Origin of the sequence: Streptomyces sp. NPDC048751 (assembly GCF_043198595.1) — a bacterium.
Classification (GTDB): Bacteria; Actinomycetota; Actinomycetes; order Streptomycetales; family Streptomycetaceae; genus Streptomyces.
On sequence record NZ_JBICUX010000004.1, the window covers coordinates 1 to 457603 of the forward strand.

The following is a 457603-nucleotide window of genomic DNA, read 5'->3' on the forward strand; positions in this document are numbered from 1 at the left end:
TCCCGCTCGAGCGAAGTCGAGAGTGGGGGAGAAGCCGAGCGTGGGGGAGCGGTGCCAGGCCGCGCGACCCGGGCGGGCATAGTGCAAGGACCCCTAAGGCGGTCGGCCCTCGGGATCACTCGTCGTTCACCCAGCGCATGAGGCGCTGCAGGGGGTAGAAGCCGTCGTGGGAAAGTCCGGGCGGCATGCCGCCCGCCCTGCCGAGGGACACCACGCGCTGGACTCCGGCACAGGCGAGGGCGTCGCGCAGTTCCGCCTTGCGCGGGTCGGGGTACACACCGACGGTCTGTGTGGCGACACCGGCGTGCGCGACGGCGTCGGTCAGTGCGGCGACCGGGACGACGTTGACGATCTTTCCGTCCGGGTGGAAGTCCACCGGTTCGGGAGAGCGGATGACCAGGCCCCGGCCGTCGTACCCGCCCCACACCCGGTAGTCGGGCGCGAGGGAGCGCAGTACGTCGATCTCCTCGCGGAGTTCGGAGGCGACCCGCGGGCCGTCCGCAGAGCTGAACTCCCTGGCCACGCCCAGGCGTTCACACAGCTGGGCCGCATAGCGATCGGCGTCCTCGCGAGAACCCTCGACGAACTGGAAGCGGCTGGCCACGCACGCCTGCTGGTTGAAGAACGTGGCGTCCGCGGCGCCCGCGTCGGCAGCACGGGCCAGGGCCTCCGGGGAGGCGAAGGCCTCCCGACCGATCAGTGAGATGGACGTCTTGGGGTCGAAGGAGACGAGCTCGAATCCCGGGCCGACGTAGCGCAGCGCCCCGCGGATGGTGGCCTCGCCGCCCCAGGCGACGAGCTTGTCGAAGAACTGGGGGCGGAACAGCACGCTCTCCACCGCCTCGTCGCCGCCGCGCCAGTACGCCGCGGAGAAGGAGCGCACCACCGGGTGCCCCGGGGCCACCGCGGCCATGGTGCGCAGGATCGCGGTCGCGGTGAACAGGTCGTTCGAGGGCAGCTTCAGCAGGTTGACACCCTTGGTGAGGGCGCCGCGCACCACGGACATCGCGGCGACCCCGGGCGCGTTGCCGGCGATGATGTGCACCAGACGCGGCGGGAAGGCACGCGTGGCCGCGATCCGGTTCTCGGGCAGCCGCACCTCGCGCCAGCCGTCGAGCACGTCCGCCCCGCCGAGTTCGTGGTCGATCTGGGCGTACAGGCCGGGGCGCTGGAAGCTGCGCCACAGCACGGCGTAGGCGCGTTCGAGCACCTCGCGGGGCAGCGGGCTGACGTGGACCATGCGGTCCAGGGCTTCGGCGAGGAGGCCGTCGCGGTCCGCCTTGAGGGCCTCGCCCGTCTCCACCAGCAGGTCCACGATCTCCGCGGTGGGCACGTGGAAGGCGGGTCCTGGTTCGGTGCGGGGCCACACGAGGCGGTCCAGGTCGAGGGCCGGTGCGGTGAAGGCGGCGCCCGGGCGCCCGTGGCCGACCGGTGCGTTCTTGTCGACCTCGCCCCGGATCACATGAACCACGGCCACCGTGCCTGCCGCACCGCTGTCGAGGGTCGTGCCACTCATCCGTGGATCATCCCCCTTACGTAGGAGTCGAGGGTCGCGGCGCAGGTGATCTTGTCGTCGCCGCCGAGGTCGCCGTAGCGCTGGATGTCCGGCAGGACGGCAGGTCCGGGTCTGCCGCAGTCGCACGGCGAGAAGTCGACGAAGACCCGGTCGCCGCTGATCAGCCCGCCCCAGCGGCCTTCCAGGGAGACGTCCAGGAAGGCGAACCGGCCCTCCACGACGCCTTGTCCGGGGTTGAGCAGCGTCTCGCCCTCCTGGTCGAGGACCAGCGGGATCACCCACGGCGGCACGTGGTAGTTGCCCTTCTCGCAGGCGAGGCAGGAGCCCTGGAGCTCCGTCATGCCGTAGCTGCGTACCCGCCGGACACCGTCGTAGAAGGCCGCGAACTGCTGCTGGTAGTCGTCGGGCAGCGCGCGGCCCTTGTTGCCGCCGCCGCTGAGCACCAGTGTGTCCGGGTGGAGGCTGCCGTCCGGGACGCCGCGGGCGCGCAGTGCCTGGATCAGGGCGAACTGCTGGTTGTTCATACCGGCGATCAGCAGCGGCTCGTCGCGGTGCTCGGCGATGTCGTCGACGATCCGGGCCACGGCCGAGTCGAGATCCTTCTCGCGGGCCTCGGACGCGCTCTCGAAGGAGCTGATCTCCTGCGGGGTCGCGGTGCCCTCCGCCATCCGGCGACGCAGCAGGGCGCTGCTCATCAGCTCGGACACCCGCAGCGGATCCTTCGTCAGCAGGTGCGTCTCTCCGGGGAGCGCGAAGACCTCCGCGTGCCATCGAAAGCCGTCGATGGAGCGCATCGGGCCGCTGGCCGGTGCGAGGAGATAGGCGCGTCGGGTGGGCTTCGGTGGCAGGGGGTCGGGCCAGCAGGTGAGGTTCTCCAGGATGTCGTGCAGGAAACCCAGGTCGCTCGTGTCGCAGTTGAGGAAGGAGACCTTTCCGGAGGTGCCGCTGGTGATGTACGGGCGGTGGCCGGCGGCCGTGATGCGTTCGGTCCACTCGTCGATGTCGCGCACGCCGTCGACGTCGACGTCTCCCGGTTCGACCGCGGAGACGGTGGTGTACCAGCGCAGCAGCCGGTCCCAGCGGCCGGCGGTGATGAGGGAGACGGGGTACGACTTGTAGCTGGTGTGCGAGAAGAGGAGGGGGACGAGGTCCTCGAGAGCCGTGACCTCACGGACGCCGGTCTCCTCCGCCCGGGTGCGCAGCAGCGGGACGCGCTCGCGGTGGGAGGCGAACGTTTCCCGCGCGGCTTCGAGCTGCAACTCCCGCAATTCTGCGGCTGGTTGGTCGAAAGTGTCGCCGGACAGGACCAGGGATCGGATCTGTTCGCGTGCGCTGGACACGGCATCCACCTCAATCAGTTGCATACGTTGTCTCTTCCGCGGTCGCCTGCGCGGCGAGGTACGACGACTCGATCGCGTCCAGGTTTCCGCGGAGCTCCTTCGGAGTGCCGGCCAGGGTCACGCGGCCGCGGTGCAGGACGTACACGCGGTCCGCGATGTCCAGCACCTTGCGTACGTGCTGTTCCACCAGCAACGCTCCCAAGCCGCGGTCGGCCGCCTCACGTACGGCACGCAGCAGACGGTCGACCACCAGTGGGGCGAGCCCCAGGGAGAGTTCGTCCGCCAGGAGCAGCTTGGGGACACGGCACAACGCGCGGGCCAGGGACAGCATCTGCTGCTCGCCGCCGGACAGCATGCCCGCGCCGGTCTTCAGGCGTTTTTCCAGTTCGGGGAAGAGTTCGAGGGCCTGCTCGGTCCTCACTCGGCCGACCCGTAGGTTGTCCGCGGTGTCGAGGCGGGTGAACACCGCCCGCTCACCGACGTACGCGAGGCCCTGTCGGGCGCGGCGGTGCAGTGGCGCGCGGGCGGGGTCGCCCAGCCAGCGCGCCTCGCCGCCCATCGGGGCCAGGTCGCCCGACAGCACCCGCAGAGTGGTGGTCTTGCCCGCGCCGTTGGGTCCGAGCAGGGCGACGACCTCTCCGGGACGGACCTCCAGGTCGAGGTCGCGCACGACGGGTTGGTTGCCGTATCCGGCGGACAGTGCGCGGGCTTCGATCAAGGGCTGGGTGTCGTGCACGGACGTTCCCCTTCGGTCAGCCGGCCGGCGTGGCCGTCAGCACCTTCCGGACGTCGACGAAGGTCGACCCCGGCTTCGCCCAGTCGATCTTTCCGTCGCGGATGGTCAGTTCGGTGGCGGTGGTGTTGTGGATGCGGTTCAGACCCTTGATCGGCAGGGCGGTCGACGCCTTCCAGGTCAGCGCCGGGGTCAGGCCGCCGGTGCTGATGCCCGGTGTGGTGTCGAGTTCCCGCACCAGGGTCTTCGCCGAGATCGTCGGCAGCTTCTTGGCGGCCTCGGTGAAGACCTTGAACGCCACCCAGGTCGTCTCGTTGGCGCCGTTGGAGGTGTCGATGTCCTTGTTGCCGGAGGCGGCCTCGACGAAGTCCTTCCATGCCTGGTCGGAGACCGGCGGGTAGTAGCCGGTGATCGTGGCGCCCTCCAGTGGGCTGCCGCTTCCGCCGGTGCTCGCGGCCAGTTGCGGGGTGAGGTTGCCGACGACACTGCCGAGCTTCGTCTTCACGCCGGACTGGACGTACGACTTCACGAACAGGCCCGAGGCGGTGCCCAGGATGACGCTCACGCAGTCGCTGCCCTTCGTGGCGGCGGCGACCTGCGGGGCGAGGTCGGTGGCGGTGAGCGGCACCTTGATGTCCTTGACCGGCGCCCCTCCGGCGGAGGTCGCGCCGAGGGTGAGGAACTGCGACACGATGGCGGCGGCCGCCAGGTCGTACCGTACGCCGGAGATCCTCTTGCATCCGTCCTGCACCAACTGTCGGCCGTGTGCCGCGAACACCGCCGGGGTGCCGCCGTTGACCGGGAACGACAGCGGGTTGGAGAACTCCGCCGCCGAGACGCCGGTCCCGCCGATGTAGGGGATGCCGGCCTTCTGCAGGATGGGCATGTAGCGGTCACCTGCGAGGCTGTACGAACCCACCACCGCGACCACCTTCTCGGCGACGGCCTGCTGGGCGCACTTCTCCGCCTCGTCGGGGTCGTTCTTCTCGTTGCAGGTGAGCACCTTCAACGGGGCGCCCTTGATCCCGCCGTTGGCGTTGATCCACTTCTCGTAGGCCTGGGCGGTGAGCCGGACTCCGGGCTGGGCGCTGCCCTGGGTGTCCTCCGGGTTCCAGACCATCACCTTGACCGGCGTGCCCTTGAGGGAGGAGGTCTCCGTCGAGCTGCCCGAGGCCTCTCCCCCGCAGCCGGCGGCAAGCAGGGCTCCGGTCACCGCGAGACAGGTCGCTGCGGCACTTCTGCGTCGGCGTGAGTAGTTCATGGTCCCTCCGCGGGGCTCGTCGTCGAGTTGGCGAACAGCATGGGGTGCATTTTTGGGTTAGTGAAGTACTCTCGGCACAATTATTTAAATAAATGCGCTGTCTCACTCGGCCCTGGGAGGTTCCCCCGATGGACGACATCCTGCGTTTCGCCCTGCTAGGCCTGGGGCTCGGTGCGCTGTACGCGCTCACCGCGCACGGCATCGTTCTGGTCTATCGGGGCTCCGGCGTCCTGAACCTCGCGCACGGCGCGATCGGGATGGCCGGCGCTTACGTGCAGTGGGAGCTCGCCGCGCAACACGGTGTGCCGTACTGGCCGGCCGTCGCGTGCGGGGTGTTCACCTCCGCGGTGATCGGGGTGCTCACCCATCTCCTGGTGATCCGGCCGCTGCGCAGGGCGTCCTCGCTGGCCCGGCTGGTCGGCACGCTCGCGGTGTTCATCGTGCTCACGGCCGTCGCCGTCAAACGTTACGGCGACAGCCTGGAGCTGGTGCCGGGCAAGCTGCCCACCCGGCTGCTGACGATCGCCGGGGCCACGGTCTCCGAGGACCGCGTCTGGCTGCTCGGCATCGCGGTCGCCGTCACCGCGCTCCTCCATCTCCTCTACAAGCGCACCCTGTTCGGCCTGGGCACCACCGCGGTCGCGGAGAACGAGACCGCCGCGGCCTCGCTCGGCTGGTCCCCGGACCTGATCGCCACCGGCAACTGGGCCCTCGGCTCGGCGCTCGCCGGCCTGACGGGCATCCTGATCGTGCCGGTCATCGGCCTGTCGGTGACCGGCCTGACCACCCTCCTGCTGAGTGCGCTGGCCGCCGCCCTGGTCGGCAGGTTCTCGTCGTTCCCCGTCACCCTGGCGGGCGGCCTGGTCATCGGCGTCGTGCAGTCCGAACTCACCCGCTTCGGCTCCGACGTCACGGGGCTCGCTTCCTCGGTTCCCTTCCTCTTCATCGCTCTGGTACTGGTCGCGCGCGGCAGGGCGCTGCCGCTGCGCGGCACGTTCCTGGACCGGCTGCCGGCGCTGGGCACCGGCCGGGTCCGCCCCGTGCCGCTGGCGCTCGCCGTCGCGGTCGGGCTGTTGCTGGTGAGCCTGTCGACCCCACTGTGGGCCGACGCGATCACCAGCACGCTGGTGCTCTCGCTGATCATCCTGTCGATCATCGTGGTCACCGGGTACGCGGGACAGGTCTCGCTCGCGGCGTACGCCCTCGCCGGAACCGGCGCCTTCATCGCCGGCCATGCGGCGGCCGACTGGGGCTGGCCATTCGAACTCGCCCTTCTGGCAGGTGTGTTGGGCACGGTGCCGATCGGGCTGCTGTTCGCCCTTCCGGCGGTCCGCACCCGTGGTGTCAACCTCGCGATCATCACGCTCGGCCTCGGCACCACGTTGGAGGCGATGGTCTTCCAGAACACCGATCTGTCGACGACCACCGGCAGCGACGGCATCGCGGTCGGCAAGCAGACCCTCTTCGGGATCAGCATCTCGGGAGTCGACCATCCGCAGCGGTACGCCGCCGTGGTGCTCGTGCTGTTCGTCGCCGCCGCGCTCGTGGTCGCCAACGTGCGGCGCAGCCGGACCGGCCGTCGGCTCGTCGCCGTACGGGCGAACGAACGGGCCGCCGCCGCCCTCGGCATCGACGTCCGCGCGGCCAAGCTCTACGCTTTCGGCCTGTCCTCGGCCATCGCCGCGCTCGCCGGAGTGCTCACCGGCTTCCGCTCGACCTCCGTGGTCTTCTCCGACTTCGCCGCCTTCGACTCCATCACCGCGCTCGGTCTCGCCGTCATCGGCGGTGTCGGCTTCCTCGTCGGCCCGCTGTTCGGCGCCACGTTCGCCGCGGGCACGGTGGGAGCGCGGTTCGGGGACTGGGTGCTGCCCGGGCTGAGCGCGTGGATGCCGCTGATCGGCGGGATCGTCCTGGTGCTGACGCTGGTGGGCAATCAGGACGGCATCGGGAAGGAGCTCGGCAGGAAGGCGGCGGGCGGGCTGCGCAGGCTCTCCCCCGAGCGAAGCGGGAACGTGCGGGAGCAGGAGACGGCAGCCCTGCCGGACGTCCCTCGCGCCGCGCCGCTCGCCCTCCGGGTCCGGGACCTGACCGTGCGCTACGGCGGTGTCGTCGCCGTCGACGGACTCTCGCTGGACGTCGAGCCGGGCCGGGTCGTGGGTCTCATCGGGCCCAACGGTGCCGGCAAGACCTCCGCCATCGACGCCGTCACCGGCTTCACCCGGGCCGCGTCCGGCAGCGTGCGCCTCGGCGACCGGGACGTGACCCGCGTGCCGGTGCACCGGCGGGCCCTCGCCGGGCTGAGCCGGTCCTTCCAGTCGCTGGAGTTGTTCGAGGACATGACGGTTCTGGACAACCTGTACGCGGCCTGCGACCGGCCCGGCCGATGGGCCCGCCTCACGGACCTGATCCGCCCCGGCAGCCGCCCGCTTCCCGCCCATGTGCTCGTCGCCGTGCGGGAGTTCGGGCTCCAGGACAGCCTGGACCGGCCGGTGGGCGACCTGTCGTACGGAGATCGTCGGCTGCTGGCCATCGCACGCGCGGTGGCGGCCTCGCCGTCCGTGCTGCTCCTCGACGAACCGGCCGCGGGGCTGTCCGACGAGGAGACGCGGGAACTGGCCCACCTGGTGCGGCGGTTGGCCGAGGACTGGGGTATGGGAGTGCTGCTGGTCGAGCACGACGTCGACATGGTCATGAGCGTCTGTGACCAGGTCGTCGTCCTGGACTTCGGACACCGGATCTGCGCCGGTGCGCCGGAGGAGGTGCGCCGCGATCCTGCGGTGCGGGCCGCCTATCTGGGCGACCTGGAGCCGGAGGCGCTCGCGTGAGGAGCCCCTCCGGCACGGGCTTCAGGCGTCCCGCAGATCCGCGACGTACGGCTGGTGGGAGAGCAGCCCGCCGTCCACGCGCAGGGTGTGCCCGGTGATGAACGCGGACTCGTCGGAGGCGAGGAAGACGACCGCCGAGGCGACGTCCTCCGGCCGGCCGAGGCGCGGGGTGAGGTGATGGCGCAGCATCGCCTCCCGGATCGCGCCGTGTGCCGAACCGGCGCTCGCCGGGGTGACGATGAACCCCGGGGCGATGGCGTTGCAGCGCACGCCCTGCTTGCCGTACTGCGTGGCGACGTACTGCGTGAGGTTGATGAGGGCGGCCTTCGACGCGCCGTACGCGGGGTTGCGGAGGTCGCCCGCGAGGCCGGCCCCGGACGAGGTGTTGACGATGGAGCCGCCGCCCCGGGCGATCATGTGCGGGACGGCGGCCTGGATGGCGGCCATCGTTCCGCGCAGGTTGATCCGCATCGTGTCGTCCCAGACCGCCGGGTCGGCCTCCACCACGGCGAGGTCCCGGCGGGCGGCCAGGTGGGTGGCCGCCGCGTTGTTGTGCAGGACGTCGAGGCCGCCGTACGTCTCGACCGCCGCGGCCACCATGGCCCGTACGCTCTCCACGTCGCCGAGGTCGACCGGGACCGCCGTCGCCGACCATCCGGCGGCGCGGATCTCCTCCGTCACCGCCTTGGCGCCGTCGAGGTTCAGGTCGGCGACCACCGTGTGCGCGCCCTCGGCCGCCACCCGACGTGCCGTGGCGGCGCCGATTCCCGACGCCGCCCCGGTCACGACGGCGATCTTGCCGTCGAGTCGTCTCATGCCCCAACCGCCCTTCCTACTGAGTGAGTTCGTTGCCGACGACGGACACGAAGGACACGCATTCGCCGGGCCCGCCGCCGAGGTTGTGGGTCAGGGCGAGAGAGCGCCCCTCGGCCACGGACTTCACGGTCCGCTCCGGCGGTGCCTCGCCCCGCAGCTGAAGCCACGCCTCGAACATCATGCGCAGGCCCGAGGCGCCGATGGGGTGGCCGAAGGCCTTGAGGCCGCCGTCCGGGTTGACCGGCAGCGAGCCGTCCAGGTCGAACGCGCCGCTGGTGACGTCCTTCCAGGCCTGTCCGCGCTCGGAGAAACCGAGGTCCTCCATCAGCACCAGCTCCGTGGGTGTGAAGCAGTCGTGGACCTCGGCGAGCGCGAGTTCGGCGCGCGGGTCGGTGACGCCCGCCTGCCGGTAGGCCTCCTGGGCGGAGGCGACGACCTCGGGGAAGGTGGTGAAGTCGTACTCCGGGTCGAGCAGCCCGTCCGCCGGGCCCGCGACGAAGGACAGCGCCTTCACGAAGATCGGCCTGTCGGTGTACTTGTAGGCGTCCTCGGCGCGTACGACGATCGCCGCCGCCGAACCGTCGGAGACACCCGAGCAGTCGAACACGCCGAGCATGCCCGCCACGATCGGGGCCGACCGGATCCGCTCCAGCGGCACCTCCTTGCGGAACTGCGCGCGGGGGTTGCGGGCCCCGTTGACGTGGTTCTTCCAGGCGATGCGGGTGATGACGTCCTTCAACTCCTCTTCCCCGAGGCCGTACTTGGCGGCGTAGGCAGGGGCGAGGAGGGAGAAGTTCGCCGGGGCGGTGATCTCCCCGCGGCTGTCGTCGCCCGCGCCCGGGATCGCGGTCCCGGACAGCCCGGACATGCCGGAGTCCTTGAGCTTCTCCACGCCGACCGCCATCGCCACGTCGTAGGCACCGGAGGCCACCGCGTAACAGGCGTTGCGCAGCGCCTCGGAGCCGGTCGCGCACATGTTCTCGACGCGGGTGACCGGTTTGTTGGGGAGGCGGAGCGCCCTGCTCAATGTCAGGCCGGACACGCCGGACGCCTGCGTGCCGAACCAGAACGCGTCGATGTCGTCGAGGGTGACTCCGGCCGAGGCCACGGCCTCGCCCACGGCGTCGACCAGCAGGTCGTCGGCCGAGCGGGTCCAGTGCTCACCGAAGGGCGTGCAGCCCATGCCGACGATCGCGACCCGGTCCCGGATTCCGTGCGAGCTCATTCGCGTGCCTCCTCGGTCTCGCCCGTGCGCACCGGCCGGGCCTTCCAGAAGTAGTTGTGGACGCCGGCGGCGGTGACGGTGCGCCGGAAGGTCATCTCCACCCGGGCGCCGATGACGGCGTCGGCCTCGGTCGCGTCGGTCAGCTGGCAGCGGAACCGGCCGCCGCCGTCGTAGTCGACGACCACGACGAGCATCGGCGGACTCGGGGTGTGGGCCAGCCGGTCCACGGTGAATGTGGCGACCGTGCCGCGCACGTGCTCCATCGGCTCGTCCGTCATGGTGTCGACGCTCCGGCACGACGTGCACACCCGGTCGGGCGGAAGATGCCGGGTGCCGCACTTCTCGCAGCGGGAGGCGACGAAGCCGTACTTCCAGCCCGCGCGGCGGTGCGCGGGCGGGGCATAGGGCGGCTCCGGGTCCGGGCGGCGGGGTGGTTCGCGGTCGAGGAGGCCGCGCCAGGTGAGGTAGGTGGCGTACGGCATCGGGGCACTGCCGGCGGCGATCTGCGCGGCGACCGGGCGGGCTGCCCGGTGTGCCGGGAGCGCGTCGGTGGTGCGCAGCAGCAGGACTCCGGCGCCGTCGCCGAGTACGACGAGGGCGATGGTCTGGCCGGGCCGGGCCCGGTCGAGGACGTCGGCGAGCAGCAGGCCGGGCTGGGCGGTGCCGGCGTTGCCGATCGCCCCGGTGAGGTCCGGGGTCACCGCCTCGGCACGTGCGCCGGCCGTACGACGAACCGTCGCGCACGCGCGCGCGTGCAGGCCGGAGACGATGAGGTGGTCGATGGCCCCGCGCTCCAGCCCGGCCTGGTCGAGGGCGGCGCTCAGCGCCTTGTCGGCGAGGGACGCGTAGATCTCCTCGGCGAAGCGTTCCTCCCAGACGCGGGAGGAGGCGGCGCCCGGCAGGCGCCAGCGGTCGAGGATCTCGTCGCTGACGGTGTCGTGGGCGAGCAGCTCGGCGATGACGGGTGCTCCGTTGCGGTGGCCGCCGAAGACGAACGCCGCCGCGCCGTCGCCGCCCGCGACCTCGTCCGTGCCGCCGGGCAGGCCGCCGCGCAGGTCGGACAGGACGGTCAGCGTCGGGACCGGGGAGCGGGCGGCCGTCACCAGCGCTCCGAGGCCGGAGCGGACCGAGCCGGCCATGTCGACGGCGAGAACGTGCTCGTCGAGGCCGAGGGCGGCGTGCACGGCGGTCGCGTTGGTCTTGTCGAGGTAGGCGGGCGCGGCGGTGGCCAGGAAGAGCTGGCCTATGCGGGAGCGCAGGCCGTCGGGGGCCAGGGCGCCGCGGGCCGCCTCGACGGCCATGGACGTGGTGTCCTCGTCGTAGCCCGCCACCGCGCGGGTGCCGCGGCCCGCCGCTGTCCCGAGCGTGGCGGCGACATCGGCGCGGGCGAGGCGGTGGTACGGCACATAGGCGCCGTATGCGATCAGTCCGGCCATCAGCGTCCTCCCTTGGCGTTGGTGGTGTCCGTCGGGCGTTCGAACACCGCGGCCAGGCCCTGGCCACCGCCGAGGCACATGGTCTCCAGGCCGTAGCGGGCCTGGCGGCGGTCGAGTTCGCGCAGCAGGGTGGCGAGGATGCGGCCACCGGTGGCACCGACGGGGTGGCCCAGCGAGATGCCGGAGCCGTTGACGTTGAACCGCTCGAAGTCCGTCTCGGTCAGGGCCCATTCGCGCGTGCAGGCGAGGACCTGGGCGGCGAAGGCCTCGTTGAGTTCGATCAGGTCGATGTCGGCGAGCTTCAGTCCGGCCCGTTCCAGGGCCTTGGCCGTGGCGGGCACCGGGCCGATGCCCATCGTCCGCGGCGGCACGCCGACGACGGCCCAGGAGACCAGGCGGCCCAGCGGGCGCAGTCCGAGTTCGGCGGCGCGCTCGGGGTGGGTCACGACGCAGATCGCGGCGCCGTCGTTCTGTCCGCTGGCGTTGCCGGCCGTGACGGTCGCCTCCGGGTCCTGGCGGCCGAGCACCGGACGCAGCGTCGCGAGCTTATCCAGCGAGGAGTCGGGGCGCGGGTGTTCGTCGGTGTCGACGACCGTCTCGCCCTTCCGGTGGCGCACGGTGACGGGCACGATCTCGTCGGCGAACCGGCCCTCCCGCTGAGCGGCGACCGCCTTCTCGTGCGAGCGCAGGGCGAGTCGGTCCTGTTCCTCGCGGGGAATGGCGTACTCCCGGCGCAGGTTCTCGGCGGTCTCCAGCATGCCCCCGGCAACGGGGTGGTTGGCGCCGCCGGACGTGACCCGGCCACGGGCCAAACGGTCGTGCAGCGTGGTGCCCGCGCCGCGGACGCCCCAGCGGACGTCGGTCGTGTAGAACTCGGCCTGGCTCATGGACTCGACGCCGCCCGCCAGTACCAGGTCGCTCGCGCCGGTCTGCACCTGCATCGCCGCGGTGATGATCGCCTGCAGTCCGGAGCCGCAACGGCGGTCGATCTGCAGTCCGGGCACCTCCACAGGTAGTCCGGCGTCCAGGGCGGCCACGCGGCCGATGGCCGGCGCCTCGCCGTTGGGGTAGCACTGACCCAGCAGGACGTCGTCCACGGCGGCGGGCGGTATGCCGGTGCGCTCCAGCACGGCGCGTACGACCGTGGCGGCGAGCTCGGCCGCCGTCACGTCGCGGAAGACTCCGCCGTAGCCACCGACAGGGGTACGCACGGGTTCGCAGATCACCGCGTCACGCAGGAGGGCGGGCATCGGCTGGGCCTTTCATGAGGGGGCCGTTTCGTTGTCGAGGGGGCTCACATGTACCGGCCGCCGGTCACTTCGACCACGGCGCCGGTGACGTAGCTCGCCATGTCGGAGGCGAGGAAGAGGACGACCTGGGCGACCTCGGCGGGCTCGCCCGCGCGGCCCAGGGGGATCTCCGCGAGCTTCGTGTCCCAGGCGGCCCGGGGCATCGCCTCGGTCATGGCGGTACGGATCAGGCCGGGCTGTACGGCGTTGACGCGGATGCTCGCCTTCGCGAGCTCCTTGGCGGACGCCTTGGTGAGGCCGACGAGTCCGGCCTTGGCGGCGCTGTAGTTCGTCTGGCCGAAGTTGCCGACCTTGCCGGCGATGGAGGAGATGTTGACGATGCTGCCGCCCTGTCCGTGCGCGCGCATCGCCTCGGCGGCGTAGCGCGTGCCGTTCCAGGCGCCGGTCAGATGGACGTCGACGACGGCACGGAAGTCGGCGGCGGCCATCTTGCGCAGGGTCGCGTCCCGGGTGATCCCGGCGTTGTTGACCATGACGCCGACCGGTCCGAAGGTGCCCGTGCAGTGGGCGACGAGGGCGGCGACCTCGTCCTCGTCGGTGACGTCGCAGCGCAGCGAGGTGGCGGCCACGCCGTTCCTGGCCAGGCGTTCGGCGGCCTGTGCCGCGGCGTCCTCGTTGATGTCGCCGAGGACGACGGATGCGCCTCCGGCTCCGAGGACGCCGGCGATCTCGAAGCCGATGCCCTGTGCTCCGCCGGTGATCACCGCGTTCCGGCCGTCCAGCAGTCCCATGTCAGCCCGCCCCAGTCGACACTATTCCTCTTAAATAGATAACCTATTATGCTGAAACAATCAATACAGCGATCGACTGCCGCGACCGAGGCCGGGCGAGGAGAGTACGCAGGTGGACATCAGCTATCCCGCGGAGACCGAGACGTTCCGCACCGAGGTCAAGGACTTCCTCGCCGAGGCGCTGCCGCCGGACTGGAAGGGCATCGGCGCCCTCGACGAGGAGGCGGCCTGGGCCTTCGCCCGGGACTGGCGCGGCCGGCTGGCCGAGCGCGGGTACCTCTCCCTCACCTGGCCCGAGGAGTACGGCGGCCGCGGCCTGTCCAAGCTCCACCAGGTCGTCCTCATGGAGGAGCTCGCCCGGGCCGGTGTGCCGTTCGGGCTGCCGCAGGACACCTTCGGCGTGAAGATGCTCGCGAACACGCTGCTGCGCTGGGGCACGGAGGAACAGAAGAAGCACTTCCTGCCGCGGATCCTCAGCGGCGAGGACACCTGGTGCCAGGGGTACTCGGAGCCGGACGCGGGCTCGGACCTGGCCTCCCTGAAGACCCGCGCCGTACGGGACGCAGACCAGTGGGTGATCGACGGGCAGAAGGTGTGGACGTCCGGCGCCCACCACAGCGACTGGATCTTCGTCCTGGCCCGCACCGACCGGGACGCCTCCAAGCACCGCGGCATATCCTTCCTCCTCGTCCCACTGGACCAACCCGGTGTCGAGGTCCGCCCGTTCCGCATGATGAGCGGCCAGCTGCACTTCAACGAGGTCTTCTTCAGCGGCGCCCGCACCCGTGCCGACCTCGTCGTCGGCGGCGTCGACAACGGCTGGACCGTCGCCCAGAGCCTGCTCGGGGTGGAACGCGGAGAGGAGGCGGCGACCAACCCGATCCTGTTCCGGGCCGAGGTCGAGCGGCTCGTCGAACTGGCCCGCCAGTACGGCAAGGACCAGGATCCGGTCGTACGGCAACGGATCGCCTGGTGCTGGTCCAAGGTCGAGATCATGCGCTTCCTGGGCTACCGGATCCTCACCGGCTGGCTCAAGGGTGCCGAGCCTGGCCCCGAGACGTCGATCGCCAAGCTGTACTGGAGCGAGTACCACACCGAGGTCACCGACCTCGCGATGGACATCATGGGCCTGCACGGCCAGGTGCCGACGGGCCGGCCTCCCCTGCGCACCTACCGCACCGACGACCCGGGCGCCGCCAACTCCTCGGCGTCGTGGTCCACGACGTACCTCATCGCCCGCTCCGGGACGATCTACGCGGGGACCTCGCAGGTGCAGCGGAACATCCTCGCCGAGAAGGTGCTGGGGCTGCCGCGCGAGCCGAGGATCACGGGTCCGTAGGCCGCAGCGAGCCGGGGCCACGCGCCCGAGGCCACCGGCAGCCGAGGCGGACGAACCCCGGGCCGACGCAAGCGAGGCTCCCGGACCCGCGGGCCGCGGTCGCCCCGGGGTCACGAACCGGCGAGCCGCGGTCGCCCCGGGGTCGTGAACCCGCAAGTCGCAGTCGACCGGAGCTCACGCACCCGCCGGCCGCTCGAAGGTGCTGAGGTCCGGGACCGGGCGCGGGCCGGTCCCGGGGCGCCAGCCCGCGTCGAGCTTGCGCAGGCCGATACCGTCCGGCGCCCAGATGTGGCAGCTGTTCAGCACTCCGGCCGTCAGCCGCGGGTCGTCGGCCGGCTCGCCCGCGTCACGGCGCCGCGCGTTGGCCGACATGGCGGCCTGCACGACCGCGGGTCCGAGAGCGCGGGTCAGTTCGTGGAGGTGGGAGCAGCCGGACACACCGCGGAACCGCTCCTGGATCGCCCGGTTGTAACCGGAGGCGACGCTGAGCCCGACCAGGCCGGAGAAGGCCGGGGCGATCAGCGGACACTCGGCGTGCGGGAAGCTCCGCATGTCGGCGTCGGCAGCCACGACGACCATGTCCGCGAGGCGGACGCGGACCGCCAGCACCATCCGGTGCACCACGGCGTCCGACGGCCGCGCCCACGGCCGCTCGTCGCACAGTTCCGCCTCGACGGAGATGTTTTCGCCGCCCTCCTCCGCGTAGGCGGTGAGAGTGATGGTGCGGCGGTGCAGCGGGAGTTCGGTGCGGGTCATGACGCGGTCTCCTCCCGCTCGGAGTCCTTCAGGGCCGACTCCCCCAGCCCGGCGAACTCCGGCTGCCGACGCTCGATGAAGCTCAGCACGCCCTCGCGGTAGTCCGGGGCTCGCTTCGCCGTGGCCAGCAGGGCGGCCGCCCGGTCGCGGCTCTCGGTGAAGGTCCGGCCCTGGTCGTCGGCGAGCTGCCGCTTGATGAGGGACATCGCGTACGGGCTGACCGAGCGGGCCAGTTCGGTCGCGTACGCGAGTGCCGCGGGGAGCAGGTCCTCGGGCTGGACCAGACGGTTGACCAGTCCCATGTCCAGGGCCTCGGTTCCGGTGATCCGGCGCGAGGACAGCAGCAGGTCGCTCGCGTTGCCGTGGCCGACCAGCCGGGGCAGGATCCAGGACACCCCGTCCTCGGCGACCAGCCCCCGCGCGCTGAAGGCGGCGGCGAACTTGGCGTGCGGCACGGCGAACCGGACATCGCACATCAGCGCCTGGTTGAACCCGATGCCCGCACAGGCGCCGTTGATCGCCGCCACCACGGGCTTGGGGAAGAACATGGGGCGGGTACGTGGGGGCAGCTGGTCGGTGGGCCACGGGCGGGCCCCCGACGACGCCCCGTCCAGCACGCTCATGTCCATCCCCGGACAGAAGCTGCGGCCGGCACCGGTGAGCACCACGGCCCGGACCCGTGGGTCCGCCTCCGCCCGGTCGAACAGCTCGTTGTAGAGCAGCTCCATCTCCAGCGTCCAGGCGTTGTGCCGCTCGGGCCGGTTCAGGGTGAGCAGCATGACCCCGTCGTCGGTGAGCTCGGTGAGGATCACCGGGGTCGGGTTCTCGGTCTTCGAGGTCACTCCCACACTCCCACGGGCCCGTCGTTTTATAGGTAGATGAATCATCTATATACCAACGGCGAGCCCGGCACCAGACCAGTTGCCGCAAAGGCAAGATCGGCCGTCCCTTGACCTGGTACGCTCGATGCACTAAGACGATTCATTTTGCTATATCACGTACGAGGAGAGCCCACCGTGGCCGAGGCAGCCCGCGCAGAAACGGCGGCTGTGCCCGCCCCAGCCCGCAACCGCGTCGGACGCCAGGTCCGGGTCCCGAAGACCGCCGAACTGGTCGCCGCGCACCTGCGCCGTCAGATCGTACGGGGCGAGCTGAAGCCCGGTGACGCGCTGCCGCCGGAGTCGGGCCTGATGGAGCAGTTCGGCATCTCCCGGCCGACCCTGCGCGAGGCGTTCCGCGTCCTGGAGTCGGAATCCCTGATCACGGTGCGCCGCGGTGCCCACGGCGGCGCCCGGGTGAGCGCACCCGACGCGGAGGTCGCCGCCCGTTTCGCCGGCCTGATCCTCGAGTACCGCGGCGCCACCCTCGGTGACATCTACCGCGCGGCGGCCCTCATCGAGCCGCCCTGCGCCCGGCAGCTCGCGGTCAAGCACACGGCGGACGACATCAAGCGGCTGCGCGACGCGGTGGCGGCCGAGAAGGCCGTCCTGGACGACCCGCTCGCCCTGGTCGACGCGCAGGACGCGTTCCACGCCCTCCTGGTCGAACGCACCGGCAATCAGACCCTGATCCTGCTGTGCGGCATGCTGCGCAACATCATCGACCGGGCCAACGCCTCGTACACCGCGGCCGCCACGGACGCCGAGACCCAGAAGGCGCAGGCCCTCAAGGGGCACCGGGCCCACGCGCGACTGGTCGGCCTGATCGAGTCCGGCAAGGCAGAGGAGGCCGAGAAGCTGTGGCAGCGGCACATCTCCAGTGCTGACGACGTCGTGAACTCCGCCGGCCCCAAGACGGTGCTCGAACTCCTCGACTGACCGCAGGGACGCACTGTCGCCCAAGCTTCCAGCCACTACCCCTTGCCTCCTTCAAACAGTTAGATAATTATAGGAGGCGTACTGAATAGCTCTGGGGTCCGGAGGCGACGGCCATGGCCGAACAGCGCAAGCGAATCTTCGACTGCGACCAGCACATGTACGAGGAACGGGACTCCTTCACCCGCTATCTGCCGAAGGAGTTCCTCGGCCAGGCGGTGGCCCCGGTGACTCTGCCGGACGGCCGCGAGGTCATCCTCGCCGGTGACCGGATCGTGGTCTGTCTCGAGCCGGAGTTCGGGCAGGTGTACCGGCCCGGCTCACTCAAGGAGATGCTCAAGGCGATGGCCTCGGGCAACCCCGAGGAGACGTACCAGTTCGAGCCGATGCACGAGGCGTACCAGAACCGTGAGGCACGTCTGCGGATCATGGACGAGCAGGGGCTGGACCAGACGATCATGTACCCGGGCGGCTGGGCACTCGTCGCCGAGGAGTACGTGCAGGGCGTGGAGCCGCTCTACGCCAACTACCACTCGTTCAACCGCTACATGAACGAGGTCTGGGGCTTCAACCACCAGGACCGCATCTACTCCCCCGCCCTGCTGTCCCTGCGCGACCTGGACCACGCGGTGAAGGAGCTGGAGTACGTCCTGGAGCAGGGCGCCCGCTTCATCATGCTGCCGACCGGGCCGCAGTACGGCCGCTCGCCGGGCGACCCGTACTTCGACCCGTTCTGGAAGCTCCTCAACGAGGCCAAGGCCAGCGTCTGTTACCACATCAGCGAGTTCTACTACAACTCGCATGTCGCCCCCGCCTGGGGCCACGACCCGAACCCGATCCACTTCCGGATGTCCGCGTGGCAGTGGATGAACACCTACGGTCAGCGCCCGATCGAGGAGACGCTCTCCGCGCTGATCTTCGACAACCTCTTCGGCCGCTTCCCCGACATCAACGTCCTGGTGTCCGAGTTCGGCGCCGAGTGGGTGCCCCATTTCGTGCGCCACATGGACAAGAGCCGGGGCATGGGCCGCAACGGGCCCTGGATCGGCGGCCAGTTGGACGAGCGTCCCAGCCAGGTCTTCCGCAAGCACGTCCGCGTGGTGCCCTACCCGGAGGACGACATCCCGAGCCTGGTCAAGCGCCTCGGGTACCACGAGTCCATCGTGATGGGCTCCGACTTCCCGCACGCGGAGGGCATCGCCAACCCGGCCGACTACCGCAAGCTCCTCGCGGAACTCGACGAGTCGGTCCAGGACGACATCATGTACAACAACGCCCAGCAGCTGATCAGCCGCTGAGCGCAGGAGACCGAGGGGGGCGGGCCCGGCAACGGGCCCGCCCCCCTCAGTCGGTGAGATCGGCCGCCAGGTTCGCCAGGTTCGTCAGCAGCGCCGTACCGCGCCGCGAGTGGTCGTAGCCCGCGAGCGGATAGCCATTGCTCAGGCAGGCGAAGGACAGTCCCGTCTCCGGGTCCATGAAGCCCAGTTGGTACGCGGCTCCCGCGCTGCCGAACAGGGCGTGTGAGCCGGTGGACGGCAGGTTGCTGCCCGCGTCCGGCCCGGCGACGGTGACGAACAGGCCCATGCTGGTACGCCGGCCACCGCCTCCGCCGTAGATCTGCTCCCCGTACGGGTACTCCGTCAGCCGGATCCGCGTCCCCTCGGCCACCGCCTCCGGCTTCCACAGACCCGAGTGCTCCAGCGCCTGGAAGTACAGCGCGACGTCGGCCGCGGTGGCGACCAGGGCGTGACTGGGCTCGCCGGCCGCCAGGACGCGTGGATCGGACAGGTACCAGGGGCCCCAGGGATCCGCCTCCTGGTCGTCACTCGTACGGTCGGTGGCCGTCATCGGCGCCACCGTGTCGGGCTGCCGTTCCACCGGTACACCGAGTTCGATCGACGACAGGCCGAGCGGCCGGGCGATCCGCTCGTGCAGGTAGTCGGCGAACGCGAGGCCCGTACGCCGTTCGACGATCTCGGCGATCAGCCAGGCGGCCGAGGTGAGGTGGAACTGGAAGCGGCTGCCCGGCGGGTGGTCGAGCCGCCAGCGGCCGAAGGCGGCCAGTCGCTGTGCGCGGTCGAGCATCTTCGGGTGGCCGAGCGGCGCGAAGGGAAAGCCCGCGGTGTGGGTGAGCACCTGCTCGACCGTCACCGCCTCCTTTCCGTTCGGCGCGAACTCCGGAATGATCGCGGCGACTTGCTCGCCCACGTCCAGCAGTCCCTCGCCGATCAGCTTCCACACCACGCCGGCGACGATCGACCGGCCGACCGACTGCAGCACGTAGCGCGTGTCCGGACCGGCGTCGCCCCAGGTCTCGAAGGCCACCAGCCGGCCGCCCCGGGCCACCGCGACCTGCGCGGACGGCAGCGGTCCGTGCTCGACCTCCAGACGGATCCTGCGCAGCAGCACGTCCAGTCGGTGCGGGTCTACGCCGGCCGCCTCCGGGCCGACGACCGTGTGGTCAGGCGTCACGTGCTTCTCCTTCACGAGCGGCGGGCTCCGGCTCGGGTTCCCGCAGGTGGCGTCGCACGACCTTGCCGTTCGCGTTGCGCGGCAGGGCGTCCACGAACCACCAGCGGACGGGGACCTTGAACCCGGACAGCCGGGCACGGGTGTGGTTCCTGAGGGCCGCCGGGTCCGGCGGGGTGTCGGGATCGGCCGGTACGACGAAGGCGACGACGGTCTGGCCGAGCCGGTCGTCGGGAACGCCCACGACCGCCGCGTCCGCCACTCCGGGATGGGCGGCCAGGACCGTCTCCACCTCCAGCGGGTGGACGTTCTCGCCGCCGCGGATGATCATGTCCGTGCGCCGCCCGAGGAGGTAGAGGTAGCCGCCCTCCGCCACGCGGCCCAGGTCGCCGCTGTGCAGCCAGCCGTCGGCGTCGAGCCGGAAGAGGTGGTCGGCGCGTGCGTGGATCTCGCCGACGCCGTCCGGCCCGGCGTCGTGGACCCTGACCTCGACCCCGGGCGCGGGGCGCCCCACCGACCGCAGCAGCTCGGTGCGTCCCGCGACCGCCTCCCGGTGGTCCTCGGGGGTGAGCACGCTGATCGGCGAGCCCTCGGTCTGGCCGAACATGTTGAGCATGCGGACGCCGGGCATCGCCTCGTACGTCCGCCGCAGGGTGCCGGGACGGACGGGCGCGCCCCCGTACTGGAGGACCCGCAGGCTCTCGTGGCGCGCCTGGCCGGCCGCCAGCAGGGTCTCCAGCATCGCCGGGACCATGCTGGTGTGCGTGGTGCCGAGGCCCCGCATCAGGGCCCAGCCCTCGACGGTGAAGCGGGGCAGGCCGGTGACCAGGGCGCCGGCGGCGAGGGCGACGGCGATGTTGCCGAGGCCCGCGATGTGGTGGAAGGGCGCGCTGCCGCCGTAGAAGCTGTCCGGATCGAGCCCGCACAGTTGCCCGTTGACGCGCGCGCGGGCGGCCAGGCGTCGCTGGGTCATGGGGACGGGTTTGGGCAGGCCGGTCGTCCCGGAGGTGTGCAGGACAGCGGCGAGTTCGTCGGGCTCGGCGGCCAAAGCCCGTGCGTGGGGGCGCAGTTCGGGCACGATCTCGATCCGTCGGCCGGACAGTTCGGCGACCTGTCGGCCGAGATCGGCGAACTCCGGCTGCGCGACGAGCACCTGGGCCCGTGTCTCCTTGACCACCGCGGCGATCTCGTACGGGGTCATGCGCACCCCGAGCGGGGCGAGCGGGTGGCCCGATCCGGCGCCGCCGATCACCAGGGCGAGGGCGTCGGCGGAGGTGGCGACCAGGGCGGGCACCGGGGCACCGGGTTCGAGGCCGAGGGAGTCGAGCCAGTCGGCCGCGCCGCCGGCCCGGTCGAGGAGCCCGCGCCCGGACCAGGTCAGGTCGCCGAAGCGGACGGCGGGGCGGGCATGATCGTAGGCACGGCTCACCATGGCGGTCCAGGTGGCCGCCTGCCCCGCCTCCTGAGCGGCGGCCACGGCTCAGGGTTCCAGGCGGGCCGTCGCGGTGCCGCTGACCACCTCGGCGCCGTCCTGGTTGCGGGTGCGCAGGGAGAAGTGGGCGACGGGGCCGGCCGGAGTGTCCTCGATCGACTCGACGGTGGCCGTGGCCGTGAGGGTGTCGCCGGGCCAGACCTGGGCCTTGAAGCGCACGCCGTAGCGCAGCAGCGATTCGGGGCCCACCCAGTCGGTGAGGACCCGGCCGGTCATCCCCATCGTCAGCATCCCGTGGGCGAAGACCCCGGGGTATCCGGCGGCCTCGACGGCGAACCTCTCGTCGGTGTGCAGCGGGTTGAAGTCGCCGGACGCGCCGGCGTACTGCACGATCCGGGTGCGCTTGAGGTCGTCGACCAGAACGCTCTCGCGGGTTTCGCCGACCTTGATGTCGTCCGGGCTCAGGCTCATCGGGCGTCCTTCGGGGTTGCCGGGCCCTCGGGGACGACGGCCACGGTCACGGAGCTGACGACCGGTGCGCCGTCGGCGTCCCGGTACTCGGTGATGCGCTCGCTGAAGAGCAGACGGCCGCTGCGGCCCTGCTTCTCCCAGCTGCGGCCGGGCACGGCGTGCGCGTAGAGCGTCTCGCCGGCGCGCACCGGGCGGTGGTACTCGAAGTGCTGCTCGGCGTGGAGACCGCCACCGCCCTCGGCCATCACCCCGGGGCCGCGGCCGGATCCGAACCACTCCTCGTCCGGCCTGGGCCGCAGGTGGTAGTCGGGGTCGTAGTGGGCGCCGGCCATGGTGAAGGTGGGCGGGGCGAGCGCGGTGTCGCCCCGGTAGGCGGGGTTCTCGTCGCCGATGGCGCGGGCGAACAGCATGATGTGCCCGGCCTCGACGGGGAACGGTTGCCCTGTCATCGTCGTGCTCCTCGTTCGATACAGCGGATCGGTACGGACAGCGGGTCAGTACGGCAGGAACGCGTCGCGGGTCGCCTCGTCGGGGTCGAAGTCGGGCGGAAGGCCCTCGAACTTCGGCTCCCGCTTCTCCATGAAGCTCGCCACGCCCTCGCGGAAGTCGGGTGAGCCCGCGAAGAACTCCATGGCGGAGTAGGAGCGGGCGAGGGCGTCGGTGAAGGTGCGGTCCAGGTCGCCGTACACCTGGTGGCGTACGACGGCCATGGCGCGCGGGGAGCAGTTGCGGGCGATGTCCCGGGCGTAGGCGCGGGCGGCGCCGAGCAGGTCCTCCGGTTCGACGACGCGGCTGACGAGGCCGAGCTCCTTCGCCTCGTCGGCGTCGAAGACGCGGGCCGACAGCAGCAGGTCGAGCGCGTTCTCCAGGCCGACGACACGGGGCAGGACGTACGGCAGGTTGTACTCGCCGGCGAGGCCACGGCGGGTGAAGGCGGTGGTGAAGCGGGCTCCGCGGGCGGCGAACCGGACGTCGCAGATGAGGGCCTGGACCAGACCGATGCCCGCGCAGGCGCCGTTGACGGCGGCGATCAGCGGCTTCGGCAGATTCCGCCTGCTGTACATGGGCACGCGGGCCTGGAGGTTGAGCGACTGCCCCGGCTGCGCGTTCTGCTCCAGCCGCTGGACGTCCATCCCGGGGCAGAAGGCCTTGCCCGCGCCCGTGACGATCACGACGCGGACGGCCGGGTCGTGGGCGGCCCGGTCGAGGAGCGCGAAGAAGCGGCGCTCCATGGGGATGCTCCAGGCGTTCCTGCGTTCGGGCCGGTTGAGGGTCACGGTGGCGACGCCGTCCTCATCGACCTCGTACAGCACCAGGTCGTCCTGGGCGGGTTCCTCGCTCATCACGTCACTCCTCGGTCAGGGGGTCGATGGGTGCAATGGGATCGATGGGTTCGATCGGATCGCCGACGCCCGGTCGTTCCCCGGAGATGGTGACGACCACCTGTCCCCGGGCACAGATCCGGCCGTCGGTCAGGACGTCGACGTCGGCGAAGTGCACCCGGCCGCCCCGCCGCAGACAGCGGGCCCGGGCCACGGCCTCCTGTCCTCGTGCGGGCGCCAGGTACTGCACCGACATCGACACGGTGCTGAGCCGGCTCCCCTTCGTGAAGTCGTGCCCGGCGATCACGGCTCCGGAGCCGGCGGTGTCGATGAGCGCCGAGATCACCCCGCCGTGGAAGACGCCTTCGTGCGCGGAGAGCGCCTCGGCGTACGGGAGCACGATCTCGACGCCGTCGGGTTCCCAACGCCGTACGCGCATCCCGCAACGGCGGTTGAAGGCGACGCCGCGTTCCCAGCGGGCGCGGAACCAGGCTCGGCGTTCCCGCTGCTCCTGGTCGGTGAGGGTCCTCGCCGCGACGGTCATCAGCACGCCCTCCGGTCTCGGCCTACCAGCCGATCCATATAGTTACATGAATTGGATAGTTGCAGCAATTACACAGGGTGCCACACGGGACGCCATGGTGGCTTCTATGTATTATTTATCTAACTGATTCAGTTTGAACAGAGGGAGGCCCAGATGCCGTCGACCGCCCTGGCCGGGGTCCGCGTCCTCGACCTGTCCCGCATCCTCGCCGCACCCCTGGCCACCCAGATGCTGGCCGATCTGGGCGCGGAAGTGATCAAGGTGGAGCGGCCCGGGACCGGTGACGACTCACGCACGTACGGCCCGCCCTTCGCCGACGGACCCGACGGCACCCGGACCGACACGGCGGCCTTCTACCTCTCCTGCAACCGCAACAAGCGGTCCGTCACGGTCAACCACGCCACGGCCGAGGGGCAGGCGTTGATCCGCGCCCTCGCCTCGCGGTCGGACGTGCTGGTCGAGAACTTCCGGGCGGGGACACTGGCGAAGTACGGGCTCGACCACGAGAGCATGCGGGAGCTCAACCCGCGGTTGGTCTACCTCTCGGTGACGGGCTTCGGCCAGACCGGGCCGTACGCGCAGCGCCCCGGCTACGACGGCATCTTCCAGGCCATGTCCGGGATGATGAGCGTGTCGGGGCACCCCGGGGAGCCGATGAAGGTCGGGGTCAGCATGGTCGACATCCTCACGGGGCTGTACGCCTCCACGGCCGTGCTGGCCGCCCTGCGGCACCGGGACGTCACCGGGGAGGGCCAGTTCATCGACCTGTCGCTGCTGGACTGCGGACTGGCCTCGCTCTCGCACTTCGCGATGAACTACCTGGTCTCCGGGGAGGTGCCGGTGCGGCGCGGCAACGGCGGGTACGGCGGGATCCCCTCCCAGGCCTTCCTGTGCGAGGACAAGCCGCTCTTTCTCGTCGCGGGCAACGACAAGCAGTTCGCCGCGTTCTGCGCGGCGGCCGACCGCACCGACCTGCTCCAGGACCCCCGGTTCGCCACGACCTCCGCCCGGATCACCCATCGCGAGGAGATCCTGCCGGTGCTGGAGGCGATCCTGCGTACCCGCACCCGGGACGACTGGCTGGCCGCACTCGACGAACACGACGTCCCGGCGGGTCCGTTCAACGAGATGCCCGAGGTCTTCGCCGACCCGCAGATCCAGCACCGCGGGATGCTGGTCGAGGTCGAGGACCCGGTCTCGGGGCGGCTCCCGCTGCTCGCCAATCCGATCCGGTTCACGGCGACGCCGGTGGAGGGGTACGCCGCGCCGCCCGCGCTGGGGGAGCACACGGCTGAAGTACTGGCTGAGCTGGCCGATGTGACGGGGGATCAGTTGGCGGCGCTGCGGGCGCGGGGTGTGGTGTGAGGTGGTTGGGGGTGCATGGGGAGGCGCCGGTCGGCATGTCTCCCCCCGTCCGGCGTTTGAGGACGAAGGCGGTCGCCCGCAACAACGCCGACTCCGGCTAGGCCGAAGCGGGGGTGGAACACTCCCGCCTCACCCGATCAGCGTCCGCCCGCCCTCGAGCATCAGCGTGGCCCCCGTCAGATAGGACATGTCGTCGCTGACGAGCGCGGCCACCGCCCGGCCGATGTCCCCCTCCGTATCACCCATCCGGCCCAACGGGATACCGGCGACCACCTGTGCGGCCTTCTCCGGGTGGGCAGCGAAGTACTCCTCCGCCGCCGGGCTCAGTGCGGCCGGGCAGACGACGTTCACGCGGATCCCGTAGGCGCCCCACTCGCGCGCGGCCACCCTGGTCAGCCCACGGATGGCCTCCTTGGCCATCGCGTAGGCGGCGAAGCCCACCTCCCCCTGCACCGCGGCCGACGAACCGAGGTTGACGACGCTGCCGCGGCTGGCCTTGAGGTGGGGCAGGGCGGACCGCATCGCGTGGAAGGTCGCCAACGGGCCGCTGCGGTAGGTGAGTTCGACATCGTCGTACGACGTCTCCTCCAGCCGGCGCTGGACCGAGCTCTGCGCGTTGTTGACGAGCACGTCGAGGCCGCCGAACTCCCGTACCGTCTCGGCCACCATGCGGTCGACGTCGCGGCGCTCGCCCACGTCGCCGACCACGAGGTGCGCCCTGCCGCCCCGCCCGGCGATCTCCTCGGCGGTGCCCTTCAGCTTGTTCTCGGTCCGGCCGGTGATCACGACGGCCGCTCCCTCGGCCGCGAGCGCGAGCGCGATACCGCGCCCCACGCCCTGTCCGCCACCGGTGACCAATGCCGTCTTCCCGGACAACCGTGCCATCACGTCTCCTTCCAGAAGGGCGCCCAGGAGGGAAAGGCGTCGGGCAGCGCCGGTCGTCCGGCGCCCTCCCAGCCGTTGAATCCCACCGCCTGGGGGCGCTCGGTCACGTCGGCCGCGTACCAGTGCTGCTCGCGGCGCCGCGAGAAGTACCACTCGCCGTCCACCCGCGCGTACTCGTCGAGGTAGCGGATGGCCATGACGATCCACCGCTCCCCCACCTCGTGCTCGGCACGGCAGTAGACGGAGCCGGTGGCGCTGTCGCGGCCGGTGAACTCGATCCGGTGGCCGCAGATCTGGTGCACCGACCGGTTGAAGCCGCGGACGAGGGGTTCGATGTACGCGCGCAGCACCTCGCGGCCCCGGCCGAGGCGTCCCATGTCCACGTCGGGCCGGAAGCAGCCCACCCACGCGTCGAGGTCCCGTGCGTCCACGGCCAGTGCGTAGCGCACGGGCAGCTGCTGGACGGCAAGGTGCGACTCGACGCGGTCGAGCCGGTCTTCGACCGACGTCACGGCCGTGGCTCCTTCGGCAGGCCGAGCAACTGCTCCCCGATGATGTTGCGCTGGATCTCGCTCGACCCGCCGTAGATGGTCTCGGCGAGCGAGAGGAGGAAGGAGCGCTGCCGGGTGTCCAGGCGGTAGTCCTCGCCGACGATCTGTCCGGCGGGACCGGCCAGCTCCATGGCCAGGTGGCCGAGTCGCTGGTGGCGGGTCGAGGCGTACAACTTGGCCGTCGTGGCCTGTGCGCCCGGTGTGCGGCCCGCGGTCAGTTCGGCGAGGGTGCGGAGGTTGGTGGTGCGCATGATGCGTACGGAGATCCAGGCGTCCAGGATCCGGCGGCGCAGCATCGGATCGTCGAGCGCGCCCCGCTCCCGTGCCAGGTCGATGAGCGCCTCCGCCTCCCGCTCGAAGGTGAGCTGCTGGGGCAGCAGCGTGGTGCCGCGTTCGATGCCGAGCGTGGTCATCGCGGTGCGCCAGCCCTGGCCGACCTCGCCGACGACCATGTCCGCGCCGGTGCGCGCGTCCGAGAGGAAGACCTCGGCGAACTCGTCCTGGCCCGCGAGGTTGCGGATGGGGCGGATGTCCACGCCCGGCTGGTCGGTGGGCAGGAGCAGCATGGTCAGACCCTTGTGGCGCTGGGAGTCCGGGTCGGTGCGGGTGAGGAGGTAGAGCCAGTCGGCGTGCATGCCGAAGGACGTCCACACCTTCTGGCCGTTGACCACCCATGCGTCGCCGTCCCGCTCGGCGCGGGTGCGTACGGACGCCAGGTCGGAGCCGGCTCCGGGTTCGCTGAAGCCCTGGCCCCACAGTTCCTCGACGGCGAGGATCGGGGGCAGGAAGCGCTTCTTCTGTGTCTCGCCGCCCACCTTGAGGAGCATCGGGCCGAGCAGGTCGAGGGCGTTGACCGTGGCGCGGTAGGGGGCGTTCGCGCGGGCGTACTCGTACTCGAAGACGATCTCCTCGAGGAGGCCGAGACCGCGTCCGCCGTACTCCCGCGGCCAGCCCACGCCCAGCCAGTCGCCGGCCGACAGTTCGCGGTCCCAGGCGAGGCGGACCTCCCAGGCCGCGCCGTCGGTGGGGCCGCCCACGCCCCGGTGCTCGGCGAACTCGCCCACCAGATGATCGGCGAGCCAGTCCCGCAGCTCGTCGCGGAAGTCGCGTACGGCGGGCCCGAAGTCCAGCTCCATGCCAGCTCCTTTGCTGAGATCAGATGCCGAGCCGGGTGGCGAGCAGCTCCCGGTGGTACGACGGTGTGCCGAGCAGCACCTCGGAGCTCTTGGCCCGCTTGAAGTACAGGTGCGCGGGGTGCTCCCAGGTGAAGCCGATCCCGCCGTGGATCTGGATGGCGTCGCCGGCGACCTTGGTGAACGCCTCCGAGCAGAACGCCTGGGCGAGAGCGGCCGCGACGGCGATCTCCGTGTCGTCCCCGGCGTCCAGCGCCCACAGTCCGCCGTAGGCGGCCGAGCGGGCGGACTCGATCTCCACCAGCATGTCGGCGCACTTGTGCTTGATCCCCTGGAACGAGCCGATGGGCCGGCCGTACTGCACACGGATGCGGGCGTAGTCCACCGCGGCGTCCAGAGCGGCGGCCGCTCCGCCGACCTGTTCGGCGGCGAGCAGGACGGCGGCGGTGGCGAGGGCGCGTTCGAGGGCGGGCCACGCCGTGCCCTCGGTGCCGAGCAGGCGGGCCGGGGTGTCCGTGAACTCCACCCGGGCCTGTTTGCGGGTCTGGTCGAGGGTGGGCAGGGGGGCGCGGACCAGGCCCGGCGTGTCGGCGTCGACCGCGAAGAGGCTGATGCCGGAGGGGGTGCGGGCGGCGACCAGGAGCAGGTCGGCGAGGTGGCCGTCGGGGACGTAGGTCTTCGCGCCGGTCAGCCGCCAGCCGCCGCCCCGGTCGTGGGCGGTGAGCCGGATGCCGGACGCGTCCCAGCGGCCGCCGTCCTCGGTCAGGGCCAGCGTGGCCACCGTCTCGCCGGACGCGATGCCCGGCAGGAGGTCGTGTCGGGCCTGTTCGTCGTCGCAGCGCAGCAGGGCCTCGGCGGCCAGGGCGACGGTGGCGAGGTACGGGCCGCACAGCAGGGCGCGGCCCGCCTCCTCGAAGACGATGCCGAGGTCGACGTAGCCGAAGCCGGAGCCGCCGTACTCCTCCGGCACGGCGAGTCCCTGGAGGCCGAGTTCGCCGGCCATGCGGCGCCAGACGACGAGGTCGTGGCCGCGGGGGTCGGCGGCGAGGCGGCGTACGTCCGGTTCGCCGGAGTGCTTGGCGAGGAACGACCGCACGACCTTGCGCAGTTCGTTCTGTTCCTCGCTGAAGGTGAGATCCATGCCGAGCTTCCCGTCCTCGGTGCGGGCGGGCTGCCGCCCGCTTGCCGCTCACCGTTGGATACAGTTAGATAATTATAGTATCCACACTGAATACACCAGGAGCGCGACGTGACCGATCTCTACGCCCCGTTCACGAGCCTGACCTTCGAGCGGCCCGCGCCCGGCGTGCTCCGTATCGTGCTCGACGCCCCGAACCTCAACGCGGTGGACCCCCGGATGCACGGTGAACTGGCGGACATCTGGCCCGTCGTGGACCGTGACGAGCAGACCCGTGCGGTGCTGGTCCAGGGGGCGGGCCGGGCCTTCTCGGCGGGCGGGACCTTCGACTCCATCGAGGACATGACCGAGGAGTACGCGGTGCGCGCCCGGGTGATGCGCGAGGCGCGGGACATGGTCTACGGGGTGATGAACTGCTCCAAGCCGGTCGTCTCCGCGATCCACGGCCCGGCGGTCGGTGCGGGGCTCGTCATCGGCATGCTCGCGGACATCTCGATCGCGGCCCGCACGGCGAAGATCGTCGACGGGCACACGCGTCTCGGTGTCGCGGCCGGCGACCACGCGGCCATCTGCTGGCCGCTGCTGTGCGGCATGGCCAAGGCCAAGTACTACCTGCTGACCTGCGAGGTGCTCACCGGCGAGGAGGCGGAGCGGATCGGGCTGGTGTCGAAGTGCGTGGACGACGCGGACGTGCACGCCGAGGCGCTGCGCGTGGCGACCGCGCTGGCAGCCGGGCCCGCCAGCGCCATCAGCTGGACCAAGCGGTCCCTCAACCACTGGTACCGGACCGCGCAGCCGATCTTCGAGGCCTCGCTCGGCCTGGAGTTCTTCGGGTTCGCGGGACACGAGGTCGTCGAGGGCCTGGCCGCCCACCGCGACAAGCGCACTCCGGACTTCGAGGGTGTGGGCGACAAGCACCCGCTCGATCTGTGACCGGTTCCGTACGAGAAGGAAGACACCATGACGACGGAAGAAACCATCATCGACGCCCCGCCGCTGGTACGGGGGCTGACCTATGAGGAGATGCCGGTCGGGCAGGTCTTCAGGACCGCCCGCCGCACGATCACCGAGACCGACCTGGTCAACTTCGTCACCTGGGGCGGCTTCACCGAGCCGCTCTTCTGGGACGCCTCGCACGCGGCGGACGGCGGCTACACGGGCCGGCTGGTCCCGGGAGGGCTGACGTACTGCCTCGCGGAGGGACTTGTACTGCAGACCAACGTGCTGCACGGCACCGGCCTCGCCTTCCTGCACATGGAGCTGACCGTGCGGGGTCCGGTGTACGTCGGCGACACGCTGTACGCCGTCGTGGAGACGACCGGCTGCCGCCCTTCCAGCAAGCCCGGCCGGGGCGTGGTGACCAGCCGGATCACCGTGCGCAACCAGCGGGACGAGGACGTGCTCGTCTACACGCCGGTGCGGCTGATCCGGGGCAGGGACTACGTGGCCGAGACGCGCTGAGTCCGGGCGGGACCCGGCACCAGGGTCAGCCCGGCCGCCCGGCCCTGACCGGGTACGACGGCGAACGCTCCCCCGTTCACCCAGTCCGAGGGGATCGGGGGGCGCGGCGGGGGCTCGTGGTCCGGGACGGCCATCGCGTACAGGCGGGTGTAGCGGAACTTCGCCTCCAGGTTGTCGAGCACCGACCAGTACTCGTAGCCGCAGACGTCCACCCCGGCCGTGACGAGGCGTGCCAGCCAGGTGAGCCGGGCACGCAGCAGGGCCCGGCGCCGGGCGTCGTCGCTGTGCCCCGTGTCGTCGACCAGGTCCAGGTCGCCCATACCGTTGTCGATCACGGACAGCGGCGGCAGCAGGTCTCCGTACAGTTCGTACAGGCCGGCGACGGCGTCGGCGAGTCCCTCGGGGATGATGGGCCAGCCGTAGGCGGTCGTCTCCACGTCGTCGAAGGGGACGACCGCGAAGCCGAGGCCCACCAGCAGGCGGTTCACCTCGTTGAGGGCGCTCTGGCACTTCGCGGACGGCAGCACCCGGGGCAGGTTCTCGGGTGCGGTGACGCGGAACGGGGTGTGCCAGGACAGGCCCAGCAGGTCCTGGGCGGTGGCGATGACCTCCAGGTCGCCGGGGCGTACGCAGCCGGTGGCCTCCACCGGGACGACGCCCTCCTCGGTCACCATGTGCTCGCCGAGCAGCAGGGGGTCGAGGAAGAGGCGGTTGGTCCAGCTCTCCAGACGCTCCAGGGCGAGGCGGTCGTAGGGGTCGTCGGTGGCCGCGTAGCCGCCGACGAGGGTGACCGTGGTCCCGATCCGGCCCCGTGCGCCGGCGGCCCTGAGGGCTCGGGTGGCGAGACCGCCCGCGAGCAGGATGTGGTGGACCGCGGGCAGCCCGGCCCGGCCGGCGCCCCGGCCCGGTGAGTACATTCCGGCCACGTGGTCCGCGAGCGTGGGACCGGCCAGGTCGGTGGAGGTGATCCACCGCTCCACCCGGTCGCCGAACCGGCGGCCCAGCTCGGCGGCGTACGCGGCGAAGTGCTCGGCGGTGTCGCGGGCCAGCCAGCCGCCGGCCGCGTCCAGCCATGGCGGCAGAGAGCGGTCGAGCAACGTGACAGCGGGCCGCGCCCCCTCCGCGAGCAGGGAGTCGAGCGCGCGGTCGCAGCGGTCGAGGGCCTCCCGGTCCCAGCCGCCGGGGCCGTCGGGCTGGAGCCGCGGCCATCCGGCCACCATGCGGTGCGTGTCCGGGACGATGCCGGTCAGCTGCCGGATGTCGTCGGTCCACTGCCGGAAGTGGCCGCCCCGCTCGGGCGCGGGTGGAAGTGGGGCCGCGATGGTGTCCGCGGTGGCGACCCCCCAGTCGACACGGCCGAGGGACTCGTGCAGGAAACCATCGCTCATGGTTACCGTCCAGGCGGTCAAATGGTTTAGCGCATTCAACTGAATTCCGCCGACCGGACGCTAACACTTCGAGCAAACTACGACAATGTTTCGGCCAGATTTTCCGATTGCGCCGCCCCCTACTCACCGAAGGGGCGGAACTCCTCCTCCTGCCACCAGGGGAAGACGGGCGGCATGTCCTTGCTGACCCGGCCCGGGAACGCGGGCGGCCGCTTGGCGAGGAACGACTCGACGCCCTCCACGGGGTCCGGGCCGCCGCCGATCTGGCTCATGATCCGCGAGTCGAGCCGGTGCGCGGTCATCGGGTGGGGCTCGCCGAGCATCCGCCACATCATCTGACGCGACAGGGCGACCGAGATCGCCGAGGTGTTCTCGGCGATCTCACGGGCGAGCGCGTACGCCGCCGGCAGCAGTTCCTCGGGCGGGTGGACGGAGCGGACCAGCCCGGCCGCCAGTGCCTCGTCGGGGCCGAAGACGCGCCCGGTCGCCACCCATTCCATGGCCCGCTGCATGCCCACGGCGCGTGGCAGGAACCAGCTCGCGGCGGACTCCGGCACGATGCCCCGGCGGGCGAAGACGAACCCGAACTTCGCCGAGGTCGACGCCAGCCGGATGTCCATGGGCAGGGTCATGCTGGCGCCCACGCCCGCCGCCGGGCCGTTGATCGCCGCGATGACCGGCTTGGTGCTGGAGAAGATCCGCAGTGCCACCCGCCCCCCGGTGTCGCGGTGCCGGGTGCCCGCCTTGCGGTGGTCGAAGGACGAGCCGCCGGAGCTGACGTCGGCGCCCGCGCAGAAGCCGCGCCCGGCGCCGGTCACCACGATCACGCGGACGTCGTCGTCCGCGTCGGCTGCGTCCAGGACGTCGAGCAGGTCGGTCATCATCTGCGGGGTGAAGGCGTTGAGCCGCTCCGGCCGGTCCAGGGTGACGGTGAGGATCCGATCCGCCAGTTCCGTGCGCACGGTCTCGTACATGGGGCGTCCTCCGTCACTTCGCGGAACCGGTTCTCAGTCGGGCTAATTAGTTATACCATTCAACTCTACTGACTCTTTCTGTACGCGGCGGTGGAGATGACGGATCTGGTGGTGACGGCCGTCGGGCCGGTCCGGCTGGTCGAGCTGAACCGGCCCGAGCAACTGAACGCGATGAGCGAGGAACTGCACTCCGGTCTCGCGTCGGTGTGGGACGAGCTCGCCGCCGACCCGGACGCACGCGCCGTCGTGCTCACCGGGCGCGGCCGGGCGTTCAGCGCCGGGGGCAACTTCGACATCATGACCCGGGTCCAGCGCGAGCGCGCCTTCCGGGAGCGGAACGTCGACGAGGCCCGGCGGATCATCACCGGCATGGTCCGCTGCCCGCTGCCGGTGATCGCCGCGGTCAACGGGCCCGCCGTCGGACTCGGCTGCAGCCTGGCCCTGCTGAGCGACCTCGTCCTGATCGCCGACGACGCCCATGTCGCCGACCCGCACATCCAGGTCGGACTCGTCGCGGGCGACGGCGGCGCCCTCGTGCTGCCCCTGCTCGTCGGCTTGACCCGCGCGAAGGAACTGCTGTTCCTCGGCGACCGGGTGAACGCCGAGGACGCGGTCCGGCTGGGCATCGCCAACCGGGTGGTGCCGAAGGACAAGCTCATGGACGAGGCGATGGACCTGGCCGGGCGGCTGGCGGCACTGCCGACGCAGGCGCTGCGCGAGACCAAACGGGCGGTGAACCTCCACCTGGAGCAGGCCATGGCGGGCGTTCTGGAGCCCGCCCTGCTCGCCGAGCGGGACAGCATGCACCACCCGGACCACATCGCCGTCGTCGAGAAGATCATCGCGGCCCGCCGTGGTCGCCGATCCGCCGAGAAGGGCTGAGGCATGGACTTCGCGTTCAGCGACGAGCAGGAGGAACTGCGGCGCACGGTACGGGCGTTCCTGGCGGACACCTCGCCCGAGAGCGAGGTCCGGCGCCTGATGGAGACGCCGGAGGGCTTCGACCGCGCGCTGTGGCGCCGCATGGGCACGGAGCTGGGTCTCCAGGGGCTGGCCGTCCCCGAGGAGTACGGCGGTGCCGGGTGCGGGCCGGTCGAAGTGGGCGTCGTGATGGAGGAGACGGGCCGGGCGCTGCTGTGCGCGCCGTTCCTGTCCTCGGCCGTGCTGGCGACGACCACGCTGCTGCGCTGCGCCGACGAGGAAGCCCGCAAGCGCCTGCTGCCCGGCCTGGCCTCCGGCGAGCTCGTCGCGACGCTGGCCCTGACCGAGGACTCCGCCCGCTGGGACGCCACGGGAGTCCGGCTCACCGCCCGTGAGTCGGCGGGAGGTTGGCTGCTCACCGGACACAAGACATTCGTACTCGACGGTGCCGCCGCCGATGTCGTCCTCACCGTCGCCAGCACCCCGGACGGCATCGGGGTCTTCTGGGTGGACGGCGACGCGGCGGGGCTGACCCGTGAGCCCCTGCCCACGCTGGACCCGACCCGCCGGCAGGCGCGCCTCGACTACCACGACGTACGGGCGACCCGGCTGCGTACGCACGGCGGGGGCTGGGACCTGGTGTCCCAGGTGCTCGACCGGGCGGCGGTGGCACTCGCCGCCGAGCAGGTCGGGGTGGCCTCCCGTGCGCTCGACATGGCGGTGGACTACGCCAAGGTGCGGCACCAGTTCGGGCGGCCCATCGGCTCCTTCCAGGCCGTCAAGCACCTGCTGGCTGACGTCCTGCTGGAGGTCGAGTCGGCGCGCGCCGCCGCCCACTACGCGCTGCTGGCGGCCGACGGCGAGGATCCGGAGCTGCCCGCCGTGGCGAGCCTGGCCAAGGCGTTCTGCTCCGACGCCTGTCTGCAGGCGACGGAGCAGAACATCCAGGTGCACGGTGGTATCGGCTTCACCTGGGAACACCCGGCCCACCTGTATCTGAAGCGGGCCAAGACGTCACAGTTGCTGTTCGGGGATCCGGCGTACCACCGGGAACTGCTCGCACGGCGCATCGGTAGGGAAACGGTCGGAGGAGCGGCATGAAGGTCGACGGCAAGCTCAATGTGTGGAGCACCGCCGAGGTGGTCGAGGAGGCCCGGCACCACGAGAAGGCGGGCTACGACGGCCTGTGGGCGTCGGAGTCCAAGCACGACCCGTTCCTGCCTCTGATGCTGGCGGCCGAGCACACCGACCGCCTCGAGGTGGGAACGGCCATCGCCGTGGCCTTCGCCCGCTCCCCGATGCAACTCGCCTACACGGCACACGATTTGCAGGCCTACGCCGACGGACGGTTCTCGCTCGGCCTCGGCAGCCAGATCAAACCGCACATCGAGCGACGCTTCGACATGCCGTGGAGCCGGCCCGCGGCCCGGATGCGGGAATACGTGAGCGCGCTGCGGGCCATCTGGGCCGCCTGGAACGAGGGCGAGAAACTCGACTTCCGCGGCGATTTCTACACGCACACGCTGATGTCGCCCTTCTTCTCTCCCCCGCCCGCACCCGGCGGCGCACCCAAGGTGTTCGTGGCCGCGGTCGGCGAGGCCATGACGCGAGTGGCGGGCGAAGTCGCCGACGGGCTTCTCGCCCACGGTTTCACCACCGAGCGGTACCTGCGGGAGGTGACCCTGCCGACCGTGCAGGCGGGGCTGACCAAGGCGGGCCGCACGCGGGACGACTTCGCCGTCTCCCATCTTCTCCTGACCGCGACCGGCCGGACGGAGGAGGAGATGACCCGCGCGATCGACGGCACCCGTGGTCAGATCGCCTTCTACGGCAGCACCCCCGCCTACCGCGGGGTGCTGGAGCTGCACGGGTGGGGCGAACTCGGCGACGAACTCCACGCGTTGTCGACGTCCCGGCGCGAGGACAAGTGGGAGGCGATGAGCCGGCTCGTCGACGACGAGGTCCTGCACACCTTCGCCGTCGTGGCGGAGCCGGACCGGGTCGCGGGCGAGATCCGGCGCCGGTACGGGGCGCTGGTCGACCGGGTGTCCTTCTACACGGCGTACGAGATAGACGCCGAGGTGTGGGAGCCGATCGTGCGGGAGCTGCGCGAGAGCTGACCTGCCGGTCAGCCGAGCAGGTCCAGGACGGTCGTCATGGACCTGCTCTGCAGCAGGTAGTCCTCGGCCTCCTGGAGGTGGAGCCGCCACAACTCCTCGGCGGCCTCGGTCCGGCGGGCGTCCACCAGCTCCACGAGCGCGCGGTGCGCCCGGAAACCCCGGCGGTTGGCCCGTATGTTCTCGGCGCTGCCGGCGTCGAGGTCGACGTGGGACCAGTTCGCCTGGTCGATGATGTGCCGGACCATGCCGTTGAGGACGCTGAGCGTCTCGTTGCCCGCCAGCTCCACGACGAGCGCGTGGAACTCCATGTGGGCGCGGATGAACGCCGACGGGTCGTCCATCAGCCGCTCGGCCTCGGCGACGGCGGCCCGCAGCCGCTCCAGATCCGCGTCGGTGCGCCGTTCGGCCAGCAGACCGGCGCACGGCGCCTCGATCACCGTACGGGCGTCGTACACGTCCTTGAGGGTGGTACCCCGGTATTCGAGGACCACCCCCGCGTAGCGGGCGGCGACCGTGCCCTCCGGGACCTGCACCCGCGCGCCACCGCGGGCGCCCCTGCGCACGCTGATCAGCGACTCCGACTCCAGCACCCGGAACGCCTCGCGCAGTGTGGGCCGGGAGACGGCGAACTCCGCCATCAGGGCCGTCTCGGCCGGCAGCGCCTGGCCCTCGGCGAGTTCTCCGCGCACGATCTTGCGGCGCAGCTGTGCCGCCACGAGTTCGGCCATCTTGGGTACGCGCACGCGAACGCCGTTGACCCCGCCGCCGCCCTGTTTTCCCGTCACACTCATCGCAGGGTCCACCTCCGTCCGCCCCGCAGGCGCGGAACACAGCCCGAACACTCGGGTGGGCCCATCGTACAACTAGATAACTCTTTGAACTAGGTCAACGAGTTTTTCAGGATGAGGTGTTCGGCCAGGGAGAGCAGCAGATCGCGGCCGACGGAGCGCTCCCGCATGTCGCCCATCAGCAGCGGGACTTCGGGGTCGAGGTCGAGCGCTTCGCGGACCTCGCGCTCGTCGCGGTCCCTTCGCCCGTGGAAGCAGTTGACACCGACCACGAAGGGGATGCGGCGGCTCTCGAAGAAGTCGATGGAGGCGAAGCTGGTCTCCAGGCGCCGGGTGTCGGCCAGGACGACCGCGCCGAGGGCACCCTGCACGAGGTCGTTCCACATGAACCAGAAGCGCTCCTGACCGGGCGTGCCGAAGAGGTAGACCACCAGCCGCGGATTGACCATGATGCGGCCGAAGTCCATGGCCACCGTGGTGGTGGTCTTCCCCTCGATGCCGCCGACGTCGTCGACGCCGACGCTCGCGACGGTCAGATACTCCTCGGTGCGCAGCGGCGGCACCTCGCTCACCGCGCCGACCAGGGTCGTCTTGCCCACGCCGAAGCCGCCGGCCACGAGGATCTTGACCGCCGCGGGGGCCGTGCCGCCGGTGGTGCGCCGGATGAGGTCAGAGTCTGCGGAGGCCATCCCTCACCGCCCTGAGTAGGTTCATGTCCCAGTTGCTTCCTGCCGCGACAGCGAGCGGCGGACGGGTGGTCGCCCTGCCCATGGCGACCAGGTCGTCGATGAGGATCTTCGTCACCGACAGGGGCAGGTCCAGTGCGGCGGCGATCTCGGCCACCGCCGCGGGAGCGCGGCACTGCCGCAGGATCGCGCGGTGTTCGGGTTGCAGGCCGCGGGAGCCCGCTCGGGTGGGTTCGGGGTCGACGGTCGAGACGAGGGTGATCAGCGTGAGGTCGTCACGGGCCGGCGCGGTCCGGCCCTGCGTGATGGTGTAGGGCCGTACGGACAGTGCTTCCGCGTCGCCCGGCTCCATGCCGTCCGTCCAGTGGCTCACTCACGCACACCGCCCTCGCGTCCGGGGATCACGACGCGTGCTTCGGTGCCGAGGCGCTGCCCGACCTGCTGCATGAGCGTGTGCATGGCCACGGCCATCAGTTCGGCGTCCACCTCCTGGGACGCCACGACGGCCAGATGCGTACCCCGGCCCGCCGCGGAGATGAACAGCCACAGGTCGGCCAGCTCGACGATCACCTGGTGCACCGGACCGCCGTCGAACAGCGCTCCGACTCCTCGGGCCAGGCTCTGCTGGCCCGTGGCCACGGCGGCGAGGCGTTCGGCGTCGCCGCGGGCGATGGTGCTGGACTGGCTCACCACCAGACCGTCGTCGGACAACACGATGGCGTGCCGAGTGCCCGGGACCTGTTCGACCAGACCGTCCAGCAGCCAGTCGAGATCCTGATGAGTGGCGGTCGTTCGCAGTGTCATGGTCAGTCTTCCGTCGGGATGCTTCTGCGGGGCGGCAGGGGCGGCAGGCCGTTCGCGGGGCCGCGGTCGGACGTGGGGGTCGTACGCCGGGCCATCCGGGACTGGCGCTGGAAGGCACCGACCGTGGCGCCGGAGCGAGTCGGCACGGGCCCGGGGACGGACCGGTCGCCGTCCTGAAGCGTCCGGACGGCCGCGTCCGGGTTCCGCAACTCGTCGACGAGGCTCGCCTGGCGCACGCGCTTGGGCAACGGCCTGATCACGTCCGGCCCGGGGTCCCCGGGTGGCGCACCGAACACTCCCCGCGTGGCGCCGACGTGCGGCCCGTCGGACACCCGCGGCACGCCGTGGGGGCGCGGCGGCCCGGTCCACGCGCCGTCCGGCGGCCCGCCGGCGGGGACCGGGTAACGGGCGCCGGGGACGGCCCCCTGCTCCTCGCCGGGCCCGGACTGCGCCGCGGGCACGAACAGGTTCGGCGGCGGCCAGGAGGCGACAGGCTCGGCCGGCCCGTCCGCCGGCTCCTCAGGGCCGTCGGCGACGACCAGCTCGTCGGGGATGAGGACCACCACCCGGGTCCCGCCGAACGCGGAGGGCCGCAGTTCCACCTGGATGCCCAGTCCCTGCGCCAGCCGGGCCACGACATACAGTCCGAGCCTGACGTCGTCGGCCCTCGACATGACGTCCATGCGGGGCGGTTCGGTCATCAGCCGGTTGAGCGCCTCGTACTGCTCGGCGTCCATGCCCACACCGCGGTCCTCGATCTCGACCGCCAGGCCGCGTCCCACCCGGGCGGCGTACACCTCCACGGGAGTGGGCGGCCTGGAGAAGCCCACCGCGTTCTCCATGAGTTCGGCCAGCACATGGATCACCAGGCCGACCGCGCGCTCGGACAGCCAGACGCGGCTCTCCACCTCGATCTGGATGCGCCGGTAGTCCTGGACCTCGCTCTGGGCGGAGCGCAGCACATCCAGCAGCAGCACGGGCTTGCGCCAGCGGCGCTGGGGCTGGCCGCCGCCCAGGATCACCAGGTTCTCCTCGTAGCGCCGCAGCCGGGCGGTCAGGTGGTCGAGGTCGAACAGGTCCTCCAGAACCTCCGGGTCCTCGTGCTTGCGCTCGAGTTCGCTGAGCTTCTTCATCTGCAGACCGATGAGCAGTTGGGTGCGCCGGGCGATGCGCTGGAGCAGCTTCTCGAAACCGTGGAACTGCCCCACCTGGGCCACCGTGGTGTCCAGGACGGTGTGGCGCGCCAGGTTGAGCGCCTGGCCCAACTGGCCGAGTTCGTCGCCGCCGTGGCGGATCGCGGGAAGCTCGGCGTCCGGGTCGACCGTCTCGCCCCTGCGCATGCGCTGCACCACGTCCGGCAGCCGGGTCTGCAGATCCAGGGCGGCCGTACGCAGCGCGGAGATCCGTCGGCGCAGCATGCGGGTGAACAGCACGGTGATCAGCGCGACCACGACGACGGCGACCGCGTTCGTCACGCTGGTGACGATCAGCCGGGTCCGGGTCGCTCCGAGCTTCTCGTCCGTGGCCGCCGTCAGCGTCTTCGCGTAGGCGGCGTTGCGCTCCTGGAGACCGGCGGTGACCTGCTGGACGCCGGCACGCCAGTCCCGGCCGAGGGCGGCGGGGAACCGGTCCGTGTCGGAACCGGCGAACACGGCCTGTTCGACGTCGGTCTTCTTCTTCCACGCACTGCCCGACATGAGCTTGCGGAAGAGCTCGGCCTCGTCGTCGGGGAGCAGTGGGACGACCTTGCTGTCGTAGATGAACTCCTGGGAGCCGATCCAGCCGGCCAGCTGTCCGCGGTCCTTGCCGGAGAGGCGACCGGTCACGGAGGCACGAGTGAAGAGCGCGTCCTCGCGCGAGATCATCTCCAGGCCCCAGTCCTCGTCGATGGCCGGCCTGGCGAGGTGGTCGACGCCGGGCAGACCCACGTTGCTCAGCGTGTTGAAGACGTTCAGGTGCTGGGCGACAAGACCGGTGTAGCGGTCGAACGTCTGCTGCTGCGAGGCCGTCCGCTCGTCCACACCGGAGCGGTAGTCGGCCAGTTTCCTCAGATCCTGCCCCAGGTCGGCGACGGCGTGACGGATGTCGTCGGGGGCCTTCCATCCGCTTGCGGGCAGTTCCTGGACGGTCTTCACGACCGCGTCGGTACGGGCGCGCTGCTCGCGCAACTGCTTCTGGTAGGCGGTGGGATCGGCCAGCGCGGCACCGCTGAGCCGGCGTTCCTCCTGGAGGTTGAAGAAGACTCCCAGGATGGGGCGGGCTGCGTGGGTGGACACGTCGTTGCGTTCCCGCTGCTGCGACCAGTCCGCATAGAGCTGCGCCGAGCTCGTCGCCCAGAGCGCCACGAGGGTCACGATGGGCACCAGCGCCAGGACCAGCAGGACCGTACGCAAGGACGGCTGTCGTCCGGCTTCCCGGTCGCGCTGGTCCTGTCTCTTCGACGCACGTGCATGCACTGCCACTTCGGGTCCCCAGCGATGCTCTAAAGGGCGGGCCGTCTCGACGGGCCCGCGCGATGGCGCAGATGCTATCCCGTTTAAACAGCTAACTAAGCATCCTGAATGCAATGAGACGTCAAATCGTGACGAAGGGGCAGCGCACCCGTGAATCAGCCGGCCGGCACGAAGTACGGCAGTGTGATGCGGTCCGTGAGGGGCCGGAAGTCCACGCGTACGCGCATGCCGATGACGACGTCGTCAGGGTCGCCGGAGTCGACGTGAGAGAGCAGGGTGGCGCCGTCGTCGAGGTCGATCACGGCGAGAGCGAAAGGCGTGTCGAATCCGGGGCCCGGAGCGCGGTGGACCACGGTCACCGCGTAGACGGTGCCCCGACCGACGCTGGGCACGTACCGCCAGTCCCGCCCCATGCATCCCGGGCAGGCGGGCTCGGGGACGAAGAACCGCAGGCCGCAGGCCGGGCAGTACGGCACGACCAGGTCGCCGCGCCGGGCCGCTTCCCAGAACGGTGCGGACAGCGGGGTGGGGACGGGTACGGGCCGGCTCATCGCATCCTCCCCAGCACGCTCATCTCGTAGTGCTGTGCCCCGGATCCGGCGTTGCCGACGACAGCCAGCTCCGCGCCCTCGACCTGGTGCACGGCCGTGCCGCGCAACTGCCGTACGGCCTCGACGACTTTGAGGGTCATCTGCTGTGTCCCGTTCCACGCGTACGCCAGGCAGCCGCCGTCCGGATTGACGGGATGCTTGCCACTGACGGCGATGCCGCCACTGGCGGCCAACGGTCCGCCCTCGCCCTCGCCGCACAGACCGAGGGCCTCCAACTGCCTGATGATCTCGAAGGAGTTGGGGTCGTAGAGGGAGAAGACGTCCACGTCGTGCGGGCCGACGCCCGCCATGGCGTAGGCGCGGGTGGCGGCGTCCCGGCCGAGTTGACCGACCTCGCGGTACAGCGCCGGGTTGGCGTACGCGGCCTGGTGGTACTCCATGCCGCCGCCGAGTACGGCGACGGGCGGGTGCGGCAGGTCCTTGGCCCGTTCGGCGGTGGTCACCACGAGCGCGGCGCCGCCCTCGCCGACGATGCAGCAGTCCAGCAGGTGGAAGGGTGTGGCCACCATGCGGGAGGCGAGCACGTCGTCGGCGGTGTACGGGCCGCGCCCGTACATCATCGCCTCCGGGTTGGTCGTGCCGTTGTTGCGGATGGTGGCGGCGACCTCGGCGAGCTGGCGGGAGGTCGTCCCGTACTCGTGCATGTGCCGGGCCGCCACCAGTGCGAACTGGGCGACGACATAGCTGCCCCACACGTCGGCGAACTCCAGCGCCACCCCGGCCCCGACGGGGCCCGCCCCGCGCGAGACCAGCTTGCAGCCGCCCACCACCACGGTGTCCGCGAATCCGGCGCGGATCGCCGCCGCCGCCTTCAGCAGGCCCCGCGAGCCGGCGTTGTCGAGCATGGAGTCGCTGGTCCAGCGGAGGTCCCGGCCGAGCATGCGCGCCCAGGAGCTGCCCTCACCGGGGACGCCGCCGGGGCCGGGCCAGTCGACCTGGGCCCCGTCGACGTCCGCCGGGGTCAGCCCGGCGTCCTCGATCGCCCCGGACACCGCTTCCAGGGCGAGGTCCATGGCGTCGCGGTGCGGGAGGGACAGGGCCTGCTCGGTCGCGTGGACGCCGACGACGACGGGCTCACGGCCGTTCACGGCCTCACCGTCCCGCGCCCAGTGTGTCGCCGCCGGGGTACCCGCCGCCGCCGAATCTCTCGTCCAGCGCCTCGTAGTCCTTGGCGTAGTCCTTGGTGCGCGGCAGCGCCTCGACGAACTCCACCGTCTTCGGCTTCTTGTACGAGGCGATCCGCGTCCGGCAGTGCTCGATGACGTCCTCCGCCGTGACCGGGTCGGCGCCCTGGTGGAGTACGACGACGGCCTTGACGTCCTGCGCCCAGCGCTCGTTGGGCACGCCGATCACGGCGGCCTCCTTCACGGCCGGGTGCGCTTCGATGCAGTTCTCCACCTCGGCCGGGAAGATGTTCTCCGCCGCCGACTTCAGCATGCGGGTCGTCGTCCCGAGGAAGCTGATCGTGCCGTCGGGTTCGCGACGGCCGAGGTCGGTGGTGTGCCACCAGCCGAAGCGGAAGCGCTCCTCGTTGATCTCCGGCCGGTTCCAGTAGCCGAGGTGCACGAGGTCGCCGCGGACGCAGATCTCTCCGGCCTCGCCGACCGCGCACTCCTGGCCGGTGCCGTCGAGGACACGTACGGCGGTGAAGGGCCCGGGGCGTCCCGCGTTGCCGGCGCCCGTGCCCCCGTAGGCGCCCGTCACGGCGAAGCCGGTCACCTCGGTCTGCCCGTAGCCGCGGCCCTCGCCGCCGCCGTTGCGGGTGAAGCGACTGGTGTCGGTGGGGACGGTGCCCTGCCAGAGGGGGGCGGCCACACTGGCCTTGAGCCGGGACAGGTCGTGACCCGCCTCGCGGTTCAGCTCGACGAGCCGCGCGATGGTCGGCGGCATCAGATAGGCGTGGGTGCAGTGTTCCCCTGCCAGCAGCGGCAGCAGTTCCTCGGCGACCACACGGCGGACGACCACGTTCTTGCCGCCGTGCACGAAGGCCGGTACGCCCCAGAACTGGTAGTTGCCGATGTGGAACATCGGTCCGGCGCCCAGGAAGGCGGTCTCCCGGCCGATGTCCCCCATCCAGGCGGCGCTCGCACCCATGGTGAGCAGGTTGCGGTGGGAGAGCATCGAGCCGGACTGCCGGCCGGAGATCGCCGCGGTGTAGATGACCAGGAGCGCGAAGTCGGGATCGACGTCGGCGGCCGGGTCCTCCGGCGCGCCGGACGCCAGGAAGGACTCGTAGGACCCCGGACCCTCGGTGTCGTGGCGGAGCCACAACGCGCGGTGGTCGCTGCCCAGTTCGGCCCGTGCCTTGGCGACCGTCTCGCCGATCTCCTCGTCCTGCCAGACGACGACGGCGGGGTCGAAGTCCTCGACGGCGAACGCCATTTCGGGGGCGGCCCAGCGCCAGTAGCCGGGACAGACCATGGCGCCGATCTTCGCGGCGGCGCCCAGCAGCTCCCAGATGCGGAAGGAGTTCTGGCCCAGCCACAGGATCCGGTCGCCCGGGCCGACCCCGGCGTCGATGAGGGCGTGGGCGAGTCGGTTGGTGCGCTCGTCCAGCTGCGGCCAGGTGAGCCGCACGTCTCCGTCGACGAGCGCGACGCCGTCGGGATACGACCTGCGGTGCTCACGGATGAGGTCGCCGAACGTCAGGCGGCGGGCGCGATGCATGGTGTTGTCTCCCAGACTCTGAAGTCAGACGCGGCCGACGCCTACGCCCTTGACGTTGATGAACTCGTCCAGTCCGGCCCTGCCGCCCTCCCGGCCGAACCCGCTGATGCCCACTCCGCCGAACGGTGTGGCGGGCGAGGTGATCGGGTTGGGGCCGGGGTTGACGTAGACCGTCCCGGCCTTCAAGCGCGGCACCAGTCGGTTGACGCGTGTGATGTCGCGGCTCTGGATGTAGGCGGACAGGCCGTACTCGGTGTCGTTGGCGAGGGCGACGGCCTCGTCCTCCGTGTCGAACGGGGTGAGGGCCAGGACGGGCCCGAAGATCTCCCGCTGGGCGAGGTCGCTGCGGTTGTCGACGTCCGCGAAGACGGTGGGGGCGACGAAGTAGCCGTCGGACGCGATGCGTTCGCCGCCGAACACGAGCCGGCCCGCGCTGTCCTCGATCGCCTTGTCGATCACTGTCTGGACGCGGTCGCGTGCGGCCTCGTTGATGAGCGGTCCGATGTACGTCGTCGGGTCGAGCGGGTCGCCGACGGGCAGGTGGGCCACCACCCCGGCGACGCGAGCGACGACCTCGTCGTAGATCGGGCGCTCGACCAGCAGCCGGGTGGGCAGTGCGCAGCCCTGGCCCGTGTTGCTCATGGCGAAGGCCGCACAGTACGGCACGACGGTGTCGAGGTCGGTGTCGGCGAAGAGCAGGTTCGCCGACTTGCCGCCCAGCTCGAACACGACCGGTTTGAGGCTCAGTGCCGCGTCGGCCATGATGCGGCGGGCGGTGGCGGGACCGCCGGTGAAGGAGATCTTGTCCACACCGGGGTGCGTGACCAGCGCCGACCCCGCGTCACCGAGGCCGGTGACGACATTGATCACGCCCTCGGGGATGCCCGCCTCACGGGCCAGGTCGGCGAAGAGCAGCGCGGAGAACGGTGTGGACTCGGCCGGCTTGATGACCACCGTGTTGCCGGCCGCGAGCGACGGCGGGACCTTCATCGCCAGGGACAGCGCGGGCGAGTTCCAGGTGATGATGTGGCCGATGACGCCGTACGGCTCGGCGATGGTGTACTCGACGTTCTCGTGCGGGCTGTAGGCCGCGCCCACCATGCCCTCGATCTTGTCCGCCCAGCCGGCGTAGTACTCGGTCCACTCGGCGACGTGCGGTCCGACGTTCTCCGCCCAGCCGCCGACGCAGACGCCGTTCTCCAGCGGGCAGATCGCCGCGAAGTCGGGGATGTGGTCGCGCAGCAGTCCGGCGAAGCGGGTGAGCAGGCGGCGGCGCTCGGCGGGGCGCATGGTGCCCCACACGTCGAAGGCCCGGCGGGCGGCGGCCACGGCGCGGTCCACCTCGACGGGGCCCGCGAGCGGGATGTGCGCCTGGACCAGGCCGGTGGCCGGGTTGCGGTGCTCGTAGAGACCGCCGCTCGTGTCGGTGACGTCCTTGCCGTCGATGACCAGCCGAGGCTGCGGCAGATCGTGCTCGGCCCTGTCCTGGTGCAGTTTCACATCGACCGTGACCACGGAGGCCTCCTCGAGCCGCGTCCCATATCTCGCTTAAATAGCTAACCTATTTACCCAAGGCAGTCAATGCTTCAAGCAGGGTGCCACCAGGCGTTACAGACCCAGCGACCGGCCGACGATCTCCTGCATGATCTCCGAGGTCCCGCCGAACACCCGTTGCACCCGGCTGTCCCGCCAGATGCGCGCGATCTCGTACTCGTTGACGTATCCGTAGCCGCCGAAGAGCTGCATGCAGCGGTCGATGACCTCCCACGCGGTCTCGGAGGTCCAGTACTTGGCCGCGGCGGCCTCGTCGGCGGTCAGCTCGCCCTCGAGGAGGGCCATGATGCAGCCATCGACGTAGACCCGGGCGACACCCAGCCTGGCCTTGAGGTCGGCGAGCGCGAACCTGTTGGCCTGGAACTCCCCGATGGGCCGGCCGAACGCGGTGCGGGTCTTGGCGTACTCGAGGGCCAGCGCGAAGGCCCGGTCGGCCGCCGCGAGTGAGGAGACGGCGATGGCGAGGCGCTCGGTGGGGAGGTTCCCCATCATGTGGTAGAAACCGCGCCCCTCCTCCCCGATGAGGTTCTCCACGGGGACGCGCACCTCGTGGAAGAAGAGTTCCGCGGTGTCCTGGGCCTTCATCCCGACCTTGTCGAGCTTGCGTCCACGCTCGAAGCCCGGGGTGTCGCGCTCGACGACGATCAGGCTGATGCCCTTGTGCCCGGCGTCCGGATCCGTCTTGCAGGCGACGATGACCAGGTCGGCGAGGATGCCGTTGGTGATGAAGGTCTTGGACCCGTCGATCACCCACTCGTCGCCGTCCCGGCGGGCGGTGGTGCGGATGCCCTTGAGGTCGGACCCGGCGGCCGGCTCCGAGAGAGCCAGCGCGCAGATCGTCTCCCCACTGGTCACGCCCGGCAGCCAACGGGCCTTCTGCTCCGGGGTGGTGAGGTTCATCAGGTAGGGCGGGACGACGTCGTTCTGCAGCCCGAGCCCGATGCCGACCGAGCTGGTGGCCGCCATCTCCTCAGCCATGATCGCGTTGTAGCGGAAGTCCCGGATCCCCTGGCCGCCGTACTCCTCCGGGAACTGCCAGCCGATGAGCCCGGCCTTGCCCGCGGCCGCCCACGCGGCCCGGCTCACCTGGCCGTCACGCTCCCACTGCTCGGCGTACGGGGCGCATTCGCGCAGGTAGTAGGAGCGGGCGGTCTCCCGGAACAGCTCGTGCTCCTCGGTGAAGATCGTACGGCGCATGCTGGGCTCCCCACTCACAGATCTCGCTTATTTAGCTGAAGTAGTTATACGATAGCGCTGTATCTAGACCTGGGCGAGGGAGGACGCGTGAGCGTACGGGACAAGGTGGCGCTCGTCACCGGGGCGGGCCGCGGCATCGGCGAGGCGATCGCCGGGACGCTGGCCGCCCACGGAGCCTCGGTCGCCGTCTGGGACGTGGACGCCGAGGCCGCCGGGAAGGTCGCGGCCGGTCTCGCCGAACGGTACGGGGTGCGCGCCACCGGGGTCGGCGCGGACATCTCCGACAGCTCGGCCGTACGCGCGACCGTGGAGCGGGTGACCGCCGAACTCGGCCCGGTGGACGTCCTGGTCAACAACGCGGCGGTCGACGTCATCGGCCGGTTCGTCGACAGCACCGAGGAGACCTGGGACCGGATCATCGCCGTCAATCTGCGCGGCACGATCACGGTGACCCGGGCCGTGCTCGACTCGATGATCGAGCGCGGCGGCGGGCGGATCGTCCACGTCGCCTCGGACGCCGGCCGGGTCGGTTCCTCCGGTGAGGTCGTGTACTCCGCGACGAAGGGCGGTGTCATCGCCTTCGGCAAGGCCCTGGCCCGCGAGGTCGCCCGGCACGGCATCACGGTGAACAGCGTCTGCCCAGGGCCGACCGACACCGCGCTGCTCGGCCAGGTCGCCGACTACAGCCAGAAGATGTACGAGGCGACCGTGCGCGCGATCCCGTTGCGCCGCGTCGCCCAGCCCAGCGAGATCGCCGGTGTGGTGGCCTTCCTCGCGTCCGACGACGCCGCCTACATGACCGGGCAGACGCTCTCGGTCAGCGGCGGCCTCACGATGGTCTGAGGTGAGCACCGTGCTGCGCGTCGAACTCCGTGACCGGACGGCCGTGTTGACCCTCGACAGGCCGGGTCGGCTCAACGCCGTCGGCTCGGAGACCGTGGACCTGCTCACGCGGGCGCTGAACGACGTACGCGACAACGACGACGTACGTGCCCTGGTCGTGACCGGAGCGGGCCGCGCCTTCTCGGCGGGTGCCGACCTCGGGGAGATCGAGTCGTTCACGACCCCCGGGCAGTTCCGGGCGTTCGTGGGGCGCCTGACCGAGGCGTTCGCGCTCCTGGAGAACTTCCCCAAGCCCTCCGTCGCGGCCGTCCACGGGTTCGCCTTCGGCGGCGGTCTGGAGCTGGCGCTCGCCTGCGACCTGCGGGTGGCCGAGCGCGGTACCAGGCTGGGGCTCCCCGAGATGAAACTCGGCGTGCTGCCCGGTGCGGGCGGCACGCAGCGGCTGCCGCGTCTGGTGCCGCCCGCGATCGCCAAGCAGATGATCCTCACCGGCGAGCCGATCGACGCCGAACGGGCCTGGGAGCTGGGGCTGGTCAACGAGCTGGCCGAACCCGGAGGCGCGCTCGAGGCAGCGGAGGCATTGGCGGCACGACTGGCCGCGGGCGCCCCGCTGGCGCTCTCCGCGGGCAAGCGGCTCGTCGACTACGGCCTCGGCATGGATCTGGAGGCGGCGATCGCCTACGAGCGCGAGACCGTCTCGGTGCTGTTCTCGACCGAGGACCGGATCGAGGGGCTGAAGGCCTTCCGGGAGCGCCGCCCCGGCGACTTCCGCGGCGAGTAGTGGACGTACCGACAGACAGGGAGGTGGGCCGTGCGGCCACTGGAGGGCATTGCCGTCGTCGAGCTGGGCATGTGGGTGGCGGCGCCGGCCGCGGCGACCATGCTCGCCGACTGGGGCGCGGACGTGGTGAAGGTGGAGGCGCCGACCGGCGACCCCAACCGGTACACACTCCGCCACGTCGGCCAGGACATCGACAGCGCGCCCCCGTTCGAGACCGACAACCGCGGCAAGCGCGGGATCGTCCTCGACCTGCGTTCCGAGGAGGGCAAGGGCGTACTGGAGCGGCTGCTGGAGCGCGCCGACGTGTTCGTCACCAACCTGCGCCCCGGCGCCCTGGAGCGGCTGGGCCTGGCCCCGGACGAGCTGCGCGTCCGCCATCCCCGCCTGGTCGTGGGCACGTTGACGGGCTACGGCTGGAACGGCGCCGAACGCGACCGCGCCGGGTACGACGTCTCCGCCTTCTGGGCCCGCCCCGGCATCGCCGCCATGCTCAACCCGGCGGGGGAACCGCCGCCCGGCATCCGCCCGGGGCTCGGCGACCGCACGGCCGCGTCCAATCTGGTGGCGGGTGTGCTGGCCGCGCTGCTGCGACGCGAACGCACCGGCGAGGGCGGCGTGGTGGACGTGTCGCTGCTGCGGTCCGGGACGTACGCCAACGGCAACGACCTCGCCCTGCAGAACTTCTTCGGCAGGCGCGGCCGTACCCGCCACCGCACCGAGCACGAGTCCCCGCTCTACAACTGCTACCGGGCCGCCGGCGACCGCTGGTTCTGGCTGGTCGGCCTGGAGGGCAACCGGCACTGGCCCGGCATCGTCAGGGCGCTGGGCCGCGAGGACCTGGACACGGACGAACGGTTCGCGACCGGCAAGGCCCGGCGCGGCCACGTACGCGAGCTGATCGCGGTGTTCGACGAGGAGTTCGCGAAGCGGCCGCTGGAGGAGTGGGCGGTGCGGTTCGACGCCGAAGGCGTGTGGTGGGCGCCCGTGCAGACGCTGGCGGAGGTGGCCGCCGATCCGCAGGCCGAGGCGGTCGGGGCCTTCGTCGAACAGCCCGGCATGGGTGACGCGCCGCCGCTGCGGACGGTGGCGACGCCGGTCAGCTTCTGGGGCGTCGACGACAAGCCCCGCACCGGCGCACCGACACTCGGCGAGCACACCGACGCCGTACTGCGCGAACTCGACTGATCACATACATCCGCTACATCTGCTCAGGAGGCAGGACGTGGGCATCCTCGACGACAAGGTCGCCATCGTGACCGGCGGCGGCAGAGGGCTGGGCCGGGCGCACTGCCTGGCACTCGCCGAGGCCGGCGCGACCGTGGTGGTGAACGATCTCGGCTCGGGCATACACGGCGAACGGACCGGCGACTCCCCCGCCGACGACGTGGTCGCGGAGATCACCAAGCTCGGCGGCCGGGCGGTCGCCAACCACGCGTCGGTGACGGACTGGGCGGCGACCGAGACCATGGTCTCGGACACCGTCGCTGAGTTCGGACGCCTCGACATCGTCGTGAACAACGCGGGCATCGTGCGTGACCGCATGCTGTTCTCGATGAGCGAGGCCGAGTTCGACGCGGTGATCGCGGTCCATCTCAAGGGCACGTTCGCGCTCACCCGGCACGCGTGCGCGTACTGGCGCGAGGCGTCGAAGCGGGGTGAGCGCGTCGCCGGACGAGTGATCAACACGACCTCCGGGACCGGGCTGTTCGGCAACCAGGGGCAGTCCAACTACGGCGCCGCGAAGGCCGGGATAGCGGGGCTCACCGTCCTCACCGCCCTGGAGATGCGCAAGTACGGCGTCACCGCGAACGCCATCTCCCCCATCGCGGCCACACGGATGACGGACGGACTGCCCGTCGGGGAGTCCCTCCAGGCCGTCGACGGCTTCGATCCGCGCGACCCCGCCAACGCCTCCGGTGTCGTCGTCTACCTGGCCTCGGACAGCGCGGCATGGCTGACCGGCCAGGTTCTGCGCATCGAGGGCAACCGGCTGAACCGGCTGCAGGGGTGGACCGTCGCCGGCGTCCACCCCAGCCGGTCCGGCAATGCCCTCACCTACGACGAACTCGTCGACGCGGTACCGCAGTTGTACGGCGTCGCCCCGGCGGGTCGAGCCACCGGAGCGGGCCAGTGAAGGCCCAGGGACACGACGTCGCCGCCCTCGTGCTGCGCGCGACGCTCGGCCCGATGCTCTTCGCGCACGGCTGGAACAAGGTCGCCGGGCCGGGCGGGCTGAAGGGGACGGCGGGCTGGTTCGAGGCGCTCGGTCTCGAGCCGGCCGAGGTGCACGCCCGTATGGCCGCCGGGACCGAGATGGCGGCGGGGGTGGGCATCGTCCTGGGCGCGGCCAACCCCCTGCCCGCCGCGGCGGCCGTCGGGCTGATGACCGTCGCCGCGCGAACGGATCACCGGGGCAAGGGCTTCTTCGTGTTCAAGGGCGGCTGGGAGTACGTCGGTGTGGTGGGCGGTGCCGCCGTCGCGCTGGCGGGACTGGGCCACGGCAGGTACTCGCTCGACGGGCTGCTGCGGCGGCAACGCGCGGGTGTGGGGCCCGCGTTGCTGGCGGCAGGGCTCGGCACCGCGAGTGCCGCGGCGCTCCTGGCTGCCTGCTACCGACCGGGCCGGAAGCCCGACGAGACACAAGTGGATCACTAGGCAAGGGAGTCGACATGGACGCGGCTGACTTCAGCGACGTGCTGTCCGAGGTCCGGCGTTTCGTCCGGGAACGTGTCGTACCGCTCGAGGCGGAGATCGACGAGAAGGACGAGATGCCCGCGGACATCCGCGAGGCGGCCAGGAAGATGGGACTGTTCGGCTTCGCGCTGCCCGAGGAGTACGGCGGGCTGGGTCTGTCGATGTACGAAGAGGCCCAGTTGATGTTCGAGCTCGGGTACACGACCCCGTCCTTGCGTTCCATGTTCGGGACGAACAACGGCATCGCGGGGCATGTCCTGATGGTGGGCGGCACGGAGGAACAAAAAGCCGCCTGGCTGCCGAGGATCGCCTCGGGCGAGGTCCTGGCATCCTTCGCGCTCACCGAGCCCGACGCCGGATCCGACCCCTCGACACTCACCACCCGCGCCCACCTCGACGGCGACACGTGGGTGATCAACGGCGCCAAGCGGTACATCACCAACGCCCCCCTCGCCGACGTCTTCATGGTCTTCGCCCGCACCGACCCCGACGCCCCGCGCACCCGCGGCATCTCGACCTTCCTGGTCCCCGCCGGCACTCCGGGTCTGACCGTGGCCCCCCGGGACCACAAGATGGGCCAGTTCGGCGCCTGGACCGCGGACGTGTACTTCGACGACGTACGGGTCCCGGCCTCCGCCCTCGTCGGCGGCGAGGACGGCCTGAACCGCGGGTTCGCCACGGCGATGGGCTGCATCGCGCACGGCCGGGTCCACATCTCCGCGCTGATGGTCGGCATGGCCGAGCGCCTCGTCGACGAGTCGGTCGGATACGCGAGCACGCGCCGACAGTCCGGGAAGCTCATCGGCTCCTTCCAGCTCGTCCAGGGCCTCATCGCCGACGCGCAGACCGACTACTACACCGGACGCGCCACCGTCCTGGAAGCCGCCCGCGCCTTCGACGCCGGCACCGACACCAAGATCGGCCCGTCCTGCGCGAAGTACTTCGCCAGCGAGATGGTGTGCCGGGTCGCGGACCGCGCGGTGCAGGTCCATGGCGGGGCGGGCTACATGCGCGGGGTCGCCGTCGAGCGCTTCTACCGGGACGCCCGCCTGTTCCGCATCTACGAGGGCACCAGTCAGATCCAGCAGGTCATCATCGCGAAGGCACTGCTGGGCGAGGCGGCACGCGGCTGACCGGTGAAGCCGGCCGCCACGACGAAGAAGGCCCCCGTCCCGGGGGCCTTCTTCGTCGTGGCGATGTCAGACGCCGAGCCGGTCCAGCAGCCGCTCGTGATACACCGCCGGGCCGCCGAACAGCAGCTGCGAGGACTTGGCCCGGCGGAAGTACAGGTGCGCCGGGTGCTCCCAGGTGAAGCCGATGCCGCCGTGGACCTGGATGTTCTCCATGGCCGCGACCAGGTACGCCCGTGAGCAGCACGCGTGCGCGACCGCGGCGGCGACCGCGAAGTCCGCCGACCCCTCGGCGGCGAGCCGTGCCGCCTCCCGGGAGGAGGCCTCGGCCAGTTCCACCTGGACGAGCATGTCGGCACACTTGTGCTTGACCGCCTGGAAGGACCCGATCGGCCGGCCGAACTGGTGACGGCTTCGGGCGTACTCCGTGCTCATCTCCAGGCACCGGCGCGCCCCGCCCGCCTGTTCCGCCGCGAGCGCGACCGAGGCGGTGTCGAGGACCGTGGTCATGATGCGCCCGCCCTGTCCGTCGGCCCCGACGAGGGTCGCCGGCACGCCCTCGAACGTCAGCCGGGCCATGGCCCGGGTGGCGTCCAGGGTCTCCATCGGCTGGACCGCCAGTCCCGTCGCCTCCCTGTCGACGGCGAAGAGCGAGGGGCCGGCGACCGTGCGCGCGACGACGAGCAGCAGATCGGCCGTCGTACCGTCGATGACGAAGCTCTTGCGGCCCTTCAGCCGCCAGCCGCCGTCTCCGGCCGGCACGGCGCGCGCGGAGACCAGCGCGGGGTCCCAGGAGCCGTTGTCCTCGGCGACGGCGAGCGTGGCGGTGGTGCGTCCGGCGGCGATGCCGGGCAGGTGGCGCGCGCAGGCCTCGGTGTCTTTGGAGGCCAGCAGTGCCTGGGCGGCCAGGACGACCGTGGCGAAGAACGGCGCGCACAGCAGGGCGCGGCCCATCTCCTCCAGGACTACGCCGAGTTCGACCGGGCCGAAGCCGTCGCCGCCGTACTCCTCCGGAATGGCCAGGCCCGGCAGCCGCAGCTGGTCGGCCGCCTGTGCCCACACCGCCGGGTCGAAGCGCGGTTCACTCTCCATGAGCTTGCGCACGGCCTCCTCGGGCGACTTCGCCTCCAGGAACTCCCGTACGGAGTACCGCAGTTCTCGCAGTTCGTCTTCGTCGGCGGTCATGGGCGCACCTCCTTGGCAGCGGTGGTCGCCGGTTCCTTGGGCAGGCCGAGGACACGTTCCGCGAGGATGTTCTTCATGATCTCCTCCGTGCCGCCTAGGATCCTGAGGGCCGGGGTGGCCAGGAGCAGTTCGCTCCAGGCGTACGTGCCCCACTGGCCGGTGTCGGCGATGGCGCGCGGCCCGAGCGCGTCCGCCACGAAGTGGGCCGCACGGGTGAGGTTCTGGCCGTACATCAGCTTCGAGACGGACATCTCGGGGCCCGGGGCGACTCCGGCGCGCAGCCTGCGCAGCGCCCGGGCGTTGAGGTGCTCGGTGGCGATGGCGTCCACGAGGAGTTCGGCGAGGCGGGCGCGCAGGGCGCGGTCGTCCCAGGTCCAGGTGGCGCGCATCAGTGCCGAGAGGCGGTCCGGGGACAGGGCGGCGGCGACCGGTCCCGCGCCCTCGCTGCCGACCGTGGCGCGCTCGTTCATCAGGGTGGTCAGGGCGACCGTCCAGCCGCCGTCGACCTCACCGAGGCGGTGGTCGTCGGGGATCCGTACGTCGGTGAGGAAGACCTCGTTGAAGTCGGCGCCGCCGGTCATCTGGCGCAGCGGCCGGACGTCGACGCCGGGGGCGTCCATGGGGACCAGGAACGCCGTGATGCCGCGGTGCTTGGGCGCGTCGGGGTCGGTGCGGGTCAGCGCGAGGCCGATCTGGCTGTGCTGGGCGACCGAGGTCCACACCTTCTGTCCGTTGAGCACCCAGCCTCCCCCACTCTCGGCTTCGCTCGAGCGGGAGGGGCCCCCATCGTCCCGGACGGCGCGGGTCGCCACGCTCGCCAGGTCGGATCCCGCGCCGGGCTCGCTGAACAGCTGGCAGGCGATGGCGTCCCCGCGGTACATCGCGGGCAACCAGCGGTCTCGGATGCCGGGTTGGGCATGGGCGAGGATCGTCGGGCCGATCATGCCCAGGCCGACCACACTGAGCACGCCGGTGTCGGGGACGTCGTACTCGGACTCGACGGCGTCGTAGAGCAGGTCGTGGACGGGCGTCAGCCCCCGGCCGCCGTACTCGGGCGGGCCGGTGATCCAGCCGAAGCCGTTCTCGTGGCGGATCCGTTGCCACGCGCGCGCCCGCTCCACCTGCTCGCGCTCCTCCTCGGGCGGGAGGCTGCTGAAGTACGCCATCGAGTCGTCGCCCTCGCCCCAGGTGAAGGCGGTGCGGTCGGGCGCCCTCGCCACGTGCGCGTCGAGGAAGCGGCGCGCCTCGGCGGCGAAGTCCTGCGGGTCCTGTTCCATCGCTTGCTCGCTCCGCTGTCAGGTCGAGAGGATCGTCACCGCCGACGCGCCCGGCGCGCCGTACAGGTGGGTGTAGCCGACTCGGGGTGTGCCGGGGATCTGCCGGGTCCCGGCCGTGCCGCGCAGTTGGAGGACGATCTCGTGGATCTGGCGCAGTCCGGACGCGCCGATCGGCTCGCCGTTGCCGAGCAGTCCGCCGTCGGTGTTGACCGGGAGGCTGCCGCCGATCTCGGTGGCGCCCTCGGCGATGAGGCGTTCCTGCTCGCCGTCCTTGCAGAGGCCGTTCTCGGCCATGTGGATGATCTCCGACCCGGCGTCGGTGTCCTGGAGTTGGGCGACGTCGACGTCCTCGGGGCCGATGCCCGCCTTCTCGTAGGCCTCCCGGGAGGCGTCCACCGTCGGGCTCTCGACCGGGTCCCCGACGGGGAACGACGGGCTCTGCACCTCGAACGCGCCGAGTCTGCGGCTGCGCAGGGCGGTGGAGCGGATCCGTACGGGCTTCCCGGTGTACCGGTGGGCCTGGTCGGCTCGGCACAGCACGAGGGCCGCGGCGCCTTCGTTCGGGCCGCAGTACATGAACTGGCGGAGGGGGTGGTTGAGGACCGGGGAGGCGAGGATCTCCTCGACCGACAGGGGCTGTCGGCGCCAGGCCTTCTCGTTGCCGGCCGCGTTGCGGAAGTTCTTCGACGCCACACGCGCGAGCGTCTCGTGGGAGATGCCGTGGTCGTGCATGTAGCGGTTGATCTTCATGCCGAAGAAGTGGGTGGTGAGGAAGAGGCCGGTCTGTCCGTACCAGGCGGGGATGCCCGCCACGGACGGATCGGCGGCGAAGGCTCCGCGCGGGTGTTTGTCCAGGCCGATCGCGACGGTCAGGTCGTGCTCGCCGCTCTCGATCGCGCGGGCGGCCTGTGCCACCGCCGTGCCGGCGGTCGCACAGCCGTTGAACACCCCGCGCAGGGGTACCCCGGTCAGTCCGAGGCGCCCGACGATCGCGTCCGGGTTGGCGACCTCGTAGCTGCCGATGTAACCGCCCTGGATCTGTGGCCAGGTGACGCCGGCGTCGGCGAGCGCCAGCCGTACCGCGTCCGCGCCCATGTCCAGCGCGGGCTTGCCGGGGAACCGGCCGAACGGGTGGAGCCCCACCCCGATGATGACGGCCTCGGTCACGGTGTCTCCTCATCGGCCGGCGCGAACGCAAACGTCATGATGTCCGTGCCGTCGTCCCGCACGGCGTAGGGCACGAGCGTCAGCCGCATGTGCTGTCCGATCCTGAGCTTCGCCGGGTCGGGTTCGGTGAGGCGGGCCTCGACCAGCAGTTCGCCTGGCAGCTCGATGTAGCCGACCGCGTAGGGTTCGAAGACTTCGGGGCCGTCGTACGGCGGCGACGGTGGGCGGAAGTTCTGGGTCGTGTACGTCCACAAGGTGCCGCGGTCCGCCAGCAGCCGTTCCTTCGGCTCGGCGCTCGCGCACCGGAGGCAGACCGGGGCGGCCGGGAAGCTCACCAGGCCGCAGGCCGTGCACTCGGAGCCGATGAGCCGGGGAGGCGTGGACGGGTCCGGCGGCCAGGTGAACAGGCCCTCGGCGACGGGTTGTTGTGCGGTGGGCATCTCAGGCTCCGTTCCGGTGGCCCAGGGCGTCGGCGTTCGGCGCCGCCTTGGCCACCAGGTTGGGGACGACCGAGGAAAGCTCCTCCTGTGTCCACCGGGACTCGGTGCTCGCGCCGGGGCCGTTGACCCAGCCCTCCAGGACCGTGACGCGGTTGCCGACGACACCGAAGACGCGGCCGGTGACCTCGCGGGAGGCGGCGGAGCCGAGCCACACGACGAGCGGTGCGATGGCCTCGGGAGTGAGGTCCTGGGCCTCGGCGGCCCGTTTCATCATCTCGATGTCCTCGGTCAGCCGGGTGAGCGCGGTGGGCGCGATGGCGTTCACCGTCACGCCGTAGCGGGCGAGTTCGGCGGCGGCGATGAGGGTGAGACCGGCGATTCCCGCCTTGGCGGAGCCGTAGTTGGACTGGCCGGGGTTGCCGAAGATGCCGGACGGGGAGGTCGTGTTGATCACCCGGGCGTCGTTGTGGTGACCGGACTTGGCGCGCTCGCGCCAGTAGGCGGCCGCGTGGTGCAGGGTGGCGAAGCCGCCCTTGAGGTGGACGGCCAGCACGCTGTCCCAGTCCTGTTCGGTCATCGACACGATCATCCGGTCGCGCAGGATGCCGGCGTTGTTGACCAGCACGTCCAGACCGCCGTAGGTGTCCACGGCCTGCTGGATCAGGTGGGCCGCACCGTCCCAGGTGGAGATGTCGTCCGTGTTGGCCACGGCCTCTCCGCCGGCCGCGACGATCTCGTCCACCACGGCCTGGGCGGGTCCGGCCGAGGCACCCGCACCGTCGCGCGAGCCGCCCAGGTCGTTGACCACGACCTTCGCCCCGTGCGCGGCGAACGCCAGGGCGTGTGCCCGGCCGATCCCGTTGCCGGCGCCCGTGACGACCACGACCCGGCCGCCGACCACTTCTTCGGACATCCTCAACTCCTTGATCAGGAAGACTGGTTGGCCTCGGCGAGCAGAACCCGCGGGTCCTCGCTGCCGCAGGCGCACCGGCCGGTGACGACGCGGCCGGCGAGGCCGAGCGGTGTCTCGGGGAGCAACGAGGTACGCCCCTCCCCCGCCGCCACGGACAGCTGCCCGTCCCACTCGCCGAGCCGCCATTCGGCGGCGTTGACGTGCGCGCCGCTCCGCTCGGGACACTCCAGCGCCAGGGCCGGTCCGACGGCCGAGATCACACAGGCGGACACACCCACCCCCCGCAGGAGCGGTACGGCGGCGGGCCGGGCCAGGACGAGCGGTGTCGGCCGGAACATCTCACCGATGTCGGCCGAGCCGGCGAGTCCTTCCAGGGTCTCGGCGGACAGACCGATGACCGTGTGCGGGGTGAGTTCACGGTGGAAGACGGCGGTGCGGCGGTGGTCCCAGCCCATCGCCTCGGCGATGCCGTACGTCACCTTCAGCGCGCGCAGGGCGCCGATGACCGCGTGTCCCCAGAAGCCCTCGAAGCCGGAGGCGGTGAGCAACGCCCGCTGACCTGCGGCGAGGCCGTGCTCCCGTAGCCGCGCGGTGGCCCAGTCGGTGTCCCGGGCCAGTTCCGCCCAGGTCAGGTCCATGTCCCGGACGCCGTCGGCGGTGGGGAAGCGCACGACGTAGGCGAGTGCGGGCCGGTCGAGTGTCCTGGCCCGGGCGAGGGTGTCGGCGCGGGCCATCAGCTCTTCACCACCCGGGGGAACTTGGCGACGCTGGTCATGGTCTTCAACAGGTCCTCCTCGGTGCGCATGTCGAGCACCGGCTTGACGCCGGTCCGTACCCGCACGGCCTCGCCCAGCCGGCCGGCCAGGGCGTCGACGTCGCCGGTGAGCGCGGGGTCGTAGCCGACGCGCAGGCGCAGTTCGTCGACCTCGCGGCGGTCCCGGACGATCTGGAAGACCCCGGCCACCGTCTCCGGCTGGTCCTCCACCGCCTGCCAGATGTCCCGCAGGACCACGGAACGCCCCTGGACCACCGTCTCGTCGCCGCGCCGCCCGGCCACCCACATCCGGGCGTGGGTACGCCCGCAGCCGCAGGTGTCGCGCGAGAGGCGGACGAGGTCCTCGCTGCGGTAGCGGATCAGCGGGGCGGCCCGGTTGTCCAGGTCGGTGGCGACCAGTTCGCCGAGGTCGCTCTCCGGGACGTCGTGCCATGCCCCGTCCTCCCCGATCTCGACGCACTCGGCGAAGACGGTGTCCTCCCAGAGGTGGAAGCCGTCGTGCTCACGGCACTCCCACGCGGTGCCGGTGTCGGCGGCGCTGGTGTACTCGTAGACGTCGATGCCCCAGTCGTCGCGGATACGTTCGCGCATCTTGCGGCTGAGGGGCTGACCGGCGCAGGAGGCGCCCTTGAGTGAGGAGAAGGCCTCCTTGAGGTCGACCTTCTCGGCCAGGTGCTCCAGCTCCACCATCTGCGGATACATCATCTGCAGGTAGGCGGGGCGGTACGTGCGCAGCGCCTCGACGACCTCGTGCATCCTGCCCATCCAGGTGTCCACCTCGATGACGACGGCGCCGAGTGCCTGGTAGCCGGGGTCCATCAGATTGCGGAAGGTGCCGGGCGGGCTGAGCACCCGGTCGCCCGGCCTGAGGCCCAGTTCCCACAGGTCACGCACCTGCGCGGTCACCAGGGGAGGCGCGTCCTGCCAGATCTCGGCGAAGAACTCCGGGTCGCCGGTGGTGCCCGAGCTGGAGGAGACCGAGGTCAGCTCGTCGACCGGGACGCAGAGCAGACCGCCGAAGGGGTCGCCGGTGCGGGCCCGGTAGGAGCGCACCATGTCCTTGGTGATGAACGGGACGCGCGCCCGGAAGTCCTCCAGGGATCGGATGTCGCGCGGGTGCACCCCGTGCTCGTCCCACAGCTCGCGGTAGAAGGCGGAGTTGGTGTAGGCGTACCCGACGAGGTCGAGGACCCGTTCCTCCTGCCGCGCGCGCAGTTCCTCGCGGGGCATGGTCTCCACCTGTGGCTCGAAGTACCTGTCACCGGTGTCCCTGTCACCCACCATGGCGCCTCCTCGCGGCTCGGTGCCCAGATCTTCCAACCATCAGGGCAATCAGTCAACCAATTAGACGGATTCAAGACGAGGACCGCACCACCTTCCCTTTGGTCGCCGATACAACTAAAATCGCTAACTGATTACATCCATTGCCTTCAGGGAGCGTCATGACGAAGATCTGGGTCAACTCCGGGGACTCCCATGTGATGGAACCCGCCGACGTGTGGACCGAGAGGCTGCCGGCCCGGCTCGGCGCCCGGGCCCCGCGCAGCGAGCGCGGCGAGAAGTACGAGATGCTCTACATCGACGGCGAGCGTATCGACCGACAGCTCGGCGACTTCATGGACGCCATGCGCCCGCCGGGCGCGTGGGATCTGAACGTCCGCCTCAAGGACCTCGACCAGGAGGGCGTGTGGTCCCAACTGGCCTTCCCCTCCATGGGGTTCTGGCTCGTGTCGATCACCGACCGGGAGCTCGCCCGGGAGACCGTACGGGCGTGGAACGACTGGGCGTACGACGAGATCCTCAGCAAGAACAAGCGCGTGATCACCACCGCCTGTGTCTCGACGGCCGACATCGGCGACGCGGTCGCCGAGCTGGAGCGGGCGGCCGAGCTCGGCTTCAAGGCGATCTTCCTGCCGTGCTCGACACGGGAGGGCGAGGAGTACGCCCTCGACCGCTGGGAACCTCTGTGGACCGCGGCCGAGCGTGCGGGCGTGGTGCTGGGCTTCCACATCGGCACGGGCGGCCAGAACGTCGTCTTCCGCGGACCCGGCGGCGCGGTCGTCAACTACATGGAGACCACCTACCCGGGCATGCGGGTGGTGTCCCACCTGGTCGCCGGCGGTGCCCTCGACCGGCACCCGGATCTCAAGATCCTCATCGCGGAGGGCGGCGCGGGCTGGGTGCCCGCCATCGGCGACCGGATGGACGAGGCCTACCGCCAGCACGGCATGTTCGTACGTCCGAAGCTGAGCCGACTGCCGAGCGAGATCATCCGGCAGCAGGTGTACGCGTCCTTCCAGCACGACAAGAGCTCGGTGGAGATCGTCGAGTCCACCGGCTACCGCAACGTGATGTGGGGCGACGACTACCCCCACCTGGAGGGCACCTACGGCCACACCCAGGCCACGTTGCACGACCTGTTCGACGGCGTGCCGGACGACGTCCGCGACCGGGTCACACGCGGCACCTTCAACGAGCTCTTCGACCTGCCCGAGCCGACTCCCCAGGAGACGGCCGTCTGACCGGCGCGGCACCGTGACCACTCCCCCGTACCCCTCGTATCCCGACGACCTGGAGCGGCCCGGGCTGGTCAGGACCGGGCGGTCGACCTTCGTCAGGCCCATCCGGCCCGAGGACGCCGACCGCCTGGTCGCCTTCGTCGGCAGCCTGTCCCGGGCCACCCTGGCCCTGCGCTCCCTCGGCCCGGTGGTCCGCGCCCGCGACGACGTCATCCGGCGCGGCGCGCACGTGGACTACCTCAACGAACTGGCGCTCGTCGCCCTGGCGGGCGACGAGATCGCCGGCCTGGTCCGGTACGTCCGCGACCCCGAGGAACCGGAGCACGCCGAGGTCACGTTCACCATCCGGGACGACCACCAGAGCGAGGGGTTCGGCAGGCTGCTCCTGGAGCACATCGCCGCTGCCGCACGCGCCCGGGGCGTCCGGGTGCTGGAGGCCGACGTCCTCGCCGACAACACCCGGATGATCAATGTGCTCCTCGGCTCCGGCTACCGGGTGGAGGCCGGGCCGCCCGGTCAGATCATCCACTTCGAGATCGCCGTCGACCCGCAGGCCCAGGCCGTGGCCCGGGCGGAGCGCCGCGAGCACACAGCCGTACGGCGATCGCTCAAGCCCCTGCTGGAGCCCCGTTCGGTCGCCGTGATCGGGGCCAACCGCGCCCCCCTGACGATCGGCCACGAGATCGTGGCCAACCTGCTGCGAGGCGGGTTCCGCGGCAGCGTGTTCCCGGTCAACCCGCGGGCGGAGCACATCGCCGGGGTACGGGCGTACCCCCGTGTCCGCGACCTTCCCGAGCCGCCGGACCTGGCGCTGGTGGCGGTGCGCGCCGAGGCGGTGCCCGACGCCGTGCGGGAGTGTGCGCAGGCCGGGGCCAAGGCGGTGGTCGTCGTGTCGACGGGCTTCGGGGAGACCGGGGTCGAGGGCCGGGCGACCGAGCTGGAGCTGGCCCGCTTCGCCCGCGCGTCCGGGATGCGGCTGGTGGGCCCGAACTGCATGGGCGTGCTGAACACGACACCCGCGGCACGGCTGGCCGCGACCTTCTCGCCCGCCCTGCCGATGCCGGGCCGGGTGGCGATGTCCAGCCAGTCCGGGCCGCTGGGGCTCGCGGTGCTCGACTTCGCCAAGCGGCTGCGGCTCGGCTTCTCCGGCTTCGTGTCGGTGGGCCACGCCGTGGACGTGTCCACCGACGAACTCCTCCAGTGGTGGGAGGAGGACCCGGCGACCTCGGTGATCCTGCTGCACGTCGAGACCTTCGGCGATCCGCGCCGGTTCGCCCGCGTCGCCCGCCGGATCGCGCCGCGCAAACCGATCGTCGCGGTTCACCCGGGCCCCGCGGACTCGGCGGTGAGTTCGCTGTTCGCCCAGTCCGGGGTGATCCGCACCCGCGGTCTCCAGGAACTGTTCGACGTCGCCCTGCTCCTCGCCCATCAGCCTCCCCCGCCCGGCAACCGGGTCGCCGTGATCACCAACGCGGGCGGGCCCGCGGCCCTGACGGCCGGGGCCTGCGCGGCAAGCGGTCTGTGCGTACCGGCTCTCGGCGAGCGCACCCGCCGGACACTGCGATCGGCCCTCCCGCCGCAGGCGGACGTCGCCAACCCGATCGACCTGACCCCGAAGGCCACCGCCGCGCACTACCGGCAGGCGCTGGACGCGGTGCTGGCCGACGACGACATCGACGCGGCCGTCGTCCTGTTCATGCCGCCCCTGGCGGACAAGCCCGACGAGGTGGCGGCGGCGATACTCGACGCGGCCGCGGCCACGCCCACGAAACCGGTGGTGACGAGCTTCCTGGGCGGCGCGGGCGTCGCCGACCTCCTCCACCGGGACGGACTGGTCGTACCGACCTACACGTTCCCCGAGGCGGCGGCCGCCTCGCTCGGTCACGCGGCGGCGTACCAGGCCTGGCGCAGCACCCCCGCGGGCGTCGTGCCGGATCTCGCGGGAATCGACGTCGATCGCGCTCGATCGCTGATCGCCGGGTGCCGTCCCGGCCCGGCGCCGGCGACGGTCGTCACCGACTTGCTGGCCTCGTACGGAATCGCCGTACGCGACAGCGGACCGGGCGCCGGTCCGGACGCGTTCCTCTCCGTCGGCGCGGACCCGGTCTTCGGGCCGGTGGTCTCCTTCGGCCTGACCGGGGACTACGCCGACCTCATGGCGGACGTCGCGCACCGCGTCACCCCGCTCAGCGACCGTGACGCCCGTGAGATGGTCCGCTCGCTGCGGGCGGGCCCGCTGCTGGACGGCCGGACACGGGGCCGCGGGGTGGATCTGTCGGCCCTCGAGGAGACCGTCCTGCGGATCTCGGCGATGGTCGAGGACCTCCCGGAGATCGAGGCACTGGAACTGCGCCCGGTGCGGCTGCTGCCGCCCGGCGAAGGGGTCGCCGTCGCGCACGCGACGATCCGACTGGCGGACGACACAACAGGAGGCGGTCCGGCGTGAAGGTGGGCATCTACTTCGACCTGCGCAACCCCCCGCCCTGGCGGCAGAGTTGGTCCCGGCTGTACGGGTTCACCCTGGAGATGTGCGAGGAGGCGGACCGGCTGGGCGTCGACTCGGTGTGGTTCTCCGAACACCACGGCTTCGAGGACGGATACCTCCCCCAGCCGCTCACCATGGCGGCAGCGGCCGCGGCCCGCACCCGCCGGGTGCGCCTGGGCACCGCGGTCATCCCCGCACCGCTGCACGCGGCCCCCGAACTCGCCGAACAGGCGGCGGTCGTGGACATCATCAGCGGCGGCCGCCTGGACCTCGGTCTGGGTACCGGCTACCGGGTGCCCGAGTACCGCCTGTTCGGCGCCGACCTCACCAAGCGCTACACCACGACCGACCGACGGGTCCGGGAGATCCGCGGCCTGTGGGCCGAATCCCTGGTCACGCCCGGTCCCGTCCAGGACCCGCTGCCGATCTGGCTCGGCTACCAGGGCCCGCAGGGCGCCCGGCGGGCCGGCCGGCTCGGCACGGGGCTGCTGTCCCTGAACCCCGCTCTGCTGGCGCCGTACCAGGAAGGTCTCGCCGAGAGCGGGTACGACCTGGCGGCGGCCCGGATGCAGGGCTCGTTCACCACGTTCGTCACCGAGGACCCCGACGGCGACTGGCCGGTGGTGCGCAGACACCTGGCGTACCAGTGGGACAGCTACCGCCGGTACATGGTGGAGGGGACGGACCAGCCGGTCCCCCGCCCCATCGACCCCGAGAAGTGGCGGGAGACGGGACTGAGCGCGACCGGCGTCGGCCAGTTCCTGTACGGCACCCCGCAGGAGACCGCCGACGCCATCAGGGCCTACGTGGCAGGGTTGCCGGTGGAAGGGGTGTTCCTGTGGGCCTCGCTGGCCGGGATGCCCGAGGAGATGGTGGCCCGCCAGGTCCAGCTCATCGCCGGGAAGCTGCGCCCGCTGCTTGCCGACGCCTGACCGCCCTGGATGACGAGGAGTTGCAGCATGTCGACGAGCGCCGGTTCCTTCTCGAGCGGTACGGGGGCCACGACACCGGCCGGCCACTGGGCCGGGGCGGACTTCCAGGAACCGCCCCGGACCCCTGGCGGGGTGGCGCTGTGCGGCGCGTGCCGCGGTGCCGGTTCCTGTCGGCTGGGTGTGGAGCGTGAGCGGCTCGACGACGACGGCGTGGCGTGGTTCGAGCTCTCCTGCCCCCGCGACCAGGAGGGCGGCCCCGATGTCGCGCACGGCGGCTGGACGGCGGCCGTGCTGGACGACTGCCTCGGGCATCTGCCGCTGCTGCACCGGGTGTTGAGCGTGACCGCGGAACTGACCGTGAGTTTCGTCAAGCCGGTGCCGGTGGAGCACCCGCTGCGGGTCCGGGCCTGGGTCGAGCGGCGGGAGGGCTCACGCTGGTACATCGCGGGCGAGATGGTGCTGCTGCCGACCCGGGCCGTGCTGGCCCGGGCCTCCGGGATCTGGGTGACCCGGGACCGGGGCCACTTCGCACGGCACGAGAAATGGCTGGCCGAGCAGGGCGGCGACACCCGGGATCAGTAGGACCGCAGTCCCATGCTGCGGGCGATCCCGTTGCGCTGGATCTGGCTCGTCCCCCCGGAGATGGTGGCCACGATCGACTCCCGGTAGCGGAAGCTCATCACGCTCTCCGTCGAGAAGCCGTGGCCCGCGCAGACCTGCATCCCGAGCCGGGCGGCCGCCACGTAGGTCTCCGAGCCCTTCAGCTTCGCCATCGAGCCCTCGCGCGTGCAGGGCTTGCCCTGGGCGAGCAGCCAGGCGGCGCGGTACGCGAGCAGCCGGGCGGAGTCGATCTCGGTCTGCAGGTCGGCCATGGCGTGGGCGAGCGCCTGGAAGTTGCCGACCGGACGGCCGAAGGCGTGCCGGGTGCGGGCGTACTCCAGCATCTCGTCCAGGGTGGACTGGGCGGCCCCCAGATAACCACCGGTGATGATGACCTTCTCCAGTTCGATGTTGGAGAGCATGACCTTCCAGCCGTCGTCGCGCGGGCCGACGAGGTTCTCCTTCGGGACCCGGGCGTCGTTGAAGAAGACCTCGTTGGTGCCCAGGATGTGCCGGGCGAGCGTCGGGGTCCGGCGCACCTCGACGCCCTCGGTCGCCGGGTCGACGAGCAGCAGGCTGATGCCGCCGTGCTTGGGCTCGCGGGGCCCCGTGCGTACGTACGTCGCGATGGTGGTGTCGGGCAGCCCCGCGCCCGTGCACCACGCCTTCTGCCCACGCACCAGGAAGTGCTCCCCGTGGTCCTCGGCGGTGGTGCGCAGTGCCGCCGCGTCGGAACCGCTGTCCGGCTCGCTGAGGCCGACGGCGAGCCGGTGGCGCCCCGTCATGACCTGCTCGCGGATGAAGTCGCGCTGTGCCTCGCTGCCCCACCGGAAGACCGTGATCCCGGGGATGAGCACGCCGATGTAGCACATGGCGACGTCGAAGCTGGCCCGCCCCAGCTCCTCGGCGATCAGAACGAGCTCGAGCGGCCCGCCGCCGTCGCCGCCCTCCTCCTCGCTGAACGGGAGGGAGAACCAACCCAGTTCGGCCATGCCGCCGAACAGCTCGGGCGGTACGACGCCTTCCTCGTCCCACTGCTTGGCCTTCTCGGCCGGGCACACGTCGGCGACGAAGTGCCGTGCCGTCGCGCGCAAAAGGTCCTGCTCGTCGGTCAGCCCGAAGTCCACGGCCACTCCTCGCCACCACTCGGCTATTCATCTATCTAATTATTCTATGTTAGCGGATAACTCGGGAGGAGGGACCGACAGCTTTCCGCGGGTTCAGGGCCGCGGCCGGCGCGGGCGGTCAGCCCTCGCGGTAGAGGGCGGTGAGCAGTTCCATCACGGCCTGGGTGGCGGGGTGCGGGTCGTCCCGCCACCAGGCGAGGCGTACGGCGATGGGCTCGGCGTCGCGCACCGGCCGGTAGACGATGCCGGGGCGGGGGTACTGGTGGGCGGTGGACTCCGCCGTCATGCCGATGCAGCGGCCGCTGGAGATCACGGTGAGCCAGTCGTCGACGTCGTGCGTCTCCTCCGTCGCCGGGCGGGAGTCCGGTGGCCACAGGTCGGGTGTGGTGGTGCCGGTCCGCCGGTCGATCAGCAGGGTGCGCTCGCCGAGTTCCGCGAGCCGCAGCGAACGGCGCGGCGCCAGGGGGTCGTCGGCGGACAGGGCGGCGAGCCGTCGCTCCAGTCCCACGATGGCGGACTCGAAACGCCGGTCCTCCAGCGGCCTGCGTACCACCGCGAGATCACAGGCGCCGTCCGCGAGCCCGGCGGTGGCGGAGTTGACGCGTACGAGATGCAGGTCGGTGCCGGGTTGCGCCTGGGCCCAGCGTCGCTGGAAGGCCGGCGTGTGGCGGCCGAGCGCCGACCAGGCGTAGCCGATCCGCAGGCGGGTGTGGCCCGAGGTGGCCTCCTGGACCAGATCCTCCACCTCCGCGAGCACCCGCCTGGCCTGCGCGAGCACCCGCAGCCCTGTCGCGGTCGGCGTCACCGCGCGCGAGGTACGGCGCAACAGCCGTACGCCCAGGGCCCGTTCGAGTGAGGCCAGGGTTCGGGACACGGCCGCCTGGGAGACGCCGAGCGTGATGGCCGCGTCCGTGAAGGTGCCCTCGTCGACGATGGCGACGAGGCAGCGCAACTGCCGTAGCTCCAGATCCATGAGTCAACCGTATAGATCGAGCGACGAACGCATTTTGCGCATGGGCCGGTGCGCCACACGATCGGTGCATGCGAGCCGAACCCGCCCCCGTCACGGCACCCACCAGCTTCACCCCGTCCGCCGGCCCTGAGGCGTGCCCGGACCCGGAGCCCGACCGCGGCCGCTTCGCCGGAGTGGCCGCGATGATCGGCAGCGGCCTGTCCAACCAGAGCGGCGCCGCGATCGGGTCCCTCGCCTTCCCCGTCCTCGGGCCCGTCGGTGTCGTCGCGGTCCGCCAGTATGTCGCCGCGCTCGTCCTGCTGGCGGTCGGGCGACCCCGGCTGCGGAGCTTCACCTGGCGGCAGTGGCGGCCGGTGCTCGGACTGGCCGTGGTGTTCGGGACGATGAACCTGTCCCTGTACAGCGCCATCGACCGCGTCGGCCTGGGTCTGGCGGTGACGCTGGAGTTCCTCGGCCCGCTCACGATCGCCCTGTCCGCCGCACGCCGACGCGTGGACGCGTGCTGCGCGGTGATCGCCGCGGCGGGGGTCGTCACGCTGATGCGTCCGCGGCCCTCGACCGACTACGTCGGCATGGGGCTCGGTCTGCTCGCCGCGGCATGCTGGGCGTCGTACATCCTGCTCAACCGCACCGTCGGCCGGCGCGTCCCCGGCGCGCAGGGGTCCGCGGTCTCCGCCGCGGTCTCCGCCCTGATGTTCCTGCCGGTCGGCATCGTGCTCGTCCTGCGGCAGCCTCCGACCGCGCAGGCCGTCGGCTGCGCCGTCGCCGCCGGTGTCCTGTCCTCGGCGGTCCCGTACCTGGCGGACCTGTTCACCCTGCGCCGGGTGCCCGCCGAGGCGTTCGGACTCTTCATGAGCGTCAACCCCGTCCTCGCCGCGGTCGTCGGCACGCTCGGCCTCGGCCAGGAACTGGGCTGGACGGAGTGGGCGAGCATCGGGGCCGTCGTCGCCGCCAATACCCTCAGCATCCTGTGCGGAAGGACGTGAAGACGCCCGCTCTCACCCCTGGTCACGCGGGGCGCAGGTGGATGCGGGCTTCGAGGCCGGTGCCGGGGGCGGGGTGGAGGGTGATGGTTCCGCCGGAGGCGTCGACGAGGTGGCGGACGATGGGCAGGCCGAGGCCGGTGCCGTCGTGGTGGGCGTCGGAGGAGCGCCAGAAGCGGTCGAAGGCGCGTTCGCGGTCGGCGTCGTTCAGGCCGGGGCCCTGGTCGATGATGTGGAGTTCGGTGCCGGGGGCGCGGTGCAGGGTGATCGTGGTGCTGGGTGGGGAGACGCGCAGGGCGTTGGCGAGGAGGTTGTCGGTGATCTGCTCCAGGGCGCCGGGGATGGCCCACACCTGGCCGGCGGGTGGGCCGGTGATGTCGAGGGCGACGTACTGCTCGGCCGCCAGTGGCTCCCACATCGCCACCCGGTCGGCCAGCACCGTGTCCAGGTCGACGGGTTCGGGGGTGGTGGCGGTGTTCTCCAGGCGGGCCAGGGCGAGCAGTCCCTGGACCATACGGCCGAGGCGTTCGACCTCGCCGACAGCTTCGTCCAGGCTGCCGTGGGCCCGCGGGTCGAGGTAGGGCTCGAAGTTCTCCAGCCGCAGCCGCAGCCCGGTGAGCGGTGTCTTGAGCTGGTGGGAGGCTTCCGAGGCGAACGCCTGCTGGGCCTTGAGCAGGTGCTGCAGCCGGGCGGCGGTGCGGGTGAAGGAGGCGGCCAGGCGGCGGAGTTCGGGCGGGCCGGTGGAGGCGTCGGGCGGGTGGGTGAGCTGTCCCTCGGCGAGCTGGGTGGTCGCGGCCTCCAGGGTGCGCAGGGGGCGGGTGATCCACCGGGCCAGGCCGAACGCGACCAGCGCCACCACCGCGAGGACGCAGGCCCCGGCCAGGGCGAGAGCTCCCCAGATCCGGTGGACCCGTGCACTGACCTCGGAGAGGGGAAGGGTCACGCGCAGGGTGCCACGGATCGTGGTGCCCGAGGTGCCGGGCATGGTGGCCGACAGCACGTCGTTGCCGGCGCTGTCGGTCGTGGTGGTGACGGTGGGCTGGTTGCGCAGGGCCCGGGCGATGTCCGGTTGCGCGGCCACGCTGACGCCGGTGCGGCCGGTGGGGTCGGAGTCGGCCAGGACGGTGCCCCGCTTGTCGGTGACGACGACACGGGCGCCGGTGCGTTCGGCGTACTCGCCGATCACCTCGGGCAGCGCGTCGAGCTCACCCTTCTCGATGTTCTCCTCGGTGACCTCGGCGAGCATGGACGCGTCGCGTTCCACGCCCTGGGAGGCCCGGGTGGTCTCGCCCCGGGCGTAGATGAAACCGAGGGGTATCTCCAGCCCCGCCAGCACGAGCAGGGCCAGGCCGAGATAGCTGAGCAGCAGGCGCCGGGTCATCCGGTCTCCTCGGCGGCGGTGTGGTCGCCGGGGACGGTGAGGCGGAAGCCGACCCCGCGAGCGGTGGTGATCCAGCCCGCGTCACCGAGCTTGCGGCGCAGGGCGGCCACGTGGGCGTCGAGGGTCTTGGTGGGGCCGAAGAAGTGCGGGTCCCACACCGTGTCCATGATCTGCTGGCGTGAGTACACCGTCCCGGGATCGTCGGATAGGAAGGCGAGCAGATCGAACTCCCTGGGCGTCAGGGCGACTTCCCGGCCGTCGAGGTGAACCTCGCGGGTGCGGCGGTTGATGGCCAGCGGTCCCACCGCCTGTGCGCCGGAGGCGGGTCGGTGCGCTTCCGGTGCGTCCGCCGACCCGGCCGGCGTGTAGGCGGGTGCACCGGCGCGCCGGGTGACGGCCCGGATGCGGGCGATCAGTTCCCGTACGCCGAAGGGCTTGGCGAGGTAGTCGTCGGCGCCGAGTTCGAGGCCGACGATGCGGTCGGCCTCCTCGCCCCGTGCGGTGATCATGATGATGGGGACGGCGGAGCGGGCGCGCAGACTGCGGCAGACGTCCAGGCCGTCCATGTCGGGAAGGCCGAGGTCGAGCAGGACCAGGTCCGGCGCGGCCGTGGTGTCCGCGAGCCCGGCGGCTCCGGTGCGGACGTGGTCCACGGTGAAGCCATAGCGTCCCAGGCCCTCGGTGAGAGGGCCGGCGATTCGGTCGTCGTCTTCGATGAGCAGCAGCCGCATGGCGCCAGACTCGCACAGCTGTGCCACAGCGGTTGCACGGTTCACGGGGAAGCCACCGGGGGCCAGGGAGACGCGCGGGACGTCCGTCAGCCGGCGTCCTCGTCCCCCTCGGCACCCTCCTTCTTGGTGTCGCTGACCTTGAAGGACTTGTCGAGGTAGACCTCGACCGTGGTGCCGTCGCCCTGCTTCACCTCGACCGCGTACATGCCGGGCTTCTCCGCGTCCTCCTCGGACTTCACGACGGTGCCCGGGTAGGCGGCGAGCGCGGCGGCCTCGGCCTTCTGCTTGATCTCGCCGGTCAGCGGGGGCTCCTTCTTGTCGTCGGCGTCTCCGCCGGCTTCACCCGCCGCCTCGGCGCCACCCGCGCCCTGGGCCTGCTGCTGGGTGTTCGCGGCGCCGGAACTGTCGGAGCCGGAGTCGGAACCGCCGCAGGCGACCAGCGCGAACATCAGGACGGCGCAGGGAGCGGCAAGCACGGCACGACGGGGCAGAGCACGCATCAGGGTGTCTCCAAACACGGGGGAAGCGCTGCGGGTTCGAAGGTCTGTGGACCGGACCTCCGGGGGACGACAACGACCCTAGGAACCCGCTGTCGAGAGACAGCCCAGCAGTTGGAGAGGGGAAGACCAACGGTCCGCCAAGGTTTCGCCTTAGAGCCACGCCCCGAGCGCTGTCCGGTCCGGGGACGCCGGTGGGGTCCCGACGCCGGACCGCGTCGGGACCCCACCGGCGTGGGGCGCGAACGGGTCGGTCACGCCGTCGCCGTCTGCCGCGGCTGGGCGGATTCCGTCCGGGCGGAGGGCTCGGCGTCGGGCTGCCGACGCTGCTCCTCTTCCCGCCCGGCTCGCTTCCGGGCCCCCTGCTCGCGGGTGATCACTTCGGTGGCGGCGCCGACTGCGACGGCGACCGGCCACTCCAGGGCTCCGGCCACGGCCATGGCGCCGAGGACGCCGTAGTAGACCACCTTGCGGGGCGAGGGGAGCATCGACGTGCCTCTGCGGGCGCCGGTGAACATGTCGCCCGGGGTCACGTAGGGGATGGGTACCCGCGGGTGCGCGGTGTGCATGTGGACCACCTTGCCGCCCGCCGGCTTCTCCCGGCCTTCAGGGGCCTCGGGTGCCTGCTGCGCCTCGCCGGTCGTGGGGGCCGTCTGCGGTGTCTGCGCCTGGTCGCCCTGGTTCGGACTCTCCTTCTGGGTGGGTGTCTGTCCTGGCTGGAACTGCGGGGATGTCATCTCCGTCCTCCCTGTGGGGAAGCGTACGTGGATGTGCCCCTTCTTCTACGGTTCCATCTTCGGGCAGTGAAAAACCACCCAAATGCGGCAAAGGCTTACGAGTTGTGCCGGATGCCAGGTCAGGCGTGAGCGGCCGCCGGACGCCCGCCGCCCATGAGCGTCTTCCAGAGCTGGACGGACAGGTGAACCAGGGCGGCCTCGATGAGGGCGACCGTTACCCGGGTCAGGATCGTGGTGAGGATGTGCGGCACGTTGCGGCCGCCTTTCGTGTGCGTGGGGCGGGGGACCGCTCCTTTGTCCGGTCTCACGGCTTCCGCGAGGCGGCATCGGCATGGCCTGGGGGTGAACTTTGCCTTGCCGGAACCGCGGCAGGCCCCTCCGCTCGTCCCGGCCGTACGGCGACATCCGCGGCGCGCTGCACGAGGGCGGGCAGGACGACGGAGCCCACCGCCGCCGTCAGGGCGATCGTCCAGCCCGACGGGCCCAGGGGCCGGCTGCCGAAGAAGTGGCTGAGCCCGGGCACCGCCACCACCACACCCAGCACCACCAGGGACCCCACCACGGCCGCGGCCACGACCGGGTCACGGCCGGCGTCCGCCAGCGTCTGGAACAGCTGGGAGGACACGAGGGCGACGAGGGCGACCGTGTCGGCGCGCCCCCGGGTTCCGGTCGCCCGGGCGGCCACCCAGGCGGCGGCCGCCGCCGCCGTGGTGACGGCGGCACGCAGTCGGATGTGACGCGTGAGGGCCGCTCCGAGCGACGCCTCGGGCCCCTCCGCGAGCAGTTTCCTCGCGGGGTCGGCCGGCGGCCGGGCGGCGATGGCCATGGCGGGCAACATGTCCGTGAGCAGGTTGACCAGGAGGAGCTGCCGTGCGTTCAGCGCGCTGCGCCCGGTGAGCAGACTGGTCGCCAGGGTGAAGATGATCTCCCCGAGGTTGCCGCCGAGCAGGATCCCCAGCGCCTTGCGCACCGAGGCCCACATGGCCCGGCCCTCGACGATGGCGTCCACGATGGTCTCGATACGGTCGTCGGTGACGACCACGTCGGCGGCGGAGCGGGCCGCCGGGGTCGCCCGGGAGCCGAGGGCGATGCCGACGTCGGCGATCCGGATGGCGGGCGCGTCGTTAGCGCCGTCGCCGGTGACGGCGACGATCCGGCCGGCCGAGCGCAGCGCGGTGACGATACGGACCTTGTGCGCGGGCGTGACCCGCGCGAACACCGTGATGTCCGGCAGGGTCCGCACGAGCGCGGCATCGTCGAGTGAGTCCAGCTCCGCCCCGGTCATCAGCCGCGGCTCCTCGTCCGGCCGCAGTTCCCTGGCGATCGCGGCGGCGGTGCTGGGGTGGTCCCCGGTGACCATGACGATCCGCACCCCGGCCGCGGCGAGCCGGTTCACGCTCTCGGCCGCGGTGGCCCGTACCGGGTCCGCGAGGCCCAGCAGGCCCAGCAGACACAGCCCGTCGAGGTTCTCGTCGCTGACGTCCGCGAGATCGGCGAGCGCGGTGTCGTCCCGCGGTGCGCCCGCCGGCAGGACGTGCTCGGCGACCGCGAGGACCCGCAGGCCCCGCCGGGCCAGCCGGTCCACCTCCGCCTCGAGCTCCTCCCGCTGCCGGTCGCCGAACGGCCCGGTGCCGCCGCCCCGGCGGATCCGGTCACAGCGGGCCACCACGACCTCGGGTGCGCCCTTGACGACGATCCGCGCACGGTCGCCCGAGCGCCCCAGCACCGCGTGGAAGCCGCGCCCCGGCTCGAAGGGCAGCTCGGTCACCCGGTCCCAGGTCGCCGAGGCGAGCCCGGCGGCGCGGGCGGGGTCAATACCGAGCGACTCGGCCCCGGCCGCGATGGCTCGGTCCGTGGGGTGGGCGAGCGACGCGGCGGGACCGGGCGGACCCGCCAGGGCCGCCGTGGCGAGGACCCGGCGCAGCTCCGGGGTGAGCCGGTCGGGCGGCCGGCTCTCCAGCCCGTCGGAAACCTGCTGGAGGCTGATCCTGCCCTCGGTGAGCGTGCCGGTCTTGTCGAAGCACAGCACATCGGTGCGGCCCAGCGCCTCGATCGTGGAGGCGCTGCGCACGAGGGTGTCCCGGGTGGACAGCCGACGGGCCGCGGCCAGTTCCGCGACCGTGGCGACGAACGGCAGCCCCTCGGGCACGGCGGCGACGCACAGGCTGACCGCGGACCCCAGGGCGGCGCCCAGCGGCCGCCTGCGCAGCAGGTCGACGGCGAAGAGGACGACTCCCGCCGCGACGGACAGCGGCAGGAACCACCGGCCCAGGGCCTTCAGCCGCCGCTCCACACCGCTCTCGGGCGGCCCTTCCAGCGGAGCCGCCTCCGCCGCGCCGCCCGCCTCGGTGGCGGTCCCGGTGGCGACCACCACGGCGAGCGCGTGACCGGCGGCGACCGTGGTCCCCTGGTAGAGCATGGACGTCCGGTCCGCGACCGCCCGGGCCGCGGACGGCGCGGCGCTCTTCGCGACCGGCAGCGACTCGCCGGTGAGGCTGGACTCGTCGGCCTCGACACCCTGCGCCTGCACCACCCGGCAGTCGGCCGGGACCGCGTCGCCGGCCCGCAGTTCGATCACATCGCCGCGCACCAGGTGCTCGGCGGCCGTCTCGACGGCCTCGGCCCGGTCCGCGCGGCGCACCAGCGCCCGGACCGAGGTCGCCTCGACCAGCCGCTCGGCCGCCTGGTCGGCCTTCTGCTGCTGCACCCCGCCCACCAGCGCGTCGACCCCCAGCACCCCGCCGATGAGCACGGCGTCCAGGACGGAGCCGAGTGCCGCCGAGATGCCGCCGCCGATCGCCAGGATGGGGGTGAGCGGATTGGCCATCTCCTCAGCGAACCGGCCGATCAGGGTGACGGCACCGTCGTGCCGGTCGCGGCCCTCGAACTGCCGACGCCGCGCGGCCTCGGCCTCGTCAAGACCGCGGGAGGAGCTGCCCAGCCGCGCCATCACCTGACGTACCGTCATGGAGTGCCACGGCGTACGCTCGATGGCCGCCGGAGCCGGACGGCCGCTCAGCCGCCACCCCGCCCAGAAGCCCGTCGTGAGCCCGGCGAGGGTCACCGCGTCGGTCACCAGGCGGGCCCGGGCCCAGGCTCCCGGACGGGGAACGAGAAGGGCGAGGGCCGAGCCGGCGAGGGCTCCGGCACCCTCCAGACGGGTGCAGAGCACGCCCACCCGCCGGGCCTCGGGCAGGGCGGTCAGCAGCAGATGGACGACATCGGGCGGGGCGGCGACATGGGCCTCCCACGGCACCCGGCGCGGACCGGTGAGCAGTCCGATCCCCAGGTCCGCACGTACGAGGGCGCGCCGGGCCCGCGCCGACACCACGACCACACCGTGGCCCTCCGCCTGGAGGGAGCGGACCAGCGCGGCCGTGCGGAGCTGTCCGGTGGGGACCGCCTCGGGCAGCCCGAACCGACGGTGCAGCCCGGGCGGGCCGCCCACCAGCCGCACCTCGCCGCAGTCACGCGCCGCGCGCACCAAGTGGTGGGCCAGCGCATGCAGTTGGGGTACCAGAGCGGCCACCGCGACCGGAGTGTCCTCCCGCAGGACGAGCAGGACCTGCGCGCCCTCGTCCGCCCACCGCGCCGCCTGCGCGGCCGTCTCCTCGGGCACCACGACACCGCCCGGCACGGTGTCCGTCCCGGTGTACGGCCGCACCGCCCACCCCGTTCGCCGCTGCGGCCGCGCGGGGTCGGCGCCGGGCCCCCGCCCCGGCGGGCCGCCCGGCTCGATCAGCTCGAGGATCCGTGCGTGGATCTCGTCCTCCTCCGGGCCTTCCTCCCCGGCGCCGGGAGGGCGGTCGCCGTCGTGCTCCCCCGGCCGCCCGCCGGTCGGTGTCAGGCGCACCATGCTCTCGACGGTCCACCCGCCGGTGGCCAGCACCCGGGCGTCGAGGACGACCGTGTCGATCCGGTCGAGCCGACGCAACGCCTCCGGCCGCAGCACCAGCGCCCCGCGGTCGGAGACCGCGCGTGCCACCGAGCAGGCGAACGACTCCCGTCCGAACCGTGGGCCTCTCGGCGTCCCGGCGGTCAGCAGCGCCAGCCCCCGGTCGTGGCTGAGCGTGCCGAGCCCGGTGAGTCCGTACGCGGCGAGGGACACCGGCACCGCCACGTTGGCGTACCGATCGCTCCGCCCGGGCGGCAGCCGGGTGGGCCGCTCCTGCGCCGGCACCGCGTCGTGACGGTACGTTCCCTCGTGCGCGGCCAGCCGGCGCGACCAGTCGCCCCAGGCCCTGCGCCGGGCCTGCACCTCGGCGTACCGGGCGCCGGCCAGCGCGGTGGTCGCCGCGGCTCCGATCGGCCGGAACGTCAGCGTCGCGAGCAGCAGGTTCGTCGCGGCCCAGGTCCGCTCCGCGCCCTTGTCACCGAGCCGGCCGGCGATCCCCTCGCGCAGCCGCGGGGTGGCCTCGGCGAGCTGCACCGCGGAGATCACCACCGGAGGGAGCCCCCGCAGCCGCAGCAGGTTGCCGACCGACGCCACCCCGACTGCCGCCAGGCCCGCGCCGAGGTGAACCGCCGCCTCGATCCCCTGGGCCGCCGCGCCGGGGAAGCCGACCGGACGCCGTGCCCCTCCCCCGCCGGAGCCCCTCTCGCCACCGGTTCCCGCCTCGGGAGCGACAGCGTCCGCCGCGGCGACCAGGGCGACGACACGCTCCAGGTCGGTCTCGGGCCCGCAGGCGACGTACACGCAGCCCAGCGTGCCGTTCACCTCCGCGCGACACACCCCCGGCACCGCCAGCAGCGTGGCCTCCACCTCGCGTGCCGCGCCGGACGTCCCGGGCCGCCCCAGGCGCAGGACCTCGACCTGCACGCCGCCGGGCGTACGCCAGAGCCGGGGCGTGCGGGGCCGCAGCAGGGGCCCGATCACCGGCATCGCCGCAGGGAGGCCGGTCAGCCACTTCGCGGCGGAGCGGACCGACCCGATCGCCGCAGGGCCGGTCACGAACCTGGAGACTGCGGACGGGGAGAGCACTGGCCAGGTCACGCGGCCTCCACTGTCGGCCCACGGGCGTCATGGCCGGCGCCCCGGAGGACACACGGCTCAGTCCAGTATGACCAGATTTAACCGGTGTCGTCCCGTTCAGCCACGCCGGATGTGTTCCTGTTCTCCTTCCGCCCGTCCTCTCGGTCTCGGGCAGGTCACGCCGCCGCATCCCGCTGTGGGTGGCGTACGGCCGGGGCCCCGGTCAGCGGATGTCGCCCGTGAGGGTGTCGGCGTTCCAGGCGGTCAGCCGGTCGGCGAGCGCCCCACCGCCGTCGAGGAGATGCCGTGCGAACGCGTCGCGCTCGTGGGCGAGGATGGCGGCTTCCCAAACGCAGGGGGTGAGACCGGTACGCCCCGGGCGGAGTTGGTCGGGCTGCCCGGCCGGTCCGGCGAAGACGGCCAGGTCGGACATGAGTCCTTCGATCCACGTGTGAACCAGGACGTAGTCGCCGTCGCCGCCCGCGTGCGTGATCAGGACGGCGAGGCCGAGCGACCCACGGGTGCGGCCGAGTGCCAGATGCCCTTCGGCGATCCGTGCGGCGACGTCGACGGCCTGCTCCGTCACATCACGGCCCGGGGCCTGGAGGGAGTACACCTTGACCAGGTGCCCGCTCAACTCCCGCACCCCCACGAACCGGGCGGGCCGCTGGTGGTGTTCCTCCGACAACGCCAGCAAGGCGGCACTGTCCACCGACTCCGGCAGTGCGCTCACAGGGGCCATCGCCATCTGCTGATCAGCCATGTGGATCATGATGCCCAGCAGCGCCTCAGGGTGTCCATGCCATTCCTCGACGCCTGTCCGTGCCCGCCGCCCTCACCGCGGCACGACGGCCGCGACTACGCCCCGTGCGGTCGTTCCGTTCGGCCAGGTCCATCCGGCGACGAGGTGTCCGGCCGAACCCTGCGCGGCGTCCGCGGCCCGCAGTACTCGGTTGACCCGGACGTCGAGTCCGTCGCCGGGGCCGGTTCCGTGCACGGTGACGGTCGGGTCAGGGGTGTCGCTCTCGCTCTGGTGCTGCGGTATCGCCTCACCGCGCAGAAGGGCACGCAACTGCGCCATCACCACCGGGTCCTGGACGCCGTCGTAGATCCACCGGGTGCCGAGCACCCCGTGCTCGGAGGTGCCGATCAACGCCTCGCCGGGAATGCCCTCAAGCGCGGCCCCGCGATATCCCATCGGCACGAGATAGGCCACCGGCTCGCGCGCGGCGGTGTCCACCACGACCATGAACTCGATGCCGACCGCGCCCTCGGGATCGTCCAGACGGAACCCGCCGGCCCTGAGCAGTTCCGGCGCTTGCCCGTCGCCGACGTACCAACTCTGCTTCGGCAGCCAGTCGTTGAGCAACTCCAGCTTGGTGGGCGTCATGGTGGTGCGGTGGATGGAGGCCATGGCGAGCTCCTCATGTGTAGGCCTGGGCCCGTCCCCCGGACGGGAGGTCCCGACGGGACATGATCGAACCTATAGGTTCGATCCGGTGCCCAGGCGCTCCCGGACGAAGTCGTGGAACTCGCCGATGTGGTGCTCGCTGGGCACCAGGACGCCGCCCTTCGCGTACAGGCGCGAGCTCATCGCCGGCTGGCAGCGCTCGCAGGCGTCGAAGTCCTGCCGGTTGACCCGGTCGAACAGTTCCACCGACCGGCTGACGTCCCGGCCGCTCGCCACGACGCCCTTGAGATACAGCCAGTCGCACTCCACGATCGTCCGGTCGACCGCCACCGGATACATCCGGTGGAAGATCACGTGGTCGGGGACGAGGTTGATGAACACCTGCGGCCGCACCGTGATCGCGTAGTACCGGCGGTCCTGGTCCTCGGAGACCGTGGGGATACGGTCCAGGCCCTCGGAGCCGTCGACGGTGAACCCCCTGACGTCCGCGCCGAACTCGGCGCCGTGCCCCACGTAGTACTGCGCCGCGTACCCGTCGGCGAACTCCGGGAGCACCTCCGTGAGTTCGGGGTGGATCGTCGCGCAGTGGTAGCACTCCATGAAGTTCTCGACGATGAGCTTCCAGTTCGCCCGTACGTCGTAGACGATCCGACGCCCGATCTCCAGGCTCTCGACGTCGTAGCGGTCGATGGACTCCACGTCCCCGAGGCGCGCCACCACGTCCGCGACCACCGACTGCTCGAACGGGGGCGGGTCCTCGGCCAGGCACACCCACACATAGCCCAGCCACTCGCGCACGGCCACGCTCGCCAGGCCGTACTCCCTCCGGCCCACGTCCGGCATCTTCGTCAGGTTCGGAGCCGCGACGAGCTTGCCGTCGAGGTCGTAGGTCCAGGCGTGGTACGGGCATTGGAACGCCCGCTTCACCTCGCCGGACTCCTCCGTGCACAGCTTCGCGCCCCGGTGCCGGCACACGTTGAAGAAGGCGCGGACGGACCTGTCCCGCGACCGGGTCACCAGCACGCTCTCCCGTCCCACGTCCACGGTCCTGAACGCGCCCGGCTTGTCCAGCTCCGCCGAGCGCGCCACGCAGAACCACATGGACTCGAAGATGTGCTCCTGCTCCAGGCGGAAGATCTCCGGGTCCGTGTAGTGGTGGCCCGGGAGCGTCGCGATCAGGCTCTCCGGCAGGGAGGTCGCAGTCATGGAGAACTCCTGAGGTTTCCTTATGCGCAACATGTATCGTGCAACGCAACACACAGTGCAGCCCGCCCGAACCACTGTCAAGGGGTCGGCCAGGTCGCCCCGGACCCTTGACCGCGGGCCGCGACAACCGGGACGATGTTGCGTATCAGTCCCACTGTTGCGTAATGCGCACCCCCAGGAGGACTCAGTGTCCCTTCGACCGCACCCCGACCGCGAGTTCGTCCTCACCCTCTCGTGCCCCGACCGCTCCGGCCTCGTCCACGCCGTCACCGGCTTCCTGGTGCGGAACTCCGGGAACATCCAGGAGAGCCATCAGTTCGACGACCGGCTCCAGGACCGCTTCTTCATGCGGGTGCACTTCGACGTGTCGGACCCCAGCACCTCGCTGGAGGACCTGCGTTCCGGCTTCGGCCCGGTGGCGGAGGCGTACCGGATCTCCTGGCAGCTGCACGACGCGTCGACTCCGACCCGCACGCTGATCATGGTGTCGAAATTCGGTCACTGCCTGAACGACCTGCTCTTCCGCCGGAGCACCGGCGCGCTGAACATCGAGGTGCCGGCGATCGTCTCCAACCACCGGGACTTCGAACCGCTCGCCGAGAGCTACGGGATCCCGTTCCACCACATCCCCGTGACCCGGGAGACGAAGGCCGACGCGGAGGCGCGGCTGCTGAAGCTCGTCGACGAGCTCGACATCGACCTCGTGGTGCTCGCCCGCTACATGCAGATCCTGTCGAACGACCTGTGCAAGCAACTCGAAGGCCGGGCGATCAACATCCACCACTCGTTCCTGCCGAGCTTCAAGGGCGCACGGCCGTACGTCCAGGCGCACGAGCGCGGCGTCAAACTCGTCGGAGCCACGGCCCACTACGTCACCCCGGACCTCGACGAGGGCCCCATCATCGAGCAGGACGTCATCCGCGTGAACCACTCACAGAGCCCCGACAGTCTGGTCACCCTGGGGCGCGACGTCGAGGCGCAGGTCCTGGCCCGGGCCGTGGAATGGCACAGCCAGAGCCGGGTCATGATCAACGGCAATCGCACGGTCGTCTTCCGCTGACCGGTGTCGGCCTGTTCTCAGGTGCACCTGCGACGCCGCGGATCCGGCTCTCCAGGTCCTGCCGACCGCCCGGCGGCGTCCCGGGGTCGCGGGGTCCCTCTGGGCCGTAGCGCACACCGCGCCGGCCGGGGTCCCCCGGCCTACTTGTTGGGCGCGGCCGAGTGCCGCGCCCCCTCACGGCGCTGGGCGAGAAGTTCTCGTGCGCCTGCTGCACCCGGGCGTGTTCAGCGCGTTCATACGGCGTGCGCATTCCTCTCCGCGGCCTCGACGACGTTGGCGAGCAGCATGGCCCGGGTCATGGGGCCCACGCCCCCGGGCATCGGTGCGAGCCGGCCGGCGACCGTGGCGGCCTCCGGGTGGACGTCGCCCACCAGTCCCTGGCCGGTGCGGGTGATGCCGACGTCCAGGACGGTCGCGCCGGGGCGCAGCAGGTCCTTGGTGATGAGGCCGGGTGAGCCGGCCGCCGCGACGACGATGTCCGCCTCGCGTACGTGCCAGGCCAGCCCCCGGGTGCCGGTGTGGCACAGGGTCACGGTGGCGTTCTCGGACCTGCGGGTGAGCAGCAGTGCGAGGGGCCGTCCGACCGTGATACCCCGTCCGATCACGCACACCCGTGCTCCGTCGAGCGGCACGTCGTGACGGCGGAGCAGTTCGACGATGCCGCGGGGGGTGCAGGGCAGCGGTGCCTCGACGCCGAGGACGAGCCGCCCGAGGCTGACGGGGTGGAGACCGTCGGCGTCCTTGGCCGGGTCCATGCGTTCCAGCACCGCGCCCGCGTCCAGGTGGCGCGGGAGCGGGAGTTGGACGATGTATCCGGTGCAGGCCGGGTCGGCGTCGAGCTCGTCGATGACGTCCTCGACCTGCTGCTGGGTGGCGTCGGCGGGCAGCTCCCGGCGCAGGGAGGCGATGCCCACCTGCGCGCAGTCACGGTGCTTTCCCGCGACATAGGCGCGGCTGCCCGGGTCGTCGCCGACCAGGACGGTGCCGAGTCCAGGCGGGCGGGCGCCGGTCGAGGTCAACTTGGCCACCCGCTCGGCGAGTTCGCGGCGGATCTCGGCGGCGGTCGCCTTGCCGTCGAGCAGTTGCGCGGTCACCGGCGGTGTTCCTTCCCCACGGTCAGCCCCGGAGGCGGGACATGCTCGGGTCGAACAGAGGCTCCTCGGCGACGACGGCCTCGACGCGCTGGTCGAAGTAACCGATGTGCACAGCACGGCCGGGAGTGGCGAGCTCGGCCGGGAGCCACGCGTAGGCGATGCCCTTGCCGATCGTGTGGCCGAAGGCGGCGCTGGTGACGTAGCCGACGGGGCGGTCGCCGTCGTACACCGGCTCCTTGCCCATGACGACCGCCTGCGGGTCGTCGATGGTGAGGCAGGTCAACTTCCGCCGTACGTCCGCCTTGCGGCGCTCCAGCGCGGCCTTGCCGATGAAGTCTTCCTTGTCGGCCTTGACGGCGAAGCCGACCCCGGCCTCGTAGGGGTCGTGTTCATAGGTCATGTCGGTGCCGAAGGAGCGGTAGCCCTTCTCCAGGCGCAGGCTGTTGAAGGCGCCCCGCCCGGCGACGATGCCACCGAGGGGCTCGGCCGCGCGCCACAGGGTGTCCCAGAGCTTCTGGCCCTGGTCGGCGGTGGTGTAGAGCTCCCAGCCGAGCTCGCCGACGTAGGACAGCCGCATGGCGGTGACGGGCACCGTGCCGATGTAGGCGCGCTGGGCGCGGAAGTACTTCAGGCCGCTCGTCGAGAAGTCCGCGTCGGTGAGGGGCTGCAGGACGTCGCGGGCGAGCGGTCCCCACAGGCCGATGCAGCAGGTGCCGGGGGTGATGTCGCGTACCTGGACCGTGCCGTCGGCGGGGAGGTGGCGGGTGAACCAGTCGAGGTCGAGGTTGCCGTTGGCGCCGACCTGGAACCGGTCGCGGGCCAGGCGGGCAACGGTGATGTCGCTGCGGATGCCGCCGTCGTGGTCCAGGAGCAGGGTGTAGGTCACCGACCCGACCGACTTGTCGATCCTGCCGGTGCACAGCCGCTCCAGGAAGGCGGCGGCACCGCGCCCGGTGACCTCCAGGCGCTTGAGGGCCGTCATGTCGTACAGCGCGACGGTCTCCCGGGTGGCCTGCGCCTCGGCGCCGACGATGGGCGACCAGTACCGCGCGGCCCAGTCGTTGGGCGTGGGGATGCCGCGGCCTTCGACCAGGCCCGCGTTGGCCTCGTACCACTGGGGGCGCTCCCAGCCGTTCGCCTCCAGGAAGAAGGCGCCCAGTTCCTGCTGGCGGGCGTGGAACGGGCTCGTGCGGATCGGGCGCGGGTCCCCCGACGGCTGGAGCGGGTGCAGGATGTCGTAGACCTCGACGAAGTTCTGGCAGTCGCGGGCCAGCACGTACTCCGGGGAGAGCTGGTGCGGTTCGAAGCGGTTGACGTCGCACTCGTGCAGGTCGAAGGAGGAGCAGTGGCCGTCGACCAGCCACTCGGCCACGGCCCGGCCCACGCCCGCGGAGTGGGTGACCCAGACGGCCTCGGCGACCCAGAAGCCCTTGACGTCCGGGGATTCGCCGAGGAGGGGCAGGCCGTCGGTGGTGAAGGAGAACAGGCCGTTGATGCCCTCCTCGACCTTGGCGTCCTTGGTCGCCGGGAGCAGTGACTGGGTCTCGGTCCACGCGTCGGCGAAGTCGTCCTCGGTGAACTTCAGGACCGACGGCATCGCGTCGGCCTCGTCCACGGAGAGGATGTCGTCGGCGGAGATCGGCATCGGCCGGTGGCCGTAGTAGCCGATGCCCAGGCCGTCGTAGCGGTCGCGGTAGTAGAGGTCGGCGTCCTGGTGGCGCAGGATCGGGCGCACCGCCTCCCGCGTCTGGCCCGCGAGGGCCGGCACCGGTCCGGTCCAGGCCAGTTGGTGGGCGAGCGGGGTGAGCGGGAGGTTCATGCCGACCATGCGGGCGATCCTCGGGCCCCAGATGCCGGCGCAGCACACGACGATGTCGGCGGGGATCTCGCCCTGGTCGGTGAGGACGCCGGTCACCTCGCCCTCGGTCTGCTGGACGTCGAGGACCTCGTGGCGGGCCAGGAAGCGCACACCGCGTTCGGTGGCCCGGCGGATCTGCGCCTCGACGGCGAGAACTGCCTTGGCGATGCCGTCGGTAGGGACCAGGAGGCCGCCGAGGACCCTGTCCGGGTTGACGAGCGGGTGCTGTTCGACGCACTCCTCGGGGCTCAGCAGCCGGCTCTCGATGCCCCAGGAGGTGAGCCAGCCCTGGCGGCGGTGGAGCTCCGCGACGCGCTCCGGGGTGGTCGCCACCTCCAGGCCGCCGACCTGGAGGAAGCAGGGCTGCCCGTCGACGTCGAGGGAGCAGAACTTCTCGACGGTGTAGCGGGCCAGCTCGGTCATGGTCTTGGACGAGTTGGTCTGGAACACCAGGCCCGGCGCGTGCGACGACGATCCCCCGGTCGCGGGGAGCGGGCCCTGGTCGACCACGGTCACTTGGGTCCAGCCTCGCGCGGAGATCTCGTCGGCGAGCGCTGCCCCCACGACGCCCGCTCCGATGATGACCACCCGGGGTCCCGCCATCGCCGTACCTCCGACTTGGAAAGCGTTCCAGTTGCTGTCTACGCAACATGGTTCAGGTTGCGCAACTCAATGTGCCCGTCGTGGAGATGGGTGTCAAGGGGTCCGTGACGCCGGAAAAGCAGCCCGGAACACCACCGCGGAACGGCCCCGGACGCGCCGGGGCCCGGCAGGCTGACGACGCAGCCTGCCGGGCCCTCCGGCGGGTTTCCGGGGCGCTCGCGCGCCCTACTTGATCCAGGCGTCGACCTTGTCGCGGTTGGCCTCGACCCACTTCTTCGCCGCCGCGTCCGGCGTCATCTTGTCCACCGCGATGTACTTGGCCACGGTGTTCTGGTCGTCGTTCGTCCAGTTGAACTTCTTCACCAGGTCGTAGGCGGGACTGCCCGACTTGGCGAACTTCGCGCTGACGATCTTGTTGAGGTCGTAGACGGGATAGTCGCAGGCGACCTTCTCCTCGTCGGCGTCACAGCCCGTCTTGTAGGCGGGCAGGTCGACCTTGACCAGCGGCACCTCCGACAGGAACCACTGCGGCTCGTAGAAGTAGCCGATCACCCATTCCTTGTTCTTCTCGGCGTTGCGGTACGCCTGGATGAGCGCGGTCTCGCTGCCCGCGTACACCACCTTGAAGTCCAGCTTCAGGTTCTTCACCAGCGCCTCGTCGTTGGTGACGTACGACGGGTCGCCATCGAGGAGCTGGCCCTTGCCGCCCGACTCCGAGGTCTTGAACTTCGAGGCGTACTTGTTGAGGTTCTTCCAGTCGGTGATGTCGGGGTGGGCCTTCGCCAGCCACGGCGGCACGAACCAGCCGATGATGCCCTTGTTGCCGGTCGGTCCGGCGTCGACGGCCGTCTTCTGCCCGGTGATGTACTTCTTCTTCAGGTCCTCGTGCCCCCAGTTCTCCAGGACGGCGTCGACCTCGCCCGTCCCGAAGCCCTGCCAGGCGATCTCCTCCTTCAGGTCCTTCTTGGTGACCTTGCAGTGGAGGTCGTGCTCGGCGACGTACGCGACGACCGCCGCGTCCGCCTCGTAACCCACCCACGGGTTGACCGCGAGGTTGAAGGTGCCGCACTTGTCCGAGCTGCCCGAGCCCCCGGCACTGTCGGCACCGACCTTCGCGCCGCCGCAGGCCGTGAGGGTGAGGCCGAGGACGGCCAGGCCGGCCGCGCCGGCTCGCCAGTGTCTTGCCATGGTGTCGTGCTCCTTATGCTCTGGTGCGGCGAGCCGCTGCCTGGGTGATCCGGTCGAACATGACTCCGAGCAGGACGATGGCGAGACCCGCCGCCAACCCCTTGCCGTACAGCTGTCCCTGGGAGAAGCCGGCCACGACGTCGTAGCCGAGGGCGCCCGCTCCCACCAGGCCGCCCACCACGACCATCGACAGCACGTAGATCAGGCCCTGGTTGGTCGCGAGGGTCAGGGCACCGCGGGACATCGGCAGTTGCACCTTGGTGATGATCTGCCAGGTGTTGCAGCCGGATGCGGTCGCCGCCTCCACGGTGGTCTCGGGCACCGCCCGTACTCCATCGGCGATGATCTTGATGGCGACCGGTGCCGCGTAGACGACGGCGGCGACGATGGCCGTGAACCGTGTCGCGCCGAACAGCGCGAGGAACGGCACGAGATAGACGAAGGGCGGCATGACCTGTGCCGCGTCCAGCGAGGGCCGGATCAGCCGGTCCACGAGCGGGCTGCGTCCCATCCACACCCCGACGACGACGCCGAGCAGCATCACCAGCACCGTCGCGACGGCGGTCGACGCCAGCGTCGTCATGCCGTCCGACCACACGCCCGTGCCGACCAGCAGTCCCACGCACACCGCGGTGGTGACCCCGGCGCGCCGGCCGCCGAGCACCGCGCCGACTCCGACCAGGGCGGCGCCGACGAGCCACCACGGGGAGTCGGTCAGCAGGGTCTGGAACGGATTGAGCAGGCCGTTGGTGAGGGCGTCGCGGAAGCCGTTGGTCAGGCCCGACAGGTTGTCCTGGGCCCAGGTGGTCACGTCGTCCGCCGCCTTGGCGATGGTGCTTCCCGTACTGCCCTCGCCGGGGAACTCGGCCGCCCACACATACGTGTGCGACAGATACACCAGCACCGCCGCCGCCGCACCTCCGCCCGCCAGCAGGTGCGGCCGCCACTTGAGGAAGGGGTTTCCCGAACGCCGGGCCGCCTCCGCCCGTCCGCTCGCCGCGGTGGTGACCCGGTCGAGGACGATGGCCATGACGACGATGGCCAGACCGGCGTTGAACGCCGTGCCGACGTCCAGCGACTGCAGGGCCTGGACGACGGTCTTCCCGAGGCCGGGCGCGTCGATCAGGGCCGCGATGGTCACCATGGCCAGGGCGGCCATGATGGTCTGGTTGACGCCCATCACCACGGTCCGCCGCGACATCGGCAGCAGGACCTTCAGCAGGCTCTGCCATCGCGTCGCGCCCATCGAGTCGGCCGCCTCGACGGTGGTCTGCGGCACGGACCGGATGGCGTGCGCGGTGATACGGATCGCCGGCGGTGCCGCGTAGATCAGTGTGGCGATCGTGGCGGAGGCGGGGCCGATGAGGAAGAACAGGGTCAGCGGCGCGAGGTAGACGAAGGTCGGCATCGTCTGCATGAAGTCCAGGAAGGGCGTCACGATCCGGTTGACCCGGTGCGACAGCCCCGCCCACACACCCAGGGGGATCGCGAACAGCAGCGCCACGAGGACCGCGGAGAGGGTCAGCGCCAGCGTGTCCATGCTCTCCTGCCACAGGCCCTGGAGCCCCAGGAAGGTGAAGCCGGCCACGGCCAGGAGCGCGACCCGCCAGTTGGCCACCGCCCAGGAGACGTACCCCGTCAGGCCGACGACGCCGAGCCAGCCGATCTGCGGTACCGGCCGGTCGGCGGACGGCTGGGAGATCAGCTCCTGGACGAAGGTCACCAAGGTGTCGATGACCAGGCGGATCTCGTTGAAGAAGTAGAGGAAGAGCGGGTTGGAGTTGCGGTCCGCGCCGATCGCGTCGTTGACGTCGTTGAACCAGCGGTGCAGATCGGTGAGGTCGGCCGCGGCCAGCGACAGGGTCTGCTTTCCACGCAGCACGGCGAAGAGCAGCAGCCAGACGGCCAGGATCGCGGCCACCACCATGGACCTGCTGACCCTGCGCACACCCTTGACAGGAGGGGGCGCCTGCGGAGCCGCTGTTTTCGTGGGCTTTTCCACGGCGACCGTCATCACATGTCGCCTTCCTGTCCGGCGACCACCGCGAGGATCTCCTCGTCACCGACGATGCCGAGCAGCTTGCCGTCCTCGACGACCTTGACCGGCTTCTCCGCCGCGAGCACCGCCCGCGTGGCCTCCCGCACCACGACGTCCGGACCCAGCTCGGGCCCGTCCAGCGGGTCGTCGGGCTCGGCCGGACGCATGATCCACCGCAGGGTCAGGACGTCGCCGCGCGGCACGTCCTTGACGAAGTCGCGTACGTAGTCGTCGGCGGGCGCGCCGACCAGTTCGTCACCGGTGCCGCACTGGACCGTCTTTCCGTCGCGCATGATGAGGATGCGGTCGCCCAGCTTCAGCGCTTCCGAGAGGTCGTGGGTGATGAACACCATCGTCTTGCCGACCTCGTGGTGCAGCCGGATGACCTCGTTCTGCATGTCCCGGCGGATCAGCGGGTCGAGCGCGGAGAACGGCTCGTCGAAGAGGAGTACGTCCGGATCGCCGGCCAGCGCCCGGGCGAGACCGACGCGCTGCTGCATACCGCCGGAGAGCTGGTCGGGGTAGGAGTTCTCGTACCCGGCGAGGCCGACGAGTTCGACGACCTCCAGCGCCCGCCGGGTGCGCTCGGCCCTGCCCATCCCGCGGATCTCCAGCCCGAACGCCACGTTGTCGACGACGCGGCGATGGGGCAGCAGCCCGAAGTGCTGGAAGACCATGGAGAACTTGCTGCGCCGCAATTCGCGCAGCCGCTTGTCGTCGGCGTCCCGGATGTCCTCGCCCTCGAAGACGATCTCACCGGTGGTGGGTTCGATCAGCCGGGTCAGACATCGTACGAGGGTGGACTTGCCGGAGCCGGACAGTCCCATGACGACGAACACCTCCCCGGGCGCGACCTCGAAGTTCACGTCCCGCACGGCGGCGGTGCATCCGGTGCGGTCCATGAGTTCGCGGCGGGTGAGCCCGCACAGTTCCGGGGAGTCCGGCACCTGGTCCGCCTTCGGCCCGAACACCTTCCACAGCTTGCGCACGGAGATGACCGGTGTGGGAGCCGCGTCCTCGGGGGTGCCGCGTCGTCGCGGCGCCTCGGTCTGTGTTGGGGTCATGATCGCCCTCTTTCGGCGTTCAGCCGCGGAACCAGTGCTGCGGCCGGGGTCGGATGTTCTGCCAGATGTGCTTGGGCTCCCGGTACTCGTCCAGGCCGGTCGGTCCCAGTTCCCGGCCCACGCCGGAACGCCCGAAGCCACCCCATTCCGCCTGCGGCACATAGGGGTGGTAGTCGTTGATCCACACCGTGCCGTGACGCAGCCGCCGGGCGACCCGCTGGGCCTTCCCGGCGTCCTGCGTCCATACGGCGCCGGCGAGTCCGTACTCGGTGTCGTTGGCGATGCGTACCGCGTCGTCCTCGTCGGTGAAGCGCTCCACGGTGAGGACCGGGCCGAAGGACTCCTCGTGCACCACCCGCATGTCCTGGCGGCACTCGTCGAGCACGGTGGGCGGGTAGTAGTGGCCGTTCGCCAGGGCCGGGTCGTCGGGGCGTTCGCCCCCGCAGCGCAGCACGGCGCCTTCGGCGAGGCCGGCGGCGACATACGCCTCGACCTTCGCCAGGTGCTGCGCGGAGATCAGCGCGCCGGTCTCGGCGTCGGGATCGAAGGGGCCACCGAGGCGGATCTGCCGGGCCCGGCGGACCACCTCGTCGACGAAACGGTCGTGCAGCGCGTCCTCGACGATCAGCCGGGCGCCGGCCGAGCAGACCTGCCCGGAGTGCAGGAAGACGGCCGTGAGCGCGAAGTCCACGGCCGTCTCGAAGTCGGCGTCGGCGAAGACCACGTTGGGGTTCTTGCCGCCGAGTTCCAGCGCGACCTTCTTCACGGTCGCGGCGGCGGTGGCCATGATCCGCCGGCCCGTGTCCAGGCCACCGGTGAAGGAGACCATGTCGACCCGTGGGTCCTCGGAGAGCGGTGCGCCCACCTCGGGCCCGGCCCCCAGGACGAGGTTGGCGGCACCGGCCGGGAGCCCGGCCTCCTCCAGTGCCTTCATCAGCAGGATCGACGTGGAGGGAGTCAGCTCACTGGGCTTGAGGACGATCGTGTTGGCGGCGAGGAGGGCGGGCGCGACCTTCCAACTCGCCTGCAGGAGCGGGTAGTTCCAAGGGGTGATCAGCGCGCACACCCCGATCGGCTCGTACACGACACGGCTGACCGCGTCATCGCGGCCGGTGTCGATCACACGGCCGGCGTCGGTGCCGCCGAGCCCGCCGTAGTATCGGAAGCAGGAGACGACGTCGGCGATGTCGTACTCGCTCTCCACCAGCCGCTTGCCGGTGTCCAGCGATTCGGCGCGGGCGAATTCCTTGGCGTCGCGCTCGAGGATGTCGGCGGTGCGCAGCAGCAGCGCGCCGCGCTCGCGCTCCGGAGTGCGCGGCCAGGGCCCTTCGTCGAAGGCCCGACGGGCCGCGGCGACGGCCGCCTCCGCGTCGGGACGCGTCCCTTCGGAGACGGTCGCGGCGAGAGTGCCGTCAGCCGGACAACGGATGTCGCGGTGACCTCCGGCCACCGGGTCGCGCCACTCTCCGTCCACATACAGGTCTGCCACTGCGGGAGCCCTTCGAGCGAATTTCGTTGCGCATCGCGCACCGGATTGCTTGTGGTGGAACACTCTGGGCACTGCGGGAACGCACGTCAAGGGGTTGGGCGGTGACGGTTCAGCCAAGCGGACGGCAACGGGAGCGCCCTGTTACAGGCCCGACTCAGCCGGGTTTCCGATCGGACCGTGAACGGAGAAGTCCGTGTTACGGCGGCCGGTCGCGCAGCGCCCCGAGCCCTGCGGCGCGCAAGGTCTAGCCGGCCTGCTCGTGGGCGTCGCGGTGGCGGTAGTACGCGGCCTTCGACGGCGCCTGCGGTTCCTTGCCGAGGATGAGGTCCGCCGCCTTCTCCGCGATCATCATCACCGGCGCGTAGATGTTGCCGTTGGTGACGTAGGGCATCACCGACGCGTCGACGACCCGCAGGCCCTCCACGCCGTGCACCCGCATGCTGGTGGGGTCGACGACGGACATCTCGTCGGTGCCCATCTTGCAGGTGCACGAGGGGTGCAGGGCGGTCTCGCCGTCCTTGGCGACCCAGGCGAGGATCTCCTCGTCGGTCTCGACGGACGGTCCGGGCGAGATCTCCCCGCCGTTGTACGGGGCGAGGGCGGGCTGGTTGAGCAGCTTGCGGGCGACCCGGATCGCCTCGACCCACTCGCGGCGGTCCTGTTCGGTGGACAGGTAGTTGAAGCGCAGCGCCGGGTGCTCGGTCGGGTCCTTGCTCTTGATCTTCACCGAGCCGACGGCGTCGGAGTACATGGGACCGACGTGCACCTGGTACCCGTGTCCGCCGGCGGGCACGGAGCCGTCGTAGCGGACCGCGATGGGCAGGAAGTGGAACATCAGGTTGGGATAGTCGACGTCCTCGTTGCTGCGGGCGAAGCCGCCGGCCTCGAAGTGGTTGGTCGAGGCCGGACCCTTGCGGAAGAGCCACTGCAGGCCGATGAAGGGGGCACGCCACTTCGCCAGGTACGGCTGCACCGAGACGGGCTGCTTGCAGGCGTACTGGATGTACACCTCCAGGTGGTCCTGCAGGTTCTCGCCGACGCCCGGCAGGTCGTGGACGACGTCGATGCCGAGCGCGCCCAGTTCCTCCGCGTTGCCGACGCCGGAGAGCTGGAGCAGCTGCGGGGAGTTGATCGCGCCGCCGCAGAGGATGACCTCCTTGGCACGGACCCGCTGGGCCGCGCCGCGGCCGCGCCGGTACTCGACGCCGACGGCGCGCTTGCCCTCGAACAGGACGCGGGTGACGAGGGCGCGCGTCCTGACGGTGAGGTTGGGACGCCTTCGGGCGGGCTTGAGGTACGCCTTCGAGGCCGACAGGCGACGTCCGCGGTGGACGTTCCGGTCGAACGGGGCGAAACCTTCCTGCCGGTAACCGTTGACATCGCCGGTCGGGGCGTATCCCGCCTCCTCGGTGGCCTTGAGGAAGGCGCCGAAGAGCGGGTTGGTCGCCGGGCCGCGTTCGAGGACGAGAGGGCCGTCGTGGCCACGGAACTCGTCGTCCGGATCGGCCGCCAGACAGTTCTCCATCCGCCGGAAGTACGGCAGACAGTGCGCGTAGTCCCAGGTCTCCATACCGGGGTCGGCCGCCCAGCGCTCGTAGTCCATGGGGTTGCCGCGCTGGAAGATCATGCCGTTGATGCTGCTGGAACCGCCCAGCACCTTGCCGCGCGCGTGGTAGACCCGCCGGCCACCCATGTGGGGCTCGGGTTCGGACTCGTACTTCCAGTCGTAGAACCGGCTGCCGATCGGGTAGGTCAGCGCCGCGGGCATGTGGATGAAGACGTCCCAGGGATAGTCGGGTCTGCCGGCCTCCAGAACCAGCACCCGGTTGCCCGGATCCGCGGAGAGCCGGTTGGCCAGTGCACTGCCGGCCGATCCACCACCGACGATGACGAAGTCGTACTGGGGAGCCATGGTGCCTCGTCTCGCTCGCGCCGTAGATACGCGCGGCATGCTAGTACGGGTATCGCCATACGCACCAGGTTGCGAAGCACGCAACTTTCGGGGGGATTGCGTGAACCTGTGACACGCACCGCTGCCGTCGGTGATTACTGCCCGTATAGTTTCGCTGTGAGCAACTACAGTCCAGATAACGAAACGGCAGGCTCGACGGCGGGCGGGGTCCAGTCCGTCGACCGGGCCATCAGCGTGCTGGAGATCCTGGCCCAGCGCGGCGAGGCCGGCGTCAGCGAGGTGGCCGCCGAGATCGACGTTCACAAGTCCACCGCGTTCCGACTGCTGGGTGCCCTGGAGGCCCGCGGCCTGGTGGAACAGGCGGGCGAGCGCGGCAAGTACCGGCTCGGTTTCGGCATCGTACGCCTCGCCGGAGCGGTCACCGGGCGTATCGACATCACCCAGCAGAGCCGCCCGGTCTGTGAGCGCCTCGCCGAGGAGATCGGCGAGACCGTGAACCTCGCGGTCATGCAGGAGCACTACGCGATCAACCTCTACCAGGTCCGCGGCCCGGGTGCCGTCACCGCGCACAACTGGGTCGGCCAGCTGACCCCGCTGCACGCGACCTCCAGCGGCAAGATCCTGCTGGCCCACATGCCGGCCAAGGAGCGCGCCGCGCTGCTGTCCGAGGCGGGCCTGAAGAAGATGACCCCGCGCACCCTGACCGCGAAGACGAAGCTCGAGAAGAATCTCGTCGAGGCTCTCGAGCGCGGCTACTCCTGGACCCTGGAGGAGCTGGAGGTGGGCCTCCACGCGATGGCCGCACCGGTCCGCAACCGGGACGGAGAGGTCGTCGCGGCGATCAGCGCCTCCGGACCCGCGTACCGGTTCACCGAGGAGCGCATGCACGAACTGGCTCCCGTGCTGGTCAAGGGCGCCGACGAGATCAGCCATCGGATGGGCTACCTGGGCTGAGACCCCAGACGCTCCTGGACGAAGGCGTGGAACTCGCCGATGTGGTGCTCGCTGGGCACCAGGACGCCGCCCTTGGCGTACAGCCGTGAACTCATCGCCGGCTGACAGCGTTCGCACGCGTCGAAGTCCTGCCGGTTGACGCGATCGAAGAGCTCGACCGACCGGCTGACGTCCTTGCCGCTGTCGACGACGTGTTTGAGGTAGAGCCAGTCGCACTCGACGATCGTGCGGTCCACCGCGACCGGGTACATCCGGTGGAAGATCACATGGTCGGGTACGAGGTTGATGAACACCTGCGGCCGCACCGTGATCGCGTAGTAGCGGCGGTCCTGGTCGTCGGTGACCCCCGGGATGCGGTCGAGGCCATCGGAGCCGTCGACGGTGAAACCCTTGATGTCGGCACCGAACTCCGCGCCGTGCCCCACGTAGTACTGCGCCGCGTACCCGTCGGCGAACTCCGGGAGCACCTCCGTGAGTTCGGGGTGGATCGTCGCGCAGTGGTAGCACTCCATGAAGTTCTCGACGATGAGCTTCCAGTTCGCCTTGACGTCGTAGACGATCCGCCGGCCGACCTCGAGGTGGCCGATGTCGTAGTGCTCGATCGCCTCGGCGTCGCCGAGGCGCGCGACCACGTCCTGTACGACCTCGTCGAAGGGGGGCGGGTCTTCCGCGAGGCACACCCACACATAGCCGAGCCACTCATGGGTGGCCACGCCCGCCAAGCCGTACTCGGTGCGGCCGACGTCGGGCATCTTGGTGAGGTTGGGCGCGGCGACGAGTTTGCCCGTCAGGTCGTACGTCCAGGCATGGTAAGGGCATTGGAAGGCCCGCTTGACCTCGCCGGACTCCTCCGTGCAGAGCCTGGCGCCCCGATGCCGGCAGACGTTGAAGAAGGCGCGTACGGAGTGGTCCCGCGCCCGCGTGATCAGGATGCTCTCGCGTCCCACCTCGACGGTCCGGAAGGCGCCGGGCCCGGCCAGGTCGGAGGAGCGCACGGCGCAGAACCACATCGCTTCGAAGATGTGCTCCTGCTCCTGGGCGAAGATCCCCGGATCCGTGTACGAGGTGCCGGGGAGGGTGGCGATCAGGCTGTCGGGCAGGCCGGTCGAGGTCACAGTGCACTCCTCGGGGAACGTCGTGGATCGGTCATTCACGCGCCGGGACGAGCGACTCCGGACGTCGTTCAGCAGGACGGTGCGCTCGCCAACTGCTTGCGCCACCGCATGAACAGCCGTGGCTGGTTCATGCCCAGCACGGCGACGGGGTGATCGGCACGCCGGTAGACGGCCAGGACGTTGCGGCCGTCCGGTGCGCCTTCCTCGATCGTCACGCTGTCGGCGCCGGCCGCGTGACCGGCGAACTGGATCTTCACGCCGTACTGGTCCGACCAGAAGTACGGCGGCCGGGGCACACCCGGCTCGACCGCGCCGCCCGCCAGCAGTGCGGCGACGGCCGCGTCGGGGCGCTCTTTCGCGCCGGTCCAGTGCTCGACGCGACGATGGGCCCCCGCCCGGGGGTCGTACCAGGAGGCACAGTCACCGACCGCGACCACGGAGGCCAGGCTGGTGCGGCCGTCCGCACCGCAGGTGACGCCGTTGTCGAGCGCGACGCCGGATCCTTCCAGCCACTCGACGCAAGGACGCGCGCCGACTCCGACGACGACGATGTCGGCCGGGATGCTGCGGCCGTCCTCGAGCAGGACGGCGTCGACCCGGGTCTCGCCGCTCAGCCCCTTGACCCCCACACCGCACAGCAGCCGTACGCCGTGGTCCGCGTGGAGCGCGGAGACGACGGCGCCCATGGTCTCGCCGAGCGGTCCGGCCAGCGGCGTGGGCGCCACCTCGACGACCGTCACATCGAGTCCGAGAGCGTACGCCGTGGAAGCGACCTCGGCACCGATGAATCCGCCGCCGATCACGACGAGCCGTCCCCCCAGGGCCAGTTCGTCCCGCAGGGCACGGGCGTCGTCCAGCGTGCGCAGGGTGTGCACCCCGGCCAGACCGTCCGTGCCCGGCAGTCTCCGCGCGGCCGCGCCGGTCGCGATGACGATGCCGTCGGCCCGGACCTCCCGGCCGTCGGTGAGCCGCACGGCGCGGTGCGCGCGGTCGAGTCCGGCGGCGCGGGTGCCGAGCAGCCACTCCGCCCGCAGATCCTCGTCGTCGGACTCCAACGCGAGGTCGGCTTCATCGATGTCGCCGGCCAGGAACTCCTTGGACAGCGGCGGCCTGTCGTACGGGCGGTGCGGTTCGTCGCCGATGACGACCAACCGCCCGTCGTAGCCCTGTTTCCGCAACGAGCGCGCCGCCGACAGCCCGGCCAGCGAGGCACCCACCACGGCCACGGTTCTCACGCGGGGTCTCCGGCGAGGCGGGCCGTGATGCAGGGCGGCAGGTTGGGGGCCTCCGTGGACAGCTGGACGTAGATCATGCCGTCCTCGATGTGGACCTGGTGCGTACGGACGCCGCGCTTGGCCGGCGGAGCGTCCACGGCTCCGGTTCGGAGGTCGAACTTCGACGCGTGCAGCGGGCATTCCACCTCGCACCCCTCCAGCCAGCCGTCGGCGAGCGAGGCGTCCTGATGGGTGCAGGTGTCGTCGATGGCGAAGACCTCGCCGTCATCGGTGTGGAACACCGAGACCGGCGGATCGATGTCGAGCCGGTGAGCCTCGCCTCGGGGCAGATCCACGAGACGGCACGCGGGAATCATCATGACACCTCGGTGCGTATAGCGAAACGGATTGCGTTGAACGCAACGTCAGTTTGGGGGCGGCCGCGAAGCCTTGTCAAGGCGTTCACAGGACGGGCCGTCTCCCGTTCAGTGTCGCTCATTGCGCAACCGATTGCGGAATGGGCAACACTTGGGAGGGTGCGCGGTGCGCCGGGGATCACAGCACCACCACGGAGCGCAGCACCTCACCGCGGCGCATCTTCTCGAACGCCTCCTCCACGTCACCGAGACCGATGGTCTCGGAGACGAACGCGTCCAGGTCGAAACGCCCCGACAGATACAGGTCGATGAGCGCCGGGAAGTCACGCGAGGGCAGGCAGTCGCCGTACCAGCTGGACTTCAGCGAGCCACCACGCCCGAAGACGTCGAGCAACGGCAGCTCCACCTTCATCTCCGGGGTGGGCACGCCGACCAGGACGACCGTACCGGCCAGGTCGCGGGCGTAAAAGGCCTGCCGGTACGTCTCGGGGCGACCGACCGCCTCGACGACCACGTCGGCGCCGAAGCCCCCGGTCAGCTCGCGCACCTTCTCCACCACGTCGGCCTTCGTGCCGTCGACCGCGTGGGTGGCACCCATGCCCAGCGCCCGGTCCAGTTTGCGCTGGTCGACGTCGACGGCGATGACCTTGGTCGCGCCGGCGAGCCTCGCCCCGGCGACGGCGGCCATGCCGACCCCACCGCAGCCGATGACGGCGACGGAGTCCCCGCGGCCGACGGCGCCGGTGTTCACGGCGGCGCCGAATCCCGCCATGACACCGCATCCGAGCAGGCCGGCGGCGGCCGCCGGGGCCGCCGGGTCCACCTTGGTGCACTGCCCCGCGGCGACCAGCGTCTTCTCCGCGAAGGCACCGATACCGAGTGCGGGTGAGAGCGGAGTGCCGTCGAGCAGCGTCATCGGCTGGGTCGCGTTGTGCGTGGCGAAGCAGTACCACGGCTTGCCCTTGCTGCACGCCCGGCACTGGCCGCACACCGCTCGCCAGTTCAGGATGACGAAGTCGCCCGGCTCGACGCCGGTGACACCGTCTCCGACGGCCTCCACGCGGCCCGCCGCCTCGTGCCCCAGCAGGAAGGGGAAGTCGTCGTTGATCCCGCCCTCCCGATAGTGCAGATCGGTGTGGCAGACGCCGCACGCCTCGATCTTGACCAGCGCCTCACCGGGGCCGGGGTCGGGGACGACGATGGTTTCCAGGGAGACCGGGGCGCCCCTCTTCCGGGCGACGACAGCACGAACCTCATGAGCCATGAGCTACTCCTCGACGGGAACTCTCGGAAGGCGTGTTGCCTAATTCGATACACGCACCGTCATGCGCAACCGAGCATCGAGGAGGAAGGGCCGAGGGTCAAGGGGTCGGCTGCTCGAGGTGTTTTCCGGAAGGACACGACCGGGCCGGGGCGCCGATGGCGTGCGGCGTCAGCCAGGCGCCCGGGGCGATCAGTCCGTTTGGCCGGCGGGCTCGGCAACCTGGTCCGCGCCGGCCGCTTCGTCCTGGGCCATGGCAAGGAAGCGGCGGATCGCCTCGGCCGGCATGTCGAGCCCCTCGGACGCCGACAGCTCGTCGCCGAAGACCTGCACCGCCTCGGTCACGGCTATGGCCAGTTCGACTTCTGCCTTGCGAACCTTGGCCTCCGCCTTGTCCACGGTGTCGACCACCGCCAACTGGCGGCGCTGCTTCTCCTGAAGTCGCTGCTTACGGGAAAGGGTCTTGTCAGAGTTCCGCATGGTCATGATCAAGATCATAATCAGTCGCGCGGGTACGTCGTTCCACGGTGTACGGGGGTCACGTGCGTGCAAGACTGACTAGATGTCAGAAGTCGCGTTCGACAGGGTCGCGCCCGTAGTCCCCGTCCGGAACCTTGACGCTGCTCTGGAGCGATACCGTCGCCTGGGCTTCGCGGCGCATGCCTACGACGGTCCCGATCGCTATGGCTTCGTGGAGCGGGGCTCGGTCTCGGTCCACCTCAGTGAGTGGTCCGAGCACGATCCTCACCGCACCGGAGCCGTCATCTATCTCTATGTCAGTGACGCTGACGCCGTCTACGCCGAGTGGAGGGCTTCCGGCGTCGAGGGCCGTTTCGTCGAGCCGGCGGACACACCCTACGAGCTTCGCGAGTTCACGTACGTGGATGCCGACGGCACGGCTCACCGTGTGGGGTCGCCGCCGGCCACCTGACGGGTCGGCTACTGCTCCCCCAGCCCGGTGGCGTGTTGATCCACCTCGATGTCCGAGCGCCGAGCGCCGGTGAAGCGTGTGGGCCGGAAGGTGCGGAGAAGGCCTTGTTCCTGGTCGGTGGTGATCTCGGACGCGACCAGCCGCCCCAGAATCGGCGCCAGGGTGATCCCGCTGTGCGAGACGAGGCAGTAGACGCGGGACTGCGCGGAGGCATAGCCGGCGACGGTGTGGCCGTCTGCGGGCAGGGACCGGAAGCCGACGCGCAGGTCGATCCTCGGTGCCCGGCTCGGGTCGGTCAGCAGTGCGGAGAACCGCCGAGCGAGGGTGCCGGCCAGGTCCCCGTCCACGGACGGAGGGTCCGCCGGATCGACGTCACCGTTCAGGTCGAGAGCCTGAACGACGGCGTGCCCATCGGCCGTGGGGCGGAGGTTGAGGCCGGGACTGTGGATCACACAACGCAGGTCGAGTGCCGGGAACCTGGAGTAGCCGAGCAGACCGACGGTCTGCGCTCCGCGACCGACATCCGTCACCATGGGAATGTCGATCCCGGCCCGTGCGGCGAGCCGTTGGGTCCAGCGGCCTGCCGCCAGGACGACTCGATCGCCTGTGCAGACCCGGCCTCCGGCCAGGGTGACGGACACTCCGTCAGGCCTGTCGTCGATGGCCACGACCTCGCCGATCGCGAACCTGGCCCCGTGCTGCTCGGCATCCGCCAGCAAGGTGCCGACCAAGCGATCCGGCAGGACGTATCCCTCGCTGGGGAAGTACGCGAGGGACGTGATGGTCGCCGGGATGCGGACCTCGCCCGCGATGCGCGTTGCCTCGTCGGGCGTGACCCAGCGTGCGGGGTAGCCCAGGGACTGCAGTCGTGCCACGTTGTCGGCGAGCCGCTGCCTGCTTGCGGCGTCCGCCCACTGCAGCGCCCCGCTGGGGAAGTACGAGGGTGCGCCGGGCAGTTGCTCGGCCAGCCTGGCGTGCTCCTCCATCCCCGCGAGGTTCAGCCGGTGGTAGTCCGGGTCGAGCTTCCGGCTGGAGTTGGTCCAGGCGAAGGTCGTCGCGGTCGTACCGGTGCCGACGCCCCACTGGTCGAGCAGGAGAACGTCCTCCCCGGCGACGGCGAGGTGCCTCGCGACGCTCACGCCCAGCACACCGGCACCGATGACGATGATCTTCATCGTTCACTCACTCCTTCCGGCAGCGACTCGCTGCTCATGTGACGGGGACGGGCAACTCCAGGAAGAACTCGGCGGTTCCCGGCCGGACGAGCGTCGTGACCACCTCGACGGTGCTCCCGTCCTCCGTACGCAACTCCCGGCGCCTCATCAGCGCGGGTGTTCCGGTCTCGCTGTGCAGCAACGCGGCGTCGTGGGCGTCGAGGGTCACCGGGTCGAGGTAGAGCCGGATCGCGTCGATCGGTACTCCTCGGCGCTGGAGGTACGGGAGGGTGACGACGTCTTCGAGGTTCTCGTTCAACAGGTCGGGGGCCACCGCGAAGAGAACGACGTGCCGCTCGACCGACCGTGGCTCCTCGCGCACGTCGAGCTTGCGGCGGACCAGTTCCACCACGGCCGTGTCGGCGGAGGCGCCGGGGAGGGCCAGGATGGCGTCGGCGGCCCTGACGATCCGCGCGGACACGACTTCGTGTCTGCCCGGTACGCCCTTCGCGGCTACGGCGGGGGTGACGAAGTTGAGCAGATTGATCTGCCGCGTCACGTCCGCGACGAACGTCCCGTGACGCCGTCGGCGGATCGCCAACCCCGCCTCGGCCAGGTCGTTGAGGACGCGTTGGGCCGTGGCCCGGCTGACGCCGTGCTGGGTGGAGAGCTCCTTCTCGGTGGGCAGCCGCGCACCGGGAGGCAGGTCTCCGGCCCGGATCCTCGCTTCGATCTCTCGCCTGATCCGTACATAGAGGGGCGCGGACATGTATAGACCGTACATTCGCTCAATTGACCGGTCAATACTCGGGACAACGCACGGGCGCTTAACCGAAGCGGCCCTCCACGTAGTCGGCGGTGCGGGGGTCCGACGGTGTGGAGAACATCGCCGGGGTAGGGCCGTGTTCGACGATGCTGCCCGGGGTGTTCTGTTCGGCGAGGAAGAAGGCGCACTGGTCGGAGACGCGAGCGGCCTGCTGCATGTTGTGGGTGACGATCACGATGGTGACCTCGTGGGCCAGCTCACGGATGGTCTCCTCGATACGTCGGGTGGAGGTGGGGTCCAGGGCCGAGCACGGCTCGTCCATGAGGAGGACCTTGGGGCGCACTGCCAACGACCTCGCGATGCACAGGCGTTGCTGCTGACCGCCGGAGAGCGCGCCGCCGGGCTGGCGGAGGCGGTCCCGGACCTCCTTCCACAGGCCCGCCTTCGTCAGACACTCCTCCACCAGGTCGTCCTTGCCCGCACCGTTCACCCGCGTCCCGGTGAGCTTCAGGCCGGAGGTGACGTTGTCGTAGATCGACATCGCGGGGAACGGGTTCGGCTTCTGGAAGACCATGCCGACCTTGCGCCGGGCCTCGGTCAGCCGTTGTCCGGGGGCGTAGACGTCCTGGCCGTCGACCAGGACCTCACCGGCCAGAGAGGCGGAGGGAACGAGTTCGTGCATGCGGTTGAGGATGCGCAGGAACGTCGACTTGCCGCAGCCGGAGGGGCCGATGAGGGCCGTGACCAGGCCGGCCCGCATGGTCAGCGACACCCGGTCGAGGACCTTGTGGTCGCCGAACCAGGCCGAGATCCGGCGGGCGTCGAGCGTCGCCCCGGTCACGCCGGTCGCCCCCACCGGCGGGAGGGTCAGCGTGGTCTCGGTCTGGGTTGTCTGGTCGGTCACGGCGTGTCCTTCATCAGCGTCGGCAACGGGTGGTCAGAGGAGGTTGGGCAGGAGCAGCAGCATCTGGTCGGAGACCGCCAGGCCGAGCCTTGATGTTGATCCGCTCGACGTCCGCCCCGGGGATCCTGCGGACCTGGTTCAGGCCCGCCTGCACGAGGTTGATCGGCAGCGGCGAGTACCCGAGGCTGTCCACGCGCTGCTGGCCCTGGCAGAGGAAGTAGTACGCGAAGGCACTGAGCGTCTTGCCCTTCTGGGCGCCGTACTGCTTGACGTTGGCTCGCCACTGGTCGAGCGCGTTCTGGCTCCAGGTGGATCCCGCGCCCGAGATCGGTACGTACGTCGCCGCTTCGGCGGGCAGGGCACCGAACAGGAGGGCGGCCAGGAGGACGAGGGCGGTCACGGCTCTCGTACGGAGGCGTGCGGACGTGGCCGGAGGGGATCCGGGCATGACGAGGAACTCCAGGTCGGTCGATGAGGTGGCGAGTCGATGGGGTGGCGGATGTGGCCGCGGTCTGCGGAGGGGCTGGGGCTACTCGGGGGCCGGCCCCGACTCGGCGTGGAAGGGGGGCCGTGACCTGAGCGCTGCGCGCCCGCTCATGCGCTCGGCGTCGCGCCGTGAGGCCAGCACACGCCGGTGCCGCTGGTTGCGGGTCAGCTCGCCGGGGCCGCGCCCACCGATCACGCGGGCCAGCACGAACAGCAGCAGCACGAGCGCCATCAGCAGGGCGGCGGTACCGAATCCTCGCGCGATATAGGCGGGTTGGGGCGAACGCACCAGATCGAAGGTGGCCAGCGGCAGCGAGATCTGCGGACCGCTGAGCGGGTCGGCGTTCAGTCCCGCGTTGACCCCGGAGGTGAGCAGCACGGGCGAGGTCTCGCCGATACCGCGGGCGGTGCCCAGGATCACGGCCGTGGTCAGGCCGGAGCGCGCGGTGGGCAGCACCACCGTCCACACCGTGCGCAACCGGCTCGCGCCCAGGGCGTACGACGCCTCGCGCAGCGAGCCCGGCACCAGCCGGATCACCACGTCGGCGGCGCGGATGACGATGGGCAGCATCATCACGCCGAGCGCCAGCGCCGCGGCGAACCCGGACTTGTCGACGCCGAGGACGAGAATCACGGTGGCGTAGATGAACAGGCCGGCCACGATCGAGGGCAGTGCCGTCATCGCCTCGACGATGGTCCGTACGAAACGTGCGTAGCGGCCCGGCACCTCACTGAGGAACACCGCGCAGGCCAGCCCGAGCGGCACGGTGATCGCCAGTGAGATGGTGATCTGCTCCAGCGTGCCGACGATCGCGTGTGCCACGCCGCCCTCGCTGAGTGGCTGGAGCGGGCCGGTGCGGGACATGTCCTCGGTGAAGAAGTTGAGGTGCACCAGGGCGGACCGGCCGCGCCACAGGGTGTACGTCACCACCATGACGAGCGCGGCCAGCAGCAGGACGGCGAGGCTCTGCCACACGACCGCGGCGACCTTGTCCCGTACCGCCACACCGCCCTCGTCGAAGGAGACCAGTACGGCGTACAGCCCGAGGAAGAGCAGGTACGCGAGGACGACGAAGCCCAGAAGGGAGTCGAACGGGGCGATCCAGACGTACAGCAGCGCGGTGAACGACAGTGAGCCGATCGCCGCGCCCGCGAGGGCGAGCAGGTCCGAGGTGTGGACGGAGGAGGTGTTGCGGCGGACCTCGGGGATGTCGTCCCGGTCGGCGAACGTCGTCGTCGTTTCCTTCCGGCCCTCGCGGAGGAGGTCGGTGGTCATGCTCAGGCCTCCGTTCCGGCGCCCGAGCGGCTGCGGGCCGCGATCGAGGACGCGATGAAGTTCACGACGAGGGTCATGAGGAAGAGCGCGAGCCCGGCGGCCGTCAGGGCCGACATGCCGAATTCGCTCGCGGAGCCGTACCGCAGCGCGATCAGGGCCGAGACGGAGTTGGCGCCGTTCTGCAGGATGTGCGGCTGTACGGCGAAGACCGGCGAGATGATCATGAACACGGCGATCGTCTCGCCCAGGGCCCGGCCGAGGCCCAGCATGGTTCCGCCGATCACTCCGCTCCGGCCGTACGGCAGGACGACCGCGCGGATCATTCCCCACTTGGTCGCGCCCAGTGCCAGGGCGCCCTCGCGTTCTCCGGCCGGCGCCTGTGAGAAGGTCTCCCGCATCACCGAGCAGGTGATCGGCGTGACCATGAGTGCCACGACGATGCCGGCGATGAAGGTGGAGGAGGTGTAGACGGTGGCCGTCTGCAGCGGGTCGCCGGGGTCGGCCCCGTCGACCTCGAAGATCGGGATCCAGGAGAAGTAGGTGGCGATCCAGCGGGACAGCCCCGTCACGTGCCCCTGGAGGAGGAAGGCGCCCCACAGCCCGAACACCACGCTCGGCACCGCGGCCATCAGGTCCACCAGGCTGACCAGGGTCCGCTTCAGCTTCCGCGGCGCGTACTCCGAGATGTACAGCGCGGTCCCCAGCGCCAGCGGTACGGCGATGCAGATCGCCGTCAACCCGATGAGCACCGTTCCGGTGAGGACGGCGGCGATGCCGAAGTGGTGCGAGTCCGGTTCCCAGGCGGAGGTGGTGAGGAACGACCACTTGGCGACGCCCAGCGCCTGTGACGCGCGGTAGGTGAGGAAGACGCCGACCAGCAGCATGATGGCCAGGACGACGGCGCCGCTGCCCCGGAGGGCGGCCCGGAAGAGGCGGTCCACCGGTTCGATCCTGCCGCGCGGCGCAAGCCTCGCCTCGTCGGGACCGGGTTCCCGGCCGGAGTCCGACGGTTGCCCGAGTCCGGGCACGACAACGCTCATCTCGAGCCCGTCCCGGCACGCGCACGGGCACCGTTGGCGTCGCCGTCATCGCCGGAGCGGCTGTGACGGGCGGCATCCGGCTCTGCCCCTGCCCCTGTCCTTGAAGGAAAGCCGAGTCGGGTCGGGCCGGGCCCGGGAACCTGCACAGAACCGGCCGACGGACCGGAGCCGTGCGGACGCCGCCCGCCCGCCCCTCGTGGCCAGGGCGGCGTCGGCTCGGTCAGTTCGGCCACCGGGACAGCTTTCAGGAACTGACCGAAGTTGAACTGGCAGTCCCGCTGTCTCTGATAGAGCCGACCGGCGACCGCGGCCGCCTGGCCGTCGATCTCCAGGCGCCAGCTCCAGCCACCCGCCGCTTCCGTCGTGGTCAGCAGGATCTTGGCGTCCCCGATCCGCTCCCTCAGCCGCAGCACCGCGGCCCGGCATTCCGGGAAACCGGCGAAGGACTCGGCGCTGCGCCCCAGTTCACGGTGGTTGGAGCCGACGAGCCGCCACCCGACCGACTGCTCCTCCCCCACGGGTCTCTGACGCGTCCCGCGCACCACATACAAGAACCGTGACGGAACCATGGAAACCACCCCCTCCCCTTCATCTCATGGGCTGTTTTTCGCCAGCGGCGGAGAATCACCCAAAGCGAACTGAGAGTCGCGGAACTGTGTGGGAGCTGTGCCCACAGATGGATGAAGGCCGAACGGAGGGTAGATGAACGGCAGAGTCGAGGGCCCGGGGCCCGGAGTGTCGGCCAGGCCGGTGGGGGGCAGTTTCTGGGTGAAGCCCGGAGGGGCCGGAGAGCGAGGGGTGTCGGAAGTGATTCGAAAGCTGCAGGCGGTCGCGCTGGACTGCGCTGATCCGGTAGGGCTCGCGGAGTTCTACGCGGAGCTGCTCGGTGGCCGGGTGGTCGCGGACCCGAAGGATCCCGACTGGGTCGAGGTGCACGGGTTCGAGGGAACGCCGCTTGCCTGTCAGCGGGTGGACGGTTACCGACCGCCCCAGTGGCCCGGCCAGGAGCGCCCGCAACAACTCCACCTGGACTTCGACGTGGACGATCTCGACGGAGAGGAGAAGCGGGCGCTCGCCCTCGGCGCGACCGTGCTGGAGCGGACGGACCAGCTCCGCCCGGAGGCCAACTGGCGGATCTACGCGGACCCGGCCAGCCATCCGTTCTGCTTCTGCCTCCACTGAGCCCGGCCTCTTATTCGTTTGCCGCAGGTCAGCCCGGTCGGATAAGAAGCCTGCATGCTGAAGGGCGACAAGGTCGGGCTGAGGGCCCGACACGAGGACGACATCCCGGTCCTGCGGGCCGAACTCTACGACGACGTGGTCAACGCCTCGCGGGCCGAAAACGGGCCGTGGCGGCCGATCACGCCCGGTTCGAAGGACCCGCGGCTCGTGGTGGACGACAAGGAGCAGGGACACGTCCCGTTCTCCGTGGTGGAGCTGGAGGGCGGCACGCTCGTCGGCACCGCGACGCTGTGGGGCATCGACAACCACCACCGGTCCGCACACATCGGGCTGGGGCTGCTGCCGGCCTCGCGCGGCAAGGGATACGGCACCGACGTGGTCGCGGTGCTGTGCCACTACGGTTTCGTCGTGCGCGGCCTCCAGCGGCTGCAGATCGAGACGCTGGCGGACAACTTCGCGATGCTGCGCTCCGCCGAGCGCAACGGCTTCGTCCGCGAGGGCGTGCTGCGCTCCTCGGCCTGGGTGCTGGGCGAGTTCCTGGACGAGGTACTGCTCGGACTCCTCGTCCAGGACTGGAAGCCGGACTCGAAGGGCTAGAACCTGGACATGCTCAGTCGAGACAGAACTCGTTGCCCTCGATGTCCTGCATCACGATGCACGACTCGTTGTCGTCATCGGCGGGCAGCAGTCGCACGCGTACCGCGCCGAGCGCGACCAGTCGTGCGCATTCCGCCTCCAGCGTGGCCAGGCGCTCTTCACCCACGAGGCCGGTGCCGACCCGCACGTCGAGGTGCAGCCGGTTCTTGACGACCTTCCCTTCGGGAACGCGCTGGAAGTACAGCCGCGGGCCTACACCTGAGGGGTCGGTGCATGCGGACCATGAACCCTGTTCCTCAGGCGGCAGCGAGCGATCGACATCGTCCCAAGTGGCAAACCCCTCGGGTGGCGGCGGTACGACGTACCCCAACACCTCGCACCAGAAGCGAGCGACGCGCCGAGGTTCCGCGCAGTCGAAGGTGACTTGGAACTGTGTGACCGATGCCATTGATCAACCGTAGCAGGGGTTGTGTGGCTCAAATCCCGTTCGGGCTCCGCCCGTTGACGAGGCCATCGGCCCCGCGTTCCGACCCCGCATTCAGCTGGTGCAGGGATCGGTGCGGCCTTGCGCGCGCAGTTGCTCGTTGATGCGCTGGGCTTCCTCGAGCTGGTCTTCGAGGATGACGATGCGGCAGGCGGCTTCGATGGGGGTGCCCTTGTCGACGAGTTCACGAGCGCGGGCGGCGATGCGCAGCTGGTAGCGGGAGTAACGGCGGTGGCCGCCTTCGGAACGCAGGGGGTTGATCAGGCGGTGTTCGCCGAGACTGCGGAGGAAGGCGGGGGTGGTGCCGAGCATCTCGGCGGCCCGGCCCATGGTGTAGGCGGGGTAGTCATCGTCGTCGAGAGGGGTGACGGGGCGAGTACGGGCAGGGGGCATAGACCTCTTCTTCCGGGGGACGCGTCGGGGGGCCCGGGTGCCGTACTGGCACCCGGGCCCCGAGCTTTCAACACCATCTACCGGCTGGGCCGGCCTTCTTCGTCCGCAGGTTCCGCCTGGGAGGGCGGGGGGTGCGGGGATCGTGAATGCGTGACCGGGGACCACCTTCCAATCCGGGGCCTGCGGTAGCCGAGCGGACTGCTCCTCGCTCGGGCGATCCTGATGGCGTTCGGCTCCTTACCTCGGCGACCTGAGTACGACCAAAACAGTAACTCCACGACGAGTCAAAGTCTACTGTCGCCATGGCAGATTTTTTTTGAGGATGGTGCCTGGATTTCTGGTGCAGCTCCCCAGGGAAGCTTGCCGGCGGCACAACCGACTCAGACACTGTCGACGTGGATCCTGCTGGCCGCTGCGGACAGCGGAAACGCGCCTCTTCCTGAGGTCGCCGGAGCCGACGACCTGTGACAGGGGGTCGCGAAGGGCGTGTCCGCGGCTGGAGTGCGCGGGGCGGTGGGGATCAGGCCGGGGTCTTGGCGACGCTCAGGCTGGGGATGCCCGCGTTGCGCAGTCGGAGCACGTTGCCGTTGAGGCGCATCAAGGGCTGGACGAGGAGGTCGACCACGACGAGGAAGCAGACCGTGCCGATGCCGACGGGCCCGCCGAGCAGCCATCCGCTCGCGAGGAGGAGCAGTTCGGTGCTGAACTTGGCCGCCCAGAACGGTATGCGCCAGTGCTCGGTCATGCTGATCGCCACCAGGTCCATGGCCCGGATTCCGATGCCGCCGAGGATGATCAGCGAGGAACCGTACGCGCACAGCAGGCTGCCGAGGACCATCAGGACGGCGGGGTCCACGGGCAGCGCGGCGAGGTCCGCGGCGCGGGCGACGTCGATGAGGCTGCCGCAGAAGAAGAAGGTCACGAACGGCGAGATCACCGGTCGGCGGCGGTTCCAGGCAGCCCAGACGGCGATGCACAGGGCGGCGAAGAGCGCCTGGGCGATGCCGATGGTCAGCGGCAGATGTTCGAGCAGCCCCAGCGCGAAGACGTCGAGCGGGTCGGTGCCCAGGTCCGACTCGATGAAGCAGGAAGCGCCGTAGGAGAAGGACGCGCACCCGGCCAGATAGGCCGCGTACTGCGAACGGTCGTAGCGGAGCAGCTTCTTCGGTGACCCGGGTGTCGCCGGCTTGGCCATGGACGTGCCTCCACGAGGTCGGGTGTACGGCGTCTGGGCAGCGGGCAGCGGCCTGCCGGGGCCGAGCGAGAGGCCGGCCCCGGCAGGCGGTGGTGCGGGGTACGGAGTGAGGTTGTCGTGCGCGCCTTGGGCTCAGGTGTTGATGTCGCGGCGGGAGAAGAACCGCATGCCGACGGCCAGGACGACCGCGGTGGCGGCGAGCAGGACGATCACGCCGCCGGCGTCGAAGCCGTCCCGCAGCGGGCGGGTGCCCTGGGCCCAGTAGAAGGGCGTGATGCGCTGGAGGAAGTGCAGGCCGTCGATCTGCGAGGCGATGGCGTTGACGATGTACGAGCCGACGGCTGCCGCGCTGGTGGCGCCGAGCGTGACCGCGCGGTTGCCGGTGACACCGCCGATGCACAGGGCGAGGGCGCCGAAGAACAGGGCCAGCAGCCCGAGTTGGACCGCGCCCGCGATGACGTGTCCGGCCGGTACGTGCATGTCCTGGGAGGACGCCAGCCCGGTCACCTCCACCGCGACCAGCAGGGTGAGGACGAGCACCGAGGTGAACAGGGCGCCGAACCGCTCCAGTCCGAGGCGCCGGCGGGTGATGGGGTAGGCGAGGTACAGGTCGAGCACGCCGGACTGTTCCTGGGCGGCGATGGCGCGGGTGCCGGTGGAGATGGCGAAGATGAGCAGCAGCAGCGGTCCGAGCAGGCCGAAGACGGTGCCTTCGAGGAAGCCGGCGCCGCTGGTGAGGTCGTCGAAGTGCATGGCGCCCGCCATGCCGGAGGGGATCGAGTCGAGGGCGTTGCCCTGCTTCTTCACCTGCGCGTAGGAGGAGGTGTAGATGGCCATCACGACGGCGACGCCGAGCAGCCACATCAGCAGTGCGCGGCGCTGGTCGCGCATCGCCTTGGCGAAGACGGGAAGGTCAGTGAGCAACGGAGGCGCCTTCCTTGACGTACTCGTCCATGAAGAGTGCCTCCAGGTCGGGCTTGTGACAGAACAGTGCCTCGACCCGGTAGCGGGCGACCTGCTTGACCAGGGCGTCGACGCTGCCGTCGACCACGCAGCGCAGGACGCGGTCCTCCGCCCGGACCCCGCCGACGTGCGCCAGTGAGGTGAAGTCCTCGGTGCGGAAGGGCTCCCCGAAGTGGATCTCGACCTGGCTGACCGCCCGCCGTTGGAGCGATTCCACGGTGCTGACGGTGACGAGGCGCCCGTCCTTGATGATGGCGACGCGGTCGGCGACCTCCTGGACCTCGCTGAGGATGTGCGAGGACATGAAGACCGTCTGGCCGCGGTCCCTGGCCTCGCTGACGAGATCGAGGAAGACCTGCTGCATCAGCGGGTCGAGGCCGCTGGTCGGCTCGTCGAGGACGAGCAGGGCGGGCCGGTGCATGAAGGCCTGGACGATGCCGACCTTCTGCTTGTTGCCCTTCGACAGGCTCTTCACCTTGCGGGAGCGGTCGAGTTCCAGCCGTCCGGCGAGTTCGTCCACCCAGGCGGGGTCCACGTTGCCCTGCAACTGGGCGAAGAATCCGAGCATCTCGCCCACGTTCTCCGAGCCTTCGAGGACGAGTTCGCCGGGCAGGTAGCCGATCTGGGCCCGTAGTTCCGCACCCTGGGTGACGGGGTCGAGTCCGAGGACCCGGATGGTGCCCGAGGTGGGGCGGATGAGGTCCAGGATCATCTTCATGGTCGTCGTCTTCCCGGCCCCGTTCGGGCCGAGGAAGCCGAAGACCTCCCCGTGCTGCACGGTGAGATCCAGGTCCGCGACGCCCCGGCCGCCGGGATACCGCTTACTGAGACCTGTCGTCTCGATCGCCGATAAGGTCACGTCGTTCCTCCATCGTGAAGCCGGTGCTCGCGGTGCCTGGCGAGCAGCGGCGGTAGTTCGCTCTGCATCCATCGGTACAGGTCGGCCACGTTCTCCAGCCGCGCCCGGCGGGCCGGGGGGTCGTGCGCCAGGAGCGTGTTGCCCTTGTCCAGCACCTTGAGGATGTTGGTGACAGCGGCCAGCCGCTCGAACACCGAGTTGACCCAGCCTTCGTCGTTGATCCGGTAGTACGTGCGCCGGTCTCCGGGAAGCGACACCTTCTCCACCAGACCCGCCTGCATCAGCTGACGGGTCGACGTGGAGATCGATGCCTTGCTCGCGCCCAGGGTCTCCGCCAGCTGACCGGCCGTCTGTTCGGCCGGGTCGCAGATCAGCAGCCACCCGATGACGCGTCCGGAGATCCTCGGAAGTCCGGCGTCCTGCTCGAAGTACAGGGCCACGTCCTCGGCGAAGCGCACGGCTTCGTCGTGTGTGATAGCCATGCCGTTCAGCATATTCAGTACTTACTGAACGCACAACACAAACGGAACCTTCGCCACCCTGAGGGGTGAGCGGGTCCGTCAGGGCACCACCGTGCGCGCCAGATCCTGGGCCAGTCGGTCGAGCAGGGCGTCCCGGTGCTCCTGGAGGAAGAAGTGACCGCCCTGGAAGGTGTGTGGGGTGAAGCCGGCCGTGCCGTGGTGCCGCCAGCCGCGCATGTCCTCCTCACGTGCTTCCCGGTCCGTGCTGCCCGCCAACGCGGTGATCGCGCACCGCAGCGGCCGTTCGGCCCGGTACCGGTACGTCTCCAGCATGGTGATGTCGCCGCGCAGCACCGGCAGATACAGGGCCCGCATCTCCGGATCCCGGCGGATCTGGGGTGGCACGGCCCCGAACCGCCGGTCGAGCACGTCGAGGAACTCGTCGTCGGACAGCAGGTGGGACATGTGCCCGGCCTGCGGGATCTCCGGGGTGGCGCGCGCGGCCACGGTGAGCAGGGAGGGCTCCAGGCCGTGCGCGCGACGCAGCGCCCGGGCGGTCTCGAAGGCGATGAGGGCGCCGAGACTGTAACCGAACAGCGCGAACGGACCGTGCAGGGCGGGCGCCAGGGCGGCCGCGGCCTCCCGGGCCAGACCCAGCAGGTCGGTGCGGGGTTCCTCCCGCAGCCGTACCTCACGGCCGGGCAGCCGCAGCAGCCATACGTCGATCCAGTCGGGCAGCCGCGCCGCCCAGCCGTGGAAGACGGCCGTGCCGCCGCCGGCGTACGGCACGCACAGCAGCCGCAGTGCGGCCGTGTCCCGGGGCTCCGGGCGCAGCACCCACCTGGGATCGACCGTCGGGCGGGTGACCGGAGCCGGTGTCTGCATCGGTGAACTCCCCCTTGTCCGTGTGGCCCGCCCAGCGGGGCCGGTCAGTAGGCGGCGGCGGACTTCTCGTAGCGGTGCCAGAGGGCGGGCATCTCGGCGGCGAGGTAGCGGAACAGCTTCTCCATGTTCCGCAGCCGGGCGAGCCGCTGCGCGGAGGCGCCCTCGGCCTCCAGGGCCTTGAGGCCGTCGGCCATGGTCTGGTGGAAGGTCGGCCAGCTGAGGAAGGTGTGCTCGATGACCCGCGGCCAGGTGGCGTCCTGCAGGGTGAGGAAGTAGTCGCCCTCCTCGGCCTCCTCACGGATGAAGAACCCGGCCGGAACCAGTTGGTCGGACATCTTGTCGACCGCGTCCCGGGGGATCCCGAGCTTGGCGCTGATCTCGCTGGCGCGCTGCCGGGCCGGCTCGGAGATCAGCAGGTAGCCGATCACCTCGCCGCGGTCCGCGGCCATGCCGTCCTTCTCGTAGTAGGCGCCGATCCGGGTGACGATCTCCCGCTCGGCGTCCGGTATGGCGGTGGGTGCGGTCATCGGAGTGCCTCTCCTTGGTCGGGGCGTACGGGTGTGTCAGTTCTCGGGCGGCGTCGCGCCGGCCGCGCGCAGGTGTGTCGCGTAGCGCGAGGGTGTCGAGTGGTCGAGGAAGGCCGCGAGACCGGTGGCGGCTCCCCAGCCCTCGCGGACCCGGCCGACGATCTCCATCGCGGCGAGCGACTGCCCGCCGATCTCGCTGAACTCGTCGTGCGCGCCGATCCCCTGACGGCCCAGGACCTCCTCCCAGACCTGGATCACCGCGGTCACCAGGGCGTCGTCCGGTCCGGCGGAGTCGGCGGCGGGCGGGGCCGGGTCCTCCGGGAAGGGGAGGGCCGAGCGGTCCGCCTTGCCGCTCGGGAGCAGCGGAATGCCCGAGAGGAAGAAGAACCGTCCGGGGAGGGAATGGGCGGGAACGGTCCGGGCCAGGTGGTCGCGGCACTGGGCCGCGGTGAGCAGCCGGCCGGGTTCCGGTACCACGTAGCCGACCAGGAAGCCCTCGCCGACGCGGGAGTGCCGGGCCACGACAACGGCCTCGCGGATGTCCGGATGCTGTTCCAGCGCGGTCTCCAGCTCGCCCGTCTCCACCCGGACACCGCGGATCTTCACCTGTCCGTCCAGGCGCCCGAAGAAGTCGATGCCGCCGTCCGGCCTGAGGGCCGCGAGATCCCCGGTGCGGTACATGGTCGCGTCCGGCGCTTTCGCGAACGGGTCCGGCAGGAACCGCTCCTCGGTCAGTTCCGGGCGCCGCCAGTAACCCTGGCCCACGCCCGCTCCGCCGATGTACAGCTCACCGCGCTCGCCCCGCGGTACCGGGCGGCCCTCCTCGTCGAGGACGTAGGCGGTGTGGCCGGGCAGGGTGTGCCCCCAGGGGATCGCGTCCCGCTCGGCGTCCTCCTTGCGCACCGGGTACACGGTGCTGCAGCACGACACCTCGGTCATGCCGGCCACGTTGAACGCCCGTACCGCGGGGCCGAGTTCGCTCAGCGTGGCGGCCATGGCGGGCGGGAAGCGGTCGCCGGCGAGGACCACGGTGCGCAGCGACTCGGGCAGGGTGCCGACGCGTCGCCGGGCGGTGTCGGTGAGCGGGCGCAGCAGGGCCGGCGCCGACGACCACACGGTCACCGACTCGGTGACGAGCAGGTCCAGCAGCGCGCCCGGATCGGTACGGTCCGCCTCGCGCGGTACGACGACGGTGCCGCCGGCCGCGAAGGTGGCGAAGATCTCGATGACGGACAGGTCGAAGTTGAGCGACGACACCTGGAGGACCCGGTCGGTGTGGTCCAGGCCGATCGCGGCGGCCAGGGCGCGCATGGTCAGGGCGACGCCCGAGTGCCGGTTCATGGCGCCCTTGGGGCGGCCGGTGGAGCCCGACGTGTAGATGAGGTACGGCAGTTGGCCGGGATCCACCTCGGGCAGCGCGGTCTGCCGGTGCGGCTCGGCGGTCCGGTCCGCCCGCGGTCCGGCCAGGTCGAGCAGGTCAGGCACCCAGGCGGACGCCTCGTCCACCAGGACCGTACGGGCGCCGCTGTCGGCCAGGATGAACCGGATGCGCTCCTCGGGGTAGGCGGGATCGACGGCGACGTAGGCCGCTCCGGCCCGCATCACGGCGAGCACGGCGACCACCATGTGGTCGCTGGGCGCCATGGAGACCCCGACGAGCTCGCCGGGGCCGATGCCTTGGTCGAGGAGCACCCGGGCCAGGGCCGCGCTGCGGTCGTCGAGTTCCCGGTAGGTCGTGGCGCGCCCGGCGTGGCGGACGGCGACGGCGTCCGGCCGCTGCCGGGCCTGCGCCAGCGCCAGGCCGTGCAGGGTCGACGTGGCGTTCGGGTCCACGTCGACGTCACTGCTGTGAGCGCGCATGAGGCAATTCCTCCTCCGGCGACGGAAATCCACCGCACAGGGTTTCGTGAACCTCGGACGGAACCCGACACTAGCCGCAACGATCCGGCCGCTCAATAGCCTCCGAAAGATTCTGACGCAATTCGCGCCACGCCGGTGTGCGGTGCCCGCCAAACGGCCAGAGAATTCCCCGGAAGCTTGACCGCTGCTCGACCGGACTGCTCTATCATTTCGCCGCATGACTCATCTTCAGCTGGATCCCGGCCGCTGGTTTCTGCGCGCCGGACGCAGACCCCGTCCCCGGCTGACCGTGATCGCGGTGCCGTGGGCCGGCAGCGGCACCGCCGCGTACCACGGCCTGGCGGACCTGCTGCCGGACGACGTCGAGCTGTGGATGCTGCGCCTGCCCGGCCGCGAGGTGCGCCGCCGGGAGCCGCTCGCCACGTCGATGAGCGAACTCGCCGGCCCCGCGGCCGCCGCCTGTGCCGCGGCACTGACCGGCGAATTCGCCCTGTTCGGACACAGTTCCGGGGCGCTGGTCGCGTTCGAGGTGGCCCGTCGGCTGCGCCGTGAGCACGGCCGGCTGCCCGCCCTGCTCGCCGTCAGCGCACAGCCCGCACCGCACCTCCCGCCCCGCTACGCGCCCATCCACGACCTGCCGGTGGAGGGCTTCCTGGACGCCCTCGACGCACGCTGCCACAGCGTTCCGGCCGCCCTGCGGGCCGATGCGGAAATGCAGGAGGTGTACGTTCCCGCCATGCGCGCGGACGTGACCGTCGAGGAAACCTACGAATACGTCGCGGAAACCCCGCTGGAATGCCCGGTGTCGGTCTTCGGCGGGGAATCGGACACGGAATGCAGAATTTCCGATCTGGAGGCGTGGCAGGTCCACACGTCGGGGAAATTCACCCGCAACGTGCTACCGGGTGACCATTTCTTCTTCCAGACCTCCCGGGAATCGGTGGTGAAACTGCTGGTGGAACAGGCCGGATGATCCGAGGCTCCGGTGCCCCGCCCGAACGGCGGGGCACCGTCGCGTCCCGACGGCGGCTCACTGGTCGTAGTAGCCGCCCATCCGGCGCGCGGGCGACGGCGGATCGGTGCGCCCGGGGGACGCTCCGCAGTCGCGGCGCAGGGCGTCCAGGCGTGGCAAGCCGGCCAGCACCTCCGGGAACGGCAGCCCGAAGTCGACCAGACACGCCACCTCGTCCACGCCGATTCCGGCCAGCCGCTCGACCACCTCGGCGCACTTGCTCGGAGTGCCGAGCAGGGAGCGCCGGTCGTAGAAGTCCCGGGCCACCAGTGAAGCCAGTTGTTCCTGCTCCGCGTCGGACATGGCGGCGGCGCTGTCGTCGCTCCGCTTCTGCGTGAGGAACGTCGACAGGTAGCGCCGTACCGGATCGCGCACCAGGTCCCACACCTGGTCCTCGTCGTCGCCGAGGTAGGTGTGCAAGCCGACGGTGACCACGCCGGCCGCCGGGTCGAGTCCCGCGGCGGCGCGGGCCTTGCGGTAGGCAGCGATGTTGTCCGCGAGCCGTTCCCAGCTGTCCAGCAGTGTCAGGACGCCCAGGTCGCGGCGACCGGCCTCCAGCCAGGTGCCCGGGTTGGAGGTGTGCACCAGCCACAACGGCAGCTCCGGCTGGTGCGGGCGGGGGAAGGTGCGCACGGGCAGCGTGCCGTCGTCCGGTCCCGGAAAGGAGACCGTGTCCCCACGCCACAGGGCCCGCAGCGTGTCGATGCCGGCGAGGGTGTACTCGCGCCGGTCGGCGAAGTGGCCCGGCTGGAACACGAAGTCCCCGCGGTGCCAGCCGGTGGCGAGGCACAGCCCCACCCGGCCGCCGGAGAGCTGGTCGACCAGGGCCCATTCCTCGACGATCCGCACGGGGTGGTGATGCGGTACGACCACGCTGCCGGCCCGCAGTTCGATGCGCTCGGTGACGGCGGCGATGGCCGCGGCCAGCACCGAGGGGTTGGGGAAGCTCCCGCCGAACTCCTGGAAGTGGCGTTCGGGCACCCAGATCGCCCGGAAGCCGCGCGTGTCGATGAACCGGGCCACATCGAGGATGAACCGGTACCGGTCGCGCGGGGTCTGCCGGTCGTCCGCTGCGAAGAAGTACACACTGAATTCCATCGCTCACTCCCCGTCCAGTGAGGGCCGCAGCAGGCCCGAGATCCGTTGCAGGTTCTCCTCCAGCACGATCGTGAAGTGGTCGGCGTCCATCACATGGACGGTCAGATCGCGCTTCGGGACCAGGTCGGCGAGCCCGTTGCTGGTGTCCCCGTCGGTGCGGGGGATCGCGGGCATGCCGAACGGATTGCCGGCCGCGGAGAAGCCGCGCCGCGCGTGGAAGACGGTGACGTCCACCGGGGCCGGCAACGGCACCGCCTGGTAGCCGTCGAGGAGCTTGCCGTTGAGCTGGAGCACGTCCCACTTGCTGCGCATCAGCTTCAGCACGTGGTCGTGGGACAGGGTGGCGGGCGACTTGGCGACAACGTGCTCGGCCATCGTGGCGAACTGCTCGTCCAGCGTGAGGCCGCGCAGTTTCTCGACGCCGATCTGCTCGTCCACCCGCCACAACTGGCAGGCGGAGTTCCCGATCAGCATCAACGCCAGGTTCTCCCCCTCCCCCTCGTCGATACCGCTCGCGTCGACGCCGTCCCACGCCCCGGTGCCGGGCATCAGGGGGTCCACCAGATACAGGTGCGACACCTCCTCCCCGGCAGCCAGCAGCTGCTGGGTCATCTCGTACGCGACCACGCCGCCGAACGAGCATCCGCCGATCCGGTACGGCCCGTGCGGCCGACGCGCGCGCAGCGCCGCGAGGTAGACCGCGCTCATCTGCTGGATGTCGTCGAACTGGCGGAACTCGAGCTGGTAGTCCACCTGTTCCAGCGCGAAGACCGGGTAGTCGGAGCCGAGGTGACGGGAGAGGTAGACGCAGTAGCTGACGTCTCCGAAGAGGTGGTGGGTCCAGAAGGTGGCGGGGCGGTGTCCGCTGCCGTTGACGGAGACGAGGTGGGCACCTTCGTCCTCTTCCTCTTCGGCGAAGTCGTCCTCTTCCGGTGCGTCGGCTGTGCGGAGCCGGGTGACGACTGCCGGGTCGCTCAACACGCCCGCCCCGTGTGGGAGGACGACCATGAGGGGCGGCGGGACGATCAGGCGCTCCCAGCCTTCCGGTTCGGTGTCCGCCGCCGTGACGATGATTGTGCGGGCCGGGTCGGTGAGCGGCGCGGGCGCGTAGTCAGCCGCAGCTTCGGCGAGTGACGCGTGCCAGGTGGCGGCAGCCGACAGCCAGGCCCCCAACTTTGCTTCGGGCATGGGCGGTTCGGCCAGCTCACCGAGCAGTCGGGCGGCCTCGGCGGCGGTGCAGCCCGCCGGCAGCCGGTCCGCCAGAGTCTTCCGGGCGCCCCAGGCCTCGCCCAGGACGAGGACGACAGCACGCAGGTGATCCGCCCCGGAGCCGGTCGCCTCATGGCCGGGGACCGCGGGGTCGAGCAGGATCAACTGCTCTATCTCGTGGCCCTGTCGGGCCAGCTCCCGGGCCGTCTCCATCGCCACGAGGCCGCCGGTGGCGTGTGCGGCCAGCCGGAAGGGTCCGGCGGGCCGCGTCTCCAGGATCGCCGCGGCACACTCGGCACCGAGCCCGGTGATCGACACGCCGGGTGCGGGCGGCCGCGTGCCGAATCCTGGTGCCTGGACGCCCAGGACGGCTGCTCCGTCGCCCAGGCCGTCGAGACCGGCCAGCCAGCTCAGCTCGCCGGTGTCGCCGTAGACGGCGAAGAGGGGTGTGGCGTCCGCGTCCGCAGGAGGGGCCAGTTCGAAGATCTTGGGCTGCGCCGGAGGCTCGGCGACCGGGGCCGGCTGCGGCTGCGGCTGCGCGGTGCTGCCGGGCTTGCTCCGCGGTGTCCGGCTGTTCCCGGCGGTGAGCCCTTCCTGTGCGAGATGTGCGGCGAGCTTGCGAACCGTGGAGTACTCGAAGATGGCGGCCATCGGTACGTCGTCCCCGAAGTGAGCCTGGACGCGCTGCATGATGCGCAGGGCCGCGATCGAGTCGATGCCGTACGAGGCGAAGTCCCGGTCGACGTCGAGGCTGTCGGCGGGCATGCCCACGCCTTCGGCGATGATCGCACGCAGGCCTTCGACGCCGTCGGTGGGTGCGGTGGGCCGGGGCGCCTGCGTCTCCGTCAAGGCGGGCTGAGGCGTCTTTGGGATCGCATCCGGAACCGGCGCCGGGGTCGGGGTCGGGTCCGCCGACACCGCCCGCGGGATCGCGCCCCGATCCGGTGCCGAGGCCGTACGCGGGGCCTCGCTCACCGCCGACGCGGGCACGGCCGTGGTCGTCTCGGGTGTGGCCGGCTCAGGCGTGGCCGGTTCCGGCAGCCAGTAGCGCCGGCGGGCGAAGGGGTAGGTCGGCAGGTGGAGGCGGACGGGGCGGCGGGGGGTGGTGTGCAGGGTCGACCAGTCCAGGCGGGCGCCGCGGACCCAGACGGCGCCGAGGCGGCGCAGGCCCTCCTCGGTGCCGGTGGCGAGCAGTCGGGCCGGGTCGAGGTCGGCGAGGGAGAGGTCGTCGGCGGAGTGGTCGCAACGGCCGCGCGAGACCGTCTCGCCGGGCCTGCCCTCGGCCACGGCCTGCAGTGTGGCGGCCAGTTCGGGGAGGGAGGCGGCCACCAGCGCGAGCCGGCAGGGCAGCTCGGGGCGGCCCGTCTGGAGGGTCCAGGCCAGGTCGGTCAGTGTGACGTCGGCGTCGGTGCCCCGCATCAGGACGCGTTGGACGTGGGCGAGGAGGCCGGCCGCGTACGCGTCGAGCCGCTCCTCGTCCACAGCGCTCAGCACGATCAGCTGGGGTGCGGGCGCGGCCGGGCCGGGGTCGCGGCCGGCGTACTCCTCCAGCACGACATGGGCGTTGGCGCCGCCGAAGCCGAAGGAGCTGATCCCGGCGCGGCGCGGCAGCTCGCGGCCGTCTGCGGTGCGCCGGTCCCAGGGCCGGGCGGCGTCCACCAGGTGGAAGGGGCTGTGCTCCAGTTCCAGCAGGGGGTTGGGGCGTTCCAGGTGCAGCAGCGGCGGGAGCAGCCGGTGCCGCAGCGCGAGCACGGTCTTGATCACGCCCGCGATGCCGGCCGCGGTCTCCAGGTGGCCGACGCTGGTCTTGACCGTCCCGAGGGCACAGTGGCGGCCTGAGCCGTCCCAGCCGTTCTCGCGGAACGCCCGCGTGAGGCCCTCCACTTCGATGGGGTCGCCGAGGGCCGTTCCCGTGCCGTGCGCCTCGACATAGCCGATGGTGTCGGAACCGATCCCGGCCCGCCGCAGCGCCGCACCGATCACCGCGGACTGCGCGGCCGGGTTCGGCGCGGTGAGGGAGGTGGCCCGGCCTCCGTGGTTGACGGCGCTGCCGAGGATCACCGCGTGGACCGGGTCGCCGTCCGCCTCCGCACGGCTGAGCGGTTTCAGGAACAGCACGCCGACGCCCTCGCCGCGCGCGTAACCGTCGGCCCGGTGGTCGAAGCTCTTGCAGCGTCCGTCGGCGGCAAGCATCCCCGAACTGCCGAAGGCGTCGAAGCCGTTGGCGTTGAGGATGAGGTTGACCCCGCCGGTCAGGGCCGCCGAGCAGTCGCCGTCCTGGATGGCCCGGACGGCTCGGTGGACGGCCACCAGGCTGCTGGAGCAGGCGGTGTCGACGGGCTCGCTGGGGCCGTGCAGGTCGAGCAGGAAGGAGAGGCGGTTGGCGAGCATGCTGTGCTCGTTGCCGGTCGCCATCTGCCCGTCCACCGAAACCCCGCGCGACAGCAGCAGCTGGGAGTACTCCGAGGACGCCACCCCGACGAAGACCCCGGTGTCGCTGCCGGCGAGCCGGTGCGGATCGTGTCCCGCGTCCTCCACGGCGTGCCAGGCCGCCTGGAGGAAGAGCCGGTGCTGGGGGTCCATCAGTCGTGCTTCGCGGGGGGAGATGCGGAAGAACTCGGGGTCGAACAGGTCGATGTCGCTGAGGAAGCCGCCGGCGCGGTGCGGCGTGCTCGCGTCGGGCCGTCCGGTCGGGACGGTACCGACCAGATCGCGGCCCGCGACGAGGTTGGCCCAGAAGGACTCCAGGTCCGGGCTGCCGGGGAAGGCGCCGGCCATGCCGACGACGGCGACCGGCTCGGGTCCGGTGCGCGGCTCCACCGGCTCCGCCACCGGCACGTGGTCCGTTCGGGGCTGACGCGGGGCTTCCGTCTCGGCGGCCGGCGACGACGGCACCGCTTCCGGTGCCGTTCTCACCGGGAGCGGCTCGGCAGGGGTGGCGGCCAGAAGGTCGACCAGTCCGGCGAGGTCCGGGGCCGCGTACAGGGCGGTGGGGCTGACCGGGACGCCCAGGTCCGACTCCAGCCGGGCGGCCAGGGCCAGCACGCTCACCGAGTCGAAGCCGTAGTCGCTGAGCCGGTCGGCGAAGTCCAGGTCCCCGGCGGAGACCCCGAGCACCTCACCGATCCCGGCCACCACGGCGGCGCGTACCCGCTCGGTGGGCGGCGCGGGCTCGGCCGGCGACCGTACCGCGGCGGTCCCGGGGACCGGACCCGACGCGTGCCCGGACCATGACGGGACCGGGGCGGCCGCGGCGGAAGCGTCGGTCGCGGCAGCAGCGGCGGCAGCGTCGGTCGCGGCACCGGTTTCCGGGGGCTGCGGGACGTCGGCCGGGACGGCCCGCCCGGTGAGCGGGAGTTCGGGGGCGGCGGCGGACGCGGTGTCCGCCGGCGGGCGAGGTGCCGGTATGTCGGGCATCCAGTGACGCTCCTCGGCGAAGGGGTAGTGCGGCAGTGGGACGACCCTGCGGTCCTGGTCGCGGTCGTACTCGGTCCAGTCCACGTCGGCGCCTGAGACCCAGGCGGCAGCGCGCGCGGCGGGATCGTCGGTGGGAGGGGTGAGATCGGTCGGAGGGGAGAGCCGGGGCGTCCGGGACGCCCGCCCGGTGACCACGCCGTGCTCCGCGCCCCGGCCGTCGAGGTGCGCGGTCAGCCCCGAGACGGCCGCCGCCGTGTCCTCGGCGACGAAGGCGAGCCGGTAGGGCAGCGCGGCCCGGCCCAGTTGGAGGGTGCGGGCCACGTCGGGCAGCGGCAGCGCGGCGCCCTCGGCCGCCAGCCGGTCCCGCAACCGCCGTACGGCACAGCGGAGTCGTTCCTCCCGGTGCGCCGACAGTACGACCACCTGGGGCCGCCCGGCGCCGTCCGCGGCGCGGGTCGGTACGGGCGGTGCCTCCTCGACGACGAGGTGCGCGTTCGCGCCCCCGGCGCCGAAGGCACTGACGGCGGCGCGCCGCGGGCCCTGGTCCGGCCGGGTCCACTCGGTCTCCTCGCGCACCAGGCGCAGGCCCGGACCCTCGACGCCCTCACGCACGGGGTCGCAGTCCGGGGTCGGGGCCAGCCGCCCGTGACGCAGTTGCAGCAGCACCTTGGTCAGCTGGGCCATACCGGAGGCCGCTTCCAGGTGGCCGATGCCGGGCTTGACGGAACCGACGCGGACGTCGCCCCGGGTGCCGTACACCTCGGCGAGGGCGGCCGCCTCCAGCGGGTCGGCCAGCGGGGATCCGGACGCCGCCGCCTCCACGTACTGGATGTCGCGCGGTCCGAGCCCGGCCCGGTCGAGGACTGCGCGCAGCAGGCGGGCCTGCGCGGTCGCGTCCGGTGACGCGTACGCGCCGACGGGTCCGTTGGCGTTTACCCCGGAGGCGAGCAGCACACCGTGCACCCGGTCGCCGTCGCGCAGGGCGGCGTGCAGGGGCTTGAGGATCACCGCGCCGACGCCCTCACCGGTGGTGAATCCGTCGGCCCGGGCGCTGAAGGCGCGGCTGTGGCCGTCGGAGGACAGCATGGTCGCGGCCGACAGGGCGAGGTGGTGGGCCGGGTGCAGGATCAGACTGACCCCGCCGGCCACGGCCGCCTCGCAGTCGCCGTCGCGCAGCGCCTGGCAGGCCAGGTGCAGCGCGGTCAGCGACGAGGAGCAGGCGGTGTCCACGGCCAGGCTGGGCCCGCCGAAGCCGAACACGTGTGAGACACGGTTGGCCACCGACCAGGATCCGGCGGGCGGCGTCTCCCGTCGCCCGCGGCCCCAGCGTTCGAACGCGAGGTGCTGGTACGGGGATCCGGACACGCCGACGAACACGCCGACGCCCGCCCGGCCCGCCCGGGCGGCCAGCCGCTCCGCGGTGCTGCCGGAGTCCTCCAGCGCCTCCCAGACACAGCGCAGGAACAGCCGTTCCTGCGGATCCGTCCGCTCCGACTCGCGGGGCGACATGCGGAACGGCAGCGGGTCGAACAGGTCCACCCCGTCGACGAAGCCGCCCCAGCGGTGCGGGGGCCGGCCGGGGGCGTCCTGGTGCTCGGACACCGTCCAGCGCTCCTCGGGCACCTCCCGCAGGCAGCGGCGGCCGGTACGGAGGTTCTCCCAGAACGTGTCCAGGTCGTCGGCGCCGGGGTAGCGTCCCGCGATTCCGACGACGGCGATGTCGAACCGGTCCCCGCGTTCCGGCAACTGAGGTCCTACGGCGGTGCGCCGGTCGTCGGCGGTGACGGCGAGGCCGCCGGGTCCCGGAGAGGCGACGGGCTCCTGCCCTCCGGTCGGCGTCGTCGGTGATCCGCCGCCCGCCTCCTCACCCGCGAACCGCCCCTGCGCCACCAGCGCCTCGGCGACGGAGTCGATGGTCCCGCCGATGAACGGCAACGGGCCGGTGACCGCGCCCAGTTCGCGCTCGACGCGGTCCGCGATCTCCATGGTGATCAGCGAGTCGGCGCCGTAGACCTCCAGCGGCGCGGCGGTGTCCAGGTCCGTGACCGGCATGCGCAGGGCCTCGGCGAAGGCGGCGGTGAGCCAGGCGACCGCCCGCTCGTGGCTGCCGTCCGCCGGGGACGGCTCGGGTACAGCGGGCGTGGTGACCCGTGCCTCGGCGCTCGCGGGTTTCCGCACCCCCGGCATCGACGAAGCGGTCGGCACGGTGCTCTCCGTCCACCCGTCGCGCTCGGCGATCACGATGTGCTGGCCCGACTCCGCCTCGGGCAGGCCGGGTACGCCGTACGCGTCGATCTCCCGGAATCCCGTCGCGGCCAGCACGGCCCGCCATGCGGCGGGGCGCAGCAGCGGCGAGTGCGGGAGCCGGAGTTCGCCGTCCTGGTAGGCCCACCAGCCGTCGGTCAGACCGAAGACGACGTTCACGGAGTCGAGCACCCGGGTGGCCTCGTTCAGCACCAGCACGCCACCCGGGCGCAGCAGCCGGCGGGCGTGGGCGAGGGTCGTGCGCAGGTCGGGGGTGGCGTGCAGGACGTTGGCGGCGAGCACCACGTCCCAGCCACCCGCCGGGAAGCCCTGCGGCTCGGGCGCGGCGGAGATGTCCAGCACCCGGAAGCGGACGAACGGACGGTCGGCGCCCAGGTGTTGCTCCGCCCGGCGCACCAGTCCGGTGGCGACGTCGGTGTAGTCGTAGCCCAGCCGGTCGGCATAGGGCGTGAGAGCCCGGAGGACGGGGCGGCTGGTGCCGCCGGTGCCGGCGCCGATCTCCAGTACCGACACGCGGGCGGCGGGGTCGGCGTCCAGGACGTGGGCCACGGCGGCCCGTACGGCGCCGGAGCAGGCGGTGTTGAAGTAGGCCGACCGCGGGTCGTCGTGGTACAGCGGCGCCACGCGGTGGTCGGAGCCACCGGGGAACAGCACCTCCAGTCCGCTGCGGCGGCCCGCCAGCACGTCGGGCAGGGCGGCGGCACAGTCGCCTATCAGCTCCAGCGCGCCCGCACTGTGCGGGTATGCGGCGACCAGCTCGGCGCGCAGCGCGTCGACGTCGTCGCCGTTGTCCGTCAGGATGCCGTCGGCGGTGAGGTGCCCGCCGTGACGCAGTGCCGTCAACGCGGCCGCCAGCAGCCGGTGTTGTCCGGGGGCGACCCGCAGCCGTTCCGCGAGCCGGTCCGGGTCGGTCCACTCCCCCGCCCGCGGCCCGGCCGTGTCGCGCAGCGCGTGGCTGATCCACAGGCGTGCCAGTCGTTCGACGCGGTCCATGTAGGCGCGGCCCGGCAAGGTCCTCGCTGTGTCGACGTCCAGGGCGTCGGCCGCGCCCCGCCCCGCCGCGCGGACGAGGGCCGGGCCCTTCGCAGGGGCGAGGGGCCGTACGGCCGCTGCGGGCGGCGCGGAGAGCCGGATCGGCGTGATCTGGGTGACCGGGGCGGCCATGACCCGGCGGAACGCGGCCAGGCCCTGTTCGTCGGTGAGCGGTTCGACTCCGGAGCGGCTGATCCGGGCCCGGTACTCGTCGGTGGCCACCGAGCCGCTCTCGCCCCAGAACCCCCAGTTGAACAGCCGTACCCGGCGTCCCAGCCGGGCGGCCAGGAAGCGGCCGAAGGCGTCCTGGAAGGTGGATCCGGCGGCGTAGTTGGCCTGCCCGGGGTTGGCGGTGTGGGAGATCGCGGAGGAGAACAGGGCGAGGAAGTCCAGGTCCTGGTCGGCCAGGACGTGTTCCAGGACTGCCGTGCCGCGCACCTTGGGGTCGAGGACGGCGCGGAAGGTCGGCTCGTCCATCCGCTCCAGGGTGCGGTCGGCGAGGACGAACGCCGAGTGGATGACGCCGTCGAGGCCCCCGAAGCGGGCACGGGCCGTCCGCACGACCCGGCGCATCGCCTCCGGGTCGGCCACGTCGGCCGGTTCGTAGTGCACCTCGGCCCCGGCCCGGCGCAGCCCGTCGAGATATCCGTCGGGCAGGGCGTCGACGGGCCGGCGGCCGACCAGCAGCAGGCGGGCCGCGTACCGCTCGGCGAGGTGCCGGGCGATCACCGAGCCGAGTCCGCCCGCGCCTCCGAGCACCAGGTAGCGGCCGCCCTTGCGCAGCGGCAGGGCCTCCTCGTCGACGGCGGGCAGCTCCACCGGGGTCAGGTCGCACTCCAGGAGGACCCCGCCGCGCAGGGCGCGCTCGGCCACCGGGCCCGTGGTGGCGGCCGTGGTGATCGCGTCCAGCACGGTCTCCGGGCCGTCGCCGTCACCGTCGGCGGGTCCCGCGAGGCCGGTGAGACCTGCGAGGTCGGTGAGGTCGGCCGGGTCGAGGTCGAGCAGACCGGTCCGCAGGAACGGCAGTTCGCGGGCCAGGGACCGGGTGAGTCCGATCAGCGAGGCGGCGAAGGGGTTGCCGACCGCGCGGGCCGGGTCGATCTGCTGGACTCCACTGGTGACCACGGTCAGCCGGGCGCCGTGCGGGCGGGCCGTGGCGAGGGCACGGGCCAGATGGAACAGGGCGATCGCGCCGTGCTGCTGGCTGCGGTGCAGATGGGCCAGGTCTTCGTGGCTGTAGCGGACGGCGTCGACCCCGCCGAGGAAGTACACATCGGGTTCGGGGCCCGCCTCGCCGAGCAGGCGCGGCAGTTCGGTGGCCGGGTCGAGCCGGGTCAGGTCGGCGGTCAGCGCGCCCGGGAACCGCTGGGCGAGTCGCGCGCCCAGGCCGAAGTCGTCCGGGGTGGACAGCACGAGGGCCCGCCCGCGCGTGCCCTGCCCGGACGGCAACGGTCCGACCGCCGTCCAGCGCGGGCTGAGATACGAGATCGGGTCCTGAGCGGGCCGGGCCGCGACGGTGAAGTCCTCCAGGACGAGCACCGGCCGGCCGGCGTCGTCGGCCACCACCACCCGGCAGCGTGCGCTGGACTCGGCCGCCCGCAGCAGCACGGCGTGTGCGTGCCGGGCGGTCGCGGGGTCGCCGAGCAGCCGTACGGCCGCGGCGGTCGCCGGGACGGGGGCGCGGGCGGCGAGGGGCTCGGGCAGGATGCCCTGGACGGAGTGCAGGGCGCTGTCGATCAGTCCGGCGGGCAGCGCGCCGTGAGCGGCCGGTACGTCGCCCGGCTCGAGCTCCACCAACGCCTCGCCGTCGCCGCGCAGCAGCGTACGGACCCGGCGGTAGGCGGGCCCGTAGTCGAGTCCCGCGGCGGCTGCCCGCTCGTACAGCTCCCGGCCCGGAACGCTCGTACGGCAGCGTGCGCGGATGGTGTCCAACGGCAGGCGGTCGAGCGGCTCCTGACCATCGGTCACCACCGTGCCGGTGCTGTGGACGGTGCGCGTGTCGCCGCCGGTGGTGATCTCGTACGCCGTGCCGTTCGCGGTCGGGGTCAGGGTCACCCGCACGTCGGTGCCGTCCTCGGCGACCTCCAGCGGCACCCGCCAGCGCACGTCCGTCAGGGCCGCGGCGACCTGGGCCGTGGCGGCCCGGGCGAGTTCGAGCTGGAGGACTCCCGCGACGATCCGCCTGCCGTCGACGAGGTGGTCGGCGACGAGCGGGTCCGTGGGAGCGAGGCGGACGGTGACGGTGGTGGTTCCGTCCGGGGAGGCGATCGCACGGTCCGAGGGCTCGGCTCCGTTCGCTCTCGGCCTGTCCCCGGGCTCGGCCCCGTTCACCGTCGGTCCGTCCCCGCGCTCGACCCCGTTCGCAGTCGGCCCGTCCCCGCGCTCGACCCCGTTCGCCGTCGTCCGGATCCAGTGGCGTGTACCCGCGAAGGGGTAGGTGGGCAGCGGCACTCGTCGTACGCCCGGGCGGTCGGCCTGTTCCCAGGGGATGTCGGCGCCCGCGGTGTAGGCGCGGGCGAGTTCGTCGGGCGTGCCGTGCCGGGCCAGTCGGCGCAGGCGGTCGGGGTCGTCTTCGGCCGGGGCGGCGAGGTCGGCTCGGCCGGTGCGCAGGCCGGGGACGTCCTGGCCGGCGAGGTGGTCGCGCAGGGCGGCGGTGAGGCCGGTGACGGTGTGCGTGACGAGGGCGAGCCGGTGGGCGAGGTGGTCGCGGCCCTGCTGCAGGGTCACGGCGAGGGAGGCGAGGGGCAGGGCGGTGGCGTCCGGCTGTTCGAGCCGGGCGGCCAGGCGCGCCACCACGGACCGCAGTTGCTCCTCGCTGCCGGCGGACAGCACGATCACTTCGGGTCCGCCGGGCGCGGGGCTTTCGTGGCTCGGCGCGGGGACGTACTCGTCCACCACCGCGTGGGCGTTGGCGCCGCCGGCCCCGAACGAGCTGAGCGCGGCCAGCCGCGACCGGCCCTCGGGGCGCTGCCAGGGCCGGGCGGTGCGGGGCAGCGTGAACGGGGTGCGGGCGAGGTCGAGCGCCGGGTTCTCGTCGGCGCAGTGGAGGGTGGGCACGAGGGTGCCGTGCTCCATCTGCAGCAGGATCTTGGTGAGTCCGGCGACGCCGGCCGCCGACTCCGCGTGTCCGATGTTGGACTTCACGGAGCCGAGGGCGCAGAAGCCGGTGGCGTCGGTGTACTCGCCGAAGGCGCGGCGCAGGCCCTCCACTTCGATGGGGTCGCCGAGGGGCGTGCCGGTGCCGTGGGCCTCCACGTAGCCGATGTCGCGGGCGTCGACGCCGGCGGCACGCAGGGCGTCGGCGACGACCCAGCCCTGGGCCTGTGGGCTGGGCACGGTGTAGCCGTTGGTGCGGCCGCCGTGGTTGACGGCGGTGCCGCGGATCACGCCCCGGATCGGGTCGCCGTCGGCGAGCGCGGCGGACAGCGGCTTGAGGACGACCGCGCCGACGCCCTCGCCGGGCACGAACCCGTCGCCGCCCGCGCCGAAGGCCTGGCAGCGCCCGCCGGGGGCGAGCATCCGCAGCTCGGACAGGACGACCCACTTGCTGGGGTGGACATTGACGCAGACGCCGCCGGCGACGGCGATCCGGCTCTCCCCGGACCTGAGGCTCTCGCAGGCCAGGTGGAGCGCGGTGAGCGAGGCGGAGCAGGCGGTGTCCACGACCATGCTGGGGCCGTGCGCGTCCAGCCAGTACGACAGCCGGTTGGCCGCCGAGAAGTCCATCGCGGGGGCGATCACCCGGTTGCCCCGGCCCCACTCCTCGACGCCGAGCAGCCCGTACGAGGAACCGGTGACGCCGACGAACACGCCGATGGCGTGGCGTCCGCGCGCGTCGCGGGTGCGGGCGTGGAGCAGGCGCCGGGAGTAGCCGGCGTCCTGGAGGGCGCTCGCGGCGACCTCCAGGAACAGCCGTTCCTTGGGGTCGCTGCGCTCGGCCTCGCGCGGGGAGATGTTGAAGTAGGCGGCGTCGAAGCGGGCCACGTCGCGCAGGAAGCCGCCGTGGTCGCCGTAGGCCATGCCCGGCCTGCGGTGTCCGGGGGCGTGGTAGGCGGCGTGGTCCCAGCGGTCCGCCGGGATCGGGCCGACGCAGTCGCGGCCCTCGGACAGGGAGCGCCAGAACTCCTCCAGGTCCTCGCCGCCCGGGTAGCGCCCGGCCAGGCCGATGACGGCGATGGGCTCCCTTGCCGGTACGCGCTCGGCTTCCGGGGCCGGGGGCGGGGCCGTGGCCGTGACCTGGTCGGCGGCGGGGGTGGCGGCCTGGAGCAGGCGGGCCAGCCGGTCGCGGTGGGTGCGGATCAGGTGGGCGGCCAGCTCGGCGACGTTGCGGTACTCGAAGAAGAGGGTGACGGGCTGCGGGCCCAGTTCGTCCTCGAGGACCGTGGTGAGCTTGCGGATCAGGATGGAGTCCACTCCGATGGTGGAGAACTCCTGGTCGCGGCGGAGCCGTCCGGCGGGCAGCCGGACCGTGTCCGACACCAGGCGCAGCAGCCATCCCTCGACGGCGGCCGTCAAGTCGGCGGTGTCCGTGCGCTGTTCGTGGCCGGCGGCATCCCCGGCGGTGTCGGTCCTGTCCGCCATCCGGGAGGCGACGAAGCCCTCGGCGCGGGCCCGGTCGCCGTACACGACGAGCCATTCGGGGCCCTCGCCGCGCACGGCCGCCTCCAGCGCGGCCAGGCCCTCCGCCGGCGGCATCGCCACCATGCCCTGCAGTTCCTGGAGGACCCGCTTGTCGCTCGCCTCCAGGTCCATGCCGCCGCCGCTCCACAGCGGCCAGCACACGGACACGGTACGGCCGCTGCGGGCGCCCTGCGCGACCAGCGCCTCGCGGGCCGCGGCGAACCCGCCGAGGCCCCGGTTGGCGGCGGCGTAGTCGCTCTGCCCGGCCATGCACAGGTAGGCGGCCGTGGAGGAGAACAGCGCCAGGAAGTCGAGCGGCAGGCCGGCGGTGGCGAGGTCGAGGTTGCGGGCGCCGGCGAGTTTGGGGCCGGTCACGGCGTCGATGTCGCGGGGGTCCTTGTTGACCACGTAGGTGTCGTTGTTGATGCCCGCGGAGTGCAGTACGCCGTGCAGGGCGCCGAACTCCTGTACGGCGAGCCGGACGGCGGCCTCGACGTCGGCGAGGTCGCGCACGTCGCCGCGCACGTACCGGGCTGCTCCGCCCAGCTCGGCGATGCGGTCGCAGGCCGCGCGGTGCCGCTCGCCGGGCTGGGACCGGCCCATCAGGACGAACCGGGCTCCGTACCGGTCGGCGAGCAGCTCGGCCAGGCGCAGGGCGATGCCGCCCGCGCCGCCGGTGATCAGATAGCTGCCGCCCGGCCGGAAGACGGGCCGGTCCGCGGGCGGTGCCCCGGCGGGCAGGACGGTGCGCCGGCTGCGCCCCGCGCGGTCGTGGCGCACCTGGGCCGCTCCCGGCCGGGCCAGGGCCAGTTCGGCGAGCGCCAGCCGGACCGCGTCCCGCGCGCCGGCCGGCCCGGCGGGCAGGTCGGGGACCTCGACGGCGACGGCGCGGACCCGGCGGTCCTCGAAGCCGGCGATCTGGCAGAACCCGCCGAGGGCGGACGCCACGGCGTCCCGGCCGGGCCCGGCGACCACGCAGGCGAGGTCCAGCGGGCCGCCCTGCCGGTCGGCGATGAACGCCCGCACGGCCGCGAAGACGGGATCCAGCGCGTGTTCCGCCTCCTGCTCCGGCACGTCGACCAGGAACACGGCCCGGCGCACGGGATCTCCCGCTGCGCGGCGGCGGGCCCACAGATCCGCCCAGGCCGGGGTGTGGGCCGGGTCGGTGATGCGGACGGCGTCCTCGGGCGTCGCATCGGACGGACCGAGGGCGATGCGCAGGGCGCCGGCCGGAGTGGCGGCGAGGGACCGTGCGTCGGTCGCCGCCACCACCAGGCCCCGCTCGTCGGACCGGAGCACCGGCTGCGCGGGACTGTGCTCCCACTGCGGGCGGAAGAGGACGAGGTGGTGGCCGCCCGGCTTCAGCAGCTCGACGGCCTCGGCGGGCGTGAGGTCACCCGCGTCGACCCGGGCGAGGATGCTCCGGCGGAAGGAACTCCCGTGCGGGGAGTCGGATTCGGCACTCATGCGGGGGATCCGTTCTCGCTCGTGGCCATCAGCCGGTCGACCTCGTCGACCGTCAACTCACCGCGCTGCAGGGCCTCCAGGACGTCCTGCAGCCGTCCGTCGGACACCGGGGATGCCGTGCGGGCGGGCTCCTGGTGCGCCGGACGGTCGTCCGCCGGAGCGGCCCAGTGGCGTTCCGGGGCGAAGGGGTAGGCGGGCAGGGACACCCGGCGCACGGTCGTGCCCGGCTCGCGCAGCAGGGACCAGCGGATCTCGGCGCCGGCCGTCCAGGCCCGGCCCCACTCGAGCAGGTCCGCCGGCACGGTCCCGGCCGGCTGCGGTGTGCCCGGCACAGCGGTGCCGGTGGCGTACCGGCCGGGCCGGCCGGTCAGATAGGCGTCCAGCAGCTCGCGCAGCGTGTCCTGCTCGCCGGCGACCAGGGCGAGCCGTTCGGCCATCGCGTCGCGCCCTTCCTGGAGCGTGAACGCCAGGTCCGCCAGCGGCACTTGGTGCTGGTCCAGGTGATCCCGCAGGCGGCGGGCCGCTGCCCGCAGCCGGTCCTCGTCGCGCGCGGAGAGCACGACGAGCTGGGGGCCTCGCGCCGTCGGGGGGACGTCCTCGTACCGGGGCGGTTCCTCCAGCAGGACGTGGGCGTTGCCGCCGCCGAAGCCCATCGAGCTGACCCCGGCCCGGCGCGGGACGTCCCGTCCGGTGGTGTCCTTCAGCCGCTCCCAGGGCCGGGTGGCGCCGACGACGTGGAACGGACTGCCGTCCAGCTCCAGCAGCGGGTTGGGCCGTCGGTAGTGGACGCTGGCGGGCAGGGTGCCGTGCCGCATCGCGAGGACGACCTTCACCAGGCCCGCGATGCCGGCCGCCGCCTCCAGGTGGCCCATGTTGGACTTGATCGTGCCGAGACCGCACCAGGGTTCGGCCACCTCGCTCTGCTCGCCGGTGAGTTCGGCGAAGGCCAGCCGCAGCCCCCGTACCTCGATCGGGTCGCCGACCACGGTGCCGGTGCCGTGCGCCTCCACGTAGGTCACGGTGCGCGGGTCGACGCCGGAGCGGCGCAGCACCGAGGCGATCAGGCCGGCCTGGGCGGCCGGGCTGGGCACGGTGAGGGACTGCACGTGCCCGCCGTGGCCGGTGCCGCTGCCCCGGACCACCGCGTGCACGGTGTCGCCGTCCGCGAGGGCCCGGCTGAGCGGCTTCAGCAGGACGGCGGCCACGCCCTCACCGCGTACGAAACCGTCCGCGGACTCGTCGAAGGTGCGGCAACGTCCCGTGGGGGAGAGCATGCCGGTCTGGCCGAGCGCCACGTACAGCGCTTCGGTGAGGAGCAGGTGCACCCCGCCGGCGATGGCCTGGTCGCAGTCGCCGTCGCGGATGGCCCGCACGGCGGCGTGGAAGGCGAACAGCGAGCTGGAGCAGGCCGTGTCGATGGACTGGCTCGGCCCGTGCAGGTCCATCAGGTAGGAGACCCGGTTGGCGATGATGCAGTGCGCGAGGCCGCTGCTGGAGTGCGCCTCGCGGTCGCGGCCGATGGCCGTGAGGTGGCCGTCGTAGTCGTGCGAGGTGGCGCCGACGAAGACGCCGGTGCGGGTGCCGCGCAGTTCCGAGGGGCGGTGTCCGGCGTCCTCCACGGCGGCCCAGGCCGCCTGCAGGAAGAGCCGCTGCTGGGGGTCCATCAGGTCCGCTTCCAGCGGGGAGATGCCGAAGAACCCGGCGTCGAACTCGTCGACACCGTCGATGAAGGCGCCCCACCTGCTGTTGGTGCGGCCGGCCGTGCGCACCGGGTCCCCGTAGACGCGCCGCCAGTCGAACCGCTCCGCCGGGATCTGGGTGACCAGGTCGGCGCCGTCGTACAGGTTGCGCCACAGCGTGTCCAGGTCGGGTGAGCCGGGGAAGCGGGCGGACAGTCCGACGATGACGACGGGGTCGTCCTCCGCCGCTCCGCCGTTCCCCGGCTGCGGGCGCGGCTCCGGCTCCGGTGCGGGGACGACGGTGGGCGCGGCAGGTGCGGTGTCCGCGAGGCGGGCGCAGGCGTCGGGGGCGTTCTCGCGCAGGTGGCCTGCGACGGCGTCGAGGGTGGTGCACTCGTACAGCAGCACCTTGGGCAGCCGCCCGAAGTCCTCCTCCAGCCTGCGCACCAGCTGGATCGCGCCGAGCGAGTCGAGGCCGTAGCGGTCGAAGGTCGCCGTGGGGTCGATGTCGGCCACGGGCACACGGAGGAAGTCGGCGAAGACGCCGGCCAGGTGACCGATCAGCACGTCCCGCGCGGAACCGGCCGGGACGGGGGCGGGCGGAACGCCGGGGGCGGCGGCCGTGGTCTGCGCGGTGACGGGGGCCGCGACCGTGGGGTGCCCGACGGCCGGTGTGGCGACCGTGGCAGGGGACGCGACCCTGGGGTGTCCGACGGCCGGTGTGGCGGCCGTGGCCTGCCCCGCGGCCGGTGTCACGGTCGTGGTCTGTCCGGCCGCCGGTGTGTTGGCCGCGCTGTGCCCGGCGGCAGGTGCGCGTGCCGGGCTCGCGGTCGCCGCGAGCAGGACGGACTGGTCGAGTTCGTCCTCGGGCAGGTCGGCCGCGCCGAGCGGACGGACGCCCGTGAATCCGGCCCTCTCCAGGGCCGTGCGCCAACGCCGGACGTCCAGCAGCGGGGCGCCGGGCAGGCGTTCCGCCGGTTCCTCGAACGCCCACCAGCCCGGGATCATGCCGAACATCAGGGCGAGGTAGTCGAGGTTGCAGGTGACCTCGTTGAGCACCAGCAGCCCGCCGTCGGCCAGCAGCCCCCGCAGCCGGTCGAGGCTGCGGGAGACGCGCCGGGTGGCGTGCACGACGTTCGCCGCGAGCACCAGGTCGGCACAGCCGGGGGCGAAGCCCTGCGCCGACGGATCCGCCTCCAGGTCCAGCACGTCGAAGCGGAGCGGCACGCCACGCGCGCCGAACTCCCGCTCGGCGGCGCGGAAGAAGGACGCCGAGACGTCGGTGTAGCGGTAGTCGACGCGTGCCGAGTCCGGGCCGAGGGTGGCGAGGAGCTGCAGGACGCGGTCGGTCGTGCCGCCGGTGCCCGCGCCGGCCTCGACGATCCGCACCGGCCGCCCGGGTTCCGCGGCCAGCCGGGCGGCGACGAAGCCGTGGACGGCGCGGGCCACGAGTTCGTTGTAGTGGTCGGCGATGGCGTTGCCCCGGTAGATGCCGGCGAGGACGTCCGGGTGGTCGCCGGAGAAGTACAGCTCCAGCGCGTCGATCCGGCCGGCCAGCACGTCGGGCAGCGCCGGCAGGCACTCGGCCACCAGGCGTACGTGGGCGGAGAGTTCGGGATGCCGGGCGAGCAGCGCGTCCAGTTCGCCCGCGCTGTAGGGGCTCGGGTCGGTGGCGCGGCTGCGGCGCAGCACGCCCTCGATCACCCGGGTCAGCCGGTCGTAGGAGGGGTCGGTGGAAAGTCCGTCCAGGGCGCCCGGTGCCAGCGGGTCACCGCCCAGTCGGGCCCGTAGGTCGGCGTCGAGCATCCGCCCGGCGGTGACACCGAGTCGCCGTAGCGCGGAGGCGATCCGCCGACCGTCGTACGCACTCGTCCGCAGCCAGGCGTCGACGGCCTGTTCGGCCGCTGCGGCGGGCGCGGGGGACGCCGTGGCGGTGGGGAGGGCCGCGGGTCGGGACCCGGCGTCGGCGCCCGCGGAGGTCACCCGTGCCGTGCCGGCCGAACCCGGTGCCGCCGCCGCCCAGTGGCGTTCGCGGGCGAACGGGTACGTCGGCAGGGGCACGCGTGGGGCTGCTGTCGCCGGGTCTCCCGGCCAGGTGTCGGTGATGCCCTCCGTCCAGCGGCGGGCGGCCTGTACGGGGGAGCCCGTGGGGTCGGCGCCTACGGGACGCACCCGGTCTCCGGTCAGTGCGGTGGCGAGCAGTTCGTCCAGGCCGCGCAGCAGCGAGCGGCGGTCGGTGGCGACCACGGCGGCGCGGGCGGCGAGCGGGAAGCGGCCGTGCTGCAGCGTCGCGGCGATCGAGGCGAGCGGAGCTTCCGAGTCGGCCACGAAGGTCCGCTGACGGGCGATCACCTCCCGCAGCCGGTCGTCGTCCGCGGCGGAGTACGGGAACACGAGCGGTCCGTCGGGTGCCTCCACGTGCCGCTGGGCCGCCGGGGCCTGCTCCAGTACGACGTGGGCGCACGCACCGCCGAAGCCGAACGAGCTGACCCCGGCCCGGCGCGGCTGCCCGGCGGCCGCCTCCCACGGCTCGGTGGTCCGGTTGATGCGCAGCGGACCGCCGTCGAGCGCGCAGTAGGGGTTGGCCTCGCCGTAGCCGGGCATTGCGGGCAGCACACCGTGCCGGACCGTCAGTACCGCCTTGACGAGACCGGTCAGGCCCGCTGCCGCCTCGGTGTGGCCGAGGTGGGCCTTGGCGGTGCCCAGGACGCAGAAGCCGGTGCGTGCGGTGTGCTCCGCGAAGGCCGCGGTGAGGCCGTCGATCTCCACGGGGTCGCCGAGCCTGGTCCCGGTGCCGTGCGCCTCCAGGTAGCCGAGCGTGTCGGGGCTGATGCCCGCGTCGGTCCAGGCGGTCCGCAGGAGGTCGGTCTGCCGGGCCGGGTTGGGCGCGGTGACGGCTCCGGCCCGGCCGCCGTGGTTGGCGGCGCTGCCCCGGATCACGGCGTGCACGGGGTCGCCGTCCCGGAGCGCGTCCGCGAGCGGCTTGAGCAGCACGGCCGCGACGGCTTCGGCGGGCACGTACCCGTCGGCCCGCTCGTCGAAGGCGTGGCAGGCACCGGTCGGCGACAGCGCGCCGATCGCGGACAGCTGCGTGTAATGGCGGGGCGTGAGGATGAGGTTGGTGCCGGCGGCGAACGCCATCCGGCACTCGCCGCGCCGCAGCGCGCTCACCGCGAGGTGGACGGCGTGGAGTGAACCAGAGCACGCGGTGTCGACGGTGAGGCTGGGGCCGGTGAGGTCGAAGAAGTGCGAGGGCCGGTTGGCGGACATGGAGACCGCCGTGCCGATCGGCGCGTACGGGCCCTCCGCGAGGCCGGCGCGGACCATCTCCTCCTCGTAGTCGCGGAAGGAGCGGCCCACGAACACGCCGGTGTCGGAGCCCTGGAGGCGGCCGGCCACCGCCGCGTCCTCGGCGGTCTCCCACAGCACCTCCAGCAGCAGCCGGGACTGCGGGTCCGACGTCTCCGCCTCGTCGGCGGACATGCCGAACAGTGCGGCGTCGAAGCGGTCGGCGTCGGTGAGGAAGCCGCCCCGTGGGCAGTCGGTACGGCCGTCGCCGCCCTGCGGGTCGTACACGGTCCGGTGGTCCCAGCGGTCCGCCGGTACGTCGGTGACGAGGTCGTCGCCGTTCAGCAGGCGCTGCCACAGTTCGGCGGTGTCCCGGGCGCCGGGAAAGCGTCCCGCCATGCCGATGACGGCGACGGCGCCGTCATCGGCGTGGCGGGGACCGGACCGGGCCGGTGCGGGCCGCGGCGCGGCGACCGGTTCCGCCGCCGTCCGGGCCGGGCCGGCCGGGGCCAGGCGGGTGGTCTGCTCGGGGAACTCCGCGCGCAGATGGGCGGCCAGCCGTGGCACATCGGGGAAGCGGAAGAAGACGGTCGGTACGAGGGGGCAGCCGAGGTCGCTCTCGATGCGGTCGTTGAGCGCCATCAGGTCGGCGGAGGTGAGGCCGAGGTCGAGGAAACCGCCCGGGCCGGGGACGGAGGGGGTGCCGAGCCGTTCCCGGACCAGTTCTTCGAGGTAGTGGGTGACGGCGTCGAGGACGGCGTCGCCCGGGGGCGTGCGGTTCGCCTCCTCAGCGGTGGCGGTGTCGGTGCCGCGGTCGGCGACGGCCGCCGGAGGCTCCTCGTACGCGCCGGGGTGCGGGGCGCCGGCCGGAGGCAGGTCGCTGCCGGGGCTGCCCGCGCCGGCGGTGATCCACCGGCGTCGGCGGTCGAAGTGGGTGAGCGCGAGCGGGACACGGCGCGCGGTGTGCCCGTCGGGCGCCTGCTCCAGCAGCACATGGCAGTTGGTGCCGCCGAACCCGAAGGAGGACACCGCCGCGCGGCGCGGCGTTCCGGGCCGCGCGGGCCAGGGCCGACCGGACGTCACGGGGTAGAAGGGGGTGCGCTCGAAGCCGAGCCGGGGATGCGGCTCGGCACAGTGCAGGGTCGCCGGCAGGTAGCCGTGCTGCACGGCGAGCACCGTCTTCACGAACGAGGCGATGCCGCCCGCGTGCAGGAGCGCGCCCAGGTTCGATTTCACGGAGCCGACGGCGCAGTGCTGGGTGCCGCCGCCCCGGCCGCCGTAGACCTCGGCCGCCGCGTGGATCTCGATCGGGTCGCCGAACCGGCTGGCCGAGCCGTTGACCTCCAGGTAGCCGATGCTGGAGGAGTCGATGTCGGCCGCCCGCAGCGCGGTGCGCAGCAGGTCCGTCTGGGCCTCGTGGCTGGGCGCGGTCAGGCCGAGGGTGCGGCCGTCGTTGTTCACGGCGGAGGCGAGGAGGGTGGCGAGCACCTGGTCGCCGTCGCGCAGGGCCTGTTCCTCGGTCTTGAGGAGCACCATCCCGAGCCCCTCCCCGGGTACGGTGCCGGTGGCCTCCCGGTCGAACACCCGGCTGTGGCCGTCCCGCGAGAGCACGCCCGCCCGGCCGAGGCCGAGATAGACGAACGGGTCGAGCAGCAGCTCACAGCCGCCGGCGACGGCCTGGTCGCACTCTCCGGCGAGCAGGCTCTGCGCGGCCTGGTGCACGGCGACCAGCGAGGACGAGCACGCCGTGTCCACGGCCAGGGACGGACCGCGGAAGTCGAAGACGTGGCTGATCTGTGTGGCCACCATGTTGGGCAGGGCGCTGACCAGCAGTTGCGGGGTGGTGGGCGGGCCGCCGATGCAGTTGCGGCGGACGTAGTCGTTGGCGCCGACACCGAGGAAGACACCGACGCGTTCACCGGCGAGTTCCTTGCGCGAGTAGCCGGCCCGGTCGAGCAGTTCCTGCGCCAGCTCCAGGCAGAGCCTCTGCTGCGGGTCCATCCATGCGGAGTCCTGCTCGCTGATGCCGAAGAACTCGGCGTCGAAGCGGTCGATGCCGTCGATGAACCCGCCCCAGCGGGCCGCGTCGACGACGTCCGGGTCGGCGCCCTCGAACCAGGCCGGGGACCAGCGGTCGGCGGCGGTGCGGGAGACGGAGTGGATGCCGCGGACGAGGTTCTGCCAGAACTCCTCGACGGAGGAGGCACCGGGCACGCGAACCGCCGCGGCGACGACGGCGATGCGCCCGGACGCGGACCGCCGTGGGCCGGGAGACGCGTACGCGGTCCCTACGGCGGCAGCGGGAGCCGGCTCCGGTGTGGGGACGTCCGGTTCGGTGGCCGGTGGTCCGGCAGGCGCCGGGAGTTCGTCGGCCAGGTGGTCGGCGAGCGCGCGCAGGGTGCGGCGGCGGGCGACGACGGACGGGACGACGGCGGTGCCGTAGCGCTGTTCGAGGATGTCCAGCACGCGCATCGCGGCGATGGAGTCCACCCCGTAGTCGGCGAGGTCCTCCTCCGGGTCGAGATCCTCCACCGGTACCTTCAGCACGTCCGCGAAGAGGTCCGCCAGTTCACGGCAGAGCGCGTCGGCGTCGGTCCCGGGGCGGGGTGCGCGCGGCTCGGCGGGGTGCAGCGTGAGCCGCTGTTCCAGTCGTCGTACGTCCCCCCGGAACACGGCGAGTTGGGCGGCGCGGTGCCGGAGGGCGAACTCCAGCGCGGCCAGACCGTCCGCCGTGCTCAGCGGTTCCAGGCCGTTGACCTCCAGCACCGGCCCCTCCACCGCGGGGTTGATCCGCATGCCGCCGTCCGCCCACAGGGGCCAGTTGACGGACAGCGTGCGGCCGTGGCGTTCGCCGCGGGCGCGCAGCGCCTGCCGGTGGTGGGCGAGGGCGTCGAGGTAGCGGTTGCCGGTGGTGTAGTCGGTGGTGCCGACGGTGCCGAGCACCGAGGTGGTGGAGGAGAACAGCAGGAAGTAGTCGAGCCGGGCGTCCCGGGTGGCCTCGTCCAGCAGGCGGGTGCCGAGGATCTTGGGCGCGGTGACCCGGTGGATCCCGGCGGGGTTCTTGTTGAGCAGCAGTCCGTCCTCGACCACTCCGGCGGCGTGCAGGACGCCGGTGAGCGGGCCGAGGTCGGCCACGACGGCCGCGAGGGTGTCCGCGACGGCGCCGCGGTCGGTGACGTCGCAGGAGTAGTAGCGGGCCCGCGCACCCAGCGCGGCGAGTTCGGCGACCGCCGCGGACTGCTCCGCGCCCGGCGCGGACCGCCCGAGGAGGGCGATGTTCACCCGGGCGTGCCCGGCCAGGTGCCGGGCCACCAGCCGGCCGAGGCCGCCGGCGCCCCCGGTGATCAGGTAGGTGCCGCCGTCCCGGGCGAGCGGGACGGCCGGTCCGTCGGCGGTCACCACTCGCCGGAAGCCCAGCACCTCGCGTCCCGCGGGGCGGATCCGTACCTCGATGTCCTGCGAGGCCACGACCTCGCCGAGCAGCGCGCCGCACTGGTCCTCGATGCCGAGGGTCGGGTCCAGCCACACCGTCTTCAGCGCCAGCTTGGGCTGTTCGCGCCGCACTCCGCGCGCCAGGCCGCCCACGGCCGCGTGCTCCGGGTCCTCCCCGTCGGCCGCGTAGGCGTACAGCACCGGCAGCGTGGACCTGCAGGACGTCAGCCAGGCGCGGGCCAGGGCGAAGGCGGTGTCTCGGGCCTCGGCCGGGTCCTGCCGTGCCGCGAGGGGCCACAGGTCGAGGACGGCCACCGGGTCGGCGCCTTCGGCGCGCAGGGCGTCGGCGACCGCCCGGTGGTCGTGTTCGGTCACCGGGTCGACGGTGAACTCGTCGGCGCCCGTGCGGGCGAAGCCGGTCCCGCGGCGCACGGTGACCACCCGGGCCACCCGTCGGCGCAGTTCGGCCACCCGCCCGGGGTCGTCGTCCAGCACCAGCAGCACACCGTCGGGCACCGCGCCGCCTGCCAGGGGCCCGGGTGCCCATACCGGTTCGTAGACGAGCAGGCCGTCCGGTACGTCGGAGTCGGCGGGGGCGGTGCCGGGGACGGCGGGGCGCGGGGCCGTGGCGACGGGGGCCGCGGCTGCCGCGTCCGGGCCGCGGTCGGTGGCTGTCGGCTCCGCGGTGCCGTGGGTGTGGGCGGGCGCGGCAGCCTGGGCGGCGGCCACGGATCCCGGGGTGGCCGTCACGGCACCGTCGGTGCCGACACGATCAGCGGCGGGCGCACGCACACCCGCACTCGCACTCGCACTCGCACTCGCACTCGCACTCGCACTCGCACTCGCGTCCATCGGTATCCAGCACCGCTTGCGCTCGAACGGATACGTCGGCAGCGGCACCCGTCGTCCGGCGGACGCCGGCCAGGTCACGTCCGCGCCACCGACCCAGGCCGCGGCGGTGCGGGCCGGGTCGGTGCCGTCCGCCCGGCCGCCGCCGTCGCGTCCGGCCCGGCCCGTGAACACCCGGCCGGAGTCGTCCCGTCCGGCGGCGTGGGCCGTGAGCAGGTCGACCAGCTCGGCCGTGTCGTGGGCCACTACCGCGAGCCGGTGTTCCAGGGCGCGGCGGCCGGTCCGCAGCGTGTGGGCGACGTCGCCGAACGGCACTTCCGGCTGCTCGGTGAGGAAACGGCGCAGCTGTTCCGCCTGGGCCCGCAGCGCCTCGGGGGTGCGGGCGGACAGCGGGACGACCTGGGGGCCCGCGGGCACGCCGGACCGTACGGCCCGCTCTCCGGTGTACTCCTCCACCACCATGTGGACGTTGGCCCCGCCGAAGCCGAAGGCGCTGATCCCGGCGCGGCGCGGAGCGGGCTGTCCGGTGCGGGGGTCGACGACCTGCGGCCACTCGCGCCGTTCCCGTGCCACGTAGAACGGGCTGTCGTCGAAGGGGATCTCCTGGTTGAGGCGCTCGGTGTGCAGCGTGGGCACGATCGTGCGGTGCCGCATGGACAGCAGCACCTTGGTGAGGGCGGCGATGCCCGCGGCGGCTTCGAGGTGGCCGACGTTGGACTTCAGCGAGCCGACGGCGCAGAAGCCGCGGCGGTCGGTGGAGCGCCGGTAGGCCTTGGTGAGCGAGGCGATCTCGATCTGGTCGCCGAGCGTGGTGCCGGCGCCGTGCGCCTCGACGCTGGTGATGGTCTCGACGTCGACGTCGGCGCGGCGCAGCGCCTCCAGCACCACCCTGCCCTGCGCGTCCGGGCTGGGCACGGCGAAGCCGCTGGTGCGGCCGGAGTGCTGGACGGCCGAGCCGCGGATGACGCCGTAGATGTGGTCCCCCGCCGCCTCGGCGTCGGCCAGCGGGCGCAGCAGCACCGCGCCGACGCCCTCACCGGGTACGTAGCCGTCGGCGCCGGCGCCGAAGACGCGGCAGCGGCCGTCGGTGGACAGCAGGTTGTTCTCGGCGAGCCGGAGGTACTTGAAGGGGTGCAGGGAGAGGTTGACGCCGCCGGCGAGGGCGGCCCGGCACTCGCCGCGCCGGATCGCCTCGCAGGCCAGGTGGATGGTGGTCAGCGAGGAGGAGCAGGCGGTGTCGAGGGAGACGCTGGGGCCGCGGAAGTCGAAGGCGTAGGAGACGCGGTTGGTGATCAGGGAGAAGGTGGAGGCGACGATCTGCGGGTTGTCGCGGGCGAGTTGTTCGAGGGCGTGGAGCTGGTAGTCGTTCCACATGACGCCCGCGAAGACGCCGACCGCGCCCCCGGTCTGCCGGCCGAGTTCCTCGGGGGTGTACGCGGCGTCCTCGACGGTCTGCCAGGCGGTCTCCAGGAAGAGCCGTTCGTGCGGGTCCATCAACTCCGCCTGGCGCGGTGAGATGTTGAAGAACAAGGGGTCGAAGTCCTCCACGCCGTCGAGGAATCCGCCCCACTTGCCGTGGGTCTTGCCGCTGATGTGCCGGCCGGGTGCGAACCAGGGTGCGTGGTCCCAGCGTTCGGGGGGCACCTCGGTCACGCAGTCCCGCCCGTCCCGCAGCACCTGCCAGAACTCGCGGATGCCGGGCGCGCCCGGGTAGCGTCCGGCGAGACCGACCACGGCGATGGGCTCCTCGCCCGCGCCGGGTACGGGCTCGGGCGGGTGTGCCTCGGTGACCTCGGCCCGGGGTGCGGGTGCCTGGACGGCTGGTGCCGGGTCGGCGGGTTCCTGCGGGGCGGGCGTGCCGCCGAGCGTGTGGCCCTGGCCGCGCAGATGGGCGGCCAGACTGTTCACGGTGGGGTACTCGAACAGCAGGGTCGGATACAGCTCGGTGCCGAGCAGCTTCTCCAGGGAGACGGCGATGGTCAGCAGGTTCACCGAGTCCAGGCCGAGGTCGTAGAACCCGCGGTCCTGGTCGACCGGCGCGTCGCCGCTGCCCAGCGCCTCCGCCACCAGGTCGCTGATGGCGTTCTCCAGGCTGCGCTGCCCCTCCGCGGCCGGCTCGGCCGGCGGCAGCGGGCGCGGCACCGGCGGGGTCTGCGGGGTGGCCGCGGCGCCCTCGGCGAGCCGGGTGATGAGGTCGGCGGTGCGCACCCGCTTGGCACGGAACCCGGTGATCCGGGCGACCACGCTGCCGTCGGGGTGGCAGATGTGCAGGTCGGCGGTGACGGTCTCGGCGTCCAGCTCCCGTTGCTCCACGCGCGGCACGTACACCTGGGCGGCGGCGCCGAGCGGGCCGTGGGCGCGGAAGGACTCGATGTAGATCGGGATGAAGGGCCGCGCGGCCCGCTCCCGCTGCGCGGGCTCGAACTGCAGGAAGGGCACCAGGGTGGAGAAGTCCAGGGTGACCGGGTGGATGTAGAAGTGGTCCAGGTACTCCTGGGCCTCGGGGCCGAGTCGTACGTCACCGAGGGAGAAGCCGTCGCCGCGGTGGACGGTGCCGTCCACCTTCATGAAGTCGCGGTGGTGGATGTCGACCTGGCGGGCGAAGGCGTACAGCGCGTCCGCGTCGCAGACATGGTCGGCGGCGGCCTTCAGCCGATCGGTGTCGACGCGTCCGGCCGGTTCGGGCACGGACAGCCGGATCTCCGCCTGGAAGTTGGTCTCCCAGGCCTCGTCGAGCACGACTCCCCCGCTGACCGGTCTGCTGCGCACGGTGACGGGCAGCACGCCCTGCGGGGACGGGGAGTCCACGGCGATCTGCAGTTGCCGGTCGCGGTCTCCCGCGGCGACCACGGGCGCGATGAACAGGCAGCGGCGCAGTTCGGCCGCGGCCGGGTCCACCCCGGCGTGACGCAGCAGCCGAAGGACCAGGTCAAGGAAGAAGACGCCCGGCAGGACGGGGGTGCCGTGCACGAGGTGGCCGCGCACGATCTCGTCCTGGGCGGTGACGCTGGTGACCAGGTGACGGCCGGCCAGGCGGTGCTGATCGGCCTCGAAGCGGGGATCGACCATGGTCGACATGGATCAGGTCAGCTCCTCGTGGAGTTCCAGCATGGGCCTGCGGACCACGTCGGCGGGCCGGTGACGGGGTTCGGGGACGGAAGGGCCGGAGGGCCCGTGCGGAGGTACGGTGGCCGACTCCGGGTAGGGCGGGACGGCGGCCGACTCCGGGTACGGCCGTACGGCGGCCGCGGACGGTTCTCGGTACGGCGGCGCCGCGGGCACGCTCGGGCCCGGCTGCGGCGAGGCGGTCGCCATGGGCGGGCTCGGTTCGGGTTCGAGTGCCAGCAGTGGCCGGGGTGCCGGGCGCGGCTGCTCCGGTGCTGCCCCCGGGCGGTCGAGCCAGTGCCGGGCGCGGCGGTATTCGGCGGGCGGCAGCGGGTCACGGCGGGGCCGGTACGCGAGCCGTTCCTCGGGGAGCAGTTCGCGCAGCAGCACATGGGCGTTGGTGCCGCCGAAGCCGAAGGCGCTCAACCCGGCCCGCCGCACCGCGCCGCCCGCCGGGCTCCAGGGCCGGGCGGTGAGCGCCGGCCGGAACGGCGAGGCGTCGAAGGCGAAGCGCGGGTTGGGCCGCTCGCAGTGCAGGGTGGGCGGGATGGTCCGGTGGACGAGCGACAGGATCACCTTGTGCAGGCCGGCCATGCCGGCGGCCATCAGCAGGTGGCCGACGTTGGACTTCACGCTGCCCACCGCGCAGTGCCCCACCGCGTCCGTGGTGCGGCGGAAGGCGCGGGTCAGCGCCTGCAGCTCCATCGGGTCGCCGATCATGGTGCCGGTGCCGTGCGCCTCGACGTACGTCACCGTGTCCGCGGTGACCCCGGCGGCGGCCAGCGTGTCGGCGACCAGCTCCTCCTGGGCCTGCGGGTTGGGGGTGGTCAGGCCCATCGTGCGGCCGTCGTTGTTGAGCAGGCAGGCCTCGATCACGGCGTGGATCCGGTCGCCGTCGGCGAGGGCCCGCGCGAGGGGTTTCAGCAGCACCGCCCCGGCGCCCTCGCCGAGCACGATGCCGTTGGCGTCGGCGTCGAAGACATGGCAGGCACCGTCGGGTGAGAGTGCCCCGGAGGCGCTGAGCTTCAGGAAGGGCGTCTCGTCCAGCAGCAGGTCGCCGCCGCCGACCAGCGCGGCCTCACAGTCCCCGGCGGCCAGGGCGCGCAGGGCCAGTTGGAGCGCGGTGAGCGAGGAGGAGCAGGCGCTGTCCACGGTCACGTGGGGTCCGCGCAGGTCGTAGACGTGGGCGGCGTGGGCGGCGATGAAGTTCTGGTTGAGTCCGGTCACCGTGTTGCGGTGCGGGACGGCCACCCGGCTGCCATAGGTGCTGGTGCCGGATCCCATGAAGAACGCGATCCGCCGTCCGGCCAGGTCCTCCCGGGAGTAGCCGGCGTCACGCAGGGTCTCCTCCACCGTCTCCAGTGACAGCCGTACGAGCGGGTCGACGTGGCTCGCGTCGGCCGGGTCGATGCCGAAGAACTCCGGGTCGAACTCCTCGATGCCGTCGAGGAATCCGCCCCACTTGCTGACACTGCGGCCCGGCGCGCGCTCGGGCGACCACAGCAGGCGGTGGTCCCAGCGGGAGGCGGGTACCTCGGCGATGCCGCTCCGGCCGTCCCGCAGCAACTGCCAGAACCGCTCCAGGTCGGGCGCGCCCGGATAGCGACCGGCGGCACCGATCACGGCGACGAGGTGGTCGCCGGTCTTCGACGTACCCGATGCCGTGGGAACGGTGGCCGTGCCTGGTCGGCCGGTGGCCGGGACCGGATCGTCGGCCGGGGCGGGCTCGGGTCCGCTCTCGCCCCGGATCCACCGGGCGGCGCCCGTCGCGTGGTGTTCGAGGAGGTGGGCGGCCAGCCGGGCGGCCGTCGGATACTCCAGCACCAGTGAGGGCGACAGCGGCTCCCCCACGAGGTCCTCGAGTCGGGCCACGATGCCGGCCACCAGGATGGAGTCGACACCGAGTTGGGTGAAGTGCGTGTCCGGGCCGATCCGCTCGACCGGCATCAGCAGCGCGCGGGCCAGCAGTCGGGCGACGGCCGCGGCGACACCCGCCTGGGTCACGTCACCGGTGTCCTGGTCGGTCACGGGCCTCTCCTCGGCTGCGGGCGGGGTGGCCGGCGCGGGCCACACGGTGGGGTCGACCGCGGCCGCCACGCAGTGGGAGCGGCCGGTCGCCAGTGCGGTTTCCAGGAGGTCCAGGCCCTGGTCGACGGTGTGCGGGGCGAAGCCGTGCGCCGTGTAACGCGGGCTGCGTACCTCGCCCATGCCGGCTCCGGACCAGCTGCCCCAGCCGACGGAGAGGATCCGGGTGGGCCCGGCGCTCCGCTCGGCCACGGCGTCCAGTACGGCGTTGCCGGCGGCGTAGTCGGCGATCCCCACGGCCAGCTCCGGCACCGTGGCCGACAGCGACGAGTACAGGACGATCCACTCCGGGGCGTCCTCGCGCAGCTCGTCCAGCAGCGCCAGCAGCCCCTCCCCCTTGGGCTGCCAGGTGTCCCGGACGGCGGCCGGGTCCTTGTGGACGAGTGCGGGGGTGCGGCGGTCGACGGATCCCGCGCAGTGCAGCACACCGCCGATGGGCCCGAGTTCACTCCGCACCCGGCCGAGGAACGCACTCAGGTCGGTCAACTCACCTGTGTGCACCGCAAGTTGCACACCCCTTCGTTCCAGCTCCAGGAGTCCGGCCAAGCGCTCGTCGGAGGTGCCGGTGTCCCACGTGGCGCGCGGCGGCAGTGGACGCAGGCCGAGCAACGCGAGCCGCCGGGCGCCGCGTTCGGCCAGTCGCCGGGCTGCCGCGAGACCCAGCCCACCGGTGCCTCCGGTGATCAGGTACGTGCGGGACGGATCGACGCTCATCCGCGTCCGCTCCGTGTGCGGCAGCCGGACGAGCCGGGCGGCGAGCCGCCGGCCGTCGTCCAGCCGCACCTCCGCTTCGCCCGCTTCGAGAGCCAGTTCGCTCTCGACCAGGCGCAGCAGCGCCTCGCCGTCGCCGGCGGGGGTGTCGCAGGTGACCGTGGTGGCGGACACGTGGGAGTACTCGGCGCCGAGCGAGCGGACGAGGCACGCCATCCGGGCGGCGGCGGGCCAGGGTGAGTCGGCCGCGCCGGAGGTGAGGTGCAGCAGCCGCAAGGGCCGGCCGTCGGCGGCGGACACCAGGGACTGCAGCAGGCCCACGCGGCCCAGCTGGCCGGTCAGCCACTGCGCCCCGGCCAGGTCCGTCAGGTCCGCCACCGCGTCCAGCCGGAGGTGTGCCGCGCGCAGCCGCTCGCCCAGCGCACGTCCCGACGCGCCGTCGTCCGGGTCGAGCTCGTACTCGTCGGGGCCGAGCCGCGGCAGCGCCGACCGTTCCCGTACGACGATCCACTCGGCCGCGTCGGCGCCGGGCAGCGCGGCGGTCACCGGCAGCGTGGTGTCGCGGCCGAGCAGCAGCACGCACACCGGCCGATGCCCGTCCGGCACGGCGGGCGTCGCCGGCACGGTCTCCCACGAGCGGACCAGCAGCGCGGGCTCGTACCGGACCTCGCTGCCCACGCTCCGCGGCCGGGCCACGTCCGTCCGGTGGGCTTCGGTACCGACAGGAACCTGAGGGCGAGGGATGTCGGGCGCCTCCTGGGGGACCGCCTGCGCACCCGTGGCGGGAGCGGGGCCGGGCCGGCCGGCGGTGTCGTGAAGGTGCTCGATCGCTTCCCCAGCGGTACCGCTCGCCGCGCCGGGCGGGCCGTACCGCCTGCTGGTGTCGAACGGGTACACCGGGAACCGCACCCGCCGTCCGCCCTGCGGGAACAGCGCCGACCAGTCCACCGTGCCGCCGGCCGTCCACGTGCGCACGGCGTCCGCCAGGGCGGCCGGGGCCGGGCTCGACGTCGGCGCGTCCGGCTCGCGCCCGGCGAGGAAGTCGGCGAGCCTCGCGCGCAGTTCGGCCGTGTCCCGGCAGATCAGCGCCAGCCGTCGGGGCTGCGGGGTGCGCCCGGTGCGGGAGGTGTGGGCGAGGTCGGCCAGCGGGGTGTCGGTGTCCGCGAGGAAGCGGTGCAGGCGCTCCGCGTAGACGCGCAACCGCTCGTCGTCGACGGCCGAGAGGGTGACGACCTGTGGCCCGGGTTCGGTGACCGGCTCGGCCGGGACCTGCGGTGCTTCCTCCAGTACGGCGTGGGCGTTGGTGCCGCCGAAGCCGAAGGAGCTGACGCCGGCCCGCCGGGGCTCCTGCGGGTCGCGTCGCTCCCAGGGTTCCGGTCGGGTGGCGAGCCGCAGCGGGCCGTCGGACAGGTCGATGTGCGGGTTGACCTCCGTCAGGTGAGGGGTGCCCGGCAGCGTACGGTGGCGCATCGCCTGCACGACGGCGATCAGCCCGGCCAGCCCGGAGGCCGACTCCAGGTGGCCGACGGACGCCTTGACCGCGCCCAGGACACACCCGCCCCGCCGTTCTCCGGCGCCGCCGAGAGCCGTGCGCAGTCCCTCGATCTCGATCGGGTCGCCCAGGGCGGTGCCGGTACCGTGCGTCTCGACGTACGCCAGCGAGTGGCCCGGCACCCCGGCGTCCCGGAGCGCCGCGGTCACCACCTCGGCCTGGGCGGACGGCCGGGGCGCGGTGAGGGAGTGCGCCCGGCCGCCGTGGCCCACGGCGATGCCGCGCAGCACGGCGTGCACGGGGTCGCCGTCGGCGAGGGCCCGGGCGAGCGGCTTGAGGAGCACCGCGCCGACGCCCTCCCCGCGGACGTAGCCGTCGGCCGCCTTGTCGAAGGTGTGGCAGCGGCCGGTCGCGGAGAGCATTCCCGCGCCGGTCAGCGACGCGAAGTAGGTGGGCGTCAGGAGCACGTTGACGCCTCCGGCCAGGGCCATGTCGCAGTCGCCGGAGCGGAGCGCCGTGACCGCGTGGTGCAGTGCCACCAGGGAGCTGGAGCATGCGGTGTCGACGGCCTCGCTCGGGCCGCGCAGGTCGAGCTGGTGCGAGACCCGGTTGGCGATGACGCTGTGCACGTTTCCGGTGGCGAGATGCGGGTGCCCGGTGTCGCCGCTGCGGCTGAGCAGCTCGGTGTAGTCGCTGAGGGTGGCGCCGACGTACACGCCCGTGCGGGTCCCGGCGAGGGAGCGCGGGTCGAGCGCGGCGTCCTCGATGGCGTGCCAGCTCGCCTGGAGGAACAGCCGCTGCTGGGGGTCCATGAGGGCGGCCTCGCGCGGGGAGACGCCGAAGAACTCCGCGTCGAAGGCGTCCACGTCGGCGAGGAAACCGCCCCGCGGCCCGGCCCCGTCCGCCCAGGACCGCACCGGGCCCCCGACCCGCTCGCCGTGCGTGTCCCCGGCGGCGGAGCCGACGCAGTCCCGTCCGGCCACGAGGTTGGCCCAGAACTCGTCGATGTCTCCCGCACCGGGGAAGCGTCCGGCCATGCCGATGACGGCGATGGGCTCGGCGCCGGTGGGCACCGGGCGCCGGGGCTCGCCGCTCGGGGCGGGGGAAGGCGTCGGCAGGTCCGGTGCACCGGCCGGGGGCGCCGGTTCGACCACTCCCTCGTGGGCCGTCAGGTACCGGCTCAGTGCTCCCACCGTGGGGTGTTCGTAGACCGCCACCGGCGTCAGGGCGAGTCCGTAGACCTCGTTGAGGCGGTTGACCAGGCGGACGGTCTGGACGGAGTCCATGCCGACGTCCCCGAACCGGTCCTCCGGGCCCAGCCGGCCGGCGGGCAGCTTCAGCAGGGTGCGCACCTCCGCGGCGACCCGCTCCCGCACCCGCTCCGGCTCCCCCTTCCCGGCCACGTCCGGGGCCGTGCTCACGCGTCCGCCGAGAGCGGCGGCGATACGGGGCTGATCGCCGTGGCCGACCAGGTAGGCGCCGGAGTCGGCGGTCAGCAACGCGTCGAGCGCGCGCAACGCCCGCGCGGTGCCGATGGGCCGCAACCCGGTGGTGGTCGCGGTGAGTTCGATGACCGCCCGGGGCATCCGCATGCCTCCGTCCCGCCACAACGGCCAGGCGGCGGAGACCGTCCGTCCGTGCCGCAGCCCCCGTAGGCGCAGCTGCTCGCGCCGTTCGGCGAAGGCGTCGAGGAAGCGGTTGGCCGCCGCATAGTCGCACTGACCGGCGTTGCCCGTCCAGCCGACGAAGGAGGAGGTGAGGAGCAGGAAGTCCAGTTCGTCGGTGCCGGTCAGACGGTCCAGGAGCAGGGTGCCGTCGGTCTTCGGCGCCAGGACCCGGCGCAGGGAGGCAGGGGTCTTGCCGGACAGCGGCCCGTCCTCCAGTACGCCCGCCGCGTGGACGATGCCGCGCAGGCCTCCGGTCAGCTCGCGGGCACGGTCGAGGGCGGCGGCGAGCGCGTCCTCGTCGGTGACGTCCGCCCGCAGGTAGTCGGCCCGGCTCCCGTGCCCCCTCAGCTCGGCCAGCAGCCGCTCGGTGGCCGGGGAGGAGGGTGAGCGGCCGAGCAGGACGAGGGCGGGCACGCGGTGTCGCTCGGCCAGGTGCGTGGCGATGAGCCGCCCCACTCCCCCGGCGCCGCCGGTGATCAGCACCCCACCACCGCGCCACGGTTCCGAAGGGGCCTGCCGTGCCGGGGCCGGCCGCGGCGTCCAGCGCCGCTCCCCGTCCCGCCGCACCTCGCGGTCCGGACCGAGCGCCTCGGCCAACAGGGCGTCCAGTTCCGGTAGTTGGTCGTCGGCGACCTCGATCCGACCGAGCCGCAGCGGCACGCCCTCCAGGGCCAGCGAGCGGCCCAGCGCGTCCAGCGCCACGACGGCGGGCTCACCGGGCCGGCACACGACCGCGCAGCCGACGGGACGCTCGTGCTCGGCCGACCAGCGCGCCAGGGCCAGCGGCAGCGTGGCGGCGGCCTCCAGCGAGGGCGACTGCCCTCCGTACGGGCGCAGATCCAGGACGACGATCCGGTCGGCGCCGGGATCGAGGAGTTCCGGAACCGTGTCCGCGTCCGCGGCGTGGACGGCCCGTACGCCCGTCGGCAGCCCGTGGGGCGCGACCCGTGGCTGACCGCCGACGGTCACCAGGAGCAACCCGGCACCCGGACCGGTGGCCGGTGCGGCGGCGGCAGCGGGCACCCAGGTGGACCGGTAGAGCACCGTGTCGTCCGGGGCCCCACCGTCGGGTGCCGCCCCGCCCTCCGGCGCCACCTCCCCCGCGTTCCCGCCCGGCAGCAGGGACGCCGTGAGGCGGGACGGCAGCCAGTGCCGTACCGGTGCGAAGCGGGTCGGTGGCAGCGGGACCCGGCGGCACCCGGGCCCGGCGAGCTCCGCCCAGGGCAGTTCCGCGCCGTGCACCCACAGTCGTGCGGCCGGGGCCGGGTCCCCGGCGCGCAGCCGCTCCCGCAGAAAGGCGGTGCCTTCGGGGCCGGAGCCGAACACGTCACCCAGGCCCGGGTGTGCGCCGAGCCGCCCGCGGACCAGTCCGGGCACGTCGGCGGCGCGTCCCGTGGCGATGCGTTCAAGTGCGGTGAGCAGGTCGGCGCGGTCGGCGGCCGGGAAGGCCAGACGTTCGTCCCGGGGCTGTCGGCCGGTCTGGAGGGTGAACGCGATGTCGGCGATCCGGTGGCCCGGGGCGTCGAGGAGGGCGGTGCGCAACCGGCCCGCGTAGTCCCGTACGTCCTCCTCGTCCCGGCCGGAGAGGACGATCAGGCAGGGGCTTTCGTGGTCCTCCGCACGCGCGGGCGGGGCAGGCGCCTCCTCCACCACCAGGTGGACGTTGACGCCTCCGGCACCGAAGGAGCTGAGGCCGGCCCGGAGCGGGCCGCCGCGGGCCTGCCACGGTTCGGCGGTGCGCTGCACACGGAACGGGGTGCTGCCGAAGTCGATGTGCGGGCTGGCCGGATCCGCGTGCAGGGTCGGGGCCAGCGTGCGGTGGCGCAGCTGGAGCAGCACCTTGGTCAGACCCGCGACGGCGGCGGCCGACTCGAGGTGGCCGATGTTGCTCTTGACGCTGCCGATGCCGCACCGGGCCTCGCGGTCCGCCGGGCCACCGAACGCGTCGGTGAGGGCGCGTACTTCGATCGGGTCGCCGAGCGCGGTGCCCGAGCCGTGGGCCTCCACGTATCCGATCGAACCGGGCTCGACGCCCGCGGCGCGGTGGGCGCGGCGCACCAGCTCGGCCTGGGCCGTGGGGCTGGGCACGGTGAATCCGTTGGTCCGTCCGTCGGAGCCGGCGACGGCCGCGCGGATCACCCCGTGCACGTGGTCGCCGTCGGCCAGCGCCCGGTCGAGCCGCTTGAGCACCACGGCACCGACGCCCTCGCCGAGCACGAAGCCGTCCGCTCCGGCGCCGAAGGCACGGCAGCGGCCGGTGCGGGAGAGCATGCCCATCTGGGCGTACTGCAGGTGCCTGGCGGGATGCAGCACCAGGTTGATCCCGCCGGCCACGGCCGCGTCGACCTCGCCGAGCCGTACCGCGCCACAGGCCAGTTCCAGGGCGGTGCCGGAGGCCGAGCAGGCGGTGTCCACGGTCAGGCTGGGCCCGGTGAAGTCGAAGAGGTAGCTGACCCGGTTGGCGATCTGGTAGCCCTCCGCCCAGGGGTAGGGGCTCTCCCCCGTCAGCGCGCCCTGGGCGCTGAACAGGCCGTAGTCGTTGGCCATCGCGCCCACGTACACGCCCGTGGCGCGGCCGATGCCCGCCGGGGTGTACCCGGCGTCCTGGAGTGCCTGGTGGGCGGTCTCCAGGAAGAGCCGCTGACGGGGGTCCATCAGTTCGGCCTCGGCGGGCGAGATGCCGAAGAAGAGGGAGTCGAACTCGTCCACGCCGTCGATGAGCGCCGCCCAGCGCGAGTAGGTGCGTCCCGGCCCGCCCTCCGGGTCGTGCAGGAGCTCGTGGTCCCAGCGTTCCCGCGGGACGTCCCCGACGCAGTCCCGGCCGGCGAGCAGGTTCTGCCACAGCTCGTCCGTGTCGCGGGCGCCCGGATACCGTCCGGCCATACCGATGACGGCGACGGCGACGTCGTGTGCGTCCTCGCCCGTCCGTCCGGTCGGCACCGCGACCGGTGCGGCCTGAGGGGCCGCCCCGGCGGTGACGGGCGCGGGCCGGCCCTCGGCGGCTTCGGCGGGGACGGCCCTGGGCCCCTCCTCGGGTGCCAGCGCGTCGGCCAGGGTGCCGAGGGTGCGGTGCTCGTACAGCAGGGTGGCCGGCAGTTCGCCGTACCACTGTTCCAGGGCGACCGTCGCGTCCACGACGGCCAGGGAGGAGGGCCGCAGTTCCTCCACGGTGGTGTCGGCGCCGAGGGCGGCGGCGGGTACGCCCAGGGTGCGGGACAACACCTCGACGATCCGCGCGAGCGCCGTCGAACGGCCGCCCGCGGGCCGCTCGATGCCGGACGGATCCCGGTCGCCCGGGACGGAAGCCGGCGGCTCCTCCGCGATGGCGGCCAGTGCGGCGTGCCCGGGCAGGGACGGCTGCCGTACCGGGTGAGCCTGCTCCTCCGCCTCCGCCGGTTCCTCGGCGATCGTCTCCGGCCGGAACGTCACCGCGGCGGCGGCCTCGACCGGCATCTCGTACACCACGGACCCGTCGTCCCGCTCCCTCGCCCGGTCGCCCGCCAGGGAGTCCAGGAACCGCCGTGCGGGTACGTTGCGTTCAGTGGGGCGGTACGTCGTCCGCAGCACCGCGCAGGTGTCGCGCACCTCCTCGGCCAGCCGGGCCAGGAAGGCGTGCTCGACGCCCTTGCCGAGCACCCGGCAGCTCATGAGGAACGCCTCCAGTTCGGCGGTCTCGCCCGCGGTGCGCAGCAGGGCGGCACCGACCACGCCGTAGTCGCCGAACCGGTCGGCGACCCGGACGGTGCGGCAGCGCAGGGACGGGTCGTCCGCGAGCAGGGCGCGCAACTCGGATTCCTGCCGCCTGAGCGGCGCGACGTTGAACTGGTTGGTGCGCTGGGTGAGTTGGGCGACGCGGGCGAGTGCGTCGCCCGTCGCTTCGCGGACCTCGACGCGCAGGTCCAGGTCCCGGATGAAGTCGGCCAGCGTGGCCGAGGCCGCACGCAGCTCCCGGCGCCGTCCGGCGGTCTCGTAGAAGGAGGCGCGGGCGCGGTCCTCGTCGGTGACCTTGAGCCGGTCGAAGGCCCAGACTCGGTCGACGAAGCCGGGCAGGTCGGCGGGGTCGGCCGGGCAGGTGAGCGCGAGCAGCCGCGGGCAGGCCGCGCGCAGGGCGGCGATCTCGACCGGGTTGTCGTCGATCATCACGAACGAGTCGAGTCCGAGGTCGAGTTCGCGGGCGAGAGCGGCGAGGTTGGCGGGCTTCGGCTCCCAGTTGACGCGCCGCGCCGTCAGGTGTTCCTCGCGCATCGGCATGTCCTCGCGCAGTCGCAACACCTCGGCCACGTCCCGCGGGTCGTTCTTGCTGGCGAGGCAGAGCAGGACGCCGCGGGCGCGCAACTCCAGCGCCCACTCCTGCAGTCGGCGGTGTCCGGGCTCGACGGTGACGCCGTGCGGGCCGTCCTCGGCGAGGACGCCGCCCCACAGGGTGTTGTCGCAGTCCAGCACGAGCACCTTGGCGGCGGGCACGAGGGCCGCGCGCGCGGCGCGGGCCGCCGCGGTGGCGAGAGCGGCGTATCCGGGGGTGGTGTAGGGGATGTGCGCCATGCGCAGGCGGCGGGCGTCATGGCAGGCTGCGATGGTTGGTCCGCCGCCGCGCCACTCCTCGGCGTCGAGCAGGTGCGCGCCCGCGACCGGGGCCAGCGCCACGGTCAGTCGCTCGCGCAGCGGTGCCGTCGCCGTCGGGTCGGTGTCCGGTGTGTCGGGGCACAGCAGGACCAGGAGGGGTACCGCGGACCGTCCGCACAGTCCGGCGGCGGCACGGGCGAAGTCGTCGGCGGTGCGCGAGGCGTCGTCGCCGAGCCAGTCCTGCGGGCGGAGCAGCACGAGGTTGCAGCCGGCCCGGTTGCGGCCCATCTCGCTCGCGGGGTCGAGGAGTTGCTGGAAGACCTGACCGTAGTCGGCGTACACAGGCGTGAGGCCCAGGTCCAGGCGTGCCGTCCAGGCGCGGAGGTCGTCGTGCAGCGGGTCGGTGGTGAAGGTGGCGGCGACGACCAGGCTGCCGGTGGTCTCCTCGGTGCGCTGTCCGGCGGCCGGTTCGTCGAAGCGGTCGAGGAGGGTGAGCCGGCCGGCTTCGGCCGGGGTACCGAGGTGGGCGACGACGGCCGCCGCGACCTCTTCCGTGGCCTGGACCGGCTCGGTGTCCAGAACGGAGTCCGAGAAGGCGGTGGGCATCCGTCCGGGCCGTACGACGGTGCAGGCCAGCCGGGGGTGGTCCACGGCGGTGGCCCGGACCAGGCCTTCCAGGGCCAGCTTGGCGGTGACGTAGTGCGACCAGCCGGGCGGCGGGGTGTCCACCCAGGCGGTGGAAACGGCGACGAGCCGGCCGGCGGCCTCGGCGAGCGGGGGCACCAGCGCGGCGAGCGGCACACGGGCGAGGCGCAGGGCGTCGTGCAGGTAGCCGGCGGCACGCTCGTCGGTCTCGGGTTCCAGGGTGAGTGCGGTGACCGGCGGGAAGGCGTTGAGGATCAGCACGTCCAGGCGGCCGTGCTCGCCGATCACGCGGTCGCGGGCGGCCTGCGCCCAGGCCGGGTCGGCGGCGTCACCGGGCAGCAGGTGCACGCGGTCGGCCAGGGCGCCGAGGGCGGTGCGGACGGCGTCGGCGTCGGCGGTGCTGCGGCGGTGGCCGAGGTAGACGGTGTAGCCGGCCAGGGCCAGGGCCTGGGTGAGGCTCGCGCCGAGGCCCCGGCTGCCGCCGACCACGAGGGCCGTGCGGCCGCTCCCGGGTTCACCGGCCGGCAGCAGTGCGCGCAGCCGTGCCACGTCGGACCGCGGGGCGGCGCGGCGGGCCAGGGCGCGTACCTCGACGCGGCCGTGTCCGGGCAGCTCGCCGGTCAGGTCGATCAGGCCGTAGCGCCGGTCGGCGGCGCGCACCTCCCATGCCCCGGAGTCGCCGGTGACCGAGTCGTCGTACTGGACGGTCAGGCCGGACACCAGCGCGTCCCGGCCAGGCAGTTCCATGCCGGCCAGATAGCTGGCCCAGCCGAGCGGCAGGGCGTGCCGGACGGAGATTCCGGCGGCCTCGGCTCCGCTCGTCCGGAGCAGTTCGCGCCACGCGTCGGCGGCGGCCGGGCAGCCGGCCTGGTGCCGCTGTCCGGGAACGGCCTGGTCGACGGTCGTGGCGGCGGCGGTCGTGCGCCGGGGCCCGGGGATGTCCGGCGGGGCGTCGGCGGCGGTACGGCCCGGTGCGACGGTCACCGTCAGGTCGAGCAGCAGGCGGCTGCCGTCGGTGACCCGGACGTGGAAGCCGTCCTCGGTGCGCTCGGCGGTGCGGCGGTAGAGCTGGCCGGGGCAGGCGGGCGCGTGGAAGCGGGCGGTGATCCGTGTCAGCCGGCGGGGTGTGCGCCGGGCGGGCAGGGTGCCGAGCGCGTGCAGGACGACCAGCGCGCCGTGCGCGATCGGGCGGCCGAAGGAGGTTCTGGCGGCGTAGTCGGCGTCGCCGTGCAGGGGGTTGGCGTCGCCGCTCGCGGTGGCGAAGCACCGGATGGCCTCTTCGGTGATGCGGAACTCGGTCGCGGCCACCTCGGTCACCTCTCCGCGCCGACCGGCGCCGCGTCACGGATCTTGTCGACCAGCGTGGTGAGCACCTGGCCGGGGCCGACCTCCCGCAGGTCCGGTTCCGGCAGGTCGAGCAGGAACCGCACGGTGTCGGTCCAGCGCACCGGCGCGGTGAGCTGCCGCTGGAGTTCGTGCGCCAGCGCCGCGTCGAGGTGCGGGCGGGCGGTGGTGTTGGCGACGACCGGGATGCGCAGCGGGGCGAGCCGGTGGCGGCGCAGAACCCGGCCGAACTCCTCGGCGGCGGCCGCCATGTGGCGGGAGTGGAACGCCCCGCTGACCTTGAGTGGGATCACGGCCTCGGCATGCGCGGCGAGGGTGTGGCGCGCGGCCCCCACGGCCTCCTCGGAGCCCGAGACGACGATCTGGGTGGGGGCGTTGTGGTTGGCGATGTCGACCTCCGGATGGGCGGCGAGCACGTCGCGCACCGCGTCCTCGGTCAGTCCGATGACGGCGGCCATCGCGCCGGGCCCGGCCTTGGCCATCGCCTCGGCGCGGTGCCGGACCAGTTCCAGTCCGGTCAGGAAGTCGTAGGCGCCCGCGGCGAACAGGGCGACGAACTCGCCGAGGCTGTGCCCGGCGACGTAGTCGGGCACCTCGCCGCTCTCCCGGACCAGGTCCAGGTAGCCGAGGGCTCCGACGACGTAGAGCGAGCACTGGGTGTAGCGGGTGTCGGTCAGCTTGTCCGCGGGGGCGTTCAGGCAGAGTTCCTCGATCGAGTAGCCGAGCAGGGTGTCCGCGCGGCGGACCAGGTGGGGATAGCGGGGGAAGAGCTCGCGTCCCATGCCCTGCCGGTGGGCGCCCTGGCCGGGGAAGAGATGGACAAGGGTCATGACGGTCACTCCGTGGGAGAGGTGGGCGCGCGTCCGCGCGCGGGGCCGGGCGGCAGGGGTGAGAACCGGTTCAGTCACCGACCAGTTCGGTGAGCCGGCGCCGGAGCAGCCGGGCGGCCCCGGTCATCAGCAGGTCGGCGAGCCGGTCGGGGTGGCGGGCGCGCCAGTTCTCCAGCTCGGTGCCGGCGAGGTAGCCGTTGAGTGCTCCCATGGCGGGCCCGCAGGCCACCTGGTAGTCGACCCGCCGGTCACTGCTGCCGGACATGGCCAGTCGGGTGGAGTGCACGAAGTACCACTTGAAGACCAGCGCCATACGGTGCTTGGGGTCGGCCTCCGCGCGGGCGAGTTCGGCCGGGTCCCGGGTGGCGTAGTGGGCGGCGGTCTCCTGCCAGATCTCCTCGAAACTCCGCCGGAAGAAGCGCTCCTGCAGCTGACGGCGGGTGGGCGCGTCGATGGCGTCGAGGGAGTCGTGGCGCCGGTACAGCTCGTACAGCTTGTTGGCGCGGGCCGGGAAGAACAGGCCCTTGCCGAGCACCTGGGCGCGGGCGCCGATCTCCAGCATGTCGCCGGCCGGGACCATCGTGGTGTCCTGGACGCCGGCCGCCTGGAGGAGGTCCTTGACGTCGTCGGCGGTGCCGGCCTCCACCGTGCACTGGTTGATGCTGCCGGTCAGCACGAAGTCGGCGCCCAGCACGAAGGCCGCGGCGATCGCCTCCGGGGTGCCGATGCCGCCCGCGGCTCCGACGCACACGTGCCGGCCGGTGCGGGTGGTGTTCCGCAGCCGGACGATCTCCGGGAGCAGGGTGACCAGCTGCCGCTGGTCGGTGTGGCCGCCGGAGTCCGCCTCGACGCACAGGTCGTCCGCCATCGGCACGTGCGGTGCCAGCGCCGCCTCCGCCGGGCGCACGGCTCCGGCGTCGAGAAGCGCCGAGACGAGGTGGGGCGGGGCCGGTGTGAGGAAGGCGCGGGCGGACTCCGGCCGGGAGACCTTGCCGAGCACGCAGTTCGGTACGGCCACGGATCCGTCGTCACGCCGGTACGCCCCGGTGAGCCGGTAGCGGACGAGGGCCGCGCTGGGCTGCAGGAAGGCGGCGGCCTCCACACGCCGTACGCGACGAGCGAGGAGGAGGTCGACGGTGCGCTCCTCGCGGCGCGGTTGCTCGGGGCTGGCCAGCAGGTTCATCCCGTACGGTCCGTCGGGTCCGACGGCTGTCTGGATGTGGGTGATCGCCTCGTCGATCTGTTCGGGGCGCAGGCCGCCGGTGCCGAAGTAGCCGAGCAGTCCGGACCGGCCCATGCCGGCCACCAGGGCCGCGGAGGCGATGCCCTTGTACATCGAGCCGCTGACATAGGCGAGGCGTACACCGTGGCGGCGGCGGAACGCGGCGCTGCCGAGCGCCTCGGCGGCGGCGTGCGGGACACCGGCGGGTGCGAACCCGTCCAGGGTGGTCATCTCGCGCGTACTCCTCGGATAGGTACGGCTGCGGGGCGCGGCCCGCGCACACAGAGCGCGGCACGCAGACCCGCGGGGGCGTCGAGGTGGTGGCACGTCCATCGTTCGGGCTCGGGTACGGCGGTGGTCGGCCGTAGTACGGGCTCCCCGTCCCGCCAGGTGAAGTCGACGTCGCGGAACGGCAGACGCAGCCCGAGACCCATGGCCTTGGCGAGGGCCTCCTTCAGCGCCCACAGTTGGATGAAGGCGGGGTGCTGTTCCTCGTCCGGCAGGGCGGACAGTGTCGCCAGTTCGGCGCCCGACAGGCAACTGCGCAGCAGGGGAGGGGAGTTGGCCGTCCCACCCGCGAGCCGTTCGATGTCCACCCCGACCGGACGGCCCGTGGACAGGGCGACGAGACAGACACCCGCCGAGTGGGAGAGGCTGAACTCGCGGACGTCGCCGAAGCGTTCGGCGATACGGGGTTTGCCGTACCGGCCCTGGGCGAAGTCCCAGTCCTCGGGCGGCACGGACGTGCCCTCGGACAGGGTGTGACGCACCAGCCAGTGGGCGAGGACGTACTCGTCGCGGTCGGCGGGACGCAGGAAGCTCTCGGCACGCTGCCGCTCCGGGGCGGAAAGGACACGGGCACGGTCCTGGCGGGCTCCCTCACCCTCTCCCGGGGCGAGCCGGGCGAGGCGCAGGACGACGTCGGGTTCGGGTGAGGGCTGCCGGCGGACCGGCCGGGGCCGGATGTCTCCGCCCGCGATCACGTGCCCTGGACGGCGGTCTGTTCCCGTTCGGCGTAGGTCGTGAGCACGGAGGGGATCTCCCGGGCGATGAAGCCGAAGAGGTGCTGGGTGCGGTCGAGCCGGGCTCGGCGCTCGGGGTCCTCGTCCTTGAGCGTCTCCTGGGCGTCGCACAGGATCCGGTCGAACTCCGGGATGTTGGCGAACACTTCGAGGACCGCGTTGGGCCAGGACTCGTCGTTCATGGAGAGGGCGTACTCGTCGGTGCCCGGAATGTCCTTGCGGAAGATGACGTGGGCGGGGACGAGCTGGTCGGCGACGCGGTCGATGGCCTCACGGGTGGTGCCGAGGCGGGCGATGAGTTCGGCGGTGGTCTGCTCGACCGGGTCGCTGATGATGAGCCAGCCGATGACCCGGCCGCGTTCGTGGGGCATGCCGTCGTTCTGCCAGTAGTACTCGGCGACTCCGTCGACGATGATGCGCTCGGCCGCGGTGAGGCCGGGCAGTTCCACGCCGGTTCCGTTCTGATCGGTACCCACAGGTGTCCCCCATCCCTTCGGGCAGCGGGCCGCGTCAGCCCAGCACCATGCCCGGTAGGTCGGCACATCCTGTCCGACCGGTCTTGAACGAACCTGGCACAAATCTGCAATGGCCGATCACATACCCTCCGTGCGGCGCTGGGGCTGATGCCACCTACCGTGACGGCTCGGTCGCGTGTTCTGATGTCGACTGGTCCCGACCAGTCAGACCCCCCACGACGAAGGACGGCTGTGTCCGCTGACCTCGACTTCCGCCTACTCGGAGCCATGACCGCACGTCAGGGACCTCGGCAGATCAGTCTGGGCCCCGCGAAACAGCAGTGCGTGCTGGCGGCCCTCCTCATCGACGCCAACCGGGTCATCCCCGTGGACGCGCTGCTCGACCGCGTCTGGCACGACGCCCTGCCGCCCACCGGCCGTGCGGTGCTGTACAGCTATGTCGCCCGGATCCGCCGACTGCTGCCCAAGGTCCCGGCCGAGGCCGAAGAACCGGCCATCGTCCGTTCGTCCGGCGGCTACATGGCCCGCGTGTATCCGCCCCATGTCGACGTGCACCGCTTCCGCGGTCTCGTCGCCTCCGCCCGCGCCGTCTCCACCTCCGATCCCCTGCTCGCCGCCGAGCGCTACCGTGCCGCGCTGGGCCTGTGGCACGGCGAACCCCTGCTCGGTCTCACCGGCCCCTGGGTGGAAGCGGTCCGGGAGGCCCTGTCGGCCGAGCGGTCCGCCGCGCTGGCGGAGTGCCACGCGGCCGAACTGCGCGCCGGACACCACGTCACCCTGCTGCCCGAGCTGGAGGCCGTGGCCAACGAACGCCCCTTCGACGAGGTGTCGTTACGGCACCTGATGACGGCCCTGTACCGCTGTGGCCGAGGCGCCGAGGCCGTCGCCCGCTACAACCGCACCCGCCGGCTGCTCGCCGACGAACTCGGCCTCGATCCCAGCCCGGCCTCGCAGGAGCTGTACCAGGAGCTGCTCCGGGCGACCGGCATGCCCGGCGCCGGCCCGGCGGGCCAGACCGCGTTGGCCGAGCCCGCCCCGGGCGTCCCCGCGCCGGCCCATCCGGCACAGTTGCCCCCGGTCAGCCGCACGTTCACCGGCCGCACCCGTGAACTGCACCTGCTCGACGGCATGCTGGCGCAACGATTCGGCCCGCCCGGCACGGTCGTTCTGGAGGGTCTGGCCGGCGTCGGCAAGACCGCGCTCGCCCTGCAGTGGGCGCACCGGGCCCGCGGCGAGTTTCCCGACGGCGAGTTGTACGTCGACCTGCACGGCAGTGATCCCGAGCGCGCCCCGCTCGCCCCGGCCACCGCACTCGCCCGCTGCCTGCGCCAGCTCGGCATCCCCGTCTCGACCGACCAGGGCGACGGGGACGAACTGTCCGCGCTGTGGCGGTCCGTCGTCGCGCAGCGGCGTCTCCTCCTGCTGCTCGACGACGCCGCCGGCGCGGAGCAGGTCGAGCCGCTGCTGCCCGGCGGGCGCGGCTGCGCCACCGTGGTCACGAGCCGAAGACGCCTCGACGGTCTGGTGGTCCGCCACGACGCGCACCGGCTGACCGTGCCCGCCCTGCCCGCGCCCGAGGCCGCCGAACTGCTCACGCTGCTCCTCGGACCGGCGCGGACGCGGGCCGAACCGGAGGCAGCCACCCTGCTGACGGAGGCCTGCGGGGGGCTGCCGTACGCCGTCCAGGTGCTCGCCGCCCGGCTGGAGCGGCGCCCCGAGGCCCGACTGGCCGAGGCCGCCCGGCAACTCGACACGTGCTCGGCGCTGAACGTGCTGCGTACCGACCCGTCCGACACGATCTCCGTCCGGGCCCTGCTGGACACCTCGTTCGCGTCCCTGCCCGTCGCGGCGCAGCTCCTCTTCCCCTGTCTGGGCTCGGTCCCCTCCGACGCGTTCCGCGCGGAGGACTTCGCCGCGCACGCGCTGTGCACCCCGGCGGAGGCGGAACGGATCCTGGGCGCACTCGTCCGGGAGCATCTGCTGGAGGAGGACGGCCCGCACGCGTACACGGTGCACCCCCTCGTCCGCTGCTACGCCGCGGAGCACCGCGGCCGACCGGGCCGGCCCTCCCTGCTGCACGGTGCGGACCCGGCGCCGGGACCGTATCTGCCGCCCACGGGCGACCAGCGCCCCGCGGGCCGCCCGGGGCACACACGGCACCGCTCACGCCTCGACCGGTCCTCGTCACCGAAGCCACCCGGCTGAGGCCCCGGCCGCCGGGGCCGGCCCGCCCGAGCGATCGGGTCATTGCCCGGCACGGCCCTCCTGGGCCCGGCACAGCACAGCGGACTCGCGGACCGTCGCCCTGGGTCTCGCGCCCCGTCGCACCCCGATGGATCATGAGGTGAGACGGCGGAAGGCGGCAGATGTCCCAGGCTTCGGGCAGACACACCTCGGGGTGGCGCCGACTGGCGCCCGGGCTCGTGGCGCTCCTGGGGTACCGCCGCTCGTGGCTCATGGGCGACCTGCTGGCCGGCGTGACCGTGGCCGCCTATCTCGTCCCGCAGGTCATGGCATACGCGGGCGTGGCCGGGCTCCCCCCGGTCGCCGGCCTGTGGGCGATCCTCCCGGCGCTCGCTCTCTACGCCCTGTTCGGTTCCTCGCGCCTGCTGTCGGTCGGCCCCGAGTCCACCACCGCCCTCATGACGGCCACCGTGGTAGCCCCGCTCGCCGCCGGAGACACCGGGCGCTACGCGTCCCTGGCGGCGGCCCTCGCGGTCACCGTCGGACTGCTCTGCCTGGTCGCCCGGGCGGTACGGCTCGGGTTCCTCGCGGACCTGTTGTCCCGCCCCGTCCTGATCGGCTACCTCGCGGGCGTGGCGTGCATCATGACGGTGGACCAGCTGCCCAAACTCACCGGGGTGCAGACCACGGGCACGAAGTTCTTCCCCCAGTTGTGGTCCTTCCTCGTCCACCTGCCCGACGCGGACCCGGCGACGGTCGTCTTCTCCGCCGCCGTCCTCGTCTTCCTCTTCGTCGCCGCCCGCTACGCCCGCGCCGTGCCCGGCCCGCTGGTCGCCGTCGTCCTCGGCACCACCGCTGTCGTGGCCTTCGACCTCGACGGCCGGTACGGGCTGAAGGTGATCGGCGAGGTCCCGTCCGGCCTGCCCGGCCTCGCCGTCCCCGACCTGGGCGAAGTGCCGCGCCTCGTCCTCCCCGCGCTCGGCGTGCTGCTGGTCGCCTACACCGACTTCATCCTCACCGCGCGGGCCTTCACCGACCGCGACGACGAAGGCCCGGGGCTCGACGCCAACCAGGAGTTCCTCGCCCTGGGCGCGGCCAACCTCGGCGCCGGGGCGCTGCACGGCTTCCCGGTGAGCAGCAGCGCCAGCCGCACCGCGCTCGCCTCCTCGGCGGGCGCCCGCAGCCAGGCGTACTCCCTGGTGGCGGGCGCGGTGGTGCTCGCCGTACTGCTCTTCCTCAGCCCGCTGCTGACCCGCACGCCCGCCGCCGTGCTCGGGGCGCTCGTCGTCTACGCCGCGGCGCGCATGATCGACCTCGCGGGCTTCCGCCGGCTGGCGTCCTTCCGCCGCCGGGAACTGCTCCTGGCTCTCGGCTGTCTCGCCGGGGTGCTCGCCCTGGACATCCTGTACGGGGTGATCGTGGCCGTCGGCCTGTCGGTGGCCGAGCTGCTGACCAGGGTGGCCCGCCCGCACGACGCGGTCGAGGGCCTGGTTCCCGACCTGGCCGGCATGCACGACATCGACGACTACCCCACGGCCCGAACGATCCCGGGTCTGCTGGTCTACCGCTACGACTCGCCGCTGTTCTTCGCCAACGCGGAGGACTTCCGGCGCCGCGCCCTGGCCGCAGTCGACGAACAGACCGACCCTGTGCGCTGGTTCGTCCTCAACACCGAGGCCAACGTGGAGGTGGACATCACCGCCCTCGACGCGGTCGACGCACTGCGCCGCGACCTGACCCACCGCGGGGTCGTGTTCGCCCTCGCCCGGGTGAAGCAGGATCTGCTGGACGACCTGGAGGCGTACGGGCTCGCGGACTCGGTCGGCACGGACCGGATCTTCCCGACCCTCCCGACGGCCGTGACCGCGTACCGGACCTGGCTCGGCCGTCAGTAGCGTCCGCGCAGGTGCCCGTACTGCGACGGCGCGGCTGCCAGAGGCGTCCGGCGTTTCATTCGCCCGCCGAATCCAGGGCGGACTGGAGTGACTGGCGGTAGCCGTCGCTCGTGTACGTGGCGCCCGAAACCGTGTCGATGTCGGCGCTCTGCGCTTGCAGGGCCTCGGCCCTCAGCCGGGGAATGGCATAGCTGTTGATCTCCTGGTCCCGTGGGTTCTCCGTGGGGTAGGTGACGGCGGTCGCGTCGGTGATCTTGCCGTTCTCCAGGGTGATACGGACCTGGACCGGGCCCCAGCGGGTCTGTATCGCGTCACCGGTGACCGTCTTGGTGCCCGTGCCCGTGCCCGTGCCCGTACCCGTACCCGCGCTGGAGCCGCCGGACGGGGCGGTCGAGGGGACCGCAACGGCGGCTTGCGGCGTCGTGTGCGGCTTCAGCGACAGCACCAGCACCATCCCGGAGACGGTGGCAGCGCTCGCCAGCACGATGCGGCGCAGCGGGTGGTTCTTCTTCAACGCGTGCACGTCGACGGCCTCACAACTCTCGCGGCTCTCACTGGTCTCACTGGTCTCACAGGTCTCACAGGTCTCACAGCTCGAACGATTCATGGTGGATACGGCGGTCCGGCACACCCGCGCCGCGCAGCGCCTCGTACGCCTCCCGGGCGAAGCCGTGCGGACCGCAGAGGTACACGTCGTGCCCGGGCAGGTCGGGGACGGCCGCCCGCAGGGATGCGGCGGTCAGGCTCGGGCGCCGCCCGTCCGGCCCGTTGAGCGCGTACAGCACCCGCGCCCCGCGCCACCGCGCGATCGCCTCCAACTCACCACCGAGCGCCAGGTCTTCGGCTGTGCGTGCCCGATAGAGCAGGGTGACCTCGCCCGGCAGTGTCTCGAACAGTGCCCGCAGCGGGGTGACCCCGACCCCGCCTGCGATCAGCAAGGACCTGTGCGCCGAGCGCCGCTGCGCGGTCAGCGAGCCGTACGGTCCCTCCGCCCACACCCGCGTCCCGGGCCGCAGCAGCGCGACGGCCGCGCTGTGGTCGCCGAGCGCCTTGACCGTGATGCGCATCCGGTCGGGCCGGGGCGGCGCCGACAGCGAGTACGGCGTCGAGGTCCGGGCCAGCCCCGCCCCGAGGAACCGCCAGCGGAAGAACTGCCCCGCCTGCGCGCCCAGCTGGTCCAGCCGGTGCCCGCTCACGACCACGGAGTACACGTCCCGCGCCTCCGGATGCACGGACTCCACCCGCAGCCGGTGGCGCACATTGAGCCGTACGGGGCCGACGATCCGGAACCACACCACCAGGGCCGCGACGCCCAGGTACAGCGCGTACCAGGCGGCTGTCGCCGCAGCGTCGCCGGTGAACTCGTCGCCGAGGGCCAGCTGGTGGCCGAAGGCGAGGAAGACGGCGGCGTAGGTGAGGAGGTGGACGTAGTACCAGAACTCATAGCTGGTCCGCCGGCGCACGGCGCGCGCCGAGGTGATGCCGACCGCGAGCAGGACCACCGTTCCCGCGGTGGCCTTCAGCATCTCCGGATAGTCCAGGAGCACGGTGGTCGTCTCGTGCCAGAACGAGGCGTGGTCCTGGGCGGCGTACCCAGCGAGAATCAGCACGACGTGCGCGAGCAGGAGGCAGACCGTGTAACGGCCGGCCATGGCGTGCCAGCGCGCGACCCGGTCGGAGCCGATCCGCCGTTCGAGGAGCGGGACCCTGGCCATGAGCCCGACCAGCACCGCGCAGGCGTACCCGCACAGCAGCCCGGCGATGCGCCCCGCTCCGGTCAGCCAGCCCGCCGTACCCACCACGGAACCGGTGTTCCGCCACCACAGCGCGACCACGGCCGCCGCCCCGGCCCACAGCAGGACGAGCACCGGGCCCGCCGGGGAGCGCCGTGCCGCCGTCGGCACGGGCGGTGCCGTCCGCTGCTGGTGCACGGTGGTCATGAGTACGTCCTTTCGCCGGTTCCGAGCGCAACAGTGCGGGCGGAACCTCTCAGAACGCTTTGAACCGGCACCCCTCCCAGCGCACTCAGAGGAAACTCAGAGGGTCCCCGCGCGCCCGCGGCCTCCGCGAGGGGTGATCCTGGAGAGGCCATGAACACCACCCGCTCCGGCCGCCCCGCCCTCACCCGTCCGGACGGCACCCCGCTGCGCGTCCTGGTCGTCGACGACGACCCCGACCTCGCAGAGGTGCTCTCCGGGGCCCTGCGCTACGAGGGCTGGCAGATCCGTACGGCCGGCGACGGCGCCTCCGCAGTCGCCGCGGCCCGGGAGCTGATGCCGGACGCCGTCGTTCTGGACGTGATGCTCCCGGACACCGACGGCTTCGCCGTGCTGCGCGCCCTGCACGCCGTGAAGTCGGACGTGTGCGTGCTGTTCCTCACCGCGCGGGACGCGGTGGAGGACCGCATCGCGGGCATCACCGCGGGCGGCGACGACTACGTCACCAAGCCCTTCAGCCTGGAGGAGGTCATCGCCCGGGTGCGTGGGCTGCTGCGCCGCGCGGGCATGGCACGGCAGCTGGAGGAGGGCCCACGGCTGACCGTGGGTGACCTGGTCATGGACGAGGAGGCCCACGAGGTGACCCGGGCGGGCGAACTGATCGAACTGTCCCCGACCGAGTTCGAGCTGCTCCGCTTCCTGATGCGCAATCCACGGCGCGTGCTCAGCAAGGCGCAGATCCTGGACCGGGTGTGGTCGTACGACTTCGGGGGCCGCGCCCACGTGGTCGAGCTGTACATCTCGTACCTGCGCAAGAAGGTGGACGCGGGCCGCGAGCCGATGATCCACACCGTGCGTGGAGCGGGGTACGTGCTCAAGCCGGCCGCCCGATGAGAAGCCCACTCCCCCGCACTCTGCGCGCCCGGCTCACCTTCGGGCTCGTGGTGCTGCTGGCCGTCAGCTGTGCGGCCGTGGGCGTGGCCGCCGTGGTCGAGCTGGGCGGCTTCCTCACCAGCCGCCTCGACGAACAGCTCGCCGAGGTCGGCCCCCGGTTCCCGGCGAGCCTGGAGCACGGCGGCCGCCTGCCCGACGACCACGACGGCGACGAGGGCGGCGACACGCGCCGTCAGGCCACCGGCACCTTCGGCGCCCGCCTGCTCGACGGCACGGTCACCCAGGCGGCGGTCGTACGCTCCACCGGCCCCCTGAACGTCGCGCTGACCGCCACCGACGAGAAGCGGCTCGCCGCGGTCCCGGTCGACGGCAGGGGCCACACCGTCGACCTCTCCTCCCTGGACGACTACCGGGTCATGGCGAGGGCGGGCGTCGACGGCGACGTACTGGTCACGGGGCTGCCCCTGGAGCCGGTCGAGGCCGCCGTCCACCGCCTGGAAGTGGTGGCCGGGATCGTCTTCGGCGCGGCCCTCGCCGTCACCGGTGTCACCGGCGCCCTCTGGGTGCGCTGGTCGCTGCGCCCGCTGAGCCGGGTCGCCGCGACCGCCACCCGGGTCAGCGAACTCCCGCTGGCCAGCGGCGAGGTCGCCCTGCCCGCGCGGGCGCCCGAGTCCGACCCCCGCAGCGAGGTGGGGCGGGTCGCCGGCGCCTTCAACCGCATGCTCGGCCATGTCGAGGACGCCCTGGTGAAACGGCACGCCGGCGAGGAGCGGCTGCGCACCTTCGCCGCCGACGCCAGCCACGAACTGCGGACCCCGGTCGCCTCCGTGCGTGGTCACGCCGAACTCGCCCTGCTGCACCCCGGTCCGGTGCCGCCGGAGGTCAGCCGGGCCCTGGAGCGCATCGCCGCCGAGTCCTCCCGGATGGGCGCGATGGTCGACGACCTCCTGCTCCTCGCCCGCCTGGACGCGGGCCGCCCGCTGGAGGCGCTGCCGGTCGATCTCACGCGGGTGGTCCTCGACGCGGTGACGGACGCGCGGGCCGCGGGCCCCGCCCACCGCTGGGAGCTGGATCTCCCGGAGGACCCCGTGACGGTCACCGGCGACGAGCACCGTCTCCAACAGGTCGTGGCCAACCTGCTGGCCAACGCCCGCTCGCACACACCCGTCGGCACCAGGGTGACGGTGACCCTGGAAGAAGCGGACAGTACGACGGTCGCCCTGAGGGTCCATGACGACGGCCCCGGCGTCCCCGAGGACATCCAGCCGCGCGTCTTCGAACGCTTCGCGCGCGCCGACCGCCGTACGAAGGACGCCGGCGGCGGCGCGGGCCTCGGCCTGTCCATCGTCGCGGCGGTGGCACAGGCACACGGAGGGAGCGTGAGTCTGCACGGCGAACCGGGGTCGACGACGTTCACCGTGCGCCTTCCGCGAAGCCTCGCCTGAGCCGGGCCGGCCGCCGACAGTGCCCGCCGACAACAGCTGCCTGCCTGGAGTGCACCCCGGGTCAGCGGTGTACGCGGCTGCGGCCGCGGTCGGCGGCGGAGCGGTGACTCCTACGGGTATCGGGGCTTGCGTGCTGCTCGGATCCGGCCGAGCCACTCTGTACCCAGACGGCGCCCGTTCGGGAGTTGGTCGTCTCGATCCCAGCGCCACGTTGTGATCACCGCCAGCACGAGGATCCGGCACTCGCGCAGCAAGTCTTGATCGACACCCGGATAGTGCTCGCCGACCTCTTCGGGCGCATGGGCGAGGTCGAATTCGACAGGCCCACGGCAACACGTCTCGAGGTCGATGAACAGCAGCCCGTTCTTCGTGGCGAGCACATTGCCGGGATGCGGCTCGCCATGCAGCAGTTGCTCGGCGCCGCCGCGCTCGCCGATCACTCCTCTCAGGCTTCGTAACGTGTCGCCGAGCAGCTCCCGGTCCGCGTCGGTGAGCGCCGGCGTGCGGTCGCGGTTCGCCACGAGTCGTTGCGCCTGCTCGACTCGATCCGTGAACCGCTGCGTCGGGACATCGAGGCCGCGCATGCCGGCATGCAGCCGCTCGAGCGCCTCGGCGTAGTCGGCCGGTGAGATCTCTCGAGACGTCACGGGTTCGTAGAAGGTCCACAGCGTGACCACGAAGCCGTCGCGCTCATGGACGCGTGGCTCCACTCGAGGCTCGAGAGCAGCCACAGGACACCCGGATTCGACGAGCCGCTGAGCGAGATCGAGTTCGAATTGTGCGACCTGATGCGCTACGGGTGCCACCCGGGCCAGGACGTCACAAGGCAGAAGACGCAGAGTGAGCTTGTTCGAATCATGAAGAACGATCGCGTCGTCGGCTGCCAGGCCGAGTGACGAGGCGATCGACATGGCCGCGGCCACCGCGCGCGGGACGGCTGACGCCTGCATCGTTGCCTGGCCCCTTTCCCCTGAGCGCAGTCATGACGCGGGAAGCCTCAGTCGTCACGCCCGACACCGCGGCCGGGTGCGCTCATGTCCCCCGTCCCGGGGGTGCCGTCGGCGAGCCCGTAGCGCAGGTACACGGTACCCTTCGCACCGGCTGCCGGCGGTTCGAGAAGTGTGACGTTCGTGGGCACCGCGCCACCGTCGAACACCTTCTTCCCGACGCCGAGCACGATGGGGTGCACCCAGAGGTCGAGACGGTCGAAGAGCTTCTCGCGCAGGAGCGTCTGCACCAGGTCCAGGCTCCCGACGACCTTCACGTGCTCGTGCCGGTCACGGATCTCGCGCACCGCGCCGGCCAGATCCGGGCCGAGCTGCGTGGACCCGGCCCACGGGAGGTCGGGCTTGCCGCGGGAGGCCACGTACTTCGGGACGCTGTTGAAGAGCGTGGCGATCTCGTTGTCCTGGCCGCCCTCCTGGTGCGGCCAGTAGGCGGCGAAGATGTCATACGTCCGCCGGCCGAGCAGCAGGGCGTCCGTGCCCTCGTAGGCGGCACCGATCTGCGCCCCGGTGGCCTCGTCCAGCAAGGGGGCCTGCCAGCCGCCGAACGGGAACTCCACCGGGTCCTCGTCGGGGCCGCCGGGCGCCTGCCCGACGAGGTCGAGTGTTGCGAACAGCTCGATGTGGATGAGGCCCATGGTTACTCCCGATGCGTTGGTCGTCCCGGTCAGGGGGTAGACCTGCGGGCGACGGCCAACTCATCGCCGCGACGCCACCGGCTTCGTACTCGTGGCTTCACGACTCGTGAACAGAGCCGATGCGGCGGTACTCCGCCTCGGCCCATGCCGAGAGACCGAGGGCACCGCGTGTCCCGGACAGGGATTGCGCCTGTTCGAGCTGGGCCAGGGCCTCCAGCCCGCGTTCGGACGAGGCGCCCAGCGCGATGCCAGCCCTTATGCGCGCGAGTGCTTCGTAGAGCGGCATACGGCAGGTGTGGAACACCTCGGCGGCCTCCTGTGCCCACCGTGCCGCGACCGCGGTGTCCTGCCGGGCGAGGTGGAGCTCGGCGCGGGAGAGCGCGATGAAGGCCCGCTGGTGCTGTGGTCCGTCGGGACCGGCCGCGGAGGCCGCCCGATCCGTCCAGGAGCCTGCGGCGGCGAGGTCGCCCCTGGCCAGCTCCGCGCTGGTCAGCATCCCGAACCACAGAGCTCGCATCGGAGCTTCGAACCTGGCCAGGTCATGTCCTCCGCCTGCGCGGGTGACCGTGCGGACGCAGCCGTCCGGGTCACCGTTGAAGAGCATGGCCTGGCCGAGAATCCCGAGCGCGACCGACCGGACCCGCCCGGGCTCGGCGGCATCGTCCGTGTGCAGCGAGGTCACCAGCTTCTCGAAGAGGGCATCGTCCGCGGCGTAGTCCCCTCGCCACAGGCGAGTCGCGGCGAGCACACCGGCGGCGAAGGAGGACGCCTCCTCGCTGCCGACCATCGACGCGGCCTCCAGCGCCTCCTCCGCGCATCTGCTCGCTTCGTCCAGGTGTCCGAGGAGCAGGTGGACGTGTGCGGAGGCGGCGAACAGGTCGCTGAGCATCAGGCTGTTGCCGGTACGGCGGGACAGCTCGAGTCCCTGGTCGAGGTGGTGCAGGGCCGAGTCGTAGCGGGCGTACAGCAGTTCCGTCCAGCCGATCACGGAAAGGGCCACGATGTACTCCGGCTGCTCGCTCCGCGCTCCGCTGAGGGACTCGAGCAGTCGGGTGAGGTGGGCGAGGGAGCGGGCGTGTTCGCCAGTCGAAGCGTACGCGAGCGCCAGCAGCCCTCGGGCCACGGCGACCTGCGGGGGGTCTCCCGCTCTCTCCGCCGAGGCGAGTGCCTGTTCACTCCAGCGGACCGCGGTGGGGAACTCGTCCGTGCGCTGTGCGATGGCCGCGAGCGCCGTCTCCAGCTCCGCGACGTCATGGTCCGACCGGCCGTCCCGGTCCTCCAACTCCCGGAGCAGCAAGCGCATCGCCTGCTGGTAGTCCCCGAGCATCCACTCCATCGTGGCTTGGGAGACGGCGACGCGGACCCGCATGTCCCCCGCCTGAGGAGGCAGCAGCGAGGCCGTGGCACGCAGCAGGTCACGACTCTCTCGCAGCCGTCCGACCGCGCCGAGCGCGCTGGCCCTCTGGAACCACAGTTCCGGCCTGAGTCGGCCCTCGTCACCCAGCAGCCGGAGGGCTTCCTCAGTCCACTGCGCGGCGGTGGCCGGAGCGATGGTCAGCACGTCGCGGGCAGCCCCCGCCAGCAGCTCCGCGGCCTTCTCGTCACCCGGATGCGCCGATCGCCGGACGTGCGAGGCCTGGGCGGCCGGCGAGGCCCCGCGCGCCGCCAGGCATCGCGCGGCGCGGCCATGCGCGCTGACCAGCCAGCCGGCGCCCGCTCCTTCGTAGACGGCGGCACGCACAAGCGGATGGCGGAACCCGAACTGGCCCGGGGCTCCCATGGGACGCACCAGGTCATGTGCGGTGAGTTCGTCGAGGGCTGCCAGAGTGACGGTCTGATCGGACCCTGCGACGTCCGCGACCATCGTGGCCGAGAAGGAGTCGCCGAGAACCGCGGCCCCGCGCGCGGAGAGCTGCGCCGGCTCCGACAGCCCCTGTAACTCGGCGAGGAGCGAGTCCCGCACGGGTCGGGGCACGTCTCTCATGGAGGCTGCAGGGTCCAACGGGACAGGCGTCGCGAGCTGCTCGGAGGGCATCCGGGTCAGCGCTTCCAGATAGAACGGATTGCCGCCGCTGACGTCATACAGCTGCCGCCAGCGCCCTGGGCCCATGTCGGCTGCGAACAGTCGCGCCGCATCCGTGGACGACAGGGGACTCAGCTCCACTCGGGACACCCGGCTGTCCGCCGCAGCCCGAGTCAGGGCTGCCGACAGACGAGGTGGAATCTGCCGAGGACGGTGGGCCAGCGCGAGCAGCACCCGTGCTTTCGGCGGATGCCGTATCAGGTGGTCGATCAACTCGGCGGTCGCGTCGTCCGCCCAGTGCAGATCGTCCAGGCTGAGTACGAACCCCTGGCCACCCCCGCCCATGGCTTCCAGCAACGACCGCACGGCCCGGTGGAGCCAGTACCGCTCGGCCCGCACCTGCCCCGCCGCCACGCGGTCGTCCCACAAAGCGGGGAAAACGGCGGCGAGTTGACGCACTGCCGCCCTCGGCAACGCGTCTACAGGGTTCTCGCGCGGGCCCGCGGAAGCGAGATGGTCGTCCAGCGCGTCCACGAAGGCGCCGTACGGAGCTTGATCGAACTGCCCGCTGCGCCCGCTCAGCACCAGCAGCCCACGCCGCGTCGCCCTCTCGCCGAGCTCGGCGAGCAGGCGCGTCTTGCCGATACCCGGTTCACCGGCGAGCTCCACCACGTGTGCCTCGACGCCGCTCTCACCGGTGGTCACGTCGTCGAGGGCGCGGTCGAGCATCGCCACCTCTTCGGTACGTCCCACCAGCCGGCCCAGCCGACTGCGTGTCGCGGGGCGCGCCCCAACGGGGGCGGGCACTGTGGGAGGGCGGGCGCCTCCCGAAACCCCGTCGCGGTCGGCCCGGCCGGGGGCGGTGCCCTCACCGCGCAGGATCGCCTGATGCAGCCGCTGCACCTCGGGTCCCGGCTCAGTGCCGAGTTCCTCGGCCAGCCGCTCCCGTAAGGCGGCGAAACAGGCCAGGGCTTCCGGGCCGCGTCCGCAGATGTGCAGCGCCTTCATCAACGCTGCGGCGAGCGGCTCAACCAGCGGGTGCTCGGCGACCAGGTCGGGCAGCCGGCCGACCACCGCCTCATGGTTGCCCGCTTCCAGCTCGCAGTGAGCCCAGGCGACCAGCGTGGCGATGTACTCCTGCTTCCAGCTCTCCCGGGCCCGGGCCACCCAAGGCCCGGGCAGCCCGGCCATGGGTTCTCCCCGCCACAACGCACATGCCTGACGCAGTGCCAACGCGCGTTCCCCGTCCGTACGGGCGAATCCGCGGGCCTGCTCGGCCAGTTGCCGGAACCGATGCAGGTCCACCTGGTCCGGGGCCACGTCGAGCAGGTATCCGTCGGCGCGGCGCAGGACACGCGGTGACGCGGCGAGGCCGCCGTGCTCAGGAGTTGTGGCGCCCGGCTTCACCTCCAGGAGCCGACGGATCCGGGCGATGTGCGCGTAGAGCGAGGCGCGGGCCTCGGTGGGCGGATGCTCGCCCCACAGCCGGTCGACCAGCGCGTCGACGGGGACCGGCCGACCGGCATCTGCCAGCAGGAAGGCGAGTACGGCCCGCCGCTGCGGCGGGCCGGGCTCCACTGCTCGGCCGGCCACCCGCAGCTCCAACGGGCCCAGCAGTCGAAAATCCGTCATGCCAACCCGTCTGATCGGTCCACTCCATCACCTCGGGTGCGGATCCATCACAGCAGGCGCGCGCGGGGTGGACAAGGTTTCGACAAGGTCGTCACCAGGTCGGCTCGCCACCATCGACATGAGAACGGGGCCTTCCAGGAGCAAAGGAGAGCACACACATGAACATGTTCAAGAACGGAAAGAAGAAGATCGCCGTCGGAGCCGCCCTCACTGTTGCCACGGCCGGCTTGGTCACGGTCGGCCTGGGCACTCCCGCCAGTGCTGTCACGTGCGACAAGACGGTCAACGCGAGTGTGTCCGGGGGGGCAGGCCAGCTGGTCCACCAGTTGCTCCGGCGGCAATATCCGCGTCGCCGGCTGGGTGAAGGACACCAGGGCCGACGGGAAGTGCGCCCAGGTGAAGGCCATGTACTCGAGCGGCACGCAGTGGAGCGCCAAGGCGTGCCCGGCCGACCCTGACAACCCGAGCCACATCAGGTACTTCGACTTCAACGGCCCGGGCAGCAGCGTTCCGGTCTACCTGTTCACCGTCTGAGACACCACCGCGACGCGGGGCCGAACGGAAACCGGCCCACGATGGCAGGTGTGGCGGCCCGCTCGGCGGGGCCGGCTTGACCTTGGTGATTCCGGTCAGCCGTCTCCGCCGGGTGGGTTCCGGCATCCCGGAGCGCCGCGGTGCTGTGACGGCGCATCAGCCTGGCCGGACCGGATCTCCCGGCACGCGGCGAGGATCGCGGCGGCGGGGGCCTTCCGCGCCGCCGCGCACAAGGCCCCCGTCGTGGTACCGATGTCGGCGCCTGCTCAGAGCAGGCGGTCCTTCGCCTTGTAGTAGGCGCCGCCGAACGGCAGGAACCAGGCGGTGCCGTTGTAGAAGGGGACGGGCACCTTCGGGAAGCCGAAGCCGCGCAGCGGGTTGGCCTCGGGGTTGCCGTCCATCATCTCGGCGACCGCGCGGCCCATGTACGTGGCCATCTGGACGCCGTGGCCGCAGTAACCCATGGAGTAGTACAGGCCGTTGACCTCGCCCGCGTGCGGGATGCGGTCCCAGGAGAAGCCGACCATGCCGCCCCACACGTAGTCGATGCGCACCCCCGCGAGCTGCGGGAAGATCTCGGTCATCTCCCGCTTGAGGATGTCGCCGCTCTTGATGTCGGAGGCCGGGTTGGAGGGGGCGAAGCGGGCCCGGCCGCCGAAGGCGAGGCGGTTGTCCGGGGTGAGGCGGACGTAGTGGCCGACGTTCTTGTGGGCGACCAGCAGGCGGCCGTTCGGGATGAGCTCCTTGGCGCGCGCCTCCCCCAGCGGCTCGGTGACGATGATGAAGCTGCCGACGTTGATCAGCCGCTTGCGGAACCACGGCATCGACTTGTCGGTGTAGGCGTCCGTCGCCGCCATGACCTGCTTGGCACGGATGGTGCCGTGCAGGGTCTCCACCAGGAAGCCGCCGCCGGCCAGGCGGGTGAGGCCGGTGGCGGCGTTGCGCTCGTGGATGTCGGCGCCGGCACGCTCGGCGGCGTCTGCCAGGCCGCCGACGAACTTGCCCACGTGCAGGCCCGCGCTGAGCGGGTCGAGCAGGGCGCCGTGGTAGTGGTCCGAGCCGAGCTCGGCCCGCAGTTCGCTCCTGCTCAGGACGACCGTCTCGTGGCCGAAGTTCTCGGCCAGGTCGCGCTGCTTGGCGCGCAGGCCCTCGAAGTGCTGGGGCTTGCAGACCAGCCCGAGGCGCCCGGAGCGGTGGAAGTCGCAGTCGATCTGTTCCCTCCGCGTGAGGTCCTCGACGACGTCGACGGCCTCGCGGAAGGCGTTGTACAGCTCCAGTGCGCGCTCCTGGCCGTAGCGCTTGCGCGCCTCGGCGGGGCTGATGGTGATGCCCTGCGTGCACATGCTGCCGTTGCGTCCGGAGGCGCCCGAGCCGACCTTGTCCTTCTCGACGAGGACGGTCCGGGCACCCTTGCGGGCGGTGTGGTAGGCGGTGGACAGGCCGGTGAGGCCGCCGCCGATCACCACCACGTCCGCCTCGTGGGGCAGGTCCTTTCCGGAACGGTCGGGCAGGGCGGGAGCTGTGTCCAGCCAGTAGGGGATCTGCTTCATGGCGTGCGTCCTCTGTGTCTCTCGGTCCTGTTTCGCCGGTGCGCCGTGGCGTCAGCAGCCGAGGAGCTTCGGCAGGCCCGACAGGTCGGGCAGCTCGTCGTACGGCTGGTAGTCGGCGCTGCCCGGGCGGCCGTAGCGGTTGATCCACACCCGGCGCTTCAGGCCGAGGTCGCGGGTCGGGATGTGGTCGTACTCCCAGCCCTGGGCGGTGTGGATGACCTGAGACGGCTCGACGCCCATGGTCTTGAAGGCGTACTCGAAGGTCTGCCGGTCCGGCTTGTAGGCGCCGGCCTGCTGGGCGGTGATGACGTGGTCGAACTCGACGCCGATGTTCTCGACGTTGCGCGCGATCAGGTTGTCGTCGGTGTTGGAGATGATGGCGATCTCGTACTTGGTCTTCAGCGCGCGCAGGGCGTCCGGGACCTCCGGGAAGGGGCCGAAGGTGGGGACGGCCTCGACGAGGGCGTCACCGTCGGACTCGCGGTACTCCAGGCCGTGCAGGCGCATGGCGTTGCGCAGGCTGGAGTGCAGGATCTCGTGGTACGGGCGGTAGGCCTCCAGGACGGCCTGGAAACGCATCACGCGGAAGTCGTCGAGGAACTCGTCCACATCCAGGTTGTCCAGGTCCAGCCGGTCCTCGAGAACCTTCAGGGTCGTGGGGCCGAGCTCGAAGTTGATCAGGGTCGCATAGGCGTCGAAGGTGACGATCTCTCGCATGGTGTTCGCCTCTGTCTCGCGGGTTTCTCGGGGTGATCAGGGTGAGTGCGGGCTTCAGACGACGCGTTCGCCGGGGGCGACGATCGCGTCCAGTGCGGCCAGGTCGGCCGGACTGGGGCTCCAGTCGGCCGCCGCCGCGTTGGCGGTGACCTGCCCGGGGGTCATGGCGCCGCAGATGACGGAGCCGACGGCGGGCAGGGCCGCCAGGGCGCCGACCGCGACCTGGAGGAGGGTCAGGCCGCGTTCGGCGCCGTACGCGGTGAGCGCCTCGACCCGGTCGAGGGCCGCGTCGGTGAGCCAGCCCTGCCGCCAGGTCAGGCGGCTGCCGGGCGGGGGTGCCTCCCCGCGCCGGTACTTGCCGCTGAGCAGGCCGTTGGCGAGCGGGTAGTACGGCAGCAGGCCGACGCCGTGGCGCAGGCAGGCCGGGATCAGGTCGTTCTCGGCGCTGCGGTCGAGCAGGTGGTAGCGGGCCTGGGCGGACACGAAGGCGCCGGTGAGCTCCTCGGCCGGCAGGTTGGAGCAGCCGAGGTGGCCGATCTTGCCCTCGTCGACCAGTTCCAGCAGGGCGGCGACCGTCTCGTCGAGCGGTGTGACGCCGTCCGGCTCGTGGTACTGGTACAGGTCGATCCGGTCGGTGCCCAGACGGCGCAGGGATGCCTCGACCGCGTACCGGATGTAGGGGCGGGCGCCCCGCCGGCCGTAGGAGTCCGCCTCGGGCCCCATCTCCATGCCGAACTTGGTGGCCAGGACGACATCGTCCCGGTGGCCCTTCAGTGCGGCGCCCAGGAGCCGTTCGCCGTCGCCGCGCGAGCCGCCCGGGTCGCCGAACCCGCCGTACATGTCGGCGGTGTCGAACAGGGTGATCCCGGCGTCGAGGGCCGCGTGGACGACCGCCTCGGTGCCCTCCTCGTCGAGGCGGGAGCCGAAGTTGTTGCCGCCGACGCCGACGACGGAGACCGCAGGCCCGCGTTCGCCCAGGGTGCGGTACCTCATGACCGGCTCCCGAAGCCGATGCAGACGTTCTTGGTCTGTGTGTAGCTCGCCAGGGCTTCGAGGCCCTTCTCCCGGCCCCAGCCGCTGTGCTTGTAGCCGCCGAAGGGCAGTTCGACGCCGGTGCCGACACCGGTGGCGTTGACGTAGACCTGACCGGCCCGGATGCCCTCGGCCAGGCGCATCGCCCGGTCGATGTCACGGGTCCAGACGTAGGAGGACAGGCCGTACGGGCTGTCGTTGGCGATGTCCAGGGCCTCGTCCGCGTCGTCGAAGTCGATGACGGTGACGACGGGTCCGAAGATCTCCTCGCGGGCGCACCGGGCGTCGTTGGTCAGACCCGTGAGAACGGTCGGCTCGATGTAGTAGCCGTCGGCCAGGGCCGGGTCGGACGGTGCGCCTCCCCCGACCCGGGCGACAGCGCCTTCCTGCCGGGCCAGCTCCAGATAGCCCAGCACCCGGTCGCGCTGCCGGGCGGCGATCAGCGGGCCGATGTCCGGATCCGTCAGGCCGGGGCCGACCCGCAGGGCGGCGACCTTCTCGACCACCCGGTCCAGGAACTCCTCGGCGCCACGCTGGAGCAGCAGCCGTGTTCCCGCCGAGCACATCTGCCCGGCGTTGCTGAACGAGGCACCCATGATCGCCTTCAGCGCCAGGTCGAAGTCGGCGTCGGCGAAGACTACGAACGGCGACTTGCCACCCAACTCGGTGACGGAGGGCACCACGTTGGCGGCGGCCGCCTGGGCGACCTTGATGCCGGTCGGCACCGAGCCGGTGAAGGTGACCTGGTCGATGTCCGGGTGGCCGGCGAGGGCCGCGCCGGCCTCGCCGTCGCCGGGGAGGACGTTGAGCACGCCCGGCGGGAGACCGCACTCCAGGGCGATCCTGCCGATCTCCAACGGGGTGAGGGGCGCCTCCGGGGACGGCTTGAGCACCACTGTGCAGCCCGCGGCCAGGGCCGGGGCGGAGCCCCTGGCGGTGTTCTGCAGTGGGTAGTTGAACGGGATGATCTGCCCGGAGACGCCGATCGGCTCGCGGACGGTGTAGTCGATCAGGCCGGGCCCGAGGGGGACGGTGGTGCCGCCGAGCTTGTCGGCGACGCCCGCGTAGAACTCGAAGTAGCGGGCGGCCGCCTCGACGTCGGCCCTGGCCTGGCTGAGCGGCTTGCCTACGTCCTGGCTCTCCAGGCGAGCCAGTCGTTCGCCCTGGTAGCGGATGGCCTCGGCGATCCGGTGCAGGAGCCTGCCCCGGTCGGCGGCCCGCATCCGGGCCCACCCGGGTGCCGTGAACGCCGCTCGCGCGGCGGCCACCGCCTGGTCCACGTCCGCCTTTCCGGCCAGGGCCACCTGGGCTAGAGCCGTCCCGTCGGACGGGTCGAGGACGGTGAAGGAGCGTCCGTCGGCGGCCGGGACCTGTTTGCCGTCGACGAGAAGCAACTGGGTGTCGCTGCTCATGGCTGGATCTCTCCCTGGATCTCACCGAAGATGACGACCTCGTCCCCGGGGCGGACCGTGCGGATCCTGCGCACCCACAGCACGATGCCGTCCTGCGGGGCGCTGACCTCCTCCAGCGTGTTGCCGTAGTGGTCGACGATGGTGGCGATCAGGTCGCCCTCCTTGCACGTCTCCCCCGGCTCGGCGTGACCGACGAAGAAACCGCCCGAGTCGGAGCGGGCGAAGGTGCCGGAGACGGCCGTGTAGGTGTCCCGCAGCTCCGCCTCGCCGTCGGTCATCCTCAGCTGCCGCAGGATGTTGCGGATCGAGTGCATGTGCAGGGCGACGTTCTCCTCGCGGTAGGTGCCGCCACCGACCTCGATGGTGATGGCCGGCTTGCCCGCCGCGAGGGTGGGGTGGCGGACCGTGCCGCCCCACTTGCCGCCCTTCCAGACCAACTCGTGCCCGGCGGCCAGGGCGAGGTCCGTCGCCAGGTCCTCGTAGCCGCCCTGGAGGATCACCAGCGGGGCGATCTCGCCGAAGGTGCCGCCGGTGTGCAGGTCGACAAGGGCGTCGATGGCGGGGACGACCTGCTCGACGAAGGTGGCGGCCAGCCGCAGCGAGTACGAACCGTCCGCGTCACCGGGGAAGATGCGGTTGAGGTTGAGGTGGTCCAGGCCGCTCGTGCGGGCCGCCGCCTCGAACGCCGGGGTGTTCATGCAGGGGATGGCGACGAGGGTGCCGCGCAGGGTGGCCGGGTCGATCTCCGCGAGGACGCGGCGCACGGCCTCCTGGCCGTCGTACTCGTCGCCGTGCACACCCGCGTCCACGGAAAGCACCGGGCCGTCCTGCGCGCCGTTGACGACGATCAGCGGGATGCCGAGTTCCACGCCGTAGCTGCTGGTGCCGACGGGGATGAGGCCCTGGGCGCGCTCGCCGGGGGCGACGGTCAGCGGACCGATCGAGTACATGTCGTTCCTTTCAGAAGCACTTGCCTGAAGAAGCACGTGCTCGAAGAAGCACGTGTGAGAGCGGGTGTCACAGGCGGGCGGACGCCTCCGCGAGGGTCTGCGCGAGGATGTCGGCGATACGGTCGAGGAGGGCGCGGTCGCTGATCAGCGGGGGCGCGATCTGGACCAGCGGCGCGGCCCGGTTGTAGACCCGGGCGAGGAGACCGGCCTCCCGCAGTCGGCGCGGGACGAGGTCGGTGATCAGGGCGGCGCGGGCGGTGTCGCTGAAGCCGCCGCCGTCGAGGTCGCCGACGAGCTCGCAGGCGTAGAAGAAGCCTGCGCCCCGGACGTCGCCGACGATCGGCAGGTCGGCGAGGGACGCCATCCGGCGGGCCAAGTGGTCCTGGAGGTCGCGGACGTTGTCCAGGATCCGGTCCCGTTCCATGATGTCCAGGCTGCGCAGGGCGATGGCCGCGCTGAGCGGGTGTCCGGCGAAGGTGTAGCCGTGGTTGAGGACCGCGCCGGGCCGGTTGATGACATCGACGACGCGGTTGCTGACCAGCGTCGCCCCCATGGGGGCGTATCCGGCGGTGATGCCCTTGGCGACGGTGACGATGTCGGGGCGGGCGCCGTAGCGGTCGCCGCCGAACCACTCCCCCAGTCGTCCGAAGGCGGTGATCACCTCGTCGGCGACGAGCAGGAAGCCGTACCGGTCGGCCAGGGCCCGCAGCCCCTCCCAGTAGCCGGCGGGCGGGGTGATGCACCCGCCGCGGTTCTGCACCGGCTCGGCGATGAGCATCGCGACCGTTTCCGGGTTCTCGGCCAGGACGGCGGCCTCCAGCTCGGCGAGGAGCCGGGAGGTGTAGGTCTCGTCGTCGACGTAATCGGGTTCGAGGCCGAAGCGGTTGGTGTTGGACACGAACCGCGTGTCGATGGCGCCGGGGCCGTACGGCTCCCGCAGCCCGGGGTCGTCGGTGAGGGAGAGGGCGCCGATGGTCAGGCCGTGGTAGGCGCCGCGCCGGGCGATCGCCTTGGTGCGGCCCGGCTCGCCGCGCAGGGCGTGGTAGCGGCGGGCGATCTTCCAGGCGGTCTCGACGGCTTCGGCGCCGCCGCCCGAGAAGAAGGTGTGCTCGATGTCGGCCGGGGCGATGCGAGACAGCCGTTCGGCGAGTTCGATGGCCGTCGGGTGCGCGGAGGCGGACCACAGCGGGCTGAAGCACAGCTCGCGCAGTTGCTTGTCCGCCGCCTCGGCGAACTCGGGGGCGTAGGAGTAGCCGAGCTGGCAGCAGTACAGGCCGGAGAGGCCGTCGATGTAGCGCGTGCCGCCGGCGTCGTCGACGTACGGGCCCTCGCCGCGCCGGACGACGAAGAGGTTCTCGCCGGCCGGGCCCAGGGAGCCGTTGGGGGTCATGTTGAGGAGCAGGTGCCTGGCCGCGGTGGCGGACAGCTCCGAGGCGGGGGTGCGGGTGCTGGTCGTCATGACGCGGTCTCACTTCCGGCGGCAAGGCCCACGCCGGGCTCGGTCGGCAGGAAACCGTCCTGCTTTCCGGAGCCGCTGAGCTTGCGCGCCACGGCGACCAGGGCGAGGGCCACGACCGCGACGGCGATGAGGATCGCGCTGACGGCCGTCACCGACGGGTCGACGTCGTACTGGAGGACGTTGAACACCTGGACCGGCAGGGTCACGGTGTCCACGGAGGACAGGAACTGCGAGATGAAGAACTCGTCGAAGCTGGTGATGAAGGAGAAGATCGCGGCGGCGACCAGTCCGGGCATGGCCAGCGGGAAGGTGACGCGCCGGGCGACGGTGAGGCGGCCCGCGCCCATGCTGGCGGCCGCGTCCTCCAGCCGTTCGTCGATGCCCTGGAGGGTGGCCATGAGGATCATGACCGCGATGGGCGAGGCGAGGACGGTGTGGCCGAGGGCGATGGCGATCGGGCTGCCGAGCATCGCGGCCGGTTCGAAGAGCAGGAACAGGCCGAGGGCGATGACGACCTGGGGGATCACCAGCGGGGCCAGGACCAGCCCGTAGACCGCCGTGCGCAGGGGCAGGTCGCTGCGGACCAGGGCGGTGGCCGCCGTCATGCCCAGGACGAGGGAGAAGACGGTGGTCATCGAGGCGACCAGGACGCTGAGCGAGAGCGCGGCCGGCCACTTGCTGCCGTCGGCGAACAGGACCTTGTACCAGCCGAGCGTCCAGGAGGACGGCGGGAAGGAGCCGAAGGCGTCCTTGCCGAAGGAGGTGACGACGATGACGACGATCGGCAGCACCAGGAAGAGCAGGATCAGGGTGGACAGGACGAACAGGGTGATGCGTCCGGCCAGGGTGGAGCGGAGCTCTGTCATGACGCCGTACCTCGATTCCGGTACGCCTCGCCCGCCGATTTCAGCAGTCTGAGCAGCAGCAGTCCGGCGAAGGTGAGCAGCAGCAGGATGATGCCGAGCGCCGAGGCGCCGTTCCACTGGTCCTGCTTCATGACCTGCTCGTCGATGAGCGAGGCCACCATGGTCTGTTTCTCGCCGCCCATGAGGGCGGGGGTGAGGTAGTAGCCCAGGCAGAGGATGAAGCACAGCACGCCGGCGTTGACGACTCCGGGAGCCACCAGGGGGAGGTAGACACGGCGGAAGATCGTGATCCGTCCGGCGCCCATGCTGGCCGCGGCGGCCATCAGCCGACGGTCGATGCCCTTCATGACCGCGTACAGCAGCAGCACGGTGTACGGCAGCATCACGGAGGTGGTGCCGATGACGACTCCCAGCTCGTTGTAGAGCAACTGGAAGGGGGCGCCCGGGATGTGAGCGGCCGTCAGGGCGTTGTTGATGACGCCGTGTTCACCGAGCAGGATGATCCAGCCGTAGGTGCGCACCAGCGCGCTGATGAAGTGCGGGACGACCACGACCACCATCACCAGCCCCGCCCACAGGGGCTTGAGCCGGGACACCGCGGCGGCCAGGACGAATCCGACGACCAGGCTGAGCAGCGAGGTCTCGGCGGAGATCCGCAGGGTGGTGAGGAGGATCTCCAGGTTGGCGCCCCGGAAGGCGTCGGTGTACCAGTGGAGGGTGAAGCCTCCGTTCTCGCCCTTGAGGCTCAGCATCAGGGTGCTGAAGATCGGATAGACGAACAGGACCAGCAGGTACACCACGACGGGTGTGGCGTTGAACAGTCCGAAGCGTGTGCGGCGGTCGGACAGCGCGCGGCCCAGACGCTTCTTGCGGGGCACGGGGGCCACGGAGCCCGGTGCCGGAGCGAGTACGGCCATCCTCCTCACCCCCCGTCCGCCGCGTCGGCGAAGACGCTGACGTTGGCGGGATCGGCGGCGAGGTCGACGTGCTCGCCGAGGGCGGGGGCGCGGCCCGCGGGCAGTTCGAGCCGTACGAGGTCGGTGTCCGTGCCGCCGAGGGGGCGGACGGTGACCCGGACCAGGGTGCCGACGTAGGTGACCGTTTCGACGGTCCCCGTACAGAACCCGTCGCCCGCGGGGCACAGGAAGAGCCGGCCGGGCTGGACCGCGGCGCGCACCCGTGCCCCCTGTGGGGCGGCCTGCGGGCGGGCCTTGATCAGACCACCGGTGTCGAGCCGTACGAGCGAGTGGTCCGTGGTCTGTTCCTCGACGCGGCCGGGGAGGAAGTTCGCCGCGCCGAGGAAGTCGGCGACGAAGGGGGTGCGGGGGCGCTCGAAGAGCTCCTGCGGGGTGTCGAACTGGTCGATGCGCCCGTCCCGCATGACCGCGATGCGGTCGGAGAGCACGAGGGCCTCTTCCTGGTCGTGCGTCACGTAGACGACGGTGAGGCCGAGTTCCTGCTGGATGCGCTTGATCTCGGTCTGGAGCTGGTCACGCAGCTTCTTGTCGAGGGCGCCGAGCGGCTCGTCCATGAGGATCACCGGTGGCCGGTAGACCAGGGCCCGGCACAGCGCGACGCGTTGCTGCTGGCCGCCGGACAGCTCACGCGGCCGGCGGCGGGCCGTGGCCGTGAGGCCGGCCATCTCCAGGGTCTCGCCGACCCGGCGGCGCAACTCCGCCTTGGGCACGCCGCGCAGTTGCAGCGGGAAGGCGACGTTCTCCCACACCGTCATGTGCGGGAAGAGCAGGTACTGCTGGAAGACGAAGCCCAGGCCGCGCTTCTGCGGGGCCAGGTGGGTGACGTCCCGGCCGCCGACGACGACGCTGCCGGAGTCCGGCTCGCAGAACCCGGCGATCATCATCAGGGTGGTGGTCTTGCCGGAGCCGGAGGACCCGAGGAAGGTGACGAACTCGCCCGCCGCGATCTCCATGGAGACCTCGTCGACGGCCGTCACTCCGCCGTACGTCTTGCGCAGCGCCCTGACGGACACCGCCCTTCCGGTACCGGTGTCGGGCATCGGCGCGGTCACCGGGACCTCCACTTTCGTTCCGAGCTCAGGCATGCGTCCACTCCTGCCAGCGCTTGGCCACCGCGTCCTGGTTGTCGTGCCACCACTGGACGTCCAGATCGAAGCCGCTCTTGATGTGCTCCGGGGAACTGCCGAGGTTGGCGGCGGTCGTCGGGGAGAGCTTCTTGTAGGCGGCGGGCACCGAGGGGGCCATCGGGTACAGCTCGGCGTAGGCGGCCTGTACGTCGGGCCGCAGCGCGAAGTCGATGAGCCGGTAGGCCGCGTCGAGGTTCGCGGCGCCCTTGGGGATGCCGTAGGCGTTGCTCTGACGGCGGGCGCCGTTCCACTGGTAGGCGAGCGGTGCGCCCTGCTTGATCAGGGCGTCGAGGCGGCCGTGCCAGACGCTGGTGGCCACGACTTCCTTGCGGCCGATGAGGACGCCGGGGAGGGCGCCGGTGTCCCAGTACTTCTTGATGGATCCCTTGACGCGGTCCAGGGACTTGAAGGCGCGGTCCACGTCGAGGGGGTAGAGCTTGTCCAGGGGCACGCCGTCGGCGAGGAGGGCGAACTCCAGCTCGGGCAGGTCGGCGTCCAGTCCCTGGAGGGCACGCGCGCCGGGGAATGCCTTGGTGTCCCAGAAGTCGGCCCAGGAGGAAGGTTTCTTCCCGCCCCAGACGTCGGTGCGGTAGGCCATCACGCTGGCCCAGTAGTTCTTGCCGAGGGCGTTGGGGGTGACCAGGGCCTTGGCGATACCGGCGTTCTTGAAGTTCTTCAGCCGGTCGTAGTCCAGGTCCTGCGTCGCACCCGCCTTGCTGAAGCGCAGGAAGTCGGCCATCGAGTCGTCGATGACGTCGAACTGCGGGCGGCCCTGCTGGATCTGGGCGAGCATCTGCGCGTACTGGATGTTCACCACCTCGATCCGGATGCCGGTCTCCTTGGTGAACGGCTCGTAGATCGCCTTCTGGTTGGCGTCGCCGTAGGTGCCGCCGCTGTCGCGGACGACCAGCGTCTTGGAGCTCTTGCCACCGCTGCCGGCGACGGAGCGGCTCGTGCCGGTGCCGCAGGCGCTGAGGGTGGTCGCGGCGGCGACACCGGCCGTGACCCCTCCTATTCCGCGCAGGAACATTCTGCGGTCGATGCGGGCGCCACGCGGCAGAGCCGCATATCGATTCGTCATGGAGTGCCTCCTGGTGGGGTGGCCGGGGGAAGGGGCGGCCGGGGGACGTGAGTGAGGGGGCGGCTGGGGGGAGGTCTGATGGGGATCTAGAGAGTGCGTGCCGGGCGTCGCGCGGCAGGCGCCACTCTCGCAACAGGCCCTAGGGGCGGGGATCCGTCTCGTCGGGTGCGACGCCCACGCCGGGGGTGCGGAAGGTGCCGGGCGCCACGTCCTGGTCGGGGTCCCACGGGGTGGCGATGGCGGCCAGTTCGTCGCCGTGGGCGACGGTGAGGCCGTGCATGCCGTAGAAGACCCGCCCGGCGGCCGGGGAGAGGACCTGGTGCTCCTGGCTGTCGGCCGGGTCGACGATGCGGCCGAGGACGGCGCCCTCCACCACCTCGTCGCCGGCGGAGAACTCGGGGTACCACAGGCCGAGGGCCTCGGCCGTGACCCCGGCGGCCCACACCCACTCGCGGACCGGTGCCGGGGCTGAGTCGTCCGGGTCCAGCACGCCCAGGTGCCGCAGTGCCCGGTACAGCCCGTCGACGCGGCGGCGGGCCGTGGCCCCGTCGCGCTGCCCGAGTTCGCCCACCTCGACGAGGACCGCGGAGATGCCCCGGCGGGCGGCTGCGGCGTGGCTGTTGCCGCCGTCGGCCTTCAGCCCGAGGATGACGTCCTCGATGCCGAAGGACCCGGCCAGTTCGGCGGTCGCCTTGTCGAGGTCGGGGTCGCCGGTGAGGCGGTAGCCGACGAAGTCGCGCAGGACCTGGTCGATGCCGCCGCAGTGCAGGTCGATGTAGACGTCGGCGCCGTCGACCAGGTGGGCGAAGAGCCAGGCGGCCAGCCGTTCGGTGGGGCTGCCGTCCGGGTCGCCGGGGAAGACGCGGTTGATGTTCACGCCGTCGACCGGGGAGACGTTGAGCCGCCCCTGGTACACGGCGGGCGGGTTGGCGACCGGGCAGATGACGACCTGTCCGCGCACCTCGTCGGGTTCCAGCAGGTTCGCAAGGCGCGCGGCGGCGTCGATGGGGGTGAACTCACCTCCGTGGACACCCGCGGTGATGACGACCCGCGGGCCCGGGCGGGTGCCGTTGACGAGCGTCAGCGGGATTTCGGCGGTGAGCGTGCCCACGTCGGCGCGGACGGTGCCGCGGGCCTTGGTGCCGGGCCGGGCGTGCAGGGCGCCGACGGAAAGGGTGGTGTCGTTCATGGTCATGCCTCCGTACGGCCGACGGTGGAGAGGAAGTCGATGGGCCGGGGCGAGGTGCCGTCCAGCGCGAGGTCCGCGGCGATGTCGCCGAAGGCGGGCGAGAGCTTGAAGCCGTGGCCGGAGAACCCGGCGAGCAGGACGACGTTCTCGGCGCCGGGCAGCGGTCCGACCAGCGGGCGGCTGCTCTCGGTGTAGCCCTCCATGTAGACGGAGAGGCGAACCGGGTCGGGGTGCAGGTCCGGCATGTACCGGCCGATGAGGTCGGTGAAGATCTCCAGCTCCTCCGGCCGCACGGTCCGGTCCAGTTGGTTGGGGTCGCCGGCGGGGCGGTGCAGGGCGCGGGAGAGTCCGAGCTTGACGGAGATGCCGTCCGGGGAGGGCAGGCCGTAGCAGTGGGTGGGCGCGGTACGGATGAACGCCGGGCGCTCCTCACCGAACCAGGCGTCGGTGGTGGGCACGTACCAGGCGCTGATCAGACGGCGGATGTCCACCTCCCAGGGCAGGTCGGGGAGCAGGTCGTTGACCCAGGGGCCGGGGGTGACGACGGCCGTGTCGAAGTGCTCACTGCCGGCGTCGGTGCGGATCTCGACGCCGTTCGCGACGGGCACGATCTCGCGGACCGTGGTGTAGCGGTGGATCACCGCGCCCAGCTCCTCGGCGCGGCGGGCGGCGGTCTGGACGGTCAGCTCCGGCCGGATGAAGCCGGCGCGGCGGTCGAGCACCGCCGCGTCGCCGTCCTCGATGCGGTACTGCGGGAAACGCTTGGCGAGGGACTCGGCGTCGAGCACCTCGTGGTCGAGGCCGTGCTCCGCGATGGACTGGAGGACGGTGGCCATCTGCTGGTGCTCGGTCGGCCCCATCAGCAGGCATCCCGTCAGGCGGCGCACTTCACGGCCGGTCTCCTGCTGGAGCCGCTCCCACAGGTCGTCGGCGTGCTGGAGCAGCGGCACGTACCGGGAGTCCTCGAAGTGTGCGCTGCGGAAGATCCGGGTCTCGCCGCCGGCGGCGCTCCGGTCGTGGCCAGGGGCGAAACGGTCGTACCCGACGACCTCGGCGCCGCGGGCGGCCAGCCGCCAGGCGGCCTGGCTGCCCATCGTTCCCACGCCGACGACGGCGACGCGCTTCCTGGCAGCTGACACAGGGCTTTCCTTTCGTACCGCCGGGGCGCATGCTGGCCGCGACGTGGGGCTTGTTCGATTCGAGGTGGTTTGGACGGGGGCCGGGTCCTTCGAATGGCCCGTAGCTCGCACCCGTCACATCTCGGCGCTTCGGCTTCTGCGGGATCTCCCGGAGCCGTGCCACATTGTGGAACACTGTGCTAGAATCTGGCACAGAGCTTGGCAGTGGCCCGGAGGGGAGTCAAGAGGGTGTCCAGCAGAAAATCCGAGGATTAACAGGGGGAAACCGGATGGAAATGAAGAGCGTCACCAGGTCGCTGCGCATCCTGGAGGCGGTCGCCCAGCATCAGCCGGTCACCGTCGGAGAGTTGACGAAGCTGTTCGGGCTGCCCAAGTCCACGGTGCAGCGCACCCTGGTCACGCTGGCGGAGGCGGGCTGGCTGCGGGCCAACCGCAGGGACACCACGCGCTGGGAGATCGGCGCCCGCGTCCTCGCCGTACGGCCGGCCGCCCTCCAGGGCTCCAGCCTCTTCGCCGCCGCCCGCGAGCCCATGATCCGCCTGCGGGACGCGGTGAACGAGACCATCCACCTGTCGGTGCCCGACGCGCTGCAGTGCATGGTCGTGGTGGACCGCGTGGACTGCGACCACGCCGTACGGACGTTCCACACGATCGGCGGCACCTCACCCCTGCACGCCACCGCCGCCGGGCGCGCCATTCTCGCCCACCTCCCGAAGCGGGACGTCGAGGAACTCGCCGCCCAGGGGCTGGAACGCTTCAGCGACACCACCCCCGCCGACCCCGGGGAGCTACGCGCCGAACTGGACCGGATCCGCGCCGACGGCTACGCGGTCAACCAGAACCAGTACCGGCCGGGGGTCTGCGCCCTCGCCGCGCCCGTGCTGGACGAGGCGGGAGCACCGCTGGCGGCCGTGGCCATCTCGATGCCGGATTCGAGGTACGACGCGGACCGGGTGCCCGAGTGGGGCCGCCTCGTCTCCGACGTGACGGCGGAGATCACCGGGCGGCTGCTGGGGACGTGAGCCGCGAACGGTCATGCCATATTGTGGAACGCCGTGCTAGAATTCGGCACGGACGTGCCCCGCGGCTCCAGGAGGGAGTCAAGAGGGAGGCACGGCGAAACCACAGAACTGGCAGGGACACCGGATGGAGATGAAGAGCGTCACCAGGTCGCTGCGCATCCTGGAGGCGGTCGCCCAGCATCAGCCCGTGACCGTGGGCGAGTTGACGAAGCTGTTCGGGCTGCCCAAGTCCACCGTGCAGCGGACCCTGGTCACGCTCAACGAGGCGGGCTGGCTGCGGGCCAACCGCAGGGACACCACGCGCTGGGAGATCGGCGCCCGCGTCCTGGCCGTACGGCCCGCCGCCCTCCAGGGCTCCAGCCTCTTCGCCGCCGCCCGCGAGCCCATGATCCGCCTGCGGGACGCGCTGAACGAGACCATCCACCTGTCGGTGCCCGACGCCCTGCAAGGCATGGTCGTCGTCGACCGCGTCGACTGCGACCACGCCGTCCGCACCTTCCACGCCATCGGCGACACCTCACCCCTGCATGCCACGGCCACCGGCCACGCCGTCCTCGCCCACCTGCCGAAGTCCGAGATCGACGAGTTCACGGCGGGCACACTCGAGGGCTACGGCGAGGAGACCATCACCGACCCCACGGAACTGCGCGCCGAACTCCGGCGCGTCCGGGACCGCGGATACGCCGTCAACCACAACCAGTACCTCCAGGGGGTCTGCGCCATCGCGGCCCCGGTCCTGGACGCCGACGGCGTGCCCCTGGCCGCCCTCGCCGTCTCCCTGCCCGACTCCCGCTTCGAGCCCGGCCGACTTCCCGAACTGGGGCGGCTGGTGACCGACACCGCGGCGGAGATCACCGCCCGCCACCTGCGCTGAGCCCGCAACCACATCGGCCGGGCGCAGGGCGAGGGGCGTACGCGTCAGCGCAGGACCCCCGCCGTCATCGCACCGGTACCGCGAGGTACTGGTATTCCAGGAACTCGTCGATCCCGACCCGGCCACCCTCACGACCCAGCCCGGACTGCTTGACGCCGCCGAAGGGCGCGGCCGGGTTGGAGACGAGTCCGGTGTTGAGGCCGACCATGCCGACCTCCAGGCGTTCGCTGACGCGCAGGGCGCGGTCCAGGCCCTCGGTGAAGACGTAGCCGACCAGGCCCCAAGGGGTGTCGTTGGCTCGCCGGATCACCTCGTCCTCGTCGTCGAAGGTGAGGATCGCGGCGACGGGACCGAAGATCTCCGTGTCCATGAGGCGGCTCTCGGGGGACACGTCCGTGAGCACGGTCGGCGGGTAGAAGCAGCCCGGGCCCTCCGGCGTACGGCCACCGACGAGGACTCGGGCACCGCGCTCCACCGCGTCGGCGACCAGCACCTCCACCTTGCCACGCCCTGCCCTGTCGATCAGCGGTCCGACATCGACGCCGTCCCGCGTGCCGGGGCCCACGACCAGCGCGCCCATGCGCTCGGCCAGGCGCCGCCCGAACTCCTCCGCCACCGAACGGTGCACGAAAAAGCGGTTGGCGGCGGTGCACGCCTCGCCCATGTTGCGCATCTTGGCGACCATCGCGCCGTCCACGGCCTTGTCCAGGTCGGCGTCCTCGAAGACGATGAACGGCGCGTTGCCGCCCAGCTCCATCGAGGTCCGTACGACCGCGTCCGCGCTCTGGGCGAGCAGCAGCTGCCCGACGGCTGTGGAGCCGGTGAAGGAAAGCTTGCGGATCCGCCCGCCGCGCAGGAGCGGTTCGCACACTTCCCCCGCACGGGAGGTCGTGACGACGTTCAGCACGCCGTCCGGCAGCCCGGCCTCCTTGAGGATGGCGGCGAGGGCCAGGCTGGAGAGAGGGGTCTGCGGGGCCGGCTTGAGCACCATGGTGCAGCCGGCCGCGACTGCCGGACCGATCTTGCGGGTGCCCATGGCCAGCGGGAAGTTCCACGGGGTGATCAGCAGGCAGGGACCGACCGGGCGGCGGGAGAGCAGCATGCGGTTGCGGCCGTCCGGCAGGACGCCGCAGCCGCCGTCGATACGGACGGCCTCCTCGGAGAACCAGCGGAGGAACTCCGCCGCGTACGCCACCTCTCCCCTGGCCTCCGCCAGCGGCTTGCCCATCTCGGACGTCATCAGGTGGGCGAGCTCGTCGGTGCGCTCGACGATGATCTCGTAGGCGCGGCGCAGGATCTCGCTGCGCACGCGGGGTGCCGTACGGGCCCACTCCTCCTGCGCCTGCACGGCCGCTTCCTCGGCGAGCCTCGCGTCCTTGGGACCGGCGTCGGCGACATGGCAGAGGATCTCGCCGCTGGCGGGATCGTCCACCGGCATGGTGGCGCCGTCCGCGGCGTCCACCCAGGCGCCGCCGATGAACAGTTGCGTGGGTGTGTCGGTCATGAGGTCTCTCCTGATCGGTCGGCGGCGGGTCGAGCAGTTCGGTCAGGCACAGGGCGCGGATGCCCCGGTCACCGGCGAGGCGGTCGATCTGAGCGGCGCGGCTTGCCGGCGAGCCCGCGGCAGCCCTCGACCCCGTCGGCCTTCCGCACGCCGGCGTCGGCGCGTACACGACTCGCCGCTCCCGCCACCTCGGAACCCGAGCCGGTCTGCACCCCACAGGCCGGGAGCGGTCCCGGCGAGCCGCACGGTCGGCGGTCCAGGGCCGTGGTGGTGTCCGTCATGGCCGTGCCGCTGCCGATGTGCCGATCTCGACCGCGGTCGCCCACGCCCGGAGGCCCTCGTCCACCGACGTCTCGTCGACGACGAGCGCCGGGATCATGCGTACGACCTGGTTCCAGGCCCCGCACAGCAGCAGGAGCAGGCCCTCGTCGACGGCGGCGCGCTGCACGCGGGCCGCCGTCTCGGGGTCGGGACCGCCGTCCTCGGTGACGAACTCGGTGGCCAGCATCAGACCGAGTCCGCGTACGTCCCCGATGGCGGGCGTGCGGCCGGCCACCGCCTCCAGGCCGTGGCGCAGCCGCTCGCCCATCGCCTCGGCGTTCTCGACGAGCTTCTCGTCGCGTACGACGTCGAGCGTGGCGCAGGCCGCGGCGCAGGCGACGGCGTTGGCGCCGTACGTACCGCCCTGCGAGCCGGGCCACGCCCTGGTCATCAGCTCCTCGGAGGCCGCGATGCCGGACAGCGGAAAACCGCTGGCCAGGCCCTTGGCGGTGACGAGAATGTCGGGCGTGACACCGAAGTGGTCGTGGCCCCAGAAGCGGCCGGTGCGGCCGACACCGGTCTGCACCTCGTCGAGGATCAGGAGGAAGCCATGGCGGTCTGCGCGCTCCCGCAGGCCCTGGAGGAACGCCCGGGTCGCGGGGACATAGCCGCCCTCTCCGAGGACCGGCTCGACGATGATCGCGGCCGTGTCGGCGGGCGAGGAGATCGTCTGGAGGGTGTAGTCCAACTCCCGCAGCGCGAAGCGGGTCGCGGTCTCCTCGTCCCAGCCGTAGCGGTAGGCCGACGGGAACGGGGTGACGACCACGCCGCTCATCAGCGGGGAGAAGCCGGAGCGGAACCGGGTGCCGGAGGTCGTCATGGAGGCGGCGGCCACCGTACGGCCGTGGAAGCCACCGTGGCAGACGACGATGTTCGGCCGGCCGGTGGCCTGGCGGGCCAGCCGCAGCGCGGCCTCCACCGCCTCGCTGCCGGAGTTGGTGAAGAACAGGCTGTCCAGGCCGGCCGGCAGGACCTCGCCGAGCTTGTCGACGAGCCGCCGCAGCGGCTGGTGCATGACGGTCGTGTACTGGCCGTGCACGAGCGTGGCCACCTGCTCCTGCGCCGCCGCCACGACCTTGGGATGGCAGTGTCCGGTGCTGGTGACGCCGATGCCGGCGGTGAAGTCGAGGTAGCGGCGGCCGTCCTCGCCGTAGAGGTGGACGCCCTCGCCCCGGACCGCCACCACGGGCGTGGCCTGGCGAAGGTGCGGCGACAGTGCGGTCATGATCGTCTCCCGGCCTCGGTCGTCGGTCTTCTGCGGTCTTCCGAGCATCTCCGCGGACCAGGGCCGCGCCAACGCGCGATCTGTCCGGCCGGGAGGCGCCATCCGGACGTTGTGTCAACCGGCTCGGGGCGTGCCGGGTGCCGCTTCGCGCCGGGCCGCTCCAGCGCAGGTCGTCGGGCCGCTCTTGCGCAGGTCAGCGCCGCTTGTCACAGTTGCCGGGCACTCCCCCGGGCTCTGGGCTCCGTGCCCACTGTCGGCTCCGCTCGAGAGGGGCCCCGAGCAGGGCCACCGCCATGGAGACTCCGTGAACGACAACAACCCGGCCGGCCAGGGGCCCACCCGTCCGCTCACCGTGGCCGACGTCCTGGCCCTTCCCGTCCTGGCCGCCGGACGGCCCCAGGTCGTCACCGGGACGCGGCACCTCGACCGACCCGTCAGGTGGGTCCACATCACCGAACTGACCGACCCCGCCTCCTTCCTCAAGGGCGGCGAACTCGTCCTCACGACCGGAATGCCCCTGCCGCAGGACGCGGCCGGCGTGCGCCGGTACGTCGACGAACTCGCCGACGTCGGCGCGGCGGCCCTGGTCATCGAACTCGTACGCCGCTATCACCGCCCGCCGGACGCGCTCGTCGACGCCTGCCGCCTGCGCGGCCTGCCCCTCGTCACCCTGGCCAAGGACGTCAACTTCCTTGAGGTCACCCAGGTCGTGCACGCGCTCCTGCTGGGCAACCAGACGGAGGCGATGCGCCGCACCCAGCGCATCCACGAGGCGTTCACCGCTCTCACCCTGCGCGGAGCCGGGCCGGAGGACGTGGTGCGCGCGGCGGCGGAGATGAGCGGCCGCACCGTCGTGCTGGAGAACCTGGTGCACCAGGCACTGATCTGCGAGCCGTCCGGAAGCGCGGTGGAGGAGGTGCTCACCGACTGGGAACAGCGCTCCAGAGCCACCGGGCCCGGCGACCATACGGCGGTCTGCGGCCCGGAGCGCTGGCTCACGGCACCGGTGGAGTACCAGGGTGAACGCTGGGGCCGTGTGGCCATGCTCCCCGGGCGCACCGGCGACGGGCCGCCGCCGGCCTTCGGGCCGGAGGACATCACCGTGCTGGAGAGGACCGCGATGGCCCTGACCGTCGCCCGCCTCATCCACCCCACCACGTGGGAACGCGTCGCACACCGAAACGCCCTGCGCGACCTGGTCGAACAGCGCCACCGCTCTCCGGAGGACGCCCGCGCGCGCTGTGCCGCACTGGGCCTGCCGGTCGATCGAGAGCGCTTCGTGGCGGTCCTCGTAATCCTCCGCGCAGAACACGGGGCAGCCGAGCCCGAGACGCGCCTGTTCCAGGAGCTGCGGACGGCAGGCGTCCCGGCCCTCGTGGGCGAGCTGGCCCCCGACCGCCTCGGCGTCCTGCTGGCTCTGCGTCCCTCCCAACCCTGGCGCCCCGTCGTCGAACGACTGTGCAGCACCGCACTGGCCCTGGCCGCGAAAACAGTCGTGACGGTCGGCCGCGAGGTCACCGAGCTCTCCGACACCGCCCGTTCCTTCCGCGAGGCGGCCCGCGTCGCCGAGGCCACCCCGCCCGGCCAGCCCCTTCCCCCGGGCCGGTCCTTCCACGAGCTGTCCGACATCGGCCTGCGGCGCCTGCTGTACGCACTTCGCGAGGACACCCGGATCCAGGAGTACGCCGAACGGCAGCTCGGGCGGCTCATCGACCACGACACCCAGCACGGCACCGACCTGCTGACGACCCTGCGCCACTACCTCGACGCGGCCGGCAACAAGACGACCGCCGCACGCCGGGGCGGCCTGTCCCGCGAAACCATGTACCAACGCCTGCGCACCATCGAGCGCCTCCTCGACCGCGACCTCGAATCGGGCGAACAGCGCACCGAACTCCACACGGCTCTCACGGCACTTGATGTGCTGCGAGCACACTGACGCCCCTGCCCGCTCAGGTCACGGCGCAGGGGGTGCCGTTCAGGGTGAAGGCAGTGGGCGCGGCGGTGTCGCCGGTGTGGGCGGCCTGGAAGCCGATGCCGACGGACGCTCCTGGGGCGACGGTGGCGTTGTGGGACATGTTCCTGGCCGTCACCCTGCCGGAGGCGGGCGAGTAGTCCGCGTTCCAGCCGGAGGTGACCGTCTGGCCGTCGGGCAGGGTGAAGACGAGCGACCAGCCGTCGATCGTCGTGGTGCCGGTGTTGGTGAGGGTGATGTTCGAGGTCAGGCCGGTGCTCCAGGCGCTGACGGTGTCGGTGACCCGGCAGGCCGCCGTCCCCGGCGACGGGTCGGAGGCCTGGAACTGTGTGAAGAACTTCCACACCACCGCGGCTGGAACCGGGCCATTGTCATCGTGCAACCCTCCTTGTTCGGTTGGTGCGACGCCTCATGCACGGAGAGGTGGAGGTGAGGGCTGCCACACGGTGGCGCCAGAGAATGGATGAAAGCCGCATCCTGCCAGTGCGACATGCTCATGACATCAGCAGGAAGCGATCGCAATTTCGGTCAGAATTACGATTGTCGACCCCACGGATACTAGAGAGACCTCTGCGCGTGTCAACACCATCCGGCAGGTCAGCTCTCTTCCGAGGTGCCGATGACGACCGACAGCGAGCGACCGGCCCATAATCCACTGATCCAAAGCCGCAGTTGATCTCGAAATCTTTCGACGCCAACAACGAATCATGCGATACGTATTGACGGGAGCTCTCCCATCCTCCAGGGTGCCTCCGCAGGGCCGCACAGGGAGGACGACACATGGATATGTCATGCCCTGATCAACCATGGAGCCGCCGTCGGACGCTGACCGCCGCCACCGGCCTGGTCACCGGCGCCTTCCTGCCGCTGACCTCCGGGACCGCCGTGGCCGGCGCGGAGTACACGAACCCGGTGATCTGGCAGGACTTCGCGGACGTCGACGTCATCCGCGTCGGCGCCACCTACTACGCCTCCGCCTCGACGATGCACTACTCGCCGGGCGCACCCGTCCTGCGCTCGTACGACCTGGTGAACTGGGAGATCGCCGGTCACTCGGTGCCCGTCCTCGACTTCGGCGCCAAGTACGACCTGAACGGTGCCCGTGGCTACGTCCGGGGCGTCTGGGCGTCGTCACTGGCCTACCGTCCGAGCAACAGGACGTTCTACTGGCTCGGTCAGATCGACTTCGCCAGGACGTACCTCTACACCGCCACCGCCGTCGAGGGGCCGTGGAGCAGGCTGACGACGATCAGCACGCCGTACTACGACGCGGGGCTGCTCGTCGACACCGACGACACCCTGTACGTGGCGTACGGGAACACCACCATCAGCGTGGCCCAGCTCTCGCCCGACGGCCGCAACCAGGTCCGCACGCAGCAGGTGTTCAGCACACCGTCGAGTGTCGGCACCCTCGAGGGCTCCCGCTTCTACAGGATCAACGGGCAGTACTACATCTTCCTGACCCGGCCGGCCAACGGCCAGTACGTCCTGAAGTCGTCGAACGGCCCCTTCGGTCCGTACACGATGCGACAGGTCCTCCTCGACCTGCGCGGGCCGATCCCCGGCGGTGGCGTCCCGCACCAGGGCGGGCTGGTGCAGACGCAGGGCGGCGCCTGGTACTACCTGGCCTTCGTGGACGCGTACCCCGGTGGCCGGGTACCGGTCCTCGCGCCGGTCACCTGGACCTCGGACGGCTGGCCCGTCGTACAACTGGTCAACGGCGCTTGGGGAGCCTCGTATCCCAGCCCGGCCGTGCCCACTCCACCGCGCCAGGTCACCCCCATGACCGGCGTGGACACCTTCGACGGCACGACGCTCAAGCCGAGGTGGGAGTGGAACCACAACCCGGACAACACCAAGTGGTCCGTCGACAACGGCCTGACCCTGCGGACCGCCACCGTCACCAACGACCTGTACTGGGCCCGCAACACCCTCACTCACCGCATCCAGGGTCCCACCTCCACCGCCACGGTCCAGATCGACCACTCGGCGATGCGGGACGGCGACCGGGCCGGACTCGCGCTGCTGCGTGACTCCTCCGCGTGGATCGGTGTCAAGCGCGACGGCGGCGCGACACGGGTGGTCATGGTCAACGGGCTGACCATGGACAGCAACTGGAACACCACCGGCACCGGCACCGAAGTCGCGAGCGCGCCCCTGCCGGGAGGCCGCATCTGGCTGCGCGCGGCCGCGGACATCCGCCCCGGCGCGGCACGCCCCGGAACCTTCTCCTACAGCACTGACGGCACCCATTTCACCCGCCTCGGGCCCGCCTTCTCCATGGGCAACGACTGGCGCTTCTTCATGGGCTACCGATTCGCCCTCTTCAACCACGCCACGCAGACGCTCGGTGGCACGGTCCGCGTCCTGCGGTTCGAGCTGTCGACGCCCTGATCCCATCCCACCGATCGCACAGCGCAACCCCCCACCAACCGTACGAGGAGAACCATGAACCCACTGAAGCGGCTCGGTAGTCGCCGAGCCTCGGTGTTATCCCTGGTGGCCTTGGCCGCCCTGATGACGCCCGTCGCCGCGACCGCCGCACCCGACGCCGTCCGGGCCTCCACTCTCGGCGCCCAAGCGGCCCAGTCCGGACGGTACTTCGGGACCGCCGTGGCCGCCGGAAGGCTCGGCGACGGCACGTACACCGGAATCCTGGACCGCGAGTTCAACGCGGTCACACCCGAGAACGAGATGAAATGGGACACCGTCGAGCGCTCCCGCGGCTCGTTCAACTTCGGCCCCGGTGATCAGATCGCCAACCGGGCGACGGCACGCGGTCAGCGCGTGCGCGGCCACACCCTGGTGTGGCACTCCCAGCTGCCCGGCTGGGTCGGCTCCATCAGGGACGCCAACACGCTGCGCAGCGTGATGAACAACCACATCACCCAGGTGATGAACCACTACAGGGGCAAGATCTACGCCTGGGACGTGGTCAACGAGGCCTTCGCCGACGGCGGTAGTGGCCAGATGCGCAGCTCGGTCTTCCGGGACGTGCTGGGCACCGGCTTCATCGAGGAGGCCTTCCGCACCGCGCGGTCGGCCGACCCGTCGGCCAAGCTCTGCTACAACGACTACAACATCGAGAACTGGAACGACGCCAAGACCCAGGGCGTGTACCGCATGGTCCGCGACTTCAAGGCGCGCGGCGTGCCCATCGACTGCGTCGGCCTCCAGTCCCACTTCGGCGCCGGCGGCCCACCGGCCAACTTCCAGACCACACTGGCGAACTTCGCCGCTCTCGGCGTGGACGTCCAGATCACCGAGCTGGACATCGCGCAGGCACCGACGGCCGCGTACGCGAACACGGTGAAGGCCTGCATGAACGTGGCCCGCTGCACCGGGATCACCGTCTGGGGCATCCGGGACAGCGACTCCTGGCGCAGCGGTGAGAACCCGCTGCTGTTCGACCGGGGCGGCAACAAGAAGCCCGCCTACCAGTCGGCGCTCACCGCGATGGGCGGCAGGGCCGCGTAACAGCGGGCCGGGTGGAGCGCGCCGCGGAACTTCTCTGCACCAAGGCAAGGACCCCAACGCCGGCGGCGACTACAACAGCTGGCCCTGGCGACTGGGTCTGCTCACCCAGACCAACGCGTCCTGCTGACCCCATGGGCCCCGCCCCTCGCGCGGGGCCCATGCCCACTCTCCCTACGCTTCCTGGCTTCGGGCTCAGTGCCGGTGAGCTGCAGCTCCGAGGGCCTGGCAACCCGTATCGACCGCCCCCGGCGGAATCGTGCCGGGCGGCACACGAGCCCCTCAGCCATGTCGGACAAGGCTGCCCGGCGCTCACCGGCCGGGGAGTGCCTGCTCCGCCCAGATGGTCTTGCCGTTGGTGGTGTGCCGGGCGCCCCAGCCCTGGCACGTCTGGGCGACGAGGAGCAACCCGCGGCCTCCCTCGTCGTAGGTACGGGCCCGGCGCATGTGCGGGGCGGTCGTACTGCCGTCCGACACCTCACAGATGAGGGAACGGTCGTAGATCAGCCGCAGCTTGATGGGCGGTTCGGCGTGCCGGATGGCATTGGTGACCAGTTCGCTGACCACCAGCTCGGTGACGAACGCGCATTCGTCGAGGCCCCACTCGGCCAGTTGCCGACTGGCGTTCCTGCGTGACGCGGCGACCGCCGCGGTGTCGGGTGGTACGTCCCAGGCGGCCACGTGGAAGGCGTCGAGGACGCGGGTGCGTGCCACGAGCAGCGCCACGTCGTCGGCGGGCCGGTCCGGAAGCATGGTCCGCAGCACCGCGTCGCAGGTTCTCTCCAGTGAGGTGTCGGCCGGCCGCAGCGTCCGGAGCAGTGCGTCCATGCCTTCGTCGATGTCACGAAACCGAGCCTCGACGAGACCGTCGGTGTACAGCGTGAGAACGCTGCCTTCGGGCAGTTCCAGTTCCATGGCCTCGAAGGGCAGTCCGCCCAGCCCCAAGGGAAGCCCCGCGGGGACGTCGAGGAACTCCACTCCCCCGTCCGGTGTGACCAGCGCCGGGACGGGATGCCCCGCGCGCGCCAGGGCACAGCGGCGGGAGACCGGATCGTAGACGGCGTAAAGGCACGTGGCGCCGATGTCGCCGGTGCTGTCGGCCCCTGCGGCCAGGTGGTTGACCAGGTCGTCCAGGTGGGTGAGCAGTTCGTCGGGAGGGAGGTCGACGTCGGCCAGCGTCCGGACGGCGGTCCGCAGCCGCCCCATGGTGGCCGAGGCCTGGATGCCGTGGCCGACGACATCGCCGACGACGAGGGCTACGCGGGCGCCGGACAGCGGGATGACGTCGAACCAGTCGCCGCCCACCCCTGCCTGTGCGCTGGCGGGCAGGTAGCGGGAGGCGATGTCGACGGCGGACTGCTCGGGCAGCCGTTGCGGCAGGAGGCTGCTCTGCAGGGTGAGGGATGTGGCGCGCTCGCGGGTGAACCGGCGGGCGTTGTCGATACAGAGAGCGGCCCTGTCGGTGATCTCCTGACCGAGCAGCAGGTCGTCCTGTGCGAAGGGTTCCGGGGTCCGGTGGCGGGAGAACGTGGCTACGCCCAGGGTGAGGCCGCGAGCCCGCATGGGCACGGCCAGCACCGAGTGGAAACCGAACCGCCGCATGCGTTCACCCCGCTCGGGCGTCTGTCGCAGCACGTGCTCCATGGCCTCGGCGGTGACCTGCTGGATCAGCGGCCGGCCCGCGGCCAGGCATTCGGCCGCGGCCGACTTGTCCGGGTAGACGGCCAGTGTCCCATTCGGGACCACGGCTTCGGGACAGCCTTCGAGAACCGACTGGTGGGCGACACGGCGCAGCCGCACGGGACCGCGCGGGGAGCCCGTGGGCGGGTCCTCACGGCCCTCGATGGACGGCAGCAGGTCGACGGTGACGAAGTCGGCGAGCCGCGGGACGGCCACGTCGGCGAGTTCCTGCGCGGTACGGACCAGGTCGAGCGTGCTGCCGATGCGCAGGCTCGCCTCGTTCAGCAGGTCGAGCCGCTGCCGGGCCAGGTGTTGCTCGGTCATGTCGTGCGCCGTGAGCATCACACCCTGCGTCCGGCCGTCGTCCGCCCGTACCGGCGCGAGGGACACGGTCCACACGGATGCGCGTTCATGGCCCGCGAGGTGCAGCGAGAGCTGGAGGTCCTGCCGTTCACCGGTCTCCAGCGCACGTCGCATGTGCTGCTCCGTGCGGTCGGCCTGCGGGTGGTGCACGATCTCCGAGACGCGCAGGCCGCGCATCGCCTCCTCGGGCAGGCCGAGCACCCTTTCCATGTCCGCGTTGGCCCTGACCAGCCGCAAGCGGGTGTCGTACAGCGCCGTCGTGCAGGTGGACTGGGTGAAGCTCCTCGTGAGGAACGCGTCGTCGTCGGGACTCACCCCGGGGCGGGTGACCGCCGTGAGCAGCAGCCACTCGCCGTGGCCACCGCCGTATTGCCGAAGGTGCGCCAGGAGATTCACGGTCAGGGAGTGTCCCGCGCGGTGCAGCAGCGTCACCCTCCCGTTCCACCTGGGGCGCGTCGGCAGGGAACTCAGTACGTCGGGCGGGAGTCCGTCGGGGAGCAGCGCGGCCCCGGGCCGGCCGACGACCTCCGAGGCCCGGTAGCCGAGCAGCCTGCGTGCCCCTTCGTTCCATCCCGTGACGATGCCGTGCTCGTCCACGACGGCCTTCGCGGTGGCGGCCTCGTCGACGACCTCCTTCGACGAGGCACGGCCGTCCTCCCCCGGGACGGACGCAGATCTCGCCATGAAGCCTCAACCCGCCTCACCCGCTAGGCATTCTTACTCCTTAGTCAAGATATGTCCCAAAAATGACAGATGCCCCCTTCCCGGGTTGAATGGACGGGAACGCTGAACCGGCGTATGGGCAGGCCGGGGCCCGAATCCACTGATCAGGGGCGGAGGGCGTGACCATGACCGTCACCGGCGTGCGGACCTGGCCGAACGTGGCCGAGTGGACCGGGAGGATCTACAGCGAGGGCTGGCGGACCGCCGAGGGCGGCATCCTCCGGGTGATCGAACCGGCCACCGGCGAGCCACTGGCGGAGGTGGGCGCGGCCGCTCCGGCGGATGTCGAACGGGCCGGTGCCCGGGCCGCCCGGGCCGCGTCGGGATGGGCGGCGACCACGACGTCCGAACGTGTCGACGTGCTGACGCGTGCCGCGCGTGCCCTGCGTGAGCACAGTGGGGCGGTCCGTGAATGGATCGTCCGGGAGTCGGGGGGCGTCCCGGCCAAGGGCGACTACGAGATCGCGGCCGGGCTCGGTCAGCTGCAGCACGCCGTCGGGCTCGCCTCACAGCCCCTCGGCGAGGTCCTCACACCGCAGGTGCCCGGCGGGACGAGTCTGGCGTGGCGGGTGCCGCTGGGGGTGGTGGGTGTCATCACCCCCTGGAACGCGCCGCTGCTGTTCGCGATGCGGGCCTTGGCGCCCGCACTGGGCCTCGGCAACGCCGCGCTGCTCAAGCCCGACCCTCTCACCCCGGTCTCCGGCGGTGTCCTCGTCGCGCAGCTGTTTCGGGAGGCCGGGCTGCCCGAGGGCGTCCTGCACGTCCTTCCCGGCGACGTGGAGACCGGGCGTGCGGTCGCCGCCGACCGGCACGTCACGATGGTCTCCTTCACCGGCTCCACCGAAGCCGGCCGGGAAGTGGCCCGGGTCGCGGGGGAAGGGCTCAAGCGCGTGTCCCTGGAGCTGGGAGGCAAGAACTCGATCGTCGTCCTGGAGGACGCGGACGTGGAGGCGGCCGCCGCGGCAGGGGCCATCAGCTCGTTCGGCTATCAGGGCCAGGCCTGTGTCGCGGCCGGACGCCATGTGGTCCACGCGGACGTCGTCGAGGCGTACACCGAGGCGCTGATCCGGCAGGCGAAGGCGCTGCGGATCGGCGACCCCCGCGACGACGGTGTGGTGATCGGCCCTGTCATCAGTGAGCGGCAGGCGGCCCGGATCGAGCGGATCGTGGACGAGAGCGTGGCCGCCGGAGCACGCTTGCTGGCCGGAGGCACCCGCGCGGGGCTCTTCTACCCGCCCACCGTGCTGGACCGCGTCGACCGGACCATGCCCGCCTTCACCGAGGAGATCTTCGGACCGGTCGCCCCGGTCATCCCGTTCCGCACCGTGGACCAGGCCGTAGAGGTCGCCAACGACACCGCGTACGGCCTTACCGCCGCCGTCCACTCCCGGTCCGTACCTCGTGCGACCGCCGTCGCGCAGCGGCTGCGTACCGGCATGATCCACATCAATGACGTGTCCGCCAAGGACGCCGCGAACGCGCCCTTCGGCGGCATGGGCGTCTCGGGCAACGCCTCCCGCATCGGCGGCACCGCCAGCCTGGAGCAGTTCACGCAGTGGCGCTGGATGACGGCACCCGGGCCGTTGTGACCCCCTGGTGGGGGCGGCGGTCATCGGCCAGGCCGGGGCCACTCCGGCCGACGTGGAGGCATACGGGCGATGCCCTCCGCGGCCGCCACCCGCCATCCGTGAGATTCCGTCAAAGACGTTCGATGAGGGGAACATCGGATGACGGACCGCCGCCCTCGCACATCGTGCGTTTCGCGACTCCGCCTCGGGTCAGCGCGATCGACATCGCAGGTCACGCGACCCGTCCGGCTTCGCCTCTTCCCACGCCACGAAACAGGTCGAACAGACCAAGGACTTCCGCACTCCGCTTGCGAGACCGCGCGGACGGCGGGAAGTCGTTGTCGCGCCGGACGCCGCAGGAGCCCCACTGCAGCTCACCGGTCACTACCACGGAGAAGCTACGCCCGGGGGCAGGGCGAGCCAATGGAGCACGGCGGTGGCGTAAAGCCACCGGTAGGCGGTCGCCCATCGTGTGGATCAAGTCTGAAAGCTTCAGCACAAATTACACACATCCTCTCTTCATACCGGCCCCTGATGGTCTAGATTGACCGTGCTTCAGCTGATCGGACACGAGGCGACCACTAATGATTCATAGGTCCGGCGTTGCGGAAAACCAGCAGTTGCGTCCCCGGCGCCGGGCGTGGGGGTGATCAATTCTTTGGACCCGAGGGGGGGCCTTGGGTGCGGGGAGCACCCGGGGTTTCAACGAGTTTCCGCGCGCCTCGAGCATCTGGCCGGACAAGCGGGCCTGCTGCCGCCAGGTGGGTTGTTCAAGTAGCTCTGCGACAGCCGGTATGTCATGCGCGGGAGGCGGGGGCCTCCCGTGAGGAGGAGCAGCGCGGCGCGGGGGCGGGGGCCTCCCGCGGGCGGAACTGCGGGGGGCGAAGCCTCTCGCGGGGGGAGGAACAGTGTTGGGCGAACACGTCGAATCACTGGGGAACCTGGGGGGTTCTGTGCGGCAAGGGGGCGTAGTCAGCCCGTTTCCGTCGGCGCACGAGCGTCTGGCGGACGGGGCAATCAACCAGCCGCCGATCGAATGGGAGCAGCGGTACCGCCGTACCGTGATCACCAGCGACAGCGCGGCCACGGCCTTCGTGGCGACGGCGATCGGCAACTTCTTCGGGGCCCGGGACGCGGCCAACTGGCATGAGAAGTGGGGCATCCTCGCATTCGGCACCGAGTTGCTGGTGCTGGGGGCGCTTGCCGTGGGCCGGGCGTGGGCTCCGGCCGTGCTCGGCCAGGGCGCCGAGGAATTCCGCCGGCTCGGACGCTCGCTGTTCGCGGCGACCGTCGTACTGGCACTCGGCGGGATCGCCCTGACCTCGCGCAACATCAAGCTCTGGATCTTCGTCGCGATCCCGGCGATCGCGATCGTCACCATGACCGCGCGGTATCTGCTGCGCCTCTCGCTGCACAGACAACGGAAGGAAGGCCGGTGCCTGAGACCGGTGCTCGCGGCCGGGAGCCCGGCGACCGTGCGCGACCTGATCACCCGGACCCGCAAGTTCCCGCACCTCGGCTGGCGCGTGGACGCGGTGTGCACGACGGACGGTCCCGGGCTCGACGGTGACCAACTGGACGGAGTGCCGGTCATCGGCCTACTGGCGGACGTCGCGGGCCACGTCCGCCGCGACGGCTACCGTGTCGTCGCGGTCACACCGGACCCGCACTGGTCACCGGACCGATTGCAGCGGCTGGCCTGGAACCTCGAAGGCAGCGACGCCGAGATGGTCGTGGCCCCTGTGCTGATGGAGGTGGCGGGCCCGCGGCTGCACGTCGACGCGGTGCTCGGGATCCCGCTGCTGCGGGTCAGCATGCCGACCTTCAGCGGGGGCCGCCGGGCAGTCAAAGCGGTCGTCGACCGAGTAGGCGCAACGTTTCTGCTGATGCTGTTCGCGCCGCTGATGGTGTTCGTCGCGCTGCTCGTGCTGGTGGACAGCCGGGGCGGGGCGTTCTACCGCCAGCGCAGGGTCGGCAAGGACGGCCGCGAGTTCACCATTCTCAAGTTCCGCACCATGGTCGCCGGGGCTCACGGGACACGTGCCGAGCTGGCCGACCGCAACGAGGGCGCCGGCCTGCTGTTCAAGCTCCGCCGGGATCCGCGGGTGACCCGGGTGGGAGCAGTGCTGCGCCGGTACTCCATCGACGAACTCCCGCAGCTTTTCAACGTGCTCACCGGATCGATGTCGCTCGTCGGTCCGCGGCCTCCGCTGCCGGAGGAGTCCGCCGCGTACGGCCCGGACATCCGGCGGCGGCTGCTGGTCAAGCCCGGACTCACCGGCCTGTGGCAGATCAGCGGACGCAGCGACCTGTCGTGGGAGGAGGCGGTCCGACTGGACCTCCGGTACGTGGAGGACTGGTCGCTCGCCCTGGACACGGTGATCTTGTGGAAGACGCTGCGTGCGGTGCTCCACGGCCAGGGGGCCTACTGATGCGCGGGGGACGGCGACCGGTCGGTCCCGCCGACGCGCGGACCGCAGGCCACAAGGGCCTGCCTGGGGGGAGGAACGGGTCATGAGAGTCAGCGTTTTCGGGCTCGGCTACGTGGGCTGCGTGTCGGCCGCGTGCCTGGCCAGCATGGGCCACGAGGTCATCGGGGTGGACGTCAACCAGGTGAAGATCGACCTGGTCAACGACGGCAAGGCCCCGGTGGTCGAGGAGCGGATCGGCGAACTCATCAGCGAGGTCGTGCGGAGCGGCGCGCTGCGCGCCACCGCCGACGTCCGTGAGGCGATCATGGACAGCGAGGTGTCGCTGGTCTGCGTGGGCACCCCGTCGGAGCCCAACGGCAGCCTGTGCACCACGTATCTGGAGCGGGTCACCGAGCAGATCGGCGCGGCGCTGGCCGAGCGGGGCGGGCGGCACACCGTCGTGTTCCGCAGCACCATGCTCCCCGGCACCTGCCTGAACCTGCTGGTGCCGATCCTGGAGAAGTACGTGGGCGGCACGGCCGGGGTGGACATCGGGGTCGCGGTCAACCCGGAGTTCCTGCGCGAGGGCACGAGCGTGCGGGACTTCTTCGACCCGCCCAAGACCGTCATCGGCGAGCTCGACCCGGCAAGCGGCGACGCGGTGTTGGCGCTGTACGAGGGTCTGCCCGGCGAGGTGTTCCGGGTGCCGGTCCCGACGGCCGAGGCGATCAAGTACGCGGACAACGCGTTCCACGGCCTCAAGATCGGCTTCGCGAACGAGCTGGGCGCGGTGTGCCAGGCGCTCGGGGTGGACTCGCACCAGGTCATGGACGTGTTCCTGGCCGACCGCAAGCTGAACATCAGCCCCGCCTACCTGCGGCCCGGCTTCGCCTTCGGTGGCTCCTGCCTGCCCAAGGACCTGCGCAGCCTGGTCCACGCGGCCCAGCGGGCCGACGTCTCGGTGCCCATCCTCGCCCATGTGCTGCCCTCCAACGCCGACCATCTGCAGCGCGCGGTGGAGTTGGTCGAGCGCACCGGCAAGCGCCGGGTGGGCCTGTTCGGGTTGTCGTTCAAACCCGGCACCGACGACCTCCGAGAGAGCCCGCTCGTCGAGCTGGCGGAGAGGCTCTACGGCAAGGGGTACGACCTGAAGATCTACGACGCCAACGTGAGCCTCTCCCGGCTGCTCGGCGCGAACCGCGAGTACATCGAGAACCGGCTGCCGCACCTCGCGCAGCTGCTCGCGCAGTCCGTCGAGGACGTGCTGGAACACGCCGAGGTGTGCCTGGTCGGGACCAGGGACCCGGCGGTGCTGTCGGCGCTGCCCCATGGCGACACCCCGGTGATCGTCGACCTCGTCCGCCTTCCCGACGCCGAGGCGCGCCGGGCCGAACCGGGGTACATGGGCCTTGCTTGGTAACACGTCGTTCGGTGACACAGCCCGCGGCGACGGGTCGGGCCGGCGCGCGCTGATTCTGGTGGAGAACCTGTCGGTGCCGTTCGACCGGCGGGTGTGGCAGGAGTGCACGACGCTGCGTGACGCGGGCTGGACGGTGCACGTCATCTGTCCGCAGGGGAGCAAGCGGGACACGGAGCCGGAGGCGGAGATCGACGGGGTGCGGATCCACCGCTACCCGTTGCGCGCGGCCACCGGGGGGCCGGCCGGCTACCTGCGGGAGTACGGGTCGGCGTTGTGGCACACGGTCCGGCTGGCCCGGAAGGTCGGCCCGGTCGACGTGGTCCACGCCTGCAACCCGCCCGACCTGCTGTTCCTGCCGGCCCTGTGGCTGAAGCGGCGCGGCGCGCGGTTCGTCTTCGACCAGCACGACCTGGTGCCCGAGCTGTACCTGTCCCGGTTCGACCGTGGCAAGGATCTGCTCTACCGCGCCGTGTGCGCGCTGGAACGGCGGACCTACCGGGCCGCGGACATCGTGCTCGCCACGAACGAGAGCTACCGGGACGTCGCGGTGCGCCGTGGCGGCCGGCGGCCGGAGGACGTCTTCGTGGTGCGCAGCGCGCCCCAGATCGACCGGTTCCAACCGGTGCCGTCCGAGCCGGAGTTGAAGCGCGGCAAGCCGCATCTGCTGTGCTATCTGGGCGTGATGGGCCCGCAGGACGGCGTCGACTACGCCTTGCGGGCCCTGGCGAAGCTGCGCGACGAGCTCGGGCGGACCGACTGGCACGCGGTGTTCGTCGGCTCCGGGGACGCCTTCGACGCGATGGTGGAGCTGTCCCGGCGGCTCGGGCTCTCGGAGCAGGTGCAGTTCACCGGGCGCATCCCGGATGCCGACCTGGTGCGCTACCTGTCCACCGCGGACGTGTGCCTCTCCCCCGACCCGCGCAATCCGCTCAACGACGTGTCGACCATGAACAAGGTCCTGGAGTACATGGCGATGGGCCGGCCGATCGTCTCGTTCGACCTGAAGGAGGCGCGCGTCTCCGCCGGTGACGCCGCCGTCTACGCGCCCGCCAACGACGAGGCCCACTTCGCCAAGCACATCGCGGTGTTGCTGGACGATCCGGAGAAGCGGGCCCGGATGGGCAAGATCGGCCAGGACCGGGTCAGCGGGCCGCTCTCCTGGCGGAACTCACAAGCGTCGCTGCTCGCCGCCTATGCCGCTGCCTGCCGTGACCACGCTCCGGTGTCGGCGGGCGACCCGGACCGGGCACAGAGGAGACGGCGTCGTTGAGCGATGAAACCATACGCCTGGTCACGATCGGGCGGCTCGTCCGCCGGCGCTGGCGGCTGCTCACCATCCTCACCGTGGTCGGTGCGCTCGTCGGCTACGGCACCTCTGTGCTGATCCCGCCGCGTTACACGACGTCGGCGTCGGTCCTGCTGCCGGGGGCGTGGGAGGAGCGCGAGCTCCTGACTCAGACGGAGATCGCGACCAGTTCGGTGGTGGTCGACCGCGTGGCTGCCACGCTCGGCTGGGCCGGGGTCAGCGGCAGGGACTTGCGGGACCGGGTGAGCGCCACGGCCGCCGACGGGAACATCATCAAGATCTCGGGCACGGCCGACACCCCGGAGCGCGCGCAGCAGCTCTCCGACCGGGTGGCCCGGCAGTTCGTCACCTACGCCGCGGGGATCACGAAAGGCAGTACCGACTCCGAGGCGGCCACGGAGACCGAGGCGCTGCGGAAGCAGGTGGCCGAGACCAACCGCCGCATCACCGACCTGGCCAAGGCGGCCGACCCGGGGCAGACCGTGGAGAGCGTGCAGGCCCGCACCGAGCTCGAGAACCTGCGCACCTCGCTGGAGGAGGCCATGAAGAAGCTGGACGAGGCCGACCCGGCGACCGACAAGGGAAACATGGTCGTCATGGGGCCGGCCGCCCGGCCGACCGGCGAGGCGCCGCCGACGAGGACGCAGCTCATCGTCGCCGGGGCGCTGCTGTTCTTCCTGCTCGCGGTCATCTGCCATCTCGTCGCCGCACGGATGAACCGCCGACCGCGCACCGAACCGGAGATCGCCGCGGCACTGGGCTCGGTACCGCTGGGTACCGTCGACGTGCCCGGTGAACGGTCCGCTCACCGGCCGGAAGGCGGGGGCCCACGAGCCTGGATCCGCCGGCTCCTCGGCGTCGACGGACGCTGGGACATACCGACCCCGCAGAGGTCCGGCGACGAGGCCGGCAGACGGATCCGCTACCGGCGGGTGTGTGCTCGCCTCCGGGAACAGCTGCCGACTCCCCGGCGGCTCCTGGTCGTCGTACCGGACGGCGACGAGGTCGCCCGCCGAGCCGCCGGGCAGCTCGTCGCCGAGGCCAAGGGCGATCCGCTGCTGCGGGTGGTGGAGGTGTCGGTGGACCGGCCGATGGTGCCGGACCGCGACACCGAGTCCGGTGCCGTGGTGGTCCTCAGCGCGGGCAGCTGGACCGCGGAGGAGCTCACCGGCATCGCCGCGGCGTGCGCGGACGGCAGGCACGAGGTCGTCGGCGTCGTCGTCGCCGGCACGGTCCGGGCCCGCTCCACGCGGTCCGCCGACCAACTGCCGGACGACGCCACCTTGGCGCTCGCGGTGCGCGGCCACGCGACGGGAGGTTCAGCGTGACGACAAGCACGACTTCTGAGTCGCCCGCCGTTCCGCTCCTCGACTTGCAGGCGCTGGTGGTGGCGGTGCGCAGGCGCCGCCGCCTGTGGGGCGCCCTGGCGCTCCTCGGCCTGCTGGCCGGCGCGGCGATGGCGGTCCTGATACCGCCGCCGCCGAGCGCGACGACCAAGGTACTGGTCGCGCACGAGGACGACCAGCCGAACGACACCGGAACGCTGATCCGCACCGACGTCGCGCTGCTGCAGACGACGCGGGTCGCCGACATGGCCCTGAAGTCCCTCGAGTCCACCGAGAAACCCGAGGACTTCATGCGGGACTACCGGGGCACCGGCCTGACCAACAACCTGCTGCAGATCGATGTGACCGGCGACAGCGACAAGAAAGCGGTGGCCCGGGCCAAGGCGCTGGCCGACGCGTTCGTCGCGGACCACGTGAAACGGATGCAGGAAGCCGCGAAGGCCGAGGCCAAGGCCCTGCTCGACCAGCGCGACCGCATGCGGGACGAGCTCGCCCAGGTCAACAAGGACATCGGGGACCGGTCACCGGACAGCGACCCGCAGGCGTCGGCGAACATCGAGTCGCTCTTCGCCCGCCGGGCCGAACTCAACTCGCGCATCTCGGATTTCGACCAGCGCGCCTCGGAGGCCCGCACCGGTACGCCCAAGGTCGTCGCCGGCACGCAGATCGTGGACGCTCCGCGCGCGGTACGGCACTCCCTGCCCAAGGCCGCTGCCACGGACGCCGCGATCGGGCTCGTCCTCGGGCTCGTCCTCGGGCTCACGCTGGCCGCGGTCGGCACGGTGGTGGCGGACCGCCCCGTGCTGCGCCGGGACATCGCGGCGAACCTGGGCGCCTCGGTCATCGCGGAGCTGCCCCGCCGGTCGGGCAGGCTGTGGCGGCGCCGACGGACCCGGGCGGCACACGAACGGCTGACCGCGTCCCTGGCCCGTACCGTGCGCGGCTCCGCGGAACCGTTGTCACTGCTGGAACTGGGCTGTGCGCGCAGCACGAGCGTGATCGCATTGAACGTCGCCAGGGCACTGGTGGCTGAGGGGCCCGTGGTCGTCATCGACGGTCTGCCCGGCCCGCAGCTCTCCGGCCGCCGCCCGAGGCCAGGAGACCCCACCGTGGTCAGCGGCGCGCGTGCCGCGGCCGCGCCGGACCAGGGGCGTCTGCTCGGCGTCGGCTCCGTCGCACCCGGCACCGCCTGGACCGACCTCCAGTACCTCGGCACCCAGACCGTGCTCGTGGTACGTGCCGGGCACGGCAGCGCCGCATGGCTGCACACCGTGGCGCGGCAGCTCACGGACCAGCGCATTCCGGTGATCGGTGTGGTGCTGATCGACCCCGATCCCCGGGACCGGACCGACGGCACCCTGTGGGACGGGCTGCACATCGCGCTGCGCGGCCAGACCGAGCGGCTGGCCCGACAGAACGGTGGGGGTACCTCCCACGCCGTTCAGGCAGTGGGGGAAGGCCGGCGGCATACGGAGCGGCTGCCGATGTGGGCGGCACGGGTCCCGGACAGCAACCAGGAGGCGCGGTAGCACATGTGTGGCATCGCAGGTACTTACCGATGGCCCGACGGGAAGGTCGTGACCGACCGGCTCACCGACACCCTCGCCCACCGCGGTCCGGACGGGGCGGGCCGGTACAGCCACCCCGTCGGTGACGGGGAAGTGCACCTCGGGCACCGCCGGCTGGCCATCATCGACCTGTCCGAGACCGGCGCCCAGCCGATGGTCTCGGACGGCCTCGTCCTGACGTACAACGGCGAGCTGTACAACGCGCCCGAACTGCGGGCCGAGCTGGAGGGCGCCGGGGTGCGCTTCCGCGGCACCTCCGACACCGAGGTGCTGCTGGAGGCCTGGCGGCGCTGGGGCACGGACTGCCTGCCCCGGCTGCGCGGCATGTTCGCGTTCGGGATCTTCGACGAACGGACCGGCGAACTGGTGCTGGCCCGCGACCAGTTGGGCATCAAGCCGCTGTTCCTGCTCCGGCGCGGCGAGGGCCTGGTGTTCGCCTCCGAACTCAAGGCGCTCGCCACCGCGACCGGCCGGTCGCTGGAGGTGGACCACGCGGCGCTGGTGGCCTCGCTCCTCTATTACTGGGTGCCGGACTCACGGTGCGCGTTCCGCGAAGCGGAGAAGCTGCCGCCCGGGAGCTGGCTCAGGTGCCGGGCCGACGGCCGGGTGGAGCGCGGCCTGTTCTGGAACCTGAAGGACGTAGCCGCCGAGGGGCGCGAGCGAGCCCGGAGCGGCGAGCAGCCGGACCTGGCCGCCATCGTCGAGGAGTCGACCCGGCGGCACCTGCTCTCCGACGTACCCGTGGCGACCTTCCTCTCCGGTGGCCTCGACTCCAGCTACCTGACCGCGCTGGCGGCCCGCCACCAACCCGGGATCTCCGCCTACACGATCGGATTCCGCGCCGAGGACGCCAAGTTCGAGGCGATGCCGGACGACCTGCGCTACGCCCGGCAGGTGGCCGAACGGTTCGGCGTCGACCTGCACGAGATCGAGATCGCCCCGAACGTGCTCGACCTGCTGCCGCACATGACGTACCACCTGGACGAGCCGATCGGCGACCCCGCCGCGATCAACACGTTCCTGATCTGCTCGGCCGCCCGGGAGGCCGGGGTCAAGGTGATGCTCTCGGGGATGGGCGCCGACGAGCTGTTCGCCGGGTACCGCAAGCACCTGGCCAACCTGATCGCGCTGCGCTACCAACGCGTCCCGCGGCCCCTGCGGCGCGGGGTGTCCGCGGCCGTGGACCGGCTTCCGGTCGCGACGAGCCGCAGGGGGTACCGGTCGGTGCGCTTCGCGAAGCGGTTCCTCTCCTTCGCCGATCTGCCGGAGGAGACCGCGTTCCGGCGCAGTTACACCATGTACGACCAGGACGAGCTGCTCGCCCTGGTCGATCCGGACCTGGCGGGGACGGTCGACGACGTGTTGGCCGAGCACGCGGACGTCTACCAGGACAACGACCTCGACGACTTCGTCAACCGCATGTGTCTGGGCGACGCCCGGATGTTCCTGCCGGGCCTGAACCTCACGTACACGGACCGCTCCAGCATGGCCGCGTCGACCGAGGTGCGGGTGCCGTACGTGGACGTCGAGGTGGTCAGGGCGGCGTTCGCCGTACCCGGTGATCGCAAGATCGTCGGACGGCAGGGCAAGGCCGTCCTCAAGGAGGCGGCCACCTCGATCCTGCCCCGGGAGATCGTGTACCGGCCCAAGGGCCTGTTCAGCGCCCCGCTGCGCGCCTGGATGAGCCGGGATCTGGCCCCACTGGTGCGCGAGGTGGTCAACGACGGCGAGCTCGTCCGCTCCGGGTTCCTGCGCCGCGACGCGCTGCAGCGGATGGTCGCCGAGGACGCCGCCGGGCAGCAGGACTTCTCCAAGCATCTGTGGCATGTGCTGACCCTCGAGTACTGGTATCGCGACGCGATCTCTGGGTCCCGCCAGAGCACTCGGCAAACGGCTTAGGAATCAGGGGAGTTCAGGTGAAGCAGGTAGTACAGAACTACAAGAGCGGCGAGCTGGCGGTGCTCGACGTGCCGGTGCCGGGGTGCAAACCGGGCGGTGTGCTGGTCCGCAGCGCCTACTCGCTGATCTCCACCGGGACCGAGCTCATGAAGGTGTCCGAGGCCGGCATGTCGATGCTGGGCAAGGCCCGCTCCCGCCCGGACCAGGTGGCCAAGGTCATGCAGAGCGTGGCCACCAACGGCGTGCCCGCCACCTACCGCAAGGTGATGGGCAAGCTGGACTCCTACACGCCGCTGGGCTACTCGCTGTGCGGGGTGGTCGAGCAGGTCGGCGCCGGGATCGACGACGTGAAGGTCGGCGACCTCGTGGCCTGCGCCGGCAACGAGCACGCCCTGCACGCCGAGCTGAACTGGGTGCCGAAGAACCTCTACTCCCCGGTGCCGGACGGCCTCGCGCCACGGCACGCGGCCTTCGGCACCGTCGGGTCGATCGCGCTGCAGGGCGTCCGCCAGGGCGAGCCGCAGCTCGGCGAGGTGGCGCTGGTCATCGGCCTCGGGCTGATCGGGCAGCTGGTGGTGCAGCTCCTCGCCGCCTCGGGGGTCCGCGTCGTCGGCGCCGACCCCGACCCGGCGCGCTGTGAACTCGCCGAGCGCCTGGGCGCCGCGGCCTGTGGCGATCCCGCGTCCGCGGCCGTGGAGACCGCCGTCGCCGAACTCACCGGCGGCCACGGCGTGGACCAGGTGTACCTGGCCGCCGGCGGCGCCAGCAACCAGCCCGTCGAGCTGGCCGCCCGGCTGTGCCGGGACCGCGGCCGGGTCGTCGACATCGGCAAGTGCCGTCTGGACCTGCCGTGGAACGCGTACTACGAGAAGGAACTCGACGTCCGGTTCTCCCGCAGTTACGGCCCCGGCCGCTACGACCCGGAGTACGAGCTGGAGGGGCGCGACTACCCGATCGGCTACGTGCGCTGGACCGAGCGCCGCAACCTGGCGTGCTTCCTCGACCTCGTCGCCCGGGGCGGCGTCGACGTGGAACCCCTGGTCTCCCACGTCGCCGACTTCGACGACGCCGTCGAGACGTATCAGCGTCTGAAGGACGGCGATCTGAAGGCCGTGGCTGTGCTGTTCCGGTACCCCGAACTCGCGGCGGAGGCCGGGGAAGCGGAGGCCCCGGCGGTGGCCGTGCCCTCGGTGAACGTGAAGCGGAGTCAGGCACGGGCCAGTGGGACGCCGGTGCGCCTTGCCTTCGTCGGCGCCGGGAACTACGCGACGTCGATGCTGCTGCCCCACCTGGCACAGCGCGACGGCGTCGAGCTGTCGACCGTCGTCACCACGACGGCGCTGTCCGCGGCGAACGCGCAGCGCAAGTTCGGCTTCGCCGAGGCGACCACCGATCTCGACGCCGTGCTCGGCGACAAGTCCATCGACGCGGTGTTCGTGGTCACCCGGCACAGCTCGCACGCCGAACTGACCCGACAGGCGCTGCTCGCCGGCAAGACGGTGTTCGTGGAGAAGCCCCTGGCGCTGACCGAGGACGAGCTGGCGGGCGTGCTCGCGGCGGTGAAGGAGTCCGGCAACGACCGGCTGCAGGTGGGCTTCAACCGCCGGTTCGCGCCGCTGCTGCAGGAGGCCAGGAAGCGGTTCGGTGCCCGGACCGGCCCTGCGAACCTCCGCTACCTGGTCAACGCGGGCCGACTCCAGCACGGCAGCTGGTACCTCCAACAGGGCACCGAGGGCTCGCGGTTCGCCGGCGAGGGCGGGCACTTCATCGACACGGCGAGCTGGCTGCTCGAGTCGGACCCGGTGTCGGTGTACGCGACCGCCACGTCCGGCCACGAGGACCTCCAGGTCGTGCTCCGCTACCCGGACGGGTCCACCGCCACCATCAGCTACGTCACCACCGGCCCCGCCGGCTTCCCCAAGGAGACGCTGGACCTGGTCGCGGACGGCCGTGCGCTGCGGCTCGACGACTTCGTCCGTGCCACCGTGTACGACGGCCGCCGCAAGCGGTGGGTCAGTTCGCGGCTGCCCAAGGCCCGGGACAAGGGGCAGAACGCCGAACTGGCCGCGTTCGTCAAGGCCGTGCGGACCGGTGGGCCGATGCCTGTGCCGCTGGAGTCGCTGGTCGCCACCACGGCGGCCACCCTCGCCGTGCAGACCGGCCTCGCCGGCGGTGCGCCGGTGACGTTGGCGAGGACCCGATGACCATGAGCGCGGGCTGGTACCTGCGGCGGCTGTCCCGGATGGGACCGCAGGAGGTCGCGGGCCGGGTGGGTGACATGGTGCGCAGGCGGCGGTGGCGGTCGGCGCGGCCCAACTGCCCGAGCGTGACCGGCGCCCGGTTCACCGCGGTCCTGCCCGCCGGGACGACCGCCGCGGTGCCACCGGACGCCGCGAAACGGCTCATCGCCGAGGCGGACCGGCTGATGGCCGGGCACGCCGAGTACTTCGGGGTCGACCGCGACGACCTGGCCGACCCGGACTGGTGGTACGACCCGAAGACCGGGCGCCGGGCCCCGTTCGGCTACGCCTTCGACGTGCCGTACCGGAACGAGGACGCGGTCGGGGACATCAAGCAGATCTGGGAGCTGTCCCGGCACCAGTACCTCACCGTGCTCGCCGCCGCCTACGCGATCACCGGGGACGAGCGGTACGCCGAGCGGGTGGCCGAGCACCTGCGGTCGTGGTGGGCGGGCAACGCGCCGCTGCGCGGGGTGCACTGGATCAGCGGCATCGAGCTGGGGATCCGGCTGCTGTCCTGGGTGTGGATCCGCCGACTGCTGGACGGCTGGCCGGGCGTGGCCGGGCTGTTCGAGAACAATCCGGTGGCGCTCCGCCAGATCTGGCACCACCAGCGCTGGCTGGCCGCCTTCCCCAGCCGGGGCTCTTCGGCGAACAACCACGTCATCGCCGAGGCCGCCGGGCAGCTCGCCGCGGCCTGCGCGTTCGGGTGGTTCCCCTCCTCGGCGCGTTGGCGAGCCGACGCGCTGCGGTCGCTGGAGCGGCACTTGCGGAGCAACACCTTCGGCTCCGGCCTCAACCGCGAGCTGGCCAGCGAGTACCACGGCCTGGTGCTGGAGCTCGGCCTGGCCGCGGTGGCCGAGGCGGATGCCGCGGGCGTACCGGTGCCCGCGACGGTCCGGCTGGTGCTGCTGCGGATGACCGACGCGCTCGCGGCCGTCGTGGACAACCGGCTGCGGCCGCCGCGCCAGGGGGACGCGGACGACGGGCACGGTCTGGTCGTGGACGGCGCGGGCACCGACCGCTGGGCGTCGCTGCTGGCCACCGGGGACGCCGCGTTCGGCCGGCTCGACTGGTGGCCCGCGGTGACCGGCACCGACGTGCGCACCCCGCTGCTGGCGGCGCTCGTCAAACCCACTGAACTGTCTGTGACCCGCCCGGCGAGCCGTCCGACCCATTTCGCCGACGCGGGCATGACCATCCTGCGCGGTCCGGAGGAGATCTGGTGCCGCTGCGACGGCGGTCCGCACGGCTTCCTGTCCATCGCCGCGCACGCGCACGCGGACGCGCTGTCCGTGGAGGTCCGGCACGACGGGGTCGACGTGCTCGCCGACCCGGGGACGTTCTGCTACCACGGGCAGCCCGAGTGGCGGCGGTACTTCCGCTCGACCCTCGGCCACAACACCCTGCAGCTGGACGGCGGTGACCAGTCCGTCTCCGGCGGCCCGTTCCTGTGGACCCGGCAGGCCCGCAGCCGCGTCCTGGTCGCGGACGCGTCCGGTGAGGGGGTGGCCCGCTGGTGCGCCGAGCACGACGGTTACCAGCCCTCCGTGCACCGCCGCCGGGTGAAGCTGACGGCCGCGAGCCGGGAGCTGAGGGTGGTCGACGAGGTGCGCGGCCCGCGCCGGGCCGTGCGGCTGGCGTTCCACCTCGGCCCGGCGATCGCCGCCGAGCTGACGGGTGACCGGGCGGTGCTCACCTGGACCCGGGACGGCGAGGACCGCTCCGCGGCGCTCGACCTGCCCGGGCAGCTCTCCTGGCGGGCGCACCGCGGCGAGACCGATCCGCCGCTGGGCTGGTACTCCGCCGGCTTCGGACGCAAGGAACCCGCCACGACGCTGGTCGGCACCGGTTTCGCCGACGGCGCGGCGGGGTTCACCACCGTACTCAGGTTCCACGGCTGAGGGGGCCTGTGATGGATGTCTGTGGAGGAGGGAGCGCCCGCCGCGAGGGGGGTCCCCCCACTCGAGCGAAGCCGAGAGTGCGGGAGGCCGAGGACCGCAGCCTGTGCTCCCCGCCTGCCGGGGGGCGCGACGCCGCGGAGATCCGTCAGCAGTCCCCCGGGGGAGGACATGTGGGGAGCAAGGCGCGGCACTGGGCGTGGCCGGCGGCACCGTTGGCGTTGGCCCTGTTGGCGGCGACCGGCTGTGAGAGCACGCCGGCCGCGCGGCCGAAGCCGACTGCCGCGCCGTCCACGTCCGTGGCCCGGGTGTGCGCCAAGCCCGCGGCCGGGCCGACGAAGGCGCCGGCGGGCGCGGTGACGGTCGATCCCGACGTGGTCGGTGACCTGGCTGCGAAGACCCTGAGCAGCCCCCCGAACACCACGTTCTGGCTTCGACCGGGCAAGCACAGGCTCGAGCCGGAACGCTACGCCCAGGTCATCCCCAAGAAGGGGGACCGTTACCTCGGCGCGCCCGGCGCGGTGCTCGACGGCCGCAAGACCAACCAGTACGCGTTCGGCGGCAGTGCCGACGACGTCACCATCCGCTACCTGACCGTGCAGGGTTTCGTCGCGCCGCATGACGAGGGCGTGGTCAACCATGGCTCGGCCGACGGGTGGGTGATCGAACACGCGACGATCCAGAACAACTCCGGCGCCGGGCTGATGGCCGGTGCCCGCCAACAGGTCCGCGCCAGCTGTCTGCGCGGCAACGGTCAGTACGGCATGAACGCGTACAAGGGCACCGGTCAGCTGCGCGACCTGGTGGTCGAGGGCAACGAGATCGTGGGCAACAACACCGACGACTGGGAGCGGCGCAAGCCGGGCTGCGGTTGCACCGGAGGCGTCAAGTTCTGGGCCGTCGACGGCGCCGACGTACGCGGCAACTGGGTGCACGACAACCGCGGAACCGGGCTGTGGGCGGACACCAACAACAACGACTTCCGTATCGAGGACAACCTGATCGAGGCCAACGACGGTGCCGCACTGATCTACGAGATCAGCTACAACGCGGTCATCCGCAGGAACACGATCCGGCGGAACAACTGGGTCGAGGGCCGCGGGAACGCCGACCGCGGCGACAGCTTCCCGTTCGGGACCGTCTATGTGTCCGAGGCAGGCGGCGAGCCACGGATCAAGGCCCGCACGGACAAGATCGAGATCTACCGGAACGTGCTGGAGAACAACTGGAACGGGATCACCCTGTGGGAGAGCGCCGACCGGTTCTGCAACAGCCCGGCCAACACCTCCTCCGGTGACTGCACGTTGCTGGTGAAGGACACCGACCGCTGCAAGCAGCCGGCGATCGCCACCGCACCGCTCTACGCCGACTGCCGGTGGAAGACCCAACGGGTGGACATCCACGACAACCGTTTCGTGCTGGACAAGTCCGTCCTCGACTGCACGGTGAAGTGCGACCGGATGGCGGTGCTGTCCAACTACGGCACCTATCCGGACTGGTCGCCGTACCAGGGCGACCGGGTGGCCGAGGCGATCACCCTCAAGCAGCACAACCGCTGGCACGACAACGTCTACGTCGGACTGTGGAAGTTCGTCGCCCACGACCCGAGCCGGGTGCTCAACTCCGAGCAGTGGCAGGGCATGCCGTACCAGCAGGACGCGGACAGCACCTTCGGCCCACGGGCCGGTGGTTGAGATGAAGAGGGAAGCCGAAGCCGGCACACCGAAAGCCGTGGGAATCGTCTGGGCGTTGCTGGGCCTGAACACGCTCGGCTCCGCCGGTGCGCAGACCATCGTCCCGCTGCCCCGCTCCCTCATCCAGCTGGTCACCATGGGCGCGCTGGTCGCCGCGTTCGCGCTGGCGCTCGCGCTCAATCTCCGGCTGCGCGTCCGAGCCAGCGCCTTCCTGCTCCTGCTCACCCTGCTGCTGGTGCCGAGCGTGATCTCCAGCGCGGACCTGCAGTCCGGGTTCGGCGCGCTGTTCCGCTGCACCCGGCTGGCTCTCTTCGTCGGCACGCTGTGGCTGCTCAGCCGCTGGTGGGACGGCAGCGTGACGTTCGTGCGGTACCACATCCGGATGTACTTCGCGGTGCTCGGGTCGGCGGCCGCCGGTCTGGTCATCTCGCCGGGCGCGGCCATGCCCGAGCTCTACGGTGGGCGGCTGGTCGGCGCGTTGTGGCCGCTCACCCCGCCGCAGATCGGACAGTACTCCGCGGTGATCATCGGGCTCACCGTGCTGCTCGTACTGGGCCGGCAGACCGACAGGGCCGGCGCGGCGGTGATCGTCGTGCCGTCACTCGTGCTGCTCGCGCTGACCCACACCCGGACGGCGACGGTCGGCCTGCTCGTCGGGCTGGCGCTGGCGGTGGGCTCGCTCGTCCTGACCAGCGCCGCCGCCCGCCGGGTCTTCGCCTGGTCGGTGCTGTGCGCCACGGTGGCCGCGGTGGGGTTCGCGTCCGCGGTACGGACGTGGTTCCTGCGCGGACAGAGCCAGGAGAACTTCACCAGCCTCACCGGCCGGGCCAAGGTCTGGGACGCCCTGCTGGCCGCGCCCCGGACGACCACGGAGAAGTTGTTCGGCGTGGGCCTGGGCGACAAGTCGTTCGACGGGCTGCCGATCGACAACAGCTGGCTGGCCGTCTACAACGAGCAGGGCCTGACCGGCGTCACGCTGGTGGCGGCGTTCATCATCGTGCTGGGCGCCGTCGCCTTGCTGCGGCCGCCGTCGCTGCCGAGGGCCTGCGCGATCTTCCTGATCAGCTACGTCGCGCTCTCGTCGTACACCGAGGCCGGGCTGGGCGATGCCTCGCCGTACCTGCTGCATCTGGCTCTGGCCGCCTCGCTGCTGGCGGCACCTGCCGCGGCCGCGCCGCTCTCGACGCCCGAAGTCCCTCGCCGACGCCGTGGTGCGCGATCGGCCCAGAATCGGGAGGTGGCCTGAGCATGCACGTCCTTGTGGTGCACAACCGCTATTCCTCGGCGCAGCCGAGCGGGGAGAACAGGGTCGTCGACGAGGAGGTGGGGCTGCTGCGCGCGGCCGGTCACCGGGTCGAGGTGTTCGAGCGGCGCAGCGACGACATCGCCGGCCGGTCCCTGCTCGGCAAGGTCGCGGTGCCGTTCCTGGTGCCGTGGAACCCGGCGGTCCGCACCGAGCTCGCCGCCCGGCTCCGCGCCGAGCGGCCGGACGTGGTGCACGTCCACAACGTCTTCCCACTCCTGTCCCCCGCGGTGCTCGCCGCCTGCGCCGACGCCGGCGTGCCCGCCGTCGCCACGCTGCACAACTACACCCAGGTCTGCCCGCCCGGCACGCTGCAGCGGGACGGCCGGCCGTGCACCGAGTGCGTCGGGTCGGCGGCGGCGCTGCCCGCGGTCCGGCACGGCTGCTACCGGAGCTCCCGGCTGGCGACGGTGCCGCTCGCGGTGAGCCTGTCGGTCAACCGGCGGCGGTGGTGGTCCGGCGTGGAGCGGTTCTTCTGCGTCTCCGCGGCGCAGCGCGACGTCCTGGTGCGGTCCGGCATGCCGGCCGAGCTGCTGGCGGTGAAGCACAACTTCGTGCCCGACCCGGGCGTCTGCCGGTCGGGCGCGGGCGAGCATCTGCTCTACCTCGGCCGGCTCGCGGAACCCAAGGGTGTACGGCTGCTCATGGCCGCGTGGGACGAGGTCGCCGCCGCCGGCGGTGTGGGGGTGCCGCTCGTGATCGCCGGCGCGGGGCCGCTGGAGCGCGAGGTGACCGCGTGGGCGGCGGGCCGGGACGACGTGCGCCATGTCGGCCTGTTGGACCCGGCGGAGTCCCGGCAGGCCGTCGCGCGGTCGGTGGCAGTGGTGGCTCCCTCGGTGGCCATGGAGACGTTCGGCCTGGTGGTCGGGGAGGGGATGGCGGCGGGGGTCCCGGCCGTCGCGGCCGGTCACGGCGCCTTCGTCGAACTCGTCGAGGACGGGGTGACCGGGCTGCTGCACCGGCCGGGCGAGGCCGCCTCGCTCGCGTCCTGCCTGCGCCGGATCACGGCCGACCCGGCCCGCAACCGGGAGATGGGCCAGGCGGCCCGGCGCCGTTACGAACAGGCTTTCAGCCCGTCCGTCGGGCTGGAGCGCCTGGTGGAGGAGTACCGCACCGCGATCGCGGGTCGGTCAGCACTGACTCGCGGCGGGGACACCCGCGCGAGCAGGGGGGATGGGGACAGTAGATGACACGATGCCGACTCTGCGGCTCGGAAGCCATGGCGAGCGTCGTCGACCTCGGGGCGACGCCACCGTGTGAGAGCTTCCTCTCCGCGGACCAACTGGATCGACCGGAGCCCGCGTACCCGCTGCATCTGCGGGTCTGCACCACCTGCTGGCTCGCGCAGATCCCGCCGCTGATCACGCCGGAGGAGACGTTCAGCGAGTACGCGTACTTCTCCTCCTACTCGACCTCCTGGGTGGAGCACGCGCGCACGTTCGTCGGCGGCGCCGTGCAGCGGGTGGGTCTCGGCTCCGACGCCTTCGTGGTCGAGGTCGCGAGCAACGACGGGTACCTGCTCAGGCACGTGGTGGACCGCGGGATCCGCTGCCTCGGCATCGAGCCGTCGGTGAACGTCGGCGCCGCGGCGCGGGAGGCGGGGGTGCCCACCCTCACGGACTTCCTGAGCCCGGACACCGGCGCCGCTGTCCGCGAAGAACACGGCCCGGCGGACCTGGTCGTGGCCAACAACGTGTACGCGCACATCCCCGACGTGGTCGGCTTCACGCAGGGACTGCGCGCCCTGGTCGCCGACGACGGCTGGGTCTCCATCGAGGTGCAGCACCTGCTGACCCTGATCGAGGAGAACCAGTACGACACGATCTACCACGAGCACTTCCAGTACTACACGGTCGCGTCCGCCATCCGGGCCCTCGCGAGCGGCGGACTCACCCTCGTGGACGTCGAGTTGCTGCCCACGCACGGCGGCTCCATCCGGCTCTGGGCACGGCCCGCCGAGGTGGCGGGCGAGCCGACGCGGCGGGTGGCCGACGTGCTGGCCCGGGAGAAGGCCGCCGGGCTGCAGGAGCTGTCCGGGTACGCCGAGTTCTCCGCCCGGGTGGCCAAGGTGCGCCGGGACCTCCTCAAGTTCCTCATCGAGGCGGCCGAGCGCGGCGAGACGGTCGTCGGCTACGGCGCCCCCGGCAAGGGCAACACCCTGCTCAACCACTGCGGCATCCGGCCCGACCTGCTCGCGTACACCGTCGACCGCAACCCCTACAAGCACGGCAGGTTCACCCCGGGCACCCGCATCCCGATCCTGCCGCCCGAGCAGATAGCCACCGACAAGCCGGACTACGTCCTCGTCCTCCCGTGGAACCTGCGGGCCGAACTGACCGAGCAGCTGTCCTTCGTGCACGACTGGGGCGGCCGGCTGGTCTTCCCCATCCCGGAACTGAGCATTGTCGAGGTAAAGCGATGAAGGTCGTCCTGTTCTGCGGCGGTTACGGGATGCGGATGCGCAACGGAACCACCGACGACGTGCCCAAGCCGATGGCGATGGTCGGCCCGAGACCGCTGATCTGGCACGTCATGCGCTACTACGCGCACTTCGGGCACAAGGAGTTCATCCTGTGCCTCGGCTACGGGGCCCACCACATCAAGGACTTCTTCCTCAACTACGAGGAGACGACGTCCAACGACTTCGTGCTGCGGGGCGGACGGACCGAGCTGTTGTCCACCGACATCTCGGACTGGACGATCACGTTCGCGCAGACCGGCATCGAGTCACCGATCGGGGAGCGGCTGCGCCGCGTACGCCACCACCTGGACGGCGACGAGATGTTCCTCGCCAACTACGCCGACGTCCTCACCGACGCTCCGCTGCCGGAGATGATCGACCGGTTCGCCCGGCGCGACGCCGGTGCGTCGATGATGGTGGTGCCGCCACAGTCGTCGTTCCACTGCGTGGAGTTGGGCGAGGACGGCCTGGTGGGCGGCATCACCGCGGTGAGCGAACTGCCGTTGTGGGAGAACGGCGGCTACTTCGTGCTCCGCCAGGAGATCTTCGACCACATACCGGAGAACGGGGACCTGGTCGCCGACGGATGCGCCCAACTGGCCAAGCAGGGCCGCCTTGTGGCGCACCAGCACCGCGGCTTCTGGAAGCCGACCGACACCGTGAAGGAGCGGGCCGCGCTCGACGCCGCGTACGCCCAGGGCGACCGCCCGTGGGCCGTGTGGGAACGGGCCGACGCCTGGGTGAGCGCGTGATCCGGCTCGGGGCCGGGCACCCGGAGCGGATCGTCGCCGTGGGCGCGCACTGCGACGACATCGCCATCGGCGCCGGCGGCACGCTGCTGACGCTGTGCCTCGCGCGGCCGGGCATCCGGGTCGACGCGCTGGTGCTCTCCGGCGGCGGCAGCGAGCGGGAGCAGGAGGAGCGGGCCGCGCTCGCCGCCTTCTGCCCGGGCGCCGACCTGCGGCTGACCGTGGACAAGCTGCCGGACGGCCGACTGCCCGCGCACTGGGAGGAGGCCAAGGCAGCGGTCGAGGAACTGCGCGAGCGGACCGAGCCGGATCTGGTGCTGGCGCCGCGCACCGATGACGCGCACCAGGACCACCGCGGCCTGGCGCAGCTGATACCCACCGCCTTCCGCGACCACCTCGTGCTCGGCTACGAGATCGTCAAGTGGGACGGCGATCTCGGCCGCCCGTCGGCCTACCAGCCGCTGTCGCCGGAGATCGCCGAACAGAAGGTGCGGCTGCTGCAGGAGCACTACCCCTCGCAGCGGCACCGGCCCTGGTACGACCGGGAGGCCTTCCTCGGTCTCGCGCGGATCCGCGGCATCGAATGCCACGAGCGATACGCCGAGGCGTTCGCCGTCACCAAACTCACGCTCAACCTGGGGGGTTGAACCATGCGCGTACTACTGACAGGACACCAGGGCTATCTGGGCACCGTGATGGCCCCGGTCCTCGCCGCCGCCGGGCACGAGGTCGTCGGACTCGACGCCGGCCTGTTCGCCGACTGCGTCCTTGGCCCGCAGCCCGCGGACCCGCAGGGGCACCGGGTGGACCTGCGCGACGTCACGGCCGACCACGTGGCCGGGGTGGACGCCGTGATCCACCTGGCCGCGCTGTCCAACGACCCGCTGGGATCTCTGGCGCCGGAGCTCACCTACGACATCAACCACCACGCGTCCGTGCGCCTGGCCCAGTTGGCCCGCGACGCCGGGGTGCGGCGCTTCCTGTACGCGTCGACCTGCTCGGTCTACGGCGCCACCGGCGGCGACGACCTGGTGGCCGAGGACGCCCCGCTGCGCCCGGTGACGCCGTACGCGGAGTCCAAGGTGCGCGTGGAGGACGACCTGCACGCCCTGGCCGACGGCGACTTCACCCCGGTGTTCATGCGCAACGCCACCGCCTTCGGCTACTCGCCCCGGCTGCGCGCCGACATCGTGCTGAACAACCTGGTGGGCCACGCGCTGCTGTCCGGCGAGGTCCTCGTGATGTCCGACGGCACGCCCTGGCGTCCGCTGGTGCACGCCGTCGACATCGCGCGGGCCTTCACGGCCGCGCTGACCGCTCCGCGCGAGGCGGTGCACGACCGGGCGTTCAACATCGGCAGCGAGGCCAACAACGTCACGGTCGCCGAGATCGCCGAACAGGTCGCCGAGGCGGTGCCCGGCTCCGAGGTGGTGATCACCGGGGAGACCGGTGCCGACCCGCGCTCGTACCGGGTGGACTTCTCCCGGTTCCGCGCCGCGATCCCCGGCTTCGACTGCGAGTGGACGGTGAAGCGGGGCGCGCTCGAACTCGCCGACGCCTACCGGAACTTCGCGCTCACCCGGGAGGACTTCGAGCAGCGCTTCACCCGCCTCGCCGTGCTGCGCGCGGCGTCCGAGGCCGGCACGGTCGACGACACCCTGCGGTGGCGCCGATGACCGCGGTCGGCGAACAGCCGATGACCATGCCCGGCGAAGAGATGTACGCGCTGGTGGAGCGGATGTACCCGCTCTGCCGGAGCATCACCGGCGACGGGGTGCGCGCCACCCTGGACATCGTCGGCGAGTACGTTCCGCTGCAGGTGCACGAGGTGCCGACCGGGACGCAGGTGCTCGACTGGACGGTGCCGCAGGAGTGGAACATCCGGGACGCGTACATCGCCGACCCCGCCGGCAACCGGGTCGTCGACTTCGCCGCGTCCAGCCTGCACGTGCTCGGCTACAGCGTGCCGGTGTCGAGGACCATGCCCCTGGCCGAGCTGCGCGCGCACCTGCACACCCTCCCGGACCACCCGTCCTGGGTGCCCTACCGGACCAGCTACTACAAGCCGGAATGGGGGTTCTGCCTGGCCCAGGAGACCCTGGACGCGCTGCCGGACGGCGAGTACGAGGTCCGCGTCGACTCCACCCTCGCGGACGGCCACCTCACCTACGCCGAGCATGTGGTTCCCGGTCAGGTGCCCGACGAGGTCATCGTCTCGTGCCACGTCTGCCACCCGTCGCTGGCCAACGACAACCTGGCCGGCATCGCGGTGGCGGTGTTCCTGGCCCGGGCGCTGGCGGAGCAGTCGCCCTACTACACCTACCGGTTCATCTTCGCGCCCGGCACCATCGGGGCGATCACCTGGCTGGCCCGCAACGCGGAGCGGGTGGAGCGGGTCAAGCACGGGCTGGTGCTGGCCTGCGCCGGCGACCCGGGCTCGTTGACGTACAAGCAGAGCAGGCGCGGCGACGCGGAGATCGACCGGGTGATGCGGCACGTGCTGACCGCCTCCGAACGCCCGCATCGGGTCGCCGAGTTCACTCCGTACGGGTACGACGAGCGGCAGTTCTGCTCGCCCGGGTTCAATCTGGGCGTGGGCTCGCTCACCAGGACCCCGTACGCGGGCTATCCCGAGTACCACACCTCGGCGGACAACCTGGACTTCGTCTCCCCTGACGCGATGGCGGACACCCTCGCGGTCTGCCGCGAGGCGTTCGCCGTCCTCGACCGCAACCGGCGGTACCTCAACCTCAGCCCCTACGGCGAACCACAGCTGGGGCGGCGCGGGTTGTACGACGCGCTCGGTGGCCGAAGTGACACCAAGCAGGCCCAGATGGCCATGCTCTGGGTGCTCAACCTCTCCGACGGCGAGCACAGTCTGCTGGAGGTCGCCGAGCGGTCCGGGCTGCCGTTCGACACCGTCGCCACCGCGGCCGACGCCCTGCGCGGCGCCGGGCTGATCAAGGCATGACACCGATGACCACCGAGAAGGAGAATCCGCAGACACCGGCGCCGCCGGCCGGGTCCGCCCGGCGGGCCCTCGCCGGCCGGCTGTCCTGGGGGCTCGCCGACCAGGCGGCCTCCAGCGTGAGCAACTTCGCGGTGGGTATCTATGTGGCCCGCTCGCTGGGGGTGACCGCGTTCGGCGTGTTCAGCCTCGCCTGGGTGACCTACGGCGTGGTGCTCAACGTCTCCCGCGGCCTTGCCACCGACCCTCTCACGGTGCGCTTCAGCGGTGTGTCGGACGCGTCCTGGCGCGGGGCGGTGGCCCGCTCGACGGGTACCGCACTCGGCGTGGGCGCGGCCATCGGCGGGGTATGTCTGGTGGGCGGGCTCGCTCTCGGCGGCCGCGTGGGGCCCGCGTTCGCCTGCCTCGGTGTCCTGCTGCCGGGGCTGCTGCTGCAGGACGCCTGGCGGTTCTCGTTCTTCGCCGCCGGCATCGGGCGGAAGGCGTTCTTCAACGACCTCGTGTGGTGCGTCGCGCTCGTCCCCGCCATGGTCGTGGCGGCCCGCGTGGGCAGCGTGGCCGCGTTCGTGCTCGCCTGGGGCGCGTCCGCCACGGTGGCCGCGGGGTACGGCTACATCCAGTCGGGCATCCTGCCCCGGATGACCCAAGCCCGCGGGTGGCTCCGCGAGCAGCGCGATCTCGGCTACCGGTACCTGGTCGAGAACGTCAGCCTCAGTGGCGCGAGCCAGCTGAGGGCCTACGGGCTCGGCGCGATCGCCGGGCTCGGCGCGGTGGGTGCGGTGCGGGGCGCCGAGCTCCTGATGGGTCCCTTCCTCGCCGTGCTCATGGGTCTCTCGCTGGTCACGGTCCCGGAAGCGGCACGCGTGCTGCGGCAGGCCCCACACCGCCTCGGCAGGTTCTGCCTCCTCCTCGGTGGCGGGCAGGCCGGTGCCGCGCTGCTGTGGGGCGCGGCGCTGCTGCTGATGCCCAACCGGCTCGGCGAACTCGCCCTCGGCAGCGTCTGGCACTCCGCCTCGCAGCTCATCGCGCCGATCACCCTCGGCGTCGCCGGCGCCGGCCTCGGCACCGGTGCGGCGGCCGGGCTGCGCGCGCTCGGCGCGGCCCGGCGCAGCCTGCGCTCCCAGCTGTTCGCCTCCGCCTGCTATGTCGGCGGCGGGCTCGGTGGGGCGGCCGTCGCCGGCACGGTCGGATCGGCCTGGGGCGTCGCCGCCGCGACCGTCAGCGGCTCGGCCGTGTGGTGGCTGCAGCTGCGGTCCGCCCTGCGCGAGCACCACCAAGACTCCATCCGCGAAGTGAGGACGCCATGACCGACCGACCCAGGCTGAGCATCGGCCTGCCCGTGTACAACGGCGAGGAGTACCTGGCCGAGTCGCTCGACGCCCTGCTCGGCCAGACCTACGAGGACTTCGAGCTGGTCATCTCCGACAACGCCTCGACCGACGGGACGGAGGACATCTGCCGCAAGTACGCCGCTCAGGACGCGCGCATCCGGTACCTCCGGCTGCCCCGGAACGTCGGCGCCACGCCGAACCACAACTACGTGTTCACCCAGTGCCGCGGCGAGCTGTTCAAGTGGGCCTCGCACGACGACCTGTACGCCCGGGACCTGCTGCGGCGCTGCGTCGAGGCGCTGGACGAGCGGCCGCACGTCATCCTCGCGCACGCCGACCAGGCGGTCATCGACGGCGACGGCCAGGTGAAGGTGCCGTACGAATACACGCTCGCCACCGCCTCACCGCACCCGCCGGAGCGCTTCCGCAGCATGCTGTTCGAGCCCGGCGGCGACGACTTCTACGGGGTGATCCGGGCCGACGTGCTGCGCCGGGTGCGGCCGATGGACAGCTACCACCACGCGGACCGCACGTTCGTCTCCGAGATCGGCCTGCACGGGCCCTTCCACCAGGTGCCGGAGCTCCTCTACTTCCGCCGCGACCACCCCACCCGCGCCGAGCGCGCGAACCCGTCCAAGCGTTCCCGGTGCGTCAACCTGGACCCGCGTCGGGCGGGCCTGCTGCATCCGACACCCCGGCTGCTCGCCGAGTACGTCTGGGGTTTCGTCTCGGCGATCCGGCGGGCGCCGTTGTCCCCGGCCGACCGGCGCGAGTGCTACCGCCACCTGGCCGCGTGGATGACCAGCCGGGCCCGGCCGGGCGCCGGCGAACGGGTCGAGGACCGCGCCCCGGTCGACCCGGCCGAGCTCACCGTCTCCGTCGACGCACTCGTCGCCGGCCGTGAGGGGCGGCGGGCATGAAGACCACGACACGTGTGGGGGTGTTCGGCCTGCTCGGCTCCGGCAACCTCGGCAACGACGGGTCGCTCGAGGCCGTGCTCGGCTACCTCCGTGCCGAGCACCCGGAGGCGGTCGTGGACGCGCTGTGCGGCGGACCCGAGGCCGTGACGACCCGGTTCGGGATCCCCGCGACGCGGATGCACTGGTACCGCGGGGAGTACCGGACCGCGTCACGGGCGGGCGCGATCGCTGGGAAGGGGCTGGGCAAACTCGTCGACGTCTTCCGCACCGCCGCCTGGGTGCGCCGGCACGACGTGGTGATCGTGCCGGGCATGGGCGTCCTGGAGGCCACGCTGCCGCTGCGGCCGTGGGGCTTCCCGTACGCGCTGTTCCTGCTCTGCGCGAGTGGCCGGCTGTTCGGTACCCGGGTCGCGCTGGTCAGCGTCGGCGCCGCCGAGATCGGCAACCGGCCGACCCGGGCCCTGGTGCGCTGGTCGGCACGGCTGGCCGCGTACCGGTCGTACCGGGACGCCCAGTCCCGTGACGCGATGCGTGCGATGGGCGTGGACACGGCGCGCGACGAGGTCTACCCGGACCTCGCGTTCGCCCTGCCGACGCCACGGGCGAGCGCGCCCACGGGCTCGCCGGGTCCCGTCTGCCTCGGTGTCATGGACTTCCACGGTGGCAACGACGACCGCGCCCGGGCCAAGGAGATCCACCGGCGCTACCTCGACGGGACGATCCGGTTCGTCCGCGCGCTCGTCGATGAGGGCAGACCGGTCCGGCTCCTCACCGGAGACCGGTGCGATGCGTCGGTGGTCGCCTCGGTCCTCGACGCGGTCGACACACCGCTGGTCACCGCGGCCGAACCGGCCTCACTGGCCGACCTGATGAACGAGATGGCGGCCGCCGACACCGTGGTGGCCGTCCGCTACCACAACCTGATCTGCGCGCTGAAGACCGGAACGCCCGTACTCGCCCTCTGCTATGCGGCGAAGAGCGAAGCGCTCATGGACCGGATGGGCCTCGGCGCGTACTGCCACCCGGCGCGCGAGGTGGACGCCGACCGGCTGCTCGAACAGTTCCGGGACCTGGAGAAGCACGCGGCGGAGCTGCGGCAGACCCTCACCGAGCGAAACCGGGGCGCCGCACAGCAACTCGCCCAGCAGTTCACCGCCTTGTCCAGGACCCTGTTCCCGGCGACCGACCACGCCCACGCCTTGCGGGAGACTCCATGAAAGCGACCGAAGTCCCGGAGATCGCCGGGGCGTACCTGTTCGAGCCGACGCCTTACGCCGACGAGCGCGGCTTCTTCTGCCGCACCTTCGACGCCGACGTGGTCCGCTCGGTGGGCCTCGACCCGGACGCCTTCGTGCAGGACAGCCTGTCCCGCTCGGTCCGGGGAGTGCTGCGCGGCCTGCACCTGCGCTCCGGCGCCGGCGAGGCCAAGCTGGTGCGGTGCTCGTACGGGAGGATCTTCGACGTGGTCGTGGACCTGCGGCCGGACTCGCCGACGTACCTGGGCCGGGCCTTCTTCGAGCTGTCCGGCGAGACGCAGGTGACCCTGTACATCCCGGCGGGGTGCGCGCACGGCTTCCAGGCGCTGACCGAGACCGCCGACACCTCGTACCGGATCGACCGCCCGCACGATCCGGCCGAGGACGTGACGATCGCCTACGACGACCCGGAGCTCGCCATTCCCTGGCCGCTGCCGGTCACATCGATGTCCCACCGGGACCGGGAGGCGCCGAGCCTCGCCGAGGTCCTGCAGCACTGAGAAAGTTGAGGACGGCGTGGACACCGAAGACACCCGAGAGCTCCTTCTGCCCCGGTCACGGATGGCGAACGAGCGGCTGCACGCCCTGATCCCCGGGGGCGCGCACACCTACGCCAAGGGCGACGACCAGTACCCCGAGAACCTGGCCCCGGTCATCAGCCACGGCCGCGGCGCCCATGTGTGGGACATCGACGGCAACCGCTACGTCGAGTACGGCTCCGGCCTGCGGTCGGTCAGCCTCGGCCACGCCCACCCCCGCGTGACCGAGGCGGTACGGCGGGAAATCGAGCGGGGCAGCAACTTCGTCCGCCCGTCCATCGTGGAGGTCGAGGCCGCGGAACGCTTCCTGGCCACGGTGCCGACCGCCGAGATGGTGAAGTTCGCGAAGAACGGCTCCGACGCCACCACCGCCGCGGTGCGCCTCGCCCGCGCCGCCACCGGGCGCACGCGGGTCGCCCTCTGCGCCGACCATCCCTTCTTCTCCGTCGACGACTGGTTCATCGGGACCACGCCGATGTCCGCCGGTATCCCGGAGGCGACCAACGACCTCACCGTGGCGTTCCCCTACGGGGACCTGGCCGCCACGGAGGACCTGCTCACCCGGTACGAGGGCGAGGTCGCCTGCCTGATCCTCGAACCCGCCACCCACACCGAGCCGCCGCCGGGGTATCTCGCCGGCCTGCGCGAGCTGGCCGACCGGCACGGCTGCGTCCTCGTCTTCGACGAGATGATCACCGGTTTCCGCTGGTCCGAGGCGGGCGCCCAGGGCCTGTACGGCGTCGTCCCCGACCTCTCCACGTTCGGCAAGGCGCTGGGCAACGGGTTCGCCGTCTCCGCGCTGGCCGGGCGCCGCGAGCTGATGGAGCGGGGCGGGCTGCGTCACTCCGGCGAGCGGGTGTTCCTGCTGTCCACCACGCACGGTGCGGAAACGCACGCGCTGGCCGCCGCGATGGCCGTACAGACCACCTATGCCGAGGAGGGCGTCACCGCGCGGCTGCACGCCCTGGGCGAGCGGTTGGCCGCGGGTGTCCGCGACGCCGCGGACGCCATGGGCGTCGGCGAGCACATCGTCGTCCGGGGCCGGGCCAGCAACCTGGTCTTCGCCACCCTCGACGAGAACCGGCAGCCGTCGCAGGAGTACCGCACCCTGTTCCTGCGCCGGCTCCTCGCGGGTGGCGTACTGGCCCCGTCGTTCGTGGTGAGCAGCGCGCTCAGCGACGCCGACATCGATCACACCGTCGACGTCGTGGCCCAGGCGTGTGCGGTGTACCGGAAGGCACTGGACGCCGCCGACCCCACCCCCTGGCTGGCCGGACGGCCGGTGAAGCCCGTGTTCCGGCGCTTGGCGTGACGTGACGTCAGCGGCGCTGGGGGCGCCGACCGGCGTCAGCCGTCCGGTCCAGCAGCCGGTCGGCCGCCCGGTCGACCAGCCACGCGGTCGCCGGTATCACCGCCAGCGCGGTGCACCAGCCGCCGAGGACGTCGGTCGGGTAGTGCGCGCTCAGGGCCACCTCCGCCCAGCCCATGGCGGCGCCCGCGACCAGCGCCGAGGCGAGCACCAGTGACGTGCCGGCCGTCCTGCCGAGGCCGAGCCGGCCGGTCGCGAGCAGCGCCACCACGAGGGCGAGCGCGGTGGCGAAGGCGGTGTGCCCGCTCGGGTAGGACAGGTTGCCGTCGCCGTGGATGGTGCGTCCCACCACGTGCTTGAGCAGCGTCGTCGCCCCCACGCTCATGGCGGCTCCGGCAACGACGAGCACCGCCGCGCGAGGGCGCCGAAGCAGCAGGCAGCCCGTCACGAGGGCCACGACCAGCATCACCGCTCCGGCGGGTTCTCCCAAGAAGTCCAGGGCCAGAGCGACGCGCCGCCACGGCGGCCCCACACTGTCCGCCGTCGGCGCGACGATCCACCTGTCCACCCTGCCGGGCTCGCCGTCTCCGGCGTACACGACCCCGAGCACGACGACCACCACCGCGGCCAGGGCCGAGATCAGCCCGAGCGGCGCACGCAGCGACGGGGGCAGCACCGCGGGCATCGGCCGCGCCGGCCGCCCGGTCACACACCCACCGCGCCCGGTCGACCCGCGGTGCTTTGCCGTGATCGGCACATGGCGTTCCGGAGCTTGACACCGTGATCGCCTACTCGTCGGCGATCGAGTCGAACCACCCGCTCACGCTGACCTCGCTCATGACCGGGCCGGGGCAGAGCCCGCCCACCGTCGCAGACCATCCGGCAGATGCGACGCACCTCCCTGTCCAACTCGGCCCGCGCGGAAGCCATGAGCCTCTACACCCGCCACCCTAACCAACAAGGCGGTCGGCGTGCCCCACTCCAGCCGATCGACCTTCGGGGGGCGGTGTCCAGGTGGGGACGGTGCGGTGCCGGGGCTCATACGGGCCGGGGCGCCGCTCCGTCCCTTCGGTGAGACCACCGTCCAGTCGTGGGGGAACAGTGATGGAGTCGGCTCACAGAGGCACAGAGTACGGGGTCATCGAGGTAGCTCTCGGGGGTCCAGCGGAGCGTGTGGCGACACCTCGCCACTCCGCTCCTGCGCAGCAGGAACGTTTCACGAGCCGATAGGGCCACGAAACGGTTCTCGGCGTAGTTGTTGAGCTGCGGCGCGTGCACGCCCGCATTTCTCGTCATGTCTCTGTTGCCCCGTCAGCAGCTCCCGGACCAGCGGGACTGGACATGACTGGTTCATCGCGTGGCCCTCGGTCCCGGTCCAGGTGACCCCGCGCACGCTCGGCCGTCACTGACGGATGCCGGCCTGCTTCATATCACCGAATCACCGAAGAAGGAGGAGTACGAGTGGAGAACGTCCCGGAGTCCGTCCTCTACGAGGGGCGTGACCTGGCGCGCATGCACGAGGTGGTGGCCGCCCAGTTGGCCCCGCACCGGCTGAGACTGCTCGGGAAGGAGACCGGGCCGGCCCGCTTCCGGATGAGCAATTCGGGTAGAGACGTGGCCCTTTACCACATGAGCCACGGGGCCGACGTCGAGATAAGACCCGTCACGCAACACAACCACTATCTGATCCACATCCCCCTGGCCGGTCGCAGCACTCTCGTCGTCGACGGGGAGCCCGTGACCACCGCGCAGGACGTCGTCAGCCCGGGACAACGGCTGGAGATCCGCCGTTCCCACGACAGCGACATGATGATCCTGCGCGTCCCGCGACCGGTCCTCGACCGGGCGATCGAGTCGCGTGGCATCCCCGTCGACCAGAGTGTCCCGGTCCGGTTCACGCCCGCCGTCGACATCCGGTGTCCCGGCTCACTGGCCTGGTTGCGCATGTTGCACGCCTATGCCGAGGCGATGAACAGCGGACTCCTCGCCCGCTCGCCGCTCGGGACGCGTCACTTCGAACAGCTGCTGGTGCACGGGCTGCTGGACAGCCAGCCCAGCAACCTCAGCGAATCGTTGCGGCGTTCCGCCCGGCACGCCGCACTGCCGAGCGCGCTGCGCCGGGCGATGACGTACTGCGAGGAGCACGCCGGCGAACCGCTGTCCACCGCCGACATGGCGCTCGCCTCGCGGTTGAGCGTCCCGGCGCTGAGGGCCGCCTTCCGCGCCCACCTCGGCACCACCCCTCTGATGTACCTGCGCAGGGTCAGGCTCGACAGCGCCCACCGGGACCTGCTCGCGATCGCCGAGGGCCGGGACGACGGCACGGTCACCGACGTGGCGCTGCGCTGGGGGTTCGTCCATCTCGGACGCTTCGCCGCGTTCTACAAGGCCACCTACGGCACCGCGCCGTCGAGAACGGCCGGCCTACGTGGCTATCCGGAAACCGCTCGGAGCCGATCCTCCTGTGGATAGTTCGCCAACTGCCCGGCGCCTAACGTTTTTTCACACGAACGGGTCCACCCGGACCCGACAGACCGGTCGGGTATTCCGGCCGATGCACACAGAAACGGGAGGAGAGACCATGAGCACTTTCAGCGCTCTTGCCGACAAGCTGCTGAGCCACATCGTTCCGAGCCAGGCCGCGCACGCCGCGTCGTCCGGTGCCAATGGCTGCTGGATCGAGCAGAGGGTCTGCAACCCGCACTGCCCCTTCTGGTACTACAAGGAAGACCTCTACTGGAAGTGCAGCGACGGCACGTCCTTCTGGTCGCAGACGGGCTGCACGGAAACGGACAACTGCTGAGCCGTGCCCCCTGTCGGCACAGTGACGTGACATGAACGAAGCGTCGCGCCCCGGTGATGGCGGGGCGCGACGCCGTCATCCAGAGGTGAACCCTCCATGGCCCATGTTCTCATCTCCTGCCGTGCCTTCATCACCCTCGTGTTCGTGCTCTCCGTGGTGGGCAAGCTCAAAGGCCGGCCCGCGTTTCGCGGATTCACCGATTCGGTACGGGCGTTGGCTCCTCGCCTTCCCGCGGGGCCCACAGCAGTGGCGGTGATCGCCACCGAGGCGGTGATCGTCGTTCTGCTCGCGCTGCCGAGGACGTCCCTCGCCGGATTCGTCCTCGCCACCGGGCTGCTGAGTGCCTTCTCCGTGGCGATCGCCGCGACCGTGCGGCGCGGCGAGCAGGTCGCGTGCCGCTGCTTCGGCGCGGCCTCCTCGGCCCCCGTGGGCCCCGCGCATGTGGTGAGGAACGCGTTCCTGCTGGCCGGTTCGCTGACCGGCGTGCTCTGCGCGCTGACAGCCGGCGGGGACGCCGGTGGAATGGCGGGCGTGACCACCTCGCTCGTGTTCGGCGCCGCGGCAGCCGGCGTGACGCTGCTCACCGACGACATCTCCCGGCTGCTCCGGCCACTCAGGCAAGAAGGGTAAGAACCATGCCGTACGTCATCGCACTGACCGCCTTGTTCGGGGCACTGTGTGTGTTGAACATCGCGCTCACCGTGGGGGTCCTGCGGCGGCTGCGCGAGATCGAGGAGCGGACCGCGTACAGCGGTCTGGATCTGACCCCCGGCACCCCCGACGTGATGCTGGCGGTGGGCGAGCAGGTAGGCCCGTTCACCACCATGACCACCGAGGGCCGGCACCTGTCCGACGACTTCCTGACGGACGGGCACACGGTGGTCGGCGTCTTCGCGCACGGCTGCGGCAAGTGCGACGAGCGGCTGCCGGAGTTCGTCTCGTTCATACGGGCGCGCGGCATCTCCCGCGAGCGGGCACTCGCCCTGCTGGTGGGGACGCCCGAGCAGGTCGAGGCGAAGCGTGCGCTCGCGGAGCCCGTGACCACGGTGGTGATCGAGGAACTGGACGGCCCGGTGTCCGTGGCCCTGGCCGCACGCGTGTACCCGGCGCTCGCGGTGATCGGCCCGGACAAGGTGGTGCGGGCGGAGGGTTCACTGATCAGGAACGTGTCGTCCCTGGTGGACGCGTGACCACCACGCAGGGAATCCTCAAGGCCCTGAGGCTGACCTGGCGTGCCTCGCGCGGGGGAACCTGCGTCCTCGCGTTGCTCACCCTCGCGAGCGCCGTGGCCCCCGTGGCTGCCGCCTGGCTGACCAAGTCGCTCCTCGATCTCCTCGCCCACGGAGACGGCGCGCAACGCGGCCATGTCGTTCTCCTGGCGGTGGGCCTGGGCGTCGCGGGACTGTTCACCGGCTGCCTGCCCCAGCTGCTCATGTACGCCAACAAGGAGTTCGAGCGTGCCGTGGGCCTGCTGGCACAGCAGCAGCTCTACGAGGCGACAGGCCGGCTCGTGGGCTTGGCCCGGTTCGAGGACCCGGTGTTCGTGGACCGCCTCCGGCTCGCGCAGCAGCACGGCGGCGCCACTCCCGGTGTACTGGTGGCCACGGTGCTGTCCGTGGTACGCGCGGTGGCCGTCGCCGGCGGATTCCTCGGCTCACTGCTGCTGCTCGCCTGGTGGCTCCCGGCGGTCGTCGTCGTGTCCGTCGTGCCGGTGCTGGCGTCGGAGATGTGGCTCGCGAAGCGCAGGGTGAACGCCTACTGGCAGATCGGCCCGACGGAACGACGCGAGATCTTCTACCGGGAATTACTGACGAACCTTCAGGCGGCGAAGGAAATACGGCTGTTCGACATCGGCGGACAGCTCTCCGCGCGGATGACACGGGAGAAGGTCAAGGCCAACTCCGTCAGGGCGAGGCTCGACCGGCAGGAGCTGGTGGCTCAGACACTGGCAGGTCTCGTCACCGCGAGCAGCGCGGGCGCGGCTGTCGTCTGGGCGGTGCTCGCGGCGCTGAGCGGGCGAATCTCGCTGGGTGACGTGTCGCTGATGATCGCGTCCGTGGCCGGAGTCCAGTCCGCGGGTTCCGGGCTCATGCGGGACATCGCCAAGTCCCATCAGCAACTGCTCATGTTCCGGCACTTCTTGTCCATCGTCGACGGTGAACCGGATCTTCCGGTGCCGGAGAAGCCGTCGCCGGTTCCCGTACTGTCCTCGGGCATCGAGTTCCGGGACGTGTGGTTCCGGTACTCACCCGAACATCCCTGGGCGCTGCGGGGCGTCAGTTTCCGTGTCGGCCACGGCCGTTCCCTCGGACTGGTCGGACGCAACGGCGCGGGCAAGAGCACGATCGTGAAACTGCTCTGCCGCATGTACGACCCCGAGCGGGGCGCGGTCCTGTGGGACGGCGTGGACCTGCGCGAACTGGACCCGGCGGAGCTGCGGCGCCGGATCGGCGCGGTGTTCCAGGACTACATGACGTACGACCTGAGCGCCTACGAGAACATCGCGCTGGGCGACCTGCCGAACGCGTCGCCCGAGCGCGTGACGGAGGCGGCGCAGCGGTCGGGCGCGGACGCCTTCGTCCGGGAACTGCCGCGCAGGTACGACACCTTGCTGTCCCGGATCTTCTTCCAAGGTGACGAGGAGGACGGTGACAGCGATCGGGGCGTGACACTGTCGGGCGGCCAGTGGCAGCGGCTGGCCATCGCGCGGGCGTACCTGCGCGGGCGCCAGGATCTGCTGATCCTGGACGAGCCCAGCTCCGGCCTCGACGCCGAGACCGAGGCCAGGATCCACCGCCAGTTGCGTGAGTACCGCGGAAGCCGCACGAGCGTACTGATCTCGCACCGGCTGGGATCGGTACGGGAGGCGGACGAGCTGCTGGTCGTCGACGGTGGTGAGGTGGCCGAGCAGGGGACGCACGACGAGCTGATCGCGCGCGGGGGGCTGTACGCGGGGATGTTCGCGGCGCAGGCCGAGGGCTATCTGTCCGGGACGGCTGGGCCGGTGGAGAGTGTTTCGGGAGAGCGCCTGGAGGCGAGAAGGTGACCTGGCTGTTCGGCGCCGTGGCGGGGACCGCGGTGCTCCTTGCCGCTGTTCGGGCGACGCTGGCCTGGGTCCGCCGGACCGTGGTGCTGGTGCTGGTGCACGGCCGGAGCATGAGTCCGGCGTATCTGCCCGGCGACTGGGTGGTGGGCCGGCGTGTGTCGGCGGGGCGACTGCGCCATGGCGATGTGGTGATCGTGGACATGCCGCCGACCGGTCAGGCACCCGAGGGCCGCACGATGCTGGGCCGGCTGACGATCAAACGGATCGCGGCACTGCCGGGTGATGCCCTGCCCGCGGACGTGCCGGGCAGGGGGCCGGGCGCGCCGGTGCCCGCCGGTCACGTGGTCGTCCTGGGCGACAACCTGTCCCTGAGCACGGACTCCCGGCATCACGGCCCGGTGCCGTCGTCGTGGGTCGTCGGCAGGGCGGTGCGCAAGGCGAGCCTGCCCGGGATGAGGACGGTTCAGCCTCGGAACGCGCCTCTCCCCCACCCCTCCTACACCGCGAGCGAGCGTCCAGCGCCCCCGGACTGACCACGCCGGTGACCAGTCCGGGGGCGCATGTCACGCCGGTAGTGAGAAACGAACCGCCGCTAGTTCCGGTACCGGAATACGATCCGGCCGCGGGTCAGGTCGTACGGCGGGAGCTCCACCAGCACCCGGTCCTCCAGCATGATCTTGATGTAGTTCTTGCGGATCTTGCCGCTGATGTGTGCGAGCACCTGGTGGCCGTTCTCGAGCTCCACGGTGAACATGGCGCTGCGCAGGCACTCGACGACCCTGCCCTCGACTTCGATGACGTTCTTGTTCCTGGTCATCGCACCAGCTCCAGGTTGCTGCTCATCGGCCGGGCACCGATGCCCTCGAACAGCGCCGAGGCTGCCTGGTTGGACTCGTGGACTTCGGTCCAGGCCGCTGCGCACCCGGAGTGGTGCAGCGCCACCAGCGCGTGGGCGAGCAGCGCCCGCGCGATGCCGCGGCGCTGATCTCCGGCCCGGACCGCGACCAGACCGATGCGGGGCCGCTTCACCCTCACCACCCGGATCAGCCCCAGGTAACGGTCCGGCGCCGCGGCCACCGCGTACTTCGACGGGTCGACGACGGTGTCGCCTTCGGGGCGGGGAATCACCTCCGCGGGCATCGACGGCCAGCCGACGGTCGCCTCGACCTCGTCACGGATCGCGCGGTCCACCGCCCGCAGCAGGCTCTCGTCCGCCCGACCGGCGGGCACGATCGTCACGCCCGAAGGCGGCAGGACTGCTTCGAGCCCTGTGACCCGCGGGTCGGTCGGGACGACGTACTCCCACTCGCGGCGCCGGATCGTGAAACCGGCCCGCCGCCAGCCGGCCGTCAGCTCGACGTCGGCTTCGTCGACCACCGTGTACAGCGGCGCCGGCAGTTCCGTCAGCATCGCCTCGGCGAGCCGGTCGAAGATGGCGTCGTGCCAGGCGTCGATGCTGACGAACAAGCGTCCGTCGGGCCGGTGCTCCGCATGCCCGCGACCGACCACCAGGTCTTCGTCCAGTGCATGCCATTGCCTGTCCGCGACGCGCGTGATCATCACCGCGTTCTCGCTCAGGCCAGAGGGGAAAGGCTTCGTATTCATCGGATTCTCCTCCAGGAGTGCCTCGATCTCAGGCGCTCCTGGCGACACCGAATGTCAGCCGCCGGACCGTGACGGGTTGAGGGAGCACCCACGGGTAACTGCGTTCACGGGTCTCACCTCCACACGACGACTTCACGATCCACCGGGAAAGTAGCAGCGGGGCGTCGCCGCGCTCAAATGCTTTTCTGACCCTGGTCCTGCACGGCTACGCAGTGAACACGTAGGTACCGGACCCGATGCTGAACACCGCTCGATCCCTGTCGACCCGCTCGAACTTCGCCCCGTCGGAGACCGTCTGCGGTCTGCCGCCCCGGGTCGGCACGCGCACCTCGGCCGTGGTGTTCGGCGGCACCTCGACCTCGAGGCGGAACGTGCCGTTGCTGAGGGTCCACTCCGAGGCGACCTTGCCCTGCGGCGTCTGGTAGGCGCCTTCCACATGGGTGAGGTCGCCGACCACCCGCGGGTCGATGACCAGCTTGCGGTAGCCGGCGGATCCGCGAGCCTGCCGGATGCCCGCCAGGCCGCTGTGGAACCACTCCTCGATCTGCAGCAGGATCATGTGGTTCTTCGAGGCGCGGATGTCCCAGTTCTCGGGGATGGTGGTCAGGCCTCCGGGGTTCGCCGTGGTCGGCGCCATGAAGAAGCCGTAGCCCGGCCTGGTGTCTTCCTGGAGCACGTCCCAGAGCACGTCGTCACGGCCACCGTCCATCAGGGCCCGGACGATCGGTGCGAGTCCGATCGTCCCTCCGCTGAAGTGCGGTCCCCCGCCGAACGGCTGGTACCCCTTGACGAGTTCGACCAGTGCGTCGAGGACCCGCTCGCGCTCGCCCTCCGGCACCAGCCCCTCGTCGAGCGCGAGCGCCTGCGCGGCCTGCGTCGCACCGGCGGTGCCCTGGTCGCCCTCGCTGGTGTAGCGGCCCATCGAGTGGTTGTAGAAGGCGTCGTTGAAGGCCTGCTTGATGGTGGCAGCCAGGTTGCGGTACTCGGTCGCGTCGCCGTCGCGGCCGATCAACTCGGCCATCTTCTCCATACGGTCGGCGATCTGGTAGTACGCCCAGGTCCCCGTGATGCGGCCGGAGGTGTCCTCGGCCGCGATCCAGTCGGCCAGGACGGCGTCGACGATGCAGGCGTTCGCGCCCGCGCCCGCCTTGCGCGTCCGGATGTAGTTCAGGAACGCCTGCATCCGGGGGTAGTAGCGGGCCATCGTCCGGGTGTCGCCGTACGTCTCGTACAGCAGCCACGGCGTCAGGATGATGCCGTCACCCCAGTTGATCTCGTCGCCGAACCGGCCGGTGTAACCCCAGTCGTACACAGGGGCCTTGAGCGCGACGTTGCCGATGTTGTCGCCGGACCTGGACTGCGCCTCCGCGAGGTGGCGCTCCATCGTGCGCAGGTAGGCGTCGTAGCCGAAGGTGCGGTGCAGGGATGCGAAGGGTTGGAGGTAGTCCGCGGGGTACGCCAGCTTCTCGCGGCCGGGGCAGTCCGTGAACGTGGACATCGTGTTGTCGAGCAGATCTACGTCACCGCGCCCCCGCGACCGGTCAGCAGTCCGGCCCGGGAACTGCGCGGCTTCGCCAAGGTGGCGCTCGCGCCGGGTGGGAGCACGACCGCCGAGATCGTCCTCGACCGGCGTGCGTTCGCGTACTGGGACATCACGCGCGACGACTGGACCGTGGCGCCCGGTCAGTACCGGGTCCATCTCGCCGACAGCGCGCACGACGTCGTCGCCACCGCCACCCTCGACCTGCCCGGGGACCGGCTCGTGAGGCCGCTGACCCTGGACTCGCCCATCGGTGACTGGTTCGGCCACCCCGTCGTCGGTGCCGCGCTGACCTCCGCGATGGTGTCCGGACTGACCGAAGAGGAGGCCACGGCAGCCATGGAAGGCAATGCCGACGCGCTGCGCCTGCTGTCCTCCATGGCGATGCGTCGGTTCCTCGGGTTCCTTCCCCGGCAGCTTCCGCAGGAGCTGCTGGAGAAGCTGATGAAGATGAGCGAACCACCCCAAGACTCCGCCGACGCCTGATGCATGCCTGACCGGTCTCGCACTCCGGTCCCCACGACCGCGGCCCTGCCGGGTGCGTCAGCCGAGGGTCCGGTGTGGAGCGGACCGGCCGTCACCGATGAGGGAGGACCGCCGGCTCGTACGCGGACAGCGAGCTGTTTCCGTCTCCTGGTGGCGCCGACCTGCTCCTACCAGGCGTAGGCCTCGGGGGCCTCGCCGCCGGGGCCCGGCCAGATCTCGTCCAGCCTGCGCAGTGTCTCCTCGGACAGCGTCACGTCGAGGGCGTGTCGGCCCGCGCCGAGCTGTTCCACGGTGCGCGGACCCACGATGACGGAAGGGACGACCGGGTTGTGCAGCAGCCAGGCCAGTGCCACGTCCGCGGGCTGTTCGCCCAGTTCGGCGCAGAGCGTCTCGTACGCCTCCAGCTGCGGACGGTACTGCTCGACGCGGGCCAGGGCCTGCGGTGTCGCACGCCGGCCGCCCTCGCTCTGCGCCTTGTGCAGCGCGCCGCCGAGCAGTCCGCCGCCCAGCGGGCTCCACGGGAGCAGGCCGAGACCGTAGTGCCGTAGCGCCGGGACGACCTCCAGCTCGACGGTGCGGGCGGTGAGGTTGTAGAGGCTCTGCTCGGAGACCAGGCCGAGGAAGCTGCGGGCGGTGGCGGTGGACTGGGCGGTGGCGATGTGCCAGCCGGCGAAGTTGCTGCTGCCGATGTAGGTCACCTTGCCCTCGCGGACCAGCTGCTCCATCGCCTGCCAGATCTCCTCCCAAGGGGTCGACCGGTCGACGTGATGCATCTGGAACAGGTCGATGTGGTCGGTCTTGAGGCGCCGCAGGCTGTCCTCCGCGGCCTTGCGGATCTTGTACGCGGACAGGTACTTGTCGTTCGGGCCGGTGCCCATCGGCTGGTACGCCTTGGTCGCCAGCACGATCTGCTCCCGCCGCCCGCCGCCCTGTGCGAGCCACCGCCCGATGATCTCCTCGGACAGGCCGTAGCCCTGCTCCATGTCGGGAGACTGCGGACCGCCGTACACGTCGGCGGTGTCGATCAGGTTGACACCCGCCTCCAGCGCGGCATCCATGATCTCGAAACTCGTCGCCTCGTCCGTCACGTCCCCGAAGTTCATCGTCCCCAAGCCGAGACGGCTGACCTTCAGACCGCTGCGGCCCAAGTGCGCGTACTGCATGCTTCATCGACCTTTCCTGTGCGTGAGGCGGACGGATCGCGTCGCCTTGCTCCTTCTTCGATGCGGGTGAGTGAGCGACGGGCGGGCTCAGGAGGCGGCTTCGATGGTGACCTTCTCCGCGGTGGCGAGCCGCTCGGTGTCGCTCTCGGCCACACGGCCGAGGATGATCAGGCCGTCGGAGTGGGGGAAGTCACGGTAGAAGATGGCCAGGTTGCCCCAGGGCGCGTAGTAGGCCAGGTCGCCGGCCTTCGCCTCGGCTCCTTCCGGGGCGCCCGAGGTGGACAGTCGGCCGGGCAGATCGGCAATCCTCTCCGTTTCGTGGAAGTCGCTGAGGTTCAGCGTGAGCGGGAGAAGAGCGGCGAAGTCACGGGCGGTGGCGCTGTCGTTCAGGGTGGCGGTGGCGGGGTGGCCGTCGATGGTGAGGCGGAGGTTCATGGCGGTTGTCCTGCCGGAAGTCGTGGTCGGTACCGGACCGGACGGCGTTTCCCGCGCCGAGGGCGCGGAGGCGGAGGGGGATGCGGAGGACGACGGTCGGGTCTGCTCCGTGCACGCGGTCACGGTCAGCAGCAAAGCCGCGGCCGACATCAAGGCGCGTCGCACCATTCAGCCGGGGAGGGGTTCGGAGTAGTGGCGGAAGCCGTCACGCTCGCTGTGGATCTCGTACAGGCGCTGGGCCAGGGCCTCGGGGCTGCTGTGTTCGGCGTCGGGCCGGATGGCGCCCGGCACGATCAGCTGTGCGACATGGATGTTCTCCGGGGCGAGCGCGTCATGCAGCATGCGGGCGTAGGCGCTCTCGCCGGCGAAGGCGATCGAGGTGCCGGCGACGTTCGTGTTGGGGCGTACGGCACTTCCGCCGTTGACGAACAGTACGGTGCCGCGGCCGAGCTCGCGCATGCCGGGCAGGACGGCGTTCACGGCCGTGACAGGGCCCTTGACGGAGAAGGCGAGCGGGGCGTCGAGGTCGTCGGCGCTCGTGTCGAGGACCTGCTTCATGAAGTCGGCCCGGGGCACCGGGCTGTACTGCAGGATCTCGATGGGGCCGAGCGTGTCGGCAGCGGCGCGCAGGGCCGCCGTCAGCGACTCGCGCTCGAGGACGTCGGCGGCGAAGCCACGGGCCTCGACGCCGTCGCGGGCCAGCTCGGCCGTGAGATCGTCCAGGTGCTGCGCGTTGCGGGCGATGAGGGCGACGGTGTGGCCGGCGGTTCCGAAGCGGCGGGCGGTGGCGAGCCCGAGGCCGGGGCCGGCCCCGATGAGGGCGAAGGTGGTCACGGTGAGTCCTTGTCCGGGGGTGGGGGCCGTGCCGTGTGCCGGGACCGGGCGGCGAAGGGCCCGGGTCCCGGCGCGGGAGCCGTGGTCGGTCAGGGGGTGAGGAGGGTCTTGATGGCGCGGCGTTCGTCCATGGCCTGGTAGCCCTCGGCGACCTGGTCGAGGGGGAGGGTGAGGTCGAAGACCTTGCCGGGGTTGATACGGCCCGTGAGGACGCGGTCGATGAGGTCGGGCAGGTAGCCGCGTACCGGGGCGGGGCCGCCGCGCAGGCCGACGTGGGAGAAGAACAGTTCCTGGCCGTCGATGGCGACGTCGTGGGGGACGCCGACGAAGCCGACGTTGCCGCCGGGCCGGGTGGAGTGCAGCGCCTGCGCCATGGACTGCTTGGTGCCCACGCACTCCAGCACGCTGTCGGCACCGACGCCGTCGGTGAGGTCCTTGACGCGGGCGATGCCTTCCTCGCCGCGTTCGGTGACGATGTCGGTGGCGCCGAACTCCCGGGCGAGTTTCTGCCGCGAGGCGTGGCGGGACATGGCGATGATGCGTTCGGCACCGAGTTCCTTCGCGGCGATGACGCCGCACAGGCCGACCGCGCCGTCGCCGACGACGACGGCGGTGGAGCCGGGGCGTACTTCGGCGGCCTTGGCGGCGTACCAACCGGTGCCCATCACATCGGAGAGGGCCAGCAGGCTGGGGAGGAACTCCTGGTCGGGCATCTCGTCGGTGGCGACCAGGGTGCCGTGGGCGTTGGGGATGCGCACGTAATCGGCCTGGCAGGTGGACATGAACTCGCGGTGCACGCAGTTCGACTGGTAGCCCGCCAGGCAGTTGGAGCAGGTGTTGTCGGAGGTGGCGAAGGAGCCGATGACGAACTGGCCCGGCTTGACGTTCGTGACCTCGTTGCCGACCTCCTCGACGACGCCGACGTACTCGTGCCCCATCGGCGTCGGCTCGGTGATGGGATCGGTGCCCCGGTAGGCCCACAGGTCCGAGCCGCACACACAGGTGACAACGGTCCGGATGATCGCGTCGGTCGGCCGGAGGATCTTCGGATCGTCACGCTCCTCGAAACGGATGTCACCAGGGCCGTGAATCACTGCTCCGTGCATGAGGGTGCTTCTTTCGGTGCGAGGGGTTCTGGTCGGCAGCCTCGAACACGAAAGCACCGAGTGCTTCGCTCCGGGCTGCTCGATATCGAGCCTCACACGGGGACGCGGGTGCGAAAAGCGGAGAGATTCATCCTGGGAAAGAAATATCCTGGGAGGAAATTCTCCCCCCTTCCCGGCGTACGATCGATGCCATGCTGGGAGACATGACCAGCAGTATCCCCCTCAACGAGCTGGGAGTATTCCTCAGGAAACGCCGCTCCGAACTGAGCCCGCGCACGGTCGGACTGCCGGAGACGGGCGGGCCCCGCAGGGTCGCAGGACTGCGACGTCAGGAAGTCGCCCAGCTCGCCTCGATCAGTACCGACTACTACACCCGGCTCGAACAAGGACGCATTCAGGCGTCCGCCCCCGTCCTGGACAGCCTCGCCCGAGTACTCCATCTCGACGACGACGAGCGCGGCTATCTCTTCCAGCTCGCCGGCAAGACCGTCACTCGCACGCGGCGCCGTGGGGCGCAGCGGGTCCAGCCACAGTTGCAGCGCGTCCTGGACGGCCTCACCACGACACCGGCGATGGTGCAGGGCCGGCGGGGGGACATCCTGGCCTGGAACTCCCTGGCGGCCGCGCTGATCACCGATTTCTCGCGCATCCCGGAGAAGCACCGCAACTACGCCCGGCTGTTGTTCGCCGATCCGGCGGTACGCGGCCTGCACGCCGACTGGGAGACGGCGGCGCGGATCACCGTGGCACAGCTGCGGATGGAGGCGGCGAAGTATCCCGAGGATCCCCGCCTGATCGCTCTCATCGGTGAACTCTCCCTGCGTGACGAGCAGTTCGCCAAGTGGTGGGGCGACCACAAGGTCGCCGCCCGCACCATCGGCAGGAAGACCTATCTCCATCCGGTCGTGGGTGAGCTCACCCTCGACTGCGACACCCTCACCGCCAATGCCGACCCCGACCAGTACATGACCGTCTGGACGGCCGCCCCGGGCACCCCCGCGCACGACCAGCTGCGCATCCTCGCCTCCTGGGCCGCCGACCGTGACCTGCCGGCCTCCTCAGGATGGGAAGCATGACCAGCAACGTCCCGCTCAACGAGCTGGGAGAGTTCCTCAAGAAGCGCCGCTCCGAGTTGAGCCCGCGCACGGTCGGACTGCCGGAGACGGGCGGGCCCCGCAGGGTCGCCGGGCTGCGTCGTGAGGAGGTCGCCCAGCTCGCCTCGATCAGCACGGACTACTACACCCGGCTCGAACAGGGCCGGATGCAGGCATCCGCTCCCGTGCTGGAGACTCTGGCCCGGGTGCTCCATCTGGATGACGACGAGCGCGGCTACCTCTTCCAGCTGGCCGGCAAGAGCACCCCCCGCACACGGCGCCGCGGCAGACAGCAGGTCCAGCCGCAGCTCCAGCGCGTCCTGGACGACCTGACCGCCACCCCGGCCATCGTGCAGGGCCGGCGCGGGGACGTCCTGGCCTGGAACTCCCTGGCGGCCGCACTGGTCACGGACTTCTCCCGCATCCCGGAGAAGCACCGCAACTACCCGCGGCTCATCTTCACCGACCCTGCGATGCGCAGCCTGTACGCCGACTGGGAGGCCTCGGCGCAGATCGCCGTGGCGCAGATTCGGTTGGAGGCCGCGCAGTACCCCGAAGACCCTCGCCTGATCGAGCTGGTCGGTGAACTGTCCACGCAGGACGAGCAGTTCGCCAGATGGTGGGGCGACCACAAAGTCGCCGCCCGCACCGTCGGCACGAAGACCCTCAACCACCCGGTCGTCGGAGAACTCGTCCTCGACTGGGACACCTACACCGCCAACATGGACCCGGACCAGCACCTGACCGTCTGGACCGCGGCCCCCGGCTCCCCCACCCATGAGCGGCTTCGTATCCTCGCCTCCTGGGCCGCCGACCAGAACCTGCCGGCCTCCTCCTCCCTCAGCGGCTGACCAGCACCGGCCCCTCCCGCACCGGCGGCCGGTGGATCGGGCCCGTGCCCCGCGACAGGGGCAGGCCCGTGCCACGGTTGGCGTGGGCGACGATCTCCGCGGTGATGGACACCGCCGTCTCCTCCGGCGTGCGGGCACCGAGATCCAGACCGATGGGAGAACGCAGCCGCCCCAGTCGTTCCCCGGACACACCGGCCTCGCGCAGCAGACGCAGGCGTTCCTCATGGGTACGCCGAGAGCCCATCGCCCCCACATAGCCGACGGGCAGCTCCAGCGCCAGTCGTAGCAGGGGTACGTCGAACTTCGCGTCGTGCGTGAGGACGCAGACAGCGGTACGGGCGTCCACGGCCGCGCGCTCCAGATACCGGTGGGGCCAGTCGACCACGACCTCGTCCGCGTGCGGGAAACGGGCATCGGTGGCGAAGACGGGGCGGGCGTCGCAGACGGTGACCCTGTAGCCCAGAAAGCGGCCGGCCTGGCTGAGGGCCGCGGCGAAGTCCACCGCGCCGAAGATCAGCATGCGGGGGCGGGACGCGTTGACGTGGATCAGCACCGACACGCACTCCGGGCCGGTCGCGGCGTCCCCGCCGACTTCCACCCGGGCCGTGCGGCCGGATCCCAGCAGTGCCCGCGCCCGTGCGCTCAGCTCGCGTCGCACTGTGCCGGGCAGTGTGTCGTACCGGGTGTCCCCGTTCGCGTCGACGTACAGGACGCGGCCGAGCAGCTCTTCCGGCCCGTCGACGACCTGGGCCACGGCCGCGGGCCGGCCGTCGACGACGTCGGAGAGCGCGGCGGCGAGATACGGCCGGGCCGTGGGGTCGATCCGCTGGACGAGGACGTCGAGTTCGCCGCCACAGGTCAGGCCGACGGCGAAGGCGTCGTCGTCGTCGGAGTAGCCGAACCGGGCACGCCGGGGTGCGCCCACGTCGCGGAGCACCTGTCGGCACAGTTCGTAGACCGCGCCCTCGACGCAGCCGCCGGAGATGCTCCCGACGGCGTTCCCGTCCTCGTCCACCGCCACCGACGTACCGACGGGCAGGGGTGCGCTGCCGGTGACCTCGACGACGGTGGCCAGGGCGAAGGGACGGGCCTCGCGGCACCAGCGGTGCAGAGTGCCCGCGATGTTCAGCATGGAGTGTCTCCGTGGGGGGTGATGGACGGGCCGCCGCCGCGTCGCGGGTGAACGTCTGTACGCGGCGGCGGCCCTGTGGGCCCGGCAGCCGGACGGGGGGGCGACTGCCGACGCGGAAGTGAGGGCCCCGGACCGAGCCGCTCCCGCCGTGCCCGGGGCGTCGGCTCAGAGCAACGACTCTGCCGTGATGGGCAGTTCGCGGACCCGGCGTCCGGTGGCGTTGAAGACCGCGCTGGCGATGGCGGGCGCGACGCCGACGTGGACGACCTCGCCGAGCCCCTTGACGCCCAGCGGATCGGCCTCGGGGTCCTCGCCGTCCAGGTAGATCGCCTTGACGTCGGGGACGTCCGCGTTCACCGGGACCAGGTAGTCGGCAAGGTCGGCGTTGACGATCCGGCCGTCGCGGTGGTCGGTGACCGTGTGCTCCAGCAGGGCGGTGCCGATGCCGCCGACGATGCCGCCGATGGCCTGACTGTCGGCGAGCTTGGGGCTGATGATGCGGCCCGCGTCGTACACGCCGAGCATGCGTCGCACCCGCACCAGACCCAGCGTCGTGTCCACGGCGACCTCGGCGAAGGTCGCGTTGTAGGCGTGGAAGGAGTGCCGTTCGGGCTGCGACGGCCCGGCGTAGGAGCCGTCCGCCGCGAGGTGCGTGCGGTTGTTGCGGGCCAGCAGCCGCTGATAGGTCTCGCCGCGCGCCGGGTTGCCCTGGACATGCAGTCGGCCACCACGGACCACGACGTCCGCGGGCTTCACCCCGTACAGCGGCGAGTCCTCGTCCCCGACGGCCAGCTCGATCGCCCGCAGCCGGACCTTGTCGCAGGCATCGAGGGTGGCGGAGCCGACGCTCGCCATGGTCATCGAGCCGCCGTGCGGCGGGGTCTGCGGGTAGAGCGAGTCGCCGAGCCGGAACGTCACCGACCGCATGGTCAGTCCCAGCGCGTCCGCGGCGACCTGTGTCTGGGAGGTGTACGTCCCCGGGCCCATGTCGCTGGCGGCGGCCTCGACCACGGCGGTGCCGTCGGCGTCCAGTCGGGCCCGGGCCTGCGCGGGAGCGCGCGCGGTGTCGTACACACCGGCGGCCATGCCCATGCCGATCAGCCAGTCGCCCTCACGCCGTGAACGGGGCCTGGGACTGCGGTTGTGCCAGCCGAACTCGCGTGCGCCGACGGTGTAACACTCGCGCAGGCGGCGCGTGGAGAACGGCAGGTTGGTCGACTCGTCCTCGCTCGGCTCGTTGCGCCGGCGCAGCTCGATCGGATCGATGCCGAGCTCGTGCGCGAGTTCGTCCATGGCCGACTCGACGACGAAGGACGCCGTCGCGTACCCCGGACCGCGCATCCAGATCGGCGAGTTCACGTCCAACGGCACCGTCGAGTAGGTCTGCCTGACGTGGGGCATGCTGTAGAGCATCTGGCCCGGAGCGAGGACGGCCTCGTTGAACGTCTCGTACGAGGACGTCTCGGCCTCCACGTCATGGGTCATGGCCTTCAGGCGCCCTCGCCGGTCGCTGCCCAGGCGCAGACGGTACTCGTATGCGGGCCGAAAGCCGTTGTTGAAGTACTGCTGCCTGCGGCTGAGGACCAGTTTGACCGGACGTCGCGTCTCCCGGGCGGCGAGCGCGGCGATGACCGTGTTCGGCCAGCAGCGCAAACCACTGCCGAAGCCGCCGCCGACGAACGGCGAGATGACCCGCACCGCTTCCGTCTCCAGGCCGAACACCGCGACGAGTTCCGTCTGGGTGCCGAGGATCCACTGGGTCTTGTCCCACACCGTGAGCTTGCCGCCGTCCCAGCGGGCGATGGTGGCGTGCGGCTCCATCGGGTTGTGATGGTTGCGTGCCAGACGGTAGGCCATGTCCATCCGCACGGGCGCGGACAGCAGGCCGGACTCAGCGTCACCGCGGGCGTAGCGGGTCGGCTCCCCCGGCTTTGCCTCGGTGAGGTCCGTGGAGGACTGCTCGGCGTCGTAGTCGACCTTCACCAGGCTCGCAGCGTGCTGCGCGGCCTCCAACGTGGTGGCCACCACGACGGCCACCGGCTGACCGTGGAAGAGCACCCGGTCGTCCTGGAAGATCCGCAGTCTGCGGCCGGGCAGGTTGTTCGACCCGCTGTTGTCGCGGTACGGCAGCCTCGGCGCGTTGCCGTGATGGATGACCCGCAGGACACCGCGGTGGGCGAGTGCGGCCTTCGTGTCGATGCCGGTGATACGGCCTTTGCCGATGCGCGCGTCGACGATGACCGCGTGCACGGCCCCGTCGACGTCGTGCTCGGCGGCGTACAGCGCCTTGCCGGTGACCTTCAGCCGCCCGTCCACCCGGGACAGCGGCGCGCCCACGGCTGCCTGGGGCTGGGGGCTCACTTGGCACCTCCTACGATGCGCAGCTGGCGTTCGACGGTCCGCTTGAGCAACTCGACCTTGAAACCGTTGTGCCGGAGCGGCCGGGCACCCTCCGCGGCCCGCACGGCGGCATCGGCCCACAGCGCTTCCGAGGGACGCTCCCCGACGAGGTGCCGCTCGACCGCCGGCAGCTTCCACGGCACGGTGCCCACTCCCCCGGCGGCGACCTTCGCCTCGCGGATCACCCCGCTGCGCACGTGCAGCACCACGGCCGCTGAGGTGAGGGCGAACTCGTACGACTGCCGGTCGCGCACCTTCAGATAGCCCGACTTCAGCGGCCTCGGAAGAGCGGGGATCTCGACTGCCGTGATCAACTCTCCTCGCCGCACGGCCTGTTCACGGTTGGGGGTACGGCCCGGTCGCAGCAGGAAGTCGGCGAAGGGGACACGCCGCTCACCGTCGGGCCCGAGCAGATGGACGGTGGCCTCCAGTGCCGCGAAGGCCACGGCGACGTCGGAGGGGTGGGTGGCGACACAGGCGTCGGAAGTGCCGAGGATGGCATGCGTACGGTTGTGGCCGTGCAGCGCGGCACAACCCGAGCCGGGCTCACGCTTGTTGCAGTCGGCGGTCACGTCCCGGAAGTACGCGCACCGGGTGCGCTGCATGACGTTGCCGCCGATGGTCGCCATGTTCCGCAACTGGGCGGACGCGCTCAGCTCCAGCGCCTCGGAGACGACCGGGTACAGGGTGCGCACCCTGGAGTGGGCCGCGGCCTCGGCCATGCGCACCAGGGCGCCGATGCGCAGTCCGCCGCGCTCGGTGACGGTGATCTCGCGCAGGGGCAAACCGGTGATGTCGACCAGGGTCTCGGGCTGCTCGACGGTCGCGCGCATCAGGTCGACGAGGGTGGTACCGCCGGCGATGTAACGCCCGCCGCGACGACCGGCGTCGAGGGCCTCACGTGTGTCGGATGCGCGGCTGTAGGTGAAGGGATGCATTGACGGCTGTGCCTCACTTCCGGTCGGCGGTCTGCTCGACGGCGCGCACGATCTTCACGTAGCAGCCGCAGCGGCAGATGTTGCCGCTCATCCACTCGCGGATCTCCTCCGGCGAGCCGGTGTGGCCCTCCTGGATGCAGCCGACGCCGGACAGGATCTGGCCCGGTGTGCAGTACCCGCACTGGAAGGCGTCCTGGTCGATGAACGCCTGCTGCAGCGGGTGCAGTTCATCGCCCTCGGCCAGCCCCTCGATGGTGGTGACTTCCGCGCCCTCCAGGCGCACGGCGAGCGTCAGACAGGAGTTGACCCGGCGTCCGTCGACCAGCACCGTGCAGGCGCCGCACGCACCGGCGTTGCAGCCCTTCTTGGAGCCGGTCAGCCCGAAGTGCTCGCGCAGCAGGTCGAGAAGAGACGTGCGGTTGTCCACCGTGACCGTGCGGCGGCTGCCGTTGACTGTCAGGGAGACCTGGCCGGCGGGCGGCGCACCGGCGGCGGCCGCCTCCGGCGAGCCGACGAGAAACGAGCCTCCGGTCACACCTCCCGCGACCACGGCACCACCGACCGCGGTCGTGGTAGCGATGAAGGTACGCCGGGTGGGTGCCGTGGACGGCTCACCGGACCCCGTGGGAGGCGGAACGGCGGACTTGGGAAGTTCAATCGACATACCTTTGCCTTCGCGTCGCAGACGGATCGGCCGAACACAGCGGCACGAACCTGGGGGCTGGATCGTTACCGAAGGGACCTGAAGGGCTACGCGCTCTCACAGCGGCGGCTGGTCACGCGGGCAGTCTGACACCGCAGATCCGGTGCGTGGGAGGGAGATTTTTCTCCCCCTTTAACTTTCCGCTCTGTGAACGGTCGTAGGTCTTAGTGCTTTCTTCCGAGGCCCGTTGCACCGAGAGACCGATTCGCACCCACCCGGGCGACCGTACGGTGAACCCCATGAGCGACACAGCGCACCAGACGTCCCACGACCGCGCGGTGGGCGTCGTCCGGGGCTACGCGGACCACGACGCCGACGCGGTCCAGGACGCGCTGACCGGCCTGAACCCGGACGGCCGTATAGAGGTGTACGCCGTCCTGAGTGCCCTGTTGCGCTCCACCATCAGCATCATGGAGCTGACGGGCAGGCGGTGGAAGCTGGACGAGTTGGTCCGGCATTGCGAGGAGGTCGCCGCCACGGCGCCGCCCCATTACGAGTTCGCCGTTGCCGAGGCGACGCGGGCCTGGGCGCGCGGGGACCACTCGGCGATGCGCTCGTTGTCGGGCCAGGACCTCCTGGGGGCCTTGCACATGACGGCCGTGGGCGTCACCGTGCTGGGTCTGGCCCTGTGGGGCAGGAGTGGACTCCTCGATGTTCTGGCGGAGTTCGACAGGACCGTCACCGCGCTGGTCGACGACGGGCCGGCGGACGACGCCTGGCCACGCGGACCTCGGCGTGCGGACAGCTGACTCTCGCCGGCTTCGTCGTCGACGCCACCTGCCTGCCTGGCCGGCGAGAACTGCTTGGCTCCCACCACGCGACCGGACTCCTCGCAGAAGCCGAGCCATGTAAGAGCGCCACGGCTTCCGGGCGCCGCGCGCAGGCCGTGCGGCCGTTGTCGCCCCATCGACCCCGCCGGAACGTCGCGTTCAGCGTCGCCGGAGGCGTAGCAGGGGGACCAGGTTCAGGAGCAGGCCGATCGCCGCGACGCCGGTGATCAGGTTGAGGCCGGGCCGGTAGGGGGTGAAGTCGCCGCCGCTGCCGCCCGCTCCCGAGAGGACGGCGGTCAGTACGGCGAGGACCAGAGCGGCGCCGACCTGGCCGGACGTCTGCACCAGACCCGCGGCGAGGCCCTGTTCGGAGTCGTCGATGCCTTCGGTGGCCTGGGCCATGATGGCGCCGTAGCCGAACGCGAACCCGCCGCCGAGGAGCACCAGGGACGGGAACATGCTGAGCGGGTAGTCGGGTGAGGAACCGGCGGTGGCCAGGAACCAGACGTAGCCGAGGGTCATCGAGATCATCGCGGTGATGATCAGTGGTGCGGTCCCGAAGCGGTTGACGAGGCGTCCGGCAAGAGGCGAGCCGATGGCGACGATCAGGCCGACAGGCAGCAGCGCGAACGCCATGCGCAGCGGCGACCAGCCACGCCCGTCCTGCAGGAACAGCGTCATCATGAACTGGAAGCTGAGGTAGGCGCCCATCAGCGCGACCATGCTGAGGTTGGCCCGGACCGTGGTGCCCTGACGCAGGATGCCGAAGCGAACCAGCGGATGGCGGACCCGCCGCTCGATCAGGACGAAGGCGAGCAGCAGCACGACGGCCGCGCCGAAAGTGGCGAGAGTCGCCGCGTCGGTCCATCCCTGGTCCGGGGCGGTGACGACGGCGTACACCGCGAGCAGCATGCCGGCGGTGAGGGTGACCGCTCCGGCCGGGTCCTGGCCGCCGGTCTCGGTGTGCCGGTCGCGCGGGATCAGCAGCGCGCCGACGACCAGGGCGAGCAGGGCGAGCGGGACCGGCATCAGGAAGGTCCAGCGCCAGCCGATCCCGGTGAGGAGGCCACCGAGGATCAGGCCGGAGGAGTAGCCCAGGGCGCCGAAGAGGCTGAAGACCGACAGCGCCCGGTTGCGCTGCGGGCCCTCCCGGAAGGTCGTGGTGAGGATGGACAGGCCGGCGGGCGCGGTGAACGCGGCGGCCACACCCTTGACGAAGCGGGTGGCGATCAGCAGCGTGCCGTCGTCGACCACGCCGCCGAGCAGCGAGGCGGCGGCGAAGACGGCCAGCGCGACGAGGAAGACCCGGCGGCGCCCGAGCAGGTCCGCGGTACGGCCGCCGAGCAGCATCAGTCCGCCGTAGCCGAGGACGTAACCGTTGATGATCCACTGAAGTGATCCCGTGGCCAGACCGAGGTCGTGGCCGATGGAAGGCAGGGCTATGCCGACCATCGAGACGTCGAGGCCGTCGAGGAAGAGCACGAGACACAGGACGGCGAGCACGCTCCACAGGCGGGCGGTCCAGCGCGGCTCGGCGGCGAGCGGAGGCAGCGTCCCAGGACGGGACTCGGTCAAGGACATGCGGAGAAGATCTCTTTCCTGGCGAGTGAGCAGGCAGACGGGCCGGCCGCCTCGGCACCGAGGAACCGGTCAGAGGAGGCCGACCCGCGAAGAAGCACCTCTCGCTCGCTTCAGGTGTCCGGCTACCGCACCCGGGATCCGTACGTGGGGACGCGGCAGCGAGGTGCGCGGGCGGCCTCGTGATGAGCGTGCCAGACGCGCTCGCACGCGAAAAAGGGGAGAATCTCTTCCTACGTGCGGGCAGCGTAGGAGAAGAAGCTCCCCCCTTGGCAGGGAATGGTCCCGGAGAACCGTCAGGCGCGGCCGAGAGTTCGCCCACCAGTGCGGCCGGCCTCGCGTCACCCGGGTTGTTGGCGTTGTGCATCCGCATCTGGGCGATGGCCGGCCTGGCCAGACCCTCCCAGTCTCCGACTCCTGCCCGAACGGGACCTCGCCGGTGTTCAACCGTTCGGTTGAATTCGCTTTCCATCGTCCGTCGGCGCAACGATCCGCATGGACGACGCGGCACCGCGCCCGGTCTCGTCAGAATGGCGAACGCCCATGGCGCCCGGGCCTTTACGCCACCCCCTCAGAGAGGTCTCTTCAGCGTGTCCAGATTCCTCAGTAGGCGAAGTGTCCTCACCGCCGGTGCCGGCGCCGCCCTCGGTCTCGGTGCGATCGGCGCCACCGCGAACACGGCCTCGGCCACTCCGGCCACTGCCTCACGTCACTCGGCCGGGCGCGAGGAGACCCGTACGCTCGATGAGCTCTACCAGGCCGCCCTCAAGGAGGGTGGGAAGCTCGTCGTCTACGCCGGCGGCGACACCCCCACCCAGCAGGACGGCACCAAGGCGGCCTTCAAGGCCCGCTTCCCGGACATCGACCTGACGCTGATCGTGGACTACAGCAAGTACCACGACGTCCGCGTCGACAACCAGTTCGCGACGAACACCCTCGTCCCCGACGTCGTACAGCTCCAGACCCTCCAGGATTTCGTCCGCTGGAACCAGCAGGGCCGGCTGCTGCGCTACAAGCCCGCCGGGTTCTCGAAGCTGCACACATCGTTCCGGGACCCGCAGGGCGCCTGGGTCTCCGTCGCGGCCATCGCGTTCAGCTTCCTGTACGGCACGGACGCCGTGGGCTCGGACGCTCCGCGCAACCCGCGTGACCTGGTCGACCCGAAGTGGAAGGGGAGGATCGCGTCGTCGTACCCGCACGACGACGACGCCGTCCTCTACCTCTACTCCCTCTACGTCCAGAAGTACGGCTGGGAGTGGGTGGCCAAGCTCGCCGCCCAGGACGTGCGGTTCGCGCGGGGCAGCAACTCTCCGGGGGATGCCGTCTTCAGCGGACAGAAGGCGATCGGTGTCGGCACAGCGGGCTCGGCGGTCCCCTCGACCTCGTCCCCCGCGAAGTTCGTGATCGCCGACGGGCACCCGTTCATGGGCTGGGGCCAGCGCGCGGCTGTGCTCAAGCAGGCCAAGAACCCGACGGCCGCCAAGCTGTATCTCAACTGGCAACTGTCCGCCGAGGTCCAGAGGAACTCGTTCAACGGCTGGTCGGTGCGCACCGACATCGCTCCCCCGGCCGGTCTGAAGCCGCTCTGGGAGTACCCGAACGCCCATGTGGACGGCTTCCCGGAGTTCATGGCCGACCGCGCCGAGGTCGAGCGCTGGAAGCAGACCTTCGCCCTGTACTTCGGCGAGGTCAAGGGCGACCCGACGCCGGGCTGGCTCGGACTGCGGCCGGGGGCCTGACTCACGGCGGGGCCGCCGGCCCGCACTCCCCCGCTCGGTGGGCCGGCAGCCCCTGTCTTCACCGCACCCCTACAGGTGACGGATAGACTCGGACACCCCGACGGATCATTCCTCCAGGGGGTTTGCCGTGTCCGACACCCGCCGCCCGCACCCGCCGGCGCCCGGCCCGGGCCGTCGGCTCGCTCCGCACCACCTGACGCACTTCGTGTTCTTCCTCGTCGTCGGGGCCGCGCTGGTCCGGCTGGTGCGTCTGAACATCTCGTTGTGCTGGGACATCGTGACCGTCAGCGCCCTGCTGGCCGGGACGTACGCGGCAGGGTTGGCACTGGGACGCAGGCTTGGCCCGCTCGCCCGGCACATCTGGGTGGCGGCCCTGGTCCTGCTCTGGACGTACCTCGTGTTCCTCATTCCGCCGCCGCTGACCGGTGCTTACGTGTGGTGCGCCGTACCGATCGCCTGCGCGGCGCTGCGCGCCCTCGGGAGCCGCGCGGCCGGTGTCGCGGTGGGTGCCCTGACCGTGGTGCTGTTCGGTCAACTCAGCCGCAGCGCGGGCGGGTTCGATGCCGAGATGGTGCTGATCCCCATGGCGGCCGTGTGGGGCACGGTGGCCCTGTACCGGGCTCAGCGGCGGGAGGCCGCGAAGCGCCAGCGCCTGGTGGAGGAGCTGCGGAACACACGTGACGTGCTCGCGCGGGAGCAGCGCCGGGCCGGCGTGCTGGAGGAACGCGGACGCATCGCACGGGATCTGCACGACACGCTCGCCCAGGACCTGTCGGGCAGCCTGATGCTGTTGCAGGCCGCCGAGCGGGACTGGGAGGCAAGGCCGGACATCGCGCGTGCGCGGGTGCGTGCGGTCGTCGACGGCCTGGACGCGGGTCTCACGGAGGCGCGGCGGATGATCCGGGACCTCACTCCGACCGTGGTCGCCGAGGAGGGGCTGGAGGGCTCCCTGAAACTCCTGTGCCTGCGCGCGCAGGAGGACGGCACCGCGACGGACGTGCGGTTCCGCTCCGTCGGCACCCACCGCCCCGACCTGGACGAACAGGCCGCGATCACCCTGTTCCGGGTGGCTCAGGGCACGCTCGCCAATGTGCGCGAGCACGCTCGGGCGACAACCCTGCTCGTGACGCTGCATCGGACGGCCGACCGCGTCGAGCTGGACGTACGCGACGACGGTGTCGGCTTCGACCTCGCCCGCGTGGGCGGCGAACACCCCGCGGATCGCGGAGACCGTGGGGACCGTGGATTCGGGATGCCGGCTGCCCGGGCGCGGCTGCGGGAGTACGGCGGTGACCTGGTCGTCGACAGCGCCCCGCGCCGGGGCACGCGTATCCGGGCGACCGTACCCGCCCGTCCGGCGTCCGGTTCCCTCCAGCCCGTGAGCCCGACGGCGGCGGTCCGATGACGGCGTCCCCGCTGCGGCTGCTGATCGCCGACGACCACGCGGTCGTACGAGCAGGGCTGCGGGCCCTGCTGGAGGGCGAGGCGGACCTCGAAGTGATCGGGGAGGCGGCCGACGCCGAGGAGGCCGTGCGCCTCGCCGTGGCCCTGGTGCCGGACGTCGTACTGATGGACCTGCGCTTCGAGGGCACCACGCGCGGAAACGGCCTGACCGACGGCGTCGAAGCGGTCCGTGCGCTGGCCGCCGAGGCCCCCGGAGTGCCGGTGGTGATGCTGACCAGCTTCTCCGGGCGCGTGGACGTCGTGCGCGCACTGGAGGCCGGTGCACGCGGCTACGTGCTCAAGGCCGGGCCGCCCGAGGATCTCTTCCGGGCCGTACGCAGCGCCGCGGTGGGCGGGATGGGGCTCGCACCGGAGCTCGTCGGCGGCCTCGTCGGCCAACAAGACGATCCCGGGGCGCACTTGACCGGCCGGGAGAGGGAGGTCGTGCGCCTGATGGCCGACGGTCACAGCAACCGCTCCATCGCCGACTCCCTCTACCTCAGCGAGGCGACCGTCAAGACCCACCTGGTGCGCATCTACCGGAAGCTCGGCGTCGACAACAGGGCGGGGGCGGTCTCCGAGGCGGTCCGCCGTGGACTGCTGGAGCTCACGTGACGAGGGGGACGGTAGCCGGACCAAGGTGTCCTGGAACGTTCCCCGGTCGGCCCGGAACAGGTGGTTGGGGATCATCGGGAGCGGGTCGTCCCGGAGGACGTCTCGAGGTAAGTGGCCCGACGCGGGAACCGGCAAGTACGGCTGGGGAGAGACCAACCACAGCCACATCCCCAGCGGCAGGGGCACGAGGCATGCCGACGCAGTCGGGCCGGCGGGGGTCCACGTACGACCCGTCTGGGGATGGGCCGGTACGAGGAGGATGTCGACACCCATGTCCGGGGAGGGCTGTCCCGGTCCAGCCAGAACGGCACGCCGCTTCGGCGTGCCTGCGGGCAACAGGGCGTCGAGGGCGCGTTGGAACACGTCTGCCGTCAGACCGTTGGGGACCTTCAGCGGCTGCCCTTGGGAGGCAACCAACAGGTGGGCGAGCGCCTGACCGGCTGCCGCCTCCCGCTGCGGACTCCACGACCAGTAGTGGTTCGGCCCCAACCGTCCTCCCCACGTGGCAATCGGCTCGAACGGGGGCGTTTTCTCCCCCTTCTCTGCCAGCTCCGCCCAGGAGACGGGCTCAGCGTGGACACCGTCAACGGGGACGCGGTGCACGGCGTCCGGGCTGAGTCGCACTGCCTGCCAGAGCGAGCAGTCGTCGATCCTGGTCGCCACGGGGAGGTCGCATGCCTCGCAGGCCATGTTCGGCCCGTCGGCCCCGTCGAGGCCACAGCAGGCACCGCCGCGCTTCTCGGGAATCAGCCGGGTACCACGGATATCACCGGGTGCGATGACACTCGCCCCGGGCGTGCCGTCGGACAGGGCGTGTACCGGCGCGTAGATGCCGCGTGCCTCCGCCTCGCCCGGATCGATCTCGTCCCACATCCGCCACGGCCCTCCCCACGGGTCCGGGTCCACGGCGAACGTCCCTGACTGCATGAGCACCGGTAGCTGGGCCCCGTTCCCGTACTTCTGACGGGTGTGGACCGGCAGTGACACCTGGGACAGCGGGGTGGTCGACTCGGCGCCGCATCCGGAACACACGAAGACGAACAATTGTCCTCCGGCTGGGAGCAGACGCATCTTCGCAGCTCGTCGAAGCTTCGCAGTCTGCGCCACTTTATCTGCAGGACGCGTCCCGACTGCGCGCAGCGACGCCACACCATGGGATGGTCCGTGGTCCGAGGTGCGATGATCCGCGCGCGGCGGGGTAATGGGACGTCAATCAGCCCCCGTTGACAAGGAGCCGAGGATGACCGATGACGCCTACCTGTTCCTGCTCGAGGACGTGTCTGCGCCGCTCGGCGTGGTCCCCGCCGCCGTCGGTGATCTGGCGTGCATGGAGACTCCCGCGGTACGCGCGTGGCTGGACGCTCAAGGAACCACGCCGACCTCCCCGCACCTGCGCCTGCTGCCACCGGAGGAGACGGACATGTTGCCCGAGGGAGTGGAACGGCTGCCCGTCCCGCTCAGCGACGAGGAACTGAGCCGGGTCCGCCACCGGATGGCACCGGAGCCGCTTGCCCAGGTCGAGGAGGAACTGCTCGCCTACCGCGACTACGCGGACGGCAGGGACGGCCTGATCGGACGCGCACTGGCCGCCGGTGTGTCACCGCATCGCATCGTCGAGCTGACCGGAGTGGATCCGGCGACGGTGACGGCCGCGGCGGGCGGCTGACGACCCGACGGCCTCAGCTGTCGTCCGGCGTCACGCACCTGGTACGGGTCTGGCTGGATAGCTGATTCTGGTCATGCAGCGCGCCGGAAGACGGCGGCCGGGCCGGTCACGCCCTACCCACAGCCGCGCCCACCAGTCGGACCGAGCCGGTCCTCCCGCACCGCCGCGAGCAGGGCGGGACCCAACTGCGGTGCAGCCCTCGGTGAGGAGGGTGCCGGCGACGCGGTCAGCGGTCGAGCAGGTCGCGGAATCCGGTGAGCAGAGCCCGCAGCCCGAGGTCGAAGGCCAAGGTGGCGCGGCTGCGGTCGGCGGGGGTCTGGTCGAGTACGGCGCTGAGGTGCGGGGCCGCGTCGCGGGCGACGTCGGAGACCATCACGGGCGGCGCCACCAGGTCGAGGGCGGAGCCGAGGACGAAGCTCTCCAGCGCGGTGATCAGCGGCATGACCTCCTTCGCGGCGAAGCCGGCGTCCAGCAGCAGCTCCGCGACCTTCTCGTACATCGCGTGCATGAAGGGTTCGGCCAGCGGGGCGGTGGCGAGCAGGGGGACCGCTCCCGGGTGGGCGGCGAAGGCGGTGAGGTAGGAGCGGGCCCAGCCCTCCAGGGCCTGCTCCCAGGGCTGTGACCAGTCGTGGTCGTGGCCGGTCGTCAGGGCCAGTTCCTCGCGCATGAGCGAGATGATGTCGTCGCGGCCGGCGACGTGGTGGTAGAGCGCGGACGGGGCGACGCTCAGGGCTTTGGCCAGGGCCGGGATGGACAGGGCGCCCTTCTCGTCGGCCAGGCGCAGCGCCGCGGCACCGATGCGTCGGCGGTCCAGCAGGGGTGTGCGCGGCCGTCCCACGGTGGCTCCTCGTCCTAGCATGCCGTAACCCAGACGTTACCGAATGGCTTTCAGTAAACCTCTTCCCAGTCCCCCGGGCGACGCCTACATTACCGGAAACCGAACGCCTTTCAGTTACGCGGTCGGCCGAGGGAAAGGCAGCGCCTCACGCCATGCACGCCGACATCGTCTTCACCGGAGGGACCGTCCGGACCGGGGCCGCGGACGTCCCCACGGACCACGCCCTCGCCGTCACCGGCGGCCGGATCACCGCCCTCGGCGCACAGGCGCTGGCCGCCCGGGGACCGCGTACCACCGTCGTCGACCTGGCCGGCGGGGCCCTGCTGCCGGCGTTCGGAGACGGCCATGTGCACCCCGTGATGGGCGGACTCGGGCTGGCCGGGGTTCCGGTCCGGAACCTTACGAGCATCGATGAGATCGTCGAGGTCGTCCGGGGCTGGGCCGCCGAGCACCCCGACACGGAGTGGATCACCGGTGACGGCTTCGACCCGTGGCTCGCCCCCGACGGCCGGTTCGACGCCCGGTGGCTGGACGCCGCCGTACCCGACCGTCCCGTCGTTCTGCGCACCATGGACCACCACACCGCCTGGGTGAACAGCGAGGCCCTGCGCCGGGCCGGTTACACCGCCGGGACCCCGGATCCGGCGGGCGGGGAGATCCTGCGCCGGGACGGCTCCGCCGAGCCGCTGGGCACCCTGCGCGAGTTCGGCGCCCTCGGCCCGGTGCTCGCGCTCATTCCCACGGCGTCCCACGAGGTACAGGTGGCGGCGCTGCGCGAAGCCGCCGCCCGGTTCGCCGCGGCCGGTGTGACCTGGGTACAGGATGCCTGGGTCGAACCGCACCAGGCCGACGTATGGGTCACCGCCGCGACCACCGAGCCGGGGCTTCCCCTGCGAGCCGACCTTGCCTTCGTCCTGGAACCCGACGGCTGGCGCGAGCGCATCCTCCGGTTCACGGCGGACCGGGACGAGGTGGAGAGCTCCGCCCCCGGGGTGCTGACCGCGCGGAGCGTGAAGTTCTTCGCCGACGGCGTCATCGAGTCCGGCACCGCCGCCCTCCTCGAACCGTACACGGACTGCCCGCATTCGCACGGCATCGCCAACTGGTCCGCCCAGGAGCTGGCCGAGGCCGTCACCGCCGTCGACGCACTCGGTTTCCGCGCGCACCTCCACGCCATCGGCGACGGCGGAGTCCGGGTCGCCCTGGACGCGATCGAGGCCGCCGCCCGCACCAACGGCGCCCGCGACCGCCGTCCGGTCGTCGCCCACGCCCAGCTCATCCACCCCGCCGACCTGGCCCGGTTCGCCGCACTCGGCGTGGTCGCCAACCTCCAGCCGCTGTGGGCGCAGCCCGACCCTCTGATGACCGAGCTGACCCTGCCGAGGATCGGCCCGGAACGCGGCCGGCGGCAGTACCAGATCGCCGCCCTGCTCGCCTCCGGCGCCCGGCTCTCGTTCGGCAGCGACTGGCCGGTCACCGCCCATGAACCACTGCGGGGCATCGCCACCGCCGTGACCCGCCAGACGCCCGAGGGTGTTCCCGAGGGCGGCTGGCTCCCCGAGGAGCGGATCGACATCGACGCCGCTCTCACCGCCTACTCCGCAGGATGCGCCTACCAGGCGTTCGAGGAGAAGGAATGGGGCGCGCTGCGTCCCGGAATGCGCGCCGACCTGGTGCATCTCGCCGCCGACCCGGCCGGGACCGCCCCCGGTGACCTCGCGCACCTCCCCGTCCTGGGCACCTGGCTCGCCGGCCGGCGTACCCACGACGCCACCACCCCCCGCAGCACGCGTGCCGGGAGACGATAGACCCACGTCGTCGTCACGACCGGTCTGCGTCTCCTGGACGTTCCACCCGCTCCCGGACCACACACACCACGCGGAGACCTCCATGACCGAGCCCATCGCCCCCACCGCTCCCCAGCAACCCCCGCCGGCCCCCGGGACCGATGGGAGCCCTCACCTCCAGCGCGGCAGCCTCGGCGTCGCCGACATCGTCTTCTTCGTCGTCGCCGCGGCCGCCCCGCTCACGGTGATGGCCGGCGTCGCTCCCCTCGCCATCCTCTTCGGCGGCATCGGTGCCCCGGTCGCCTATCTCGCCGTCGGCGTGGTACTGGTCCTCTTCGCGGTCGGCTTCACCGCGATGACGCCGTACATCCGCAACGCCGGCGCCTTCTACTCGTACATCGCCCGAGGCCTCGGACGTCCGGCGGGGCTGGGGGCGGCGTTCCTCGCGGTGTTCTCGTACAACTCCCTTCAGATCGGCATGTTCGGCGCCTTCGGCTTCTTCGCCTCCACCACGGCGAACGACCTCCTCGGCGTCGACCTGCCCTGGCCGGTGTACGCCTTGGCCGGGATCGCCGTCGTCTGGTTCCTGGGCTTCCGCTCCATCAACCTCGGCGCCAAGGTTCTGGCCGCCCTGCTGATCGCGGAGACCGCCATCCTGGTGCTGCTCGCCGGCGCCGTCCTGGTCAAGGGCGGCGCGAGCGGGCTGAGCTTCGACTCCTTCGCCCCCTCGAACGTCTTCGTCTCGGGGATGAGCGGACCGCTCGGTCTCGCCGTCGCCGCGTTCATCGGCTTCGAGGCCACCGCCATCTACCGCGAGGAGGCCCGCGACCCCGACCGCACCGTGCCCCGTGCCACCTACCTTGCCGTCGGCTTCCTCGGCCTCTTCTACGCCTTCATCACCTGGGTCATCGTGCAGGCGTTCGGCAGCGACCAGGCCGCCGCCGTCGCCGCGAAGAACCCGGCGGAGATGTTCTTCACCGCCATGACCCAGTACGTCGGCGGCTGGGCGACCGACGTCCAGCGCGTCCTGATCGTCACCAGTGTGCTCGCCGCCCTGCTCGCCTTCCACAACGCCATCACCCGGTACGTCTACGCCCTGTCCGTCGAGAGTGTCGCCCCCGCTGCGCTGGGCCGGGTGCACCCCAGACATGGCTCGCCGTGGGTGGCCGGCATCGCCCAGAGCGTCCTGGCGGTCGTGGTCGTCGCCGTCTTCGCCCTGATCGGCGTCGACCCCTACACCAAGTTCTTCCTGTGGGTGAACACTCCCGGTGTGGTCGGCATCCTCGTCCTTCAGGCGCTGGCGGCCTTCGCGGTGGTCTCCTTCTTCCGCCGCAACTCCGCCGAGCACGGCGAGGGACGCATGCGCACCCTGGTCGCGCCCGCCGCGGCCGGCGTCCTCCTGACCGCCGCCACCGTGCTGGTCTGCGAGCGCCTGGACCTGTTCACAGGCGCCGGCTCGACCGTCAACTGGACACTGGTCGCGCTCACCCCGGCAGTGTTCCTGGCCGGCACGGCTCTCGCCACACGCATCCGCCGCACCCGGCCCGACATCTACGTCAAGCTCGCCACCACCGACGTCGACACCGCCTGATCCCCCGGCGCACGGCGGTCCCGTCGCCCGGCCCGAGCCCCGGGCCCGGTACCGCGCCGCGCCCCTGCACCCGACCACGAGACGCCGGCGCTCCTGGCACGCCGCACTGGCCTCCCGCTGACCGGAGAGCACCGGTGGCTGCAGGGCGCGGGTCCCGTTGGGCATCACGAACCGGTGGTGTTTGCCGGAGGCACGGGAGGCCGAGGGCCGGTGCGGCGCGGCACCGGCCCTCTCGCTCATCGCTGCTACAGGGCGACGAGTTGCCACTCCTGGTTGGTGCCGCCCGTGGTGGGCCACTGGATGATCGAGGCGCCGTCCGCGGTGGAGGCGTCCTTGACGTCGGCGCACCAGCCGTTGCCGACGTTGACGATCCGGTAGTAGCCGGTGGAGGCGGGCACAAGCTGCCACCACTGGTTGCTGCTGCTGGTGTCGGTCCACTGGTCGAGAGCGCCGCCTTGGGCGGAGCCGCCCGGGCTGTCCAGAACCTTGCCGCTCTTGACGTTGGCCAGCCGGTAGGAGCCATCGGTGTTCGGCAGCAGCTTCCACTGCTGGTTGGTGCCGCCGGTCGACGGCCACTGGATGACAGCTGCCCCGTCGGCGGTGGAGGCTCCGCTGATGTCCAACACCTTGCCGCTCTTGCGGTTCACCAGCCGGTAGGTACCGAGGTCGGCGGAGAAGGGGCGGTCGTAGATCTCCAGGTTGCGGATGGAGGCCCAGACGCCCGTGGGCAGTCCGGTCACCGTCACCCGCACGTAGCGCACTTGGGCGCTGAACAGGGTGGCCTGTACCTGGCTGGTACTGGTGGTGCCGGTGCGGTCGGCGAGCATGGTCCAGGTGGTGTTGTCCGTGGAGCCTTCGATCTTGTACTGGTAGTTCGTGGCGTCGAACTCCCAGGCGATCCGCGCGCCGGTGACCGCCTTGGTCGACCCCAGGTCCACCGTCAGCCAGGCCCCGGTGCTGGAGTTGTTGGCGCACCAGCGCGTCGCGGTGGAGCCGTCGACCGCCTTCGCCGCGGTGTGGCCCTTGGAGGACTCCTGGCTGCTCGCCGTCACGGAGCGGCCCGAGGCGATGTCGGCCGGCTGCACGGTCCGGTCCAGGGTGACACCGACGACGCTGTCCTCGGGGTTGCGGGTGCGGTTGATGCCGGTGATCGTCACCGTGCCGTCCGAGCCGACGGTGTACGGCAGGTCGGTGCCGGCCGCGACGTCGAACACGCGGGTGACCTGGGCGTCCCCGATCGGCTGGGTGGTGAAGCCGGTGCCGCTGTAGCCGGGCAGCAGGTGGACGTAGAAGGTGCTGTCCTTGTACGTGTAGCCGTACTTGCCGTCCACGGGGTTCCACGGGCCGCCGCGGGTGGCGTAGACGGCCTGGCCGTAGGTGGTCATGAAGGTGCCGATCTGCCGCAGCAGGCTCGCCTGCCCGGAGGGTACGGTGCCGTGCCGGTCCGGGCCGATGTTGACCATGGCCGTCATGTTCCGGATCCAGCAGTTGACGAGGAGGTTCATGGCGGTGCCGTAGCTCATGACCTTGCCGTCGGAGTTGTAGCCCCAGGTGGTGCCGACGGTGAAGACCTTCTCGGTGACCTTGCCGGTGCGGATGGCCCCGCTCGGCACGGAGGGGCCCTCCTCGCTGGCGTAGTCGCCGATCCAGCCGGAGCGGGAGGTCGCGACGATGTCGGGCTGGTGCGCGCGCACCATGCCCATCAGCCCGAGCGGTTTTCCGCCGCTGTCGGTCTCGGCGTAGGTGGAGTCCACCGGCCACTGGTTGGACGTGTCCCGGAACTGGCCGGGCTCCCAGAAGAAGGCGGCGTCGGCGTCGCTGCCCTGCTCCGCGATCCAGCCGCCGTCCCACCACAGGTCGTCGATGACGCCGTACTGGGTGACGAGTTCCTTGAGGGACTCGTACACCTCGGTCTTCATGATCCGCGCGTTCTCCTTGTGCGCGGGGTCGGTGGTGTAGCCCCACGGGTTGGTCGCGCAGTTGGTGCCGTACACGTCGTAGTAGCCGGGGTAGCGCCAGTCGATGGGCGAGTAGTAGAGGCCGACCCTCAGCCCGGCCGCTCGGGTGGCCGCGACGTAGTCCTTGACGAAGTCGCGGCTGAGGGGCGCCTGGCCGGAGTTCCAGCTGTTCGGGTGGTTCAGCGGCCACAGGGCGAAGCCGTCGTGGTGGCGGGTGGTCAGCACGGTGTACTTGGCGCCGAAGTCCTTGGCCAGTTGTGCCCACGCCGCCGGGTCGAAGGCATCCGCGGTGAACTGCGCGCTGGTCGCGTCGGTGACGTACTTCTGATAGTCCGCGGGAGTGACGGGCGCGTTGTGCATCCACCACTCGCCCTTGGCGGGGCCCGAGTAGACGCCCCAGTGGATGAACATCCCCAGCTTGGCGTCCTGCAGCCATTGGACCTTTGTGTCGGGCTGCTGCTCGAGGCCCAGGTCGGACTTGGGGATGCGGAGCGGGGCCAGCGGCAGGGGCTGGGAGGAGGTGGTGGCGGCGGCCTGGGCGGAAGCCGTCCCGAGGGTCGGCGTGACGACAGTGGCGACCGTCATGGCCGCCATACCCATCAGCACTCTTCGTCGAGTGAGTGATTCTGACAAGGGGTTCTCTCCTGACTGTCCACAGGACAGCACGGACCGTGCTGCGGCTCAACGTTCGGACCGAACGCATCGAGATAGTCATCCGATGAATGATGGTGTGCCGGGGGACCGCACGGAAGACAGGCACTGCGTCGGATGACACTGGGTGCATTAAGGACTCAAAGGTCAGCTTCCGTCTAGACGTTGGGAGAGTTTTAACGGAATTAGGTAGTCAGCGCGAGCAACCAGGAACCCGGAGATCATCAAACATCGGAGTTCTCTCTCTTGACGGGAGCATGCCCCTCTCCTAACGTCCCTCAACGGGACCGCACACAACCAAACAGACAACTCAGCCTCCGATCATGCCGACGCGGCCGTTGCTGCGCGTCCGCACCACAAGCAAGGTTGTCGGTTTTTTACCATGGTGTGTCGCCCCTGCATCCGCGGGTCCCCGTATTCCGACCATAGCTTTGAGCGTGTCAGCCCGACCGAGACCAGGAGCCGGGTGACGGAATTCGGAAAGGACGACACGTGATGGACTCCGTGGAGCGCGTTCCTCTGACCTACGCCTTCGACGCCTACTGCGGCTGGTGCTACGGCTTCGGCCCGGTCCTGCACGAGTTCGCCGCCGCCAACGCGGACCGGATCGAGCTGCGGGTGCTGTCCGGCGGTCTGTTCACCGGCTCGCGCGCGTTGCCGGTGTCGGCCTACCCGCACGTCCCGGGCGCCAATGAGCGCATCGCCCAGCTGACCGGTGTCACGTTCGGCGACGGCTACCGTGCCGCGCTGGCGGATGGCCGTGCGGTCATGAACTCGGCCGATGCCGCCACGGGCCTGGTCGCGCTGCGCGGCCGGCCGGGCGTGAACGCCCTCGATGCCGCCGCCGCGATGCAGCGTGCCTGGTACGTCGACGGCCGTAGCCTCTCCGACGCCGAGGTCTACCGGGACATAGCCGCCGAACTGGGCCTGGACGCCGATGCCGTGGCGGCCGCATACGCCTCGCCCGCCGCCCGTGCCGAGGCGGAGGCCGACTTCCTGGAAGTGCGCCGTCTGGGCGTCGACGGCTACCCGACGCTGATGCTGCACACGGCACAGGGCATCGACCGCCTGGGCGGTCCGGTCTCCTCGGCTGACGCGCTCACCCGCGCCCTGGACCAGCACCTGGCCGCTGTCACAGCTGCCTGAGCCCGTCCCTCACAACATCTGGAAAGGCAGTACACCCATGTCCTCCACACTGAAGTACACCGTCCACACCGCCGGTGACACCGGCCTGCACAAGTCGTCCGTCCTGATCACCGGCGAGCGGGAAGCCCTGCTGGTCGACGGCCAGTTCACCCTGGCCGAGCAGCACCGGGTCCTGGCGGACGTCATCGACAGCGGCAAGGAGCTGACCACTGTGGTGGTCACCACCTCCGACCCCGACTACTACTTCGGCCTGGAAGTGATCCGCCGGGCGTTCCCGGACGTGAGGATCGTCGCCACCCCCACCACCGTGGAGCGGATCAAGGCCAGTTGGGAAGGCAAGCTCAAGACCTGGGCGCACCTGGACCGGAACCTGCCCACCGAGGTGATCGTTCTGGAGGTGCTGGACGGGGACCGCGTCAGCATCGAGGGGCACGACTTCGAGCTCCGCGGTGGCCACCCGGACCTGGTGTGGCGTACCGAGTACCTGTGGCAGCCGGAGGACCGCGCCGTCGTGGGCGGCGTGTTGCTCTTCGCCGGCCTTCACGTGTGGACCGCCGACACCTCTACGCCGCGTGAGCGGGCCGCCTGGTCCGAGACGCTGGCCGAGATGGAGCGGCTCGACCCGCGCTTCGTGGTGGCCGGCCACCGTTCCGCCGACTCCGCCACCGACGCCTCCGTGATCTCCTGCACCCGCACCTACCTCGCCGAGTTCGAGAAGGAACTGGCCGGGAGCGGCAACGACTCCGAGGCACTGAAGGCCGCGCTCCTCGAGCGCTACCCGGACCTGGGCCTGCTGGTCGCCCTCGACCTGGGCACCAAGGTCGCCACCGGCGAGATGACCTGGGGCTGACGATGCTCACCTCCGTCCGTGTGTCCGCGGGGCGGGCCACCGGGACGACGTCCGGCGGCGGCACCGGTGAAGGCGGGGCCGCCGGGAGGCCCGCGGCCCCGGGCGGCGCGGCCGCCCTGGCCGCGGCCGCCGTGGAGTTCACGCTCACCAGCGGCGTGCTGTTCGTCCTGGTCACCGCCGTCCGATGGGTGATGGTCTCCCCGCTCAGCCGGGTCCTGCCCGGGTCACACCTCCAGCTCACGGCCGTGGCCGTGATCGTCGGGGCGGCGCTCGCGTGGGCGCTGTCCTCCTCATGGGGCCGTTACTCCGGTGGCCACCTCAACCCGGCCGTCACCCTCGCCCTGTGGGTGACGGGCGCATTCCCCGGCCGCCGCGTCCTGCCGTACGTCGCCGCCCAGCTCACAGGTTCCGTGGTCGGCACCGGCCTGGCCCGCCTCACGTGGGGCCAGGTCGTCGGCGCCCGTATGGACTACGCCGCGGTCCAGCCCGCCCCCGCCCTGTCGACCGCCGCCCTGTTCACCGCCGAAGCAGCGGCCACCGCAGCGATCCTCGCGGTCGCTCTGCTGCTGATGTCCCGCCCCGCGTGGACGCGCTGGATCCCGCTCGCCCTGCCCGCGGCCACCGCCGTGGTCATCGTCGCCCTCGGCACCCTCACCGGCGGGTCCGCCAACCCCGCCCGCCAGTTCGGCCCCGCCCTCTGGGCCCACCAGCCCGTCCACCGGTCACACCTGTGGGTCTATCTGGTGGCACCGCTCGCAGGGGCGGCCCTCCCCGCACTGGTCACCCGGTACCGGGCACCTCGCCCCCGCCGCTCTCCGAGGAGCGGCCCCGCACGGTGGCGCGGAAGGCGATCGGAGACTGGCCGGTGCGCTGCTGGAAGTACTTGCTGAAGTTGGTGGCGCTGGTGAAACCGAGCTGCGCCGCGATACGGGAGGCCGACAGGTCGCCGTGCGCCAGGAGGCGCTTGGCTTCCAGGATCACCCGCCGGTCGATGAATTCCTTCGCTCCCACCCCTGCGCCGGCGAGTGTGGCCCGGGAGAGCGTGCGGGACGAGTAGCCCAGAGCCTGGGCGTACTCCTCCAGGCGGCGCGTCCGGGTGAAGTCGCGTTCGACCGCGTCACGGAAGTGGACGAAGGTGTCCCCCGGCTCCGGGGCCGGGCTGCCGACCGGTGCCGTGCGCTGCGCGAGGCGCAGCACCACCACCGCCAGCAGGTGGCGCAGCACCGCCACGTGGGCTTCCAGCGGAATGCCGCGCAGCGCCTGGAATTCGAGTGCCAGATGATCCACGGCCACCTCCAGCGCGTGGCCGTCCTCGGTGTCGGGAACCTTCAGCACGGGTGCGTGCTGATCGTCCACGCGCGCTGCGGCCACGGTGCCCGGATCGACGAAGTCGCGCTCGAAGAGAACGAGCGTGCCCTCGGCCTCATGCAGATCACCCCACTGCTGCACCTGGCCGGGCCGGACCCACAGCCAGGAGCCCGGCTTGAGGGCGTAGCCGGTGAAGTCCACCATGTGCCGCAGGGAGCCACTGGAGAGAGTGATCAGGTGGTGGAACGTCGGCCGCTGAGGTGCCTGCCGACCCGCCCTGCCCATGCGGACGGCGGCCCGCTCCCGCAGCTCCGCCAGAGACATGACCTCGACGCCCGTCGGTATGCCGACCGGCGGAGCAAAGCCGACGTCCGCGATCTCGCGCGGGCCGTCATGTCGTTTTCTCACCGTCACCAAAAGTCACCCATGTACGGAAACCAAGCCTGTCCACCTCTCATTCTGAGGGGTGGCCGGCCTGTGCAGGGGGTGGCGCCCTTCGATTCGGCATGGCCGTCTGCCCCTTGCCCTCGACCGGCAGGGTTCCTTAGCGTTGCGCCACGATTCCCACCACGGGAGGGCCGGCGAACGTGACCGGTCCGGCTTCGGGAAACCTGCCCGCCGTCTTCAGCAGCTTCGTGGGCCGGCGGCGGCACGTCACGGAGATCCGCCGCCGTCTCGAAACAGCGCGGCTGGTCACGCTCACCGGAGTCGGCGGTGTCGGCAAGACCCGGCTCGCCCTGCAGGCGGCGTCCTCGATGAGCAAGGGCTTCCCGGACGGGGTGTGGCTGGTGGATCTCGCCCCCGTACGGGACCCGTCGGCGGTGCCGGGCGCGACCGCGACCGCGCTGGGCGTGCCGGACCTCGGCCCCGCCCCGTCCGCGACCGGCTCGCCGACCACCTGGCCGGACGCCGGACGCTGCTCGTACTGGACAACTGCGAACACCTGGCCGACGCCTGCGCCCGCCTCGCCCAGTCCCTGCTGGGCGCCGCGCCAGGACTGCGCGTCCTGGCGACGAGCCGCGCCACGCTCGGTCTCACGGGCGAAAGCGTCCTCACGGTGCCGCCCCTGTCGGTGCCGGACGAGGCGGTCGAATTGGTGCGGGACCGGGCCGCGGCCGTCCGTCCGTCGTTCCGGATCACCGAGGCGAACCGGGAGGCGGTCACCCGGCTGTGCGCGCGCCTCGACGGACTGCCGCTGGCCATCGAGCTTGCCGCGACCCGGCTGCGCACCCTGACGGTCGACCAGCTGATGGACCGCCTGGAGGACCGCTTCGGCCTGCTCACGGCCGGCAGCAGCACGGCCCGGCCGCACCAGCGCACACTGCGGGCTCTGATCGACTGGAGCCACGAGCTGTGCTCTCCCCCGGAACAGCTGCTGTGGAGACGGCTGTCGGTCTTCGCGGGGGGGGGCTTCGACCTGGACGCGGCCGAAGACGTGTGCTGCGGCGACGGCCTGCCGCGCGGCGAGATCCTCGACCGTCTCGACCGGCTGGTCGCGCAGTCCGTCGTCCTCACCTCCGAGGACGAGAGCCGTCCTCAGTACCGGATGCTGGAGACCATCCGCGAGTACGGCCGCGGGCGCCTGGCCGAGTCGGGCGAGGAGCGCCCCCTGCTCCGTCGGCATCGGGACTACTTCCGTGCGCTGGCGGAGTCCTCGGCCGCCGCGTGGTACGGCCCCGGTCAGGAGGAGGCACTGGCCCGGCTGCGGGCGCAGCACGGGAACCTGCGGCTTGCGCTGGAGTACGACGGTGCGGATCCAGGCCACAGGCAGGCAGCGCTCGTGCTTGTCGCCGCCCTGCGCTTCCACTGGTGTGCCGACGGTTTCCTCGGCGAGGGCCGGGACCGGATCGAGCGTGCCCTGGCAGCCGCGCCCGAGCCCACCGCGGCGCGGGCGGGTGCCCTGTGGGCGGGTGCCTGGGCGGCGCTGCTGCAGGAGGACCACCGTACCGCCGACCGCTGGCTCACCGAGGCCGACGAACTCGGCGAACGGCTGGGTGATCCCGTCATCCGCGCCTATGTACAGGGATTGCGCGGCACCTCCGCCCTGTTCGTGGGGCGCCTCGACGAGGCCGTCTCCTTGTACGAGGGTGCGGTGAGCGCCCAGATCGCAGCAGGTGAGGGTCCGGGCGCGCTGTTCTCCCTGTTCCAGCTCAGTGTCGCCCGGGCCCATCTGGGCGATCCGAGGGCGGCCGAGTCGGGGCGCCGCGCGGTCGCCGCCGCCGAGGAGCACGGCGAGCGGGGGTGCCGTTCGTATGCGCTGTGGGCACTGGGCCACGACGCCTGGGTGCGCGGGGACACCGCCTCCGCGCTGACATTCACACGAGCGGGCCTGGAGATCCAGCGCGGTTTCAACGACTACGCCGGCACAGCCCTCATGCTGGAGCTGCTGGCCTGGATCACCGCCTCGGACGGCGACCGCGCCCGGGCCGGGCGGCTGCTGGGCGCCATCCGCGCCCTGTGGCGGAAGATCGGTACCGGTATCACCGCGTTCGGCCCGCATCTGGCCGAGCACCACACGCGATGCGAGGAGACGGTCGTACGAGCCCTGGGGACGGCCGGGTACGAGCGGGCGCTCGCGGAGGGCGGCGGCCACGACGTCCCGGGACCGGCCATCGCGGACGCCCTCGGCGCTCCAGTCGCAAGGGCCGAACCGGCGGCCGACGCCGATCCGTTGAGCCGCCGTGAGCGGGAGGTCGCCCTGCTGGTGGCCCGCGGCATGAGCAACCGGCGGATCGCCGCGGAGCTGGTGCTGTCCCCCCGTACGGTCGACGGCCACGTCGAGCACATCCTCGCCAAGCTGGGCTTTCGCTCCCGTACCGAGATCGCCGCCTGGGTGGCCGCGCACAAGGATCAGGTACCCACCCCGTAGAACCACCCATGGTCCCCCGCGGCCCCCGTGCCCATCGTGGTCGGCATGCTGCACATCGACGTGGACGAAGACCGGTGCGGCGGCTTCGGATTCTGTGAACAGGCCGCACCCGAGGTGTTCGGCCTCGACGACGACGGCGCCGTCACCGTCCTGCTGCCCGAGGTCCCGGACGGCCTGGCCGCCAGGGCCGAGGCGGCAACCCGGGCCTGCCCCGTGGCGGCGCTGCGGGTACGGCGATGACGGCGGCCCGGCGCGCGGTCGTGGTGGGCGGGTCCCTGGCCGGCGCCACCGCGGTGGACGAGCTGCGGGCCCAGGGTTGGGACGGCTCGATCACCCTCGTCGGGGACGAGCCGCGACCGGCCTACGCCCGCCCGCCGTTGTCCAAGGGAGTGCTGAAGGACACCGAGGCCGCGGATTCCGTGTTGCTGCCGGCGACCGGTGAGGCCGAGGTTCTTCTCGGTGTCACGGCCACCGGTCTGGATCTCGACGCCCGTCGTGTACGGGTGACGGACGGCGGCTCGCACCCCTACGACCTTGCGTACGACAAACTCGTCATCGCCACCGGGGCAAGGGCCCGCCCTCTCGGCCACCCGGGCGAGCGTGTCCTGCGCACCCTCGACGACGCGCTTCGACTGCGCACGGAACTCGCCCGTGCCGAGAGCCTTTTGGTCCTCGGGGGCGGCTTCCTCGGCATGGAAATCGCGTCCGCCGGCACCGAACTGGGCCTGTCCGTCACAGTCGTCGACGTCCGGCAGCCGCTCGTCTCCAGCCTGGGGCCCTACTGGCCGCGGTGTTCGCGGAGGCCGCCCGGGAGCGGGGGGTACGGATGGTGGTGGCACCGAACGGGGTGATGCCGACGCCGTACGGCGCCCGGCTCGCCGACGGCACCCGGCTCGAGGCCGACCTCGTGGTGGCGGCGGTCGGCTGCCTGCCCAACGTCGAGTGGCTGGAGGCTCCGGTCTCACGTTGCTCGGCGGCGTCGTGGCCGACGAGCGGTGCCGGGCCGGATCCCCGGACGTCGTCGCCGTGGGTGATGTCGCCGCCTTCCCCACCGGGGACGGACGCTTTCGGCGCACCCCCCACTGGGACAGCGCCGTCGCCCAGGCCCGGGCCGGGGTCGCCGCCCTGCTGCGTGGCGACGAGGCGGAAGCCCATGTCCTCAGGCCGTACTTCTGGACCGAGGCGTTCGGGCTCGCCGTGAAACTCGCGGGGGCACTGCCCGCCGTCGGGCAGCCGGTCGTCCTCACGGGCTCGCCGACTGCCCGCCGTCGGGCAGCCGGTCGTCCTCACGGGCTCGCCGACCGAACGCTCGGCGCTGCTGCGCTGGGACCGGCCGGGCGGCCAGGTGGCGGCGGCCCTCAACCACCGCATCCCCGTCGCGCGCCTGCGCGCCCTCGCCTCCTGAACCGCCCTGAATTTCCCACCAGCAAGGAGATCGTCATGACACTCGCCACAGCCGCTCCGACCTCTGACGCCGACCTGTTCAGCGACCAGGCGCTCACCGATCCCCATCCCCAGTGCAGGAGTCTGCGGGACCTGGGCCCAGCCGCTTACCTCACCCGTCACGACCTGTGGTTCATCTCCCGCTACGAGCAGGTGCGTGCGGCGCTCGGCGACTGGGAGACCTTCTCCTCGGCGCAGGGCATCGGGCTCAACGACGGCTTCAACCGGGCGTGGAGCAGTGCGCTGATCCACATGGACCCGCCCGCGCAGACCGAGCAGCGGAAACTGTTCACCGAGCGGCTGTCCCCGCGCGCCCTGCGGCCGGCGGCCGAGGACATCGACCGGCGGGCGCGGGGGCTCGTGGACCGGCTGCTGGAGCGCGGGTCCTTCGACGCGGTCACCGACCTCGCGCAGGACCTCCCGGTCCACGTGATCATGGACCTGATCGGCTGGCCGCAGGAGGGCCGTGACGAGTTGCTGGACATGGCGGCCGGCTGGTTCGACTCGGCGGGTCCCGACGTGCCGCGTACGGCGGCCTCCGTACCGAGGGTGGAGGCGCTCATGGCGTACCTCGCCCAGGTCGTCGCCAAGGAGAACCTCGTCCCCGGCGGCTTCGGCTGGACCCTGCTCGAGGCCCACAAGCAGGGGCAGATTCCCGTCGAGGGGGCGATCGGGCTGCTCGCCGGCTATGTGGTGGCCGCGTTCGACACCACGATCTCCGCCCTGTCCAGTGGCGTGTGGCTGCTCGCCCGCCACCCCGAACAGTGGGAGGCCCTGCGCGCCGACCCCTCACTGGTGCCGTCCGCGTTCAACGAGATCGTGCGCATCGAGAGCCCGATCCAGGTGTTCTCCCGGGTCACCACCCGTGAGGTGGACCTCGGCGAGGGCATCGTGCTCCCGGCGGGCGCCCGGGTCCTGCACAGCTATGGCGCCGCCAACCGCGACGAGCGCCATTTCCCCGACCCCGACCGGTTCGACGTCCGGCGCAACCCTGTCGACCACCTCGGCTTCGGCTTCGGCAACCACGGCTGCGCCGGCCAGGGGCTCGCCCGCTTGGAGGCCCACGCCGTGCTGCGAGCCCTCGCCGAGCGGGTACGGCACATCGCACTCGACGGCGAGCCCGTGCGCGCCCTCAACAACATCACACGGGGGTTCGCCGCGCTGCCGGTGCGGGTGCGCTGAACCGCGGCGCGGGGGACGCAACGCCCAGGAGCAGGGTTTCCCCGTCACCGCGGGGAGTTGGCCCCGGCCACGCCACTGCGGTTCCGGGGCAGCGCCCAGGCCGGCAGCGTTGACCTCTGGTCTCGCTCGAGCGGCGCCGAGGCGGCCGCCTCGGCACCCACTTCGCCGGCGACGCCACTCCCGTGCCGTCCCTCTCGGACCCGGGGTCGTCGTGGGTCCGGGCGGCGCCCACCATCCCAGTGTTCAGACGACTCCCTGTGCCGTCATCGCGTCGGCGACACGGAGGAAGCCGGTGGCGTTCGCGCCGAACACATAGTCGTCGGCGTCTCCCCCATAGGTCGCGGTGGTGGTACGGCACTGGGTGTGGACCTGCCGCATGATGCCGGCGAGCCGGTCCTCGGTCCGTTCGAAGGTCCAGCTGTCGCGGGCGGCGTTCTGCTGCATCTCCAGCGCGGACGTCGCGACCCCTCCCGCGTTGGCCGCCTTGCCCGGGCCGAAGAGGATCCCGGCGTCGCGGAACACTTCGACCGCGTCGGGTGTGCAGGGCATGTTCGCGCCCTCGGCCACGGCGAGCACGCCGTTCTTCACGAGGGCGACGGCGTCCCGTTGGTCCAGTTCGTTCTGGGTCGCGCACGGCAGGGCGATCTCGCACGGCACGTCGAAGACCGAACCGCGGGCGGAGAAGCGCGCGGTCGGCCGGGCTTCGGCGTAGGCGGAGATCCTGGCGCGGCGGACCTCCTTGATCTCCTTGAGCAGGTCCAGGTCGAGGCCGTCCTCGTCGACCACATAGCCGGAGGAGTCCGAGCAGGCCACCGCCAGGCCGCCGAGCGCGTGCACCTTCTCGGCGGCGTACACGGCCACGTTGCCCGAGCCGGAGATCACCACGCGACGCCCGTCCAGCTGCTGCCCCCGGGTGGCGAGCATCTCCTGGGCGAAGTACACCGCGCCGTAGCCGGTGGCCTCGGTACGGGCATGCGAGCCGCCCCAGCCCACCGGCTTGCCGGTCAGGACGCCGGCGTCGTACCGGTTGGTGATCCGCTTGTACTGGCCGAAGAGGTAGCCGATCTCGCGGGCGCCCACGCCGATGTCCCCGGCGGGCACGTCCGTGTGCTCGCCGAGGTGGCGGTACAGCTCGGTCATGAACGCCTGGCAGAAGCGCATGACCTCGCCGTCCGAGCGGCCCTTGGGATCGAAGTCCGCGCCGCCCTTGCCGCCGCCGATCGCCATACCGGTCAGCGCGTTCTTGAAGATCTGCTCGAAACCGAGGAACTTGACGATGCCGAGGTTGACGCTGGGATGGAAGCGCAGGCCGCCCTTGTACGGCCCGAGGGCGCTGTTGAACTCCACCCGGAAACCGCGGTTGACCCGCACCGTGCCCCGGTCGTCCACCCACGGGACCCGGAACATCAGCTGCCGTTCCGGCTCGCAGAGCCGCTCCACGATGCGGGCCTCGACGTACTCCGGGTGCGCCTTGAGCACGGGCCCCATCGTGTGCAGGACTTCCTGGGCCGCCTGGTGGAACTCCGTCTCCCCGGGGTCCCGTCGGCGGAGGTTGGCGTAAATGGCCTCGATGTGGGCGCTGACGTCCATGTGCGTGGTCTCTCTTCGCTCAGGTGCGGGCCGGACTCGTCCCGGCCGGATGCTCGGTCGCTTTCGATGACGGACACTCACCACCACGCGTGAACGCGCCGAAATACTCACCGGGCCCACGCTCCACGGCGCGGCCCGGCGTCGCGGGCACGGAGGCCGCGGCCCCGACACGCGGGGTCGCACGCAGTCAGCCGAGCGGGATTTCGCCCGCCTCCGCCCAGCCGACGAGGGCGCCGCGCAGTGCGGACACGAGGCGGGTGACGGCCTCGTCCTCGGTGCGTCCGCTCTTGATGAGGTCCAGGATGTCGCGTGGGTCGAACAGCGCGTTCCAGAGGTAGAGGGCCTCGTCACCCAGGTCCGGGACGCCGAGCTCCTCGGCGGTCTGGCGCAGCGGCTCGGAGAGTGCTTCGGCCTGCGGGGTGAGGTAGCCGGTTCCCTCGCGCAGACGCTCGAGATAGCCGCGGTGGGAGCGCATCTGGGCCACCGCGCCACCGTGTTCGAGGACGAGGGAGACCCAGTACCGCGAGACGGCTTCCAGGCGTTGCCGAGTTGGGTGACCAGCAGGACGAGACCGGTCGGCGGCTCGTGGTCCGCAACGGCTACCACCAGCCCAGGAAGGTCACCACCGCGGCCGGGGCGGTGGAGGTGAAGGCGCCGCGGGTGAACGATAAGCGCGTCGATGCCGAGACCGGCGAGCGCAAGCGGTTCTGCTCGGCGGTCCTGCCGCCATGGTGCCGCAAGTCGCCGAAGATCAGTGAGGTGCTGCCGCTGCTCTACCTGCACGGCCTGTCGTCGGGGGACTTCGTGCCGGCGTTGGAGCAGTTCCTCGGCAGCTCGGCCGGGCTCTCGCCCGCGACGATCACCCGACTCACGCAGCAGTGGCAGGCCGATCACGCTGCCTCATGGACCGCGACCTGACGGAGGTCGACTATGTGTACGTGTGGGCCGACGGCATCCACCTCAACGTCCGCCTGGAGGAGGCTAAAGCCTGCTCGTCCTGATCGGCGTGCGTGCCGACGGCTCGAAGGAACTGGTCGCGCTCAAGGACGGCTACCGCGAGTCCGCCGAGTCCTGGGCCGACTTGATGCGCAAGTGTGCCCGCCGTGGCATGCGCGCTCCTGCGCTCGCGGTCGGCGACGGTGCCCTGGGTTTCTGGAAGGCCCTGGCCGAGGTATTTGCCGCCACCCGCGAGCAAAGGTGTTGGGTTCACAAAACGGCCAACGTGCTCGACGCCCTTCCGAAGTCCGCGCAACCGGGCGCGAAGAAGGCGATCCAGGACATCTACAACGCCGAGGACAAGCAGCATGCTCGGGCGGCTATCAAGACGTTTGCGCAGCTCTACGGCGCGAAGTTCCCCAAGGCCGTCAAGAAGATCACCGACGACCAGGCCGAGCTGCTGGCGTTCTTCGACTTCCCGGCCGAGCACTGGATCCACTTGCGCACGACAAACCCCATCGAGTCCACCTTCGCCACGGTCCGGCTGCGGACCCGGGTCACCCGTGGGGCCGGCTCCCGCGCTGCCGCCCTCGCGATGGTCTTCAAACTCGTCGAGTCCGCCCAGCAGCGGTGGCGGGCCGTCAACACGCCCCACCTCGTCGCCCTCGTCCGCGCCGGAGCCCGCTTCGAACGCGGTCAGGTCGTCGAACGCCCCAAGGTTCACGCAGCCTGACTCTAGACGGCTGGAGACCCGTCCCGCTGGGGGTCCGCGGAAGTGGTCCACCGTCACCGTCCGTCATGTCGAGTCAGACGCCTGGCCGGCGCCCATCGGGGCGCCGACGAGGGACTGCAGGGTGCGGACCAAGCGCGTGGCGTCCGTGCTGGAGAGCGGGGCGAGGAAGCGGCGTTCCATCTCCTTGCGGGCAGATTCGGCGTCCTGCAGGCGCTTTCGGCCGGCCGGCGTCAGCTGCACGATGTTCTTGCGCCGGTCCCGGGGGCTGCGGCGCCGCTCGACGAGTTCCTTGTCCTCCAGGGCGTCGACGAGGGAGACCATCGTGGTGCGGTCGATGCCCAGTTTGCCCGCCGCGTCCAGTTGAGACAGCTCGTCATGTGCGTCGAGGACGGCGAGAACGGCCAGTTCGCGGCCGTCGATCCCATACGGAGCCAAGGCCCGCGAGGACTCCTCGGTCAGCCTCAGGTACGCGTGCTTGAGCAGATAGCCGAGGCGGGACGTGAGGACCTCGGGCGGTACGTCGCGCGTCATGGCCGCAGCGTATCCAGAGTCTGATAGTCAGCAATACTGACGATCCGCTACGGTGACGATACAGTACCGTCGCCGTCACCGGTGACGCGTCGACTCGAAGGGCGCGTGGCAACCATGTCCGACCAGCACATCCCCTCCGATCCCTCCGTGACGTTCGGAATCAAGACCACCCCGATGCGGGTCTCCTACCAGGACATCCTCCGGGTGTGGGAGGAGGCCGACGACCTGCCCGAGATCGCGGACGCCTGGCTGTGGGACCACCTCATGCCGATCGTCGGCCCCAAGGACGGGCAGATCCTCGAAGGGTGGACGCTGCTGAGCGCCCTGGCCGCCAGAACCCGGCGGCTGCGCCTGGGCCTGCTTGTGACGAGCAATCGGATCCGGCTGCCCGCCGTCCTCGGTAAAATCGCCACCACCGTCGATGTGATCTCCGGCGGCCGGCTGATCATGGGCCTCGGCGTAGGCGGCACCGTGCAGCCGCCCGACGCGGGCGGCATCGCCGGGGAGAACCCGGCCGCCGCCGAGTACGCCGCGTACGGCCTCACGCTCGTACCGCCCGCCGAAGGCATCGCCCGCCTGGAGGAGACCATCGCCATCCTCCGCGGCATGTGGACGCGGGACGTCTTCGACTTCCACGGGCGCCACTACACCCTGACCGGCAACCGCAACGAGCCGAAACCCGTCCAGCAGTCGGGCCCGCCCCTGCTGATCGGAGGCTGGGGAAACCGAACGCTCCGCCTGGTCGCCGAGCACGCCGACATCTGGAATATCCCCGGCCCGCCGCACAACACACTCGACTACATCACCGAACGCAGCGCCGTCCTGGACGACCACTGCGCGACCATCGGCCGTGATCCGCGGACGATCACCCGCTCCGTGCAGTACATCGTCTCCTACGACGACCCGGCCGCCGACCGCAAGGCCATCGCGGAACTCATCGCCGCAGGCGTGACGCACATCGTGCTGAGCCTGCGGAGCCCCTATCCCTCGCAGGCGGCGCGGTGGCTCACCGACGAGATCATCACACCCGTGCGCAGCACAACCGGAGAATTCTGCTGACGGCCGCTTGCCACTAGGGGAGACGCTCCTCCTTGCACAAGCGACCTCACGGACTCACCTGAACCGATCCACAAGTCTTGACTATTCCTCGCGCCTACGTGCCACACATGCAGCGGCTGTCACCGACAGCCCCTCGGAGTTGATCCATAGCTGGTCGAGGCGTGAGTGCGAGCCCGCTCCAGGTCGAGACCAGTCCAGTGGAATGAGAATTTCGACCTCGACTCGACCTCCATCACCTCTTCACGGGCACGGCGGCCCGTAGGCGAAGTCCCCGACGTACTGCCGCCACTCCTTCTCCGTGAGGGTGTGTTTCGTGACAGCGCAGATGCGTCTGATGGCCCGGTCGGGGTTCAGCTCCCAGAGCCGGGCCGTGCCATCCTGGCTACCTGTGGCGAGGAAAAGCCCGTCGGCGCTGAAAGCGACGGCGGACACGGGCTCGGAATGCTCCGTGAGCGGGCTCCCGAGGAGCGTCGGTCGGCCGCTGCCGGTCAGGTCCCACAGCCGGACGTCCTCATCGTCGCCGGCTGTGGCGAGGGTGTGACCGTCAGGGCCGAACGCCACTCCGCCGAAGGAGTTCGCACCGTCGTCGAAAAGCAGGCCGAGGCCGATGCCGCCTTGGCGCAGCTTCTTGGGGTATGCGGGATCGCTGACATCCCAGAACGAGCCCTTGTACTCGTGATTCGTGCCGACGAGCATGCGGCCGTCGGCGCTGAAAGCCACGTCGGTGAAGCCGTCAGTGGTGTTGGTGAGAGGTTTACCCAGTCGCTTGGGCTGGGCGGGGTTACTGGTGTCCCACAGGTAGATCTGGGTCTGCTCGACGGCGGCGGCGAGCGTGTGCCCGTCAGGGCTGAAGGCCACCGCCGAGATCCACGGCCCCGCCACGCTCAGAGGAGGACCCAGGCGCTTGGGGTGCGCGGGATCACTGGTGTCCCACAACAAGACCAGGCCACCACCGGCCGTGGCGAGGACCCGACCGCGAGGCCTGAACGCCGCGGTGCCTCCGAGCAGTCCGCCGCCGAGGCGTCGTGGGCGTGCGGGATCGGTGACGTCCCACAGCAGGACCCCGGCGGTGCCGGCGTCGACGTCGACTGGTTCGGAGTAGCTTGCCGTGGCCAGAGTGGCATCGTCAGGGCTTAGCGATACCGCCTTGACGGGGTCTCCGTGGTTTGTCAGGAACGTAGGGGGAAGAGCCCAGACACGGACTGTGTCGGCGGCAGTGATCAAGGTGTGTCCATCGGGACTGAAAACCAGTGCGCCAGCTTCTGCTTGGCCAAGCGGCTTTCCCACGGCGACCGGGCCGTCGGCGTTGGTGACATTCCACATGCGGACCGTGTCGTTCTGTGCGGTGGCGAGGACATGGCCGTCGGGGCTGAAGGCCATCGCAAAGACGTCGTCGTGGGGGATTTGGAGAGCACTGCCGAGATGCTTGGGGTTGTCCGGCTCGGAGGTGTCCCACAACTGGATGCTGCCGCCGAAGTCTTGATTGGCGACGGTCGAGGTGGCGAGCAGGTGTCCACGAGGGCTGAACACCATCTCCGTACCAGGCAGTGACTTTCCGAGGCGCGTGGGATGGGCTGGACCAGTGACGTTCCACAGCTGAACTCTGCCCGTCTCGTAGCTGGTGATCGCCAGAAGGTGGCCGGTGGGTGCGAAGGCCGCCTCGTCACCGGGCAATGGGCTGCCGAGGCGGCCGGGGTGTGCCGGGCGGCTGGTGTCCCACAGCTGGACTTGACCGAGCTCGGTGGTGACGGCCAGCGTCCGCCCGTCGGAGCTGAAGGCCAGCAGGTTGGCACTGCTGACGAGCACAGGGGCACTGATAGGCGTCACGGCCTCCGGGTGCGTGGTGTCCCACAGACGAAGCACATCCTTGGCACTCGTCCCCGAGCTCGCGGCGATGGTGGCGAGCACGTGCCCGCGCGGGCTGAACACCATCTCGAAAGCGCTGATGGGACGGCCGATACGGTTGGGGTCAGTGGGAACGGTGGCATCCCACAGCTGGATCGTGTCGTCGCCCGCCGTGGTCGCGAGGGTGTGACCGTCCGGGCTCAGCGTGGCCGCCGCGGCCGCACGTCCATGGTGGCCCAACTTGGCGATGGTGGAGAACAGCGGAGTGGCCGTGGCGTTCACCAGGTCCGTGTAGGCCTGCGGCGACGGATGCATGCGGTAGGCGGCGATGTCCAGCTGGGCCGCGACGGACACGTTCTGATTCTTGTTCGACGTGTCTACGCCGCGTAACTCGGCTGCCTCGGCGGTGAGTTGCCGGAACACGGCGATGTCCCGTTGACTCCGGGCCGTGGAACGTTGATCGAAGGCCGTGACAGAGGCTACGGAGGCGAGCAGTACCAGGACGGCCAGGGCGGCGCTGAGGGCACGCAGCCGCCGGGTGGTACGGGTGGCCGCTCGCTGTTCCTGACGGCGTGCGTCCAGGCTCGCCGCCAAGAAGGCCCTTTCCAGGGCGGTCAGGTCGCCAGGGTCGGTGAAGGCTTCCGCCACCACCGCAAGACGTGTGCCGCGATAGAGCGCGCCGGGGTCGCGGCTGAGGCTGTCCCAGGCCCGTGCGGCTTCGGTGAGTTGTCGGTGCAGGCGCAGGCGCTCACGGGCTTCGTCGATCCACTGCCGCAGTCGCGGCCACCCGGTGATGAGGGCTTCATGGGCGATGTCGACCGTGTTCTCGTCGAGTGTGACCAGGCGCGCCCGGGCCAGACGGTTCAGGACGATCGCGGTGTCGGCGGAATCACCGAAGTCGAACTCCTCGCGCTGGGCGGGCCGACGGGTGTCCGGGGTTCCGGCACCAGGCGTGATCAGCCGCAACAGAACGCGGCGGGCGAGATCGGCCTGCGTCGGGGTGAGGCTCGCGTGGACGTCTTCGGCGGTGCGGGTGATGGCGCCGTGCAGGCCGCCAGCGGCCTCGTATGCCTCCGGGGTGAGGGCGCGGCCTTTGCGACGACGCCAGGTCTCCAGCAGTGCATGCGACATCAGCGGCAGGGCCCCGGGTTCCCCTTCGACCTTGTTGAGAATGCGCGTCGTCAGTCCGCGTTCCACGATCAGCCCGGCGGCCTGTGCGGGTTTGACGATGGCCTGGCGTACTTCGTCCCCGCTCATGGGGCCGACAAGTACGGTGCCGTCCTGCAGGGCGGCGGTCAGGTCAGGGTGTTCGGCGCACCGGCCGAGGAAGTCGGCGCGTACGGCGATGACGACGCGCAGTCTGCTCCCGGGATCGGTAGCGGTCAGGAGGCGGTCGATGAACTGGTCGCGTTCGGCCGGGTCGTGGCAGAGGGTGTAGAGCTCTTCGAACTGGTCGACGATCAACCATGTGTCGCCGTCGGCGTCCTTCGGCGTCAGCCGTTGCTCGTGTATGCGCATCGGGTGTTCGCCGGGAGTGAGGACGCGTAATGCGGCCGGCTGCGGACCGGACTGGCTCTCGGTGCGCAGGCGGGGGATGAGGCCGGCCCGCAGCAGGGAGGACTTTCCGCTGCCCGAGGGACCGAACACCGCCGTGAACCGGCGAGAGCGGGTCAGCTCGAGCAGGCGGTCGGTGAGCTGGTCCCGACCGAAGAACAGGTCGGCGTCGCCGGGCTCGAAGCGGGCCAGTCCTCGATACGGTGGCGCAGCATCCTCACTCTCGGTACGCGGCTCGGCCGCCGCCTCCGCAGCCGCCTCACGCCACCGCGCCTCCCACTCCTCCAGGTCCCCACCGCAGACCTGGACGTAGGCCAGGACAACCGGCAGGGTCGGCAGCCGCTCACCCCCGGCCGCCTGCGAGAGCGTGCTCGCCCCGTGCCCCGTGCCCCGCGCCATCACCCGGTACGTCGGACTCCCGGCCTGCGCCCGGAGTTTGCGTAATTCGGCAGCAAACCGCTGAACCGGCCCGGCGTTTGGATCCAATGGGCTTTCCGGTCGTCCCGCCATGGACGACTCACCTCCCCCGTCCCGCTTCCCCCGTGGACGCGGCGCGATCGCCCGCACGCTACGCACGTTCGCGGCGGAAGAGCAAACAGCAGGCGCCTGCTTTGGCCACCGCCGTAGAGCCGGGGGCGTGACCTGCAATGGCGCCATTGATCAGGGCGGCAGAGATGGCTGCCCATTCAATTCCCGTCCCGCTGAACTCGATGACGAAAGGCCTCGCAGCGAGCAGCGCGGCGCCGGCCCTGCTCGTCGCCGCGACGTTCGAGGCATCCGGAATCACGTCAAAGGAGCAGCACTGTGACTTCACATATGACGCGGGCCAAGCTGATCGCATGCTCGATCGGCGCGTTGACCGCCGCAACCTTGGCGCTGAGCGCCTCCCCGGCCTCCGCAAGCGGTACCTACAGCGGTCAGGCCTACGTCTACGGCGCCGGTGCCTTCTCGAACGACTGGGACGACGAGGGCGTCCTGTCGACGGGCACCAACACGACCTCCAACGCCACCTGCCTGTGGCAGAAGATCCTCTGGGCGGACGGCAACCTCACCTCCGCCTCGGACATCGACGGCGTCTTCGGCTCCCAGACCAAGGCCGCAACCAAGGCGTGGCAGAGCGACTGGGAGGCCAGCCCCGACGGGGTGGTCGGAAAGGAGACCTTCGGAAAGGCGGGCGACTGGCTGCGGGACACAGATGGCGACGGGGCCGTCGACACGTACATCGGCACCGCCCATGCGATCAGCGTCAGCCGAGACGACCAAGGCCGGTATCACTTCTACGACGGTGACGGCAACGGCCGGATCGCCGGCTACGACTACCGGACCTGCAGCTGAACCCTGCCCGCCCCCCTCGTGCGGCCTAGCGGCCGCGCGAGGGGTGACAGGCCGGCATGTGCCGCTCTGAGCCTCGCTCGCTGATGCAGAGGACACCGCGATCCGGGCGACGAGTTCCTCTCCGGCAAACCGCACGACGCGCGGCCGATGTCTTACGGGGGTATGCATCGGCCGCGCCGCGGTTCTCCTGCCGTTCACGGCCATCCACGAAAGGCGACCAACCGTGCATGCGCGTACACACCCTGACCCGACGCTGGACTTCGATGAGTACGTGCGTACGCGGCATGACGCTCTGCTGCGCAGGGCCCGGCGTCTGGTCCCCGATCCGCTGGACGCTCAGGATCTGCTGCAGACCGCGCTGTTGCGAACGTATGGTCGCTGGGATGACATAGTGGACAAGCAGCTCGCGGACGCCTATGTTCGCCGCGTCATGATCAACACTCGCACGGAGTGGTGGCGGGCCCAGAAGCTGCAGGAGCTCCCCATCGAGCGGTTTCCGGACGCGCCCGTCGGGGACTGTGCCGAGCAGCACGCCCACCGCGCGCTGTTGCTGGACATCATGCGTGTGCTGGCGCCCCAACAACGCAGTGTCGTGGTGCTGCGGCACTGGGAGCAGATGACCACAGAGGAGACGGCCGCCGCCCTCTGCATGTCGCCTGGAACGGTCAAGAGCACTCTGCACCGTGCGCTCGCGCGGCTCCGTGAGGAGTTGCAGCGCCGCGACCCCGACTATGCTTCGGCGTCAGCCGTCGGCCGTGGATGCCCAGCGGCTGGCCGCGGGGCACGCTGATGCGCGGGTCGCACCGTATCCCTGGCGCCAACGGATATGAGGTGTCCGGGGTGTTCAGTCGCTGTTGTTGGCACGATGGCCCCATGGAGAAATGCGAGGACAGTGAAACGCCGTCTGCACGCTGCACCTTGAGGGTGCGGGTGTCCGCCGAGCCGGGTGTGGAGGCAGAGAAGCATCTGGTGTCGCTGCGGGATTGGCTGGCTGCGGAAGAGGCTCTGCGGGGCCGGGTGGAGCTGCTGGCCCGGACGCCGCACCCGGGGCAGATGGGCGCCGCGCTGGACGTGCTGGCGGTGGCGCTGGGCTCCGGCGGAGCCGGAGCCGTGCTGGCCCGGTCCTTGTCGACCTGGCTGGTGCAACGCCGTGCAGACGTCACCGTGCACGTGAGCCGCGGTGATGGGCGGGAGATCACCGTGGAGGTCCGCCGGACAAGCGATCCGCAGGCGGTGATCGGTGCGGTCGGGCAGCTGCTGGAGGGCGGGGAGGAATGAGGCAGAGCGCGCCGCGCTTCCCCGACGGTGCCGCTTCCCGGGTGGTCCTCATCGGGTGCAGCGACTTTGACGACATCGATCTGCCCGCGATTCCCGCCGTGAAGTCCAACCTCGCGGACCTTCGCTCCGCGCTCACGGATCAGACACACGGCATCCTGCCTCCGGAACACTGCCGGGTGCTGGCCGATCCGGCCGATCACCGCAGCGTCGGCATGGCACTTGCCCAAGCCGCACGCGAGGCCGAGGACCTGCTGCTCGTCTACTACACCGGACACGGTCTGCTGGACGAGGACGGGCTACTCCACCTCGCGCTGTCCTCCACGGACCCCGGACATGTCGGCTTCACCGGCGTCCCGGCCGACCTGGTCAAGCGCTACCTCGGCCGGGCCCGGGCACGCCTGCGGGTCCTGGTGCTGGACTGCTGCTTCTCCGGCCGCGCGGTGGCAGCCATGGCCGAATCGGGCAGCCTGTTGTCGGCCCAACTCGACGTGAGCGGCACCTACACCCTCACCTCCACCACGGCCACCGCGCCCTCCCACGCGCCGCCCGGGCAGCGTCACACCGCCTTCACCGCCGCCCTGCTGGATGCGTTGAACCAGTCGGAGCCGCTCACCCTGGACGGCATCCACCAGCACATCGACAGTTTGCTGCAGGGGGCGGGGCTGCCGCGGCCGCAGCGGCGCTCCGTCAACGCCGCCGGGGACCTCGCCCTCGTCCGCGGCCCCGTCCAGCCGGACGCAGGGCCACAGACCGGAAGCGAGGGAGAAATCCGTTTCCGTAAGGCGCCGCCTGTCCCGCCGGCCAGGAGCCGCCGTGACCTCATCCAGACCGTCCTGATGATTGCTGTCCCTTTTGCGGTGGCGGGGCTGTTCGGTGGGTGGCGCGAGACCTTGATTGCCGCTGCCGGTGTAGCCCTGTTCCTCGGTCTGTTCCTCCTCCTGCTCTTGCTTCGAGGAGATGTCCACTACGACCTTGTCGTCAACGGGGACGGGCTGGGCACCGAGCATGGGACGCATTCAGCTCATGTGCCGTGGAGGGACGTTGAGTGCGTGGGCGTGCTGCGCAGGGCGCCGGGGACTGTACTGGTCTCCAATGTGCTCATCGTGCGCCTGAAGGCCGACGCACCGCGCCCGCCAGGGTTCCACAAGAGGCTCAATCAACGTCTCCCGGACCGGCGCTACGTCATCGCGGGCATGCTGGGCACCTACGGAGCCGACCCCATGCGTCTGCGCTCGGCGATCGAACGCTTCGCCGGCGGCATCTACCGCACCGACCAACAGCTACTGGAGATGGACCCACGGCTGCGCTGAGACGTTGTCTCATTTGGCCGGTAGGCTTCGGTCGTGGTCTCGATCGTTGAGCGGCTGGTACCGGATGAGCTGTGGGAACTGTTCCAGCGGGTGGTCCCGGAAGCTCCGTCGCGACCGCAAGGCGGCGGCCGGCGTCGGCACGGCGACCCGGAGGTGCTGGCTGCGATCGTGTTCGTGGCCACGTCGGGCTGCACGTGGCAGCAGTTGCCTTCCGCTTCGTTCGGCCCGTCGGGGGCGACCGCGCATCGGCGCTTTGCCGAGTGGACGAAGGCCAGGGTGTGGGCCAAGCTGCATCGCCTGGTCCTCGACGAGCTCGGCGCCCGCGGCGAGCTGGACTGGTCTCGTTGCGCGATCGACTCGGTGAACATGCGGGCCCTGAAAAGGGGGGAGCTGACAGGACCGAATCCTGTCGACCGGGGCAAGTACGGTTCGAAGATCCACCTGATCACCGAACGGACCGGTCTGCCCCTGTCCGCCGGGATTTCCGGAGCGAACCTGCACGACAGCCAGGCGCTGATCCCGCCGGTGAAGGGCATACCGCCGATCCGCTCCCGGCGCGGACGCCGGCGACGCAGACCGGGAAAACTCCCTGCCGACAAGGGATACGACTACGACCACCTGCGGAGATGGTTACGCGGGCGCGGCATCAGACACCGCATCGCACGCAAGGGCGTCGAGTCCTCGACCCGCCTGGGCCGTCACCGTTGGACCATAGAACGCACGATGTCCTGGCTCGCCAGAGGTCGCCGACTGCACCGCCGCTACGAGCGCAAAGCCGAGCACTTCCTGTCCCCACACCGGGGCGAACGCTCAACTCCCGCCCCGGACATGGCAAGCAGCAGCGATCCACCTCATCGTGTTAGCCGTTGTCAGCCCAGCACCCGCCCGAGGAACCCGCGCAGGTAACCCGTGACGACGTCCAGGTGACTCTCCAGCAGGAAGTGACCCCCGTTGATCAGGTGCACCTCGGCGTCCTTGGCGTCGCAGGCGAAGGCCTGCGCGCCGGCCGGGCCGAAGATTTCGTCGTTGCGGCCCCACACAGCGAGCACCGGGACCTCGCTGGTGCGCAGGAACTCGTGCAGCAGCGGGTAGAGCGGGCGGTTGTTCTGGTAGTCGCGGAACAGCGCCAGCTGGACCTCGTCGTTGCCCTCGCGGGAGACGAGGGCGAAGTCGTGCTCCCAGGTGTCCGGGCTGACCAGGCTCGGGTCGGGCACGCCGTGCAGGTACTGCCAGCGGATGGCGTCGATGCCCAGCGCGGCGCGGGCGGCGGGTTCGGTGTCGGGGCCGGGGTTCGCCCCGTAGGCCCAGACGTCGGTCCAGAACGACTCGACAAAACCGTCCTCGTAGCCGTTGCCGTTCTGGGTGACGAGGGCGGAGATCCGTTCGGGGTGCCTGAGCGCGAGGCGCCATCCGATGGGGGCGCCGTAGTCCTGGACGTAGAGGGCGAAGCGGTCCAGGCCCAACTGGTCGAGCAGTCCGGAGGTGAGTTCGGCGAGGGCGTCGAAGGTGTAGGTGAACTCCCCCACGAGGGGGGCGGCGGAGTGGCCGAAGCCGAGGTGGTCCGGCGCGATGACGTGGTAATCGTCGGCCAGCAGCGGGATGAGTTCGCGGAACATGAACGAGCTGGTCGGGTAGCCGTGCAGCAGGACGATCGCGGGGGCGTCGGCGGGGCCGGCTTCGCGGTAGAAGATCTCGTGGCCGTCGACGGTGGCGGTCCGGTGGTGCACCGAGCTCATTTCTAACCCCTTCAAATGTTTGATCCGGTTAGTTCCTCGCCATGCAAGCATGTAGTGAGCTAACCTGTCAAAGGATTCAATCTGGTTAGAGGGGAGGGCACCCGATGGACGTGCTGCTGGACCTGCTCAACAGCAGGCCACTGGTCAACGGCGAGGAACAGGACGCGCTCGGCGACCCGGCCAGCGGCAGGCGCTGGGCACGGGAGCACGGCGGCGACGGCACTCTCGCGGAACTGGCGCTGCTGCGCGAGGCACGGGACGCCCTGCGAGACGTAGTGCGCGGAGAACGCTCGCCCGCCGTGCTGAGCCCGCTGCTCGAAGGGGTCCACCAGATCCCGGAGATCACTTCGGATGGTCTTCAGTGGACAGTCAAGACGCCCCCACACGCCCGGTTGGCCGTCGAGGTGGTCCTCGCCTGGGCCGCCACCGAGGAGCGGCTACCCGGCCGACTCCGCCCCTGCGCCAACGACGAGTGCCAGCTGTTCCTGCTCGACCGCAGCCGCGCCAACCGCGCCCGCTGGTGCTCAATGGCTGTCTGCGGCAACCGCGAAAAAGCACGCCGCCACTACGAACGCACCCGCTGACCCCGTCCCGCGCGCCAACACACGTCCCCCACAAGTCGACACGCGAACGATCAAGTTCGATGCACCATGCGACACGGGACGTTGAAGATCAAGCTCATCGGAACGCGGCGATGTAGCGCTGAGCCCAGTCGGCAAAGGTACGGGGCGCGCGACCGATGACCTGCTCGACGTCGGGCTGATGCGCCGTAGAGCAGCGCCAGAGCCCGTAATTCCCCACAAACGGCGTCGACTTCCCCGCTCGAACGCGGTGGCTGTCTCACCTCCGGCCGGCGACCGAACCCGAGTTCCGTGAAGAGGTGAAGAAGGCGGTTGTTCCACGGCTGGGCCATGCGATGTCGTCAACAGCGAGAAACGGCTCGCCAGCCACGGTCGCGGGGGTTGCCCCGGTGAACGCCATGACGTCCCGATGCAGGTGGGACTGGTCGGCGTAGCCCGTGTCGGCCGCGACTTTGGCCGCGCCTTCACCCGCGACCAGGCGGTGGGCGGCATGGTCGAAGCGGACCAGCTTCACGGCGCGTTTGGGCGGCAGGCCCAGCTGCGACCGGAACCGGGACCACAGCCGCTTACGACTCCATCCGACCTCGCTCGCGAGTCCGTCGACCCGGGTCAGGCCACGGCTGACGACGATCTGGTGCCAGGCCCAGGCCACCTCCGGGTCCACCGGCGGCCCCGCCTCATGTCGTCGGGCGAGCAGTGCCTCTGTGAACGCGAAGCGCTCCTGCCAGGACAAGACATCGCCGAGTTGCTCGCGGATCCGGGACGCCTCCCGGCCCCACAGGTCGCCGAGCGACACGGCGCCGTCGAAGTCGGCGGGGGAGGCGCCCAGAATCGCGCGTGCGATCACCGGGGACAGGCGCACCTGCACGCATTCGACGCTCTCTCCCCGTGCCCGGACCGCGCCTCCGGACCCGAGCCCGGGCCCAGCGACGATGCTTCCCCGCTGCTGCCGCCCTGGGGCACACTCAAGGACGGGCGAGCCGGCGCCGAACTCCAGGAGCAGCGTCACGGCCGGGTGCGGGACCATCCGAAGCGCGTCCAGTTCACGGACACGGAACCCGGCCATGGTGAGGCCGGCCACCCGGCTGGGCCGCTGCGGGCATGCGACGTCCCACACAGCCGCACCGTGCATGAATGTTTGCACCACCCCATGCTACGTGAGCCGGCTGAGGGGAACATTTGTCCAATCCGCCGACGGGGACCAGCGGTGACAGTGGGCTCATGACTGTTTCTGACGACGGACCGCACGTGAACGGCGGGGTCGAGGCCACCGAGAGTTCAACCCTGTCGCTGGACGACGGCGACATCTATGTGTGCCAGGACGGCCCCCGCGACGCCCCCGCACTCCTGCTCATCCACGGGTCCGCATCCTCGACCCGCTCGTGGGGCCCGTTGGTTCCGCTGCTGACCGGATCTCACCGCGTCATCCGGATCGACCTGCTCGGGCACGGCCGGTCGGCCAAACCGGCCGACCGCAGCTACGCGATCCCGGACCAGGCACACCGGGCCGGAGCCGTACTGGACCGGCTCGGCGTCGAGCCCGCCGTAGTCGTCGGTCATTCCAGCGGCGGCGTCGTCGCCACCGCCCTCGCCGAACAGCGGCCCGACCTGGTGACCGCGCTCGCGCTCATCAACACCGGACCCAGCCTGGACGCCTTCATCGCAACGGAGTCCGCCGCAATCGGCCCCTCGCAGTGGCCGCCGATCGACGAGCAGCTCCGGCGGTTCGCGAGCACGGGTTTCAGCCGCGCGGGCTACAAGATCCCAGAAGAGCTCCTGGACGACGTGCGCGGTATGACCCACCACTCGCTCACCACGTCGATGCGGGCCACCCGCTCCTACCTGGAGCAGCGGCCGCTGCCGGATCGGCTGACGGGGGTGGGTAAGCCGCTACTGGTGATCTTCGGCGAGGACGACCGCAGATGGCGATCCTCATCCGCCTCCGACTACCGCGCCGTTCCGGGCGCAAGGGTCGAGTTGCTACCCGGTCTCGGGCACTCGCCCCTGCTCGAGGATCCCCCGCGGACTGCCACCTCTCTGCTGGCCTTCACCGCGATCCACGCCGGGTGGACTGAATGAAAAGAAGGGGTGCCATGCGGATTCTCGTCTCCGGCGCCAGCATCGCCGGTCCGGTGCTGGCCTACTGGCTCACCAGACACGGCTTCTCCGTCACCGTCGTCGAGCGCGCGCCGGCGCTGCGCAAGACCGGCGGCCACGCGGTCGACCTGTTCCGGCCCGCGATGAACATCTCGGAGAAGATGGGCGTGCTCCCGCGTGTCGAGGAGCGGGCCACCGGCACGAACCGGATGACCGTCTACCGGGAGGGCTCACGGCGTCCCGTCCGGGCGGACCTCTCCAAGATCTTCGGTGCCACCTCCGACCGTCACGTCGAGATCATGCGCGACGACCTGAGCGAGATCTACTACGAGGCCGCACGCGACGACGTGGAGTACGTCTTCGGCGACTCGATCACCGCGATCTCGCCCGACGGCGAAGTGCGGTTCGAAAACGCCCCGCCGCGCCGCTTCGACCTCGTCGTCGGCGCGGACGGGCTGCACTCCAACGTGCGCCGCCTCGTCTTCGACGAGGAGTCCCGTTTCAACGCCTTCATCGGGGCCTACCTCGGGGTACTGACCCTGCCGAACGTCTCCGACCTCGACGGCGAGCTCCTCATCCACGTCGGAGTCGGCCGCACCGCCGGCATGTACGGCGCGCGGCACATTGGCGACGCGCGGGCGTTGTTCCTGTTCCGGAGCGAGCGCGAACTCGACTACCACCACCACGACGTACCCCGGCAGAAGGACCTGCTGCGCGGTGCGTTCGCCGGCATGCACGCCCACGTGGACCGCTGGCTGGACGAACTCGACCGCACCCCGGCGTTCTACTTCGACTCGATCGCCCAGCTCCGTATGGACACCTGGTCGCAGGGAAAAGTGACACTCGTCGGCGACGCGGGCTACTGTCCCGGTCCGGCCGTCGGCGGCAGCACCACCCTGGCCGTCGTCGGCGCGTACGTCCTCGCCGGAGAACTGGCACGGGCGGGCGGCGACCACGAGCGTGCCTTCCCCGCCTACGAGCGCGTGATGGCGACGCACGTGCACGGTAGCCGCGCGGTCGCGCTGAGTGCGGCGAAGACCTTGATCCCCACGTCCCACCTCGGTGTGTGGGGACTGGCCCAGGGCGCTCGCCTGATCTCCGCCCTGCCCACGGGCCCCAGCCGCGCCCTCGTTCGCCTCACCACCAAGAGTGCCCGCCTGTACAACTCCGTGAGTGTCGACGACTACCCGCCGTCGCCCGCCGTATCAGGAGGCCGGGGCGACCCCGGAGGCGGTCTCGGGGCGGAGTGAGGAGTGCTGATGCGAACAGCCGCATCAGGTGCAGCGGATCGGGCTTGTCGAATGCCTCGTCCAAGATGCGGTCCTGACGGGGCCTTGTCCCCGGACCTTGGACACTTGAGACGTGGATCTTGAGGATCTGAGAACGGACATCTCGTGGTCATGGAGCACTACGCCACCGAGTTCAAGGCGGATGCGGTCGCGTTGTTCCATCTCCGACCACGCGGGGTGTTGTGGTGGCGGAGTCCGGAACCGAGGCGATCAGCCTCAGTAGGGTGTTGCGGCTGACCGGAACCCTGACGGCGTTCGTCGTCCGGGCGCCGGCTCGGCCCGCGAGCACAAGGCCGACCGACACCAGCGTCGACCGCAGCCGCTCGGTCCGTCGTCCGAACCCGCGGGTGAGGCCGGGTACTTGCTCGTACGAAGGTCTTGCGCTCGCAGGATTCCTCCTCGCAGCCGAACCGACGCACCCGCAACGACACCACGACGAACTTGCCCGCGGTCGGCAGATCGCGAGCATGGACGTGCTCTGCGGGCGTACCGGGCCGCGACGGGCGCCTTGACGAACGCCGGTGAACGGCGAAACCCCGGCCTGGCGGGCCGGGGGCTTCAGGGTCGCGCTGGGGCGCGTCTTTCGGATCACCTTGCTGCCCAGTGAGGATGGCTGCGAGGTGGAGCCGAGCCAGTCTTCAGAAAGGAGGGTTCCCGTGCCGGGGCAGCATCTCCACCTCCCGGAGGTTCACCGTCAACGGCACGTGCCAACGGCCGGTCGCACAGTGGGTATTGCTCAGCCCATTGCCGATGAAGAAGTACACGAAGCAGTCTTGGCAGACCCGCCATCCCGCCTGGTGCGGATACTTGGGGTTGAAGTCCCGGGGATCCTCCACGTAGTACGTCTCGGACGACGGGGTGTGGCCCTTGGAGTTGTTGGGACACAAGGTGGGCCCGGGGGTCGTGAAGTACGCCGCCTTGCAGGTCTGGCACCACTTCATGCCGAGGTAGCCGTTGGTGCTTCGGTCGTGGTTGTAGTCGCCCCACTGGTCAACGAACCAGTACACCCCGCTGCCGTCAACGTAATGGCTGTGGTCCCACCAGTGATGCACCGGGCAGTGACCGTTGTCACCCGCGCCCGCGCGCCACATTCCCTGGCAGCGCCGGCACCAGCGGAAAGCCGAATTCGTCCCGGCGAACGCGGCCGTCGCACCGCCCAACACTGCCCCGGACGCCAGCGCCAGCGCGCCCACGAGCAGGGAGCGCCTGTGCACCGGCGCGTTCCCGTGCGTGTTCTTGTTCGCGTCCCCGCCCATCGCTCCTCCTCTGCGCGGTGCCCCCCCCGGGAGCCCACTCCGTACACCGCCAGAATGGCCGGGGCCGCACTCGGTGGCCAACGCACCGCCTGGGCGCGCGGTAGTGCGGACGGGGCGGGCGGTAGTGCGGGCGGGCGGCCCGTGTGGCGTCCCCGTTCCGCCCCGAGCAAGCGGGGCGGGCGCGGCTCATGCCCCTCACCCACGCCGCGTTCAACGCGAACGGCGTATCGCGCCGTAGGGCTGGGCCCAGTACTCCCGAAGGTGGGGCCAGGGGGCAGCCGCGCCTGGTGGCGGCGCACCCCCATCCGTGCCAGCAGGCCGACGGCGGCGCGCTGGCCCCACTCGGCGATCTCCTCGATGGTCCGCGCGCCGGAACGGGCTGGCCTTCCCTACGGCCGGCAGGCGCTGCGGGTGCACCGCCGCCGCCAGGAGACCGGGCGCAAACAGTCACGCGAGCCCGTCTACGCCGTCACCAGCCTGGATGTCCACCAGGCCACCCCGGCCGACCTGGCCGGATACGGTCCAATCAGGGCTACGACCTGCGACTTTGCCGCCATTGCCCCTCCGAAGATCAGCACCGAACCATGCGGGACTGCTGCGCGCGATCATGGTCTCAATCGGCGGCCGCCGTCCTGACCGGCGGCCGGGCGAGCTGGACCCTGTCGAGCGGCGCGCCACCCGTTCACGGACGGGTCGGCCCGGTTCTTCGAGGCCCGGCACCTGGCACCCCGAAAGCGCACCGGCCGGAGCGCCGTGGAGCGGGGGCCGATCTACGCTGGAGGCAACCGCTGGAAACCAGGCCCGACGGGCACGGCAATCCGGACGGAGGCGTGGTACGTGGAGATGGCCGACAAGCAGGATGCCCCCACTGCCGCTGTCATGGTGGGCCCGGACGGAATGGTGAGCGGCTGGAGCGAGGGGGGCCGTCTGCTGCTGGGCTGGACGGCGGAGGACACCGTCGGACGCCCCGTGACCGACCTGCTGGTCGATCCCCCGCCGCCACGCTTCCCCGAGGGCTACGGCGTCGGCCCCGACCCGACGGGGTTCATCCCCCTGCGCCACCGGGACGGTTCCACTGTGGACGCCGTGGTGACGGCCCACCCGCTGCACGGCCCCGACGAGCGGGTGCTGGGCCACGTGGTGACCATCCAGCGTTGGGGACGCCGTCCGGTGATCGCCGACCGGGCCTTCGAGCAGTGTCCCTTCGCTCTGGGCGTCTACGACCCCGAGCTGCGGTTCTTGTGGATCAACGCCTCCTCGGGCCGGGTGATCGCGCACTCCGAGGAGCAAGTGCTCGGCAGAAAGTACCGCGAGGTGCTTCCCGAAACCGACCGTACGCTGTTCCCCGAAAGGGACGACAAGCCCTACACCGACGCGGTCGCCCAAGTGGCGAGGACGGGCGAGCCCACGCGTCTCATCACCGTCTTCCGCCCGCGCGGCAGCGACTACGCCAACGCCTGGGCCACCAGCATCTGGCCCGTCCGGGATGCCGAGGGCAGGGTCCGCGCGATCGCCAACTGGGGATTCGACATGAGCGCCGAGTACTGGGCTCGGCAACGCCTGCTCATCCTCAACCAGGCCAGCGGCGGCATCGGCCGGACCCTCGACGTGATCGGCACCGCCCAGGAACTGGCCACGACTCCGGTGCCGGGATTCGTCGACCTCGTCAGCGTGGACCTCTTCGACGAGGTGCTGCGCGGAGAGGAACCGCCCTCAGGTTTTCCGTTCGCGCCCGGCGAGACCATCAGGCTCACCCGTGCCGCCCAGCACAGCACGAAGGCGGACGCCGGCCAGGCGCCGACGGCCACGACAGCGGTCACGCACGCGCCCGGCTCCGTCGCCGCCCGCTGCATGGCCGCCGGCAGGTCCACGGTTGAGCTCTCCGCCGGGCCCGGCCAGGGCGGCGAGTGGGCGTTCGGGCCCGGACTAGCCGCCGACCCGGCCCACTGGCCACCGGGCAACCCGGTGATCGACGAGTCCATCGCCGAGGACGGGCTGACCGGCCGTATCACCGTGCCCCTCCGGGCGCGCGGCGCGCTGCTCGGCGTCGTCGCCTTCTCCCGCGTCGACCGGCCCGAGGCGTTCACCGCCGACGACTTGATCCTCGCCGAGGAGCTGACCGCCAAGGCAGCCGTCGCCATCGACAACGCCCGCCGGTACTCGCGCGAGCGCACCACCGCGCTGACCCTGCAACGCGCCCTGCTGCCGCAAGGGCTGCCGGTCCAGGAGGCGGTCGAGGTGGCCTCCCGCTACCTGCCCGGCGGGCACGGTACGGAAGTGGGCGGTGACTGGTTCGACGTCATTCCGCTGTCCGGCGCCCGGGTCGCCCTGGTCGTCGGCGACGTCGTCGGTCACGGCCTGCACGCCTCGGCCAGCATGGGCAGACTGCGCACGGCGGTGCGCACCCTCGCCGACGTCGATCTGCCACCGGACGAACTGCTGACCCACCTGGACGACCTGGTCCTCCACCTCGCCGGCGACCTCCGGTCCACCGGCGACTTCCAGCCGACCGGCGAGTCCGGGGCGACCTGCCTTTACACCGTCTACGACCCGGTCTCCCGGCACCTCACGCTGGCGAGCGCCGGCCATCCCCTGCCTCTGATCATCTCCCAGGACGGCACCCGGACCCCGGTACCCGTGCATCCGGGACCGCCGCTCGGCATCGGTGGGCTGCCTTTCGAAGCCACCGAGCTCGAACTGCCGGAGGGCAGCCTGCTCGCCCTCTACACCGACGGACTGGTGGAAAGCCGCGAGCGCGACGTCGACCAGCGGACCGCCGAACTGCAGCGAGCATTGAACCACCCGGCCACCTCGCTGGAGACCCTGTGCGACACGGTGATGGACGCCATGCTTCCCCAGCGCCGCACCGACGACGCCGCCCTGCTGCTCGTTCGCACCCACGCGCTGCATCCCCACCACGTCGCCGACTGGGACGTCGAGCCCGACACCGCGCAGGTGCCGCGCGCCAGGAAGCTCGCCGTCGGCCAAGTGGACGCCTGGGGCCTGGAGGAGGCGGCGTTCGTCACCGAACTGGTCGTCAGCGAGCTGGTCACCAACGCCATCAGATACGGCGAGCCGCCCATCAGGCTGCGGCTGATTCGCGACACCTCCCTGATCTGCGAGGTCTCCGACGCCAGCAACACCGCCCCGCACCTGCGCCGGGCCCGTGCCTTCGACGAGGGCGGCCGGGGCCTGTTGCTCGTCGCCCAGCTCACCCAGGGGTGGGGCACCCGGCACACCACCGATGGCAAGACGATCTGGTGCGCGCAGACCCTCCCCCGGGCTGAGCGGCACTGAAGTCCGTCACGGGCGTCAGCGCGCGAGGCCCCACGAGGGCCTGTCAATCGGTCGGACGCAAAGCGAGGTGGTAGTAGCGGATCTCCTCGTACCCCTCGAGTCCCTCGCTGCCGCCCTCGCGTCCGAGGCCGGACTGCTTGACCCCGCCGAACGGTGCGGTCGGCGTAATCGCCGCTACCTGCGGCGACGGCAGATCAAGCACACCGTCCCCGAGCCGAAGAACCAGCGGGCCAACCGCCAACGCCGCGGCAGCAAGGGCGGGCGGCCCGCCGGCTTCGACAAGACGGTCTGCAAGCGCAGAGCCGAAGTGGAGCGCACAATCAACGCCCTGAAGAACTCCCGCGCCGTGGCCACGAGGTTCGACAAGCGCGCCTACGTCTTCCACGGCACCGTCACCGTCGCTGCGATCCGACCGTGGCTCAGGACGTGATGGGCCCACCTGGGTTCAGAGCCACCGCTGTGCCGCCTCGACGCTGTCCCCGCCACTCGTGTTGAACGCGATGGCGGCTTGGGGCGCATGACGCCGGATCAGGTTCACGATCTGTTCGAAGAGCGGAAGCAGAGGCTCGGTCTTGCGGATCCCGCCGCCGACGACCACGACATCCCACGGCTGCTTGGTCAACGATGCGACGAGGGTGGACTCGGCCGATTCGTCGAACATGATCAGAGTCATGGCCGCGTCGATACCGTGCTCACCGAACCGGGCCAGCTCCGCATCGAGCGCCGTACGAAGAGCCTCTCCGCCGACGCCAGGTATCGCTTGCGGGTCGTAGCCGACAACAAGTGCAGAAGACATGCGGCCAACCTACCGAGCTCTGCCCGAACATGATCCGTCACACAGGCCCCAGGTCCGGCGGATCATGGGGAGCCTCCGCGACGCGGACTATGAGTGGCTAAGGTGCGGCCATGGGAACAGCACGGTCGGGCGGACCTGCGGGCAGACAGAGCTTCGGAAGCCGCTTGGGGACGGTCTGCGGCGGAGTGGTCAAGCGGCCGTGGTTGTTGTTCAGCTGGCTGGCTCTCGCTGCTTTGGTGGTAGCCGCCCAGCACTGGGTGCCCCAGCCGTGGTCGGCCGCCGCCTATCCCATCGCGCTGATCGTCGCACTGTGGCTCTACAACCGGGCAACTCACGAGGACTAGGTTCTTTCCGGCGGATCACTGATTGAGCGGTGTCATCTCCGTGACCGTGTCCATGGTCATGGGACGAGGCGGTCGGACGAACGCGGAGTGGGCTCGTCTGAAGCCGCATCTGCCCCAGGCGGGGCAGCGAGGTGGGCGTTGGGCGAGCCACCGCAAGGTGATCAACGGGATCCTCTTCCGTCACCGAACGGGTGTTCCCTGGCGGGATCTGGCGACGCGGTCGGGTCCGCGTTGCCCGTCCTGGTGGCGGCCATCCGCGCACCCGGCCTGACCACCTCGGGGGCGACAAGGTGTACTCATCCCGCCGCAATCGCCGTTACCTGCGACGACGGCAGATCAAGCACACCATCCCGGAGCCGAAGGACCAGCGGGCCAACCGCCAGCGCCGGGGCAGCAAAGGAGGCCGACCGACGCTTCGACAAGGCGCTCTACAAGCGCCGCAACGAGGTGGAGCGGACGATCAACCGGCTCAAGAACTTCCGGGCCGTGGCCACGAGGTACGACAAACGGGCCTACGTCGTCCACGGCACCGTCACCCTGGCAGCCATCCGGTGATGGCTCCGGACATGATCCGCCGGACAGAACCTAGTCCTCAGTCCTCCGGTTCCCAGGCGCGGAGCAGGTCGAGCAGCTCCAGGTCCCCGTCGAGTTGCAGGGAGTCCGCCGAAATGCGGTCGTACAGGTAGAGGACCAGATCACTGGCCGTGCCGCGAACGGAGACGCCTGCCGCGTCCGGGTCCTCGCCGGTAGCGGGCAGCCGGGTGGTCCGTGCACCGTCGCCGTCGACCGTGAGGCGCCAGGAGCGGCCCTCGGTGGCGTGGAAGTCGAAGGCGGTGGGCTTGTGCGGCCAGGCGCACGTCGTGAAGCAGGTGATGAACAGGGTCTCCTCGACACCGTCGAGCGCCACCTCGACAGGCAGTGAGGCCGGCTCGCCCACGGTGAGCTGGGCGTCGTAGGTGTGCACCGCGATCTCCTGGACCTGGTGCCGGGCGACGCCACCGGCGGTGTGCGGCGTCTGCGTGTTACCCCAGCCCGTGAAGCAGCCCTGGTCCGGACCGGCCTCACGTAGGGCCGCCAGCAACAGCTCGGTCGAGGCGGCCAGCCAGGCCGGCACGGCCTCGCGCTCCTTCGGCGCGACCGCGTCACCCTGGGCCGGGGTCCTGGACGTGGCGTCCGGCCCGGCGGCGACGGTGGCGGCCCAGCGGCGGCGGCCCTCACCGATGTGCTGCACCAGGTCGGACAGCGTCCACCCGGGGCAGGTCGGCACGGGCAGGTCGAGGCTGGGCGCGGCGGCGATCGCGGCGCGAAAGGCGGTTGCACGTTCGTCGATCAGCCGCAGCAGATCGGGAAACTCCAAAGTCTTGTGCACGGCGGTAGTTCTATCATCTTGATCCATTTGCCCGACAGCGGTTTTCCCAGCCGGAACGGCGGGCAACTCCGGACGCGGTCGTGGACGTTCGAAGTACGCGTCAGCTGCCCCGAAGACCGACCGCCAGCGTCAGTTCAAGGACCCGGTGTGGCGATGCGAGATCCGGAAACAGCTCCCGCAACTGCGACATCCGGTACCGGACTGTCTGGGGATGGACGAACAACGCCGCCGCCACCTCGTCCCGTCTGCCCTGGTGCAGCAGCCACGCCCGCAACGTCTCCTCCAGCCGCCGCGCGGTCGTGTCAGGCAGGGTCCGCAACGGTGCGAGGGCTCGGGCACGCAGGTCTGCGAACGCGTCCATGTCGGCGCTCAGCACCAGTTCGGGCAGGTGCTCCTCGGTGTCGCGGATGTCGGAGGAGAGCGAGCGCGCGCGTACGGCTCGTGCGTACGAGGCGGACGCACGAGTCCATGGCCGGGCCGGGCCGACCACGGCGGTGCGGTCGGTCAGCTGGCGCAAGAGATGCGCTCGGTCGGCATCGGGGACGAGCAGCACACCGGTGGCATCCGGCAGATCGTCGAGGACGAGGGTGCTTGAGTCGAGCGCGCGGTAGGCGGGCCGGGCCTGGGCGGCAGGCAGCAGGACCGCGGTCAGCGAAACCGGAGGCTGCCACCCGGCCCGTTGAGCAGAGACAAGCAGCACGTCCGGGCTCGCGCCGGCGAGGAGGTCGCGGGCCAGGTGTTCCAGGTGGCGCTCCTGGGCCCGGCCCTGGGCGGCCAGTTCGTCGGCGTGGCCCGCGGCGCTCGCGGCGGAGAGCTCGTCGATGTAGGCGAAGGTCAGCTCGGCGAACTTGGCGACCTCGGCGGCGGGCAGACCTGCGGGTACGGCACCCGCTGCCAGGCATCGCCAGGCCACGCGGGCGCCGACGCGGTAGGCGCTGAGCAGGGCGTCCATCGAACGGCCGTCGCGGACCTCGCCGCGGCCCAGCTCGTAGGCTGCGTCACCGGCGTCGCCGCCTGTGGCGTTCCCGCTCGCGAGGTCCAGGTAGTGCCCCAGGGCGGTGCGGACGGCTCGGCGGATGGTGCCGCCCATGCTGCCCGAAAGGGCGTTGGCGTAGGAAGGGACCTCGTCGATGATCGCCTGGACGACCTCGTCGGCGGTGGTCCTCAGGGCGGCCCGAAGTGCGGTGACCGTCGTCTCATCCAGGGCCAGTTCGCTGGCCCTCCGGATTGCATGGCTCACGTTTTTGTTCCCTGCGAACAATTCAAGCGACCAGATTTACGTCCTGCGGTCAGGACTTTACGCCTCGCGGCGCAGCAAGCTGGAGTCATGACGAGTGCAGCCCTCCGCAGCAGGGCGTGGAAACTGCTCGAGATGGTCACGACGCCGCTGCTGCCGTCGGACTACCTCGACCTGGTCAGCCCGCTGCGTGCGGGCGCTGACCTGCGGGGGCGCATCGAGGCCGTGCACCCCGAGACGGGTGACGCCGCGACCATCGTGATCAGGCCGGGACGGGGCTGGCGCGGCCACACTGCCGGTCAGTACGTGCGGATCGGGGTCGACGTCGACGGGGTACGCCTGTGGCGCGCCTACTCCCTCACCTCGCCGACAAACCGCCAGGACGGCCGCGTCACGATCACCGTGAAGGCGATCCCGGACGGCAAGGTCAGCAACCACCTGGTCCGCAGGGCGACACCGGGCACGCTGATCCAGCTCGACCAGCCGACCGGTGACTTCGTGCTGCCGCAGGCCAAGCCCGCCAAGGTGCTCTACCTGACGGCCGGCAGCGGCATCACGCCCGTGATGGGCATGCTGCGCGACACCGAGTTCGACGACGTCGTCATGGTCCACTGCGCGCCACAGCCGCAGGACGTGATCTTCCGCAACGAACTGCACGACCTGGTCGCGGACAAGAAGCTGCAGCTCACCGAGGTGCACACCGACACCGACGGCATGCTCGACATCGCCCGTCTCGACGAACTCGTGCCCGACTGGGCCGAGCGCGAGACCTGGGCTTGCGGACCCGCGGGCCTGCTCGACGCCGCCGAAGAGCACTGGAGCGAGCACGGCGTACCGGAGCGCCTGCACACCGAACGGTTCCGCCCCAGCATCGTCGTCGCCGGCGACGGCGGCGAGGTCACGTTCAGCGCCACCGGCAAGACCGTCGACGCGGACGGCGCCACGCCGTTGCTGGACATCGGCGAGGAGGCCGGCGTGCTCATGCCCTCCGGGTGCCGCATGGGCATCTGCTTCGGCTGCATCACGCCGCTGAAGGCGGGCGCCGTCCGCGACCTGCGCACCGGCGAGATCACCGAGGCCGAGCCGGGCGTCCTCATCCAGACCTGCGTGTCCGCCGCCGCGGGCCCCTGTGACATCGAACGGTAGGAGCACCTTGACCGCCATCGACCCGACCGCCCACCTGACCGCGGAGCAGATCGAGGAACTCGGCCGCAAGCTGGACGCCATCCGCGACGAGGTGATCGCCGGCCGCGGCGAGAAGGACGCCGCCTACATTCGTAAGGTCATCTCGGCGCAGCGCAAGCTCGAGCTGGTCAGCAGGGGCGTACTGCTGTTCTCGATCTTCCCGCCCGCGTGGTTGCTCGGCACCGCCGGTCTGTCCGTGGCGAAGATCATGGACAACATGGAGATCGGCCACAACATCCTGCACGGTCAGTGGGACTGGATGCGGGACCCGAAGATCCACTCCACCACCTGGGAGTGGGATCACGTCTCGCCGGCCGATCAGTGGAAGCACTCGCACAACGAACTGCACCACACGTACACCAACGTGATCGGCAAGGACAACGACCTCGGCTACGGCATCATGCGCGTCGACGAGGACCAGAAGTGGCACCCGTTCCACCTCGGCCAGCCGCTGTGGAACTTCATCAACGCGTGCTTCTTCGAGTACGGCATCGCAGCGTACGACCTGGAGCTCGGCAAGAACCTGAACAAGCGCCGCCGCAAGAACCCGGAGTTCCGCGCACGGGCCAAGGCCGTGGGCCGCAAGATCCGCAAGCAGGTGCTCAAGGACTACGTGATCCACCCGCTGCTGTCGGGCCCGTCGTTCCTCCCCACGCTCGCCGCCACGTTCACCGCGAACCTGGTCCGCAACATCTGGTCCCACTCGGTGATCATGTGTGGCCACTTCCCCGAGGGTGTGCAGGTCTTCGAGCGCCGGTCGATCAAGGGCGAGACGCGCGGCCAGTGGTACCTGCGCCAGATGATGGGTTCGGCGAACATCAGCGGCAGCAAGGCCATGCACTTCATGACCGGCAACCTGTCGCACCAGATCGAGCACCACCTGTTCCCGGACCTGCCGAGCAACCGGTACGCCGAGGTCGCGGTGAAGGTGCGCGCACTGTTCGAAGAGTACGAGCTGGAGTACGTCACCGGGCCACTGCCCAAGCAGGTGTTCTCCGCGTGGCGCAAGGTCTTCCGGCTCTCGCTGCCGAACAAGAAGCCCATGGTCAAAACGCCGGACCGCGAGCAGGAACTCGTCGCCGCCTGATTCCCGGTTTGGTTCAGATCCTTCGGCCGTACCGGCGGGTCGCCAGGTTCGGTGAGATCAGCTGCGGACGGTGTGCGACCGCGGCATCAGCCCGTACACACGAGATCCAGGGCAGCTCAGTGTCCAGCTGCGCTCCCCGGACGTGCGCCAGAAGCTCAGCACACAGTCCCCGGCGAGGTGAAGTAGTGCGCTGACCTGCCATGGTCGGGCCGGTAGTCGAGTGCGTACGCACACTCGGTTTGAAGAGGAGCCAGCTGCGGGACAGTCGGTCCGCGAACAAACCGCCCGCGAGCAAGAACACGATCGTGGGGACGGTGTTCGTGGCAAGCACCACACCGAGAGACCCGCTCCACCGCCCTGCTCAATGACAGCGTAGGCCAGGGCCAGAGGGGCCATCGCAGACCCTGTGGCCGAGATGAGATTGGCCGACACGAATCGCCGGAACTCGCGATCTTTAACAGCGTACTGATCGACATCGGTGACTCGTCGGCGATTTTCATGATCTCCCCAGGGCTCGGCGCAGCGAGCACCCTAGTTCAGAAGCACGCCGCGCCGAACGTCAGTGATCAGAGTTGGCCGACACCCCTCACCTCCTCAAAGGCCATGCACCAGGTGTCCGCGCGACAGCGAGTTCGGCCACCGGCACACGACGGTGGGCCCTGCCCAGCAGTGAATAGCGCCGCTCTCGAATACTGCTGCTTCACCAGTAGGTCCGCGAGACTGGCGAGGCGATCGTCGGCGTGGTCACCGGTACCCGGCCTCTCCCCGCACGCTGCTGCTCGGCCGGTACGTCGGCCACCACCCTCGCCCAGGCGGCAGGTGCTGCGGTCGCAGGCCTGCTCGCTCGAGGACGGCCCGGGCGTCCGTGGACGACATGACGCCCATTTCCCGCAGGCGCCTGTGCGGACGTCGCTGCGCTGTCGATCGCCACGCCCGTATTCCTCTCCGCAGCCGGGACCACTGTCGCAGGCACGACCGGTTCGGCCGCGACCGCGGACCACCCCACAGTCCCGGCGATGGCTCGGGAATCCGTCGTGCCGACCCGGTTCTGGGTCACGGCGCCGGGTTCACCGTGGAAGCCGGAGGAACCGAACCGGGCGTCACGCTCGTCACCGATGGGGGCGCTGAACTGCTTCTCGACGACGGCTGAATGCTGGTTCTGGATCGCTTTCCGTGCACCGTTCAGGGTGGATCAGCGGAAAAGTTCTCCGCCCGGCTGCGCAACCTTCCCGCCGCCTTCCGGGTCTTGGGGTGCGCGGCCGGTGAAGGATCTTCAGGCCGCGCGCACACCCGTACCCGGCGGGTGGTGAACCGGACGGAGCAGACGGCGGCATGCGGCGACGATTACGGAGAAAAGGACTGCGCCCGAGCGGAACGCGGGGCTTCGGGGCGGATGCGCTCGTGTTGTTCGCAGCCGCGCTGGTGCTACTGGTCGGTGGGTTGGCCGGGCCGGCCGCCGGGCTCAGCGAGGCGCGGGCGGCGGCGAAACAGGCAGGGCAGCCCGGGCTTCCGGCGCTGAACGCTTCCGGTGCGCCCGGGGCTTCGATGGTGACCGAGGCGGACGGGGATCTCCGGCTCGAACTTGATGCGGGGATCAGCTTCGACCGGAAGGAGGTGCAGCGGCAGATCGATGAGGACGCGGAGCGCAACCCTCTCCTGAGCGACACGATCCGGGACCAGTTGGAGAAGTACCCGGTGGGCATCTCCGATGACCCGAAGGCGGAGCGGCTGGACTTCGACGGCACGGTGCGGATCGAGGGCGATACCGGCCTCTCCCTCACTGTCCCGGCCTCGGAGGTGCAGACCGCCGAGAGCTGGAAGCAGTACTTCTTCGCCTGGGGCATGGGCTATCTGGTGACCTACCAGACCACCGGCTACTGCCTGGTGTTCTTCCCGGAGCTGGCCATCGCCTGCCCCACTCTCGGCAGCTTCACCGGAGGTCTGATCCGGGGTCTGATCACCCAGGCCTTCAACCATGAACTCGGGGACTCCAAGGCGTACACGAAGACCTTCCTGGACGCACTGAAGAAGGCGTTCTGGTCGCATGCCCAGGCCCGGATGCTGGCGTGGCTCGAGAAGGCAGTCCCCGGTCTCCTGAACGCCTACAAGACCGCGCTGCGGAACGTGGTGATCTCCTGGGCGCGGACCGCCGCCAACTGGGTCGCCGATCGGGCGGAGGAGATCGCCTCACTGCTGCCGGACGGCATCGCCGAGTGGGGTCCGCCGCCGGTGAGCGCGCTGAGCACGGTCATGGTGGTCGGCGACTCGATCAGCAACGGCTTCGAGGGCGACTACACCTGGCGCTACCGCCTGTGGCAGTGGTCCCGGGAGCAGCACTGGGGCGCGCAGTTCGTCGGGCCGCTGAGCGGTACCACGGCGCCGGACAAGCCCGAGGCGCCCAAGCCGCCCCCACCATTGGAGGACGAGCCGCCCTCAGGGACGGGCCCCAGGATCCCCCGGGGTGAATACGCCCGGGGCGTGGAGGCCGCCTTCCTGAACAACGGTTCGGGGCACTACGCGATGTGGGGCCGTCGGCTGGAGCAGAACGTCCCGACCATCAAACCGGTCATGGAGGACATGAAGGCCCGAGGGCAGCTCCCAGATGTGCTCCTGGTCGAGCTGGGCTTCAATGACATCGGCTGGCTCGGCGCGGGTGCCGACCTGACCGAGAGGATGAAGCAATTCATCGACAATGCCCGCAAGGCCAACCCCGACATCCATCTCGTGCTCGCCAACGTCCCTCAGCGCACCACCCTGGGCAGCGCCAACCCGGACCTCGGGAAGCGGACCCGTGCCTACAACGCCGCGCTCAGCGCGCAGGTGAAGGAGTGGAGTACCCCCGCCTCCCCGGTGGCGATCGCCGACATCGACAAAGCGATGGGCTGTGACCCCTCCGCCACCTCCTGTGACACCACCTACGACGGGCTGCATCCCAACAACCTGGGGGAGTACCGCATCGCGCGTGCCTTCGCCACCACACTGCACAGGGAGTTCGGTATCGGCACCGCGCCGCCGACCGACGCGGTCGAGGTGGCCGAGCGGGTCGTCGGCACCCCGGAGAACGTGGAGTTCGACGGCACCCAGCAGGGCGTCACCCTGACCTGGGACAAGGTGTTCGGCGTGCACGGCTACCAGGTGCAGTGGCGCGACATCACCGCGGACCCGGGCGGGGAGTGGCGGTGGGCCTTCCCGGTGACCAACCGGTGGGACATGAGCCGCCAGTACTACGGCCAGATCTTCGCGGGCCACCGGTACGAACTACGCGTCCGCGCGGCCTCCGGGGACACCGTCAAGTCGGCCTGGTCGGACATCACCGGCGGCACCGCCCGGCCGACCACGCCCGATTATCCGAGGAACGTGGACGCCGGGGCAGGTCCTGGCGGTGGCATCGTGCAGTGGGACCCGCCCACCGGGGACCACAGCGACGGGATCACCGCATACGCGATCTACCTGTGGAGCCAGGACGCGACGATCGGTATCGTCAAGAGCTTCAGCGTCTCCGGGACCACGACCATCGCCGGCTTCCCGAGGATGCCAGCGGGTGACTACATCGTGATGGTCGCGGCGTGGAACCAGTCGGGCGAGGGCAAGATCGCCCTCAGCGACACCATCACCTTCGACTAGACGGCTCGTGAAGAGCTCGGGTTCTGGCCCTGCCGCGTGAGTGGCAGGGCCAGACTCGTTGTGTGGTGACCCGCGCCTGCGGGGGTAGCTCGATCGTGGCGGCTGCGGTTCAGGCAGCCCCCTCCCCAATGAGCATGTGCACGACGGCACGAAACGAGACTGTCGAGGCGTTGGGTCTGCCATGCCCTGACGCGACGTCGGTCGAGCGGAGGCTCGTTGCGCTGCAACAGGCAGCTTCTACGGCCCAGATCGTGAGGCCCAGGACTCACGTCCAGCGGGCACGGATGCGCATGGGAGAGACGTCGGCTGGATGATTTAGCCTACGCGTCGCCTCTGACGTGCCAAAAGTCATGACCCTCCAGCTCGAAAATGATTGATTCTGATCGAAAAGTGCGATCACCGGAACGTTTAAAGCAAGCAATCATCTTATTGTTGCGCCAACCCTTGCACAGCGAAATCCATTACCCGATAATAACGTTCGATCATGGAGAGCTCTGCTGTGAGTGGGGGACATGGGCGTCGAAAAATCATCCGCAGAGAGAGTCCTCTATAACCGGGGCCGGGTGAGCAGATGGACGGCTGCGGTACTCGCCCTCTTACTGCTCTTGCTCGTCGGCGTTGTCCAAGGTCCCGCTGCGAGCGCCGCTACCTGCGCGCTCCCGCCACAACAGGCGCTCGCTGCGGCGCGTGCGCGGATGCCGGGTTCCAAGGCGATGGAGTTCCCGATCGCCAAGTATCCGCCTCTGGGAACGGTCACGATCGAAGCGTTCATTCGGGCGCGGGAGATCTGGGTCAATCCCGGGTTCGACTTCCGTAGCGGCGACATGCTGCTCCCCGCTTCCGTGACGCCTTCCGCCAGGCCGACACTCACCGCTATCTACGGACACGAGGAATTTCCAGGACTTTTTCTCCAGGGTGACGGCCGGGACGTGAGCCTGAACTTCTCGCCCGAAAAAACACGTGCGTTTGCTGTGCTCGATTTCGCGGCCGGGACAGGATACTTCATCGTCAATAAGTCCGTGAGTAAACTCAGGACCCCGCTGCCCCTTTCCTCCGGGACCTACACAGCACACAAGAGTTGGGATGCGCGGCCCACCTACCGGCAATGGGGAGGCGCCAACAACTGGTTCTACGCCGACTGGGTTTCCGGTGACGTATACCGGTTCCGCACCCACATCAAGGAGTCGGCCTTCGGAACGTCGTGGTTCGCGCCGGGGATCGACGTGCAGGTCACGGTGAACAAGGACACCGGCCAGGCGACGGTCACCGGCGACACCTTCCCAACGGTCGCGGTGCACCAGCCGTCAGCGTGCCGCACTCTGTTCGTTCGACCTGAGAACAAGCCGGCAGATCTCTACACTTACGAGGCCCCTGGAGACATCGCTCCAGATCCCCAGAACGCGACGCCCGTCACGACCCAACCGCCACCCGCCGACGGGGTCAACCGCCCCCCCACCGCCGCCTACAGCTACGCGCGCCGTGCGGGAGCGGGCAACATCGTCGCCTTCGACGGCCGCTCCTCCACGGATTCGGACGGCAGGATCACGTCCTGGCAGTGGCTGACGGGCACTCAGCAGATCGCCACGGGGCCCACTCCGACCATCACGCTCGGGACCGGCGCCTCGAAGACAGTCACTCTCAGGGTCACCGACAACCGAGGTGCCACCGCCTCCATGGCCAGGACCCTGGCCTTGGGCAACCGCACCCCCGTGATCGCAGCGGTTTCACCGACGTCGGGCTCCGTCACCGGGTCCAACGTCCCCACCCTTGCTGCGATTGCGCGGGACGACGACGGAGACGCCTTGCAATACGCGTACCGGCTAACCGGACCCTCCGTCAATGTCTCGTCGGGATGGGTCAACGGCCAATGGACGGTTCCCCCACACCGCTTGGATCCGGGGACCGCGTATCAGTGGTCCGTGACCGTCCGCGATCCCGCCGGCGCCACCACCTCCAAAACAGCGACGTTCACCGTTGCCACGCTGCCAACAGCCAGTGACGTCGTATCCACCTCCACCGGAAGCGGCTACTGGCAGGTGGACACCTATGGAGGCGTCTTCTCCTACGGAGACGCGCCGTTTCACGGATCTCTGCCCGGACTCGGCGTACGGGTGTCCAACATTCTCGGAATGGCACGCACGCCGACCAACGGTGGGTACTGGCTGGTGGGCCGAGACGGTGGTGTGTTCGCCTTCGGTGACGCTCCGTTTGCCGGCTCGCTTCCAGGCCTCGGAATACACATCGATAACATCGTCGGCATGGCACCAGCCAAGGACGGCAAAGGCTACTGGCTCGTCGGCAGCGACGGCGGCGTGTTCGCCTTTGGAACAGCCGGGTTCCACGGCTCGATGGGCAGCAAGCCTCTCAACGCCCCCGTCGAGGCCATCGCCCCCAGCCCGAGCGGTAACGGATACTGGCTCGTTGCCCGTGACGGAGGCGTCTTCGCCTTCGGCGACGCAGCGTTCTACGGCTCGATGGGCGGCAAGCCCCTCAACGCCCCCGTCGTGGACATGGACGCGGCACCGGACGGCAAGGGCTACTGGCTCACCGCGGAGGACGGCGGAGTATTCGCCTATGGCTCCGCCGGATTCCATGGCTCGCTCGCAGACAAGCACCTCAACGGCCACATCACCGCCATGTCTGCCACTCCCGACGGACACGGCTACTGGCTCAACGCCTGCGACGGCGGAGTCTTCGCCTTCGGCAACGCCGTATTTCACGGATCCAGGCCAACGTACCAATGTCGCGGAACGTGACCACACCACCCCCGTCCGGCCACGGCACTAGCCGCACCTGCCCACTGGGCTCAGCGGCGGATATGGACGGTCACGTTGACGATCGTGCCGCCGGCGAAGACGGTGCCGCTGAACAACGCTGCGGTTACGTCCGTGGTGAGCACCGACGTGTCCAAGACTCCGAGCCGGAAGCCGACACCGGTCGCCGAGCGGGGGCTGGAGTGATGAACACAGGTGAACGTGCGGCGCAGGTTCGCGAGGTGCGCCGACGACTCGTGCAGGACGGTCCGCCGCGCACGCGGGATCAGGAGGGAGACTTCGAGACCGTCACGGTGCCCGAGCAGCACTGCGACCAGCTGCGCGACCTCCTGATCGCCGAGGAAGCCGAGACGGTCGTCGAGGTCGGTCTCGCCTACGCCAGTTCCGCGCTCGCAATTGGCGAGGCGCTGGCAACCATCGATCGTCCCAACCCCCGGCACATCATCATCGACCCGTTCCAGGAGCGTGAGTTCTCCAACGCCGGCTGGGACCTGCTGTGCTCGGCGGGGCTTGAGACGATCGCCACGCTCATACCCGCGCCTTCCTCTCTCGCGCTCCCTCAACTGCTGACCGAGGGCTTCGTCGCGGACGCTGCCTTCGTGGACGGCAGCCACCGGTTCCATGAAGTCTTCGTCGACCTGTACTTTCTGCGCAAGGTCGTCCGGCCCGGTGGGCTGATCGTCATCGACGACGACTGGTGGCCGTCGGTGCACACCGCCGTGCAGTACTACGAGATGAACCTGGGATGGACGGTGATCCCCGACGCATTCCCCGGTGAGACGGTCGGCGTCGGACCGAAGGGCAACCGCGGGGCCCGGTGCAAGGCCTACCGCTTGCCCGATATTCCGTTTGAGCCCTCCTTCGAAGACTTCCGCGCATTCTGAGCCGGGACCTCAACTGACTGGTTCGAGAGCCCCGACGATCTGCACGCCGAAAACGTTGATGCCCAGGAGGAAGACGAGGACGGGGACGACGATCGGCAGTGGGCCCCGATCCTGTGAGTCGTGGCCCCCCGCAGTGGACGGCTCAGGCCGAGGCCGCGTTGCAGCGTGAGTGAGCTTGCCGGTCCCGGCCTCGCCCGGTCAGGCCGCGGTCCCGAACCCCTCGGCGCGCGCGGCAGGCCCCCGGGTAGAGCACCTGGCGGCCGTAGCGGACCCGGGCGCGATCGGCGACGGCTTCGATCGCGAGGGGTTTGTCGTCCCCCGCGTCGAGGGTGAGCTGCCGGGTGGTTTCGGCGGAGCGCAGGGATGAGGGGCGAGTCCGAAACCGGGCTCGCCCCTCACGCGCGGGTGCTGTGTAGAGCGGTCAGCGCGGGCCTGCGTCCTTGAGGGACTCCTTGTTCTCGCGGGCTTTGCCCGCGGCCTGAGCAGCGCGCCCCTTGGCGATCAGCTTCTCGTTGCCCGTGACGCGTCCGGCTGCCTGGACGGCCTTGCCAACGGCCTGCTCGGTCTTGGCCCGGGCCTTCTCACTGGCGGCCATGCTGTTCACCCTCCTCAGTCTTCCGGTATGAGGTGCTGTGCGCATGACCCCTCACAGCGCCGGCAAACTCAAGGCCACAGCAGTGCATTGCGTGATCGTTGCTGCATGACTGCGGTGCATCAGATGCCGCAGAGGGGGAATCTCGCATGGCGTGCACATGCCCTTCACCCGACGGAAGAAACTCATATTTTGTGTGCTTGTAAGGACGAAGTAAGGGCATCCGGTGGCCAGGAGGTTGATAACGATGGTTCCCCTGCTTCTGGTCCTTCTTCTGGCTCTGATCCTTTTCGGTGCGGGCTTCGCGCTGAAGGCGCTGTGGTGGATCGCGGTAATCGTGCTGATCGTGTGGCTGCTGGGCTTCGTCGTCCGGTCCGCGGACGGCGCAGGCCGCAAGGGCCGCTGGTACCGCTGGTAGACACAGATCCTCAGCGCGAGAAGCGCTACCTGTAGCGAAGCATGGCGTGGGGCCCGGCCAGGAAGGCCGGGCCCCACGCCATGCAAGAGGCGCATACCCGCTCAGACGGAGCGGATAGATCGGGCGTACTGGGCGCATCAGAGGGTACGTGGGCCATGCACCGGCCCCGCAGAAGCAGCAGTGGAACCCTGCGCCTCCTAATTTCTGCGGGGCTGCTGCACCAGCGCCGATTGAGCCCCTGCCGCGCGAATAAACGCCAAGCTGAGGGCTTTGCCAAGGGATCCCGCCTTGCAGCAGTACGCGCCCACGGTAGAACCGAGCTGACGCACGAAGTACGACCCCGTCCTAAGCGAAGGGTGGGGCCGCAGTCCGCGGGCATGGCACAGAACACCACGTTGCGCGCCCGGACCTGAAGTCCAGTTGCGCGACGTGGTGCCTGTCAGAGCCTGTTGCTGAGTGCCGTCACCGACCTCAGCGTTGCGTCGGATCAGGCGTATCCGATTTCCCACTGGCCGTCTTCGTCATCGGTGCAGTCGTCCCAGCCGAGGGTGTTCTGCACACACAGACGGAAGGCGACCTTCCGCCCTTCACCGAAGTTGTGGTCGAACTTCATGGTGTAGCCGATGTCGCTTACACCCCAATGGGTGCCTTCCTGCAGAGTCCCGTCCTTACGGATGTACTTGTAGTCGAGGTACGGGCGGCCGCCGTACGAGGACTTCTTCGTCACCTCGAACCGGTCCCCGACGCTGATGAACGAGGCGGAGGCGACGACCCTCCCATCGACGTACAGATTGACGTGCGCGTCGTGCCCGGCGGGTGCGGCCTGAGCCGGGGCCGTGAGGGCACCGAAGGCCAATGCCGTACCGATCCCGGCACTTGCGAGGGCCTGACGAAGACGCATGACTTCCCCTTCATTCGATGAAAACGAGCTGGATAGCCCAAGCCGGCATGCCTCAGTTGAGATGAAAGCGCGGGATTGGCCGGGCCAGACAGAGACTGCAGGTCCTCCTCGACCACCAGCAACGGCCCCTCACTGTCCCGGACAGGCCGGCTCTGTCCGGGATGGTCACATGGCGTCCGGAAGGGCGTCCCGGACACTGACGAGATCGTGACGCCGCCGACCGCTCGGTGTACACGTGCGACGCGATGGCAACGGGGAGTGGGAGCTCGCACATGGAGGCACGAGACCGAGCAGCATTCGCACGACGTCATACGGCGTCGTAGACAAGTCGCGTGACCACACCGCCCAACGACCCGAGGAACCCGAGGTAGCACGATGACAACCACGATGAGGCGGCGGCTGTCCGACCGTTGACCCTGGCTTGGGTGAGCCGGCACCTGGAGGCCGGCGAACGGATCGTCAAAACCGAAGCACTGCAGGGCGGCATCACTGCCGACATGCGGCGGTTGCCCATCGGCACGCGCGACGGAGGCACCCGTGACCTGGTGCTGCGGACTTCGTCGACCGTTCTACGCGGGGCGCGCCGAGGGCTGGCTGAACAGGGAGGCCGACGCCCTGACCCTGCTCACGGGGACCGGCGCGCCGGCTCCTGGACTGATCGCGGTTGATCCGACCGCAGCGCATTGCGAGTACTCGTGGCTCCTGATGACACATCTGGCGGGACGGACAGTCCTCGACAATGAGGGATTGGAGACGCGCGTCCCTCTGCTGGCCCGGCAACTCGGGGCGATCCACGCATTGCGGCCCGGGAAGTATGTGACGTTGACGACCGCCGACACCGTCGTCGTTCCGAAGGGCGCCGACGGGGCGGCATGGGCCGCGGCGATCGACGTGATTCGTAGACCCACGCCGCCCCATGAAGGGCGGTTCCTGCACCGGGACTTCCAACCCGGCAACGTGCTGTTCGACGTGCTGACTTCAAGCCCGGCCCGCATCACGGGGGTCGTCGACTGGGCAGCGGCCTCCTGGGGCTCGGCGGATCTCGACGTGGCGCATTGCTCGACCAATCTTGCGCTACTGCACGGCCCGGCGTGGGGTCTGCGGTTCCCTGAGGCGTATGAGGGGGCCGGCGGGGTGGTGGCCGCGGCCGAGCGAGAGGCTGTACTGGCAGGTGCGCGACGGCTGGCGTGCTCAGAAGAAGTGCAGCAGGTGGCGCAGCCATGGGGTGAGGCAGGCAGGCCAGAGCTGACGACGAAGCATTCCACTGTGGATGTCCGCTGCGATAACGCATTGCCCGGTGCTCCTCGCCAGGTCGGCTGCGTGAACCTCCAGGCCGTACCCGGTGATCAGCTACAGCGTGCCAGGGCCGTGGCCGGAGGTCGCCAAGCACATCAAGGACGCCCAGGCCACCGACCTTCCGGGCAAGTACGGCACGACGAACTACCTGACACGGCTCACCGACCGCAGGAAGATCAAGGAGAACCGGGAGAAGGCGTGCCCGTCGAGCCTGCCGCGCCCGGCGGGCAAGTCCTGCGACGAGTACCCCTTTGCCAGCACCTGGCAGGGCGCGAAGTACGGCGGCGGCAGGTTCAGCCGCCGCATGGTCAATGCCAGACAGAACACCAATGCGGGCAAGGCCCTCAAAGGCCTCTACACCTACAGCCGTGTCCTGGAGGGGGACCGGTTCGTGGTATGGATCAGGTAGACCCAGCCAGATGACACCAGACGAGACCACTGTGAATGATCCAGCCCGGTGGTCGACGTCCATCTGGGCCAGGGCCAAAAGGCACACCCAGGGGACGGGGTCAGCCAGCCAGCGGCGAGCGGCGTCCTCGCATGCCGCGCGCGGCGCTGACCCTGGGGAGCAGGGTATGACGGTCTGCTGTGCTGCGGTGAGCGGCCAGAACCCGGTGGGTCATGACGCGGGCCCGCATCATCAGGGCATTCGCGTCTGCGGGCTCCTCCGCGTGCCAGGCAGCGACGGCGTTTCCTTTCGCGGCGCCAGCCGCCAGGACCTGACTGCGGGATGTGCGCAGCGCCCAGCTGCGCGTGTTGGCGAGCAGAGCCTTGGTGGAGATCCACCGGTCGAACTGGAGGTCTTCCAGGGCCAGGCGAGAAGTCTTCGTCGTGACCTGCCGGATGTGGGGTCAGAGGCATGTCAGTGCTCGCCGTGGAGCACCCCCCGACGTTGTGGGGCCGGTGGTGGGCAGGGTGACGGGCAAGCCTGCCTTGAACACGTGACAGGGGCATGGGGGCCTCGCGTGAGGGTTGGAAGACCGCCGGGCGGCAGTCGGGCAGAGACATCGGGGAGGTGAGCGGCTGCGGCCCGGCGGCCGCTCAGGGTGCTTCGACAATCGGGGACGTCGGGCTGTACTCGCCGGGCTGCAATCGGACCCGGATGGTTTTGCCGCTGCCGGACTCTGCGGCGAACCAGCTGACCTTTCCGCCCAGTTACCGCACGAGCCACAACCCCGTCCCGTTGCCTCCGGTAAGGGCTTCGCCAAGGCCATCGCGCCCGGGGCTCGGGTCCGTCACGTCAAGGAGCAGGACGTCGTCTTCGTCAACGGACATGGTCAAGATGACCATGCGTCTGCCGACGTGCTGGACAGCGTTCCGTACGACCTCCGTGACGACCCGTACAGCGGCCTCTTGTGTCCCCGACCAGGCCATCATCCCCAGTCGCGTACGGGCGTGCAGGCGAGCGAGCCTGGGGACGCAAGCCTCCATGGACCAGCTGTGCGTCCAGGCCTGCGGGCGGACAGGGGCCGGCTGCGCCTCGAAACCAACTGTTCGACGACTCGCCAGTTCGGCGTCGAGCGACGGAGCCTCAGTGGTCCGTGCGTCCGCCGCGGAAGAGGCGAGCGCGGCGCTCACCATGTGCGACGCGCTCGAGTCCCGGCCGTGCAACGTTGCGGCTTTGAACCGGGTGCCCTGACCCTGTACTGCTGCCATCTGTGTCCCCGACGGTGGTGGTTGCGGTGTCCCTCTACCGTTTCAAGCTGGGCAGTTGGCGTCACGGGCACCCGTGACCAACTTTTCTGGACACGGGCCACCGCGCTGACCAGGGATACCCGTCTTCTATGGACAGTTAGTTGGGCTGCGACTCCCCGCTCTTCCAGCGCACAGTCATCCGGTCGGGCTACGACCGCGGCTACCGTGAGACCACAACACCGGACTGGAAGCACGCCGATGCCCTCCCCCTTGTGTCAGGCAGGGCATCCACCTGCCAGCCCGGGCAGAAGCATGGACAGCACAGGTGTCCCGAAAACCTCACTTGGGGTAGTTTGGCCAAGAACGGACTCCCCGGGTGCTACAGCAGGAAGCGGCCCGCTTGGCGACAGGGCTCCTCCCCGCGTACTGGAAACACGCCATCGACGAAAGCATCTGGAATCCGCCAGAGCCAGCGCCGAAACCGAGCGTGAACGGGTTGTCGAGGGATCGCGGGAGCTGCCGCAGTGAGAGCACCGGTGCTGCACGAGCCAGAACTGGAGTTCCGTGCCGGAAACCGCCACTTCGATCCCCGGTACGGCGTCAGCGTGTTCGGCCCCGCCGACCCCGACTCCCCTACCGGACTCCGTCAGATCCCCATCGGCCTGGTCGGCCCCTCCCATGCAGTCGACGGCATCCGAAACTGGCTCCAGCGCTGCCAGAACCACATCGAGGCCAAGGACAACAAACCGGGCCAGGAGAATCCTCACCAGCCGTCCCCCGGTTTCAGCACCGACTCCCCGTTCGGCGCCCATCTCGTCTTCGACGACGCCCTTGTCCGCGAGATCCCCGAACGCCAGCTGCGCCGCATGGTCTGCGCCGACACAGTCCGCCACCAAGGACGCAGTCGTCTTCTACGCCGACGCGCTCGGTCCCTGCCCTACGCCGGGCGCTGCCGCGTCGTGATCCGCGCCTGCCCGAAAGAGCTCCAGGACCGAGAAGTCCACCCGCCGTCGCAGGAGAGCACGGCCGAACACGAAGAGGACGCCTGGTCTAGGGCGGCAGGCACCACGGGCGACCGATTCGCCCACCCGCCGCCAAGCAATCAGCTGTTTCCGCAGGTCAGCGAACTCTTCCTCGTGGCTTCAGAGGGGTCACCGGCAGCTCGGGAGCCGGCAGCGGGGCCCCGTCACACCCCTTCACCTCCCCGAACCGTGTCCCTTCCATCCAGTCCCGGCAGGCCTGTACGATCTCTTCCTGCGACCGCCCGATCCAGTTCCAGAACACGTGGAACGGGCCGAGTCGGCGAGCGGGGCACCGAGCATGGCTGTCTCCCAGTCCAGTACAACGCGTACACGTGCAGAGTCGACTGGGTCGAAGTCGGCATTGTCGAGTTAGAAGTTCCCGTGCGCCAGAGTGCGGCACGGACGGTGGGCATTCGGCTTCCCAGACTCTCAGCCAGTTCGCTGGGTCCGGCAGACGCGGCCAGGGCATCACGTTTGCCATGCCCCGCGCTGACGGTGATCGCTCGCAGGTGTGCCATACGGACGCCGCCGCCCTTGCTCGGCGATGCAGTCCTCGGGTCCCCGACCCCTCGGAAGAGAGCGCAGGAGTCGCCATTCGCGTCACCCCTGTGCGGTCTATCAAGGGACTCGACCGTAGCTGGGCCCGCCCGCCACGACCAAGACCAAGTTCCTGACTATGCACGGGCCACCATTCCGTTCATCGCAGACCCGATCCTCGAATTCCCAGGTCTCAGCCCCCTGCCGGACCAGGCTACGGTCGCCGTCCGATCGGTCCGATGATGACCGAGTTCAACGCAGCGTAGTCAGCACCAAGTCAGCACGGGAGTCAGCACCGCACCGTCAAATCGCCTCGAACTGCACGTTACGGACACTGCTCGTTTCGACCATCTTCGAGCCCCTGCACCACCCTTCCGTGGACCGGCATGGTGGCCACATGCATAGCCAACCCTCGAACTATGTTGCCCCGCCACATGTGCGTCTGACCTGCGGATTCCTACGGTGTGGCGACACGCAAACGTCCCCGTCACACCCCAGGAAGTGGTGCCGATGTCCTCCCCCGCGACCGCTCCCCCACCCCCCGCCAACCTCAAACACATCGTCGCAGCCAGCCTCATCGGGACCACCATCGAGTGGTACGACTTCTTCCTGTACGGCTCGGCTGCCGCGCTTGTGTTCAACAAGTTGTTCTTTCCGGACTCCGATCCGCTCGTCGGGACGTTGTTGTCGTTTCTGACGTACGCCGTGGGGTTCGCGGCGCGGCCGTTGGGGGCGCTGGTGTTCGGGCATTACGGTGACCGGCTCGGGCGGAAGAAGTTGCTGGTGCTGAGCCTGTTGCTGATGGGCGGGGCGACGTTCGCGATCGGGCTGTTGCCGACGCATGCGACCGTCGGGACCGCGGCGCCTGTGCTGCTGACGGTGCTGCGGCTGGTCCAGGGGTTCGCGCTCGGCGGGGAGTGGGGCGGCGCCGTGTTGCTGGTGTCGGAGCACGGGGATGCGCGGCGGCGTGGGTTCTGGGCGTCGTGGCCGCAGACCGGTGCCCCGGCCGGGCAGCTCCTCGCGACCGGTGTGCTGTCCCTGCTGACGGCCGTGTTGTCCGACGACGCCTTCGGATCCTGGGGCTGGCGCGTCCCGTTCCTGCTTTCCGGTGTGCTCGTGGTCGTAGGATTGTGGATTCGTCTGTCTGTCGATGAATCGCCTGTCTTCCAGCAGGCGTTGGCGCAGGCCGAGGCACGCAAGGCAGCCCGGGCGGACGACGCCGAGAAGCTTCCGCTCGTCTCCGTGCTGCGCCACCACTGGCGGGACGTGCTGATCGCGATGGGCGCCCGTATGGCGGAGAACATCTCCTACTACGTCATCACCGCCTTCATCCTCGTCTACGCCACCACGTCGGCCGGAGTCTCCAAGCAGACCGCCCTCAACGCCGTACTCATCGCCTCCGCCGTGCACTTCGCGGTGATCCCGGCCTGGGGCGCGCTGTCCGACCGGGTGGGACGGCGGCCCGTGTATCTGCTCGGCGCGGCGGGTGTGGGGCTGTGGATGTTTCCGTTCTTCTCGCTTGTCGACACGGGTGGCTTCGGCAACCTCATCCTCGCGGTGACCGTGGGCCTCGTGATGCACGGCGCGATGTACGCGCCCCAGGCCGCCTTCTTCTCCGAGATGTTCGCGACCCGGATGCGCTACTCCGGTGCTTCCATCGGCGCGCAGTTCGCCTCGGTCGCCGCCGGTGCGCCCGCCCCGCTGATCGCCACCGCGCTGCTGTCCGACTACGGCAGCTCCACACCGATCGCCCTGTACGTGATCGCCGCGGCCGTACTGACCCTCGTCGCCGTGGGAGTGGCGAAGGAGACCCGGCACCGGGATCTGGCCGACGTCGACCCCGCTGCCGGTGCCGAGCCCGCGACGGCCGGGGCTGCGGACGCCCGTACCGTCTGATCCGCCTGGCCGGCCGGCCCCCGTGTCCACCCGGGTACGGGGGCCAGTGCCGGGTCAGTGCCGGGTCGCCCCCGACAAGCGGTGCAGACGTAGGGCGAGTTGTATCTCCAGCGCGCGGGACGGGTTCTGCCAGTCGTCGCCCAGGAGCCGGCCGACGCGCTCCAGGCGCTGGGCGACCGTGTTGACGTGGACGTGGAGTTCGTCCTTGGTGCGGGCCGGGCTCATGCCGCAGCCGAAGTACGCGTCGAGGGTGCGCAACAGGTCGGTGCCGCGCCGTTCGTCGTACGTGACCACCGGGCCGATGGTGCGCTCGACGAAGCCCCCGATGTCCCGGTCGCCGGCCAGCAGCAGTCCGAGGAAGCCGAAGTCCTCGGCGGCGGCGCCGTCCCCGTGGCGGCCGAGCAGGCGCAGGGCGTCGAGGCAGCGTCGGGCCTCCGTGTAGGCGGTGGCCACGGTGTCGGGGTGGGTGGCGAGGTCCTCCACGGGACCGGAGGCGCCGACGGTGACCGCCTCGTGGACGGCCGTGCCCAGCTGTCGTGCGGTGCGGCGGGCGAGGTCGGTGGCCGTGGCGCCGGGGGCGAGGGGCAGCAGGAGGACGGTGCCTCCGTCGCGGGCTGCGGCGAGTCCGTGCCGGGTCGCGGCGAGGTGGGAGGCCGCGGACCACAGGCGTCTGCGGGCGTCCGCTTCCTGTTCGGCGTCGGCCGCCGCGCCGTCGAGGCGTGCGGCGAGGACGACGTGGGTGGCGTCGAGGTCGGCGTGCAGCCGGGAGGCACGCTCGCGCAGCAGGCGGGGGTCCCGGTCGCGGGCGTCGAGCAGGTCGTCGAGGAGTTCGCCACGGACGCGTTGTTCGGCCTCGGCGGCGGAGCGTCGGGCCAGCAGCACCAGTGAGGTGACCATCGCGGCGCGCTCCAGGGTGCGCTGGTCGACGGGGTCGAGGCCGGGGTGGCCGCGCAGGACGAGCGCTCCGAGCAGTTCGCCGCCGGCGGTCACCGCGGCGATCCAGTCGTCGTCGTGCGGCACGGCGTGTCCGTCGGCGCGGGACGCCTCCAGGGCTGCCGCCGGTGCGGCGGTGGCCTCGATGAACCGCACCGCGCCGTCGAGGACTTCGGAGACCGCGGCGGCCACGTCGTGGACCCCGCCGCCGCGCAGGACGAGTTCGGCGAGCCGGTCGTGGACGTCGGAGGCGCGCTCGATGACCGCGCTGCGGTCCTGGATGATCTCGTTGGCCCGTTCCAGCTCGGCGAGGGCGGAGCGGGTCTCGGTGAGCAGGTTGGCGGTGTCGATGGCGGCCGCGGCGAGCGCCGCGAATGAGCCGAGCAGCGCGATCTGCTCCCGCTCGAAGACCCGGGCCCGGCGGTCGGCGGCGAAGAGCACGCCGATGACGTGGGGCCCGAGCATCAGGGGCACCCCGCAGATGGCCACCAGTCCCTCGTCGCGCACCCCCGCGTCGATGGTGGTCGTGTGCTGGAAGCGTTCGTCCTGGAAGTAGTCGTCGGTGACATAGGGGCGGGCCGTCTGGGCGACGAGGCCGCCGAGCCCCTCCCCCATGCCGAGGCGCAGCTGCTGGAAGCGGGCCGCGACCGAGCCCTCGGTGACCCGCATGTAGGTGTCGCCCCTGGCCGGGTCGTTCAGGCTGAGGTAGGCGACGTCCGTGGCGAGCAACGACCGTGCGCGGTGCACGATGGCCTGGAGGACGGCGTCCAGGTCCCGCAGGCCCGCGAGGTCGTGAGCGGTCTCGAAGAGTGCGGACAGTTCGGCTTCCCGGCGACGCCGTCCCTCCAGCTCCGAGCGCACGCGCAGGGCGAGCCGCTTGGCGTGTTCGAGTGCCTCGACCCGCTCGGCCGGCTCGCCCCGGGCGCGGGCGAGCAGCACCGGCCGCTCGTAGGCGTCGGCGCCCGCGCCTCGGGCCAGCAGCTCCAGGAACGGCGCTTCGGCACCGCTGTGCTCGGACGTCGGAGCTTCGCCGTTGGTGCGCTGTGCTGACTGAACGTGATCGCTGGACATGCTCACAGGATTCACCATGACCGGCCCGTCCCGTCAGGCCTGTGGACAACTCCGGGCTCCACGGGACGCACCGGGCTCAGTGCGCGGTCCAGCCGCCGTCGAGGGCCAGTGAGGTGCCGGTGACGAAGGACGCTTGCGGGCCGCAGAGATATGCCACGGCTTCGGCGACCTCCTCCGGTTCGACGAGCCGCTTCACCGCGCTGTCCTGGAGCAGTACCTCGGTCAGCACGCGTTCCTCGGGGATGCCGTGCGCCCGTGCCTGGTCGGTGAGCTGTTTCTCGACCAGGGGTGTGCGCACATAGCCGGGGTTCACGCAGTTGGAGGTGACGCCGTGGGGCGCGCCTTCGAGGGCCGCGGTCTTGGACAGACCCTCCAGGCCGTGCTTGGCGGCGACGTACGCCGACTTGTAGGCCGAGGCGCGCAGTCCGTGCACCGAGGAGACGTTGACGATACGGCCCCAACCCTGCCCATACATGTGGGGCAGGGCGCCGCGGATGAGTCGGAAGGGTGCCTCCAGCATCACGGTGAGCACGGTGTGGAAGACGTCCGGCGGGAACTCCTCGATGGGACGGACCAGTTGCAGTCCGGCGTTGTTGACGAGGACGTCCGTGCCCGCGGCGGCGAGCTCGGCGGCGTCCAGGTCGGTGAGGTCGAGGACGTGCGGTTCGACGCTGCCCGCCAGTCCAGCGGACGCGGACCGCTCGGCGAGCGCCTCCAGCCCGGTGGCGTCCCGGTCGACCGCTCTCACCTTCGCCCCGGAGGCCGCCAGCCGCAGCACACAGGCGCGGCCGATGCCGCCGGCGGCACCGGTGACGAGGGCGGTGCGGCCGCCGAGGTCGAGCGTGGGGGCGGGGAGGCCGGGGGCGCTGGGCGGGGTCATGCCTCGACCCTAGGCAGCGACCGCACCTCGCCCCATATGGTCACCACCCATACTTCAGAGCGAACTCGTGGTGTCGAACCATGTGGGCGCGTCCGACAGCGCCGCCTTGATCCGGAACAGCCCGAACTCGTTCAGCTCTGGCAGGGCGTCCACGTCGAACCACGCCACCTCCAGCGACTCGTCGTCGTTGACGTGGGCCTCACCGCCCACGGCGCGGCAGCGGAAGGTGATGTCCATGTACTGGCAGACGTCGCCGTTCTCGTACGTGACCGGCTCCAGCGCCTGGACGAGCACGACCCGCTCGACGACGCAGCGCACCGCGGTCTCCTCGTGGACCTCGCGCTCCGCGCAGGCCGCCGGCTGCTCCCCCGGCTCCGGGATGCCTCCGATGACCGCCCATCTTCCGTTGTCGGAGCGGCGGCCCAGCAGGACCCGGCCGTCGTCGTCGAAGACGATGGCGGTGACCCCGGGCAGCCAGAGCAGTTGGCTCCCGGCGGTCTCCCGGAGCGTACGGATGAAGTCAGGAGTAGCCATGGACCGACCCTATTCGGCCGGTCCCGCGGGGCCGGACGGGTTCAGGGGGCGGGTAACCGGCGTACGACTACACGCCACCGGCGCGCCGCCCGCGCACACCGGCGCCGATCGCCCAGCCGAGTCCGCCCGCGGCGACCAGCAGCAGGGCGATCTCCGGCAGGATGCCCAGCTGCGTGGCGGGGGTCTGGGAGGAGCGCAGCGGCACCTTCTGCACCAGGGAGTCGGCCACGAACATGCCGGTCTTCTGGGTGATCTTCCCGTCCGGCATGATGATCGCGCTGACACCGCTGGTCACCGGAACCGTGACGGTGCGGCTGTGCTCGACGGCGCGGATGCGGGACATGGCGAGCTGCTGGTAGGTCATCTCACTGCGGTCGAAGGTCGCGTTGTTGCTGGGGACGGAGATGATCTGCGCGCCGTCGGTGACGGTGTCGCGCACCGCCCAGTCGAAGGCAGCCTCGTAGCAGGTGACGAGGCCGATCTTGGCGTTGGCCATGGCGAACACGCCCGGCTTGCTGCCCCGGCTGAAGTCCTGGCGGACCATGCTGGTCCAGTTCTTGTTGATGGCGCCGATGAACGAGCGCAGCGGGAGGAACTCGCCGAAGGGCTGGATCTGCCGCTTGTCGTAGGTGTCGGTCGGGCCCTTGACCGGGTCCCACAGGATCTGCTCGTTGAGCAGCTTGCCGTCGCGCTCGACGACACCGCCGACCGAGATGGGCGCGCCGATCGCCTTGGCGGCGCCGTCGATGACCGCGCGCGCGTCGGGGTTGGCGAAGGGGTCGATGTCGGAGGAGTTCTCCGGCCACAGCACGAGGTCGGGCCGGGGCACCTTGCCGGCCTTGACCCGCGCGGCCAGCCGCTCCGTCTCACGCGCGTGGTAGTCGAGGACGGCGCGCCGCTGGGCGTTGAAGTCGAGCCCGAGGCGGGGCACGTTGCCCTGGATGAGGGCGACGGTGGTGGTGCCCTTCTCGGCCTTGTCGCTGACCAGCGGTCGCGCGGCCACGGCTCCCACCACCGGTACGGCGACGCTCAGCAGCGCCACCGCCGCGGCCGACCGCCGCACCGCGCGGGTACGGCGTCCGTCGAGGACGAGGCGGACGGCCTCGTACAGGCCGAAGCCGCACAGGACGACCGCGAAGCCGAGCACCGGGGTGCCGCCGAGGGCCGCGAGCGGCAGGAAGACGCCGTCCGCCTGGCCGAAGGCGATCTTGCCCCAGGGGAAGCCGCGGAAGGGTACACGCGCGCGTGCCGCCTCACCGGCGATCCACAGCGCGGCCGCCCACACCGGCCAGGCGGGCAGCTTCGACACCGCGGCGATGCCCGCGCCGACCAGCGCGACGAAGATCGCTTCGATGACCACCAGCGCGATCCAGGGCCCGGGGCCGACCTCCACGCCGGTCCACACCAGCAACGGCAGCAGGAAACCCAGGCCGAAGAGGTAGCCGAGGCCCAGGCCCGCCTTCCAGCTGCGGCCGCGCAGCACCCAGCCGAAGACGGCGAAGGCCGGCAGGGCCAGCCACCACAGGGTGCGCGGCGGGAAACTGACGTACAGCAGCACTCCGGAGAGCGCCGCGGCGATGGCCGGGACGAAGCGCGCGAGCCGCGCGCCGCGCGATGCGGGCGCGGGCTGCGGTCGTGCCTGGTCCGACTGGCCCACGGAGGTTGCGGTGACGGTCACTCCGGGAGTGTACGGCGGGTGACCGCCGTGCCGACAGCGCGGTCCGCGGCGCGGCACCGGACGCTTCGGGCCACACGAGGGATGCGGAAGTGACGCAGGAGGCACGCGGGGGGGGGGCGTATGAGGGACACGGGGGAACGTAGGAAGGACACGAGGGGGGACGTAGGAGGACGCGGAGGAAGGCAAGGAAGGCAAGAAGGTCGCCCCCGGGCGGCCCCATGAGGCGGATCGTTCCTGCGCATCTCGGTCCAACACATCCACAAACGGCCCACCAGCCGTTACGGTGTGCCGGGGGTCCGTGGCGCGTGATCGGTCACGGCAGTTCGGTTCACGGTCGGTGGGGCGGCCGGGTTCAGGGGGCGGAGTGGGTTCCACGGGGATGACCTCTGTGGCCGGTCCGGATACGGACGGCGCGAGACGAAACGTTTCCGACGGGGCGGGCGTGGTGGTGCTCGGGGCCTGTGCCACCTGGTCCCTGATCACCGCGACCGCACACGACGGCCGCCCCGAGGGCATGCTGCTCGCGGTTCTCGCCGTAGCCGCGGGCTACGCCACCGGACGGATCTTCGGCGCGCTCACGCCGGTCGCAGCGCCCTGCGCCGGGGCGCTGGCCGGGGTCGGCCTGACCGTCGCCGTCCCGCAGCTCTCGCCCGGCCCCGAGCTTGTCGGGCCGCTCGGGCACGCGGGTGCCACCGCGGCGCTGCTCACCCTCTCCACCGGTGCCGCCTGCTGTGCCGCCTGGGCCGCCCCGACGCCCGCGGTGCGGCTCGCGCTGCGCGCCCTGGCCGTGGGGATCACCGTGACCGCCGCCGCCCTCGGCTCGACGACTGCGGTCGTGACCTGTGCGGCAGTGCTGCTGTGCTCGCTCGCCGCCGGACTCATGCGCCACCGCGGTCTCGGTCTCGCCGGTCTGGCCCTGGCCACGGCCCTGGTGGCGGGGCTGACGTGGGCGGCAGCCGGGAGAGCGCTGCCGGGCGGACTCGAGGCGACCCTGGAGGACGAGCTCACGCCCCACCGGATCGACCTGTGGCGCGACGCCCTGCGCCTGGCACGTCAGGACGCGGCCCTGGGCGTGGGCCCCGGCCGTTTCGGGGAGCTCAGCCCGACGGCGGGCCAGACGCTGGCGTCCGACGGCAAGCCGCACTCGGCGCTCCTTCAGCAGGCGGCCGAACAGGGGATCGTCGGTGTCGTCCTGCTCGCGGCGGCGTTCAGCTGGGTGCTGTTCGCGCTGTGGCGCACGCCCCGTCCCACACCGGTCGCGCTGACCGCGGGCGCGGCGCTCACGGCGCTCGCCGCCATCGCCACGATCGGCAACGCCCTGAGCTTCACCGCGGTGTCGGTGGGCGCGGGCCTGCTGGCCGGCCTGGCCACGGCCCGTCCGCTCATCGAGGGGACGGTCGTGGAAGAGGCACACGCGCGTGGGGACCGCCTGAGTTCGTGAGCTCGGTACGCACGCGCGCGGGGGCTCAGTGCGCCGGTGTCGTGGGTCGCAGTCGGGCTCTGATGGCCACTACCGCTGCCTCGGCGTTGTCCACGGTGATCGTGAAGGTGTGGCCGTTCCACAGACGGAGCACCACGCCCTCACCGCGCCGTACGACGACGGCCGTGCCCTTCTCCGGTCGCCACCGGTAGCCCCAGCCGCCCCAGTGACGTGGGTTGACGTGCGGGTCGAAGTCGGCGCCGGCGACGTGTGCGAGGGGGATGCGGCGGCGGGGTACGCCGATGTGACCGCAGCGCACCTCCACGCACTCCCTGTCGAGCTTGAGGTCGACGTGGACGAAGGCGAGCGTGCCGAAGAGGACCAGCAGTCCGGCCGCGATGCAGCCGACGACGGACACGACGAGCGCGATGCCGGAGCTCCAGGCGGAGTCCACCGCCAGCTCGATGCCGAGTGCCATGCAGGCCGCGCCGAACAGCGCCAGCAACCATTGGACCCGGTTCGTGGCGCGCCCGGTCCAGACATCGGGGTGGGGTGTGTCCTCCCCCTGGATGTGGAGGTCCATGGCAATGAGGTTACTCAGATTTCGCTGCGCGGGTACCACGTCGCACAGCGTGACTGCGCCATCCGTGGACACCTCGGGTCAGGCGTGTCCCCTGGTGTCCGTGCGTCAGGGAGCCGGAGTGACCGCCCGCAGGATCCGGCCTTCCTCGTAGGCCAGGGCGGGCTCGGGCAGCGCGCCCTCGCGACCGCTCAGCAGCACCGTCACCGTGCCGAGGGGAGTCGCCTGCGGTGCCGGTCCGGAACCGATCCGGCGCAGCGCCTGCGCGGCGACCGCCCCGGCGGAACCGTGCAGGACCAGCGGAGGCAGCCCGGGCCGCTGCACGGCCGCGCGGATGCGCTCGGCGACCAGCTCGTAATGGGTGCAGCCCAGGACGACGGTCGTTACATCCTCGGGAGTCAGGGCGGCGGCCGCGGTGACGGCCTCGTCGATCGCGGCCTCGTCCGCGTGCTCCACGGCCTCCGCGAGGCCCCAGCACGGCACTTCCGCGACGGTCACACCGTCGGCGAAGTCCCGGATGAGGGCCTTCTGGTAGGGGCTGCCGGTGGTGGCGGGGGTGGCCCAGATCGCGACGGGTCCGCCACCGGCCGCGGCCGGCTTGATCGCCGGGACGGTGCCGATCACCGGGATGGCGGGCTCCAGGTGGGCGCGCAAGGCGGGCAGGGCGTGCACGGTCGCGGTGTTGCAGCCCACGATGAGCGCGTCCGGCCCGTGAGCGGCGGCGGCCTCGGCGACGGCCACGGCGCGCTCGGTGAGGTCCTGCGGGGTACGCGGCCCCCAGGGCATGCCGTCCGGGTCGAGGGAGAGCACGAGATCCGCGTCGGGTCGCAGGCGCCGTACCGCGGCGGTGGCCGCCAACAGCCCGATTCCGGAGTCCATGAGCGCGATCTTCACCCGGCCACGATAGACGATGTCCCCCAACGGACCAGTCGGGTGGGGCAGACTGCGCGCGTGAGCGCCTTCGTGTGGATCGCCGCCGCGTCCCTCGCCGCATGGCTGTGGTTGCTGCTCTGCCAGGGCTTTTTCTGGCGTACGGATGTGCGACTGCCGCCTCTCGGGAATCCGCTCGCGGGTGATCCGCCGGAATGGCCTTCCGTCTGTGTCGTCGTCCCCGCGCGCGACGAGGCCGTCGTCCTGTCGTCGAGCCTGCCGTCACTGCTCGCCCAGGACTACCCGGGCCGGGCGGAGGTCTTCCTCGTCGACGACGGCAGTACGGACGGCACCGGGGAGCTCGCGCGCGAGCTGGCCCGGCGGCACGGCGGGCTGCCGCTCACCGTGGGCTCGCCCGGCGAGCCACCCGCGGGCTGGACCGGGAAGCTGTGGGCGGTGCGCCATGGCATCGCGCTGGCACGCGCGCGTGCCCCCGAGTACCTCCTGCTCACCGACGCCGACATCGCGCACGCACCCGACAGCCTGCGCGCGCTGGTGGCCGCGGCGCGTTCCGGCGGCTTCGACGTCGTCTCGCAGATGGCCCGGCTGCGGGTGGAGAGCCTGTGGGAGCGGCTTGTGGTGCCGGCGTTCGTCTACTTCTTCGCGCAGTTGTATCCGTTCCGTCGGATCGGCAGACCGGGCACCCGGACGGCGGCCGCCGCTGGCGGCTGTGTCCTGCTGCGCGCCGACACCGCCGAGCGGGCGCGGATCCCGGACGCCATCCGGCACGCGGTCATCGACGACGTGGCGCTGGCGCGGGCCGTGAAGGGCGGCGGGGGACACATCTGGCTGGGCCTCGCCGAGCAGGTCGACAGTGTGCGTTCCTACCCGCGCCTGCACGACCTGTGGCGGATGGTCTCGCGCAGCGCCTACGCGCAACTGCGGCACAGCCTTCTCCTGCTGGCCGGCACGGTGGCCGGGCTCGCGTTGGTGTACCTGGTGCCGCCCGTGGCCGTGGTCGTGGGCCTGGTCGCGGCGAACCCGGCCGCGGCGGTGCTGGGCGCCCTGGCGTGGCTGGTGATGGCGGGGACGTACGTACCGATGCTCCTCTATTACCGCCAGCCGCTGTGGCTCGCCCCGCTGCTTCCGTTCACCGCGTTCCTGTACCTCCTGATGACGGTCGACTCCGCCGTGCAGCACCACCGGGGGCGTGGTGCGGCCTGGAAGGGCCGCACCTACGCCCGCCCGGACGCCGTGCCCGACGAGGGCTGACGCTCGTCACCGGGCCCGCGTCACTTCCTGCCGGGAGTCCAGTTCATCCCCCACCCGTACGCGTGATCGACCGTCCGCTGCGGGCTCACCCCACGCTCGGGCACCAGGTAACGGGCCTCGCGCTGGACCACGAGGTCGCCGCCGGTGTTGGTGAGGAGCGCGAGCGCGCACACCGTCGAGGGGACCGTGCACTCGTCCAGGGAGAAGTCGATGGGGGCGCCGTACTGCGGCTGGAGCGTGACCGTGGCGTGCAGGTCGGCGAAGGAACGGGCGCCTTCGTAGATCGTCACGAACACGAGGATGCGCCGGAAGTCACGGATGTGGTCGAGGTTGACGGTGAGGTTCTCGCCGCTGGACACGGCACCCGTGCGGTCGTCGCCGTCGAGGTGGATGTACGGCGGCTGGTGCAGGGCCCCGAAGGCGTTGCCGAGGGCCTGTACGACGCCCTTGCGGCCGTCGGCGAGTTCGAAGAGGGCACACAGGTCGAGGTCGAGGTCGGCGTGGAGCGCGACCGCCCTGCCGCGCTTGCTGCCCCACCCCGAGAACTGCTTGCGCACTTCCCAGTTGAGGTTCACGCGCAGGGAGCCGGACGTGCCGCCCTGCTTGGTCAGCGAGACCGAGGGGGCGGCCTTGGTGAGCGTGACCTTGCTCAGGCTGACGGGTGCCGTGGGCGGTGCCGAAGGTGGAGGCGGGGCGTTGTGGACCGGCGGGGGCACGGTGACGGGCAGGGCCGGCATGGTCACGGGAGGTGCGACGGGTGGCGCCACGGCGACCGGGGGCGCGAGGGGCGGGGCGGGGGCCGCCGCCGGTGCCGTGTGCTGGGGCTCGTCGACCGTGATGCCGAAGTCCGTGGCCAGCCCCTCGAGTCCGCTGCTGTAGCCCTGGCCGACGGCGCGGAACTTCCAGGCGCCCTGACGGCGGTAGAACTCACCGAGCACGAAAGCGGTTTCGACGGTCGCGCCGGTGCTGTCGAAGCGAGCGGCGACGGTTCCCCGGGCGGCGTCCCTGACCTCGATGTAGAGGTCCTGCACCTGTCCGAACGTGCCCCCGTCGGCGGAGGCGGCCAGGACCACGGCCTCGATCGCGGGCTCCACGCGCGCGAGGTCGACGAGGAGCGTGTCGGTCACCCGGCCGCCGATGTCGCGCTTGCCCTCGTGGCGCACGGCGCCGGAGGAGTGGGTGGGTTGGTTGTAGAAGACGAAGTCCCCGTCGGAACGGACCTTTCCGGCCACCAGCAGCAGGGCCGAGGCGTCCGCGTCCGGGACACCTGGTCCCGAACGCCAACCCAACTCCACCCGTAGCGCCGTGGTCGGCACCGGAACGTTCGACCCCTTCGGCATCGACATGTCTGCCCCCATCACCTGTCACCGTCCGTGCCGGCGGAGTTCCGGCCGTCCCTCGCGTTCCGTACCCGGCCAACCTATGGCCCGCGCCGTCGAACTCCCATGGGGAGCGCGGCAACAGGGCGGCCGACCCGCGAGTAACCCCCCTGGAACTCGGCCTTTACCGGATCACAACATTCTGCGTCGTCCCTTTTTGCCACGTTCGCTCACATTGGGGGGCGCACGTCACCGCCGACACGGAAAAGAACCCTCTTATCGGTCTCCCCAACCAGCACATCGTGGGCTTAACTTATGTGCCATGACCTCCCCCCGCTCCACCTATGGCGGCGGCTACTACTCCGCCTCCTTCCCGGACACCCCGATCTACGACTCGCTCGTGGCCGAGCGGGGCACCCCGCAGATCGCCCCGATCCGGGTCCCCGCCGCGTACGACACGAGCGGCAGCAGCCTGCCCGCGCTCCCGTCGGCACTGCCCGCCCTCCCCTCGGGCCCGTCCCAGGCCTCCTACGGTTACCCGCAGGCGCCCCAGCCGGCTCCGCTGCAGCAGGCGCCCGCGGCGTACATCCCGCAGCAGGCCGGCGCGCCGCGCGGTTACCCCGGTCCGCAGGTACAGCAGCCTCGGCAGGGCATGCCGGGCACGGGCTACGAGGCCATGCGCCCCGCGGCTCCCCGCCCGGGACCGACCCCGCAGCAGGATCCGTACAACCAGCAGTCGTACAGGGGCTACTGAGCTGTTCTCCGGATTGTCCGTGCCACCTGGCAGGATGACTCCATGGGGAACCCGCAGCTGCTGTCGATTCATGTCCATCCGGTCAAGGCGTTCCGGGGCCTGGCGCCCCGGGAGGCCGTCGTGGAGCCCTGGGGGCTGGCCGGAGACCGACGCTGGGCGCTGATCGACGACGGGGGAAAGGTCGTCACGCAACGCCAGCAACCGCGCCTCGCGCCGGCCGCCGCCGAGCTTCTGCCCGGCGGCGGTCTTCGTCTGTCCGCACCCGGTCTGGAGCCGCTGACCGTGGACGTGCCGCGGCCCACCGGCACGACGACGGTGGAGATCTTCCGGGACAAGGTGGAGGGCGTCCTCGCCGACGACGCCGCGCACGCCTGGTGCAGCGCCTATCTGGGGGCGGACGTGCGCCTGGTGCACATGGACGATCCCGCCACGTGCCGCGCGGTCGACCCCGACTACGCGCTGCCGGGCGAGACCGTCTCGTTCGCGGACGGCTACCCGCTGCTGCTCACCACGACCGCCTCGCTCGATGCCCTCAACTCCCTGATCGCGCAGGGTGACCACGCGGGCGAGGGCCCGCTGCCGATGAACCGCTTCCGGCCGAACGTGGTCGTGTCGGGCACGGAGGCCTGGGCCGAGGACGGCTGGTCGCGCGTCTCCATCGGCGAGGTCGCCTTCCGGGTCGCCAAGATGTGCGGCCGGTGCGTGGTGACGACGACCGACCAGGGCACCGCGGAACGCGGCAAGGAGCCCCTGCGCACCCTGGGCCGGCACCGCCTCATCGACGGCAAGCTGGTGTTCGGTCAGAACCTGGTGCCCCTCGACCGTGGCACGATCCGGGTCGGCGATCCTGTGACGGTCCTCGCGTAGGGGGCCGCTCGCGGACGGGGAGCAACAGGATCCTGCGGTGGACATGAACCTGCGGTGGACGGGAACCTGCGGTGGACGGGAACCACTGGCCCGGGCCCGGCCGTTGGAATCTTCGTGAGAAGTTCATGAGACGCCCGGTCTCAGGTGATTTCCCTCTCTCTTTGACCGGGAGGGCGCGTGAACGACTCCGCGTGGGGTTATCACGGAGCGGGAAAGGGGGTGCGGGACGGTGCGAGCAATCAGCGGGCTCTGGCGTTGGCGGCACAATCCGCTGCGCCGCACGACCGATCTGGTCGAGGCATGGCTGGCCCTGGCGGCCCTGCTGCTGGTCCTCCTCGTCACGCCCGTGATCGGTCTCGTCGTCGGTGCCGTCGCCGAGGACGCCCTGCAGCAGTCGGTCAAGGACCAACGCCAGTCGCGCCATCTGGTCACGGCCACCGTGCTGCGGAAGCTGGACCGCTCCCCGCTGGAGGCCGACCCCGAGACCTCCACCGGACGGGAGGCGCGCTCCCAGGTCCTCGCCGACTGGATGGGCCCGGACGGCACCCGGCACCAGGCCACGGCCATGGCGGACCTCAAGGCCCCGCACCCCGGCGACCACTTCGAGATGTGGACGGACGAGCACGGCACCGTGGTGGCCCGTCCGCTGGACTCCGCGACGGCGACCACGCACGCCGTCCTCGCCGGTGTGGGCGCGGCCCTGCTGACCGCCGGCCTCGTCGAGGCCGGCAGACGGCTGATCGTCTGGCGCATGGTCCGTCGCCGGTACGCCCGTTGGGACCAGGCATGGGACCGGGCGGGCCCGGACTGGGGCAGGACCGGCACCGGCTGCTGACGGCCTTCCGGCTCCGGTCAACCCACCACCCGCGCGCACGCTACGGTGGTCCGGCCGAACTCTTCGGCATCAACTCGCGCGTGAGGGAGCCGCAGGGGCGCTGTAGCCCCCTGAGGCGAACGAGCCGGCCGTACGACGAGGTGGGGGCACAGCAACACCATGGCACAGGGCACGGTCCAGGTGACGCACACCGGCACATCGAGGTGGCGGCGCCGCACGGGTGAGTACGCATCGCTCGCCGCCGCCCTGGAGGCCGCGGCCGAGGGCGATGTGCTCACCATCGCTCCCGGTACCTACCGGGAGAACCTCGTCGTCCAGCGGTCGGTGACGCTGCGCGGCCCCGAGGGTTCTCCGGGTTCGGTGCGGATCGCGCCCGTGGACGGGGTGCCGTTGACGGTGCGTGCCTCGGCGGTGGTGCAGGACCTGCATGTGGAGGGTCAGGACGCCGCGGCGCCCGCCCTGCTCGTCGAGGAGGGCACCCCGGAGCTGACGGACCTGCGGATCGTCACCCGCTCGTCGGCCGGGATCGAGGTGCGCGGGAGCGCTCGCCCGACCGTACGGCGCTGCACCGTCGACAACCCGGCGGGCATCGGCATCGCCGTGGTCGACGGCGGGGGCGGCGTGTTCGAGGAGTGCGAGGTCGTCGCGGCGGCCCAGGCGGGCGTCGCGGTGCGCGGCGGAGCCCGTCCCCGGCTGGAGCGCTGCCGGGTGCACCACGCCTCCGGCTCAGGACTGACCGCGACCGGCGACAACTCCGCGCTGGAGGCCGTCGGATGCGAGGTGTACGAGGTGCGGGGCAGCGGCGTCCAGATCACCGGCCGGGCCACCGCGCACCTCACCGACTGCGATGTGCACCGGACGACCGCCGACGGCGTCACCCTCGACACGGACGCCGTGCTCACGCTGGCCGACTGTCACATCCACGACATCCCGGAGAACGCGGTCGACCTGCGCTCGCGCTCCGTGCTGACGCTGACGCGCACGACGGTGCGCCAGTTCGGGCGCAACGGCCTGTCCGTGTGGGACCCGGGCACGCGCGTGGACGCCAACCAGTGCGAGATCTTCGACAGCACCGGCGACTACCCGGCCGTGTGGGTCAGCGACGGTGCCACGGCGGTCCTGGACTCCTGCCGGGTGCACGACGTGCCGGACGCGTTGTTCGTCCTCGACCGCGGCTCACGCGCGGACGTCGTCGACAGCGACCTCTCCCAGGTGCGCAACACGGCGGTGTCGGTGAGCGACGGCGCGACCGCGCAGCTCGACGACTGCCGGATCCGGGACGCCGCGACGGGCGCCTGGTTCCGTGACCACGGCAGCGGCGGCACCCTCAACAACTGCACGCTGGACGGCACCCAGACCGGCGTGATCGTCACCAAGGGCGCCGACCCCACCGTCGAGCGCTGCACCGTCGACTCCCCCGCCGAGGCCGGTTTCTACGTGTCGGCCGGGGGCCGGGGCAACTTCCTGAACTGCCGGGTCACGGGCAGCGGCGGCTACGGCTTCCATGTGATCGACGGCTGCCGTACGACGCTGCGCAAGTGCCGTACGGAGCGGTGCGCGCGCGGGGGGTACGAGTTCGCGGACGGCGGTTCGGACGCGGGACCGGACGCGGGGCCCGTGGTCGAGGACTGCACGAGCGACGAGAGCGCCGGCGCGAGGCAGCCGACGGCTCGGGAGACGGCCGTAGAGACGGTGGGTCAGTCCGCCGGGCTGCTCGGTGCCATCCCCGAGCAGCGTGTCGACGCTCCGCGGCCGCAGCCGGCCGCGGAGCCCGAGCGGCCGGCGCGGACCTCGAAGGCCGTGCTCGGTGAACTCGACGCGCTGGTCGGCCTGGACAGCGTCAAGCGCGAGGTGCGGGCCCTCACGGACATGATCGAGGTGGGCCGGCGCCGCCAGCAGGCGGGCCTCAAGGCGGCCTCCGTCAAGCGCCACCTGGTGTTCACGGGCTCCCCCGGCACCGGAAAGACAACCGTCGCGCGACTGTACGGCGAGATCCTGGCCTCGCTCGGTGTACTGGAGCAGGGTCATCTCGTCGAGGTGTCCCGCGTCGACCTGGTCGGCGAGCACATCGGCTCCACCGCGATCCGCACCCAGGAGGCCTTCGACAAGGCGCGCGGGGGCGTGCTGTTCATCGACGAGGCGTACGCGCTGTCCCCGGAGGACTCGGGCCGCGACTTCGGCAAGGAGGCCATCGACACGCTGGTGAAGCTGATGGAGGACCACCGGGACGCGGTGGTGGTGATCGTCGCGGGCTACACGGCCGAGATGGAGCGCTTCCTCTCCGTCAACCCCGGTGTGGCGTCCCGCTTCTCCCGGACCATCACCTTCAGCGACTACGGCCCCGAGGAGCTGCTGCGGATCGTGGAGCAGCAGGCCGAGGAGCACGAGTACCGGCTGGCGCCGGGTGCCTCGGAGGCCCTGCTCAAGTACTTCACGGCGTTGCCGAAGGGCCCCGCCTTCGGCAACGGCCGGACCGCGCGCCAGACCTTCGAGGCGATGGTGGAACGCCACGCGAGCCGCGTCGCCCAGCTCGAAGAGCCCAGCACGGACGACCTGACACTGCTGTATGCGGAGGACCTGCCGGAGCTGCCCTGAGCGCCGGGCGCTCCGAGGCCGGCGGGTTCTCGGAGCGCATGGGGTGACGTCCGCGGCTCACACCGTCTGTTCGAAGTCCTGGTGGCAGGTCTCCAGCCGCTGGACCGGCACCTCCGGACGCAGTCGGCCCAGCAGCAGCTCGCGTTCCTCGGCGAAGGCGGGGTCGGCCTGGTAGTCGGAGTGGCCGAGGAGCGGCGCGGGCAGAGGGTGTTCCGGGGTGCGACCGTTTGCGATCGGGTCCCTGAGGGGGCCTCGGTCCACTGCGGGGCCGCAGTCGCCGGGCAGGCGTACGGGCCCGCCGATGGGGTCGGTGAGGCGGTACAGGTTGCGCCAGCAGTCGACGTCGCGGTGCAGGGCGGCGAGCGCCTCCGGGCCGAAGTGGGCCGGGAACCAGCGGCCGTAGAGGCGCTCGATCGGGGAGCCGTAGGTGAGGAGCGCGACGCGTTTGCGGACCGACGGTTGCAGCTGCCAGGCCGCGGCGGCCGCGAGGACGCTGCCCTGGGAGTGGCCGGAGATCACCAGGCGTCCGCGGGTGGTCTGCGTCCAGGTGGCCATCCGCCAGGTCAGGTCGGGAACCGCGCGCTCGGCGTAGCAGGGCGGGGCGAAGGGGTGGGCGGCGCGGGGCCAGAAGGTGCCGACGTCCCAGAGGATGCCGATGGTGCGCCGCGCCGAGGGGTCCTTGTAGGCACGCCTGCCCCAGGTGACGAAGAGGATGAAGCCGAGCCCTATCAGCCAGGAGCCCAGTGCCTGCGCGGTCTCGGCGGTGCCTTGGACGAAGGCGTACGCGTGCGTGGTGGCCCCGCCGGGTGTCTCCTTCGTCCCGAGGGCGCCGACGAGTGCGCCTGCCCCCAGGAGCAGGGTCGCGGTGGAGGTGACGGCCACGAGAAGGGGCGCCTGGTCGGTGAGGGTTGCCATGGCACGGGCGCGTGCGATGCGACGGGTGCGGGCCCCGTCCTCGGTCTTCTCGCCTGCGGTGTCCGCCGCTTTCTCGTCGGCGGCGCCCGCCGTCTTCTCGCCGCCCGTGTTCTCGCTCTGCTCCTCATACTCGCGTCGCACCGTCTCGTACTCGGCCCGGGCCAGGCGCCAGGCGCTGTGGCCGAGGCGGGCGCAGAGGACGAGCAGGACGAGGAGCAGTACGGGGATCACCGAGGCCTGCCAGGTGAGCAGGACCGGGGGGCCGTCGAGGGTGGCGTGGGTGCCGTCCAGCCAGTCGGAGACGCGCTGGGAGACACCGCCGGACATCACTCCGCCGAGGGCGCAGGCGAGCATGGCGACGGCGGGTCCGGCCAGGCCGCGCATCGCGGCACGCCGGTCGGGGAGGGCGCGGTGGAGGACGTGCGCGACCACGGCGAGGACGATCACCAACGCGCCCTGTCCCAGCGCGATGGTGCCGAAGGTCATGTCGCCCTGCAGCCGTCCGGTCGAGGTCCAGCCCGGTCGCTCCCAGCCGGCGTACACCAGGGTGAGGACGAGCAGGCCGAGGGCGCCGAGCGGCAGGAAGCGGGTGAGGCGCGTGTCGGGTTCCCGGTCGAGGTGCTTCTCACTGCGGCCACGGCGGCAGACCACCCACAGCACGACGATCACGCCGGCGACGAGGGCCGCCTCGAGCAGTCGGCCGAGCACGGCGAGGACCGCCGGACCGCCGGGCTCGCGGTCGAAGCGTGCGGCCGCGGTGCCGACCGCGGCGGTCACGGTCAGCAGACCGGCGGCGGTGTGGGCCGCGCGCAGACGGGCGACCAGTCGGCGCCCGTACCAGAAACCGGGACGGTTCAGTGCGGTGCGGCCGGTCTCCTTCTCGGGTTCGGCGGCGGGGTCCATGGGTTCCTGTGACTCGTACGCGCGCCACGTGCGGTGCGAGAGGTACCACAGCAGGCCGGTGAGGGCGGTGGGCAGCAGGGCCGCGAGGGCGAGGCGGCGGCCGGGCCTGCTCCACCAGCCGCCGTTCGAGGCGTCGGGCGAGAGGAAGCCGAGCCAGGAGTGGCGTGCGGCGCACGCGGGTGTGCCCGCGCACTGCCAGGCCGTCAGGTCGAGGGCGACCTCGCAGGCCGCCGCGACGAGCAGCACGCTCAGGGTCAGCCCGGCGAGCCGTACCAGCAGGCCGTACAACCGCACCGTCCGCACCCGGTCGTGGGCCGCGGGGCGCATCCAGTGGGCGAGGTTGACCACCATGAACGGCAGCAGCAACAGCCACAGGGCGCGGGTGCCGTTGCCGGAGGTGAGGTTGCACCAGACGTAGGCCTCGGGCACCGGTGCGGTGCGCTGTTCGTCGGGTCCGTTGTCCGCGTCGACGTCGTCGGCGCGCCGGAAGACGGCCGCCGTGTCGTCGCCGGTGATCCGCACGGTGCGCGGATCGTTGAGCATCTTGTCGGGTGTGGCGCCGCCGACTCCATGGACCAGGAGTTCCAGGGCGGCTCTGCTCGCTGAGGTCGATGAGGTTCCTGAGGCATGTTCCACTGTTCGCACTTCCCCCGTGACACGCCGTCGTCATGTGCCTGTGCGGGCACCAGGATGTCCGTTCCGGGGGCGATGCACACCCCCTGTCACCGAATCTCCCCGATCTGGGTGTCCGGAGTGCGCGTGGCGCGCTCCGTGACAGATGCACTACGGGGTGGTGGTACCGTGCGCGCCATCCCGTGCGAGGATGGGACGCCCGCACACCGGGGATGGGGAGAACGTCCTCGTCGGAGCAGGTGGGCAGGCGTGTCGGACGGCTTGAGGCGAAAGGACCGGAGCGTACGTGAGCGAGAATCAGAACCTCCTCGCGGAGCAGCGCCGCGCCCTGATCCTGGACGAGGTCCGGCGCCGGGGTGGTGTCCGCGTCAACGAGCTGACGCGCAAACTGGGCGTGTCGGACATGACGGTCCGCCGTGACCTCGACGCGCTGGCCCGCCAGGGTGTCCTGGAGAAGGTGCACGGCGGTGCGGTGCCGATCGTGGAGGCGAGCACGCACGAGCCGGGGTTCGAGGCCAAGTCGGGCCTGGAGCTGACGGCCAAGGAGGACATCGCGCGGGCCGCGGCGGACCTGGTGTCGCCGGGCAGCGCGATCGCGCTGTCGGGCGGTACGACGACGTTCGCGCTGGCCCATCAGCTGGTGGAGGTTCCGGATCTCACGGTCGTCACCAACTCGGTGCGGGTCGCCGACGTCTTCCACGCGGCGCAGCGCACGTCGGGGCCGCGGCAGGGCGCGGCGACGGTGGTACTGACGGGCGGGGTGCGCACCCCGTCCGACTCGCTGGTGGGGCCGGTCGCCGACCAGGCGATCGCGGCGCTCCACTTCGACCTGCTGTTCCTCGGTGTGCACGGCATATCGGTGGAGGCCGGTCTGTCCACGCCGAACCTGGCAGAGGCCGAGACCAACCGGCGCCTGGTGCACTCGGCGCGGCGGGTGGTCGTGGTCGCCGACCACACCAAGTGGGGTGTGGTGGGCCTGAGTTCGTTCGCGGCGCTGGACCAGGTCGACACGCTGGTGACCGACTCGGGGCTGCCCGCCGAGGCGCGTTCCGAGGTCTCGGATCATCTGCGGCGGCTGATGGTGGCCGGCGAGGCGGAAGAGGGTGCAGACATCTGACGGTGTGCCAGCTAGGGTGACGCCCCACTCCACGAAGGGGGACGTCGCCCATGGCTCGTCGTCTGCGCCAGGTCGGGCTCGATTTCGTCGACACCGCTCCCCTGCGCCTGGTGTTCACCGGGGAGATCACTGCGGCGCCCGAGGCGGTCTTCCCCGCGCTCGCCGAGGACGTGCCGGGCTGGGCCGAGTGGTTCTCGGCGGTGAAGCGGGCGTGGCCGACCGACGGCGGCGCGGGACGGGAGATCCGGCTCCGGGGCGGTGTCCGCCTGGAGGAGACGATCCTCCTGGCCAAGGAGCCCGAGGTGTACGTCTATCGCGTGGACGCCACGACCGCGCCGGGGCTCCGCGCCCTGGTCGAGGAGTGGCGGCTCACGCCGACCGCGACCGGTACGCGCGTACGGTGGACGTTCGCGGCCGACGCCCCGGCACCGTTGCGCCTCACCCTGCGGCTGGCCCGCGCCGGAATCGGCCGCACGTTCCGCGACGCGATGACGGCACTGGAGCGGAGACTGACCTGCTAGCCGTCACCGGATGTCACTCCGGCCACACTCCCGTCAGCAGCAGGGACTCGATCGCCTCGCTGTACGGCGTGATGTCGAGCCCCTGTTCGGCGAGCCAGGCGTCGGAGTAGTACTTGTCGAGGTAGCGGTCGCCCGGGTCGCACAGGAGGGTGACCACGCTCCCCTGGCGGCCATCGGCCACCATTTCGGCGACGATCTTCAGGGCGCTCCACAGCCCGGTGCCGGTGGAGCCGCCGGCCTTGCGGCCGATGGCCCGCTCCAGGGCCCGTACCGCGGCGACGCTGGCGGCGTCGGGCACCTTCATCATCCGGTCGACGGCACCGGGTACGAAGCTGGGTTCCATGCGCGGCCGGCCGATGCCCTCGATGCGTGAGCCGCAGTCGCAGGTGACGTGCGGGTCGCCGGTGGTCCAGCCCTCGAAGAAACAGGAGTTCTCCGGGTCGGCGACACAGATGCGGGTGTCGTACTGCATGTAGTGGACGTAGCGCGCGAGGGTCGCGGAGGTGCCGCCGGTTCCTGCGGTGGCGACGATCCACGCGGGCTCCGGGAACCGCTCCAGGTGCAGCTGGCGGAAGATCGACTCGGCGATGTTGTTGTTGCCGCGCCAGTCGGTGGCACGTTCGGCGTAGGTGAACTGGTCCATGTAGTGGCCGCCGGTGTCGGCCGCGAGGCGGGCGGACTCCTCGTACATCGAGCGGGGGTCGTCCACGAAGTGACAGCGGGCGCCGTGGAACTCGATGAGGCGGACCTTCTCCGCGCTCGTGGTGCGCGGCATCACGGCGATGAAGGGCACGCCGATCAGCTTGGCGAAGTACGCCTCGGAGACCGCGGTGGAACCGCTGGACGCCTCGATCACCGGGCGGCCCGGCCGGATCCAGCCGTTGCACAGGCCGTACAGGAAGAGGGAGCGGGCGAGGCGGTGCTTGAGGCTGCCGGTGGGGTGGGTGGACTCGTCCTTCAGATACAGGTCGATGCCCCACCGCTCCGGCAGCGGGAACCGCAGCAGGTGGGTGTCGGCCGAGCGGTTGGCGTCGGCCTGGACCTTGCGGACGGCCTCTTTCAGCCACGCGCGGTAGGCGGAGTCGCTGTGGTCGACGTCGAGGGTCGCGCCGGTCCGGGTCTGCTGGGGGGTACTCACGGCGGGGCTCCTTACGCTGCGCGCCGACGGTGGGTCGCGCGGCCTTGTGCCACCGATCATAATCACCATCCGCACGCTTCTCACCTGCATAAACGTAGCTTTGGGGGTCCCAAAGGCAGCCCTGGGTACAGGTGTGCGCCCCCCGGTGGCACGCTGGCGTGGGGGCGCACTCGCCGAGTGCTTCGGGCGCCCCCTTGTGCGTGTCGTGCGTACTGGTGCTCGACTTCGTACGCGGGCAGACTGCACGGCGGACGGACACCGTACGTGGAGAGACCGCAAGAGACTGTGCAAGGGGGCGGAACGGCATGGCGGAGCCGGAGTTCAGGGCCACGGGCGTGCGGATCGGGAAGAGACTGCGCTCGCTCACCCGGGCCGGGCAGGTCCGCATCAGCGACGGACGGCTGGAGCTGCTCACGAGCTACGGCAGCGAGATCGACAGCGCGCCGGTGCAGGCGGTGCGTGCCTCGAAGCCCTGGTTCGCCGCGGACGACCGGGCCCTGGCGGACCTCAACGGCAAGCGCTACCTCCTGACCCTGGGTGACCACGACCCCGCTCCGGGCGAGCCCGGGCCGCCCGCGGCCCGCCGCTTCATCGAGGCCGTGCGCAGGGCGGCAGGCCGCGGCGGCTGACTGCGGGGGCGCCGGGGCGCGCAGGACCCGACCGCGAGTTGCGGTACCGCACCCCTTGCGTCACGCTGGTCACACGTCACTCTGGGTTTACCGGCGATAACGCTGCGAACCAGCCGCCGGCCACGACAGCAGGCGGCCGCCTCGCGCAGACGCCCTGCTGGATTCGATCCGAACTCCGTGTTCTTCCGGACCTCACGTCGGGGAGTCGCAGCCGTGATCACCAACCCAAGCAGGCACTGCACGGTGGAGCTCCAAGCCCTGCCGTCGCGGATCGGTCAGGTCCGCAGAATCGTATCGGCGCAGTTGCGCTACTGGCACTTGGACGCCCTCATAGACCGAGCCGCGCTCGGCGTGACGGAGCTGCTGAGCAACGTCCACCGGCACGCCCAGCCCGACAAGACCTGCACCGTCGAGATGGAGCTGCTGCTCGACCGGCTCATGGTCTCGGTGCGTGATCACGATCCCCGTCTTCCCGTGGTGGAGGACGCCGACTCGCTCGCGACCTGCGGGCGCGGCCTGGCCATGGTGGCGGCGGTCAGCGAGAGCTGGGGCGCGCGGCCGGACGGTGAGTCCGGCAAGGTCGTCTGGTTCACCCTTCCTACGGCCGCGCCCGCGCCGGCCCAGCCCGCGCTCGTGCTGCGGCGGCCGGTCGTGGAGAAGTCCGCGCGCAGGTTCGCGGAGGTCGAGGTCGAGCTCGCGGCGGACGGCCGCAGGCCCGCACATGCCCCCGCCCGGTCCGCCGTCGCAGGCTGACCGGGCGGTGACCAACCTTTCGGTCCCCTCGTTCCGTGGGGGCCGCTCACTCGGTGGCGATGGCCCGCAGTACGTTCAGACGTGCCGCGCGCCGGGCCGGTCGCAGGCCCGCCAGGGCGCCGGCCGCGAGGCCCACCAGGGCCACCACCGCGAGTCGCGCGGGAGGTAGCGCGAAGGCGAAGGCGCTGTCGCTCACCCCGTCGGAGGCGGTGACCAGTACCCAGCCGAGGAACGCGCCGAGGACGAGTCCGCCCGCCGTGCCGAAGGCGGCGACCAGGACCGACTCCCAGCGGACCATGGCCCGCAGCTGGGACCGGGTCTGGCCGACGGCCCGCAGCAGGCCGAGTTCGCGGGTGCGTTCGTGGACGGCCAGCGTCAGCGTGTTGGCGATGCCGAGCAGCGCGATGAGGACCGCGAGCGCGAGCAGCGCGTAGACCAGTGTCAGCATCATGTCGATCCCGCCCGCCGAGGACTGCGCGTACTCGTCGCGGGTCTGCACCTCCGGGTTGCCGTACTGCCGGGCGACCTTCTCCACGGCGGCCTTGCCCGCGTCCGTACTCACGCCGTCCTTGAAGGACACGGCGAGCAGGGTGTCGGAGTCCTGGGTGCGGTGCGGGGCCCAGGCGGCGCGCGTGATGACGTAGTCGCCGGCGAGTTCGGACCGGCCGTAGACCGCGCGGACGGTGAAGGGCGCCCTCGTGCCGTCGGTGAACGTGAGCCGGGCGGTGTCGCCGGGCTTGAGGTCCTGCTCGGCGGCCTCCTTCTCGGTGATCGCGATGCCGTCGGTGCCGAGGTCGCGCAGGGAGCCGTCGACCGTGCCGAGGTCGAAGGTGCGCTCCAGTGCGGCCGGGTCGGTGACGGTCAGCGCCCGTCCCTCGCCGTCGACCTCGGCGACACCGCGCCCGAGTCCGACGGCGGTGTCGACCTCGGGGAGGCGCTGGACGGCACCGGCGAGTTTCGGGCTGAGGCCGCTGCCGCCCGCCCCGAAGGACGGGGTGCTGACGGCGACGTCCCCCGCGAAGGACCGTGACACCGTCTGGTCCATGGTGGCCTTGAGCGAGGCGCCGAACACGGTGAACAGGGACACCACGGCCACACCGATCATCAGGGCGCTCGCGGTGGCGGCCGTCCGCTTGGGGCTGCGCAGCGCGTTGCGCCGGGCGAGGGCGCCGGTGACGCCGCGCAGTCGGTCGAGGGGACCGCCGAGGATCCGTACGGCGGTGGTGGAGGCGACCGGGCCGAGGACGACGAACGCGATCAGGGCGAGGACGGCGCCGGTACCCGCCAGCCACAGGGACGGGATGACCAGGACGCCGGTGAGGGTCACGGCCACCGCGAGGGCGGCCAGGCCCGTACCGGTGACCGCGCGGAACCTGGAGGCGCCCGAGGTGTCGACGGCCGTCTGGCGCAGCGCGGCCAGCGGAGCGGTACGTCCGGCGCGTACGGCGGGCAGCAGCGCGGAGCCCAGGCAGACCACGACGCCGACCGCGAGCGGCAGGGTCATCGACAGTGCTCCGACGACCAGTGCCCCCTCGGGGAAGGGGAAGCCGATGGCCGGGAACAGCGCCTGGAGCCCGGCGGCGACGCCGATGCCGCCCGCGAGCCCGGCGGCGGACGCGGTGACGGCGACGACGCTCGCCTCGACGAGGGTGGCCTCGGTGACCTGGCGGCGGGAGGCACCGAGCGCGCGCAGCAGGGCGTTCTCGCGGGTGCGCTGGGCGACGACGATCGCGAAGGTGTTGTGGATGGAGAAGGTCGCGACCAGCAGGGCGATGCCGGAGAACACGAGCAGGAACGTGGTGAACAGGGTCAGGAATTGGCTGGAGATCATGTCGGTGTTCTCCTCGGCCGACTCCTGACCGGTGATCGCCTCAACTCCCTCGGGCAGTACGGGCGTCAGCCGGTCGACGAGTTCTCGCTGGCTCACACCGGGTCCGGCCCGCACCTGGATGCTCGCCGCCTCGCCGGGCCGGGCGGTGAGGTAGCGCTCGGCGTCGGCGCGAGTCATGCCGGTGTACGTCACCTGGGCCATGCCGTCCTCGCCGCCGAAGGTCGCGAGGCCGACGATCGTCACCCGGACGGGGTCGGGGGTGCGCAGCGTGGTGGTGTCGCCGAGGTGCAGGCCGCCCTTCTCAGCGGTGCCGCGGTTGACGACCACCTCGCCCGACCGCTCGGGGGCGTGGCCCTCGGCGAGGCGGTACGGGTTGAGCTCGGGGTCCGTGATCCAGTTGCCGGCGAGGGTGGGAGGGCCCTGGCCGCCGATGGGCTCGCCGTTCGCGCCGACGAGTTGGCCCGCGCCCTGGATGTCGGGAGCGGCGGCAGCGACGCCGGGGACCTTCTCGACGGTGTTCACCAGGTCGGTTGCGACCGGTCGGCGCACGCCCTGGCTCTCGCCCGGCGTGGTGATGGTGTCGGCGCCGCGGACGACGGCGTCGGTGCCACTGGCCGCGTTGCCGAACATGGTGTCGAAGCCGGCGCGCAGCGTGTCGCCCATGACGAGCGTCCCGGCCAGGAACGCGACCCCGAGGAAGACCGCGAGGAACGTACCGGCGAAGCGACGCCTGTGGGCGCGCAGGGAGGCCAGGCTCAGGCGGACGGAGGCGTTCACGACGGCACCTCGAAGGCTTTCATACGGTCCAGCACCGTCTCGGCCGTCGGCGATTCCATACGGTCGACCAGGCGCCCGTCGGCCAGGAAGACGACCTCGTCGGCGTGGGCGGCGGCCACCGGGTCGTGGGTGACCATGACGACCGTGCGGTCCATGTCGCGCACGGCGCGGCCGAGGAGACCCAGCACCTCCTCGCCGGAGCGGGAGTCGAGGTTGCCGGTCGGCTCGTCGGCGAAGACCACGTCCGGGCGGCCGGCGAACGCCCGGGCCACGGCTACGCGCTGCTGCTGGCCGCCGGAGAGCTCGGAGGGGCGGTGGTGGAGCCGGTCGCGCAGGCCGACGACGTCGATCAGCGCGTCGGTCCACTCCGGGTCACCCTTGCGTCCGGCCAGGTCCAGCGGCAGCCGGATGTTCTCAGCGACGGTCAGTGTGGGCACCAGGTTGAACGCCTGGAAGACGAAGCCGACGCGGTCGCGGCGCAGGAGGGTGAGACGGCGGTCGTCGAGGCTGCTCAAGTCGGTGTCGCCGATGTACGCGGCGCCCGAGGTCAGCGTGTCCAGTCCGGCCGCGCAGTGCATCAAGGTGGATTTCCCGGAGCCCGAGGGCCCCATGATCGCGGTGAAGCGTCCAGCTGGGAAGGCCACGTCCACCCCGTCCAGGGCCCGGACGGCGGTGTCGCCGACGCCGTACACCTTCTCGGCGTCGACGACCCGGGCGGCGGTCCGCAGGGCGGTGGTGGTCACAGCGCACCGCCCTTGGTCCGCCCGAACTGCTCGTCCAGCACGGACAGCCGGCGCCAGTACTCGTCCTCGTCGATCTCGCCGGAGGCGAAACGCCGGCCGAGCACGGCGAGCGGCGAGTCGCCGGACGGGCGGGGGTCGTCCATGGCGCGCCACGGACCGCGGCGGCCGCGCCACACGGTGCGGCGCAGGACGGTGACGACGCCGATCACGACGGCGGCCCAGATCAGCGGGAGGAAGAGCATCCAGGGGCCGGGGCCGCCGCCGTCCCAGTGCGCGAGGGTCTGCATGTCGGTTCATCTCCCTGCGGGGTTCTCGGACTTCGATGTGCTTCGAGACTGGCTCAGGAGAGGGGGCCGGGTCGTCGTACAGCCAGCGACAGCCTGGGTACCTCCCAGGGAGTAGCTCGACTTCTGTAACTACTAGTATGTACAGTGCTTCCATGAGCACCTCGGACCGACTGATCGAGTCCACCCGCGAGCTGCTCTGGGAGCGCGGTTATGTGGGCACCAGCCCCAAGGCGATCCTGGAGCGCGCGGGCGCCGGACAGGGCAGCATGTACCACCACTTCAAGGGCAAGCCCGATCTCGCCCTGGCCGCGATCACGCGCACGGCCCAGGAGATGCGGGCCGTCGTCGAGCGGCTGCTCGACGGGCCGGGGACGCCGTCGGAGCGCATCCGGGCGTATCTCCTGCGCGAGCGTGACGTGCTGCGCGGCTGCCCCGTGGGGCGGCTGACGATGGATCCGGACATCGTCGCGAGCGACGAGTTGCGAGCTCCCGTCGACGAGACGCTCGACTGGATCCGCGAACGGCTCGCCGGACTCGTCGAAGAGGGCAAGGAACAGGGCGAGTTCGCGCCGGAACTCGACGGCGAGGAGGTGGCCGCGACGATCCTCGCGACCATTCAGGGCGGATACGTCCTGGCGCGCGCGGCCGGTTCACCGGTCCTCTTCGAGACCGGCGTCCGCGGACTGCTCTCCCTGCTCTCCCCGACCACCCCGTGACGACGCACACTCCGCCCGAGGAGGCACCCGATGCACGCCATGCAGTACGAACTCACACTGCCCGCCGATTACGACACGGGGATCATCCGCGCGCGCGTGTCCCGCATCGGGCACCTGCTCGACGACTGGGAAGGGCTCGGCCTCAAGGCGTATCTGCTGCGTGAGCGCGGCTTGCACGGCTCACCGGTCAATCAGTACGCGCCGTTCTACCTGTGGAACACCGTCGAGGGCATGAACACCTTCCTGTGGGGAGGCGCCTTCCAGGGGCTCAGCGACGACTTCGGGCGCCCTCCTGTGCAGCAGTGGACGGGCCTGGCGTACGAGGAGGGCGGCGCCGTCCGCTCGCCCGCGCGGGTCGCGGTTCGGCGGCGGGCGCGGGTGCCGGACGGGGTGACGCTGTCGGAGGTCATGACGGAGGCGGTGGACGAGGTCGGGCGGCTGGCGCGGGAGGACGGCGCCGTGCTCGCGGCGGCCGCCGTGGACAGCCGGGGGTGGGAGGTCGTCCACTTCTCGCTCTGGGAGCACGACAGCCCGAAAGCCGACGGTGACGTCTTCCAGGTCCTGCACCTTTCGACTCCCGGTCTCGACCGGCTGCCTCAGGGGCGCCAGTGGTGAGCGCGGTCCGTACGGTGCTCGGGGACGTGCCCGGCGACCGGTTGGGGGTGTGCGACGCTCACGACCACCTGTTCCTCAGTAGCCCCCTACTGCCCGGGCAGGAACTGCGGAAGGTGTCCGCGGCACGCGCGGAACTGGCCGCGTTCCGCGCACAGGGCGGAGGCACGGTGGTGCAGTGGACCCCGTACGGGATGGGGCGGCGCGCCGCCGATCTGCCGGCGCTGTCCCGGGACTGCGGGGTGCACGTCGTGGCCGCGACCGGACTGCACCAGCGCGTCCACTACGACGACGCGGTGATCGAGGAGTTGCGTGGGCGGCTCGCCGAGGTGTTCGTCTCCGAACTGACGGAGGGCATCGGCACATCGGGCGTCCGGGCGGGGCTGATCAAGGTGGCGGGCGGCTTCCACGCGCTCGACGCGCACACCCGTTGGACGATGACCGCGGCCGCCGAGGCCCACCGTACGACGGGCGCGACCATCGCGGTCCATCTGGAGCACGGTACCGGCGCGCTCGACGTGCTCGACCTGCTCTGCGGGGAGTTGGGCGTGCCGCCGCACCGGGTCATCCTCGGTCATCTGAACCGCTCCCCCGACCTGACCGTGCACCGGCAGGCCGCGGACGCGGGCTGTTACCTCGCCTTCGACGGGCCGTCGCGCGCCCACCACGCCACGGACTGGCGGATGCCGGACGCGGTACGAGCCCTGGCCGACGCCGGCTTCGGCGACCGGCTGCTGCTCGGCGGCGACACCACGACCGACGCCGGGCGCTCGGTCAACGGCGGTCCTGGCATGCCGTACCTGCTGCGCCGGGTGGCGCCCCGGCTCGCGGCGGCCGTGGGCGAGGAACTGGTGGCGCGCATCCTGACGGAGAATCCCGGCCGGGCGTTCGCCGTGGAGTGGCGCTGAGTACGGGCCGGGCGTGGCCCGATCATGTCGGTCTCTGTCCCGCCGGGGCGCTGTCGCAGGCCACGCGCGCGGGGAGGATGAGCGGGACGGGCCGCGAAGGAACCGAGGGTGAGGGGCTGAGAGGCGATGGCACTGGAGATGCGCGACACGTGTGAGCGCTGCACGACGGCGGCCCTGCCGCCCGACGCGGCGGCCCTCATCTGCTCCTACGAGTGCACCTTCTGCGTGCCGTGCGGCGAGGCCATGCGGGGCGTCTGCCCCAACTGCGGCGGCGAGCTGGTGGCCAGGCCGCGGCGCCCGGTGGAGGCCTGACGGCATCGCCGGCGGGGGTCACACGGACGCCTGGAGACCGCTGGGAGTCACGTCGACGCCTGGTCGCTGTCCTTCAGTTCGCCCCAGCCGTGCCAGCGCTCCACCTCGATCCAGGCGCTGACGCGGGCACGGGTCCGCTCCGGGTAGGGCTTGCGGGTGTAGTGCGTGGCGAGGCGGTCGATGTCGACCAGGTCCTCGTCCTCGTACAGGTCGACGACGCGCCCGATGAGCGTGACGTGCGTGTACCAGTCGTCTCCGTCCAACACGGTGAGGGTCACGCGCGGGTCCCGACGCAGATGCCTGAGGCGTACCCGGCCCTCGTCGAGGCTGATCAGCACCCGCCCGTCCGCCCACACGTACCAGGTGGGGGTCGAGACGGGCGTGCCGTCCGAGCGCAGGGTGGCCATGACGCAGGGGTTGGGGCGGCGCAGCAGGGCGTCGGCCTCTGCGGGCAGCGGGGGCTTGGACATGCGTGCTCCTTCTGGACCGTGCGGTGCGACGGGCAGCGTCCGTGGGGTGTGACGCGTCGCGCGTGACATTCGTCTGGCGCTCGCCTGCCCGAAGCGGCGCGAACCAGTCCGTCGAGCCATGGCGGGTGACGACAACTCCCCATACTTGACTGATCGTTCTTGATTGTTTTAACGTCCCCGCATGGCCAGGAGCAAGGAGTTCGACCCGGACGCGGTGCTGCAGTCGGCGCTTGAGCTGTTCTGGCGGCGTGGCTACGAGGCGACGTCGATGGCGGATCTCGTCGCGCACCTGGGCATCGGGCGCGCCAGCATCTACGCCACCTACGGCAACAAGCACGACCTGTACCTCAAGGCGCTGGACCGGTACGGGGAGAAGCAGAACCCCGAGCTCGTACGCGAGCTGTCCCAGCCGGGGCCCGCACTGCCGGCCGTGCGCGCGCTGGTGCGCCGGTTCGCCGCGGAGGCTGCGGACGACACCTGCCGCACCAGGGGCTGTTTCGTCACCAACACGGCGGCCGAACTGGCCCCGCACGATCCGGCGGCGGCTCGCCGCGTGGAGCTGGGCTGGGAGCACCTGGAAACGCTGCTGCACTCCGCGCTCGTCCGGGCGCGGGCACAGGACGAGTTGCCCGCCGACCGGGATCCGCGGGCCCTCGCACGCATGCTGCTGGTGCTGATGCAGGGGCTGCGCGTGGTCGGCAAGGCCTCGCCGGACCCGGCGCGGGTACGGGACGCGGCGGAGCAGGCCCTCCAGATACTGAACTGATCGTTCTTGAAAGGGATCACATGTCAGAGCACCGCTTCTCCGGCCGCTCCGCCCTCGTCACCGGTGGCGGCTCGGGCATCGGACGGGCCGTCGCCCTCGCGTTGGCAGCGGAGGGGGCCCGGGTCGTCGTCGCCGGACGGAGCCGGGAGCCGCTCGACGAGACCGTCGCCCTCGTCGAGAAGGCGGGCGGCACGGCCGTGGCCCGCGTGGCCGACGTGGCGAGCCCCGCCGACGTGGAGGGGCTCGTGCGGGCGGTGGTCGACGAGTTCGGATCGCTGGACGTGGCCGTGAACAACGCGGGCGTCTTCCGAGGTGGGCGGCCCTTCGCCGAGCTCTCCGACGAGGAGTGGCGGGCCCTGGTCGACACCAACGTCACCGGTGTCTTCCTCGCCCTGCGGGCCGAGGTACGGCAGATGCGCGCGCAGCAGGGCGGCGGGGCGATCGTCAACGTGTCGTCCAACCTGGGCCCGCACCGGCAGGCGCCCGGCACCACCGCCTACGCGGCGACCAAGGCGGCCGTCAGCTCGCTCACCCGTGGGGCGGCGCTCGAACACATCGGGGACGGGGTCCGGATCAACGCCGTCAGTCCCGGGCCGTCGGACACCGCGATGTCGCTGCGTCCGGGCGAGTCGGCGGCGGACCGCGCCGCACGGATGAAGGAACAGTCGCCGCTGGGGCGGGTGTCGTCGACCGAGGAGGTGGCGCAGGCCGTGCTGTATCTGGCGTCGGACGCGGCCGCCTCCGTGGTGGGCGCCGACCTCGTGATCGACGGCGGGGCCGCGCTGTAGGCAGCGGTTCTCAGTCCACGGCCAGTGCGCCGAGCGGGTCGTCCAGCACCGGCTGCCAGGCCAACTCGGCCGCGCCGACCAGGCTGTTGTGGTCGAGGGTGCAGGCCAGGATGGGCACACCGCCGCTCTGCCCCCACAGGCTCCGGTCGGCGACGACCGCGCGCAGGCGGTCGGGGTCGGTGTCGAGGAGGGTGCGGTGCAGGCCGCCGAGGATGATCCGGTCGGGGTTGAGGATGTTCACCAGCCCGGCGAGGCCGAGGCCGAGACGGTCGATGAGGGCCTCGGCGGCGGTGCGGACGGCCGGGTCGTCGTACTCGTGGCGGAGCAGGTCGTTGGCCTGTTGCAGCAGGGACACCTCGGGCCCCGGTTCCCGGCCCGCCGCGGTGAGGAGGGCCAGCGGGTCGGCCTCGACGTCGAGGCAGCCGCGGCTGCCGCAGTGGCAGGGGCGGCCCGCGGGGTTGACGGCGAGGTGGCCGACTTCGAGGGCGAGACCCGAACTGCCCATGTGCAGACGCCCGTCGAGCACCAGCGCGCCGCCGACCCCGCGGTGGCCCGTGGCCACGCACAGCAGATCGCGGGCGCCGCGCCCCGCGCCGTGCCGGTGCTCGGCGAGCGCGGCGAGGTTGACGTCGTTGGCGGCGAACGCGGGGCCGGTGATCCCCGCCGCGCGGACCCGCTCGGCGAAGATCTTCCGCACGGGCGCCCCGGCCGGCCAGGCCAGGTGCAGCGGGTTGAGCGCCAGGCCCTCCGGTTCGGCGACCGCCGACGGCACGGCGAGGCCCGCGCCCACGCAACGGCGGCCGGTCTCCCGCAGCAGCTCGGCTCCCGCGTCGACGACGGAGCCGAGCACCTTCGCCGGGTCCGCGTCGACGGTCTCGCAGCCCGGCGCGGTCGCGACGATCCGGCCGCCGAGCCCGACCAATGCGGCCCGGAAACCATCGGCGTGCACCTGTGCGGCCAGGGCGACGGGACCGTCCTCGGCGAGGGAGAGCCGGTGCGAGGGCCGGCCCTGTGAACCGGCGGCGGCGCCGGGCCGCGCGTCGACCCGGATCAGCCCGAGCGCCTCCAGTTCCGCGGCGACCGCGCCAGCGGTGGCCCGGGTGACACCGAGTTCGGCGGTCAGCACGGCCCGGGTGGGCGCCCGGCCGGTGTGCATGAGCTCCAGCGCGGGCCCGAGCACTCCGCGCCCCCGGTCCAACCGCGTCCTCGAGGTGGTCCCTTCCCCCGCCGTGCGGGGGTCCGCCTTGCCACTCATGAGGGGGAGTCTCCCATGATCTTCCTCAGGGAGCGTCGGGGAAGCCGCTGACCCGCAGGGTGACGTTCAGCCGACCGGTCAGGCCGAGCTCGGGCGGGGACGTACCGGCGTGCACCCGCGGCACCCCGTGGTACGCGAGCCGCGACGGCCCGCCGAACACGAACAGGTCGCCGCTGCGCAGTTCGACGTCCGTGTACGGCCGGGTCCGGGTCTCGGTGTTGCCGAAGCGGAAGACGCAGGCGTCACCGAGGCTCAGGGAGACCACCGGGGCGTCGGACTGTTCGTCGCTGTCGCGGTGCATGCCCATGCGCGCGGCACCGTCGTAGAAGTTGATCAGCGCGATGTCGTACGCCGCCGCAGTGGCCGCCCCCGGGCCGAGCGCGTCGGCGACGGCGCGGCGGCCCAGTTCGCCCAGCCAGTCGGGGAAGGGCTTCACCGGGGTGCCGTCGCCGTCGACGACCGTGCGGGCGTAGGCGTACGGATACCAGTGCCGGCCCAGGCAGACCTGGCGGGCGGTCATGGTGCCGCCGCCGGGCGTGCGGACCGTGCGCAGGCCGGCCGGAGGGCGGGCCCAGGTGCGGCAGGCCGCGAGCAGTTCCCTCTGGCGCTCGGTGTCCAGCCAGTCGGGGACGTGCACCGCGCCCGGGGCGACCTCCGTCCGCTCCCTGGGGAACAGCTCGTCGTCGAAGGCGCGCGGGGCGGGCCCGGCCTCCCCTCGGTCCGTGGGATCCATACGGTCCATCCTCCCCCACCGGCCACCGGCCCTGAGCTGCTGCTCGGTTAGCCTTGACGCACGATGGACGACCGTATGACGACGCCATGGGGCGAGCTCGCGCTGACCCGCTTCCCCGAGGACCCCCGCGACAGGCTGCGCGCCTGGGACGCCTCCGACACCTACCTCCTCAAGCACCTCGCGGAGCAGGAGGTCCCGTTGTCCGGCACGGTCGTGGTCCTCGGGGACCGCTGGGGCGCGCTGGTCACGGCGCTCGCGGCGCACCGCCCGACGCAGATCACCGACTCCTTCCTCACCCGGGAGGCGACCCGGGCGAACCTCGACCGCAACGGCGTCGAGACCGGTTCCGTGCGGCTGCTCACCACCCAGGACCCGCCGCCCGACCGGGTGGACGTCCTGCTGGTTCGGGTGCCGAAGAGTCTGGCCCTGCTCGAGGACCAGCTGCTGCGGCTGGCCCCCGCGGTGCACGCGGACACGGTCGTCGTCGGCACCGGCATGGTGAAGGAGATCCACACCTCGACGCTGGCGCTGTTCGAGCGTGTCCTCGGCCCGACCCGCACCTCGCTCGCCGAGAAGAAGGCCCGGCTGATCTTCTGTACGCCGGACACGTCGTCGGAGCGGGCCGCCAATCCGTGGCCGTACAGCTACGCGCTTCCCGACGGTGTCGGTCCGGTCTCCGGGCGGACCGTCGTCAACCACGCCGGCGTGTTCTGCGCCGACCGGCTCGACATCGGCACCCGGTTCTTCCTCGGACACCTGCCCGGGACGCGGGGGCCGCGCCGGGTGGTGGACCTGGGGTGCGGCAACGGGATCGTGGGGACGGCGGTGGCGCTGGCCAATCCCGCGGCGGAGGTGCTGTTCACGGACGAGTCGTTCCAGGCCGTCGCCTCGGCGGAGGCCACGTACAAGGCGAACGGGGTGCCCGGGCACGCCGAGTTCCGGGTCGGGGACGGGCTCGCCGGGGTGCCGGACGGGAGCGTGGACGTCGTGCTCAACAACCCGCCGTTCCACTCCCACCAGGCGACGACGGACACGACGGCATGGCGCATGTTCACCGGGGCCCGGCGGGCGCTGCGGCCGGGCGGGGAACTGTGGGTGGTGGGCAACCGGCACCTGGGTTACCACGTCAAGCTGCGGAAGCTGTTCGGCAACAGCGAACTGGTGGCGAGCGATCCGAAGTTCGTGGTGCTCAAGGCTGTCAAGCGGGCGTGAGCCAGGCCGCGCGGCGGGCGTGCGCGGAGGCCGCCCCGGTCGGCGTGCGCCGGGACGCCGTGGAGCGGGCAGGAGCGCGGCACCGTCGAGAAAACGGACGCGCACCGGCACCATCAAGCGGACATGAGCCGGAGCCGTCGGGGGGACATGCGCGCGGGGCCCACCGGAGTCACCGCAGTGCCCGGATGAGTTCCGCCACCGCCGCTTCCATCGCCTTCCGGCCCCCGGCGAGGTACTTGCGCGGGTCGACCGCCTCGGGGTGCGCGTCCAGGAAGGCCCGCACGGCGCCGGTCAGGGCCAGGTTGAGGGCCGTGCCGATGTTGACCTTGGTGATGCCGCCCGCGACGGCGGCGGCCAGTTCCGCGTCGGGCAGGCCGGAGGAGCCGTGCAGGACGAGGGGGACGTCGAGCGCGGCGGACAGACGGGCGAGGAGGGCGTGGTCCAGGGAGGCGGTGCGGGTCGTCATCGCGTGCACGCTGCCGACGGCCACGGCGAGGGCGTCGACGCCGGAGTCCGCGACGAAGGCACGGGCGGCGGCCGGGTTGGTGCGGGCCCCCGGGGCGTGCGGGTCCGGCGGCGGCTCGCCGTTCTTTCCGCCGACCTCCCCCAACTCCGCCTCGATCCACAGCCCTTGACCGTGCGCCCAGTCGGCGGCCGCCTGGGTGGCGGCGAGGTTCTCGGCGTACGGCAGACGGGAGGCGTCGTACATCACGGAGCCGAAGCCGGCGCCCGCGGCCTGGTGGAGCAGGGCGTCGCTCTGGACGTGGTCCAGGTGAAGCGCCACGGGTACGGCGGCCTGTTCCGCGGCGGCGACGGCGGCGCGGGCGAGGGGCAGCAGGCGTCCGTGGCGGTATTTCACGGCGTTCTCGCTGACTTGGAGCACGACGGGCGAGTCGACGGACTCGGCGCCGGCGACGACGGCCTCGACGTGTTCCAGGGTGACGACGTTGAAGGCGGCGACGGCGGAGCGGGCTGCGGCGGCGCGGGTGACGAGCTCGCCGGTGGTCGTGAGCGGCACGGCCGGTCCTTCCTCGAAGTCAGGGGGTCACCGAGTGGGTGAGGGCGCGAGGATCACCGAGCGGGTGAGGTGGCGCGGACGGTCGGGGTCCAGGCCGCGGGCCGCGGCGACCGCGACGGCGAGCCGCTGGGCGCGGACCAGGTCGGCGAGCGGGTCGAGGGCGAGGCCGGCGGCCCCCGCCGCGCCGGTGTCCCCGACCCACAACGCGCCTGTCTCCAGGACCTGTTGGGCCAGCCCTGCGGGTGCCGCGCCGAACATCCAGGTGGCCGTACCGCCCGTGGTGACGCTGATGGGGCCGTGCCGGTACTCCATCGCCGGGTAGGACTCGGCCCAGGACTGCGACGCCTCCCGTGTCTTCAGCGCGGCCTCGTGGGCGAGCCCCACGGTCCAGCCACGCCCCAGGAAGGTGAACTGCCCGCACTCCACGAGCCCTTGGGGCAGTTCCGCGCCGAGTGCCTTGCGGGCGTCGGCGACGACGGCTTCGGTGTGCAGTCCCAGGTGGGTGCGGAGCAGGGTGAGGGCGGTGGTGGCGAACCGGGTCTGGACGACGGAGCGTTCGTCCGCGTAGTCGAGGACGACCACCTCGTCGGCGGCCGTCATCACGGGGGTGTGCGGATCCGCGGTGAGGGCGGTCGTGCGGGTGCGGCCCTTCAGGCGGGCGAGCAGGTCGAGGACCTCGGTGGTGGTGCCGGAGCGGGTGAGGGCGACGACCCGGTCGTACGTCCGGCCGTGCGGGAACTCCGAGGCGGCGAAGGCGTCCGTGTCCCCCTGGCCGGCCTGCTCGCGCAGGGCCGCGACGGACTGCGCCATGAAGTACGAGGTGCCGCAGCCGACGATCGCGACCCGCTCCCCCGGCCGGGGCAGCGCACCGCCGTGCTCGGCGGCCTCCGCGGCGGCACGCGCCCAGCACTCGGGCTGGCTGTTCAGCTCGTCCTCGACATGGCTCATGCCGACACCCCTCCCACCGGGCTGACTTTTCTTGCAAGATACAGCGCTTTTTCAAGCACAATCAAGCATCCTGCGGGGCAGGGTTGCGCTAGGGTCGCCGGGAGATCGGTGAACGGAGGGTGCGGATGTCGCGCGACGCCCGCTGGAAGGCGCTGCTGGAACTGCTCGTCGAGCGCGGCCGCCTGGACGTCGAGGAGGCGGCGACCGAGCTGGCGGTGTCGGCCGCGACGATCCGGCGTGACTTCGACCAGCTCGCCGAGCAGCAGATGCTCGTACGCACCCGGGGCGGCGCGGTCGTGCACGGGGTGTCGTACGAACTGCCACTGCGGTACAAGACGGCCCGCCGCGCCTCCGAGAAGCAGCGCATCGCCAAGGCGGTGGCGGATCTGATCGCGCCCGGGGAGGCGGTCGGGCTGACCGGCGGCACGACCACGACGGAGGTGGCGCGTGCGCTGGCCGTGCGCGGGGACCTCACGGCGGGGTCGCCCGCGCTGACCATCGTCACGAACGCGCTCAACATCGCCAACGAACTGGCCGTGCGACCCCAGTTCAAGATCGTCGTGACCGGCGGTGTCGCCCGGGCGCAGTCGTACGAGCTGGTCGGGCCGCTCGCGGACGGTGTGCTGGGGCAGATCACCCTCGACGTGGCGGTGCTCGGGGTGGTCTCCTTCGACGTCGCGCACGGCGCCGCCGCGCATGACGAGGAGGAGGCCGCGATCAACCGGCTGCTGTGCGAGCGGGCGGAGCGGGTCGTCGTCGCCGCGGATTCCAGCAAGCTGGGCCGGCGGGCGTTCGCCCGGATCTGCGCGGCGGAGGCCGTGGACACGCTGGTCACGGACACTGCGGCCGGGGCGGAGACGGTGAGGCGGTTCGAGGAGGCGGGGCTCCGGGTCGTGACCGTCTGAGCCTCCGGCCGGGAGGACCGCTCGGGGGGATGGCTCGGGGACTGTTCGGCGGGGGCGCTCCGAGGCTCGCTCGGGGGTGCCGTGCCTGGGCCGACGCCCGCTGTTCCACCTAAGCTGGAAGTCGCCATGCGCGGGCCGGCCCAGGGAGGCTGCGATGACGGAGACGTCCGGAGGCGCTCGCTATCTACGGATCTCCGAGCACGGGCTGATCGGAGACCTGCGCAGCGTCGCCCTGGTGGGTACCGACGGCACGATCGACTGGTACTGCTGCCCGAACTTCGACGCCCCGAGCGTGTTCGGCTCGATCCTGGACGCGGAGCACGGCGGTCGTTTCGAGCTGGCGGCGGTCGGGGCGGCGCGGACCAAGCAGTTCTACTTCCCCGACACCAACGTCCTGATCACCCGCTTCTTCACCGAGGTCGGGGTCGGCGAGGTGCAGGACTTCATGCCGGTGGGCGGCGGCCCGGCGGAGACCGAGCGGCATCGGCTGATCCGGCGTGTGGTGTGCGTGCGCGGTTCGATCCCGTTCCGGGTGCGGGTGGCGCCGAGGTTCGACTACGGCGCCCGGGAGCACACCCTGCGCTTCGTCGGTGACGTGGCGGTCTTCGACTCGGGCGAGCTGTCGCTGGGGCTCACCGCGACCGTGCCGCTGGAGGCCGAAGGGCGGGACGTGCGGGCGGAGTTCAAACTGGCCGAGGGCGAGTCGTCGGTGTTCGCGCTGGACCAGGTCGGCGGTGAGGTGTCTCCTCGCCGGTGTGCGCGTACCGAGGCGGACGAGCAGTTCTCGGCGACGGTGGCCTACTGGCGGCGCTGGCTGTCCGCCTCCAAGTACCGTGGCCGCTGGCGGGAGATGGTGCACCGCTCGGCGCTCACGCTGAAGCTGCTGACGTACGCGCCGACGGGTGCGATCGTGGCCGCGCCCACGACGAGCCTGCCGGAGATGTTCGGGGGCGACCGCAACTGGGACTACCGGTACGTGTGGGTGCGTGACGCCGCGTTCTGTGTGTACGCGCTGCTGCGGCTGGGCTTCCACGGCGAGGCCGAGGCGTTCATGAAATTCGTGACCCGGCACATCAGCCCGGGCGACGGCAAGGGCTCCGGCCCCCTGCAGATCATGTACGGCATCGACGGCCGCACCGACCTGCCCGAGCGGGAACTCGCCCATCTGGAGGGGCACTTCGGGTCAGCGCCGGTGCGGGTCGGCAACGCGGCCGCGGATCAGCTCCAGCTCGACATCTACGGCGCGCTCATCGACTCCATCTACCTCTACGACAAGTGGGCGCAGCCGATCTCCAGCGACCAGTGGGACGACGTGTGTGCGCTGGTCGACTGGGTGTGCGGGCACTGGGACCAGCCCGACGAGGGGATCTGGGAGACCCGGGGCGGTCGCCGGAACTTCCTGTACTCGCGGCTGATGTGCTGGGTGGCGATCGAGCGGGCCATCCGGATGGCGAACCGGCGCGGCCTGCCCGCCGACCTGATGCGCTGGCGGGAGTGCCGGGACGCGATCTACCGGCGGATCATGAGCCGGGGCTGGTCCGAGCGGCGCGGGGCCTTCGTGCAGCACGAGGACGGTGACGTGCTCGACGCGGCCGTGCTCATGATGCCGCTCAGCAAGTTCATCGCGCCCACCGACCCCAAGTGGCTGTCCACGCTGGACGCGCTCACGAAGGACCTGGTGTCCGACTCGCTGGTCTACCGCTACGACCCGGTGGCCAGCCCCGACGGTTTGCGTGGCGACGAGGGCACGTTCTCCATCTGCTCCTTCTGGTACGTCGAGGCCCTCGTCCACGCGGGCCGCCTGGACGAGGCCCGCCTCGCCTTCGAGAAGATGCTCACCTACGCCAACCATCTCGGCCTGTACGCCGAGGAGATCAGCCACACCGGCGAGCAACAGGGCAACTTCCCCCAGGCCTTCACCCACCTCGCCCTCATCAGCGCGGCGTTCAACCTGGACAAGGCACTGGGCTGACGGTGCGCGGGGAGGAGGAGGGACCTGAGCGCGTAGGGTCTCTCCATGAACGGTGTACCGGTGGTGCTGATCGGCGGCACCTCGAACGTCGGAAAGTCGACCGTCGGCCAAGTCGTCGCGGAAAGACTGCAGTTCGCGTACCGGTCGACAGACCGACTGGCCCGCCACCCGGGCCGACCCTGGCGGACGCCGGACCGCGACGTGCCGCCGCATGTGGCTGAGCATTACGCCTCGCTGACGGTCGACGAGTTGATCGCATCCGTCCTCGACCACTACGAACGCCTCTGGCCCCGCGTCGAGGAGCTGATCCGGGCCCACGCCACCGGCCCCGGCCTGGTCCTGGAGGGCTCGGCCCTGCTCCCGGCGCGCGTGACACGCCTGGAAGCCGCGCACACCGCTGCGGTGTGGCTCACCGCCGACGACACGGTCGTACGAGACCGGGTGCGGGCGGCCGGGCACTACGCCGAGGCCACACCGGCGGAACGTCTCCTGATGGACAAGTTCCTGGCTCGCGCGGCCCGTTTCCAAGAGATCATCCGCGTGGATGTCGACGAATTGGGTCTGGCACGCGTCGACGCGGGCGGCCGGTCCGTCGGTGAGCTGGCCGACGCCGTGCTCGGGTGCGTCGGCGTCGGGGCCGGCTGAGGGGAGGGAGACCGGCGCTCGAGTGGGGCGAGCGCCGGTCGGCTCGGGGTGGGGGGCGGTGCCGTGGTGAGGGGCTGTGGGGCCCGTACTGCTTTAGTGCCAGACCGGGGGCCGGTCCGGAACCCCCCGGGACAGGTGAACTGTGTCCCGGCGCCGAATCGGCCCTCCCAGGACTGACCCCGCGATCGGTGCAACCTTTGGGTCGTCCTGAGTGTCCCACCTCACAACAGCCCGCACACCTCGGGGGGACATCGTGATCCGAACCAGAACCGCATGGGCCGCCGCCGCTCTCATGACCGCCACCCTCGCCGTCGCGGCGGTGCCGGCCGAGGCCGCTCCGGTCGCCGCCACCAAGGCGGCCACCGCCTGCCCCACCGGCTGGGGCAGCCTCGACAAGACGTTCACCGCGTCCACGTCCAAGCCGCTGACGGACATCAGGACCGGCCGCCACGACTGCTACGACCGGATGGTCTTCGACGTCCCCGGCGCGGGCACCAGCGAGCTCGGGTACTCCGTCGGCTACGTCGACCAGTTCTACCTGGACGGGTCGGGCCGGCTCGTACCGGTCAGCGGCGGGGCCATCATCGAGGTACGGCTGCACGCCCCGGCGTACGACCCCGAGACCGGGACCGCCTCGTACCCCGGGGTGCCCGGCCGCCTCCTCCCGGGCGTGAACCTCACCGGCTACCGCACCTTCAAGGACGCCAAGTACGGGGTCAGCTTCGAGGGCGACACGCAGGTCGCCATCGGAGTCCGTGCCCGGCTGCCGTTCCGGGTGCAGGTGCTGCCCGACCACATCGTGGTGGACGTCGCCCACACCTGGTAGGTGCCGGGACGGACCCGCGCCGTCACGCCGTCTCCCGCGCGTCCTCCCTTCCCGCGCGGGCGGCAGCGTGGCGTACGTCGACGCCTGTGACCGCCAGGACCAGTGGCCCTGGGGCGAGGAAGGCGAGCGGCAGCATCATCCAGGCGCACAGGGCGGCCGTGACCAGCGCCAGCAGCACCAGCGCGCTGCCGCCCGGGTCCCGTACGGCGTCCCGGGCGGCAGCGCGGACCGCGTCCCGCCAGTCGGTGAGGGACTCGGGGCGCGCACACGCCCTGAGGCCCACCACCGCGGCGCCCAGGCCGATCCCGGCGGCCACCACGGCGAACAGCGGAGCCCCCGGCAGCCCCGCCCCGGCCAGCGCCAGGTCGGCCGCGCACAGCAGTACGCCCGCGAGGGCGACGGCCCCGGCCAGAAAGTCGCCGGCCCGCAGCCGCTGCCGTAGCAGCGCGAAGTAGCGGCCCGCGGTGGCCGGTCGCCCCTCCCCCGCGCCCCGCAGCACCGCGCACGCGGTGGAGAGCGCGGCCGGGGCGGTCAGGAGGGGCAGACAGGTCAGCGCCGTGGCCAGGCCGATGCTCAGAACGTCGGCGAAGAGGGTCATGCGGGGGCCGAAGACCTCACCCGGCTCGCGCGTACGCATCCCGCTCATCCCTTGAGTCCGGAGCTGGCCATGCCCTCCACCAGGAACCGCTGGAAGGCGAGGAAGAACAGCACGATCGGCAGCAGAGCGATCACCGACATCGCGAACATCGGGCCGAACGCGGACTGGCTGGAGGCGTCCACGAAGGAGCGCAGGGCGAGGGTGAGGGTGAACTTCTCCGGGTCGAAGAGGTAGATGAGCTGGGTGAAGAAGTCGTTCCAGGTCCAGATGAAGGTGAAGATCGCGGTGGTGATCAGCGCGGGCCGGGTGAGCGGCAGCACGACCTGGAAGAAGCTGCGGAAGGGGCCGCAGCCGTCGATGCGGGCCGCCTCCTCCAGTTCCCGGGGCAGACCGCGCATGAACTGCACGATGAGGAAGACGAAGAACGCCTCCGTGGCGAGGAACTTCGGCAGGATCAGCGGCCAGTAGGTGTTCACCAGGCCGAGCTGGTTGAAGATGATGTACTGCGGGATCAGCACGGCGTGGTGCGGCAGCATGATCGTCGCGATCATGAAGGCGAACAGCGGCCCGCGGAAGCGGAACCTGAGGCGTGCGAAGGCGTAGGCGGCGAGCGAGCAGCTGATGACGTTGCCGAGGACCGCGCCGCCCGCGATCAACAGCGAGTTGGACAACAGCCGCCATATGGAGACGTCGTTGACGCCGTCGAAGGCCGTCTTGTAGTTCGACCACTCCAGATGGCTGGGCAGCAGGTTCAGGCTGGCGATCACCTCGTCGGCGGGCTTGAGCGAGGTGGCGAGCAGCCAGGCCAGCGGGTAGAGCATGACCAGCAGGGCGGCCAGGCAGCCGAGGTGCAGGGCGATCCGTCCCCAGCGAAGGGGCTTGCGGGACGTCGTCGTTGAGGCAGAGGTCGATACGGCGGTCATCGGACTCCCCCATCGGTGTCGGACGCGTAGAAGACCCAGGAGCGCGAGGTGCGGAACAGCACCGCGGTGACGGCGCCGATGACGAGCAGCAGCACCCAGGCCATGGCGGAGGCGTAGCCCATGTGGGAGGCGACGAAGCCGCGGTCGTAGAGGTACATGGTGTAGACGAGGGTCGAGTCGGCGGGGCCGCCCTTGCCCGCGCTGACCGCGAAGGCCGGTGTGAAGACCTGGAAGGCCTGGATGGTCTGCAGGACCAGGTTGAAGAAGAGCACCGGGGACAGCATCGGCACGGTGACGGACAGGAACTGCCTCCACTTTCCGGCCCCGTCGACGGCCGCCGCCTCGTAGAGCTCGGCGGGGATCTGCTGGAGTCCGGCGAGGAAGATGACCATCGGCGCGCCGAACTGCCACACCGTCAGCAGGGCCACCGCGAGCAGCGCCCAGCCGGGCTTGTTGACCCAGCCGCCGGTGCCGAGCAGGTTGTCGACCGTGCCGCCGTCGTTGAAGACCGCCCGCCACACGAGGGCGATCGACATGGAGGCGCCGAGCAGTGAGGGCGCGTAGAAGGCGGAGCGGTAGAAGCCCCTGCCCCGCTTCATGGACTTCAGGGCGAGCGCGACGACGAGGGCGAGAGCCAGTTGGAGGGGGACGGCGATGACGACGTACGTCAGGGTCGTGACGACCGACCGCCAGTAGCGGGGGTCCTCGGTGAACATCTGGACGTAGTTGCGCAGGCCCACCCAGCGGGGCGGGTTGAACAGGTCGTAGTCGGTGAACGACAGGTACAGCGACACCGCCATCGGCAGGAGGGTGAGGACGATCGCGCCGAGCACCCATGGGGAGAGGAACACCCATGCGGCGCCCTCGCGTTCGCGCTTGGGCCGGCGTTTGGGGGTGCTCGCGGGCCGGGACGGGCGTGCGGTGGGTGCGGGGACGTCGGTGGTGGTCATGACCTCAGCTCCGCCTTCGCCTCGGTGACGTAGTTCTCGGCCGCCTCGCGGGGCGACATGCGCTCGTAGGAGACCTGGTCGTAGTCGCGCTGGAAGGTGGTCTGCAGGGCGTTGTCGCCCGAGGGCGGTGCCTGCGGCGGGACCTTCAGGGTGCCTTCCAGGGAGGCCTGGAAGTCGGCGATGGTCTTGTCGAAGTCCTTCAGCTGCGAGGCGGTCTCCTCACGGATCGTCTCGTTGACGGGAATGCCCCGGGTGGCACCGAGGATCTTCGCCGCCTCCCCGTCGTTGATCATGAAGTCGACGAGTTCGGCGGCCTCCTTCGGGTGCCCGGTGTTGGCCGCGACGCCGAGGAACATCGACGGCTTGAAGTACTGGCCGGGCGTGCCGTCCTCGCCGGACGGCATCGGCGCGAGCGCCACCCCGCCCTTGACGATCGCGAGGTAACCGCTGGACGGGGCGTCCCAGTTGGCGTCGGCGGTCGCCTTGCCGCGCCCGAGCGGGGTGTTCTCGACGGATCCGTCGAGCTGGGTGGTCTGCTCGGCCGGGGAGACGGCTCCCTCGCGGCGCAGCTTGTCGGCGAAGGTCCACCAGCGGGTGAGGTCGTCGACGGTGAAGCCGAGCTTGCCTTCCTCGGTGTAGAGGGACTTGCCCCGGCCGCGCAGCCACACCTCGAAGGCGTCCTCGCTCTGGCCCGGGTCGGTGGCGCCGGGCTTGCCGGTGCTCTTCGCGAGTGCGCGCATGGCGTCGGCCCAGTCGTCCCAGGTCCAGCCCTGGCGCGGGAGGGGCACCCCGGACGCCTTCCACGCCTGGACGTCGTACACGACGGTCTCGGTGCCGCGGCCCTGCGGGACGGCGTACTGGGTGCCGTCGACCCGCCCGGTGCCGAGCAGGCCCGGGTCGATCTCGGAGGTGCGGAGTGCGTCCTTCTGTTTCGCCAGGTCCAGCAGTACGCCTCCGGAGGCGTACTGGTCGATCTGGCGGTAGTCGAGCTGCATCACGTCGGGTGCGTCGCCGCCGGCGGCCTGGGTGGCGAGCTTCTGTTTGTAGGCGTCGTAGCCGGAGAACGACGTCTGGACCGTGATGTTCGGGTGCTGTTTCTCGAACAGGGCGACGGCCTGCTCGGTGCGCTCCGCGCGGTCGGGATTGCCCCACCACGTGTAGCGGAGCACGACCTTGCCGCCGCCGACCGACTCCCCGGATCCCCCGCAGCCGGCCAGCACCGCACAGAGTGCGAGTGTCAGCGCCGACGCGCAGAACCCCTTTGTCCTGTGTCCGGGCATGCCGAGGTCACCTCATCCTTTCCTCGGACTTGCTGTTGGCCCCCCTCCGGCCCCCCTTGGCCTGTTACTCGCCCTGGTACGGCAGTGTCGTCCCCGGCAGCGCGTACTCGTCGCGGCGCCCGCACATGCCGAAGCCGCCGAGCCGGGTGGGCGCGGCCTCGTGCGCGGTGGCGTCGTCGAGGTACGCCGGTTCGCCGTCCGCGAGCGCGTCGAGCTGGGCGCCGGTGCGTTCGGCGGTCGCCAGGGCACCGGCCCGCCACAGCTCGCGCCAGGTGGGCACCTTGTCCCGGACCAGCCGGGCGGCGGCGCGCTGGAACTCGACGTACGGGCCGTTGTCGCCGGCGACGAGGGCCTCGCGCAGGGCGAGGTAGCCCTCGACGGCGAGGTCCCGGCGGCGCCGGGCGGCCACCGCCGTCTCCGGTCCGGTGCCGGGCGGGAGGGCGGCCGCGGCCGCGTACCTCTCGGGGTCGGCGAGCACCTCGGGCGGGAAGGTGAAGACGGCGTCCCCGGCCTCGGGCAGGCCACTGTTCTGCATCAGCACGGTGATGCGCAGATCGCCGCCCTGCACCATGCGGTGCACGGTGCCCGGCGTGAACCAGGCGACCGAGCCGGGCTCCAGGGGGATGTCCCGGTAACCGTCCGGGCTCAGGGTCTGCACCGCGCCCCGGCCGCCGGTGACGACGTACGCCTCCGTGCACACCAGGTGCAGGTGCGGGCTGCCGCCGCAGACGCCGTCGGCGGCCTCCCAGTCGTAGGCACTGAGGTGGGACAGGCCGACGGCGCCGGGGAGGGGGTGCGGAAGGGCGGGCTTTCCGGCTGCGGCTTCGCTCACCACGGCAGGCCCTCCAGGTACGTCCCGACGCGGTCGCGGTCCCAGGCGCCGTCCGCGACGACGATCCGGTAGCGGTACGCGAAGGACTCCCCCGGCGGCAGCTCGAACTCCTCGAAGAACGCCCAGGAGAACGCGACCGTCGGGATCGGCTCGGAGCGCACGAACCAGTGGGACTCGTGGATCGCGCGCTGCGCGTCGAGGTTCTCGGGCGCGTGTGCGAAGACGAGCGTGGAGTGGCCGTCGACGTCGTCGTGCTCGGTGGTGAAGGCGAGCCACGGGCCCTGGGTGCCCATCAGCTTCTCGGCACCGGCGTCGCTGTCGGGTGCGAAGGCGGCGCCGCCGGTGAAGTCGCGGGGGCCGCGCCACTGGAGGCCGGTGTAGCCGGCCATCTCACGTCCGGCGGTCGTCGGGGAGCCGAAGGCGAGGGGCTCGTCGCGGAGATTGGTGAGGCGGATCGACCAGTCCAGGGCCCAGGCGCCCGCCTCCTCGTCGACCGAGTGGACAGTGATGCCGCGCTCTTCGCGCGCCCACTCCTCGCCGCCGTTCGCGACCCAGGTGAGGTCCTCGGCGAAGGCGAACCGGTCGTCCTCGACGGCGAACACGGGGAAGCCGTCGTGCCGCATGGAGCCGACGCGCTCGGGGAGGGCGAGGTAACCCTGGCCGTGGACGTAGGAGTTGCCGCCCCAGAAGTTCTGGCCGGAGAGGTGACTGGCCGTCATCTGCAGGCCCTTGTGCCAGCGGTGGTCGTTCGGGCGGTAGCCGGTCACCGTGCGCCCGGACAGGGTGCGCACCGGGTGGGCGTACGGCTTGCGCGACTCGAACGGCTCCGGGTCCGGCCGGTAGACGTAACGGAGGATCTCGGTACCGTCCGGCGCCGCGACCGCGATGTGCTCGCCGTGGACGTGGCTGACCTTCATGCGCGCTCCTTGGGGGCCCAGTGGGGGTGGTCTCCGTGCATGGCCGGGTAGAAGGGGTCGCCCGGCGCGATCTCCCCGGCGTGGACGGGCTGCCCGGTGAACGCCGACTTGTAGAGGGCGGCGGCGAACTCGAGGGTGGCGCGGGCGTCCGGACCGCTGCCCGGGGGCCGGGCACCGTTGTCGTAGGCGTCGAGGAGGGCGCCGAGCTGCGCGGTGTGCGAGCTGGGTACGTCGGCCGCGGGGGTGCTCCAGGCGGCGGCCCGCTCGGCGGCGACGTGCGGGGCCGGGGTGTAGACCCAGTCGTCGTTGCGGTGCCCGTAGAGGTGGGTGAGCTCGATCGTCGCCTCGGAGCAGTCGACGCGGACGCGGCTCACCTCGTGGGGGGACAGCACGCTGTTGACGACGGTGGCGAGGGCGCCGTTCTCGAACCGGACGAGGGCGGTGGAGACGTCCTCGCTCTCGGTGTCGTGGACCAGGCGCGCCGCCATGGCCCGCACCTCCGCCCAGGGGCCGAGCAGGTGGAGCAGCAGGTCGTACTGGTGGATCCCGTGCCCCATGGTGGGCCCGCCGCCTTCGGTGGCCCAGCGCCCGCGCCAGGGCACCGCGTAGTAGGCGGCGTCGCGGTGCCAGGTGGTCTGGCAGTGCGCGACGAGGGGGGCGCCGAGCTCGCCGCTCGCGATCAGCTCGCGGGCGTGGACGGCGCCGGAGCCGTAGCGGTGCTGGAAGACCACGGACGCGTAGGCGCCGGACGCCTCCTCGGCCGCGGCGATGTCGTCGTACTCGGCGAGCGACAGGCACAGCGGCTTCTCGCACAGCACCCAGGCGCCCGCCTTCAGCGCGGCCACGGTCTGCTCCTTGTGCAGGGACGGCGGCGTGCCGATGAGGACCAGATCGGGGCGTACGGCGTCCAGCATCGCGCCCATCGAGGTGTACCCGGCGACGTCCCCACCCGCCAGCTCCCGGAAGTCGTCGAGGCGCCCCTGGTCCACGTCGACGGCGGCGACGAGCTCCACCCGGTCGGCGTGGGCTCTGAGCGCCGGGAGGTGGCTCCCGCCGACGATGGCGCCGGTGCCGACGACGGCGACGCGGCGGCGGGATGCGGACGGGGACGGAGACATGCGGTCCTCCTCGGACGGCCGGCTGCCCGGACGTGCAGAAAGCGCTTACGCCCGGCTGACCCTAGGCGTTGGTGCATGTCAGGACAACCCCTGCGCCGACAGATGGGACACGGCGTGCGCGCGAGGTGGCGCCACATGCCGTTTTGCCCCACTCCGGGCATGCCCTCGCGTGACGTCATTCGGTGTGGGGCCGACCGGGTGGCCGCGGCCGGTGGCACACGGTTTCGAGCCGGTGGAGGAAACGGACCTCACGCCGGGACCGGGCTGTCGGCGGACTCCGGAGCGCGACAGAGGGCTCCATGCCTGCACGCCCCCGGCCGTGCGGTTCCGACCCCCGGACGCCGAGACGCCGGCTCGCATCCGGCCTTGATCGGCGGGGCCGCCGCCGCACTGCTGACCATGGGCCCGACCTGCGGCTCGTCGTCCTCGGCCCACCGGACTTCGCAGCCGCCGGACGGGCGCCCGGTGGCCCGTGCCACCCTGGGCCGCGGAACCTCGTCACTCCCCGCGTCACTCCCCCGAACGAACGGAGCCCCGCATGTCCCACGCCACCGCACGCCGCCGAGCCGCCGTGGTCGGACTCGGTGCCCGCGCACGGCTGTTCGTCGAGGCGCTGGCCGGGCCCTACGCGGACCGGTACGAGCTGGTCGGGTTCTGCGATGTCAACTCCCGCCGGATGGCGGTGCACAACGCCTGGCTCGCGGACGCGCGTCCGGGCCGGGCGCCCGTGGCGGCGTACGCGGCGGAGGAGTTCGACGAGATGCTGCGCCGGGAGCAGGTGGACCTGGTGGTGGTGTGCTCGGTGGACCGTACCCACGACGACTACATCGTGCGGGCCCTCGAAGCGGGCTGCGACGTGGTCACCGAGAAGCCCATGACGACGGACGCCGACAAGGCCCGCCGCATCCTGGAGGCGCGGCGACGCACCGGCCGTGAGGTCAGGGTGGCCTTCAACTACCGTTACAACCCGGTGCATTCGGCCGTACGGGAAGTCATCGCGGACGGCGGGATCGGCGAGGTCGGCTCGGTGCACTTCGAGTGGCTGCTGGACCTGCGCCACGGCGCCGACTACTTCCGGCGCTGGCACCGCGACAAGGCCAACTCCGGCGGCCTGATGGTGCACAAGTCCACGCACCACTTCGACCTGGTCAACTGGTGGCTCGGCACACGCCCCGAGACGGTCTACGCCCAGGGCGGCCTGTTCTTCTACGGCGACAGCGCCGGCCGGCGCCGCGGCCTCGCCCGTGACTACGAGCGCGCCCACGGCGCCCCGGCCGCCGAGACCGACCCGTTCGCCCTGCGCCTGGCCGACTCGCCCGTGCTCGGCGCGCTGTACCTGGAGGCGGAGGGCGAGGACGGCTACCACCGCGACCAGAACGTGTTCGGGCCCGGGGTGACGATCGAGGACGACATGGCCGTGCTGGTCCGGTACGCCACGGGGGCCAGTCTCACGTACCACCTGACCGCGTACTCCCCGTGGGAGGGCTACCGGATCGCCTTCAACGGCAGCGAGGGGCGCCTGGAACTGCTGGTGGAGGAGTCGACGTGGACCCGGCCCCGGGTACCCGTCGACAGCTCCGGGCCCGTCCTGCACGGCGCCGAGGTCGAGGACACCGCCGGGCGCACCGAACTGCTGCTGCGCCGCTTCTGGGAGGAGCCGCGCGAGATCAAGGTCGCGACCGGCGAGGGCGGGCACGGCGGCGGTGACGTACGCATGCTGCGGGACCTGTTCGGCACCCCGGCTCCGGACCCCCTGCACCGCGCGGCCGACGCGGCCGACGGCGCCCTCTCCCTGGTCACGGGCCTGGCCGCGAACCGCTCGTTCGAGACGGGCCTTCCGGTGCGGACGCGGGACCTGTTGGAGTTGTGAGGTGTCACCACTCGCCCTCGACGGCTTCCACCAGTCGGGAGACGGCCGTCAGCTCGGGCGGGTTCCGCAGGGTGGCGACGGCCTGCTCGCTCGCGAACTCCCGCTGCGCGGCCGTCACGGTGGGATCGACAGCGCACTCGGCCTGTACGTAGACGTAGTTGACCGCGGTCGCGAACAGCATCGAGAACGCGTCCAGGCCTTTGACGGCCGCCGGGCCTCCGGCGGCCACGTACGCGCGCACGAGCCGCCGGGCGGAGTCGGCGTGGAAGTGGTTCCGCCCGGCCCACACGTACACGGCATGAGCGAGTTCGCGTTCCGGCGCTATGGGCCCGGTGTTGTCCCAGTCGAGGAGGAGCGGCCCGGCCGGACCGACCAGGACGTTCTGGGGCTGCACATCGAGATGTGACGTCACGAGATCACCAGGGCCGGAGGGAGTGACATGGCGTCCCAAGTCCTTCGCCGAGGTGGCGATGAAGCGGTCGAGCTCGTCCGCCCACGGCATGCCCTCCCGGCGCACCGCCTCGTGCAGCTTCGCCCAGTCGGTGTCCTGAGGGCACTGTTCGTACCAGGAATTCGGCGCCTCGGTCGCTCCTGCCCCGGCCCTGTGGAGGAGGGCGAGGGTCCGGCCGCACCAGTCCAGGGTCTGCGGATCGGAGGGATCCGCCTCGGTTCCGTCGACCCAGTCGTAGAGCTTCACGGAGGAACCGCCCAGCGCGGCGGGGAGCTGTGAGACGTACGCCTCCTCGCGGTTCGGGAAGAGCCGGGGCGAGGAGACCCCCAGCTCCGCCGCGGCGTTGCGGAACGCCGCCTCCCGGCGGACCTGCTCCTCGTCGCAGCCGAAGAGCAGTTCCTTCACGGCCCACGAGGAGCCGTTCCCGGTCAGCTTCCAGATCTGCCCCAACGCGCCGCGCGTGACGGGTGCGACCGTCCAGGCTCCGGTGCCGAGCGCATAGGTCTCCGCGATGTGATCGGCTGCCGCGCTCTTCATCTCGGTGCCTCTCCTGCTGTCGAACTGACGGCCACTCCTGGATGGTTCGACAACAGCAATATCACCGGCTCGGTCGGACGGCCTCCGAATTCCCGCCCAGCGACTCCAGCACCCGGGGCGACGCCTGGAGTGCCGTCCGCTGCATCAGGTCCAGCACACCGTGGATTCCGCCCATCTCCGAGCCGCCTCCCGCGCGCCCGGGCCCTCCGTGCCGCAGGGTGAGGTCGTCGCTCACCAGGGACGCGGCGAGGCTGCCGCGGCCGCGGGCGATCAGGTGCGCCGCGTGCTCGGTGTCGCGGGACGCCAGTACGGAGGCGGCCGGGCCGAACGGCTCGACCTCGTGGGGCGCGGGTACATACTGGGCGAGGCCGACGACGGCGCCCATGCGGACGCCGTCCGTGGCGGGGTTACCGATGACGAACCCGGCCGGCTCCGCCGACACCGCGTCCATCCAGCTCGACATGGTGGAGAAGGCGTTCGAGCGGACGCACCCGGGGACGTGCTGCGTTCGGTGGTGGTGCTGTGGTCACGAGCGGCCACTGAAGAACAGCAAGGTCGCGGGAAAAGCGCTGGCCTTCGACCGCACTCCATCAGGCAGACTCTCCCCCATGGAGACTGCTGAGTTCGTCGAGGTCCTCGACCAGGAGGGCCAGTGGCTGGCCGCGGCCGCCGCGCAGGCCGGGACCGATGCCAAGGTGCCGACCTGCCCGGAGTGGCAGGTGCGGGATCTGCTGCGGCACACGGGGGCCGTGCACCGGTGGGCAGCGGGGTTCGTCGCCGACGGCCACACCTCGCCCCGGCCGCTGGATGACGCCCCGGACGCCGACGGGCCCGAGCTGGTGGCCTGGTACCGGGACAGCCATCGCCACCTCGTGGACACCCTGGCCACCGTGCCGTCCGACACTCAGTGCTGGACCTTCCTCCCGGCCCCCTCGCCCCTGGCGTTCTGGGCGCGGCGGCAGGCGCACGAGACGGCGGTGCACCGTTACGACGCCGAGTCGGCGCTCGCCGGTACGCCGCATCCGATCGGCACCGACTTCGCGGTGGACGGCATCGACGAGTTGCTGCGCGGCTTCCACGCCCGGCAGAAGAGCCGGGTCCGCACGGACGAACCCCGGGTGCTGCGGGTGCGCGCCACGGACGCGGAGGCGGTGTGGACCGTACGGCTGACGTCCGAGCCGCCGGCCGCCACCCGAGGCGCGTCCGGGGACGCCGAGTGCGAACTGTCAGGCCCCGCGGGGCAGTTGTACCTGGCCTTGTGGAACCGGGTGCCGATTCCCACGGTGACGGGTGACGCCTCGCTGGCCGCGTTCTGGCGGGAGACGTCGGCGATCTGACCGGGACCGGCGGGGGTCAGCCGGTCTCTTCGCCCGCCAGCATCCGGGTCAGCACCGCGCGCTGTACCGGCAGCACCTCGCCGTGCAGCGCGCGCCCCTTCCCGGTGAGTGACACACGGACGCCCCGGCGGTCCTCCGTGCACATCCCGCGCTCGACGAGACCGTCCTTCTCCAGCCGGGCGATCAGCCGGGACAGCGCGCTCTGGCTCAGATGCACGCGCTCGGAGATCTCCTGGACGCGGTAGCTGCCGCACTCGCCGTCCGGCGTGGAGCCCTCGGCGAGGACGTCGAGCACCTCGAAGTCGCTGCCGCACAGGCCGTGTTGGTGCAGGGCACGGTCGAGTTCGCAGTGCGTGCGGGCGTGCAGCGACAGGATGTCCCGCCACTGGTCCACGAGCGCCTGCTCGGCCTTCTTCGCCGCCATGGGCGCACCGTAGCAGAAAAGCGACTTTGTTGCATCGGAATTAAATGCGTTTGCATTCAATGCATGCGCATGTAGTGTCTTGCGCATGACCTCTCCGCTCACCACCCCCGCGTCACCGTCCTCGACGGTGCGCTGGACCCCCCGGCTGTGGGGCACCCTGCTGGTGCTCTGCGCCGCCATGTTCCTGGACGCGCTGGACGTGTCGATGGTCGGCGTCGCCCTGCCGTCCATCGGCTCCGACCTCGGCCTGTCGACCTCGACGCTGCAATGGATCGTCAGCGGCTACATCCTGGGCTACGGCGGTCTGCTCCTGCTCGGCGGACGCACCGCCGACCTCCTCGGCCGACGCCAGGTCTTCCTCATCGCGCTCGGCGTCTTCGCGCTGGCGTCGCTGCTCGGCGGGCTCGTCGACTCCGGTCCGCTGCTGATCGCCAGCCGCTTCATCAAGGGCCTGAGCGCGGCCTTCACGGCGCCGGCCGGCCTGTCGATCATCACCACGACGTTCCCCGAGGGCCCGCTGCGCAACCGCGCGCTCTCCATCTACACCACCTGCGCGGCCACCGGCTTCTCCATGGGTCTGGTGCTGTCCGGCCTGCTCACCGAGGCCAGCTGGCGCCTGACCATGCTGCTGCCCGCACCCATCGCCCTGATCGCGCTCGTCGCCGGTCTGAAGCTGCTGCCGCGCAGCGAACGGGAGAAGGACCACAACGGCTACGACGTCCCCGGCGCGATCCTCGGAACCGCCTCGATGCTGCTGCTGGTCTTCACCGTCGTCCAGGCGCCGGAGGTCGGCTGGGCGTCGGCCCGCACGCTGCTGTCCTTCCTCGCGGTGGCCGCGCTGCTGACGGTGTTCGTCCTGGTGGAGCGGCGCTCCGCGGGACCGCTGATCCGGCTCGGCGTGCTGCGCTCCGGGAGCCAGATCCGGGCCCAGCTCGGCGCCATGGCCTTCTTCGGCTCGTACGTCGGCTTCCAGTTCCTTGCGACGCTGTACATGCAGTCGCTGCTCGGCTGGTCGGCGCTGCACACCGCGCTCGCCTTCCTGCCCGCGGGCGCGCTGGTGGCGGTGTCGTCGACGAAGGTGGGCGCGATCGTCGACCGGTTCGGCACCCAGCGGCTGATCGCGGGCGGCTTCGCGCTCATGGTCCTCGGGTACGCGCTGTTCCTGCGCGTCGACCTCGACCCGGTGTACGCCTCGGTGATCCTGCCGAGCATGCTGCTGATCGGCGCCGCCTGCGCCCTGGTCTTCCCGTCGCTCAACATCCAGGCCACCAACGGCGTCGACGACCACGAGCAGGGCATGGTCTCCGGACTGCTCAACACCTCCGTACAGGTGGGCGGCGCCCTCTTCCTCGCCGTCGTGACGGCCGTGGTGACCGCGGGCGCCCCGGCCGACCCCACCCCGCAGGCCGTCCTCGACAGCTACCGGCCCGGGTTCATGGTCGCCGCCGGTATCGCCCTCGCCGGGCTGCTGATCTCGCTCACGGGACTGCGCACCCGCCGTCCGCAGGCCTCCGTGGTGGTCGCCAGGTCCACGCAGGCCACCTCCCAGGAGGCGGAGCGCGTCGCCGTAGGCGACTGACGCGAATCGGGGGACCGCCTCCCATCGTGCGCCCGGCGGGGCTCGCTTGCCCGCCGGGCGCACGCCTGTTTGACTCACGGTCATGACCACACACGGGGGACGGCGCGACCAGGCCGAGCGGGACGCGATCACCGTCGAGATCGGATACGCGCTGTTCAGCGCGGCCTTCGCGGCAGCCGTCGTGTTCGGTGCTGTCGCCGGCCCGGCGCTCCTCTTCGACCTCCAGGACACTCTGTCCCGTGTCCTGCTGCGCACCGGGCTGGTGCTGGCGCCGGTGCTCTTCGCGGCCCGCGTGATCAGCGTCCTGGTCCGCTTCCGGCAGGCGCCCCGGCCCGGTGACCTCGACCGGACGGGGCGCACCCCTCAGCCCAGCCAGCCCGGCCGGACCAACCCCGACTCGTAGGCCAGCACCACCAGTTGGGCCCGGTCCCGGGCGCCCAGCTTCACCATCGTGCGGCTGACGTGGGTCTTCGCGGTGAGCGGGCTGACGACCAGGCGGCGGGCGATCTCCTCGTTGGACAGGCCGATCCCGACGAGCGCCATCACCTCCCGCTCCCGCTCGGTGAGCCGGCCGAGGGCGTCGGCGGCCGCGGGTTCCTTGGAGCGCGCGGCGAACTCGGCGATCAGCCGGCGGGTCACGCCCGGCGACAGCAGCGCGTCACCGGCGACCACCGCCCGTACGGCGCGCAGGAGTTCGTCCGGTTCGGTGTCCTTCACCAGGAAGCCGGAGGCTCCCGAGCGCAGGGCCTCGAAGACGTACTCGTCGAGCTCGAAGGTGGTCAGCATGACCACTCTGACCTCGGCGAGCGTCTCGTCCTCGGTGACGCGCCGGGTCGCGGCCAGGCCGTCCAGGAGCGGCATGCGGATGTCCATCAGCACGACGTCCGGGCGCAGTTCGCGCACCGCGCGCACGGCCTCCTCGCCGTCGGCGGCCTCCCCGGCCACCTCGATGTCGGGCTGCGCGTCGAGCAGCGCCCTGAATCCGGCCCGCACCAGTGACTGGTCGTCGGCGAGCAGTACGCGGATCACCGGTCCTCCTCGACCCTCGACGGCAGTACGGCGAGGACCTCGAAGCCCCCGTCGGGGCGCGGCCCCGCCTCGATCGTGCCACCCAGCGAGGCCGCCCGCTCCCGCATTCCGGCCAGCCCGTTGCCGCTGCCGCCCGCCTCGTCGCCGGTCGCGGGCCCGTCGTCGTCGACGCGCAGCCGCAGAGCGCCACCCGTGTGGTCGAGGCGCACGCGCGCGTGCCGTGAGCCGGAGTGCCGTACGACGTTGGTGAGGGCCTCCTGGACGATACGGAAGGCGGCGAGGTCCGTGCCGGGCGGCAGGGGTGGCGACTCACCCTCGATCTCGACGGTGAGACCCGCGCGGGCCGCCTGCTCCACCAGTTCCGGCAACCGGTCGAGGCCGGGCGCCGGGGCGCGGGGAGCGCTTCCGGGTGTGCGCAGGGTGTCCAGGACCTGGCGTACGTCGCCGAGCGCCTCCTTGCTGGCGGACTTGATGGTGGTGAGCGCCGTGCGGGCCTGCTCCGGGTCGGCGTCGAGGAGCGCGAGTCCGACGCCCGCCTGGACGTTGATGACGGAGAGGCTGTGCGCGAGGACGTCGTGCAGTTCGCGTGCGATGCGCAGCCGTTCCGCGTCGGCGCGTCGCCGGGCCGCCTGCGCGCGCTCGGCCCGCTCGCGGGCCCACTGTTCCCGTTTGGTGCGGGCCAGCTCGGACACCGCCACGATCGCGACCACCCAGGCGGCGATCACGAGTTCCTGCCCCCAGGAGGTGCCCGCGTCCCGGGAGGGCGGCAGCCACCGGTAGAGCCAGTGGGCCACCAGGACGTGCCCGGCCCACAGCATCCCCAGGGCGGCCCAGGCGGCCTTGCGGTGCCCGGCCACCACGGCGCTGAAGCAGGCCAGCGCGACGGTGAGGAAGACGGGCCCGTAGGGGTAGCCGGCGCCCAGGTAGACCATCGCGGCGGCAGCGGTGCCGAACACGACGGGCACCGGGTGCCGCTGCCGGAACAGCAGCAGTCCCGAGGCCACGAGCAGCAGCACCCGTGCGAAGACGTCGAGCTGGGCGCGGTCGCCCGCCTGCGCGTGGGCCGCGAAGTTCGAGCCGAGGAGGACGAGGACGGTGACCGCCAGGGTGGACCGCCACGGCAGGCGGGTGCCGGGCTGGTCGTCCCAGCCGCCACGTACGCCCCATCGGCTGAGCCACCGGGGCCCGTGGGGCCGGCCGCTCCCGCGTACGCGCTGCTCGTCCATGTCCGCCACGCTAGACGCAGCGGGCGGCCACGGACGTCAGCCGGGCGAGGTGATCACGCGTACTCCCGGGGGAGTACGTCCGCCGGCGGGCCGCTCACCTCAGCCCCACCCCGCGCGCCAGCCTCTCCGCCGCGTGCCGGAAGAACGGCTCCCGGTCCTCCACCAGCCGGTTGAACTGGCCGAACAGTTCGAAGCCGACCAGTCCGTACAGCTGGGCCCAGGCCGCCACGAGGGCCACGGTGACGGCGGGCGGCAGGTCCGGCGCAAGATCGGCCCCTATCCGCTCGCCCTCGGGTCGCAGGTCGTCCGGGAGCGGCGGCTCGGTCAGGCCGTCGTCGCGCCGCGCGTCGCGCACGATGCCGAGGAGCACCTGGCCGACGCGAGCCGCTGCCGCGACGGTGGTGTCGGGGGCGGAGTAGCCGGGCACGGGCGAGCCGTAGATCAGCGCGTACTCGTGCGGATGCGTCAGCGCCCAGCCCCGTACGGCCTCGCAGACCGCGGTCCAGCGGCGCACGGGGTCAGCGTCCGCCGCCGCGCGGTGCGCCGTCTCCGCGCGCTCGCCGAGGGAGTCGTAGGCGTCGATGATGAGAGCGGTGAGCAGGTCGTCGCGGCTGGGGAAGTACCGGTACAGCGCGGAGGAGACCATGCCCAGTTCCCGTGCCACGGCCCGCAGCGACAGCTTGGCGGCGCCCTCGGCGGCGAGCTGTCGTCGCGCCTCGTCCTTGATGGCGGCGGTGACTTCGATCCTGGCCCGGGCGCGTGCGCCTTGCGTGGTTCTGCTCGTCGTCATACCGGCAATTGTCCCACGCGATGAGAGCGGCGCACACGTTCGAGAGCACCGCTCTTGCAAGGGTCATCAGTTTCGTGCACACTGATCTCAAGCGAGAGCAGTGCTCACAAAAAGTGATTCCCGGAGGTCCTGGCCATGTCCACACCCACGCCGTCGACGCACGTCCAGAAGCCCGGCTGGTTCACCGTGAACGTCATGAACCGAGCCGTGGCCTGGCTGACCCGCCGCGGGCTCAGCGTGTGGGGCTCCCGGGTCCTGGCGGTCCGCGGCCGCAAGAGCGGCGAGTGGCGGACCACCCCGGTGAACCTGCTGACCGTGGACGGTCGGCAGTACCTGGTCGCGCCGCGCGGCCATGTCCAGTGGACCCACAACATGCGCGCGGCCGGCGGCGGCGAGCTGCACCTCGGCAAGAACGTGGAGGTGTTCGACGCGACCGAGGTCGCCGACGACGACAAGGTGCCGCTCCTGCGCGCCTACCTCAAGCGCTGGAAGGCCGAGGTCGGTGTGTTCTTCGGCGGGGTCGGCCCGGACTCCTCCGACGCCGAGCTGCGCCGCATCGCTCCGGACCACCCCGTCTTCCTGGTCACCGTCAGGAACTGACCTCGTCGGCGGGCTCCTCCGCCACCACCGGCCGACGGTCCATCGCGGTCAGCGCGCGCTGGGCCAGCGGATGCGAGCGGACGAGCTCCCCCAGGGACGTCGAGCCGCGCGTGATCTCGGTGAACGCCCTCCAGGCGGGCCGGAAGCTCGTCAGCGCCGCGTGGAACAGGCCGGGGCGGCGCTCGAACGCCGTCAGCAGCCGCTTGCCGACGCTCATCTCCACGCCGAGCCCCGCCTTGATCGCGAACGCGTAGTTGAGGGCCTGGCGCCGGGTGTCCACCGCGTCGTGCGCCTCGGCGATCCGCACCGCCCACTCCCCCGCGAGCCGCCCCGAGCGCAGTGCGAACGAGATGCCCTCACGGGTCCACGGCTCCAGCAGACCGGCCGCGTCCCCGCACACGAGGACCCGCCCGCGCGACAGCGGCGAGTCGTCGGCACGGCAACGGGTCAGATGGCCCGAGGAGATGCTCGGCTCGAAGCCGGCGAGGCCGAGCCGCCCGATGAACTCCTCCAAGTACCGCTTGGTCGCGGCGCCTTCACCGCGCGCGGAGATCACCCCGACCGTCAGCGTGTCACCCTTGGGGAACACCCAGCCGTAGCTGCCGGGCATCGGCCCCCAGTCGATGAGCACCCGCCCCTTCCAGTCCTCGGCGACGGTCTCCGGCACCGGGATCTCCGCCTCCAGACCGAGGTCCACCTGGTCGAGCTTGACCCCGACGTGCGCTCCTATCCGGCTGGCGCTGCCGTCGGCGCCGACGACCGCGTGGGCCAGCAGCGTCTCGCCGCCCTGGAGGACGACGGCGACCGTGCGCCGGTCCGGCACCACCGAGCCGTGCTGCTCGACGCGCTGCACGGTGACGCCCGTACGCAGCTCGGCGCCCGCCTTCTGCGCGTGCTCCACCAGCTGCTGGTCGAACTCGGGGCGGTTGATCAGCCCGAACAGCATCTGCTTGGAGCGGCGGGTGCGGGTGAAGCGCCCGTTGTTCGAGAACGTCACCGCGTGGACGCGATCACGGAGGGGCAGTTCGAAGCCCGGCGGAAGGGCGTCGCGCGAGGGACCGATGATGCCGCCGCCGCATGTCTTGTAGCGGGGCAGCTCGGCCTTCTCCAGCAACAGCACACGCCGTCCCGCGACCGCGGCCGCGTAGGCGGCCGAGGCCCCCGCGGGTCCCGCGCCCACCACGACGACGTCCCACACCCGCCGCACGTCGTCCGCCGAAGAGTTCTCGCTGCTCACGATGGTCTACTGCTCCGATCAAGCCGCTGCCGCACCTGTCATCCGCATCCTACGGCGGAGATCGCCACAGCCCGCTGTGGGAGGATCACCGCCGCGTGCGCCCGCACACCAGGTCCGGCGTACGCTCGCACGGTCACCCGTTCACGCGGGTGCCCACCCGTACAACGTCGCACCCACAAGGAGCGTGCCCATGTCGTCGAATCCGGTCGCCGAGACCGTCGCCTCGCTGATGCCCAGGGCGAAGGAGGAGCTCACCGAGCTGGTGGCCTTCAAGTCGGTGGCGGACTTCGACCAGTTCCCGAAGAGCGAGAGCGAGGCCGCCGCCAACTGGGTCGCCGACGCGCTGCGCGCCGAGGGCTTCGAGGACGTCGCCCTGCTGGACACCCCGGACGGCACGCAGTCGGTGTACGGGTACCTCCCGGGACCGGCCGGCGCGAAGACGGTGCTCCTCTACGCCCACTACGACGTGCAGCCGCCGCTCGACGAGGCCGGCTGGGCCACTCCGCCGTTCGAGCTCACCGAGCGCGCCGGCCGCTGGTACGGACGCGGCGCCGCCGACTGCAAGGGTGGCGTGATCATGCACCTGCTCGCCCTGCGCGCGCTCAAGGCGAACGGTGGCGTGCCGGTCAACGTGAAGGTGATCGCCGAGGGCTCGGAGGAGATGGGCACCGGCGGCCTGGAGCGGTACGCCGAGGAGCACCCGGAGCTCCTGGAGGCCGACACCATCGTCATCGGCGACGCGGGCAACTTCCGCGTCGGTCTGCCCACGGTGACCTCGACGCTGCGCGGCATGACCATGCTCCGCGTGCAGGTCGACACCCTCGAAGGCAACCTGCACTCCGGTCAGTTCGGCGGCGCCGCGCCCGACGCTCTGGGCGCGCTGATCCGCGTCCTGGACTCGCTGCGCGCCGAGGACGGCTCGACGACCGTCGACGGGCTCACCGGCAGCTCCGCGTGGGAGGGGCTGCGCTACGACGAGGAGCAGTTCCGCAAGGACGCCAAGGTGCTGGACGGCGTCGGCCTGATCGGCTCCGGCACGGTCGCCGACCGCATCTGGGCGCGCCCGGCGGTGACGGTGCTCGGCATCGACTGCCCGCCGGTCGTCGGCGCCACCCCGTCGGTGCAGGCGAGCGCCCGCGCGCTGGTGAGCCTGCGGGTGCCGCCGGGCGTCGACGCCGTGGAGGCCACCAAGCTGCTCCAGGCCCACCTGGAGGCGCACACGCCGTGGGGTGCGCGGCTGCGCACCGAGCAGGTCGGCCAGGGCCAGGCGTTCCGCGCGGACACGACCAGTCCGGCGTACGCGGCGATGGCGGACGCGATGGCGGTGGCGTACCCCGGTCAGGAGATGCAGTACGCCGGTCAGGGCGGCTCCATCCCGCTGTGCAACACCCTCGCCGCCCTGTACCCGCGCGCGGAGATCCTCCTCATCGGCCTGAGCGAGCCGGAGGCCCAGATCCACGCCGTCAACGAGAGCGTCTCCCCCGAGGAGCTGGAGCGCCTGTCGGTGGCGGAGGCCCTGTTCCTGCGCAACTACGCGGCGAGCTGACCCGCTCTGCCCTCGGCAGAGGCCCTCGCCCGCCGGGCGGGGGCCTCTCTACGGTCGTCCCATGGACGTCGTCGAACTCCTTCCCCGCCTGCATCTCCTGCGCTTCCCGGTCGGCCAGGCCTATCTCTGGCGCGACGGGGCCGAGTTGACACTGATCGACGCCGGCCCGCCGGGCTCGGGCGCGCGCATCGCCGAGGCGATCGGAGCTCTCGGGCACCCTCCGGCCGCCGTACGGCGGATCGTGCTGACCCACTTCCACGACGACCACGTGGGCGGAGCCGCGGAGTTGGCCGCGTCCACCGGGGCCGAGGTACTGGCCCACCGCCTGGACGCGCCGGTGGTGCGCGGCGAGGTCGCCGGTCCGCCACCGGTGTTCGAGGACTGGGAGATCCCGCTGCACGCCGAGGCCGCGAAACACCTGCCCCCGGGCGCCTTCGCGCGCCCTGAGGCGGTCACCGAGCTGTCGGACGACGACGCCCTCGACTTCGGCGACGGCGCCCGCGTCGTCCACGTACCCGGCCACACGCACGGCAGCATCGCGCTCCATCTCCCCCGGCACGGCGTGCTGTTCACGGGCGATGCGGTGGCCGCGTCCCCGGTCGACGGCACCGTGCTGCTCGGCGTGTTCAACGTCGACCGGGCCCAAGCGATCGCCTCGTTCCACCGGTTGGCGGCGCTGGACACGGACGTGGCCTGTTTCGGCCACGGGGATCCCGGGCTCGGACGGGCGGGTGCCAGGCTGCGGGAAACCGCGGACAGATACGCGGCCGCAGGCTGACGATGAGGGCATGATCCGCGCCGAACGCCTCGCCGCCCACCATGAGATCGCCACCTCGCTCGCCCTGCTCAGTGACGCCGAACTCGCCGAGCTCCTCGCCACGGGCGTGCCCGTCGGGACCGGCATCGGCGGGCGGGTCCTGCACGTGGAGGTGGACGGCAGGCGGGTCTTCGTCAAGCGGGTGCGGCTGACGGACGCGGAACGGCTCCCGGACCACGCACGGTCCACGGCGAACCTCTTCGACATGCCCAGCTTCTGCCACTACGGCATCGGCAGCCCGGGCTTCGGCGCCTGGCGGGAACTGGCCGTGCACACGATGACGACCCACTGGGTCCTGGCCGGGGACTTCGCCGGGTTCCCGCTGACCCACCACTGGCGGGTCCTGCCGGACGAGCCCCGGCCCCTTCCGGACGAACTCGCCGACGTGGACCGTGTCGTCGCCTACTGGGGCGGTGCCGCGCGGACGCGCGAGCGCATCGAGGGCCTCGGCACGGCCACCGCGAGCCTGACGCTGTTCCTGGAGCACGTCCCGTACACCCTGCACGACTGGCTCGACGCACGGATCCGCACCGAGGACGCCGACACCGCCTGCGCCCTGGTGGAGCACGGCCTCGCGGAAGCCACCGACTTCCTCCGCGCGCGTGGGCTGCTGCACTTCGACGTCCACTTCCGGAACATCCTCACCGACGGCCGGCGGCTGTATCTCGCGGACTACGGCCTCGCGCTGTCCTCCCGCTTCCGCCTCACCCCCGCGGAACGCGCCTTCCTGGACCGCCACCGCGACTACGACCGCGCCTACTCGACGTCCTTCTTCGTCACCTGGCTCCTCGTCGCCCTCCACGGCTACGACCGCGACACCCGCGAGGCCTGCATCCGCGCGTGTGCCGACGGCGCGCGGCCCGAGGGGATCCCGGCGGCGGTCGCCGACGTCATCGCCCGGCACGCGCCGGTCGCCGCCGTGATGAACGACTTCCTGCGCCGGTTCGAGAAGGAGAGCAGGCAGACACCCTTCCCGTACGACGAACTGCGGGCGCTCTACGACGGCTCCAAGGTCTCCGGATAGTGGCAGGCGACCGGGTTGCCGCCGCCCCGGTCGGTCAGCTCGGGCTCCTGTCCCACGCAGGCGGTGCGTTCGTCCTCGCTGAGGGCCTGCGCGAACTTGGGGCAGCGGGTGCGGAAGCGGCAGCCGGAGGGCGGGTCGATCGGTGAGGGGACGTCCCCGCTCAGGCGGATGCGTTCGCGCCGCTCGGCGGCGTCCGGGTCGGCCTCGGGGACGGCGGACAGCAACGCACGCGTGTAGGGGTGCCGGGGACGGGCGTAGAGGTCCTCCCGGTCGGCGACCTCGACGACCTTGCCGAGGTACATCACCGCGACGCGTTCGGAGAAGTGCCGGACGACGGCGAGGTCGTGGGCGATGAAGACGAAGGCGATGCCGAACTCGCGTTGCAGGTCCTGGAGCAGATTGACGACCTGGGCCTGGATGGAGACGTCCAGCGCCGACACCGGTTCGTCGGCCACGATGAGCTTGGGGCGCAGGGCGAGGGCGCGGGCGATGCCGATGCGCTGGCGCTGGCCGCCGGAGAATTCGTTCGGGTAGCGGTTGTAGTGCTCGGGGTTGAGGCCGACCGTCTCCAGGAGTTCCTGCGCGCGCTTCTTGAGGCCCTGCGGCGGTTCGATGCCGTTGAGCCTCATCGGCGTCTCGATGATCGTGCCGACGGTGTGCCGGGGGTTCAGCGAGGAGTACGGGTCCTGGAAGATCATCTGGAGGTTCTTGCGCGCCTGGCGCAGCTTCGCCGCCGGTTTGTGGGTGATGTCCTCACCGTCGAAGACGATGGAGCCGGAGGTCGGTTCCAGCAGCCGGGTGATCAGCCGGCCCGTGGTCGACTTGCCGCAGCCGGACTCGCCGACCAGGCCCAGCGACTCCCCGGCGCCGACCGAGAAGTCGATGCCGTCGACGGCCCGCACGGCGCCGACCTGGCGCCGGAGGACGATGCCCGTCCGGAGGGGGAAGTGCTTGGTGAGGCCCGTGACCTCGAGGAGCTTCCCGCCCGGGGCCTTCGCCGCCTGCGGTTCGCGGATGGGCTGGGTGGTGCTCACGGCGTGCTCCTGTGGTCGTTCGGGCCGGCGCCCCGGATCTCCTGCTTGGCCCGTTCGGTGAGATGGCAGGCCGCGATGTGCGCGGCCGTTCCGGCGACCGGCCGCAGTTCGGGCAGTTCGACCGTGCAACTCCCCTCCGCGACCCGGCCCTTGTAGGCGCAGCGCGGGTGGAAGGCGCAGCCGGACGGGAGGTTGATCAGGCTCGGCGGGGTGCCCGGGATCGGGTTGAGCCGGCGCCCCACGTCGTCGGCGATGTCCGGCATGGACTGCAACAGGCCCCAGGTGTACGGGTGTCCGGGCTGCTTGAGGACGTCGCGGACGGTGCCGTACTCGATGCGGCGGCCGCCGTACATCACCAGGATGTCGTCGGCGACGTCGGCGACCACACCGAGGTCGTGGGTGATGATGATCACCGCGGAGCCGAACTCCTCCTGGAGGTCGCGGATGAGGTCGAGGATCTGCGCCTGGACGGTGACGTCGAGGGCGGTCGTGGGCTCGTCGGCGACGAGCAGGGCGGGGTCGCAGACCAGTGACATGGCGATCATGGCGCGCTGGCGCATACCGCCGGAGAACTGGTGCGGGTAGTCCTTCGCCCTGCGCTCGGGCTGCGGGATGCCGACCCGTTTCAGCATCTCCACGGCACGCTCCGTGGCCTCCTTCTTGGAGACCTTGTGGTGCACCCGGTAGGCCTCGGCGATCTGGGAGCCGACGGTGAAGAAGGGGTGCAGCGCGGAGAGCGGGTCCTGGAAGATCATGGAGACCGTCTCGCCGCGCAGCGCCCGCATCTCCTGCTCGGGCAGGGCGACGAGTTCCTGCCCCTCCAGCCAGATCTCGCCGGACACCTGGGCGCGGGTGCCCTTGTGCAGTCCGAGGAGGGCCAGCGAGGTGACCGACTTGCCGGAGCCGGACTCTCCGACGATGCCGAGGGTGCGGCCCTTCTCCAGGCTGAAGGAGACTCCGTCGACGGACTTCACCAGGCCGTCCTCGGTCGGGAAGTGCACCCGCAGGTCCCGTACGTCGAGGAAGGCGCCGGTCGCGGGCAGGACGTCCGCGGGCTGCTCGGGGGTGGACAGGGTCACTGGACTTTCCTTCACGCGAGGCGTACGCGGGGGTCGACGAGGCCGTAGACCAGGTCGACGACGACGTTGGCGAGGACGACGAACGTGGCGGCGAAGAGGGTGGTGCCGAGGATGACGGGCAGGTCGGAGTTCTGGACCGAGTCCACGGCGAGCTTGCCGATGCCGTTGATGCCGAACACGGACTCGGTGATGACGGCGGAGCCGCCGATGAGCGAGCCGACGTCCATGCCGAAGATGGTGATGATCGGGGTGATCGCGGCCCGCAGCCCGTGTTTGAGGACGATCCGGCCGGTCGGCAGCCCCTTGGCGCGGGCGGTGCGCATGTAGTCCTCGGCGAAGACCTCCAGCATGGAGGAGCGGGTGAGCCGGGTGTACAGCGCGAGGTAGACGAAGACCAGGGTCGCCCAGGGCAGGATGAGGCCCTGGAGCCAGCCGGCCGGGTCGTCGGTGAAGGGGGTGTAGCCGGCGGCGGGCAGCAGCTGCCACTTGTCGACGAACAGGAAGAGCAGCAGCAGTCCGACGAAGTAGATCTGCACGGAGACGCCGACCAGCGCGAGACCGACCGCGGCCTTGTCGGCGGCCTTGCCCCGGCGGACCGCGGCCACGGTGCCGAGGCCGACGCCCAGGATCAGGAAGACCACGGCGGCGCCGAGCCCGAGGGAGAGGTCGGCGGGGAAGTCGTCGAGGAGGGTGCTGAGGACGGGGGTGTCGGTCTGGAAGGACACCCCGAGGCAGGGCGCGGAGCAGTGGATGGCCACGCTCTGGTCGCCGAAGTCACGGCCGACGAAGAGGCCCTTGAAGAACTCCCAGAACTGCGTCATGAAGCTCTGGTCGAGGCCCAGCGAGTGCCTGATCTCCGTGAGGCGCGAGGGTGAGCAGGTCTTCCCGCAGGCCAGCAGGGCGGGGTCGGACGGCAGCGCGTAGAAGATGAAGAAGGTGATCACGGTGATCACCAGCATGATCAGGGCCGCCGCCAGCAGGCGTCGGATGAGGTAACGGAGCATGGCGTCCTGGGACCTGACGTGAGGTGGGGTGCTGGGGTGCCCCCGCCGGCGGCGTACCGCCGGCGGGGCGTCGGACGGGGTGCGTCAGTGCTTGACGTACACGTGCACCAGGCTCGGCTCGGCGAGGATCGGGTCGGGGATGACACCGCCGACCTTGGAGCCGCCGAGTTCGCTGAAGTTCATGTACATCAGCGGGACCACGGCGGCGTCCTTCATGATCTGCTCGTCAAGGGCGCCGTAGGCGGTGTTGCGCTGCTTGATGTCGGTCATCTTGGCGATCTTGTCGATCTGGGCGTTGACGGCCGGGTCGTTGAGGTACGACAGGTCCTGGTTGGACTGCGGCAGCTTCTTGATCTGCCGTCCGTCGAACAGGACGGGCAGCACGGTGGAGGCGTTGGGCCAGTCCGCGATCCAGTCGCCCCAGACCATGTCGTACTGGTTCTTCACGTTGTCGATGGTGCTGAAGTAGTTCGCCGCGTCGATCGGGGTGATGTTCACCGTGACGCCGATCTTCTCCAGCGAGGTCTTCACCGCGTCCGCGAAGTGCTCCTCGGTGGTGGTGTTCTCCACCGCCAGCGACATGGTGGGCTTCGGGTTGCCGGCCTGCTGCATCAGCGCCTTGGCCTTGGTGAGGTCACCGGCCGGGGCGGTGCTGTACAGGTTGAACTTCTGGTAGCCGCCGATGCCGGGGCTCAGCATGGTGGTGGCGTAGTCGCCGTAGGCCGAGCCGCCGAAGGCGCCGCGCACGGTGGTTTTGTCGAGGGCGTCCTCGATCGCCTCGCGGACCTTGATGTCCTTGACCCGGGTGGTGTTGATGGCCAGGTAGTTGATGCCGGGCGCGGGAATCTTGTAGTAACGCGACTTCAGCGACGGGTTGTTGGCGACCGTGGTGAGGTCGGAGCCGGCGATCGGGTCCTGCATGATCGAGGTCTGGGCGACCCCGGCGTCGGACTTGATCTGCTGGTCGATGGCGGCCTGCTCCTGGCCGAACTTCACGTCGATCTTGTCGACGTTCTGCTCACGGATCGGGTCGTTCGACTGGCTCCAGTTGGTGTTCTTGACGAGGACGAGTTCCTTGTTCTTGGTGTACGACTTGATCATGTACGGCCCGTCGGACCAGACGTGCGTGTCGTACGTCGCCCCGGTGTCGTGGGCCTTGGGCACCGCCGACCAGCCGGGCATGGCGGTGGTCTCGTTGAAGTCGGCGACCGGCTGGTTCAGCTGGAAGACGATGGTGTACTTGTCCGGCGTCTGGATGGAGGCGAGGTCCTTGCCCTTGTACGGCCCCTTGTAGTCGGCGCCGCCGACGAGCCACTGACTGGCGTACGGCGGGCCGCCGTTGATGTCCGGGGAGAAGGTCCGCTCGACGCCGTACTTGACGTCCTGCGCGGTGACCTCGGTGCCGTCCTGCCACTTGACGCCGTGACGCAGGTGGAAGGTCCACACCGTGTCGCCCTTGGAGGCCGTGCCGGTGTCGGAGGCGAGGTCTCCGACCAGCTTCGGCGCGGAGCCCGACACGTCCCAGCCGGTGAGGGTGCGCACGAACTCCTGGTCCATGCTCGAACCCTGCGTGGTGTACACGCGCTGCGGGTCGAGGTGGTCGTAGTCGGCGTTGTTCAGGATGGTCAGCGTGCCGCCCTTGGTCGGGGAGCCGCCGCCGGCGCCGCTGGAGGATCCTCCGCCGCATGCGGTGGCCCCCAGGGCGATCGCCACGGCGGTGGCCGTGAGAGCGACCGTGCGCGTTCTGCGCTTCATGAGGTAAACACTCCGTTCTTGTTCAACAGGCCCGGCTTCGGCGGTCGTTCGTGGCGCCGTCGGGGCCGGAGATGCGAGGGCCGTGCGTCAGCCGCGACGGGCACGGGGGTCGAGGGCGTCGCGTACGCCGTCCCCGAGGAGGTTGAGCGCCAGGACGAGGACGAGGAGCAGCACACCCGGGATGAACAGGTACGCGGGGTCCTGGAGGAAGAACTGCGAGGCGTCCGACAGCAGGGCGCCCCAGTCCGGGTTGGGCGGGATGACGCCGACGCCCAGGTACGACAGGGCCGCCTCGGTGGTGATGTTCTGCGGGACGGCCAGGGCGAAGGAGATCAGGATCGGCGCCCACAGGTTGGGCAGCAGCTGGCGGAAGAGGATGTGGCGCCGGCCCGCGCTCATCAGCCGGGCGGCGTCGACGAACTCCCGCTCGCGCAGGGAGAGGACCTGTCCGCGTACCAGGCGGGCGGTGTAGGCCCAGGCGAAGATCGCGATGTTCACGACGAGGACCAGCAGCCGGAGGTTCTCGTCGGTGCCGCCGTGGCTGTTGGTCTGGAGCGCGTTCTGGATCACCGGGGTGAGCGCGATGATGAACAGCAGCTGGGGGAAGGCCAGCATCACGTCCATGATCCGCGACAGCACGGAGTCGACCCAGCCGCCGAAGTAGCCGGCCGCGAGGCCCGCGACGACGCCGGCGACGGTGGACAGGACGGCCGACGCGAAGCCCACGATCAGCGAGGTGCGCAGCCCGTACACGATCCTGGCGAACAGGTCGTAGCCGGTGCCCGGTTCGACGCCCAGCAGGTGGGTGAGGCTGATGCCGCCGAGCGCCCCGCGCGGGAAGTTGCCGGTGTCCGGGTCGATCGCCCGGCCGTCCGGGGTGATCGGCCCCCAGCCGGTGAGCGCGGTGAGGGCCGGGGCCACCAGCGCGACCACGAGGAACAGGACGGTCACCACCAGCGCGACCATGGTGATCTTGTCCCGCGTGATGCGCTTCCAGGCCATGCGGGCCGGTGAGCGGCCGGTGACGGTCGGCGCGATCACGCTGCCGAGCTCGACCGGCTGGAGTTGCGTGGTCATCGTACGGACATCCCGGATCTACCCCTGGTTGAAAGAAATGGGTGGCGGCCGTCACCGGCCCCACGAGACAATGCGGACTTTCGCAATGCGTCGTGAGTCCGGTCAAGGCGCACCAGAGGCAGAAAAGGGTTTGTTTGCGCTCGTGGAAAAGTGTTGACGAGAGCAGGGTGTGTAATTAGCCGGAGCGTGAGAGGAGGACGACACCTCCTTGGCCATTGCTTAGGGTTTCCCCTGATCGGGAGGTCACGCGCGATGGTTTCGGGACGATGACGGTCCGCCCTCGCTTCTCTCCGGACAATCTCCGCGCAGGGTAAAGCCCGCTCACCTGGATGGAACGGCACCCAGAAGAATCAAAGAATTACCCGGCGAAAACGCAACGGGACTCGCCGGTAATCACACGGCGCGTCAACCTACGGGAATCCCGGCTTCCAGATAGAGCGCGGCGCCACGTTCGCGCGCCCGCAGCGCCCAGCGCAGCCGTTCGTAGCGGACCGGCGGCAGCAGATCGGCCGCCTGCTCCTCGGTGACGAACCGCCAGTCGCGCAGCTCGGGCCCCGGCAGCAGCAGCCCCTCGGTCCGTGCGGCGTCCAGTCGGCCGCCGTCGAAGAGGAGACGCAGTCCGCCGTAGCCGGGCGGAGAGGGCCGCTCCCAGTCCACGACGAGCAGCCGCGGTACGTCGTCCAGGTGGATGCCGGTCTCCTCGGCGACCTCGCGGATGCCGGCGCGCGCGGGCGCCTCGCCGGGTTCGACGACCCCGCCGGGGAACTCCCAGCCGGCCTTGTAGGTGGGGTCGACGAGCAGCACCCGGTCCCGCTCGTCGAAGAGGAGGACGCCGGCGGCGACGGTCTCCGCGGTCGGCTCGGGCGTCTGCACGATCTCGCACTCGGGGACGGCGCCCGTACCCACGGCCTCGGCGATGCGGGTGGCGGCCTCGTACGGGGTGAGGGGGCCGGTGTCGACGGGGTGCGCGTCGGCGGTGAGCCAGGAGGCGAGGGCGGCGCGGTAGGGCTCGATGTGGTCGTACGACCACTGCCGTATCCGCATGTCGCCGTCAGGAAGGTCCGGCGGAACCTCCCGCCCCGCTATTCGCTGACGCAGGATCGTTTCGGCCGGAGTGAGGAGAATGTGCCGTACCGCGATCCGGCGGGCGGCGAGGCCGCCGAAGATCTCGTCGCGGTAGTCCTGGCGCAGCAGGGTCATGGGCACCACGAGGGTGCCGCCGAGTTCGGCGAGCATCGCGGCGGCCGTGTCGATCACGAGCCGTCGCCAGATCGGCAGGTCCTGGTAGTCGCCGACCTCGGCGAGGTGCTTGGGCGGGAGCAGGTACGGGAGCGCTCCGCCGATGACCTCGGGGTCGAAGAGCGTGCTGTTCGGGATCAGTTCGATCAGTTCCCGTGCGGTGGCGGTCTTCCCCGCACCGAAAGCGCCGTTGATCCAGACGACGGTCACGGTTCCCCCTCTTCTGTTGGCCCCCTGTGGCTTGCCCGCTCAACCCTGCCACGGAAACCAGCCGCCGTAGAGGCCGCGCAAACGGAAGCGCCGGTACCCCTTGTGGGGGCCCGGCGCCGCGCTGTGGAACTGTGCCGCCGTCAGTCGGCCTGCTCCAGGAAGCCTTCCTGGACGCCCAGGCCGTCCTGGGCGATCGTGTGGTCGACGGCGCTGAGGGTGTCGCCCACGTCGAGTCCCTGGTGCTCCTCACCGCCCAGCCCGTGGGAGGGGGTGATCGCCGCGACGACGAATCCGGTGGCGAGGGAGGCGATGGCGAGCATGCTGCGCTTCTTCATGACCGGTTCAACTGGGAAACCGCCCCGGGGTCACGCCGCCCGCCCGGATCCGGCGCGCGCACGGCGTACGAGGTCCTCGGCCGCCCGCGACCAGCGGGGGTGAGTGAAGGCGAAACCCGCGTCGAGCAACCGTCCGGGGACCACACGGCGGCTCTTGAGCAGGAGTTCCGTGTCCGAGCGCAGCGCGAAGGCGCCGATCTCGGCCATCCACCTGGTGGCGGGCAGCCCCACGGGAACACCTCGGGCGGCCCTCAGCTCCCGCATGAACGCCCGCTGCGGCAGCGGCTCGGGAGCGGCCAGGTTCACCGGCCCGCAGAGGTCGTCCCGGTCGGCCAGGAACTCCACGGCCCGGACGAAGTCGTGCTCGTGGATCCAGGACACGTACTGCGCACCGCCCGCGACGGAGCCGCCGAGACCGAGCCGCGCGAGCCACGACAGTACGTCGAAGACACCACCGCGGTCCGGGCTCATCACCATGGCGGAGCGCAGGGCGACCTTGCGGGTGCGCGGGATCACGGCCCGCTCCTGCTCCCGCTCCCAGTTCTCGGCGATCTTGACGCTGTAGGCCCAGTAGTCCGGCACGCCGGCCTCCGTACCGCCGATCACACCGGTCGCCTCGTCGTGGGGCGCGTCGAAGCGGTGGGCGTAGACGGTGGCGGTGCTCATCTGCATCCAGACGCGCGGCGGCCGTACGGCGGCCTCGATCGCCTCTCCGACGACGCGGGCGGAGTTGACCCGCGAGTCCATCATCGCCCGCAGGTTGGCCGGGGTGTACCGGCATCTGACGCTGCGGCCCGCCAGGTTGACCACGACGTCACTGCCGTCGATCTCCTCGGCCCAGGCGCCCAGAGTCTCCCCGTCCCAGGCGACCTCCCGCGCCCTCGTGGGCCGTCTGGTGAGGATCACGACCTCGTGTCCCGCGGCGGTCAGCGCGCGGTCCAGGATCGTTCCGACCTGCCCGGTTCCCCCGGGCAACACGAACTTCATGGGGCTCCCCCTCCGTCGGGAGAGAGCCTAGCGCAGAAAGTTGAACATGTTCAAAAATTGGCTCGCGGCGACCAGGCGGCCACGCGTGGGCGCTGCGACCACATGAAGACGCGGGCGGCAGCCGGGTGGGCCGCCGCCCGCAAGAACGTCCCTGCGGGTGTTCTCGTCAGACGCCCGCCGCCTCCGCACCGGCCGGCCGCGCCGCGAGCGCCGCGGCGGCCGCTCCCACCAGGCCCGCGTCCGTGCCCATCAACGCCGGGGCCACCGTCAGGCGCTGCACGAAGGAGAGGGTGGCGTAGTCGTGGAGCGCCTTGCGCAGGGGAGCGAAGAGGATGTCGCCCGCCTTGCCCACTCCCCCGCCGATGACGGCGATGTCGATCTCGACGAGCGTCGCGGTGGCCGCGATGCCCGCCGCCAGCGCCTGCGCGGCGCGCTCGAAGGACGCCACGGCGACCGGATCGCCCGCACGGGCGGCGGCCGCCACGGCCGCGGCGGAGGTGTCGCCGTCGGGGCCGGGCCGCCAGCCGTTCTCCAGGGCCCGGCGGGCGATGTTGGGCCCGCTCGCGATGCGCTCGACGCAGCCACGCGCACCGCACGGGCACGGGTCGCCGTCGAGATCGACGCTGATGTGTCCGATGTGGCCCGCGTTGCCGGTGGGGCCGGGGTGGAGTCGGCCGTTCAGGACCAGACCGCCGCCGACTCCCGTCGACACCACCATGCACAGCGCGTTGTCGTGCCCCCGGGCGGCGCCCTGCCAGTGCTCGGCCGCGGTGATCGCGACGCCGTCGCCGATCAGCTCGACGGGGAGCCCGGCGACGGCGTCCGTGACCCGCCCGACGAGCGGGAAGTCCCGCCAGCCGGGTACGTTCACCGGGCTCACCGTGCCCGCGGAGGCGTCCACCGGCCCCGCGCTGCCGATCCCGACGACGTGGGCCCGCCCCCACAGCGGCGAGGCGGCGAGCTCGCCGAGCACCTCCTCGACGGCCCGCATCACGGTGTCGCCGTCCTCCCGCGCCGGTGTCGCGCGCTGCGCGCGCACCAAAATCCTGCCGTGGCCGTCGACCAGCGCACCGGCGATCTTCGTACCGCCGATGTCGAGGGCTGCCACGAGGTCGGTCTGCATCAGTGTCGGATCTCCCCGTCTACCGTGGAAAGGAGCAGGCCGGTCCAGCGGTGGGGACGTGGGCCGGAGTGAATGCGATGGACAGCGTCAACAGTGTCCCCCGCATCTGACAACGTTGTCCAGGCTCTATGCTCGACGCCACATCCTCATACAAACCATGGACGAACGCATCCCCGAGGACGACGGGGACAACAGCAGCCCGTGGACGACAGGACAGGACACCGCATCGTGCCCGAGACCATCCGCCGAGCCGACAACCTCTCCGGGACCCGCTACGGCAACCGTCCCACGATGAAGGACGTCGCAGCCCGCGCGGGCGTCGGGCTGAAGACGGTCTCCCGCGTCGTCAACGGCGAGCCGGGCGTGACCCCGGAGACGGAGCGCCGCGTCCAGGACGCGATCGAAGCCCTCGGCTTCCGCCGCAACGACAGCGCACGGGTCCTGCGCAAGGGCCGCACCGCGAGCATCGGCCTCGTCCTCGAAGACCTCGCCGACCCGTTCTACGGCCCGCTCAGCCGCGCGGTCGAGGAGGTCGCCCGCGCCCACGGCGCCCTGCTCATCAACGGCTCCAGCGCCGAGGACCCGGACCGGGAGCAGGAACTGGCACTCGCGCTGTGCGCCCGGCGGGTGGACGGTCTCGTGATCATCCCGGCCGGCGACGACCACCGCTATCTGGAGCCGGAGCTCAGGGCGGGCGTGGCCACGGTGTTCGTGGACCGCCCGGCCGGGAGGATCGACGCCGAATGCGTCCTGTCGGACAACTACGGCGGAGCCCTCGGCGGCGTCGCCCACCTGATCGCCCACGGCCACCGGCGCATCGGCTTCATCGGTGACATGCCCCGCATCCACACCGCCGCCGAGCGTCTGCGCGGCTACCGGGCGGCCATGGAGGACGCCGGGATACCCGTGGCGGACGCCTGGACGTCGCTGGGTGCCACCGACCCGGAGCGGGTGCGCCGGGCCACCGAGGAGATGCTCGACGGGCCGGACCCCGTCACCGCGATCTTCGCGGGCAACAACCGGGTGACGGTCACCGTGATCCGCGTCCTCGCCGAGCGGAGCCGTCCGGTCGCCCTCGTCGGCTTCGACGACATCGAGCTCGCCGACCTGCTCCGGCCGGGCATCACCGTCGTCGCCCAGGACGCGGCGGCCATCGGCAGCACGGCCGCCGACCGCCTCTTCCGGCAGCTGGACGGCACGCTCGTCGCCCCCGAGCGCATCGAGCTGCCCACCCGACTGATCACGCGCGGCTCGGGCGAGCTGCCGCCGGCGGACTGAGCGGCCCATGGACGACCGCTCCCTGACGGCGCTGGGCCTGGCGGAGGCCCCGCGCGACCGACCGCTGAGCTATCCGGGTGCCTGGCCGCGCGAGTCCGGGCTCCTCGACGGCGACCGGCTGCTGCCGCTGGACCGGCTCGTCCATCCCGACCGCACCCCGGTCCTCGCCGTGGGCTCCAACGCCTGCCCCGGCCAACTGCGCCACAAGATGGACGAGTACGGGATCACCTCGCCCATCCCCATGGTGAGGGTGCGCGTCACCGGCATCGGCGTCGGTGTCTCCGCACACGTCAGCCGCCTGGGGTACGTCTCCGCGTCCCCCTTCGGCTCCCCCGGTGCCGTACAGGAGCTGTTCCTGACCTGGCTGGACGCCGAGCAGCTCGCCATCGTGGACGCCAGCGAGGGGGTGCCGCTGGAGCAGGGCAACTTCCGCCGGGCGTGGCTGCCCTCCCCCGAGGTGGGGTTCAGGCTGGAGGACGGCGAGACGCTGACCGGGGCGTACGTGTACGTCAACCGGCGCGGGGTCCTGCACAACGGCACCCCCGAACCGCGCCCGCATCCGGGACAGCGGGAGCTGATCACCGAGCTGCTGCTTAAGTCGGCCCGCCTGCGGGAGCTGTTCGGCGTCACACCGGAGGAGTTCTGCGCGCGGGCCCGGGCGGATGTGCGGCTGTGCGAGCGGGGTACGCGACTGCTCGCCGAGGAGAAGCTGGTGACGGCGTCGGGGCTGGAACGGTACGTGGGGCGCCCTCGGCCGGCACAGCACCCTCAGCAGACGGGCAGCCCGGGCACCGGCGAGTCGTTGTAGCCCCCCTTGATGTAGACGTCGCTGACGTAGACGTCGGTGTTGCCACTGTCGTCGTCCGTCTTGGCCCACCAGACGTTGGTCCACGCGCCGTACGTCTCACGGCGCCCCAGATTCCGCTGGCAGTAGAAGTAGTTGGTGCCCGCGTTCAGGACGCCCACCTCGGTGCCGGAGGCCGTGTACGACTTGGCGGTGCGCGAGAGCCGGCAGTTGTACTTGCCCGCGCCGATGGACGTGCAGGACGAGGACGGCGCGGGGCTGCTGGTGGACGGGCTGTCCGTGGGCGTCGCCTTGCGCGTGTGTCTCGGATCCCAGGCGGCGTCGGGTGTCTTGTCGTCGCCCTGCTCGGTGGGTTCGGGATCGTCCGAGTGGGTGGCGTCGGGACGGGCGGAGGACGAGGCCGAGGAGGTGGACGCGCCCGGGGTCGGGGAGGTCCCCGACCGCGCGTCGGTCTCCCTGCCGTTGGCGGCGTTCAGCAAGGCGACGGTGATGACGCCCGCGGCCATGATGACGGCCACAGCGACGCCGGGGAGGAAGTCTCGGGCCTTGCGCCGCGGCGCGCCGGAGGCAGCCATGGGCCCGGTGGGAGCGGGAACAGACGAAGCGGTCACGGCAACGGCCTCGACGGCTCCACCGCCCGGCGCCTCCGACGCGCCCGACGCCTCCGACGCCCTCGACACCCCCGTCCCCGCGGCGCCGGGCTCCTGCGCCCCTGGGACGGCCGGCCCGTCAGTACCGGGCGTTCCCGGCCCGGCCGACCCCGCAGCACCGGGCGTTACCGGCTCGGTCAGCCCATCAGCAACGGGCGTTCCCGGCCCGGTCGGCTCGGAGGCACCGGGTGTTCCTGCCCCGGTCGGCCCAGAAGCGCCGGGCGTTTGCGCCCCGGTCGGCCCAGGAGCACCGGGCGTTCCCGGCCCGGCCGACCCCGCAGCACCGGCCATTCCCGCCCCGGCCGGCACAGAAGCACCGGGTCCCCGCGCCCCCGACTCTGGCCCGCCCGCCGCACCGGACGCCCCCGGCGCGGCCGACCCCCCAGCGCCGAACCCCCTCACCCCGGCCCCAGGCGTCCCCGGGACACCGGCCCCTTGCACCCCTGGCCCGGCCGACCCCGCAGCCCCGAACCCCCTCACCCCGGCCCCAGGCGCCGCCGGGACACCGGGCCCCTGCGCCCCTGGCCCGCCCGACCCCCCAGCACCGGACTCCCCCGCCCCGGCCGGCCCCGCAGCACCGGGCGCCCCCGACGCACCAGACCCCTGCCTCGCCCCGGCGCCCGGCGGCGGTGGCGTCGGCACATCCGGTTTCGTTGCCTGCCGGTCCTGGGGCGCGGGTGCCCCCCGCAGGGTCGTGGTCGGTGTGTCCGAGGGGGGCGTCGAGGCGACCGTCTCGAGCAGCGCCCGCGCCTCCTCCGCCTCCGGGCGGTTCTCGGGGCGCTTGTCCAGCAGGCGGTGGAGGATCGGTGTGAGGGGGCCGGCGCGGTGGGGCTCCGGGAGGGGCTCGGTCACGATCGCGGTGAGGGTCGAGTACGTCGACGTACGGCGGAAGGGCGAGGAGCCTTCGACGGCCGCGTAGAGGGTGGCTCCGAGGGCCCAGATGTCGGAGGCCGGGCCGGGGTCGGCGCCCTGGGCGCGTTCGGGGGCCAGGTAGTCCAGGGAGCCGACGAGTTCGCCGCTGCGGGTGAGGTGCGTGGCCGAACCGTCGCCCGGGTCCTCCATCGTCGCGATGCCGAAGTCCGTCAGGAGGACGCGGCCGGAGCGGTCGAGCAGGATGTTGCCGGGCTTGACGTCACGGTGCAGCACGCCGGCGCGGTGGGCGGCCGCCAGCGCGTCCAGGACCTTCGCACCCATTCCGGCCACCTCGCCCGGGTCGAGGGTGCCGCGTTCGCGCAGGACGTCGTCGAGGGAGGGGCCGTCGACGAGTTCCATGACGATCAGTGGACGCCCGTCGACCTCCGCGATGTCGTGCACGGCGACGACCCCGGGGTGCCGCACCCGCGCCGCCGCGCGGGCCTCGCGCTGCATACGCAGCCGCAGCCGGTCCAGTTCCGGAACGTCGGCGTCGGTGTAGGCGCGCAGTTCCTTGACGGCGACCTCTCGGCCGAGCCTCTCGTCGACGGCTCTCCAGACGACGCCCATACCGCCACGCCCCAACGGCGCCGCGACCCGATAACGCCCCGCCAACAGCCTCCCGACCCCGGCCCGCTGTTCGTGTTCCCCCGAAGACACCGCTGCCCCGTTCCCCTGACATGTCCCTGCGTGGCGTCCAGCCTAAGGGGCGGGAGTGGCACCGAAAGCCGCCTGCTCGAGCCTTGTGACAGGCCCGCTACGTGACGGCTGTCGCGCCGGGTGATCAAGGGTCGCCGCGGACCGCTCCGGGACGGGCACCGCGGCCCGGACCGACAAAAGACCCGCTACCTTCCCGACGCCGTCAGATCGCCCCGCCGGGGTGCCGCGAACGCTTCCAGGTCGGCCCGGGCCAGCCCGGTCGCGCCGGTCACCTCGGAGGGGTCGAGGGCGCCGCAGTCCAGGCCGCGCAGGAGGTAGCCGCTGAGGGCCTTGGCGGTGGCGGGTTCGTCCATGACGTCGCCGCCGGCGCGGTTGGCGTAGCGGGCGAGACGGGCCGCCGCCTGTTCGAAGCCCTCGCGGTAGAAGGCGAAGACCGCCGCGTAGCGGGTGGGGATGTGGCAGGGGTGCATGTCCCAGCCCTGATAGTAGGCGCGGGACAGGGCGCGGCGGGTGAGGCCGTAGTGCAGCCGCCAGGCGTCGTGGACCTTCTCGGTCGGGCCGACGGGAAGGACGTTCGTCGAGCCGTCGGAGACGCGGACGCCGGTGCCCGCCGCCGCGACCTGCATGATCGCCTTGGCGTGGTCGGCGGCCGGGTGGTCGCTGGCCTGGTAGGCGGCGGAGACGCCGAGGCAGGCGCTGTAGTCGAAGGTGCCGTAGTGCAGGCCGGTCGCGCGGCCCTCGGCGGCCTGGATCATACGGGCGACGGTGGCGGTGCCGTCGGCGGCGAGGATGGACTGGCTGGTCTCGATCTGGATCTCGAAGCCGATCCGGCCGGGGTCGAGTCCGCGCGCCTTCTCGAAGGCCTCCAGGAGGCGGACCATGGCGGTGACCTGCTCGGGGTACGTCACCTTCGGCAGGGTGAGGACAAGCCCGTCGGGCAGACCGCCCGCCTCGATCAGTCCGGTGAGGAAGATGTCGAGGGTGCGGATCCCCCGGTCGCGGACGGGTGCCTCCATGCACTTCATGCGGATGCCCATGTACGGCGCCGCCGTGCCCTCCTCGTACGCCTCGACGATCAGCCGGGCCGCCCGGGCGGCCGCCTCGTCCTCCTCGGCGTCCGGGCGGGGCCCGTAGCCGTCCTCGAAGTCGACGCGCAGGTCCTCGATCGGCTCGCGTTCCAGCTTGTCGCGGACGCGGGAGTACACCGGTTCGGCGAGGTCGTCGGCGAGGCCCAGGACGGCGGCGAAGGAGGCCGCGTCCGGGGCGTGTTCGTCAAGCGCGGCGAGGGCCTGGTCGCCCCAGGCGCGGACGGTGCCGGCGGCGAAGACGTCACCCGGGACGTAGACGGTGTGGACGGGCTGGCGGGTGCCGGGGTCTCCGGGGTAGCGGCGCTCCAGTTCGGCGTCGACCGGCGCCAGAGAGGCGCTGATCTCCTCGCTGACGGCACCCGCGAGGCTCGTCGCCACATGATCCTGCCGACCCCGACCCATCCGACACCCTCCAGTTTTCCGCACTACGGAATCAACAATCCGTAAACCGAAGTTATCTTCGGAGCTCACAGCTGGTCAACACCCGGTCCGGGAGGTCGCACCGCGAGCCGCACCGGATACACGAAGTTAACTTCTGCGACCCGGGCCCGAGACCGGTCCGCCCCACCATCGCAATACCTGTCAACCGACAGATAGTCCTTGATGGATCGGAGGTGGCGTGATGGGCCGACCCGAACTCGCCCCTGGGCAAGACCCCGCCGGTGGCGTCACGACCAGTCCCACTGCCGTCGGCTACCAGCAGGAGCTTCGCCGGGGGGTGGGCAGCTTCGCGTCGTTCGCCGCGGGCTTCTCCTTCGTGTCGATTCTCACCACTGTCTTCCAGCTCTTCGGCCTGGGCTTCGGCCTCGGTGGGGCGGCGTTCTTCTGGACCTGGCCGCTGGTTTTCGCCGGCCAGCTGCTGGTCGCGCTCTGTTTCGCCGAACTGGCCGCGCGGTGGCCCGTGTCCGGGGCTATCTATCAGTGGTCGAGCCGGCTGGCCGGCACCACGGCGGGCTGGTTCGTCGGCTGGATCATGATCATTGGGCAGATCCTCACCGTCGCGGCGGCCGCGATCGCGGCGCAGGCGGTGCTGCCGGGCATCTGGTCCGGCTTCCAGATCGTGGGCGGAGCGAGCGCCGACCCGTCGGTCGGCTCCCCGACCGGCGCGCAGAACGCGGTCCTTCTGGGCTGCCTCCTGCTGGTGCTCACCACAGTGGTGAACATCCTCGGCATCCGCCAGATGGCCGCCGCCACCAGCATCGGCGTCACGGTCGAGATCGTCGGCGTGATCGCGCTGGTGCTGGTGCTCTTCTTCCTCCCCGAGCGGGGCCCGCAGGTGGTGACTCACCACATCGGCTGGGCCGGCCACGGCGGCTACCTCGGGGCCTTCCTCGCGTCCTCGCTGATGGCGGCATACGTCATGGTCGGCTTCGACTCGGCGGGCGAGCTGGCGGAGGAGACGCACAGCCCGCGCCGGACCACTCCCCGGACCATCCTGCGGGCGCTGATCACCTCGGGCGTCGGCGGCGCGCTGCTGATCCTCTCGGGACTGATGGCGGCGCGCAGCCTGACCGACGGAAACCTGGCCACCGGCGGTCTTTCCTGGGTGCTCACCGACCGGCTCGGAGGCGTCCTGGGCCGGCTGCTGCTGTGCTGCGTCGCGGTGGCGGTGTTCGCCTGCACCGTCGCCGTGCAGACCTCCGGCGCGCGGATGATCTACTCCATGGCGCGCGAGGGCGCCCTGCCGTTCCACCGGCACCTCGGCAAGGTCTCGGCCCGCACCGGTACGCCGATCACCACGTCGGTCGTGGTGGGCGTGGGTGCCGCGATCGCGCTGGTGGTCAACATCGGCCAGTCGGCGATCTTCACCGCCCTCTCCAGCCTCTGCATCGCCATGCTGTACCTGGCCTATCTGGGCGTGACGCTGCCGCAGATGGTCGCTCGGATCCGGCACCGGGGGCTCCCGCAGGGCGTCGACGAGAGGGGCCGGCCGCTGTTCTCACTGGGGCGCTGGGGGATGGCCGTCAACACGCTCGCCGTGCTCTACGGAGCCGGTATGACCGTCAATCTGATCTGGCCTCGTCCGGAGATCTACGACCTCACCGGCGGCACGTGGTGGCTGCGGTGGAGCGCCCTGCTCTTCATCGGGCTCAGTCTCGCCGTCGGCGCCGCCTACTTCCTCGCCCGTCGGCTGCACCACCGCATCGAGTTGAGGCACGTACCCCACACGCACATCGAGCCGACTGCCCAGGCCGAGGCCGTCGCCGAGCCCGCCTGAGACGTTCGGCGGCCCGCGCGACGCCGTGACCGGACGCACTGACGCCGAACCGACGAACCGACGAACCGACGAAGGGATGACGGGACATCCATGACCACAGCCGACGAGCCGACGGCCATCGCACCACACGACCAGTACCCCACCGGGCAGCCGTCCGGTGGGGTCAGCGACCAGCACCCCACCGGGCAGGCCTTGGCCAACGTCCGTGATCTGCACCTGACCGACAGTGTCCGACGGGCCCGGGACGACGCCCGCGCCCAGGGCGGGCAGGCCGGCACGTGGATGCCGTACCTCCCGGCGTCCAGCAGCCCGCACTGCCCGGCGGGGGTGGACCCGGCCGCCCTGACGTGGGCGGAGACGGTGGCACCCGGCGGCTACACCCACAAGGTCCTCGCCCGCGGCACCCGGCTGCGCTTCGACGACCCGACCGGTGACGCCTGCGCCCACCTGCTGCTCTTCAACGCCCTGGAACCGGTCGAGCGGCTCAACGTCGCCGACACCCAGAAGGTCCCGTGGCAGGCCTACCTGGGCGAGAACCACCCGTTGCTGTCCGGCGACGGGCGGGTCATGGCCGTGGTCACCGGTGACTCCTCCGGCCGGCACGACGCCTTCTGCGGTACCACCACCGACGCCTGGAACGAACGCAAGTACGGTGACGCCCGCCCCCACGGGCCGTCCCCGTCCGGCCGCGGACTCTTCCTCAAGGCGGCCGCCAAGCACGGCCTGAACCGGCGCGACCTGCCGCCCAGCCTGTCCTTCTTCCAGGGCGTACAGGTCGAGGCGGACGGCGCCCTCGCCTGGCGGGGCAGCGCGGGGCCGGGCACTCATGTCGAACTGGTCGCGGAAGTGCCCCTGTTGGTGCTGGTCGCCAACGTCGCCCACCCACTGGACCCGCGCCCCGGCTACGTCGTCGGGCCGTTGCGCGTGCACGCCTGGCGCTCCACCGCCACCGGCCCTGACGATCCGCGGTTCACCGCCACGCCCGAGCTGCACCGGGCCTATCTCAACACCGTCGACTACTGCGAAGCCCGGGGGCTGTGACATGGCGACCATGCACACCGAGAACACGGTGACCACATACCCGGCCACCTCGGGCGGCACCGTCGCCTCCACCGTCCCGGTCGGCGCGGTGTACGCCGCGGGTTCCACGCTGGTCTGGGGAGCGAGCCTGGTCGAGGGCGCCGTCGTCCTGGACGAGCGAGTGGCCCCCAACGCTCCCTGGTCGGCGGTGGTGAAGGAGGGACACACCCTGACGATCGTCGACGTCGGCGGCAACCAGTCGGCCGACTGCCTGCTCTACAACGCCGACGACCCCGAGGAGCGCTACAGCGTCCCCGACACCCTGGCCTGGCAGGGCAACGCCTATGTGCGCACCGGCACCGTGCTGCGCAGCAACGAGGGCCGCCCGCTGATGACCGTCGTCGCCAACGAGATCGACCGCCAGGACACCATCGGCGGCGCCTGCGGCAAGGAGTCCAACACCCTGCGCTACGGCCACCACGTGATGTTCCATCACGGCTGCCGCGAGAACTTCCTCGCCGAGGCCGGCCGGCGCGGTCTGGGGGTGCGGGACATCGTCTCCAACCTCAACTGGTTCATGAACGTGCCCGTCGAGGCGGACGGCGCGCTGGGCATCGTGGACGGCATGTCGGCGCCCGGCCGCCGGGTCGCGGTGCGCGCCGAGATGGACGTCCTGGTGATGGTGTCCAACTGCCCGCAGATGAACAACCCGTGCAACGACTTCAACCCGACCCCGCTGCGGATGATCGTCGTGGACCCGGCAGGTGCCGCAAGCCCCGGCCCCGTCGCGCGCGGCCCACTGTCCGAGCAGGCCCCGCGCACTCCGGGGGATGCCACGTGACCCGCCCGACCGCTGTTCTCGTCGCCAACCGCGGAGAGATAGCCCGCCGCATCATCCGCACCGCCAGGAAGATGGGCCTGGGCGCCGTCGCCGTCTTCTCCGACGCCGACCGGGCCGCTCCGCACGTCCGCGAGGCCGACCACGCCGTCCGCCTGGGTCCGGCGCCCGCCCGCGACTCGTATCTGCGCGGCGACGCGATCATCGAGGCCGCGCTCACCCATGGCGCCGGGATCATCCACCCGGGCTACGGCTTCCTCTCCGAGAACGCCGCCTTCGCCCGTGCCGTCGAGGAGGCCGGCCTGCGTTTCGCGGGCCCGACCGCCGAACACATCACCGCCTTCGGCGAGAAGCACACAGCCCGCGCCCTGGCCAGGGCGACAGGAGTCCCGCTGCTCGCCGGGACCGAGTTGCTCGCGAGCGCCGAGGACGCCGTCGCCGCGGCCGAGTCGATCGGGCTGCCCGTGATGGTCAAGGCCACGGGCGGTGGCGGCGGCATCGGCATGCAGGCCTGCGCCACCGCGGACGAGGTGCGCGACGCCTTCGCCCCCGTGGCGGCGCTCGCCGAGTCCAACTTCGGGTCGGCCGGAGTGTTCCTGGAGCGCCTGGTAAGCCCGGCCCGCCACATCGAGGTGCAGGTCTTCGGCGACGGCACCGGCCGGATCGCCCTCTTCGGCGACCGCGACTGCTCGCTGCAGCGCCGCCATCAGAAGGTGATCGAGGAGGCCCCGGCACCGGCCCTGCCCGCCCATGTCCGCGAGCTGCTGCGGGACTCCTCGCGCCGGCTGCTCGCCTCGGTCGGTTACCGCGGCGCGGGGACCGTGGAGTTCGTCTACGACCCCGTGCGCGAGGAGGCCGCCTTCCTCGAGGTCAACACCCGGCTCCAGGTCGAACACCCGGTGACCGAGGAGGCGTACGGCGTCGACCTCGTCGAACTCATGCTCACCCTGGCCCGCGACGGCAGGGTCGACGACTCGGTGTTCGAGCGGGAGTGGACGCCCACCGGACACGCCGTGGAGGCCCGCGTCTACGCCGAGGACCCCGGCAAGGACTCCGCTCCCTCCTCGGGCCTGATCACCCGGGCGGCCTTCCCCGGCCAGGGCGCCGACGAGATCCCCGGCGTCCGCGTCGACGGCTTCGCCGAAACCGGCTTGGAGATCTCGCCCTACTACGACCCCATGCTCGCCAAGGTGATCGCCAAGGGCCCCGACCGCGACACCGCGTTCGACGTGCTCGGCCAGGCCCTGGCCGTCAGCCGGGTCGACGGCGTCGTCACCAACCTGGGCCTGCTGCGCTCGCTGACCGTGCGGGGCGAGGTGCGCGAGGCCGTGCACAGCACCAGCACCCTCGCCACCACCGCCGACCCCGAGCCACGCATCGACGTCCTGGTGCCGGGAGCGATGACCACCGTCCAGGACCTTCCCGGCCGGCTCGGCTACTGGCATGTCGGCGTGCCGCCGAGCGGGCCCTTCGATCCCGTCTCCTTCGCCGAGGCCAACCTGGCCGTCGGCAACCCGGCCGAGGCGCCCGCGCTCGAGGTCACCGCGGGCGGGCTGACGCTGCGCTTCTCGGCCGCCGGCGTGGTCGCCGTCACCGGCGCCCCCGTCCCGGTCACGGTGGACGGCACCGCGGCGGCCCTGTGGGAGCCGGTACCGGTCCCGGCCGGTGGCACGCTGGTCCTCGGCGCCTGCCACGGTCCCGGCCTGCGCAGCTACGTGGCCGTCCGCGGCGGCGTCGACGTACCCGAATACCTGGGCAGCGCCTCGACGTTCACCCTCGGTGGCTTCGGCGGGCACGGCGGGCGGGCACTGCTCGCCGGCGACGTCCTGCGCCCCAACGCGGCCGCGACCGCGAGGGGCGGCCCGACCCCGCCCGAGCGCCGGCCCGCGATCACCCCCCAGTGGCGGATCGGTGTCACCGAAGGCCCGCATGCGGCGCCCGAGTTCTTCACCCGCGAGGACATCGACACCCTCTACGCCACCGACTACAGGGTGCACCACAACTCGGCCCGCACCGGCATCCGCCTGATCGGGCCCAAACCCCGGTGGGCCCGCCAGGACGGCGGCGAGGCCGGGCTGCACCCCTCGAACATCCACGACACGCCGTACGCGGTGGGCGCTCTCGACTTCACCGGAGACACGCCGATCATCCTGGGCCCCGACGGTCCGTCCCTCGGCGGTTTCGTCTGCCCCGCGGTGGTCGCCAGCGGCGAACTGTGGAAGCTCGGCCAGCTCCGCCCCGGCGACACCGTCCGCTTCGTTCCGGTCAAAGAAGCCGAGGCGGCCGCCCTCGACGCCCGCCGCTCCTCGCCCGCGCTGATCAGCCGGGGCGGAGACGGTGACGACGGCATACTCGGCCGTCTGGAGGCCACCGACGCCCGTCCCCGCGTCACCTACCGCCGGGACGGCGACGACAACGTTCTCGTCGAGTACGGCCCCATGGTGCTCGATCTCGGCCTGCGGATGCGCGTGCACGCCCTGCAGGAGACCCTCGCCGCGCACGCGCCCGACGGCATCGTCGACATCACCCCGGGCATCCGCTCACTGCAGGTCCACACCGACGCCCGCCGGCTGAAGGCCCGCGACCTCACCGTCCTGCTGCGCGAGCTGGAGGACGAGATCGCGCCCACCCATGAGCTGGTGGTCCCCTCCCGCACGGTGCGGCTGCCCCTCAGCTGGGACGATCCGGCGACCCGGCTCGCCATCGAGCGGTACATGGCGGGGGTGCGCGACGACGCCCCGTGGTGCCCGTGGAACATCGAGTTCATACGCCGCGTCAACGGCCTGGAGACCGCCGACGACGTCTACCGCACCGTCTTCGACGCCTCCTACTTGGTGCTCGGCCTCGGCGACGTCTATCTCGGCGCCCCTGTCGCCACCCCGCTCGACCCGCGGCACCGCCTGGTGACCACCAAGTACAACCCGGCACGCACCTGGACCGCCGAGAACTCCGTGGGCATCGGCGGCGCCTACCTGTGCGTCTACGGCATGGAGGGGCCCGGCGGCTACCAGTTCGTCGGCCGCACCGTGCAGATCTGGAACCGGTTCCGCAGGGGCGGACTGTTCGAGGACTCGCCGTGGGCGCTGCGCTTCTTCGACCGCATCGAGTGGTACCCCGTCACCGCGGAGGAACTGCTCGAACTGCGCGCCGAGACGGACGCCGGCCGCGGTGCCTTCCCGACCGAGGAGGGATCCTTCTCGATCGCCGAGTACAACGCCTTCCTGTCCGCCGAGGCCGGCTCGATCGCCGCTTTCCGGGAGCGGCAGAGCGCCGCGTTCGAGGCCGAAAGGAATCGCTGGCGGGCCGCCGGCGAGTTCGACCGGGACGACGACCCCGAACCCGCGACCACGGGGGCCGCCGCGATCACCGTCCCGGACGGCGCGGTCCCGGTCACCGCGCCGTTCACCGCAACCGTCTGGCAGACCGTCGCCGAGCCGGGCGCCGTCGTCGCCGAGGGCGACCCGATCCTCTCCCTGGAGGCGATGAAGATGGAGTCGAAGGTGAGCGCCCCTGCCGCCGGAACACTGGTCGGGATCTACGTCAAGCCCGGTGAGCAGGTCGCCCCCGGCCAGGTCCTCGCGGCGGTGCGGGCATGAGCGCCATGACACCGGCCGCACGCGTCGAGGCCGCCTACGGCCGCATCGAGAGCGCCGGCCGGCCGGAGATCTGGATCCACCTCAGGCCCCGCGAGGAGGTGCTCGCCGAGGCGGCCGGGATCGACCCGGCGCTGCCGCTGGCCGGCCTGGTCGCGGCCGTCAAGGACAACATCGATGTGGCCGGCCTGCCCACGACCGCGGGCGCCCCGTCGTACGCCTACCGGCCGCAGGCCGACGCGCCGGCGGTGGCGCGGCTGCGCGCGGCCGGCGCGGTGGTGCTGGGGAAGACCAATCTGGACCAGTTCGCGACCGGCCTGGTCGGCACCCGCAGCCCCTACGGCGCGGTACGCAACGCCTGGGACGCGACCCGCATCTCCGGCGGGTCGTCCTCCGGCTCTGCCGTCGCGGTCGCGTTGGGCATCGCCGACATCGCGCTCGGCACCGACACGGCAGGCTCCGGACGGGTGCCCGCCGCCCTCAACGGCATCGTCGGGGTCAAGCCCACCAAGGGCCTGGTGCCCGTGACCGGGGTGGTCCCCGCCTGCTACACCCTCGACTGCGTCACCGTCTTCGCCCGCGACCTGAGGCTCGCTCGCATCGCGGCGGAGATAGTCGAGGGCCCGGACCCGGCCGACCCGCTCTCCCGCACCGGCACCCGGCTCCCGCCGCCACCCGCGCGCCCCAGGGTTGCCATTCCGGCTCCGCGACACCTGGAGGGCATGGCCGACGGCTGGCGCGTGGCCTTCGACGCCGCGGTCGCCCGCCTGGCGAGCACCGGGACGGAGATCGTCGAGGCCGACATCACCCCGTTGCTGGAGGCCGCGCAACTGCTGTACGGCGGCGCGTTCGTGGCCGAGCGGTACGCCGCCGTCGGCGAACACCTGGAGAAGAACCGCCACCTGATCGGTACGGACCTCGACCCCACCGTCGCCTCCATCGTGCTGGCCGGCCGCGACAAGACCGCCGCCGACTGGGCCGCCGACACCGCCCGGCTCGCCGCTCTGGGCGCCGCCGGACACGCGGCCCTCGACGGCTGCGCGGCGCTCCTGACCCCGACCACCACCTGGCACCCCACCCTCGACGAGGTGGCAGCCGATCCGGTCGGCGCCAATGCCCGGATGGGCCGCTTCACCAACTTCGCCAACCTGCTGGACTGCGCCTCGCTCGCCGTTCCCGCCGGGTTCGTGGACGGCCTGCCGTTCGGCGTGATGTTCACCGGCCCGGCGTTCTCCGACCGCGCCCTGGCCGCCCTGGCCGAGCGGTTCGCCAACCCGGGGCTCGACCTGTTCGTGGTCGGCGCCCACCTCACGGGACAGCCGCTCAACGCCCAGCTGGTACAGGCGGGCGGCACGCTGGTGGGCCCGGCACGCACCGCCGGCGGCTACCGGCTCCACGCGCTGGCCACCGAGCCGCCCAAGCCGGGCCTGGTACGGGTGTCCGAGGGCGGGCCGGGCAGCGGGGCGGGCCGCGGGGTGGAGCCGGCAGGCGTCGAGGGTGAGATCTGGAGGCTGCCCGCTTCGGGGTTCGGGGCGTTCACCGCGGCCGTTCCCGCGCCGATGACGATCGGTACCGTCGAACTGGCCGACGGTCGCCAGGTCAGCGGCTTCCTGGTGGAGCCGTACGCCGTCGAGGGCGCGCCCGACATCACCCGCTTCGGCGGCTGGCGGGCTTATCGGGCGTCGGAATGACCGGCGGCGACAGGGCCGCGACCCTCGTGCCGGGCACGACAGCGCGTCAGGTACCCGGGTGGCAGGATGGGACCATGTCGATGACGCGTCCCCGCCAAGGCAGGCCCCGGCACACGCCGCCGTCCGACCCCGGCACCTCCGCCCGGGAACAGATCCTCGACGCCGCCGGGGCGCTCTTCGTCGAACGTGGGATCGCCAGTACCAGCACGCGGATGATCGCCGAGCGGGTGGGCATCAGGCAGGCCTCGATCTACTACCACTTCGCCACCAAGGAGGAGATCCTCGCCGAGCTGCTGGCCACGTCCGTGCGGCCCAGTCTGGAGATGGTGGAGCGGATCCGGGCGCTGGTGCCCGAGCGGGCGAGTCCGGCCGCGGCGCTCTACGCGGTGGCCGCGATGGACGTCCGCACCCTCTGCCGCACTCCGTACAACATCGGCACGCTCTATCTGCTGCCGGAAGTGCGAGCCGAGCGGTTCGACGCCTTCCGGATCGAGCGGGGCCGACTGCAGGAGAACTACGGCACCCTCGGCGCCCTGGCCGCGGCCGAGGGCGTCGCCCGCAGCGTGCCCGCCGAGCGGATCGGCGAACTGCTGATCCAGTTGGTGGAAGTCGTCATTCAGATACGGCGGTCCCGTGAGGCGGACGCGGCCGACACGGATGCCATCGCGTCGTCGTGCCTGCGGCTGTGCGGGCTCGACGAGTCGGCGGTGACCGCCGCCAGGGACGAGGCACGGGCCCTGCTGAGCCGCGTGGCGTGACCGGCGGCTCACCCGGGCGAACGGAGCGCGCGCCCTGCCGCACGGAGGGCCCGGCCCGGGTCGCCCGCACCCGGAAAGCCCGAGGCACCCGGTGTTTCCGAGCCGAGGCCCCGCTGAGCCCTCGTCCCCCGGGCGAGGCCGGTCCTGCGCCTGGGATCAGCCCGGCCCCGGATCGCCGGTACGGGACGCGGTGGCCGCTGATCGGGAGCCGACCAGGAGCAGGCACAGCACTGCGACGCCGGCGACGATGCCCGCGAGGAGGAGCAGCGGATCGAGGGGCCGGACCGCGGAGGCATCGCTCTGGGCGGCCACGGCGGGTTGCGTCGGCGCCGGGGACGCCTCGGACCCCGCGGCGGCCGAAGGCGAGGGCGAGGGCGAGGGCGAGTCGTGCGCCTCGGCTGCGGCCATGCCGCTGTGGTCGGCGTGGGGGGCGGACGCGGTCGTGCTGCGGCGCTGTGCCGCGGGACGACCGGCGTCGGGGGCGGATGTGGCGTGCTGGTGGGCTGTCGGGTGTGCGGTGGGAGGGGGCGCCGCCGCGGCCTTCACGACGAGCTGTGCGGTCATGCCCGGGTGCACGGTGCAGACGTAGCCGTAGGTGCCCGGCGTGGTGAAGGTGTGGCTCCAGGTGCCGCCCTTGTTCAGCATCGGAGAGTGGAGGGACGCGGGACCTGAGGTGGTCTTCACGTCGTGGGGCGCCTGGTCCTGGTTGGTCCAGGTGACGGTGTCCCCTGCGGCGATGGTGAGGGAGCGCGGGCTGAACGCGTAGCCCGACATGAGGACTTGGTGGGCGGTGGCCGCGTGGGCCGGGGGGACGGCACCGGGCAGGACGGTGACGGCGCCGGTCATGAAGAGGGCGGCAAGCAGCCCGCGCAGGAGGGTCAGGCGGGGCATGTGAACTCCGCGGCGACGAGCAGCCGTATGCGGTCTGCGGGACGGACGGGGGACAGGGTGAGGCCGGTCGTACGGCGGAGAGGGCTGTACGGGAGTCGTAGAGCGCCGAGGACGAGAAGCTGGTCGTCCGCGCGGTCGACGACACGCAGGGTGAACTCTGCCGGTACGAATGCGTCGGCGTCGTCGTCCCAGGCGAGTTCGCCGGGCACGTTCAGGCGGGAGCCGTCGGCCTCCGGCGTGATGCTCGTACTGACGAACCGGAGGGTTCTGTCCCGCAGCGGCCGGCCGGTCAGCTTCAGCCTCAGGACGCAGTCCTCGGCGTCGGGCGCGACCATGAGGCCGGCCTGCTCGGCGGTCAGGCGTCGGCGCAGGGTCGGCAACGGGCCCAGGCGAGCGGTCAGTTCGACGATGCAGCGGCCCGGCGCCGCGGTGTAGGTGCCGGGAAGGGGAAGCCAGGAGGGTCCGGGCCGTGGCGGGGGAAGGACGGCGGTGGGAAGGGTTTCGGTGGTCATCTCGGGCACCTCGGTGGGCGGGCGGAGTGACGGGGGACGACAATGGTCCGGTGGCGGGCCGGCCGACTGCGACTCGGCCGGCCCGCCACCTTGTTGCCGGACTCGGTCAGCAGGAGTTGGTGAGGTAATCCGTGGTGGGTGCGAGCATGTGCTCGGCCCAGACGGTGTGCATCTTCACGTAGGCGTCGGGGTTGAGGATGTCCGCGACCTGCTGGCCCAGCGACTCCTCCAGGTGCGCGGAGTTGATGTGCTGGAGCAGCACGCCGAGGGTGTCGTCGGTGACACTGCCGCTGCCGTTCACGGCCGGGGTGAGGATGGACTCCACCCAGACGGTGTGCATCTTGATGTAGCTGTCGAGCTGGAGCGCGTCCTGGACCTGCTGGCCCAAAGGCTCCTCCAGGTGGGCCTTGTTGAGGTGCTGGAGGATCGGCAGCAGGACCTGCTGGACGCTGACGCACTGCTCGTCACCGCCGTGGCCACCGCCGCTGGTGCCGCCGGAGCCGCTGCCCCCGCTGGTCGAACCGCCGGTGGAACCGCCCGTCGAACCGCCGGTGGAACCACCCGTCGAACCGCCGGTGGAACCACCCGTCGAACCGCCGGTCGAACCACCCGTCGAACCGCCGGTGGAACCACCCGTCGAACCGCCGGTCGAACCTCCGGTCGAGCCGCCCGTCGAGCCCCCGCTGGAGCCGCCCGTGGAGCCGCCGCTGGAGCCGCCCGTGCTGCCGCCGCTGCCGCCGGCGACCACGGTGATCGAGGCCGTCATGTCCGGGTGCACCGCGCAGTAGTACTCGTACGTGCCGGCCTTGGTGAAGGTGTACGACCAGCTGTCGCCCTTGTTCAGCGTCCCCGAGTCGAATTTGGCCGGGCCGCTGGTGGTGGTGACCGTGTGCGGAGCGGTGTCCTCGTTGACCCACTTCACCGTCTGGCCGACCTGCACCGTCAGCTTCGGCTGGGTGAACTTGTAGCCCTTGATCTCAATGGTGTAGTCGGCCGCCTTGGTGCCAGCGGCGGCCGGCTGCGCCTCGCCCGCCATCGAGTGTGCCTCGGCCGCCGGTGCGGCCGTCTGCGGGGCCGCGGCCCCGCTGGACGCCTGGAGCAGACCGAAGCAGGCCACGGCCGCTGTACCGGCGCCGAGGCCGGTCGCGAGCAGTAGCCGGTTGCCCACTCGAGAGCGCCGGTGGCGCTGTGGCGATACGGAGGCGGTGTCGTCAGTGTGCATGGTGGTACGTCTCCTTGTGAGGTGAGAGGGATGGCAGGGCGCTGGTCAGCGGCCGGGGGCGGAGGTGACCAGCAGACTCGTCGCGGCCAGGACGACGAGGACGAGCCCCGTCTCGGCCGCGACGGAGTACACGAAGGGCCGTACGGTGGCGCGGTCCCCGCGCAGGAGTACGGCGATGTCGAGCCGCGTCCGGACCCAGCCGCGGCTGCGTCGGGCGATCAGCAGAACGGCGGCCAGTACGGCGAGTTTGAGCAGGAGCAGCCTGCCGTAGCCGGTGTCGACGAGCGCGTCGAACGAGCCGACCACCTGCCAGGTCAGCACCGCCCCGGCCAGCACGATGGCCGCGACCGACACCCCGGCCAGAACGGCATAGCCGGACACCGTGGCCGACAGTTCCTCCGGGCGGCGCCTCGGCAGCACGCCCAGCAGCAGGAGCATCAGCCCACCCAGCCACAGCGAGACGCCGAGCAGATGGACCAGGTCCGCGACCTCGCCCCAACCAGGGTGCGTGCCCTCGGCGTTGTGGCCGGTCATGCCGGTGGTGCGCAGCAGCCCGAGACCGACCGCGAGGGCGCCGACCCGCCAGCCCGGCGATCGTGCGGCCCGTTCGCCGCCTTGCAGCAGCGCGGCCAGGACGACGGCCGCGAGCACCCACAGCAGCACTCGGCAGGCGGCCACGACGCCGACCTCGGTGTTCAACAGGTCGGTGTAGGTGGATGGTCGGAGTACGTCGTCGAAGGTGCCCATGGTTCCGTACGCACCCTGCAGGCCGGGGGCGAGGAGGCTCGCCGCGAGGCCCGCGGTCCAGGAGAGCGTGAGGAGGCGGCGGGTACGGCGGTCCTGGGAGCCCTGGGGCCAGAGCAGCGCGAGGAACGCGATTCCGCCGACGTAGAGGGCGAGGGCGAGGTAGCCGGCCCATCGGGTGGCCACCCAGGCCGTGCGCACCGCCTCGGACTCCTGCGCAGCGGCCGGTACGTCGTCGGAGTCGGCCGCGCCGGCGGCCTGGGCCTTCGCCTTCCCCTTCGCGGCGAGCGGGAAGGACAGGGTGCCGGATGTCGCATGACCGTCCTCCATGTCAAGGACATGCCAAGAAAGGGTCAAGCGGCTTTGAACTGCGGCCTTCGGTACGGCGACCTCGACAACGTTCCCCTTGCTGTCGCCGTGCACGGCCCGGGCTACGGGCAACTGCCGGTCGTCGGCGGTGACATGGACGTCGGCGAGGTCGACGGGCTCACTGAAGACCAGCCGCACGGTGGTGGGCGTACGGGTGAGGCGGGAGCCCGCCTTCGGGGAGGACGACTCCAGTTCGGTGTGCGCGGACGCGGCGGGCGCGGTGAGCAGCACGACGGCGAGAGCGGTCAGGGCGGTGAGGAGCCGGGGCAGGAGACGGCTTGTCACGGAAGCACCCCCGCCAGGACCGAGGGTGAGGCGGCCACCCCGACGCACAGGCCGTCCGGGGAGGGGGACGACGAGGGCGAAGGGGACGGCGACGCAGACGCGGCGATTCCTGTCAGGCCGTCCAGCAGACCGGTCACCTGGGTGAGAGTGCCGCTCAACAACGGCTGGACGAGGCGCACTTCGCCCTCGTCGCACTGGTCCGAGGGGGTGGGCGGAACCGAGTCCGTCGCGGAGGCGGAAGGCGCGGGCGTCGGACCGTGTCCGGTGCCTGCCCCGCCCGTACCGTGGCCCTCATGCCCGGCAGCGGACGGCGTTTCGACGGTGATCGGGATCCCGGCGTCACCACCCCCGGTCCAGGAGTCGCCCACCGGACCGGCGCCCGTGTCTCCGGCCGGCACCCCGGAATCACCGGACCCCGAGCCGTCGGCAGGGCCGGACGACCTGGACGGTGCCCCGGCAGCCGGAGGTGCGGCGGTGTCGACTGTCGTGGGGGTCGGCGCGCCGAGGCCGGAGGCGTACCCGATGACGACGACCACCGCCGCGACGAGCGTTCCGGCGACGATCTCGTCGCGATGGTCGCCCGGCCAGGACGCCCTGGCGAACAAGGACATGGGCCCTCCAGAGGCTGTGCGTGAACCGCAATGCCGAGGAGTGCACCAGAAACAACGATTCCCGATGGCTACGCATTAGTTAATCGGCGGTTTCGTTGCCTCACTTTGAGCCGGGTGTGGTCTGTGAGGTCGGATTTCCTCGCCCTAATGCACGCATTGCATTCCGTGAAGGAATAGAAGAGTACGTGAATTCGAACAGGCGGGGCATTTTATGGGAACCGGCGCTGCAGCGGACTGACGGAGGCCATCGCGAGAACGGGCCGTACCGCCACTCCCGCCCCGAGGCCCTCTTTCGCACAGCGGCCCCCACCCCTCATCCTGACTCGCGAGGGGAGGGGGAGCACATGGGGGAACACATGCGGGACAGCACAAGAGTGACGCGGCGGGCCGGGCTGAGAACCGTGGCGGCGGCCGCGATCGCGTTACCCCTGGTCGGATCGGTACGGGCGGCGGCCTCGCGGCACGAGGACACACCGCTGGAGGTCATGACGTTCAACCTCCGCTTCGCGAGCACCTCCGAGCCCAACAGCTGGAGGGTCCGCCGCCCGGTGATGCGGACACTGTTGCGGCGGGCGGCCCCGCACGTCATCGGCACCCAGGAGGGGGTCTACCAGCAGCTGCGGGACCTCGCCTCCGACCTCGGACCGCACTACGACTGGATCGGCACCGGCCGCGTCCGGGGCAGCCACGACGAGTCCATGGCGGTCTTCTTCGACACGCGCCGCCTCGCCCCTGTCGAGTACGACCACTTCTGGCTCTCCGACACACCGGAGGCCATCGGCTCCAACACCTGGGGCGGGGCCCACGCCCGCATGGTCACCTGGGTCCGCTTCCGCGACCTGCGCGCCGACGGACAGCAGCTCTACGTCCTCAACACGCACCTCGACAACGCGAGCGCGTACGCACGCAGGCGCGGTGCCGCGCTGATCGCCGAACGGATCAAGGGGTTCGACCGCTCCCTGCCCGTCGTGGTGACCGGCGACTTCAACGTCCCCGCCCACGGGGACCAGGTCTACGACACGCTGCTCGGCGCCGGTCTCGTCGACACCTGGGACGCGGCCGAGGAGCGCGGCCCGGCGTACGGGACGTTCCACGCGTACAAGCCTCTGACACCCGACGGCCACCGCATCGACTGGATCCTGACGACGCGCGGGGTGACCGCACATCGGGCGTGGGTCGACACCTGCTCCCGCGACGGCCAGTTCCCGAGCGACCACCTCCCGGTGCGGGCGTCGCTGAGCCTGGGGTGAGATCCCACATGACCGAGGCCGGGATGTACGAGGCCCCCGTGACCGGCGCGGTCACGGGGGCCTCGTGCAGCCTGGCGGTGATCAGCCCTTGCGGGTGTTGATCTCGTCGGTGAGCTGGGGGACGACGTCGAAGAGGTCGCCGACGACGCCGTAGTCGACCAGGTCGAAGATCGGGGCCTCGGCGTCCTTGTTGATCGCCACGATCGTCTTGGAGGTCTGCATGCCGGCGCGGTGCTGGATCGCGCCGGAGATGCCGGAGGCGATGTACAGCTGCGGGGAGACGCTCTTGCCGGTCTGGCCGACCTGGTTGGTGTGCGGGTACCAGCCCGCGTCCACCGCGGCACGCGAGGCACCGACGGCCGCACCGAGGGAGTCGGCGAGGGACTCGATGATCGAGAAGTTCTCGGCACCGTTGACACCGCGGCCGCCGGACACCACGATCGCGGCCTCGGTCAGCTCCGGACGCCCGGTCGACTCACGCGGGGTGCGGCCGGTGACCTTGGTACCGGTGGCGAGCGCGCCGAAGGTCACGGACAGGGCCTCGACCGCGCCGGCGGCCGGGGCGGCCTCCACGGCGGCGCTGTTGGGCTTGACCGTGATGACCGGGGTGCCCTTGATGACGCGGGACTTGGTGGTGAAGGACGCGGCGAACACCGACTGGGTGGCCACCGGGCCCTCGTCGCCGGCCTCCAGGTCGACGGCGTCGGTGATGATGCCGGAGCCGATGCGCAGCGCGAGACGGGCGGCGATCTCCTTGCCCTCCGCGGAGGAGGGGACCAGTACCGCGGCCGGGGAGACGGCCTCGTAGGCGGCCTGCAGGGCGTCCACCTTCGGGACGACCAGGTAGTCGGCGTACTCGGACGCCTCGTGGGTCAGCACCTTCACGGCGCCGTGCTCGGCGAGGGCGGCGGCGGTGTTGCCCGCGCCGGCACCGAGGGCGACGGCGACGGGCTCGCCGATGCGACGGGCGAGCGTCAGCAGCTCCAGGGTGGGCTTGCGGACGGCACCGTCCACGTGGTCGACGTAGACGAGGACTTCAGCCATGGGATTGCTCTCCTGCGTACGAAACTTGAGGGGCGGTCAGCTGGGGGCTCAGATGAACTTCTGGCCCGCGAGGAACTCAGCGAGCTGCTTGCCGCCCTCGCCCTCGTCCTTGACGATCGTGCCGGCGGTGCGGGCCGGGCGCTCGGCCGCGGTGTCGACCTTGGTGCGGGCGCCGTCGAGGCCGACCTCCTCGGCGTCGATCTCCAGGTCGGACAGGTCCCAGGACTCCACCGGCTTCTTCTTGGCGGCCATGATGCCCTTGAAGGACGGGTAACGCGCCTCACCCGACTGGTCGGTGACGGACACGACGGCCGGCAGGGAGGCCTCCAGCTGCTCGGAGGCGGCGTCGCCGTCACGGCGGCCCTTGACCGTGCCGTCCTCGACGGAGACCTCGGAGAGCAGGGTGACCTGCGGGACGCCCAGGCGCTCGGCGACCAGTGCGGGCAGGACGCCCATGGTGCCGTCGGTGGAGGCCATGCCGGAGACGACCAGGTCGTAGCCGGCCTTCTCGATCGCCTTGGCGAGCACCAGGGAGGTGCCGATGGCGTCGGTACCGTGCAGGTCGTCGTCCTCGACGTGGATCGCCTTGTCGGCGCCCATGGACAGCGCCTTGCGCAGCGCGTCCTTGGCGTCCTCGGGGCCCACGGTGAGGACGGTGATCTCCACGTCGTCGTCGGAGTTCTCGGAGATCTGCAGCGCCTGCTCGACCGCGTACTCGTCGAGCTCGGAGAGCAGACCGTCCACGTCGTCCCGGTCGACGGTCAGGTCATCGGCGAAGTGCCGGTCGCCAGTGGCGTCGGGCACGTACTTCACAGTGACAACGATCCTCAAGCTCACGCCGGCTCTCCTACTGCATCGTCTAAATTTCGGCTGCCTGCTTGCAGGCAGCATAGGCGCCACAAGCGGCCGATCCCGGTCGGGGCGACCCGCGCTCCGAACGAAATATTACTCGCCAGTACACCTAGCTGGTTCCCGCTAAGCAAGCGCTTTGAACTGTGACCTTTGCAACGCAGCGTAACCGGAACTCGACGTTCGCGCAGGACAGCGGGCGCGTGATCAATCCCGCAGAGCGGTGAACCGGCCCTGGTGGTACAGAAGCGGACGACCCGCGCCCGTGGGATCGCCGAGGACGACCTCCGCCAGTACGACGCGATGGTCCCCCGCGGGCACCCGCGCGACGACCCGGCACACCAGCCAGGCGAGCACGTCGTCGAGAACCGGAACACCCTCGGGGCCCTCGGTCCAGGCGGTGGGCGCGCCGAATCGGTCGGCGCCGCTCCGGGCGAAGGTGGCGGCCAGTTCCTGCTGGTGCTCGCCGAGCACGTGCACGCCGACATGGTCGGCCCCGGATATCGCCGGCCAGCTGGAGGCACCCGTGCTGATGCCGAACGAGATCACCGGGGGCTCGGCGGAGACGGAGGTGAGCGAGGTGGCGGTGAAGCCGACGGGGCCGTTCTCGCCGCGCGCGGTGATCACGGCGACTCCGGCCGCGTGCCGCCGGAAGGCGGAGCGCAGGAGGTCGGGAGAGGCGAGCTGAAAGGTTCCGAGGGCGGGCGTGGCCGTCATGGAGTTGTCCTTCTGCGTGAGGAGGCGTCGGGGTCCGTGGCTGCTCAGCAGCCCGGACAGCACTCGGTCGCGCGGCGGACGGAGGGCACCTGGCGACCGCGGCCCCGCCCGGGGAGAAGGAGTTCCGTAGGCATACGGCCAGGCTGATGACCCGTGGCCCGTGCAGTCAAGTTCGTCCCGTCATCTGGGAGATGCCTCACCGTGCCTGTCGCGGGCCTCACACCGCCTCCCCCAGCGCCGCGATCACGTCGGCCTTGCGGGGCTGGCCGGTGGCGCGTCGCACCACCCGGCCCTGGGCGTCGAGGACCAGCACGGTGGGCGTCTTGAGGATCTCGAGTTCACGGACGAGGTCGAGGTGCGCCTCGGCGTCGATCTCGACGTGCGTGACTCCCGGGACGAGGCCGGCCACCTCACCGAGGATCCGCCGGGTGGCCCGGCAGGGCGCGCAGAAGGCGCTGGAGAACTGCACGAGTGTGGCACGCTCCCCGAGTTGCCCGCCCCACGCGGCTGCCTGCAGCCGTTTTCCGTCGTCGCGCCCGCGCACCTTCACCCTCCCGCTCCGTCGCCGATGCAGCACTCCGAAGGCGCTCGCCGCCGCGAGCACCGCCACGCACACCACGAGTCCGGTCATCATCCGGTCAGCGTTCACGAGACTGCAAAGATTCCCGACTCCCCGAACGGTTTCAGCCAGGCGATGCTTGATCCATGGACATCGATGCGAGGGGGCCGCGCTTCGGCGCGGCCGTGACGACCGTGGTCCTCGCGGTCGTGCTGATCACCGGGAGCGCCTGGCTCCTCGCCTGGCAGACGCTGGCGTTCGCGCTCGGCGCCGCAGGTGGGGTGGGCCGTTCGCCGTACGGCCGGCTCTTCAAGACGGTGGTGCGTCCCCGGATCGGGCCGCCGACCGAGTTCGAGGCGCCCGAACCGCCGCGCTTCGCGCAGGCGGTGGGGCTCGTCTTCGCGGGCGTGGGCCTCGTGGGTTTCTCGGTGGGGCCCGAGTGGCTGGGACTCGCCGCCACCGGAGCGGCGTTGGCGGCCGCTTTCCTCAATGCCGCGTTCGGGTACTGCCTGGGGTGCGAGATGTACCTGCTCGTCCGGCGAGCAACGGTACGCGCGGAGTAAAGAGGGACCCAAACACCGAGGTGGATCAAGGGGCGACGTGACGAGGATCTCGCGCCGCGCGGGCACCAGGACTGGCTACCCGGCCGTTCTTCGGGCACGATCTGCGAGATGCCGTAAACCTACGGCTGCGTAACTTTCTCGCCGGGAGCCCCTCCCCCGGCGGAGAGAAGGAAGGGTCCACCTCCGCCCATGGCAGAACTCGTCTACCGCCCCGTCGTCGGTCTCGCGCTCACGTTGTTCAAGGCGTGGGACCTCAAGATCGACTGCAGGGGATCGGAGAACATCCCGCGCTCGGGCGGCGCCGTGCTGGTGAGCAATCACATCAGCTACCTGGACTTCATCTTCAACGGCCTGGCGGCGCTCCCGCAGAAACGTCTCGTTCGCTTCATGGCGAAGGAGTCCGTCTTCCGGCACAAGATCTCGGGTCCGCTGATGCGCGGGATGAAGCACATCCCCGTGGACCGCAACCAGGGCGAGGCGGCCTACCAGCACGCGTTGGACTCGCTGCGCTCCGGCGAGATCGTGGGGGTCTTCCCGGAGGCCACGATCTCGCAGTCGTTCACGCTGAAGAGCTTCAAGTCGGGTGCCGCGCGGATGGCCCAGGAGGCGGGCGTCCCGCTGATCCCCATGGCGGTGTGGGGCACACAGCGGCTGTGGACCAAGGGCCACCCGCGCAACTTCAAGCGCAGCCACACCCCGGTCACCATCCGGGTCGGCGAGGCGGTCGAGGCCTCCAAGGACAAGTACGCGGGCGTGATCACCCGGCAGTTGCGCGAGCGCGTCCAGGAGTTGCTGGAGGCCGCCCAGCGCGCCTACCCGGTGCGCCCCAAGGACGCCAACGACACCTGGTGGATGCCGGCCCATCTGGGTGGCACGGCGCCGACGCCGGAACAGGTCCGCGCGGCCGAGGCACGCTGACCCACCTCACCCCAGGGGTCGGGAGGCCTCAGGAGGCGGGTTCCCGGACGTCGATACGCGCTCCGGGGCTGAACTTCTCCAGCAGTTCCGCGAGTTCACCGGCGGCCGCCCGGAGGTCGGCGACCGGCATCGGCGCCATGCCCTCCAGCAGGAAGACGGCCGAGACGCTCTCCTCGGTGAGCCGGGTGCGCGGGCCCTGCCGCCAGTTCCAGCGCCGGCAGGTCACGCCCGCCTCGTCGCACCACACCACCTCGCCCGCGTCCGGGTGTTCGACGACCTCCTCGCCACCGGCGACGGTCACGAAGTCCTCGTCACCGACCGCGCGCACGAGTCGCATGCCGCCCTGAATGCGGTCGATGTCCTCGCCGCCGACGGGGATCAGGTGGGCCACGCTGATGGCGTTGTACAGGTCGACGAGGAGGTTGATGCGGGGCAACCCGCCCTCGGACAGGGCCCGCTTGGCCAGCGCCTCGGCCGAGTTGCGCGTACGGGACGGCTTCGCGCCGAACGCCGTGTAGGCCTGGCGCCAGGCGGCCATGTGCGGGTCCTCGTGCGGGGCGCGCCCGTCCAGGCGTGCGGCGAGCCGTCGGGCGGCGTCGTCGAGGAGCGCGGAACCGGCGTCGGTGCTGGGTCCGTTGACGAGTCCGTGCGCCTCGACGGCGACGTGGGTGAAGCCGGGGGCGAGGGCGCGCACCTCGTCGGACACGGTCAGGGGGAGGGTCATCGTCTGCCTCAGAGTGCGGTGGGGAGGGTCTGCCAGAGGTACGGCCGGTCAGGGGCGGCCTTGAGGGCGCTCAGAACGGCCGGGTGAGGTTCAGCGTACAGGACTGGGTAGTCCATCTCATTGGACTCCGGATCAGGGAGGAAGGCCAGCCGCTCCCCTTCCAGCGAGAACTGTGCGTCCACCCCCGGCTTGTTGCCCCGCGGGTCCTGCCGGTGCCAGGCCCCGTTGAACCGCACGGCGACCAGGCCGTGCACCACATCGAACCTCTGGTAGCACAGCGCGGTCGGGATGTCCTCGGCCCGCAGCAGGGCGGCGAGCGCGTGCGCCTTGGCATAGCAGATGCCGGTGCCCTGTTCCAGCACGTCGGAGGCGCGCCAGGTGACACGCGGGTCGCCGACGTCCTGGGAGTGCGGGATGGCGTCCCGTACGAACTCGAACGCCAGGCGCGCATAGGCATACGAGTCCTCGGCATCCTTCGCCAGGCGCGCGGCCGTGGCCCGCACGCACGGATGTCCGTGGTCGATGACGTCGTCAGCGGCCAAGTAGGCCGAAAGGTCGGGGGTTTGCTGGATCAGCTCCATGCCCGAAGAGCATAGAAACGCGATCACCCGGGAGTCAATGACTTTTCAGGTGATCGCATATCTATGCATGCTCTTCGGGGCGGGTGTCAGCGGGCCATCTCCTCCTTGAGCGCCGCGACGAACGCGTCCACGTCGTCCTCCGTCGTGTCGAAGGCGCACATCCAGCGCACGACACCGGCGGCCTCGTCCCAGAAGTAGAACCGGAACCGCTTCTGCAGGCGGAGGCTCACGTCGTGCGGGAGGCGGGCGAAGACACCGTTGGCCTGCACCGGGTAGAGGATCTCCACGCCGTGCACCGCGCGTACGCCCTCGGCCAGCCGCTGGGCCATCTCGTTGGAGTGACGGGCGTTGCGCAGCCAGAGGTCCTTGGCGAGCAGGGCCTCCAGCTGCACCGACACGAAGCGCATCTTGGAGGCGAGCTGCATGGACAGCTTGCGCAGGTGCTTCATGTGGCGGACGGCGTCCTGGTTGATGACGACGACGGCCTCGCCCAGCAGCGCGCCGTTCTTCGTCCCGCCCAGGGAGAGGATGTCGACCCCTACGGCGTTGGTGAACGTCCGCATGGGGACGTTCAGCGAGGCCGCCGCGTTGGCTATCCGGGAGCCGTCGAGGTGGACCTTCATGCCGTGCGCGTGGGCGTGCTCGCAGATGGCGCGGATCTCTTCGGGCGTGTAGAGGGTGCCCAGCTCGGTGCTCTGGGTGATGGAGACCACCTGCGGCATCGCCCGGTGCTCGTCCTCCCAGCCCCAGGCCTGCCGGTCGATCAGCTCGGGGGTGAGCTTGCCGTCGGGTGTGGGCACGGTGAGCAGCTTCAGGCCGCCCATGCGCTCCGGGGCGCCGCCCTCGTCGACGTTGACATGTGCGCTCTCGGCGCAGATCACCGCGCCCCAGCGGTCGGTGACGGCCTGGAGCGCGACGACGTTGGCGCCGGTGCCGTTGAAGACCGGGAACGCCTCCGCCGTGGATCCGAAGTGGCTGCGGATGATCCGCTGGAGGTTCTCGGTGTAGTCGTCCTCGCCGTACGCGACCTGGTGCCCGCCGTTGGCCAGGGCCAGGGCGGCGAGCACCTCCGGGTGGACCCCGGCGTAGTTGTCACTGGCGAAACCGCGGACCTCCGGGTCGTGATGACGACGCGCGTCGGTCTTCGGGGGGTTCACGGCTTCTCGGTCAGCCACAGACGGTTTCCGTTCACTTCGGCGGCGGGCTTCTCCCAGACCTCGGCGATGGCCTCGGCCAGGTCGTTGACGTCCGTGAAGCCCGCGAACTTCGCGTTGGGGCGCTCCGCGCGCATCGCGTCGTGCACCAGCGCCTTCACCACCAGGATGGCAGCCGCGGACGTCGGCCCCCCGGCGCCCCCGGCCTTGCGGAAGGCGTCGGCCAGCGCCAGCGTCCACGCCTCGGCGGCGGCCTTGGCGGCGGCGTACGAGGCGTTGCCCGCGGTCGGATTCGTCGCGCCGGCGGCGCTGATCAGCACGTACCGCCCGCGGTCGCTCTGCTGGAGCGCGTCGTAGAAGGCCAGCGACGTGTGCTGGACGGTGCGGATCAACAGCAGTTCGAGGAAGTCCCAGTCGTCCAGGCTGGTCTTGATGAACGTCTCGCTGCCGCGCCAACCGCCGACGAGGTGGACGAGACCGTCGACACGGCCGTAGTCCTTCTCGATGTGTGCGGCCCACTCGCGGGTGGACTGCAGGTCGAGCAGGTCGACCGGCTCGCCCGTGACGCTGGCGCCGCCGGAGGCGTAGCGGGCCGCGTCCACGGCCTCCGCGAGCCGCTCGGGGTCGTTGTCCGCCCCGACGACGGTCGCCCCGGCCTCGGCCAGGCGCAGCAGCGCGGCCCGGCCCGCCGGTCCGCCCGCGCCCGCCACCGCGATCACCGCACCGCTGAGAGCCCCGTTCCCCACCATGTTCCTCGCCTCCTGAGCAGTGTCGTGTGCAGGGTCGCTCACGCGGCGACCGCTTCGGCGCTGTCCGCGGTGATGCCCTTGGTGGAGGCGATCACGTTCTTCAGCTTCTTGGACAGTGCCTCATAGAACATGCTCAGCGGAAACTCGTCCGGAAGCACGTCATCGACGAGCTTGCGCGGCGGCCGGCTCAGGTCCAGGGCGTCCGGGCCCTTGGCCCACGTGGAGCCGGGGTGTGGGGCGAGGTAGGTGGCGACGAGCTCGTACCCGGCGAACCAGTGGACGAGCTTGGGGCGGTCGATGCCGTCGCGGTAGAGCTTCTCGATCTCGGCGCACAGCTCGTTGGTGACCTGCGGGGCGCGCTGCCAGTCGATGAACAGCTTGTTGTCGGTCCAGCGCACGACGTCGTGCTTGTGCAGGTACGCGAAGAGGAGCTGGCCGCCGAGGCCGTCGTAGTTGCGCACCCGCTCGCCGGTGACCGGGAAGCGGAACATGCGGTCGAAGAGCACCGCGTACTGCACGTCACGGGCCTGCGGGACGCCGTCCGCCTCCAGCTTCACGGCCTCCTTGAAGGCGGTGAGGTCACAGCGCAGCTCCTCCAGGCCGTACATCCAGAACGGCTGGCGCTGCTTGATCATGAACGGGTCGAACGGCAGGTCGCCGTGGCTGTGGGTGCGGTCGTGGACCATGTCCCACAGGACGAAGGCCTCCTCGCAGCGCTTCTGGTCGTGGACCATGGCGGCGATGTCCTCGGGCAGCTCCATGCCCAGGATGTCGACGGCGGCGTCGGTGACGCGGCGGAAGCGGGCGGCCTCGCGGTCGCAGAAGATACCGCCCCAGCTGAAGCGTTCGGGGGCCTCGCGCACGGCGATGGTCTCGGGGAACAGGACGGCCGAGTTGGTGTCGTAGCCGGCCGTGAAGTCCTCGAACGTGATGCCGCAGAACAGCGGGTTGTCGAAGCGGGTGCGCTCCAGCTCGGCCAGCCAGTCCGGCCAGACCATGCGCAGCACGACCGCCTCGAGGTTGCGGTCGGGGTTGCCGTTCTGCGTGTACATCGGGAAGACGACCAGGTGCTGGAGGCCGTCCCGGCGGTCCGCGGCGGGCTGGAAGGCCAGCAGGGAGTCGAGGAAGTCGGGCACCCGGAAGCCGCCGTCGGCCCAGCGGTGCAGGTCCTTCACGAGCGCCGCGTGGTACTCGGCGTCGTGCGGGAGCAGCGGGGACAGCTCCTCGACGGCGTGCACGACACGCCGGACGGCGAGCTCGGCGTCCGCCGGGTCGGGGGCGCCCTCGGCCTCGAAGTCGATCGACCCGTCCTTCGACTGCCATGGCCGGATCTGCTCCACGGCATCCTTGAGCACGGGCCACGCAGGGTGCTCAACGACCCTGGCCACGGGAGGAACCTGTCCCTCCGAACCCACCTGCACAAGAATTTCCGTCATGTCCCATCCTCCACAGGAGAACCTAGCGTCAGGACACCGTATACATACGACGTTCCTCCCAGCAAGGAAGAGTCCGGGAAATTATCCTGCCCTTCCCCTATCTTCACCGCATTTTTTCCTGCCCGCCATCGCAACGGCAGGTCCTTCCGCTATCGGTCAACGCGGCAGGGACTCGCCCACCCCGGGGTGACGGCTACGACAGGTACCGGCCAGGATCGTTCCGGGTGCCACACGGATGCCCCACGCAGGCACGGGTCCATCGCGGGGCGCGGCCGTTAGGCTGCGGCTCTGTCGCGCGAACGGTGCCGTCCGCTCCGGCCCGGTCCCCGCGCGCGCCGAGCCGCCGTCGACGGAAAGCGAGTCGAACCTTGAATCTCCTTACCATCGGTCATCGCGGAGTCATGGGTGTCGAGCCCGAGAACACCCTCCGTTCGTTCGTCGCCGCCCAGCAGGCCGGCCTCGACGCCATCGAACTGGATCTGCACCTGAGCAAGGACGGCGCCCTCGTCGTCATGCACGACACAGAGGTGGACCGCACGACCGACGGCACGGGGCCGATCGCCGAGAAGACCCTCTCCGAGCTGCGCGCCCTGGACGCGGGGCACGGCGAGCACGTACCGGTCTTCGAGGAGGTGCTGGACGCGGTGCGGGCGCCGCTGCAGGCCGAGATCAAGGACGTGCAGGCGGCCCGGGCGCTGGCGGAGGTCATGATCGGGCGGGATCTGGTCGGCCGCGTCGAGGTGTCCTCGTTCCACGACGAGGCGATCGCCGAGATCGCCCGCCTGGTGCCCGGGGTGCGCACGGCACTCATCGGCAGCCGTTTCGGCACCGACATCGTGGACCGGGCCGTGGCGGTCGGCGCCGCGACCGTCTGCCTCAACATCCGCCGGCTCACCCTGGAGGTCGTCGAGAAGGCACGCAAGGCGGACCTGAGGATCATCGGGTGGGTGGTGAACACGCAGGACCACCTGCGGCTCGTACGGGCCCTGGAGCTGGACGGCGCGACGACCGACTACCCGGAGATCAAGCGCACCGGCCGCTTCACCGCGTGACGCTCACCCGAATTCCTTGACCAGCAGCTCGAACTCCAGGTCGTCGCGCTGCGGAATGCCGAAGCGCTCGTCGCCGTACGGGAACGGGGTCATCCGTCCCGTACGGCGGTAACCGCGCCGCTCGTACCAGGCGATGAGGTCGTCGCGCACCGAGATCACGGTCATGTGCATCTCCGTGACGCCCCAGCTCTCGCGGGCCTGCCGTTCCGCCTCCGCGATGATCACCTTGCCGAGGCCGGCGCCCTGGAGGGTGGGGCTGACCGCGAACATGCCGAAGTAGGCGTGGGTTCCGCGGTGTTCGAGCTGGCAGCAGGCGATGACCCTGCCCTCCCGCTCGACCGTCAGGAGCCGGCTGTCGGGCGACTTGACGACGGCCAGCACCCCTTCGGGGTCCGTCCGCTGCCCGTCCAGGATGTCCGCCTCGGTCGTCCATCCCGCCCGGCTGGTGTCGCCCCGGTACGCCGACTCGATCAACGCGACCAGCGCGTCCACGTCCGCGTCGGTGGCGTCCCGGAACGTCAGTCCGGCGTCGGCGGTGTCGGCGCTCTCAGCGGTCTCAGCAGTCCCCATGGGCGAATCTCCGGTTCTCGGGCACGTCTCGGGCACGTCCCTGGCACCGATGAGGGTAGCGCCGCCACTACGCTCCGGGTGCATGGTGCACGTACTGAGCAGCCGGACCTTGATCCGCCCCACCGACCCCGAGCGGTCCCGTGTGTTCTACGGCGAGCAGTTGGGCCTCGCCGTCCACCGCGAGTTCGGGACGGGAACGGATCGGGGCACCGTCTACTTCCTCGGCGGAGGCTTCCTCGAGGTCTCCGGCCGCTCGGAGACCCCGCCGTCCCCCGCGGTCCGGCTGTGGCTCCAGGTCGCGGACGCGGACGCGGCGCACGACGAGCTGCGGGCCAAGGGGGTCGAGATCGTCCGGCCGCCGGTGAAGGAGCCGTGGGGGCTGATCGAGATGTGGATCGCGGACCCGGACGGAACGCGCATCGTACTGGTGGAGGTCCCGGCCGACCATCCGTTGCGGTACCGGCCGGGAATCTGACACCGACCACCTCACCCCGACCGGTGCTCCCACCCCCGGTCCGTCCGGGTCAGCTCCCGGAAGCCCACACCCGTCAGCCGGTCGATCGCCGGGACGTCGGCTGCGGACTCGTAGGCCAGGAGGCGGTCCGCGGCGCACAGACGGAGCCAGTCGGCGGCGTGGGAGAGCAGGTGGCGCTCCCAGTCCCGGCCAGGGTGGGCGGGATCGACGTGGAGGTTGCCGAGGTCGGCGAGACCGTCGGCGCGGGTCCGGCGTTCCGGACGGGCCAGGGCCGTGTCGACCTCGACGAAGCCGACGGCCCGGCCGCCGTGGTACGCGGTGAAGCGCGTGCCGCACTCCCCGAGCGTGCGCTCCACGGTGACACCCGGCCGGGGCTCCGGCACCGGCAGATCGGCGACCCGGGCGATCAGCAGCACCTCGGTGTCTCCGGTGTGCCGGAAACCGGCACGTTCGTAGAGGGCGCGGATGTGCGGCCACGGCCGGGGCAGCCCGTACACGCCGGGCGCCGGCAGCGCCCCGTCGGCGTACCGGACGCGCACCCGCCAGCGGGCGAGCCGGGCCAGGCAGGCGCTCATCAGCAGGTCGGCGGCCTGTTCGGAGTCCGGCCAGAAGGATGCCGGAGGCCGGTACACGAACCAGTCGACGGCGCCCGCGTCCCGAAAGTTCGCGCCCACGTCGCCGTCGGCCCGGTAGCGGAGCAGGTGGGCCGCCGCGACGACTTGGCCGCGCTGTTCGGCGACGAGCGTCGCCCGCTCGCTGACCCACGGGTCGACGATGAACTCGTCGGGCTGCCGCTCCAGGTCGCTGAGCACGGTGTTCACCGAGACGGAGACGCCGGGGACGACCGCGGCGACGTGCAGGTTGACCAGTTCGGTGAGCTGGTCGCGGTCGTCGCGGCGGAACGGGCGCACCTCGGGCATGCGGGACCTCCGGTCGAGGAAACGGTGTCAGGAGGCCGCCACGCGATGCGGTACGGGGCCGAGGGTACGTCGGTGGCGGCACCGCGCGCGAGGGGGTTTCCTGGAGGGGCCCCCTGTGCGAAGGAGTGCCATGAAGCTCGACGAGCCGGTGACCGGTGGGCCCTGCTGGACCGAGTTGGGGACCACGGATCTGGAGGCGGCGGGGCGCTTCTACGCCGAGCTGTTCGGCTGGCGCCTCGAACGGGACCCGCGGCAGGAGGCGGGCGGCTACACGATCGCGCACCTCGGGGACGCGGCCGTCGCCGCGCTCACGCCGCTGTACCAGGAGTCCCAGCCCGTGGCCTGGAACGTGTCGTTCGCCGTGGCCGACGCGGACGCCGCCGTGCGGCTGGTCGTGGAGGCCGGCGGAAAGGCCCTGGTCGGCCCGATGGACGTGTTCGACGTGGGGCGCTTCGCCGTCGCCCTCGATCCGGGCGGCGCCGCCTTCCAGCTGTGGCAGGCCCGCACGTTCCGCGGTGCCGGGCTGCTCAACGCGCCGGGCTCGCTGGGCTGGGTGGAACTCATGACGCGTGACCCCGCGCGGTCGCGGGACTTCTACACGACGGTGTTCGGCTGGACCGTGAACGCCTCGGAGCACTACACGCAGTGGGGCGTGGCGGGCGCCGACTTCGGCGGAATGATCACGATGGACGACAAGTCCCCGCCCGAGGTGCCGCCGCACTGGCTGCCGTACTTCGCGGCGGAGGACGTGGACGCCTCGGCGGCGACCACGACGGCGGCGGGCGGCGCCGCCCTCATGGAGCCCACCACCATGCCCGGCGGTCGCAGGATCGCGGTCCTGCGGGACCCCCAGGGCGCGGTGTTCGGCGTGTACCGGTCCGGCGACGAGGGCTGACAGACCGTCTCGCCGTCTCGTGTACGGAGGTCTCAGGGGGCCTTGCACCATGAGCGCCCGACCCGCGCGGGCACAGTGCAAGGACCCCTCAGACGCGGAGTCCGCCCAGGCGGCCCTCCAGCTGCCCGAGCAGGGCGCCGAGCAGTCCGGCCAGCTCGTGCTGTCGCTCCGGGTCGAGGCCGGACAGTACGGCGGTCTCGTAGGCGAGTTGCTCGGGCAGGATCGCGTCGACGAGGTCCCGTCCGGCGTCGGTGAGGCGCACGTGGGCGACGCGGCGGTCGCGGGAGTCGCCGCGGCGCTCCACCAGTCCGCGCTCGGTGAGCTGCTTGAGGCGCTTGGTGACGGCGGCCCCGGAGGAGAAGGTCTCGCGGGCCAGTTCGCCGGGCGTCAGCTCGTGCCCGGTGCGCCGCAGCGCGCCGAGCAGGTCGAACTCGGGGCGGGTGAGGCCGGCCCGGCGCAGCGGGGCGTCCTCGGCCTGCTGGAGCAGGGCGGCGCAGCGGTTGACGCGGCCGATGATCTCCATGGGCCCGGTGTCGAGGCCGGGGTGGACGGTCTGCCACTGCCGGACGACGGCGGCGACGGTGTCGTGTCCGGTCGTCGTGTCCGCCTTCGGTGCCGTCATGGCCGTACACCCTCCGTCGTCGTGTTCGTCCGCCGGTCCGGGAGCAGTCCCTGGCGGCGTACCGTCGCGGCGAGCGTACGGTGTGCGGAGCGCTCGGCCGCCACGACCCCCTCCTGGGGCAGGGCACGCTGCCACCACTCCCCCGAGGCGGCGTCAGCGGTGGCGCGCAGGTCGACGAGTGCGGCGGTGAGGGCGCGGCGGGCGGAGTCCAGGGCGGCGGGCGCGGGCTGCCGTTCCGCCAGCAGCCGGGCGGCGTGCTCGCGGGCCCGCTCCACCGCGGTCAGCGCCTGTTCGAGGCGGTCACCCGCACGCCGGTTGGTGACGGCGACGGCGGCGACGAAGCCGACCAGGGCGCCGACGAGGGTGTCCACGAGCCGGTCGGTGATCAGCTGCCCGGAGTCCTGGATCCGGGCGAACTCGGTGACGAGCAGCGCCATGGGGGTCACGCAGACGCTGCCGAGCCAGTAGTTGCGGCTGATCAGGGCCTCGGCACCGAAGTTGAAGGCGAGGCAGCACAGGACGAGCGCCGCCTGGTGGAGGTGGGCGAGCGGGACCACGGCGGCGAAGACGAGGACTCCGACGAGGTTGCCGACGACCCGCTGGACGGCTCGGCTCCAGGTCAGGGCCAGGTTGGCCTGGTAGAGGGAGGCCGCGGTGACCAGCGCCCAGTAGGGGCGGCCGACGCCGAGCGCGAGGGAGGCGTATCCCGCGAGGGCACAGCCGAGGGCGGTGCGCAGGGCGATCGGGGTGAGCGGGCCGAGCCGGCTCCACGACGGACGGGCCGGGCCCGCGAGTTCGGCGTCCACTCCGAGGAGTTCGTCCGCCTCCCCCGCCACCTCCTCCACCCTCGGGACGCGGCCGGTGCCCCGCAGCTCGCCCGCCCACGCGCGCAACCGCGCCGGGTCCGAGTCCGCGGGCGCGGCGAGCGCGACCTCGGCCCGGACGACGAGGCGTTCGAGGGCGCGGCGGGTGGCGGTGTGCGCGCCGGTCGACAGCAGCGACTGCCAGGCGGCCTGCACCGCGGCGGCCGCGGCGGCGCGGGCCCTGTCGTGGCCGTCGCCCTCACCGGTGCCGCACGCCTGCGCGTACGCGGCGGTCGTGTGCAGGGCGTGCGCGGTGGCGCGGCGCTCGGGGCCGTGCGGGCGCAGGAGCCCGGGAGCCATGCCGATGAGCCAGGCCCAGACACCGGTCGCGAGCGCCAGACCCACGTGGGCCGGGACCTGGTCGAGGGTCTGCGGGGCGAACAGCGCGGCGGAGGTGACGAAGGTCAGGACCACGTTGCCGGGCGGCCCGACGCGGGTGGCGTCGCACAGCGTCTTCTGCGCGGCGGCCAGGAGCGCGCCGACGGTGACGAGCAGGACGGCGTTCGTGGTGAGCGCGGCCGCGACCAGGGCGACGGCGAGTCCCGCGGTCATGCCGAGCACCACCCACGCCAGGGCGCGGGCCCGGGCGGCGTAGGGGCGGTTGTGGGCGTACAGCGCGCACAGGGACCCGGCCATCGTGTACATCGCCAGGTCGAGCCGCCCGAGCGCCAGCAGGATCAGGTTCGCCGGGGCGACCGCGGCGACGACGCTCAGGGCCGGCTTGAACCAGATGTCGGAGGGGCGGCCGAGGCGCAGCACGCCGGCGAGCGGGAGACGTCGGGAGGGTGCACTGCTCATGGGACATCATGTTAGCAGGTGTTTTACTCATAAAATATTTGCGAGCGGCGCGCGCGAGCCGGTGCCGCCCCCTCCCGCCCGCCGTGCTCCGCCCGACGCTCCCCGCATACACCCATGCGCTGGGGTGCGCGCCGCGTGACGCGGGCATCGCCTTCGGTGACCGACCGTCGAGCGGGGAGGTGCGCGTGCCCGGACCGGCTTGGCCCGGCTGGCTGCTGGTCGCGCTGTGCGGGGCGACCGGCGTCTACTGCCTGCTGCGGATGCGCAGCAGGGTCGAGGAGCAGCGCCGGGCCGCGGGCGGCGAGGCGCTGATGGGCTTCGGCATGGCCGTGATGTCCGTGCCCGGGACGGCGTTCACGCCTCCGTCGTGGACCTGGCCGGTCTACGCGGCCGTCTTCGGCGGCGCCGCGCTGCGCGCCGTGTGGGCCGCGCGGACGGGTCCCCACCATCTGCATCACCTGGTGGGAGCGGCGGCCATGGTCTACATGGCGGTCGTGATGGCGGGCTCCCCCGTGTCGGGGCACGACCACGGACACGGCGGCGCCGGAGTGCCGCTGCTGACCGGCGTGTTGCTGCTGTACTTCGCCGGGTACGTCCTGGTCTCCGGCGTCCGGCTGCTGCCCGTGGCGGCCGTGGCCGCGGGCGTCGCGGCGGCAGGCTGGGGCGACCGGCCGGAGCTGGCGCGGGCGTGCCGGCTGTCGATGGGGATCGGGATGCTGGCGATGCTGTTGACGCTGTAGCGGCGGACCCTGCGGCGCCGCGACTCCGGCGGGAAACGTGGCCTGCGTCACTTGCCGCGAGTAGCCGTACCCGCCCGTAGGCCGCCGCTCATAAGGTGCTGACCATGATGGTCCCCGCGCTCCTGCTGATGCTCGGCGCCCTGACCGCCGTCGTCGCCCCCCGCCTGCTCGCCCGGGCCGACTGGCCGGACCGTGAACCGGTGGTGGCGCTGTGGGTCTGGCAGTGCGTGGTGGCGGCGGTTCTGCTGTGCTGCGCGCTGTCGATGACGCTGAGCGCGGCGGCGGCCTGGCAGGCGGTGCGCGGCCATGTGTTCGCCCCCGCGCCGCAAGGGGTCGTGGAGGCCTACGCGTTCGGCGCGACCGGCCCTTGGGCGGCGGCCACCGCCGTGGCCCTCGCCTGCGGTGGCGTCTGGACCGCGGTGATGCTGCTCCGCGAGATCGTGCGGGCCCGGGCCCGGCGTCGGCAGCAACGGGACGCAGTTCTGCTGCGTGCCCCGCTGTTGCCGGGCGAGGAGCCCGGGACCGGTCGGCTGGTCGTGTTGGAGGGCGAGCGGCCGGACGCCTGGTGGCTGTCCGGTGCGACACCCCGACTCGTGGTCACCACGGCCGCGTTGCGCCGCCTGAAGGGCCGTCAGCTGGACGCCGTCGTCGCCCACGAGCAGGGGCACGCACAGGCCCGGCACGACTGGCTGCTGCACTGCTCGGCCGCCCTGGCCACCGGTTTCCCGCAGGTTCCGGTGTTCGCCGCGTTCCGTGACGAGATGCACCGCCTGGTCGAACTCGCCGCCGACGACATGGCCTCCCGTCGCTTCGGCCGGGTGACGACCGCGTTGGCGCTGGTGGAACTGAACGAGGGCCGGGGCGTGTTCGGGCCGAGCCCCGCCCCGCACGCCCACGTCCCGCAGCGGGTGAACCGGCTGCTCGCCGCCCCGGACCGGCTCACCGCCGCCCGGCGGCTGCGGCTGACGGCGGCCGCGGCGCTGGTGCCGGTGGTCCCGGTGCTGGTCGCGTTCGTGCCGGGGCTGAGGGCGCTGGGCTGAGAGACCTGGAGAGGGAGCTGGGCTGAGGGGTGGGAGTGCGGGGGCCCCTGAAACCGTCGCGACCCGGAGTTGGCCTCTCGGCCCCCGGTTCGGCGAGGATCGAAGCATGCACTCCCCGACCGTCGACTCCCCGCCCCGCCCGCCCGTCCCCCGCACCGCCGCCCGCTCGGCGATCGTGCTGGCGGTCTGCTCGGTACTGCTGCTCATCCTGGTCGCGGCCAAGTGGCACCCCCTGATCTCCACCGACGGCGACATCTCCCGCACGACCCACCGCTGGGCGGTCGACGATCCGGACACCACCCGGGCGTTCCGCATCCTGACCGACTGGGTCTGGGATCCGGTGACGATGCGTGTTCTCGTCGCGGTCGTCGCGGTGTGGCTGATGTGGCGCCGACGAGACTGGTGGACGGCCGTGTGGCTGCTGGCCACGGCCGCGCTGGGCACGCTGATCCAGCAGGGGCTCAAGGCCGCCGTCGACCGCCCGCGCCCGGTCTGGCCCGACCCCGTCGACACCGCCCACTACGCGGCCTACCCCTCGGGACACGCCCTGACCGCCACGGTGGTGTGCGGCCTCCTCGTCTGGCTGCTCCACCGCCACGGCGCCGCCCGCGCCCTGTGGCGTACGGCCCTGGCCGTGGCGATCGTCTCCGTGATCGGCGTGGGCCTGACCCGCGTGTGGCTGGGCGTGCACTGGCCCTCGGACGTCGTGGGCGGCTGGCTGCTGGGGGCGATGCTGGTGGCCGCGGCGGTGGTGGCCCACACCCGCTGGCGCCCGCCGAACACCGACGCGTAGCGCCCCCGTCGTCGGCGGTGTTGCGTGGCGGCGTCTCCCTGCGCGGCGGGACGGGACTCCCTAAGGGCTGTCCCGTAATCCCTGGCGGGCGTGCGACGACAGCTACGGCACCTCGCCGCGTTGTCGGGACGTCCGCATACATCCAGTATGCGGACGTCCCTCCGCCTTGCGATGCACCGCATCTGACGCCGCACGCTGATCCACCAGGGATTACGGGACAGCCCTTAGGATCACCCCATGACCGCCGTGTTGTTCGACTTCTCCGGAACCCTCTTCCGCGTCGAGTCCACCGAGTCCTGGCTGCGTGCCACGCTGACCGAGGCGGCGATCGTGCTCCCCGACGGGGAGTTGGCCGAGACGGCGCGGGCGCTGGAGCTCGCGGGCGCGCTGCCGGGCGGGGCGAACCCGGTGCGGCTGCCCGCGGACCTCGCCGGTCTCTGGGAGATCCGGGACCAGAGCGCGGAGCTGCACCGCGCCGCGTACACGGGCCTCTCCCGGCAAGTACCGCTGCCCCACCCCGGATTGCACGACACGCTCTACGACCGCCACATGAGGCCGAACGCCTGGTCCCCGTACCCCGACGCCGTGGACGTGCTGCGCACGCTGCGCGAGCGCGGGGTCGGCGTCGGCGTGGTCAGCAACATCGGCTGGGACCTGCGCCCGGTCTTCCGCGAGCACGGCCTGGACGCCTACGTCGACACGTACGTGCTGTCGTACGAGCACGGCATCCGCAAGCCGGACGCGCGCCTGTTCGCGGTCGCGTGCACGGCGCTCGACGTCGATCCGCGGGAGGTGCTCATGGTCGGCGACGACCGGCGGGCGGACGGGGGCGCGGCGGCCCTGGGGTGTGGAGTGCACTTCGTGGACCATCTGCCGGTCGCACAGCGGCCGGACGGGCTGCGGCCGGTGCTGGACCTGGTCGGACGACCTGCCGGAGGGTAGGTCCGACCGTCCTGGACGATCCCCCGCGTCGCCCAGGACGGACGGCAACCCGGGCACCCCGCACAGGGGGGTGGACCGGGACGCACTGAGTATAGTTGGCTGGCAGCCAGTCAACGCAGGAGTTACAGGATGTCCCCGCGCAGCGCCTCGGTCAATGAAGAATTGCGACGGCGTTCCCGCGAGCGGCTCCTCCAGGCTGCCGTCGAACTGGTCAGCGAGCGCGGCTACGACGCGACCACGCTCGGTGACATCGCGGACCGGGCGGGCTCGGCGCGCGGACTGGTGTCGTACTACTTTCCCGGCAAGCGCCAGCTCGTCCAGTCGGCCGTGCACCGGCTGATGCACCGCACGCTGGAGGAGGCGCTGGAGCGGGAGCCGCGCACCGAGGACGGCCGGGAGCGGATGGCCAGGACCATCGACGCGATCCTGGGCCTTGCCCGGGACCGGACGGTGCTGATGCGCCAGCACATGGCGGGGCTGCTGCAGGCCGAGGGGTTCGTGCAGTGCCCGGAGCAGCAGCGCCTCGCCGTGCTGCTGCGGGACACCGTCGCACGGCACGGTTCACAGGACGTCGACCGCGACTATCCGATGCTGCGCAGCCTGCTCATGGGCTCCGTCTTCGCGATGGTGCTGCCGAACGCGCCCATGCCGATCACGACCCTGCGCGCCGAGCTGTTCGCGCGCTACCGCCTCGACCAGGAGCTCGGCGCCCCGCCGGAGACCGCGGTGGTCTCCGGCGAGGCGTGCGAGAGGGATCTGTCGCGCTTCTTCGCGACGGGCCGTGAACCGGAGAGTCAGTCGAAGTAGTCCGGCTGGGTCTGGACATTGAGCTCGCGCAGCCGGACCTTCTTCGCGGGGTCCGTACGACGGTCACGGATCTTCAGCACGTCGAAACCCTTGACCATGTCGTTGGAGTAGACGTAGCCGTTGTAGTAGTACGCCGACCACGAGCCGCCGCCCGTGAGCCGCTCGGTGGACAGCGGGCCCCGCTCGAAGTAGGCGATCTCCTTCGGGCTGGTGGAGTCGGTGAAGTCCCAGACGGAGACACCGCCCTGGTACCAGGCCTGCACGGCGATGTCCCTGCCCTTGACCGGGATCAGCGAGGCGTTGTGGGCCACGCAGTTCTCGGTGTCCGCCTGATGGCGGGGGATCTTGTAGTAGCTGCGGAAGACGAGCTTGCGGTGGTCGCCCCGGCCGACGATGTCGTAGATGCCGTCGGCGCCCCGGTTCGGGCCCGTCGCCTCGTTGCAGGTCGCCGCACCGCCGCCGCCGAGCTCGTCCGTGAACACGACTTTGTCGGCGTCCTGGTTGAAGGTCGCCGAGTGCCAGAACGAGAAGTTGACGTTGTCCTGCACCTGGTCGATGACCTTCGGGTGCTCGGGGTCCTTGAGGGAGAACAGGATGCCGTCGCCAATGCAGGCGCCCGCGGCGAGGTCCTTCGAGGGCAGGACCGTGATGTCGTGGCAGCCGGTGGTCTTGGAGACACCGGGGTTGGTGGGCCCACCCGGGTTGCCGCCGCCGTCGGGACCCTCGCCCGGGAAGAGCACGGGGAAGCCGACCACCGCGGCCTTCTCGGGCGCCTTGCGCGGCACCTTGATGACCGAGATGCCGTCGTGCGGCGGTTGGCAGTCGGGGTAGGCGGCATTGGGCGCGTACGAGGAGACGTAGATGTAGACGTTCTTGCGCTCGGGCACCAGGGTGTGGGTGTGCGAGCCGCAGGCGGTCTCGACGGCGGCGACGTACTTCGGGTTGGCCTTGTCGCTGATGTCGAAGACCTTCATGCCCTCCCATGAGGACTTCTCGGTGGCCGGCTGCGAGGTGCTGTTGCAACTGCTGTCGCTGCGCGAGGAGTCGGTGGACAGGAACAGCAGGTCGCCGGAGACGGAGACGTCGTTCTGCGATCCGGGGCAGAGCACCTGGGAGACCGTCCGCGGTGCCCTCGGGTTGCTGATGTCGAAGATGCGGAAGCCGTCGTAGTTGCCGGCGAAGGCGTACTTGCCCTGGAAGGCCAGGTCGGAATTGGTGCCGGGGAGGGCGTCCTTGGGGATGTTGGCGAGGTGTTCGACGTTGGCGGAGTGGACGATCTCGTCCTGCCCGGGTAACTCGTCGTCCACCGTCGCCCCCGCGGGGCCCGCGCTGAGCAGGGCGGCCAGGAGTCCCGCCGCCGCGGCGACGACTCCCAGGGATCTGTGCCGCGTTCGGGGGTGGTTCAACAGGGTCACTGTGTCCTCCCTAATCGCCGCTCATGGGGGAGCGGCTCACGGTCCTCCGAAGTATCGTCTTGGTCATGCACAGATCAACAGGGGGCATCGCGTCCGACACACCTCAAGTAATCACGAGACGCCCTCAACTCGCCTTTTACAGGAGGTCGTTGTGTTCTTACGCCGTGCGTCACGCGCCGCCATCACCACGCTCTCGCTCGTCGCGCTGACCGCCCTCGGGATCACGTCCTGCGACTCCGGTCCGGACGCCACGCCGGACCCCGGGAGCGGGCCCTCGGTGCTCGTCCCCGGCGGCCCCGGCGAGGCGAACCGCACCCTGTCCGCCCAGGAAGCCGCAGGCCGGCGTGTGGACGACGACACGCCGAACGCGGCGGACCGCGCGTACGCGCGCCGGATGATCGAGCATCACGCCCAGGCGCTGGAGATGACCGAACTCGTTCCGGATCACGCGGAGTCGGGCAGTGTGCGCCGACTCGCCGCGCGGATCGCCGCCGCGCAGCGACCCGAGATCGAGGTCATGAAGAGCTGGCTCAAAACCAACGGAGCCGAGGACGACGCGGGCGGTGGCAGTGGGGCTCGCGGCCACGAGCACGCCTCGATGCCCGGGATGGCGACCGAGGCACAGCTGGAGAAGTTGCGCGCGGCCCGGGGGAAGGCGTTCGACCAGCTCTTCCTCTCCCTGATGATCAGCCATCACGAGGGGGCGATCACCATGGCCGTCGAGGTCAAGGCGGAGGGCAACAACGGCCGGATCGGGGAGATGGCCGACGACGTGGTCGCCGAGCAGACGAGCGAGATCACCCGGATGCAGGCGATGATCAGCTGATCGCATCCCATAGGAAACCGGTACGCACGCGCGCGTGCCGCGCGGCGCCCTGCCGACGGGGCACCGGTGGTGCGATGCTGGACGCAAGAGCGATCTCCTCTGCTTCCTCGGGGCCCCGGGCCCCTCGAGAAAAGGGGTTCCGCCGTGCTGCGTGTCGCCGTCGTCGGCTCCGGGCCGAGCGGGGTCTACACCGCCCAGAGCCTCGTCGAGCACGACTCCGGGGTGCTCGTCGACGTCCTGGACCGGCTGCCGTGCCCGTACGGACTGGTCCGCTACGGCGTGGCGCCGGACCACGAGAAGATCAAGTCACTGCAGAACAACCTGCGCGCCGTCCTCGAGCACGAGCGGGTGCGGTTCCTCGGCGGTGTCCGCGTCGGCGCCGACGGGGTGCCGGCCGACCGGCTGCGGGAGCTGTACCACGCGGTCGTGTACTGCGTGGGCGCCGCGACCGACCGGCATCTGGGGATCCCCGGCGAGGACCTGCCGGGCAGCTTCTCGGCCACGGAGTTCGTGTCCTGGTACAGCGCGCACCCGGACGCCGTGGCCGGCCGTTTCGTGCTCGAGGCGCGCTCGGCCGTGGTCATCGGCGTGGGCAACGTCGCGGTCGACGTCACCCGCATGCTGGCCCGGGGCGCGACGGAGCTGAGCCCCACCGACATGCCGCAGGCCGCGCTCACCGCACTGGCCGCGAGCCGGGTGACCGAGATCCACATGGCGGGGCGGCGCGGCCCCTCCCAGGCCCGCTTCACCACCAAGGAACTGCGCGAGCTCGGCGCGCTGCCGGACACCGACGTGATCGTGGACCCGGCGGAGCTGGCCCTCGACCCGGCGTACACCGACCCCTCCGGCCTGCCCGCTCCCCAGCGCCGCAATGTGGAGGTGCTGCGCGGCTGGGCGGAACGGCCCCGGACCGGTGCCCCGCGACGGATCCGGCTGCGGTTCTTCCTGCGCCCGGTCGAGCTGCTCGCCGCCGGAGGCCGGGTGGGCGTGGTGCGCTTCGAGCGGACGGCGCCGGACGGACAGGGCGGCGTGACGGGCACCGGCCGGTACGAGGAGGTCGAGGCGCAGCTGGTGCTGCGTTCGGTGGGCTATCGCGGGGTTCCGCTGGAGGGGCTGCCGTTCGACGCGGGGCGCGGGACCGTGCCGAACCAGGCGGGGCGGGTGCTGCGCGAGGGCGTCGTGGCGCCCGGTGAGTACGTGGCGGGCTGGATCAAGCGGGGCCCGACGGGCGTGATCGGCACCAACCGGCCGTGCGCCAAGGAGACGGCGATGTCGCTGCTGGCGGACGCCCCCGCGCTCGTACGCCGGGAGCTGCCGGGAGATCCGGTGGCGGCGTTGCGCGCGGAGGGCGTCGAGCCCGTCGACTGGTCGGGGTGGCTCGGCATCGAGCGGGCCGAGGCGGAACTCGGGGCGTCGCTGGGGCGTGGCGTGGTCAAGCTGCCCGACTGGGAGTCGCTGCTGGCGGCGGCGCGGGGAGCGGTGCCGTAGCGGCAGCATTGCCGGCCGGGCCGACCGCCGGTCAGCCCGCCTGTGCCGAGTCCTCGGTGGGGCGTCGGTAGACGCCGTCACGCCGGTGGAGGTGGTGCAGGTCGACCAGATAGCGGCGCAGGGTCACATGGTCGACCTGTCCGCCCTCGCACCAGGCGCGGAGCCGGTCGTTGACCTCACGTTCCGTGTACGTGCGGCCGGGCTCGAAGGTGCGCTGCGCGACATGGCGCAGGACGAGCGTCTTGCGGTTCCACTGGGCCGGGAGCCGCACCAGCCGCCCGTCGCGCACGAAGGTGCGCAGCACCATCTCGACGCGCTCGTCCCCGGTGCCGTGGTCCTGCGTCGGCCGGGGCTCGGCCGTGTCGCGCGCGAGGTCGCGCAGTCGGTCGTACGACACCCCGAGTCCGGCGTCCGACACCTTGACGACCTCGCCGTCGCGGAGCCGGTGGAGCGCGACGAGGGCGTCCTTGGTGCGCAGTCCCGCCCGCTCGGCGACCTCCTCGGTGCTGGTGGCACCGAGTACGACGGCGGCGAAGGCTCGCGCACGGTTCTCGTCGGCCAGCAGCCTGACGACGTCGTCGGATGTCATACGGTCACTCTCCGTTCTACCCGGGTCGGGTGGGCGACAGCGCCCGGCACACCCGATCCCGGGGACGCTACTCCGCCGCCCACTCCCCCGCTCGGGAATTTCCGCGTGCGGCCCATACAGGCCGCACGCGACTGATGGTGCGTCAACTCTATGTGCAAGCAGCCCCGTTCAATGTGAACGAACCGGGGGCCGCGCTGTTGCCGGTGTGGTTCGCCTGGTAGCCGATGGTGACGCTCGCGTTCGGCGCGATCGTGCCGTTGTACGTCACGTTGGTGGCCGTCACCGCGCCGGAGGCCGGGCTGTAGGTGGCGCCCCAGCCGTTGGTGATGGTCTGGCCGGAGGGCAGGGTGAAGCCCAGCTTCCAGCCGTTGATCGCGGTGGTGCTGGTGTTGGTGAGGGTCACGGAGCCGGTCAGCCCGGTGCTCCAGGCGCTGGTGGACGCCGTCACCTTGCACGCTCCGGGTTGCGGCTGGGGTGCGGGGCCGGCGCTGTCGAGGCCGAAGAACCTGAGCACCCGGGCGCCCATGCCGTTGCTGTACAGGTTGTGGCCGACGCCCTGGAGGCTGATGGCCTCGACGGGTGCCTGGTCACCGGTGCCGCCGTAGCGGGTGCGGGTCCAGCCGGACTGGGGCGAGTCGGTGGTGGCCGGGGTCTGGCTGACGCCCTGCACGTTGGTCCACTGCTTGATCTCCTCCCCGAAGTTCGGATACCGCAGGACGTCGTCCTGCGTGCCGTGCCACACCTGCATCCTCGGCCGGGGGCCGGTGTACCCGGGGTAGGCGTTGCGCACCAGGTTGCCCCACTCCTGGGGGGTGTGGGTGATGCTGCCGCCGGAGCACTCGCTGTTCCACTCGGAGCCGTTGGTGGTGGCGAAGCAGCCGAACGGGACGCCCGAGAAGGCGGCGCCCGCCGCGAACACGTCCGGGTAGTCACCGAGCAGGACGTTGGTCATCATCGCGCCGGAGGAGATACCGGTGACGAAGATCCGGCTGGTGTCGGCGGAGTAGGTGCGGGCGGTCCAGTCGATCATCGACTTGATGCCGACGGGGTCGCTCCCGCCACCGCGCTTGAGCGCCTGGGGCGAGGAGACGTCGAAGCACTTGCTGCTGCGGGTGACCGACGGGTAGACCACCACGAAGCCGTACTGGTCGGCCAGTCGGGCGTACTCGGTGCCGTTGTACATGGCGGGGCCGGAGCCCGTGCAGTAGTGCACCGCCACGAGGATCGCCGGGCGCGCGGTCACGCTCGCCGGCACGTACACGTACATCTGGAGGTTGCTGGGGTTCGTACCGAAGTCGGTCACCTCGGTGAGCGTCGCGGCGGGGACCGCGGCGGCAGCCTCCGTGCGGGCCGACGCGGTGGGTGCGGTGAGGACGGTGGCGGCGAGTAACGGCACCAGCGCGGCGAGGAGCGCCATGAGCACCGAACGCGGCGATCTCCTCGCCGGACGGGTGGAGCGGGCGGTGATGGACACGTCCTGTCCCTTCTCGGTAGCGGCTCGGGGGACGTCGTACGGGGTTCAGCAGGCGCGTCTGGTCGACGCCGTCCCGGTCGCGTCCCCGGCGACCGCCGGGTCGGGTGGCAGGGCCGGGCGGGCCACCGTCGGAAACAGCGGTACCAGGCCGCTGACGAACGTGCGCGTGCGCGGAGTCGGCATCGACTCGCCCCTCTCGGAAAGGGAAGCGTCAGCCGCATGGTGGCATGGACACGACCGTCATGGAAGCGCTCCCACGCCACTCGGGGAAAGCCCGCCCCCCTCGCCAGGGCTGGCCGAATGTGTTCTGCGCAAAGCGTTGACTAGAAAGCGCTTGCCCCCTACGTTCCGTTCAGCAGTGTGACCCACCCCCACACGGCGGGTCGTCCAGCGGAGCCCCACAGCCCGGGGAAGTGCACTCCTCAGGCTGTCGCGAGACCTGTCGCCGTCACACTGCTCGCGCGCGGCGATCAGAATGGCGTACGACATTCATATACATGTCCGTGAAAGCCCCTCCGAAGGGACGCACCCGCATGCGCACAGGCCCCCCACGTACACACGCGCAAAGATCCGCTCTCGGCGCTGCCGCCGCCGCTCTCGCCACGGTGGCCGTGCTCGCCGTCCCCGAGTCGGCCGGGGCGGCGGAGACCTCGCCGGTCGGGTTCGGCGCCGGGACGACCGGCGGTGGGAGCGCCTCCGCGGTCACCGTCTCGACGCTCTCCGCCTTCAGGACGGCGGTGACGGGGAACACGGCCAAGGTGGTGAAGGTCAACGGCCTGATCACGCTCAGCGGTCAGGTCGACGTAGGGTCCAACACGACGGTCCTGGGCGTGGGTTCGTCGTCCGGGTTCACCGGCGGCGGGCTGCGGCTGAAGAAGGTCACCAACGTCGTCATCCGCAACCTGAACATCAGCAAGCCGCTCGCGCCGTCCGACGGCGTCACCGTCGAGTCGTCCACGAAGGTGTGGATCGACCACAACTCGTTCTCGGCCGACCGCGATCACGACAAGGACCACTACGACGGTCTGCTGGACATCAACCACGGCTCCGACAACGTCACCGTGTCCTGGAACACCTTCAAGGACCACTTCAAGGGCTCGCTCGTCGGCCACAGCGACAACAACGCGAGCCAGGACACGGGCCACCTGAAGGTGACGTACCACCACAACCACTTCAGCAACGTCTACTCGCGCATCCCCAGCCTGCGCTTCGGCACCGGGCACTTCTACGACAACTACGTGGTCGGCGCCGACACCGCGGTCCACTCCCGCATGGGCGCGCAGATGCTGGTCGAGAACAACGTCTTCCGCTCGACGAAGGTCGCGGTCACCACGAACCGCAGCAGCGACGTCGACGGATACGCCAACCTCCGCGGCAACGATCTCGGTGGAGCCGCGACCGAGATCTCCCGGACCGGCACGTTCACGAGCGCTCCGTACAGCTACACCGCCGAGCCGGCCTCCTCCGTCGTCGCCTCGGTGACGTCCGGCGCGGGCGCCGGAAAGCTCTGACCACCCTTCCCGTCCCCCAACAGGAAGAAGGAATCGGGACATGACTTCTTCGGTACGTTCGCGCACCCGCGTGCGCGCGCTGACCGGCGTGCTGGCCGCTCTCGGCCTGTCGGTTGGCATGATCATGACAGACAGTGGTCTGTCCACCGAGGCCAACGCCGCCACCTGGCCCAGCGCCAACGGCAGCCAGGGGGTCTCCTCCACCATCCCCGTCTCCGGCACCAAGGACTACGGGATGAAGCGCCTCTACGGCACCGGTGACCTGGGCACCGGCGGACAGGACGAGGACCAGGGACCGATCCTGGAGCTCGCCGACGGCGCCGTCCTGAAGAACGTCATCATCGGCGCCCCGGCCGCGGACGGCGTCCACTGCAAGGGCAGCTGCACGCTCCAGAACGTGTGGTGGGAGGACGTCGGCGAGGACGCGGCCACCTTCAAGGGCTCCTCCTCGTCGAGCGTCTACACCGTCTACGGCGGGGGCGCGAAGGCCGCCAGCGACAAGGTGTTCCAGTTCAACGGCGCGGGCAAGCTGGTCATCTCCAAGTTCGCCGTGCAGAACTTCGGCACCTTCGTCCGGTCCTGCGGCAACTGCAAGACGCAGTACAAGCGGTCGATCATCCTGAACACCATCGAGGTGACCGCGCCGGGCGGCCGGATCGCCGGCATCAACACCAACTACGGGGACAGCGTGGCCCTGCGCGCCATCACCGTGGTCGGTGACAGCAGCAAGAAGATCATCCCCTGCCAGAAGTACATCGGGAACAACACGGGCAAGGAGCCGACCAAGAACGGCACCGACGCCGACGGCACGTACTGCAACTACGCGAGCTCGGACATCACCTACAGGTAGTCACCCCACGGTCCTCCACGACTGGTCCCCCCACGGCTGGTCCCCCCACGGCTGGTCCCCCCACGGTGAAGGCGGCCGTGCGGAGCGTCCCCGCACGGCGCTCCGCACGGCCGCCGAATCGTGCGCCGGCCGCGAGTCAGGGGCGCCGCGTCACGCCCGTACCGCCTCGGTGACTTCCCGTAGGTAGTCCGCGTAGGCGGCCCGCAGGTCGGCTCCCGGCCAGTCGGCGGGGAGGAGTCGGGACGGCAGTACGGGGTCGGCGAGCAGGTGGCGCACGACGGCCGCGTACGCGGTGAAACGGTCGGCCGGGCCACGCGCCCGGCCGATGTGCGCGAGCAGCGCGCGCGACGTCGCGGACCAGGCGTCCAACGGCCACAGCCCGGCGGCCAGTTCGCGCTCGGGCGGGCCGGGGCGGGCGGTGTAGTGCTGGGCCACCTCGCGCAGGTTCTCCGGCAGGGCACGGGTGAGATTGGCCGGCCGCAGCCAGACACCCTCGCGCAGTTCCGCCAGGCGCAGGGCGGTCAGGCGGGCGCGCAGTTCGGCGCGTTCGGCGGGGCCTCGGCCCGTCGCCGTGATCACGACCATCTCCCAATCGCCCTCCCACGCGCGCGTGCCGGGGCGCACCGCGTCGTCCTGGCGGCGCTGCCGGGCCAGCAGTCGGTCACTCAGGCGGTAACCGGTGTCCGTGCGCCGGAGGTCGCCGGCGGCCACCATGCGGCTGAGCGCGGCCCGCAGCGTCGACCCGCCGACCCCGAACGGCTCCACCGCGCGGATCAGGTCCTTCACCGGCAGCTCGGCCGGATGCGTGCCGAGCAGCAGGCTCAGTACGACCGACCGCGCGGACAGCGGTCGCAGGTCGACCTCGCCGGGCTGCGCTGACACGTTCATCCGCATGGTCACGTACCTTACGTGCGCTCCTCGTGTTGCATCATTGCTACGACCGCAGCGAGAGTGCAACATGGTCCGTATGGTCTCGACACTCCCGCACGAGCGGTCCGCCACCCACGACGTCACCAACCAGGCCCCGCCCCTGGCCCCCTATGACGCCTCCGACGACACCGCCCTCCTCGAGGGCCTGCGCCGGGAGGGCGCCGGCTGGGCCGAGGGCGACGTCCGACGGCTCGGCCTGCTGGCCGGGAGCCGGGAGGCGCAGGAGTGGGCCGAACTGGCCAACCGGCACGAGCCCGAACTGCGCACCCACGACCGGTACGGCCATCGCGTCGACGAGGTCGACTTCCATCCCGGCTGGCACGAGCTGATGCGGGTCGCGGTCGCCGAGGGCCAGGCCGGCGCGCCCTGGGCCGACGACCGGCCCGGCGCGCATGTGGCCCGTACGGCGGGCGGGCTGGTGTGGGGGCACACCGACGCCGGGCACGGCTGTCCGACGTCGATGACGTATGCCGCCGTCCCAGCGCTGCGCCGCGAGCCGGACCTCGCGAAGGTGTACGAGCCGCTGCTGACCAGTCGGGAGTACGACCCCGGGCTGCGGGTGCCGACCGAGAAGCGAGGGCTGCTCGCGGGCATGGGGATGACCGAGAAGCAGGGCGGCTCCGACGTCCGCACGAACACCACCACGGCCACGCCCACGGCCGAGCCCGGTGTGTACACCCTGCGCGGGCACAAGTGGTTCACTTCGGCGCCGATGTGCGATGTGTTCCTGGTGCTCGCCCAGGCACCGGAGGGGCTGTCCTGCTTCCTGGTGCCGCGCGTGCTGCCCGACGGCAGCCGCAACACCTTCCGTATCCAGCGGCTGAAGGACAAGCTCGGCAACCGCTCCAACGCGTCCTCGGAGCCCGAGTTCGACGGGACCGTGGCCTGGCTGGTGGGACCCGAGGGGCAGGGCGTCAAGACCATCATCGAGATGGTCAACTGCACGCGCCTCGACTGCGTGATGATGTCGGCGACGCTGATGCGCAAGACCCTCGTCGAGGCGGGCCACCATGTGCGCCACCGCAGCGCGTTCGGAGCGCGGCTGGTCGACCAACCGCTGATGCGCAACGTTCTGGCCGATCTGGCGCTGGAGTCCGAAGCCGCCACGACCCTCACGCTGCGGCTGGCCGGTGCGGCCGACCGGGCGGTGCGCGGGGACGCCGGCGAGCAGGCGCTGCGTCGGATCGCCACCGCCGTCGGCAAGTACTGGGTCACCAAGCGGGGCCCGGCCTTCACCGCGGAGGCCCTCGAATGCCTCGGCGGCAACGGCTACGTGGAGGACTCCGGGATGCCCCGGCACTACCGCGAGGCTCCCCTGCTGTCGATCTGGGAGGGGTCGGGGAACGTCAACGCCCTCGACGTGCTGCGGGCGTTGACCCGGGAGCCCGGCACGGCGGACGCCCTGTTCGGCGAACTGGCCCTGGCGCGCGGGGCGGACGCCCGGCTGGACGCCGCGGTGGCCCGGCTGCGCGGACTGCTGGCGACGGGATCCCCGGCGGGCGCCCGGCGGCTGGTGGAGCTGATGGCCCTCACCCTGCAGGGCTCCCTCCTGGTCCGGTACGCCCCGGCCGCCGTCGCCGACGCCTTCTGCGCGAGTCGGCTCGGCGGCGACTGGGGCCACGCCTTCGGCACGCTCCCCGACGGCACCGGCCTCGACGCGATCCTCGACCGGGCCCTGCCCGGCGGAACTGACGGGTAGCGGTTCCGGACAGTCGCCGCCCCGTTCCGCACCGTTGTCAGTGGCGTGGTGCACACTCGCGATCAGCCTGCACTTCGCCTTTGGAGGACAAGGTTGTTCACGGGGATCGACGGGGTCGACTGGGCCTCGATGCGGCATGCGTACGGCAATGCGGAGGACGTTCCCGGGCTGCTCCGCGGACTCGCCTCCACCGACCCCGCCGAGCGGGAGATCGCGCTGGACGGGATGTACGGGGCGGTGCACCACCAGGGAGACGTGTACGACTCGACGCTGGCCTGCGTCCCGTTCCTGTTCGCCCTCGCCGGGTGTGAGGACGTGCGGGACCGGGACGGGATAGTGGAGTTGCTGGTCAGCATCGGAGGGGGAGAGAACGGCGAGAGCGAGGGGGACGGGGACGGGAGCGATGAGGAGGGGGCCGGTGAGGAGGGCTACCACCGGGAGGCACGCGCCGCTGTCCGGGCGGGCGCCGAGGTGTTCGTCGCGCTGACGGCCGACCCGGACGCGGGGGTGCGCCGGGCGGCGCCCGAAGCGGTCGTACGGTTCCTGGACGCGCCGCGGCGGGTGCTGGAACTGCTGCGGGAGCGGCTCACGGTGGAGCGCGACGACCGGGTCCTGACCGCGCTGATCGGGAGCCTCGGTCTGTTCGCCGAGCGTCATCCCGGTCACGCCGGCGAGGCGGTGGACCTGCTGGCGGCACAGAGCTCGCCGCCGTACGGGCCGGGGCTGCGGCTCGCCGCGCTGGGTCAGCTGGCCGGCTGCGCGCCGGACCGCCTTCCCGCCGACCTGGTGGGCACGGTCGTGGAACTCCTCAGGGACAGGTCGCGGCAGCGGCCCTGCCGTCCTGACGAGCCGGGTCACCCCGACATGAACACGCTCATCGGCCACTTGCGCCGGCTGCGGCCCTCGGACGAGGAGGGCTCGCAGCTGCTGCGGACCCTGCACTCCGCGCTGGGGGATCGGGTGTCCGACCGGATCGCCCTGCTCAACGGGCAGTTGACCAGTCCCGATCCGACCGACCGGTGCAACGCGGTGTGGATGTCGGCGGGGCTGCTGCGCGAGTGGCGCGCGGACTACACCGAGTCCGTGGCGCTGCTCGGCGCGCAACTGGGCGCGGAGGAGGACAGGTTGCGGGAGGCGGCGGTGTCCGTCCTCGCCGACCTCTTCGAGCTGGCCGTTCCCGCCGCCGACGATCTCCATGCGCTGCTGGAGTCCCGGCCCGACCTGTGGGTGCGGCGCTGGAAGCACGGCGCGCCGACGCTGGGCGATCCACTGAAGGCACTGGCCCGTTGCGGAGATCCGCGGGCCGCACCGGTACTGGCCCGAGTGCTGGCGGGTGCGGTCGTGCCCGACGACCTCGGCCAGGTGATCCCCCACCTGGGCCTGGCCGCCGCTCCGCTCGCGCCCGCCCTGCGGCACAGGCTCGGCGGCGTGCCCCTGGACGCGCCCGACACGTACGACCGGGCCTCGTCGCTGCTGTCCGCCCTGGCGGCGCTGCGCGACGGTGACGCGCTGCCGGAGGTGCTGCGGCTGCTGCGGGGCGTGCCGGAGGGCGCGCGCCTCCGGGACACCGTCGTGGAGGCGGCCGTCCACGCACTCGGCGCGTTCGGGCCCGCCGCGGGCGAGGCGGTACCGGTGCTGCGCGGGCTGCTGGACACCGAGCACGCGATCGGGGCGGCGGGCGCGCTGTGGTCGGTGGAGGGGGAGGCGTCCGAGTCCGCCGTCCTGCCCGTGCTGCGTCGGGAGCTCGTGGGAGAGAACGGCTACCGTCGGCGACGGGCCGCCGAGGCCCTGGAACACCTCGGCCCGTCGGCCCGCCCCGCGCTGCCCGCACTGCGCCGCATGGTGGACACCGGCACGCTCTGGGAGCGGATGTCGGCCGCGTGCGCGGTGAGCCGCATCACCGGGGATCCGGGCCCCGTCCTTCCCGTGCTCCGCTCCATCTGGACGGAGAACCCGCACACCCGCACCACCATCGCCGACTGCCTCACCGGGATGGGCCCGGCGGCGGCGCCGGCCCGGGACCTCTTCGAGACCGAACTGGCTTCCGCTCGACGCCACCTGGCGCAGTCCGAGGGGTACGGCAGCCATGAGGTTCACTCGGACGAGCGGTTGTTGCGGGCTTGCCGGGACGGGTTGGCGGGGGGTGGGGGCGGGGGCGTGTGATGCCTGGGCGTGTGATGCCTGGGCGTGTGATGCCTGGGCGTGTGATGCCTGGGCGTGCGGCGCCGGGGCTTGGGCTAGGGGGTGTGCGGGCCGGCGCCCACCTTGCGCGGTGCGTGGCGTCCACCGGTGCCGGTGCGGACGGCAGGGGCGGCAGGGGCGGCAGAGCCGGGCTGAACACCGGGGTGGGACCACCCGCGGCTGCGTGCGGGGGCCCTGCCCGCCACCGGGCACCGGGCACCGGGCACCGGGCACGCAACCTGCGGCACCGCCCAACGGGGCCACGAGCCGCGGCCGGGCACCACACGCCTGCCTGCGCGGCCTGCCCCAGCCACCGGCACCGGCACCGGCACCGGCACCGGCACCGGGAACACCGGCTATCGCACCGCCGACAGCAGCCGCTGCCCGCCGCCGACCCGTGCCGTCAGCCCGTCTTGCGTCCCCACAGGGGCCCGAGGAGGGCCCACTCCGCGTCCCACTGGTCCATGCGGTGGCGTTCCAGGCGGGTGCGGAGGGCACGGCCGCCGACGAAGGGGATGGCGGCGGCACTCACGCCGGCGAGGCCGCCGATGAGGGAGGCGCGGAGCTGGGCCTGGGAGACGGTGGCGGGCTTGGTCACCAGGCGGCCCTGGGGGTCGGTCCAGACGGTGACCGCAGCACCCTCCGCGCTGCCCGCCTCGACGCGGGCCTGCCCGGAGTGCGCGGAACCGTCCGTGGCGATCCAGCTCACCTTGGCCCAGACCCGCTCACCGCCGCCCGCTCCGGGATGGTCGGGGGCCGAGCCGGGAGCCTGTTCGGTGAGCCGGGCCACGACGGGGCGCCACTCGACGCGTTCCCTGGCCAGTCCGTCCTCCACGGACCGAGCCGCTGTGAGACCGGCGAGCACCCCGGCAAGGACGGTGAGTGCCCAGGCACCGAGCAGCACCCAGCTCTCCACCGCGTCGGCCCGGCGTTTGAGGGGGTTGCGTCGCCACCGCCACAGCCAGACCTTCGGACCACGGAACGCCATCGAAGGCTTCCTCCTCACGAGCGCACGAACATCCCGACCGCCCTCCCATACGGGCGATGCGTTCGTGATGCTCATGCCGACTCCACCGCTTCGACGGTACGAGGCCTCCCCCGGCCCCCGTGGGCACCCTCGCGCAGATGGCCGGATCCGTGTGCCCAGTGACCTCCTTCGGCTGCTCTGACCTGCGGTGACGTCGTGTCCGGAGGTGACTGTCAGTGGCGGGGTGCAGACTGGCCGGTGTCTGGGACAAAGATGTCGCGGAGGTGATCGGAATGACCGAGGTTCTGCTGGCCGTGGGCACCCGTAAAGGCCTGTTCATCGGGCGTCGGCGCGGAGGCGCATGGGAGTTCGACGAGACGCCCTACTTCAACGCGCAGGCGGTGTACTCGGTCGCCATCGACACGCGCGGCGACACCCCGCGTCTGCTGGCCGGCGGCGACAGCGCGCACTGGGGGCCGTCCGTGTTCCACTCCGACGACCTGGGCCGCACCTGGACCGAACCGGCCCGGCCCGCCGTCAAGTTCCCCCAGGACACCGAGGCCTCCCTGGAGCGGGTGTGGCAGCTGCACCCGGCCGCGGCGGAACCCGACGTGGTGTACGCGGGCACGGAACCGGCCGCGCTGTACCGCTCGGAGGACCGCGGGGAGAGCTTCGAGCTGGTCCGCCCCCTGTGGGAGCACCCCACACGCTCGAAGTGGGTGCCGGGCGGCGGTGGCGAGGGCCTGCACACCGTGCTCACCGACCGGCGCGACCCGAAGGCGGTGACGGTGGCCGTCTCGACAGCCGGCGTGTTCCGCACGACCGACGGCGGAGCGAGCTGGGCTCCCTCCAACCGAGGTGTCTCCGCGGTGTTCCTGCCCGATCCGAATCCGGAGTTCGGGCAGTGCGTCCACAAGGTCGCCCGCGACGCGGCGACCCCGGACCGCCTGTACCTGCAGAACCACTGGGGCGTGTACCGCAGTGACGACGCGGGCGCGCACTGGACCGACATCGGCGAGGGCCTGCCGTCCACGTTCGGCTTCGCGGCGGCCGCGCACCCCCACCGGGGCGACACGGCGTACGTGTTCCCGATCAACGCCGACGCTGACCGGGTCCCCGCCGACCGCCGCTGTCGCGTTTTCCGCACGGCGGACGCGGGCAGGACCTGGCAGCCGCTCACGGCTGGGCTGCCCGAGGAGGACCACTACGGCACGGTCCTGCGGGACGCGTTGTGCACGGACGACGCGGACCCGGCGGGCGTCTACTTCGGCAACCGCAACGGCGAGGTGTACGCGTCGGCCGACGACGGCGACAGCTGGCGGCAGTTGGCGTCCCACCTGCCGGACGTGCTGTGCGTGCGCGCCGCGGTCGTCGCATGAGCCGGACCACTTCGACGGGCCGACGGCCCACCTCCACCACGCCCGTTGCATGAGATCGTCGAACGGGCTGGGCGAACGCCCTGGAACCCGTCGCCGGACGATCGCCGAGATGGGCCACTTCCCGCGCGCGGAGATCGCCGCGGGACGTACCCGCCTTCCCACCTATGTGCGGGTGTTCGCTTCAGGCACCGTCAGGCTTTGGCCAGAAATGCCGGGGGGGGGCGTACCGCAGCACGGTTTCGACCGCCTCATGGCCCAAACGCCGGCGCAGCCGCGAGGACTTGCGTCCGACGTCTGTCCCCAAACAGATCTGGCCCAGCTTGCCGGCCTCGGCCATGCGCTCGATGAGGTCGAGGACAACCGAGTCCGGCCGGTACTTGATCCGCCCGATCGTGTCGTAGACGAGGTGCGCGCCCCGGGCGATCAGGTCGAGGTGGAGTTCCGGATCGGGGTTGCGGTCGGTGTGGGCCAGCAGGACCCGTCCGGCCGGGACGCCGTGCTTGTCCAGGAGGTCCAGAGCGGCGTGCGCGGCGGTCCCGATCTCGGTGTGCACCGCCACGGCCACTCCCGTGCTCCGGGCCGCCGCCGCTCCCGCGGCGAACCAGCGCTCCTCGTGGCGGTCGATCCGATGGCACGAGGCCCCGAGTTTGATGATGCCGGCCTTGTGGGGGCTGGAAATGAGGCGCGGAAAGTCCCAGTCGTGACTGTCCATGCCAACCCGTAGGTCGTCCAGGAGCACGTCGAGAGCTCGCCGTGCTCCTGCTCGCCCTGGTCGCGCCGGCCATGTTCCTCAACATCAAGCGGTTCCGGACGGAGAAGTCACGGTGACAACCCTTCACACCGCCCGGGCTGCCAAGACCGCCGCAGCCGTCACGACTGCCCCCGGCCACGCGGGACGTGGCGCCGCCGCCCGCGTGGCACGCGGGTTCGCCGGCGGAGCCACCCGGCTCGTCCTGCTGGCTGTCGCCCTGTTCTGGCTACTGCCCACCGTCGGCCTGCTGCTGTCCTCACTGCGCGGGCCGCTGGACATCCAGTCGTCGGGCTGGTGGACGGTCTTCACCAAGCCCGCGCAACTGACCCTGCACAACTACACCGACTTGCTGAGCAATACGACGATCACCCACTCGTTCACGAACAGCCTGCTGATCACCGTGCCTGCCACGCTGCTGGTCGTGGTCGTCGGCTCACTCGCCGGATACGTCTTCGCGTGGGTCGAATTCCCGGGCCGGGACTGGATGTTCCTCCTCGTCGTCGGCCTGCTCGTGGTCCCCCTGCAGATCGCGCTGGTACCCATCACCAGCCTGTTCGGGAAGCTCGGGATCTTCGGCAGCCTCATCAGCGTCATCCTCTTCCACGTCGCTTTCGGCCTGCCGTTCGCGATCTTCCTGCTGCGGAACTTCTTCGCGGGTATCCCACGCGAACTGCTGGAGGCCGCCCGTCTCGATGGGGCCGGAGAGTTGTGGCTCTTCCTCCGGGTGGTCGTGCCGCTGGGCGGGCCCGCGACAGCCTCGCTCGGCATCTTCCCGTTCCTGTGGGTCTGGAACGACATGCTCGTCGTGCTCATCTTCGCCGACCCCGGCTCGGCCCCACTCACCGTGGCCCTGCAACAGCAGACCCGTCAGTTCGGCACCAATATCGACGTCCTGTCCTCCGGCGCCTTCCTCTCGGTGATCATCCCGCTGGTGGTCTTCTTCGCGTTCCAGCGGCAGTTCGTCAACGGCGTCATGGCGGGAGCACTGAAGTAACAGCCCTTCCGGTGTGTTCGACTCCCACCGACCGCGCGCCCGAGCATCCGCGTTCGTGTCATTCAGTCGACCATCGCCGCCGGTCGCCGTGCGGATACAGGCGTACACTGCTGGGCAAATCGTAGTTTTGGTTATTTTAATCTCGCAATTCTGGCAGGAGTGCAGCCAGAACCGTCGGATCCGGCGTCCGATCTGCCCGGAAGGTCCGCAGCGAGTGGCCATCGGCAGCCTTGGGAGGGCGCGGGCGGATCACAAGGCGCCAGGAGGACGATCTCTCGATGACCCGGCCCGATGACCCGCGCACCGCGGCGGCCCGGATGTTCGCCGAGGCCGGCGCGTTCGGTGAGCTTCTGGCCGGGATCGACTGGGCGGCGACGCCGCTCGGGCCCCCCGAGTCCTGGCCGGGGCCCCTGGTCGACAGCCTGCGCCTCATGCTCACCTCTGAGCACGGGATGGCTCTGTACTGGGGCGCCGAATTCGCCACGCTGTACAACCTGGGCTCCACACCCATCGTCGGCGCCAAACACCCCTGGGCGCTCGGCAGGCCTTACAAGGAGGTATTCCCCGAGGTCTGGGCCCACCCTGTGAGCTCCCACTTCCACTATGTGAGCGACACCCGCAAGCCCCTGCTGATCCCCGATGAGCCGCTCATCATGGAGCGCCACGGCTTTCCGGAACAGTGCTACTTCGATTCCGCCTTCCAGCCCGTGCTGCTGGACGACGGCACCGCCGGCGGCGTGCTGCAGATCATCACCGAGACCACCGGCCGGGTACTGGGCGAGCGCCGGCTGCGCCTGCTGAGCGAGACCGGCGCCCGCACCGCCGGGCTGCCCACCCCGGGCGAGGTCGCCCGGGTCGTCGCGGAGGTACTGGGCTCCTATCCCGAGGAGATCCCGTTCCTCGGCCTGTATCTGGCCTCCGAGCCGGGGATGCTGCGGCCTGCGGCCTCCGCGGGGCTCCGGCCGGCGCCCGAGGCCGTCTCGCTGAGTGCGGCCGACGGGTCGGACGTCGCGGCCCGGCTGGCGCAGGTGGTGGCCGACGACGCCCCCGCCACGCTGCCGGCCGCAGCGCTCACCGGCGGCAACACGGCCGGGCAGCACGCCGCGGCCTCCCGGCTCCCCGTAGAGCAGGCGCTGGCCCTGCCGCTGCACTGCGCGGGCCAAGTGGCGGGCGTCCTGGTGGTGGGCGTCAACCCCTGCTTCCCGCCGGCCGGGGCCTACCGGGACTTCTTGGAGGTGCTCGCCGCCGCCGTGGCCGGGGCGCTGACGGCCGCGCTCGCCCACGACGAGCAGCGCCGGCGGGCGGAGGCGCTGGCCGAGCTGGACCGGGCCAAGACCACCTTCTTCGCCAACGTCAGCCACGAGTTCCGCACCCCGCTCACCCTGCTCCTGGGCCCGCTCCAGCAGGCCCTGGCCGACGAGGACCGGCCCGAGCGGCGCGAGCAGCTGGAGCTGGCCGAGCGTGGCGCCCTGCGCCTGCTGAAGCAGGTCAACACCCTCCTGGACGTCGCCAGGGCCGAGGCCGGGCAGACCCGCCCGGCCCTCGAGCCGGTCGACCTCGCCGGTGCCACGGCCGAACTGGCCGGGGTGTTCCGCTCCGCCTTCGAGGCGGCCGGGCTGACGCTGGAGGTGGACTGTCCGCCGCTGCCCGAGCCGGTGCCCCTGGACCGGGAGATGTGGGAGAAGATCATCCTCAACCTGCTCAGTAACGCCCTGAAGTTCACCTTCACCGGCGGCGCCCGGGTGCGGGTGGCCGCGGCCGGCGGCCGGGCCCGGCTGACCGTGACCGACACCGGCACCGGCATTCCCGCGGACGAGTTGCCGCGCCTGTTCGAGCGCTTCCACCGGGTCCGCGGCGCCCGCTCCCGCTCCCACGAGGGCAGCGGCCTCGGCCTGGTGCTGGTGAAGGACCTGGTGGAAGCACACGGCGGCACCGTCGGCGTGGACAGCCGGCTCGGCCAGGGCGCCACCGTCACCGTGAACCTCCCCTTCGCCGCCGCCCACCGGCCCCGCCCGGCCCCGTCCGCGGCCGGCGCCGCCTCCCCCGGGGAAGGCGAAGGCGGCCCGCCCGGCCGCGCCGCGGCCTATGTGGACGAGGCGCTGGGCTGGCTGGCGGCGGGCCCCGCCCCCACAGCGGCCACCCCCTCGGCACGCACCCCGCACGCCCCCGCGACCCACGATGCCCCCCACGGCCCCGACCCTCACGAAACCGGCCGCCCCCACCCTGCCCGCCTGCTGGTCGTCGACGACAACGCCGACATGCGCGCCTACCTCACCCAGCTCCTGCAGCCCGACTACGACGTGCTGCTCGCCGCCGACGGCCGGGCGGCCCTGGAGATGGCCCTGGCGCAGCCGGTGGAGCTGGTACTCAGCGACGTGATGATGCCCCACATGGACGGCTTCGAGCTGGTCCGGGCGCTGCGCGCCGACCCGCGCACCGCCCGCCTGCCCATCGTCCTGCTCACCGCCCGAGCCGGCGAGGAGGAATCCGTGCAGGGCCGACACGCCGGCGCCGACGACTACCTGGCCAAACCCTTCTCCGCGCGCCAACTGCTGGCGCGCGTCCGCACCGGGTTGGAACTGTCCCGGCTGCGCGAACAGGTCCTGACCGAGACCCGCGACCAGCTGGCCGTGCTGGCCTCCCTGGCCGACGCGGGCCTGCGGCTGTCCGCCACCCTCGACCCGGACCAGATACTGCAGACTGCCGGCCAGGTCCTGCTGCCCGACTTCGCCGAGCAGATCAGCATCCACCTCATCGCACCCGCCCCGGCGCAGTCGCCCCCGCCCTACATCGCCGGCGCCCCCCTTCTTGCCCGCGAGGCCCTGGCCACCGCCGCCACCCACGCGATCAACGGCACTCCCCCAGCCCCAGCCGGCCGGCACCCGGCGCCCGCCGCCGTGCTGGCCCTGCCGCTGCACGCCCACGACCAGACCCTGGGGGCCCTGGTACTGGCCCGGCACACCGACTACTCCGCGGTCGAGCACAAGTATCTGGAGAACCTCGCCCACCGCCTGGCCCTGGCCTACGACAACTCCACCCGGTACCACAACGAGCGCCGCCTCGCCCTGACCCTGCAGCGCGCCCTGCTGCCGCACCGCCTGCCTCAGGTGCCCGGGGTGCGCCTGGCCACCCACTACTGGGCCAGCAACCGCGGCGCCGAGGTCGGCGGCGACTGGTACGACGTGCTCGCACTGCCCGACGGTGCCGTGGGGCTGGCCATCGGCGACGTCATGGGCCACGACGTGGAAGCCGCCACTGTGATGGGCCAACTCCGCTCCGCCCTGCACAGCCTCGCGATGGAGGGCGCCGAACCGGCCCAGGTGCTGGCCAGGCTGGACGCCTACCTGCAGTCGCTCGCCACCGAACGCTTCGCCACCTGCTTGTACGCGGTCTACGACCCACACCGCCACCGCCTGCGCTACGCCGCCGGCGGGCACCTGCCGCCCCTGCTGGTAGCCGCCGACACCGACTACCTGGAGCTGCCCCCGGCGCTGCCGCTGGGACTGGGCAGCACCCCGGTCGACAGCGAGGTGGCGTTCCCGCCCGGCACCAGCCTGCTGCTGTACACCGACGGCCTGGTGGAAAACCGGGCGCTGTCCCTGGACGACCGCCTGGCGGCCCTGCGCCAGACCTGCGGCGCGCTGCCCGTCGCCGCCCGCACCGACCCCCAGCAGATCACCGAACGGGCCCTGGAGCTGCTGAACGCTCCCGACCGGGTCGACGACGACACCGCCCTGCTCGCTGCCACCGCCGAACCATCGTGCCGAACCGGCGACCCGCAGGCTGACGGAAGCGCCATACAGCCGACCGCTACGTGATCGCCGTTGGCCACGGCAGGAAAGCGGGGTCTCTTGGCAGCTCGGGACTGCGAAGCCAACCGAGACCCAGGAGGCCACCCGGTGCGTGTTCGGCGGTATCCGTCGGACATGGCGCACGCGGAACGGGAGACGGTCCGGCCGCTGCTGCCGGTGCCGGCCTGGCTGCGCTGCCGGGGCGGGCAGACGGAGGCGTACTGCCACCGCGCGGTGCTGGGCCAATGCCGCGAAGTCAAGGGCCCGTTGGCGAGGTCAAGGGGTCAGGGAGGGTCACCCCGTCAACACTCGCCAAGGAGGCTCGGACCATGCGGCCGCTGTGGCCTAAGGCAGTCGCCAGTCCACCGGCTGGGCACCCTGCTTGACGAGCAGGTCGTTGGCCCTGCTGAACGGACGCGAGCCGAAGAAACCACGGTCCGCCGACATCGGCGACGGGTGGGCCGACTCGATCGCAGGAAGATCCCCGAGCAGCGGACGCAGATTGCGGGCGTCCCGGCCCCACAACACCGACACCAGCGGCGTACCTCGCGCCACCAGCGCCCGGATCGCCTGCTCGGTGACCTCCTCCCACCCCTTGCCCCGGTGCGCCGCAGGCTTGCGCGGGGCCGTCGTCAACGCCCTGTTGAGCAACAGCACCCCCTGCTCGGTCCACGGCGTCAGATCACCGTTCGACGGCCTGGGCAGCCCCAAGTCGGAGTGCATCTCCCGGAAGATGTTCTCCAGACTGCCCGGCAACGAACGCACCTCCGGCGCCACCGCGAAACTCAACCCGATGGCCATACCCGGCGTGGGGTAGGGATCCTGGCCGACGATCAGGACACGAACGTCGTCGAAGGGCTGCTGGAAGGCCCTCAGGACGTTCGCCCCGGACGGAAGATAGGTCCTGCCCGCCGCTATCTCGGCCCGGAGGAAGTCCCCCATCGCCGCGATACGTTCAGCCGCGGGTTCAAGGGCCTTCGCCCAGCCTGCTTCAACAAGTTCATGCAAAGGTCGTGGTGCCACGGCGCGTCACTCTACTGGCACACACAGACGCCCCGCATACGCAAGGAAGCCTTCCTACAGGGGCCATCCCTCGGGCGCTACTCTTCCTCCTCGTCGAGACCCTCGACCCTGTCGAGCAGATCACGCAGCCGGTCACCGGGAAGGAGGGGAGCTTGTTCCGTCTGACGCCGTGGACCCAGCAGGGCGTGCTGTTGCCCAACAGGGCGCTGGCCGCGCGCGGCAAGCCCCTGGTGTGCGGCAGGGGGGACAGCCGGTGGACTGGCGGCTGCCGTGACCGTGGCCGAGGCTGACCGTGCGGCGGCCGCCTCCGCCCTCCTCGCCGTCGACTCGGGAGGCTCCGGCCTTCGGGTCGCCGTCGGCACGACCGACCGCGGGGTGCTGGGCGTACGGGAGTCCCGGCAGCCGGTGCGTACGGGTGACCGAGGCATCGACCCGGGGCACTTCGTGGAGCAACTGGTGCCCATGATACGGGCGTTGACTGCCGAGACCGGGATCGCGCGGGCGGCCACGGCCGTGGTCGGCGCCGCCGGGCTCACCACGCTGGGTGAGGGCCTGCGCGCGGAGCTCCCGGGCGCCCTGCGGCGCGAGTTCGGCGCCCGGACGGTCGCGCTGGCCGCCGACGCGGTCACCGCCTACGTGGGCGCTCTCGGGTTCCGTCCCGGCGCCGTGGTCGCCGCCGGGACGGGACTGATCGCGGTCGGGACGGATCTGACGCAGTGGCGGCGGGCCGACGGCTGGGGTCATCTGCTCGGTGACTGCGGCAGCGGCGCGTGGATCGGCCGGGCCGGTCTGGAGGCCGCACTGCGCGCCCACGACGGACGGCCCGGCGGCTCGGCCGCGCTGCTGGCCCGCGCCGAGGAGGTGTTCGGTCCGATGGCGGGGCTGCCCGGCCTGCTCTATCCGCGTCCGGACCGTGCGGCCGTCCTCGCCTCCTTCGCTCCCGAGGTGGCCGCCTCCGCACCGGGCGATCCGGTCGCCGCGGGCATCCTGCGGGCGGCGGCCCGGCACATGGCCGAGTCGGCGGCCGCGGTCTGCCCCGGCTCGGGAGGACCCCAGATCGCGCTCACCGGCGGCCTGTTCAAGATGGGCGCCCCGCTTGTCGTACCGCTGGAGGAGGAGTTGGGGCGGCTGCTGCCGCACGCGCGGCGCGTCGCGGCCGACGGCGACCCCCTGCACGGCGCCGTGCGCGTGGCCACCGAACTCGCTGCGGGCGCGCTCACTCTGCCGGGTGACGACACGATGCTGCACGTGGTGACCACCAAGAGGGAATGACCGCTCGACGAAGTGTCACGCCTTCCGGGCATGACCCGGTGGCACAAATCACCCGGAAAACACGCTGATCACTTCTGATCCGTACGTAACTCATCAGACAAAACCGGACGGATACCGCTCACCTGCACCCTCCCCGAACAGGGGAGCCCAAGAAACCAGTAACATGCGGCGCCATGAGCTCCCCCACTGGGCCCGCCGGCCTACCAGTACGAATGCCGCGCCCCCGCCAGCCCGGGCGGCACCGCCGACCCGAGCCCCTGGCGGCTCCCGAGGGCGCGCCCGCGCTCGTCCTCGCGGTTCCGGGCACGCCCAGCGCCGCGACCCGCGGTCTCGCCGAGGAGGTCGTGAGCATCGCGCGCTCCGAGCTCCCCGGCCTCGACGCCCGCATCGGCTACCTGGACGGGGACGACACGGAGTACCCCACGCTCCAGTCCGTGCTCGTGCGGGCCGCCGACGAGCGCACCGCCCGCTACGAGCAGGCCCGCGCCGCCGGTCTGGACGTCAGGGAGCCCGACGGCCCCGTCGCCGTCGTCGTGCCCCTGCTGGCCGGCCCGGACAGCGCGCTGCTGCGTCAGGTCCGCCAGGCCGTCATGGAGAGCCGCGTCGCCGCCGACCTCACCGATGTGCTCGGCCCGCACCCGCTGCTGGCCGAGGCCCTGCACGTGCGCCTGTCCGAGGCGGGTCTGGCCCGCGCCGACCGCGCCCGGCTGTTCACCGTGGCGACCGCGGCGGACGGCATCATCCTGGCGTCCGTCGGCGGTGAAGAGGCCGTGCAGGCGGCCGGGATCACCGGCATGCTGCTCGCCGCGCGTCTCGCCGTGCCGGTGATGGCGGCGGCCCTGGACCAGGAGGGCTCGATCGCGTCCGTCGCCGATCAGCTCCGCAACTCGGGCTCCCAGCAGCTGGCGCTCGCGCCGTATCTGATCGGCCCCGAGATCGACGCCACCCTTCTCGAGGAGGCGGCCAGGGAAGCCGGTTGCGCGGCCGCCGACGCGCTCGGCCCGTACCCGGCCATCGGCAAGCTCGCCCTGGGCAAGTACACGACGGCCCTGGGCATCGCCCCGCCGCAGCCGCAGGGCGCTCCGGTGCGCTGAAACGGCGCGTGAACGGTCGTACGACCGCGGTGCGCCGGTCGGTCGTACGGCGAAGGGCCCGCTCCTCGGTGAGGAGCGGGCCCTTCGCTTTTCCTGAACCGGTCGGTCGGTCACAGCCATTGCCGTCAGGCATCGGGCATCAGACGAAGACCACGCAGGACGCGGCCTGCACTTCGATCGAGCCGGCACGGCGGGGCAGGCCCGTGGCCGGGTCGAGGCGGAACCAGGTGACGTCGCCTGAGCGTTCGTTGGCGGCGTACAGGAAGCCGTTCGACTCGGCGAGGGCGCGCGGCCAGTGGCCCCCGCAGGGCACCGTGCCGACGAGGCGCAGCCCCTCCCCCTCGACGACGAACACGGACAGCACGTCCTCGCCCCGGGTCGCGGTCCATACGAAGCGGCCGTCCGGGGATACGACAATGCCCGAGGGGTAGGCGTCGCCCGCCGGGGCGCCGGGGAGCACCGGCGTCTCGTCCAGCGGCTTCAGGAAGCCGTCTGCGGGTTCCCAGCGGCATGCCGTGACGGTCGGGGTGAGTTCGTTGAGCACGTACACGTGCTCGCCGTCCGGGTGGAAGGCCAGGTGGCGCGGCCCGGAGCCGGGCCGCAGGGCGGTCTCCCGGTGCAGTACGGGGTTGCCGTCGACCAGTGTGCACACCCGTACCGAGTCCGTACCGAGGTCGACGCTGACGGCCCAGCGGCCGCTGGGGTCGCTCTGCACCTGGTGGGCGTGCGGTCCCTGCTGGCGCAGCGTGTGCGGTCCGCCGCCGGTGTGCCGGAGCACTCCGGACGCGGCGGGTGCGAGGGTGCCGTCGGCGCGGAGCGGGACGGCGGTGACGCTGCCGGAGCCGTAGTTGGCGGTCAGGACGTGCCCGTCGTACAGACCGAGGTGCGTGGGCCCGCTGCCGTCGACCGCGACGGGCGGCCCGGCGAGCTCCGGCTTGTCGCCCGCGATCCGGTACGCGACCACCGCTCCCTCCGCCGTCTCGCTGACCGCGTAGAGCATGTCCCCGCCCGGCGCAGGTGCCAGATACGAGGGGTCCGGCACACCGTCCACACTGCTCAGAACCGTCAGTGCCCCACTCTCCGGATCCACAGCGGCCGCGACGAGCCCGGGCCCCCCGGCCGCCGTGAACGACCCGATGAACGCCCGCCCCGGCCGCGCGCCATCACCTGTCACCGCGGTCCCCTCTCGTTGGGTGCTGTCCAGGGGGTGACGGTAGCAGGAGATCACCCAAGGTCTAGACCAAGGTTCGGACGGTGGCGTGCCGAGCCCTGAGCGGGACGGGTGGGAGGGAGCCTCGTCCCTCAGGTCCCCACCAGCGGCGAGCCCGACGGTGTTCGCAGGGGGTGGGCCAGTTCGGCCAGGGCTCGCTCCAGGCCGTGGAGGTGGGTCAGGGCGGCCTCTTCGGCAGGGGGCGCCGCGGCCATCGGGACCTGCTCGGAGCCGCCGCCCTCCGTGAGCGCCTCCACCGTGGCCTGCACGCGCCAGCAGGCCGCCGCGAGGCGGGCGTCGTGGGAGGCCTCCGGGTGGGCGGCGACGGCCGCCAAACCGCGGATCTCGTGAGCGCAGTCGTCGAGGAGGGTGAGGACCTGGCGGGCGCGGCGCTTGCGGCTGCGCATCGGGTTGAGCGGGTGTACGAGCGGGGCGACGGAGAGCCGTACGCGGCCGAGCAGCTGCTCCAGTTCGGCCGCTCGGCGGGCCGGGTCGGCGTCGGGGTCGCCCGCGAGCCGGGCCGCGGCCTCGGCGGTGCAGGCGTGGACGCGTCGCAGGGCGCGCTGGATCCAGGCGTCGGTGACGGCGTGGGTGGTGACCGGCAGGACGAAGAGCACCGCCAGAACGGCGCCGAGCGCGCCGACTCCGGTCTCCGCCAGACGCAGGGCGAGCAAGCCGGGGGCGAGGACGCCGAGGAGGCCGTAGAGGAGCTCGGCGAGCAGGGTCACGCAGAGCATCATCCAGGTGTAGGACACGGCGGCGGTGTAGAAGATGCCGAAGACGCACACGGCGACCAGCGCGGCCGTGGGGACGGCGGCGCCGTTCACCGGGACCGCGACGAGCAGGCCGAGGCCGATGCCGATCACGGTGCCGAGCACCCGGCGGAAGCCGCGGACCAGGGTCTCGCCGCGCGAGGTGGTGTTCACGAAGATCCACCAGGTGGCACCGACGGCCCAGTACCAGCGCTGCCCGGACACCAGCTGCCCCACGACCAGGGCGAAGCCCGCCCCGGCCGTGGCCTGGATCGCCTGGCGCGTGGTCACGCGGGCCAGCCCGCTGCCGCCCGGCGGGGCGGGCACGGCGGCCGGGGGCAGGCGGCGCTCGTAGCACCACACCCCGAAGCGGACCACCGACGCGGTGAGGACCGACAGCAGGACAGCGGCATACAGCTCGGGCAGCTGGTCCGTGGTGGCGTGGAGGAACTGGGCCACGAAGAACGTCATGAACGCGAACACGCCGAGGCTGTGCCCGCGCGGCCCCCACCGGCGCGCGTACACGCCCGCCCCGACGACGGCGAGGAAGGTGAGGTCGCGGGCGACGGGGTGGTCGTGCAGCTCTGCCGCGACGGCGAGCACGGGCAGGCCGACGGCGGGCAGCAGGGCTGTGGTGACGGCCTGGCCGCGGACGGTCGCGTCGGTGACGGTGAACAGCGCGAGGAGCGCGGCGAGCCCGCCGGTGACGGCGCCGGCGAGGGTTTGTCCGGCGAGACCGCAGACGACGACCGCCGCCCCGATGCCGAGGACGGCCCGGGCGGCGGAACGCAGCCGCGTCCGCCCCGGGTCCGGAGCCACGAACACCCTCTTCAGCACTGCTTCCCGCCCCTCTGGTTCAACCGGCATGAAAAAGGCGCCGCGGGGATCCGCAGCGCCATCGACGCACCCATGAGAGCACCTGTCCCACCACTGGCTCAAGTGTCTCTTCAAAGGCTGTGCCATTGGTCCACCCACAGCAGGAGAAGAATGAGCCACGCCAGGCCAACGGACCAGGAGAGGTGGTCCACCCCCAACCCCTCGCGGCTGAGCCATTGGTACAGTCGACGCCGATCAAGGACGGCAAGGAGACCCGCCCCATGGCCGTGGACGAGCTCGACACGCGCATCCTGCGGCTGCTGCTGGAGCAGCCGCGCACGAGCGTGCGCGAGTACGCCCGTGTCCTCGGCGTCGCCCGGGGCACGCTCCAGGCCCGGCTCGACCGGCTGGAGCGCGCCGGTGTGATCACCGGCACGGGTCCCACGCTCTCCCCCGCCGCGCTGGACCACCCGGTGCTCGCGTTCGTGCACATCGAGGTCACCCAGGGCCATCTTGACGACGTGGGCGACGCGCTGGCCGCCGTACCGGAGATCGTGGAGGCGTTCTCCATCACGGGTGGCGGAGATCTGCTGACGCGGGTGGTGGCGCGCGACAACCTCCACCTCGAGGACGTCATCCAGAAGCTCATCAGCCTGCCCGGCGTCGTCCGCACCCGCACCGAGGTCGCCCTGCGCGAACGTGTCCCGTACCGGCTGCTGCCGCTGGTGGAGTCGATCGGCCGCACTGCCGGCGAGTGACGCTTGGCATGCTGGACCGCATGAGCGACTTCGGCACCACCTCGGTCATCTTCGACCTCGACGGAACACTCGTGGACAGCGAGCCGAACTACTACGAGGCAAGTCGCCGCACCCTTGCCGAGCACGGCGTCCCGGAGTTCACGTGGGCGGACCACGAAGGCTATGTCGGCATCAGCACACTGGAGTCGGCCGCCCTCTGGAAGGAGCGGTACGGGATCGAGGCTCCCGTGGACGAACTGCTCGCCGGCACCAACCGCCGCTACCTCGCCCTCGCCCGCGCCGCCACCTCCGTCTATCCCGAGATGCGCCAGTTCGTGGAACTATTGGCGGCCGAAGGCGTACCCATGGCCGTGGCCTCGGGTTCGGCGCCGGAAGCCATCGAGGCGGTCCTGGCCGGCACGGGCCTGGACGCATACCTGCGGACCACCGTCTCGGCCGACGAGGTCACCCGCGGCAAGCCCGCTCCCGACGTCTTCCTGGAGGCGGCCCGCCGTCTCGGCGCGGCCCCGGCCGACTGCGTGGTCGTCGAGGACGCGGCCCCGGGCGCGGCCGCGGCCCGGGCGGCGGGGATGCGGTGCATCGCGGTTCCGTACGTCCCGTCCCAGGCGGACGCGCCGGAGTTCGGTTCGGCGGGTCTGCTGGTGCGGGGCGGGCAGGGGGAGTTCACGGCGCGAGGGGCCTACGAGTGGCTCGTACGCTCCGTCGGCACGCGGATCGCGTGAAGCCGGGCCGCACCCCGATTGATCTCGTCCGGACCGTTGACGCTCCCTCACCTCACGCATAGCGTCTGGTCGATCACCCGCACGCTGTCCGTCATTTCGAACGACGTGGCCCCCGTGGAGGAGCAACATGGCCCCGCCCCTCTCCAGAAGAACCCTTCTCCAGAGCGCGATAGTCGCCGCGGCCGCCCCCGGCTTCGCAGCCGCGGGTACCGGCGGGGCCTCCGCCGCCCCCTTGCCGCCGCCCGCGTCCTGGACGCTCCAGCCCTTCCAGCTCAAGGAAGTGACGCTGGGCAAGGGCCTGTTCGCGACCAAGCGGCAGCTGATGCTGGACCACGCGCGTGGCTACGACGTCAACCGGCTGCTCCAGGTGTTCCGCGCCAACGCCGGCCTGTCGACGCTCGGCGCGGTCGCCCCGGGCGGCTGGGAGGGGCTGGACGGCGAGGCCAACGGCAATCTGCGCGGGCACTACACCGGGCACTTCCTGACGATGCTCTCGCAGGCGTACGCCGGCACCGGGGACCAGGTCTACGCGGACCGGATCCGCACGATGGTGGGGGCGCTGACCGAGGTGCGTGAAGCACTGCGGAACGAACCCGTCGTACTCAGTGCCCCTGGGCAGTTCGGGAACGCAGCCGAGAACGTACGCGGCTCCTACCAGTACATCGATCTGCCGTCCGGCGTGCTGGGCGGTGCCTCCGCGATCACGCTGTCCACCTGGGTCAAGCCCACCCATGACGCCGACTGGGCCCGCATCTTCGACTTCGGCGACAACAACACGCGGTACCTGTACCTGGCCACCCGCAACGGCGACGGTGTGCCCCGCTTCGCCATCACGACGAGTGGGCCGGGCGGCGAGCAGGGACTGAACGGCACCGCCACGCTGCCGCTCGACGAGTGGAGCCACCTCGCGGTGACGATCGCGGGCGGCACCGGCACCCTGTACGTCAACGGCGTCGCCGTCGCGCGGAACACGGCGATGAGCCTCACCCCGGCCGCCCTCGGCACCCTCGCCAACAACTGGCTCGGGCGCTCCAACTTCCCGGCCGACCCCGTCTTCGCGGGCGCCTTCGACGAGTTCGACGTGTGGTCGCGGGCCCTGACCGCGGACGAGATCGCCTCGCTGCGGGACAGCCGTGCCGCCGACTCCTCCGCGGGCCGCGGCGACCTGGCGTCGTACGCCTTCGACGAGACGACGGGTGGCACGTTCGCGGACGCCTCCGGCCGCGGTCTCACCGCGACCCTGCGCCGCACCTGGGGCGCGCCGAGCCACCCCGGGTTCCTGGCGGCGTACCCGGAGACGCAGTTCATCGACCTGGAATCGAGGACGAGCCCCGACTACACCAAGGTGTGGGCTCCGTACTACACCGCTCACAAGATCCTCAGGGGTCTGCTCGACGCCTACGTCGCCACCGACGACGACCGCGCGCTCGACCTCGCGTCCGGCATGTGCGACTGGATGTACTCCCGGCTGTCCAAGCTGCCCGACGCCACTCTCCAGCGGATGTGGGGCATCTTCTCCAGCGGGGAGTTCGGCGGCATCGTCGAGGCGATCGTCGACCTGTACACGATCAACGGCAAGGCCGAGCACCTCGCGCTCGCCAAGCTGTTCGACCTAGACAAGCTCATCGACGCCTGCGCCGCCGGCACCGACACGCTCGACGGGTTGCACGCCAACCAGCACATCCCGATCTTCACCGGGCTCGTGCGGCTGTACGACGCGACGGGCGAGCAGCGCTACCTGACCGCCGCGAAGAACTTCTGGGGCATGGTCGTACCGCACCGCATGTACGGCATCGGCGGCACCAGCACGGCGGAGTTCTGGAAGGCCCGGGACGTCGTCGCGGGCACGATCAGCGCCACCACGGCCGAGACGTGCTGCGCGTACAACCTGCTGAAGCTGAGCCGGATGCTGTTCTTCCACGACCAGAACCCGGCGTACATGGACTACTACGAGCGCGCCCTGTACAACCAGGTGCTCGGCTCCAAGCAGGACAAGGCGGACGCGGAGAAGCCGCTCGTCACGTACTTCATCGGCCTCACCCCCGGGCACGTGCGCGACTACACGCCCAAGCAGGGCACCACCTGCTGCGAGGGCACCGGCATGGAGAGCGCCACCAAGTACCAGGACTCGGTGTACTTCAAGGCCGCCGACGGCAGCACCCTCTACGTCAACCTCTACAGCCCGTCCACGCTGACCTGGGCCGAGAAGGGCGTCACCGTCACCCAGACCACCGACTATCCGCGCGAGCAGGGCACCACCCTCACCGTGCGGGGCCGCACCGGCACCTTCGCGCTGCGGCTTCGGGTGCCCTCCTGGGCGACCGCCGGTTTCCGGGTGACCGTCAACGGGCGTACGGTCGACGGCACTCCGAGGCCGGGCAGCTACTTCACCGTGTCCCGGAAGTGGCGCGACGGCGACACCGTCCGCGTCGCCGTCCCGTTCCGCCTGCGCGTCGAGAAGGCCCTCGACGACCCGTCGCTCCAGACGCTGTTCTACGGTCCGGTCAACCTGGTCGGCCGCAACGTGTCGACGAGCTACCTGCCGTTCGGCCTGTACCGCAACGCCGCCCTCTCCGGCGACCTGCTGCCCTCCCTCGCGCCGGTCGCCGGAAAGCCCCTGCACTACACCCTCGACGGCACCGAGTTCGCGCCCTTCTTCGAGGGGACGGAAGACCCCACCCACGCGTACGTGCGGCGGGCCGAGCCCCGGGTGGTCTTCGGGAACACCGACTCCGGCGTCGCCAACCCGGCGAAGGCCGACGGCACGAGCCTCCTCGACGAGATCTGGGCCGGGGCGCCGTTCAGCGGCAAGGGCGCGCTGGTGGCGCGGGTGCGGTCGACGGTGGACGCGTGGGTGTCCGCGGGGCTGCTGGCGCGGGCCGACGGGGAGAC

General features: G+C 71.5%; 370 protein-coding genes and 8 pseudogenes (1 of these 378 cut by a window edge). 168 read left to right on the plus strand and 210 right to left on the minus strand.

Going from position 1 to position 457603, the window contains the following annotated elements; all coding sequences use genetic code 11:
- Positions 1–115: 115 nt before the first annotated feature.
- The 4 genes from ACGFNV_RS14975 to ACGFNV_RS14990 are packed head-to-tail and all read right to left on the minus strand — an operon-like array spanning position 116 to position 4850.
- Entirely contained in the window at positions 116–1516 is a 1401-nt protein-coding gene (locus tag ACGFNV_RS14975) for an acyl-CoA reductase (RefSeq protein ID WP_393622543.1), read from the minus strand.
- Positions 1513–2856: a hypothetical protein gene (locus ACGFNV_RS14980; RefSeq protein ID WP_393622545.1), complete on the minus strand. Its 1344-nt coding sequence runs from the start codon at positions 2854–2856 to the stop codon at positions 1513–1515. Before ACGFNV_RS14980 ends, ACGFNV_RS14975 begins: the two co-directional genes overlap by 4 nt.
- A gap of 10 nt (positions 2857–2866) precedes the next feature.
- Positions 2867–3592 carry an ABC transporter ATP-binding protein gene (locus ACGFNV_RS14985; protein WP_393622547.1) on the minus strand — a complete coding sequence of 242 codons (726 nt, stop codon included), beginning with the start codon at positions 3590–3592 and terminating at the stop codon, positions 2867–2869.
- Between the two features lie 16 nt (positions 3593–3608).
- On the minus strand, positions 3609–4850 hold the full coding sequence (locus ACGFNV_RS14990; RefSeq protein ID WP_393622549.1) for an ABC transporter substrate-binding protein: 1242 nt from the start codon (positions 4848–4850) through the stop codon (positions 3609–3611).
- 128 nt (positions 4851–4978) lie between these two features.
- On the opposite strand from ACGFNV_RS14990, the gene ACGFNV_RS14995 reads away from it, so the two are divergent.
- Entirely contained in the window at positions 4979–7675 is a 2697-nt protein-coding gene (locus tag ACGFNV_RS14995) for an ATP-binding cassette domain-containing protein (protein ID WP_393622550.1), read from the plus strand.
- Positions 7676–7696: 21 nt separating this feature from the next.
- On the opposite strand, the gene ACGFNV_RS15000 is transcribed toward ACGFNV_RS14995, so the two are convergent.
- The 5 genes from ACGFNV_RS15000 to fabG are packed head-to-tail and all read right to left on the minus strand — an operon-like array spanning position 7697 to position 13193.
- Positions 7697–8491 (minus strand): SDR family NAD(P)-dependent oxidoreductase, encoded by a 795-nt coding sequence (locus ACGFNV_RS15000; RefSeq protein ID WP_393622552.1) that lies wholly within the window; start codon positions 8489–8491, stop codon positions 7697–7699.
- Between the two features lie 16 nt (positions 8492–8507).
- Positions 8508–9716 (minus strand): acetyl-CoA acetyltransferase, encoded by a 1209-nt coding sequence (locus ACGFNV_RS15005; RefSeq protein WP_393622553.1) that lies wholly within the window; start codon positions 9714–9716, stop codon positions 8508–8510.
- The gene (locus tag ACGFNV_RS15010) at positions 9713–11152 is read right to left on the minus strand and encodes an OB-fold domain-containing protein (RefSeq protein ID WP_393622555.1); all 1440 of its coding nucleotides are present in this window, start codon (positions 11150–11152) and stop codon (positions 9713–9715) included. The genes ACGFNV_RS15005 and ACGFNV_RS15010 overlap by 4 nt, the downstream gene beginning before the upstream one ends.
- On the minus strand, positions 11152–12402 hold the full coding sequence (locus ACGFNV_RS15015) for an acetyl-CoA C-acetyltransferase (protein ID WP_393622556.1): 1251 nt from the start codon (positions 12400–12402) through the stop codon (positions 11152–11154). Before ACGFNV_RS15015 ends, ACGFNV_RS15010 begins: the two co-directional genes overlap by 1 nt.
- A 44-nt stretch (positions 12403–12446) precedes the next feature.
- On the minus strand, positions 12447–13193 hold the full coding sequence (gene fabG, locus ACGFNV_RS15020) for a 3-oxoacyl-ACP reductase FabG (protein ID WP_393622558.1): 747 nt from the start codon (positions 13191–13193) through the stop codon (positions 12447–12449).
- A gap of 112 nt (positions 13194–13305) precedes the next feature.
- Here fabG and ACGFNV_RS15025 point away from each other — a divergent pair, with 112 nt between their 5' ends.
- Positions 13306–14532 carry an acyl-CoA dehydrogenase family protein gene (locus tag ACGFNV_RS15025; RefSeq protein WP_393622560.1) on the plus strand — a complete coding sequence of 409 codons (1227 nt, stop codon included), beginning with the start codon at positions 13306–13308 and terminating at the stop codon, positions 14530–14532.
- A 174-nt stretch (positions 14533–14706) separates the two neighbouring features.
- Here the strand turns inward: ACGFNV_RS15025 and ACGFNV_RS15030 are convergent, their stop codons facing one another.
- Together ACGFNV_RS15030 and ACGFNV_RS15035 are read right to left on the minus strand one after the other, a co-directional pair.
- Positions 14707–15288 (minus strand): DUF2889 domain-containing protein, encoded by a 582-nt coding sequence (locus ACGFNV_RS15030; protein WP_393622562.1) that lies wholly within the window; start codon positions 15286–15288, stop codon positions 14707–14709.
- Positions 15285–16130: an enoyl-CoA hydratase-related protein gene (locus ACGFNV_RS15035; RefSeq protein ID WP_393622564.1), complete on the minus strand. Its 846-nt coding sequence runs from the start codon at positions 16128–16130 to the stop codon at positions 15285–15287. Before ACGFNV_RS15035 ends, ACGFNV_RS15030 begins: the two co-directional genes overlap by 4 nt.
- A 174-nt stretch (positions 16131–16304) precedes the next feature.
- Between ACGFNV_RS15035 and ACGFNV_RS15040 the strand changes: the two genes are divergently transcribed.
- Both ACGFNV_RS15040 and ACGFNV_RS15045 read left to right on the plus strand, forming a co-directional pair.
- Complete coding sequence (locus ACGFNV_RS15040) at positions 16305–17105, plus strand: FadR/GntR family transcriptional regulator (protein ID WP_393622565.1); 801 nt, start codon at positions 16305–16307, stop codon at positions 17103–17105.
- 113 nt (positions 17106–17218) lie between these two features.
- Positions 17219–18400, plus strand: a complete 1182-nt coding sequence (locus ACGFNV_RS15045; RefSeq protein ID WP_393622567.1) for an amidohydrolase family protein — start codon at positions 17219–17221, stop codon at positions 18398–18400.
- Between the two features lie 46 nt (positions 18401–18446).
- Here ACGFNV_RS15045 and ACGFNV_RS15050 read toward each other — a convergent pair whose 3' ends face one another.
- Genes ACGFNV_RS15050 through ACGFNV_RS15075 form a run of 6 tightly spaced genes read right to left on the minus strand, consistent with a single transcriptional unit; the run spans position 18447 to position 23340 of the window.
- A complete protein-coding gene (locus ACGFNV_RS15050; protein WP_393622569.1) occupies positions 18447–19574 on the minus strand; it encodes a serine hydrolase domain-containing protein in 1128 nt (375 codons plus the stop codon).
- Positions 19564–21048 (minus strand): class I adenylate-forming enzyme family protein, encoded by a 1485-nt coding sequence (locus ACGFNV_RS15055; RefSeq protein WP_393622571.1) that lies wholly within the window; start codon positions 21046–21048, stop codon positions 19564–19566. Before ACGFNV_RS15055 ends, ACGFNV_RS15050 begins: the two co-directional genes overlap by 11 nt.
- A 3-nt stretch (positions 21049–21051) precedes the next feature.
- A complete protein-coding gene (locus tag ACGFNV_RS15060) occupies positions 21052–21474 on the minus strand; it encodes a MaoC/PaaZ C-terminal domain-containing protein (protein WP_133931158.1) in 423 nt (140 codons plus the stop codon).
- A complete protein-coding gene (locus ACGFNV_RS15065; protein ID WP_393622572.1) occupies positions 21471–21923 on the minus strand; it encodes a MaoC family dehydratase N-terminal domain-containing protein in 453 nt (150 codons plus the stop codon). Before ACGFNV_RS15065 ends, ACGFNV_RS15060 begins: the two co-directional genes overlap by 4 nt.
- Positions 21924–21968: 45 nt before the next feature.
- Positions 21969–22817 (minus strand): enoyl-CoA hydratase-related protein, encoded by an 849-nt coding sequence (locus ACGFNV_RS15070; RefSeq protein ID WP_393622574.1) that lies wholly within the window; start codon positions 22815–22817, stop codon positions 21969–21971.
- 4 nt (positions 22818–22821) lie between these two features.
- Positions 22822–23340 (minus strand): PaaI family thioesterase, encoded by a 519-nt coding sequence (locus ACGFNV_RS15075; protein ID WP_393622576.1) that lies wholly within the window; start codon positions 23338–23340, stop codon positions 22822–22824.
- A 153-nt stretch (positions 23341–23493) separates the two neighbouring features.
- Here ACGFNV_RS15075 and ACGFNV_RS15080 point away from each other — a divergent pair, with 153 nt between their 5' ends.
- Positions 23494–24705, plus strand: coding sequence for a CaiB/BaiF CoA transferase family protein (locus ACGFNV_RS15080; protein ID WP_393622577.1), 1212 nt, complete (start codon positions 23494–23496; stop codon positions 24703–24705).
- A 129-nt stretch (positions 24706–24834) separates the two neighbouring features.
- Here ACGFNV_RS15080 and ACGFNV_RS15085 read toward each other — a convergent pair whose 3' ends face one another.
- The 4 genes from ACGFNV_RS15085 to ACGFNV_RS15100 are packed head-to-tail and all read right to left on the minus strand — an operon-like array spanning position 24835 to position 28415.
- A complete protein-coding gene (locus ACGFNV_RS15085) occupies positions 24835–25590 on the minus strand; it encodes an SDR family NAD(P)-dependent oxidoreductase (RefSeq protein WP_393622579.1) in 756 nt (251 codons plus the stop codon).
- Positions 25590–26102: a nuclear transport factor 2 family protein gene (locus ACGFNV_RS15090; protein WP_393622581.1), complete on the minus strand. Its 513-nt coding sequence runs from the start codon at positions 26100–26102 to the stop codon at positions 25590–25592. The genes ACGFNV_RS15085 and ACGFNV_RS15090 overlap by 1 nt, the downstream gene beginning before the upstream one ends.
- Positions 26099–27277 (minus strand): acyl-CoA dehydrogenase family protein, encoded by a 1179-nt coding sequence (locus ACGFNV_RS15095; protein WP_393622583.1) that lies wholly within the window; start codon positions 27275–27277, stop codon positions 26099–26101. Before ACGFNV_RS15095 ends, ACGFNV_RS15090 begins: the two co-directional genes overlap by 4 nt.
- A gap of 19 nt (positions 27278–27296) precedes the next feature.
- A complete protein-coding gene (locus ACGFNV_RS15100) occupies positions 27297–28415 on the minus strand; it encodes an acyl-CoA dehydrogenase family protein (RefSeq protein ID WP_393622584.1) in 1119 nt (372 codons plus the stop codon).
- 108 nt (positions 28416–28523) lie between these two features.
- On the opposite strand from ACGFNV_RS15100, the gene ACGFNV_RS15105 reads away from it, so the two are divergent.
- Both ACGFNV_RS15105 and ACGFNV_RS15110 read left to right on the plus strand, forming a co-directional pair.
- On the plus strand, positions 28524–29345 hold the full coding sequence (locus tag ACGFNV_RS15105; protein ID WP_393622586.1) for an enoyl-CoA hydratase/isomerase family protein: 822 nt from the start codon (positions 28524–28526) through the stop codon (positions 29343–29345).
- A 27-nt stretch (positions 29346–29372) separates the two neighbouring features.
- The gene (locus ACGFNV_RS15110) at positions 29373–29873 is read left to right on the plus strand and encodes a MaoC family dehydratase (protein ID WP_393622588.1); all 501 of its coding nucleotides are present in this window, start codon (positions 29373–29375) and stop codon (positions 29871–29873) included.
- On the opposite strand, the gene ACGFNV_RS15115 is transcribed toward ACGFNV_RS15110, so the two are convergent.
- Both ACGFNV_RS15115 and ACGFNV_RS15120 read right to left on the minus strand, forming a co-directional pair.
- On the minus strand, positions 29852–31261 hold the full coding sequence (locus ACGFNV_RS15115; RefSeq protein WP_393622589.1) for a family 1 glycosylhydrolase: 1410 nt from the start codon (positions 31259–31261) through the stop codon (positions 29852–29854). The genes ACGFNV_RS15110 and ACGFNV_RS15115 overlap by 22 nt on opposite strands.
- A 119-nt stretch (positions 31262–31380) precedes the next feature.
- Positions 31381–32235 (minus strand): crotonase/enoyl-CoA hydratase family protein, encoded by an 855-nt coding sequence (locus tag ACGFNV_RS15120; RefSeq protein WP_393622590.1) that lies wholly within the window; start codon positions 32233–32235, stop codon positions 31381–31383.
- Positions 32236–32331: 96 nt separating this feature from the next.
- Here ACGFNV_RS15120 and ACGFNV_RS15125 point away from each other — a divergent pair, with 96 nt between their 5' ends.
- The 3 genes from ACGFNV_RS15125 to ACGFNV_RS15135 are packed head-to-tail and all read left to right on the plus strand — an operon-like array spanning position 32332 to position 35276.
- The gene (locus ACGFNV_RS15125) at positions 32332–33117 is read left to right on the plus strand and encodes an enoyl-CoA hydratase/isomerase family protein (protein WP_393622591.1); all 786 of its coding nucleotides are present in this window, start codon (positions 32332–32334) and stop codon (positions 33115–33117) included.
- A 3-nt stretch (positions 33118–33120) separates the two neighbouring features.
- A complete protein-coding gene (locus tag ACGFNV_RS15130; protein ID WP_393622593.1) occupies positions 33121–34257 on the plus strand; it encodes an acyl-CoA dehydrogenase family protein in 1137 nt (378 codons plus the stop codon).
- Positions 34254–35276, plus strand: a complete 1023-nt coding sequence (locus tag ACGFNV_RS15135; RefSeq protein WP_393622594.1) for a TIGR03617 family F420-dependent LLM class oxidoreductase — start codon at positions 34254–34256, stop codon at positions 35274–35276. Before ACGFNV_RS15130 ends, ACGFNV_RS15135 begins: the two co-directional genes overlap by 4 nt.
- An 8-nt stretch (positions 35277–35284) precedes the next feature.
- On the opposite strand, the gene ACGFNV_RS15140 is transcribed toward ACGFNV_RS15135, so the two are convergent.
- The 10 genes from ACGFNV_RS15140 to ACGFNV_RS15185 form a co-directional block, all read right to left on the minus strand.
- Positions 35285–36067, minus strand: coding sequence for a FadR/GntR family transcriptional regulator (locus ACGFNV_RS15140; RefSeq protein WP_393622595.1), 783 nt, complete (start codon positions 36065–36067; stop codon positions 35285–35287).
- A gap of 89 nt (positions 36068–36156) precedes the next feature.
- Positions 36157–36753, minus strand: coding sequence for an ATP/GTP-binding protein (locus tag ACGFNV_RS15145; protein ID WP_393622596.1), 597 nt, complete (start codon positions 36751–36753; stop codon positions 36157–36159).
- Positions 36734–37102: a DUF742 domain-containing protein gene (locus ACGFNV_RS15150; RefSeq protein WP_393623311.1), complete on the minus strand. Its 369-nt coding sequence runs from the start codon at positions 37100–37102 to the stop codon at positions 36734–36736. Before ACGFNV_RS15150 ends, ACGFNV_RS15145 begins: the two co-directional genes overlap by 20 nt.
- Before the next feature lie 17 nt (positions 37103–37119).
- Entirely contained in the window at positions 37120–37554 is a 435-nt protein-coding gene (locus tag ACGFNV_RS15155) for a roadblock/LC7 domain-containing protein (protein WP_393622597.1), read from the minus strand.
- Positions 37555–37556: 2 nt separating this feature from the next.
- Positions 37557–40016 carry a nitrate- and nitrite sensing domain-containing protein gene (locus ACGFNV_RS15160; RefSeq protein ID WP_393622598.1) on the minus strand — a complete coding sequence of 820 codons (2460 nt, stop codon included), beginning with the start codon at positions 40014–40016 and terminating at the stop codon, positions 37557–37559.
- A 146-nt stretch (positions 40017–40162) separates the two neighbouring features.
- A complete protein-coding gene (locus tag ACGFNV_RS15165) occupies positions 40163–40558 on the minus strand; it encodes a Zn-ribbon domain-containing OB-fold protein (protein ID WP_393622600.1) in 396 nt (131 codons plus the stop codon).
- Positions 40555–41706, minus strand: a complete 1152-nt coding sequence (locus ACGFNV_RS15170; protein WP_393622601.1) for a thiolase family protein — start codon at positions 41704–41706, stop codon at positions 40555–40557. The genes ACGFNV_RS15165 and ACGFNV_RS15170 overlap by 4 nt, the downstream gene beginning before the upstream one ends.
- 4 nt (positions 41707–41710) lie before the next feature.
- Positions 41711–43285 (minus strand): AMP-binding protein, encoded by a 1575-nt coding sequence (locus ACGFNV_RS15175; RefSeq protein ID WP_393622603.1) that lies wholly within the window; start codon positions 43283–43285, stop codon positions 41711–41713.
- Between the two features lie 24 nt (positions 43286–43309).
- Complete coding sequence (locus ACGFNV_RS15180) at positions 43310–44800, minus strand: aldehyde dehydrogenase family protein (protein ID WP_393622604.1); 1491 nt, start codon at positions 44798–44800, stop codon at positions 43310–43312.
- A gap of 93 nt (positions 44801–44893) precedes the next feature.
- Positions 44894–46036 carry an acyl-CoA dehydrogenase family protein gene (locus ACGFNV_RS15185; RefSeq protein ID WP_393622606.1) on the minus strand — a complete coding sequence of 381 codons (1143 nt, stop codon included), beginning with the start codon at positions 46034–46036 and terminating at the stop codon, positions 44894–44896.
- A gap of 87 nt (positions 46037–46123) precedes the next feature.
- Here ACGFNV_RS15185 and ACGFNV_RS15190 point away from each other — a divergent pair, with 87 nt between their 5' ends.
- From ACGFNV_RS15190 to ACGFNV_RS15215, 6 genes are read left to right on the plus strand one after another with little or no spacing between them, the layout of a single operon-like run.
- Positions 46124–46879, plus strand: coding sequence for an SDR family NAD(P)-dependent oxidoreductase (locus ACGFNV_RS15190; protein WP_393622608.1), 756 nt, complete (start codon positions 46124–46126; stop codon positions 46877–46879).
- Position 46880: 1 nt separating this feature from the next.
- On the plus strand, positions 46881–47660 hold the full coding sequence (locus tag ACGFNV_RS15195) for an enoyl-CoA hydratase/isomerase family protein (protein ID WP_393622609.1): 780 nt from the start codon (positions 46881–46883) through the stop codon (positions 47658–47660).
- 30 nt (positions 47661–47690) lie between these two features.
- Positions 47691–48845, plus strand: coding sequence for a CaiB/BaiF CoA transferase family protein (locus ACGFNV_RS15200; protein ID WP_393622611.1), 1155 nt, complete (start codon positions 47691–47693; stop codon positions 48843–48845).
- Positions 48846–48882: 37 nt separating this feature from the next.
- Positions 48883–49794 carry an SDR family NAD(P)-dependent oxidoreductase gene (locus ACGFNV_RS15205; RefSeq protein WP_393622612.1) on the plus strand — a complete coding sequence of 304 codons (912 nt, stop codon included), beginning with the start codon at positions 48883–48885 and terminating at the stop codon, positions 49792–49794.
- Positions 49791–50315: a DoxX family protein gene (locus ACGFNV_RS15210; protein WP_393622614.1), complete on the plus strand. Its 525-nt coding sequence runs from the start codon at positions 49791–49793 to the stop codon at positions 50313–50315. Before ACGFNV_RS15205 ends, ACGFNV_RS15210 begins: the two co-directional genes overlap by 4 nt.
- Positions 50316–50329: 14 nt before the next feature.
- Positions 50330–51487 carry an acyl-CoA dehydrogenase family protein gene (locus tag ACGFNV_RS15215; protein WP_393622615.1) on the plus strand — a complete coding sequence of 386 codons (1158 nt, stop codon included), beginning with the start codon at positions 50330–50332 and terminating at the stop codon, positions 51485–51487.
- A gap of 66 nt (positions 51488–51553) precedes the next feature.
- Here ACGFNV_RS15215 and ACGFNV_RS15220 read toward each other — a convergent pair whose 3' ends face one another.
- From ACGFNV_RS15220 to ACGFNV_RS15250, 7 genes are read right to left on the minus strand one after another with little or no spacing between them, the layout of a single operon-like run.
- On the minus strand, positions 51554–52669 hold the full coding sequence (locus ACGFNV_RS15220) for an acyl-CoA dehydrogenase family protein (RefSeq protein WP_393622616.1): 1116 nt from the start codon (positions 52667–52669) through the stop codon (positions 51554–51556).
- The gene (locus tag ACGFNV_RS15225; protein WP_393622618.1) at positions 52666–53946 is read right to left on the minus strand and encodes an acyl-CoA dehydrogenase family protein; all 1281 of its coding nucleotides are present in this window, start codon (positions 53944–53946) and stop codon (positions 52666–52668) included. The genes ACGFNV_RS15220 and ACGFNV_RS15225 overlap by 4 nt, the downstream gene beginning before the upstream one ends.
- A gap of 18 nt (positions 53947–53964) precedes the next feature.
- Positions 53965–55113 carry a thiolase family protein gene (locus ACGFNV_RS15230; RefSeq protein ID WP_393622619.1) on the minus strand — a complete coding sequence of 383 codons (1149 nt, stop codon included), beginning with the start codon at positions 55111–55113 and terminating at the stop codon, positions 53965–53967.
- Positions 55110–55553, minus strand: coding sequence for a Zn-ribbon domain-containing OB-fold protein (locus ACGFNV_RS15235; protein WP_393622620.1), 444 nt, complete (start codon positions 55551–55553; stop codon positions 55110–55112). Before ACGFNV_RS15235 ends, ACGFNV_RS15230 begins: the two co-directional genes overlap by 4 nt.
- A 1-nt stretch (position 55554) precedes the next feature.
- Positions 55555–56466, minus strand: coding sequence for an SDR family oxidoreductase (locus ACGFNV_RS15240; RefSeq protein WP_393622622.1), 912 nt, complete (start codon positions 56464–56466; stop codon positions 55555–55557).
- A 14-nt stretch (positions 56467–56480) separates the two neighbouring features.
- The gene (locus tag ACGFNV_RS15245; RefSeq protein ID WP_393622624.1) at positions 56481–57200 is read right to left on the minus strand and encodes a hypothetical protein; all 720 of its coding nucleotides are present in this window, start codon (positions 57198–57200) and stop codon (positions 56481–56483) included.
- Positions 57200–58525, minus strand: a complete 1326-nt coding sequence (locus ACGFNV_RS15250; protein WP_393622626.1) for a phenylacetate--CoA ligase family protein — start codon at positions 58523–58525, stop codon at positions 57200–57202. Before ACGFNV_RS15250 ends, ACGFNV_RS15245 begins: the two co-directional genes overlap by 1 nt.
- 158 nt (positions 58526–58683) lie before the next feature.
- Between ACGFNV_RS15250 and ACGFNV_RS15255 the strand changes: the two genes are divergently transcribed.
- The 4 genes from ACGFNV_RS15255 to ACGFNV_RS15270 are packed head-to-tail and all read left to right on the plus strand — an operon-like array spanning position 58684 to position 63759.
- Complete coding sequence (locus tag ACGFNV_RS15255) at positions 58684–59763, plus strand: amidohydrolase family protein (RefSeq protein ID WP_393622627.1); 1080 nt, start codon at positions 58684–58686, stop codon at positions 59761–59763.
- A 13-nt stretch (positions 59764–59776) separates the two neighbouring features.
- Positions 59777–62206 carry a GNAT family N-acetyltransferase gene (locus tag ACGFNV_RS15260; RefSeq protein ID WP_393622629.1) on the plus strand — a complete coding sequence of 810 codons (2430 nt, stop codon included), beginning with the start codon at positions 59777–59779 and terminating at the stop codon, positions 62204–62206.
- Positions 62203–63177 (plus strand): LLM class flavin-dependent oxidoreductase, encoded by a 975-nt coding sequence (locus ACGFNV_RS15265; RefSeq protein WP_393622631.1) that lies wholly within the window; start codon positions 62203–62205, stop codon positions 63175–63177. The genes ACGFNV_RS15260 and ACGFNV_RS15265 overlap by 4 nt, the downstream gene beginning before the upstream one ends.
- A gap of 27 nt (positions 63178–63204) precedes the next feature.
- Positions 63205–63759: a PaaI family thioesterase gene (locus ACGFNV_RS15270; protein ID WP_393622632.1), complete on the plus strand. Its 555-nt coding sequence runs from the start codon at positions 63205–63207 to the stop codon at positions 63757–63759.
- On the opposite strand, the gene ACGFNV_RS15275 is transcribed toward ACGFNV_RS15270, so the two are convergent.
- Together ACGFNV_RS15275 and ACGFNV_RS15280 are read right to left on the minus strand one after the other, a co-directional pair.
- Positions 63753–64904 carry an acyl-CoA dehydrogenase family protein gene (locus tag ACGFNV_RS15275; protein WP_393622633.1) on the minus strand — a complete coding sequence of 384 codons (1152 nt, stop codon included), beginning with the start codon at positions 64902–64904 and terminating at the stop codon, positions 63753–63755. The two genes, ACGFNV_RS15270 and ACGFNV_RS15275, sit on opposite strands and share 7 nt — an antisense overlap.
- Positions 64905–65022: 118 nt before the next feature.
- Positions 65023–65877 (minus strand): LysR family transcriptional regulator, encoded by an 855-nt coding sequence (locus ACGFNV_RS15280; protein ID WP_393622634.1) that lies wholly within the window; start codon positions 65875–65877, stop codon positions 65023–65025.
- A 68-nt stretch (positions 65878–65945) separates the two neighbouring features.
- Here ACGFNV_RS15280 and ACGFNV_RS15285 point away from each other — a divergent pair, with 68 nt between their 5' ends.
- Positions 65946–66863, plus strand: a complete 918-nt coding sequence (locus ACGFNV_RS15285; RefSeq protein WP_393622635.1) for a DMT family transporter — start codon at positions 65946–65948, stop codon at positions 66861–66863.
- Positions 66864–66885: 22 nt separating this feature from the next.
- Here ACGFNV_RS15285 and ACGFNV_RS15290 read toward each other — a convergent pair whose 3' ends face one another.
- From ACGFNV_RS15290 to ACGFNV_RS15330, 9 genes are all read right to left on the minus strand, one after another.
- Complete coding sequence (locus ACGFNV_RS15290; RefSeq protein ID WP_393622637.1) at positions 66886–68241, minus strand: sensor histidine kinase; 1356 nt, start codon at positions 68239–68241, stop codon at positions 66886–66888.
- Complete coding sequence (locus ACGFNV_RS15295) at positions 68238–68972, minus strand: response regulator transcription factor (RefSeq protein ID WP_393622638.1); 735 nt, start codon at positions 68970–68972, stop codon at positions 68238–68240. The genes ACGFNV_RS15290 and ACGFNV_RS15295 overlap by 4 nt, the downstream gene beginning before the upstream one ends.
- An 86-nt stretch (positions 68973–69058) precedes the next feature.
- Complete coding sequence (locus ACGFNV_RS15300) at positions 69059–69472, minus strand: PepSY domain-containing protein (protein ID WP_393622640.1); 414 nt, start codon at positions 69470–69472, stop codon at positions 69059–69061.
- A gap of 251 nt (positions 69473–69723) precedes the next feature.
- On the minus strand, positions 69724–70206 hold the full coding sequence (locus ACGFNV_RS15305) for a hypothetical protein (protein WP_393622642.1): 483 nt from the start codon (positions 70204–70206) through the stop codon (positions 69724–69726).
- Between the two features lie 119 nt (positions 70207–70325).
- A complete protein-coding gene (locus ACGFNV_RS15310; RefSeq protein WP_393622644.1) occupies positions 70326–70457 on the minus strand; it encodes a hypothetical protein in 132 nt (43 codons plus the stop codon).
- Positions 70458–70510: 53 nt separating this feature from the next.
- Complete coding sequence (locus ACGFNV_RS15315; protein ID WP_393622646.1) at positions 70511–75199, minus strand: cation-translocating P-type ATPase; 4689 nt, start codon at positions 75197–75199, stop codon at positions 70511–70513.
- 202 nt (positions 75200–75401) lie between these two features.
- On the minus strand, positions 75402–75941 hold the full coding sequence (locus ACGFNV_RS15320) for a hypothetical protein (protein ID WP_393622648.1): 540 nt from the start codon (positions 75939–75941) through the stop codon (positions 75402–75404).
- Between the two features lie 72 nt (positions 75942–76013).
- Complete coding sequence (locus tag ACGFNV_RS15325; RefSeq protein WP_393622650.1) at positions 76014–76592, minus strand: 1,4-alpha-glucan branching protein; 579 nt, start codon at positions 76590–76592, stop codon at positions 76014–76016.
- Between the two features lie 69 nt (positions 76593–76661).
- Complete coding sequence (locus tag ACGFNV_RS15330; RefSeq protein ID WP_393622652.1) at positions 76662–77795, minus strand: aromatic ring-hydroxylating dioxygenase subunit alpha; 1134 nt, start codon at positions 77793–77795, stop codon at positions 76662–76664.
- A 187-nt stretch (positions 77796–77982) separates the two neighbouring features.
- Here ACGFNV_RS15330 and purU point away from each other — a divergent pair, with 187 nt between their 5' ends.
- Positions 77983–78855 (plus strand): formyltetrahydrofolate deformylase, encoded by an 873-nt coding sequence (gene purU / locus ACGFNV_RS15335; protein WP_393622653.1) that lies wholly within the window; start codon positions 77983–77985, stop codon positions 78853–78855.
- Between the two features lie 233 nt (positions 78856–79088).
- Here purU and ACGFNV_RS15340 read toward each other — a convergent pair whose 3' ends face one another.
- The 7 genes from ACGFNV_RS15340 to betA form a co-directional block, all read right to left on the minus strand.
- A complete protein-coding gene (locus ACGFNV_RS15340; RefSeq protein ID WP_393622655.1) occupies positions 79089–79949 on the minus strand; it encodes a bifunctional methylenetetrahydrofolate dehydrogenase/methenyltetrahydrofolate cyclohydrolase in 861 nt (286 codons plus the stop codon).
- Between the two features lie 22 nt (positions 79950–79971).
- Entirely contained in the window at positions 79972–82410 is a 2439-nt protein-coding gene (locus ACGFNV_RS15345) for an FAD-dependent oxidoreductase (RefSeq protein ID WP_393622657.1), read from the minus strand.
- Positions 82411–82635: 225 nt separating this feature from the next.
- The gene (locus tag ACGFNV_RS15350; RefSeq protein ID WP_393622659.1) at positions 82636–83598 is read right to left on the minus strand and encodes an ABC transporter substrate-binding protein; all 963 of its coding nucleotides are present in this window, start codon (positions 83596–83598) and stop codon (positions 82636–82638) included.
- A 13-nt stretch (positions 83599–83611) separates the two neighbouring features.
- Positions 83612–85612: an ABC transporter permease gene (locus ACGFNV_RS15355; RefSeq protein WP_393622660.1), complete on the minus strand. Its 2001-nt coding sequence runs from the start codon at positions 85610–85612 to the stop codon at positions 83612–83614.
- Positions 85612–86700 carry a glycine betaine/L-proline ABC transporter ATP-binding protein gene (locus tag ACGFNV_RS15360; RefSeq protein ID WP_393622662.1) on the minus strand — a complete coding sequence of 363 codons (1089 nt, stop codon included), beginning with the start codon at positions 86698–86700 and terminating at the stop codon, positions 85612–85614. Before ACGFNV_RS15360 ends, ACGFNV_RS15355 begins: the two co-directional genes overlap by 1 nt.
- 19 nt (positions 86701–86719) lie before the next feature.
- Positions 86720–88189, minus strand: a complete 1470-nt coding sequence (locus ACGFNV_RS15365; RefSeq protein ID WP_393622663.1) for an aldehyde dehydrogenase family protein — start codon at positions 88187–88189, stop codon at positions 86720–86722.
- Positions 88190–88433: 244 nt separating this feature from the next.
- Positions 88434–90101: a choline dehydrogenase gene (gene betA, locus ACGFNV_RS15370; protein WP_393622665.1), complete on the minus strand. Its 1668-nt coding sequence runs from the start codon at positions 90099–90101 to the stop codon at positions 88434–88436.
- Positions 90102–90257: 156 nt separating this feature from the next.
- Between betA and ACGFNV_RS15375 the strand changes: the two genes are divergently transcribed.
- Positions 90258–91055, plus strand: a complete 798-nt coding sequence (locus ACGFNV_RS15375; protein WP_393622667.1) for an IclR family transcriptional regulator — start codon at positions 90258–90260, stop codon at positions 91053–91055.
- Here ACGFNV_RS15375 and ACGFNV_RS15380 read toward each other — a convergent pair.
- The 5 genes from ACGFNV_RS15380 to ACGFNV_RS15400 form a co-directional block, all read right to left on the minus strand.
- Complete coding sequence (locus ACGFNV_RS15380) at positions 91043–92170, minus strand: aromatic ring-hydroxylating dioxygenase subunit alpha (protein ID WP_393622669.1); 1128 nt, start codon at positions 92168–92170, stop codon at positions 91043–91045. The two genes, ACGFNV_RS15375 and ACGFNV_RS15380, sit on opposite strands and share 13 nt — an antisense overlap.
- A 68-nt stretch (positions 92171–92238) precedes the next feature.
- Entirely contained in the window at positions 92239–93405 is a 1167-nt protein-coding gene (locus ACGFNV_RS15385) for an NAD(P)/FAD-dependent oxidoreductase (RefSeq protein WP_393622671.1), read from the minus strand.
- A complete protein-coding gene (locus ACGFNV_RS15390) occupies positions 93402–93764 on the minus strand; it encodes a bifunctional 3-phenylpropionate/cinnamic acid dioxygenase ferredoxin subunit (protein WP_133931100.1) in 363 nt (120 codons plus the stop codon). Before ACGFNV_RS15390 ends, ACGFNV_RS15385 begins: the two co-directional genes overlap by 4 nt.
- Before the next feature lie 175 nt (positions 93765–93939).
- On the minus strand, positions 93940–95025 hold the full coding sequence (locus ACGFNV_RS15395) for an S-(hydroxymethyl)mycothiol dehydrogenase (protein WP_393622673.1): 1086 nt from the start codon (positions 95023–95025) through the stop codon (positions 93940–93942).
- 189 nt (positions 95026–95214) lie between these two features.
- Positions 95215–95508, minus strand: a complete 294-nt coding sequence (locus ACGFNV_RS15400; protein WP_393622675.1) for a hypothetical protein — start codon at positions 95506–95508, stop codon at positions 95215–95217.
- Positions 95509–95584: 76 nt separating this feature from the next.
- On the opposite strand from ACGFNV_RS15400, the gene ACGFNV_RS15405 reads away from it, so the two are divergent.
- Positions 95585–95953 (plus strand): bleomycin resistance protein, encoded by a 369-nt coding sequence (locus tag ACGFNV_RS15405; RefSeq protein ID WP_393622677.1) that lies wholly within the window; start codon positions 95585–95587, stop codon positions 95951–95953.
- An 8-nt stretch (positions 95954–95961) separates the two neighbouring features.
- Here ACGFNV_RS15405 and ACGFNV_RS15410 read toward each other — a convergent pair whose 3' ends face one another.
- The 7 genes from ACGFNV_RS15410 to ACGFNV_RS15440 form a co-directional block, all read right to left on the minus strand.
- Positions 95962–97128: an NAD(P)/FAD-dependent oxidoreductase gene (locus ACGFNV_RS15410; protein WP_393622679.1), complete on the minus strand. Its 1167-nt coding sequence runs from the start codon at positions 97126–97128 to the stop codon at positions 95962–95964.
- Positions 97129–97162: 34 nt separating this feature from the next.
- A complete protein-coding gene (locus ACGFNV_RS15415; protein WP_393622681.1) occupies positions 97163–97876 on the minus strand; it encodes a GntR family transcriptional regulator in 714 nt (237 codons plus the stop codon).
- Between the two features lie 58 nt (positions 97877–97934).
- Positions 97935–98714, minus strand: coding sequence for a phosphate ABC transporter ATP-binding protein (locus ACGFNV_RS15420; protein ID WP_393623313.1), 780 nt, complete (start codon positions 98712–98714; stop codon positions 97935–97937).
- A 76-nt stretch (positions 98715–98790) separates the two neighbouring features.
- Positions 98791–99225 carry a hypothetical protein gene (locus ACGFNV_RS15425; RefSeq protein WP_393622683.1) on the minus strand — a complete coding sequence of 145 codons (435 nt, stop codon included), beginning with the start codon at positions 99223–99225 and terminating at the stop codon, positions 98791–98793.
- An 81-nt stretch (positions 99226–99306) separates the two neighbouring features.
- Positions 99307–100539, minus strand: coding sequence for a phosphate ABC transporter permease PstA (pstA, locus tag ACGFNV_RS15430; protein WP_393622685.1), 1233 nt, complete (start codon positions 100537–100539; stop codon positions 99307–99309).
- A 2-nt stretch (positions 100540–100541) separates the two neighbouring features.
- Complete coding sequence (gene pstC / locus ACGFNV_RS15435) at positions 100542–101579, minus strand: phosphate ABC transporter permease subunit PstC (protein WP_393622687.1); 1038 nt, start codon at positions 101577–101579, stop codon at positions 100542–100544.
- Positions 101576–102097 (minus strand): hypothetical protein, encoded by a 522-nt coding sequence (locus ACGFNV_RS15440; protein WP_393622689.1) that lies wholly within the window; start codon positions 102095–102097, stop codon positions 101576–101578. The genes pstC and ACGFNV_RS15440 overlap by 4 nt, the downstream gene beginning before the upstream one ends.
- Positions 102098–102386: 289 nt before the next feature.
- Between ACGFNV_RS15440 and ACGFNV_RS15445 the strand changes: the two genes are divergently transcribed.
- Both ACGFNV_RS15445 and ACGFNV_RS15450 read left to right on the plus strand, forming a co-directional pair.
- A complete protein-coding gene (locus tag ACGFNV_RS15445) occupies positions 102387–102761 on the plus strand; it encodes a VOC family protein (protein WP_393622691.1) in 375 nt (124 codons plus the stop codon).
- 54 nt (positions 102762–102815) lie between these two features.
- A complete protein-coding gene (locus ACGFNV_RS15450) occupies positions 102816–103358 on the plus strand; it encodes a GNAT family N-acetyltransferase (protein WP_393622693.1) in 543 nt (180 codons plus the stop codon).
- A gap of 13 nt (positions 103359–103371) precedes the next feature.
- On the opposite strand, the gene ACGFNV_RS15455 is transcribed toward ACGFNV_RS15450, so the two are convergent.
- From ACGFNV_RS15455 to ACGFNV_RS15495, 9 genes are all read right to left on the minus strand, one after another.
- Positions 103372–103806: a VOC family protein gene (locus ACGFNV_RS15455; RefSeq protein WP_393622695.1), complete on the minus strand. Its 435-nt coding sequence runs from the start codon at positions 103804–103806 to the stop codon at positions 103372–103374.
- Between the two features lie 90 nt (positions 103807–103896).
- Positions 103897–104235 carry a MerR family transcriptional regulator gene (locus ACGFNV_RS15460; protein WP_393622697.1) on the minus strand — a complete coding sequence of 113 codons (339 nt, stop codon included), beginning with the start codon at positions 104233–104235 and terminating at the stop codon, positions 103897–103899.
- A 520-nt stretch (positions 104236–104755) separates the two neighbouring features.
- The gene (locus ACGFNV_RS15465) at positions 104756–105430 is read right to left on the minus strand and encodes a YitT family protein (protein ID WP_393622699.1); all 675 of its coding nucleotides are present in this window, start codon (positions 105428–105430) and stop codon (positions 104756–104758) included.
- A gap of 132 nt (positions 105431–105562) precedes the next feature.
- Positions 105563–106354, minus strand: coding sequence for an ABC transporter permease subunit (locus tag ACGFNV_RS15470; RefSeq protein ID WP_393622701.1), 792 nt, complete (start codon positions 106352–106354; stop codon positions 105563–105565).
- Positions 106344–107252: an ABC transporter ATP-binding protein gene (locus ACGFNV_RS15475; RefSeq protein WP_393622703.1), complete on the minus strand. Its 909-nt coding sequence runs from the start codon at positions 107250–107252 to the stop codon at positions 106344–106346. The genes ACGFNV_RS15470 and ACGFNV_RS15475 overlap by 11 nt, the downstream gene beginning before the upstream one ends.
- Positions 107249–107734, minus strand: a complete 486-nt coding sequence (locus ACGFNV_RS15480; RefSeq protein ID WP_393622705.1) for a GbsR/MarR family transcriptional regulator — start codon at positions 107732–107734, stop codon at positions 107249–107251. The genes ACGFNV_RS15475 and ACGFNV_RS15480 overlap by 4 nt, the downstream gene beginning before the upstream one ends.
- Before the next feature lie 78 nt (positions 107735–107812).
- Positions 107813–108598: a thioesterase II family protein gene (locus ACGFNV_RS15485; protein WP_393622707.1), complete on the minus strand. Its 786-nt coding sequence runs from the start codon at positions 108596–108598 to the stop codon at positions 107813–107815.
- Positions 108599–108642: 44 nt separating this feature from the next.
- Positions 108643–109125 carry a hypothetical protein gene (locus ACGFNV_RS15490; protein ID WP_393622709.1) on the minus strand — a complete coding sequence of 161 codons (483 nt, stop codon included), beginning with the start codon at positions 109123–109125 and terminating at the stop codon, positions 108643–108645.
- A gap of 36 nt (positions 109126–109161) precedes the next feature.
- Complete coding sequence (locus tag ACGFNV_RS15495; protein WP_393622710.1) at positions 109162–110985, minus strand: non-ribosomal peptide synthetase; 1824 nt, start codon at positions 110983–110985, stop codon at positions 109162–109164.
- A gap of 217 nt (positions 110986–111202) precedes the next feature.
- Here ACGFNV_RS15495 and ACGFNV_RS15500 point away from each other — a divergent pair, with 217 nt between their 5' ends.
- Positions 111203–111958 carry a thioesterase II family protein gene (locus tag ACGFNV_RS15500; protein ID WP_393622712.1) on the plus strand — a complete coding sequence of 252 codons (756 nt, stop codon included), beginning with the start codon at positions 111203–111205 and terminating at the stop codon, positions 111956–111958.
- 57 nt (positions 111959–112015) lie between these two features.
- Here ACGFNV_RS15500 and ACGFNV_RS15505 read toward each other — a convergent pair whose 3' ends face one another.
- The 8 genes from ACGFNV_RS15505 to ACGFNV_RS15540 all read right to left on the minus strand — a co-directional run bounded on the left by ACGFNV_RS15505 (position 112016) and on the right by ACGFNV_RS15540 (position 155515).
- Positions 112016–113095 carry a MupA/Atu3671 family FMN-dependent luciferase-like monooxygenase gene (locus ACGFNV_RS15505; protein ID WP_393622714.1) on the minus strand — a complete coding sequence of 360 codons (1080 nt, stop codon included), beginning with the start codon at positions 113093–113095 and terminating at the stop codon, positions 112016–112018.
- A gap of 3 nt (positions 113096–113098) precedes the next feature.
- A complete protein-coding gene (locus ACGFNV_RS15510) occupies positions 113099–127105 on the minus strand; it encodes an SDR family NAD(P)-dependent oxidoreductase (protein WP_393622716.1) in 14007 nt (4668 codons plus the stop codon).
- Positions 127102–139431 carry an SDR family NAD(P)-dependent oxidoreductase gene (locus ACGFNV_RS15515; protein ID WP_393622718.1) on the minus strand — a complete coding sequence of 4110 codons (12330 nt, stop codon included), beginning with the start codon at positions 139429–139431 and terminating at the stop codon, positions 127102–127104. The genes ACGFNV_RS15510 and ACGFNV_RS15515 overlap by 4 nt, the downstream gene beginning before the upstream one ends.
- Positions 139432–139434: 3 nt before the next feature.
- On the minus strand, positions 139435–151929 hold the full coding sequence (locus tag ACGFNV_RS15520) for an SDR family NAD(P)-dependent oxidoreductase (protein WP_393622720.1): 12495 nt from the start codon (positions 151927–151929) through the stop codon (positions 139435–139437).
- Between the two features lie 5 nt (positions 151930–151934).
- Positions 151935–152795, minus strand: coding sequence for an ACP S-malonyltransferase (fabD, locus tag ACGFNV_RS15525; RefSeq protein ID WP_393622722.1), 861 nt, complete (start codon positions 152793–152795; stop codon positions 151935–151937).
- A 70-nt stretch (positions 152796–152865) separates the two neighbouring features.
- Positions 152866–154248, minus strand: a complete 1383-nt coding sequence (locus ACGFNV_RS15530) for a PfaD family polyunsaturated fatty acid/polyketide biosynthesis protein (protein ID WP_393622724.1) — start codon at positions 154246–154248, stop codon at positions 152866–152868.
- Positions 154245–155000, minus strand: a complete 756-nt coding sequence (locus tag ACGFNV_RS15535) for a 4'-phosphopantetheinyl transferase family protein (protein ID WP_393622726.1) — start codon at positions 154998–155000, stop codon at positions 154245–154247. The genes ACGFNV_RS15530 and ACGFNV_RS15535 overlap by 4 nt, the downstream gene beginning before the upstream one ends.
- Positions 154997–155515, minus strand: coding sequence for a hypothetical protein (locus tag ACGFNV_RS15540; protein WP_393622728.1), 519 nt, complete (start codon positions 155513–155515; stop codon positions 154997–154999). The genes ACGFNV_RS15535 and ACGFNV_RS15540 overlap by 4 nt, the downstream gene beginning before the upstream one ends.
- Before the next feature lie 267 nt (positions 155516–155782).
- Between ACGFNV_RS15540 and ACGFNV_RS15545 the strand changes: the two genes are divergently transcribed.
- Complete coding sequence (locus ACGFNV_RS15545; protein WP_393622730.1) at positions 155783–157720, plus strand: BTAD domain-containing putative transcriptional regulator; 1938 nt, start codon at positions 155783–155785, stop codon at positions 157718–157720.
- 161 nt (positions 157721–157881) lie between these two features.
- Positions 157882–159594, plus strand: coding sequence for a SulP family inorganic anion transporter (locus tag ACGFNV_RS15550; protein WP_393622732.1), 1713 nt, complete (start codon positions 157882–157884; stop codon positions 159592–159594).
- A gap of 55 nt (positions 159595–159649) precedes the next feature.
- On the opposite strand, the gene ACGFNV_RS15555 is transcribed toward ACGFNV_RS15550, so the two are convergent.
- Positions 159650–160117 carry an FMN-binding protein gene (locus ACGFNV_RS15555; protein ID WP_393623315.1) on the minus strand — a complete coding sequence of 156 codons (468 nt, stop codon included), beginning with the start codon at positions 160115–160117 and terminating at the stop codon, positions 159650–159652.
- Positions 160118–160181: 64 nt separating this feature from the next.
- Positions 160182–161534, minus strand: coding sequence for a ferric reductase-like transmembrane domain-containing protein (locus ACGFNV_RS15560; RefSeq protein WP_393622734.1), 1353 nt, complete (start codon positions 161532–161534; stop codon positions 160182–160184).
- A 150-nt stretch (positions 161535–161684) separates the two neighbouring features.
- On the opposite strand from ACGFNV_RS15560, the gene ACGFNV_RS15565 reads away from it, so the two are divergent.
- Both ACGFNV_RS15565 and ACGFNV_RS15570 read left to right on the plus strand, forming a co-directional pair.
- Entirely contained in the window at positions 161685–162425 is a 741-nt protein-coding gene (locus ACGFNV_RS15565; RefSeq protein ID WP_393622736.1) for a response regulator transcription factor, read from the plus strand.
- A complete protein-coding gene (locus ACGFNV_RS15570; RefSeq protein ID WP_393622738.1) occupies positions 162422–163870 on the plus strand; it encodes a sensor histidine kinase in 1449 nt (482 codons plus the stop codon). The genes ACGFNV_RS15565 and ACGFNV_RS15570 overlap by 4 nt, the downstream gene beginning before the upstream one ends.
- Positions 163871–163980: 110 nt before the next feature.
- Here the strand turns inward: ACGFNV_RS15570 and ACGFNV_RS15575 are convergent, their stop codons facing one another.
- The 3 genes from ACGFNV_RS15575 to ACGFNV_RS15585 all read right to left on the minus strand — a co-directional run bounded on the left by ACGFNV_RS15575 (position 163981) and on the right by ACGFNV_RS15585 (position 169167).
- Entirely contained in the window at positions 163981–164820 is an 840-nt protein-coding gene (locus tag ACGFNV_RS15575) for a phosphotransferase enzyme family protein (RefSeq protein ID WP_393622740.1), read from the minus strand.
- A 47-nt stretch (positions 164821–164867) separates the two neighbouring features.
- Complete coding sequence (locus ACGFNV_RS15580) at positions 164868–165512, minus strand: dihydrofolate reductase family protein (RefSeq protein ID WP_393622742.1); 645 nt, start codon at positions 165510–165512, stop codon at positions 164868–164870.
- A gap of 97 nt (positions 165513–165609) precedes the next feature.
- Entirely contained in the window at positions 165610–169167 is a 3558-nt protein-coding gene (locus ACGFNV_RS15585; protein ID WP_393622744.1) for a BTAD domain-containing putative transcriptional regulator, read from the minus strand.
- Between the two features lie 360 nt (positions 169168–169527).
- On the opposite strand from ACGFNV_RS15585, the gene ACGFNV_RS15590 reads away from it, so the two are divergent.
- A complete protein-coding gene (locus ACGFNV_RS15590; RefSeq protein WP_393622746.1) occupies positions 169528–169701 on the plus strand; it encodes a hypothetical protein in 174 nt (57 codons plus the stop codon).
- A 266-nt stretch (positions 169702–169967) separates the two neighbouring features.
- Here ACGFNV_RS15590 and ACGFNV_RS15595 read toward each other — a convergent pair whose 3' ends face one another.
- The 12 genes from ACGFNV_RS15595 to solA form a co-directional block, all read right to left on the minus strand.
- Positions 169968–171251: an NAD(P)/FAD-dependent oxidoreductase gene (locus ACGFNV_RS15595; protein WP_393622748.1), complete on the minus strand. Its 1284-nt coding sequence runs from the start codon at positions 171249–171251 to the stop codon at positions 169968–169970.
- Positions 171252–171302: 51 nt separating this feature from the next.
- The gene (locus ACGFNV_RS15600) at positions 171303–171968 is read right to left on the minus strand and encodes a haloacid dehalogenase type II (RefSeq protein WP_393622750.1); all 666 of its coding nucleotides are present in this window, start codon (positions 171966–171968) and stop codon (positions 171303–171305) included.
- A gap of 54 nt (positions 171969–172022) precedes the next feature.
- On the minus strand, positions 172023–172961 hold the full coding sequence (locus tag ACGFNV_RS15605) for an aldo/keto reductase (RefSeq protein ID WP_393622752.1): 939 nt from the start codon (positions 172959–172961) through the stop codon (positions 172023–172025).
- The gene (locus ACGFNV_RS15610; RefSeq protein WP_393622754.1) at positions 172958–174412 is read right to left on the minus strand and encodes an aldehyde dehydrogenase family protein; all 1455 of its coding nucleotides are present in this window, start codon (positions 174410–174412) and stop codon (positions 172958–172960) included. Before ACGFNV_RS15610 ends, ACGFNV_RS15605 begins: the two co-directional genes overlap by 4 nt.
- The gene (locus ACGFNV_RS15615) at positions 174409–175362 is read right to left on the minus strand and encodes a succinylglutamate desuccinylase/aspartoacylase family protein (RefSeq protein ID WP_393622756.1); all 954 of its coding nucleotides are present in this window, start codon (positions 175360–175362) and stop codon (positions 174409–174411) included. The genes ACGFNV_RS15610 and ACGFNV_RS15615 overlap by 4 nt, the downstream gene beginning before the upstream one ends.
- A gap of 67 nt (positions 175363–175429) precedes the next feature.
- Positions 175430–176821 carry an aminotransferase class III-fold pyridoxal phosphate-dependent enzyme gene (locus tag ACGFNV_RS15620; protein ID WP_393622758.1) on the minus strand — a complete coding sequence of 464 codons (1392 nt, stop codon included), beginning with the start codon at positions 176819–176821 and terminating at the stop codon, positions 175430–175432.
- A complete protein-coding gene (locus ACGFNV_RS15625) occupies positions 176818–177687 on the minus strand; it encodes an ABC transporter permease (protein ID WP_393622760.1) in 870 nt (289 codons plus the stop codon). Before ACGFNV_RS15625 ends, ACGFNV_RS15620 begins: the two co-directional genes overlap by 4 nt.
- Positions 177684–178604, minus strand: coding sequence for an ABC transporter permease (locus ACGFNV_RS15630; RefSeq protein ID WP_393622762.1), 921 nt, complete (start codon positions 178602–178604; stop codon positions 177684–177686). Before ACGFNV_RS15630 ends, ACGFNV_RS15625 begins: the two co-directional genes overlap by 4 nt.
- 5 nt (positions 178605–178609) lie before the next feature.
- Complete coding sequence (locus tag ACGFNV_RS15635; protein WP_393622764.1) at positions 178610–179749, minus strand: ABC transporter ATP-binding protein; 1140 nt, start codon at positions 179747–179749, stop codon at positions 178610–178612.
- Complete coding sequence (locus ACGFNV_RS15640) at positions 179742–180872, minus strand: extracellular solute-binding protein (RefSeq protein ID WP_393622766.1); 1131 nt, start codon at positions 180870–180872, stop codon at positions 179742–179744. The genes ACGFNV_RS15635 and ACGFNV_RS15640 overlap by 8 nt, the downstream gene beginning before the upstream one ends.
- 139 nt (positions 180873–181011) lie before the next feature.
- Positions 181012–182061, minus strand: coding sequence for a succinylglutamate desuccinylase/aspartoacylase family protein (locus ACGFNV_RS15645; RefSeq protein ID WP_393622768.1), 1050 nt, complete (start codon positions 182059–182061; stop codon positions 181012–181014).
- A gap of 2 nt (positions 182062–182063) precedes the next feature.
- Entirely contained in the window at positions 182064–183200 is a 1137-nt protein-coding gene (solA, locus tag ACGFNV_RS15650; protein WP_393622770.1) for an N-methyl-L-tryptophan oxidase, read from the minus strand.
- Between the two features lie 275 nt (positions 183201–183475).
- On the opposite strand from solA, the gene ACGFNV_RS15655 reads away from it, so the two are divergent.
- Positions 183476–184222, plus strand: coding sequence for an IclR family transcriptional regulator (locus tag ACGFNV_RS15655; RefSeq protein WP_393622772.1), 747 nt, complete (start codon positions 183476–183478; stop codon positions 184220–184222).
- Positions 184223–184352: 130 nt separating this feature from the next.
- Positions 184353–185096, plus strand: coding sequence for an IclR family transcriptional regulator (locus ACGFNV_RS15660; RefSeq protein ID WP_393623316.1), 744 nt, complete (start codon positions 184353–184355; stop codon positions 185094–185096).
- Positions 185097–185160: 64 nt separating this feature from the next.
- On the opposite strand, the gene ACGFNV_RS15665 is transcribed toward ACGFNV_RS15660, so the two are convergent.
- Positions 185161–186600, minus strand: coding sequence for an NAD-dependent succinate-semialdehyde dehydrogenase (locus tag ACGFNV_RS15665; protein WP_393622774.1), 1440 nt, complete (start codon positions 186598–186600; stop codon positions 185161–185163).
- Positions 186601–186877: 277 nt separating this feature from the next.
- Entirely contained in the window at positions 186878–188146 is a 1269-nt protein-coding gene (locus ACGFNV_RS15670) for an aspartate aminotransferase family protein (protein WP_393622776.1), read from the minus strand.
- 304 nt (positions 188147–188450) lie between these two features.
- Here ACGFNV_RS15670 and ACGFNV_RS15675 point away from each other — a divergent pair, with 304 nt between their 5' ends.
- The gene (locus ACGFNV_RS15675) at positions 188451–190085 is read left to right on the plus strand and encodes a PucR family transcriptional regulator (RefSeq protein WP_393622778.1); all 1635 of its coding nucleotides are present in this window, start codon (positions 188451–188453) and stop codon (positions 190083–190085) included.
- 13 nt (positions 190086–190098) lie between these two features.
- Here the strand turns inward: ACGFNV_RS15675 and ACGFNV_RS15680 are convergent, their stop codons facing one another.
- Positions 190099–190503: a cellulose binding domain-containing protein gene (locus ACGFNV_RS15680; protein ID WP_393622780.1), complete on the minus strand. Its 405-nt coding sequence runs from the start codon at positions 190501–190503 to the stop codon at positions 190099–190101.
- Between the two features lie 404 nt (positions 190504–190907).
- Between ACGFNV_RS15680 and ACGFNV_RS15685 the strand changes: the two genes are divergently transcribed.
- Positions 190908–192515: a glycoside hydrolase 43 family protein gene (locus ACGFNV_RS15685; protein WP_393623318.1), complete on the plus strand. Its 1608-nt coding sequence runs from the start codon at positions 190908–190910 to the stop codon at positions 192513–192515.
- A 54-nt stretch (positions 192516–192569) separates the two neighbouring features.
- Positions 192570–193595 (plus strand): annotated as a pseudogene (locus ACGFNV_RS15690) (endo-1,4-beta-xylanase); the annotation flags it as partial.
- Positions 193596–193907: 312 nt separating this feature from the next.
- On the opposite strand, the gene ACGFNV_RS15695 reads toward ACGFNV_RS15690, so the two are convergent.
- Positions 193908–196322, minus strand: a complete 2415-nt coding sequence (locus ACGFNV_RS15695) for a SpoIIE family protein phosphatase (protein WP_393622782.1) — start codon at positions 196320–196322, stop codon at positions 193908–193910.
- 164 nt (positions 196323–196486) lie between these two features.
- Between ACGFNV_RS15695 and ACGFNV_RS15700 the strand changes: the two genes are divergently transcribed.
- The 22 genes from ACGFNV_RS15700 to ACGFNV_RS15805 all read left to right on the plus strand — a co-directional run bounded on the left by ACGFNV_RS15700 (position 196487) and on the right by ACGFNV_RS15805 (position 226553).
- Entirely contained in the window at positions 196487–197950 is a 1464-nt protein-coding gene (locus ACGFNV_RS15700; protein ID WP_393623320.1) for an aldehyde dehydrogenase family protein, read from the plus strand.
- Positions 197951–198882: 932 nt separating this feature from the next.
- On the plus strand, positions 198883–200361 hold the full coding sequence (locus ACGFNV_RS15705; protein ID WP_393622784.1) for a sugar transferase: 1479 nt from the start codon (positions 198883–198885) through the stop codon (positions 200359–200361).
- Between the two features lie 82 nt (positions 200362–200443).
- Positions 200444–201760 (plus strand): nucleotide sugar dehydrogenase, encoded by a 1317-nt coding sequence (locus ACGFNV_RS15710; RefSeq protein ID WP_393622786.1) that lies wholly within the window; start codon positions 200444–200446, stop codon positions 201758–201760.
- The gene (locus tag ACGFNV_RS15715; protein ID WP_393622788.1) at positions 201750–203030 is read left to right on the plus strand and encodes a glycosyltransferase family 4 protein; all 1281 of its coding nucleotides are present in this window, start codon (positions 201750–201752) and stop codon (positions 203028–203030) included. The genes ACGFNV_RS15710 and ACGFNV_RS15715 overlap by 11 nt, the downstream gene beginning before the upstream one ends.
- Complete coding sequence (locus ACGFNV_RS15720; protein WP_393622790.1) at positions 203027–204394, plus strand: Wzz/FepE/Etk N-terminal domain-containing protein; 1368 nt, start codon at positions 203027–203029, stop codon at positions 204392–204394. Before ACGFNV_RS15715 ends, ACGFNV_RS15720 begins: the two co-directional genes overlap by 4 nt.
- Positions 204391–205941, plus strand: a complete 1551-nt coding sequence (locus tag ACGFNV_RS15725) for a Wzz/FepE/Etk N-terminal domain-containing protein (protein WP_393622792.1) — start codon at positions 204391–204393, stop codon at positions 205939–205941. The genes ACGFNV_RS15720 and ACGFNV_RS15725 overlap by 4 nt, the downstream gene beginning before the upstream one ends.
- A 3-nt stretch (positions 205942–205944) precedes the next feature.
- Positions 205945–207879 (plus strand): asparagine synthase (glutamine-hydrolyzing), encoded by a 1935-nt coding sequence (gene asnB / locus ACGFNV_RS15730; RefSeq protein ID WP_393622794.1) that lies wholly within the window; start codon positions 205945–205947, stop codon positions 207877–207879.
- A gap of 17 nt (positions 207880–207896) precedes the next feature.
- On the plus strand, positions 207897–210083 hold the full coding sequence (locus ACGFNV_RS15735; protein ID WP_393622795.1) for a bi-domain-containing oxidoreductase: 2187 nt from the start codon (positions 207897–207899) through the stop codon (positions 210081–210083).
- Positions 210080–212023, plus strand: coding sequence for an alginate lyase family protein (locus ACGFNV_RS15740; protein ID WP_393622797.1), 1944 nt, complete (start codon positions 210080–210082; stop codon positions 212021–212023). The genes ACGFNV_RS15735 and ACGFNV_RS15740 overlap by 4 nt, the downstream gene beginning before the upstream one ends.
- Before the next feature lie 170 nt (positions 212024–212193).
- Positions 212194–213714, plus strand: a complete 1521-nt coding sequence (locus ACGFNV_RS15745) for a right-handed parallel beta-helix repeat-containing protein (protein WP_393622799.1) — start codon at positions 212194–212196, stop codon at positions 213712–213714.
- Between the two features lies 1 nt (position 213715).
- The gene (locus tag ACGFNV_RS15750) at positions 213716–214960 is read left to right on the plus strand and encodes an O-antigen ligase family protein (protein ID WP_393622801.1); all 1245 of its coding nucleotides are present in this window, start codon (positions 213716–213718) and stop codon (positions 214958–214960) included.
- 2 nt (positions 214961–214962) lie between these two features.
- Entirely contained in the window at positions 214963–216207 is a 1245-nt protein-coding gene (locus ACGFNV_RS15755) for a glycosyltransferase (RefSeq protein ID WP_393622803.1), read from the plus strand.
- On the plus strand, positions 216204–217439 hold the full coding sequence (locus ACGFNV_RS15760; RefSeq protein WP_393622805.1) for a methyltransferase domain-containing protein: 1236 nt from the start codon (positions 216204–216206) through the stop codon (positions 217437–217439). The genes ACGFNV_RS15755 and ACGFNV_RS15760 overlap by 4 nt, the downstream gene beginning before the upstream one ends.
- Positions 217436–218230 (plus strand): sugar phosphate nucleotidyltransferase, encoded by a 795-nt coding sequence (locus ACGFNV_RS15765; RefSeq protein ID WP_393622807.1) that lies wholly within the window; start codon positions 217436–217438, stop codon positions 218228–218230. The genes ACGFNV_RS15760 and ACGFNV_RS15765 overlap by 4 nt, the downstream gene beginning before the upstream one ends.
- Entirely contained in the window at positions 218227–218874 is a 648-nt protein-coding gene (locus ACGFNV_RS15770; RefSeq protein WP_393622809.1) for a PIG-L deacetylase family protein, read from the plus strand. Before ACGFNV_RS15765 ends, ACGFNV_RS15770 begins: the two co-directional genes overlap by 4 nt.
- A gap of 3 nt (positions 218875–218877) precedes the next feature.
- Positions 218878–219903, plus strand: coding sequence for an NAD-dependent epimerase/dehydratase family protein (locus ACGFNV_RS15775; RefSeq protein WP_393622811.1), 1026 nt, complete (start codon positions 218878–218880; stop codon positions 219901–219903).
- A 20-nt stretch (positions 219904–219923) separates the two neighbouring features.
- Positions 219924–221198, plus strand: coding sequence for a DUF4910 domain-containing protein (locus ACGFNV_RS15780; protein WP_393623321.1), 1275 nt, complete (start codon positions 219924–219926; stop codon positions 221196–221198).
- Entirely contained in the window at positions 221195–222502 is a 1308-nt protein-coding gene (locus ACGFNV_RS15785; RefSeq protein ID WP_393622813.1) for a hypothetical protein, read from the plus strand. Before ACGFNV_RS15780 ends, ACGFNV_RS15785 begins: the two co-directional genes overlap by 4 nt.
- Entirely contained in the window at positions 222499–223446 is a 948-nt protein-coding gene (locus ACGFNV_RS15790) for a glycosyltransferase family 2 protein (RefSeq protein WP_393622815.1), read from the plus strand. The genes ACGFNV_RS15785 and ACGFNV_RS15790 overlap by 4 nt, the downstream gene beginning before the upstream one ends.
- Positions 223443–224663: a polysaccharide pyruvyl transferase family protein gene (locus tag ACGFNV_RS15795; protein ID WP_393622817.1), complete on the plus strand. Its 1221-nt coding sequence runs from the start codon at positions 223443–223445 to the stop codon at positions 224661–224663. The genes ACGFNV_RS15790 and ACGFNV_RS15795 overlap by 4 nt, the downstream gene beginning before the upstream one ends.
- Positions 224660–225202: a dTDP-4-dehydrorhamnose 3,5-epimerase family protein gene (locus tag ACGFNV_RS15800; protein ID WP_393622819.1), complete on the plus strand. Its 543-nt coding sequence runs from the start codon at positions 224660–224662 to the stop codon at positions 225200–225202. Before ACGFNV_RS15795 ends, ACGFNV_RS15800 begins: the two co-directional genes overlap by 4 nt.
- A gap of 16 nt (positions 225203–225218) precedes the next feature.
- Positions 225219–226553 carry a glutamate-1-semialdehyde 2,1-aminomutase gene (locus tag ACGFNV_RS15805; protein ID WP_393622820.1) on the plus strand — a complete coding sequence of 445 codons (1335 nt, stop codon included), beginning with the start codon at positions 225219–225221 and terminating at the stop codon, positions 226551–226553.
- 7 nt (positions 226554–226560) lie between these two features.
- On the opposite strand, the gene ACGFNV_RS15810 is transcribed toward ACGFNV_RS15805, so the two are convergent.
- Positions 226561–227259 carry a phosphatase PAP2 family protein gene (locus ACGFNV_RS15810; RefSeq protein ID WP_393622822.1) on the minus strand — a complete coding sequence of 233 codons (699 nt, stop codon included), beginning with the start codon at positions 227257–227259 and terminating at the stop codon, positions 226561–226563.
- A 752-nt stretch (positions 227260–228011) separates the two neighbouring features.
- Between ACGFNV_RS15810 and ACGFNV_RS15815 the strand changes: the two genes are divergently transcribed.
- From ACGFNV_RS15815 to ACGFNV_RS15840, 6 genes are all read left to right on the plus strand, one after another.
- Positions 228012–229022, plus strand: coding sequence for an AraC family transcriptional regulator (locus ACGFNV_RS15815; protein WP_393622824.1), 1011 nt, complete (start codon positions 228012–228014; stop codon positions 229020–229022).
- A gap of 109 nt (positions 229023–229131) precedes the next feature.
- Positions 229132–229353 carry a hypothetical protein gene (locus ACGFNV_RS15820; protein ID WP_133931058.1) on the plus strand — a complete coding sequence of 74 codons (222 nt, stop codon included), beginning with the start codon at positions 229132–229134 and terminating at the stop codon, positions 229351–229353.
- 96 nt (positions 229354–229449) lie between these two features.
- Positions 229450–229983 carry a MauE/DoxX family redox-associated membrane protein gene (locus ACGFNV_RS15825; RefSeq protein ID WP_393622826.1) on the plus strand — a complete coding sequence of 178 codons (534 nt, stop codon included), beginning with the start codon at positions 229450–229452 and terminating at the stop codon, positions 229981–229983.
- Positions 229984–229988: 5 nt separating this feature from the next.
- Positions 229989–230543, plus strand: a complete 555-nt coding sequence (locus ACGFNV_RS15830) for a TlpA family protein disulfide reductase (RefSeq protein ID WP_393622828.1) — start codon at positions 229989–229991, stop codon at positions 230541–230543.
- On the plus strand, positions 230540–232399 hold the full coding sequence (locus tag ACGFNV_RS15835) for an ABC transporter ATP-binding protein (RefSeq protein ID WP_393622830.1): 1860 nt from the start codon (positions 230540–230542) through the stop codon (positions 232397–232399). Before ACGFNV_RS15830 ends, ACGFNV_RS15835 begins: the two co-directional genes overlap by 4 nt.
- A complete protein-coding gene (locus ACGFNV_RS15840) occupies positions 232396–232932 on the plus strand; it encodes a S26 family signal peptidase (protein ID WP_393622832.1) in 537 nt (178 codons plus the stop codon). The genes ACGFNV_RS15835 and ACGFNV_RS15840 overlap by 4 nt, the downstream gene beginning before the upstream one ends.
- A gap of 59 nt (positions 232933–232991) precedes the next feature.
- Here the strand turns inward: ACGFNV_RS15840 and infA are convergent, their stop codons facing one another.
- The 3 genes from infA to ACGFNV_RS15855 all read right to left on the minus strand — a co-directional run bounded on the left by infA (position 232992) and on the right by ACGFNV_RS15855 (position 235502).
- A complete protein-coding gene (infA, locus tag ACGFNV_RS15845) occupies positions 232992–233216 on the minus strand; it encodes a translation initiation factor IF-1 (protein WP_031047878.1) in 225 nt (74 codons plus the stop codon).
- Positions 233213–234004, minus strand: a complete 792-nt coding sequence (locus ACGFNV_RS15850) for a GNAT family N-acetyltransferase (RefSeq protein ID WP_393622834.1) — start codon at positions 234002–234004, stop codon at positions 233213–233215. The genes infA and ACGFNV_RS15850 overlap by 4 nt, the downstream gene beginning before the upstream one ends.
- A gap of 205 nt (positions 234005–234209) precedes the next feature.
- Positions 234210–235502, minus strand: a complete 1293-nt coding sequence (locus tag ACGFNV_RS15855; protein ID WP_393622836.1) for an alpha-L-rhamnosidase C-terminal domain-containing protein — start codon at positions 235500–235502, stop codon at positions 234210–234212.
- Here ACGFNV_RS15855 and ACGFNV_RS15860 point away from each other — a divergent pair.
- Positions 235422–236030, plus strand: a complete 609-nt coding sequence (locus ACGFNV_RS15860) for a fibronectin type III-like domain-contianing protein (RefSeq protein ID WP_393622838.1) — start codon at positions 235422–235424, stop codon at positions 236028–236030. The genes ACGFNV_RS15855 and ACGFNV_RS15860 overlap by 81 nt on opposite strands.
- A 167-nt stretch (positions 236031–236197) precedes the next feature.
- Here the strand turns inward: ACGFNV_RS15860 and ACGFNV_RS15865 are convergent, their stop codons facing one another.
- Entirely contained in the window at positions 236198–237193 is a 996-nt protein-coding gene (locus ACGFNV_RS15865) for an aldo/keto reductase (protein ID WP_393622840.1), read from the minus strand.
- Between the two features lie 87 nt (positions 237194–237280).
- Positions 237281–237628, minus strand: coding sequence for a cyclophilin-like fold protein (locus ACGFNV_RS15870; protein WP_393622842.1), 348 nt, complete (start codon positions 237626–237628; stop codon positions 237281–237283).
- Here ACGFNV_RS15870 and ACGFNV_RS15875 point away from each other — a divergent pair.
- The gene (locus ACGFNV_RS15875; RefSeq protein ID WP_393622844.1) at positions 237627–237821 is read left to right on the plus strand and encodes a hypothetical protein; all 195 of its coding nucleotides are present in this window, start codon (positions 237627–237629) and stop codon (positions 237819–237821) included. The genes ACGFNV_RS15870 and ACGFNV_RS15875 overlap by 2 nt on opposite strands.
- Here the strand turns inward: ACGFNV_RS15875 and ACGFNV_RS15880 are convergent.
- Together ACGFNV_RS15880 and ACGFNV_RS15885 are read right to left on the minus strand one after the other, a co-directional pair.
- Positions 237797–238462, minus strand: a complete 666-nt coding sequence (locus ACGFNV_RS15880) for an SDR family oxidoreductase (RefSeq protein ID WP_393622846.1) — start codon at positions 238460–238462, stop codon at positions 237797–237799. The genes ACGFNV_RS15875 and ACGFNV_RS15880 overlap by 25 nt on opposite strands.
- 89 nt (positions 238463–238551) lie before the next feature.
- A complete protein-coding gene (locus ACGFNV_RS15885; protein ID WP_393622848.1) occupies positions 238552–239568 on the minus strand; it encodes a zinc-dependent alcohol dehydrogenase family protein in 1017 nt (338 codons plus the stop codon).
- A gap of 191 nt (positions 239569–239759) precedes the next feature.
- Here ACGFNV_RS15885 and ACGFNV_RS15890 point away from each other — a divergent pair, with 191 nt between their 5' ends.
- The gene (locus ACGFNV_RS15890) at positions 239760–240644 is read left to right on the plus strand and encodes a helix-turn-helix domain-containing protein (protein ID WP_393622850.1); all 885 of its coding nucleotides are present in this window, start codon (positions 239760–239762) and stop codon (positions 240642–240644) included.
- The gene (locus ACGFNV_RS15895; protein ID WP_393622852.1) at positions 240641–241513 is read left to right on the plus strand and encodes a helix-turn-helix domain-containing protein; all 873 of its coding nucleotides are present in this window, start codon (positions 240641–240643) and stop codon (positions 241511–241513) included. Before ACGFNV_RS15890 ends, ACGFNV_RS15895 begins: the two co-directional genes overlap by 4 nt.
- Here ACGFNV_RS15895 and ACGFNV_RS15900 read toward each other — a convergent pair.
- The 4 genes from ACGFNV_RS15900 to ACGFNV_RS15915 all read right to left on the minus strand — a co-directional run bounded on the left by ACGFNV_RS15900 (position 241503) and on the right by ACGFNV_RS15915 (position 246647).
- Positions 241503–242645 (minus strand): XdhC family protein, encoded by a 1143-nt coding sequence (locus tag ACGFNV_RS15900; protein ID WP_393622854.1) that lies wholly within the window; start codon positions 242643–242645, stop codon positions 241503–241505. The genes ACGFNV_RS15895 and ACGFNV_RS15900 overlap by 11 nt on opposite strands.
- Before the next feature lie 165 nt (positions 242646–242810).
- Positions 242811–245006, minus strand: a complete 2196-nt coding sequence (locus tag ACGFNV_RS15905; RefSeq protein WP_393622856.1) for a xanthine dehydrogenase family protein molybdopterin-binding subunit — start codon at positions 245004–245006, stop codon at positions 242811–242813.
- Positions 245003–245983 carry an FAD binding domain-containing protein gene (locus ACGFNV_RS15910; RefSeq protein WP_393622858.1) on the minus strand — a complete coding sequence of 327 codons (981 nt, stop codon included), beginning with the start codon at positions 245981–245983 and terminating at the stop codon, positions 245003–245005. The genes ACGFNV_RS15905 and ACGFNV_RS15910 overlap by 4 nt, the downstream gene beginning before the upstream one ends.
- 13 nt (positions 245984–245996) lie before the next feature.
- Positions 245997–246647, minus strand: a complete 651-nt coding sequence (locus ACGFNV_RS15915) for a (2Fe-2S)-binding protein (protein ID WP_393622860.1) — start codon at positions 246645–246647, stop codon at positions 245997–245999.
- 278 nt (positions 246648–246925) lie between these two features.
- Here ACGFNV_RS15915 and ACGFNV_RS15920 point away from each other — a divergent pair, with 278 nt between their 5' ends.
- Positions 246926–247435 (plus strand): hypothetical protein, encoded by a 510-nt coding sequence (locus ACGFNV_RS15920; RefSeq protein WP_393622862.1) that lies wholly within the window; start codon positions 246926–246928, stop codon positions 247433–247435.
- Between the two features lie 180 nt (positions 247436–247615).
- Here the strand turns inward: ACGFNV_RS15920 and ACGFNV_RS15925 are convergent, their stop codons facing one another.
- The gene (locus tag ACGFNV_RS15925; protein WP_393622864.1) at positions 247616–249037 is read right to left on the minus strand and encodes an MFS transporter; all 1422 of its coding nucleotides are present in this window, start codon (positions 249035–249037) and stop codon (positions 247616–247618) included.
- A 587-nt stretch (positions 249038–249624) separates the two neighbouring features.
- On the opposite strand from ACGFNV_RS15925, the gene ACGFNV_RS15930 reads away from it, so the two are divergent.
- The 3 genes from ACGFNV_RS15930 (at position 249625) to ACGFNV_RS15940 (ending at position 252831) form a co-directional block, all read left to right on the plus strand.
- Positions 249625–250773 carry an ABC transporter substrate-binding protein gene (locus ACGFNV_RS15930; RefSeq protein ID WP_393622866.1) on the plus strand — a complete coding sequence of 383 codons (1149 nt, stop codon included), beginning with the start codon at positions 249625–249627 and terminating at the stop codon, positions 250771–250773.
- Positions 250774–250900: 127 nt separating this feature from the next.
- Entirely contained in the window at positions 250901–252178 is a 1278-nt protein-coding gene (locus tag ACGFNV_RS15935; RefSeq protein ID WP_393622868.1) for a histidine kinase, read from the plus strand.
- Complete coding sequence (locus ACGFNV_RS15940; RefSeq protein ID WP_393622870.1) at positions 252175–252831, plus strand: response regulator; 657 nt, start codon at positions 252175–252177, stop codon at positions 252829–252831. The genes ACGFNV_RS15935 and ACGFNV_RS15940 overlap by 4 nt, the downstream gene beginning before the upstream one ends.
- Here ACGFNV_RS15940 and ACGFNV_RS15945 read toward each other — a convergent pair.
- Positions 252829–253875 (minus strand): annotated as a pseudogene (locus ACGFNV_RS15945) (hypothetical protein); the annotation flags it as partial. The gene ACGFNV_RS15940 and the pseudogene ACGFNV_RS15945 sit on opposite strands and share 3 nt — an antisense overlap.
- A gap of 196 nt (positions 253876–254071) precedes the next feature.
- On the opposite strand from ACGFNV_RS15945, the gene ACGFNV_RS15950 reads away from it, so the two are divergent.
- On the plus strand, positions 254072–254497 hold the full coding sequence (locus tag ACGFNV_RS15950; RefSeq protein WP_393622872.1) for a DUF6003 family protein: 426 nt from the start codon (positions 254072–254074) through the stop codon (positions 254495–254497).
- 226 nt (positions 254498–254723) lie between these two features.
- Here ACGFNV_RS15950 and ACGFNV_RS15955 read toward each other — a convergent pair whose 3' ends face one another.
- Positions 254724–255335, minus strand: a complete 612-nt coding sequence (locus ACGFNV_RS15955) for a TetR/AcrR family transcriptional regulator (protein WP_393622874.1) — start codon at positions 255333–255335, stop codon at positions 254724–254726.
- A 152-nt stretch (positions 255336–255487) separates the two neighbouring features.
- On the opposite strand from ACGFNV_RS15955, the gene ACGFNV_RS15960 reads away from it, so the two are divergent.
- Together ACGFNV_RS15960 and ACGFNV_RS15965 are read left to right on the plus strand one after the other, a co-directional pair.
- Positions 255488–257143 carry an amidohydrolase gene (locus ACGFNV_RS15960; protein WP_393622875.1) on the plus strand — a complete coding sequence of 552 codons (1656 nt, stop codon included), beginning with the start codon at positions 255488–255490 and terminating at the stop codon, positions 257141–257143.
- Between the two features lie 82 nt (positions 257144–257225).
- Positions 257226–258713: an APC family permease gene (locus tag ACGFNV_RS15965; protein WP_393622877.1), complete on the plus strand. Its 1488-nt coding sequence runs from the start codon at positions 257226–257228 to the stop codon at positions 258711–258713.
- 245 nt (positions 258714–258958) lie between these two features.
- Here the strand turns inward: ACGFNV_RS15965 and ACGFNV_RS15970 are convergent, their stop codons facing one another.
- On the minus strand, positions 258959–261256 hold the full coding sequence (locus ACGFNV_RS15970; RefSeq protein ID WP_393622879.1) for an alpha-L-fucosidase: 2298 nt from the start codon (positions 261254–261256) through the stop codon (positions 258959–258961).
- A 561-nt stretch (positions 261257–261817) separates the two neighbouring features.
- Between ACGFNV_RS15970 and ACGFNV_RS15975 the strand changes: the two genes are divergently transcribed.
- From ACGFNV_RS15975 to ACGFNV_RS15985, 3 genes are read left to right on the plus strand one after another with little or no spacing between them, the layout of a single operon-like run.
- Positions 261818–262468 carry a DsbA family protein gene (locus ACGFNV_RS15975; protein ID WP_393622881.1) on the plus strand — a complete coding sequence of 217 codons (651 nt, stop codon included), beginning with the start codon at positions 261818–261820 and terminating at the stop codon, positions 262466–262468.
- A 37-nt stretch (positions 262469–262505) separates the two neighbouring features.
- Complete coding sequence (locus ACGFNV_RS15980) at positions 262506–263318, plus strand: MBL fold metallo-hydrolase (protein WP_393622883.1); 813 nt, start codon at positions 262506–262508, stop codon at positions 263316–263318.
- Positions 263319–263320: 2 nt separating this feature from the next.
- Positions 263321–264208 carry an aquaporin gene (locus ACGFNV_RS15985; protein WP_393622885.1) on the plus strand — a complete coding sequence of 296 codons (888 nt, stop codon included), beginning with the start codon at positions 263321–263323 and terminating at the stop codon, positions 264206–264208.
- On the opposite strand, the gene ACGFNV_RS15990 is transcribed toward ACGFNV_RS15985, so the two are convergent.
- The gene (locus tag ACGFNV_RS15990) at positions 264099–265040 is read right to left on the minus strand and encodes a helix-turn-helix domain-containing protein (RefSeq protein ID WP_393622887.1); all 942 of its coding nucleotides are present in this window, start codon (positions 265038–265040) and stop codon (positions 264099–264101) included. The two genes, ACGFNV_RS15985 and ACGFNV_RS15990, sit on opposite strands and share 110 nt — an antisense overlap.
- Before the next feature lie 367 nt (positions 265041–265407).
- On the opposite strand from ACGFNV_RS15990, the gene ACGFNV_RS15995 reads away from it, so the two are divergent.
- The 4 genes from ACGFNV_RS15995 to ACGFNV_RS16010 all read left to right on the plus strand — a co-directional run bounded on the left by ACGFNV_RS15995 (position 265408) and on the right by ACGFNV_RS16010 (position 270120).
- Positions 265408–267495, plus strand: a complete 2088-nt coding sequence (locus ACGFNV_RS15995) for an ATP-binding protein (RefSeq protein WP_393622889.1) — start codon at positions 265408–265410, stop codon at positions 267493–267495.
- A 45-nt stretch (positions 267496–267540) separates the two neighbouring features.
- Entirely contained in the window at positions 267541–267735 is a 195-nt protein-coding gene (locus ACGFNV_RS16000) for a ferredoxin (protein ID WP_393622891.1), read from the plus strand.
- Positions 267732–268346, plus strand: coding sequence for an FAD-dependent oxidoreductase (locus ACGFNV_RS16005; RefSeq protein ID WP_393622893.1), 615 nt, complete (start codon positions 267732–267734; stop codon positions 268344–268346). Before ACGFNV_RS16000 ends, ACGFNV_RS16005 begins: the two co-directional genes overlap by 4 nt.
- 91 nt (positions 268347–268437) lie before the next feature.
- Positions 268438–270120, plus strand: coding sequence for a cytochrome P450 (locus tag ACGFNV_RS16010; protein ID WP_393622895.1), 1683 nt, complete (start codon positions 268438–268440; stop codon positions 270118–270120).
- Positions 270121–270363: 243 nt separating this feature from the next.
- On the opposite strand, the gene gdhA is transcribed toward ACGFNV_RS16010, so the two are convergent.
- Both gdhA and ACGFNV_RS16020 read right to left on the minus strand, forming a co-directional pair.
- Positions 270364–271710 (minus strand): NADP-specific glutamate dehydrogenase, encoded by a 1347-nt coding sequence (gene gdhA / locus ACGFNV_RS16015; protein ID WP_393622897.1) that lies wholly within the window; start codon positions 271708–271710, stop codon positions 270364–270366.
- A gap of 187 nt (positions 271711–271897) precedes the next feature.
- Complete coding sequence (locus tag ACGFNV_RS16020) at positions 271898–272194, minus strand: hypothetical protein (RefSeq protein WP_393622899.1); 297 nt, start codon at positions 272192–272194, stop codon at positions 271898–271900.
- 56 nt (positions 272195–272250) lie between these two features.
- Here ACGFNV_RS16020 and ACGFNV_RS16025 point away from each other — a divergent pair.
- A pseudogene (locus ACGFNV_RS16025) lies at positions 272251–273379 on the plus strand (IS256 family transposase); the annotation flags it as partial.
- A gap of 63 nt (positions 273380–273442) precedes the next feature.
- Here the strand turns inward: ACGFNV_RS16025 and ACGFNV_RS16030 are convergent.
- Positions 273443–273910 carry a MarR family winged helix-turn-helix transcriptional regulator gene (locus ACGFNV_RS16030; RefSeq protein WP_393622901.1) on the minus strand — a complete coding sequence of 156 codons (468 nt, stop codon included), beginning with the start codon at positions 273908–273910 and terminating at the stop codon, positions 273443–273445.
- Between the two features lie 114 nt (positions 273911–274024).
- On the opposite strand from ACGFNV_RS16030, the gene ACGFNV_RS16035 reads away from it, so the two are divergent.
- Positions 274025–274969 carry an LLM class flavin-dependent oxidoreductase gene (locus tag ACGFNV_RS16035; RefSeq protein WP_393622903.1) on the plus strand — a complete coding sequence of 315 codons (945 nt, stop codon included), beginning with the start codon at positions 274025–274027 and terminating at the stop codon, positions 274967–274969.
- 240 nt (positions 274970–275209) lie between these two features.
- Here ACGFNV_RS16035 and ACGFNV_RS16040 read toward each other — a convergent pair whose 3' ends face one another.
- A complete protein-coding gene (locus tag ACGFNV_RS16040; protein ID WP_393622905.1) occupies positions 275210–278878 on the minus strand; it encodes a hypothetical protein in 3669 nt (1222 codons plus the stop codon).
- Positions 278879–279172: 294 nt separating this feature from the next.
- Here ACGFNV_RS16040 and ACGFNV_RS16045 point away from each other — a divergent pair, with 294 nt between their 5' ends.
- The 5 genes from ACGFNV_RS16045 (at position 279173) to ACGFNV_RS16065 (ending at position 283197) form a co-directional block, all read left to right on the plus strand.
- Complete coding sequence (locus ACGFNV_RS16045) at positions 279173–279703, plus strand: peptidoglycan-binding protein (RefSeq protein ID WP_393622907.1); 531 nt, start codon at positions 279173–279175, stop codon at positions 279701–279703.
- Positions 279704–279956: 253 nt separating this feature from the next.
- On the plus strand, positions 279957–280493 hold the full coding sequence (locus ACGFNV_RS16050; RefSeq protein ID WP_393623323.1) for a SigE family RNA polymerase sigma factor: 537 nt from the start codon (positions 279957–279959) through the stop codon (positions 280491–280493).
- Between the two features lie 83 nt (positions 280494–280576).
- Positions 280577–280981, plus strand: coding sequence for a hypothetical protein (locus ACGFNV_RS16055; protein ID WP_393622908.1), 405 nt, complete (start codon positions 280577–280579; stop codon positions 280979–280981).
- Entirely contained in the window at positions 280978–282291 is a 1314-nt protein-coding gene (locus ACGFNV_RS16060) for a caspase domain-containing protein (protein WP_393622910.1), read from the plus strand. Before ACGFNV_RS16055 ends, ACGFNV_RS16060 begins: the two co-directional genes overlap by 4 nt.
- A gap of 42 nt (positions 282292–282333) precedes the next feature.
- On the plus strand, positions 282334–283197 hold the full coding sequence (locus tag ACGFNV_RS16065; protein WP_393623324.1) for an IS5 family transposase: 864 nt from the start codon (positions 282334–282336) through the stop codon (positions 283195–283197).
- On the opposite strand, the gene ACGFNV_RS16070 is transcribed toward ACGFNV_RS16065, so the two are convergent.
- Positions 283161–284027: an alpha/beta fold hydrolase gene (locus tag ACGFNV_RS16070; RefSeq protein WP_393622912.1), complete on the minus strand. Its 867-nt coding sequence runs from the start codon at positions 284025–284027 to the stop codon at positions 283161–283163. The genes ACGFNV_RS16065 and ACGFNV_RS16070 overlap by 37 nt on opposite strands.
- A gap of 104 nt (positions 284028–284131) precedes the next feature.
- Between ACGFNV_RS16070 and ACGFNV_RS16075 the strand changes: the two genes are divergently transcribed.
- Positions 284132–284611 carry a CGNR zinc finger domain-containing protein gene (locus ACGFNV_RS16075; RefSeq protein WP_393622914.1) on the plus strand — a complete coding sequence of 160 codons (480 nt, stop codon included), beginning with the start codon at positions 284132–284134 and terminating at the stop codon, positions 284609–284611.
- Positions 284612–284867: 256 nt separating this feature from the next.
- Here ACGFNV_RS16075 and ACGFNV_RS16080 read toward each other — a convergent pair whose 3' ends face one another.
- The gene (locus ACGFNV_RS16080) at positions 284868–285752 is read right to left on the minus strand and encodes a helix-turn-helix domain-containing protein (RefSeq protein ID WP_393622916.1); all 885 of its coding nucleotides are present in this window, start codon (positions 285750–285752) and stop codon (positions 284868–284870) included.
- A 77-nt stretch (positions 285753–285829) separates the two neighbouring features.
- Between ACGFNV_RS16080 and ACGFNV_RS16085 the strand changes: the two genes are divergently transcribed.
- On the plus strand, positions 285830–286687 hold the full coding sequence (locus ACGFNV_RS16085; protein WP_393622918.1) for an alpha/beta fold hydrolase: 858 nt from the start codon (positions 285830–285832) through the stop codon (positions 286685–286687).
- 14 nt (positions 286688–286701) lie between these two features.
- On the plus strand, positions 286702–287955 hold the full coding sequence (locus tag ACGFNV_RS16090) for an FAD-dependent monooxygenase (RefSeq protein WP_393622920.1): 1254 nt from the start codon (positions 286702–286704) through the stop codon (positions 287953–287955).
- Between the two features lie 677 nt (positions 287956–288632).
- On the opposite strand, the gene ACGFNV_RS16095 is transcribed toward ACGFNV_RS16090, so the two are convergent.
- The gene (locus tag ACGFNV_RS16095) at positions 288633–289250 is read right to left on the minus strand and encodes a hypothetical protein (protein ID WP_393622922.1); all 618 of its coding nucleotides are present in this window, start codon (positions 289248–289250) and stop codon (positions 288633–288635) included.
- Between the two features lie 843 nt (positions 289251–290093).
- On the opposite strand from ACGFNV_RS16095, the gene ACGFNV_RS16100 reads away from it, so the two are divergent.
- Positions 290094–292547, plus strand: coding sequence for a SpoIIE family protein phosphatase (locus tag ACGFNV_RS16100; RefSeq protein WP_393622924.1), 2454 nt, complete (start codon positions 290094–290096; stop codon positions 292545–292547).
- Between the two features lie 43 nt (positions 292548–292590).
- Here the strand turns inward: ACGFNV_RS16100 and ACGFNV_RS16105 are convergent, their stop codons facing one another.
- On the minus strand, positions 292591–292749 hold the full coding sequence (locus tag ACGFNV_RS16105; protein WP_393623326.1) for an aldehyde dehydrogenase family protein: 159 nt from the start codon (positions 292747–292749) through the stop codon (positions 292591–292593).
- Here ACGFNV_RS16105 and ACGFNV_RS16110 point away from each other — a divergent pair.
- Positions 292708–292977: pseudogene (locus tag ACGFNV_RS16110) on the plus strand (IS5/IS1182 family transposase); the annotation flags it as partial. The gene ACGFNV_RS16105 and the pseudogene ACGFNV_RS16110 overlap by 42 nt on opposite strands.
- 15 nt (positions 292978–292992) lie before the next feature.
- On the opposite strand, the gene ACGFNV_RS16115 reads toward ACGFNV_RS16110, so the two are convergent.
- Complete coding sequence (locus ACGFNV_RS16115) at positions 292993–293343, minus strand: hypothetical protein (RefSeq protein ID WP_393622926.1); 351 nt, start codon at positions 293341–293343, stop codon at positions 292993–292995.
- 110 nt (positions 293344–293453) lie between these two features.
- Between ACGFNV_RS16115 and ACGFNV_RS16120 the strand changes: the two genes are divergently transcribed.
- Both ACGFNV_RS16120 and ACGFNV_RS16125 read left to right on the plus strand, forming a co-directional pair.
- On the plus strand, positions 293454–293687 hold the full coding sequence (locus ACGFNV_RS16120) for a hypothetical protein (RefSeq protein ID WP_393622928.1): 234 nt from the start codon (positions 293454–293456) through the stop codon (positions 293685–293687).
- 58 nt (positions 293688–293745) lie between these two features.
- A pseudogene (locus tag ACGFNV_RS16125) lies at positions 293746–294242 on the plus strand (transposase).
- Between the two features lie 37 nt (positions 294243–294279).
- On the opposite strand, the gene ACGFNV_RS16130 reads toward ACGFNV_RS16125, so the two are convergent.
- Together ACGFNV_RS16130 and ACGFNV_RS16135 are read right to left on the minus strand one after the other, a co-directional pair.
- A complete protein-coding gene (locus ACGFNV_RS16130) occupies positions 294280–295056 on the minus strand; it encodes a maleylpyruvate isomerase family mycothiol-dependent enzyme (protein WP_393622930.1) in 777 nt (258 codons plus the stop codon).
- Positions 295057–295156: 100 nt separating this feature from the next.
- On the minus strand, positions 295157–296296 hold the full coding sequence (locus ACGFNV_RS16135) for a PucR family transcriptional regulator (RefSeq protein WP_393622932.1): 1140 nt from the start codon (positions 296294–296296) through the stop codon (positions 295157–295159).
- A gap of 87 nt (positions 296297–296383) precedes the next feature.
- Here ACGFNV_RS16135 and ACGFNV_RS16140 point away from each other — a divergent pair, with 87 nt between their 5' ends.
- A complete protein-coding gene (locus tag ACGFNV_RS16140) occupies positions 296384–297439 on the plus strand; it encodes a ferredoxin reductase (protein WP_393622934.1) in 1056 nt (351 codons plus the stop codon).
- Between the two features lie 7 nt (positions 297440–297446).
- Positions 297447–298565: a fatty acid desaturase family protein gene (locus tag ACGFNV_RS16145; RefSeq protein ID WP_393622936.1), complete on the plus strand. Its 1119-nt coding sequence runs from the start codon at positions 297447–297449 to the stop codon at positions 298563–298565.
- Positions 298566–298806: 241 nt separating this feature from the next.
- Here ACGFNV_RS16145 and ACGFNV_RS16150 read toward each other — a convergent pair.
- Positions 298807–299065, minus strand: a pseudogene (locus ACGFNV_RS16150) (MFS transporter); the annotation flags it as partial.
- Between the two features lie 901 nt (positions 299066–299966).
- On the opposite strand from ACGFNV_RS16150, the gene ACGFNV_RS16155 reads away from it, so the two are divergent.
- The 3 genes from ACGFNV_RS16155 (at position 299967) to ACGFNV_RS16165 (ending at position 305847) form a co-directional block, all read left to right on the plus strand.
- Positions 299967–302189 (plus strand): GDSL-type esterase/lipase family protein, encoded by a 2223-nt coding sequence (locus tag ACGFNV_RS16155; RefSeq protein WP_393622938.1) that lies wholly within the window; start codon positions 299967–299969, stop codon positions 302187–302189.
- A 713-nt stretch (positions 302190–302902) separates the two neighbouring features.
- Positions 302903–304945 (plus strand): PKD domain-containing protein, encoded by a 2043-nt coding sequence (locus ACGFNV_RS16160; protein WP_393622940.1) that lies wholly within the window; start codon positions 302903–302905, stop codon positions 304943–304945.
- Between the two features lie 203 nt (positions 304946–305148).
- A complete protein-coding gene (locus tag ACGFNV_RS16165; protein ID WP_393622941.1) occupies positions 305149–305847 on the plus strand; it encodes a class I SAM-dependent methyltransferase in 699 nt (232 codons plus the stop codon).
- Between the two features lie 421 nt (positions 305848–306268).
- On the opposite strand, the gene ACGFNV_RS16170 is transcribed toward ACGFNV_RS16165, so the two are convergent.
- Entirely contained in the window at positions 306269–306442 is a 174-nt protein-coding gene (locus ACGFNV_RS16170; RefSeq protein ID WP_393622943.1) for a CsbD family protein, read from the minus strand.
- A 244-nt stretch (positions 306443–306686) separates the two neighbouring features.
- On the opposite strand from ACGFNV_RS16170, the gene ACGFNV_RS16175 reads away from it, so the two are divergent.
- Positions 306687–306857 carry a hydrophobic protein gene (locus ACGFNV_RS16175; protein WP_121790737.1) on the plus strand — a complete coding sequence of 57 codons (171 nt, stop codon included), beginning with the start codon at positions 306687–306689 and terminating at the stop codon, positions 306855–306857.
- 487 nt (positions 306858–307344) lie between these two features.
- Here the strand turns inward: ACGFNV_RS16175 and ACGFNV_RS16180 are convergent, their stop codons facing one another.
- Positions 307345–307758 carry a hypothetical protein gene (locus ACGFNV_RS16180; RefSeq protein ID WP_393622945.1) on the minus strand — a complete coding sequence of 138 codons (414 nt, stop codon included), beginning with the start codon at positions 307756–307758 and terminating at the stop codon, positions 307345–307347.
- A gap of 410 nt (positions 307759–308168) precedes the next feature.
- Between ACGFNV_RS16180 and ACGFNV_RS16185 the strand changes: the two are divergent.
- Together ACGFNV_RS16185 and ACGFNV_RS16190 are read left to right on the plus strand one after the other, a co-directional pair.
- Positions 308169–309042, plus strand: a pseudogene (locus tag ACGFNV_RS16185) (phosphotransferase family protein); the annotation flags it as partial.
- Between the two features lie 58 nt (positions 309043–309100).
- Positions 309101–309463 carry a NucA/NucB deoxyribonuclease domain-containing protein gene (locus tag ACGFNV_RS16190; RefSeq protein ID WP_393622947.1) on the plus strand — a complete coding sequence of 121 codons (363 nt, stop codon included), beginning with the start codon at positions 309101–309103 and terminating at the stop codon, positions 309461–309463.
- 2345 nt (positions 309464–311808) lie between these two features.
- Here the strand turns inward: ACGFNV_RS16190 and ACGFNV_RS16195 are convergent.
- Positions 311809–311973, minus strand: a pseudogene (locus tag ACGFNV_RS16195) (pirin family protein); the annotation flags it as partial.
- 785 nt (positions 311974–312758) lie between these two features.
- On the opposite strand from ACGFNV_RS16195, the gene ACGFNV_RS16200 reads away from it, so the two are divergent.
- Positions 312759–314144 carry an MFS transporter gene (locus ACGFNV_RS16200; protein ID WP_393622949.1) on the plus strand — a complete coding sequence of 462 codons (1386 nt, stop codon included), beginning with the start codon at positions 312759–312761 and terminating at the stop codon, positions 314142–314144.
- A gap of 54 nt (positions 314145–314198) precedes the next feature.
- Here the strand turns inward: ACGFNV_RS16200 and ACGFNV_RS16205 are convergent, their stop codons facing one another.
- From ACGFNV_RS16205 to lnt, 4 genes are all read right to left on the minus strand, one after another.
- On the minus strand, positions 314199–316148 hold the full coding sequence (locus ACGFNV_RS16205; RefSeq protein ID WP_393622950.1) for a helix-turn-helix domain-containing protein: 1950 nt from the start codon (positions 316146–316148) through the stop codon (positions 314199–314201).
- 76 nt (positions 316149–316224) lie between these two features.
- Positions 316225–317028 carry a 3-hydroxybutyrate dehydrogenase gene (locus ACGFNV_RS16210; RefSeq protein ID WP_393622951.1) on the minus strand — a complete coding sequence of 268 codons (804 nt, stop codon included), beginning with the start codon at positions 317026–317028 and terminating at the stop codon, positions 316225–316227.
- Between the two features lie 54 nt (positions 317029–317082).
- Positions 317083–317562 carry an NUDIX domain-containing protein gene (locus tag ACGFNV_RS16215; RefSeq protein ID WP_393622952.1) on the minus strand — a complete coding sequence of 160 codons (480 nt, stop codon included), beginning with the start codon at positions 317560–317562 and terminating at the stop codon, positions 317083–317085.
- Positions 317563–317629: 67 nt separating this feature from the next.
- Positions 317630–319240 carry an apolipoprotein N-acyltransferase gene (gene lnt, locus ACGFNV_RS16220; protein WP_393622954.1) on the minus strand — a complete coding sequence of 537 codons (1611 nt, stop codon included), beginning with the start codon at positions 319238–319240 and terminating at the stop codon, positions 317630–317632.
- Positions 319241–319619: 379 nt separating this feature from the next.
- Here lnt and ACGFNV_RS16225 point away from each other — a divergent pair, with 379 nt between their 5' ends.
- Entirely contained in the window at positions 319620–320681 is a 1062-nt protein-coding gene (locus ACGFNV_RS16225; RefSeq protein WP_393622955.1) for an O-antigen ligase family protein, read from the plus strand.
- Positions 320682–320706: 25 nt separating this feature from the next.
- Here ACGFNV_RS16225 and ACGFNV_RS16230 read toward each other — a convergent pair whose 3' ends face one another.
- Complete coding sequence (locus ACGFNV_RS16230; protein WP_393622957.1) at positions 320707–321243, minus strand: hypothetical protein; 537 nt, start codon at positions 321241–321243, stop codon at positions 320707–320709.
- Positions 321244–321348: 105 nt separating this feature from the next.
- Positions 321349–322134, minus strand: a complete 786-nt coding sequence (locus ACGFNV_RS16235; RefSeq protein ID WP_393622958.1) for a glutamate racemase — start codon at positions 322132–322134, stop codon at positions 321349–321351.
- Positions 322135–322173: 39 nt separating this feature from the next.
- Here ACGFNV_RS16235 and ACGFNV_RS16240 point away from each other — a divergent pair, with 39 nt between their 5' ends.
- A complete protein-coding gene (locus tag ACGFNV_RS16240; RefSeq protein WP_393622960.1) occupies positions 322174–323382 on the plus strand; it encodes a glycosyltransferase in 1209 nt (402 codons plus the stop codon).
- Between the two features lie 20 nt (positions 323383–323402).
- Here ACGFNV_RS16240 and ACGFNV_RS16245 read toward each other — a convergent pair whose 3' ends face one another.
- A complete protein-coding gene (locus ACGFNV_RS16245; RefSeq protein ID WP_393623327.1) occupies positions 323403–324722 on the minus strand; it encodes a TerD family protein in 1320 nt (439 codons plus the stop codon).
- Between the two features lie 301 nt (positions 324723–325023).
- Between ACGFNV_RS16245 and ACGFNV_RS16250 the strand changes: the two genes are divergently transcribed.
- The 4 genes from ACGFNV_RS16250 to ACGFNV_RS16265 all read left to right on the plus strand — a co-directional run bounded on the left by ACGFNV_RS16250 (position 325024) and on the right by ACGFNV_RS16265 (position 329752).
- Complete coding sequence (locus ACGFNV_RS16250) at positions 325024–325455, plus strand: DUF6643 family protein (protein WP_393622961.1); 432 nt, start codon at positions 325024–325026, stop codon at positions 325453–325455.
- A 42-nt stretch (positions 325456–325497) separates the two neighbouring features.
- Positions 325498–326322 (plus strand): MOSC domain-containing protein, encoded by an 825-nt coding sequence (locus tag ACGFNV_RS16255; protein WP_393622963.1) that lies wholly within the window; start codon positions 325498–325500, stop codon positions 326320–326322.
- Positions 326323–326551: 229 nt separating this feature from the next.
- Entirely contained in the window at positions 326552–327157 is a 606-nt protein-coding gene (locus tag ACGFNV_RS16260) for a hypothetical protein (RefSeq protein WP_393622964.1), read from the plus strand.
- A gap of 159 nt (positions 327158–327316) precedes the next feature.
- Positions 327317–329752 carry a right-handed parallel beta-helix repeat-containing protein gene (locus tag ACGFNV_RS16265; protein WP_393622965.1) on the plus strand — a complete coding sequence of 812 codons (2436 nt, stop codon included), beginning with the start codon at positions 327317–327319 and terminating at the stop codon, positions 329750–329752.
- 57 nt (positions 329753–329809) lie between these two features.
- On the opposite strand, the gene ACGFNV_RS16270 is transcribed toward ACGFNV_RS16265, so the two are convergent.
- Positions 329810–332215 carry a hypothetical protein gene (locus ACGFNV_RS16270; RefSeq protein WP_393622966.1) on the minus strand — a complete coding sequence of 802 codons (2406 nt, stop codon included), beginning with the start codon at positions 332213–332215 and terminating at the stop codon, positions 329810–329812.
- A gap of 274 nt (positions 332216–332489) precedes the next feature.
- On the opposite strand from ACGFNV_RS16270, the gene ACGFNV_RS16275 reads away from it, so the two are divergent.
- Positions 332490–333320 carry a DeoR/GlpR family DNA-binding transcription regulator gene (locus ACGFNV_RS16275; protein ID WP_393622968.1) on the plus strand — a complete coding sequence of 277 codons (831 nt, stop codon included), beginning with the start codon at positions 332490–332492 and terminating at the stop codon, positions 333318–333320.
- Positions 333321–333370: 50 nt separating this feature from the next.
- Positions 333371–333841, plus strand: a complete 471-nt coding sequence (locus ACGFNV_RS16280; protein ID WP_393622970.1) for an SRPBCC family protein — start codon at positions 333371–333373, stop codon at positions 333839–333841.
- Between the two features lie 13 nt (positions 333842–333854).
- Here the strand turns inward: ACGFNV_RS16280 and ACGFNV_RS16285 are convergent, their stop codons facing one another.
- A complete protein-coding gene (locus ACGFNV_RS16285) occupies positions 333855–334979 on the minus strand; it encodes a PLP-dependent cysteine synthase family protein (RefSeq protein WP_393622972.1) in 1125 nt (374 codons plus the stop codon).
- Between the two features lie 305 nt (positions 334980–335284).
- Here ACGFNV_RS16285 and ACGFNV_RS16290 point away from each other — a divergent pair, with 305 nt between their 5' ends.
- Positions 335285–335608, plus strand: coding sequence for a hypothetical protein (locus ACGFNV_RS16290; RefSeq protein ID WP_133929813.1), 324 nt, complete (start codon positions 335285–335287; stop codon positions 335606–335608).
- A 213-nt stretch (positions 335609–335821) separates the two neighbouring features.
- On the plus strand, positions 335822–336361 hold the full coding sequence (locus tag ACGFNV_RS16295) for an ATP-binding protein (RefSeq protein ID WP_393622973.1): 540 nt from the start codon (positions 335822–335824) through the stop codon (positions 336359–336361).
- Positions 336362–336407: 46 nt separating this feature from the next.
- On the opposite strand, the gene ACGFNV_RS16300 is transcribed toward ACGFNV_RS16295, so the two are convergent.
- The 3 genes from ACGFNV_RS16300 to ACGFNV_RS16310 are packed head-to-tail and all read right to left on the minus strand — an operon-like array spanning position 336408 to position 339999.
- Positions 336408–338969 (minus strand): ABC transporter permease, encoded by a 2562-nt coding sequence (locus tag ACGFNV_RS16300; RefSeq protein WP_393622975.1) that lies wholly within the window; start codon positions 338967–338969, stop codon positions 336408–336410.
- Positions 338966–339712, minus strand: a complete 747-nt coding sequence (locus ACGFNV_RS16305; protein ID WP_393622976.1) for an ABC transporter ATP-binding protein — start codon at positions 339710–339712, stop codon at positions 338966–338968. Before ACGFNV_RS16305 ends, ACGFNV_RS16300 begins: the two co-directional genes overlap by 4 nt.
- Positions 339709–339999: an SHOCT domain-containing protein gene (locus ACGFNV_RS16310; protein WP_393622978.1), complete on the minus strand. Its 291-nt coding sequence runs from the start codon at positions 339997–339999 to the stop codon at positions 339709–339711. Before ACGFNV_RS16310 ends, ACGFNV_RS16305 begins: the two co-directional genes overlap by 4 nt.
- Before the next feature lie 137 nt (positions 340000–340136).
- On the opposite strand from ACGFNV_RS16310, the gene ACGFNV_RS16315 reads away from it, so the two are divergent.
- The 4 genes from ACGFNV_RS16315 to ACGFNV_RS16330 all read left to right on the plus strand — a co-directional run bounded on the left by ACGFNV_RS16315 (position 340137) and on the right by ACGFNV_RS16330 (position 342547).
- On the plus strand, positions 340137–340715 hold the full coding sequence (locus ACGFNV_RS16315) for a TetR/AcrR family transcriptional regulator (protein ID WP_393622980.1): 579 nt from the start codon (positions 340137–340139) through the stop codon (positions 340713–340715).
- A 30-nt stretch (positions 340716–340745) separates the two neighbouring features.
- The gene (locus tag ACGFNV_RS16320) at positions 340746–341330 is read left to right on the plus strand and encodes a DUF4865 family protein (RefSeq protein ID WP_393622982.1); all 585 of its coding nucleotides are present in this window, start codon (positions 340746–340748) and stop codon (positions 341328–341330) included.
- Complete coding sequence (locus ACGFNV_RS16325; protein ID WP_393622984.1) at positions 341327–342235, plus strand: phosphotriesterase; 909 nt, start codon at positions 341327–341329, stop codon at positions 342233–342235. The genes ACGFNV_RS16320 and ACGFNV_RS16325 overlap by 4 nt, the downstream gene beginning before the upstream one ends.
- Positions 342236–342361: 126 nt before the next feature.
- Entirely contained in the window at positions 342362–342547 is a 186-nt protein-coding gene (locus tag ACGFNV_RS16330; RefSeq protein ID WP_393622986.1) for a DUF1272 domain-containing protein, read from the plus strand.
- Positions 342548–342594: 47 nt separating this feature from the next.
- Here ACGFNV_RS16330 and ACGFNV_RS16335 read toward each other — a convergent pair whose 3' ends face one another.
- Positions 342595–343017, minus strand: coding sequence for a PPOX class F420-dependent oxidoreductase (locus ACGFNV_RS16335; RefSeq protein ID WP_393622988.1), 423 nt, complete (start codon positions 343015–343017; stop codon positions 342595–342597).
- 181 nt (positions 343018–343198) lie between these two features.
- Between ACGFNV_RS16335 and ACGFNV_RS16340 the strand changes: the two genes are divergently transcribed.
- Positions 343199–343783 carry a TetR/AcrR family transcriptional regulator gene (locus ACGFNV_RS16340; RefSeq protein WP_393622990.1) on the plus strand — a complete coding sequence of 195 codons (585 nt, stop codon included), beginning with the start codon at positions 343199–343201 and terminating at the stop codon, positions 343781–343783.
- A 20-nt stretch (positions 343784–343803) separates the two neighbouring features.
- The gene (locus tag ACGFNV_RS16345; RefSeq protein WP_393622992.1) at positions 343804–344571 is read left to right on the plus strand and encodes an SDR family NAD(P)-dependent oxidoreductase; all 768 of its coding nucleotides are present in this window, start codon (positions 343804–343806) and stop codon (positions 344569–344571) included.
- 10 nt (positions 344572–344581) lie between these two features.
- Here the strand turns inward: ACGFNV_RS16345 and ACGFNV_RS16350 are convergent, their stop codons facing one another.
- On the minus strand, positions 344582–345826 hold the full coding sequence (locus tag ACGFNV_RS16350; protein ID WP_393622994.1) for an ROK family protein: 1245 nt from the start codon (positions 345824–345826) through the stop codon (positions 344582–344584).
- Between the two features lie 25 nt (positions 345827–345851).
- Positions 345852–346559, minus strand: a complete 708-nt coding sequence (locus ACGFNV_RS16355; RefSeq protein ID WP_393622996.1) for an alpha-ketoglutarate-dependent dioxygenase AlkB family protein — start codon at positions 346557–346559, stop codon at positions 345852–345854.
- 75 nt (positions 346560–346634) lie between these two features.
- Between ACGFNV_RS16355 and ACGFNV_RS16360 the strand changes: the two genes are divergently transcribed.
- On the plus strand, positions 346635–347771 hold the full coding sequence (locus ACGFNV_RS16360) for a methyltransferase (protein WP_393622998.1): 1137 nt from the start codon (positions 346635–346637) through the stop codon (positions 347769–347771).
- Between the two features lie 169 nt (positions 347772–347940).
- On the opposite strand, the gene ACGFNV_RS16365 is transcribed toward ACGFNV_RS16360, so the two are convergent.
- Both ACGFNV_RS16365 and ACGFNV_RS16370 read right to left on the minus strand, forming a co-directional pair.
- Positions 347941–348789 (minus strand): ketose-bisphosphate aldolase, encoded by an 849-nt coding sequence (locus ACGFNV_RS16365; RefSeq protein ID WP_393623000.1) that lies wholly within the window; start codon positions 348787–348789, stop codon positions 347941–347943.
- Between the two features lie 27 nt (positions 348790–348816).
- Positions 348817–349737 carry an SIS domain-containing protein gene (locus tag ACGFNV_RS16370; RefSeq protein WP_393623001.1) on the minus strand — a complete coding sequence of 307 codons (921 nt, stop codon included), beginning with the start codon at positions 349735–349737 and terminating at the stop codon, positions 348817–348819.
- Between the two features lie 125 nt (positions 349738–349862).
- Between ACGFNV_RS16370 and ACGFNV_RS16375 the strand changes: the two genes are divergently transcribed.
- From ACGFNV_RS16375 to ACGFNV_RS16390, 4 genes are all read left to right on the plus strand, one after another.
- A complete protein-coding gene (locus ACGFNV_RS16375) occupies positions 349863–350642 on the plus strand; it encodes a DeoR/GlpR family DNA-binding transcription regulator (protein WP_393623003.1) in 780 nt (259 codons plus the stop codon).
- Between the two features lie 154 nt (positions 350643–350796).
- On the plus strand, positions 350797–352614 hold the full coding sequence (locus tag ACGFNV_RS16380; RefSeq protein WP_393623005.1) for a glycoside hydrolase family 15 protein: 1818 nt from the start codon (positions 350797–350799) through the stop codon (positions 352612–352614).
- A 45-nt stretch (positions 352615–352659) separates the two neighbouring features.
- The gene (locus ACGFNV_RS16385; protein WP_393623007.1) at positions 352660–353259 is read left to right on the plus strand and encodes a hypothetical protein; all 600 of its coding nucleotides are present in this window, start codon (positions 352660–352662) and stop codon (positions 353257–353259) included.
- 253 nt (positions 353260–353512) lie between these two features.
- Positions 353513–354085 (plus strand): hypothetical protein, encoded by a 573-nt coding sequence (locus tag ACGFNV_RS16390; protein ID WP_393623009.1) that lies wholly within the window; start codon positions 353513–353515, stop codon positions 354083–354085.
- 22 nt (positions 354086–354107) lie between these two features.
- On the opposite strand, the gene ACGFNV_RS16395 is transcribed toward ACGFNV_RS16390, so the two are convergent.
- From ACGFNV_RS16395 to ACGFNV_RS16425, 7 genes are all read right to left on the minus strand, one after another.
- Positions 354108–354731, minus strand: coding sequence for a hypothetical protein (locus tag ACGFNV_RS16395; RefSeq protein ID WP_393623011.1), 624 nt, complete (start codon positions 354729–354731; stop codon positions 354108–354110).
- Entirely contained in the window at positions 354728–355606 is an 879-nt protein-coding gene (locus ACGFNV_RS16400) for a carbohydrate ABC transporter permease (RefSeq protein ID WP_393623012.1), read from the minus strand. Before ACGFNV_RS16400 ends, ACGFNV_RS16395 begins: the two co-directional genes overlap by 4 nt.
- The gene (locus ACGFNV_RS16405; protein WP_393623014.1) at positions 355603–356556 is read right to left on the minus strand and encodes a carbohydrate ABC transporter permease; all 954 of its coding nucleotides are present in this window, start codon (positions 356554–356556) and stop codon (positions 355603–355605) included. The genes ACGFNV_RS16400 and ACGFNV_RS16405 overlap by 4 nt, the downstream gene beginning before the upstream one ends.
- Positions 356553–357836, minus strand: coding sequence for an ABC transporter substrate-binding protein (locus tag ACGFNV_RS16410; RefSeq protein WP_393623016.1), 1284 nt, complete (start codon positions 357834–357836; stop codon positions 356553–356555). The genes ACGFNV_RS16405 and ACGFNV_RS16410 overlap by 4 nt, the downstream gene beginning before the upstream one ends.
- Before the next feature lie 64 nt (positions 357837–357900).
- Complete coding sequence (locus ACGFNV_RS16415) at positions 357901–358671, minus strand: cupin (RefSeq protein ID WP_393623018.1); 771 nt, start codon at positions 358669–358671, stop codon at positions 357901–357903.
- Positions 358665–359585 (minus strand): PmoA family protein, encoded by a 921-nt coding sequence (locus tag ACGFNV_RS16420; protein WP_393623019.1) that lies wholly within the window; start codon positions 359583–359585, stop codon positions 358665–358667. Before ACGFNV_RS16420 ends, ACGFNV_RS16415 begins: the two co-directional genes overlap by 7 nt.
- Positions 359582–360703 (minus strand): Gfo/Idh/MocA family protein, encoded by a 1122-nt coding sequence (locus ACGFNV_RS16425; RefSeq protein ID WP_393623021.1) that lies wholly within the window; start codon positions 360701–360703, stop codon positions 359582–359584. The genes ACGFNV_RS16420 and ACGFNV_RS16425 overlap by 4 nt, the downstream gene beginning before the upstream one ends.
- A gap of 538 nt (positions 360704–361241) precedes the next feature.
- Between ACGFNV_RS16425 and ACGFNV_RS16430 the strand changes: the two genes are divergently transcribed.
- Positions 361242–362573: a Gfo/Idh/MocA family protein gene (locus ACGFNV_RS16430; protein ID WP_393623023.1), complete on the plus strand. Its 1332-nt coding sequence runs from the start codon at positions 361242–361244 to the stop codon at positions 362571–362573.
- A gap of 4 nt (positions 362574–362577) precedes the next feature.
- Here the strand turns inward: ACGFNV_RS16430 and ACGFNV_RS16435 are convergent, their stop codons facing one another.
- A complete protein-coding gene (locus tag ACGFNV_RS16435; protein WP_393623025.1) occupies positions 362578–363561 on the minus strand; it encodes an aminoglycoside phosphotransferase family protein in 984 nt (327 codons plus the stop codon).
- A gap of 61 nt (positions 363562–363622) precedes the next feature.
- The gene (locus tag ACGFNV_RS16440; RefSeq protein ID WP_393623027.1) at positions 363623–364024 is read right to left on the minus strand and encodes a hypothetical protein; all 402 of its coding nucleotides are present in this window, start codon (positions 364022–364024) and stop codon (positions 363623–363625) included.
- Positions 364025–364169: 145 nt separating this feature from the next.
- Here ACGFNV_RS16440 and ACGFNV_RS16445 point away from each other — a divergent pair, with 145 nt between their 5' ends.
- Positions 364170–364898, plus strand: coding sequence for a maleylpyruvate isomerase family mycothiol-dependent enzyme (locus ACGFNV_RS16445; RefSeq protein WP_393623028.1), 729 nt, complete (start codon positions 364170–364172; stop codon positions 364896–364898).
- Between the two features lie 16 nt (positions 364899–364914).
- On the opposite strand, the gene ACGFNV_RS16450 is transcribed toward ACGFNV_RS16445, so the two are convergent.
- On the minus strand, positions 364915–365322 hold the full coding sequence (locus ACGFNV_RS16450) for a MarR family winged helix-turn-helix transcriptional regulator (protein ID WP_393623030.1): 408 nt from the start codon (positions 365320–365322) through the stop codon (positions 364915–364917).
- An 85-nt stretch (positions 365323–365407) separates the two neighbouring features.
- Here ACGFNV_RS16450 and ACGFNV_RS16455 point away from each other — a divergent pair, with 85 nt between their 5' ends.
- On the plus strand, positions 365408–366901 hold the full coding sequence (locus ACGFNV_RS16455; RefSeq protein ID WP_393623032.1) for an MFS transporter: 1494 nt from the start codon (positions 365408–365410) through the stop codon (positions 366899–366901).
- 82 nt (positions 366902–366983) lie between these two features.
- Positions 366984–367304 carry a DUF6332 family protein gene (locus ACGFNV_RS16460; protein ID WP_393623034.1) on the plus strand — a complete coding sequence of 107 codons (321 nt, stop codon included), beginning with the start codon at positions 366984–366986 and terminating at the stop codon, positions 367302–367304.
- Here the strand turns inward: ACGFNV_RS16460 and ACGFNV_RS16465 are convergent.
- From ACGFNV_RS16465 to ACGFNV_RS16475, 3 genes are all read right to left on the minus strand, one after another.
- Entirely contained in the window at positions 367265–367930 is a 666-nt protein-coding gene (locus ACGFNV_RS16465; protein ID WP_393623036.1) for a response regulator, read from the minus strand. The genes ACGFNV_RS16460 and ACGFNV_RS16465 overlap by 40 nt on opposite strands.
- On the minus strand, positions 367927–369156 hold the full coding sequence (locus tag ACGFNV_RS16470) for a sensor histidine kinase (protein ID WP_393623038.1): 1230 nt from the start codon (positions 369154–369156) through the stop codon (positions 367927–367929). Before ACGFNV_RS16470 ends, ACGFNV_RS16465 begins: the two co-directional genes overlap by 4 nt.
- Before the next feature lie 94 nt (positions 369157–369250).
- Positions 369251–369946, minus strand: coding sequence for a TetR/AcrR family transcriptional regulator (locus ACGFNV_RS16475; protein WP_393623040.1), 696 nt, complete (start codon positions 369944–369946; stop codon positions 369251–369253).
- A 135-nt stretch (positions 369947–370081) separates the two neighbouring features.
- On the opposite strand from ACGFNV_RS16475, the gene ACGFNV_RS16480 reads away from it, so the two are divergent.
- The gene (locus tag ACGFNV_RS16480) at positions 370082–370546 is read left to right on the plus strand and encodes a nitroreductase family deazaflavin-dependent oxidoreductase (RefSeq protein ID WP_393623042.1); all 465 of its coding nucleotides are present in this window, start codon (positions 370082–370084) and stop codon (positions 370544–370546) included.
- Here the strand turns inward: ACGFNV_RS16480 and ACGFNV_RS16485 are convergent.
- Positions 370536–371783, minus strand: a complete 1248-nt coding sequence (locus ACGFNV_RS16485) for a geranylgeranyl reductase family protein (RefSeq protein ID WP_393623044.1) — start codon at positions 371781–371783, stop codon at positions 370536–370538. The genes ACGFNV_RS16480 and ACGFNV_RS16485 overlap by 11 nt on opposite strands.
- 190 nt (positions 371784–371973) lie before the next feature.
- On the opposite strand from ACGFNV_RS16485, the gene ACGFNV_RS16490 reads away from it, so the two are divergent.
- The 3 genes from ACGFNV_RS16490 to ACGFNV_RS16500 all read left to right on the plus strand — a co-directional run bounded on the left by ACGFNV_RS16490 (position 371974) and on the right by ACGFNV_RS16500 (position 375170).
- Positions 371974–373329 (plus strand): dipeptidase, encoded by a 1356-nt coding sequence (locus ACGFNV_RS16490; RefSeq protein ID WP_393623046.1) that lies wholly within the window; start codon positions 371974–371976, stop codon positions 373327–373329.
- 61 nt (positions 373330–373390) lie between these two features.
- Complete coding sequence (locus tag ACGFNV_RS16495) at positions 373391–374107, plus strand: MBL fold metallo-hydrolase (RefSeq protein ID WP_393623048.1); 717 nt, start codon at positions 373391–373393, stop codon at positions 374105–374107.
- Positions 374108–374117: 10 nt separating this feature from the next.
- Positions 374118–375170, plus strand: a complete 1053-nt coding sequence (locus ACGFNV_RS16500) for a protein kinase family protein (protein WP_393623050.1) — start codon at positions 374118–374120, stop codon at positions 375168–375170.
- Here the strand turns inward: ACGFNV_RS16500 and ACGFNV_RS16505 are convergent.
- The 9 genes from ACGFNV_RS16505 to ACGFNV_RS16545 all read right to left on the minus strand — a co-directional run bounded on the left by ACGFNV_RS16505 (position 375143) and on the right by ACGFNV_RS16545 (position 385013).
- A complete protein-coding gene (locus ACGFNV_RS16505) occupies positions 375143–376204 on the minus strand; it encodes an ABC transporter ATP-binding protein (protein WP_393623052.1) in 1062 nt (353 codons plus the stop codon). The genes ACGFNV_RS16500 and ACGFNV_RS16505 overlap by 28 nt on opposite strands.
- Positions 376201–377283: an ABC transporter ATP-binding protein gene (locus ACGFNV_RS16510; RefSeq protein WP_393623054.1), complete on the minus strand. Its 1083-nt coding sequence runs from the start codon at positions 377281–377283 to the stop codon at positions 376201–376203. The genes ACGFNV_RS16505 and ACGFNV_RS16510 overlap by 4 nt, the downstream gene beginning before the upstream one ends.
- A gap of 11 nt (positions 377284–377294) precedes the next feature.
- Positions 377295–378287 (minus strand): ABC transporter permease, encoded by a 993-nt coding sequence (locus ACGFNV_RS16515; RefSeq protein ID WP_393623056.1) that lies wholly within the window; start codon positions 378285–378287, stop codon positions 377295–377297.
- An 84-nt stretch (positions 378288–378371) separates the two neighbouring features.
- Positions 378372–380042: an ABC transporter substrate-binding protein gene (locus tag ACGFNV_RS16520; protein WP_393623058.1), complete on the minus strand. Its 1671-nt coding sequence runs from the start codon at positions 380040–380042 to the stop codon at positions 378372–378374.
- A gap of 87 nt (positions 380043–380129) precedes the next feature.
- A complete protein-coding gene (locus tag ACGFNV_RS16525; protein WP_393623060.1) occupies positions 380130–381119 on the minus strand; it encodes an ABC transporter permease in 990 nt (329 codons plus the stop codon).
- Between the two features lie 405 nt (positions 381120–381524).
- On the minus strand, positions 381525–382568 hold the full coding sequence (locus ACGFNV_RS16530; RefSeq protein WP_393623062.1) for an NUDIX domain-containing protein: 1044 nt from the start codon (positions 382566–382568) through the stop codon (positions 381525–381527).
- 140 nt (positions 382569–382708) lie between these two features.
- Complete coding sequence (locus tag ACGFNV_RS16535) at positions 382709–382903, minus strand: hypothetical protein (RefSeq protein WP_393623064.1); 195 nt, start codon at positions 382901–382903, stop codon at positions 382709–382711.
- Between the two features lie 30 nt (positions 382904–382933).
- Positions 382934–383890 (minus strand): DUF1731 domain-containing protein, encoded by a 957-nt coding sequence (locus ACGFNV_RS16540; protein WP_393623066.1) that lies wholly within the window; start codon positions 383888–383890, stop codon positions 382934–382936.
- A 166-nt stretch (positions 383891–384056) separates the two neighbouring features.
- Complete coding sequence (locus ACGFNV_RS16545) at positions 384057–385013, minus strand: ROK family protein (protein WP_393623068.1); 957 nt, start codon at positions 385011–385013, stop codon at positions 384057–384059.
- A 228-nt stretch (positions 385014–385241) separates the two neighbouring features.
- Between ACGFNV_RS16545 and ACGFNV_RS16550 the strand changes: the two genes are divergently transcribed.
- Both ACGFNV_RS16550 and ACGFNV_RS16555 read left to right on the plus strand, forming a co-directional pair.
- Positions 385242–386291, plus strand: a complete 1050-nt coding sequence (locus ACGFNV_RS16550) for a LacI family DNA-binding transcriptional regulator (protein ID WP_393623070.1) — start codon at positions 385242–385244, stop codon at positions 386289–386291.
- Positions 386292–386298: 7 nt separating this feature from the next.
- Positions 386299–387099: a hypothetical protein gene (locus ACGFNV_RS16555; protein ID WP_393623072.1), complete on the plus strand. Its 801-nt coding sequence runs from the start codon at positions 386299–386301 to the stop codon at positions 387097–387099.
- Here ACGFNV_RS16555 and ACGFNV_RS16560 read toward each other — a convergent pair.
- Both ACGFNV_RS16560 and ACGFNV_RS16565 read right to left on the minus strand, forming a co-directional pair.
- Entirely contained in the window at positions 387060–389318 is a 2259-nt protein-coding gene (locus ACGFNV_RS16560) for a protein kinase (protein ID WP_393623074.1), read from the minus strand. The genes ACGFNV_RS16555 and ACGFNV_RS16560 overlap by 40 nt on opposite strands.
- 185 nt (positions 389319–389503) lie before the next feature.
- Positions 389504–390808 (minus strand): DUF6986 family protein, encoded by a 1305-nt coding sequence (locus ACGFNV_RS16565; protein ID WP_393623076.1) that lies wholly within the window; start codon positions 390806–390808, stop codon positions 389504–389506.
- A gap of 220 nt (positions 390809–391028) precedes the next feature.
- Here ACGFNV_RS16565 and ACGFNV_RS16570 point away from each other — a divergent pair, with 220 nt between their 5' ends.
- The 6 genes from ACGFNV_RS16570 to ACGFNV_RS16595 all read left to right on the plus strand — a co-directional run bounded on the left by ACGFNV_RS16570 (position 391029) and on the right by ACGFNV_RS16595 (position 400524).
- Positions 391029–392624 (plus strand): amino acid permease, encoded by a 1596-nt coding sequence (locus ACGFNV_RS16570; protein ID WP_393623078.1) that lies wholly within the window; start codon positions 391029–391031, stop codon positions 392622–392624.
- Positions 392625–392714: 90 nt separating this feature from the next.
- Entirely contained in the window at positions 392715–393665 is a 951-nt protein-coding gene (locus ACGFNV_RS16575; RefSeq protein WP_393623080.1) for an urea amidolyase associated protein UAAP1, read from the plus strand.
- Positions 393666–393675: 10 nt separating this feature from the next.
- Positions 393676–394485 carry an urea amidolyase associated protein UAAP2 gene (locus ACGFNV_RS16580; protein WP_393623082.1) on the plus strand — a complete coding sequence of 270 codons (810 nt, stop codon included), beginning with the start codon at positions 393676–393678 and terminating at the stop codon, positions 394483–394485.
- Positions 394482–398078: an urea carboxylase gene (gene uca / locus ACGFNV_RS16585; RefSeq protein ID WP_393623084.1), complete on the plus strand. Its 3597-nt coding sequence runs from the start codon at positions 394482–394484 to the stop codon at positions 398076–398078. Before ACGFNV_RS16580 ends, uca begins: the two co-directional genes overlap by 4 nt.
- 5 nt (positions 398079–398083) lie before the next feature.
- A complete protein-coding gene (locus ACGFNV_RS16590; protein WP_393623329.1) occupies positions 398084–399766 on the plus strand; it encodes an allophanate hydrolase in 1683 nt (560 codons plus the stop codon).
- A gap of 74 nt (positions 399767–399840) precedes the next feature.
- Positions 399841–400524, plus strand: coding sequence for a TetR/AcrR family transcriptional regulator (locus tag ACGFNV_RS16595; RefSeq protein WP_393623086.1), 684 nt, complete (start codon positions 399841–399843; stop codon positions 400522–400524).
- Between the two features lie 156 nt (positions 400525–400680).
- Here ACGFNV_RS16595 and ACGFNV_RS16600 read toward each other — a convergent pair whose 3' ends face one another.
- The 5 genes from ACGFNV_RS16600 to ACGFNV_RS16620 all read right to left on the minus strand — a co-directional run bounded on the left by ACGFNV_RS16600 (position 400681) and on the right by ACGFNV_RS16620 (position 405158).
- Entirely contained in the window at positions 400681–401415 is a 735-nt protein-coding gene (locus ACGFNV_RS16600; protein WP_393623088.1) for a plastocyanin/azurin family copper-binding protein, read from the minus strand.
- A complete protein-coding gene (locus ACGFNV_RS16605; protein ID WP_393623090.1) occupies positions 401403–401927 on the minus strand; it encodes a hypothetical protein in 525 nt (174 codons plus the stop codon). The genes ACGFNV_RS16600 and ACGFNV_RS16605 overlap by 13 nt, the downstream gene beginning before the upstream one ends.
- A gap of 106 nt (positions 401928–402033) precedes the next feature.
- Entirely contained in the window at positions 402034–403149 is a 1116-nt protein-coding gene (locus tag ACGFNV_RS16610; RefSeq protein WP_393623092.1) for a plastocyanin/azurin family copper-binding protein, read from the minus strand.
- Positions 403150–403194: 45 nt separating this feature from the next.
- Positions 403195–404547: a copper resistance CopC/CopD family protein gene (locus tag ACGFNV_RS16615; RefSeq protein ID WP_393623094.1), complete on the minus strand. Its 1353-nt coding sequence runs from the start codon at positions 404545–404547 to the stop codon at positions 403195–403197.
- Positions 404544–405158, minus strand: a complete 615-nt coding sequence (locus ACGFNV_RS16620; protein WP_393623096.1) for a hypothetical protein — start codon at positions 405156–405158, stop codon at positions 404544–404546. Before ACGFNV_RS16620 ends, ACGFNV_RS16615 begins: the two co-directional genes overlap by 4 nt.
- A 356-nt stretch (positions 405159–405514) precedes the next feature.
- Between ACGFNV_RS16620 and ACGFNV_RS16625 the strand changes: the two genes are divergently transcribed.
- On the plus strand, positions 405515–406408 hold the full coding sequence (locus ACGFNV_RS16625; RefSeq protein ID WP_393623097.1) for an endonuclease/exonuclease/phosphatase family protein: 894 nt from the start codon (positions 405515–405517) through the stop codon (positions 406406–406408).
- An 81-nt stretch (positions 406409–406489) separates the two neighbouring features.
- Here ACGFNV_RS16625 and ACGFNV_RS16630 read toward each other — a convergent pair whose 3' ends face one another.
- The 4 genes from ACGFNV_RS16630 to ACGFNV_RS16645 form a co-directional block, all read right to left on the minus strand.
- Positions 406490–407452, minus strand: a complete 963-nt coding sequence (locus ACGFNV_RS16630) for an electron transfer flavoprotein subunit alpha/FixB family protein (RefSeq protein WP_393623099.1) — start codon at positions 407450–407452, stop codon at positions 406490–406492.
- Positions 407453–407500: 48 nt separating this feature from the next.
- Positions 407501–408289, minus strand: coding sequence for an electron transfer flavoprotein subunit beta/FixA family protein (locus ACGFNV_RS16635; protein WP_133929874.1), 789 nt, complete (start codon positions 408287–408289; stop codon positions 407501–407503).
- A 219-nt stretch (positions 408290–408508) separates the two neighbouring features.
- Positions 408509–409018 (minus strand): flavin reductase family protein, encoded by a 510-nt coding sequence (locus ACGFNV_RS16640; protein WP_393623101.1) that lies wholly within the window; start codon positions 409016–409018, stop codon positions 408509–408511.
- A gap of 217 nt (positions 409019–409235) precedes the next feature.
- A complete protein-coding gene (locus tag ACGFNV_RS16645) occupies positions 409236–409649 on the minus strand; it encodes a TlpA family protein disulfide reductase (protein WP_393623330.1) in 414 nt (137 codons plus the stop codon).
- A gap of 74 nt (positions 409650–409723) precedes the next feature.
- Here ACGFNV_RS16645 and ACGFNV_RS16650 point away from each other — a divergent pair, with 74 nt between their 5' ends.
- Together ACGFNV_RS16650 and ACGFNV_RS16655 are read left to right on the plus strand one after the other, a co-directional pair.
- Complete coding sequence (locus ACGFNV_RS16650) at positions 409724–410140, plus strand: DUF4395 domain-containing protein (protein ID WP_393623103.1); 417 nt, start codon at positions 409724–409726, stop codon at positions 410138–410140.
- Between the two features lie 189 nt (positions 410141–410329).
- Positions 410330–411058, plus strand: coding sequence for a lysophospholipid acyltransferase family protein (locus ACGFNV_RS16655; RefSeq protein ID WP_393623104.1), 729 nt, complete (start codon positions 410330–410332; stop codon positions 411056–411058).
- Positions 411059–411086: 28 nt separating this feature from the next.
- On the opposite strand, the gene ACGFNV_RS16660 is transcribed toward ACGFNV_RS16655, so the two are convergent.
- The 5 genes from ACGFNV_RS16660 to ACGFNV_RS16680 all read right to left on the minus strand — a co-directional run bounded on the left by ACGFNV_RS16660 (position 411087) and on the right by ACGFNV_RS16680 (position 415702).
- Positions 411087–411782 (minus strand): B3/4 domain-containing protein, encoded by a 696-nt coding sequence (locus ACGFNV_RS16660; protein ID WP_393623106.1) that lies wholly within the window; start codon positions 411780–411782, stop codon positions 411087–411089.
- Between the two features lie 8 nt (positions 411783–411790).
- Complete coding sequence (locus ACGFNV_RS16665) at positions 411791–412363, minus strand: transglutaminase domain-containing protein (protein WP_393623108.1); 573 nt, start codon at positions 412361–412363, stop codon at positions 411791–411793.
- An 86-nt stretch (positions 412364–412449) separates the two neighbouring features.
- A complete protein-coding gene (locus ACGFNV_RS16670) occupies positions 412450–413520 on the minus strand; it encodes a low specificity L-threonine aldolase (protein ID WP_133929880.1) in 1071 nt (356 codons plus the stop codon).
- Positions 413517–414266, minus strand: a complete 750-nt coding sequence (locus tag ACGFNV_RS16675) for an SDR family NAD(P)-dependent oxidoreductase (protein WP_393623110.1) — start codon at positions 414264–414266, stop codon at positions 413517–413519. The genes ACGFNV_RS16670 and ACGFNV_RS16675 overlap by 4 nt, the downstream gene beginning before the upstream one ends.
- A 38-nt stretch (positions 414267–414304) precedes the next feature.
- The gene (locus tag ACGFNV_RS16680) at positions 414305–415702 is read right to left on the minus strand and encodes a DUF6421 family protein (protein ID WP_393623112.1); all 1398 of its coding nucleotides are present in this window, start codon (positions 415700–415702) and stop codon (positions 414305–414307) included.
- 368 nt (positions 415703–416070) lie between these two features.
- On the opposite strand from ACGFNV_RS16680, the gene ACGFNV_RS16685 reads away from it, so the two are divergent.
- Complete coding sequence (locus ACGFNV_RS16685; protein WP_393623114.1) at positions 416071–416754, plus strand: glycerophosphodiester phosphodiesterase; 684 nt, start codon at positions 416071–416073, stop codon at positions 416752–416754.
- Between the two features lie 3 nt (positions 416755–416757).
- On the opposite strand, the gene ACGFNV_RS16690 is transcribed toward ACGFNV_RS16685, so the two are convergent.
- Complete coding sequence (locus ACGFNV_RS16690; protein ID WP_393623116.1) at positions 416758–417324, minus strand: GNAT family N-acetyltransferase; 567 nt, start codon at positions 417322–417324, stop codon at positions 416758–416760.
- 82 nt (positions 417325–417406) lie between these two features.
- Here ACGFNV_RS16690 and ACGFNV_RS16695 point away from each other — a divergent pair, with 82 nt between their 5' ends.
- Positions 417407–417799, plus strand: coding sequence for a VOC family protein (locus tag ACGFNV_RS16695; RefSeq protein ID WP_393623118.1), 393 nt, complete (start codon positions 417407–417409; stop codon positions 417797–417799).
- Between the two features lie 11 nt (positions 417800–417810).
- Here ACGFNV_RS16695 and ACGFNV_RS16700 read toward each other — a convergent pair whose 3' ends face one another.
- The gene (locus ACGFNV_RS16700) at positions 417811–418719 is read right to left on the minus strand and encodes an N-acetyltransferase (protein ID WP_393623119.1); all 909 of its coding nucleotides are present in this window, start codon (positions 418717–418719) and stop codon (positions 417811–417813) included.
- Between the two features lie 130 nt (positions 418720–418849).
- Between ACGFNV_RS16700 and ACGFNV_RS16705 the strand changes: the two genes are divergently transcribed.
- A complete protein-coding gene (locus ACGFNV_RS16705; RefSeq protein WP_393623121.1) occupies positions 418850–419614 on the plus strand; it encodes a VOC family protein in 765 nt (254 codons plus the stop codon).
- 88 nt (positions 419615–419702) lie between these two features.
- On the opposite strand, the gene ACGFNV_RS16710 is transcribed toward ACGFNV_RS16705, so the two are convergent.
- Both ACGFNV_RS16710 and ACGFNV_RS16715 read right to left on the minus strand, forming a co-directional pair.
- The gene (locus ACGFNV_RS16710) at positions 419703–420236 is read right to left on the minus strand and encodes a MarR family winged helix-turn-helix transcriptional regulator (protein ID WP_393623123.1); all 534 of its coding nucleotides are present in this window, start codon (positions 420234–420236) and stop codon (positions 419703–419705) included.
- Positions 420233–421897, minus strand: a complete 1665-nt coding sequence (locus tag ACGFNV_RS16715) for an FUSC family protein (protein WP_393623125.1) — start codon at positions 421895–421897, stop codon at positions 420233–420235. Before ACGFNV_RS16715 ends, ACGFNV_RS16710 begins: the two co-directional genes overlap by 4 nt.
- A 185-nt stretch (positions 421898–422082) precedes the next feature.
- Here ACGFNV_RS16715 and ACGFNV_RS16720 point away from each other — a divergent pair, with 185 nt between their 5' ends.
- From ACGFNV_RS16720 to ACGFNV_RS16740, 5 genes are all read left to right on the plus strand, one after another.
- Positions 422083–422637: a DUF5134 domain-containing protein gene (locus ACGFNV_RS16720; protein ID WP_393623126.1), complete on the plus strand. Its 555-nt coding sequence runs from the start codon at positions 422083–422085 to the stop codon at positions 422635–422637.
- Positions 422638–422741: 104 nt separating this feature from the next.
- On the plus strand, positions 422742–423677 hold the full coding sequence (locus tag ACGFNV_RS16725) for a M56 family metallopeptidase (protein ID WP_393623127.1): 936 nt from the start codon (positions 422742–422744) through the stop codon (positions 423675–423677).
- A gap of 106 nt (positions 423678–423783) precedes the next feature.
- Positions 423784–424470 (plus strand): phosphatase PAP2 family protein, encoded by a 687-nt coding sequence (locus ACGFNV_RS16730; protein WP_393623128.1) that lies wholly within the window; start codon positions 423784–423786, stop codon positions 424468–424470.
- A 237-nt stretch (positions 424471–424707) separates the two neighbouring features.
- Positions 424708–425412, plus strand: a complete 705-nt coding sequence (locus tag ACGFNV_RS16735; protein WP_393623130.1) for an HAD family hydrolase — start codon at positions 424708–424710, stop codon at positions 425410–425412.
- 129 nt (positions 425413–425541) lie between these two features.
- On the plus strand, positions 425542–426219 hold the full coding sequence (locus tag ACGFNV_RS16740) for a TetR/AcrR family transcriptional regulator (RefSeq protein ID WP_393623131.1): 678 nt from the start codon (positions 425542–425544) through the stop codon (positions 426217–426219).
- On the opposite strand, the gene ACGFNV_RS16745 is transcribed toward ACGFNV_RS16740, so the two are convergent.
- A complete protein-coding gene (locus ACGFNV_RS16745; RefSeq protein WP_393623133.1) occupies positions 426207–427634 on the minus strand; it encodes an LVIVD repeat-containing protein in 1428 nt (475 codons plus the stop codon). The two genes, ACGFNV_RS16740 and ACGFNV_RS16745, sit on opposite strands and share 13 nt — an antisense overlap.
- A 151-nt stretch (positions 427635–427785) precedes the next feature.
- Here ACGFNV_RS16745 and ACGFNV_RS16750 point away from each other — a divergent pair, with 151 nt between their 5' ends.
- Together ACGFNV_RS16750 and ACGFNV_RS16755 are read left to right on the plus strand one after the other, a co-directional pair.
- A complete protein-coding gene (locus tag ACGFNV_RS16750; RefSeq protein ID WP_393623135.1) occupies positions 427786–428460 on the plus strand; it encodes a DUF305 domain-containing protein in 675 nt (224 codons plus the stop codon).
- 144 nt (positions 428461–428604) lie between these two features.
- Entirely contained in the window at positions 428605–429948 is a 1344-nt protein-coding gene (locus ACGFNV_RS16755) for an FAD-dependent oxidoreductase (RefSeq protein ID WP_393623137.1), read from the plus strand.
- A gap of 31 nt (positions 429949–429979) precedes the next feature.
- Here ACGFNV_RS16755 and ACGFNV_RS16760 read toward each other — a convergent pair whose 3' ends face one another.
- The 3 genes from ACGFNV_RS16760 to ACGFNV_RS16770 form a co-directional block, all read right to left on the minus strand.
- A complete protein-coding gene (locus ACGFNV_RS16760) occupies positions 429980–430537 on the minus strand; it encodes a DUF2087 domain-containing protein (protein WP_393623139.1) in 558 nt (185 codons plus the stop codon).
- Positions 430538–430685: 148 nt separating this feature from the next.
- Positions 430686–431954, minus strand: a complete 1269-nt coding sequence (locus ACGFNV_RS16765; RefSeq protein WP_393623331.1) for a PHB depolymerase family esterase — start codon at positions 431952–431954, stop codon at positions 430686–430688.
- Positions 431955–432056: 102 nt separating this feature from the next.
- Positions 432057–432194 (minus strand): hypothetical protein, encoded by a 138-nt coding sequence (locus ACGFNV_RS16770; protein ID WP_393623141.1) that lies wholly within the window; start codon positions 432192–432194, stop codon positions 432057–432059.
- Between the two features lie 350 nt (positions 432195–432544).
- On the opposite strand from ACGFNV_RS16770, the gene ACGFNV_RS16775 reads away from it, so the two are divergent.
- Both ACGFNV_RS16775 and ACGFNV_RS16780 read left to right on the plus strand, forming a co-directional pair.
- Positions 432545–433522: a polysaccharide lyase family 1 protein gene (locus tag ACGFNV_RS16775; RefSeq protein ID WP_393623143.1), complete on the plus strand. Its 978-nt coding sequence runs from the start codon at positions 432545–432547 to the stop codon at positions 433520–433522.
- A 40-nt stretch (positions 433523–433562) separates the two neighbouring features.
- Positions 433563–434372: a pectate lyase gene (locus tag ACGFNV_RS16780; RefSeq protein ID WP_393623145.1), complete on the plus strand. Its 810-nt coding sequence runs from the start codon at positions 433563–433565 to the stop codon at positions 434370–434372.
- Between the two features lie 150 nt (positions 434373–434522).
- On the opposite strand, the gene ACGFNV_RS16785 is transcribed toward ACGFNV_RS16780, so the two are convergent.
- Positions 434523–435266, minus strand: coding sequence for a PaaX family transcriptional regulator C-terminal domain-containing protein (locus tag ACGFNV_RS16785; protein WP_393623146.1), 744 nt, complete (start codon positions 435264–435266; stop codon positions 434523–434525).
- A gap of 73 nt (positions 435267–435339) precedes the next feature.
- On the opposite strand from ACGFNV_RS16785, the gene ACGFNV_RS16790 reads away from it, so the two are divergent.
- On the plus strand, positions 435340–437001 hold the full coding sequence (locus tag ACGFNV_RS16790) for an acyl-CoA dehydrogenase family protein (RefSeq protein WP_393623148.1): 1662 nt from the start codon (positions 435340–435342) through the stop codon (positions 436999–437001).
- 93 nt (positions 437002–437094) lie between these two features.
- On the plus strand, positions 437095–439164 hold the full coding sequence (locus ACGFNV_RS16795) for a HEAT repeat domain-containing protein (protein ID WP_393623149.1): 2070 nt from the start codon (positions 437095–437097) through the stop codon (positions 439162–439164).
- A 421-nt stretch (positions 439165–439585) separates the two neighbouring features.
- Here ACGFNV_RS16795 and ACGFNV_RS16800 read toward each other — a convergent pair whose 3' ends face one another.
- Entirely contained in the window at positions 439586–440170 is a 585-nt protein-coding gene (locus ACGFNV_RS16800; RefSeq protein WP_393623151.1) for a hypothetical protein, read from the minus strand.
- Positions 440171–440442: 272 nt separating this feature from the next.
- On the opposite strand from ACGFNV_RS16800, the gene ACGFNV_RS16805 reads away from it, so the two are divergent.
- Positions 440443–441528, plus strand: a complete 1086-nt coding sequence (locus ACGFNV_RS16805) for a WD40/YVTN/BNR-like repeat-containing protein (RefSeq protein ID WP_393623152.1) — start codon at positions 440443–440445, stop codon at positions 441526–441528.
- Between the two features lie 181 nt (positions 441529–441709).
- Here ACGFNV_RS16805 and ACGFNV_RS16810 read toward each other — a convergent pair whose 3' ends face one another.
- The gene (locus ACGFNV_RS16810) at positions 441710–442240 is read right to left on the minus strand and encodes a hypothetical protein (protein WP_393623153.1); all 531 of its coding nucleotides are present in this window, start codon (positions 442238–442240) and stop codon (positions 441710–441712) included.
- Positions 442241–442352: 112 nt separating this feature from the next.
- Between ACGFNV_RS16810 and ACGFNV_RS16815 the strand changes: the two genes are divergently transcribed.
- Together ACGFNV_RS16815 and ACGFNV_RS16820 are read left to right on the plus strand one after the other, a co-directional pair.
- Positions 442353–443273, plus strand: coding sequence for a carbohydrate ABC transporter permease (locus tag ACGFNV_RS16815; protein ID WP_393623155.1), 921 nt, complete (start codon positions 442353–442355; stop codon positions 443271–443273).
- A gap of 278 nt (positions 443274–443551) precedes the next feature.
- On the plus strand, positions 443552–447091 hold the full coding sequence (locus ACGFNV_RS16820; RefSeq protein WP_393623156.1) for a SpoIIE family protein phosphatase: 3540 nt from the start codon (positions 443552–443554) through the stop codon (positions 447089–447091).
- Between the two features lie 318 nt (positions 447092–447409).
- Here ACGFNV_RS16820 and ACGFNV_RS16825 read toward each other — a convergent pair whose 3' ends face one another.
- Complete coding sequence (locus tag ACGFNV_RS16825; protein WP_393623158.1) at positions 447410–448087, minus strand: uracil-DNA glycosylase; 678 nt, start codon at positions 448085–448087, stop codon at positions 447410–447412.
- A 270-nt stretch (positions 448088–448357) separates the two neighbouring features.
- On the opposite strand from ACGFNV_RS16825, the gene ACGFNV_RS16830 reads away from it, so the two are divergent.
- Both ACGFNV_RS16830 and ACGFNV_RS16835 read left to right on the plus strand, forming a co-directional pair.
- Positions 448358–449359, plus strand: a complete 1002-nt coding sequence (locus ACGFNV_RS16830; RefSeq protein WP_393623159.1) for an N-acetylglucosamine kinase — start codon at positions 448358–448360, stop codon at positions 449357–449359.
- Between the two features lie 173 nt (positions 449360–449532).
- Entirely contained in the window at positions 449533–450453 is a 921-nt protein-coding gene (locus ACGFNV_RS16835; RefSeq protein ID WP_393623161.1) for a sirohydrochlorin chelatase, read from the plus strand.
- 139 nt (positions 450454–450592) lie between these two features.
- Here the strand turns inward: ACGFNV_RS16835 and ACGFNV_RS16840 are convergent, their stop codons facing one another.
- Together ACGFNV_RS16840 and ACGFNV_RS16845 are read right to left on the minus strand one after the other, a co-directional pair.
- Positions 450593–451627 carry a lactonase family protein gene (locus ACGFNV_RS16840; protein ID WP_393623163.1) on the minus strand — a complete coding sequence of 345 codons (1035 nt, stop codon included), beginning with the start codon at positions 451625–451627 and terminating at the stop codon, positions 450593–450595.
- A gap of 128 nt (positions 451628–451755) precedes the next feature.
- A complete protein-coding gene (locus tag ACGFNV_RS16845) occupies positions 451756–453252 on the minus strand; it encodes an FUSC family protein (protein ID WP_393623164.1) in 1497 nt (498 codons plus the stop codon).
- A gap of 260 nt (positions 453253–453512) precedes the next feature.
- Between ACGFNV_RS16845 and ACGFNV_RS16850 the strand changes: the two genes are divergently transcribed.
- The 3 genes from ACGFNV_RS16850 to ACGFNV_RS16860 form a co-directional block, all read left to right on the plus strand.
- On the plus strand, positions 453513–453989 hold the full coding sequence (locus ACGFNV_RS16850; protein WP_393623165.1) for an Lrp/AsnC family transcriptional regulator: 477 nt from the start codon (positions 453513–453515) through the stop codon (positions 453987–453989).
- 20 nt (positions 453990–454009) lie between these two features.
- Positions 454010–454711, plus strand: a complete 702-nt coding sequence (locus ACGFNV_RS16855; protein WP_393623167.1) for an HAD family hydrolase — start codon at positions 454010–454012, stop codon at positions 454709–454711.
- Positions 454712–454838: 127 nt separating this feature from the next.
- A protein-coding gene (locus ACGFNV_RS16860; RefSeq protein ID WP_393623169.1) for a beta-L-arabinofuranosidase domain-containing protein crosses the window boundary here: on the plus strand, positions 454839–457603 show its 5' portion. The gene runs 40 nt beyond the window's last position; only the first 2765 of its 2805 coding nucleotides appear in the window; it begins with the start codon at positions 454839–454841; its stop codon lies beyond the right edge, outside the window.

What these genes read in the sequence shown, in the direction of transcription:
- ACGFNV_RS16090 (WP_393622920.1), top strand. Translation starts at nt 286,702, where the DNA reads ATGCGGATTCTCGTCTCCGGCGCCAGCATCGCCGGTCCGGTGCTGGCC.
- ACGFNV_RS15125 (WP_393622591.1), top strand. Translation starts at nt 32,332, where the DNA reads ATGACGGATCTGGTGGTGACGGCCGTCGGGCCGGTCCGGCTGGTCGAG.
- ACGFNV_RS15885 (WP_393622848.1), bottom strand. Translation starts at nt 239,568, where the DNA reads ATGCACGGAGCAGTGATTCACGGCCCTGGTGACATCCGTTTCGAGGAG.
- ACGFNV_RS16800 (WP_393623151.1), bottom strand. Translation starts at nt 440,170, where the DNA reads ATGGCGTTCCGTGGTCCGAAGGTCTGGCTGTGGCGGTGGCGACGCAAC.
- ACGFNV_RS15345 (WP_393622657.1), bottom strand. Translation starts at nt 82,410, where the DNA reads ATGGCGGGACCCCGGGTGGTCATCATCGGAGCGGGCGTCGTGGGGGCA.
- ACGFNV_RS15560 (WP_393622734.1), bottom strand. Translation starts at nt 161,534, where the DNA reads ATGACCACCGTGCACCAGCAGCGGACGGCACCGCCCGTGCCGACGGCG.
- ACGFNV_RS16250 (WP_393622961.1), top strand. Translation starts at nt 325,024, where the DNA reads ATGACCTCCCCCCGCTCCACCTATGGCGGCGGCTACTACTCCGCCTCC.
- ACGFNV_RS15900 (WP_393622854.1), bottom strand. Translation starts at nt 242,645, where the DNA reads ATGCTGAACATCGCGGGCACTCTGCACCGCTGGTGCCGCGAGGCCCGT.
- ACGFNV_RS16005 (WP_393622893.1), top strand. Translation starts at nt 267,732, where the DNA reads ATGACGGCGGCCCGGCGCGCGGTCGTGGTGGGCGGGTCCCTGGCCGGC.
- ACGFNV_RS15115 (WP_393622589.1), bottom strand. Translation starts at nt 31,261, where the DNA reads ATGAGCGATGGTTTCCTGCACGAGTCCCTCGGCCGTGTCGACTGGGGG.
- ACGFNV_RS15600 (WP_393622750.1), bottom strand. Translation starts at nt 171,968, where the DNA reads ATGCGAGAGATCGTCACCTTCGACGCCTATGCGACCCTGATCAACTTC.
- ACGFNV_RS15660 (WP_393623316.1), top strand. Translation starts at nt 184,353, where the DNA reads ATGAAGAGCGTCACCAGGTCGCTGCGCATCCTGGAGGCGGTCGCCCAG.
- ACGFNV_RS15570 (WP_393622738.1), top strand. Translation starts at nt 162,422, where the DNA reads ATGAGAAGCCCACTCCCCCGCACTCTGCGCGCCCGGCTCACCTTCGGG.
- ACGFNV_RS15910 (WP_393622858.1), bottom strand. Translation starts at nt 245,983, where the DNA reads ATGCATCCCTTCACCTACAGCCGCGCATCCGACACACGTGAGGCCCTC.
- ACGFNV_RS15175 (WP_393622603.1), bottom strand. Translation starts at nt 43,285, where the DNA reads ATGCATCGCGCCCGCCGCCTGACGTTCGGCGACCTCATCCGTGAGCAC.
- ACGFNV_RS15130 (WP_393622593.1), top strand. Translation starts at nt 33,121, where the DNA reads ATGGACTTCGCGTTCAGCGACGAGCAGGAGGAACTGCGGCGCACGGTA.
- ACGFNV_RS15155 (WP_393622597.1), bottom strand. Translation starts at nt 37,554, where the DNA reads ATGACACTGCGAACGACCGCCACTCATCAGGATCTCGACTGGCTGCTG.
- ACGFNV_RS15975 (WP_393622881.1), top strand. Translation starts at nt 261,818, where the DNA reads ATGGACTCCGTGGAGCGCGTTCCTCTGACCTACGCCTTCGACGCCTAC.
- ACGFNV_RS15925 (WP_393622864.1), bottom strand. Translation starts at nt 249,037, where the DNA reads ATGTCCTTGACCGAGTCCCGTCCTGGGACGCTGCCTCCGCTCGCCGCC.
- ACGFNV_RS15455 (WP_393622695.1), bottom strand. Translation starts at nt 103,806, where the DNA reads ATGGCATCGGTCACACAGTTCCAAGTCACCTTCGACTGCGCGGAACCT.
- ACGFNV_RS16595 (WP_393623086.1), top strand. Translation starts at nt 399,841, where the DNA reads ATGTCGATGACGCGTCCCCGCCAAGGCAGGCCCCGGCACACGCCGCCG.
- ACGFNV_RS16030 (WP_393622901.1), bottom strand. Translation starts at nt 273,910, where the DNA reads ATGACGCGCGACGTACCGCCCGAGGTCCTCACGTCCCGCCTCGGCTAT.
- ACGFNV_RS16770 (WP_393623141.1), bottom strand. Translation starts at nt 432,194, where the DNA reads ATGCCGACTCCGCGCACGCGCACGTTCGTCAGCGGCCTGGTACCGCTG.
- ACGFNV_RS16360 (WP_393622998.1), top strand. Translation starts at nt 346,635, where the DNA reads ATGACGACGCCATGGGGCGAGCTCGCGCTGACCCGCTTCCCCGAGGAC.
- ACGFNV_RS16085 (WP_393622918.1), top strand. Translation starts at nt 285,830, where the DNA reads ATGACTGTTTCTGACGACGGACCGCACGTGAACGGCGGGGTCGAGGCC.
- ACGFNV_RS15215 (WP_393622615.1), top strand. Translation starts at nt 50,330, where the DNA reads ATGGACGCGGCTGACTTCAGCGACGTGCTGTCCGAGGTCCGGCGTTTC.
- ACGFNV_RS16835 (WP_393623161.1), top strand. Translation starts at nt 449,533, where the DNA reads ATGAGCTCCCCCACTGGGCCCGCCGGCCTACCAGTACGAATGCCGCGC.
- ACGFNV_RS15620 (WP_393622758.1), bottom strand. Translation starts at nt 176,821, where the DNA reads ATGACGACCAGCACCCGCACCCCCGCCTCGGAGCTGTCCGCCACCGCG.
- ACGFNV_RS15510 (WP_393622716.1), bottom strand. Translation starts at nt 127,105, where the DNA reads ATGAGTGCCGAATCCGACTCCCCGCACGGGAGTTCCTTCCGCCGGAGC.
- ACGFNV_RS16035 (WP_393622903.1), top strand. Translation starts at nt 274,025, where the DNA reads ATGTCCGACCAGCACATCCCCTCCGATCCCTCCGTGACGTTCGGAATC.
- ACGFNV_RS16355 (WP_393622996.1), bottom strand. Translation starts at nt 346,559, where the DNA reads ATGGATCCCACGGACCGAGGGGAGGCCGGGCCCGCCCCGCGCGCCTTC.
- ACGFNV_RS16710 (WP_393623123.1), bottom strand. Translation starts at nt 420,236, where the DNA reads ATGACGGCACCGAAGGCGGACACGACGACCGGACACGACACCGTCGCC.
- ACGFNV_RS15150 (WP_393623311.1), bottom strand. Translation starts at nt 37,102, where the DNA reads ATGGAGCCGGGCGACGCGGAAGCACTGTCCGTACGGCCCTACACCATC.
- ACGFNV_RS16245 (WP_393623327.1), bottom strand. Translation starts at nt 324,722, where the DNA reads ATGCCGAAGGGGTCGAACGTTCCGGTGCCGACCACGGCGCTACGGGTG.
- ACGFNV_RS16850 (WP_393623165.1), top strand. Translation starts at nt 453,513, where the DNA reads ATGGCCGTGGACGAGCTCGACACGCGCATCCTGCGGCTGCTGCTGGAG.
- ACGFNV_RS15485 (WP_393622707.1), bottom strand. Translation starts at nt 108,598, where the DNA reads ATGCAGACACCGGCTCCGGTCACCCGCCCGACGGTCGATCCCAGGTGG.
- ACGFNV_RS16100 (WP_393622924.1), top strand. Translation starts at nt 290,094, where the DNA reads ATGGCCGACAAGCAGGATGCCCCCACTGCCGCTGTCATGGTGGGCCCG.
- betA (WP_393622665.1), bottom strand. Translation starts at nt 90,101, where the DNA reads ATGGCTCCCCAGTACGACTTCGTCATCGTCGGTGGTGGATCGGCCGGC.
- ACGFNV_RS14975 (WP_393622543.1), bottom strand. Translation starts at nt 1,516, where the DNA reads ATGAGTGGCACGACCCTCGACAGCGGTGCGGCAGGCACGGTGGCCGTG.
- ACGFNV_RS16395 (WP_393623011.1), bottom strand. Translation starts at nt 354,731, where the DNA reads ATGAGCGGGATGCGTACGCGCGAGCCGGGTGAGGTCTTCGGCCCCCGC.
- ACGFNV_RS15545 (WP_393622730.1), top strand. Translation starts at nt 155,783, where the DNA reads ATGACCGCACGTCAGGGACCTCGGCAGATCAGTCTGGGCCCCGCGAAA.
- ACGFNV_RS15755 (WP_393622803.1), top strand. Translation starts at nt 214,963, where the DNA reads ATGCACGTCCTTGTGGTGCACAACCGCTATTCCTCGGCGCAGCCGAGC.
- ACGFNV_RS15820 (WP_133931058.1), top strand. Translation starts at nt 229,132, where the DNA reads ATGAGCACTTTCAGCGCTCTTGCCGACAAGCTGCTGAGCCACATCGTT.
- ACGFNV_RS15700 (WP_393623320.1), top strand. Translation starts at nt 196,487, where the DNA reads ATGACCGTCACCGGCGTGCGGACCTGGCCGAACGTGGCCGAGTGGACC.
- ACGFNV_RS15830 (WP_393622828.1), top strand. Translation starts at nt 229,989, where the DNA reads ATGCCGTACGTCATCGCACTGACCGCCTTGTTCGGGGCACTGTGTGTG.
- ACGFNV_RS16625 (WP_393623097.1), top strand. Translation starts at nt 405,515, where the DNA reads ATGCGGGACAGCACAAGAGTGACGCGGCGGGCCGGGCTGAGAACCGTG.
- ACGFNV_RS15645 (WP_393622768.1), bottom strand. Translation starts at nt 182,061, where the DNA reads ATGAACGACACCACCCTTTCCGTCGGCGCCCTGCACGCCCGGCCCGGC.
- ACGFNV_RS16410 (WP_393623016.1), bottom strand. Translation starts at nt 357,836, where the DNA reads ATGCCCGGACACAGGACAAAGGGGTTCTGCGCGTCGGCGCTGACACTC.
- ACGFNV_RS16450 (WP_393623030.1), bottom strand. Translation starts at nt 365,322, where the DNA reads ATGGCGGCGAAGAAGGCCGAGCAGGCGCTCGTGGACCAGTGGCGGGAC.
- ACGFNV_RS15460 (WP_393622697.1), bottom strand. Translation starts at nt 104,235, where the DNA reads ATGCCCCCTGCCCGTACTCGCCCCGTCACCCCTCTCGACGACGATGAC.
- ACGFNV_RS15640 (WP_393622766.1), bottom strand. Translation starts at nt 180,872, where the DNA reads ATGACGAATCGATATGCGGCTCTGCCGCGTGGCGCCCGCATCGACCGC.
- ACGFNV_RS15245 (WP_393622624.1), bottom strand. Translation starts at nt 57,200, where the DNA reads ATGGCCCGCGCCGACACCCTCGCCCGGGCCAGGACACTCGACCGGCCC.
- ACGFNV_RS16580 (WP_393623082.1), top strand. Translation starts at nt 393,676, where the DNA reads ATGCACACCGAGAACACGGTGACCACATACCCGGCCACCTCGGGCGGC.
- ACGFNV_RS16440 (WP_393623027.1), bottom strand. Translation starts at nt 364,024, where the DNA reads ATGTCGAGCTGGATGGACGCGGTGTCGGCGGAGCCGGCCGGGTTCGTC.
- ACGFNV_RS16095 (WP_393622922.1), bottom strand. Translation starts at nt 289,250, where the DNA reads ATGGGCGGGGACGCGAACAAGAACACGCACGGGAACGCGCCGGTGCAC.
- ACGFNV_RS16665 (WP_393623108.1), bottom strand. Translation starts at nt 412,363, where the DNA reads ATGGAGCTGATCCAGCAAACCCCCGACCTTTCGGCCTACTTGGCCGCT.
- ACGFNV_RS15870 (WP_393622842.1), bottom strand. Translation starts at nt 237,628, where the DNA reads ATGAACCTCCGCCTCACCATCGACGGCCACCCCGCCACCGCCACCCTG.
- ACGFNV_RS15940 (WP_393622870.1), top strand. Translation starts at nt 252,175, where the DNA reads ATGACGGCGTCCCCGCTGCGGCTGCTGATCGCCGACGACCACGCGGTC.
- ACGFNV_RS16160 (WP_393622940.1), top strand. Translation starts at nt 302,903, where the DNA reads ATGGAGTTCCCGATCGCCAAGTATCCGCCTCTGGGAACGGTCACGATC.
- pstA (WP_393622685.1), bottom strand. Translation starts at nt 100,539, where the DNA reads ATGACCACCGACCTCCTCCGCGAGGGCCGGAAGGAAACGACGACGACG.
- ACGFNV_RS15135 (WP_393622594.1), top strand. Translation starts at nt 34,254, where the DNA reads ATGAAGGTCGACGGCAAGCTCAATGTGTGGAGCACCGCCGAGGTGGTC.
- ACGFNV_RS15960 (WP_393622875.1), top strand. Translation starts at nt 255,488, where the DNA reads ATGCACGCCGACATCGTCTTCACCGGAGGGACCGTCCGGACCGGGGCC.
- ACGFNV_RS16420 (WP_393623019.1), bottom strand. Translation starts at nt 359,585, where the DNA reads ATGAAGGTCAGCCACGTCCACGGCGAGCACATCGCGGTCGCGGCGCCG.
- ACGFNV_RS16205 (WP_393622950.1), bottom strand. Translation starts at nt 316,148, where the DNA reads ATGTCCAGCGATCACGTTCAGTCAGCACAGCGCACCAACGGCGAAGCT.
- ACGFNV_RS16265 (WP_393622965.1), top strand. Translation starts at nt 327,317, where the DNA reads ATGGCACAGGGCACGGTCCAGGTGACGCACACCGGCACATCGAGGTGG.
- ACGFNV_RS16340 (WP_393622990.1), top strand. Translation starts at nt 343,199, where the DNA reads ATGGCCAGGAGCAAGGAGTTCGACCCGGACGCGGTGCTGCAGTCGGCG.
- ACGFNV_RS15655 (WP_393622772.1), top strand. Translation starts at nt 183,476, where the DNA reads ATGAAGAGCGTCACCAGGTCGCTGCGCATCCTGGAGGCGGTCGCCCAG.
- ACGFNV_RS15790 (WP_393622815.1), top strand. Translation starts at nt 222,499, where the DNA reads ATGACCGACCGACCCAGGCTGAGCATCGGCCTGCCCGTGTACAACGGC.
- ACGFNV_RS15795 (WP_393622817.1), top strand. Translation starts at nt 223,443, where the DNA reads ATGAAGACCACGACACGTGTGGGGGTGTTCGGCCTGCTCGGCTCCGGC.
- ACGFNV_RS16345 (WP_393622992.1), top strand. Translation starts at nt 343,804, where the DNA reads ATGTCAGAGCACCGCTTCTCCGGCCGCTCCGCCCTCGTCACCGGTGGC.
- ACGFNV_RS15630 (WP_393622762.1), bottom strand. Translation starts at nt 178,604, where the DNA reads ATGGCCGTACTCGCTCCGGCACCGGGCTCCGTGGCCCCCGTGCCCCGC.
- ACGFNV_RS16690 (WP_393623116.1), bottom strand. Translation starts at nt 417,324, where the DNA reads ATGGGGACTGCTGAGACCGCTGAGAGCGCCGACACCGCCGACGCCGGA.
- ACGFNV_RS15360 (WP_393622662.1), bottom strand. Translation starts at nt 86,700, where the DNA reads ATGACCCCAACACAGACCGAGGCGCCGCGACGACGCGGCACCCCCGAG.
- ACGFNV_RS16055 (WP_393622908.1), top strand. Translation starts at nt 280,577, where the DNA reads ATGGAGAAATGCGAGGACAGTGAAACGCCGTCTGCACGCTGCACCTTG.
- ACGFNV_RS16115 (WP_393622926.1), bottom strand. Translation starts at nt 293,343, where the DNA reads ATGTCTTCTGCACTTGTTGTCGGCTACGACCCGCAAGCGATACCTGGC.
- ACGFNV_RS16200 (WP_393622949.1), top strand. Translation starts at nt 312,759, where the DNA reads ATGTCCTCCCCCGCGACCGCTCCCCCACCCCCCGCCAACCTCAAACAC.
- ACGFNV_RS15320 (WP_393622648.1), bottom strand. Translation starts at nt 75,941, where the DNA reads ATGGCTGATCAGCAGATGGCGATGGCCCCTGTGAGCGCACTGCCGGAG.
- ACGFNV_RS16820 (WP_393623156.1), top strand. Translation starts at nt 443,552, where the DNA reads ATGACCCGGCCCGATGACCCGCGCACCGCGGCGGCCCGGATGTTCGCC.
- ACGFNV_RS16855 (WP_393623167.1), top strand. Translation starts at nt 454,010, where the DNA reads ATGAGCGACTTCGGCACCACCTCGGTCATCTTCGACCTCGACGGAACA.
- ACGFNV_RS16405 (WP_393623014.1), bottom strand. Translation starts at nt 356,556, where the DNA reads ATGACCACCACCGACGTCCCCGCACCCACCGCACGCCCGTCCCGGCCC.
- ACGFNV_RS16140 (WP_393622934.1), top strand. Translation starts at nt 296,384, where the DNA reads ATGACGAGTGCAGCCCTCCGCAGCAGGGCGTGGAAACTGCTCGAGATG.
- ACGFNV_RS15750 (WP_393622801.1), top strand. Translation starts at nt 213,716, where the DNA reads ATGAAGAGGGAAGCCGAAGCCGGCACACCGAAAGCCGTGGGAATCGTC.
- ACGFNV_RS16500 (WP_393623050.1), top strand. Translation starts at nt 374,118, where the DNA reads ATGATCCGCGCCGAACGCCTCGCCGCCCACCATGAGATCGCCACCTCG.
- ACGFNV_RS16655 (WP_393623104.1), top strand. Translation starts at nt 410,330, where the DNA reads ATGGCAGAACTCGTCTACCGCCCCGTCGTCGGTCTCGCGCTCACGTTG.
- ACGFNV_RS15800 (WP_393622819.1), top strand. Translation starts at nt 224,660, where the DNA reads ATGAAAGCGACCGAAGTCCCGGAGATCGCCGGGGCGTACCTGTTCGAG.
- ACGFNV_RS16215 (WP_393622952.1), bottom strand. Translation starts at nt 317,562, where the DNA reads ATGGCTACTCCTGACTTCATCCGTACGCTCCGGGAGACCGCCGGGAGC.
- ACGFNV_RS16445 (WP_393623028.1), top strand. Translation starts at nt 364,170, where the DNA reads ATGGAGACTGCTGAGTTCGTCGAGGTCCTCGACCAGGAGGGCCAGTGG.
- ACGFNV_RS16165 (WP_393622941.1), top strand. Translation starts at nt 305,149, where the DNA reads ATGAACACAGGTGAACGTGCGGCGCAGGTTCGCGAGGTGCGCCGACGA.
- ACGFNV_RS16545 (WP_393623068.1), bottom strand. Translation starts at nt 385,013, where the DNA reads ATGCAGACCGACCTCGTGGCAGCCCTCGACATCGGCGGTACGAAGATC.
- ACGFNV_RS15005 (WP_393622553.1), bottom strand. Translation starts at nt 9,716, where the DNA reads ATGAGCTCGCACGGAATCCGGGACCGGGTCGCGATCGTCGGCATGGGC.
- ACGFNV_RS15665 (WP_393622774.1), bottom strand. Translation starts at nt 186,600, where the DNA reads ATGACCGACACACCCACGCAACTGTTCATCGGCGGCGCCTGGGTGGAC.
- ACGFNV_RS15415 (WP_393622681.1), bottom strand. Translation starts at nt 97,876, where the DNA reads ATGTCCGCGCCCCTCTATGTACGGATCAGGCGAGAGATCGAAGCGAGG.
- ACGFNV_RS16330 (WP_393622986.1), top strand. Translation starts at nt 342,362, where the DNA reads ATGGCACTGGAGATGCGCGACACGTGTGAGCGCTGCACGACGGCGGCC.
- ACGFNV_RS16315 (WP_393622980.1), top strand. Translation starts at nt 340,137, where the DNA reads ATGTACAGTGCTTCCATGAGCACCTCGGACCGACTGATCGAGTCCACC.
- ACGFNV_RS16225 (WP_393622955.1), top strand. Translation starts at nt 319,620, where the DNA reads ATGACCTCTGTGGCCGGTCCGGATACGGACGGCGCGAGACGAAACGTT.
- ACGFNV_RS16700 (WP_393623119.1), bottom strand. Translation starts at nt 418,719, where the DNA reads ATGCCCGAGGTGCGCCCGTTCCGCCGCGACGACCGCGACCAGCTCACC.
- ACGFNV_RS16120 (WP_393622928.1), top strand. Translation starts at nt 293,454, where the DNA reads ATGGGAACAGCACGGTCGGGCGGACCTGCGGGCAGACAGAGCTTCGGA.
- ACGFNV_RS15825 (WP_393622826.1), top strand. Translation starts at nt 229,450, where the DNA reads ATGGCCCATGTTCTCATCTCCTGCCGTGCCTTCATCACCCTCGTGTTC.
- ACGFNV_RS15920 (WP_393622862.1), top strand. Translation starts at nt 246,926, where the DNA reads ATGAGCGACACAGCGCACCAGACGTCCCACGACCGCGCGGTGGGCGTC.
- ACGFNV_RS15280 (WP_393622634.1), bottom strand. Translation starts at nt 65,877, where the DNA reads ATGGATCTGGAGCTACGGCAGTTGCGCTGCCTCGTCGCCATCGTCGAC.
- ACGFNV_RS15015 (WP_393622556.1), bottom strand. Translation starts at nt 12,402, where the DNA reads ATGCCCGCCCTCCTGCGTGACGCGGTGATCTGCGAACCCGTGCGTACC.
- ACGFNV_RS16730 (WP_393623128.1), top strand. Translation starts at nt 423,784, where the DNA reads ATGCACTCCCCGACCGTCGACTCCCCGCCCCGCCCGCCCGTCCCCCGC.
- ACGFNV_RS15550 (WP_393622732.1), top strand. Translation starts at nt 157,882, where the DNA reads ATGTCCCAGGCTTCGGGCAGACACACCTCGGGGTGGCGCCGACTGGCG.
- ACGFNV_RS15780 (WP_393623321.1), top strand. Translation starts at nt 219,924, where the DNA reads ATGACCATGCCCGGCGAAGAGATGTACGCGCTGGTGGAGCGGATGTAC.
- ACGFNV_RS15255 (WP_393622627.1), top strand. Translation starts at nt 58,684, where the DNA reads ATGACGAAGATCTGGGTCAACTCCGGGGACTCCCATGTGATGGAACCC.
- ACGFNV_RS16590 (WP_393623329.1), top strand. Translation starts at nt 398,084, where the DNA reads ATGACACCGGCCGCACGCGTCGAGGCCGCCTACGGCCGCATCGAGAGC.
- ACGFNV_RS16370 (WP_393623001.1), bottom strand. Translation starts at nt 349,737, where the DNA reads ATGAGCCATGTCGAGGACGAGCTGAACAGCCAGCCCGAGTGCTGGGCG.
- ACGFNV_RS16180 (WP_393622945.1), bottom strand. Translation starts at nt 307,758, where the DNA reads ATGCGTCTTCGTCAGGCCCTCGCAAGTGCCGGGATCGGTACGGCATTG.
- ACGFNV_RS15970 (WP_393622879.1), bottom strand. Translation starts at nt 261,256, where the DNA reads ATGACGGTCGCCACTGTCGTCACGCCGACCCTCGGGACGGCTTCCGCC.
- ACGFNV_RS15030 (WP_393622562.1), bottom strand. Translation starts at nt 15,288, where the DNA reads ATGACCCGCACCGAACTCCCGCTGCACCGCCGCACCATCACTCTCACC.
- ACGFNV_RS16805 (WP_393623152.1), top strand. Translation starts at nt 440,443, where the DNA reads ATGACCGAGGTTCTGCTGGCCGTGGGCACCCGTAAAGGCCTGTTCATC.
- ACGFNV_RS16640 (WP_393623101.1), bottom strand. Translation starts at nt 409,018, where the DNA reads ATGACGGCCACGCCCGCCCTCGGAACCTTTCAGCTCGCCTCTCCCGAC.
- ACGFNV_RS16230 (WP_393622957.1), bottom strand. Translation starts at nt 321,243, where the DNA reads ATGGACCTCCACATCCAGGGGGAGGACACACCCCACCCCGATGTCTGG.
- ACGFNV_RS15595 (WP_393622748.1), bottom strand. Translation starts at nt 171,251, where the DNA reads ATGAAGCAGATCCCCTACTGGCTGGACACAGCTCCCGCCCTGCCCGAC.
- ACGFNV_RS15480 (WP_393622705.1), bottom strand. Translation starts at nt 107,734, where the DNA reads ATGGCTATCACACACGACGAAGCCGTGCGCTTCGCCGAGGACGTGGCC.
- ACGFNV_RS15615 (WP_393622756.1), bottom strand. Translation starts at nt 175,362, where the DNA reads ATGTACTCGATCGGTCCGCTGACCGTCGCCCCCGGCGAGCGCGCCCAG.
- ACGFNV_RS15710 (WP_393622786.1), top strand. Translation starts at nt 200,444, where the DNA reads ATGAGAGTCAGCGTTTTCGGGCTCGGCTACGTGGGCTGCGTGTCGGCC.
- ACGFNV_RS16660 (WP_393623106.1), bottom strand. Translation starts at nt 411,782, where the DNA reads ATGACCCTCCCCCTGACCGTGTCCGACGAGGTGCGCGCCCTCGCCCCC.
- ACGFNV_RS16455 (WP_393623032.1), top strand. Translation starts at nt 365,408, where the DNA reads ATGACCTCTCCGCTCACCACCCCCGCGTCACCGTCCTCGACGGTGCGC.
- ACGFNV_RS16605 (WP_393623090.1), bottom strand. Translation starts at nt 401,927, where the DNA reads ATGACCACCGAAACCCTTCCCACCGCCGTCCTTCCCCCGCCACGGCCC.
- ACGFNV_RS16790 (WP_393623148.1), top strand. Translation starts at nt 435,340, where the DNA reads ATGGTCTCGACACTCCCGCACGAGCGGTCCGCCACCCACGACGTCACC.
- ACGFNV_RS15350 (WP_393622659.1), bottom strand. Translation starts at nt 83,598, where the DNA reads ATGGCAAGACACTGGCGAGCCGGCGCGGCCGGCCTGGCCGTCCTCGGC.
- ACGFNV_RS15580 (WP_393622742.1), bottom strand. Translation starts at nt 165,512, where the DNA reads ATGGGCCTCATCCACATCGAGCTGTTCGCAACACTCGACCTCGTCGGG.
- ACGFNV_RS15890 (WP_393622850.1), top strand. Translation starts at nt 239,760, where the DNA reads ATGCTGGGAGACATGACCAGCAGTATCCCCCTCAACGAGCTGGGAGTA.
- ACGFNV_RS15685 (WP_393623318.1), top strand. Translation starts at nt 190,908, where the DNA reads ATGTCATGCCCTGATCAACCATGGAGCCGCCGTCGGACGCTGACCGCC.
- ACGFNV_RS15085 (WP_393622579.1), bottom strand. Translation starts at nt 25,590, where the DNA reads ATGGCACGGTTGTCCGGGAAGACGGCATTGGTCACCGGTGGCGGACAG.
- ACGFNV_RS15855 (WP_393622836.1), bottom strand. Translation starts at nt 235,502, where the DNA reads ATGTCCACGTTCACGGACTGCCCCGGCCGCGAGAAGCTGGCGTACCCC.
- ACGFNV_RS15390 (WP_133931100.1), bottom strand. Translation starts at nt 93,764, where the DNA reads ATGATGATTCCCGCGTGCCGTCTCGTGGATCTGCCCCGAGGCGAGGCT.
- ACGFNV_RS15465 (WP_393622699.1), bottom strand. Translation starts at nt 105,430, where the DNA reads ATGGCCAAGCCGGCGACACCCGGGTCACCGAAGAAGCTGCTCCGCTAC.
- ACGFNV_RS14995 (WP_393622550.1), top strand. Translation starts at nt 4,979, where the DNA reads ATGGACGACATCCTGCGTTTCGCCCTGCTAGGCCTGGGGCTCGGTGCG.
- ACGFNV_RS16075 (WP_393622914.1), top strand. Translation starts at nt 284,132, where the DNA reads ATGGACGTGCTGCTGGACCTGCTCAACAGCAGGCCACTGGTCAACGGC.
- ACGFNV_RS15325 (WP_393622650.1), bottom strand. Translation starts at nt 76,592, where the DNA reads ATGGCCTCCATCCACCGCACCACCATGACGCCCACCAAGCTGGAGTTG.
- ACGFNV_RS15980 (WP_393622883.1), top strand. Translation starts at nt 262,506, where the DNA reads ATGTCCTCCACACTGAAGTACACCGTCCACACCGCCGGTGACACCGGC.
- ACGFNV_RS15490 (WP_393622709.1), bottom strand. Translation starts at nt 109,125, where the DNA reads ATGACCGCACCCACCGCCATACCGGACGCCGAGCGGGAGATCGTCACC.
- ACGFNV_RS15585 (WP_393622744.1), bottom strand. Translation starts at nt 169,167, where the DNA reads ATGACGGATTTTCGACTGCTGGGCCCGTTGGAGCTGCGGGTGGCCGGC.
- ACGFNV_RS15605 (WP_393622752.1), bottom strand. Translation starts at nt 172,961, where the DNA reads ATGAGGTACCGCACCCTGGGCGAACGCGGGCCTGCGGTCTCCGTCGTC.
- ACGFNV_RS15875 (WP_393622844.1), top strand. Translation starts at nt 237,627, where the DNA reads ATGGCGGTTGTCCTGCCGGAAGTCGTGGTCGGTACCGGACCGGACGGC.
- ACGFNV_RS15965 (WP_393622877.1), top strand. Translation starts at nt 257,226, where the DNA reads ATGACCGAGCCCATCGCCCCCACCGCTCCCCAGCAACCCCCGCCGGCC.
- ACGFNV_RS16645 (WP_393623330.1), bottom strand. Translation starts at nt 409,649, where the DNA reads ATGACCGGACTCGTGGTGTGCGTGGCGGTGCTCGCGGCGGCGAGCGCC.
- ACGFNV_RS15110 (WP_393622588.1), top strand. Translation starts at nt 29,373, where the DNA reads ATGACGACGGAAGAAACCATCATCGACGCCCCGCCGCTGGTACGGGGG.
- ACGFNV_RS15530 (WP_393622724.1), bottom strand. Translation starts at nt 154,248, where the DNA reads ATGACCACCCTGGACGGGTTCGCACCCGCCGGTGTCCCGCACGCCGCC.
- ACGFNV_RS16535 (WP_393623064.1), bottom strand. Translation starts at nt 382,903, where the DNA reads ATGAAGAAGCGCAGCATGCTCGCCATCGCCTCCCTCGCCACCGGATTC.
- ACGFNV_RS16480 (WP_393623042.1), top strand. Translation starts at nt 370,082, where the DNA reads ATGTCCACACCCACGCCGTCGACGCACGTCCAGAAGCCCGGCTGGTTC.
- ACGFNV_RS16555 (WP_393623072.1), top strand. Translation starts at nt 386,299, where the DNA reads ATGGACGACCGCTCCCTGACGGCGCTGGGCCTGGCGGAGGCCCCGCGC.
- ACGFNV_RS15775 (WP_393622811.1), top strand. Translation starts at nt 218,878, where the DNA reads ATGCGCGTACTACTGACAGGACACCAGGGCTATCTGGGCACCGTGATG.
- ACGFNV_RS16060 (WP_393622910.1), top strand. Translation starts at nt 280,978, where the DNA reads ATGAGGCAGAGCGCGCCGCGCTTCCCCGACGGTGCCGCTTCCCGGGTG.
- ACGFNV_RS16375 (WP_393623003.1), top strand. Translation starts at nt 349,863, where the DNA reads ATGTCGCGCGACGCCCGCTGGAAGGCGCTGCTGGAACTGCTCGTCGAG.
- ACGFNV_RS16775 (WP_393623143.1), top strand. Translation starts at nt 432,545, where the DNA reads ATGCGCACAGGCCCCCCACGTACACACGCGCAAAGATCCGCTCTCGGC.
- ACGFNV_RS16070 (WP_393622912.1), bottom strand. Translation starts at nt 284,027, where the DNA reads ATGAGCTCGGTGCACCACCGGACCGCCACCGTCGACGGCCACGAGATC.
- ACGFNV_RS15100 (WP_393622584.1), bottom strand. Translation starts at nt 28,415, where the DNA reads ATGGATCTCACCTTCAGCGAGGAACAGAACGAACTGCGCAAGGTCGTG.
- ACGFNV_RS15095 (WP_393622583.1), bottom strand. Translation starts at nt 27,277, where the DNA reads ATGGAGCTGGACTTCGGGCCCGCCGTACGCGACTTCCGCGACGAGCTG.
- ACGFNV_RS16540 (WP_393623066.1), bottom strand. Translation starts at nt 383,890, where the DNA reads ATGAAGTTCGTGTTGCCCGGGGGAACCGGGCAGGTCGGAACGATCCTG.
- ACGFNV_RS15400 (WP_393622675.1), bottom strand. Translation starts at nt 95,508, where the DNA reads ATGACCATGCGGAACTCTGACAAGACCCTTTCCCGTAAGCAGCGACTT.
- ACGFNV_RS16000 (WP_393622891.1), top strand. Translation starts at nt 267,541, where the DNA reads ATGCTGCACATCGACGTGGACGAAGACCGGTGCGGCGGCTTCGGATTC.
- ACGFNV_RS15670 (WP_393622776.1), bottom strand. Translation starts at nt 188,146, where the DNA reads ATGACCGCACTGTCGCCGCACCTTCGCCAGGCCACGCCCGTGGTGGCG.
- ACGFNV_RS16350 (WP_393622994.1), bottom strand. Translation starts at nt 345,826, where the DNA reads ATGAGTGGCAAGGCGGACCCCCGCACGGCGGGGGAAGGGACCACCTCG.
- ACGFNV_RS15565 (WP_393622736.1), top strand. Translation starts at nt 161,685, where the DNA reads ATGAACACCACCCGCTCCGGCCGCCCCGCCCTCACCCGTCCGGACGGC.
- ACGFNV_RS16565 (WP_393623076.1), bottom strand. Translation starts at nt 390,808, where the DNA reads ATGGGTCGGGGTCGGCAGGATCATGTGGCGACGAGCCTCGCGGGTGCC.
- ACGFNV_RS15450 (WP_393622693.1), top strand. Translation starts at nt 102,816, where the DNA reads ATGCTGAAGGGCGACAAGGTCGGGCTGAGGGCCCGACACGAGGACGAC.
- ACGFNV_RS16280 (WP_393622970.1), top strand. Translation starts at nt 333,371, where the DNA reads ATGGCTCGTCGTCTGCGCCAGGTCGGGCTCGATTTCGTCGACACCGCT.
- ACGFNV_RS16335 (WP_393622988.1), bottom strand. Translation starts at nt 343,017, where the DNA reads ATGTCCAAGCCCCCGCTGCCCGCAGAGGCCGACGCCCTGCTGCGCCGC.
- ACGFNV_RS15425 (WP_393622683.1), bottom strand. Translation starts at nt 99,225, where the DNA reads ATGCCCGGATCCCCTCCGGCCACGTCCGCACGCCTCCGTACGAGAGCC.
- ACGFNV_RS16495 (WP_393623048.1), top strand. Translation starts at nt 373,391, where the DNA reads ATGGACGTCGTCGAACTCCTTCCCCGCCTGCATCTCCTGCGCTTCCCG.
- ACGFNV_RS15985 (WP_393622885.1), top strand. Translation starts at nt 263,321, where the DNA reads ATGCTCACCTCCGTCCGTGTGTCCGCGGGGCGGGCCACCGGGACGACG.
- ACGFNV_RS16210 (WP_393622951.1), bottom strand. Translation starts at nt 317,028, where the DNA reads ATGACCCCGCCCAGCGCCCCCGGCCTCCCCGCCCCCACGCTCGACCTC.
- ACGFNV_RS16620 (WP_393623096.1), bottom strand. Translation starts at nt 405,158, where the DNA reads ATGTCCTTGTTCGCCAGGGCGTCCTGGCCGGGCGACCATCGCGACGAG.
- ACGFNV_RS16675 (WP_393623110.1), bottom strand. Translation starts at nt 414,266, where the DNA reads ATGGTGGGGAACGGGGCTCTCAGCGGTGCGGTGATCGCGGTGGCGGGC.
- ACGFNV_RS16430 (WP_393623023.1), top strand. Translation starts at nt 361,242, where the DNA reads ATGTCCCACGCCACCGCACGCCGCCGAGCCGCCGTGGTCGGACTCGGT.
- ACGFNV_RS15635 (WP_393622764.1), bottom strand. Translation starts at nt 179,749, where the DNA reads ATGCCTGAGCTCGGAACGAAAGTGGAGGTCCCGGTGACCGCGCCGATG.
- ACGFNV_RS15395 (WP_393622673.1), bottom strand. Translation starts at nt 95,025, where the DNA reads ATGGCTCATGAGGTTCGTGCTGTCGTCGCCCGGAAGAGGGGCGCCCCG.
- ACGFNV_RS15575 (WP_393622740.1), bottom strand. Translation starts at nt 164,820, where the DNA reads ATGCAGGCGTCAGCCGTCCCGCGCGCGGTGGCCGCGGCCATGTCGATC.
- ACGFNV_RS15740 (WP_393622797.1), top strand. Translation starts at nt 210,080, where the DNA reads ATGACCATGAGCGCGGGCTGGTACCTGCGGCGGCTGTCCCGGATGGGA.
- ACGFNV_RS15785 (WP_393622813.1), top strand. Translation starts at nt 221,195, where the DNA reads ATGACACCGATGACCACCGAGAAGGAGAATCCGCAGACACCGGCGCCG.
- ACGFNV_RS15495 (WP_393622710.1), bottom strand. Translation starts at nt 110,985, where the DNA reads ATGCGCGCTCACAGCAGTGACGTCGACGTGGACCCGAACGCCACGTCG.
- ACGFNV_RS15355 (WP_393622660.1), bottom strand. Translation starts at nt 85,612, where the DNA reads ATGACGGTCGCCGTGGAAAAGCCCACGAAAACAGCGGCTCCGCAGGCG.
- ACGFNV_RS15850 (WP_393622834.1), bottom strand. Translation starts at nt 234,004, where the DNA reads ATGAATACGAAGCCTTTCCCCTCTGGCCTGAGCGAGAACGCGGTGATG.
- ACGFNV_RS16785 (WP_393623146.1), bottom strand. Translation starts at nt 435,266, where the DNA reads ATGCGGATGAACGTGTCAGCGCAGCCCGGCGAGGTCGACCTGCGACCG.
- ACGFNV_RS15895 (WP_393622852.1), top strand. Translation starts at nt 240,641, where the DNA reads ATGACCAGCAACGTCCCGCTCAACGAGCTGGGAGAGTTCCTCAAGAAG.
- ACGFNV_RS15045 (WP_393622567.1), top strand. Translation starts at nt 17,219, where the DNA reads ATGGCCGAACAGCGCAAGCGAATCTTCGACTGCGACCAGCACATGTAC.
- ACGFNV_RS15405 (WP_393622677.1), top strand. Translation starts at nt 95,585, where the DNA reads ATGTCAGAAGTCGCGTTCGACAGGGTCGCGCCCGTAGTCCCCGTCCGG.
- ACGFNV_RS15625 (WP_393622760.1), bottom strand. Translation starts at nt 177,687, where the DNA reads ATGACAGAGCTCCGCTCCACCCTGGCCGGACGCATCACCCTGTTCGTC.
- ACGFNV_RS16575 (WP_393623080.1), top strand. Translation starts at nt 392,715, where the DNA reads ATGACCACAGCCGACGAGCCGACGGCCATCGCACCACACGACCAGTAC.
- asnB (WP_393622794.1), top strand. Translation starts at nt 205,945, where the DNA reads ATGTGTGGCATCGCAGGTACTTACCGATGGCCCGACGGGAAGGTCGTG.
- ACGFNV_RS16460 (WP_393623034.1), top strand. Translation starts at nt 366,984, where the DNA reads ATGACCACACACGGGGGACGGCGCGACCAGGCCGAGCGGGACGCGATC.
- ACGFNV_RS15000 (WP_393622552.1), bottom strand. Translation starts at nt 8,491, where the DNA reads ATGAGACGACTCGACGGCAAGATCGCCGTCGTGACCGGGGCGGCGTCG.
- ACGFNV_RS15220 (WP_393622616.1), bottom strand. Translation starts at nt 52,669, where the DNA reads ATGACCGCCGACGAAGACGAACTGCGAGAACTGCGGTACTCCGTACGG.
- ACGFNV_RS16380 (WP_393623005.1), top strand. Translation starts at nt 350,797, where the DNA reads ATGACGGAGACGTCCGGAGGCGCTCGCTATCTACGGATCTCCGAGCAC.
- ACGFNV_RS16650 (WP_393623103.1), top strand. Translation starts at nt 409,724, where the DNA reads ATGGACATCGATGCGAGGGGGCCGCGCTTCGGCGCGGCCGTGACGACC.
- ACGFNV_RS15185 (WP_393622606.1), bottom strand. Translation starts at nt 46,036, where the DNA reads ATGCGCCGTACGATCTTCACCGAGGAGCACGAGCTGTTCCGGGAGACC.
- ACGFNV_RS15300 (WP_393622640.1), bottom strand. Translation starts at nt 69,472, where the DNA reads ATGCGTGCTCTGCCCCGTCGTGCCGTGCTTGCCGCTCCCTGCGCCGTC.
- ACGFNV_RS16435 (WP_393623025.1), bottom strand. Translation starts at nt 363,561, where the DNA reads ATGAAGAGCGCGGCAGCCGATCACATCGCGGAGACCTATGCGCTCGGC.
- fabG (WP_393622558.1), bottom strand. Translation starts at nt 13,193, where the DNA reads ATGGGACTGCTGGACGGCCGGAACGCGGTGATCACCGGCGGAGCACAG.
- ACGFNV_RS15505 (WP_393622714.1), bottom strand. Translation starts at nt 113,095, where the DNA reads ATGGAATTCAGTGTGTACTTCTTCGCAGCGGACGACCGGCAGACCCCG.
- infA (WP_031047878.1), bottom strand. Translation starts at nt 233,216, where the DNA reads ATGACCAGGAACAAGAACGTCATCGAAGTCGAGGGCAGGGTCGTCGAG.
- ACGFNV_RS15065 (WP_393622572.1), bottom strand. Translation starts at nt 21,923, where the DNA reads ATGACAGGGCAACCGTTCCCCGTCGAGGCCGGGCACATCATGCTGTTC.
- ACGFNV_RS15070 (WP_393622574.1), bottom strand. Translation starts at nt 22,817, where the DNA reads ATGAGCGAGGAACCCGCCCAGGACGACCTGGTGCTGTACGAGGTCGAT.
- ACGFNV_RS16600 (WP_393623088.1), bottom strand. Translation starts at nt 401,415, where the DNA reads ATGCCCCGCCTGACCCTCCTGCGCGGGCTGCTTGCCGCCCTCTTCATG.
- ACGFNV_RS16715 (WP_393623125.1), bottom strand. Translation starts at nt 421,897, where the DNA reads ATGAGCAGTGCACCCTCCCGACGTCTCCCGCTCGCCGGCGTGCTGCGC.
- ACGFNV_RS16610 (WP_393623092.1), bottom strand. Translation starts at nt 403,149, where the DNA reads ATGCACACTGACGACACCGCCTCCGTATCGCCACAGCGCCACCGGCGC.
- ACGFNV_RS16735 (WP_393623130.1), top strand. Translation starts at nt 424,708, where the DNA reads ATGACCGCCGTGTTGTTCGACTTCTCCGGAACCCTCTTCCGCGTCGAG.
- ACGFNV_RS15515 (WP_393622718.1), bottom strand. Translation starts at nt 139,431, where the DNA reads ATGTCGACCATGGTCGATCCCCGCTTCGAGGCCGATCAGCACCGCCTG.
- ACGFNV_RS15240 (WP_393622622.1), bottom strand. Translation starts at nt 56,466, where the DNA reads ATGTCCGAAGAAGTGGTCGGCGGCCGGGTCGTGGTCGTCACGGGCGCC.
- ACGFNV_RS16630 (WP_393623099.1), bottom strand. Translation starts at nt 407,452, where the DNA reads ATGGCTGAAGTCCTCGTCTACGTCGACCACGTGGACGGTGCCGTCCGC.
- ACGFNV_RS15010 (WP_393622555.1), bottom strand. Translation starts at nt 11,152, where the DNA reads ATGGCCGGACTGATCGCATACGGCGCCTATGTGCCGTACCACCGCCTC.
- ACGFNV_RS16470 (WP_393623038.1), bottom strand. Translation starts at nt 369,156, where the DNA reads ATGGACGAGCAGCGCGTACGCGGGAGCGGCCGGCCCCACGGGCCCCGG.
- ACGFNV_RS16740 (WP_393623131.1), top strand. Translation starts at nt 425,542, where the DNA reads ATGTCCCCGCGCAGCGCCTCGGTCAATGAAGAATTGCGACGGCGTTCC.
- ACGFNV_RS15145 (WP_393622596.1), bottom strand. Translation starts at nt 36,753, where the DNA reads ATGGCCTCCGCAGACTCTGACCTCATCCGGCGCACCACCGGCGGCACG.
- ACGFNV_RS16425 (WP_393623021.1), bottom strand. Translation starts at nt 360,703, where the DNA reads ATGTCTCCGTCCCCGTCCGCATCCCGCCGCCGCGTCGCCGTCGTCGGC.
- ACGFNV_RS16475 (WP_393623040.1), bottom strand. Translation starts at nt 369,946, where the DNA reads ATGACGACGAGCAGAACCACGCAAGGCGCACGCGCCCGGGCCAGGATC.
- ACGFNV_RS15865 (WP_393622840.1), bottom strand. Translation starts at nt 237,193, where the DNA reads ATGCAGTACGCGCACTTGGGCCGCAGCGGTCTGAAGGTCAGCCGTCTC.
- ACGFNV_RS16310 (WP_393622978.1), bottom strand. Translation starts at nt 339,999, where the DNA reads ATGCAGACCCTCGCGCACTGGGACGGCGGCGGCCCCGGCCCCTGGATG.
- ACGFNV_RS16385 (WP_393623007.1), top strand. Translation starts at nt 352,660, where the DNA reads ATGAACGGTGTACCGGTGGTGCTGATCGGCGGCACCTCGAACGTCGGA.
- ACGFNV_RS16765 (WP_393623331.1), bottom strand. Translation starts at nt 431,954, where the DNA reads ATGGCGCTCCTCGCCGCGCTGGTGCCGTTACTCGCCGCCACCGTCCTC.
- ACGFNV_RS16780 (WP_393623145.1), top strand. Translation starts at nt 433,563, where the DNA reads ATGACTTCTTCGGTACGTTCGCGCACCCGCGTGCGCGCGCTGACCGGC.
- ACGFNV_RS16810 (WP_393623153.1), bottom strand. Translation starts at nt 442,240, where the DNA reads ATGGACAGTCACGACTGGGACTTTCCGCGCCTCATTTCCAGCCCCCAC.
- ACGFNV_RS15410 (WP_393622679.1), bottom strand. Translation starts at nt 97,128, where the DNA reads ATGAAGATCATCGTCATCGGTGCCGGTGTGCTGGGCGTGAGCGTCGCG.
- ACGFNV_RS15165 (WP_393622600.1), bottom strand. Translation starts at nt 40,558, where the DNA reads ATGAGCCGGCCCGTACCCGTCCCCACCCCGCTGTCCGCACCGTTCTGG.
- ACGFNV_RS16040 (WP_393622905.1), bottom strand. Translation starts at nt 278,878, where the DNA reads ATGGCGGGACGACCGGAAAGCCCATTGGATCCAAACGCCGGGCCGGTT.
- ACGFNV_RS16170 (WP_393622943.1), bottom strand. Translation starts at nt 306,442, where the DNA reads ATGGCCGCCAGTGAGAAGGCCCGGGCCAAGACCGAGCAGGCCGTTGGC.
- ACGFNV_RS15270 (WP_393622632.1), top strand. Translation starts at nt 63,205, where the DNA reads ATGTCGACGAGCGCCGGTTCCTTCTCGAGCGGTACGGGGGCCACGACA.
- ACGFNV_RS15915 (WP_393622860.1), bottom strand. Translation starts at nt 246,647, where the DNA reads ATGTCGATTGAACTTCCCAAGTCCGCCGTTCCGCCTCCCACGGGGTCC.
- ACGFNV_RS15765 (WP_393622807.1), top strand. Translation starts at nt 217,436, where the DNA reads ATGAAGGTCGTCCTGTTCTGCGGCGGTTACGGGATGCGGATGCGCAAC.
- ACGFNV_RS15500 (WP_393622712.1), top strand. Translation starts at nt 111,203, where the DNA reads ATGACTCATCTTCAGCTGGATCCCGGCCGCTGGTTTCTGCGCGCCGGA.
- ACGFNV_RS16490 (WP_393623046.1), top strand. Translation starts at nt 371,974, where the DNA reads ATGTCGTCGAATCCGGTCGCCGAGACCGTCGCCTCGCTGATGCCCAGG.
- ACGFNV_RS15120 (WP_393622590.1), bottom strand. Translation starts at nt 32,235, where the DNA reads ATGTACGAGACCGTGCGCACGGAACTGGCGGATCGGATCCTCACCGTC.
- ACGFNV_RS16520 (WP_393623058.1), bottom strand. Translation starts at nt 380,042, where the DNA reads ATGAAGCGCAGAACGCGCACGGTCGCTCTCACGGCCACCGCCGTGGCG.
- ACGFNV_RS16760 (WP_393623139.1), bottom strand. Translation starts at nt 430,537, where the DNA reads ATGACATCCGACGACGTCGTCAGGCTGCTGGCCGACGAGAACCGTGCG.
- ACGFNV_RS15295 (WP_393622638.1), bottom strand. Translation starts at nt 68,972, where the DNA reads ATGCGGCTGCTGCTCATCGAAGACGACGACCGAATCGCCGGCCCTCTC.
- ACGFNV_RS15285 (WP_393622635.1), top strand. Translation starts at nt 65,946, where the DNA reads ATGCGAGCCGAACCCGCCCCCGTCACGGCACCCACCAGCTTCACCCCG.
- ACGFNV_RS16320 (WP_393622982.1), top strand. Translation starts at nt 340,746, where the DNA reads ATGCACGCCATGCAGTACGAACTCACACTGCCCGCCGATTACGACACG.
- ACGFNV_RS16525 (WP_393623060.1), bottom strand. Translation starts at nt 381,119, where the DNA reads ATGACCACGCAACTCCAGCCGGTCGAGCTCGGCAGCGTGATCGCGCCG.
- ACGFNV_RS15290 (WP_393622637.1), bottom strand. Translation starts at nt 68,241, where the DNA reads ATGACCCGGCGCCTGCTGCTCAGCTATCTCGGCCTGGCCCTGCTCGTG.
- ACGFNV_RS15330 (WP_393622652.1), bottom strand. Translation starts at nt 77,795, where the DNA reads ATGACTGCGACCTCCCTGCCGGAGAGCCTGATCGCGACGCTCCCGGGC.
- ACGFNV_RS15140 (WP_393622595.1), bottom strand. Translation starts at nt 36,067, where the DNA reads ATGAGTGTGACGGGAAAACAGGGCGGCGGCGGGGTCAACGGCGTTCGC.
- ACGFNV_RS15760 (WP_393622805.1), top strand. Translation starts at nt 216,204, where the DNA reads ATGACACGATGCCGACTCTGCGGCTCGGAAGCCATGGCGAGCGTCGTC.
- ACGFNV_RS14990 (WP_393622549.1), bottom strand. Translation starts at nt 4,850, where the DNA reads ATGAACTACTCACGCCGACGCAGAAGTGCCGCAGCGACCTGTCTCGCG.
- ACGFNV_RS16695 (WP_393623118.1), top strand. Translation starts at nt 417,407, where the DNA reads ATGGTGCACGTACTGAGCAGCCGGACCTTGATCCGCCCCACCGACCCC.
- ACGFNV_RS16175 (WP_121790737.1), top strand. Translation starts at nt 306,687, where the DNA reads ATGGTTCCCCTGCTTCTGGTCCTTCTTCTGGCTCTGATCCTTTTCGGT.
- ACGFNV_RS16400 (WP_393623012.1), bottom strand. Translation starts at nt 355,606, where the DNA reads ATGACCGCCGTATCGACCTCTGCCTCAACGACGACGTCCCGCAAGCCC.
- ACGFNV_RS15225 (WP_393622618.1), bottom strand. Translation starts at nt 53,946, where the DNA reads ATGGAACAGGACCCGCAGGACTTCGCCGCCGAGGCGCGCCGCTTCCTC.
- ACGFNV_RS15235 (WP_393622620.1), bottom strand. Translation starts at nt 55,553, where the DNA reads ATGCCCACCGCACAACAACCCGTCGCCGAGGGCCTGTTCACCTGGCCG.
- ACGFNV_RS15075 (WP_393622576.1), bottom strand. Translation starts at nt 23,340, where the DNA reads ATGACCGTCGCGGCGAGGACCCTCACCGACCAGGAGCAGCGGGAACGC.
- ACGFNV_RS15305 (WP_393622642.1), bottom strand. Translation starts at nt 70,206, where the DNA reads ATGACATCCCCGCAGTTCCAGCCAGGACAGACACCCACCCAGAAGGAG.
- ACGFNV_RS16515 (WP_393623056.1), bottom strand. Translation starts at nt 378,287, where the DNA reads ATGCTCCGTTACCTCATCCGACGCCTGCTGGCGGCGGCCCTGATCATG.
- ACGFNV_RS16290 (WP_133929813.1), top strand. Translation starts at nt 335,285, where the DNA reads ATGGCGGAGCCGGAGTTCAGGGCCACGGGCGTGCGGATCGGGAAGAGA.
- gdhA (WP_393622897.1), bottom strand. Translation starts at nt 271,710, where the DNA reads ATGGACGTCAGCGCCCACATCGAGGCCATTTACGCCAACCTCCGCCGA.
- ACGFNV_RS16255 (WP_393622963.1), top strand. Translation starts at nt 325,498, where the DNA reads ATGGGGAACCCGCAGCTGCTGTCGATTCATGTCCATCCGGTCAAGGCG.
- fabD (WP_393622722.1), bottom strand. Translation starts at nt 152,795, where the DNA reads ATGACCCTTGTCCATCTCTTCCCCGGCCAGGGCGCCCACCGGCAGGGC.
- ACGFNV_RS15080 (WP_393622577.1), top strand. Translation starts at nt 23,494, where the DNA reads ATGCCGTCGACCGCCCTGGCCGGGGTCCGCGTCCTCGACCTGTCCCGC.
- ACGFNV_RS16725 (WP_393623127.1), top strand. Translation starts at nt 422,742, where the DNA reads ATGATGGTCCCCGCGCTCCTGCTGATGCTCGGCGCCCTGACCGCCGTC.
- ACGFNV_RS15695 (WP_393622782.1), bottom strand. Translation starts at nt 196,322, where the DNA reads ATGGCGAGATCTGCGTCCGTCCCGGGGGAGGACGGCCGTGCCTCGTCG.
- ACGFNV_RS15060 (WP_133931158.1), bottom strand. Translation starts at nt 21,474, where the DNA reads ATGAGCCTGAGCCCGGACGACATCAAGGTCGGCGAAACCCGCGAGAGC.
- ACGFNV_RS16570 (WP_393623078.1), top strand. Translation starts at nt 391,029, where the DNA reads ATGGGCCGACCCGAACTCGCCCCTGGGCAAGACCCCGCCGGTGGCGTC.
- pstC (WP_393622687.1), bottom strand. Translation starts at nt 101,579, where the DNA reads ATGAGCGTTGTCGTGCCCGGACTCGGGCAACCGTCGGACTCCGGCCGG.
- ACGFNV_RS15250 (WP_393622626.1), bottom strand. Translation starts at nt 58,525, where the DNA reads ATGGTGGGTGACAGGGACACCGGTGACAGGTACTTCGAGCCACAGGTG.
- ACGFNV_RS15610 (WP_393622754.1), bottom strand. Translation starts at nt 174,412, where the DNA reads ATGAGCAGCGACACCCAGTTGCTTCTCGTCGACGGCAAACAGGTCCCG.
- ACGFNV_RS16680 (WP_393623112.1), bottom strand. Translation starts at nt 415,702, where the DNA reads ATGACGGAAATTCTTGTGCAGGTGGGTTCGGAGGGACAGGTTCCTCCC.
- ACGFNV_RS16705 (WP_393623121.1), top strand. Translation starts at nt 418,850, where the DNA reads ATGAAGCTCGACGAGCCGGTGACCGGTGGGCCCTGCTGGACCGAGTTG.
- ACGFNV_RS15950 (WP_393622872.1), top strand. Translation starts at nt 254,072, where the DNA reads ATGACCGATGACGCCTACCTGTTCCTGCTCGAGGACGTGTCTGCGCCG.